Raw genomic sequence first — 357,037 nt, 5'->3', positions numbered from 1 at the left:
ACCCTCTCAGGTCGGCTACGCATCGTCGCCTTGGTGAGCCGTTACCTCACCAACTAGCTAATGCGCCGCGGGCCCATCTATAAGTGATAGCCGAAGCCATCTTTCAATGTTCCTTCATGAGAAGAAATATATTATCCGGTATTAGCTCCGGTTTCCCGAAGTTATCCCAGTCTTATAGGCAGGTTGCCCACGTGTTACTCACCCGTCCGCCGCTAAGTTTCAAAAGCAAGCTTTTAAAACTTCGCTCGACTTGCATGTATTAGGCACGCCGCCAGCGTTCGTCCTGAGCCAGGATCAAACTCTCCAATAAAGAGTAAGATTTAGCTCTTAAAATAAATAATAAGTTTAAACGTTGACGTTTCTGTTTTGTTTAGTTTTCAAAGAACTATTTTTTAAGACGAGACATTATCATAACATCTCAATTTCTTAAAGTCAATTACTAATTTCGATATTTTCTTAACCGCATCAGCGGCAGAACTAAATAATATCAAATTGAGTTGTTAATGTCAACAACTCTTTTATTTTCTCGCGATAAGTTATCAGCGAGAGTTACTATATTACTATCCTAGCATAACAAAGTCAATAACATTTCATAAAAAAATTAAGGGAGTTCTTTTTTTCTTTTTAATATGTACAAACCTATAAATATTTATTGATAAATTAATTTTAACCATGGTGTTAATATTCAATTTCCCTTTTAAAATAACAAAAAAGAGAGACACTTCTGCCTCTCTTGCGATTATACCGCTTTCGTATCCCATTTCTTCTCTTCTTGCACAAATAAAATTCCTAATTCGTGGTGATCGCCTTCATAGAGCGCTCTTTGAACAAAACGGATTTCTCCATTTGTATCAATTACTTCTAGTTTACAATGAGCTCGATTCCGTTGCAGTGCTTCATAAAATCCTTGCTCATCATGAACATGAGTTCCATTCACTTTAGTAACTAACTCACCGACCCCTAATGCCATTTTAAAAGCAGGTGAATCTGGAATGATACCTAAAATCATCACACCATGGTTTCTCTTTGAAAAGTAAAATGGTAGATTCTCCTCTGATAGTCTTTGACTCAATGTTAAAAGCTCTCGCCCAATAATAGCTAACGCTACCACCGCTATCGATAGTGTAGGTATCCAATAGCTTCCTACAGAAAATAGTACTAGAAAAATACCGAGTGCTATCACCCTTTTTCCCAGGATTGAAATAGCTTCTTTTGGAAGCATTCCTTGTACTTGTTGGTGAAACCCTACTGCAAAAGGTACCAATAATAGTGAGTAAGCTTGGTCGCCTACATTGAATACCGGCCACCATTCGAAAGGGATTTGAATAGCTGATCCAGGTATCAACAAAAATACAGGGAGCATCCATACTCTCTTTACTTCATGAACTCCAACTCTTTGTCCACGCTTACTTTTTATTAATTTTGGGGACGATCCTTTTGAGCCATTTTTTAAAATTAAAATTCCCTCACCAATCACAAGAAGAGCTAACAAAGCCGCAATGGAAGGATAGATTTCCCCGTCCAAAGCATTTAAAATGTCTGAAAAAAACGGAATAGACCACTCTCGACTTCCTGCAAGAAGAGTCACAAAGAAGGCAAAACCGATTGTATACCCAGGTGACAGCAACCTTACTTTAGTAGTTAAGCTCCATAGCACAGTAAAAAATGCTACAAATATAACAGCCGCCATGGGTACAACGAGACCTACACCAATGGTTAATACTGAAAGGCCTAACCCTATTAATATGCCAATAGGTAGTAACTGTCTTAGTTCAAAATATGCATTTTCTGCTCGAATATGAAAATTGCTACGCTCTCTTTTAACACGAGAAACTCCTAGAACCGCAGCCATAAATAACAAATAATAAAATATTGGGTGTAAAAAGAACTTTCCTGTTCCTTTTAGCAATTCAATTAGCCAATCTTGAGCCAAGCTCCTCACCAACCTCGCGATAAAATCTTTGCTAGATTTTTACCTAATACTTCTATTCTACCAAAAGAGGTTGGTGACAGGCACCTGAAATATTTTTGTAATATTTTGGATTGTGGAACATTATTGGTGACAGGCACCTGAAACATTATTGTAATAGTTGAAAAAGAAAAGTTATTCTAATCAAAATAAAAGATGACAGGACCATTACAGGTGCCTGTCACCTTTTTTATTTGTCACCATTTATATTTTTTATCGAGCAATAAACCTCAGTGCCGTTTGCAATTGTATGTCATTTTCTTCTTTTTTCATCTCAGCTACTACCGCCTGTTCAAGCGCTCCTGCCGTTTCACTATCAATTTTACCACTCACAGATAGACCCGCTTTTTGCTGGAATGCCTTAACCGCTGTTTCAGTTACTTCACTAAAGTATCCATCTTCCCTACCAGGAGCAAAGCCTAATCCTGACAGCATTTGCTGTGCATTTTGAACTTGTTCACTGTTCATATCCTTTTCTAACGGCTTTTCAACTTGTAATGGGTGGGTGTGATAGATGGCCGGTTGCTTCACTTCCATATTCGGCTTGATGCCCTCTTTATGAATCCAGTTTCCATCTGGAGTTAGCCATTTATATAGAGTTAATTTAATATTACTACCATCACCCATTGGTACGGCTTGCTGTACTGTTCCTTTACCGAACGTTCTCTCACCAATCAAGGTGTAATTTTCGGCTTCTTTTAAAGCACCTGCTAAAATTTCCGAAGCTGAGGCACTACCTTGGTCGATCAATACAGCTACTTTATAAGGCTTTTCTTTCTCCAGCGAAGAGAAATAGCGAAGTTTTTCTCCATTTCTTTTTTCAATCTGCACAAACGGTTTTTCCTTAGACACAAACTCTTTTAATATTTCTTGTACACTATCAAGAAGCCCACCTGGATTTCCACGAACATCAATCACTAGCCCTTGAATTCCTTGCTTCTCCATGTCGGTTAGTTGTTGTTTGAATTCTTTAGAAGTATCTTCTGAAAACGATCGAATTTGCAAGTAACCGATTTTTTTACTACCTTGCTGCTTAACATCTCCATAAACCGTTATTTGTGGAATCTCATCACGTTTCACTTCGACGACTAAAGGATCCTTTAATCCTTTTCTAGCAATCTCAATTTTTACTTTTGTTCCTTTTTCCCCACGAATTTTAAGTGTGGCTTCGTATAGATCTAGTCCCTCTACACTCTCACCATCTACTGATAAAATTTGATCATTTGGCTTTAATCCCGCTTTTTCCGCTGGAGAATCCTTGAACGGAGCAACAATGACAATTTTCCCGTCCACCATACTCACTTCGGCTCCAATTCCTTCAAAAGAAGATTCCAGCGTTTCATTGAACTGCTTAGCGGTTTCTTTGTCCATATAAACCGAGTAAGGGTCCTCAAGGGTCGTCAACATCCCCTGAATTGCCCCTTCAACCAGCTTTTCCTCATCTACTTTTTCCACATAACTACTTAAAATAAGTTCGTATGCCTTCCCTACTTTATCTAATTCTTTAAAATCAATTTTTTCCGTTTCCGAAGCTGAATTCGCTCCTTGTAATTGTTCTTTTCTTGTATCTTCCTTTATATTCGTCAACTGCAAAACAGCATATGTACCGCCTGCACCTGTTAACAGGGACCCTGTCATCAAAAGTGCCACTATTTTTCTGTTCATTTTCTTCCTCCTCGTAACCAATAGTTGCTTATATCAAAAGCTGTCCTAATCATCCTATGGTTCACTATATGATGTTAGAGGACAAGTTATGAAGAAATCAACGGTAAACTTGTGCATAATTAAGGCTATTTTCTCACATTAACCCGTTAAAGGTAGGAAAACCTATAACATTACTGTAAAATAATTCATATATAATAAAAATTAGGGGTTTCTATAATGGATAAAGTGTTACCTAGGCATAATCAAATCGGGGAAAAGATTAGAAACATTAGAAAAAAGAAAAAAATGACTCTAGAAGAGTTGGCAGAAGGAATTTGCTCTTTAGGGAAAATGAGCAACATTGAGAATGGACGCCAGCCCGTAAAGGAAGATGAGCTACAGAAGATTAGTAAAAAGTTAGAAGTTCCCATGAGCTATTTTGTTGATCCTGAAATAGGGGACAAGCTAACGGAGCTTGATTTCGCCAAACAGCACATTATTGAATTAATGGCGTTAAAAGAGTGGAGCTATACAGAAAAAAATATTGAAATGTTTAAAGAGAAGGTTCAACAATATCAGATTCCTAGCCGACTGATTGATTATTACTACCTTTCTGGGATGCTACATTTAAAGCTCGGGCAAATTGTAAAAGCAGAGCAAGATTTCTCTCACATTCTTTTAGAAGATAATCATAACCCATATACAATCCGACTAAAAATTAAAACTTATAACGCCATTGCTAGTGGTTATTTCAGCCAGAAAAAACTATCAAGGTGTTTACATTTTCTGAACCTTGGCCAGGATCTTTCTAAGGATAATCCTACTATTACGAAGGAAGAGAAAGAATTACTATACTATAATTTTTCGATTTATCATTTATACACAGGTGATTACTTAAATGCATTCCGCTTCATTAATCAAATTCAAAATCACGTGATAGAAAAAAGTGAAATCGATTACATTAAATTACTCGTTACCATTCTTCAAGACGAACATATTAATGATGTAAAAGAGTCTCTCCTTTCATTGCGTCAGAGCTGGCAAGCGAGTAAAAATCAAGAGTTTATTATTAGAGGATGGGCTATATCTACATTATTAGCTGTTCAATCGTATGGTCTTCAGTCAGACATAGCAAAAAATTTAAGACATGAATTTCTTTACTACCTTGAAAATGATAACAGCCCATTAAAAGAATTAAAGCTCTCTATTATTCAGCTTGGAATTTATCTACAATTAGAACAAGTAGATGATAAAGAATATACTGAGTATCTATTTAAATTAGCCGGCGACTTGTATGAGGGTATTGAACAACGAAGTATACAAGCGCGCAACTTATTTTTGGAAGGAAAATACCACCTAAAGTTTGGAAAAAAACAGGAGGCTTCAACCTTCTTTGAGTTGGCTCTTTCAACACTTGGTCAAGAAGATGAAAGCTTCTTAAAGGCAGAAATTTACTATCATATTAGTAAGATGAACCAAGCAAACAGTATAGAGATGTCAGCTCTAGATATTTATTATAAAAACTTGAAAAATCAATTCTTGTTCACTTATTTTGACGACTTGATTTTACCAATATTTAAATATTAAAAAACAGCCTGTGGATTCTCTCCACAGGCTGTTTTATCATCTGAATAATTGGGTATTCTATTAATAGAATACTAGTTTTAAAGTGGAACGATTCCTCTAGGATCGATTGAATTCGATTTTCTGCTGTTCCAAGGGCCTTTATGGAGTTCAAAGTGTAAATGTTGACCAAAGGATTGACCAGTATTACCCATGTACCCTAACTGCTGTCCTTTAGAAACCACTTCTCCTTGGCCTACCGATCGACTTCTCATATGCGCATATACAGTTGTATAAATTTGCCCATCAATGGAATGAGATAGGAATACAACATTTCCGTAGCTTGTTGAGTAGTATGACTGGATAACAACACCGTCAGCTGCCGCTACAATTGGAACGGTTCCCTTTGCTGCGATATCCACACCTGCGTGTAGACTGCCCCAACGATGGCCATAACCAGAAGAAACATAACCTGCAGCTGGTTTTGTAAATGTACCATCAGAAACTGGTGGAGCGCTAACGGAACCCCCACCGCCACCATTATTTTGTTTTCTTCTTTGTTCTTCTAAACGACGTTGCTCTGCGATACGGTTTTGCTCCAATTGAATCGCTTTTTGCATCGCTTGTTGTTGAGCAGCTAGTAATTTACTTTCTTCTTCTAGCTCCATTTTATCTGCATGCATTTGCTCTTCTTTTCGTTTTAGCTTCGCCATAAGCTTGTCTTTCTCAGACTTCTGAGATTTTAAGCTTTTCTTCATCGTTTCAAGTTCTACTAACATACCTTCTAATTTAGCAAGTTCTGCTTCTACTTCTGTTTGCTTTTCTTCTAGCATTTCTTTGTCCAACTTGTGCTCACGAAGAATATCCTGATCCGCTTCTACAATGGTTGCCACAGCACCAAGGCGATCGATAAAGTCACCAAAGCTCTTCGCACCCATTAACACATCTATATAACTAACCATACTTCCATTCTCTTGGAAGGAACGAGCACGATTCTTTAATAACTCATTTCGACGATCAATTCGTTCTTTTAGAACTTTTATTTCGTCTTGAAGCTTTTCAATTTCATCTTTAGTTTCTTTAATCTCTTCTTGCTTATCCATAATCTTGGTTTCTGTATCACCAATTGCTAAATCAAGTCTTCTAATCTCATTATTTACTTCCGCTTGCTCTTCTTTATTTTGTGAAAGATCTTTGTTTGTTTCACTAATCTTTGAGTTTACGTTCGATCGCTTCTGTTCTATTTCATTCTTCTTCTCTTTAAGAGAATTCAAATTATTAGCATATGCTTTTTCAAGAGGAAAATCGGTTACCGTTCCTCCAAAACCTATAGCTGCTACTACGGATAAAATAATTATTTTCTTTTTCAATCCGATTTCTCCTTTCCTATGTAACCATATGTACAGGTAAATCGTTTTTACTTAAGTATGTTTTTAAACTTCCTTACCGAAATTGAAACTTTTTCCAATTCTTAACCGTCTAATATGATTGAAGGTAGAAGGGCTGCCCAATCCCCCCCGGGGCCCTTCTTTGCCTTACGTTTATACTTTCAAGAACTTTCTAATGGACATCATACTTCCCCAAATACCAATGAACGCTCCCATTAATATTAAAATTCCTGATACTTGATAAATAAATGGGTTAAACTCTAGTACTTGAATGAAGTGGCCTTCTAATTTCGGTTGGATAAAATCAAAGGCATAGTTATAAACCGTTGCAATCAAGGCAATCGGAAGAATCGCTCCTAGTAACCCTAACCATAAGCCTTCAAGGAAGAAAGGCCAGCGGATAAACCAACTAGTGGCACCAACTAATTTCATAATTTCAATTTCTCTTCGACGAGAGAAAATCGTAATTTTAATAGTATTCGAGATTAAGAACATTGCTGTGAAAAGTAACCCAACAACAAGAGCAATTCCCACATTTCTACTCACTTTAAGGAATTCAAATAGCTTTTCTATTTGTCCTTGACCATATTTTACTTTAGATGCGTACTCAAATTTTTCAATTTGTTTAGCTACTTTCATCGTATCTAATGGGTCTTTCGTTTTTATGACAAACACATCATTTAGGGGATTGTCCTGTTCGAACATTTTAAAAGCTTCCCCTTCTTCACCTAAACTAGCAATCAAGTTTTCTAGCTCTTGCTCTTTAGAGGAGTATGTTACACTCTTCACTTGAACAATCCGCTCGATTTTTTCCTTGAGTAAATTCTGATCCTGCTCTGTCGCTGCTACATCAATGTGAACGCGGATTTCAACATCTTCTTCAATCGTTGTAGCAACTTTATTTAAATTCATCATGATGACGAAGAATACACCAACTAATAAAAGCGTAACCGTTACGGCACTGGCTGAGGCAAACGTCATCCATCCGTTACGACCTAAGCTCTTTACACTTTCTCTAATGTGACGATTAAAGGTTCTAATTTTCATAGCCGTAATCACCTCTCTGTTCGTCACGAACAATTTGTCCACCTTCAATTGCTATTACTCGATGTCTAATGGTGTTAACAATTTCTTTATTGTGAGTGGCCATTACAATGGTAGTGCCTCTAGTATTAATTTCCTCAAAAATATTCATGATTTCCCATGAGGTATCAGGATCTAAGTTTCCTGTAGGCTCATCGGCAATCATGACCTTTGGTGAGTTCACAATGGAACGGGCAATCGATACCCTTTGTTGTTCCCCACCTGATAGTTCGGTTGGGAGCATACGAGCTTTATGCTTTAATCCAACTAAATCTAATGTTTCCATTACACGTTTTTTAATATATTTCGGTTGCTCTTCAATAACTTCTAACGCAAATGCTACATTTTCATAAACCGTTAGTGTTGGGAGGAGTTTAAAGTCTTGGAAAACGACCCCTATATTTCGGCGTAGAAGTGGTACTTTACTTCCTTTAAGCCTTCCAATGTTCACTCCATTAATGAGAATGTTGCCTTTTGTAGGCTTTTCTTCTCGATACATCATTTTTATAAAAGTAGATTTGCCGGCCCCACTTGGACCAACCACATATACAAACTCACCTTGTTTAATTTTAACGTCTATCCCATTTGCGGCTGTAACACCGTTTGGGTACTTTTTATATACTTCTTGCATTTCTATCATTTTTTATCACCTAATAGTTTGTCTATTTTTGTTGGAAGAGCGTATGTACCTTTTAATTAAAACTGGAATTTAGATACAAAAAGGCCTTTATACAGAGGCCAAACAACTTGCTTACAAAGCAGTATTCACTGGAGTACGGTCAAAGATGGAAGCTGAAATTAAATAAAACATCCACTCGTATTTTCCACAAAAAACGACAAATTTTTTATAGTCTTAAAAATCCATTTACTAGAATGTCAAATTTCGCAAAAAAATATTTCACAATTACACATCATTCATTATATCATCAACATTTGACAAAAAAACTTATAAAATTATTACAGTTTCTTTTCAACCATGTCACAATAGAAGAACCATTTTCCTCTATTAGAGCAATACTACCAGAATATATACTACATAAAGGGTATAAATTCCTTCTTTTTCTATCATTTTCGCGAGGTTTTCTACAAAATATTCCAGTTTAAATGTCATAGAACTATCAAAATTCTTAAAAAGTGGATAGTATGCGGATGATGTTAGTAGAGTTGTGGGTATTGTTGATTCCTGTCTATTTAGAGTGTTACTGACTTGGTTTGTAGAAGATTTTCTCTAATTTTGTGAAATTCTTGGATATATCCTCGAAAGATCAGTTATATTCCCGAAACAAGAGTATGAACATCGAATAACAAAGTATTCTCTCGAAAGTGGGTAGGAGAGGTTAGAATCGTCAATCGCTGAGGCAATAAAAGAGGGAGAAAAGCTAGAATAGATAGAAAAAAACGTTCTGACTTACCAGAACGTTCCTCCCATCATTATTTCTTAGCAGCTAACCACTCAGCTACTTCAGATGCTTCTCCACCTTGTAGTAATCCGCCTGGCATTGCACCTTGGCCTTTAATGATAATGTTTTCGATGTCTTCTTTAGCTAGCTTAGAACCAACCTTAGTGATGTTTGGTCCAACTCCACCAGCTAGATCCGCACCATGACAGCTAGAGCATTTGTTGTTGTAAAGCTTTTCAGCGTTACCTGCGCTAGCAGTTGTTTCTTCACTTCCGCCACCGCCATCAGCAGCTTCGTCTCCACCGCCGCCACAAGCAGCTAGAACTAAAGAAGTACCCATTAATAGAGCTAATAGCTTCTTTTTCAAAAGAACTCCTCCTCAGGAAAAATATACATAATATACGACTTCATTATACCAGTACTATGCCCTTTTGAAACCCTCGCCGAGCACCTCTGCAGCATCCATAACAACGATAAATGCAGTAGAATCAATGGTTTTGACCAGTTGTTTCAATTTTGTGAACTCTGTTTGATCAACCACACACATTAAAACCGGGCGTTCAGAATCAGTATATCCTCCGTACGCTGATAGTTTTGTCACACCACGGTCAATTTTATTCAAGATTCCATCACGAATTTCATCTTGTTTACTAGTAATAATCATAACCGTCTTGGAACGACTCCAACCAACCTGCACTAAATCTATCGTTTTACTCGTAACATAAAGAGCGATTAAAGCGTATAAACCACGTTCGATATCAAATAATAAAGCTGCTGCTAACACAATCATTCCATCAATAATGACTACGCATGTCCCTAGCGTTAACCCCGTGTACTTATTAATAATTTGTGCCGCTAAGTCAGTTCCACCTGTAGATGCTTTCCCCCGAAAAACAATTCCAAGCCCAAGCCCTACACCAAGTCCACCAAACAATGAACCAAGCAATGGGTCCATCGTCCAAGGCTCAACATCTTTTGTTAGAAAAACAACAAAAGGAAGAAAAATGGTTCCTACTAATGTCTTAATACCGAATTGTTTTCCTAGTAAAACCACTCCTGCAATAAAAAGCGGGATATTAAAAGCCCATTGAACATAAGCTGGTTCCCAACCAATGGTGGAATATAGAATAGTACTAATCCCACTGACCCCACCAGATGCGATTTTATTTGGCAGTAAGAAAACATTAAAAGATCCTGCTACGATCCCGGAACCAATAAGGATATATATGTATTCTAGTATTTTATCTAAGGTGGGGTTATATGTACTTGTCCGTTTTTTCTTCATCTTTCCTTCTCCTTTATGCTATAACCGTGTTGAAAAATACATATCCAAATTTATTTTGGTAAGAGTAATTTTATGGCAACACTTATTCGTTATGAGATATAAAAACAAGTTCTTTTGAACCTATTTTAATTCTAACCGAAAGTGAGTATAGCACGGACTATTCAGTGTGTAAATGCCATTAAACCACCGTATTAAAGGGTTAAATATAGGGTGTGTAAAAATGAGGAAGTTATGAATTAGGTTTAAAAATAGAAAAAGGCATTTAGAGCTAAAACTCTAAACACCTTTACATTAAGAAGTTTGTTTTTGGACAATTCCTATAGCAATCGTCTCAAGTATCGGCCTCACACTAGAGGAACGTCCTTTTGCCGTTTCAATCATTGAAATCAATTGGGAAAGTTCTTTTGGTGACAGTAACTCAAAAGCCCAGTCAACAAACTCTTCGTTTGTTAAGGACATTTTCTTTGTAGGTACCTTTATATATTTATATCGATCCAATTCTTTTTGAAGGTAATTTTTATAATACTGATTTTTAACCAATATTAAATGCTCATTCGAGTTAGATTCTTTAATCATCTCCACTATCTCCCTTTCAGGATTGTTCTAAGAGGTTTCCACCAAAAAAACTATTATTATATCAATCTAGCTGTTCTAGATAATAGAAAAGCTTCCAACATACTCTTTATTGAACATTTATTTACAATTTAGCACAAGAGTAAAATGTGTTACGGCTATATCCCTAAAATAGTGTTGCTATTGGCATTCAGTTAGTGGTATTACCACTTTTTATTTCATAGAACTTTATTCTATTCATTTTGAATATTTTTTTCAATAGTTATTGAAACATACCTGAAATTTCATTAAAAGCACAAACATATCCATTTTACTTTTATTTCAAAAGTACATTTTCTTATGTAACGTGTTCTTCTGGGGGACAAAGAATTAATTAACACTGCTCTAGCATTGAAACCGCAAAAAAACCACGAATTCGATAAAAAATCGTGGTTTTACAATTATATTATCACTACTACTGATTTTTCAGTATACGTTTAAAGTCATTTATTTCACTTTCATGCTTAATAGAACGAGCCGATAAAATATCAATGACCTTTTGTTGTCCTTCTAGCACATCTTTCAACTCATCTGCTTTTGCATCAATATGCTTCTCGATTTGCTCGAAGTACGGTCCAAGTCCATTAATAAGGTTATCTTTTAACTGGTCTTGGCCAATTTTAAGATCCTCTACATCTGATTTGAGGTATTTGACATCTGACTTTAAGCCCTTTACATCTGTTTTGAGATCTTTGACACCTGACTTTAAGCCCTTTACATCTGTTTTGAGATCTTTGACATCTGACTTTAAGCCCTTTACATCATTACTTAATTGCTCTTGGCCAGTTTTAAGATCCGTTACTTCTGTTGTTAATCGGTCTTGGCCTAATCTTAGATCCGTTACTTCTGTCGTTAATCGGTCTTGGCCTGATTTTACATCCATTACATCTGTTGTTAATCGATCTTGGCCTGATTTTACATCCATTACATCTGTTGTTAATCGATGTTGTCCTGTTTTTAGATCCGATACATCTGTTGTTAATCGATCTTGGCCTGACTTTAGATTTGTTACATCTTTTGTTAATTGATTTTGTCCTGCTTTTAGATCCAATACATCTGTTGTTAATCGGTCTTGACCTTTTTCTATATTATCTAAACGATGATTAACTTTTTGAAATTCTAGGAGTAGTTGGTTCAAAGTTTCTTCCATCTTAATCACTCCTTTTTTTCATAGATTATAACACGCTTATAAAAAAATGGTGTGAACATTTTTCTTCAAATTACTTTAGATCTATAAAAAACACCTACTATAACTCTGCTAGTAGGTGTAAGTATTTATATGCTATATTTTATTTTGTCCCCTTAAAGAGAACCTGTTAATCACAAATGATAAGATCCTTAGTTTACTGCTCTAAACTAAGCTTAGAACGCAAGTATGCATTAATGAAATTATCCAAATCTCCGTCCATAACCGCTTGAACGTTTCCAACCTCCGTACTCGTACGGTGGTCTTTTACCATGGAATATGGGTGGAAAACGTAAGAGCGAATTTGGCTTCCCCAGCCGATTTCCTTTTGCTCTCCGCGAATCTCTGCTAGTTGCTCTTCTTTTTCTTCAATTTTCTTTTGATAAAGTTTTGCTTTTAGCATTTTCATGGCTTGCTCACGGTTTTTGATCTGTGAACGCTCCGTTTGACAGCTCACCACTACGTTTGTTGGTAAGTGGGTAATACGAACGGCTGAGTCCGTTGTATTGATATGCTGCCCACCGGCTCCACTCGCGCGGTAAGTATCAATTTTTAAATCTTCCGTACGGATATCGATTTCAATTTCATCGTTGAATTCCGGCATAACCTCACAAGAAACGAACGACGTATGACGACGGCCTGAAGAATCAAATGGAGAGATCCTTACAAGGCGGTGTACTCCTTTTTCAGCCTTCAAGTAACCGTATGCGTTATGGCCCTTAATCGCTAAAGTTACACTCTTAATTCCCGCTTCATCACCAGGAAGGTAATCGAGTGTTTCAACCTTAAAGCCACGCTTCTCTGCCCAGCGTGTATACATACGTAGCAGCATAGAGCCCCAGTCTTGTGACTCCGTTCCACCAGCACCTGGGTGAAGCTCAAGGATGGCATTATTTTTATCATAAGGTTCGCTTAATAGTAGTTGAAGTTCAAAATCAGCAAGACGGCTAGTCAGTTCCTTTAGTTCACTAACTAACTCTTCTCTTAGTTCTTGGTCATCTTCTTCTCTTACAAGCTCGTAGGTTAACTCTAGATTTTCATATGTCTCGTACATCTCATGAAATACGTGTACTTGATCTTTCAATGCATTCGATTCTGAAATGACCACTTGTGCAGCTTGTTGGTTATCCCAGAAGTTCGGATGAAGCATTTCGTCTTCAAGCTGTGCGATACGAGCCTCTTTGTTATCTAAGTCAAAGAGACCCCCTAAAGTCTGCTAATTTCTTAGCTGTTTTTTCAAGTTCATTACGAATTTCTGCTAATTCCAATGTTCTTCACCTCTATGTTTATTTTTATAAAAATAGTTTAGCCAGAAAAGGAGAGTCAGCAAAGCAGTATAAAAACAACTCTACTGGCCCTCCTTATTTTAAAAATGATGCAAATTATCCAATCTGCCCACAGCAGTTTTTATATTTCTTGCCGCTTCCACAAATACATGGGTTGTTACGGCCCACATCAAGCTGCTTCACGACAGGTTTTTTCTTAACCTTTTCGCCGTCTTCTTTCGGATTCACCGCTTGGCCTTTAGCTACCTCTTCACGCTCTAGGTTGTTGCGGATTTCCGCTTTCATCACGTATTTAGCTACATCTTCTTCAATAGAAGCAATCATGTGCTCAAACATTGCGAAGCCTTCATGGTTGTATTCACGTAACGGATCGGTTTGACCGTATGCGCGTAGGTGAATCCCTTGACGAAGCTGATCCATTGCATCGATATGGTCAATCCACTTAGAGTCAACGGCACGTAGAACAACAACCTTTTCAAATTCGCGCATTTGCTCTTCAGAAAGCTGCTCTTCTTTTTCATTGTATCGTTCTTTAATCTTAGCAAAGATTAAATCAGTAATCTCATCTGACTCTTTACCTCGGATATCGTTTACAGTGATGTCACCTTCATGTAGAAGATTACCATTCACATAATCAATTAAACCTTGTAGGTTCCAGTTTTCCGGATCTTCATGACCAGGTGTAAATGCCCCTACATTTCGGCTTAGAGAAGTCATAATCATTTTTTCAACGATTTCACGAAGGTTTTCTGATTCCAATACTTCGTTACGTTGAGTATATAGGATCTCACGTTGTTGACGAAGAACGTCGTCGTAAGATAATAGTTGCTTACGAGCATCAAAGTTATTACCCTCAACGCGTTTTTGCGCTGATTCAACTGCTCTTGATACCATTTTACTTTGGATTGGCTGAGAATCGTCCATACCTAGACGAGTCATCATCGCTTTCATATTGTCAGAACCGAAGCGGCGCATTAACTCATCTTCCATTGAAAGATAGAATTGAGTTACCCCTGGGTCTCCTTGACGACCAGAACGTCCACGTAGCTGGTTATCAATACGACGAGATTCATGACGCTCTGTACCGATTACTGCTAATCCGCCAATCTCCTTAACACCTTCGCCAAGCTTAATGTCCGTACCACGACCTGCCATGTTGGTAGCGATTGTTACCGCACCTCTATGACCCGCTTCCGCGATAATTTCCGCTTCACGCTCATGGTTTTTCGCATTTAAAACATTATGCTTGATGCCTTTTTTCGTTAAGTATCTAGAAATTAACTCGGAAGTTTCAATCGCAACTGTACCAACAAGAACTGGTTGGCCTTGTTGATGACGTTCAGCAATATCTTCACAAACAGCACGGAACTTCCCGTCCATGGAAGCATAAATTAAATCCGGACGGTCATCACGAACAATGTCTCTGTTTGTTGGAATCACAACAACATTCATATTGTAGATGTTGCGGAACTCCTCTTCTTCTGTTTTCGCTGTACCCGTCATACCTGAAAGCTTTTCATACATACGGAAGTAGTTTTGGAACGTAATCGTCGCAAGAGTCATACTTTCGTTTTGAACTTCAAGACCTTCTTTTGCTTCAATCGCTTGGTGAAGTCCGTCACTATAACGACGACCTTTCATTAGACGACCAGTAAATTGGTCAACAATCACAATCTCTTCTTCTTGGACCACATAATCAACATCTTTATGCATACTTACATGTGCTTTTAACGCTTGATTAATATGATGATTTAATGAAACATGACTAATATCAAAAAGGTTTTCGATTCCGAAGGCTTTTTCCGCTTTCGTAATCCCTTCTTCTGTTAACTGAACACCTTTTGTTTTTTCATCGTACGTAAAATCTTCATCTTTTTTCATCGTACGTACAAATGCATTTGCTTGGATATATAGGACGGTTGATTTCTGAGCCGTACCAGAAATAATTAACGGAGTACGTGCTTCGTCGATTAAAATGGAGTCAACCTCATCAATTACAGCATAAAAAAGAGGACGTTGTACCTTTTGCTCTTTATAAAGCACCATGTTATCACGAAGGTAGTCAAAGCCTAGCTCATTGTTCGTGCTATACGTAATATCGCATGCGTAAGCAGCTTGCTTTTCTTCTTTTGATAAACCATTCGTATTCAAACCAACTGTTAAACCTAGGAAAGTATAAAGCTGACCCATTTCAGTCGCGTCACGACTTGCTAAGTATTCATTGACCGTAACAACGTGAACACCTTTTCCAGAAAGCGCGTTTAAATAAACAGGCATCGTCGAAGTTAATGTTTTCCCTTCCCCTGTTTTCATCTCCGCGATGTTTCCGTCATGAAGAGTCGCTCCCCCCATTAACTGAACTGGATATGGATACAAACCAAGAACGCGCTTTGCTCCCTCACGAACAACCGCAAATGCCTCTACTAAAAGATCATCTAATGTTTCACCTTTTTGGTAACGTGCTTTAAATTCTTCGGTTTTCCCGCGAAGCTCGTCATCACTTAAAGCTTCCATTTTTGAAGCAAGAGCATCAATCTGCTCACTAAGTCTCGTTAATTTTTTCAACTCGCGTTTATTCGGGTCAAAGACTTTATTTAAAATTCCAAGCATCCAAAACGCTCCCTTGTATATGAAATCGCTCTTTTAGTTAGTAAAAAGAACACTGTTATTAATATCACTATGAAAAAAAGATTCGCCTTTTTTACGCAGAATCCTTTTTAAAATATTCGATGTATTCCCTACTAATATTACCACTTCCGCTATAGAGTGACAACTTGCAGAGAAAATGTGCTGGATTCGACAGAAAAAGCTGGCAAAAGGGGCCAGCTTAAAGGTAGAAACAAATATTGAACTACTACAGGATACCGCTAGTTTCTGCATATTCCTTAACCATTGCATATTCTAAATCCCTCAATGGTTCAGCTAGCTCATCTTTCATCTCACTCACGATTTTTTTCAGGCTAGACTCTGAGATTTCATATCTAGTTGCAATTTCTTTCATTGTGATTTCTATAAATGGATTAATAGACATCACAACATATTCCGTTGCAGCAACATATAAATCTGCCTTCACAATTCGCTTTGGTTTACGAACACAGAATTGGTGCCAGAGGATAATTCCTGCACTAATAAACTCTTCTGGTGCATTTAATTCATTCATAACTTCCTCAAACTTTAATGCAACCTTTGAGTGCATGGGATTTTCCCAATCCAGATCGTTCGCTGACACCTCTAAAGCCTCATATTGTAAGTTAAAGATAGACAGAAGCAGCTGCTCCTTTAAAAATTCTTTCGGATCTTCATATGGAGATTCATCAAACGTTTGTTTAAAATACATTTCAATATTGTCTGAGTTTGCACTCAAATCAAAATCAAAGAAATCAGGGAAGAAGACTTGCTCGTCGTTGAAAGGTACCAAGATTCCGAATAAGAAATTACTAATTGGTTCCTCACTGTTGTCTAATACTTTAACAATTTCAGTGTCCCCTGTTAGACTATCCTGAACAACCATTTCCTGCGCGGAGTAAGAAATAATTTTCCCTACAATTGGTTTCGCTTCCGTCCAAGAGTTTAAAATCTCCCTAAGCATCGGACGCTGAATCATTTTTCCTCTTTGTTTTATATACTTTTGTAAAATGGTTTCGCCGTCATTAAGAGGTTTAAAGATGCTAAACCAAATGGTATGCGTGAGAACTAAAAATTCCATTAAGGGTTCTTCGATGTTTTCTGGATCTCCGAATACATAATCGAAATCAGCGTCGATTTCAAAGTCATATTCATCTAATCCATATCTAATGATATCCCCTTGTAGATCCATGATTTCATTCTCTAATATGGAAGTAATAGAGACCGACTCATTGGCTCCACAACATTTTTTATACTTTTTTCCGCTACCGCATAGGCAGGGTTCATTTCTTTTTTGCTTTATTGCCATTTTAAAACCTACTTTCTTTTACTGCTTTATAAATACTAGAACTAGCCCTATTAAATTGTATTGCCCTATTATATAAGTATTTTTGCTAGAAATTTGTCAGTTTCTGTTCTCACTATTTGTCTTATTTAGTAGAGATTTGGATAAAAGTATTTTAGTTGACTCTAGCCTGTTCACAATTTCATATTATAAATTATACAGATGTTAAGTCAAACACAAAAAAGTAGCTACCTACTAGAGGCAGCTACTTTCTTGTTAACCTTGCTTCTTCATGTAATCCAAAATATCTAAGTCAATTTTACCCTTCTCTAGCTCACGAGCTTCAAAGTTTTCTGTGTGAATGTATGTTGTTAATGCTTCATATAGAGACTCTTCTGAGTTGTTTTCTTTAAGATAGTTTAATCTTTTTAAATGAGTTACTAATTCTTCCTTTAGTTCCCCTTCAATCGCTGCAATTCGCTCTTGTTTGGGAGGCGCAAAGTATAGTTGTTGAAGGTGATAGATACGAATCAGTTCCTTAATCGGTTGAGGATGATCATCGACACGAAGATCAATATAGCGGTCATTAAAGCCCGCGTAACCACCTTTCTCTTTTACTACTAAAAGAGCTGCTGATTGCTGACCACGGCTATCTCCACCAGCATCTTGACCTGCATCAAGTGCGGCTAACAATCGTTCAGCTAATGTACCTTCAGTATTTTTGAACGTCTGAGCCATTGCCTGAACCGTTCTCTCATCTACTAAAATATTTCCTTGAGCCGCAAAATGCTCACCAGCAATTCCACCAGCCCAATCATAGCACTTCTCACCCGTAAAAGTAGCTGCATTTCCATTCGCATCAATGATTCCTACTTGTCTTAGCTCTCTATCAGGGTCGTCCTTAGTAATTAATTCAATAACATCTTGTGCCGATTTTCCTTGTGCAAACAGTTCTAAAGCTTGCGGACCATACGCTGTGTTGGCATATGATTGTGTAGCAACAGCTCCTACTCCTGCCTTTGCAAATGGAACAACCGCACCAACACCTAGAAATTTAGATTGAACTGCTATGCCCCATTCTTTTTCCTTTGGACAGTAGCCTACGATTGAGAAAGTCATTTGTATTCCTCCCAAGAATAATAGTTTTCTATTATTTCGAGGTTCGAATAAAATAATCCTTCTTATTTTTTATGGAAAATGTTTGTTTTTAGACAAGAGGAAAAATGATTTTAGAAGTTGTATAATTTATGTAGGATAATGAAGGAGGTTGATATAAATGTCTTCTAAGAAACCTAACGTAAAGGAAAAACAAGGTTCTTATGAATTTAAAGAGGAACGGTTCGAACTGATTGAGGGAGTTAGGTATGACATGCAAGCAGCTCCTACAATTAGACATCAACAATTAGTAATGTACCTGTGTAAAAAATTTGAAGATACATGTGCACCAGATGGGCTAGTCCTTACCTCCCCAATTGATGTAATGTTTGATAAGGAAAATGAATGTCAACCAGATATCATTTATATCACCAACGAAAATCTTCACATTGTTACTGAGAAAAAAATCATGGGTGCTCCAGATATTATTATTGAAATTCTCTCACCAAGTACCAGTAATAACGATAAAATACGAAAAAAAGCAGTCTATGAAAGATTTGGTGTGAAAGAATATTGGATAGCTGACCCTACTCATCTATATGTAGACCAGTTTGTACTAACTGATAATAAATACCTACTTGCTCATACCTACGGGAACAAAGATACCATTCAATCTGAATTATTCTCATGTATTAAAATAGATTTAGAAACTATATTTAGCCGATTATTGGTATTTAATAAAGAATAAGAGCATAAGTAAACCCGTAATCAAAAGATTACGGGTTAGAATCTAATTATTATTGTGCCTCAATTAATCCATAGCGTCCATCTTTACGCTTATAAACCACGTTAGTACGGTTAGATTCAGCATTCATGAACACGTAGAAATTATGTCCTAATAGGTTCATTTGAAGAATCGCCTCTTCGCTATCCATTGGCTTTAAGTCAAAGCTCTTTTGGCGAACTACTTCTAAATCAGTATCTTCTTCAACCGCTACAGCACCTTGATCTTCAAAAGTAGCAAAGAATGCATTCACATTTCCTTTTTCACGGAACTTACGGTTAACTTTAGTTTTATGTTTACGAATTTGTCGTTCTAATTTATCAGTGATTAAATCGATTGCAGCATACATGTCATGATGAGTCTCCTCAGCACGTAACACTAAATGCGGCATCGGAATTGTCACTTCCACTTTCGCTTGTTTGTCATTATACACTTTTAAATTTACATGTACATTAGCATCAGGAGTTTCAGTAAAATATCTTTCCAACTTAGCAATCTTCTTCTCTACATACTCTCTGATTGCTGGAGTTACCTCAATGTTTTCACCACGAACGTTGTACTTCATAAACGAACTCCTCCTTCATTACAATTCGGCTCTTTTATAGAAATACCTATAAAAGTATGCCCAAAGTCTTAATAGTGAAAGGATGTTATTTTTTGTTAAAAACACCCTTTATTAAGACTATGTATTATACTTCTATTTTACCCTATAAAACTCCTTCAAAAACAGTGAAAAAGTTTGAAAAGATTGTCGAATTGGTGAATATCACTTATTTCCTACTTCTAAAAAAAAAAAAAAACGACCTTCAGCTAAGTAGGTCGGATTAATTTATTACTTCTTTTTATCCAGGAACATTCCATCTGCTGAAATGTTTCCATATGGGTTTTCATATTGATTATTTGTGTTTTTTCTTTGTTGTAGGATCCTAAGATCATCCTTAACAAATGTCATTTTCTCAGCTAACAAAGTGCTAATTCTGCTTTCTAGCTGAATTAAATCTTCCTTAACCCTCTCTTCAAGTACCTTTGACAAATCAGGAAGTTGATTCAAAATTACTTGTCGCTCTTCTAACAATTTAAAAACTTCCTCAATATACGTTTCTCTTCCCTCTATAGGAAAAGCTTTATTAAGATGCGCCTCAAGTTCTTTTGTTTTTTGAATAAAGGAAACTAGTTCATTCACTAGGCTTGACCACTTTCAACATGTTGGTTTTTCTTAGAAAGCTGAATAACCTCTTTCCAAGTGTTACGGAATTCAGTAACATAGCCCTCTACTTCATCAAGAATCTCTAAACTATTTTTTGTATTTGCATCTATTAATCTATGATGAATATAATCATACATTTGTAACATACTTTTTGAAATTTCAACGTCCATATTTAAAGTAAGCATAAGCTCTTGAACAACATCTTGAGCTTTTACTAAATTTACATTTCTCTGTTCGATGTTTCTTTCATCAATAGCTTTTTTAGCTAGCTTTATAAACTTTAAACAACCGTTATATAACAAAAGAGTTAGTTCACCTGGTGATGCGGTATTAACAGAATTCTGTTTATATGCTTGATATGGTTGATTTACACTCATTCATTACTCACCCTTCTTAATTTAAATTTTTAGTATTCTTGATGTTAGTTAATCATGGGTTGAGTTATTTAGATCCCATCATGGATCCAAGTTGTGCCATAAGCTGGGAAGATTGATCATTCATTTTTTGCATAGCTTTTTCCATGGAAGTGTATTGTTCCCAGTAGCGCTTTTCTTTATTTCTTAAGCGGTCTTCAAAACTATCAATACTACTTTTCATTCTTAGCAAATCTTTACCCATGGAGTAACCATGGTCAGTTTTAAAGGAATTTCCTGCCTTTTCTTCTATCTTCTTCATCGTATCAGATATTGAAGAACGTAGTCGACGTGCCAAACCTTGTTGCTGATAATTAGGTCCATCTGCCATAAATAGCTGGTAGACTGCTTCGGGATCAGCTTCAAGTGCCGCTTTTAATTTTTCCTCATCAATCTCAAGTTTTCCGCCATCTAAATAATCCTTCGTTGTTTTAATACCAAGTTCAGTAAGTTGATTATATTTACTATTTGTTCTGGTAGTAGCATTTGCAGTAACCTCTGCGTACATATCCATACGCAACTTTGAAAGTCCACTAGTAAGTAAGGAATCACGTCTTAAAAGGCCACTCTTAGCTTTTTCTTCCCATTGTTCTATTTCTTTTTCTTTCATTCCAGCTCTTTGTTCATCAGTTAATGGAGTAAAGGTAGTAAAGCGTTCTTCCTTAATCTTGCCGTTAATTTTTCCCACTAACTCATTATACTTATCAAAGAAGTCTTTTATATTTTTTACAATTTCATCTGTGTCACTTTTAATATTGATGGTTGAAATTTCTGAACCTGTAGAATTCTTCTTTAATGTAAAAGTAACATCATTCATAGTAAACGTATTGGACTTTCGGGTAGTTTCTAATCCATTTATAGTAAATCTAGCATCTGTTCCTGTACCAGGAACATCTGCTGACAATCTTAAGACACTAGTAAAGAATGAATTATTTGTTTCTGATGTAATAGCTCCATTAGCATCACGTGTTACATTAACAAAATTAATCTCACTACCATCGCCAGTTGTATTAAAGTTTCCTGTGTCAGTTCTATTAGCTACAACTTTATCAGAACTACTATCATAAAAGATATTTATACCAGCGTTGGATCGATTAATAGTAGAGAACATATTAATTAAAGAGGTCGATCCATCAATAGAGAAATTTTTATACTGTGACTGACCAGCCTCATTATATGTCTTCACTTCAAAATCAATATAATTGTGCTTGAATTTGACTTCAAATGTATGTCCTTCTTCAATTATATCCCCAAAAACAATTTTTCCTGAACTATCATCTATATATACTTTTCCTGCTGCACGAGTAGTAGGGATCTCGCCTATAATAACATCAGTACTTTGGTAAGCTTTAACTTCTGTCGCGCCATTTTTTATTGCAATAGGGAAGGTAATATCTGAAACTGCACCTTTTGTTAATTGAAATTCATTAGCCCCATTTGTCGGAGAGGAGAAGTTATTTGTAATAACCTCAGTCTGTTTCCAAGGAATTAAGACTGGTGGATCCTGTTGTAATGATGCAAAATTATTTTTCTGAGACCATAAACTTTTCGTTGAATCAATCTTAACTGGTGACGGCGGTGTTCCCTCTACTTTTGAAATTCCAGTACTACTTTGTCTTCTCGCAGCAGTTGCAAGTGTAACATTGCTAATACTATATGAAACATTACCTGCTTCAGCAGAAGCGGTAGCTGTAACAAACTCTGTATTAGATGAAGTTACAGTTCTTTTTAACATTTTGGATTGTTTATAAATGTTATCAAAGATAAAAGTGTCAAATTCTTTTAATAACTTATTCATGTCTCGATAGTTATCGCGCTGCCATTCTACTACTTGCTTTTTCTGCTTAATTCGGTCGAGTGGCAATCTTTCTGCCTTCATCATGGAATCAACTATGGATTGTGTATCAAGTCCACTTGCTAATCCTGAAAATCGAATACTATTCAAATTTCCTCCTCCTTACTATAATTTTTTATCAATAAATAACCCTAAGAACTCAGTCATTTTTGCATACACATCTAACAATTCTCTATCTGGTATTTCTCGAATAACCTTCTTCGTCTCCTGATCAACCACTTCAACGTAGAATTTATCTAGTTTGTCATGAAGTTTGAAGCTAAGATTGGTATATTTCGGTTGTAAAAATTCATTAATACCATTAACAATGTGTTCCGCCTCTTCTTTAGACAAGCCTTTTGTACGCTTTTCTTCTAGTTCCAACTTTTTCTGTTCTTGGTGTATTTCTTGTTGTTGTTCGATAATTGTACTTTCCTGCACTTGTTTTTTTGAATAATCAGTAGTATTTTCAATAGAACTTGTAGAGGAAGCCAAACTATTAATCTTCATATGAACAACTCCCTATTATTATCCTAAAGTTTATATCGGCATTTAAAGATCGTTTTTAAATGCTAGATAGAAAAATAGCAACCAAATTTGAATTGATGCTGAATATTATTTTAATAGATTTAAAACCGTTGAGGTTGAACATAGGCTTGGGCTAGTAATGAATGTGAAACTTGTATTATATAGAATCTCCGGCTTTCCACACCATCTTTTCCTATATAGCTTTCGTTGGCTGTTTTTCCTTATCACTGACTTTAACATGGTCGCTCCTTTCGTTCCGCCCTTCTCAAACCTTGGTTTAGTACTATGACTTCTGCTGACTTCTCTTTATTCAGCTATATATATCGCTAAATAGGTTCCCATCGGGTTATTCAAGAGACATCCTGGGGTAAGTTCACTCGCTTTCTCCTCATCTATCTACTACATTAATCTTACTCCATCCGGGGTTTTTAGGATTTCGTTTTGTTTTGCAACCTCCCCCTGAAATAAGAACCTCCAATGTGATTCGTATACCTCAGACCAATGATTTCCTAGGGCATCCCTCAGATTCCGCGTTACATGGACACCTTTGTCTTCGACTAATCGTTCCTTATTCCAACGCCCATAGCTTACTTTCAACGCCTATCTAGTGAACATGCCCGGCACACAAAAAAGCAACCAAGTTTGAATTGGTTGCTAATCATCATTTTAAAAGATTTAAAACAGATTGAGATTGAACTGAGATACTAGTAAATCTCATGACATTAATTATTGTTTCGCTCCTATACTTCAAAGAGACGAAATCTTTGCCCTATGATGATAGTGGTTTTATCAACAAGCCATCCCAGTAGCAATATCTACATTAATTGTGCTTATCCGATTTGCTTTATAGGATCATTCTCCAATTGACTGATTAAGAACTTAGCTCTGTCTTTGTCTTCTTGAGTGATCTCCTTATACCAAACACTAGAATGTGTCACTAACTTTGCATTGCCTTCAAATATTTCATCTACAGCCGCAATTACACCCATTTCAAACTCTCTTCCATCTATATATGTAATGTGTTCATTCTTATTTAGTTCGATAATTTCCTTATCAGGCTTTAACAAAGCATTATTATAATGACGATAATCATGTCCGAAAATTACTGCTCCAATTTTTGCTTTTAATATACTATATAGAATTTCATAGTAGGTAGCTTGATATCGATGATCTCCATCAATAAATATAAAATTATAAATATCATCACGTAAAACGTTTAGCGCTTCAAAGCTTGTCATTGCCATAGATCTAATTAAATTGCTGGTATTCAATCCCTTAGATACCGAACGAAATAAATGTAATACATCGACATAATCTGCGTAACTTCCCCTAGGAGCCGAACCGGAAACATCCCCCCAAGTATCCACACATGTTAATTTGTTATTTACAGAATAAGTGTTTATCGTTTTAGAGATAAAATAACTTGAAAAGCCCGTCCAGCTTCCAATTTCAAGTGCTCTAATATTTTCTAATTTATTCCTATTAATTCCTTCAAGTACTAGCGTAATTATTCCCGATACATCTCCGAGAGTTAAATAACCTTGAGTCAATTCTGCAATACGGTTATAATCTGAAAAAAGAGTCCAAAAAGGGGTCTCAATACCAGGTGCATTTAGATTACTTATAGTAACTTCATACTTACTGAGAATATCAATATTATGCTGATAGAAAAGAAAATAATTCATAAAATCTATCGAATGTTCTATTACAATTTTATTACATTCATGAGGTATTTCATTTACTCCATAACCTCTTTGGTTTATTATTTTTGAATCCATCTTAATAAAACCTATACATTCTGACTCTTCTGCAAGAACATTATTAAAATTATCTGAGCCAAGTGTTAAATACAAAAAAACTCCTCCTATATTGTAATTTTAATATGCCACTTCGTTTTGAGGCTATTAAAATCTCAATTGCTATAATGATCCTTTTCCTATAGTTACAAGGTATTAACAACCTTTTTCAAATAATCCCCATATTGACTGTTCTTATAGTCTAACGATAAAGAAATAAGCTCATTTTCAGTAATATATCCTTTTCTCCAAGCAATTTCTTCAATACAACCTACCATCAGACTTTGCCTATTTTCAACTGCTTCTATAAAAGTTGAAGCTTGTAACAATGATTCATGTGTACCAGCATCTAACCAAGCATACCCTCGCCCCAATAATTTCACTTGTAAGTTTTCATTTTGTAAATACACTTTATTCAAATCAGTAATTTCTAGTTCATTACGTTCAGAAGGTTTTAATTGTTTTGCAATTTCAACAACCGTATTATCATAAAAATACAGACCTGTTACAGCAAGATTGGATTTAGGATTCAGTGGTTTCTCTTCCAATGAGAGTGCTTTTCCATCTTGGTCCACTTCAACGATACCAAAACGGGAAGGATCTTTAACCGCATAAGCAAAAACAGTAGCTCCATCTCCTGACTTTGCTGCTGACTCTACCATACTAGTCAATCCATGTCCGTAAAAAATATTATCACCTAATATTAAAGCTACAGGACTGTCATCGATAAAAGATTCGCCAATTAGAAAGGCCTCAGCTAATCCCTTTGGTTCTACCTGTACCTTATATTCCAATCGTAAGCCAAGATGAGAACCATCCTTAAACAACTGTTGATATCTTTCAATATCAGTTGATGTTGAAATAATTAATATATCTCGGATTCCTGCTAGCATTAATACGGAAAGGGGATAATAAATCATAGGCTTGTTATAAACAGGTAGAAGTTGCTTGGACATTACTCGTGTTAATGGATATAACCTTGACCCACTTCCACCAGCTAAGATAATTCCCTTCATGTAGTCTCTCCCTTATAAAAACAGCGAATTAATTTACAAATGCGTTCGACATCATGTATAGATAAAGAATAATATAATGGTAATCGAACTAGTCTCTCACTTTCTTTTGTGGTAATTTCATCAATACCAGAGAATCTGCTATATGTTTTTCCAGCTTCCGAAGAATGCAATGGTGAGTAATGGAAAACAGAGTGGATCCCGTGACGTCTTAAATAATCAATCAGTCTTGTTCTTTCATCAATGTCAGCAGTTTTGATATAAAACATATGAGAGTTATGTACACAGCCATTAGGGATATGCGGCAAGCCAATTTTTAAGCCAACTAAAAGTTCATAGTACTTCCCCCATAACCGATTACGATGAGCATTCACCTCATTTGCCTGCTCTAGTTGGGCTAAAAGCACTGCAGAGTTTAATTCAGACGGTAAATAGGAGGAACCTACATTAACCCAGGTATATTTGTCAACTTCACCTCGGAAAAATTTTGATCTGTCAGTTCCCTTTTCTCGAATTATTTCTGCTCTTTCATTAAACCTACTATCATTAATTAATATGGCGCCACCTTCACCACACGAATAATTTTTAGTCTCGTGAAAACTGTAAGTTCCTAAGTGACCTATTGTACCAAGTGCTTTGCCTTTATATGTACTCATTACACCTTGAGCAGCATCCTCAACGACATATAGTTTATACCTTTCTGCTATTTCTAATATCGTGTCCATTTCACAGGCAACTCCCGCGTAATGAACAGGTACAATTACTTTTGTCCGTTCTGTAATAGCAGCTTCAATTTTATTCTCATCAATATTCATTGTGTCTGGGCGAATATCTACAAATACTATTTTTGCCCCACGTAAAACAAAGGCATTAGCCGTAGAAACAAAAGTATATGAAGGCATAATCACTTCATCATCTTCTTGTATATTTAAGAGTATTGCTGCCATTTCTAGGGCATGTGTACATGAGGTTGTCAATAACACTTTTTTAACATGAAATTTTGTTTCCAACCATCTATGGCACCGCTTTGTAAACTCTCCATCCCCAGAAACCTTTTTATTCCTTATCACCTGTTGTAAATAGGTAAACTCTTTCTCAACATGAAGAGGGATATTAAAAGGTATCATTATTATTATCCTTTCTGGCTAACACACCGGTGTAAATCCATATTTATTGATATACCATCGAATCGTCTTCATTAAATTTACCTCAAAATTATCTGAAGGCTTCCAACCTAATTCCCTTTTTAGTTTGGAAGCGTCAATCGCATAACGTTGATCATGACCTGGGCGATCTTTTACAAATGTAATTAATTCCTTATATGATGTTAACTTTGAGGAAGGAATCAGAATATCAAGCAAATTACATATTATTTCTACTATTTCAAGATTACTTTTCTCATTATTTCCGCCAATATTATAATGAGATCCTGGTTTTGCTTCTTCAAAGATAACCTTCAAAGCATTGCAATGATCCCCAACATATAACCAATCTCGTACATTGCTCCCATCCCCATATACCGGGATAAGTTGGAGATTTAGAGCAGCACGGATCACAGTTGGAATCAATTTTTCATCATGTTGATATGGACCAAAGTTGTTAGAACAATTTGTAATAATGGTATTCAATCCATATGTGTGATGATAACTTCTAACAAGCATGTCAGAAGAAGCTTTGCTGGCACTATACGGACTGTTAGGAGCATAGGAAGATTCTTCTGTAAAGTAACCACTTTCCCCTAGTGATCCATAAACCTCATCAGTTGAAATGTGTAAAAATCGTCTGTTCTCATATCCATCCTTGTAATTAAAGGGGCTATTCATCCAATGTGTACGTGCAGCCTCTAGTAGATTAAAAGTCCCGGTAATGTTTGTCTCAATGAATGCTGAAGGACCTGAAATTGAATTATCTACGTGCGTTTCTGCAGCAAAGTGAATAACTCCTTGTATATTATTCTCTTTAAAAATCTTTTCAAGTAAAGTCAAATCACATATATTTCCTTTTAATAGTATTAAGTTTTTTAATTCCTTTAGCTCATTGATGTAATTAATATTTGCAGCATAAGTTTGCAAATCAAGGTTAATAATATTGAAATTTTGTCTTAAAATTTCTTTTATAAAATTTAATCCTATAAAACCCAGTCCACCAGTAACTAATATACTCATAATACCTACTACCTTCCAGTTAATAACAATAGAATTAAATAATTATACTCTTTTTATAGGTAGATTTATTAAAAAATGAATGCTTATTCGACCACTGGAACTGCATATAACACAGTTTCTAATCCCATAAAATTATAGTTCCTTAGATAGAATCGATATCCCTCATAATAACTTTTAATTAACAGTGGTATCTCCCAAATGTGCGAGAGTGAATGGTAAACACAGATAGCCAATTGTGGGCGACTTCTGATAATTGTGTTCCTGGCTCCCTTAAGAGCTTCAATTTCCGCACCTTCAATATCCATCTTAATAAAAGTAGGATTAAAGCCATGAAGTGCGTGATCGATAGCAACACATTGAATAATGTCTTTGCCCTCAACATCAATTCCGGAAGAGGCAGGAACCGATTCAGATATTGTGAATCGAAATTTGTCAGTGCTCGAATGAACACCACAAGGATATATACTAACCGCATTAAATTGCTTTTCATTTTTTGTAACGTACTCTGTTATCTTATTGTATAGATCTATTTGAGGTTCGAATACTGCCAAATTATTTATTACCTTACCATTTAATAATAAATTTCGGATGGTATCTCCATCGTACCCTCCACAATCTATAAAACTGCTGTAGTCTAGGTTTATTGGTATATCATGGGCTAAATATTGTAAGCTTAAGTCATCAGGTTCTTCGTTCTCACTAAAATCTTTAATGAGATGTGCTCTAATGTGTTGGACATATAGGTTTTTATCTTTTTCATCTTCTAATAAAGCGTACGCCTCAAGTATTCTATCTCTATTAACTTCTATTGAATTATTAGCTTTGTAAGAAACATTAAAAAGCTTGTAAAACAATTCATTATTACTAAAGTTGATCTCAGTCAACGAAAAAATATTTTTAAATCCTATAGAAGATAATTCATTTTTAATTCTACTTTGATCCTTTAATGAGAATAATGCGGATAAAATAACATAGCTAGTATTAAAGTACTCTTTTAATAAATTATTTTCAGGATGTACTATGGATACTTCGTACTTATCTATAGTAACGCGCTTTTCACTATCATGGTCAGCACACTGTACCGTGTCCATGAAACATACCACTTCTATGTCACTTTCCTTTAAAACTTTATAAAGGTTTTTCCCAAGTCCCCCTGCTCCAAATAGAATTATTTGTTTATTATTGTCTATATTTTTTAATTTTGATTTACTGTAATCCATTGTACCTTGCTCATACTGATCTAACAATCTTTCAATTTTTTTCATATTAAAAGCTCCTTAAAAGATATATTAACTATTCAGCAGGGATATTTATCCACGTACGATCCACTGATGATTGTGATATAGCCTCCATCATTTTCAATCCTTCTAATGCAATATTTTCGTTAAATACAAAAGGGGAAATGTAACTTCCTCGTTCTTTATACTCAATCAAACAATCTGCAATATCATAATAATGATTTGCAAAAGCTTCTATAAATCCTGCTGGATGCCCTACCTTAAATCTATTGTATCTCGATTCGTCAATATAGGTAGAATTTGATCGATCTAGTATTTTCGTTTCACCTTGAATATTGTTGAATTTCAATTTTTCTGGTTCCATTTGAAACCATTCTGCACTTCCTTTTTGACCGTAAACCCTTATCTTCAGTCCATTTCTATTTCCTAATGAAGCCTTGCTGAACCAAATCTGACTCCTCAGTCCCCCAGTGTAGCGAGCTAAACACATAACATTGTCTATTACATCATCAAAATGACCAAAAGTATCTTGATCAGCTACAACTTCTTGCGGTTTCTCTCCTGTAAGGAAGTATATAATGTTATGTAGATGCACCCCTAAATCCAGGGAAATAGTAGGTATTTTTTCATCTATCAAACGCCAATTTTGTGGTTGTTGTACCTGTCCATATTTATTTAGGCGTAGAAAACCTTCCTGTGGCATTTCAATATTAACTTGATTTATTCTACCCAACATACCCTCACTTATCATACTCCGTAACTCTCTTAACATAGGGTATCCTGTATAATTATAAGTTACCGCAAGAAAAGATTTGTTTTTCAAAGCTACATCTCTAATTCTTTTAACCTGTTGATAAGTTGAAGCTAATGATTTTTCGCATATTACCGCATATCCTAAGTCTAAAGCTTCAATAACCATTTCTGAGTGAATATTCGTGGGAGTTAAAATACATACAGCATCAAGCCTATTTCTCTCATTTTCCAAAAACTCTCTCCAATTACTGTAAATACGATTATTAGCAATCCCATATTCTTTAGCCGTATCTTTATTAATGAAATCGTTTTGACTAAAACATCCTGATTCTAGACACCACCGATTATCCATCTGGGATGCAATTCTGTGTGTATTTCCAACAGCAGAATTTATCCCCCCTCCAATAAATCCTAATCTTAACTTTTCCATTTTTCATCCCCAAATTCTTATTTATTTTCCAAATCTACTTCAACTCTAATTAATTCATTTAAATTATTTGTTTTATCCATCATTTCCTCATGTTTCTCAAATTCAAGGAATACAATACCGAATTTATTTATCATTACGTTTTCAATTATGTCACCTTTTTTATACCACGTAAATTTATTGATAATGTTTTTTTGAATCGACTGATCAAAAGAAATATCTTTAATTCTCCCAGGTTTAGAGCTCATTATACAATGTCTCGTAAAAAAACCCTGTGTATCCGAATGCTCAATCTCTCCACAGTCATCCCCTGTGAAAGCCTTTACAATCCAAGTAGAATAGTCAACTTTTGTAGCGTACTCCACAAACTTTATATATAAATCACCTGGAGGTCTTCGACATATTTCAATTATTATTGGCTCATTGTCTTTTAATATATACTGAACATGAAATATACCGTCCGTCAGTGACAATAGAGAAGCGATTCTTTCTGTGATATTAATTAATTTCTCATCTACACGCCTTGATGGTATTATTGGAGTTGATGTAGCAGATACCATATAAGGATTTAAGTAATAATGCTCATTGTCCGAAAAATAAAAGCCTACTTTCCCCTTATATAAAAAAGCTGAAAAACCATGTCTACTTCCACTAATAAATTCCTCAATTACAATTCTTTTATTTTTTGAGACAGCGAATGCCTTTTCAACAGCTTCTATTAATTCATCTTTTCTATTAACAACTGAAATGCCCTTACCTCCTGTTAGATCTATCGGCTTAACAATAACTGGAAAAGTCGGTAGGTCAGAATATTCAAGAGCAAGTTTTATATTATCAAAACCTATAGCTTTTGGACTAGGGATATTATTAGCCATAGCGAATCTCCTAAACTCATCTTTATGATGTAGGATTTTGGAGGTTTGATATGTATCATGTCCTGGTATCCCTAATTTTTCTGCACTATATGTAGCGGAAAGGGCTGCAAAATCGTTACAGGATGGGCAAATGGCAGAAACATCTAAATTTTTAGCTAATGTATAGATAGCTTCACAATCAGAGAAGTCCACGTTTCTATATTCGTCTGAATATCTATGTCCCAAATCTTCAGGCCTATTACCTGTCGTTATTACGTAAAAGCCTAACTTTTTTGCTGACTGTATCAATGGTATATCTGCATAGCCCCCACCTACGATGAGTAATTTTTTCTTTTTTTGTCCCACTACCTCATACCTTTCTAAAGTAATTCTTTTTTATAGACTTATACTCGTCTTCACATTACCACCCTTAGAATGATACCTCTTTAATGCTATTTCCTCTGATTTATGTAATAAATCCATAACACGTTTCGTAGCGTTTTTAAAACCAAACCTTTTTTCTATTGTTCCTTTAAAACACGCTTGTTCATTTTTGTAATACTCATTATCATTGATTAACCTTTGTATATAATTAAAGTATTCGGAACGACGTAATGCTTTACCTTTCGGCACGAATCCATTTGCATCGTTTGGTCCTTCAAGATTAGCCACAGGTATTCCTGCATCAATAGCCATCGCTACACTAAATCCTCCTCCTTTTCTAAAAGGATTAGCATAAAGATCACAAATAGTGTAAACTGCCGCTAAATCATTAGCATATTTCAGAAAGCTTACCTGCTTATTTAATACACCGAATGCATTATGCACTAATGAATGTTCCTCAAGTCCAATTATTAGCCATTTTACTTGCTTATTTTTTAAGAGAATGGTTCTCATTTCCATGATAAAAGTTTGGTCCATATCAATTTCTAACCGATTACCCACTGTTACAATCACAAAATCTGTTGTACCAAATGAAAACTCTGACCTACTGACCTTATTTTTAGATTTTGCAAACTCTAAACCTGGGATATACTGGGAATAATGATACCTTAGAAATTCAAGCCCTTTCTCCTTCAATTCTAATAAAATACTATCCTTAGTATAACCTGCAAGAGCTACATCAACCCATTCAGAATACTCAGCACCACCCATTGAAAGACTTGTAATCGGGTAATAGTCAAACAACAGATCCACAGCTAGACTATCTGGAGCTCCAATTTTAAATATCCACTGTGGTTTAAAATCTTTAATGGCATTTATATCTTCCTGAAGACGATGAATACGAGAAAGTCGGCAATTTGAATAGTGTATCTCAATAGACGGATCGAGCAACTCTTTATGCAACCCATTTAAAGATTTTGAATCTACTGAACAAAAAGGATATACAAAAAATAATTCATTTGGTGAATAGTTAAACATATCCTCTACTACAATTTTAATTTTAAGATTTGGATAATATTTAATTAAGTTATTAGCATAATCAATTGTCACTTTTGTCGGAGCATGATTGTAACTGAGCAACTGACCACATACAATAACTAAATGATTATCTTCACTTTTTGGCATTTGTATTTTTAATTTTTCTTTATAATAAGACTTTAACTGACGCATTATATCTATTCGATCTAGAAAATAAGTTTCATACTCTTTTTGGCTTGCATTAGTAACATAAAACAATACATTAGTAAAGGGAGCATAATGATCGTCGAAGTGTTTATCATCATTTTTAATATATTCTAACATTTGTTTGATAATTGTCTTATCCGTGCCAAGCATGACTAGGAAAGAATAATAATTAATAACCTCTTTAAAAGGTAGAATATTTACTCTTTCTTCTAAATAATCTTTGATATACTCTGTTACAAGCTTTTTCTGTTCAGTGTTCATTCTTTGTTGAAACATATGGACTGCTCTAGCCTTTTGATCGTCTGCTATCTGTAAACTAAGAATATACTGAAATACCAGGTAGAAGCCAGAAGCCTCATTTATCTCATCTATTAGAATATTTTTTTGAAATGTTCTTTGTCTTGTTAAATCAATTATTTTACTTTTATCTTCTAATGTTGTGCTTCTGAGGTAACTATATTGTTTAATTTTATATTCTTTTTTTTCCCTTTTCTTGTGAACAACAGAGTGTACTGAGTGCTCATTAAAGGGCTTTAATAAGTCATATTGATAAGCCTCCATAAATGGTTTTAGAATTTGTGGAGACAGTAAGCTACTATTTCGATAATACAATCGAGTATGACAGCTTTCATCTTCAATTGCCGCAAAGGCAGATAGTTGATCAATAAATATTTGTTCAATTGGGTTTTTCAACTCAATAGATGTAACAGAATTATCAATAAGTATAAAGTCATCAATTATATCATTATATATACGATACCATGCTATTAATAAATTATTTATATTGGACTGTAATACTATTTTAGTCTCATAAGGTGAGATATTATGTTCAAAGCTAAGATAATTAATTAAAGTATCCAATAAATCTATACTGTATTCTTCACTAGAGAATTGAAAATTATAAATTGAATAACCTTCACTATCGAAAGGCTCAGATAAACTAACAAAATCTTGCTGATTAAGGTCTGTTGAAAATAAATTTATTAAAAATTTCATAAAATTCCCCTAACAACTTTGTTTTGAGATTTCCACCATTTATGTTTGTTAAACCAAGTAACAAAATTTCATTAAGTTAGTCTCGAAAAGATAACCGGTTGGTTTAAGAAGACCATTAACTTCTTGTAAAGAAATAATTTTAAAATATCACATGTTTCTCCCATAATTGAAATTTATCTAAGCGTTTATCTAAGCGCACTAAAATATAGAGACCTTAAATTATGTGGTATAGATTTATCTATCAAGTTAAAACAATAGTTTTAATTGACCTGAATTAGCATTTGTGTCTTTTTAACAAAAACTCACAATAGTGGAAATCTTCCAAGTTATCAATATCTACAGACCTATTTTTTGGCATGACAAAAGGTATTGTTTTCTCTTGTAAAAATTTCTTATATGTTAAAATTGATTTCATAGTTGCTACATAAACTGCTCCATTTAATTCATAAAATGCTTGTCCAGCTTGCCGCTGAAATGGAAAGTCTATGGAATTAAAAATAGATTCCATAAATCCCTCTTTATCGATGCTATACAGCCATTGAGGGGGGATAGACGTTTCAGTAACGGAAACACAAGAGTCCACACCGCTTAATTCAAGTAGCTCAATAGCTCCATCAATGTCCTGACATAACCTTAGGGGGGATGTAGGCTGTAATAAAACGATATAGTCATAACCAGGTAATTTTTCTATGGCATGCAAGACAGGGGACATACCAGGTGTTTTATCTTGTGCGAGTTCTAGAGGTCTCTTAAATGGGGCTTCCGCGCCCCATTCCTCTGAAATTCTAATAATCTCGTCATCATCTGAGGAAACTATTAACTTATCAATATATTGTGATCTTCTAGCCTCTTCAATTGTCCAAGCAATTAATGGTTTACTATTAAGTAATTTAATATTCTTCTTCGGTACGCCTTTTGAACCACCACGAGCAGGTATGACAGCTAGTACTTTTTTTTCATTTATCACTTAAAAACCTCCGAAAATTCATTATTTGCCCTTTCAAAATCATTTATCCTTCCGATATCCATCCAATATTCACGAATCGGAAATACCAATGTTTTTAAATTCTTTTCAACTAATTCTGCAAATAAAGTTGGCATATCATAAAACACACCTTCCGGGATTAAATCTAGTATCTCGGGATTTAAGACATAAATGCCAGCATTAACAAAGTATTTTTCTATTGGTTTTTCTTCAATTGAGCAAAGCGTAATACCATCTGTTCTTACTACTCCATAGGGAACCTGATAATTGTACTCTATAACACACATCGTAGCAGCAGCATTATTCGTCTCATGAAAATCTAATAGTTGGTGAAAGTTAACTTTTGTTAATATATCCCCATTCATCACTATTAGAGGTTGAGTAGGTTTACTTCTGAGAAGTGATAAAGCTCCAGCCGTACCTAGCCTTTGCACTTCATCAATATAGTTAATACTTACTCCCCATTTAACCCCATTTCCAAAGTGTTCTTTTATTAGCTCCTTTTTATAATTTACAGAGAAGTAAAATTGGTGAAATCCAAGTTCAACAAAGCTTTCTAATATAGTTTGTATAATAGGTTTAGTTCCAACTGCTAACATTGGCTTAGGGATTGTGTCTGTTAATGGTCGCAATCGTGTACCTAGCCCCCCTGCCATTAAAACTACCCAATTATCTAAGGTTGAATTATCTAATAAAGCATCTGAAAAAATGATATCAGTTACACGATTTTCATTATCAACAACCGGAATTTGGCGTAGCTGTTTCCTTTGAAATAATCTTCTTATTTCTTGTTTTGATATACCCTGCTTTATAACAATTGGTTTGCCATTCATAATATTTATTATCGGTTCTTCAAGATCAAAACCATTAAGAATACCTCTACGAATATCCCCATCAGTCACTGTTCCTAACAGCCTGAGATGATTATCGACTACTAGTGCTATTTGATTACCTGTTTGGTCTATATTTTTCATTGTTTCAATAATCTTTGTATCAGCTGAAACTAATATCTCTTCTAAGCCTTTCATTTCTTCACTTCCTTAGCAGGAATTCCGTAGACTACTTTATTATCCAATACATCTTTTATAACTAAAGAACCTGCACCAACTAAAGAATTATTCCCTATCTTAATGTTTTGGATAATTATAGAGCCTGTACCAATATGAGAGCCTTGTGCAATGTATGCATTTCCGGATAGAACCGAGCCAGGTGCAATATGACAATGCTTCCCTACTGTACAATCATGTTCAATAACCGAAGAAGTATTTATAATTGTATTATCGTCAATTTTTGCAAATGGTTGAATGACAACTCCTGCCAAAATTTGGACCCCTTCACCTAATTCTGCCAAACTTGAAATTATTGCTGAGGAATGGATTAAAGATAAAAAAAAATAGCCTTGAGACTTAAACTCATTGAAAAGTTTAGCTCTAAGGCTTGTGTCTGAGACAGATCCAATTCCATTGACTAACAATACTGAGTCTTGAGAATATGTACATATGGTAGAATCATCACCAAGATAGGGGAGATTATAGTAATTTATCCCCTCCTCAGGCGCAGTGTAACCTAACACTTTTATATCCTTAGTAAAAAGAATTTCATTTAATACCCTAGCATGTCCACCATTACCAATTATTATAACTGGTTTATTAGTCATCTTATATTACCTCATCTTCTTCATAATCTTTCTCTGCTGCTCTACCAATATAATCCCAAAAGTAATATGGTTCTTTACCAAACCCAGGGCGCTTAACTGTTAAATTATCAAAAGTAAAGAGTTCCCCTTTTTTTATTTTTTTAGCAGCCACTAAACTCTTTCTAACAATTTCTTTATTTTTGCTCTCTGTTTTTGTTGGTTGTTTAACTTTTTTTCCAATTGCCACTTCAATTATACGAATAGAATCAATCATTTCTTTTAATTCTTCGGGGTTTAAAGACGCCTTATGATCTGGACCTGGCAATGACTTATCTAGAGTGAAATGCTTCTCAATAATTGTAGAACCCTTTGATACAGCAGCAATAGGTACTAATATACCTTCAGAGTGATCCGAAAGACCTACTTCTAAGTTAAATGTATCCCTTATTACATCTATTGCACCGAGGTTTATTTCGTTAAAAGGTGCTGGGTATTCAGTTGTACAATGAAGGATGCTTATTCTGTTTTTTAATATTTCTTTCGCTTCATTAGTTTGATAGAACTCTTTCACTTTGCTATACGTAGGATTACTTTTAAGGCTGAATCCATATGCCAAGAAAGCTAATGCATTATGAATTTCCTCTATTGTTGACATTCCAGTAGATAGAATTATATTTTTGACACCAAGTGATGCTATTCTATATAAGTAAGGAGCATTGGTTATTTCTCCGGACGGAACTTTAATCATTTTTAAGCTTAAATCTTTAATTAAAAAATCTACACTGACCAAATCAAAAGGAGTTGACATAAATAATATATTTTGTTTATCACAGTATTTTTTTAGAATTAAAAATTGGCTGTAGTCCAATTCTAATTCCTTTAACATTTCAAACTGAGTAGAATGTTTGCCAATATTTTTCTTCTGATAGATTGCCTGTCTTGCACTCCTAGTCACTAAATTCTCGGTTTTGTAGGTTTGAAACTTTATTGCATCTGCCCCAGCTTGCACCGCTGCATCAACAAGTCTCATAGCTAACTTAAGGGATCCGTTATGATTAACACCTGCTTCAGCTATAATAAACGTCTTTTTCATCGTATATCTCCATCATAAAACTCTTTTATAGTTGTAAAATTTAAATTCTCTTTAATAATTGAAATTATTTTAGTAGAGGTGTTCCCATCACCGAAAAGTTTATAATTAGTGTTATTCTGAAATTTAAAATCCAGTGCTCTCTGAATGTTTTCTTTAATGTCGATCACATCAGGTTTAGAATTAAAAACTGATTCCGGACTCAATCTGCCTTTTTGACGGCTACCAATATTCACAGTTGGTGTTTGGAGATAAGGCACCTCCAATAAACCACTCGAAGAGTTACCTATTACAACATTCGCCTCTTTAATTAGGCTTAAATACCTTGTTTGCCCCAAGGAATCATAAAATTTTGTTCTGAATTTATTTCTATTAACAAAATCAGTAACCAAATTATTAATTGTCCTCCCATAATTATCGGCGTTAGACTTAGTAAAAATAATAGTTGCATCGTTAAAATACTCTAGCGCTTCCAGAAGTTCTAACGTTCCTTCAATTGGATTATCACTTAAGGTGGTTGGATGATGAGTCACTAGAAATAATGGACTTGTTAATGACATTTGTAATTCACTCTCAAGTTCTCTCTTAGAGTATAGCTTTAATTTGAAAATATTCTCAATTCCCGGAGCACCCACATTAAACACTCTTTCAGGGTTTTCACCTAATCTAATTACTCTTTTGCGATAATCTTCAGTAGCTACAAAATGAAGATAGCTCATTTTTGTAATAGCATGTCTAATTGAATCATCATATGCACCAAAAGATACTTCCCCGCCATGTATATGAGCTATTGGTATATTCAGAACAAGTGCTGTTTGTGCAATAGCCAAAGCTTCAAAACGGTCACCTAAAATAATGAGCAAGTCTGGCTTTAAACGGCCTAATGAGTCTGCAAAACCAATTGTTCCTAAACCGATAGATTTTGCCACTGAAGTTGGTGTATCAGCTGTTAGTAACATCTCAACTTTTTCACTTATAAAAAATCCGTCATTTTCAATTTGAGTATATGTATTTCCAAATTCTGCCGATAGATGCATCCCTGCTACAATAATTTGTAATTCTAAATCACTATCCTCTTGAATCACTTTCATTATCCAGTACAACAAGCCGTAATCTGCTCTTGACCCTGTAAAAACACAAATTTTTTTCTTCATCATTTTTCACCTAGGTAAGGACTACTTGGAACATTAATAATTTTCATTTTAAATTTTTCCGTTTCTGATAGATCTGATTTTGGTGAGCCAGAAAAAGGTACTAATTCATGTAAAGGGGTCCATATTGGCCTCGCCATGACTCCCTGATTATTCAATATACTAAGCACTTTCTCTATATCATATACTCTATCATCAACAATTAGCGTTTGAAGCCAGTAATTACTCTTCGCAAATGGAGGCTCTAGAAATAATTCTATGCCTTTATATTTATATAATATATCTTTGTATAAAGAAACTAAGTTATTTTTACTTACTAGATAATCATTAATTCTCTCAATTTGTGCACAACCCAATGCTGCATTAATATTCGGCATCCTATAATTATAACCTACTTCATTGTGCTCGTATTTCCATGCATGGTTTATTTTCGCAGTAGTAGTTAGGTGCTTTGCATACTCTGCAAGGTGTACATCATTTGTGAGTATAGCTCCCCCTCCCCCAGTAGTTATTATTTTATTTCCATTGAAACTCATTGCTGAAACCTTACCAAAAGTTCCAGTATGCTTACCTTTATAGTATGAACCTAGTGACTCAGCAGCATCCTCAACTACAATAATATTATATTTGCTACATACTTCTAAGAGATGATCCATATCAACTGGATGACCAAATGTATGCATAGGTACAACTGCTCTAATTATCTTTCCTGAAAATTTATTTATGCATTGTTTATTTTTTTGAGTAGAGATTTCACGTAAGTATTGATCAAGCTTCGTAGGATCTATTCCTAGAGTTTTTTGTGAAATATCAACAAAATGTGGTACTGCGCCACAATAACTAACCGCATTCCCTGTAGCTACAAACGTTAAGGAAGGTATAATAACTTCGTCATTTGGTTGAACTCCAGCTACTTTTAGAGCTATGTGTAGAGCAGCAGTACCGTTTACTACTGCAACCACCCTCTTAACTCCTATATATTCAGCTAGCATTGACTCAAATTTATCTACATACTTACCAACTGAAGAAACCCATCCTGTTTCTAAACATTCGGAAATATATTTTAACTCATTCCCAACAAATGTAGGTTCGTGAAGTGGTAAAAATCCCTTTGAAGGATATAGATTTTTAATTTTTCTAGCTATTTCAATCCATTCTGTATTCATTCACTCTGACATCTGCCTTTGAAATTTTATTGATTATACAAAATAATTTTTACACCCAGGATTTCCCTATTTTATATGAAATAAATACACCTAATTTTGTTATGGAATAATGTAATGATTTATTGTTCCCAAATTGGCTTTTTTAAAGTCCAATAGTTATACTCATTTTTATAAAATAAATCATCATTATAGAAGCGATCTACTATACTGTAAAACTCTTGAATGGAGTATCCAGTAAAATTACAAAAGTCCTCTACTGCTTTTGAATCAAGCTTATCATCATGTTTCTTAACTAATTCAATACCTTGTTCTCTGCTAATTAATCCATATCTAATAAACTTTGAAGAATAATCAGTAGCTGAAGCATGCCCAAACTTAGGATACTTCATCCATGGATGCACTAGGTAGGCATAACTATCGACTTGGTCAAAATTTTCTACATGGTGCTCTCTTTTCCACTCATGCTCTAAATCTTTAAATCCATTTTTCTTTGCAAACAAGTAATTATTATAACTGTTCCATCTATAAAAATAACTAATATAAATTGGTTCTATAGAACTCAAATCTTCTACTGAAGGAGCAAAACATAGACTTAAATCCTTAATATTTATATCTTCATCCAGAAGTTCATCCCAATCAATGTCTGCAGCAACACCATTTGAAAGCTGATCCTTAGCACTGTATGTTTCAACCCTTTGTGTACCACCGTACTCATAACTTATATTTTCACCATACACTACCAGAGGAATATTAAATTTCAAAGACATATGTAAAGGATAGGTATATATTAACCGATCAATGTACCAGGTAGGCTTACCATACTTTTCAAAGGTTTTTCTCATCAATTTCTTTTGTAATTTAATATTTGGTTTAAGGCTTATTATGTCACAACCAAACCTCTCAGAAATGTTACGAATATTATGTTTTCCGGCTTCTGTCATTGTGAAATTATCCTCGACTGATACAAGTAAGGGATTCATTCCTAATACTTCTTTCATAATGTAAACCTGAAAATGACTATCCTTTCCTCCACTAACGGCAATGATACAATCATAATTGTTCCCTTTGTTTCTGTATTTCTCACAAAGATCTTTCAGTTCCATTGCTCTTTCTTCCCAATTAGTAAAGCCCTTCTGTTCCTCTGCTCTACAAGCCTGACAAATACCTTCTTCATCAAAATATATCCCTGGCCTAGTGTTTGGCATAACACACTTTGTGCAATATTTCATATCCATATTCCCCTATTTAGATATTATAGTTTTCAGTCTTAAATTTTGCTAAATTTTCTTTTATAGTAAACCAATCTATAGTTTCACTAAGTCCTTTTTTGAGCCCCTCAATTCCTGAGTATTTTGGTTCCCACCCCAATAAAGCCTTAGCTTTCGTATTATCCGCCCATAATCTTTCAACCTCACTATTACTAGGACGAATACGAATCTCATCGGTTTCAATGTCAAGATCTATATCCATAATCTCCGCTATTAGCTTAGCAGTTTCCTCAATTGAAACTTCGAAGTTGCTACCTATATTAATTGCTTCCCCAATGGATCTAGTGCTATTCATTACCGAGATAAAACCACTAACAGTATCCTTAACATAATTAAAATCACGTGTCGGTCTTACAGCACCTAATCTTACTTTCTTCTTCCCAGCAGCTAGCTGAGTAATAATTGTTGGAATTACTGCTCTGGCTGATTGTCTAGGTCCATATGTGTTAAAAGGACGGATAATAGAAACCGGAGTTTCAAATGAACGATAAAAGGACATCGCCATTTGATCAGCACCAATTTTTGATGCGGAGTAAGGAGACTGACCTTGTAAGGGGTGATCTTCATTTATTGGAACATACTTAGCTGTTCCGTAAACCTCACTTGTTGATGTGTGAACAACCTTGGTAATACCTAACTCTCTTGCTGATTGAAGTATATTTAATGTCCCCTTAATATTTGTATCTACATAAGTATCTGGAGAATAATAAGAGTATGGTATAGCAATTAACGATGCTAAGTGTAATACTACTTCACAACCCTTCATCGATTCCTTTACGCCATGTGGATCCCTTATATCTCCCGCGAAAACTTCAATCTCCTTTTTTATGTCCTTCGGAGATGAATCTAGCCAACCCCAGGAGTTAAAAGAATTATAAAAAACAAACGCCTTCACATTGTATCCCTGTCGTACTAATTCCTCTGTAAGGTGAGAACCGATAAAACCATCTGAACCAGTTATAAGTATCCTTTTATTTCCCATCCTTAACACCCTTTACTTGTTGTAATAATAATTCATTTATTTCTGAGTTAACATCTTCAAAGATAGACTTCATATTTTTAATATCAAACTCACAGCTATTTATAAACCTTTTGAAGCTCTTGATTGTTTTTTTTGCTTTTGAGAGTATATCCTTATCATACCTTAAAGAATTAATTTCTCTTGATAGCAAATCAAATTCCACCCTGGACATTGGTTGTAGAAAGGTTACATAGAAATCATTAGTTACAAATTTCTTCATCACATCGTCAAACTTAGTAAACATTCTTTCTAACTTAGCAATTTTCTTTTCTACTATTAGTTGTTCCATCTTATTAAATGTTTTTTTGACAATTCTTAGCGTCTCTAATAGTTCAATAAAATTCAACTCCATTTCTACTTTTTTTTGTTCAACATACTGGAGATTATAGCTGTTTTCTGCAGTTTCGAACCACTCTCTTCCAATTTTTGTATGCTCTAATCGCTCGTTAATTAGAGTTGATAACTCGATGTAAACAGTCCCATTAATATGTGCCCCATTTTTGGTAGTGTTAATTATTTCCTTGTTTTTCATATGATTTGCTATATAATATTCTAATTGAGACCTCATTCTGTTAAATGAAGAATCTGTAAATATTTCGTTTCCTTCAACACTTTTTACAATAATTGCATTATTTATATCATCTTCTGTTATTTCATCTGAAGCATGCTCGTATCCCATATCTTTTGAATAAGTCTTATTATCTTTGTAGGCTAAATTTTGACCTACTAAAATAATAGGATTTGAGCCAAGTTTATCTAACAGTTCCATTGTAACGATTGCAATTGAAGGAGCATCATGTACTTTATTTGTTTTATTATTACTATTAAGTTCAATATAGTAATTCGAGATTGTATCTTGACTTGTAACCATATGAATCTTTTTACCGTGAAAATTTTTTATTGTCTCATACCCAACACTAGTACCATAAATCATAGGGATAGTATCTATTTTCCTTTGAATGACTTTTTCAAAGACCTTCTGATTTAACTGCGTGGGGTCATAAGTGCACATTGCATCCGGATAGATACCATTTTCTATTAATGTATTTATAGCCGATCCTACTGAAAATATATATGCTAATTGATTTATTTTAATAAATTTTAAGTTTTCAATCTCCTCATCCAACGAGGGACCAGCGGCAACAATAATGGCGGGCTTATCTATAAAAAAGTCTCTTTTAACATCATGTAAGATATTAGGTGTTCTTAATGTTTCTGGGAGATTAATCCAACTATTTAAAGTCCATCTCTTTTGAAATGAGTAATTCACAAGTATTCCTTGCCGATTCTCTTCAACTGTTTTTTTAAAGTCAGTAATGAACATTTGATATTCCTCAGGAATTAATCTTTCATAGCTAGGCAAAGTAACTAACAGTGTCTTTTCTCTAACAACATCAACAAACTCTTTTATAAACTTCCTTGTTTCAAACTCAGACTGACCTACTTTCAAAAAAAACAAGTCTTCAATAGGTAATTTAGTTAAGTCACGTAGTTCCATATATCGCTTGAAAACTCTAATTTCAGGTTCTATTAATGTAAATTTCTTATTTGGATATCTCTTTAATAGCTCTTCCACATGGTAGCCTAATCCTAAACCATAAAAAAAAATGTGCTCATACTTGTCAATATTGCCTAAATTATCAACTATTATTTCTGCTTCCTTAAGAGGATTATACTTACTATGAAGCACCAATAATCGACTATCTTTTAAAACTTGCAAGGTTGGTAGTCCACATTTGGTAAGGACTGATTCTATTTCCCCTTCAATATGTTTAGTGTTGATTAACTTCTGAAATAATTCCTCATCAAATTTTTTAATAAATTTAATGTTTTCCTTCAGCATGAGTATTATTCTCCTCTAAAAACTGTGTCGTGCATGTAATTAGATCCTGAAGTAAAGGTATAATCTCATAGTTGAGAATATCAGCGATAAATATATTATCTTGCCCTTCTAATGCCTCCAGTAAATTAGGAAATACATTCTCAAAAGAAGCAGTTATTCCCAGGTACTTATCCCCATGATTTGGTTTTATTTCCTTACTATTAATAGAAACAATTGCTTCATTAATCCATTGTAATGCTTCTAAAAAATCCGTTAACTTTTTCCAAGATTCCGAGCTAGAAGAATTATAAAAGGCAGTAGATAGTTGTTTTAACTCAGGGATTGCATTAGAAGAGTACTCGTTTATTGATAATATTATGCTAGTAAAAAATTGCAAAACAGTTTTTACCTCAACTATTATGTTCTCTATTCTTAAAAGGTTTTCTTCAATATAGATCTCATAATTATCATATACTTCAACACCATCTATGATCATATGACTAAAATATAACTCTCCATCTAATAGTATATCGTTTATAAAAACTTCTATTTCATCGTAAATATCATTTGATTTATTCAAATACTTAGTATTATTTAAAAGTCTAATCTTCATTTAGAAATCCCCCATTATTTTGTGCTTATATTTATTATCGACATATTATTAAAATATTAAAGTATACAATTATTATTAGAAAATAACTTTTATATACGCTAAGTCCATATATCTTAAGCTAGGCGAATAATAATAATTCTTAAAATAGTACAACCATAACTAACCTTTCTATGTACTTTTTTGCTGGAACAGAATCGATAAGGTTAACAAATCTACCTTTCACCGATATGGAGCTCTTCTAACTCCTTGACAACCTTCCACAAACAAAAAGTTTAATACTATATTTCGTTTCCACCAAACCTCTCTACTTTTTCTTTTATAGTTGGTTAGATCCCCCCAAAATACTTTAAAACGACTATGTATTTTGCAGGATATTTGATTTAAAGCATCATTTTTCACGGCACAAAAAACCACAGTGCAGTACACTGTGGTGGATAAATCTATATACTTTTTAGTCTTCCAGAAAAGAAATATGGTTTCTTCACTTAAATTAATTATTGTAACAACTGTAAAACTGATTGTGGTCTCTGATTCGCTTGAGCAAGCATAGCTTGTGATGCTTGTGAAAGAATATTGTTCTTTGTAAAGTTCATCATCTCTTTTGCCATGTCTACATCACGAATACGAGATTCAGCAGCTTGTAAGTTTTCAGAAGCATTACCTAAATTACTAATGGTATGCTCTAAACGGTTTTGGAATGCTCCAAGTTTCGAACGTTCTGCGGATACTTGATTAATAGCAGCATCAATAACTGAGATTGCAGCAGTTGCTGATTCATGATGTGAAATATTTAAAGCATGTACTTTATCACCAGAAACATTTCCTTTATCTGTTAGCTCATTGTTTGCACCTTTTGCAAAAGTAGCACCCGATGACTTAGCAACTAATTCTGAAGATACAATAGTACCATTTTCAGAGATGAATTGGGCACCAGAATCTTTAGATCCATCAGCTTTAAAGTAAGTTTCATTCACTCCGCCAGATGCATTCTTATTTGCTGAAACAGTAGAATTAGAATATGTTCCGGAACCGATATTTGCATTTGCTCCACTAGAACCCGCAATACCTAGTGCCTCAGAACGCATATCAAAAATATCTACTGTGAAATTCTGTGCAGAGTTAGCACCAACTTGCATTTTAAGACCATTTCCACTAGCAGTTGATCCAGCATCGGCTACAAAACCACTACTTAAACGTTGTGAACCATTTAACAATTTCTTTTGGTTAAACTCAGTATTATTACCAATACGATTTATTTCAGAAGTTAACTGATTAAGCTCTTTTTGCAGCTCACTACGATCTTGATCAGTATTTGTATCGTTTGATGCCTGAGTAGCTAGTTCACGCATACGTTGAAGGATTGAATGTGTTTCGTTTAACGCACCTTCTGCTGTTTGAATTAAAGAAATAGCGTCTTGAGAGTTACGTTGGGCTTGATTTAACCCACGTACTTGTCCACGCATTTTTTCAGAGATTGCTAGACCAGCAGCGTCATCACCAGCACGGTTAATACGAAGACCTGAAGATAACTTCTCCATTGACTTAGATGCATTTGTTTGGTTCGTACCCATTTTATTAAACGAGTTAATTGCAGGTAGATTATTGTTAATAATCATGTGATATTTCCTCCTTGAATATGTTTGTCCCACATCCTTGTGGTTGTCAGAGAGAGTAATTAAGCGGCCGTCTCAATTACTCGTCCGATTACAATGTTAATATCGACATGATTTTTAGTTTATTTAGTAGTTTTTTGCTAGAAAATTTATTTTTTTATTTGATTTGTGAATTGTCTTAGTAGGTCTATAGATGTGTTCGTTGCTTTATTATTTTCTTCTTGTATTGAAAGGTAGATTTCTTTTCGGTGGATTTCAACGTGTTTTGGTGCTTCAATACCTATTTTTATTTGTTCCCCTTCAACAGCTAATATTTTGATTTCAATATCTTGTCCAATTTGAATAGATTGATTTATCTTCCTTGTGAGAACTAGCATGATTAACCCTCCTTAACTGAAGAGGTTAGTTGATTTGTTAGATAATGTTTTGTTTTATAACTTGCATCACTTAAGATAAATTGTTTTCCTAATTTCTTTTTAGTGTTTATAACGATTGGCCCTTGCAAATTGGCTGTTGTATCTTCAAACGGTTCTTTAACTGTAAGGATAACGAAAAGTGCAATATCTTCTTTTTCTTTTATTTCCAACGTCTCTAATAGTTGATCAGTTAGTTTTACAGAATAACCTTCGAAAAAATCAAAAGGGCTAATCATAACAAAAGCAAGTGCCGGTGTCTGAATAGATTGCATAATCATGAAAGGTCCCTCTTCGTGGAAAGGAACAATTGTAAATTCAGTTTTATCTAAGAAACCTGGTAATCCTTGCCTAAAATGAATAATTTGACTTTCTTCTATCTCAACTTCCCCATGATATTTGGTTAATATCTTCATTTTTTTCACCACTTTCTATTATTTTATGATATCCATATTTATACCAATAGCTTGTATGTCTATAGAGGCTTTTTGTTTCGTATATATTGAGACATGACCTCGCTGAAAGTTAATTTGTGGTTTATTGATTTTTGCTTTTAATTTGAAATTTTCAAGATCTACATCCATTGTAATTTTGGAAGGTGTATATTTAAAGTGAACCTTTTCAGCTGTTTCTGGCATGAAACCTATGTTAAACTGCTTTGGAGCTGGTTGACTATCTTCTTTAGCGAGTTGGGGTATTATTGACTTATCCTGGTGTTCAATAGTCATCATTCTATTACCTTGACTGATTTCCTTTGCAATGTCTAGAAGGACTCTCTTCTTTGCTTCTGACGCCCATTCTTTTATCACCCTAAAAGGGTTTTTCAAATTTGCATCAGCAAAGGCCTCTGATTGGTCAATTTCTAACTTACTTTTTGTTTTAGTCATTTTTACTTCTGGTTGTGGTTGGTTATATTCAATTTCAGCCATTGGCTGTCTTAACTCGATGTGACCTCTACTCTGATTAATGCCAATTTTCATCATTGTTTTGGTTATTTGTAACTCTGGTAGTTTCATACGAACCTCCATTTCGAGTTCTTTTTATATATTGTATTGTATCGAAAATATCTTAAGAAAAAAAGCTATCCCAATAGGAATAGCTTACCTTAAGAAGTCCATTAGTGTTGGTTGAATAATTCGAGCACCTGCAGCTAGTGAAGCACGATGAAGACTTTCTTGGATAGTAAGATCAATGATTGCTTTTTCGAAATCGATATCTTCATTGTCAGATACCGTTTTGTTTGCAATGACTTCTTGTTGAAGAAGTCTATCTTGAACCATTTCAGCACGGTTCATCTGAGCTCCTAGTTCAGCTCTAGTAGAGACTATACTGTTCATAAAACCATCTAAGTTGTCTAATACCTTAGTTAATTCTGCCCCTTTTGTAGACGGGTCATTCAGCATTTTCTTTAGGGATTCTAAGCTACCAAAAAGTTCAGTTGAATAAACACCTTGTGGTCTAACGTTTATAGGAATAGTAACGCCTTTCATGATCTCAATCCTAACATCTTCTGTATTAGTAGAGACCGAAAATTTATTCGATATAACAATATCTGAAGCATTTATTTCCTCACGCAATTCCATTTTCTGTCCATCAAGATATTTTTGTTCTTCAGAATATTTACGAACAATTTCACCGTTTGCCCCACTGATAGATATTGAGTCCCCATTAGCCGATTTATATACTTTTTCAATACTATCATACTGATAAGAAAGGCCTTTATAACTAACTACATAATCTTCAGCTTTGAGCGTTGAATCACTTAAACCCTCTTGAAATTTTTCATATCCTAAATTAAATCTATTTTCATTAATAGGTTGAGAAGCTGTGTTTGTACCATTAAAAATATAGTTATCTCCTACTCTAGTATTAGCGAGAGCCACTATGTGTTCTTGTAATCTCGATATTTCAGCTGTTATATTTTTTCGTGCAGTTGGGTCGTAACTATCATTAGATGCTTGGACTGTTAGTTCACGAATTCTTTGGAGTACTGAGCCTGTCTCATCTAATGAAGCATCTGCATTTTCAAGCCAGTTAAACCCCTCACCTAAGTTCCTCTTAAACTGTTCGACCTCTACAACCTGGCTACGGTAACGCATTCCCTTCATCGCTACCACAGGGTCATCTGAAGGTTTTGTAATCTTCTTACCCGACATGATTTGATCTTGGATTTTCCCAAGCCTATTGTAATTTTGACTTAAATATTTTAAGTTGCTGTTCGTTAACATAGATTGTGTCACACGCATATTAATTCACCTACCTATCTTCCTACAACGCCCATACCGTTTATTATTTTATCTAACATTTCATCAACCATAGTAATATTCCTTGCCGCAGCGTTATAGGCATGCTGGAATTTAATCATATTGGTCATTTCTTCATCTAACGATACACTACTAATAGACATGCGTCTTTGTTCAACAGAATCTTTCAAAACTCCTGCTGTTTGAGTCATTTTATTTGCTTCTCCTGCATTATCTCCTAATCTACCAATCATACCTTGATAAAAGGAGTGAACATTTGTTAACGTTCCACCATAATTTATGATTGCATCCTTAACATTTGAGAGTTTAAGAGCATTTGAACCATTACCAATAAAGGCTTCATCACTTGATTTTACTCCTTGTGCAGGGAACGTAATTGTCCATTCATCCCCGCTATTAGGTTTTGAAACAAGTGATGTATTTATTTTTACTCCAGCTACACTAACCTCTTTTTCAGTGAAGCCTTTCCAATCTGCAACACCCAATTCTTTACCATCTTTATCATAGGCAGTTAACTGGTGGGCCCAAGAACCTGTATTTGTAGTACTATCAAATGTAAATTTCATGTTTATTTTCATTTCTGCTATATCTGAACTGAAACTCTTAAAGGAGTCAGGTAAATTTGTTGAATCATAGATTCCTGTAAATGAAGGGTTTCCTACAGTTGCTGTATTTACACTTGATGTCCTAATCATCCCCCCAGCTAAGACATTACCTTCTGCAGCAGCTGCTATATTCTGGGGATCATCTAAGATAGACTGTGAGATTTTTATAATCGCAGCTGCCCCTTTTGGGTTAGCTTCCGTTGGTACACCACCATTAAACGAAAAGAAATCCATCCCGGATTTGCTACCATTTCTAATTTCATTTAAGCTCCATCCAGATTGATGAACTTGGTTAAAATGGCTAGCGAAAGTAAAAGCCATTTGATCCAAATCAGCTAACATTTGATTATAGAGTCCTTTAGTAACAGGTGTGAGGCCTGACTTATCAACATATCCGTATCCTTCAATATTCCCTTTTAATTTACCATTTGAACTAAAGGCTGAGAATTCAATTAAATTATATATAGAGTTGGTAGCAGTGTCAGCTTCTATACTGTGTTTAATACCAACGAAGCCTTCTTCATTCTCCTTTAGCTCAAAGAATTTAATTTGAGACACAGGACTGTCTAACTCCGCGCGGTTTTCATATTGAATATGAAAGCCATTTGCCTTTCCAGAGAGTGAATCAACTAACTTAATGGGCTTATTAGCTGAGTCTCTTAACGTATCCCCTTTTGGGTCTGCTAAGTAGATATCATAGAGACCTTCAGCATTAGTAGATGCTAATCCTCCACTAGGTCTTACATCAATTTTGATATTAACAATAGAGGACAATTCATCAATAATGCGATCCCTCTCATCATATAAGTCATTCGGTAAGTAACCATGTGGTTCAATTGAGCCAATTTGTTTATTAATTTGATTAACTTGTCGCAATAATGAATTTACTCTTTGCTGAGTTACGTCAATCTCATTTCTATAATCCTTTTGAATTGCTTTTAGTGAGTTAGACATATAATTAAAAGTGTTAGCTAAGGATATACCTCTCTCACGTACAACCCTTCTAGCACCATCATTTTGTGGCTGAGTAGCCAAATCTTGAAGAGCATTCCAAAATTGGTCAAGTGATTTGGCTAACCCAACGTCAGAAGGTTCATTCATTATATCTTCCATTTGAGAAAGTTGTTCTGCTTTTGCCTGCCAGTATCCCAATTTACTACTTTCACTTCTAAATTGCATATCAACAAAACTATCACGAATTCTTTGAATATCTGAAGCTTTAACACCCGTACCTATTTGTCCTGGTATTTGAGGTCGATTTAATCCAGGTGAAGGAAATGGATTAGTTTGAGCAAAGTTAACCCTCTGCCTTGAATAGCCTGGTGTGTTGGCATTTGCAATGTTATGACCGGTTGTATGAAGTGCTGCTTGTTGAGTCATCATCCCTTTTCGAGCAACTTCTAAGCCGTGAAAAGTTGAAATCATTTAATTAACCTCCGTTATACCTTCGAGTCGAAAAGTGAACGACCTTTTGTAGCTAAATCTAAGTCTTTTTCCTCTTCCTGTCGTCCATAGTTGAAAGAATCTATATTAGGGTTTAATAAATCTAGTGATAAATTTACAAAGTATAAAGACTGTTCTAACAACTCTTGATTTAGTTGATTTTGTTCTTGTAAATCTTTAATTAGAGACTCTAGCTCTATTTTCAATATGCTGAGTGTCTCTTTATCTTGTTTATTGGCTAAGTTAATAGTAGCTGTTATTGTAGGCTCTCCGGTAAAATTGTTTGATAATAAAAAATCTTTTGCATTTAGTAGCATATCTGACTCAAGTTTTTTTATCGCTTGTATATGTTTATTTTCTTCCTTTAATATTGACTGTAGTTCTTCTGCACTTCCCTTTATAATTACTCCAGTCTTATTCTTAGATATTTGAATCAAACTTTTATGAAGAAGAATCAGTTTCTCCAATGCTTGGACAATATTTTTAACAGTCAATCCCTTCAACTCCTAGAACCTATTATTCCAGAAATCATAAAGTTTTTTTGCTGTTTCCATATTATTAACTTCATATTCTCCAGAGCTAATCTTCTCTTTGATTTCTTTAACTTTAGCCTCACGTTCAATTTCAATCTGTCCTATCTTCTGAAGTTCTAAAGCTTCATTAGATATTTCAATTTTATCTTTACGCCCCGATTTTTGAACTGTTTCACTTTTTTCAATTTGCTTATTGTAAGGATTTACATTTAACCGACCTATATTATTAATTTTCAACGTAGTCACCTCTCCTAACTAAATATTAATTAAATTATGTTATAAAAAATCATTTAAACCGCACTTAAGCTGGAAACGTGTTCCGATAGTTTTAATATCGACTAATATAAATAAATTTAAAGGAAAATACACATTTTCTTACTAAATTGATAACACTGACCTATAAATAAAAGAACCACTAGCCATCTCTAGTAGTCCTTAAGTATACATATTTATTAATAACCCTTTAACTTCACCAACCATATTCAAAATATCTAATCCATTTTTCTCCTTATCTAGTACAGTATTTGTTAGGTCAATTAATTTCCTATCTACCTCTTTAACAATTTTATAAACCTTTGTCCTTCCTCTTCGGTTAAAACCTCTTTGTTCCTCAAGCTGCAACCCGTTTTGAACGGCTTCTTCCATGAATTTTTTCACTAACTTTTTATATTTTCGAAGTTCATCTACAGTCCTATTTTCAGCCAAAGTTTTCCCTTGTTGCTCAATTTCATCAACCATTTTTGTAAATTTATCATAAATAGTCTGCTGACGATTTTTACCCATCACTTCTTGAAAAGAAATACTCTCTATTGACATATTACTTTTTGTTTTAATTTGTTCTAGACCAACTTTGCCAACCTTTTGAACATCCATAGTATTCCCGCCTTTGAATTAAATAATATCTATATTCTAACATGTAGTTAATAAAAAAGAGAGGGGCTCATTGAAAAACTGAGCTTTCCTCTCTATGTTAATATTATCCTTGAAGTAATTGTAGAACACCTTGAGGTAATTGATTTGCCTGTGCAAGCATGGCTTGAGCAGACTGATTTAAAATATTATTTTTCGTAAACTGAGTCATCTCTAGCGCCATATCAGCATCACGGATACGAGACTCAGATGCTGTTAAGTTCTCATGAGTCGTTTGGATATTACTAATAGTATGTTCCAAACGATTTTGAGTAGCTCCTAGTTTTGCACGAATAGAAGAAACCTTCTGAATTGCTTGATCAAGATCAAAAATTGCTTTATTTGCACCTGTTTGTGAAGTAACATCGATATGCTCAACACCCAACTCAACTGTGTTAAGCTGTGGAACATCAATATTAACATTTTGATTTGTATTAGGTCCAATTTGGAACGCTAATGAGTTATTCGTAACTGAGAACTCACTAAAACCTTGTTTAAGGCTACTATTAAAGCTGAATTCAGCCCCGCCATGTACAACTTTTCCATTTACAGTTGTTACTGTTTTGCGGAAATCAACTGGTTGGTAATCTGTTGTGCTTAAAGTGTATGCGTTTCTAGCAATAGGAGATCCAGGGTTATTTGTATTATTTGTAACTACTAGCATCTGGTCTTTGATTTCAGTACCAGCTGAAGCAACTTCCCAGGCCTTAACGTTTGTAAAACCTGCACCAAGTAAAGATTCTTGTATATCCTTTAGTGAGACATTTGCACCGGAATTACTGTTGAATGTAATTACACCAGTTGACTCATTAACTAATGGTTTTGTATTACTAGTTCCTAGATCTTGAGCTGCTAATCTAAATAATTTTGTACCTGCGTTTGTTTCAACAGAAAAATAGTATTTCCCTCCCTGATTCTCCAAACCGGAAGTACTTGCTGCTGCTGCTACTACATTATTCTCCTGGGTTAAATCTTCCGCAATGGTTCTCTGTGGGGTGCCCCCATCGTGAGCAGCTACTAATGCGGCAGCTAGAGCTCCTGCATATGTAGCTGCTTTATTTTCAGGTATTGATCTTGCAATTGCAGCTTCTTTTATTGCCTGTTCAGCTGCAACTTTTATTTGGTCTGTCAATTGTGACGTTGTTACACCAGTTAAAGCAGTTTCCTTGGCTACTTTAACCCCGGCAGCTATCCCAATAGCTATTAAATCATTTTTATGATCTGCCGCCGCAACTTCTGAAGCACCTGGAACCGGCGGAACTACTGCACCCATATCTGTATTTAAAGCAGTAGACCAAGGCGTTGTGTTAGCATAGTCAACAAAATTAACAGACTCTGCCGATGCTTTTAAACTGGTTAAAATAGGTGTTCCATCGGCATTGTTTGAATCTGATGTAATCGGGATTCCTGTCAAAACAGCAACTGGGCTAACTCCTGTAGGGAAACCACCCGTTAAGCCAGCATTAGGTAAGCCTATTGTTGCTGGTGAGCTTAATAAATTTCCAACTGTAGATTTTGTGTCGCTTGTATTATAACTAGGCACTTTAACAGTTTCACCGAACACCTTCGCTTCTTTGATAGAGTTGGCGCCTAAATTTTGATCGTATGATAATGTTAAAGTAACTTTTGCTTCAATGTTAATTTTAACTGACCCTGCATGCTCGATTTTACTTGCATCAATCTTTAATCCACCTACGGTTACAAATTGACTAGCTCCACCTTGCAGATGACTTCCTACTTCTACTGAAAGAGGAGTTTGATTTATTGGTAACCCATCTGGGCCAATTACTTGTATCTTTGCACTTACATTTGAACCATCATTGTTGTAATCTCTAATATTAATAGTATATTCACCGAACTTTTGATTCGGAACTGAAGTGTCTAATTTAATATCTCCTGCTTTAAGCCCTCCAGCAGGTTGTGTTACATTATAGCTAATATCAGTTGTTGGATTATACTCCACCGATAACTCGTAATTACCTGATTTTAAACTAGGGTCAATGATCTCCGGAGACTTTACTAGTCCTGTTTTATTTGAATTAATTACAGACAGAACAGCACTCTCACCATTTAATAATTTCCTAGTGTTAAATTCTGTTTTTTCAGCAATGCTATCAATCTCTAATAATAATTGATCAACTTCTTTTTGGATTTCTCTACGATCAGCATCAGTGTTAGTGTCATTTGCACCTTGTACTGATAGTTCACGCATACGTTGTAACATAGCATGGACTTCAGTCATTGCGCCTTCAGTAGTTTGCATTAAAGAGATTCCATCCATAGAGTTTCTTTCTGCTTGCTTTAGCCCACGAATTTGAGATCTCATTTTTTCGGAGATAGCTAGTCCAGCTGCATCGTCAGCTGCCCGATTGATACGTAAACCGGATGATAGCCTTTCTAGGTTTTTTGAAGTTTGAAATTGATTTTGGTAAAGGTTACGGTATGCATTTAAGGCTTGAATATTATGATTTATTCTCATGTGAAATCTCCTTCTATTTTAGTTTTTCTTCAGTAAGAATGTTTTGTTCATATGCCATAGTTTTCTGTCTAACTCCTGTTGTGAGCTGAGAAGGTTTTTTCTTAACAGCATCATTCCATGCCTGAGCTATAGGCTCTAACACTTTAATTACATGTTTGATTATTTCAATATCTTTTTTATAATTAGCTTCAATTATCCGATCTGCCATATGGTTGTACAAAGCATCTAATTGGTCAGCTATTATACCTGCCTCATAATTTAAGCCTGCACCAAGGCGATACAGAATATCATTAGCTTTTTGTAACTTCTTATTGGCTATTACATAATCTCTATTGTTTATATCTTTTATAGCTTCCTCTAAGTTAGTTAAGCAGACTTCATACAGCAGCTCTGTTATTTCTTGAGGTGATTTTTGATGGATAGCGGACTCTGTAAAAATACTGGTCACTTATGTGCACCTCCAAAGGTTATCTACATTTTTTATCGGTTCAGATTTCGACAAGTTTAGTAGTTGTTAATAGTTTTTTTCCATTTCCTCAATTAGTAGTAAAACCTCTGCCATAACTGAGTATAACTGAGGGGGAATATTATCCCCCAAGTCCATATCTAGTAGGTTTGCCACTAGTGAAGAGTCCTCTTGCATATGAATATTATTTTGTTTAGCTAGCTCTATGATTTGCTTAGCTACTTGTCCTTTACCTTGAGCTACCACTGTTGGTGCTTTGCCTGTTTCTTCATCATATTTAATGACTGCCGCAGAAGGACCGTTTAATTCTCTTCGTCTTTTTTGGTTATAAAACTTTGAAACCATCATATTTTGAAGTCCATTCCTTTCTCTGTAAATACAGGTCGTTGTGGTTTTGACTCGTTCGTTGGTTGAGTTTCGTTTGCTGGAACGGAGTTAATTGGTGTCATTCTTGTAAAATTAATGCTACCCACGTTATATCCAACTTCTTTTAATTTCTCTTTTGCTAAACCTGCAATAGGTTCCATTTTTTCTTTAAATCCAGGTTTATCGTTTTTAATAGTGATTGATAAGTTTCGATCTGTTGAAGATAGCATGATGCCTACATCACCAAGTCTCTTTGTTTCTAGTAGGAAGTATAAACTACAATTTTCCCAATCAACTTGTTGCCCTTCGTTTTTCGAGTTTACGTACACTTGAATATTCTCAGGTTTTCCACCTAACATCATTGGTAGATTTAACAGCATACTTTGCATTGTGCCTGATGAGTCTGATTTACTTAAAAGCTGCTGCCCTGTTAAATTATTTAAAGCCTGTTCCGCTTGTTGGGCTACACGTGTTCCCGCCTCTTCGCCTTGCAACTTCATTAGAATTGCTTTTAGGTTTTGTTGATGTTGCTGATTTTGTTCTTGCTGTGATTGATCACCATTTTTGAAAACTAATGAATTAGCTAACTCACTATCGTGGTTTAGTCCCATTGAACGGACAGCTTCAAACATTGATCGTGCAGATGGTTCTTGTTGAACAAAACCACGAGCTGCTTGTTCGAACTGACCTAATAGCTGTTGAGAAGTAGAACGCCCTTCCATTGCAAGACTCTCTTTTCCAACAAAATGCATAATTTTTTGTTCAGTTGGTTTGTAGATGATTTTATCTATTAACTCTTTTACTTGCCCTACTAGTTTTGAAGCCTCCGAGAATTCTCCTTTTGCTAATAGCTTTTTTGCATCTGCCAATTGCGAACTAGCTTGAAGAAGCTGTTTTTCCGTTCTCATATCCGTAAATAACATCATGTCACTTTTTAAAATGGCATTATCTAGCTTACTAATAGTCGTCTCTAGCATTTGCTTTGCCTGTGGGAAAGCATTTTTCTTGTAAGTGTCAATTAATCTTTGAACTGAATCTAGGTTTCTTGAAATATCTCTTTTTAGTTCACTAAATTCATTTGTTGCATTTGCTAGTCTCTGAGTAACTTTAGTAACTAAAATGTCTTTTGATTGCAGTTGTAACGGCTGGAGTAATTCATTTAGGTCATACTGAGCTCCATTATCTGCTTTCTGTAGGGAATTTATTTGTGGTTCTGTGCTTTTTAGTGTTTGCTCTAGTTCTGTTAGTTCTTTATTAATGTGCTGTCGCGCTGCAATCTCTCGGCCTTTATCTTTTAATTGTTGTGCGTGATTAATTGCCTCTTCTGCCCGAGATAAATGGTTTAAGTTTATATTTAGATTGCTAGATACTTCTTTTCGAACTAGGTTCAGTGCCTCTTCTAAATTAGGTTCTGATTGGAACATTTTTAATGCTTGTTTAATTGTTTCGCTGGGCTTTGCTTGGATTGGACTCATTTCCTCCATGTTCGAATTATTTGAAGGTTGTTGAGTTTGACTATTTAGACTATTAGTACCTTGGTTAGTTGTTTGAACATCTGGAACCTTAGTCTGTTTGATTTCTGTGATTTTCAATTCTAATTCAACTTGCTGTAACATTTTTACTAAACGTTCACGGCCAGCTTGATCTAGTTGATCGGCCTGGTTTGCTAGTCTATTTAGGTTTTTAATTGTTTCTGAATCCATTGTTTTATTGTTTAATAGTTGCTCTTGGACTTTTTGCATTACTTTCTTGATACTTGGTTCTTGTTGTATTTGTTCTCTAAGCTGTTTAATAGCTTCTTTAGGACTGGTATTAACTTCTGAAGTTTTATTGTTACCTTGAGTTACGTTTTCTGAAGATTGCTGCTTTCCTTTTCGGGAACTATCCAATTCTACTTCTGCTTGATTAAGTGCTTGAACTAGTCTTTCACGGCCGGCTAGTTCTTTTCCTTGTTGTTGCAGTTGGATGGCTTCTTGGACTGCTCTCTCTATCTTTTGTGCCACTTCTCGATCAACTTTAGGATTATTAACAATTTGGTCACGCACTTGTTCTACTGCTTTTTGAAGTTTTGGTTCTTGCTGGACAGCCTCTTTGACTTGTTTAACCACTTCATTTGGACGTGGTTCTGTTTGAGTACTTTGTACTTTTGTTTCGGCTTCGCTCAACTCTACTTCCGCTTGAGATAGTGCTTGTACTAACCTCTCGCGGATGGCATTCTCTTTTCCTTGCTGTTGTAGTTGTACAGCTTCTTGAACGGCTTTTTCTATCTTTTGTGCCACTTCTCTATCAACTTTAGGATTATTAACAATTTGTTCACGGACTTGTTCTACGGCTTTTTGTAGCTTCGGTTCTTGTTGTACAACCTCTCTGACTTGTTTTACCACTTCACTTGGGCGTAGTTCTGTTTGAGTACGTGGTGCTTTTGTTTCTGCTTCATTTAACTCTACTTCAGCTTGAGCTAATGCTTGTACTAACCTTTCGCGGCCTACCGCTTCTTTTCCTTGTTGTTGTAGCTGTACAGCTTCTTGGACTGCTCTCTCTATCTTTTGTGCCACTTCTCGATCAATTTTAGGATTATTAATAATTTGGTCGCGCACTTGTTCTGCTGCTTTTTGCAGCTTTGGCTCTTGTTGTACAACCTCTTTGACCTGCTTAACCACTTCACTTGGGCGTGGTTCATTTTGATTTCGGTGTACTTTTGTTTCTACTTCGTTCAACTCTACTTCTGCTTGAGCTAGTGCCTGCACTAACCGCTCGCGGCCTACTGCTTCTTTTCCTTGCCGTTGCAGTTGGGTAGCTTCTTGAACCGCTTTCTCTATTTTTTGTACAAATTCACGGTCAATTTTTGGATTGTTGATAATTTGGTCACGAACTTGCTCTACTGCTTTTTGCAGCTTTGGCTCTTGTTGTACAACCTCTTTGACTTGTTTTACCGCTTCACTTGGGCGTGATTCCGGTTGAGTCCGTTGTGCTTTTGTTTCTACTTCATTCAACTCTACTTCTGCTTGAGACAATGCATGTGCTAATCTCTCACGGCCAGCTGCTTCTTTTCCTTGTTGTTGGAGTTGAACGGCTTCTTGTACCGCTTTCTCTATTTTCTGAGCGATTTCACGGTCAATTTTTGGATTGTTGATAATTTGGTCACGAACTTGCTCTACTGCTTTTTGCAGCTTTGGCTCTTGTTGTACAACCTCTTTGACTTGTTTTACCGCTTCACTTGGGCGTGGTTCCGGTTGAGTCCGTTGTGCTTTTGTTTCTACTTCATTCAACTCTACTTCTGCTTGAACTAGTGCTTGCACTAATCTCTCACGGCCAGCTGCTTCTTTTCCTTGTTGTTGGAGTTGAATGACTTCTTGAACAGCTTTCTCTATCTTTTGCGCAACTTCACGGTCAACTTTCGGATTATTAACAACCTGTTCACGGACTTGGTCGACTGCATTTTGTAACTTTGATTCTTGTTGTACAGCCTCTTTGACTTGTTTTACTACTTCAATTGCAGGTTTATTACTAAAACCCGGTTTATTGGCCTCAACTTCTACTTCCGCAAGCACCTTACTAAGGACTTCTTTCCCCGCAGTCACTCTTCCTTGTCTTAACAAATCTCTTGCTTCTTGGAGAGCTTTTTCAACTTTTGCAATCGTTTCCTTGGGTAGTTCTGTCATCTTTGATAGTTCTGCATATACTTTATCTAATGACTTTTGAAGGTTAGGACTTCCCACTACTTCTTCTTTTAACGATTTTAATACTTCACTAGGAGTTCGATTTTCACTTGTTGGAGCTATTTTTGTCTCAGCTGAAGGTAGCGGTTGACTAACTTGCTGCTCTTTTTTCACTAGTTGCTCTTCTGCCGTTTTAAGCGCTTGAACTAATCTTTCTTTTCCAATGGTCTGTAGCTTTTCTGCTTCTAAACTTACCTTTTCTATTTTTCCAGCTAGTTCACGATCTATTTTAGGGTTATTAACAATCTCTTCTTTAACTTTCGCAATTGCCTTTTGTAAATCTGGTTCATTTTCTATAGCTTTTCTTACAGTTGCTACTAAATTACTTAGCTGGTTTTCTTTCGAGACTACTGATTTATTAATAGTTTCATCTTGTTTTGTCTCAATAGGTGTCGCGCTTGGTTGAGAGTTTGTTGTCTGTACACGACTAGTTTCTACTGGTTTTATTTCAAAATTCGGATCTATTTCCTTCGCAATGGAAGTTAATACTTCATTTAATGGCTTTCCATTTAATGCTTCATGGACCGCACGTAGGTGTGTTTGGGTGACTTCTAGTTTTTTGTTTGCTAGTGCTCTAACCGTATCAACTTTAGCTTCAGGTGTACCATCCGCTTTATCAAAAAATGTCTTTAGTTCGTTCACGACTTCTTTTGACAAAGGTGCTCCTTTTTCGAATAGGATTTTTACAGCTTGCTTTAATTCTAGGCTGTCATTTTCTGACAGACCTAGACTTTGAAATACTTTAGCTTCATTCGATTGAGGTGATCTTGTAGTCGTTACTTCACTTTCAATGGTTTTAAGTGTAACGGTTTGGTTCTGCTGGCCTGTTATCTGTACAGCTACACGATCTCCAGTTGGAACCGCCCCATCAAAGCGTGCTGTTATCTCTTTTCCTCTAATCTGTATGACAGCCTCTGTGTCCGAAACTCGTTCTTTAATTTGAGCACTATAAATTTCCCCTTGCTTCAATTCAAGAGGTGTGTCCGTAGCTGGTATTGACCTATTTAAAAGATGGTTATTTATCTGCATGTTATAATCCACTCCCGAACATATCACTATATTAGTTTTATCGGATAGTTGGTCATAATATTAATTGCAACATTTAGGCAAAAAGAAAAACCGAATGCTATGGCATCCGGCTTAACGATGTTTTCGAAAGTCTTCATCAACAGAGAAATAAGTAGCTTGTTTGTCTCTTTTTTCAATTTCTCTCTTTCGTTCTTCTTCATTTTTGTGTAATTCTAGTTCTTTTCTTAGTTGCTCAGCACAAGGCGGGCAAACCTTTTCCCTTTGAATAATTTTACCGCATTTTTGACATGGGTATCCTAAATTAGGAAAGGAAGTCACTTTTAATCGACCTTGTCGAATAAATTTTAAAATTATGTCTTCTTCTACTCCTGTCTCTTCCACAACCTGTTCCATAGTAGCAGCACGGTTTTCTCTTTTTCTTAGAAACTGATAAACCGTCTCATAATCTTTTTCTTCTTCTTTCCAACACTTTTGGCATATATCTCGGAATTGATTTTTGACAAATATTTCATCACATTTAGGGCAATTCATTAATTCAGCCATAACACGGAAATCCCCTCTCCGAATGTTGTTTTTTTCTATTATAGCTTGAAAAATGTCGGAAAGGTATGAAAATTAATAGACAGTTATTCTATTAATTATTGGTATAAAAAAAGAGAGCCTCAGCCCCCTATTTTACTTACCATAAACTTCTTTATATGCTATTACCTTTAAAGCGAGAATTTCTTCTTCTGTGAGTTTATTTTGTAACTCTTGAAGAACCTCTTCCTTTGAAATATTCCCTGTTTCTGCTTTTGATTTTATATCAAGAATCTCGGATATACCGATTTTATTAATTAATACTCTTGTTGCATCCTCTTTTGTTGTGAAAGGAAGCTTACTTTCATCTACATTCTCTGCTCCCTCTATAAAAGCTTTTAACTCAGGATCGTTTTCAATGGATTGCTTAATAGCTTCCATCTCTCCACTGTTTTCAAGTTCAGTACTTACTTCATTCATCAACTTCTCAGAAGCGAGGCTTGTTCCGTAGAAATAAATCCCATATCCAATGATGCCAAGTATGACGAGAGGAACTATTAGAAATTTTATGATTTTCATCTTTTTCACACTCCTTCGTATCTTAAACTATGATACTACAATTTGAAACGGAGCACTAATATTCATCGTGCAATAGTTAAAGAGGAAATTGAAATGGCTCCGGATTGTTTCAGCACCTTAGCTGCATGCCTTAATGTTGAACCGGTTGTGTATATATCATCAACTAGGAGGATTTTTTTATTAGTTAAATCTAAGTCTCGCTTTACCTGAAAAACTTGTGGAAGATGGATTCGGTCTTGGCGAGATTTTTTGGATTGTTTCTCTGAGTGGGTTCTTTGAAGTAATCCCGAGGGAGTTTTTCCTGCCTCTTTAATTATGGCCTCTGATTGATTAAACCCTCTCTCGTGGAGCCTTTCTTGACTGAGGGGAATATAAGATATCAGGTCATATTTAATTGTTCTTAGTTTCTCTATCACTGTTTCGGAAAAAACTTTGGCAAGTACGTAGTCACCTCTATACTTATATCGTGCAATGAATTCTTTAAGGAACTCATTATACTCATAAATGGAGTAATTTCTATCAAGGAAACCACTCCACTCCTCGTCCTCTTTCCATCGCACACAGTCAAAACATTGACTGTCTTTAATGTAGCTGCTTTCCAAACTTTGTAGTGGCCTGTTACAAGTTCTGCAAATGACGCCTGAGATTGGTTTTAATTGTTTCTCACATTCTGAACAAAGAAAAGCTGGTTTACTTTTTGAAAATAAGGATGTCCAACTAACTTCTATAAGAACTTCTTTATGACAATAAAGACAATTCACTCACCGATCAACCCCTTTTTCTTAGCTTCCTCATTCATATTCATGATTTGCTTTCTAGCTTTGACCATTTGTACCGTTTTTCCATAATGAAAAAAAGTTATATCTCCTTTTGGATGCTGAGCACTGCGTCCAACCCTTCCTGCTATTTGCACAAGAGCACTTTCGGTAAAAATTCGGTCTTCTGCTCCTAGAACAGCAACATCTATATTTGGAAAAGTAACCCCACGTTCTAGAATGGTGGTAGTTAAGAGAAGAGGAATTTCTTTGTTTCTCATAGTCTGGACTTTTTCTTTTCGCTTTGGATCTTCCGCGTGGACAGATTGTATATCAGGATGAAGTTGTTGAACGATTGGGAGAATTTTTTCCATAAGAAGAATGTTCGGCATAAAGAGTAATGCTTGCTTGTTTTGCTCTAGCCGTTCCTTTAACCAACTCAGTACAGTTTGAGGAAGTTTTTTCTTTTTCAAAAGCTTTTGCCAATTTCCACACCAAACGAACTTCGGTACAGGTAAGGAATATCGATGAAACCGAGCTGGTATCGTAACATATTCTCTTTTTCCTGTTTGACACTCTTTCTGCCACTTGGAGTTTGGAGTTGCGGTAAGATAGATCATACTGGATTCTTTTTTCCGAGCTTGCTGGACTGCATATTGAAGCATAGCGTCGACTGTGTAAGGGAATGCATCTACTTCATCTAAGATCAAGGTGTCAAATGCTTGATAAAAACGGAGAAGTTGATGTGTGGTGGAAATGGTTAGGGGAGAGTATTTATGACGGTCCTCTGAGCCACCGTAAAGGGCGGACACTTCTATGTTTGGAAAGACAGCTTGTAGACGGGGAGCGAGTTCCAGGACGACGTCGGTTCGTGGAGTTGCGATACAAACTCTCTTATTTGAAGCTAATGCTTTGTGAATACCTTCAAATAAGACCTCCGTCTTTCCTGCTCCACACACTGCCCAAACTAAAATTTCTTTGTTACTCACCACCGCTTCAACCACTTTGCTTGAAGCTACTTTTTGCCCTGGCGATAGAGAACCCGACCATTCTAGTGCTGAATCAATGTTCATAGCTAAAGGTGGACCACACCAACTGATTAACGATGTGCAAGAACTCACCCTCCCCATAATGATACATTTTCTACAATATGCACAATTCTCACTGCCACACCTAGCACAAGGAAAACTAGCAAAAAGGCTACCATCCTTATTCCCACAACGAACACAAAACGGCTTACCCTTTTCAAAAACTAAACCCTTACGAAAGAGCAGATAACCTTTATCCTTGTAAAACTGAATTTCTTTAGGAAGGTCTTCAAGAAGGAGTTGTTTCCCAATGAGTAATGATTGAAGTTCGGAGTAATCCGGGTTTTCTAAAATTTTTTCCAAATAAGTCATCCTTTCAAAAATATAATAAAACACCACCCCAACAAAGATAAAAAGTCAGAATGGTGCCAAATAAAAAATAAGTATAAGTTCAATCTGCGTTATTTTTTTACCCAACCAAGACCCATAGCGCCCTCACCTAAGTGAGTTCCAATAACAGGCCCGAAATAGCTAATCATAAATTCTACATTTGGAAGTTCTGCTTCAAGCTCTGCCTTCCATTCTTTTGCTTCCTCTTCACGGTTAGCGTGAATGATGACTGCTTTGTAATCTTCCCCGCTTTTTACAGCATCAGATAGCAAATCAACAATACGTTTCATTGCTTTTTTACGAGTACGGATTTTTTCAAATGGGACAATCATTTTGTCTTCAAAGTGAAGGAGTGGTTTTACTTGCAATAAGCTTCCAATTAGGGCTTGGGCACTTGATAAGCGACCACCACGTTGCAGGTTAGAAAGATCGTCTACCATAAAGTAGGCCTTTAATGTTTTTCTCATTTCTTCTAAACGTGCTAGAATTTCTTCCGGTCCTTTTCCTTCCGCTGCCATTTCAGCTGCTTCTGTTACATAAAACCCTTGGACCATACAGCTAATTTCTGAATCAAACGCAAAAACCTTAATTCCTTCTACCATTTGTCCAGCTGTGACTGCTCCCTGGTAAGTTCCACTAATTCCACTTGATAAGTGAATACTAATCACTGCATCGTATTCTTTTGCCAATCCTTCAAATAGCTCAACAAACTCTCCAACAGCTGGCTGTGATGTTGTAGGAAGATTTTTATGCTTAACCTCTTCATAAAACTCAGATGCGGTAATCTCCATTTCTTCTCTGTATGATTCATTTCCGAAAATCACATTCAGTGGAATCATATGAATATTAAGCTTATCCCGCATTTCCTTTGGGATATAAGCTGTACTATCTGTAACTACTGCTGTTTTCATATAGTTACCTTCCTTAATCTTTTTTCTCTACTATATGTCTAAACTATATTTTATATGAAAACATTTAGGAATGCATTAAGTAGAGATAAAAGAAGGCAGCATCAAATCTTAACAATTTCTTAAGATTGGTGACAGGCACCTGAAACATAGTTGAAATACTACTGTTATCCTTTTGTTATGACAAAGTCACTTTGGTTAGGTTCATCCATTAGGAAGTTTTTACTTACTCGTTGCGATACAACTAATTACACTCAATTATTACAATAACATTGCAGGTGCCTGTCACCTTTAATTGTCACCTTTAATGTCACCTTTAATTAGTTTGTCAACAACTTATAAATGGTTTCTTCATCATTCTTAAGAATATTCCCCTTCTCCCTCAACATCTGTTGTGCCTCTTTAATTGTTCCTGAAAATTGTAAGCTACCCTCTTTTAATATTCCGACTCTATCACATAAGGTAAGGATCTCCGTTATGTCATGGGTGATATAAACAATGGTTTTACCAGTAGCCGCTAGCTCTCTTAAATAGTGGTTGATTTCTAATTTGGATTGTAGGTCTATTCCTACTGTGGGTTCATCCATTAAAAGTATTTTAGGATTGTGAATTAACGCAACCGCAATATTTAGCTTACGCTTCATCCCTCCTGATAGATGGGACACTTTTACCATCCACTTATCTTCTAATTTTACCTTTTGACACAGTTCATGTAGCTGCTCATCCGTTAACCTAGTTTTTGAAAAATTGTTCCAAAATTTAAAGTTTTCTTTAACCGATAAGTTCTCCCATAGTGCTAGATCTTGAGGCACATAACCAATTAGCTCGCTAATCTGTTTTCTTTTTTTTATAGGAATTCCGTCCATTTCGACATTACCCGAGCCAGGAGATGAGGTTAGGGCTAAAATAGATAATAAAGTAGATTTACCTGCACCATTTGGCCCCAGTAACCCATATATATCACCAGCATTAATCTTTAGTGAAACATCCTTTAGAGACTGCTTTTTTCCATAGAATTTATTTAACCCTTCAATAATGATCATTATTTTATGTGCAACCTCCGAATGGCTAATAGAGTTATACAACTAATCACGCTAATATAAAATATTTCATCAATAGTTAAAGTACTATAACTATTATCTAATAGAAGGGCTTGAGGAAATAGGAATGATAAGGAACTCAATTTGTTTGAGAGCTCTTGTAAAGGAAAGAAACTTCCTCCTACTATCCCTATCAATAAGACCAATAACGAACTTACTAAATAATAATTTTTTTCTCTTGTTGAAACACTTGCTAGTAATACACTTAAGGCTAATCCAATAAAAATAAATAAAATCATACTTACAATTATATCCAAGTTAATTTCAATAGCCTTGATTCTACTTAACAAGAAAACACTTAAAATAACCTGGATACATTGAAAAATAAATAGGACCCCAACACTTTGAGCAATATACGAAAAAAGACCTTTGTATGTACTTTTTATCCTTGGAAAGATCAATGAGCGTTCCCCCACAATCCAGCCGATAGATAGAAAACAACTGAATAAGGAAAAAAATGTCCACAAGCCTAAAAAGGGTGAATAAGTACTTTTTCCAAGGTCTTTAACTGAATTTTCATCTCTAAATGTTTCATAGTCAATGGTCATGAGAGGTGCTGGCTCCCACTGTTTATCGGAATAATTGAATGCTTCTTGCCAAAGGTAGTTAAGCTCAAAAGAACTTTTATTTTGCTTTTTATAATGTTTAACGATAAACTCGGCAGCCTTAATATTGCTTGTCATTCTTAAGACTTCACTAGCAATAAGCTCCCTCACAATACCTTCTGCCAATGAAGATGAAGTGATCCATACTTCCACAGATTCTTCTCGCTTTTCTATTAGAAGGCTATCTTCAAAACCCTCTTTAATAACAAACACGCTGTCTACTTCTTTGCGTAAAATCATTCTTTCTGCTTCTTTCCTTGAAGGAAAATAAAGTTGAATTTTGGGCTGGTTTTGCAATCTAGTTTTTACCGTTTCAGAAAATCCTGATTGATCTTCGTCCACGAAAGCTACCGGAATCACTAAATCTTGCTGACCTTTTTCTAATAAAAAGCCAAGCCCTAACGTTGCACCAATTGGGACTACAACCAAATTCAGAAGAGAGAACGGACTTTTTATGATTCTCATAAACTTCACAAAAAATATTCCTAAGTTCACATTCAGCACCTTCTTTTATCCAGTTGTAACTTTATATAAATCGTAAAAAGAAAGAGTAGAGGTAATAACCCCAATACTTTTATTACAACTATATAAGACTGAGTTATAAATAACTTTAGTAACCAATAATTGATTGTCAATTGTCCGATTTTTTCTAGCCAAGTCGGAAAATAAACAGTCGGCAAAATATGACCACCTGCGATAGTACCTACAATTATAAAACATAATCCAATGATTAAATATGCTTTTTCACCTTTAAGAAGTGTTTCAATCATTAAGAAAAAGGTTACAAACATAAAAACAGTGAAGAGAGTAAAGACAATAAACTTAAAATCTATTATTTCGCTTTCAAAAGTAAATAGTAAAGGGATACATATTAAAATCTCAAAAATGATTAATGTTGAAACAACGGTTAGGAGCGTGGAAAATTTCTCTATCAACTCTGTATGTCCCCTAGATAAAAGGCGCATACGAAGGGAGTGATTTGTGTTCTTTTTCAATAAAACAAATATTCCAAAACTCCAAATCATTAATAGGAGAAGGTAAAATGAAAGGATATAGTACTGAAGATTATCCTGTTGAAAAAGGCTATTTTTTTCTATTATCTCATATATAGCCCCCCTTCCTATAACATGAAGAGAGAATGAAATAATACTCTTCTTAACTAGACTACTTAACTCTTTACTCGTTACTTGATCTTCATATAGAAAATGATAGATAGTATTAATCCCACTTTGGGCCGCTGATGTAAATTTAGCTGCACTTTCCATCAAGTGTTTTACTAACTCCGACTGTAAAGGTCGTTGAGCATTGCCAATGACCTTTACTGGAGTATTGATTCCTTTTTTTATGTCCTTGCTGAATCCCTGCGGTAATATGATGATTGCTGCTATTTCATTTGCCTTAATCAAGGTTCTAGCGGTTTTCTCATCCACTCTGAGAACCTCTGTCACCTTCGTTAAATGCTCACTATTGAGTAACTGCTCCGTAACATACCTCGTTTCCATCGTTTGATCGTTATCAACAATCGCAATTTTAAAGCGTTCTATGAAGTTATCTTTTTCTACTATTTGAAGAATGATCATTCCAATACCTGTAATCATTAACAGAGGAGTGATTATTAAAATAAGTGTTGCCTTCCAAGAATATAACAGTGACCTAAGCTGAAAAAATGTAAAGTTAATCAATTGTTCCATCTGATTCACCGAGAGTTAATAATAACCAAGTCCATAATCACTAAAAATTTCCTCTAAACGATATTGTATATCCTCAGATATCTCATACACATCATACTCGGACAGTTCCGCAATATTTCTTCCCTCGGCAGTATTCAACTCAGGAAGTTTAACTTTTTCCTTAAGGTTAGTTTTTGTATCTAAAGATAAAAAGATAGTTCCTGACTCATATTCATCCTCTACATTGAGTTCAATATCAAAATTTTGAATTGAATATTTTTCTTTCACACTAATATCTTTACTCTGTTTAATGGACCCATTTATAACTGGAACATCGTAAAACTCATCTCCACCTAATCGGAGTTCGAAATCTCGATTTATACTTTGTTTACCTGAGTTCTCCCCTTTAAACTCCGACTTTATGCCGAACTCAATATCAGCTTCAACTGTTCCGTAGTCTTCAAAGTAAAAGACATATTTGGCATCTTCTACTCTTACTTTCTTTTTCTCTGAAACGTCATTTGTGTAGGTTAAGACAAGCTTACCTTGCTCTTTGTCTTTTGGTGCTACTTCAAACTTGAATTCTTTATATCTATTATCCTTTTCAAGAGGCACATCCTTTGTTTCTAGCAAAAATTGAATATCTCCACCATCTTCAGCAAGCATAAACTTAATTTTACGATCTATAATTTGTTCTTCACTGTCGATAAGAATAACTGATTCTAAGCCTTTAGGATATTGTAACGATTCCATTTGGCTCTTCATATCTTCCAGACCATCTTTTAACTCTTCTTTAATTTCAGATGTTTCAACCAGATCCTCTTCGTACCCTTGATTTACTTTTTCTGCAACCTTCGTTACTCTTTCTGCGATGATGCTATGTAAATCTTCATCTTCAATTAAGAGATCCATGAATCCCATAACCAATCTTTCTGTTTCCTTCGGAGAAAGTTTGAAGGTTAATTCTCTCACTTTTAGTGTTTCTCCGTCATGTTCATACTTTACACCCTTCTCTAAGGTGAAGTTCTCTTCTTTTAGTTCCTTCAGAAAGAACGTCGCATATCTCTTTGTTAGTTTTGCAATTTCCTTATCACTCAATTTCAATTCTTCTAACTCTAAATCGGTTAATTCTAACGTTTCCGGACCTTCATAATACGGATCAATCATTCTCATAAACTGTCCGTATTGATCAAAGTTCAAATAAAAAAACTGGTCATACAGCATTGGGATTTTTAGCCCAACCTGACTATCTGATTGATAAACTTCTAGGTCAGCAGCAGTAGCACCATCCATCTCCACTTCAAGTGTCGTATGACTAGCTTTTTTCGTTGGATCTTGGTTGGATTTTATAATGAGTGCAGATTTGCTCAATAATTCTTGCATAATCTCCACTTCGCTTCCAATATTTTGCGAATCAATTTCTAAATTCCCAGATAGTTTAATTTCTGAACTTGATGGATTTTCTAACAACTTTTCTTGAAATTCAATATCTTCTCCATATTTTTCATTCAAGTCATCAGCTGTTTGTTTTAATGATTTTAATTCTGCTAGCATATATAACTCTTTTGGATTCTTTTGGATAAAGAATCCAAAGACAACTGAGCCACTTATAATGAAAATTGCTAATATCGAGGTTATTAAAACCCATTTTTTCGAAAATAGACTTTTTCTAGGTGGCTGGGGCGTTACTTCTAAAGATGCTGACGTTTCTTCTGTTTGGAGAACACTGGTACCACAGGAGAAACAAAACTTGTCAGCTGCAGAAATTTTTTGACCGCAGTTAGTACAAAACTTCATTACACGTCCTCATTTCATCTCACAAATTATAGTAAAATATTTTAAAAAATCACCTTAGCTAATTTGAATACCAAATGATTACATTCATACATATACTTATTCCTAATAAAACTAAGTAGAACAATATAAGATTAAATATTAATAAAAATAAATATAAGTATTTTCATATAGCCTAAAGGTAACCTCTACCATATTAAACTATATGAAAATATGACTATTCTCGCTATAGTTTCGACAAAAGTAGACATTATTGCATTTTATGGAAATTGGCACTCCATAACACTAACCGATAGACAAGATATAGTATGGATTTTATTCATACTATATTAAAGAGACGCAACAAAGCCGCGTCTCAAAAACTTTTTACTAAATAAATTAGAGTGTAAAGCCCTTATTAAATAATCTATGGGATTAGTTAACTAAGTGCTTTCAAAAATAAAGCATTAGGATATAGTTTTACTCTACACACTTCAAAGCAGTTTCTAATAACCTTCTTCTCTCCAGTTCATCACTAATTAACATTATAAAATCTATATCTAGTTGAAATTTTAAAGCCTTAGTATAGACTTCCAATAAGTCTTCATCTGAGAGGTTCATAATGGCGGATATAGTGGTCCCCTCCAAACCTAATATCTTTTTGCTAATATTATCATTCAAGTGTCATATTTTGTAAACAAAATTAGGTAATTTGTCATTATATGTTCAAACATTCGGAAAAGTCTAATATTTCCCAATGTTACATTGTCATTACAAAACCATTAAAGGTGCCTGTCACCTTTAATGGTTTTGTAATTAAATGAAAAAAACACGCCCGAGGACGTGTTTTTGTTATCGTACTTCCACCCAGCCGTTTTTAATAGCAACAACTACAGCTTGTGTACGGTCATTTACATTCATTTTTTGTAAAATATTACTTACATGGTTTTTAACCGTTTTTTCACTGATGAATAGTGCTTCTCCAATGCCACGGTTACTTTTACCATCAGCTAATAATTGAAGAACTTCACACTCACGACGAGTTAGTAAGTGAAGTGGGCGGCGAATTTCAACCGTTTGTGTGTAGCCACCATTTTCACCAGCTTCTTCAGCAGCTAAGCGACGGTATTCTTTCACAAGATTATGGGTTACTTTCGGGTGTAAGTAAGAACCACCGTCAGCAACGACCTTAACCGCTTCAATTAGAGCATCTGCATCCATTTCTTTTAATAAGTAACCGCTAGCACCTGTTTTAAGTGCATGTGTTACATAGTTCTCATCGTCATGGATAGAAAGGATAATAACTTTAGTCTCTGGATATTTATCAATCAATTGACGAGTTGCTTCTACACCATTCATGTCAGGCATGTTAATATCCATAATGACAACATCTGGATTATGTTCCTCTACTAATGGTAGAGCTTCATTTCCGTCATCACCTTCTGCCACTACATCAAAAGATTTTTCAAAATCTAGTATACGTTTTACGCCTTCTCTAAATAATTGATGGTCGTCTATAATGACAATCTTAGTAGTCAATCCATTCGCCTCCCTGTATCTCTATTACTATTTAGCATAGAATGTTAGTTTTTATATTTATATTAATTCTCTAAAGGAACTTGAATCAGTACGACTGTTCCGGTTCCAATTTTGGAATCGATGGTCAGTTGCCCACCTAAAAGCTCAATTCTTTCTCTCATACCTAGAATACCAAATGATTCCGCCTTTTTCTCATTAACGTTAAAACCTACTCCATCATCTTTGACAACAATAGAAATGTAAGTTTTTGTTAATTCTAGTTTCACTTTAATTTCTTTAGATTTTGCGTGCTTTAAAGCATTTTGGACAGACTCTTGAACTAATCTAAATAATGCTACTTCATACTTAGATGGAAGTCTTCTTTCCTCACCAATGGTCGCATAGCTAATTTTAGTAGGTGTATGATATTCTTCGATGGTTTGTAGGTATTTTCTGAGGGTAGGAACTAAACCTAAATCGTCTAGTGCCATTGGACGTAAGTCATAAATAATCCTACGAACCTCATAGAGAGCGTTACGAACCATTTTTTTCAGGCTCTTCACTTCTCCAATTGCCTCTTCTGCACCGTTTTGTTTATATACTCTCTCAATTAAATCAGAGCGCATCATGACATTCGCCATCATTTGGGCAGGACCATCGTGAATTTCTCTAGATAATCGCTTTCTTTCTTCCTCTTGGGCTTCGATAATTTTCAATCCAAAATCGGCCTTTAGCTTTGCATCCTCTAAAACTTCACCCATTTGTTTCAGGTCACTCATCAAATAGTTCATAACCACCGTAATTTGAGAGACAAGATGCTCAGCTCGATCAATCGTTTCGGTTAGCCCGTTTAATCGTCTTTCTATATCATCTCTTCGATCACGTAATTGTTTTTCAATTTGGCGATTCATCGTAAGGTCCATCTGCAGCTGATGGGCCTTTTCATAGGCTTCACGAACTTCTGATTCAGTGTAGTCTTTAAAATGCATACTCACTTCAGAAAGTCGCTTTCTTGCAAAACGAGATTGGGTTTCTAGCTTATCCCCTTCATCAATGATCTGGATAACCATTCGTTTGACATCTTTTAATTCATCCGTCAAAGTTTCATAGTCACGACGACATTGTTCTCCAATACGAAAAATCTCATCCTTACTATTCCCTACAGTATCCACCATTTTTGATAAAATAAGATCTAAGGTTTTTGTGTCAAACTTTTTCTTCATCTATCATTATTCCTCCATGGGTGACAAAAACCCTTTTGCATTTGTAAATATTTTAGCGTGAATTCATCAAACTTACTATATTTATAAGAGGAAAACAGATGGAAGTTACACAAAAATCGGTAAAAAGGTGGAGAATTGAATTTTCCCAATAAGTCCTATATCCTATTTTTGTACTTTAAAAACAAATTTATTCATACTTTCTTAACATGTCATTATATTGATATAGATACTATTTTGATATAACAATCGAACCTATCTTAGGTCTGGATTCATTATAGCATGTAAAAAAATGACTCTATATTAAAGTTTATTTACATTACGATGTCATTTGGTGTAATGAAAGAAGTCGATTTATAATAGAAGATGACATGATACGACAAAAATTTTACAAAATTATTCTAAAAGATAGATTTTAACCATTTTGGAAGGAGCAAAAACGATGCTACCTAGTTACTTAACGGTAAAAGAATACGGTGAACACGAGATTGTAATCGAAAAATCACGGTTTATTGCCCATATATCAAGAGCGAAAACAGAGGAAGAAGCTCAAGAGTTTATACAAACCATTAAAAAGAAGCACTGGAATGCCACTCATAACTGTTCAGCCTATTTAATTGGAGAGAACGACCATATTCAAAAAGCGAATGATGATGGAGAGCCTAGCGGAACAGCAGGAGTACCCATTTTAGAAGTTTTGAAAAAAAGAAAATTAAAAGATACGGTAGTAGTCATAACAAGGTACTTTGGAGGAATAAAATTAGGAGCAGGTGGCCTAATTCGTGCATATGGTAAATCAACATCAGAAGGGCTTAATGCCATTGGAATTGTTGAGAGAAAATTGATGCGAGTGATGCATACAAAAGTGGACTATACATGGCTTGGAAAACTTGAAAATGAATTAAGGTCTTCTATTTATACTATAAGAGAGATTCATTATTTAGATAAAGTAGAAGTTGAAACATTTGTCGAAGAATCGGAAACGGAAGCCTTCTCTAGCTGGATGATTGAGCTAACAAATGGTCAATGTGAAATTTCTCAAGGAATGCAACTATATTTAGAAAAAGAAATCTAGGAAATTTGTATGGTTTTTATCAAATATTACATTTTACTATTAGACAAAAAAATTGTAAAATAAAGTTTAGGTTCATTTTTTGTAGAAATTTGCGGTATATTTTATTGATAAAAGGAGAAGCGAAATGTCTACAACTAGACGTTCTTATAATATAAAAAAGCAAAAGTCTAAGCGTAAAAAAGTATTTATGTGGATTTTTGTCCCAATACTAGTTTTGGCTTTAAGTGCAACTGCCTATGGTGCATTTCTTTATAATAAAGCACAATCAGTGATGGATAAATCTTATAATCCCATTGAGCGTAAATCTTCTAAGCGAGAAACCGTAGTGGATCCACAAATAGATAATATATCCGTTTTAATTATTGGTGTTGATGAAAGTGAAAAAAGAGGTACTGATAGCCACGGTAGGTCCGATGCTCTTATGTTAGCTACTTTTAACGAAAAAGCTAAGTCTGTGAAACTAGTAAGCATTCCACGAGACTCATATGTTTATATACCCGAAGTAGGCTATGAAGATAAAATCAACCACGCTCATGCCTTTGGGGGTCCAGCAGCTACTATTGAAACAGTAGAAGAGCTACTAGATATCCCTGTGGATTTTTATGTAAAAGTAAACTTTAACGCATTTATGGATATTGTTGATGCGGTTGGTGGTGTTGAAATTAATGTAGCAAAAGCCATCACGGAGCAAGACTCACAAGATCGTCAAGGTGCTATTAACTTACAACCAGGTTTACAAACTTTGAACGGCGAACAAGCTCTTGCCTATTCTCGTACTAGATTCGATAATGATATCGAACGAGGAAAGAGACAGCAAGAAGTATTAAAAGCCCTAATTACTAAGTCAGTTTCATTAGGATCATTTACAAAGCATGCGGATATTATTGAAGCAGTTGGAAATAATATGTCTACAGACTTAACCTTTAATCAAATGAAGTCATTCATTGATTATGCAGCTGCAGGCACCTCAATGGATATTCAAACATTATCTCTTGAAGGTCAGGACTTCTGGACAACAAATTCTAGAGGAAATCGAGTGTACTATTATCAAGTGGATCAAATGAAGTTGGCAACATTACAAACAACATTAAAAACTCATTTAGGTGTTGCATCTGCTGAGGACACAAACACAAGTACAACAACAGCTCAAGAAGGCAATCAATCAGATAGCTATTAATATATGAATATATGTAAAAATCCACCTAATGAGTAGGTGGATTTTATTTATTCTTAGCAGGTGTTGGATTAAGTCTTCTAAACATTTTCAGTAGAGGTTGGTAATCCTTCCCTACTAACCCTATAACTTCAACAAATAGTTCTATTAAGAATAATAGAACAGCTATTAATAGAATCGATCCTAAAATTTTTGCTTGGGAGAAAATAATCGCATTTAAGCTAAAGAACGCCGCAATCATATAAATCATGATAACTGTTTGACGGTGTGAGTAACCCATATTTAATAAGCGATGATGCAAATGGGATTTATCTGGTGCATATATCGGTTGCTTGTTCACAATTCTTCTAACAATCGCAAAAAAAGTATCCGAAAGAGGAACACCTAGAATTAATACAGGAACAACAAATGAAATCATTGTTACTCCTTTAAATCCTAATAGAGATAGTACCCCTATCATATAGCCTAAAAATAGGGCTCCAGTGTCTCCTAAGAAGATTTTTGCAGGATGGAAATTGTAGTACATAAATCCTAATGTACTTACTAGAACTAATGTGGAAACCGCCACCACATAAGTATTGCCCATAATAATCGCCATAACTGAAATCGTGATTAAAGCAATGGAGGATACTCCAGCTGCTAGTCCGTCTAATCCATCAATTAAATTAATCGCATTTGTAGTGGCCACAATCCAAAGAATCGTAAATGGAATCGCAAAGTAACCAAAGTAAATTTGTCCACCAAAAGGCAAATTAATAAATTCAACTTGTACTTGAATCCCACCCAACAAGACTACAGTTAAAGCAGCGACAATTTGCAAGAATAACTTAATTTTTGCTGACAACTCAAAAATATCATCAAGTATTCCCGTAATAATGATAATGACACTACCTAACATAATGGCTAGATGCACTTCTTTAGATGGACTAAAAATGAAAATACCAAGAAGAAAACTGATATAAATGGCTAACCCGCCTAAGCGTGGCATGATTTTTTGGTGTACTTTCCTATTATTAGGTTTATCCGTAGCACCTATTTTAAAGGCTAACTTTTTAACAAAAGGTGTGATAATCAAGGAGCACATAAAACATAATATTAAGGTCAGGTAAAACATATAGACCCTCCTTAGAACATATCATGCCCTATTCAGTATGAGATTAGAATCGGCATATAATTACAAATAGCGTGCTTAGTACAACAAAATCATTCAAAAAAGTTTGTTTTTCTACATAATGAGCCTATTATAACACAGTTTCATTTTGTTGAGTGTTACGTTTTCATTGCTAAATAAAATCTTTACAAACTTTACCAAACCTTTTGGAATAATGGACTATTCATATATATGACGACTTTTTATTTTTAGAAGTTTCATTTATGCCCTAAGAATTTCACTTTTAAAACCTCTATCACGAACCTTGGCAACACCAGCATCCTTCTCCATCTGGAAGGTTGTTTTAACAGTCGATAAAACCATTCTAACTTTAATTTCTGCCAAAACGCTGGTGCCCGTTTAACCTCACCCGCTAATACATCAATACTTCCCCCAACGCCAATAAAAATTCCTTTTGTAAATTCGTTTAGATTTTCATATATCCATTTTTCCTGTCGAGGAAAACCTAATGCCACTAAAACAATATCAGGTTGGAGCTGTTGGATTTCTTTTTGAATTTGCTTATCTTCCCAGTTAAAATAACCGTGATGATGCCCGATTAAGTTTAGGTTGGGAAACTGAATTTTTATATTCGTAACTGCTTTTTCGTTCGTTTCTTCTTTTCCACCAAGAAGGTAAACCTTCCATTGATGCTCATTGGCTCGGTTAAGAAGCTCCATTGTCATATCAAAGCCCGTTACACGTTCTTTAATGTAGTTATTTAATATTTTTGCACCGATTAAAATCCCAACCCCATCAGGAGTCACGAAGTCTGCTTGTCTAACCATTTGCATGTAATCATCGTTTTCATATGCATGCATCACGATTTCAGGATTTGCTGTTACTACAAACGTTTTTTGATTGGATTGAATTCTATTGGTTAAAGTGTTTACCATTTCATTGAAGGTTACATTATAAAATGGCACATCTAATACATTTATTATTTTATTTTTCATATACAATTCCTTTGTTTTAAAATGCTATTTATTTTTAAACAGTACCATTTAAAATGACAATTATAAAGTAAAAATAAAAAAGACTCTGTCTAATAGAGAGACAGAGCAAAAGGAAAGCAATCAAAAATATTGTTCCCCGAATTTAGTTTTTTTAAACTAGTTACAACTATAGTAGTGTTATTTAGATTTCAAAGCAGGGCTAACCCCACCTTGCTTCTTAATCGCATTTTCCCTAAATTCTTTTCGTTCTTCTTTTGACATACTTTTATACATTTTTAGGAACTTTTTATATTCTGGGAGGACTCTCTCCATTTCTCCGTAGTCTCTAACCTCCCCGTATTCTAGCCATAGTGCTTTTTCACAGAATTCTTTAATCTGGCTTAAGGAGTGACTCACAAAGAAAATGGTCTTTCCTTTTTCTTTAAATTCTTCCATCTTCTCTCGTGACTTCTCAGCAAAAACTTTATCTCCTACTGAGAGTGCTTCATCGATTACTAAAATATCCGGGTCAACTGTAACTGATATAGCAAATCCTAATCTAGATTTCATACCACTTGAATATTTTTTTACCGGCTGATCAATAAATTTGCCAATATCAGCAAATTCAATGATTTTAGGTTCCAATTCTCTAATTTGCTTCTTATTAAATCCAAGCATTAGACATTTAAGTTCAATGTTCTCTCTGCCAGATAATTGATTATTTAAGCCAGATGAAATGGCAATTAAAGAAGTTTGGCCGGTCGTTTTCACTGATCCAGATGTCGGAGGAATCACTCCAGCAATAATATTAGAAAGTGTTGATTTCCCCGATCCATTTACGCCAATAATACCAATAACATCTCCCTTTTGGGCAGTGAAGCTGATGTCTTGGAGTGCATAAAAGTCCTCACCATATCCACCTGGCAGAATAATATCAAGCAGCTTTTCAGAAGGCTTTTTATGCATTTTATATTTTTTAAAAACGTTTTTTACAATAACAGTTTCTTTCATTTTTTCACTTCCACTTTATAAGTAGTCAATAAAATGATTTCTAAATTTCAAATGTAGAAACGACCCAATGGTAAATAAAACAAGAATAAGCGACCAAAAATAAATAGTGTATTGTACATTTTCAATCATAAACCAAGATGTCCCTAATAATGCTGAACGATAACCCTCAACTATATAGTACAGTGGATTAACCATCATGATTAACTGGACGAACTCTGGTAATTTTTCTGAATGTTTTGGTGTCCATAATAATGGTGATAAATATATTAATGTCCTTACTACCGCCTGAACAATCATTTGAACATCCCTTACTATCGTAGCAAGAGTTGAAGTTATTAATGAGACTGCTAAAAGTAATGCGATAGTAGCGAACATAAAATAAAATAACTGCAAATAATAAATCGAAATCGTATACCCTGCAAATTGAAGTATTATAGCAATGATGGCAGTAAGCACTATATGAGGATATAGTTTTGAGAAAATGACATAAGTCGGTATAACACTCATTGGAAAATTCATTTTAGCAATAAAATTTATTCTAGTATATATTGACTTAGATGCTTCTAGTATGGCTGGATTAAAAAAGAACCATACCGCTATCCCCGATAGCATCCAGTGGATATAAGGAATACCTCCTACTGGCTCTCCGCCTCTAATCCCATATCCAAATACAAACCAGTAAATCCCGATTTGAATCATTGGATTAATGAGCTCCCAGAGCATTCCTAAATAGTTATTATTATTAGAACTTTTAACCTCAAAAAGTGAAAGCCTGATTATTAAATAAAAAGAACTAATTTGCTCCTTTATGACAGTAAGCATTGACTTCATAGTATAAATCCTTCCTCAGTTAAAAATATACCCTTAAGTTAAAAAATTTAGCCCCGAAGACAGTTAGCTCCGAAGCATTTAAAGATATTGTTTAGTTTTCTTACTTTGAGTATCAAAAACGGCCTTAACTACATTCTCACTTGAAGTACCTAAAGAGTATCTATTCCACTTTAATGAGAAGTCTTTAATCGTTTCTATGTTAAAGCTTTTTTCTCTAATGAAGTTTATAATCTCAGAGGTTTCTCTAACCACAGGACCCGGAACCATCTTCTCATAATCCTCCCAGAGTCCTCTATCATTTATATATTCTTCTAAATCATACGCAAAGAATATCATCGGTCTATTTAGTATGGAATATTCATAAAGTATCGATGAATAATCTGTAATCAAGTAGTCAGAAATCAGTAATAGCTCATTTATATCATATTTAGAACCTGAATAATCGTAAACAAAATTAGGATATTCAACAGTAATATCACTATTGATTTTAACAGCTGGATGCAAACGTAATGCTACTACATAGTCTTTGCTCAATTCTTTATACATAAGATCCAGATCCAATTTAAGCTTAAACTCATCCAACTCTTTATCCCTATAAGTAGGAGCATATAAAATTACTTGTCTATTATTAAGTTGCTGGATTTCTACCTTTTCAGCACTATTTTTATAAAAGTAATCTGTTCTTGGAATACCCGTTTTAAGTATATTTTTACTTGTTAGTCCAAATGCCATCTGAAATATTTCCGACATAGTATCCGAACCTACTACAACTTTATTGAATTTACTATATACTTGCTGAAATCGATCTAATGCTTTCTTACTTCTATGCTTGACGGATTCATCCATTAAACCAAATTTTTTAATGGCTCCGGATGCATGCCAAAGCTGTATACAATCCACATCTTTTTTAAAATTAGTTGCAGAGAGAAACCCAAAATAATTATCCACAAATATAGTCTTTGAAGTAGCAAGATGAAAGATAGAAACCAAAAAATAATATGGATTCTTTGAATTCAATGGTACCAAACTCACATCTTTATATTCTAGAAAATATCTTTCACTTGACTTTTTACAGTGCACAATTACTTTATGCTGTATATTTTGTCTTTTCATTTCATCTAACACATATTTACTGTTATCCCCAAAGCTTACTATAAATAACACATGTTCTTTTAGTGGGAAGAGCTTGAATAGGCTAAAGAACACTTTGATTAAAAAGAGATAAATAGTAATAATCAGTTCTCTTAGCATTTTACCCTCCACTAAGATCAGTTTTTATTACAGTAGTAGAAATTCCTTCTGTCCTTGGAAGATAAATGACCTCGCAATAGTCCTTTAAGAAGTCAAAATGACCTTCCCAGTCACTACCCATAACAAAAACATCAATGTTATGTTCTTTTACATCATTGATTTTTTGTTCCCAACTATACTCTGGTATGACCTCATCTATATACTTAATAGATTCTAAGATTATTTTTCTGTCTTCATAGCTGTGATAAGATTCTTTATTTTTAATTTTATTAAATCCATCTGTTGACAGACCTACAACAAGTATATCACCTAAGGCTTTTGCCCTTCTAAACAGATTAATATGACCTACATGAAGTAAATCGAACGTTCCGTATGTTAAAACTTTCCTCAATATATATCATCCTTAGTTTCGGAAATATGATAAGAAGCTATTTAAACTATTATATATCTAGCGGATAGCATTTACAAATAGACATTAATTTGTATAGATATTGACCTTTTAATTTGTATAAAGGCTTTTATGTCACTTCTAGTAACCCTAACAAACTACATCATCTCATGGGGTTTCAAGTAATTTATTATAAACATACAAGCATAAGCAGCCAGCTAATATAGCCGGCTACTAAATACTTAAGACTACTCTTTTCCCTCATCTATATCATTTTTGCCTAAGATGAGTTCATCTATTACCCTAGAGCTTGATTCCCCATCTCTATGATCAAAGAAGTATTCCACAAATGGAGGAATCTTCTCCATTTTAAAATCTTGTTTCTTAATAGATTGGACAATTCCCTCCGTCGACCTAAGAAGAGGCCCAGGAATAAAGGAAATGAAATCAAAATAAAAGTCTCTTTTATGAACATACTCTTCTACATCGTACGCAAAGAAAAGCATTGGTTTGTTTAATAAAGCATATTCAAAACAAACGGAAGAATAGTCAGTTATTAACACATCCGTTATAAACAGTAAATTATTGATTTCCCTATAAGAAGAAAAATCATAAAAGAAGTCACTATATTGATAAGGTATATTAAAATCATTTTTGACGAAAGGATGGATTTTAAATAAAAATACATATTCATCCTTTAGTTCATTATAAAGCTTTTCAAGATCGAGTACTTCCATTGGATAATAGGCTGATTGCTGTCCATTTCCTCTAAATGTAGGAGCAAAAGTAATCACTTTTTTCCCACGTAAGAAAGGAAATTCCTCAAGAAGTTCAGTTCGTACTTGTTCTTTATATTTCTCATCAAAAAAGATGTCTGTTCTTGGAATCCCTGTAGCAATGACTTTTGCTTCGTCGATTCCAAATCCTTCTGCATAATATTTTGCTACACTTTTTGAGCTTACAATGGCCTTTGTATAGTTACGGTGGTTTCTAGATTTTGGTGACGGTCCACCTGGACGACCTAACCTACTAAAACCAAATGTCTTAAACGCACCAACCGCATGCCAAAGCTGAATTAATTCTGCGTTTTCACGGATCGTTAAAGGGTATACCATTGGATAAAAATCATCTAAAATAATGAATTTTGAAGTTGCCAAATGATAAGCAAGCTCTCTAATTTCTTTGTAAGTTTTTTTCTGGCCAACGCCCCTCTTTAGCATAAAGTGATAATCCAATGGTAAATCACGTTTTAGCATTTCCTCATACACAAATGCAAAATTCCCACTCATATCACTGCGGCTATCAGAAGCAAAAAGAACCTTATTTTCTTTTAATGGGCGTAAACAATACCATTTGTAAAGCAGCTTAAAAACGAAACTGCTGTAGAATCTATAGAACAATCCTCTACTGGTTTCTTCTGCATCTAAGCCCATTTCAGAAGGGTCTAAGTCCTTGAGTTTAGATGAAACAATCTTCAAGGTTTTTACAGATTGATCATATGTAACCAATAGATTAAATTTTAATTCTCTTTTAGCAGTAAAGTGCTCCATTTTAGTGGAATGGAATCCGTTGTTTAAAAATTGCTGAATGTTTCCAAGTGGAAATTGCTTAACATAGCGACTATCTCCGGGAACATGCACTTCTACTTCTAAATAGGTTTTATACTCTGAGTCAGGTAACGGACTATTGTTTTTACTTAAGGTAGCAAAATTTATTTCTCCCTTGAACCCTGACCACTTATATAAATGATCAATATTCTCATCTAAATTTAATTCATTAAACGGGATGTCCTGAAGTGGTATAACAATCCTAACTCCCATTTTACTAACAAGGACAAGACGTTTTTTTACCAAATCCTCATCAAGCATTGGTAGATTTTCTAAATAATAATAGCCCTTAAGTGTTAATATCGGGCCATTCCATTTCATAAAAGTTACTTTACGTTTCGGAATTAACTTTTCATCTTCTCCAACCATTTGATTAATTAAAGGAATGGAATCTGCTAAATTATCTCTACTGATAATAATGCGATCCTTATCAACCAATAAGGGTGGTTCATTAATGGCTTCAATATTTGCATTATTAGATCTCATTCTTCTTAATCTACGTTTAACCCGAGATAACATGTTCTTACCCCTATCCAAAAAACTTTTTTTCATACAATGTTCAAAATACAAAAAAGGGGATTTATTTAATCCCCAGACAAAAAATCAATCCTTCTTAAGCAAATCATCAACAATACGTGCACTAGCTCTGCCATCTTGATAATCAAAGAATAAGTCTCTAAACTCTTTGACCTTTTGAAAGTCAAATTCTTTATTGACCAGCCAATCTGCAAGTGATCTTGTATCTGTTAACAGTGGTCCAGGAATAAACGATTGGTAATCATAATAAAAATCACGTTCTCTAGTATACTCCTCAAGATCATTAGCGAAAAAACCAATAGGGCGGCCTAATAAACTATAATCAAAAATAACCGAAGAGTAATCTGTTATTAGTATGTCCGCTATTAGCATTAATTCTTCAACAGTAAACTCACCTTCAACATGGCAAGAAAAATCATCATTTCCTATATCAAAGCTCTTTCCCATACGCATATATGGATGTAAATGAACGATGATGGCATAATCTTTTCCTACTAGCTCCTTTAGTAAGGGAAAGTCAATTGGACTGATAAAATCATCTTGATAATGACTTTTCCCCCTAAAGGTAGGTGCGTAAAGTATTAATTTTTTATCACCTAGTCTAGGAAAAAGCTGTTTAAACTTGTGAAGTAAGAGCTCTTTATTTTCATTATTATAAAAAAAATCTGTTCTTGGAACACCTAGGTTTTTAATGTTACTAGTAGACATCCCAAAAGCTTCTGCATAGAACGGTTTAACATTTTTAGAACTAACATACACTCTTGAGTAGTTCGAGTGTACATTAACGACTTTTAGATATTCAGCACTCGTACCAAAAGTCTTATCCATTGTACTTAAACCAAATTTTTTAAAAGCTCCTGCAGCATGCCATAATTGAACAACCTCGGTTCCGTTTCTAAGCTTAACTAGATAAACAGGAAAATAAAAATCGTCAATAATAAAATAACGAGATGTTGCTAGCGCATAGCTTGACTTTATCATATGAAGAATATAATCTAATTTTCCAAGAAAGCTGCTGTTAAACTTTTTAATCAGAAATTGATACGTATAGTCCGGATGTCTCGTGAACATTTCATTATATACAAATAATAAATTCCCATCCAACTTGCTTGACCTATAAGAAGCAAATGTTATCTTATCTTTATTAACAGGAAAGATTAAACAACATATCCAAAAGGATATTCTGATAATCTGTTTAACAAACAGCGTTGGAATTAAATTTACTTTCACAGCCCTTCCTCTACTCTCCCCAATTTTACTTCTATATCTTCCACTCTATAACGGTCTTCCCCCACGAAGAGGTTAAATCCTTTTCAAAAGCATCATTAATATCCTGTATTGTTCTTACTACTTGTACTTCTCCGACAAGAGTACCTAAGTATTCAACAAACTCTGGATGTTCTTTCATAAATTCAACTGTATTTTCAAAGTCAGCACGACCACTTCTGCTACTCCCTATTACCGTAATACCTTTTTCTAGAATCATCCTTGTATTAATTTCAATCGGATATTCAGAAACACCCATTAATGAAATGGTTCCTTCCGGGTGAAGATAATCAATAATTTGGTTAATAGCATACTGGCTTCCCTTACTACCTACTGCCTCAAATGCATGATCAATTTGAAGGTCCTCAGGAATTTGATCGATTTGGTAGGCCTCATCAACGAAAGAAAAATGCTCCAACTTATATTGATTCTTACCGAAAATCATCACTTTGCTTTCAGGATAGCGTTTCTTTAATATTAATGATGTAATATAGCCTAGATTTCCGTCGCCCCATACCCCAAAATTGGATCTTCTAACGTGAGCTTTCGCTTCAAAACGAACTAAACAATGCATAGCGATTGTGATTAGTTCCATAAATGCCGATACATGGGGATCAAGGTCTTCAGGAAGAGTGACAAAACGGTCTCTTTTTAAGAAAACATAGTCCTGCATGAATCCGTCATACCCACTGGATCTAAACTTACTGCTTCTTAAGTAATTTTCTGCAATAACATCATCATCTTCCACTGGAGTATTCGGGACCATAACAACTGGAGTCCCTGTTTTGAACTCATTTAGTGGATCATATACAATTTTTCCAATTCCCTCATGAATTAAAGCCATAGGTAACTTTTTGGCCATTGCCTCTTTACCTCTTGTTCCTGTATAGTACCTCTGATCAGCGGCACAGATAGAAAGGTAAGTTGGTCTAACAACAACATAGTCAGACTGAAGGGAACGATCCTTATAAGTGATTTCAAATTGACGTGGAGATACTAAACGATATACCTGATTGATCATCGTGAAATCCTCTCCTGTAGAATAGCATCAGCAACCTTTAAATCATAAGGTGTAGTTACTTTAATGTTAAATACTTCTCCTCTTACTAACCTTACCTGGTCACCTTTTAATGCAAAGATTTTACAAGCATCTGTCAATATTTCTTTTTGAGCACTATCTAACGAATCATAATAAGTCACTAATTTTCTAATATTAAAACTTTGTGGAGTTTGCCCTTGATACATCATATCTCGGACAGGAATGTTTGAAATGACTTTACCATCCTCTGACTGGATGATCGTATCAATTGCTTCTATTACTGTATCTACCGCTCCATATTCAATAGCCGAATCAATATTTTCTTCAATAATTCTATGAGTTAGAAATGGCCTTACCGAGTCATGTGTAACAATAATATCATCGTCGTTTATACCAAAAGTCTTTTCAATGTATTTAATTCCACTCATAATTGATTCATTACGGTCTTTACCACCTTCTACAACAACAACGCGTTCGTTTTTACCTAGATGTTTTTTTATAATGTCTTTTGTATGAATAATCCAATCTTTAGGTGAAACAATGATAATTTTTTCAAATCTATCATTTAATAGGAATTTTTCAATTGTATGGATAATGATCGGTCGATTATTGAGTGGTAAATATTGTTTAGGCATGTTAATATTACCCATACGCGTCCCTTTACCACCAGCAAGTATTTCTGCATATATCAAGAAAAACATCTCCTTCAACCACTAAATTTATTACTTTAACTTGTATACTATTATTTTCTGTCGAAAAATCAATATTAATGTAAACATATGACATTGCAACCCATATACAATATACACGCTTTTCTAAGCAATTTCAAATATATTAAGGATTACAAAAAAGCAACAATTGTATTACACTCCTCCAGAAATAATCATACTTTCAGGATATTTTAAACAGGTAAAGGTATTTTAATACTGGAAGCTACCCTGAAGTATTTTCTACTTTTGATCCCAAGTCTCATAAGAAAGTGTTACAACTAAAGATGGGAATGTTTTACTAATTCAAAATTGCTTAATAGCTACTGAATGAAGCACATTTCTTTGAAGAATAAATAACGTTTATCCTCTATTAATTATTCTAAATACTCTTAAATTTTCATATGAATTACTAATCAACTATTTGGGAAAGATAGATGTAATTAAACCGATGGAGTGTGACAGATATGTTTGGGAGAATAAAGAACGTATTTGAAAATCAAGAAGAGATTGCTGAAGAATATATAGTTAGTGTTGATTTCAAAGCTGAAGAAGATGATATCGAGGAAAATCCTGACAAGCATTATTTATACTTTTACTAAGGCAGTTCTCATACTGATTATTGTATTTAGTAGTTAAAGTAGTTCTACAAATATAGATGAAAGGCTTTTTCTAAAACAAACTTAGTTTAGGATGTATCTTTATAATTAAGTTTAAAAATGCATTAGCAACAACGTTTTAGAAAAATGCCTTTTTCTTAAGTCAATCGAAAATATATAAGCTTCTCCCTTCCCTCTCTTTACTAGAAGAAGGAGGGAAATACCAAAAAATCCGAGCCCCTTAATTTTATTCCTTCACTTGTATAGTAGAATAGCTCTTATTATTCCTACTGTCAGAAGCGATTACTTTTAAGGAAGAACCCTTTATTTGCTTTTTTATCTTAACCGTGAAATCTCCTTTGCTGTTGGCTTTCCCAATCCCTATTTTTTCACCACCCAATAGTATAGATATTTTAGCAAATGGTTCAGTTTTCCCCTTAACAACTAAACTAGTTGACTTTACGCTATATACCTTTGGTTTTGTAGGTGGAATTTTATCTATCACTGTTATAATTAATGGAGAACTTTCATTATTCGATAGATCTTTCACTGTAATAGATAGCTTTGTTCCAGCTATTTGTTTTTTGATTTTAATCTCAAATTTCCCACTTTTATTGGAAAAAGACTTACCGACAATTACTTTTCCCCTCTTTATTACAACCATGGAACCTGGCTCAGCCTTTCCCATAATTAGTGTATCTTTATTACTAATCTTAGTGAGTTTAGGTTTACTAGGAGCCGTTCGGTCTGCCACTATCACTTCTATTAATTTACTGCTATTACCTGCTCCATCTTTTGCAGAGACGATTAACCTAGTTCCGGCCTTTTGTAATGGAATTTTAACTTTATAGGTTCCATCTTCTTTTACTGCCCCATAGTAAATACCATTTGCTGTCTCGATACTAATTGTAGCTCCTACCTCCGACTTACCAGTTACGTAAGCTAACTTATCGTTAACTTCATTTACTTTAGAGAGTGGTGGTGGTGTTTTATCCAAGACCGTTATGATTGTTGGTTCACTTACATTTCCTATATGATCTCTTACAATAATGGAAAGCTTTGAATTACTACTCTGTTTAGGAAGCCTCACCTGGAATACCCCTCCATTAGCTATCCCACTATATACCTTCCCTATTTCAGTTTGTACAAGGATATTCCCTTCTTCAATGTTATCCAATAATTTACCTTTAACTACAATATCTTGATCACTAACAGAGTCTACAATAGGTTGTCTTAATAATCTTAAGGTGAGTGCTTTTTCCAGATTAATTCTTCCATACCCATAATAAAGATCTTTACCTGGTGTACCTAAGTCATCCACTGCTGTAATTATTCTTTTTGCTACATCTAGATTTGTTAAATGAGGCTCTAGAGCCCAAATAAGTGCTGCAGCACCTGCAACCATAGGAGAGGCCATGGAAGTCCCACTCATATAGCCTAATTGATTGTTAGGCAGTGTGGATAGAATATTATAACCTGGTGCAGATACATCTATATGAGAACCAAAATTTGAAAAGCTTGCAAATTGATCTTGTTCATTTGTAGCACTTACTGAAATTACCTCTTTGTAAGCAGCAGGATAATAAAACTGACTATTAGATTCATTTCCTGCAGCTGCAATAATAACCAAACCTTTCTGATAAGCATTTTGAATCGCTTCCTCTAGCTCCTTTGAATAGGAAGGCATCCCTAAACTAAGATTAATTATTTTTGCTCCATTTTCCAAGGCATAATGTATACCTTTAATAATATCTGAGGTATACGCATATTCCCCATTAAAAACATTAATTGGCATAATTTTAGTTTTAGGAGCAACTCCACTCCCACCAAATTGATTATTAATAGATGCAGCAATAATTCCTGCCACATGAGTCCCATGCTTACCTTGATTAATCTCACTTCTTGATTGAGTGATAACGTCATATGGAAAGACAATCTGATCTTTCAAATCGCTATGGTTCAATTCAATACCGTCGTCAATAACAGCAACTATAACTTCCTTCATGCCCATTGTTTTTTCCCAAGCAACACTAGAGCCTAATATATTGTGGTGCCATTGTTTACTAATGTGGGGGTCATTAGGTAGATAACTGCGCTTAACTATGTAATCTGGTTCTGCATTTATAATATTGCCTTTTTTATTTAGTTCTTGTACATGTTCATTAATATCCTTACTTGAAACTTTAACAGCAACCACTTTTTCGTCTTTATTCAAACTAGAATCGACAACCTCATAATTGGACAAAGTATTCTTATCAGGATTTTCCTTAAACCTAATAAGAATTTGATCTGTTTCAATACTTTGATTCATTGGATGTTCCCCAACGGTTCCTCCTTGAACAACCGAAGTATAGTTCCAATTGAAGTATGTAATTAGAAGCAATAGTAGTATAGTTATGCTTTTTCTCAAAGATGTTCACCAACTCTTTCATCACGATCTTATACCTCTGTTAGTAAATATATCGGACAAACCTTCACCAAATTTATCCTTAACTACTATTAAATTTCTTATAGGGAGGTTAATATGCGAGTTGAAAATCAACAAAAAAAAAGAAAGCGTAAGTGGATAAAGAATTTGGGAATTGTTCTAGTCATCATTCTTTTATTGGGTGGAGTTTATGCAATTTATCTATATAAGCAACTAGAATTAACGGTTGAAACCATTCATAGTGACCTTAACAGAGAAAAATCAGACAAACGCATTAATTCTATGAATTTAGGTAAGGGTGACCCATTTTCATTATTAATTATGGGAGTAGATGCAAGACCCGGTGACAAAGGCCGTTCCGATACGATGATTGTATTGACCGTTAATCCTAAAAAGAAGTCAACAAAAATGGTTAGTATCCCCCGTGATACTAGAACACTAATTGTCGGTAGAGGGAATGAGGACAAAATTAATCATGCCTATGCTTTTGGAGGCACCGAGATGGCCGTCTCTACTGTAGAGAACTTTCTAAATATCCCAATTGATTATTATGTAACAATGAATATGGAGGGCTTTAAAGACATTGTCGATGCAGTTGGTGGTATTACAGTTGACAGTCCGATTTCATTTACTGAAGAAGGGATTAGCTTTCAAGAAGGAAAGAACCATCTGAATGGAGAAAAGGCTCTAGTATATGTTCGGATGCGTAAACAAGACCCACGTGGAGATTATGGAAGACAATTAAGACAAAGGCAAGTCATTCAAGGTGTTATTCAAAAGGGAGCAAATCCCTTAATTTTAACTAAAACAGAGAGCATCCTAGCTGCTATTGGTACGAATGCAAAAACGGATTTATCGTTCAATGAAATGAAAACCATACAGAAAAATTACATCTCAGCTAGACATAACATGGAACAAATTCAAATTGAAGGAAAGGGTACTAATATAAATGGAATATATTATTTAATTGTACCTTCCGAAAATAGAAACGCTGTATCCTCCGATTTAAAACAACACTTAGAACTCTAATAACCACTTTCAAAAAACATGGAGTATTGACTATTGAGGTCAATACTCCTTTTTCTTTCTTTTCCCAGTATTTACAATTACCCTACTATCTACCAATATTATTTAGCTTTGTTTATAATTTAATAGATTGTATTACATAGGAGGTCAACATCATTGCGAAAAAACAGATTTACTTTATTATTTGTTATTTTTACTGTTTTTATTTTAATTCTTCCTTTCACTACACAAGCAAAATCGAACATAGTCAATCCAAATGAGGTATATTCCTATTCTAAGATGATAGAGAATATTAAAAAGCTAGAAAGAGCTTATCCCGATTTAATTAAATCTAAGGTAATTGGAAAATCAGAATACGGACGGAATATTTATGCCTTTTCACTCGGTAAAGGGAAAGCGACTGTCTTCATTAATGGGTCCCACCATGCACGGGAATGGTTAACAACTAGCTTAAATATGTATATGGCTGAGAATTATGCCATTGCATATAAAAAAAATCAAAAAATAAACGGCTACGATGCTAGGAAAATACTAGATTCTACTACTATTTGGTTTGTACCAATGGTAAACCCTGATGGAGTCACACTCCAACAAAAAGGACTAAGTGCATTCCCTAAACATCTACATACCTCTCTTATTAAAATGAATGAAGGAAGTAAAAACTTTAAAAGATGGAAAGCAAACGGTAAGGGTGTCGACTTAAATCGACAATATGATGCTGGATGGAAGAGCATTATTGGCCCCTCAACTCCTAGGTACAAAAATTATAAAGGCAAAGCCCCCCATACAGCTTCTGAAGTAAAGGCTGTATTAAAATTGGTTGAGGAAATTAACCCTGAAATGACAGTTGCTTACCACAGCACTGGAAAAATACTATATTGGAATTACAAACAAAATAGTAAGGACTATAAAAGGGATCATGTCTACGCAAAGCAAATCGGTAGAATGACCGGATACAGATTAGTTTACCCTGGGAAAAATCCATCTGGGGGAGGATTTACAGATTGGTTTATACAACAAAAAAAGAAACCAGGATTCACCCCAGAAATCTCACGATATTACACTGAAACAAGCCCTCCTCTATCAGAATTCAAAGGTGCTTGGAGTGAAAATAAAGCTGTTGGTTTATATGTAGCAAAAGAAGGAGCAAAATTGTACGAAACTCGACTGACTAAAAAAGCCAATGAACTAAAAAATAAATTAGCCAGCCTAAATAGCTCATCTAGAAAACTAAAAGATTATTATTATACGAATATACAATCCGCTAATGACCATAAGATTAATACAAAATTTGTAACATTGTACAATAGTACCGAGAAACAATTAAAAGAACTAGAAAAATTATCAAATAAATATCCTACTAAGTTTCAAGAACAGCACGATGTTTATATTAGTTACATAAAAACACGTCTGAGCTATTCTAAGGCATATATGGATGGGGTTAAATTGGGTGAAAAGACGGAACAAAACCATTTAACACTAATTTCTGTCCTGGAAAAGGGAATTTTAGACGAAGCAACAATTAATAGAATCAACTCCATGGAAAAAACCATCCCTAGCTTAGAAGCTAAAATGGATAAAATGTATGGTAAACTGGTTCGAAAGCTGGCAAAAGACAAATATATAACTCCAGGTAAAAAGACTATAGAAAGCATTAAATACGATATCGAAAGGTATAACACCATCATTCAAATGGAAAAAGATTTAAATGAAGGTAACCTAGAGTTAGTTAGTAAAAACTTAGATTTACTCACTACTCTTGAACAAAAATCAAATAAAGTGTACCCTTTAATTGAGCAATACTTAAATGAGAAGAAACAATGGATTGTGGACGAATTAAATAAACGCACTCCAACTGAGGAAGATATTGAAGTTAAATCTCAAGAGAACTCCTTAGAAGATAGTCAGGAATCAATAAACAAGAATTAACAATATTTGATTACAAATTAGTTAAAAAGTTGGGGCTAATGCAAATTAGCCCTTTTATTTTGGTATTATTTTAATATTGTTATATATAGGCTACTGTAATAAATTTAAATGTAGAATGTAAATATTTGTAGAGTTCTGACAAATATGTTACGCTTTATGAATCATTGTTTCTTATCAAGGCTACATATATATCATTTTTTTATAAAAAGGTAGTCTATAGATACATATGTCGGGAGGGAGTTAAGAGTACAATGACTAATCAAAATCAAACTATGGATCTTTTGAAACAACTTAAAGAAAATCCTCCAAAGGTGATTGGTGGTTACAAAAGACAAGGCTGGGCCGTTAAAATCCTGGATAGCATGTCCAATGATTCAGTCGAACAAGAAGAAGACAGGATTGTAACTGCAAAAGCTGTAATCGAAGCAAACGACAAAACTTACTATCCTGCATTTCTAACGCTAGACTTAAATAAGAACGGCCAGATTATTGGCGCTTACTTTGTAACAGAAGATGATGAACATTATAACTTAATTCCTTTTGAAATTATTAAAGATTATATTAATAAGACAGAGGCTGAACTACTCCCGTTCAAATATCGTACACTAGAAAAAATTGATGGAGATGGGATCCAAGTAAACTGGCCTGAATTCACATAATAATTTCTTTGAAGGGGCTGTCCAAAAAGTCAGTTATATGACTCTTTGAACAGCCCCATATTTATTGTTTTAGCCTCTTAAAATAGGTCTGTTGATTTCCGTTCCAGGCGCTTCGCTTTCCGCGGGGCGGGCGGTGAGCTCCTCGTCGCAAGCTCCTGTGGAATCTCACCTGTCCCGCTGCTCCCGCAGGAGTCTTCGCGCCTTCCACTCCAATCAACAGAGTGCTGAATATAAAGATGGAACTTTCAAGGAATAATTTTAAATAGGAATAGGGACTTATCGGACAGCCTCTTTGTATTCTAAAGAGCTAGTCTTTGCAAAGATTGTTATGTTTTGTAAAAAATCTAAAAATCAATTTTCATTTTAAAGTTTTATATAAATATTAATAGAAAAGACTTATTCTAAAACTGATACAATTGACTCTTTATAAATAATACTCAATCAAGGAGTCCACAAGGTTATAGAAAATAGATTAATTAAAAAAGTGAGCCTACATAACGGCTCACTTTAGTAGTTAACTTTGCTTCGGAGGATACACCTTCCATGTACTTAAATCAGGATTTGACTTTGCAATTAACTCAGATGGGAAAATAAATGTCCAAGGTTTACTAGTGTTTGCTAACACTTCAAAGTCCTCTAGTTTAAAACCACCTTGTGCAATAATGTCTCCCGTTGCATCCTCTACTATTAAAGGAATCTGTTCTAGTTTGATATTCTTATTGCTTCCATTCCGGATCAATAAGGTAACGGCTAAATTATTTTCAGGAGTCCATTTAGTTTCAATTCCCATGAAGTTTACCTCTCCTAGGGATAACTGCGGTAAGCTACTAACTAGCTTTGCTAATTGTTCCTTCTGCTCCATGCTCAGTTGACTTTTCCAGCTTTCTGCTAAGTCTAACGCATGCTCTTCACGCTCGCGCTTTTTAAGCTCAAAAGCAATTTTCCAGTTATCTTGGGAAGGAACTTTATCCGTTAACCTTTCATCTTCAGTAAATAGAAATCTCCAGGGCATACATGACATAGAAGGGATTTCACCTAGATCATCCATCTCAAACTCTTGTTTGGCTATTGGATTACTATTTTCATCTAAGATTAGTAAACTCACGGTCTCAAATCTTACCGGCTTTTCCAATGTATTTCTAAGGAAAGCTATTACATATAAATCATTATCATATTCTTCAAGCTTAATTCCCGAAATAGAAATTTGATTTGGTTTAAGACCAGGCAATTGCTGATGGTGAAAATGATAGATATATTTTTCTTGAGGGGCTATTTCCCATTCTGGATGAAAGACAAGTGATGTCTTAACTAAATCACCATTTTCTAAGTCTAATTCCTCTTTAGAGATTTCTTTATGCTCTACTTCTTCTATTACAACTGACTTTTTCTTTCTAAACAGCGCCATTAATCTTCAACCTCCTCAACACCAGCCTCAAAGTCGTATTGACTTTTCACGTATTCCATAAATCTTAAACTAATTCCCGACTGAATCGTGTACATTAATTCATGGAATAATTCCAATGCGTCTTTCTCGAATAATCGGTATGGATCTTCTTGCTCGTAGCTTCTTAAGTGTATTCCATCACGCATATTGGTCATGTGATCCAAATGTTGAATCCAGTTCATATCAATTTGTTGTAACATGAAATGTTTTAATTGATTACCTAGATTTTCATCGGACTGCAAACTAATAATGTCATTCTTAAGTTTCTCATACTCATTTGTTACTTTTGTTTCAATTTCCCTAAAATCTAACTCCTGAATATCCTCAAGTATCCAATCAAAATTAAGGAGAATAAGTGAAAGTTCCTCTAACAGTGCCTTTGGATTCCACTCTTCTTCATTCTCCGGATAATTTTTATAGACAACTTGTTTTACGTAATTCTCAATATACTCAAGCAATTCCGCAAACATTTCTTCAGGTGTTAACTTTAAAATTCTATCTCTCATTGAATAGATAACCTTACTTTGTTGATCTGTAACATTATCAAGTTTTAACAAGTGGCTACGACTCGTATAGTGCATATTTTCAATTGTTTCTTGTACTTTTTTTACATATTTAATTGGGTCTGGAGCCAATACTCTTCCCGAGTCATCAATTTTCATTTTGTTATTGAATTTCTCTTTCTCTTCTTCATCATAGTAGACAAAAAGATCATCCTCTAAGGAAATAATAAACTGTGATAAACCAGGGTCTCCCTGACGACCTGAACGACCTCTCAGCTGCATATCAATACGATTACTTTCATGACGTTCCGTACCTATGATATGAAGGCCACCTAGCTCAGTTACTCCTTCTCCTAGTAAAATATCCGTTCCTCTTCCAGCCATGTTTGTTGCGAGCATTACTTGTCCTTTTTGCCCTGCCATTGAAATCATTCTAGCTTCATCTTCTTCTGTTTTTGCATTTAAAAGCTGGTGTTTTATATTACTTGCTTTCAGATAAGAAGATAATTTCTCAGATTGTTCAATTGATGTAGTACCTATTAAAATCGGCTTACCCTCAGAATGTAGATCCTTAACAACCTCAACAATTTTCTTCACTTTAGATTCATAATTTGCGAAGACTAAATCTTCTAATTCAATTCGCTGGACTGGGTTATTTGTTGGAATGGTAACCACTCTTAAGTTATAAGTTTCGTAAAACTCTTGCTTAGAAGGTGTTGCACTCCCAGTCATCCCAGCTAATGATTTATACATTCTGAAATAATTCTGTATTGTAATCGTCGCTTGAGTATCGTTTTCCTCAGAAATTTCAAGTCCTTCTTTTGCTTCTATTGCTTGGTGGAGCCCCTCACTAAAAGTACGCCCTTCCATAATACGACCGGTAAATTTATCTATAATAACGACTTTACCTTCTTTTACAATATAGTCGACATCTAGCTTCATTAGGGTATGAGCACGAAGGGATTGCATAACATTATGCAGAAGCTCCTGATGTTCTGCATCATATAGATTATCTATACCAAATGCTCTTTCTATTTTTGCTGAACCTTCGTCTGTTAAAAACGTTTGCTTTGTTTCCTGAAAAAGCTCGTAATCCACTTTTTCTTTAAACGTTTTAATAATTTGTGCTGTAATATAAAAAAGCTCTGCGCCTTCTTCTGATTTATTTGCAATAATAAGGGGCGTTCTAGCCTCGTCAATAAGGATACTGTCGATTTCATCCACAATCGCATAGTAATGTCCTCGTTGAACCTTATTCTCAATTTCGTAAACCATGTTATCCCTTAAATAATCAAAACCGAATTCCGTTCCTGTTCCATATGTAATATCCGCTTCATAAGCAGCCTTTTTCTCATTCGGATCCATTTGCGAAATATTTAAACCTACCGTTAATCCTAAAAATTCATGGATTTGGCCCATAAGCTCTTTATCACGTCTAGCAAGGTATTCATTCGCTGTAATAATATGAACACCATTCCCTTCTAGAGCATGCAAATAACTTGGTAATGTCGCTACCAATGTTTTCCCTTCTCCTGTATTCATTTGGGCAATACAAGAATTATGAAGAACAAAGCCACCAATCAACTGTACATCATAATGTCTTAATCCAAGAACTCGTTTTGCAGCTTCTCGTACTACTGCAAAAGCATCTATTTTAATATCTTCTAACGTTTTACCGTTTTCTAATTCTTCCTTAAATTGAGCAGTCATCGCCCTAAGTTCATCATCAGAGAAACTTGCATATTTATCTTCTAAGCTATTAACTTGAGCAGCTAACTTTGATAACTTTTTCAAGTCCTTCGCGCTATCATTAAAAAGCTCTTTTACTTTAGTAAGCATTATGTTCTCCCCTGTTACCATAAAAGTAAGTATCTAGTCGAATTATATCATAATCAGTATTTATTTGTTTATATAACAATTATTACCTATAATTACTATTATACTAATTGTTCATTAGTAAAATAGCTTATATAGCTCAACTTAATGCCAATAAAAGTATTGGCAACCATTCTCTTCTCTATTTAATCCCTTTATTATCCAACCAATCTAATCTATTTAGGTCTTTCCCTCTACAAAGCTTTACATGATTTTAAATAGGTTCATATATAGATATTAAGAAGCATATGATTAGTACAATAAAAAAGTGTAATGGGATGATTATATGAAATCTATTCTTAAATTTATAAGCTTTATGATACAAATTGTCGCTTTAGTAGCAATAATAGCTGTCTTTACTAATTTTACCTACTTAACCTATCTCGAACACAACACCCATTCTCAAATTGAATTTAAAGTAAAGAAGCAAGAACACTACAATCAACTTGCCAAGCTTGCTAACCAATATCTAGGTACAGAAATTCAAGTTAGCCTATACAATAAGGACTTAGGAAAAAGGATTAAAGCTCTTGTTAAAAAAGAAATGAAATTTATGAAATTTCCAGATATCGACATATTAAACGTAAAAGAAATAGAAGAAAATGAATATTTTGTTCACGTTATTTTTAAAAAGAGGGTTCCTGACTACGAGGATATATTTGAAGCTACAGTAAATCTAGATAAAGGTTCAGTGGATATCCTTTTTTATGCTGAGCAATCTAATCAGAGACCTTCATTACAAATGCTAAAAGAATCTTTAGATGAACAGGAAAAAGATAAAGAATAATAAAAAGGCGGGGCAATATCCCCGCCTTTTTCCTATCTTTTTACAAGAATTGAACCAACATAAAAATTTTCTATACCTGTAGGATCTTTCAAGACAATCTTAAAATAAAACTGACCATCTTCCACTAAACCATTGAGTCCTGTTCCATCCCAGGAGAAAGAGTATTCTCCTGGCTCAACATACTGATTATTGATTGGTTTGATAAGCTCATTGTCTTTATAAATGCCTATTGTTAATTGGCCTGATTTTGATAGTGAGTATGGAACATCAAGAAGTCCATTTAAATTATAGATCATTTCAGGTGAACTAGTAATTACAGAGTCCTCTACAGTAATAAAGTCACTCTTCAGTATCGTTTTATTACCTAATGAATCTATTAATTCAATATAAAATTGATACTTCCCTAAACCAACCACTGTATTTTGATCATTTGTACCATTCCAACTTAATTTATACTCATCTGGACTAATCGTTTTCTTTGAGACCAACTTTTTAATCTTATGGCCTTTTTCATCCATCATATACCCTGTCATTGTAATTTTCTCTTTAAACTGAAGATTAGCATAGATGTTTCCTGTTTGCCCCAGCTTAAATGTTAATTCACTTATATTCAAAACTCCAGTAGGACCTTTTTTATCTATTTTAACTGTTACGCTTTTCGATTTCCCTTTCACTTTCCGGGTATCAATAATAGACAAGGTGATTTTGTAATCCCCATCAGCTACTAGCTTTCCAGTCTTATCTTTTCCATTCCAAGAAAGAGTCTGACTTCCTCCCCTTAACGACTTGTTACTCAGTAAAGTATGCACCAGTTTCCCTTTTCGATCATAAACTTTTGCTGTGACTAAAACATTTTTATTTAGCTTATACGGAATCTCATACTTACTTGTAACAACAGGAGAAAATGAAGTTTTTAATTTACCAAGTGTAATGGTAGGCGTAATCTTGTTATCTACTTTTACCTGTTTCTTTGAGTAAGCCGTTTTATCTCCTTTAGATAATCTAACGACCATATCATATGTCCCGGTTGATGCGTATGAGCCATTTTCTAACTTCCCATCCCACGAAGCAGAAACTTTCTTACCAGTTGATTTGTGTTTTTTTATGAGATGTTTTACTGTTGTACCTTTAGAATCTCTCACATAAACATCAATTGTTGTTCCCTTATGAGGAGTAAACGAGATGCTCCTTTTACTTTTTCCATCCACCTTAAATGTTGAGGAACTAATGGTTAAACTTTTAATGGGAGCAGGAGTATTCTGTATTGCCTTGTATCCATCAATCCTACCATACCCATAAAGAGGGTCCCATCCTTTAAGTCCCAAATCAACCACAGATTTCTTTAAAATTGATTTAACATCCGCTACTGAAATAAAAGGATTTTTAGATAACGTGAGTGCTGTTATTCCTGAAACCATAGGTGCTGCCATAGAGGTACCACTCATATACTGGTAGCTACTCTTTCCATTAGTGGAATAGATGGTGTCACCAGGTGCAGAAAAGTCAATATAAGTTCCGTAGTTTGAAAATCCTGCAATGCGATCCCTGCTGGTAGTTGCACTTACGGCCAAAACAGATTTATAAGAAGCAGGGTATGTCGGTTCATACGAATCATCGTTTCCGGCAGCGGCAACTAGAATGACTCCCTCAGACAGTGCATAATTTGCCGCTTCCTCTAAAATATCACTGTATTGATAACTTACTAGACTTAGATTAATTACATCTGCTTTGAAATAAACTGCATAGTAGATGGCTTCCGCAATATCAAACATCTCCGCTGAAGAATCTTTAAAAACATTTATTGGCATGATATTTACATTTGGAGCAATTCCTGCAGTCCCTGCTTTATTAAAAGAGGCTGCAATGATACCAGCTACATGTGTACCATGGTGGTCTCCCTTTGTATAAGTATTACCTGTAGTAATATCATATGGTTTAACAATTTTACCTTTTAATTCTGGGTGATTTGCTTGTACTCCTCCATCAATAACAGCAACAGTCACTTTCGAGGAGCCTTTTGATGAGTCCCAAGCCTTAGGCATATTTAATCGGTTTAAATGCCATTGTTTTCCGTAATATGTTTCCTTAGGTGTATAGGATTGTTTTACTTTCACATTTGGTTCTACATATAAAATGTCTGAGTACTTTTGTAGACTATTTATTAAATACTCCAAATCTGTATCTTCTTGCATCTGCACGAGGGAAAGATTAGTAAATTTAGAATTCGAAATTTCTGTTATGTTATTAAACTGATAAATTTCACTTTTTACCTTTTCCGAAATACTAGGCTTGAACTTAATAATTAATTGATTAATAATTTCGGCCTCTTCATTTAGTGGAGTGTCTACAACAGGAGCATTAGTAAAATCAGTTGTATTAAGTTCCTGTGCAGAACTCGTTAACGAAAAGCTAAAAAGCAAAAAAATCAAGGCTACTATATATCTCATGGCCTTCTTCCCCTCTAGTTATGTCTCAATAAGTAAGTAAATAAATTATACATCTTTATTATATTTGAAGTAACAGTATAATAGTTTAAAAAATGGTAAATATTATTTTAGATAATAAGAAGGTTAGCTTGATAATTGATTATGTGCACCTTTAGTAGTTTATGTATAAACCCTGATGATTATCGTGCATATACTGGTTATTCAACTCCTGATAATGATAATACAATAGTAACTGTTTCACTATTTTTACGACTATTTTTGTAAGCAAATAAATCACTTCCTATGTACAGGTACAATTATATTTACAGAAAATTAATAAAAATAGCGGGTATTCCATAAAGGAATACCCACTATTTTTATTTTTTCTTAATCACTCCATCGGAAATAGAAACATTATAGGAAATAGACTGCAGATTTCTCCATACCTTTTTCTGTTCTTCTTTATTTTGTTTTCTTATTTGGTCTTTGTAAATGTAGTAAGGTGTAAAGTCCATACTGATCTTATTTCCACTTAATGTTAGGTTTAGTAATCCAGTTTGTGCTGTGTCGCCCTTAACATAATCAGGAAATAAGAAGTTACCTAATGAATAAGCAATGGGCTTCCCTTTGTAATATTCAAATCCCTGCAGAACATGTGGATGACTACCAATAATTCCTGATGCTCCTGCATCTATCATCTGTTTAGCCCATACTCTTTGGAATTCTTGAGGTTTCTTGCTACGTTCAGTCCCCCAGTGAATATAAACAAATAGGTAATCTGCATTTTTTGATTCTCTCTTAATGGTACTTGTCATGAGAGTAATATTGTATCCATCTGCAATGCCTGCCCGGTTAGACTGTACCTTCCAATCTATGTTTGGTAAGACACGAGAAAAAGCCAATATTTTCACCTTTTTCCCTTGAATATCATATGTTTTAGCCTTATAAGCCTCTTTAGATGTATAGCCAGCTCCTACATAATCTAGCTTATATTTTTTTAGTGCTTTCATCGTGTCAATAAGGCCTTCTCTTTTGAAATCCATTGTATGATTATTAGCAAGAGAGATTACATCAAAGCCTGCATTTTTTACTCCTTTCAATGAATCAGGATTCGATTTAAAATTATATTCCTTCGCATACTTTGCCGTCCTCGTTGTAACAGCAGATTCGAGATTAACGATTGACAAATCACTCGCCGTTACCTCTTTCTTTACTTGTTTGAAGGGATAATCAACTCCATGTTTTTTTATCGTATTTTTAATGGACCAATCCATCATCATATCTCCAGCAAAAGTAAGTGTGATTGGTATCGTCTTATTTTTACTAGCTGCCACCACTTGATTTTCTTCAATCAACTCTTCAATTCCATCACCAGAAATATATCCTAATCTTCCAGAAAGGTTAATCGTATAACCATCTTCCCCTTTTCCAATAAAGGCAAACACTTTTCCACTAGAGAGGGTACCTATCATATTTTCCCCAGAAGAGTCATACACTTCTACTATTCTTGTAAGCAGGAGTTTTCCTACGGTTTCTTTCTTGTTTGAAGAGTCACTTATCGTTGTTTTAAAAACAGCTTTCGTTTCTGCTTTTTTTATAAAAGCTTTCTCTGAACCAAGCTGAATTTCATGCCAGTTTCCGTGGTCCTTTACTCTCGGAAATACTTCACCCTTCATTAAATGGCCAATTACGTTTGATTTACTCGTTTTATCACTGTAAATTGGTAATTGTTCTTTGTTCGCCTCAAAAAATTTAATCGCCTTTGTAAATTGGAGCTCAATAGCCTCTTTATGAATGTATCCAACTCGGTTTCCAATGCTTATTTTATAAAAACCTTTCGTTTCTGAATCAAATGTCATTTCAATATTTTTATAGACAGTAGCAATCTTCTTACTATTCTTAGAAGACTTACTCCATACATCAGCTGTTTTAATGATTTTCAATAAACCATAGTTTTTTATTTTGTTTGAAAAACTAGCATTTGTTATTTTGTGGTAACTAGTTACACTCTTTTTCCTAATATAACCCGTTTTCTCTCCTACTTGTAATTGATACCAATCACCTTTACTAGCCTTCACTTTATAGTACTGACCTTTTAAAAGCTTTGTTAGTTTTATAGATTTACTTGAATTCTTACTATAAACAGGCACATCACTTTTAACCTTGATGTATTGGGCAGAATCTTTCACTTTATGATACTTATAAACAATTGCAGCGATATCAGCAATTACTTTTTGAGATTTTTCATAAGAGAGGTTATTAGTCATTACAGCTAAAACGAATGGATTCTTATCATAAACAATGCCAATATCATTATAAATTTTATTCATTGGTATCATTCCAACCTTATGAGCTGTTTCGACACCTTTAATGCCTTTAGGAATAGTAGTATTATAATCTGTATTTTTTAAATAGGTTACTAGTTCTTTTCCTAAAGATGATTTTTGTGAAAACTTATACAAATAATCTGCATAGATGACTAGATCTTTTGCCGATGTCATGTTTTGACCATTTGGATATGTATATTTCCCACCGATTTTTTTCATATAATTAATGAAATTTTGACGCCCCACCATTTCTCTTAACATAATAAAAGCTATATTGTCACTATGTACCATTGCCTTTTTAACTAAATCCTTAACCGTATAAGAACTACCGACTTTATGATATTGAATAACTCCACTACCACCATAATAGTGATAACTTTTGTACGTCAGCCTTTTATTTAAGTTGATTTTCTTCTGTGCAGCAAGCTCCATCACATAAAGAGCTAACGGAAGTTTAATGGTACTGGCTGCAGCACGTTTTGAATCTCCATTAATATGAAACTGATCGTCTGTAATTAAATCCTGGTATTGAAGGGTAATATTTCCCCCATTTTTTTTTATATAACTATTTAATGCTTTAGACACATCTACCTGAAATTTTTGATTGGTTGTTTGGCTTACTGCACTTACCTTAGGAGTAGGTGTAATGAATTGCAAAATGAATAATACAACTAGCATAACTCTTAAATTTTTACTTGAAAGAACCAAATTATCACTCCTCGTACTTTTTACCCAGGATAATTATAACTATACTGTTATAACTTGTTTGTCGAAATATAGAATATTAATATTAATAATAGATAATTTTTCACTAATTTTGGTGATAACCTTTTGGAGGAAAATAAGGTGAGTAAAAAGAAAAGATGGCTTTACATAATGGGAGCGAGCTTTTTACTAGTTATTTTTGGAATTGGAGCTTACGGGTTTTCTTTGTACCATTCTGTTAGTAAAACAGTAGAAACCATGCATCATCCTGTTAAACATAAGTCTACGAAACGAATGGAAGAAGTGGAGTTAGTAAAAAGAGACCCTTTTTCCGTTTTGTTACTTGGAGTCGATGAACGAGAAGGAGACAAAGGAAGATCCGACACCATGATTGTCTTAACCGTCAACCCCAATCAGAACTCAGTAAAAATGCTCAGTATTCCACGTGATACGAGAACAGCGATTATAGGCCATGGAACAACTGACAAAATCAATCATGCTTACGCTTTCGGTGGAGAGGCAATGTCAATGGCTACTGTTGAGAATCTCCTTGATATCCCCATTGATTATTTTATAAAAATTAATATGTTAGGATTTAAAGATATTATTGATTCGTTAGACGGAATTACTGTCCATAGTGCTTTTGCCTTTTCAGAAGGTGGCCACCATTTTAAAGAAGGAGAAAACCACTTAAACGGAAACCAAGCATTAGCCTATGTTAGGATGAGAAAACAGGATCCTCAAGGGGACTTTGGAAGACAACTCCGTCAACGCCAGATTATCCAAGGAATCGTAAAAAAAGGAGTAAGTATTAGTTCCATAACAAAGATTGATGATGTGTTGAAGGTATTAGGTGCCAATGTGAAAACAAATCTTCAACTTGACCAGATGCTTGATATACAGAAAAATTATAGAGATGCAGGAAAGAACATCAAACAGCTCCACTTTACTGCTCAGGGACAATTGATTAATAATATTTATTATGAAATAATTTCAGATGAGGAATTACAGAGTGTCCAATCGGAGTTAAAGAGTCATATAGAGGTTCAATAAAGCAACTAAACTAGTTAGGTTCGCATTGTAAGTAATTAACACAAAGATTACAGATTACAGATTACAGATATCAAAACAAAATCCCCTCAAAGAATGAGGGGATTTCGTTTTGATTATTCAATCGTTAAAGTATAAGGATTAATACTAGCGTTACCAAACTCATCTTTTATTTTAATATAATACTTCCCTTTTTTCAGTGATAATGTCATCACTTCAGCGTCTCCACTACGGTAATAGTTAGAAGTCTTTAGGTTCTTTCCATTTTGATATACAGAAATGACTCCATCAATTTCTCCTGAAGCCGTTAACGTGAATTTCACTTTTCTTGATTTATCTAGTTCAAGGACATACCAATCTTCATCACCATAAGGGACACCCGGGTTTAGATAACCAGTTCCTTGCCACTTTTTCGAGTTTACCTTCTTTAGCTTCAATGGCTTAGAAGGTGTATTTTTCTTCACTAAATTCCCTGCATCTTCATCCTTTTTCATAGCAGGCTTGATGGTCAGATTGTAAGGATTTAAGCTCAGACGTGATGGATGATCAACAAATCCACTTGCAACGATGAAGTAATTCTTTCCTTTTTTAGCATTGAACGCGCCTGTGGTTTTACCAGTCATAATGCCTTGTTCAATGAACATGACATTATTCGCTTCTTCATTGTCTAGTTTTTTATTTTTATTCGTATCTTCTACAACCATTGCATATGTGAAGATTTGACCTTGTAATTCTTTTGGATACTTGGAAGCCTTAGCACTAGAGAGCTTTTCCTGTCCGATGGAGATTCCCACTAACTCTTTTGCTTTTGACTTGTAGTAATAAATATCTTGGTCATTTGACATAGCAAAATTTGCATGGATAGAGCCCGACTTAATCTCTTTAGCTTTCTCAAAAGTATCATTATCTTCGTGTTGATCTTGTGTATTTTCTAACACTAATTTTGAGTTAAAGCTATAGTTGTTATATGGAAGCTTTCCATATACCGGTGATACAACTAGATAATAATGCTCGTTTTCTTTTAGCCCTACATAGAATTTTTCATTTACCTTATCACCATACCAACCATAATCAGCATTATTACCGACATGTTCAAAGTAAGAATATTTATTACCTTTTTCATCTTTATATTCACTAACCTTTAAGATTTGCATGGCAGGCATATCACTTTCTTCACCGGTTAAATTAAACTGATAAATACCTGTTTTAGAAGGTGATAGTTTATACCAATCCTCATCCCCACGGCTTTGTAAAAACGCTTCAGCTTTGCTACCAATTTCATAAGGTAGAGCTAGCTCCATTACTTGTTTCATCCACTTTTCTTCTTCCGTTAATTCCTTCTTAGCTTCATCTAATTTACCGATATTAGGAGTTTGAGCCTTTTTTATTTCTGCATATTCTTTAGTAGCAATCGTTCCATCTTCAAGCTTTTCTTCCGGTGATGGTCCGTTATTTGGCCATCCATCCTCATCAGCCGGTATTTCACGGGACACAATATCAATTGTATACGGCGCAAGAGAAGGAGCTACTTTTACATCAGCATTTCCATACATCATTGAATAATAATCGTAATAGTAAGGATTCTTCTTATTTGATACAACGATCATATATTCCATTTGCGGCATTGCATCAAAAATCAGTTCTTCTCCTTCACTTACTCCAAAGGAACTTCCTATGAACATTGGGTTTTCCATGATTTTTTCTAAATCTACTGTTGCTTGTTCTCCCTCAGGTGAAGGTGGAAGTAACAATTGATCTGCAGGATATACCTTAATAGTTTGATCAATTCCCGGTACAGCTGTAGTCTTAATCTTTATCATTTTTGGATCTTCGACATTTATTTTAAAGAAATCATCATCGCCGTCTTTTCCTGTAAACGTAAGTCCATCTAATTTGAATGGAGTAGTCGTAACCTCTGTAACGTTTTGTAAATCGTTTCCATCCTCTTTTACTCCATCCGCTTTTTCAATAGATAATTTATAGTTTGATAAACCTTTTCCAGAGTCATCATAATGATTATTGGAATCTTTAACTCCAACCACTAGTACTCCATCCCTAGGTATTTCTATTAATCTTCCTTCTGTTTTTCCTTCCTTTACCTCATTGACGGTTTCTAGCTCATCTTTTGAGGAATATAAATGTAGTTTAAATTGGTAATCGTACTTCTTTGATCCCATTAATGAGGTTTGGTAGAACTCACCTTTTTTTACATTCATCTTAAACCAGTGTGTTTCGTTAGCTTTTGTTATTTTACCTTCGTTAACAAATTTATTCTCACTGAACTCAACATTTTTTGCTTGGGCAAGGATTTCTTTTTCCGTTTTAGGTGCCTTAATGGAAGCTGGAATTTTTTTAATATCATATGAAAGAACAGCAACTGGATTAATTAAACCGTGACCGTATTTAGTATCATATCCTTTTTCACCAAGGTCTTTGGTTGAATGTTTCAAAATATATTCCACTTCAGCCGGTGTTAGTTTAGGGTGTTTGGATAACAGTAGAGATACCACTCCTGCTACAACTGGTGATGCCATAGATGTACCACTTAAATAGTCGAAACTTATATCTCTATCATAATCATAAATAGGTGCATAAACATTCTCACCAGGCGCCACTATGTCTATTGATGATCCATATGAAGAATAGGATGAAAGTTTATTATCTTTATTAGTAGAACCTACACTAATAACCCCTTCAATGGATGCAGGATACATATTCATATCGTCACCGTTGTTTCCTGCAGCCGCTATTACGGTAATATTTTTAGATAGTGCTAGTTTAATGGCATCTTCTACAATCGGAAGCTTTCCAGGACCACCTAGGCTCATATTAATTACCTTAGCACCTTTTTCAATCGCATGTAGTATTCCTTCTGCTATATGGTAATCTGAAGCACCCCATCCTCTATTAAATACATCAACAGGTAGAATCTTAGCATTCGGATTAATACCATATGAACCTATACCGTTATCCTTTTTGGAAGCAATAATGCCAGCTACATGTGTGCCATGATAATCTGGCAATCCTTGGTTTAACGGAACAACTGTATTATAGCTAGGGAGTAAATTACCTGATAACTCAGGGTGCTTAGAGTCCATTCCAGTGTCAACGACTGCTACTGTTACAGCATTCTTCCCAGCAAGCTTTTGTGCTTTTTCAATCTGTAATAGTGATAAATGATAGGACTGTTTGACTTTAGGATCTACTGTACCTAGAGTAGTTAAGAGAGCACTTGGGCCAACTGAGAGAACATTTGCACTTTTGCCATAAGCAGCAATTGCCTCATTCATTTCTGTATTTCTATTTAATTTAACAACTACATATTTCAGGGCAGCAACATGCCTAACTACCGTTGTACCAGCTTTTTTATGGTCACTTACTGTTAACGGCTTATTATATTTAATGACTAGTGTATCTTCGCTGTAAAAAGATCTTTCCTTTTCATCCTTTTTCTTTTCTTTTAACCAGTTTGCTTCTTGTTGCTCTAATTTTAAAGCTGCTTTTGTAACGACCGTCTTTGATTGACCGTATGTAAGACTTGGAGTGAATGCTGCACCGACCAAACTAACACTTAGACCTAGCATCGTTAATTTTTTGGCCCATTTGTTCATTAAATAACCCCCTTACTTCTATTTTTTACTAAGGTAATAAGTCAGAGTTAGTATAACAGACTAATAGTTAAATATCTTGTGAAAGTTTAGTCCATTTTTCGTGTTATTTTTACATATTTTTCCTCTAAACTTATTCCTGATATATTAGACGAATGGAAAGTAAATTAGTTTCATTTTTTTCAATTAGTGGAAATAAACACTACTTTAGTATGATTTTATATATATAAAAACCCTCACGAAATAATTCCTGAGGGTTAAACGACTTATTATTCACTTACTTTAAAATGGTCTAGTATACCTTTGTATACTCCTAAAGCTGCTTTTTGTTGGTATGATTTTGTAGCAATTAATTTTTCTTCCGTTGGATTTGAAATAAAACCTAGTTCTAATAAAACAGAAGGATATTTATTTTCTCTAGTTACATGAAAGTTACCGTATCGCACTCCTTGGTTCTTTAGAGACGTTTCTTCTGCTAATTTCTTTTGAATAGCATTTGCTAACTGAAGGTCCTTTGCCTTACTGTAGTAGAATGTCATTACACCAGAACTAGTCTTTGTAGCCGCATTATAATGGACGCTGATAAAGGCATCTGGTTTAATGTTATGGCTAATGGTAACTCTTTGATCAAGTGTTAAGTAAGTGTCATTCGTTCTTGTTAATACAACTGCAGCACCAGCTTTTTTAAGGAGCTTTTCTATTTCAAAAGTTGTATTTAGATTAAGAGTTTTCTCATTTGTAATTTTCCCCATTGCGCCAGGATCTTTTCCACCGTGACCTGCATCTAGAACAAAGACCTTACCTTTTAACGGGCCAGATGTACCTAAGGGAACGGTTAGCCAACCTGCAACCCAGCCTACTAACCCCTTACTTGTTTGTACTTGTACCCAGTCGTCCTTCTCACCAAGTGCTATCAATCTTGTTCCTGCTTTTTCAACAGCAATCTTTTTATACTGGGTTCCTTGCCCCTCACGAATGTTACTTTCTTCTTTTAGTACAACGGTATATGAAGTATGCTCATCAATTGGCGTTTGTTCTGATTCCTCCGGTTGTTCCGGTTGTTCCGTTTCTTCCGGGTTCTCAGTTTCTTCAGTTTCATCGTTTTCTCCATTTTCTTCTGATGGATCTGGTTCCTCCGGTTTTTGAGGTTTAGAAGGTTCACTCTGCTTTTTTGAACTTAAGTAAGAAAAGTAAGCCCAACCTTCTTTACCGGCCGAATTTCTAACTAGTCCCCAGTCACCTTTCTTTTCTAGCAATTCAACTTTTGTATTTTTAGTTACTCGATATAGAATATCTGAAGATGTACTAGGTTTAGATCTTATATTTAGAAGAGTAGCTGTTACATAGTAATCCCCTATACTTGATTTAGGCTTTGTTACATTTGCTTTTACAACCTTATTGGTAACGTAGGTAGAAGAAACCCAGCCTTTAGTATTCTTATAGGATATTTGCAGCCAACTACCTTGCTGTGCCACTATTTTAACTTTTGTTCCTTTTTTTAACTTAGAAACAACTGAAGATTTAGTCGTAGGGGATTTTCTCACATTTAAAGTGCTAGCAGAGACATACCCTGACCACGCTTTATATGTTATGTATTTTGATGCAACCCAAGCTGTTTTTTTACCATAAGTAACTTTCGACCAGCTACCTTTTCTTTCTTGTAGAGTAACCGTTTGATTTTTTTTCAATTTCCCTACTATTTTATACTTCGTTCCAGGTTTTTCTCTTACATTTAATACATCAGCATTGACTTTCCAGCCTACAGAAGCTGCCTCCGCCGTCTTTTGACCAAATGTAGGAGTAAATAGAGTGAAAACTAATATGAAACATATCAGTCTAGTTAATAAATTTTTGCTCATCATATTGTCCCCCCCTGTTAGTTTTAATAGGATACTACTAATATAAATCAATAGTAACATGAAAGAGAGGGGATTTTTACCCAAAACCGACATTTTTTTTGGAAATTAACGGTTAAAGGTATATCTATATAATGATTTTATTGGTTTTTGTTGGAGTTTACTAACTTTTTCGCTAAACAGCTTTTTATATAAGTATTGTTGTATAGTATGAATTTTCGATAAATTGCGCAAAAAAAATTATATCAAGCTTTTTTTACCATTTTTGATACTAATAGACTTTTATGAAGTATTTTAGAGATAAGTTTTATTATATAATTGATATTAGAAATATATTTTCATTGTTTAGGAGATGCTCAGCTATGAAAAGGTTATTGATTCTTTTTAGTATGGTCTTATTACTGTTACCATTTCAACCAGTTTCCGCAAAATCTAATCTATCAAAGGATCCTAATTATAAAACCATTTACACAGCTTTAATTAAGCTTCAACCAGAGGTTAAGGTCAAATATAACAAACAGGTGTTTAATGTATTAAATCAAGTATTAGAAGATCATCCAGAAATCTTTTACTTTAATCATTCTAAAACTCTATTATGGTCCGATGGAAGGTTAATATTAGGTTATTCTGGATCAAAAAAAACCATTAAAGGGCAAATATCTAAGCTTAATAAGAAAGTAAATTCTGTCTATAAAAAAGCCCAAGTCAAAAAGACAATAAAAGAGAAAATTAAATACTATCATGATTACATCGTCAATAACACTAAGTATGACATTAAGAATTATCAAAAAGGTTCCATTCCTGACAGCAGCTATAACTCCTATGGAACTTTAGTTAAGGGAGTGGCAGTTTGTCAAGGTTATGCCTATGCCATGAAGATATTTTTAAACAAAGAGGGTATCACAAACTATATTGTCACAGGGGATGCTAATAGCTATGGTGGCTGGGAAGGACATGCTTGGAACTTAGTAAAGGTTGGGAAAAAATATTTCCATGTGGATCCTACTTGGAATGACCCTATTACATACGACGGAAAACAGATCCTAAGACATGACTATTTTATGGTGTCAGATAAGGAATTGAAAAAAGACCATCGTTGGAATACAACAAAGTATCCAAAGGCACTGTAGATGAAATGGTTTCTCGTTTATATCTATCAAAAGGAGTCTTCATTTTTGAAGACTCCTTTTTCGTACTTACCCTATTTTAACTATTTAGCAACTGTTACTTGTTTGGCAGCGCTAGTTGAACCCTTATAAGTAACATAAAACTTCAACTTAGTGCCAGCTTTTTGTTTTGGAATTCTAACTGAGTATGTTCCTTTGCTGCTAACTTTTGCTTTTGCAATGGTCTTACTGCCATTCTTTACCGTTACGGTTGAATTAGCCTTTGCTTTTCCAAACACTTTTGTTGTTTTAGCTGTAATTTTGCTTACAGACGGTGCTGCAGGACGTTTAGTTAGTTTAGGATCTTCAATGATGACACCGTGACCATAACCACCTTTTGAGTGACTAGCTTTAAACGTTAAATACTTGGTATTTGAAGGTAAAGATAATACCACGTTTTTAGCAGCTGTTTTATTAGTGAAAGTTGTTGTATAAATCACCTTATTATCTGCTAGAACATAAACAACAGATTTACCACGGTCTCCAGTTCTCCACTTGTTGTCCAGGGAGATTTTTGTTTCGAGAGAACGATAAGAAGATGAATAATCGGCTACAAAGAATTTCGCATATGTTTCAAATGTACTGCTATAATATGGTTTTAAACCATATGCGTGAGGAACTAATTGCCCATTTGACATTTGGAAGACATATGAGCTCCATTGGCCTCTATATGCATCCTTACCCTCAGCCGTTCCTAAATTATAAAGGGAAACTGTATCATCCGCTGATTTTGCCTTTAAACTGTTAGATAGGAATGGATTATCAAAGATCACACTGTGATTTCCTTGTGTCCCTTTCTCTTCTAGAGCATATAAAGTAAGATACTTGGTTCCTTTTGGAAGGCTTAGTTTTAGATTTTGAGCTAATGTTTTATTGTTAAAGGTTTTTGAATAAATCTTTTTATTATCTGCATAGATCACTACTTCTGTCTTACCTCTGTCACCTGTTACCCATTTATTGTCTAAAGATACTCTAGTTTCAAAAGTTGAATAATTATAATCCTGTATATTAAAAGTTGCGTAAGTTTTAGTTGTACTAGAATAATAAGGAGATAAACCGTAACCTCTAGCAACTAGCTTCCCATCAGACATTTTAAATGGTGAAGAATTCCAACCGCTACCATATGCATCCTTTTCTGAGGACGTACCAATATTATCTAAAGCTAAAATATCTTTTTTGCTGGAAGCAGGTAAAGTGTTCGTTAACCTAGCGTTACCGAATATTGCCCCATGATTTCCTTGCGATCCTTTACTCATAACTGCATATAAAGTTATGTACTTTGTTCCAGTAGGGATCTGTAGCTTTAAATCCTCCGGAGGCGTAGTATTAGAAAAGGTTTTACTATAAATTCTTAAATCATCTGCATAGATAATAAATTCTGTTTCTCCACGGTCTCCAGTGTTCCAACCATTTTGAAGCCCTACTCTTGTCTCTAATGTTGTGTAAGAGTAATCTTCAATATGAAATTGTGCAAAAGTTCTATAAATACTAGAATAATAAGGTTCTAAACCAATCCCCTTAGGGCTATAATGCCCCGAAGTATCCTCGAAGCTTCCACTACTCCATTTATCAAAATAAGCATCTTTTTCACTAGTCACTAAATCACTAGTTAAGTACAATTCACTTGATTGTGCATGAACATTTGCTGGTTCAATTTGCAATAGGGTTCCTAATAGTAAAAATGTAGCTAAGAAGTAAAACACGAGATTCTTTTTCAATATTATTTCTCCCTTTCCATATATTAGTTGCTATAAGTATATAATAAATAATACCTAGATTAAAGGTATTTTAAAAAAGAGATTAGATAGTTTGTACTAACTTCATATGAATGATTCATACTTCAACCCTACTCAAAGAATATAAAAAGCCTAGCTGATGAGAGCTAGGCCTTTAAACTGCTTTTAATTTCTACTAAAAGATTAGCTTAATAAAGAAATTCCTCGTCTTCTTCGTTAGAGTAATCATCTTCATTTTCATAATCGTCTTCATAATCTTCTTCGTACTCTTCTTCATAGTCTTCTTCGTAATCTTCTTCTTCCTCGTACTCGTCACCAGGATAACTTATATACTCAAAAAGCTCCTCAGTTTCATAATATAATTCATACTCCAGGTTAATTCCCTCTTCTAGTATAGAACCTAATTGTTTATAAGCTTTGATTTGATCTTTTCTAACTTTAAGAGCTGAATCATATTTTTTTGATTTTACTGAACTATTATATTTTGTCTCGTACTCTTTGATTTTCGTTAATAGTTTAGTTATTTTCGTATTAACTGATTGGATATCGTACATGTAATCAGCAATGATATCAATCTCGTCTTGATGGAAATATTCCTCTAATATATCATCACGGTCAGCAAACTTTTGAACTATACCTAAATAATACTCTATTAGTTCATCATCAGATAGACCCAGTGTGTCTTCCTCAAAGAAAAGCCCGAAATTAGATGCATTTGACAATCTATTGTTGTACAATGTCTCAACTAATTCTAATTGCTCAGATTTGTAGCTTTTCACAGACTTAGATAACTTAGAAGCCTCTTTATTGAAAATCTTTTGAGTCATCTTTTTCTTTGCTGCATGTACTTCTTGTTCGTTGTTAATACCGATAAATTGTCCTGCTGTTAACATTAAAAAGTTTAGAGCAAAAGCTAGGACTACTATTTTTGATAGTTTTTTTAACATCTTTGAACATCCTCCTGATAGGAAAATTAGACTATAAAGAATCTATGTGTATATTTTACTATAAAATTGAAATTTTTCCATTAAAAGTTTCCTACTTAACAGTATTTTTAGAGACAAAAAAGACAGAGAAAAAAAGGACCTGGGGGACTAATGCTCACACAACTTTAGAAAAAAACGGTTATAAGAAAAGTGAAATGAAAACAACGATTCCTGTTGTTCAGAAGGAAAAGGATGGGAAAGCAACCGTACTAACGATTGAGGAAGATAATGAAGAAATTAATAATAGCACTGCTAAATCTGCCGCTGTAACAACAAAAAAAAATCAAGAAGAACAAGAAAAAAAGAATGATAAAAATAAAACAGCACTGCAGTCTAAGAATGTTCATAAAGGGAAAACAGAAAAGGCTACTATCAAAGATGAAGAGAAATCCTTAGAAGAAATAAAAGGAAAATTCAACTCCTTATTCAGTGAGTTAGAAGCACAAGAGACAAGTAAGATTGACCAGCTAGTTGTCGAAGCAAAAGCTGAGTATGTAAGTATGTAAGTAATAAGTCGTCTAAAAATGATATCTTGGTAAAAAATATCAAGAAGCTGCTTCTCTAATGGAAAAGAATTCTGACCGAGCATTCAATGTACTGTTTCAGTAACTTCAGTATGAGCTTGAAACAAATGGACATAGCTTAAATGAGGCTCAAGGGTTTAAAACAACATATAATGCAAAAAAAGAAGGAAGACTAGGTAGAGTACTTAGCCAGATTAAGCAGTTTTAAAGAGTAAAAGGATCATTACTTTTAAAGTTTTGGTCCTTTATTATTTTTAACACGGTAAATATTTACATAACAGAATAAATTCTTACTAATAGAGCCTCGAATTGTCACGAGGTTACTTACCTTCTCCATGAATCAAATCGAATAGCTAGAGTACCAAAGATTCCACATATGTATTTTTATAACATCTGTTACTTAGGTTTAAGAGGAACCCCCTTCTCACCACCATTTATGGCCTCATCTATCAAGTTATATGCAGATTTAATTAGAGCATATGGCGGCTATTTAATACATAAATTTTTAATTGACGTGGTTTGTCTAGCAGAGAATATTAAACTAATCCCCTGTTACTCTTTTTCACTAGTAACTAATAATTCCAAATGATAAAATTATAATTAACAAAAAATTTACTATTAGTGGTGAAATAAATGACTACTTTATCTCCTCCTGAAACAATTACGAGATTCCTAGAATTCTCTGAAACACTTCCCGATATGAAAATGCGAACATATGAAGTGCAGTTAACGAAGTATGCGTCTCAAAATGTTTCGAAGGCAGAGTTTGATCTTTTACTAACCTGGTTAAAGGAAAGGGTTCCTTCTTCTCAGCCTGCTACTTTTGAGTGCTATTTTGTCTTATGTATTTATTCACGTCGGATGAAAAATTTCTCAATATATAGGGAATTACTTAGGGACTACGGGGCTTATTTTGAACATTTACCTTTGTATTATCATATTGAGGCGTTATATTACAAACAGTTTGATACACCAAATGATATCGAAATGGCAATGTCTTGTGCTTCAAAGGCTGCTCAGCATCCAGAACTGTCTAGGCAGGTTGGGGTATTACATAGCTATGTAGAGTCTGTTGTGAAGGCAGAAGAGCATAAGCTAAACGTATCGCCCTCTATTTTAGAAGACGCAATGATAAAAATTAATGAGGTGGTTAGACTCGATAATCACTATGCAAAGTTTCACTGTACGAGAGGACGTCTATTAGCGTTAAGAAAAGACTTCACAGAGGCTAGACGTGCCATACATAAAGCTATAGATCTTGAAGATTCAACTATTACAGACTATTCCATCCGTATAAATGATTACCAATCTCACCTAACTCGTATCCAAATGGAAGAAAAATCGCACCTTATTCTAAAGGAGCTATATAAAACAAAGGAAGAATTTGAACAATCCAAAGAGAACATGGTTGTTTCAATGGAAAAACTTCAAAAGGATAACTTACAATTTTTAGGTTTCTTTGTAGCCATTATCAGCTTAACAATCGGTTCCTTAAATATGATTGGTGATAAAAGCTTTCACGAAACGGCATATTTGATCATGATCTTAACAGGGTGCATACTTTTAGGTTACGTTAGTTTAGGGATGTTGTTTCAGCCGAAACAGGTAAAAAGAATATACCAGGTATATATTTTTCTCATTGGATTATTATTAATTGTTGGCCCATTTTTAGTAAAGCTTATTAAATAGAGGTGTTTAAATGATTAGCTCGATAGAATATATATACAAAAAAGGATCAAATGTAAATAACGAAGATGCCTATGTCATCGATAAGAATAGAAATATCTTTGCCGCTATTGATGGAGCGACAGGCCTTGGAGGCCTAGCGGGTAATGTTGCTTCAACCATTGTAAAAGAGGGTATTGAAAATAGTCAGGAAAAGTCACTGAAAAAGATTATTGCTAGTGCAAATCAAAGTTTGGCTCAAGAAACGAAACGTATAACAGGTATGGACGTACAAGATATTCCTAAGTACGAGAGGAGTACTTGTGGTCTTGCAGCTATTCAACTTGATAAAAGCACTCTACATTACTTATCCGCAGGGGACTGTATGATCTTCATTCAATACAAAACTGGAGCCATAAGGACTCTAACATACGATCATTTAGATGTATTAGACGCAATGTCCATAACAACCTTACATTTATTATTAAATCAACGAGCTATAGAATTAGAAACCAGCCTCAATACTCTACCACAAGACAAGTTAGTAGAGCTGTTCAGTGAATGTAGAGCAGAAATTACTCCATTGCTAAGGGAAAATCGAAACAAACTTAATACTACAAGCGGATATGGAATTATTGATGGTAGTTCAGAAGCTTTATCTTACTTGGAAAGTGGTTCTATACCTCTAATTAATGTGGAAAAGATATTGTTACTATCCGATGGATTGAAACTACATCAAAAAGATTGTGGTTGGCATAAAAGTGCTGAGTTAGCCTTTGAAAAAGGCGTTTCAGAACTGTTTCAAACGATTCAAGAGGTAGAAGATAAGGATCCGGCATGTTTCCTCTATCCGCGCTTAAAGAAGCATGATGATAAAACTGGTATTCTTATTCAGTTACTTTGAGGAATGGAAATGGAAAAATTAATATCATACAATAAAGAGCATTGTATCTTACCACATTTAAAAAAATTGAATTCAAGACTCCACCAATATCAAATATATGGTCTATCTTATCCCATAAAGTTAGTTGGTATGGATCATCACACTTACTTATTTCATCATAAAGAAAATAGATTCATGTATGACAAAAGTTTGGATCGTAAATATAAAGAGGCCTTAAAACACCTCTCTTACAATAGTGAATATCATATACGTTGCAGTCAGCTTAATATTACAGAAAACATGCTTACACTAGAAACAGAATGGACCGATTTTGCTTCCTTTTTAACAACCAATAAAACTTTAAGTGAAAAGGAGGTAATTGAACTAGAATCATATACACCTACTATGTTATCTAATGAATTAGCAGTTGTTATTAATTTGATCGTTGAAGAGGGAGAACATACTTACCTATTTCTTACCAAACGCTCAAAACATCTGAAGAACTTTCCTAATTGCATGAGTACTGGTGCCTCAGGAGCGATGGGAGGTTCAGTTAAATGGACTGACTTTAATTCTCATGGACAACCTTCTCCGCTTCTTACCGCACAAAGAGAGATTTATGAGGAGCTTGGGATTAACATCCCTTTGGAAAACCTTTCAATTAGGGGATTAGCTCTACAAACTAGAGATAAACAACTTATTTTTCTTGTTGATGCAAACATTAAAAAGGACAAACAAGAAGTAATTCAAGGCATGAAGAATGCTGACGATTACAACGAGATTGAAGAAGGACACTATTTCTTTGTAGAACTAGATCCAGCAGCTATTATTCCTTATTTGCGCTATCTAGAATGGTCTCCTATATCAGCGGTTGCGGTGTGGGAACTACTAAAAAGTAGGTTTGGAGTTATTGAGATGCATAATGATAAAGATTAATTTGAACATATATTTATATTTCTAGGAGGTAACCACAGGGACGTTCCCTTTGGGCCTCCAGGAATAGGTCTTACTTAAAATTGAGATGAAAATGAAAAAATAATACCGGCTCATGTGGCAAAGGAAATTATTTATACACATAAAAGATATTTATTATTTTTCATAAAATATAGTGCCTAACTTCTTTGTTAGTTCGGTTAATAATTCTTGAACTGATGAATCCTTCTCATTGCCTTTAATTAATATTTCTTCTAAAGGTTTATTAAATTGATATGATTTATTTACTGAAAGTTTACTTACTTTACTCATGTAACCACCTTGGTAATCACAGGAAACCACAGGGACGGCCCCTTCTTTTACAAATATAACCAGTAATATATATACTACGACATTTAATGTATGAATACTTTTTTACATAATTCAACATATCTTCTCATACCCCTATACCACAGAGGCAGTAACCACCAGTCCTGTAATTGTAACATTTGGGGTTTTTAGGATTTCCGGCTCTTACCTCAATGTCAATACCTCCCCCACAAATGCGCATCTTCAATTGTTAAATTCCGTTTTAGACCGGAAATTGTCCTAGCTATGTATAATCTGTTTTGGTCAACAGGAGCAAGATTCATCATGCTATAAGGTGGAAGCAAGTAGACCAACTTTTCGTTCTTCTATGTCCTCAAAATCGTTAACCTCGTAAATTATTTGACCAATGGAACCGTACTCGGTCTTTAAAATTGAATTACTTTTAATATAGTACTATAATACTATTTAAATACAAAAAATACCATATATTCCGAGGTTATATTATAATGTTCTTTCCAACTATAACAATAAAAAATAAAACACATGCGGTAAAAGATGAAAAACATTGTGAATGTGAGCGTGTCTTCAGAAAAGAAGTACCCACAAAATCTAAGTTACTATATCAAGATATTACATTTACAAATATCAAAAATATTAATTGTAGGAAATGTAAGGCTGCCATTCGAATGAATTTATAAAATAATACTTGTTGTTATTCATTATAGTAAATCAAAAAAACTTTAGTTAGCTATGTCCTTTAAATAAATAGTTGTTAACTATAATAGAATTATATGATCAAACTTATCTAGACCACAGCAACCCTCTTCCTGGTCTTCACTCCAAGAAGTTCCTGTTATTTGTAATAAATTTAATCTTTAAACGTATAAATTAATGTATTATTTACCATTAATAATCATTAAGTTCTTATGAGGGTAGGAAATTATGAAATTAAAAATGTTAAGTATTTTATTGGTTTTACTATGCTTCAATCCCTTGAACATGTTAGCTTCAAGCAAATCTGTACAATTTGTAAACCTTCCAGTGGATGAAATTCCAACCTACATAAAAGGTAATGAACTTTATACTATGGTTGCAGTTGGGCATGAATCTGAATTTGTTGGAGACATCAAATACTCTTATCAAGGGTCATCCAAAGTGAGTTATGAAGTCTTCTTAAAAAGGTTCTCTGATGTATTAAAAAGTGAGGAAGACTATTTTGCCTTTAGTACTAACACGGTAGAGAAGAATTCAAAGCAAGCTATTATTGAGGTTGTAGCTATTAGTGGCAACAATTTATTTAGTAATTATGAGCATACTATACCTTACGAACAATACACGATTAAAAATAACGGAAAAAAAGGTGTATTAATAACCGGTACTCACATTACGGTATATACTAAATCTTCTTGGTATAAGAAGTCAAAATCAAAGGTAACTTTCGACTTTAGGCGTATTTTTAAAGATTGTCGTTCTGAACTTACCTCTCTTCCCCTTTCAGCTAAAGAAAAAAACAGATTAAATAGCACCTTTACCTTAAATGGACTGGAGAAGAAATTTACAGATTACACCCTTATGAAGGTGATGAGTGAGGATTTGTCTGGAAAAGGAGTAGAACAGGTAAGCCCCCTAATTACACTAGTAAAAAAACAGGGTTCTAAAAAGGTAGAGTTTAAGACAGGTGGTGGAATTTCATACAACACAGGAACTCCCATTAGTTCTAAAGATTTAACCAAAATTGAAAGAGGTCCTTACAAATCGTTCAGTACGGCACCAAAGAAAGTTCAAACTAAAAGCTATAAGTCCTATATTATGTCAAAAACACCAACCTATAGAGAAGAAATATATGTAAAATCGAAAAACGGAAAGTATTACTATACAACGGATATAGAAATAATAGAATACGAAAAAGGTAAGAGCAATGTTTATTCTCGGAGAATTTCAGATCCAATTAAAATTGCTAAAGAATATAAGAAAGAAATTACATTATTAAGGAATGAAGTGATTAAGATACTGACTAGCTTAGAAAATAATAAAAATTAATAGGCAAAGGGAGCGGTCTTTTCGGCTTTTTATCCCATTAACGCAGATTCCGTTCTCCCGTCTATTATTCCCATCAATTCTGTTTAATTTTTGTATTTAATACTTCTAGCCTTTTCGTCTCTCTCCTTAAAGTTAACGCCTCCCACAGGTGCGCATCTTCAATCGTTAAACTCCCTGTTAGATCGGCTATAGTCCTAGCTAGACGTATAACCTTAATCTGAACACGATTACTAAAGCCTTTTTTCATTCCCCAGTTTTGAAGCATGTTTTGTTGACTCGATGTAAGCGGGCTTCTTCCTAACAGATCCTCCAATAAAACAGATCCATTACAAACCTCTTTTTGATAACGTTCATATTGCCTTTCTCTTGCCTTAACCACCCGCTCCTGAATTTCTTTGGAAGTTTCATTAGTATTAAAATTAGACCCTTTTAAAATAACCGGTTTTAAAGATAGTAAGATATCTATCCGATCCCGAATCGGACTAGATACGCTGTTTTAATAAGAATGAACTTGTTTAGGGGAACATGTGCAATAATGAGTATTAGAACCTATATATCCACATGGACAGGGGTTCATAGCAGCTATGAGGAGGAAGTCAGCTGGGTAGGTGACAGTGGAGTGGGCTCGACTGATAGTAACTTTTTTATTTTCAAGGGGTTGGCGGAGCATGTCCAATGTCTTCTTTGGGAATTCGGCTAGTTCATCTAGAAAAAAAAACCACGGTGTGCTAAGGACACTTCTCCTGGTTTAGGACTAGGTCCACCTCCAATGATAGAAACACTTGATGCAGAATGATGACGATGTCTGTAAGGAGGGCTAGCTAGTGAGTCATAATTTGCACCAGCTAATTGATATAAGCTGACTTTTTCTAGCTGTGCTTCATTTGAAAGGTCTGGTAAAATCGTGGAAAATGTTCAGCAAGTAAACCTTTCCCCCATCCTGGTGGACCTTCCAACATAACATGATGTCCTCCGGCAGCTGCGATTTCTAAAGCCCTTTTTGCTTGCTCATGACCAAGAATTTGTTTAAAGTCCCGCTCATGTTTACTAATTTCTTTGAATAACTCTCTGGTTTGAGTAGTATAAGGAAAGATGGTTTGACCGGATAGGTAGGTTTTTTCATCTTGAATGGAGGAGATATAAATTAATTCGAGATCATCTATTATAATCTCTGGCATCTTCATATCATAAGGAAGATACAACTTTTTAATGTGTAATTTTTTTGCTGCTACTACAGCTGGTAACATTCCTTCAACAGGAAGAACTGTTCCATCAAGGGATAGAGCTCCAATAAACGCGGTATCTTGAGTTATATTCTCTTTTAATCTTCCGCCACTTTTTAAAACTCCTAATGCAATAGCCAAATCGAATAATGACCCATTCTATTTTTGCTCAGCTGGTGAAAGATTGATAATTACTTTCTGATTAATCAACGGATAACCCATATGATGTAAGGCAGCAGATACCCTCTCTTTCGACTCTTTTACTGACGCATCTGGTAGGCCAACGATGACAACAGCTCCTATTCCATCTGTTACTTGAACCTCAACCTGAACACGATAGCCTTCTAAGCCCTTTAGACCAATACTATTCACTTTGGTAGACACGTGAGTCTTCCTAAATATTCTTCTATAGAATTTTTAAAGACACTTTGTTGAAAATTTCTTCTTTTTTGTAAAAATGAAGGTATTTAAAGAGTAAAGGTAAATGTGGCAATAGAAATGATTTCGTAGTAATTACGAAGATGAATGATTAGGGGCTAACTAAGTTTGTCATATCTATATAAAAAAAGAATGTAACTTATTGGGATTAGTAAAACAACATCTATACAAATGGATAAGGAAGAATTTAGAGATTTTTTCACAGACATAAAATGATAAATATCTAATATGGTAGGTTTTAGTGTTGCTTTTTATTCTTGCAACCCTTGGCAATTACATCATCCTTTTCATTATGATCATTTAATGTCCTTAATAAATAAAGATAATTAGTATAGAAGGAAAACTGGAAGAGAATTTAAACTAGACTAAATTTCCGAGCTAAAGTCAGTAGTTTTTTCTGAGGATAGAGTTAGATAATAGGGCCTAATTTCAAGAGATTTATAGAGTCAACTAAAAGCTTCCTCTGATAGTCATTAATAATTTTTTATTAACTTTTGCATAAAGTCAGTTTGAGATTATAAACATCAAGATTCCAGAGAGAATATTCCCTTATTATATTTTAGAAAGGTTCACCAGCTATATGAGTTAAGGATTTATATTCTCTCTTTCCTCCTTGAAAATAAGCCTTTTTCATACTCTAAAATTTTGAATTTTGAAGTCACAAAATGAAGAAAGTTTTTGAGGAATAAATAACGGAGCACTAATTTTTCGGTCTTACAATTTTAGCGACACTCCTTTCATTTTTTATAGTTTTCTCCCATAGAAGATCCTGGTCTACCTCGATATCTTGCAGTCTACCCATTACTTCCTTATGTCTATTTTCATTTTTGGCTTTCATATCAGAAATTTCTACTTTCATATCAGATATTTCTGTTTTCATACTACGAACCATTTCATTCGTTTCACCAACTATATTTATAAGTTGAGAAACCATGTCTTCCAATCGATCAAGTTTATTATTATCCATATTATCACCTCCCCGTTTTAAATATTATACAATTAACTAGCAACCATTTACTATAAGGATTTTTGCTTTTGACGACAAAAACTGTCTCACTGGTTTTCCACGGAATTGAACAGAATGACATATAAAAGGCAATTCAATCTGGTTATTCATACATCTAGTCATATTAAGACCGTTGGGAACGCACCCTGGTCTTTCCTTTCTTTTTGTCCACGTATCATATAAAGATTCAGAAACGCAATAAGACCGTAAGGACCGTCTCTCTGGTAATTGGAATGTCCCCGGCTTTGAGTTTCCTCCCCCGTGCTTTTTCTGACTCTTATCAGAATGCTAAATATAGTCTAAAGAAAAATGAAAATATGCCATAAGCAGAGGTGAATTCTAATGAAAGGAGAAAAAAATATTCATGATAAGCATGAAGTTGAAGATGTTATTTTTGAGGAAGCATTAGATGTTATTAAACGTTTATACGATAAAACATTTAAATAGTTGGTGGACCGATAATGATTTATATTTCCGCTGAGACACCTGAAAAGATTAATAGGGCAATGATTGAAACATATAGTAAAGGTTCTCGATGTTATCACCTCCCTACTTTAACTATTATACAATTTAATAGCAGCATATTACCATTAACAGATAAAAGGATCTGAGCAAACAGATCAAATCAAATACCTTTGCTTTTTTGCTAATTTTATATATCCCATTTAGAGTTGTATATGGATTAGTAAGAAGGGGTAAATTACTTATCCTCCGGAGTCTTTTCCTCTGTAACAATCAGTCCCTTCCAAAGGTCATTACTAGCATTCAACGATTATGCCAACTCAAACAACGTGAATATATATATGTGACTAATCAATGTAACTACAGTTTGCTACTATCGAAAAAAAAAGATGATGCAAGTTACACCATCCTTTTTTACCATTAATTATTCTTCAAGTTTAGTAACTTTTGTCTTAATTCATTCTCCATAGCAGCCATATCCTGTTCGGCTAAGCGACGTTTGTTTCTGCCTTCTTCCTGAATCCGTAATGTTTCTTGTAATGTAGTAACCAGATTTTCTTGTGTTTTCTTTAGCGTATCAATATCAACGAGACCTCGCTCATTTTCCTTTGCAGTTTCAATGCTATTTTGCTTTAGCATCTCAGCGTTTTTCAATAGGAGCTCATTCGTTGTTTTTGTCACATGTTTTTGAGCTTCTACTGCCTGACGTTGTCTAACAAGCGTCAGAGCAATGGCCACTTGATTTTTCCATAATGGTATAGCTGTCATAATGGAAGACTGGATTTTCTCCACCAATGCTTGGTTTGTATTTTGAATCAAGCGTATTTGTGGAGCACTTTGAATGGTAATTTGACGGCTTAATTTCAGGTCATGTAATCTTTTATCTAGACGATCCGCAAACTGCACCATATCGTTAACATCCTGAAAGTCCATTTGATCTTGTGTGGACTCAGCTTTTTGCCTTAATTCAGGAATCGTTTTAGAGTATAGTTCGTCTAGCTTAAGTTCACCTGCTGCGATAAAAACATTTAAACCATGAAAGTACTCTTTATTATGCTCATATAATTGTTCCAGTAACTTTATATCACTTAATAGGCGATTTTTAGAGTGTTCTAACTTTACGCTAATTCGATCAATTTGAGCACCTGTTTTTTGATATTTCGACAGAACCTCTTGAATTGAGTTTTGAATTTTCCCAAACATCCTTGAAAATAATCCTTGTTTTTCCGTTCTAAGCTCATCAGGATTTACTTCTTTAAGCTTACTCATTAACTCATGAATAATCTGTCCGATATCCCCAATTTCATCTTTTCTAACCTGGTCAATCATCGTATGGGAAAAGTTCATTAGCTTCCCTTGAGCTTGTGTTCCGTATGAAATAATCGCCTGATGATTTTTAGGGTCGATCTGCCCTGCTAATTGATATGCCTTTTGTCTGTTTTCTTCCGGGATGACATCTATAAGCCTTGGTGGTTTATCTTCTTGTGTTTGTATTACCTGTTTTTGAAAACCATCCTCCTGTTCTCCAAACGGGTTGGCAAGCATATCGTCGAAAAGACTGCTTGTTTCTTTATACTTCTCACTCATTATAACCGCCTGCTTTCATCATCTTTTCTGGTTTTTATAACATCTAATTCAAAGTTTAGTTGATTTATATCATTCGATAGAACATGGTTTAAATCCTTTTCAATGGATAGAGTTAGCTCTTTTATAACCTGTCTTGTATCGAATAATGATATTTCAAGCTCCGCTGCTTTCTTTGGCTGATTTTTTAGAAAAGCGTATTTTTCAGTAATCTCTACAAGTGAGTCTAAATGGTAAAAATAAAATCGTTCAGCTTGATAAAATCGTTTCGGTTCTTTTTTCGTTATGCTATAAATTTTCCTTGTGACTCGAAGGATATCCACGTTTTGTTTAAAACTGGGGATGCTCCTAGATGCAATAAGGGCCTTTTGTAGACGACCAATCTTACTTTTTGCCTCTTTAAGATTCTTCTTAATATAAGCATATTCCTTGCTTGTAAGCTGATGCTTCTTTAAATAACTCCGCTTTATTAGTCCCTTGATTGAAATATAGGAAATGAACGCTGTACCTAGAGCAATACCTGATGACATCCAAAACGTTTGGTCAAATCCAAAGAAACTAATCAACCAAGCTCCTGTAGATGCGGGAAGGGCAGCGAATAAAAAGACTATTAATGAAATAAATGGATTCAAGTTTATCGACTCCTGACATACACCATTTTATAAAGAGTTCATTGTCGGAATAAAATATCCTGTTATGAAAAGGTAATTAGTAGTATTACGATATTGAAACGTATATGGTTTCATTATCATTTTATCTATTTTATTCTAGAACAAACAGTATATTTCTTTATTATATGTATTATATTACTTCAGGAGCTACGATCCCAAAATAGACCTAAAATGTAAATGTATCTAAGACCTAAGATGTATTTAAAAAGCTTTAACTGAATGTCTATCAGTATTAAAATTAATCAGGCATGCATTCTAAGATGAATACAATCCTAGAAGAATAATGTCCTACCACACGAAGGAATAAGTAGGATTCATACTTTTGTGAAAAGTGATGTTTACAGCATTATAAAAGAGTAAGACCCCCTAACATCTATATAGGAGGCCTTACTCTTTTTGGTTAATTAATACTCAATATCCTGTATTCCTGAAAGGTTAAATACAAACTTGCCATCTTCTTTAATAATTGAATGGATTGAAGTTGTGACATTGTCACGATATTGATATCCATCTGCAATGTAGGTAGCAGTTATTTTGTGTTTAACCTCAACAATGACTTCCTTTTCAGTCATACTTAAAAATTTGATATCCTGCAGCTCATACTTAAGGTCAAAGTTTTTGAATAGTTCTTCTAACATTGCAATCATTTGTGTATCATTGCGACGTTCTTTAGAAACATCCTTCATGTATTCTTCCATGTTTTCCGTTTCTGTATTAATTGTATTTCTTCTAATTAATTCCTTAATTTTAGCCTCATCTGCTTTTATAGCTTTTTCAGTCTTTTTTTGTGCTAACTGTAGTTCGATTGTTTTTCCTTTTTTCATTTGGACTAATCCTACTCCCGGAGCAAAGTAAGAAGTACGTCCTGATCTTAATTGCTGCATCTCAATGCAATTCTTAAAAGTTCCTGCAGGGGTTTTCACTGTTTTAGTTAAAGAAGTAATTTTTGTTGTTTCATTACTGTATGTTACCTTTTTCCCAACATACAAAGGATAACTCAATTGCTCTAAAACTCTACTTCCCTCTTTCTCTTCTAACGCATTTTTAGTTTCCCTTTCAGAAAGGACTACCTTTTTACCATCTCTAGTTTTCCAAACATTCCATCCATCTTTTTTCTGGGAATATTTTAAACTGACTGTTGCACCCTTGTAATCTTCATAAGTATAAATCTTTGTTTTATCCATTAAGAAAGAAATTTTCTTAGTTGCCTTTAAGTGCTTAGTATATACATAGGCTTTCTTGTTTTTATAATAGATTTGTGACCAACCACTTTTAGTCTTGGAATAAACGTTTACAATACTCCCCTTTTTTAAAGAACCAACCGTTTTAGACTTTGATGATGCAGTTGCCTTTATACTGGTACTCTTTACAGTTACAATGCCGGAATGGATAGTTGAAGCATTTGTTGTAGTTAGTGGAAAAAATAAGCTTACAAGAAGCGCGAAGGTAATAACTAGCTTGAATAAAAAGGACTTTTTCATTAGGTTTCCCCCTACTCTGATATGTATTTGTTATTGGAAAATCAAACCAATTATAAATTTAACATTGTCAGATAGGAGTACGCATGACCACAATATCCTAATTGAGAATTATTTTTATTGGGCCAATAGTGCCATTCTTAGGTTCTATTCGTTATAAAATTATCAGTCCATTCATTACCATTTACACAGTTTTTATATATTCTCTAATAGTCATATATTACTAATGAAGGAGCACTCTAAGGGTATGAAAGAATTAATTAAAAAAGCATGTAATAAGTAGAATTATTAAAAATTCTGCCCATTACATGCTTTTTTATTTATTTAGATTCGCTTTGCACCTATGTATCTAGTTTTCCAATATGTACTCGATAAAGAATCGATTTTAACACCTTTATTAGCGCTATGTATAAACTGCCCTTTCCCTACATAGATAGCTACATGCGATACTCCTTTTCCACTTGTATTGAAGAATAGAAGATCACCTTTTTTCAAACTTTTCTTAGCTACGTTTTTTCCTTTTTTGTAAATTTCTCTAGAGGATCTTGGAATTGGCTCTCCTGCTTTTTTAAATACATATCCTACAAAGCCTGAGCAATCAAACCCATTTGGTGACATTCCACCATATTTATAAGGAGTACCTATGTACTTCTTACCAATACTAGCTGCATTTGCACCTGATGAAGAAGCTTCCACTTCATTAGTACCTATTAAACCACTAAATAATAGACTGATTGATAAAATACTAGCTAAAAGGACTTTCTTCATAACAACCTCCGAAAACAATAGGAATAAGTTATCACCTTACAAAACTTATTCTCTCATAAATTATCAGAAAATTGCTATTACAGTTCTGTTCTAATTTCATTACAAGAATGTTACAAATTCTCTTAAACTTTGATAGGCTAGTCCAGAATTATACTAAAATGTTACTAAATATTTAGTGATTATGATCTTATTTAGCCTTTATATGACAAAGTTTTGAGTTAGTCAGAAGTTAAAAAAATGGAATATACAAAAGCAGCATACACCACATCTTACTTTTAAAGATAGTCTCTCTGGACTATATTACCTCCTCTTTAGATTTGTCTCATCGAAGTGAGTTAGGAAATATCTCCTGTAGGTAGAGTTAGTTTGAACTTTAATGAAACTTTAGTGTTTGTATTAAAGAATCCTCCCTAAACCAAAAATTTAATCTAATCACTCAAAAAAATAGGCAGCATCTCATAGAGAGATACTGCCTATTGATTTAAGTATAAAATTAAATTCGTTTCGCTCCAATATATCTTGGCTTCCAATAGCTATTTGATAGAGTATCGACTTTAACTCCTCTACTTGCACTATGTATAAACTTCCCTTTGCCTACGTATATAGCAACATGTGATACTCCTTTTCCATAAGTGTTAAAGAAAAGAACGTCACCTTTTTTCAAGTTTTTCTTAGAAACTGATTTTCCTTTTTTATAGATATCTCTAGAAGTCCTAGGAATAGATTTCCCTGCCTTTTTAAAAGAATATCCCACAAAACCAGAACAATCAAAGCCTTTAGGAGTTGTCCCACCGTACTTATACGGAGTGCCTATGTACTTATGACCAATATTAGCAGCTTTTGCGCCATGAGAAGTTGCTTCTACTTTAGAATTTCCTATTAAACCACTAAATAGTAGAGTCATTGTTAGAATACTTGCTAGTAATATCTTTTTCATAAGAGACCTCCAGATGACTTAAGAATTGCTTTATCTGTTCTTATTCTCTCATGAATTATCTGAAAATTACTTTACAGTTTCTTTCAAATTTCGTTACAAGTGTGTTACAGGATGTCTAATATATTGACAAGAAGAGTCAAAATTTGTGTTATTCTCTTTATAAAACATTAAGAGAGAGCAGATTCAATCCACTCCCTCTCTATTTTATTACTTCATTTCAAAAGTAACTTTATAAGTTCCTGGTACGGTTGGTAATGTTACTGTACCATATGTTAGATCATTAATAGGAATTCTGTAGGTTTTTTTACTTCCTTTAAAGACTAAAACTGCTGATTCTGATTTGTAGTCTTTTTGATTATATACTCTAGTTACATAATTTCCATACTGATCTTTTACATTTAATACACCACTGCCCCAATTACTACTTGATGCAGGCAGATAAATACGTTGTCCTGCGTAAAGTTTCGTGTTCTTCTTAAAGGAGATACTTGCTTTTAATTGATCACCGAAAGTAACTTTCATGTTTTTAGAAACCTTATTACTTGGTAACTGATATTCATAAACCCAATTATCATTTACAAGTACATTTGATGACAGTTCAGTATATGTCATGTTATTAAGATAGACATTCGTTACAGGACCATTACTATCATATAGCGAAAGACTTGATAAATGATTAAAGTTATTAAAATTAAAAGCTGCTCCTATACTTTGAATATCCAACTTATTACTTCCAGATGGCTTAGTTGTAAAGCTAATTAAAGATAAATTTTTTGAGCTAATGTTAATAGACTGCTTTTTATCATCAATTTTTTGACTTTTTAAATATAGGTTATAGTATTTTTCTGAACCTTTTGCTTGAACTTGCATATTATAAGTGCCTTTTGGGACAAAGAACTTTGATTCACCATAAAAGCTTCCTAAATGTAACATCTTCTTATTTGAGTCTATCTTTGTGATAGATAGATTGGTTGTTTGTACATCTTTAGTAGGGTAATTAATAATTATTTCAGAAAGCGAAGCTGCATCTAGGGTAATAGTCTTTTTATTCTGCTTCTTATTAACTTCAAGATAGAATACTTTATCCTCTACTCTTATTGTTCCATAAATAGTAGAATACTTATCCCAGTTTAGACCGGAGAATTTGTATCCATTTGATGTTTTTGTCTCTTTAATATTGAAGTTTCTATAAGAATAATCTGTCTTTTTTGAACTGTTTTTCTTTACATATGTAAAATATGTATCAATATAATTAGCATTCTCTATACCTTTAAATGCTACTGAAAACTCTCCATTTGCACTTCCTTTTACAGTTAAAGAAAGCTTTCCTTTAACACCCTTATAGGTTCCAGTAATTGTAACCTTACCTGACTTCACAGGTAAAAGGAATCGCCCATCAACAATTTTCAAAATTTTTGAACTTGAAGAGGTTAATTTTACATCCTCAATTGGTACATAACCATATGTTTTATCTTGGTAGGTCACCTTTGCATCTAAATAATTGTCATACTGGCTATCGCCAACATAAATTGTTTTATTATCTAGTATAAGCTCCAATTTAGTAATTTTAGATTTTTTTGGTGCGCTTTCGATTTTGATTGTTGCAGAATTTGATTTTACTGGCAGCAAGCCATTCGCACTGGCCATACTAGGTACTGAAAAGGAAAGTATAAGCAGCGCAGTCAGAAGCATTCCAACGAATTTTTTCACCTTAATTCCACCTTCTTCTCTTTTATGGTAATAACAGGAATATTATACAGGACATTCCTGGAGGTGAAAAGATAATTTTCCTGTGTAGTATAGTAGAAACTTTAATGCATTTCTTTACAATGGTTATTTTCCAAAACAATGCATTTACTGGTAAGAATTTAAGAGCTGATTTTTACACTATTATAGGTCAACCAGTCCACCAGTCCTAAGCTTTTTCTAAATTAATCTCTATATAGTAACTATTCTTATAGTTAGATTTATATAAACTACAAGTAACCAAATTTTATATGCCTTTACAAATATAGGAATGACAAAAAACGATAATTATTTTAAAATAGAATAGTTATAGATTACTATACGAAGAGGGATTAATATGAGTAAAAGGGGTTTAAAATTACTACTTATTCTTGGGACATTGTTTCTAATCATTTCTAGTATTTCTCTAGAGTCCGTTTCAGCAGCAACAGTTAACACGAAAAAGAGTCGTGTGACCTATACTCTGAAAGATGCTAATGGCAAAAGCTATCAATTATATGTAATAGGGTCAAGTGAAAAGAAAAAAAGAGCATCGTATGATGATTCCGATTTTGCAATGGTGTGGGCCGGAGCAAATGAAGGTGATTTAATGTACCACGGGAACTATAAGTTTTATATTCGAAAAAGTGGCTCAAAGTCTGTGACCTATACTGGGTATCAAAAAAAGGGATATACATATAACGCAACACGAAAAATGATGTACATGATCCCTTCCAAATATAAGGGACAACCAGACCTGTTTGCAATTGCTTCAACTGAAAGTTCTAACTTTGAATTCGTTGATATATATTACATCTCAAAAGGGAAATTAAAGAAAGCAAAGCATGGGTTAGGTTACACATTAAGGCCTCAGAATATATATAAAGATGGGTTTAGAATTGCAAGTTATAACAACGCTGTAGCTAAATGGGATGTTTTAGAACTAAAGTTTAATTCTACTAGAGGTACTTTTACGAAGGTTAAATTAAAAAAGTATAATTTTGATTCGCTCTCTTATAAGGATTGGAGAAAAGATTGGAAATAATTCAATGGTAAGGCAGAACCGTAATTTAGGTTCTGCCTTTCATTTTGCCGAGGTCTACTCAGAGCAAATTAAATTAAATTACCAAACATATGGATTTCCATTAGCTGTTGATTTCGCTTTGTTGTGTGGCATTAATCCTTTTTTATCCAGATTTAACCAATACTTTGATTTTGCAGGATAAAAATAGCTGTAGAAATTAAAAAGCTTGTGAGCTGAAATAGTGAAATCATCAGCATACATACGAATGTTAAATCCCACGCTTCGTCCATAATGATTTTGTTTATTAGCCACTGGATCATTTGATATACGATAGTTAATCACGTTTTTCAAATTATTGGTTTGGTCAATTCCAAAAGCATTAAAAGTAACAACCTTATTAAAGTTACTTGGATAGTTTTTAGCTGTTGCTTGAGCTAAATAACCACCTAAAGAATGTCCTACAATGGTGATATTATCACTTTTACCCGCATTTCTTTCAAAAAGAGCATATGCTTGTAACTTTTGATAGTTATAATTGCTTGTTAAGGCTCTAGAATTATGATACCAGTCAGCCGTGTCATCGGAACCTCTGTATGAAATTACAACTTCTTTTGTACGATTATTTTGGAACGCATAACCTTGGAAGCCAGTATCCTTATTAACCAAAGCATCTATCATTTTCCATTCAGTTGCATGTAGATAATCCGAACCGATAAATGTTTTAGGAGTAATCTTTGCACCACTTGAAGTTTTGGCATACATCCCTAAATACTTTTGAGTGTTTTTTAAATCTGCATAGAAACCACGCTTCCCATTAGAATTTAATTTACCTACAATGGTAGGCACACTACTTCCAACCAAGTGGTTAATATCGTTGTAAGCAAGACCTGCAAACATGATATATTGGCTTGTTTTTAATTCATATGAGTAAACATCAATGCGATTTTGTGCACTGGTCCAAAACACTTGTGCATCTAAATACTCAAATAATCGAATGGGTACATATGAGGTACCCTTTTGGTTCACGGAAGCTGCAGTTAATGTTTTAGTAGTTTTCCCATTGGTGTTAAGTGTAATAGTATTAGTTCCAATTTTATGTGAAATAATTCCTGTTCGATAAGGGTGTTTAAAGGTCACCGTTTGTGTAGATTGGTCCCATCGAACCTCTAGTCCTAATTTCTCCGCAATTGTCCGAAGAGGCACCAAGGTACTTCCATTAATGGTGATAGAAGCACTATTAACCTTCTTACCATCAACATATATTGTCGGAGCAGCAGCTTGAGCATCGTTAGATAGGCTAAACCACATTAGTAGGATTAACCCAACACCAACACTTAATAAAATTTTCTTCATATACCAGTCTCCTTTTCATACTTAAGGTCCTAACACATTAGAATTTTACCATCTCTATTGTCCTATATAAAGGAAAATAACTCCAAAACAGTAATTGCTATTTCTTAATTAAAATAGGCAGAGAAATATTTTAAATATTTTCTCTGCCTATTATTGTTATTATTCAGTTATTGAGTCTTGAGCACTACCTGAATCAGGAGATGTTTCTGTTGAGTCACCACTCGGGTGTTGTGTATCTTCAATAGGAGCATGTCCATCAGTTGACCCGTCAGATCCTTCACTTGGAGCCTGTCCTTCTGTTGTTTCTGTCTCTTCTTCTTTAGGAGCTAACACTTCTTTCTTTAGTGTTTTTGCACGCTCAATCTCAGCTTTTGCTTTTGATTTTAACTCATTTACTCTTTCAAGAAGTCCTTTAACTTCCACCGCACTAGCTTTAAATTTCTTGTGACCTAATTGCTTTACAACTGTTTTTAGCTTATTGATTTGAGCATTAAGCTTCCCTTTGAAGCTATTATATTTTGATGAAACTTCCTTACTTGTATACTCATTTTCAGACTCAACATTAGCCTGTTCTGCCGTGTCTTGTTCAGTTGTGTTTTGTTCTGTATTTTGTTCAACTGTCTCTTGTTCTGGATTTTGAGTAGTTTCTTGCTCTGTTTCTTGAGTAGTTTTTTCATCTACACTAAAATATGAGTCAATCGATTTTGATACTTTAGCAATCTCTTTTTCTATTGAATTTAAACGTTTTTCTATATTTTTTGCTTCTTTAGATACTATTTTAACTTTATTCTTAGATTTCTTTTCTTCTTTTACTTTCTTTTCTTTTGTTTGCTTTTTTTCATTGGTTTGTTTTTCTTCTTTAACAGACTTACTTTCTTCCTTTTTGTTACCTTTTTCTTCTTTTACTGGTTTCGATTCTTCCTGCTTTGGCTTTTGTTCTACCTCTTTTGTTTCTTCGACCTTATGTTTGTTTCCCTTGTCAGGACCCTTAGCATCAGCCATAGATGCTGAGCTAAACACAAAAGTCGCAGCAGTTAATCCTACAAATAGTTTTGAATACCAATTTCTTTTCATTACGTTTTCCTCCTTTTGGTAAACGGCAGCTGGCTGGCGTAGGAATTAGTCCCTTAGCCCCTAAGCTTTGTGACACCAGGTTTCCCGGGTTGTACCTTTATAGATATAATATACCACCTCTATAGGATCTTTGATATACGTGTGTTATGGGTACTTTGTACCATTTTAATGTTTGGTGACAGGCACCTGAAATATTACCGTAATTCAAATTTAAAATACTGAAATAGATAGTTGCATATAGTAAAAAAGATTGGGGATATACGCTCCCCAATCTTTTTGTTATGTTACAGAAATGTTGCAGGTGCCTGTCACCTTTAATGTCACCTTTAATAAACTATTTTACTACTGTCGTCGTTGTTGGGCTTTTGTTGCCTTTTGAGTCTTTTGTGTAGACGGTGATTTTTGTTTTTGATTTTTGTTTTGGAATGTTTATATAGTAGTAGCCTGTTGATGTGCTTTTCTTTTGCGCTAGTACTTTTCCATTTGCTGTTATATATACCGTCGTATTAGGCTCAGCTTCCCCGCCGATTAGACGAGAGTCTGATGTAACTTCATTAACAATTGCCTTGAAGTATTTACTTTTTAATACGTACAATTTGTATGGATTTTTAGCAGAGAACTCCTCTTTGATAGGTGAAACACTAATATAAAGAACTCCTGATTCTATAGCTTTATAAAGTAGCTCTACCGGCTTTTTCCCCCAGTTTGTTTTATCTTTTAGTTTCTTACCATCTTTATCGTAAATGGTTAACTTGTAATCATAGACTAAATCGGATAAAGTTACGGAAATTTTTTCTCCTTTTTTCACCGATATTTTATAGTAATCTTCATCTGTGACTGTACTGATGATACCTTTGAAAGACTTTCCTGATTTTAACGAAACAGCATATTCTCTAACATCATTAGGTTCCATTGTCTTTTTATTATGTGTTACTTTTGCTGTTGGGAAAGTAGCTAAAATTTTATAGCTTTTTGTTTTCGAATACTCTTTTAAGTAAGATTTAATGTGAATAAAATATGATCCAGCTTCATTTACGTTGTAGTCAATGTACTTTGCATTTTTCCCTTTGGAAAAGCTCCCAGAAAGCTGATTTCCTTTTTCATTGTATAGTTCCATTGAATAAGAGAACGGTAGGTTTTCAAGATTAACACGGACTTGTCCCTTTTTTGCCACCTTTAATTCATATACATCTACATCATGTTGATATTCTAACTTTGCATTAAATGGTTTTCCCGATGTAAGTGCGTACGCAGTTTCTTGTGTATCGTTAGGCTCAAATGATTTGTCATGACTTACTTTATCAGGGAATGTAGCCTTGAATAGATACTCTGTGTCTTCAGAATATTGATTTTTAGGTGAGTAAACCACTACATAATATCTTCCTTTATCTTTAACAGTATGAGAGACATGATCCCATGACGTTAAGAGACTCGTTCTCAGTTCACTAAATTGCTCATTATAAACTACCACTCTATAATCATATGGTAGATTATCAATCCAAACCTTTATTTCTCCTGCTTTTTTCACATCTAACATATATACATCTTGATCAAAAGATGAATCAATTGTTGCTTTATAAATTTTCCCTGATTTCACTGAATAAGCATTTTCTTTTGTATCATTAGGTTCCAAACTACTATCATGAACAGTTGTATCAGAAGGGTAAGTCACTTTTAATTTGTATTCTTTAGAAGAAGAATATGAACCATTACTTTTTACTTGTATAAAATAGGTACCAGCATCAGATATTTCATATTCCGCCATACTAGCTTGATCAGCGTTGTCGTAATTTTTTCTTAATACATATAGATTATTTGAATCCGCATCGAACAATGAAGCCTCGTAATCAAATGGAAGATTTTCAAGGCTGACCCTAACTGTCCCTTCCTTTTTAATCTCAAACTTGTACCAATCATCATCTTTTCCATGTTCAATTTTGGCGTAAACAGGTTTACCAGATGAAATAGTTACTGCTTCACTTGCTGTGTCATTTGCAATTGGATCATTTGCTGCATTAACAGTAAATGTAAGATGACAAACTAAGAAAATTGTAATAACCAAGCCTCTAAAAAACGGTTTCATTGTTTATTCCTCCTGTGAAGTTTAATTGGTGAGTGCCATTTACCTATCGCCAATCGATTACCTTAATAATTCCATTATATGAAATATATGACTAGAATTAAATAATTCCAATATAATTTCTATAAAGTTACTTTTATATTATATTTATACTATCAATAAAAAAGAGAGTTCCTAAACAAGAACTTAATTTCTCACAAACACTAGTTAAGAAAGAGTATAAATTCAATAAAATGAATGAGAAATAATAAATAAAGATGTTGAGACTTACAGTCAGCTGATGTCCTCAAGGAGAAAGTTTAAAAAGAGATCTTGAGATATGTTTACGATACGGTTAACAAAATCACAAATATCAATAAAGGGGGAAAGAGCTTTTATATCAGTATTAAACCAAGACTTACTAACAAGACTTACTAACAATATGTATTAGGGTAAAGAGGTAAGCCTAGCCGTCTAGCCATTATAAATATTCTTATTTAAATGACATAGATTAGATAGCATCTTTAAAAAAAATAAAAAGAGAGACAACTAGTCTCTCCTCTCCATCTATCTATATTATTTATGTGAGCTATAATTCTTTTCACCAAGTGTATAAGTGAAAGTCACCATTTCTCCACTATTATCCTTTTTAACATACAGTGTATCGCCAGCCGGTACAGTAAGTGTTCCAGTTTGTCCTTTATTAGATGTATATGTAACAACTACATCTATCATATTAGGGTTTGAAACAGCTATAGTACGGGAATCCGCCGTATCTAGGTTTTGTTGGACCCCTATAGTTAATTCCAAGTTGTTAGAAGCTTGTTCATCTGTTACAGCTGCAATGTTAGCTACTTTTACCTCAGCTTCTTCTTTTCCTTCTACCGCTGCTGCATTTGCAGCTAATGCTGTTTTTAGGCTTTCAATATCTGCATTTGCTTGCTGCACTTGTGACTCAAGATTATTGATTCTCTCATTTTTGTTTTTAATAATTTTGTTAGCAGATTGAATATTGCGATATGCCTCATTCTCCGCTAAAACAATATTATCATTTGCTAGGTTTAGCTTGTCCGAAAGAGTTTCAACTTGACCTTGCAATGTCGTACCAAATTCTTTAATCGTGTCTAGATGTTGTGTACCTGTGTATGTTGCTACTCCTGTTGCTAAACTTCCTGCTACCAATACGCTTGCTACCTTACCTGAAATTAAACCCATGTTAAATCTCCTCCAATTTTTTATATTGGAGGTCGGTTGCACTACTGACTCCACATATTCCAAGTGCCCAAATACAGAATAAGCTTCAACGTCTCCTTCCAATGATTAACATGTTTTACAACGTTTACAATATGATTATAAGCCTAAATACTAGATTTGTGGCTAAAGAAAAATCGTAAAATTACCATATAATCCCACAAATATTTTCAAAATTTGCGTAATTATTTTTCGAATTTTTGATGGATTTGTCGAGAAAACAATTATAGGCTTAATTCTATTTTTTAGAATTTGGGTAAAAAAGCACAAAAAAAATTCATAAACTATCTATTTTTAATAGAATCATTGCTTTTATCCAGATAAGTTAACTGGCAGGATCTATTATTTTTTTGTCTCAAAATAAACTAGTTTATCACTACAGGACTTTGCATACTCATTCATATTCTACTAATTCTACTTTTACTGACATTAATAGGCATCGTACTAGCTTTATGTTCTTGAGTACTAATTTGACTAATAAACTGGTTAATTAGAATGTTATTCCTAAAATATTTATAGTTAAATATAAGGGATTTTTTAAAAATTATGGGATAAAAAGTAAACTAGTGGTATATTTTTAATGGATTCATCTGCAAATAAATTAATAAGGAGGTATTTAAACGGAAAGTGTCTATATATAAATATATAGACTAGACTCCTAGGCAACATCAGCTAGAGAATATAGTTGTTTCCAATAGACAAGGAGGAAATTAAATTGAAAAAGTTTAATTTGAATGTATTTATTTACACCACCCTACTTACCTTATTAGTAACATTTATTGTACCTACTAATTTACAGGCTTCCGCTTCAACAGGTAACTTCAACTTAACCATTCTACATACTAATGACACACATGCTCGTGTAGAACAACAACCACGATTATTTACCGCTGTTAATACTCTACGCAGTCAAAAAGCAAACACATTACTAGTTGATGCTGGAGACGTTTTCTCAGGAACATTGTATTTCAATAAGTTCAATGGTTTAGCAGATTTATATTTTATGAATTTATTAGGTTATGATGCTATGACATTTGGAAACCATGAATTTGATAAAGACTCTGTCACACTTGCCAATTTTATTAGACAAATGAATTTCCCGATGGTATCAGCAAACGTTAACGTTACAAAAGATGCATACTTAAGCCCTTTATATAGAGATTTCACAGGTAATCCTGCGGAAGGTGGAAAAATTTATCCTTCCATCATTAAAACAATCGGTGGGGAAAAGGTCGGAATCTTTGGGTTAACAACAGAGGAGACTTCTATTCTATCTAGCCCTAGTAAGGATATTGTCTATGAGGATTCCGTTCAAAAGGCTAGATTAACAGTAGACTCATTAAAAAGAGTAGGAGTTAATAAAATTATTGCATTATCACACCTAGGTTATAAGCCTGATATTAATCTTGGGCAGTTGGTTGACGGAATTGACATTATTGTTGGTGGTCACTCTCATACAACGCTTGATAAGCCATATGTAATTAACAAAACAGAGCCAACCCTTATTGTTCAAGCAGGAGAACACTTAAATTTCCTTGGTTCTTTAGATGTAACCTTTAATAGCACTGGTGTTGTGACAGGTTACAATGGTCAACTAGCAGACCTATCTACTTACTCTGAAAATCAACATGTTAAAACGAAAGTAAATGAGTACAAAGCAGAGCTTGAAGAATATACAAAAAGAATTGTCGGAAAAACGGATGTATTTTTAAATGGGGAACGTGCTGACGTACGTACAAAGGAAACTAACTTAGGAAACCTTATTACAGACTCCATGGTTGCCAAAGCAAATCAATTTGTAAAAACTCATATTGCTCTTCAAAATGGTGGAAGCATACGTTCATCTATCCAGGCAGGAGATATCACTTTAGGTCATGTCAAAACCGTTTTACCATATGAAAATACTTTAGTAACACTTGATCTTACTGGCGACGAACTTTGGAAAGCACTAGAACATGGTGTAAGCGGAGTAGAAACAGTGGAAGGGCGATTCCTACAAGTTTCTGGGATTAAATATAAGTTTGATCTAACTAAGCCAGTTGGCAGCAGAGTTTGGTCTGTTGAAGCTAAAACAGATGATGGATTTAAACCTCTTGATAAAACGAAGATATACAGAGTAGCTACTAATGCCTTTACCGCTGATGGCGGAGACGGATTTACGATGTTTAAAAAGGCTAAAGATGAAGGACGAATGAAGGAACTATTCATTGTAGACTATGATGTTATGGTTGATTATTTAAGTAAGTATAGTTTGGTATCCCCTAAGGTAGAGGGAAGAATTATACAGGAAGCTCAAGTCAGTAACGGAGATACTACCGCTCCTAATGCTCCTGTGGTAAACGGAGTTAAAAATTCAGATAAAAAGGTTACTGGTAAAGCAGAAGCTTATACAAAAATCTCTATTTATGTTGGAAAGAATAGAATTGGCTATGGTACTACGAAGAAAGATGGAAAATTCTCTGTTAGTATTAAGAAAAAGCAAAAGGCCGGTACTAATTTAATCGTAACTGCAAAGGATAAAGCGGGTAATGTCAGTAAGGCAATCGAGATTGTTGTTAGTAGCGAAGATAAAGGAAACGGCAAAGGTAGAGGTAAGGATAAAGGAAAAGGAAAAGATAAAGGAAAAGGTAAGGGTAAAAAGTAAAATATAATATAAAACTATTGAGGCCTTCACCACAATATTAATTACTGGTGAAGGCCTATTGTATTGATATGTTGATAGAAAAGTAAATCTATTAAAAAAACAGTGAATATCCTCACTGTTTCTTGTCATTATTTTAATGTTGAACAGGGATTCCTAGAGTTGTATACTGCGGTCCATGTTGAACTGGAATACCTGCTAGTTCTACCACATTTTCCTTACCATGTTGTACTGGAATACCTGCCGTATCAAATCCGAATGTAAAAGTAGCTGCACCAATTATAGTAAGAGCTAAAGCACTTGAGAAAATTAATTTTTTCATATATGACAACACTACCTTTCTAATAATTTAATATAATTCCATTTTATTCTAACACCGTGACAATAATTTTTCCAATTCTTCTTGGAAGATTTGCGCAAAAATTTCATTACCCTGCAATTTTAATATTTTGATAGATTCCTCTATGTAGTTTTTACCCTTTTCAATTTCTTCTAATTTAATATAGTTTTCCCCGGTTTGATAATGAAATTCAGCGAACAAATATAGGAGTTCCTTGTTAATACAGTGGCTGATTCCTTTTTTACTATATTGTAAAGATTCTTCAAAACTCCCTAACTCAGATAATACTTGGGAAAGAGAAAAAAGCACCTTTAAAACTACTCGATCATCTACTATATTTGGAAGCTTCTCCAAACTTGCCAAAGCTGAATTTAAAGTTATTTTTGCATTTTGAAAGTCTTTATTTTCATATAAGATGAGACCAATGCTATTCAGAATTTCAATTTCCCTTTCGGAAAAGTCTTTACGCTTTGAGTTGGTTAACTCTATCGCTTGGTATAAGAATTTCATTGCCTTGTCTGTATTATTTTCAAGATAATAAATACAAATTCCTTTATGCCATAATAAAAATTGCTTTAGGCTAGTATGTTGAAAGCTTGGATTTTCTTCCTCTCTATAAACAATTTCATATATCGCTTTATAATTTCTTTCTCTCTTATACTTATTGATCAACTCTTGAACTGCAACGAAATAATTTTGTTTATTTTTCGACGCCATTTCAAAGAAATAAGTTAGGTCTAAATTTAGTCTTTCTGTCAATTGATCAAGCTGCTCAAGGGTAGGAAACTTTTTCTCTTTTTCAAAAAGAATCAAATCATCTTCAGAACATATCCCCTGTGAAAGAGCTTCTATCGAAATCCCCTTTGTTGTTCTTAATGAGTGTAAAATTTCTCCAAAGCTATACTCATAGATTCTCAAAGTAATCTATCCCCTTTTTATAAATATAAAGAACTAAAAATACTTATACAATTATAGTAATTTTATCATATTTTTAATGATAAGAATATTAGGTAAATAGTTTATGTCGAGAAGCATTTTATCTATTAAAGAACTGGATTATTTAATAAAACTATTATTTCTTCCCATTGTAAAAAAGGAGATATACTAGACTTACCCTTTAAATGTGAAGTTCCTATTTGCTTTGGAATTTGTAACGTCTTAATCAAAGCGATCATTATAAAATTAAGAAGACTTTACTACAGGATAGGGACTCATTATAATAAACAAATGATCATTTTGCAGGATTCAAAAAACCTTGTGTGCAACATCAATGCAAACAAGGCTTTTTTTGTTTATTCGAAAGACCTACATTTCCTTTACCAAATATACCCGCCAGCATAGCCACCCATATCTTGATCCATAGATCCATCTTCTAGCATCCCGCATGCCCCGTTTGTATACGTATAGATATTATCTTTTGTATTATACTGTTTATCAATTTTGGAGTATGTAAAAGTAATTTTACAACCGTTGGATGAATAATAGGCTTTTCCATTTTTCAAAGATGCTGAACCGAATTGATCCTTTGAACTGTATACCCAATTACCATTAGAGTCCTTACGACCATAATAAGAGAAACCAAAATAAATCTTATTTGAGGTCTGCTTGTAAATCAATAAATCCAATCCATTTCCTGTACCTGAGAAATTGTGTTTATAATTTCCAACCCATTTACCATTTGGTTGATTTACATATTTTAGGTATTTTGCACTTACATAGGCCTTCTTTCCTTTATACTCCACAGGCATCCATTCATTATATGAATATGCCATAATATAAACTTTTGACCCTTTTGAAATCAAACCCAATTTCTTTCCTTTAATAGATGGTGTTTGACGAACATTAATATGATCAGTAGCTGTCATATAGTATCTCTTGACCTTACTTTTATTTGCCCCAGCTTCTGGAACTAACATATTCGTTATTAATAATAAAGAAAACGCGATCGATATAATTTTCTTAATCAAGCATATCCCTCCTATATAGACCAAAATATTATTATTACCGAAAGAGATATTCTCCTCTAAATTCCAGTAAATGTATTATCAAAATACTTTAAGTCCGAGGTTTTAGTAATAAATAAATACTCTTTTACCTTTCCGTTCACGCTATAGCTAAGTACTATGTATCTTTCTTTGTCTAATCGTTTAAAATAAACTTCCTGAATGCTGTTTTGTGCTTTTTTCGTTTCTTTTAATTTTAATTTTCCTTTTTTGTCAATCGTGTAAAGTTTATATACGATAGGCTTTTTTATATCCTTCATTAAACTAACATTGTATTTACCTTTAAATTGTAGACCATACCCAATAGATGTTTGGACATCTTCAAATTCTATAGCATCTTCAATATTTTTAACTCTATTCTTTGAATTTTTAATTTTGAATTTCACTAATTTCGAAGTTTTAACATTATTACCAACCGAATATGAAATTCCATATTCTCCATCCTTTTTGAATCGAGCATAACCAATTTGATTGCTTTCTTTCATTAATCCATAATAAAACGCCTCATACTTCCCGTCTTTTTTGTAATAAAATTGATAGTGTATTTCTTCATTTTTAGGTCCAATTACATTAAAGAGAGTAATATTATCTACAACTCTAAGGTCTAATTGTGGAGTTTTTGCTGTTACCCCAGTATTTAATACTGTGAAAATCAGTAGACAAGCTAGTATACTTATTATTTTTTTCACTCTTATATTCTCCTTTTCATCTCTTTAATAGTAATATTCTACTATATAAATTTGGATCTAAAAAGATTATTAACTGAAGGGATTGTACATAATAGGCTTCTTGGATTATTTATCCCCTAATAGATTAATAAAATCAATATATTAGAGATAAACAATCATTTCCACGTATACTCAGTAAGACAGTGAATTTTCCTAATTCCTATAAAAGGATCCATCCAATAGAATTTTAAAAAAACAATGGATAGTACATCACACTATCCATTGTTTTCATAATAAAATTTATCTTTCTGTAGGTACCTTTATTTTCCCCGAAGCTACCTTCTTCTTAAATTCCTCTACTCTTTTAATAGTCTCTGAATCAAGATTCGTTTTTACTACATCTACTCCATTTTCTGCTATTCCATAAACAATTGTCTTGCCACCTGGGAAATTTCCCTTCTTTGCTCTTGATGCTATGTCGTATGCAGCAGAATCCATCCTTTTAATTGAAGATGTTAATGTAATGTCCAACCCGTGTTCAGAATGATCTCTATCTACTCCAATAACCCATACCTGTTTGTTAGGATCCTTTTTCATTCTTTGTCTTGCTTCAGCAAAAACTCCTAACCCACTACCACCAGCTACTTGATATATTATGTCAGTATTGGATGAATACATTTGAGAAGCTAGTAGCATTCCTATCTCAGGTTTGTTAAAATCTCCTACATATTTTATTTCAGTTTCCACCTTTGGATTCACAGCCTTTACTCCTGCGACAAAACCTACTTCATATTTATTAACTAGTGGTACATCTAATCCACCAATGAAACCTACTTTATTCGTTTTTGTCTTTAAACCAGCAACTACTCCAGCTAAGAACGCAGATTCATTTTCTTTAAATAAAATACTTGCCACATTTGGCTGATTTACTACGTCATCAACAATCGCATATTTTGTATTTTTATTTTTACTAGCAACTTGGTTGATTGGTTCAGCTAAATGAAAACCCGTTCCAAAGATAAGTCCATAGCCTTCCTTTGTTAACTTTAATAAATTCATTTCATATTCTCTATAACTCTCAGGTTGTATATACTTTACCTTGGCTTCATTTTTCTTACTGAATAGATGTAATCCTTCCCAAGTCAACTGATTAAATGATTTATCATCTATGCCGGAATTATCAGTAACAAAACCAATCTTAGATATTGAATGGTTATAATCTTTTGGTAACACACTATACTTTACAGCAGAATTTTTCTTTATGTATCCTTTTTCCACTTTGTATAGTAATGCTTTTTTATCGTAGCTGAATACTCCCAGTTCTGAGTTCTTTTTGATTGTCTTACCCTTTGTTAATTTCCCTTTAGAATCCTTGTAAAAAAGGCTGGTATCCTTAAGGATAACTACTTTTCCAATCAAACCTTTTTTTATTTCTACTTTTCCCCACAATTCCTTTGCTTCCGTTGTTGGCGTGACGGTTGGCAAAATAAATCCTAGTATTACTATAAATGCTAATAATGTTTTTAATAGCTTATTCATGGTTGCCTCCGTTAATAGTGATTTATACCCACACCATTTTACCTGATTTTTTAGGTATCTGTCACTCATAATTAACTATAATTCTAGTCAAATAATATTTAAGCAAACTATTTAACCTTTCTTTTATCATCCCAAAAATTTCAACTTGAAGTCCGTTGACCTGGTCAATAGTTCTTCTAATTGTGCAAAATAATCAGGAACTTGAAGAACTTCCTCAATTTTTGCTGTATGAATTATTCGATAGAATTGGTCTTCTCTTTCTAAACCTTTTCCACAAATGAAAAAGAAACTCAAACCAGCAGAACCGTCCAAGGGGTTGTTTCTCTCCAAGAGAAAAAAGCCTCTCCAATTCACAAGAGGCTAATTTTTCAGTCATTGTATTAATCGGGAGTATTTTTATCTAACTTTAAAGCCCAGTTTAGATTCGGATGAACTAGTGGTGATATTAATCGTATAACGAATTTGCTAGTAACAATTAAACAGAATAAATAACTTAATACAAACGAGATAATTAAAAGTAAAATGGGGTCATTACTAATTTGTTCTGGTACAAATTGACGAAACACTCGGACAGTACTAGAATGCATCAAATAAATAGAGAGTGTATATATACCGAATTTGTTGAATGTAAACAATATCCTTTTCTGAGTAATTAAAAGAATTAGTGCGATACACAACACAGTAATGGTTGCATATTGCATTACTTGAAAGGTAGCTCCTTTATATACGGACCACCCATAATGAGCATACTCATTTCTCATAAAAAGCAAGTCTGTGTCAATTCCTTTTGAAGTATAAAGCACCATTACTAATAAGAAAGTAAGGACGATGAATAAGGCACCCAAACGTACAGGAGATCTCCATGACGCTGCTTTTTGTGCTAATAAAGATAAAATATTCTTTTGCTTTAAAAAGTATCCAATTAAAAAGTATGGATAAAAGTTAATCAATTTTCTGATTGAAAACCAACTTGGGACATTATCAATATAACTTATCCAAACAGCTAACCCGACAGCGTATAATAAAGGATAACGTAGCTTAAGAATGATAGGGGTGATAATATTCCATACTATGATTCCAAACAAAAACCACATTGTCCAATATGGGACAAAAATATCTAATATTCGGCTATCAGGTGCTATCGTAACAAGTTCATGGTGTTTTATAAATTTTGAGAAGAATCCATTAATTACTTGCCATAAGAAATATATAAAGGTCAACTGAATGATTTTTTCAAACTTATTCGGACGAAAAAAATATCCACTTATTAGAATAAACAGGGGCATATGGAAAGTATAGATGACATTATATATGTATAGGACACTAGTGTGGGTCTCAGAATGACGATAAATCTCTATTAGATGTCCGAAAACGACCAAAAAGATTAATAAGCCCTTTACGTTATCAAGCCATGGATTACGATTTTTCTCCATATTTCCTCCTAAGTATCACATACTTCAACTTTTTTATAATAACAAAAAAGAAATTGGTTCTTAAAAATTCCCGCATGGTAAATATTTCATCGATTATTTAGAGTATGTCCCCCTCTTAAATAAATTATCTCCCCTACTCACTGATCTTTTCGGAGAAGTCACTTCAGATATTTCCACTTGTATTTAAACAAGTTATCATATAATACACTTTAAAAAGATATATTCATTAGCAGGGTAGTCTTACCTAAATATGGTATTATTATTAAGTATCAGATGGATACTAAGGAAGGAGTGAGTTTTTTATGAAACTGAAATTCTTAACAATCATTTGTACTTTCATTGCTTTTACCATTTTCTGCGGGGACACATCTAATGCTAAAACTGAATCAGTAGATTATAACCGAGTTTCTAATAATGCTAATGGAAACCATTTTGCTTATGATGGCAAAGGATACATTTATTATCCAGACTGGAAGGATGCTTATGGAATCATTAAGGAGTCAATAAAAAATCCAAAAGTAAAAAAAGAGTTAGTTAAAGACCAGTGGGTGGGAGAGGTATTCTTTCATAATGGTTGGATTTATTATAATGATTTAGAAAGAACAGGAAGTTTATTTAGGGTTAAATCAAATGGTACATCCAAAAAGCAATTAAGCAAAAAGAGAACATACTATCTGAATGAGTACAAAGGTTCCTTATATTATAATGTCATGTTAGACGAAGATGACGATAATAGCTGGTACATCCAGAAAATGAATTTGAAAACAAAGAAAGTGGTAAATCTGAAAAAGTTATCTGTTAATCAGGTTCAGGTTGTTAACGGATTGATTTATATGGTGGATGGAGACAATCAAATATTTAAAATGAAAGTATCAGGTAAGGATTTTGAAGAATTAAAGGTTAATAGTTGGAATCACCAGTCTTATTTTAGTATAGACAAATTAATGGTAGTTGCAGGTGAGGTTTATTATAGGGCTCATCGAGGTGACTTTTTTGCCCTGGAGAATGATCAGGTTTCCATTCCTGTAATTTTACAAGATTCAGGTGAAAGAGGGAGAGTTGGACCTAATCGAATTGATAATCCTGATCAAGTAATTTCTTACATCATTAGAAATAATGACTTGTACTATATACTGGATTCCTATAAAGAAGACGGAACTGTGTACAAAGAGCTTTGGCATATGAATCGTGTGTCAAAGGTTAAGAATAAGTTGAGTACCCTGCCATTTACATATCTTAGCCTATACTTAGCAGGGAATTCTCTCTACATTTGGGATAATAATGGAGCCTACAAGAAAATTCTAACTCTAAAGTAACACTTGAAAGGACTAATCATTTTTAGTCCTTTTCTTTTAATCTTAATGAGAAGAATAAAGCTCAATTTATTCTTCTTCGCTTTTTATTGCAGTATTTAATAATTATTCCTTCCTCAGACTTAATTGATTGGACTACATGGTCTTTAGTCATTTAATTCCTCAACTGTTATTTTAATGAAGAAGAAAAGTATCTATTCCAATGTATACTCCTAAGAGGCCCTGGGATTCAACTCTATTATCATATTTATCAAATCATCTCGGTCAAACAACCTTACATTGTTTGATTGAGCAAGTGTATATGCTTGTTTTGTAAAGCCACTATTCGTGACCACCCAGGCTTCATTTGCATCATAATGACTTACCGCCGACTTTACCTCTTGAACAGCTTTCACTCCAACATTGGATTTATAACGTTTGGCTTGTACTACTATCCTATGATTCTCTTTCTTTAGAACCAAATCAGCCCCGTAATCTCCAAAAGATCTGGTTACCTCCACTCTATAACCTTGCTTTTTGAATAGTTCAGCTAAATAATGCTCGAACTGAATGCCATCCATCTTATCTATCTCATCGATACCAGACCTTCTAAGTTTTTCTTTTCTTTTAGAGTTTCTTATCATAGCTATTCCAATAAAAACACCTAAAACTACAAAGGTAAGAATTCCTGTAGCAAGAAAGGACTTGGTAAACAGATAAGTTGATAATGCAAACATGACAAGAAATCCCTTAATCAATTCTTCTAATTGCTTTTGCTGTTTTTTTGTTCTTTTCCTAGACATTTATGTCCATCACCTCTCAACTATTATTTTTCGACAAAAGGTGATCGTTTCCTTCAAAAAGTAATTATAACAAAGGATCTATTACCCATTTGTTTATAACCGACCATGGGGACTGTCCCTTGGTCTTTCTTTCACACCATAAAGAAAACCGTCATTTTGATTTATCGTATTTTCAAAATGGCGGTTTTTTATTTGTTTTTTATTTAGACTTACTACTTTTTATTATCAACATTTACTTTTGCTACAATTATCTCTGCGACTTCCTAAATCCCGCAGCTCTTGCTTCGGCTTCTGAACAAAACATTTTTTCTGCTTCTGTTCGATCATAGAATGCTCCACTTGGAACGTGGTATATTTTTTCGCCTGACGAACTTATATTCCCTTTTATATTCGGTGTACAGGATTCTTTCTTTTTCTCTTCTTTTACTGGCTTTTTATTCTGTTCTTTTTTTGGAGGATTAGAAGTAACCGTTTCTTTGTTTACTTTTGTTTCTTTTTTATCCTCGCTATTAGTAGCATTTTCTTTACTCTCTTTATCATCGGTATCATTATGGTCTCTTTTTTTAGACTGTTCAACGGTATCCTGTTGTTTAGTTTTAGATGAGTCATCTTCTTCATCGGTAAATGAACCGACACAAGAACCAATAAGAATAAGAAAAAGTATAGGGGTTAGGCAGCCAAAGCAACCTTTCTTTTTTATATATAGTCTAATGCCTTCTTTAGATTCTCTTTGTTCTATTTCTTTTGATTCCTTGATAAAGCTATAAACCTTATTACTTTCTAAATACATAAATTCGCTGACTAATTTAACCTGTAGAATCCCTTGTTCTTTTTTAATTCGCTCTATTATTTTTCTTTTATCGGTGCTTTTCATCTGAGTTGCATTCCCCTTATTGATTATATTAATCTATTTTAGTCTACTATTTATACATACCTTTTTTGTTTTTCATAGCATAACTCATGGCATCTTTAACTTTTTTCTCATAGTCATATGTACCATAATCATAAAAACCTTCAACTAATCCTGCTTTTGTAATCATTTCTTGATGGAGTTTGCCGTCAATCCATACCCAAGCAAGTAATCGATCATATTTATCGTATACATCTTTTCCGTCCGTTTCTAAAACAAGCTTTTTTGCTTTTTTCAACTTAGAACATGTATATTCAGATGCTTCCTTACCGTACTTTTCTTTTTTAGTTGTGTATTCTGGGGTATCGATGTACAAGAACCGGGTTTTATATATCTTGCCGTCGACTTTAAAGTTAGCTGTATCACCATCCGTACATTTGGAAAGAGTAGCGGTGTACTTTTTGTTTAAAGCAAGCTTACCTTTGGTAACTGTAGTGCCTGTTCCTAAATTATATCCTTGAAGGCTCAACTTACTAGTTGTAAGATTGTTTTTACACTTGTTGCTGCTGTACTTTTTAATCATTGTAACTATTTCACTCTTCGTTTTTGCCTTTTTTGCTAAAGTCGTTGGTTTGTGTAATTCATAAACGCAATCGGATGTTCGGAAGTGGCCTCCTAACTTGTCTAATCGGCCACTATGAGCCTCTGAAAGATTAGGTAATATCAATATCGATACAATTAAAAATGTCACAAAGATGATGAGAGTAGTATGTAATTTCTTCATAGGAGTCTCCTTAGTTATTTGGTTGCGTGAAGATAATACCATATAACTGGAAGATATATAATAGTTTGGTAGGAAATAATTTATGGTAAATTTAGTATTATTATACGTTATTCCCCATTTTGTCAAAAATGAAAATTTGGCATGCTTGCGTGCTTGCGGCATTAACCCTAACCCTATCTAGTAAATAAAGTAATCTAAAATACCAAGGGGACGTTCCGAGACCAGTGAAAAAGTAGGGGTTTTTTCGAACCCAAACCTCATTTCTTCGAAATTTTTATCTAACTTCGAATTAAATGAGTTTTCTTTACATTTTTTTGAGTTTTTGAGTGGGAATGAGGCATCATTTCCTCCTCTATTAAATACTTGAAGCGGATGCAAGAGTTGCAATCCGCTTCAAGTTCACTGCTATGGCAGCCAATTTCGATTGTCTAGACACACTTAATAGACCATAACCCCTGGCTCGGGAGAGGCCGTGAAATCGTTTGAGCTCCGCATTCTTACCTTCAATAGAAGCCCTTTTCTTATATTTTTCTTTGAATTCCTCAGTCTTTTGATATTGAGAGATTTCATAAAACTCTCCAGTATTCAGTCCAACAACGAGGATTCTTCGCGCTTGTTTTTTTGCACATACATCGTGCAAAGGGCATGACTTACACTGTTTGATATCAAAATAATATTTATAACCAGTCCTATCCGCACCTTCTTTTCTCTTAGAAGAAAAATACTTCTTATCAACGGTTATATTCCCCTGGCTACACTGCCATTCATCCGAATCCTTATTGTAACTAAATTCATTTTCATCCAGTCTATAAACAACAGCACTAACAGGAATATATGCATCTGCTTCAAACGATGCAATATCATCAAGAATCGGTTTTCTAAAATAAGCTTTATCCCCATAAACTTCTTTCACTGTCATTCCTGATTCTAATGTGTCATCTAACATTTCTTTTGCGTAGTTTCCATCTGTATAAGCACCATCGGCAGTTCGAACAGACGTGATAATACGTTCATCTGTTGTCATAACATATTCAGTTTTATATCCATAAAAATCTTGGTTCTTACTTTTACGTCCAACTCGTGCATCCTCATCAATAATGGAACGAACACCTTTTTGCTGAAGAAATTTTGGATCGTTAATAATGTCTTTTGCTTTTTCAATAATTTGATGGGTTTTTTGTTCTGTAGGAGTTGACTGATTTTCAACTATATCAATAACAGTATCTATGTAGTCTTTCATAACAGCTTTTGCTTCTTTGTGGTCTTCGATTTCTTCATAGTTTGGAACTTCGGGTAACCCACAAATATCTTGACCCGTTTCAACCTCAAAAGCCTGTAGAATTCTTTTGGCTAAATGTTTCATAAGCCGTTCGGGTGTTTTTTTAATAGTATTAGCTTCAATATGAGTGGCATCAATACTAACACTGTTTCCTTTAATAAGACCTTTATCCACACATTGCTTAACAATGTTAGTCAAAATTTTGTCTAAAGGTTTATCATCCGGGAAACGTTTTGTTCGAAATTTAGAAAGCAAACTCTTATCTGGAAGTATATCCTCCGGATCTAATCCTAGAAAAAACAAATAAGCCAGGTTACAACTGGCTTCCTGAATCAATCTCTCGTCAGAGAGATTATATAATTCCTGAAGGAAAAGAAGCTTACACATCAATTCAGGTTCTTTAGCTGGCCTTCCAAAGGTTTCGCAATAATATTCCTTTAATATATCATTAATAAAACTAAAATCTATTACACTAACAATCCTCTTAAGTATATGATTTTCTGGTATTTTAGAGTATAATACAGAATGAAAACTATATTGCTTTGGCTCTAGTCGAAGCATGTAAAAAACCCCCTATGGTTTGGTGTCTAGTCAACATCCATTATACCATTTAGGGGGTTTTTTATATCTAGAAAACCGCGGGGTTTCCTTTTTTAAATAAAAATAGTTTAATAGTAGATTTTTGGAGACTTTTTCACTGGTCTCGGACGTTCCCTCTGGTCAGGTATTTTAGTTGATAGATATTATTAAATTATTTAAGGGAATCAATCATTATACTGATGTGCTCCATTGCCTTAGCTGGAATTCTTGAGTTACAACCGTTAAGACTAGCAAGTACACGCCTCTAATACTTAGATTTAACCCATGAATTAGATAAAAACTACCAGTTAAAATAGGAAAATCTTTCGTCACTTTACCCCAACAATTATTATAGAGCCGTTTTATTGGGAACCCAGGGCCTAGCCCAGGGTTTTCTTTTCTATAAAAAATCTCGTAGAGATTATACCTCTACGAGATTTTCCTTTCAGAAAACAAGCCTTTATTTCTACACTCGATTGAACGTAATTACTATAAGATTAACGCTTAGTAGCAGCAGTTAAAGTTGGTGAAACTAATTCGTTCCAAGTGAATGTAGTATAAGTAATGTTATCACCAGATGTATTCACAATGGAGATTACATTAGTATCGGCACCAGCTGTGTTAGCTAAAGCTGTAGTATATGCTGTACCTGTGCTATCAACTGTTAATGCTGCAGTTGCTGCACTTGCGACAGTAAATTTAGTAGCATTACCTAATTCATAAGTATTAGTATTTAATGTTACAGTTGAAGCAGCAGCAATAGTTCCGTCTTCTACCCAAGCAGATTTATTGTAGGCTTGATCAACATAACGGTAGTAGACTTTATCTCCAGCAGCGATAGTAGGTGTTCCTACTTTTGTTAACGTTGTAGCTGTACCAAGAGTAGCACCTGCACCAGTTAAATCATAAGTGAATTCTGCAGTTGTTGAAGCAGTTGGAGCAGTAGAAGAAATAAATACTTCTAATGTTCTAGCACTATTTTGCGCTAGACCCGCTGTACTTACAAACGCTTCATTGTCAAAGTCAGGAGTAGCATCATCAGTCCAGATAAATCTTAAATCACTAGCAGTTGGAGCAGTTGCAGCTGCTGCAGCACCACCGAATGAAACTGTTACATCAGATGTACCAGACTTCTTAATAGTATCTACACCATATTTATCTGTAATAGTTAAAGTACTTGGTAATTTTGCAGTGTAAGTTGTACCAGATAAGAACTTGCCATCAGTTAACTTGACTGTAAATACTCTCTTCTCACCATTACTTACATCTGTAAATGCACCTAACTTAGAAATTGCAATTTTGTCTGTTCCGTTATAAAACTCAATATCAGAAGTACTAGTTCCATCAGTAGTTGGAGTTGTTGCTAATGATTTACTGAAAGTTACACGTACAGTGTCATCAGATAGAGGAACAACAGAAACTAATTCTGGTGCAGCTACTTCTGCATTATTAAATCCAAACACAGCAGTACCACGTGTAGCATTACCATTTACCTCAAGTGCATCTCCATCTAAAGTTGTAAATTTAGCATCTCCATCAGAATGGTTAGCAATAACAACTTGATATAGCTTACCTTCTTCAAGCTTTGTACCTTTTTTGAAGTATACGCGAACTTTATTAGGTGCAGTCTGTTCAGCATAAGTTAAGTCATAGTCTGCCCCTGAAATTGACGTACCATCACCATTCTTAATTTCTAAGAAATTAGCATCAGTAATTGATGTCATTGGGTTTCCAGAATTAAATACAATATCTTGGTTGAATGATAATTCAACCGTTTGCTCGTCTACACCAACAGCCGAAGATAATTGTAGTGTTGATGCAGTATAAGATACAGTTCCAAATGCCTTAACAAATGTAGAACCACCAGTTGTTGATGGAGCAAGTTGGATATTACCTGTTACATCAGTAATTTTAGCAAGGTTAGCAAAAGTTAAGTTTGCAATTTTCTCACCAGCAAGCGAACCGTCTAAAGTAATTCTAACTTTCTTTTTATCCGCAGAATCCCTTACAACAGCAGTAGCAGTTCTAGTGTTTACTGTATCATTTACAGATACTGTATTCACGTTAACCATTGCATCAACAGCAACTTCTTTATCGAAGTATACATCAATAACATTTGCTGACACTTGGCTAACAACTGTAACTTGAGCTGCAACTGGCGCTGTAGTTACTCCACCAAAAGTTCTTTCAGCTTTAGTAGCATCAGTAGTTACAAGTGCTCTTCCACCTAAATCAGAGATAGAGCTATCAGAGTTATTAACTTGTAGTGTATATACATCACTTACTAGAGCATTAGCTACTGGTAATGTAAGAATATAAGTCTTAGCGTCAATACGCGTTAAAGTTTCGCCAGTAAGAGTATCAAAGTTAACAAATGATCCACTACCTTGTTTTAGGCTAAAGTCAGTTTTAGCCACTGTAGAGTTGTCTACATCATTGTTAAAAGTTACTTGAATTTGACGGTTGTTTAATGCAACAACACTTTCAAGTGAAAGCGGATCTAATGATGCACCTATTCCAGCAAATGTTCTTTGCGTATTTGCCTCAAGAACGTTTCCAGCAACATCTTTAATGTTATTAATTGTAACTTTATAAACTTTACCAGCAGTTTGTTTAGCTGTAGTTAAAGTTACAGTTTTAGTTGCTTTGCTATATGAAGCCGAAGTAGGGTACCCTAAACCACCATCGAATGAATAGTTAGTTAGTGTTTTAACTGTAGCTTCATCTAAATCACTTGCATCTGTGAAAGTAATTTTCACTTTATTTCCTGCTTCAACAGATACACTTTGAACTGTTGGTTTTGCAGTATCTGCTGCTTTACCAGCAAATTGCATTTCGTAGGTTTGATTAGTTGTAATAGCATTACCAGATGAGTCTTTTACATCTTTAACTGATAATTTGTATACAGTTCCCGGTGTTTGAGCAGATGTTGTTAAGTAAACACGTTTTTTGTAGTTAGGATCTGTAGAATCAGATTTATCTAACTCTGCACCTGTTACAGTAAGACCAGAAATTGTATAGTTTGCAATATTTGTTGCAGTTGCTTCATCTAATTCATCGTTGAATACTACAGCAACCTTTGTATTAGAAGCTGAAGTAACAGTCGTTAAACTTGGTGGTGTAGTATCTAAAGATGTACCAGCAAAATTAAACTCAAGATTAGATGTAGGAAGGTTACCAAATACATCTTTAATTCCAGAAGCCACTACCTTATATACAGTTCCTGGTGTTTGGTTTGATGTAGATAGTACTACGGTTTTGTTTCCTGGTGTCAATGGATTACTAACCACTTCAACACCAGTTACTGTTAAACCAGAGATTGAATAGTTAGATACATTACCAATAGTAGCAGCATCTAATTGGCTAGCATCATTGAAAGTTAATGTAACTTTGTTTCCTTTAGAGGATACAGCATTTACTAAAGTTGGAGCTGTAGTATCAGCAGATTTACCAGCAAATTGCTTAGTTTTTGTGCTGTCTACTTTATTTTCACTCTCATCTTCAACATTGCTTACAGTTAATGTATAAACTGTTCCACCAACTTGAGCTGAAGTGTAAAGATATACTTTATCCTTTTCAACTTCACCATTAGCATCTACTACATATTCTACTTTAGAAACTGTTAAGCCATTGTTAATAGAATAGTTAGCTGGATTTAAAATAGAAGCTTCTGTAGCATCAGTATCTACAAAGTCTACTTGAACAATATTGTTAGTTAACGCTGTTACAGTGCTAACTTCTGGCTTAGTTGTATCCTCAACTAGAGCGATCCAAGAAGCTGAAGTGTCACCAGATTTAACTGTATATTGCTTACCAGCATCTTGTTTTGAAGTTACAAGGCGTACTGTTTTACCGTCCGCAGATAATGTAGCTGAAAGAACTGTTAATCCTTCTACTGTGAATTTCTTAGCAGAAACAACTGACATTTCTTCTTTAAGAGTTACATCAATTTTAGTATTAGTAATCGCACTTACCGATTCAACTTTAGCAGGACCAGCTAAGAATTCAGCGTTATCAGCTTCAAACTTCTCAACTAATTCTGTTACAGGAGCAGTTTTTTGGTTCATAAGAACTTTTTCAGCTTTCGCACCAACTACTGTTGATTTGATTGCTTTGTTAGCAGCTTCTACACCAGCTTTGATTTTAGCTAATTGAGCTACAACATCTTCTAATTTGTCAGCTTCTACTAAAGCATTTAATGCTTCAACATCTGCTTTAAGATCTTTAGCAGCTTTGTGAGATGCTACAGCACCATCGTTATATCCTTTAGCATACTTAATGTATTTCAAGTATCCTTTAAGAGCCGCTTTGTGCTTTTTCTTAGTACCTGAAGTAAGTTTAGATTTGTCTACCACTTTTACGATATCTTCGTATGCTTTTTCAGCAGCAGCGATTTGTTTCTTAACTGTTGAAGTTGAAACATACTTATCGCTAGTTGAATAAGTTGTGAATGGTTTTTTCATTGTTGCTTTTGCTGCTTTAACCTTTTGTGAAACTGTAGTTGCCGCGTCTGCTTGTAGTGGAGCTACTGCAGCGAATGATGATGCTGCAATTGCAGTAGCAGCAGCGATTTTGATTGCTTTCTTTTTACTCATGTGCTTGTAAATCTCCCTTCAAATATCTAAATAGTGCATTGGAATATTTCTAACTTTATCTATGTATATATTAGATTTCCAATGACTGTAACACACCGAACTATTATACTACCTAAAAACTGAGTATATGCTAACTTTAGCATATATAACCAATTAGTAGTATATAATACTTATCGACAAGATTCAAACGATTTGATTTCCATTTGCTTCTTGTAAACTTATAATAATACAATTTTCTGGGGAATTCTAGCTTTTTTTTAGTATATTATGAGGAAAAACCTCAGTAAATATTACCAACAGAAGAACAATTATGCATATATGTCGTATTCTTTTCCTATACTGTCCTTTTTGCAAATTAGTAGCATCGCGTTATCTTTGTCTTCAACAGCTCGAATAAAGGTTCTATAGTAGTTAATTCAATGAGACTATAAAAATTCACATTGTTTCTACATTAGGAATATCTTAGAAATGGATTTGTAAGATACATATTAATTCTCCATTTTAAATTTACAGATTTGTAAGCAGCTGGAAGTAGCACTCAATGGGTGTCCCTGACAGGGAAAGTGTTAACTATTTTTAAAAATGGACAGGCCTCTCGTATGGATTGATTAAGAGGTGGCACGTTAGCGAAGATTTCGTAAATACATTAATTTAAGCGAACTTGTAATGATTTTCACAATGGAAGAAAATATCCTCTCTTCTATTAAAAACTTATCAAGCTACTTCTACTACTTAAAGGAATATACGAGTTTCAATGAATCAGATAGTTTATACAGCTATCAAATAATAATATGGGCTAATGAATTAACTCAATCTAGCTATTTTTTTGAGTAAGAGTTATAAAGAGTTTCTAGTAATTGGTTCTATATATTATAAGAAAAGAACTACCCAAAATGCTTTTGGATCTACAACAAGCTAACACTAGTATTAACCTACTCCCTTTTATGTGTGGTGTCTCTATAAAGATACGTTTTTACTATAAAATTATCAGAAACTAGTCTGAATAGGAGATTAAATGAAATCTATCCACCCTTTAGAAGAGTAGTCGTTAGTGAATTAAATAGGGAGTCTATATTTATTTTGAGATTTGCAACATCACTATGGCTATAATATAGTACGTTTCCTTATAATCAGGATCTATTACCTTTTATCAGATGACTCTTTTCATATTGAAAGTCAGTACAATCAACGTTTCCTTCAATATATAATAGATAAGGTACTTTAATAACCGATACTATTTTCTTATTTTTTAACAACAAATGCCTCTTATTCCATTAATATGATAGAATCATAGGAAAGATATATTTAAGAGAGGTGAAAAAAGTAGTGAAAAGGAAACTAATATCGATTGTTACCATTACATTGCTATCTTCTACTATTGCCACAAGTACATATGCTAGTTCAACCACTTATACGGTAAAACAGGGAGACACTCTTTCTTCCATAGCCATAAAGCATAAATTAACTATTAAAGATTTACTTACCTTAAATAAATTGAAGTCAGATAAGATTTTTATTAACCAAAAGTTAGTGGTTTCAAAAAAGACAGCAACGCCTGCTGAAAAAAAGAGCACTATATATAAGGTGAAAAAAGGGGATTCACTAAGCGGTATTGCAAAAAAGTATAAAGTAAGCCTGACTAACCTTAAAAAGTGGAATAAGTTGAAGAATGATCGTATCTATGCTGGGCAAAAATTAAAGGTGTCTTCAATTTCTACTACTAAAGCAGGTTCGAAAAAACCAGCTAAGGTTACTACACCAGCCCCTAAAAAGGAAAAATCATTTGAGTATACGGTGAAAGATGGAGACACTCTTAGTCTAATTAGTAAACAATACGGAGTTTCCATTAACCAAATTAAAAAATTTAACCAGTTAGATACAGACCAAATTAAGATTGGTCAAAAGCTTTTAATCCCAGGTGAGAAACCGGTTAAGAGTGTACCCATTTCGACTCCATCTGTACCAATAGAAGTGGAACAATTAATTATAGAGGCTAATAAGTATCTTGGTGTTCAGTATTTATGGGGTGGGTCAACAACAGAAGGATTTGATTGCAGTGGTTTTATCTACTATGTGTTCAACCAAGCCGGTACTCCGCTAAGTCGATTATCGTCAGAGGGTTATTTCAAAATGACAACCGTTACTGATCATCCAATGCCTGGTGATTTTGTATTCTTCTCAAATACATATGAAAGCAATTATATAGAAGGAATTTCCCATTTAGGTATTTATCTTGGTGAAGGGTACTTTATACATGCCGATACAACTAATGGAGTTATCATTTCAAATTTAAACACTAGCTATTACCAAAATCATTTCCATAGCTTTAGAAAATTTTAATATAAAGATAGATGACAAAGGAAATATTACTTTTTTTCTCCTTTGTCTTTTTTAGTTTATTTTATTCACCATCGATTGATTGCAAATTAAACCTTCATTAAATACAAAATTCCGGATAATTCTTAGTAAAAGAAACCTTTACTTGTTTTACCAAGTATAATTACTGGAAGTATGAATGAACAAGTGGTAAAATCTAATGGTGTCAAAATAAGGAGTTATTACTCGAAATTTGGGTTACTCTCTTTGAGTCGTTTAATATTCGTTTTTCAAGTAGGAGCGCAAACGCTTGTCCTATTCGAATACAACCTATACTTATTATTGTTTTTTAAAGCCTATTCCCATTTATATTGGGATTAATATTAGGTGGAGAGACTATTTATTCTCTAACATTAGAAAACTAAATATTAGAAAACTAAATATTGATTAAAAATTACAACTAATTGTACCTACTACCTTGCCACCTTCCCTCCCCAAAGAAAATGTCACAAGCTAATACCTAAAAAGGGTATCTTTAGTCCATGCATTCCGCCACCAAAAATTAAATAATAGGGAGTTCATCCATTTACAAAACTGAAGGTTGGTTGATATAGGATTTTTTTCTTTTTAATTCTTACTAAGAAAAATCTCTAAATAAAGAGGCAATATACAGTGTTATCTTAATAAGTTTTAACCTTATAGTTAAATTAATTACATATTTTTGATTTTTAAAATATAAACTAAAAAGGCTATCTACATCCTAAAAAACCTATGTGTATATAAATCAAAAATATGCTATGACTTGATGTAATAAGAAAGGGGCTTAATATATATGAAAAATTTTATTATTAGAGCTGGTATGTCACCGTTAGAAACGTTCGACGCACCTCACATAATGGCTAAAAACTCAATCGGAGGGAACGTTGGTAACTTAATTTATCAATTTAGTGTTTTTCGTACGTTAATGACGAATGATACTAATATTACGCCTGATTACTACGATTATGACCCTAAATTTGCTGATGAAATTAACGAAAAGTATGATGCCTATATCATCCCATTAGCCGATGCTTTCCGTAAGGAGTTTGTACCTTCTTTACGTAAATATACTCAATTAATAAAAAAATTAAAAATACCTGTGATTGTTATTGGTGTTGGGTTAAGAGCTCCTTTTGAACCAAAGTTAAACGAAGGCTTTGAATTTGATGAAGATGTAAAAGCGTTTGTTAGTGCTGTACTAGAGAAGTCAAGTATCATAGGACTAAGAGGGGAAATTACTTCCGAATACCTTACTAGATTAGGCTTTAAAGAAGGAAAAGATCATATGGTTATTGGTTGCCCTTCTATGTACTCTTTTGGTAGAGAATTGAATATTAGAGAAACCAATATCACTAAAGATTCTATGGTATGCGTGAACTCTTCACGTCTGTCTCCTAAGAATGTTCTTGATTTTATTACTAGGGGTATGGAAGAATATCCAAACCATTATTTTATCCCTCAATGGATGAAAGAACTTAAATTAGTATATGGTGGGGCTCCTCGCTTAGTGGAATCGAGTGAAAACTACCCAGTTCGTATGTCAGATCCAACATACATGAATGACAGAGTACGTTTCCCATTAAGTGCACAATCTTGGTTTGACTTCATTGGGCAAGCAGATTTAAGTTTCGGAGCAAGACTACACGGAAACATTACAGCAACGATTGCTGGAACTCCAAGTATCTTAATTCCAAAAGACTCTCGTATGAGAGAATTAGCAGAGTATCACCAATTAACGCATATTATGGCTGATAAAATTACGGAAAAGACTACGCTTTCTCACCTAGTTCAAGAGGTTGATTTCCAAGCACCAACAAAAGTACAAGCGAAAAACTTTGACATCTTTATTGATTTCTTAAATAAAAATAACTTGGGTCACATTTATAAGGATACATTATATCCTACAGATGTTCCGATGGATAAAAAGTTAAAAGAAGTAGAAGTTCTTCCTCCGCTTCATACGATTACTGGAATTGGTATGAATGAATTAGCTGAACGTTTAGAGAATTTTTATAAGCTTGAGGTAAGTGGAAAGGCTCGCAAAATTGAAGATCTACAAAAGAAATTATCAGATACACAAAAGAAACTTTCTGACCGAGATAAGAAAGTTAAAAAATTACAAGGTACTGTGAACAGAAAAGCAGTACGATTAGCATTAAAAACAGCTGACTTATTTGCTCGTAAATAAGATATGATGAAAAAAGCACTATTATAGACTGTTTATGTCTAGGATAGTGCTTTTATTTGTTGTTAATCTTCTTGCTAGTTGAATCTTTCTACGAGAAGTTGGTTTAACTCCAGGTTCTCGTTTGGGATTTTTTGTTCCTATTCTTTCATTATTCTTTCTGATCATGAAGCAAATTTCTTTTTTCTGAGACTTGCATTCCTGTGTTAATGCTCGAAATATTTATCTACTTTAGACATCTCTTTTTTTACATCCAAATGCTTATCAATCTTGCTGCTGTAACTTCCTAATATTTTTTCTATCTATTGTCCATTTTTGGTAAAAACCAAGTAACCTCTATATTCCCTAATAAATATACTAAAAAATGACCTGTAGATATAGACCTAAAGCTATCTTAAAATATTTCTTACTTTTTGAACTGCGATTTTAGAACCCCCACGATTTTCAACGTCCTCTATCATAAGAGTAATTAAAAGATGATCATTATAAGCAACAAACCATCCATTTTCTTTCCCGTTTTCCCCTTGCTTTTCTTTGTATTCCGCTGTTCCTGTTTTTCCTACAAAAGAAAAACCTTCTAGTTTACCAAAGTAGGCTGTACCACTCGGATCTTCTACCACTTTTTTTAATGCCGCATTCATCTTTTGTACATTTTCAGCACTGATTAGTTTTTCTTTCCACACTTGGCCTTTTTCTTCTGAAGCAAGCAGGATTGGTTTAATCATGTTTCCAGAATTCACAAATGGAGTGTAAGTCGCTGCTAGATGAACCACATTCATTTCAATTTGAGCCTGCCCATAACCGGAGTCAGCTAGGGCTACTTCGGACTCCATTTTTCCATAAGTGGATGTCTCAAGAGGATAGGAATATTCCATTTTTTCTTCAAAACTGAATTTTTCTAAACCAGCAATGAATTTCTCTTTCCCCATTCCTAATGCAGCTTGTGCAAAGTAAATGTTATCAGAGTAAAGGAGAGCTTTATCTAGGTTAACTGGCCCACCTGGATCTGTTACTCGAGTCACCGAATATTTACCCCAAGAACCATTCTTCTGCCAGCTTCTGCCGCTAATGTTTATCGTCTTTTCCCAATCAGTCGTACCTGCTTCTAGTGCAATTGCTGCGACCATCGGCTTTACAACCGAACCTGGTATATAAGTGTTTTTAAACCGAGTTAATAGAGGGCTTAAATTGTCTTCCTGTAAAGCTTTCCATTGATTTGAAGTTGCTCCTAAAGTAAGGGCATTTGGATTAAAGCTTGGGCTGCTTACTAGAGCAAGAGTTTCACCTGTTTCGGGATGAATGGCAACTGATGTACCTGCTTCCCCCACTAGTTCTTTATATGTTTTTACTTGTAGCCCTGCGTCTATTGTTAAAGCTACATCTTCTCCGTTTTGTACTTCCTTTTGAGCGATAAGAACTTCCGACCCGTCTGTCTTTTTAATATATATTTTCGCTCCGCTTACCCCTTTTAACTTTTCGTCAAATACTTGTTCCAAGCCTCTTTTTCCAATAATATCATTTGCTTGATACCCTTTATCTTTTCGCTTTTCTAATTCTTCTGCTGTAATTGGTCCAACATACCCAATTAAATGTGCTGCCGCTTCACCAAGAGGATACTCCCGTGCTGAAACATCACGTTTTAGAACCGCTGGGATCTGAAATAGTTTTTCCTTTAGCTCTTCGTCGTCCTTGGAAATTTTTTTAATTGGTACAAAATGTTCAGGCTTTACCCATGATGCATGGAGTGCGTTTTTAATTTTTTCTGCTGGAATGTCAAGCAATTCAGCTAATTGGCTGATAACCTGTTCTTCTTGGCCTTCCATCTCTTTTGGTACTACTCCTATTTCATATGCTGTACCATTTATGGCTAATCCTGTTCCATTTTTATCAAGTATGTTCCCACGCCTGGCAGGGGTTGTTGACAGTCCAATCTTGTCTCCGTCCTCTAGTTCCGGAAAAATTAATGTTGTATTCCAGTCAATGTACCAATTTTCCTCTTCATTTCTCTCTTCCTTTATAAGGTTTGCATGATGCTGAAATTGAATTTTTCCTCCGATACTATTCATTTTTGCTGAAAAAGATAATTGGACATTTTCATCCTTCTTTTCTGTTTCCTCTTTTACCTTTGCCTTCTTTATAGTCAAATCAGATATTTGTAAGTCAGAGTAAATTTTCTTATAGCGCTTTACAAAGTCTTCTTTTGAAATGTTTGTCTTTGCTTTGGTAGTGAGGTATTCATACATTTTCTCAAATTGTTGTTCATTCCAAAGTTCAATGTACTCAGAGAACCGATCATCTGGTTTTGGCTCTTTATTACAGCCTGTCATAATGGCAATGGATAAAATTAGGACCGCACAAAATAAGAATTTTTTCAATCCACTTTCCCTCCTTAGTATTTATCCCTGAGAAAGGGTCTTGTCTTCTTAACTATGCATACGAGATTTAGCTATTTTTATTACTAACTTTTTTGGTATAGCTAATTATGAGGTAAAAAAGGTATAGCGAGGATGACCTAATCCTTAAATAGGGATGGCAAACATCTTTGTGATTCCCTAATATTTGCGGTCGGCAATAAAAAAAGAGCCATCCTAGTTAGCGATGACTCCCAAACTACATTATTTGAATTTTGTTAACAAGAGGTGACGTGGGTATCCATAGGTTGCAGCATCTTGATTAGGAAACACAGTATTCGCTACCAATGCCCCTCCGTCTTTTGTTTCAATGACATTACTTTGAGTTGAGCTATAATAAGGATCAGATTTTACTATCTTATTCTCATATAGTTTCTTTCCTGTAGATGTTACTTTAATAAAATATGAATCATAGATGAAATCTCCCATTCCACCTGTAATGAGGAAGCCTCCATCCTTTGAATCTGCTACATCATAAATTAAATAATTGATTCCTGTGCTTAAGTAAGATTTCTTTAAAGAGAAGTCCTTTTTTAGATGGACAAAATGGTTAGCACGGTCTGCATATCGATCACCTCTAGTCTCAGTAATGATGATATACTCACCTTTGCTAGTTTGTTTAATATGTTTTCCTTCTTCAATAGCTGCTAATGTTTTATTCGTTGAAGGATAAATGAGTTTGCGTTTACCGTTCTTATCTATTTTTAATAATAGTAGCTTAAAATTTTGATAACCAGTAAAGAGGAAACTACCATCCTTCGTCTCAATGGCATGATTTAAAGTAGAATAATCCTTGTCCTTATAAACTTTTGACCACTTCTTTTTAAACTTAGATGTTAAACGTAAGTATTGGTGCTGATCCCCCATACTTAAAACGACTAAATAGCCTCCATCTTTCGTTTTAATTACTTGCTCCATATCAGGATATGTAAAATCTTGAGGAAGTTTTGCTAGTTTTTTTTCTTTACCATTTTTGTCGATAGAAACAACATTTATTTCGTCTCTATTATAGCTCCATAATTCTACTTCACTAGAAGAACGGTGAAAAGCAAATAGATAATCTGAGTCATTCGTTTTCTTTTCCCAAACTAATTTACCTGATTTACTATACTTGGCATACCAACCTTTGTCTCCATCATCATGAAACTGTCTTCCAGCAACAAAGTAAGATTGATCCTTATTCTGTAATAATAGATTAGAATGATATCGATCCCCTAAACCTAACTCCTTCTCCCACTCCTGCTTATAACTCTTCTTCACCGACGCTGCATCTCCATAAGGAACTACACTACTAACCACCACAGCAAACATAAACAACAAACTCAACACTAACTTCTTCACACTCAACCACCCTTTCATTAAAGGTGACAGGCACCTGTAATATTTTTGCAACATTTTGCTCAACTAAACACACCACAACGACTTAAGTTTCCTGTTGTTTCTACAATGTTATTGACTAGGCATGTTTATCTTTGCTTCGTTTAATAGGTCTAACTATCCCGTGGCATTTTAGCTTATCTAATCTATTGAATATGGTCATTTTAGTTTCAAAGTTAACTTCATTTGAAACTACCACGGAGTGATAGATTGTTTTACAGCATCCCCAATACTTTGGATGGTTTGGTACCCACCAAGCTTGTTTTAAAAACGCAAGAGCTTGTTCTGCTTCCAACTGTGTTGCATCTCTTCTCTTCAACTTTTTAGCCCAGCTACTTAGTCCTAAAGATGTACTAATTTGCTTATACAATAACCATGCGAAAGGAAAAATAGTTAGCAGTGTAAATAAAAATGTTCCCAATCCTTTCATACTAATCCTCCAATATACCTATTATTAGTATTATTATAACTACAATGGAAATGTTAGTAAAATAATTATTGCTGGTGACAGGCACCTGTAATGGAATTGAAATATTACTGTTATATAGTTGATTACTATTTTTAACAAGCTGCTAGACTGTTAAAAAGTGCAATAGATTAATATATCGAGACTTAAATAGCACTATGATTGAATACTTAAGGCTTGTCTAATATCGTAAAAAATTATCGAAAACATGGTTATTTTTATAGCCAAGCAAAATATAAATATACTGTATTTCCTTTGTACCAAAAGAAAATACATATATTTCTATTATTAAGGAGGAGAATGATGAAAAGATTTACTTCTGTATTCCTTAGCTTGGCACTATTATTTACCTTTTTACCTACTGTTTTAGGATCGAGTTCATCCAGTTCTGTTGGCTATTACTCTGTTTTATTCAAACAAAGTATTATTCCTGCAGATTTTGGTAAGCAAGTTAATCAGTTAGGTGGGGACGTTGTTTACACTGTCCCTGAAATAGGTTATGCACAAGTTAAAATCTCTACTTCTTCGTTTACAAAGTTAAAGGGGCTAGCAAATGTAAGTACTGCAAATCCATCCATCAAGTGGAATCTACCTAAATCGGAAAGGATAAGCGAGAGTAACGTAAATACTGCTGATGCAGCTCTATGGGAAATGCAATGGGATATTAAACGAATTACCAATAATGGTGAGAGCTATAAATTAGGTACTGGCTCGCACAACGTTGTAGTTGGGATTGTTGACACAGGTATTGACCGGGACCATCCCGATTTAGTTGGAAACCTTCTAGATGGATCTAAGAACTTTGTTCCGGCTGGAGGATTCCAAGGAACGGAGCCAAATGAGACTGGAGACATTAACGCATTTGACGATAGACATGGTCACGGAAGCCATGTTGCTGGTTCAATTGCAGGTAATGGAGCTATGTTAGGAGTTGCACCTAACACGGGTATTCGTGCATACCGTGTTTTTGGCACAGGTTCTGCTGAGTCTGGTTGGATTTATAATGCCATGATAGCTGCTGCAAATGATGGTGTTGATATTATATCCATGAGCTTAGGTGGCTTTGATATTCTTGGTCAGGTGTTTTATGTTGATCCAGAGACAGGAAAGAAAGAAGCATTGGGTAATGATGTAGCTGATTTCAAAGCCTATAAACGTGCGGTTGATTATGTAACGAAAAAAGGTTCACTGGTTGTTGTTGCTGCAGGTAATGATGGATTAAATGCAACCAATAAGAAAGAAGTAACAAATTATCTAAATGCTGAATACGGTGGTAACGGATTGTATTATGTAGGTGCAGGTTTTGAGGTACCCGGAACTATCCCTGGCGTGGTAACTGTTTCAGCAACAGGTCAAGAAGATGTTCTAGCAGACTATTCCAACTACGGCCCTGGTTTCATTGATATTGCTACTGTTGGCGGTGATACAAAACTTTATAATCAATATGCTGCTGAAGGTAGATTTAATGAGTACCTTGCCAAACGTTTATTTGAAAAGGAATTTAATTTAAGCGCGGGTGAAGATGGAGGTTACTATTGGTCAATTGGTACTTCTATGGCAACTCCAAAGGTATCCGCTGTTGCCGCATTATTAATTGATAAGTATGGTAAGATGTCTCCTTCTAAACTTCAGGATCTTCTATATAAAACAGCTGTTGATCCTGTGACTGGAAAAGAAAGATCCTACTTTGGAGCTGGGCATTTAAACGCATATAATGCATTAAGGTAACAGCGTACTATGTAATTTTGGTGCACACCTAATAAATTAAACGAAACCTTTAGTTGAAAATTACAATAAACGACTGAGAGATCCCTTTTATAAAGGGATCTTACTCTTCTAAAACCTGAATATATCCTACTTCGTTTCAATTCTGTAGGTATTCAACCTGGTTAGTTCAAGCCTTATTTTACCGTATAATTCGCCATTACACGACGGAGTAAATCGTGCTGTCTCGAGGTCATATTGCCTCTGGCACACTAGTCGATATTCTTTCATCAAAAGAGGAGACCTCAAACTCTTACTGTTTTTAATCTAATACTATCTTTTAGAAACTCATCTATTTTCGTGAATGAGTTTCTTTTTAGTTTCTGGTAACTATCTTTCAATTGATATGACTTTTTAGCTTTATCATGGAAATTTCAATTTTAATGAATTTGTTCCCCATAGATATATAAGCTCCTCTTACGTGCTTATCCTTTCGCGAAATCCATTATAAATAGGGATTTACCAACTGTATAAAATAAAAAGCTTAGATTCTTGTTTCTAAGTATGTATTGCGCCTAATAGGTTTTTTTGGGATTGCTTCATGAACAGTTATTTAATGTGGTAGGTGCCAACTTGATAGACTCTTGATTGGGTCAATAACGAAAACGTGGATCATTTAGAACTGATATAGTCATTAAGCCTCAGGGTTTAAGAAGGATTTCAAATAATTAGATCGTCAAGTGTGAAGGTTCAGGTAGATTGACCCACCTCATTTTGACATTACACCATATTTTCATACATTTATCTAACACTACATAACGAAACAGCTAAAAGATATGGACGGATAACAAAAGACTTGCAAAGAAATCAGTACTATTTTCCACTATTCATGCTTGTTTTAAAGGATATATAATGATGAGGGTAGTACCACATTTTCAAAATTCGACAAATTTTTCGAGAATTTATACGAATAGTCTTTTGACAAAAAATGAATATTCAGCAAAGGATAGGTGTACTTAATGGGGAATAAAAAAGTAGGTATCGTTAGTAAATTAACTGCAACCGCTTTATTACTAAGCTCACTTGCATCTGCACCAATTGGAGTTTCTACTGTTAAATCAGCTGAAACAGCAGAGTCTTCTGTAAAACTTCGTATTTTAGAAACGACTGATGTTCACGGTATGATCATGGACTATGATTACTATCAAGATAAAGCTACGATTGAACACGGTTTAGCAAGAACAGCTCAGCTTATTAAGCAAGCAAGAGAAGAACAACCTAATAACCTATTATTTGACAACGGTGACTTATTACAAGGAAATCCTTTAACAGACTATGTTGCAAAGGTAAAAGGTTTAGGACAAACAGAAGTTCACCCAATCTATAAAGTATTGAATTTACTAGCTTATGATGCAGCTACTTTAGGAAACCATGAGTTTAACTACGGACTTCCTTTCCTTGAAAACGCAATGGAAGAAGCTGAATTCCCGTTCGTTAGTGCTAATGTTTACAATGATGATAAAGATAATGATGATACAAACGATATAAATAGATTCAAGCCATATACAATTATTGATAAAGAGGTTGTAGATGAAGCTGGTAACAAACAAACGATTAAAGTTGGTGTTATTGGTTTAGTAACTCCACAAATTATGCAATGGGATAAAGGACATCTTGAAGGACAAGTAAAAACAAAAGATATCGTTGCCGAAGCTGAAAAGTTTGTTCCACAAATGAAAGCTGAAGGTGCAGATATCGTTGTGGCACTTGCTCACACTGGTTATGATGATAATGCTCAAGCCTACACAGATGCTGAAAATGCCGTTGCACCTTTAAGTAAAGTAGCTGGAATTGACGCTATCCTTTTTGGACATAAGCACGTAGTATTCCCTGGCTTTGCAGGTACAAACATCGATTCAACTAAAGGAACGATTAACGGAGTTGCGGCAGTTGAAGCTGGTAACTGGGGTAACAACTTAGGTGTTATTGATTTAACATTAGAAAAAGTGGATGGTAAATGGCAAGTTTCAGATTCACAATCTGCTGCACGCCCAATTTTTAAATCTGAAAAAATAGACGGTAAAACGGTTAAAACTGCTCTGGTAGATGGGCCAGATGCTGAAGTAGTAGAAGCAATCAAAGAAACTCACGAAGGCACACTAGAATATGTACGTGGAAAAATCGGTGTTACATCTGCACCAATGTATAGCTTCTTCTCACGTGTTCAAGATGATCCTACAATCCAAATTGTAAACAACGCACAAACTTGGTATGTAGAAAAGTATATTAATGAGAAATTACCTGAATACAAAGGAGTTCCTGTATTATCTGCGGGTGCACCATTTAAAGCAGGTCGTCAAGGTCCTTCTGATTACACTAATATTACTACTGGCGATCTTTCGATTAAGAGTGCCAATGATTTATATCTATACCCTAATACTTTAAAAGCGGTTGAATTAACAGGTGCTGAAGTAAAAGAATGGTTAGAAATGTCTGCAGGTCAATTCAACCAACTAGATTCTAAATCAACAGATGCACAAGAACTAATCAACTATGATTTCCAAACATTTAACTTCGACGTTATTGATGGAGTTAAATACGAAATTGATGTAACACAACCGGCTAAATATGACCTAAACGGTAATCTAGTTAATGAAAATGCAAACCGTATAAAAAACCTAACTATGCCAGACGGTACATCTGTTAAGGCTGACCAAAAGTTCGTAGTCGTAACAAATAACTACCGTGCTAGTGGCGGTGGTAACTTCCCAGGTCTTGTAGGCGGAAAAGCTAAATTAGTTGTTGACTCTGCTGATGAAAACCGCCAAATCTTAATGGATTACATCACGGAACAAGGTACAATTAATCCTTCTGCTGATAAAAATTGGAGAATTACTCCGTTTAACGAGAATGCTAAAGTAACATTTAACTCTGCACCTGAAGTTGCTAAAGAAGTATTAGATGATAATACAAATATTACTTTTGTAGAAACAACTGCTGATGGCTGGGGTAAGTATCAAATTGACTTAGGAAAACCTGCTGAAGTAGAAGTTGATGCTAAATTAGTAGTTAACGCTGTGAAAAACTATGATAAAAAAGTAACTGGAAAAGCTCCAATTGCTAAAGGTAACACGGTTACTGTTAAAGTAGGTAACAAGGTTCTAGGTAAAGATAAACACATAGATAAATTTGGTAAGTTCTCTGTTACTTTAAAGGATGCTCAAAAAGCAGGAACAGTATTGACTGTTGTTGTTACAGATAAAGTAGGGAAAGTTCTTTCTTCTAAGGAAGTAACGGTTCTAGACAAAACTGCCCCTAAAAGGTGACAGGCACCTGCAATGTTTCTGTAATGTCAGTGTAATACCTTTGACATAGAGGATAGTAATTTTACTATATTAAAAAAACCCTTAACATCGGACAGTCCGACGTTAAGGGTTTTTTGTTTTCTATTAGTAATGGTTTTTAAGGAATATTGCACCTAACTTTTCAAAACGACTTATTTCGGCAGATAGCTGTGGTATAATTTCCCTTATTACTATCAATGGGAGGATTGTATGAAAAAGGCTCTATTAAAATCTATTATTATACTTTTGGCATTATTTATATTTAATTCTAGTGCTATATCAACACAAGCTGCATCAGTCAATTGGAATGGTACATGGAAGTTAGCTACAAGCAAACATAGTGGTGGCACATTAAAGATTTCGAAGCAAAGTAAAAGTAAATTCCAGTTTAGTCTGAACGCTTGGAACGGTGCAAATGTCGGAGAAATAAAAGGGACAGCTTCATTTAAAGGCACAAGTGCGCGCTTCGACGATAAACAAGGATGTAAGTTAAATTTAAAAGTAAAAAGTAACAAGCTTACTCTGACTCAAACCACCGAATGCTATTATTACGCAGGTAATGGTGTTGAATTTAGTGGTACATATTCAAAAGGAAAAACGCCAAAGGTCACTTATGATCTAGTGAAAAACGGGGTATTCAAAACAAATAGGCAAAATGATGCTTTTCGTAAGATGGTTGGAAAGGATTACAGCAAGTTTGTAGATAGTATGCAAATAATTTATGAGGACTCTGATCGAGATAACTTAAAAGCAAAAGTATACAGTGGTGGAGTTCGGGGTTTATATACGATTATGGAAGCTGTTGTTATGCATAACAGCAAGGGGCAAATGTGGGCAGCTGTCATCGTAGACGGGGAAAAAATTCATTATTATTCAAATGTAAAATCCTATAAAAAGAAGTATCCCAAAACATTTAAAGAGTGGAGTTCTAGATTTAGTAATTATCCAATTGTATATAAAAGTAAATAACTATTAGGGGGAGACTAATGAATTTTTCAAAAAGAGCACTATGGCTAGTAACGTTTTTATTCTTTTTATTACCAACAAGCTGTTTCGCTTTAGGCTATGAACAAGAACCAAATGATACCATTGAGACTGCAACCTATATCGATTTAAACACTCCTTTCCAAGGTGAAAAAACTTATAGCTCAAAAATGGATTATTATAAATTTACCTTACCAGCTGATGGTAAGGTAAACGTTTCAATTAAAAATAAAGTAGGCTCGACATGGTTTGTGACTGTAATGGATGGAAAACAAAAAACGTATCAGTACTTTGCCTCTAACAGTGGAGTTGAAGTGGTTGATAATAACATTGATAAAACAAGTGTGGATTTAGGTTTACCTGCTGGAACCTATTATTTATTAGTAAATTGCGATGACCAAACATTAAAGGTCCCCTACGAAATTGAAGTTGATTTTAAAAAGACCGATTACTACGAAAAAGAATTCAACGATTCAATGGAAAATGCCACTCCTATTCTAATCAACAAAAAGTACAATGGTCTTATTGAATCCGAGGATTGTTGGTCTTGTGCACCTAGCCAAGATTACTTTAAGTTTAAAATTCCTGCTGATGGAAATGTCACCTTAACTGTGAAAAATAAAGTTGGAGCAAATTGGTACTTCTCTGTTCAAGATGTAAAAGGAAAACAAATTCAATATCTTCCAACTCTAAGTGGAGTAGAAGTAGAAGATAATAAACTAACCTATAAAAAAGTAAATATCGGTTTACCAAAAGGAACTTACTATATTTTAATTACAGGTAGTGATAGTTCTGTAGACATCCCATATCAATTTGAAGTAGATTTCAAGAAGAGCTCTTATTACGAAAAAGAATTTAACGATTCGATGGAAACGGCCAATAAGATAAAAACCAACCGTACATACAACGGTACAATAGAGTATCATAGCTCTTGTTGGTCTTGCTCGTCAGCCCTCGACTATTATAAATTCTCCGTTCCACAAACCGGGCATGTGGATTTAAGCTTAGCAAAAAAGAAGGGTCATCACTGGTCTGGAACATTGCTAAATGGTAAAGGAGAGTACATTTATCATTTTGATTCTAATACTGGTAAAAAGACCATACGCTTACCTAAAGGGACTTACTATATTCAGATAGTTTCAGGGGAAGGATCAGCTACCGTTCCATATAAATTAATAGCCAGCTATAAAGTACTTTGGGGCAAAGTCTTAGTTGAAAAAAGTCAAGTTGGTAAAATAACAGCAAAAAGCAATGTAGAGCAGTATCAACTTTCTAAGAGTGGGAAGCTTACTAAAAAAAGAACACTTTCTAAAGGAACGGAAGTAAATGTTTATGGTACAAAAAGAATTAAAGGTACTACTTACTATAAAGTAGGTGGGAGTTACTATGTAAAGAAATCATCTAGGGTTAATTATAAAAAAATTCCTTCTTCTATTAGTAAGATCATTAAAACTTATTATTAATCATTTTGTTGCTCTCTGAAGTTTTGGTAACTCTACTAAATCAAGTTAACTTTCTTCTAATGGTTAATTGGAGCAGAGTGTAACTTGTATTTCACTCCTACGAGAGAAGTGGTTCAGTGGGCCTTGCGATAACTACGTGAAGACTGGAGTAATATAGGAAAAGTTTCCTCTCGCCCTTCCCCTATGGGAAGCACTAGTCAAGTTTAATAGAACTTAAAAAGGTTATGATTTTCTAGTATAAGGTTCATCCGCTTATTGTGATGAACCTTTTTTTCTGTCTCTATTTTCCTCAAGAGTCAGGGCTTATTTATTATGAGTGCCCCTAATTTATCATAGGTGTAACCTTTCAAAAAAAATGTCGTCTAATCTAATATAGGGCCTATAAAACATATTAGATAGGGTGTTAAACATGAAATTAAATAAACAGATTGCAACAGTATTATCTTCTGTCTTTTTATTAGGAGCATTAAGTGCTTGCGGTTCAACAACTGATACAGGTAGTGCGCCAACAACCGGTTCAAAAGTCGAGTCACCCACTGACACGGGTACACATGTAGAAGAACTAAAACTGAGTACTGTCCTAACTAGACAAATTATTGATGGGAAGCTGACATATAAATTTTCTTTACGAAATGACCAAGATGAAGAGGTAAATGTTAAGTTCAGCAGTACCCAACGGTTTGATTATGTAATTAAAGATAATAATAACCAAGTTGTATACACTTATTCAGCTGATAAAATGTTTGGTGAGATGATGACGGAGAAGACACTTAAAAAAGGTGAATTTTTTGATTCTGAGATTGACCTTTCAGAAGCTGTACCTCAATTAGATGAAGGTGAATATACGGTAGAAGTAGTTTCTTCAGCTCTTGGTGGAGAGAAATTAAAAGAATCGTTCCCTGTTATTATTGGAAAAGCAGAAGAAACTAAAGTTGAAATGCTAGAAGAAACCGTCACGTTTAACGGGTTACAAGACGGAAATTCTATTGAAGTTTTAAACGATGCAGGAGATATTGAAGCTATGCGATTATCGGAGTCGGTCAAAGAGTTTTTTAATGAGCTTGCTGAAAAACAAAACTTAGATACACCAGATAAAGTGCACATTAAGTTGTATTTAGCGAACGGTCAAAAAAACATCGTTGGTGCAGAGAAAATAGCAAAGTGATAGTTAAAAAACACCGATTATCTGACGAATCGGTGTTTTTATATGATTTTTTCTTCTGTTTTATCATTTTCTTTTAACAACAGGATAACCTCTTTGTCTGACCTAGCAGGTAAAGTAAACTCTCGATCGTATTCCTCAAGTCCCTTGCCCGTAATAAAAACCCAATCACCTTCTTCTGCTGTTTCCCAAGCCTGTTGTATAGCAAGAGTACGATCTAATTGAACCTTTCCCTTCCCTCGACAATGATATAAATTTAGGTTGACTAATTCCTCACTAATTTCATTTTCCGAAACTCCATTTAAATCATCTAACGTTAGTAAGACAGCGTCACAATGCTTGGCAGAGGTTTTTACCATATCCACTCTTTTAGATGAATCTCTCGCCCCCCGAAATCCAAAAATGTGTGTAATCCGCTTAGCCCCTTGTTGTTTAGCACTGTTTAGGCAGTGTTCAAATGCATCCTTTGTATGAGCGTAATCCACCACAAAGATGGCTCCTGACGGGTGATGTATGATTTCAAAACGCCCTGGTGCTCCTCGAAAAGATGCAAGAGCTTTTATAACAACCATAGGTTCAATTCCCATTTCAACTGCCGTCAAAAATGCTATTGCAGCATTATAAATATTATGAAGTCCTGGGAAGGGGTAAAATATCTTATAATTCTCACCGTTCATACATAAAGTAAAATTGACTTTTCCTTGGAGTTGGATGTCCTTTAAGATACAGCCGTGGTAGCCATCTTTTTTATTGTCTTCATTGTGCACTTCAAAAGATTGACTTCCAAGGGTCCTTATTGGGATATGTAATTTTTTTGCTAGTCTTTTTCCCCACGGGCAAATTTCGTTGATTATAGCTTTTCCATCCTCTTTTAAATGATTAAACATGATAGACTTATCTTCAAAATACTGCTCCATCGTTTCGTGATAATCTAAATGATCATGGGAAAGATTTGTGAATATCCCATAATCAAGTCCAATCCCCTCTATTCTTGACTGCTTAAGAGCGTGAGACGATATTTCCATAATAAAGAATTCATCTTCACTTTTAGATAAAAGGGTTTGAATTTGTAGGGCATCTGGAGTCGTGTTGGTTGGTTTGTAAACCTCACCGTTAATAATATAGGAGACCGTTCCAATTAATGAACATGATTTACCAGCTGCTTCAAGAATATGTTTTAGTAGATAAGAGGTAGTGGTTTTTCCATTTGTTCCTGTAATTCCAATTACTTTATGTTTTTTTGATGGATAATTGTAAAACATACTAGATATCTTCCCTAGTGCTTCCCGACTGTTTTTTACAATAAATAAGGGAACGGTTGTGTTGATTGTCTGGTGCTCTCCAATAACGGCAACCGCCCCTCTTTTTACTGCATCTTCAATATATTTATGCCCGTCAGTCTCGTATCCTGATATGGCTATAAATAAGTTTCCCTTTTCCACTTTTCGAGAATCAACTGCTATTCCGGTAATATGTATGTCAATCATTGTGGAGTCCCGATTTACATTAATCTCCTCTATGGCCTCCAACAACTTTATTAAATGCATCGCTTATACCCCTTTATCCCTTCTTCACTTGCTACTTGGTTTAATTTGCACTCACTTACATAGCTTTCCTAAAATCTATTAGAATTATTCAAGGTTTAAGGAGATACGAAAAAAATCCCAAAGAATGGTCTCTGGGATTCTACTCGCTGTAAAATTTTTTAATTTATTTCAAAAAATTATTTAATATTTGTTACATATTTAGAATGTACATAGCCTGTTACCTTGCCATATTTAATTTTGTACCATGAACCTGTCTTTGAATAGATCGTTACCGTCTGGTTTTTTTTCACTGTTCCAACTACTTTAGACAAAGTAGTTGGTTTTTGACGAATGTTTAATGTAGTTGCTGTTATTTTTCCTGTTTTGTACTTTGACTTACTTAATTTATATTTTTTCGTTGCTGAACTTTTATTTCCACTCGTGTCAGCTGATTTTATAACGATTGTATAGGTGCCATTCTTTATTTTTGAGACATTCCACGGAAGTTTGATAGTACCTTTATTGTATGATTTATCCTTCACTAATGTTGAAACCATTTTACTGTTGTTATCTTTTATATAAACAGTCGTTTTTGTTTTTTCATTAAGGTTGAATGAAATATTCACATTATTCGTTTTTGAATCATAGGCTCCTTTAATGTCCTTAATGATAGGTGGCTTTGTATCAGGGGTTGGTGCTTTACTATATAATTTAGTTAATGTGGTCCCTGGATAATAGAACTTCAGTATCTTTTCAAAACTATGTCCAGCTTTTGCTCTATACATAGCACCCCATTGGCTTAATCCTACTCCGTGTCCATTCCCACGGCCTTCTACTTTAAAAGTTTTCGTTGTTTCATTTACACTGTCAACTAAATAACTAAGCATGATGCTATTACCAATCATGCTGCGTAATCTAGTAGAACTAACATTTTTATATTCTTTATTTACTTGTTCTAGGCTACCATCCCTGTTCTTAACTAAATATTTTAAAGTAATAGAGCCTTTAGAGACTCTTCCCCCACTAGTTGGTTCTGTAAGTTCTAATGTTGGAATGGAGAGCACTTTTATTTCTTTCTCGATATAATTATATTCACTTGCTATTAGCCATTTTTTTATGTTGTCGGTGATTTTTTTATCTTTTTCTAAAGTTGCATCCCACCAATCTTCTGGCTTTTCTAGATCCTTGTCTGTAAGATCAACTTGGATTTTATTAATTGTAATATTCCAAACCGTTTTCGGGTCAAAAGTATCATCTTTGATTAATAAATAAGATAAAGGAGAACCACCCCATGCATTTTTATTAGATTCTGTTACCCCTCCATTACTAGCTGAGTACAGGGTTTGAGCTAATTTATCACCATCTTTTAACACATATCCTGTAGTCTCTTCTACAGCACGGTCTGAATTAGGGTAGTGGCCTTGGAGCCCACCGTATACTTGGTAGTTAATTGTATCATCAATCGTTTTCCCTACTCGAGTTATGGCATAATTTCTAGCGGCCACTGCCTGTGCTTTCAAAGCTTCAATTGGCCAAGATCCGTACATTTCATGGGGAACCACACTTTTTAAGTAGGTTTCCATTTTTACCTTGTTGATTGGTCTTATATAGGTTTTCGTTCCAACCTTCTCTGTAGTAAATTCGAATTGACCAGCGTATGGTCGACTATTTACTGATAGACTGTTGTTTTCTTTTACAGGGGTAGCAATCATTGTATTATATGTACCTATTAACTTAGTACCATGATAAAGATTTAATTCAGACTTTTCATATTTCAGTGAATAGGTTTGTTCACTTTTGAGAGTCATCTTTGACCCGGTAATAAGATAATCCCCTGTTGGCTTTATCGTAATCTTAGTTTGATCTTTTAGAAAGTTCTTTAGCTTTACGCTGATTACTGGCTCTGAAGAAGATGAAGCTTTTGCATTTTGAAAAGGAACTTGCACACACGACAAAAACAATATAAATGATAAAAGTATTTTAATTGTCCTACTCACTTATTTAACTCCCCACATATATTTATAGAATGATATTTATAAATATAGAATACCAGTAAGCTGGAAAAATCGGGAGTAATAAATATTATCCATTTTTGTTCTTAAGCAAAAGGATCTATAAAAATATACAAAATTACAAAATCTTTACAAACTTATTTATTAAAATACATAAAGGAATTTTATAATGGTAAAAAAGAGTATCGGAGGATGTAGAGTTTTATGGAGCACGGTAAAGCAGTGATCTATAACAATGAACCTTATGTCGTCGTCTATATCTATAAAAATGGTTGGTGTGAATTGAAAAGCACTAAAAACCCCTACCAATATGCCCTTGTATCAGAAGTAGAATTACAAAAGTGTTGCAGGTGACTGTCACCTGCAACACTTTTGTAATATTAGATTTTAAAGTTGCTTACAAGTTTTTGTAAGTCTTCTGACATTTTTGCTAGTGTGTTAGCATTTTGTGCTATTTCTTCAATAGACCTACTGGTTTGTTGTGCAGATGCGGTTGTTTGTTCAATTCCTGCTGCAGACTCTTGAGCGACCGATGAAATTCTATCGATAAACGCATCAACTTTGGCTGTCTCTTCATTTATTTCTTGTAAACCTTCTGTATTTTGCGCAATTTTTTTCATCATGCTCGATATAGAGTGTGTTATTTCTTCAAACGTCTGTCCTGTAGTGTTTATCTGTTGTGTACCTGATTCTACTTGTGCAAAGCCTTCTTTTAGTGAGGAAGTGACTTTTTGTGACTCTGTTTTTATTCCGTCTACTATTTCTTTGATATCAATAATTGAAAGTGAAACCTGTTCAGCTAACTTTCTAACTTCATTAGCAACAACTGCGAAGCCTTTCCCATGTTCTCCTGCTCTTGCCGCTTCTATTGCTGCATTTAATGCTAATAGATTCGTTTGATCGGATATATCTTGAATGACTTTCACTAGATTAGTAATTTCACTAGATTTTTGATCTAAGCCCACAACTTGATTTACAGATCGGTCAACAATTTGATGAATTTTTTTCATTTGTTGAACGGAAGAATCCATTAATTCTTTGCCTCTAGTTGTTAAAATTAATGCAGTATTAGCTGATGTAGAGACTTCGTTACCGTTATTAGTGACCTCAACAATTTTTGTAGAAAAGTCATGAACAATCTGTGATAAATCAACGGTTGAGTCAGCTTGGGATTCTGCGCCAGCTGAGAGTTCTTGCATGGTTGAAACTACCTGGCTACTTCCTTCTGCTATCTCGTTTGAAGACTTCAGCATATGTAAGCTTTGATCTTTTACTACATTCGATACATTAGATATTTTTTGAATCAACTCTCTTAGATTCGTTTGAGTTTCAGATGCTGATTGAATGAGTTGCCCTATTTCATCTTTTCTATGATTAATAGTAAAGTTTACATTTAAATTTCCTTTTGAAATTTCTTTCATTTGTTCTGTAACAAGTTGAATCGGTCTTGAAAAACCATTGCTTAGTACCCAAGCTATAGTTGATACAATTACAACGGTTAATACTCCAATTAAAAGGGATATGTTACCAACTTGTTTCTGGATACGATTTAATAAAGTTTCATCTTGGCTAATTAGGATAGCTCCTATCACTTCTGTATTGGTTGGATCATACATTGGCAAAAATGTTTCTAGGATATTTCCACTCTCTTTAGTAAGTTCCTTACCAGACAGTACTTTTGTTAGGGCGGAGTCGCTTTTTAAAGTGTTACCTACATTATTTTCTTCCGAAGAAACAAGAATTTCGCCTTCTGCGTTTAAAATGTTTAATTCTACACCCTTCAACGTATCTGTAATAGATTTCACGAACTGACTATTGAGACCTGTTTGAAGTGTTCCAATTACTTCGTTGTTATGTCTAATCGGGGTAAAAGCACGTACAGCAAGACCACTACTTCCAAACTCAAAACCTGAGATTTCCTGACCCTTTAAAGCGGCTTGAATTGCTAGCTTGTCACTCTTGTCATCCCCAAACTTCTCGGGGTTATGGCCTCTAAATAAAACTACTCCGTCTTTACCTCCAAGTTCAAACACATCTAGCTTGTGCTCTTCTTTTAACTGGTTGAAGATTGGAGTAATAGCTTCGTCCATGACCTCGTGGTTCCCACTTTTGAAGGCTTCAACTACTTCAGGATTATCTGCATAAATTTTTGTTAGATCTAGTAACCCTCCTGACACCCTAATTAGCTGATTTTGCACAGAGTCTTTAGTTGCACTTTGATTATTAGAAGATATTTTTGAAAATCCTTGATTGTTTGTAAAATATAATATTGTACTACTTAATAATAATGGAATAATTGAAACTAGAAGTAAAATAGTAAAGAGTTTGACCTTTATTGAGTTCAAGACTTGTCCCCCTATATTATATAAGTATAATTACCTAAAACTTTATTCTTATATTAACTAACACTTCCAAATTCTTCAATACAAATTATCCGTTTTTTCGACATTTATTGCACAAAAAAATACTGGTTGTGCACCAGTATTTTTTATTTGATTAAAAACCCCTTTGCCATTGATTTAAGTAAAGCTCTTTTACCCAGTTTTTGAATAGCTTCTTTACTCCAATGTTTCGTTTTTAATGGGGTAAAATAAGGGGACTCATTTTTTACTCCTTTTGGGTTAGAAACTATTATATCTCCCGCTTCAATCTCTCCCATTACCTCAAGATTATTATTTACTTGTATCCCTGTTTTAACTAAACGTTTATTGATGCTTCCATCCTTATCAAGGGCAAATACATAAATCTCGTTTCCTTTTCTTAGTGATTTAAATGGAATCGACAAGGCATCTATTGCTTCTCGTTTAATTATTTTTAGCTCTACATGTGAACCATAAGGTAATTTTTCTTCAGGAATTTCTTCAAGTTGAATAATGTAACGATATTGGCTCTTTTTTTCGTTAGATTCCTCAACAGGAACTGTAAATATTTGAGAAATCGTTCCTTCGAAACTTTTGCTTAAATGTTCAGAAGTAGCAATAACCTTCATACCTACAGATAATTCCTGTACTTCCTCTTCAGACATTAACCCTTCAATTTGCTGCTCGTCTGAATAAATAGTTATGATAGGATTATTTAAGGTGGGATTAACCTCTTTTATTGTGCCTCCCAGATTGCTATTTACCGTTAGTGTCGTTAAGCCTTCGGTTGCTGCGGTAATAATTTGTTCGTATTCAGCTATCTTACCTTCAACTTTACTTTTCTGTCTTTCCTTTTCATATATTTCTGCCAGAATTGAATCCGATAAAAGTTCATTCTGTACTTTGTTTCCTTTTTCTTTATCGGATGTTGCTTTTTGGGACATGCTTTGTTGCAGAGTTTGTAATTGACTAATATTGACTGTTAGTGCCGATAGCTCTTGCTCTAATGTTGATTTTTCACTCTGTAATTTTGTAAGATCTCTTTCAATCTCTGATGGTGAGTATTCTAGAAGTGCTGCACCTACTTCTACTTCCTCCCCTTCCTTAACTAGGAATTGTTTAAACTCGCCACTTTTTGCTTGATGATAAATATGCTGTTCTTCAACAGGAGTTATTTTACCAGTCCCTTTTTTAGAATCAACTAGTGTCATTCCCTCAACTTTAGTCCAATTTTCTATGTAATTTAATCTACTAATCTCACTATCCTTTTTAAATATTAAATAGAGATTGGATAGAATGAATAAGGCTGTCACTATCGTAAGCAGCCAGTATTTCCATTTCATTTATGAGCACCCCCTTAGATGAGCTTTTCAAATTGAATGTATGAGAATAACGCATTGAACACCCAGAATAATAAATTAATAGATAGTAGAATAACTAGAATGAAAGCTGGGCTTTTTTGAGACATTGATTTTAAGTATTTATACTGGATAACTATCGCCCATATTTTAAAGAGCGTAATAGCTGAAAGAAAATAGATGATTAGTTTGTAGTTGGTTATGTATTGTGCCATTACTCCGAAAGAGAACGGTGAAGAATCTTGATCTATTCCAAGAAATAGATGCAAAGGGATTATAATTAATTTTTCAAAAAGTAAGATTGTTACGACTAATAGTTGTATAATTACTAGTTTTTTATATTCAATGTCTGCAAATAACCAAATTAATAGAGATGGGAAAAAGATATAAAGCGCTGTAATCACAATCCCATTTAGTACTTGTCCTAATGCAAAAAACACTTTCATTATCTCAAATTGTTCTGGAGTTAATTCATGTATTTTGTTTGAAAGTATCTCGTTTCCAATTCCAAAATAAGCACTGATGCTTGATATTATTATGGTTATTATCATTAAGAGAACAGTTCGTCCCCATATACCCTCGATTCGTTCCGCTTGCTTGAGTTGATACGAATAAACGAAAGGCTGAAACAGACTGCGAAGAAGCTGAACTTGGTAGTACATTTTTATCCTCCAACTGGTTTGTCTTTTATTGTTTGTCCTTGTCTATTTTAACCGAAAAGTGAATGAATTGGAAAAAATATGACAGCATTTTTAAAGGTGACAGTCACCTGCAATGTAATTATTACATTTCTGTAATACCTATGTAACAATCTACTATCCTACTAAATAATTTAGACTAGTGAATATATCAAAAGGGTTCCTAAGAATATATACCGAATATATTAAAGGTGACAGTCACCTGAAATATTTTAGAAATATTATAAGGAGGTTAGAAATGGGAAGAGCCAAACGGATCTGGAGTCCTGAACATTTTCATCATGTAACAAGTAGGGGGAATTGGAGAGATTACTTGTTTAGAGGCAATCGCGATTTTATGTATTTTTTAAGGTTATTAAGCTACATCCATAGGAATCATGCTATAGAAATTACTAGTTATTGTCTTATGTCTAATCACTATCATTTACTTCTAAGATCTAAAGAAGCTAGTTTGTCTTCTATCATGAGTAGAATTAATAAATCATATTCGGATTACTACAATTATCGATATAAAGTTACAGGACATCTGTTTGAAAAACGTTTTTTTAGTAAGCCAATTTATGATGATTTAGGCATTGCAGAAGTGAGTCGCTACATCCATTTGAATCCTTTAGAAGCTAGTATTGTAGAGGATCCTCAAGATTATCCCTGGTCTAGTTACTATTTTTTCCACAATAGTTCTTCCTCCTCGCCACCGTTTCTAAATTTCCAACCTTTACTTAATTTTTTTCCTGGACAAACTGAGGAACAAAGAAAAATGGAGTATCATAATTGGGTACAACACAAGTTAAAAAACCCATATAGATAAAAAGATATTTTATTACAAATACGTTAAAGGTGACTGTCACCTTTAATAATTTTGAAAAAGATGAGTAGAATACTTTCCACTCATCTTTTTCATTACCTATTTACTTTTTCAAAGGATGTTTACTCTCAACCTTCACCAATACATCCTCACTCTTATTCCCAGCCAGATCAACCACATAAACAGTCAGCACTGTACCAACCTTCTGCTTATCAAGCTTCACATGGAACTTACCTTTATTCTTCGCTTCTGCCGTTCCTATTACTTTATTTCCTACTTTCACGTAAACAGTACTGCCTTCTTCTGCTGTTCCTCTTACTTGAGGGTCTTTATCTGTTACTTTGTCTACTTCTGGTTTTGCTGGTGGAGTCGTATCTTTGTCTTCTCCGCCATCGTCATCACCTTTTGACGCAGCAAGGATAAACGTACCACCATCATTGCGTGATGCAAGGTCAACGATTACTTCTTTATTCTCGTTAACACTATACTTTTTACCGCTGTATACATCTTGCACTTTTGTTCCAGCTGCAAAGTCTACCGGAACTGTTACTTGCTTAGCCTCCGCCGTTGTATTCATACCAACGTAGATAGCCTCACCGTTGTATTCTCTTTCAATAACAACATATTTGTCAGCGTCTCCACCGGCTACTTTTGTTCTAGCACCCTTAGAGAATACTTTTGAGTAGTCAGCACGGATGTTTAATAGTTTTGCATAGTGGTCGTGTAGGTCGACTGTTGCTGCGTCTTTGCTTTCGTATTTATCCCAAGGCATGCTTGCACGGTTTTTACCAAACTCAGAGATGACACCGTTGTTGGATACCCAACTTGATTTGCCTGAGTTTCCTAGCTCTTCTCCGTAGTATATGACCGGTTGGCCTTTAGATGTGATTTGAAGGGCTGCTGCAACTTTTAGTTTTCCTACATCTCCACCTACATACTCGGATAGGAAGCCATCTTGGTCATGGCTGCTTAAGAATTGTCCTAGCATGTGAGAGCTGTTTAGTTTATTGTTACGTTCTGTTAAATAGGATTCTACTCCGTCAATGTTTCCATTTACAAAGTCTCTCGCTTTTTCTTTAAAATCAAAGTCTAATAGGGAGTCCATTTGACCTGTGCCTAGGTAGCCACCGTCATTAGAGATACTTGCTCCCCAATACTCGCCAATTAGCTTGAAGTTTGGATCAATTTTCGTCAGTTCGTTCTTGAACGCCATCCAAGTTGCTTCTTCCACGTGCTTCACTGTGTCTACACGGAAGTAGTCTATGGTTCCGCCGCTTGCTGTTCTTGCTTTTTCTAGCCATGCTGTTTGCCATTTGATGATTTGGTCACGAACAGCAGGGTCTTCTGTTTTAAAGTCAGGCAGTTCATCCAGTTCACCACGCACTGTTGGGTCTTCATTTACAGTACGTAGCATATCTTTAAAGACGGCTCTTTCTTCTTCTGTTGGTAAGCCCTCTAAGTCTTTCCAATTATCTTTAATTTTGTTCATACCGTAACCTGTGTGGTTCAGTACAATGTCCACCATGATTTTCATTCCGCGAGCATGCGCTTTATCGATTAGCTCTTTGAAGGTTTCAAGGTCACCTAGTGTTTCGTCAATCTTTGTAAAATCTTTTGCCCAATAGCCGTGGTAGGCATACTGCTTTGCTTCTAGACCATCTTTTGTTTTAAAATCTGCACCTTTGTTGAAGTCAATATTATCTACAATTGGTGAAATCCAGATCGTATTGATTCCTAGGTCTTCTAGATAATCTAGCTTGTTGATAATTCCTCGGAAGTCTCCGCCATGGTAGGCTTCATCATGGTTTGGATCATATCCTAGTGGATGGTTGTTGCTCTTGTCACCGTCTAAGAAGCGGTCTGTTAACATGAAGTAAATGCGTGCTTCATCCCAATCGAAGTCTAGCTTTCCTTGGTACGTTCTTGCTTTTACATCTACGCTAGCTATTTGTTTGTGTTTGTTACCAAACTCATCTACGACTGTCACACTTAATGTTTTCATTCCAGCTGGGATTGAATCGCTTGCTGCAATTGTTACTGCACCCACCGCTGGGTCAATATTTACTTTTGATTTTCCTCCAAGCGGAGTTAAATCTACATACATTTCTTTAAATGAAACTTCCTCTTCGGTCGTAACATTTACCGAAAGAACCGCATTTTCGTTGTGTGAAATTTGAGCAGGATTTACCGCTGCTTCAATACTTACTTTTGGCAATGTGTAAGTGATAACAGACTTGCCATCTTTCGTATTTTTCGGGTCAGTTACTTCGGTTGTTTCTCCCGCTTTGGTTAATAAGAAGCTGTATTCATACGAACCAGGATCTATGTTTTCTAGCTTATAAGAGAAGTACTCATTTTTCTCGTTATACGTCATTGCATATTCTTTTCCTGCTACTTTTACCTTTACGTTATCAATCGTATGCATTTCATCTTTTTGATATAAAGCTTCATCACGATAGAAGAAGGTTACGTTTCCATCTTCTAAAACGGGACCTTTAACGGCAGGTACGACGGTTTGGCCAGGTACACCAGTTACAACCGTTACCTTTGTGATTACTTCGTCACGGTCAATTTTTATATTATGGTCATCACTATCTGGAGAAATTTTTGCTGTGCTCCAGTCTGTGCCTTTACGGATTAGGAAGCCAATGGACTCGGTTGTTGGTGCGATTTCAATGTTTGCAATCGCTGTGTCACCATCAAATTCGGTAAAGTCAATTTGATCATTTTTCACGCCTGTGTTCCAAACCCAAATATTCCATTCTTTAAAATCTTGGTCTGGTCGAACGTATTTAATTCTGACATAACGTTGGACGTTTTCTTTTACCGTTAATTCTAGTGAAGCTGTAGCGTCTCCTGCGGTAGCCGTGATGGTTACGCTACCTGGTTTAATTCCTGAAACTTTCCCTGTTCCATCAACCGTTGCAACGGATGTGTCGGATGACTTCCAAGTTACTTTAGAGCCTAACATTTCTTGATTGAACTGGTCACGGACAAGAGCTGTTAGTTGGGTTGAGTAAGTTTCATAGACAGATTTATCACCAGAAATCGTAATCGTTTTAGGAGCAAGGGTTGCCACCGATACTTCAACAGATGCTTTTACGCTACCTACTGCTGCTGTAATCGTTGCAGTACCATTTTTCACTCCAGTCACTTTTCCGTTTACAACTGTTGCTACGTCTTCGTTTGAAGTGGACCATTCAACCGTTTGGTCAGTCATGATTCTTCCTTTTTGATCTTTTACATAAGCTAAGATTGTTTTGGAAGAACCAGGGTTCATAGCAAAATCCGTTGTGTTTAGGTCAACACTTGTTACTTCAGCTGTGTAATCTGCTTCTTTTTCATCATATAAAACCATCATAGAAAGTGGTTCTACTGAAACTTTGTCGCCTGTTACTGTGCGGATCGTATCTGTTCCTGCACTTGTGTGGTCAACGACAATATTCCACTCACGGTTTGAAGGTAAGCTTACTTCTTTTGCTGTTTGATTCGCATTATAGATGACAACGATATTTTTCCAAGTGTCGTTATTCGCAAAATTCTTCAGTTCATAAGCCACTACATTTTCGTTTGCTTTTGTTACTTGTAGGTTCTGCTCAATCGTTGTTTTCGAGTTCATTTTAAAAGCTGGATGAGCTTTTCTTAGTTCAATTAAGCCTTTATAATAATCAAATACAGGTTGATATTGGTCTTTTAATTCCCAGCGAATTTTATTGATTTCGTCTGAGCTCTTATAGCTGTTATGGTCACCGTATTTACTTCTAAGCATTTCTTCACCCGCATGGATAAAAGGAATACCTTGAGAAGTAAGGACAATTCCATTCGCTAGTAAGCTGCGTTTTACATGCTCATTATCTAAAACATTAGCTTCCGTAATGCTGGCATGAGGATCCTTGCTGATGTCTGTTCCAGCAATTTTCATCAATTTATCCCAAAGATTTAAATTATCATGTGCCGTTACATAGTTAATCGTTTCAGAAGGACGGTTTGTAAAATCAGTAATCGCACCCTTTAAGCCCGTGACGATATCATTTTCTCTGCCTTCTGAACCTGTTGCAAAGCCTGTACTGTTATCATCGCTTCCGCCTTTAATCGCTCCACGAAGATTATCATTGAATACGGCATATCCTTGATCTTTTTGTGTGCCTTTAAAGTTTTGGAAAGCAGCATCTAAGCTAGTCGATCCACCTGTCCAAGGCTCACCGTAAATCAAAATCGTAGGGTCCACTTCTTCTTTTAACTCTTTTGTTAACTCAGACATCGTTTGGCGGTCGATTAATCCCATTAAGTCAAAACGGAATCCATCTACACCATATTCTTTTGCCCAATACTTAACCGAATCCTTAATGTACTTACGAATCATTGGTCTTTCAGAAGCGACTTCATTTCCTGTACCTGATCCGTTCGTAATTTTCCCTTCATTATCTGTACGATAATAGTAGCCAGGAACGATTAAATCAAAAGGTGAACCACCTTTAAGTTGTGTACTTTCAGGCATGTACGTATGGTTATACACCACATCCATGACAACACGTATTCCTTGATCATGTAATGCCTGCACCATTTCTTTGAATTCTTTTACTCTAGAAGTTGGATCTGCTGGATTTGTAGAGTAAGAGCCTTCAGGTACGTTAAAATGGATCGGGTCATAGCCCCAGTTAAATTTAGGGTCTGAAGAATTCGGATCATCTACTGTTAGTTCGTTAACTGAACCAAAATCATAGGATGGTAGTAAGTGAACGTGAGTAATACCCAATTCTTTTAGTGAATCTACTCCCGTTTTTACACCGTTTGGACCTTTCGTGCCTGTTTCTGTGAAAGCTTTATACTTTCCTTTGTTCGTCATACCAGAGTTTTCATCAATAGAGAAATCTCTTACATGTAGCTCATAAAGGATTGTTTCTGTTGGTGAAACTAAAGTTGGTTTTTCTTGTGGCTTGAAATTACTAGGGTTCGTGCTTGATAGATCGATAATCGCAGTTCTTTGACCGTTTGGAGACGTTGAAACTGCATATGGGTCAACCGCATAGTTTACCGTTCCGTCAGCAAACTCTACTTTATAAAGGTAGTACTTGCCTGCTCGGTCTCCATTTAGAGTTGTTGACCATACTCCGTTTTCCGCTCTAGTCATTTCTGTTTCTTGGCCGCCTGTATTATCTCTTACGAACGGACCTTCATAATTCCCTTGATCATCGTATAAGGCAACGCTTACATTTTTAGCTGTAGGTGCCCAAAGCTTGAAGGTTGTGCCAGATGACGAATAGGTGAATCCTAAATCATTTCCACCATAGTAGAACATGTCATCGTTCAATACATTACGCATCGTAACATTTTTGCTTGCGTAGCCTGTTGCCTGAACTTCATAGACTTTTCTAACATCGACTTGTGTTGGATCTTGGATTGTTAGCTTAACTTTGTCATTGCTTAATTTTGTTACAGTAGTTGGAATTTCTTGATTTGCCTCAACATCCATTAGCTTAAATGTTGTGCTGTCTGCTAAATTTTTGTTTACTTTTACGTTGATTTCTTGTAAAGAATCCATTAAAGCTGCTTGAACAGAAGCGGATAGGTCTGGTTTTTGGTAATAGATTTCTTGTACATCTTGAACGATCCAAACTTCTATTGAATTGCCTTCTTTGATTTCTATTTTTCTAGTAAGATCTTGTGTGGTCCAGTTACCTGGTCTAGGAATAATATTTAGTTGGTTCGATGAGAACTCCACCGTTGCGGTTGCAAAGCCATCCTCTGTAGTACTAGTAAAAGGATAGGCTGCACCTTCTTTTCCATCCTCCCATAACCACATATCCCAATTGCTTTGATTTCCATCAAAACGGTAGTAATTGATCGTGTAGCTGTAAGTTTGATTTAAAATATTGATTACTTTTTCTGCTGATTTACCGTCTTGAGTAGCTTGAACCGTTACGGTATCGTCAGCTTTTACTTCATAAGATGAATCTACTTTTATCACGTTATCTGTTAAAGTGATGCCTGCTCTCTCATCCTTTATGCTCCATTGTGGAGTAGCAGCAGATTCTCGGCCGCTCTGATCTAGCATTTTTGCTGTTAGTTCAAGAGATTTTCCTTTTTCTACGTTATTAGAAGAAGTAACGATAAGTCCTGGTACATAAAGGGCGGAGTTTCCATCTAGTTCTTTAGAGTTCCCTGGATCTGTAATCCAATTGCCTTCATCTAAAATAAATTTGTATTGATATGTACCTGGTGCAAGTTCAAACGTTAACTGCCAAACACCATCCACCTTGGTCATATCCTTTGCACCGTCTTGCCAGCTTGTAAAACTGCCGGCTACGCGAACACGATTTGCATCACCTGTAAATTTGAATGTAGTGGTTCCGTCAGCATTGATAACTGGGCTTTCTGTTACAGGAGCTTTTTCTCCGATCGTAAACGCTGAGTTTCCGCCGCTCGTTTGAGAGTTAAGTGGATCTGTTGTGTTTTCATCCCAGCTTCTATTATTTAATAAAAATTTATATTCATAATTTCCTTTTTCTAGAGGTGGGATCTTTACAGTGTAAATCTCATCTTGCTTGGTCATTTCAATTGCTTTAGCAGTATCCCAGTCTGTAAAACTCCCTACCACAAATACAGCCGTCTCACCTTTACTAACATAATTAAAAGTGACACTTCCATCATCATGAATAATCGGGCTTTTAGTTTCTGTCTGAGCGCTAACGTTTGCATAAGGAGCTATGCCCGAAAAAAGTTGTAAAATTAAGGCAAAGACCATAACAATAGAGAACGCTCTTATCCTTGGTTTACTCAAGTTGTACTCTCCTCCTTTAGTTTTTGGTTCGTCCAAATTAGGTAGGTTTGTGCAAACGTTTGCATTTAAGGGTAAAAAAACTACAACAATTATTTTTTCCTACAAACGTTGTGCAAACGTTTTCATTTAGACTACTAAACTAAGATTATCACTTTAAAAAGGCCCATACAATGTGATAAAAGAGGCATTTCTCCGGCATATTGTGACAAGATTTTTTAAGATTGATAGGGTCATTTACCTATTATAGGTTTATAGATTTTATATACTGACCATAATAGTAAAATGCTACTTTATTACAAAAACATTACAGGTGACAGGCACCCAAAATATGATTACAAATTGATTTCAGGTGCCTGTCACCTACAATTAAAATGATGGTTTATTTATAACCCATATTTTAGTTATAATAAAGGAATGAGGTTTTTTAGAGACCTTTTACATAAGACACGAATCAAACATGGTTTTTATTATATAAAAACGTTTTTCAAAGTCTTTAGAGACGGAGGTTTAGGAGATGCCTGAAATTCCAGAAAAATATCAAAGGTTGCTTGAAGAAGCGGCAACTGAATTTAATTCCATTCTTAGGTCTGACATTGAAGAAGAGGTAAAGCTTGTTCAGAAAGGGCTTCTTTTATATCGCCAAGGACTTGTCACGAAATTAAAATTTGAAAATGAGTCAGTCTTAGCTACTGTTCAGGATGTTACTCCTGTTCAGGTTTCCCTTGATTTAAATTTTCTCCGAATGAGTGAATGTTCCTGTCCGCAAGAGGATTTTTGTCGTCATCAATTGGCGGTCTTTTTCGCTGCATACTCCCACATTGGAAGTGTAACCGAGTGGGTAGAAAAGTGGAGACAACCTATCGCAGCTAAGAAATCCGCTCAAGTCTGGGGATTGCAGCGTGCAAAGGACTTATTAAAGTCAACTGGAGTTTTAAAGCCGAACTATGAAAAGTGGAAAGAGACTTTTGATGAGAGCTTTCTTGCTATTATACAGGGGCTAAAGGATCCAAAACCTTATGTTATTTCTGACTTATTTTCAATCTATATAAAAAGATTAACTGCAGGGGCTCCGGTTGAGCAGGAATGGAAAAACCTTTATTTGCTTGTGGCTTATATCCACTCCTTTCACAAACTTTTACACTTAAGTATGGAACTTGGCCATTCTAGGAGTGATATGAAGCGCTACTATCAAGACATCTTCTTTTCTATTATTGATCATATTGAGGAATACATTGGACGCCTGAGTGTTCAAGCCCTTCCATTTGCCTTTGATGAATTTATTGAAAAGATGAAAGATGACTCAACGGTTCTTTTAACAGATGAACTGGAATTGGAGTACGAGCGCACCCAACTTTACATGACTCTTTGGACTCAGCTTTTTAAAAAGAAGAACTGGCGAGAAGATGAACTGCAGAAGCTAGAAGGTTACTTTAAGAGAATGGACAGTATCCCATTACGAGTAGGAATTATTCATCAACATCTTTTGTTAAAAAGAGATGAAGAAGCTCTAATCATGATTAAGGATATTAAGAATCACATCACCCCTTATATGCTAGTGTGGCTAGATTATATACGACTTCAAAAAGACAACAAACGTATGGGGCCATATATTGAAGAATTTATTTCCCAGTTGAGAGGCTATTTAGCTGAACTTGGAGATACGTATGCTTGCTTTGATTTTACTAGATGGGCTAACCGAATTATCTCCTCCTACTGTACGGAAACGAACAAAATGGATTTATATGAGAAAGCCCTTTTGCAAACTCTCCCTTATAGTTTCCGAGATTATGAGGACTTATTGTTCACTCAAAGATCTTTTGAGAAATGGGGAGAATTGCAGGCATTCATTGGCTTAGATATGACTAGTATATCTAAAGACAAAATTAAAGAGCTACAAAAGGAGAATCCTGAGGTCCTCCTCCCTCTCTATCATCAATCAATTCAAAAGCATATTAGTTTTAAAAATAGAGGGAACTATCGCCAAGCCGTTCGAGAACTTAAAAAAATCAAAACGATTTATAAAAAACTAAAACGATTAGACGATTGGGAGTACTTTTTCCAAAGTCTATTAGAGAGAACAAAGCGTCTACGAGCATTTCACGAAGAATGTCAAAGGGGCAAGCTAATCAATGCTTAAAACAAGGCTGTTAAAAATACTTATAAAAAAATTAGAAGGCAATCAGTATTTTATCTCGGCACAAAACGAGTTTAATGACGATTTAGACCCTTCTGGCTGGAAGTACCTCCTATTTAACCGTCATGCTGATAGTTTTTTCGGGACTATTATTGATGAAACAACGGTAGATGAAGTACCTGGAGTTGTCATTGATGGATGGCAGGTTGTCACACTTTTAGCAAACGAACAATTTAACCGTTTAATTGATTGGGATTGGGATGAAACAGGGCATATATGTTTGGCTGCCGCCCACTCGATTCATGAAGCGATTGAGGAAAAAGATTGGTTACCTGACTTCAAAGCATGGGAGCAGGATGAATTCAGATGGAGTTTACCCGATCGAGTGATCTCTGAGTTTGACCCTTCTTTCTGGGAGCAACAGGTACACGAGGATTTAACCGTCCAAACGTTTATCCATGATTTATTTAACCACTCTCTTGATTCTTATTTTGAAAGAAATAAAGACTGGAAAGAAACAGTTGGTAAAAAGATTAGAGGTTTACAAAATGAAGCTCTATCGCCTAGAGCTCTAGCTACTTACTTTGATGAAGAAACGTGGTATGAGTGGATTGGACTGAAAGAAAATCCTGTCCCTTTTACGATTGGTCTAAGACTAGAAGAGCCTGCTGATTTAGATGGAACATGGGATCTTGAAATCTTCCTTCGTGGTAAAAAGAAGACTGATCTAGTGGTAGATTTATATGACGAATCCAACCGCCCTAAGGCTTGGAATAACTATATTGACTCCGTTCACCGAGAAGAACAAAGGTGGATTCAACTTTTTCCATGGCTAGACGGGGAAAAAGGAATTACGAAGCACTTAACGGAAAATGAGGCTTGGACATTTTTAACGGATGCTAGTGAAATGCTTCTTGCTTTAGGTGTTGAGATTCTCCTCCCTTCTTGGTGGCTTGCGATGAAAAATGCCAACCTAAAAGTAAAGGCTAAATTGAAGGGTGCTACCTCCTCTCATCGTCCATCCTTTGTTGGTCTACAAGCCATGCTTGATTACAACTGGAGATTTTCTATGAACGGGGTTGAGCTCACAGAGGATGAATTTAACCAGCTCGTTGAGGAAAAGCGTAGGCTCGTCTTTATTCGCGGTCGTTGGATTAAGTTAGATCCGGGGTTTGTTAGGCAAATACAAGATTTAATTAAAAAGGCAGATAAAGAAGGCCTACATGTCCGTGACTTAATTGAGCAAGAGCTGCTTGGTTCTGAGGAAAAAGATGAAGATCAACTAGATGACCAAAGAGTTTTTGCTAAAATCCAGATAGATATGAACCGCCAATGGAAGCAAATGATGAAGCAGCTTCAGGATATCAAATCGATTCCGATCGAAGAAGTTCCTGCAAGCTTCCAAGGTGAGCTCCGTGAGTATCAAAAGCTTGGCATGAGCTGGCTATTATTTTTACGAAAGTACGGCTTTGGTGCCGTACTAGCTGATGATATGGGACTCGGAAAAACCATCCAGCTTATCTCTTACTTACTTTCTGTAAAGCAACAGAGGGGGACTGACCCCGCTCTCATTGTTTGCCCAACATCGGTGCTTGGGAACTGGCAGAAGGAGATTGAACGATTTGCCCCTGATATGGAGGTCTATCTTCATTATGGGTCTAACCGTCTAAAGGGCGAGGTGTTCACTGAAAAAGTCGCTCAAGCAGATATAGTGTTAACCTCCTATGGACTCACCCATCTTGACCAGCCTGAGTTTGAGTCTCTTACTTGGGGGACGATTGCCATTGATGAGGCGCAAAATATTAAAAATGCTCAAACGAAGCAATCCCGTGCCGTAAGAAAGTTAAAAGGCAAACACCATATTGCGTTAACGGGTACACCGATGGAGAACCGCCTAACAGAGCTTTGGTCTATTCTTGATTTTACGAACCATGGATATTTAGGAAGCTTAAATACTTTTCAAAAGCGTTTTGTTATTCCGATTGAAAAAGATGATGAAAAAGAAAAAATTCAGCACTTACAAAGTTTGATTCGTCCGTTCCTGTTACGACGTACGAAAAAGGATGAAGAAGTGGCTCTTAATCTTCCTGATAAACAGGAGCAGAAGGAGTACTGCCCACTTACAGCTGAGCAAGCTTCTTTATACGAACAACTCGTTCAAGACACCTTTGCTAAAATAGAGTCATTAACTGGTTTTGAACGTAAAGGGTTGATTTTACAATTATTAAGCCGGTTAAAGCAGCTATGTAACCATCCGGCATTGTATTTAAAAGAAGAAAACCCACTAAATGTACTCGACCGCTCCGTGAAGCTTGAAAAATTAACGGAGCTAGTAGAAGCCGTTTTAGAACGTGAGGAAAGCTGTCTTATTTTTACTCAATATATTGAAATGGGTGAAATCATCCGTAATATATTGAAAAAGAAATATAAGATTGAAGTTCCGTTCTTAAATGGTAGTGTACCGAAAGCAAAGCGTGATGAACTGATTACCCGCTTCCAAGATCGCGAGTTTCCTGTGTTCCTTCTATCTTTAAAAGCTGGCGGTACGGGTCTAAATTTAACCGCAGCTAATCATGTTATTCACTATGATCGCTGGTGGAATCCGGCCGTTGAAAACCAAGCAACGGACCGCGCTTACCGAATTGGGCAAAAACGTTTCGTTCATGTTCATAAATTTATTAGCATAGGAACGCTTGAGGAGAAAATTGATGCGATGCTAGAGAAAAAGCAGTCCCTCAATGATCAAATTATCCAAAGTGAAAACTGGATTACGGAACTTTCAACGGATGAGCTACGAGATTTAATTTTACTATCTTAATTAAAGTCAGCCTTTATTGGCTGGCTTTTATTTTTTGAGCAATACCCGGCATTTTTAAAGGTTCAACCTGATGACTTTTCACTTTATCTCTATCCGGGATTTCGATTAATAATAAGGATTTTTTATCTTCTAGCTTAAACATAAAATTTGAGAAAAGCTTATATGGATCAAGAATCTTAGGGGAATTTTCATTGAAAAGGATGGAAAAATCTTGAGAGTTAACTTCCGCATGTAGCTGTATGATTTGCTTGTCTTCCAAAGATACGATAGACAAAGAAGTGAATGGACGAAGGAGAATGTTTTTGTACTCTTCAATCGGGCTATCTTCTTTAATAATTTGAAGAGCATCATAAAAGCTTGGCCGTCGTGAAATATTCATTGTATTCCTTAAGCTAAAATCACCAATAAAAAATAGTCTCCAATTCTTATTACACCGATTCATCGACATCATCTCCTCTTTTTTTTACATTTAATTACAAGATAGATGACCCATAATCCTTCTATACCACCGTGCTAACTTTACACACGTAAACACGTTCCTATTATGCACATCTTATTTTATTTCCTTTAGTACCCGTTAAGTTTAAAGAAGGTTTGAAAATAGTGAATTTTAACGGTGGTGTTAGTATGTCTATCGGAAGAACATTAAAAGAGCTAAGAGTCAGACGAAATTGGAATCAAGAATATGTGGCTCGTCTCATGACTGTGGACCGTTCCACAATTAGCCGCTATGAAAATGACGAGATTTTACCTAGTTATGATACAATCGCTAAATTTGCGCAAGTTTACCAAGTTCATAAAGACATCCTTTTACGAGAATTAGATCAAAACAAGAATGGGTTACCTATCATACTAAAGGAAAATCCAGATGATCAAGACTTCGAACTCATCCGCCAACTTGTCCATGAAACGCCGTCTCTAAAAGAGGCACTCTTAGATATGTATAGTTTAAATCAGCCTAAGAGAAATACAGCAGCTGTTACTATTAGAGCTTTTGTGAAAGAGTTTAAAAGACAGAAATAATTCGAACAAAATAGCGACGGAGAGACCGTCGCGTAAAGTGGGGATATGGGGGCTTGACCTTGATTCTCTCTAGGGGGAATGAGGGGACTGTGAGGACTATTATTTTTAGTGGACTTATTTACGAAGTTTGTTTTCTATTATGAGAATGAGATGGATCTGCTATAAATGAGATTTTATTTCTTGTTTCAAAAAAAGATTCACGAAGGATCAATTCCAGTTGGTACACTCTTTTTTCAAGATGGTCGACCTTTTCGTTTGACCTACCTACCATTTTTATTAAGCTTTCCAATAATTTTTCTAACTGATAGTCTCTATTTATCGTTCTGCTCAAGTCATTAATACCTCCTTTTCTTCAGCAACGACTGAATGTGTGGTCTTTTTATCAATAAATCTCACCGATTCCGCTACTACCTCTGTTACAAACGTTTTTCGACCCTCCTGATTTTCATAGTTTCTCGTTTGAATCCTTCCTGTTATCCCGATTAAGGATCCTTTTTTACAATAGAGTGCCGTATTCTCTGCTGACTTTCTCCATAAAGTACACTGTACAAAATCAGCGGTAAATTCACCTTGTTGATTTTTAAAATGTCGGTTAACGGCTAAAGTGATATTCACCACCGAATTTCCCTCTGGCGTTATCTTCAGTTCAGGGTCCCTAGTAAGCCTCCCTACTAGTGTCACTTGATTAATCATCATTCCATCTCCTCTCGATTTGATGCCCTAATCATAAAGCGTATTCCCTTTCACGTAAAATACGGAAATAACCATTTTCACCCACTTTAACCTATGGAAAATATGAATTTAGCCTAAGGGAAAAATAAATTTTATGATAAAAAAATAACTGTGTTTAATAACCTTATTTAACTCGGCAAATATTTTTCGACAAACACCTAAGAGGTGAAAAATTCGCATTCATTTAAGCGTATGTTATAATGTAGGAAATAAAGGGCGGTAAGCCACTCATTGCGCTAGGAGGTATAGGATGAAAACGTTTAAATTAGTCTCTTTGCAAATTCAAGAAGAGGATCATTTAAAGGATATTCCACTTGACGATGGGTTAATTATTAATCGTGAAGATGACACTAGTAATTGGTTAATAGAAGCTTACGTTAGTAAAACTTTTTTTGACTTTTTCCAGAACGCAATGGGTAATGCAAATGAACTAACCACACAGGTTGTTATTTCAAAAAAAGAGAATGATCCCGCATTTTTTAAAACAAAAGTTAAATCGGTTCGCATATTTGAGAAACACATCAGTGTTTTGTTAGAAGGTAAATTAAAAAAGATGAAGAGTGATTACGCTGAGCTGTTGTTAAATGACCTTATTCAAAAAGGGTTTGCAGGAGACACATTAATTACTGAATTTAAAACGCAGATGATTAATAGACCTAGGATTCAAAGCAAATAATACTACTTACCTCCGAAGATCCTTTCGGAGGTTATTTATTTTCCATAAAAATAGGACAGGTTTCCCTGCCCTACTCGAAAAAATTACTCGTTTTCCGTTTCCTCATCATTCACTTCATCGTCACCAATAACATCTTCTTCACCAGCATCACCATCATTACCCGTACCAGTTCCGTCGATGTTAGTGTCGTCGCCCATATCTGTTCCGTTGTTGTCATCACCCATATCTTCCTCAACAGCTGGGTCCTCAACATTCATGTCATCTTCTGGTGGTGGATCTTGGTTATTTGCACAACCTGCAAGTAGCATAGCGGATAAAACCGAACCTCCGATTAACATCAAAAGCTTTTTATTCATAAGTATAAGCTCCTTTCCTTCTATGTTATAAATTTGACCTGAGTTGGGGTCTGCTGTTATGTTGCCCAACATCCGAGAAAACTTGCATATTTTTGCAATAAATTTTTATTATTACTGTTGATAGGCAAACAAAAAAGATTGCAGCTAGTCTAACAGCCACAACCTTTTTCATCCTTCTCACTATCTACATCGTTTTATTTCAATTATATTGCAGGTGCCTGTCACCTTAATTATTGCTTCTCACCTAAGGCAAACATAATTTCCGTTTCACACACCAATTCACCGTCAACAGTCGCGATTCCCTTTCCTTTTCCGAATGAACCACGTACTCGCACCATTTCAACTTCTAGACGTAATTGATCTCCAGGTTTTACTTGTCGTTTGAAACGGCAGTTATCAATTCCAGTAAAGAAGGCTAGTCGGCCTTTGTTTTCCTCTTTATTTAGCATAGCTACTGCCCCTACTTGTGCTAATGCTTCAACAATTAACACTCCGGGCATAACCGGAAAGTCTGGGAAATGACCGTTAAAGAACTCTTCATTTGCTGTTACGTTTTTTATTCCAACCGCTTTTTCTCCGTCTACGATTTCTAAAATTCGATCAACAAGTAAAAAAGGGTATCGATGGGGAATGATTTTTTTAATTTCATTGATATCTAACATAACAATTAGTACCTCCTACTAATACTAGGTTTTATTTTATTGTATAGGAAGTACTCTGTTTTACGCAAGGATTTTCCGCACAAACAAAAAAGCTGACCCAAATGGATCAACCTCTCATTATTTCTCTTTATTAATTAAATCAACAATATGCATCCACGTTGACTTATTGAATACTTCTTTTGCTGTACCATCTCCCATGACACTATATCCAACAACAGCACCAAGTGCAGTACTTGCTACAATTAATACTGCTACGATGATTACTCGAAGCCAAATAGGCAAAAGACGAATGCGAACTTTCTTTCTTCTATCGCTTAATGTCGCTTCCTTTTCCCTTTTTTCTTTACGCTCTTTTTTTCGTTGTTCACGTGTTTGAGCTGCTTCTTTATTGTTGTTTAAAGACATGGCTATTCCCCTTTTAACGAATTCCGTTTACAAGTCCCATCATTTGATCAGCTAATGTTACCGATCTAGATTGAAATTGATACGACCTTTGTACATTTATGAGTTCTGTCATTTCTTTAGACAAATCTACATTGGATTGCTCCAGAGCCCCTTGCTGCAATCCTACTTGATTACGCAATCCTCCATTAAGCTCTGTAAAGACAACTTCTTCATTAACACCCAATTCGGCAAAGTTAGTAGGTAATTCGAAAAGATTCCCACCTTTTTGCTCTAAAAATTGTGGCTTATTGATTTGGATAACTCCTAAATTAAAGGTTTCTGTTGAACCATCTACCTTCGATGCCGTTAGTCGTCCATTTGCATCAATACTATATTCTTTCGTGTCTCCAGTAATCGTAATAGGATTATTATCCTCATCTAGTACAGGGTGACCTTCTCCAGTAACGAGCATCACTTCATCCTCTGAAACAGGAGATAAATACAATGCACCATCTCTAGTATAATATACGTTATTTTCATTGTCATTTTGCACTAACACTTTAAATAATTGATTTTCTTTTGTAAAAGCAACATCAAGTGGGCGATCTGTCGTTTTAATTGCTCCTTGTGACATCACTAATTGGGCTTGTCCCAGCTTAGCCCCTACACCTTGGCGAATCCCATTTGGTGTTAAACGGTTCACTTCATTGTTTTCATTAGGTTGGTTATTGAATTGTTGGTACAATAGGTCTGTAAAAGTGGCTTCTCGTCTCTTATAACCAGTCGTACCCACATTCGCCATATTATTTGAGATGGTATCCATTTGTTTTTGCAATTGTGTTAAAGTATTCGTTGAAGTAATCATCATCCGATTCATACTAGTTTATCCCTCTCTTAAAAGGCTTCTCATGTTATAGTCGTCCAATTTCGTTCGCAGCCTTGTCCATGCTTTTATCATAAGCTTGCAGTATCTTTTGGTTTGCTTCAAACGCACGGAAAGCGGTTAGCATGTCCGTCATCGTCCGGCTAACATCTACATTCGATCGTTCTAAGAAACCTTGTTGAAGCTTAAACTGAACTCCTTGAGCATTAAAGGCATTTTCCAGTTCAGCTCCATCTTCCGTTCTAAATAGACCGTCTCCCTCTTTAATCAAACGTTGTGGATTATCAGCATAGCCTATTCCAATACGGGCTGTTTCTCCATTTTGTCCGGTAATCTGCCCATACTCATCTACTACGAATTGATCACTAGAAAGCTGAATCGGATTTCCTTGTTCATCTAACACGTACAACCCACTAGCAGTAGTTAAAAATCCACTTCCATCTAAAGTGAAATCACCGTTTCTAGTATAACGAACTTGTCCATCGGGATTTTGTACGGAGTAAAAAACAGAGCCTCTCAGACCGGTTTCCTGATTGACTGGGATATCAATATCTATTAAAGCGATATCTGTTTTTTGATTCGTCTCATGTATATCACCTTGAATGAACTTCGGAATCACTTCCTGCATGTATACACCCGTATTGATGGCCCCTACTGTTTTAGTTATAGGTAAATTTAATCCTTTTTCTGTCGGAATATCTAATTTATCCATTCTTTGTAGTAGCATCTCAGGAAAAGCCCTTAATGTAGATTGATCTGCTTTAAAACCTGGAGTATTAGCATTTGCCATATTGTTAGACAGCATTTCCGTTCTTCGCTGCTGAGCAATCATACCAGAAGCAACTGAATAAAACCCTCTGAACATTTCTTTCACCTCAAGTCTCAAACTTTATATGTATCTAATCCTACTTAGCTAGGATTTACGTTATAATTTTTAAATTGAACATTAGGCATACTTAATGCCTTATACACTATTATAAAAAAAATTTGACGAATAAACATTAAAAACTTGCAGAAAAACGTCAAAATATGAAAAAAAATAGTGGAAATTAGAAAAGCGCTAGCCCCGGTTAGCGAGGTACACCGCGAAAAGCAAATTTACTTCCATAAAAAAAAGATTGCAGCTAAACTCAAAAGCCGCAATCTCATCTATCTATTTATTCAAATTACCCTAAACGCTTCCTCGGTAAGCGATCGATATTATCTAACATAATTCCTGTTCCAATCGCTACACAGTCCATTGGATTCTCAGCCACTAATACTGGAACTTTTAATTCCTCCGCTAAAAGCATATCAATTCCGTGAAGAAGTGCTCCTCCACCTGTCAGGATTACTCCGCGGTCAATGATGTCCGCTGATAATTCTGGTGGTGTACGCTCTAGCACGCTTTTTGCAGCTTGTACGATAACAGCTACTGATTCACGAAGTGCTAATTCAATTTCTTCTGAGCCAACAGTAATCGTTCTTGGAAGACCAGAAACCATGTCACGACCACGAATTTCCATTGTTTCACTACGAGATCCAGGGAATACAGTAGCGATACTCATTTTAATATTTTCCGCTGTACGTTCCCCAATCAAAAGCTTGTACTGGCGTTTGATGTAATGAAGAATCTCGTTATCAAATTTATCTCCAGCCATTTTAATGGAGGAAGAAGTTACGATGTCACCCATCGATAATACTGCAACATCTGTCGTTCCTCCCCCAATATCTACAACCATATTACCGCTTGGCATGAAAATATCCATACCAGCCCCAATAGCTGCAACTTTTGGCTCTTCTTCTAAATAAACCTTTTTTCCACCACTTTTTTCAGCAGCTTCTTTAATTGCCTTTTGTTCAACACTTGTAATATTCGTTGGACAACAAATCAAAATACGAGGTTTTGATAAAAACCCTTTAACATTTAGTTTATTAATAAAGTGTTTAAGCATTGCTTCAGTTACATCAAAGTCAGCAATGACACCATCTTTTAATGGACGAATCGCCACAATATTACCTGGAGTACGTCCGACCATTCTTCTTGCTTCCTCACCGACAGCCAGAACTCGGTTGTTGGTTTTATCAATTGCCACAACGGATGGCTCGTTTAATACAATGCCACGACCTTTAACGTGAATTAATACGTTGGCCGTTCCTAAATCAATCCCAATATCCCTAGCAAACATTAATCATTTCCTCCTTGAACATTGTCCGAACTATATACAAGCGCCTATTTTGAAACCCTATTTGTGGCAGCAGAATCAGTTTTATATGTGTTAGATTTTAAATGTATTTTGAAAGATTTTTATCCACAGGGTTCTAACTCTCTAATGAAAAATATGCTTTGGTGATCCAGTAAAGAGTCATGTGAATATGTTAGCGTTTCAGCGCAATTTTATTTTCAACGGAACACTGTTAACATTACGAACCTAGTTCTATCCTAATTGAATATTTTATCACATTTTCGACTATAAAGTAACATTTTGTCAAAAAATGCTTGCTTTTTTCTAGGTCGTAACTTAGAGGAAGGCTATTTCAGTTCTTCATTCTTATAATTAGTTCAAGTATATTTATTTTTACATACTATCCTTTTAAGTGTTCTACATCTCTTATAACCATTTATGTTGGATTTTAAGCAACTTTCTTAGCAGGCTGCTTTCATCATGTTTATTCTTACAATGGTTGAATAATGGCTTATGGATGTTCTTTGAAAGAATATACAGCCGAAAACAGCCCTAAAAATGAAGAAGATCAATTTGTTATTGTACGGGTTCACCTTCTAATTCTTCTTTTTTATACTTCATTTTTGTTGCTTCTCCACCCCGTAAATGACGGATTGATTTATGATAATCTAAAATTTCCTTTACTTCGTTTGCAAGCTCTGGGTTTATTTCAGGAAGCCTCTCTGTAAGATCTTTATGGACTGTACTTTTGGATACGCCAAACTCCTTCGCAATTACGCGAACTGTTTTTCTCGTCTCCACGATATACTTTCCAATCTTGATAGTTCTCTCTTTGATGTAATCGTGCACACCACTCGCCCTCCCTAAATTGGATGTGAGAAGTGTGAAATGAGACTCGCTCTTCGCTTCGTCGAAATACTACTATTCCGCACGACATTATATTTTTTTATCCGAAGAAGATCCACTGTTTCATATGTGCGGCAGAAAACGTTGGCTTTCTGTTCTTACAAGGAATAATCATGTCCCCAACTAATTACTTTTTATGTTCAAACGACCCCTCACCTCAAACACTCTCTTTGTAAGGTTTGTAACAGTTTATTAGCTTGGTTGACGATATATGCACGAATTACTGAATAGGGACAAGGTGTCAGTAAAGTTTTTTGAAAATTGGACTAATTTAACCGAAATATTTAACTTCTTACTAAGAAGAAACCGGCACAAAGGAACTATTTTTCTATTTTCTTAATTTAAGTGTAATTTCATCAAACCATTTAATTTATTTGAAATAATCATATATTTCTCCTATATAACATCCGCACCTTCCAGTTAATTTCCAATCTATTAGTTCTTAATAACGCTTAAATATTGGAGATTAGGTGTAAAGACACGCTCTATAATCACCTATATTTCACGATTTTCTCCCTATTGTCTCATCTTGTCGTATCACGTAGAATGATGCTGGATTATAGAATGTTATGGATATACAACCAAATATATGAAAATATAAACAATAGGGTGGGGCTTATGGAAAAGAGAATTAATCGAACGAGGAAAGAGAGAATAGTAGAGTCTAAGAAACTAGCAAATAGAGCTAGAAATCAGAAACTAGCAGGAGTAACTCTAGCAACTGCTATTACAACAACAGCATTTTTTTCATCTGGAGTGATGAATGCAAAAGCTAATAGTGGTTTCTACACCGTTCAAAGTGGAGATACATTAACTAAAATTGCAAAGCAATATCATACAACAGTCGAACTATTAAAAAGTGAGAACAAGCTAGCATCAGAAACGATTTTTGTCGGGCAACGCCTAGAAGTGCCAACCCACTATAGTATTGCAAGCCTACCAACAAAACAGAAGACTTCAAAATCTAAGAAAAGTAATAAATATGTAGTAGTTAAACAAGGTGATACACTCTTCCAAATTTCCAAAGCCCATAAGGTGAAGATTCAAGACTTAAAACTAAATAATCGTTTGAAAACGGATATAATCTATGTTGGACAGAAGTTATCGGTAAAAAAGGCTAGTGCTCTTTCAACCGAAGTAAGAGAAGAAACAGCCATTTATACAGTCGTACCAGGTGATACACTTTGGGGAATTTCTAAAAGATTTGATATTCCAGTAGATAAAATTAAGCTTATGAACGGCATGAAATCTGATATGGTGTTAATCGACCAAAAGTTAATGCTAAAGGATAAAATGAGAATTTCGAAGGCAAAAGTCATTGGGGCTGCTGATAAATTTACAGTAGAGTTTAATACGGAGAAAGGACTGTTAACCCTAAAAGTAGCTTATGGTACAGCAGAAACTTATCAAAAGCTATCAGGGAAAGAAGTGTTTATTTTTTATAAGAATGGTGCACTTATTAATCTTCAATAGTTTTTTATTCAAAGGGGCTGGTATTTTGAGCCCCTTAAGTAATTTTCTAGTTAAAAAGGAACTACAAAGTTTTAGAAAAGAGTCCTTAAAATTGTAATGTCCTAACCTGGCTATCAGTAGCCTTCATGAGTTCTCCCAATGTTTTAAAACCCCGATCTCTGAACTGTAGTAACAATTCCTGAAATAAATAGGCTGTTGTTAATGCATCCCCTTTTGCACTATGGCGATCGTAAATCCTTGTACCAAAGGCCATTGCATATCTTTCCAAATCTCTCATATCAAAAGAGGGTGCCAAAAAGCCTATTAAATCGAGAGTGTCGATGGTAAAAAGATTTTTTAAGTTGAATTTCTCTCTTTTTAATTCACTTTTTAAAACTAATGTATCAAAGCTGACATAGTGACCTACTAAACACACTGTTTCCCATGATTGGATATAATCAAAAAAACTCGTGATTGCCTCAAATGATAATGGAGCTCCTACCACTTTTTCGTTCGTTATTGACGTTAGTTCGGTTATTTCCCGAGAAATTTGTCGTTTTGGGTTAACATATGTCTGAAATGTATTCTCTTCCTGAACGTTAAATCCCTTTAAAGGAACAGCCCCTATTTCTATTAGACGGTCCGTTGTGGCAACTTGAAATCCGGTTGTTTCTGTATCAAACACTATGAAGGACAAATCCTCTAATGGAGTTGATAATGGAATTTTATTATAACTAATAGGGCACTGAATATTTTTCTTCAAGTAAAACATTCTCACCCTCCTCTAAACTGAAAACTGGGCAAAAACCTGACCCTGTAATTCTTTCAACGTATTTAAGCTTAGTATTAATTCTTCCTTTTCACGTGTCGTTAATCTAGTAAATGAAACAGTCGAGTTTAACTCTTTCCCTGTCTTCGCTTGATTCCAACGTTGTCTAACGTATAGCGTCAACACTTGCTCTACCGCTTCCCTCAAATCATGGGTGAATGTCTCTGAGAAAATTCCCTTTGATTTTAAGTAATCTATTTTCTCAAGGGGGGTTCCAGATACCTTCCCGTTAAGAACAGATAAGATTTGTAAGGAATGATGATAGGGAAATAACACTTCTTTTTTCATATCGATGCTTTTTCTTTCTAATTTAAACAGGGATCTAATGGGTTGTTCCAAAGAAGGTATTTGATATTCCCGTTCAATTTGAGCTAAACGAAACAAAAATATTTTGGAGCGTTTTAAAAGGTTGGTTACAGTGATTTCAAATCTTTGATTTAAGTCTATGCTTCCTGTAATGAAACGGTACGAAAAGAAATTTTGGGATTTTAAAAGATTATCATTGGTTGACTGTAACATCCAATGACGGACCCGCTCCTCCCAAGTATGTAAGGAACCTCTCCAGACCTCCTCACTACACATCATCAGTCCTTTACAAAGGGCATAGCCTGCTTTTTGTAGATGGGAGGTGATTTCCTTGCCTAGTTCTGAAAAGTAATTCTCTCCTTCTTCAGTCGTCTCCTCATAAACTAGGAAATGGTCTTGATCTGTGAGCATGAATTGTTCTGCGCGACCACCACTTCCCATTTGGTAAAATGAATAGGTTACCGGTGGTTCTAATCCTCTTTGCCTTAGTGACTCTTCAGATAACTCGATTGCTCGGATCACAAGACGATCATAAAGTTTAGTGACCATATCCAATGTCTTTAAAATCGGCACTTGATCCCTTATTAATGTATCAAAAACTTCGTAAATAGCTTTCTTTACATTTGGTAAAGACTCTTCATCTGCTTGTTCAATTTTTTGGATGGTCTTCATGACGTTCTCATTCTTTTTGCGTAACAAATCAGAAAGTGTGACAATTCCAATGACTTTTGACTCTTCTACAACTGGTAGATGTTTAATTCCTTTTAAAAGAGTTAAAGAAATGGCATCGTAGTAGTAAGAAAAACGGTTGATTGTTACCGGTTGAGAAGTCATTATTTCGTTTACTTTTGTAGACATTGAGATTCCCTTTGCTACTACTCTTGCAACCATGTCCCGCTCCGTAATGATTCCTTTTAAATTTCCTTCTTCAATCACTAGTACAGAGCTCGTTCTAGACTGGGTCATTTTTATTGCTGTCTCTTGAATCGTTTCGTCTGGTGATACAGCAATAATTTTGTCTGTCATAACATCTTGAACTCTTAGCATGAACGCTTCATTCTCACCATAATCTCTGGCCAGTTTCACTTGCTCCGCTAAGGAACCGTAAACATCTTTTAGGCGGATGGATATTTGCGTTAACAAATAGTCATGAACATTAGGGTCCTCCCATCGCCTTGTAATCACCTCAAATGGGATAAATAGAGCCTTAACCTTGTCCACTGCTCTAACTTCTACCATAACCTCTTGTTTTAAAGATTTAGAGACTCCGAGGAAATCAGCTAAGCTAGAAAGCCCGATCATTTCACCTTTTTGGATAATTTCTAATACCTCTTCACGGTCATTAAATTCATTACGTACAAATACCTCAGAAATTCCCTCTAGCATTAAATGGAGACCCGCCCTAGGTTCATCCTTTTTCAACACTAATTCTGTTTTATTAAACGAGCGAACTTCACATAAATCTAATAAAGATTGAGCAGTATGAAGCTCCACCCCTTGAAAAAAGGGGTGAAGCTTTACTGCCTCAAACGTTTCTTGATTACATTTTTGATCCATCATTTAGCCAAACCTCACCGTCTTTGTACACCATTTGTTCTGGGTAACGTAAATCCATTACTTCTTCTTGGATTTTTTGTGAAGGAGCTGCTGTACTTAATGAAACAACAATGTTGGCTAAAAATGCTGCTGCAGCACCGAATACGCCTGCTCCAGTATCAATAATTCCTAGAATCGTGAATCCACCATACTTTGCTGCAAAAATATAGGCTAATGTTACCGTTAATCCTGTTAGTAATCCGGCAATAACTCCTTTAGAGTTAGAACGTTTCCACCAAACCCCAAGAACAAGTGCAGGGAAGAATGTTCCTGTTGCGAGAGCAAATGCCCAGGCTACAATTTGTGTAATCGCACCAGGAGGATTTAATGCGATAATACCTGCTAATAATGTCGCAATTACAATGGACCAACGTGCAACAGATAAACGATTTTTCTCCGTTGAGCTTGGTCTTAGTACACGATAATAAATATCGTGAGCAAAAGAGGAAGAAATGGAAATCATTAGTCCGCCTGCTGTTGATAATGCCGCAGCCATTGCACCTGCTGCAACTAAACCAATAACAAATACCCCTAAGTTAGCAATTTCGGGTGTTGCCATAACAACAATGTCATTAGAGATGATTAACTCTTTCCATTGAAGAATTCCATCGCCATTTGTATCAGCAACTTGAAGCTTACCTGTGTCCACCCATGTTTTTGTCCATGCAGGAAGTTCACTAATTTTACTTCCAGCTACTTTCGTCATTAAGATGAAACGAGAGAAAGCAGCATAAGCTGGTGCAGATAGATATAGTAAACCAATAAATAATAGCGCCCAAGCTCCAGACCAACGAGCTGCCTTCATCGTTGAAACTGTATAGAAACGCACGATTACGTGTGGAAGACCTGCTGTACCACACATTAACGTAAACATTAACGCAAGGAACTGCCATTTCGTTCCGTTTGTGAATGGAGCAAAATATTCAGAGATTCCTAGTTCACGGTCTAGCTCACCCATTTTTCCAACTAGCTCTCCGTATGAAAGCCATGGAAGTGGGTTCCCAGTAATCTGTAAACTCATAAATATAACCGGAATTAAGTATGCAATAATTAAGATGATATACTGAGCTACTTGAGTCCATGTAATCCCCTTCATTCCCCCGAAAGCGGCATAGAAAGCGATTAATACTACCCCGATCATCGTTCCAAGCTTCGCATCAATTTCAAATAAACGTCCGATAACTACCCCTGAACCTGATAACTGGCCTATGGAGTATGTAAAGCTGATAATAATCGTACAAATTGCTGCGATAACACGAGCTGTATGGCTATCAAAACGGTCTCCAATAAACTCCGGAACCGTATAACGACCGTATTTACGTAATTGCGGTGCTAGTAGGAATGTTAGTAGTAGATATCCACCTGTCCAACCCATAATATAGGCTAGGCCATCATATCCGAGTAGCATGATCGTTCCTGCCATCCCAATAAAGGAGGCCGCGCTCATCCAGTCTGCACCAATCGCCATACCGTTGAATATCGGTGGTACCCCTCGACCGGCTACGTAAAAGTCCGAAGTTGCTTTCGCCTTATTGTAAATCGCAATTCCTATATATAACGCAAATGTCGCTAGAATAATAGATAATGATGTCAGAAACTGTGTATCCAATGCCATCCCCCCAAATTCTCTTTAATATTTGCTAACAATTAGTGATCTAACACTTTCCCAGAGCTGATTTGTTCATTTTTACTTTCATCAATTCCATATTTTTTATCAATGTTGTCACTCAGTTTTGCATTAACAAATAGCAAGATAATAAAGGTTAAAACGGCTCCTTGTGCCCCCATGAAATAATGAAGCGGGAATCCGTTAATCGAAAACTCACTTAATGGCTTCGCTAACATGACACAGCCAAATGAAACAATAAACCAAATAATAAAATAAATAATCATATTACGAGTTCGTTCACGAAAATACTGATCTGCCACTGCCTTATCAATTTTCTTCAAATCTTCCACCCCCGTAGAATGTATTAATCAATGGATTTAGACAGAAAAAAGTTTCAATCACTCCTTTTTACTTTTTTGCACCGGCTGATAGAAACAAGAAATTGAAGTTTATAAATACTTTGTAACCTAGAAAAAAGGATACAAAGGTATTTTTAAAATTTAGAGAGTGCTCTGGGCGTTTAAGATAGGCTGAAGATGAATTTAATGGTTTCAAAGAAAGGTAATGGTACTAAGATGATTTGAACGATGAAGTAGAGAAAAATGGATAGGAATGGAACGACTAAGAAGAAGGTTTTTTTCTTTCGGATGGCAAGGATTAAACAGACAGCAGTGATGAGAAGAAATAGAGCTAATGTCACTTATAAGAATCCCCCTTTAATTTGTAAGCGTTAACAATTTAATAGATATGTTCTTTGAATTAGTATACTTTTAATTAAAGATAATATTAACTAAATTTTATGAAAATTTGTAATATTATTATCTACATAAACTGTCCATAGGTCAAGTAAGACAAGTAAAATTTTTCCGGGAGGATTTGTCGAACGTTGTTTTGCTGGATTGAGAGTAGAGACTTATAAGGGATTTACAACCTACTTGAGGAGAGAAAATTGACGATATTATTTTTTATTTTTCATCAATAGACTTCATTACTTTATCAGATAACACTATCCTAGTATTAATATACAACCTTTAATAAATCTCGATTACCTAGAACTCATTTAATTGATTCTTAAAGCCGAAAAATCATTTATAAAAACTATTTATCCGCGTTTATTTCTATATATCCGCGAAATTTTTAATATATCCGCGCTTTTTTCCATATATCCGCGAAAATTAACATTTATCCCGGGTTCAACTAAATTTATCCGCGAACCGCAAAATTTGTACAACTTATGCATTTTTATCAAGTCAAAAAAAGAGCTGAAAACTCAGCTCTTCGTTATTCTAGTCCCTCAATCATGATTTCAACCGCTCTTACTAAGTCAGCTTGAGACCAGCTTGGCATGTTTCTTTTCCCTTGAACAACCAGCTCATGAGATGCAGGAATGTGGACAAATCCTGCTGGTATCTGTTTATTTTCTTTTTGTAGCTCATGAAGGATTGTATACATCACGTTGTTACATAAATAGGTCCCCGCTGAGTTGGATATTTCTGCAGGATATCCGTTCTCTTTTAGTAGATTTACAAATTTACGTATTGGTAAAGTGGAAAAATAACCGTCTGCTCCTTCAACGCTTACTGGTGCATCCTCTAACACGACACCACTATTATCAGGCTCTCCATCACGACAGTTAATTGCAATTCGTTCAGGAGTAATCGCTGATCTACCTGCCGCTAATCCAAGAGAAATAACAGCATCTGGTTGATGTTCTCTTAAAGCTTCTAAGATCTTGGCAGGGCCCTTTTCAAAGTCTACTGGTAATAGTACAGCGGTAATTTCATAGCTTCCTATCGTTTTACCTTCTAGGCTCTGAACAATCTTTTCAGTAGGATTGATAGGATGATCCAAAAATGGTTCAAATCCTGTTAATAATAGTTTTTTCATAGTAAACTCCTTCAATAGGGACCCTAAACAATCTAGAGCCCCCGATTATTTATTACCAGCTTGCAATACTTCCGTCTGTACGTTTCTCTGTTCCACCTGTTAGCACGCCTGTTTTAGGATTTCTAACAATGATTTGTCCTCTACCAAAACCACCCGTATCGTGAGCGACCTTCATTTCATGACCTTTTGCAGCTAGTTGCTGAACTAGATGATTAGGGAAATCGTGTTCCACTTCAATTTTGTTTCCTTCTGTCCACTGCCAACGAGGAGCATCAAGAGCTGCTTGTGGGTTTAGGTTAAAGTCAATCATGTTCATAGCGACTTGAACATGGCCTTGTGGCTGCATGTATCCTCCCATTACACCAAATGGTCCTACTGCCTCATTGTCTTTCGTTAAGAAGCCAGGAATGATTGTATGATATGTTTTCTTTCCAGGTGCTAATGCATTTTCATGTTCCGGGTCTAATGAGAAGTCATGTCCACGGTTTTGAAGGCCAATTCCCGTGTTAGGAACAACAATTCCAGAGCCGAATCCCATGTAGTTACTTTGGATGAAGGATACCATGTTTCCTTCCCCGTCAGCTGTCGCAAGGTAAACGGTACCTCCTTTTGGAAGGCTACCAGGTTCAGGGGTTCTAGCTTGGTCTGTGATTTTACTGCGAGCACTTTCAGCAAATGACTCTGATAGTAAATCCGCCACTTTAGCATTCATTGTTTTAGGATCCGTTACATATGTTTTTCCGTCTGTGAATGCTTGTTTCATTGCCTCTAGTTGTAGGTGCAAACCTTCTAAATCCTCACGGTGCTTAAATTCATAACCTTTTAGAATATTTAACGCCATTAACGCTACGATTCCTTGACCGTTCGGAGGAATCTCCCAAACGTCATAACCTTTATAGTTAACGGAAATTGGATCAACCCATTCCGCATGATAGCTACTTAAATCCTCTTTTGTTAAGTAACCACCAGCTTGCTCGGACGCTTCATGAATTTGGTCTGCTAGGCGGCCTCTGTAAAAGCTCTCAGCGTTTGTTTCAGCAATTTCCTGTAGAGTATTCGCATGATCCTCTGAAGACCACATCTCGCCAATTTCAGGAGCTTTTCCATTCGGTGCAAAGACGCGGAACCACTCTTTATACTCTTCTTGATCACCAAAACGTTTAGTATAAATTTTGTGTGCTCCAGCCCAATATTTCCCTAGGATTGGTGATACTGGATAACCGTTTCTTGCATAATCAATAGCTGGCTGAAGAACTTCCGTTAATGGAAGTCGGCCAAATCTTTTTGAAAGCTCTGCCCATGCAGATGGCGCTCCAGGAACGGTTACAGGAATCCAGCCGTGTGTTGGCATTTTTTCATGACCCTGTTCCTTTAATTTTTCAATTGAAATACTTTTTGGAGCTGGCCCACTACCGTTTAAACCGTAAAGCTTGTCTTTTACCCATACTAGGGCAAACGCATCTCCACCAATACCGTTAGAAGTCGGCTCAACAACGGTTAAACAAGCTGCTGTTGCAATCGCCGCATCAATGGCATTTCCACCCTTTTTCATGATGTCTAAACCAGCCTGTGCAGCAAGTGGCTGTGAAGTTGCCACCATTCCATTTTTTGCAACTGTAGCCATACGTTGTGACGCATAAGGATATGTAAGATAGTTGTTCAAAAGTTTTTCCCCCTAAAATGACAGGTGACAGGCACCTGCAATGTATTTGTAATATAGTTGTTTAACTCATGTTTATAATACTCTAAATATTGAAACTTCGTCTTTCGAAATATTATATCAAAAAATAGGGGTGACAGGCACCTGTAATCTTTTCATAATATTTAATTTTTTTAAAAAAGTTTATCTTGATGTTGGTGCAATTTTCGCCAAAACACAAAAAAACCCGCACATGGCGGGTTTTCCGTTACATTCTATGCATCTGAAGAGTCAGTTGATTCTGCGCCTTCTTCGCTGTCAGATTCACCATTTTTATCTTCAGACTCTTTGTCTCCAGCTTCTTTATCTTCTAAGTCGGAGTTAGCTCCGTCTTCTTTGTTGTTGTCTGTTTCAGGGTCAGCTTCACCATTCGTTGCATCGGTTTCTGTTCCTTCTGTGTTATCATCTTTTCCGCTATCTGCTGCATCATTTAAGTTTACTTCTTGAAGTGCACTTAAAGGTTTAGCAAAATAGTCTAAAGGATTAACAGCAAGTCCATCTTTACGGATTTCGAAATGAACGTGAACACCAGCTTCTTCGTTATATAGGCTTTGACCAGCGTTAGCAAGAGTTTGTCCTTGTTTTACTTGGTCTCCTACTTTAACTCCGATGTCTTTTACTGATTGGTATTGTGTTACAATTCCTTTGTCATGTTCAACTTCAATGACATTCCCTAATAAGGAATCTTCTAAAACTTTTGTTACTGTACCACTTAGTGCCGAAACTACTTCGAATGACTCACCATTTTTCATAGCAATGTCAATACCTGTGTTCGGGTGGTATGTGTTATTATAGAACACTAAAGCTGCTTCTTGTTGTTCCTTTGTGCTGTTGTTATCATAGAATTGTTTTTGAATCACAACTGCATCAGGATTAACAACTGGCATTGCAAAGTTTTCTAATGAACGGTTTACTTCAACTGCAGGCTCGTTATGTTTTTTACCTGTTAAATCAGTTGCTTCGTAATCAAATTGTTCAGAATCCGTTGCATTGTTGCCGTTTTGGTACCATAGAACCGCGGTTAGAATGATGGCAGCACTCGCAATATAAATTGCTGGAAATGCCCATTTCTTTTTCATCATTTTCTTCAAGTTAGAATCTTGAGAAGATCGTTTCTCTTCCTCTCTCATTTATCATCACCTCAGCAATCAGTCTGAACAGGTAATGAAAAATATATACATTCTTGAAAAAATTTTTTTGGTTTATTTTTCGACAAACATGATTTAATTATGCATGGAAAGGAAAATTTTTATGAAAATTATTTTTAAATGGACATTGAGACTACTACCTATCGCTTATATGATCGTTATCTGGGTCCTATCAGGCTTGCCTCATAATGCCGTTGTAGAGCTACCTGATTCAACGATTGATCGGTTTTTTAAAGAGTCCATGCACCTAGTTGAATTTGCCATTCTATATCTTTTGTTAATTTTGGCGGCCCTTACTACTAATACCTTTAATGCAGAAATCAGCCTCGTATGTGCTGTTATTGCAGCCTTGTATGGAGTGGTAGATGAGATTCACCAATCCTTTGTACCCTATCGATCCGCTACTTTCATTGATGTCTTTAAGGATGCTCTCGGTGTTTTGATTTCCTATTGGTTCATACAAAAGGGATATTTTGAGGGAAAATCTCAAAAGCTCGTATCCCTACTTAATAAAATTCCTAAATAAGAAAAGCGCAAGCGCCTTGGTCAGCCCTGACAAGCAAATGTTCTTCCATCCTAAAAGTCTGATTTTTGACTTTTAGGATGGAAGAACATTTGACTCGAAGGGCTAGGCGCTGGAGCTGGACAGTTGTCTAACTTCAAAAAGCTTATACTTTCTTAAACTTTAAAAAAGCTGTCGAAACGTATCGACAGCTTTTCTTATTTTTTTGCCATGACTTTATTTAAATATTTGGATGCCTCAGCAACCTTTGTTCCTTTGTAATAATACTCTACAATATCTTTATAGGTTTTCCCTTCTGCAGCCATACCGTTTGCACCGTATTGACTCATACCCACTCCATGGCCAAAACCTTTCGTGGAAATGACGATTTTGTCTCCTCTTTTTTCCCAGGTGAAATCTGTTGATTTTAACCCTAATGCTTCTCTTATCTCTTTTCCTGTTAGTACTTTTCCATTTATATCGACTTTTGCTACTCGATTTCCTTCTGTTCTTTCAATAACCTTGCCTATGGTTTGGTCGTTCGGTAGAGTGACCCCTAGTTTGGATTGAAATTCAGAAATGGAGAATATATTTTGACCTTTAAACTTCGGAGAGTTAAGATCCCATGGACTTTCTACACTCTTTAGGTATGGCAGCTTATTTGGCCAAATCGCACCTGAATCTTCTGTATAACCGTTACTCGTTGAAAAGAAGGTTGCTGAGATAGGTTGCCCATCATAGGTTAAAATTTGACCAGCAGTCGCATTTACTGCTTCCCTAACCTTTTTTATTTTCCATTTATAGTCCTTGCCCCATTGCTTTTTCAGTTCTGCTTCACTTTTATATACTTGATGCTGTACGGTGTCCGTGACGATTGCCCCTTTTGGAACGCCCACTTTTTCTTCACTCATCATTTGTTTGACGATATAGGTTCTTGCCGTTAACGCCTGTGCCTTTAGAGCCTCATGCTCAAAGTCAGCCGGCATTTCAGAGGCAACTACTCCAACAATATATTCTTCAAGTGAGGGCTTTTCAAGTTGTTTAGCAGCCGTTCGATATACTGCAACTTCTACTGCGGGTTCCAATGTTTCTTTCACTTCTACTTCCTCCGCTTTTTTGGTTAGTTGTTCACCAAGTTTTCCACTGGCCTTTTCTTCAGAAAACGGGAGGACAAGAAGAGTAGGAATCATGAGAGTGACGACAAATAATACTGCGGCGATTACGACGATTGGTTTCATTTTCATCATGTTACAAAGCCTCCATATGAGATTTATATGTAAACAACAGACCTTCCTAAGGAATCCTGTCTAATTCATACATATGGATATGGACAAGCTTTTATGACAGTAAAAAAGGGTGACAGGCACTTGAAATGGTTTTGTAACAATACGGCCGTGAGTGGTCAACGGAATATGTACATGCTACTTGCTATTAAGAGCACTTTTATAAAAAATTCCACATAAAAAAGAGAAATATTTCAATACTATTACAGGTGCCAGTCACCAGTTATTTAATCAACACAAAAATTATAAAATAATAAAAAAACACAGAGTGGAGTCCACTCTGTGCTAGTTTTAAGCGTTCATATCGCTAATATAAGTTTTTTCGATGATTGTTTCTTCCACTTCTTTTACTCTTTCGATGTCAGCACCTAATGAAGCAAGTTTGTGGTGGAAGTCTACATAGCCGCGATCAAGGTGTTTTAGTTCTGTTACACGAGTGATTCCATCCGCTACTAGACCCGTTAGGATTAAAGCAGCAGCAGCACGTAAATCTGTAGCAGCTACTTCTGCCCCTTGAAGGCTAGATGGTCCATTCATAATAACAGAGCGTCCCTCGATTTTGATATCAGCATTCATACGACGGAATTCTTCTACGTGCATGAAACGGTTTTCGAACACGGTTTCGGTAATCATTCCCGTACCATTCGCACGTAATAGTAAAGCCATCATTTGTGATTGCATATCTGTTGGGAAACCTGGATGTGGCATTGTTTTAATATCAACAGCCTTTAATGTTTCAGGACCAATGACGCGTAGTCCATCTGCTTCTTCTTCAATCATAACGCCCATCTCTTCCATTTTGGCAATAAGAGAGGTTAAATGCTCAGGAACAGCACCTTTTACTAACACATTTCCGCCTGTAATCGCTGAGGCAACCATAAAAGTCCCAGCTTCGATACGGTCAGGAATAATGTTATGCTCTGCTCCAAATAAAACGTCAACGCCTTCAATACGGATTGTACCCGTACCTGCTCCTCTAACCTTTGCTCCCATTTTGTTAAGGAAGTTAGCTAAATCTACAATTTCCGGTTCTTTTGCTACGTTCTCGATAATTGTAGTACCTTGAGCCAGAGTGGCAGCCATCATGATATTTTCCGTTGCGCCTACACTAGGGAAATCTAAATAGATTTTCGCACCATGTAGACGGCCTTCTGTTGCTTCAGCCTCGATAAAACCATTTCCTACTCGTACAGTAGCACCCATAGCTTCAAAGCCTTTTAAGTGCTGGTCAATAGGGCGAGAACCTATTGCACATCCACCAGGAAGTGCCACACGTGCACGACCATTGCGCGCAAGTAAGGATCCCATCACTAATACTGAAGCACGCATTTTACGAACATATTCAAATGGTGCCTCTACTTTCAACTCTCTAGATGCATCAACAGTGACTTCATTATCTTTAAATACCACTTCGGCATTTAAATAGCGTAATACTTCATTGATCGTGTATACATCGGAGAGAGTTGGCACATCACGAATTACGCTTTTTCCATCACTTGCTAATAATGTAGCGGCGATCACAGGTAAGACAGCATTTTTGGCTCCTTCAACTTTTACAGAACCGCTTAGCTTTCTTCCGCCGCGGACGATGATTTTTTCCAAGTGTATTCCCCTCCGCGTCCAATTTCTCTATATTAATATTCAATCGTAATGATTGGTGTTCCAACTACAAAGGTAGTCTTTGCGCCCAATCCTTGAGTTCTTAGTCCAATTTGCAAATTCATGTCTTCATTGTTATTCATCAACCCAGCATTAAATAATGGTGAATAGGCCGATGTTGATATAAATGAATCTTCTTCTAAGGCTTCTATCTCTTTTGCCTGAAAAGCATTTAGTAAATGATTGACAGTATAAGGCAAAGACTTACTAATATTATCACTGAATTCGCCTTTTATACAAGAGAAAATTGTGGGATTCCCCTTAAAGATCTCTGCAAGTTTTACCAAAAGTTCTTTTTTTAGAAAAGATTCGGTATCGTTATTAAAATTGTTCTCACTTTTGGCCTCATATATGATATACGTTTGTAGATTTTTATTTGTGAGGGTCGTTAAAATTTGGATACTCTCAACTAACCCATCTTTTGTTGCTTGAGTAGCTCTTGCTTCCCAACGACTTACGTTTGATGACTCTTCCCATTTCCATGTTGGAAACTTAGTTTTCAACTCATCGCGATAAGTGATGACTTCATTGTGACTTTTAAAACTTTCCACTTTTTCTCTTGCATATAAAGACCATTCATTGAACAAAATATTCTCGCCTTCTAAAACAGAAGCCATTTTAAAAAGATCAAGTTCATTTTTTGCAACAATGGTTTTATTCCCAAAGTTAATTATTCCAAAACCTAAAATTCCAATTATTAAAAGTGATAGCATTTTTTTCATCATATCTGTAACTCCTCCCCTTAATACCATTGTTACCAAGGAGAAAAAGTACATACTTAGTAAATGTCGTCACTTTTTGACAATTGAATAAAAAATTTTGTTTTATAAAACATTTTACTTATACCATAGCATACAGTGATTTTTTAAAAATGTGCATCTAACCATACTTGACAACTATGTACCCTACAAAACTCAAGCTTTATACAAACTTTGTTCAATAGCACACAAATTTCATTGTACTTTAGAAGCACTATACTTAAAAATGTATGAAGTCCTAATTTTTATAAATTAGTTGTAAAATGAGTGGAAGTTGCTGTGACCAAAGAAGGTAATCTAAGAAAAAGTTACTCACGGTCGACCCAATCACAATGGAAAGGAGAACATACAGGACTCTTGCTTGAAAAACGTGGTTACCTCTAAGCAACCGTTCATAATTAATGGCACCTAGAGCCCACCAAGCAAGTGCAATAAAAATGAGATGTGATGTGATACTGATTAGTGCTTGATGTCCAAATCCTGATAACATCCATCTGACCTCCCAAAAAGACAAACTACCTTCCATTTTATCATTGTTTTTCCTATACGGAAAGTTTAACTCCTAGCATTTGACGAATAAACGCATAAAAAGGTTTCACAGAATGTTCTTCTATTATTTTTTTAGTTCTATGTACCTGAAAATAAAAAAAAGAAGGAGATTTCTCCCCTTCTAATTTTAGCTATTTTAATAGTGTTATCCTTTACCCGTTGTTTATCCCCTATTAAAACAAGGGGTAAAAGTGTAACAAATATTAAAAGCGAATTGAATTTATATTTACCCCTTTTATTAACCCATTCTATGATTATGAATCCCCCAACTCATAATCATACTTTATACAAAATTATTGGAAGAAGTCCATGAATCCCCCAAAGTTATTGTGTAAGAAATCAAATGCGATATTTGGAAGTACTCCAAATAGGATTGTTGCAAGTAAGCAGAGTCCGATTACGATACTAACTCCAATTGGTACGCTTAATTTTTCATCGGTCGCTGCTGGACGGAAGAACATTTGCGTTAAAATACCGAAGTAGTAGAAATACGAAACTACTGTTGTTGCAATTAGGATGGAAGCCAACACATAGTGTGCAGGCTCCGTCACAAGTGCTCCAATAAAGATATTTAGCTTTCCAATGAAACCTGCTGTTCCTGGAATCCCAGCTAATGAAAGGATGAATATCCCCATCCCAACAGCTAAAATCGGAGAACGCTTGTATAAACCAGCAAATTGACTGATATCTTCTTTATCACTTTTTTGCGTAATAATTTGAATAATCGCAAAAGCACCTAAGTTCATAAATAAATATGCGCCAAGATAGAACCATAACGTATCAAACATAACCATGGATAAAGTACTAATTGCTACTAAAAGATAACCCGCATGGGCAATACTCGAGTAGGCAAAAAGTCTCTTTATGTTGCGTTGTTTTAACGCAATAACGTTACCAATAATCATGGTCGCAGCTGCTAAAAAGCTTAGATAATCCTGCATACTTACTAGCATTGGTTCTGTACGTAAGGAGTCTGCAGGTGTATTGGCAAAAATATAGATTAACACTCGTAATAGAATGATAAATCCTGCTGTTTTTGATACAACACTTAAAAACGCCGTTACTGGAGTTGGTGCTCCTTCATACACATCAGGTGCCCACATATGGAACGGAACAGATGCTAGTTTGAAAGATAATCCAACTAGAACCATTAAGAAAGACAAACCTAGTAAATAAATTTGTTGAGTGTCAAAGGCTGCCGATAAAACATTTGCCATACCCTTTAAGTTTGTTGTGCCTGTTAAACCGTAAAGGTAACTCATACCGAATAAGGTAATAGCTGTTGAGATACCACCATTAATCACATATTTCATGGCTGATTCGTTTGAAGGTAAATGCTTTTTTCTTAAACCAGCTAAAATATATGAACTAACAGAAAGTAATTCTAATCCAACAAACAATGTAATTAAATCGCCACTAGAAGACATGATCATTGCGCCTAATAAGGCAGCCATGAATAAATAGTAGAACTCACCTTTGTACTCTTTTAAACCTTCTTTTGGTTCATAGCTGATCGCAAGCAACATTACTAGAGCTGCTCCAATCAATAGTAAAAGCTTAAATGCTTTAGCAAAACCATCTAGTCTAAAAGTATCATACAAAATGGAGTTAACTGGTAAATCTACTAGTGAGATTAAAGAAATAATTGCTAGGATAATTCCACCAAAGGCAAACCATCCTAAAACTTTTCTGTCCATTTTTTTTGGCATAAACAAATCTAGTAGCGAAAGAATAGTTGCTACACCAAGGATGATGAACTCCGGTCCCATGATTCCCCATTTAAATGATAGTAATGTCTCAAGATCCATCCTTCATCACCCCCCTAACCCAAGCATGATAGTCTCAAGTGTTGTTTTAAGTGGTTCACTTAGTACACTTGGGTAAACACCAATTAAAACGATAAACCCTACTAAAACCAATACTGGAATGAATTCAACTGATTTTAAATCGGTTACACCCACAAAATCACGTTGAGCTTTTCCATATGTGATTCCAAGAACCGCTCTTAATAAATAAACAGCTGTCATAATAATCCCGATACAGCCTATCGCTGCAATGATTGGCATTTCTTTAAATAACCCTAAAAACGCCATAAATTCACTTACGAAACCAGACATCCCCGGTAAACCAAGTGAGGCCATCGCACCAGCTAGTAAGAATCCTGCTGTTATAGGCATTCCCTTTGCCATTCCACCAAGCTTGTTGATATGTGACGTATGGAAACGCTCATAAAATACTCCTACTAAGAAGAATAATAGAGCAGAGATTAAACCGTGAGATACTACTTGGAAAATAGCACCTTGAATTCCCGCTTCATTTAATGCACCTAACCCGATAAGAACAATACCCATATGGGAAATAGATGAATAAGCAAGAACCATTTTGAAATCTTCCTGTATGAAAGCTAAGAAAGCTCCGTAAAGCAGGTTGACCACACCAAGAATAGCTAATAAAACGGCTAGTGTCTTAAATTGCTCTGGGAAGAGTCCCATACCAAAGCGGATAAGACCGTAAGCACCAATTTTTAAAAGAATACCAGAGTGCAGCATTACGATAGATGGTGGTGCCTGAACGTGAACACGTAACATCCAGCTATGTAATGGGAAAATTGGTAGTTTTACACCGAACGCTACTAATAAAGCGATTAATAATCCCATTTTAACCGTGTCTGAAATCGGCCCATTCTCAATCATCATAATTTGTTGAAGAGCTTCGATATTGGCTGTTCTTGCTTTTGCAAAAAGAACCATAATCACGATCAATAATACAGCTGAACCTAAACCATTGTAGATTAAGAAGCTGTACGCCGCTTTTTCTTTTTCATGATAACCCCATTTTCCAATTAGGAAGAACATAGGAATAAGAGTAATTTCAAAAAAGATAAAGAATAGAATTAAGTTTTCTGCAGCAAATACTCCAAGCATCCCTAACTCTAATAGAAGGAATAACATGAAATACCCTTTCCATTCTTTTTTAATATGAACGGAAGCGATTGCTGCAAGCGTGGATAGTACCGCTGTTAATACAATCATGATTAACGAAAAACCATCTACACCTAACTCATACTTAACTGAAAACAAACCAAAATCTTTAATTTGTGGATCTGCTCCACCAAATTGAATCCAGTTGTAGGCCACACTATACTGATCTAAATTGGCACCTGCTCGATATTGAAAATAAGCCACTAACGATAAAATAAGAGCTGGTAATGTAGCTAGAAAGCCAACTAGTTTAATCGTTGATTCCTGTGTTTTAGGAATAAACGAGAGTAATAATACACCAAGTAAAGGGGAGAAAACTAAGGCTGTAAGAAAATAAGCTGAATTCATTCAAAGTACCCCCCTGTTAATGCGAAAATAACCACTAAAACAGCTAAGCCAACAAAAGCAACCGTTCCGTACATTTGTACTTGCCCGTTATGAACTCTAGATCCCACTTTTCCAAGACCTTGAACAATCCCAACGATTCCTTTAACAAGACCTTCAACAAGGAATACTTCAAGATAACGTAAGAATAAACTAAATACTTTCGTTACTTTTACAACCGTGATTTGATAAAACTCATCGATGAAGTATTTGTTATAAAGAATGTTATATGAGATTGGAGCTCGGCTAGAAAGCCAGTCTCTACTGATTGAACGTTTGCCATAAATTAAGTAGGCAAGAAGAATTCCAAGTAATGAAACAACTGTTGCCACAATCATAATCCATAATGGACCTTCGATATGGCCATGACCTAAAGAATGATTATCTTCTACTAACCAGTCTCCAAGGAATGTTCCAAACCAAGGTGTATTCACGTATCCAGCCACTACTGCTAAAATCCCTAACACAACCATAGGAAGAGTCATAACAGATGGTGACTCATGAACATTTTTCATTTCGCTACGAGCTTCACCAGAGAATACCATGAAAAATAGACGGAACATATAGAAAGCTGTAAAGAATGCTGCGATAACCGCCAGCCAGAATAGAGCCGTATTTCCATGTGCCCAAGTAGCAATTAGAATTTCTTCCTTACTAAAGAATCCAGAGAATAACGGTACCCCACTGATTGCCATTGTTCCGATTAAGAACAGTGGTCCCGTTACTTTTAACTTTTTCCAAAGTCCACCCATTTTTTCGATATCCTGCGTATGAACCGCATGGATAACACTACCTGCTGCTAAGAACAGTAATGCTTTGAAAAATGCGTGAGTCATTAAGTGGAACACACCAGCTACATAGCCAGCTGAACCTAATGCAAGCATCATATAACCAAGTTGAGATACCGTTGAGTAAGCTAATACTCTCTTAATATCCTTTTGAACTAAGCCAATACTAGCCGCAAAAATAGCCGTAAATGCACCGATAATAGCTACTGTCATCATCGCTGTTTCACTTGCTGCAAATAGCGGGAATAATGCTGCTACTAAATATACCCCTGCTGCAACCATTGTTGCTGCAGGGATTAAAGCTGAAACTGGTGTCGGACCTTCCATCGCGTCCGGTAACCATGTATGAAGCGGGAATTGACCCGATTTACCAACAGCACCGACAAAAATAAGGATTGCCGTCAAAGTAATCATTCCAGCAGAGATTGAACCTGCTTCCACCGCTTTAAAAATTTCATCGTATTCGAAGCTGCCCACTTGCCAGAATAAAAGAATCATTCCAATAAGGAGACCCACATCCCCAATACGAGTCATGATAAAAGCTTTCTTTGCTGCCGCTTTTGCTTCTTCTTTATAAAAGTAAAATCCGATTAATAGGAATGAACCTAATCCTACTAATTCCCAGAAAATATACGTTTGAAGTAAGTTTGGTGACAACACTAAGCCTAGCATTGCAAAAGTAAATAATCCTAAATAAGCATAGAATACTGGAAAACGCTCATCACCATGCATGTAGCCTTTTGAGTACGTATGTACAAGTAAGCTAACTAATGACACGATTACTAGCATTAACGCATTTAATTGATTTACTTCAAAACCCGCTGTTAATTGAACATCCCCTATTGTAAGCCATACCGTTTCTGCCTTGTAAGTAGGTGAATTGAAACGGCCAAATAAGGCCAACAAAGAAAAAACTAAAGAAGAAAGTGTGAACAAAATTCCTATGTATGCACTTGATTCTTTTAGTCTTTTTCCTATTAAAAGAAGGATGAAAAAGGATAGTAGCGGGAAAAGCGGTATGATCCATGCATTCTCCATCAATATCACAATCCCCTTTTTAGAACGCGTACTTTAAATTAAGTAGTCAAATGTTTTACGCGTTTGATTGAGGCCCACTGCACGAGCGGGTCATAAGGTTTTCCGAAAATACCTTTTTCTATTCTAGTGTTTCAACGTATTCATTTCATCAATATTTACAGATTTACGGTTTCTATAAATCGCAATCAAAATCGCTAAACCAACAGCCGCTTCAGCAGCAGCTACTGCGATAGCAAACAGAGCAAAAACTTGACCTGTAATTCCAGGGTTAATCCCATGTTTACTAAAAGCAACTAGATTGATATTTACCGCATTTAACATTAACTCAATTGAGATAAGGACAATAACCGTATTTCTTTTCGTTAATGCACCATATAATCCGATACAAAATAGGATGAGCGCCAATGTGAGATAGGCTGAAATTGGAACTGAACTCATTCCTTATTCGCCTCCTCTTCATCATCTTTTTTCGCTAGAATAATTGAACCAATCAGTGCAACTAAAAGTAATACTGACGTTAGCTCAAATGGAATTACAAATTCAGAGAATAGTGCGATACCAATTTGTTCTGTGTTGTTTTCATGTAATGTACTTGGTACTACATTTTGTGCAGACTTAATTTCTAAATTATAAATTCCAATATAAACTGCAAAAGCAAAACCTAGTACTCCTAAAAAGAGAAATAGTTTTCTCCACTTTCCTTCTTCAGGTTCACTAGTGTCATCATGACGGGTTAACATGATTCCAAAGAGCATGATTATGGTAATAGCACCGGAGTAAATTAACACTTGTACGGCTGCGATAAACTCAGCAGAAAGCATTACATATAAACCAGCTATACTCAAGAATGTAAATACTAGAGCAACTACCATATGCACGACTTTGGAAAGATTTAATAATAGCACGCCCCCGATTACCGCAACTAATGCTAGGGACATGAACGCTAATAACTCTCCAGAAAACGTCATGCTTTATTCACCTTCCGTACATTCTCATCATTCTCATCTAACCACTCAAGGTTCTTAAATAATTCATCACGACTGTACTCTGCCAGCTCAAAATTATTTGTCATTACGATTGCTTCTGTTGGACAAACTTCCGTACAAAGATCACATAGGATACAGATTTCAAAGTTAATATCATACGTGTCAATGATTTTTCCCTTTTTCGTTGGGTCAGGATGTTTTTTTCCCGTTAATTGAATGCAATCCGTTGGACAGATCGTCGCACATTGATTACAAACAATACATTTTTCAGGATAAAATTTTTGTATTCCTCTAAAACGATCCGGTAGTGGAAGCGGCTCATTCGGATAATCATAAGTAACTTTTTTTCTAGTTAAGTTTTTTAGGGTATACGCCAAACCTTTTGTAAATCCAAGCATGTTTTTTCACCCCTTAATATAAAAAGTGAGCTTTATTCGTATTCATAACCTCACTTATTGGTGAGGATTTTCATTCATTAGAACAGCTTCAATAATTCCTTAATGATTGCTGTTAAGAAGATATTAGCTAATGCGACTGGTAAAAGAACTTTCCAGCCGAATTCCATTAACTGGTCTGCACGCATACGTGGTAATGTTACACGTATCCAAATTAAGAAGAAGATTACAACACTAAATTTCAGAGCAAACCAAACGGCTCCTGGAATAAAGTCTAAGAATCCAATAGGAGGTAACCAACCACCTAAGAATAAAACGGTTGTTAATGCTGCCATTGCAAAGAAATACACATACTCAGCAAGCATGAAGAAAGCCCAACGGAATCCAGAATACTCAACATGGAAACCTGCTACTAGCTCTGACTCCGCTTCTGGTAAGTCAAACGGTACACGGTTTAACTCTGCAATTGATGCAATCATAAACACGATAAAACCAATTGGTTGTAGGATAATGTACCAGCCATTTTGTTGAGCTGATACGATATCGTTTAAGTTTAAGCTGCCTGTTAATAGAACAACACCTAGTACAGACATGACTAAAGGCACTTCATATGAAATCATCTGTGCTGCTGCACGCATACCACCAAGAAGGGCATATTTGTTGTTTGATGCCCAACCACCTGTTACAACACCAATCGTGGTGATACCAGAAATGGCGATGTAATAAAGTAGCCCTACACCGATATCAGCAAACTGAAATTTATCGGTAAAAGGAATCGTCGCAAGAACCATGAATGCTGGTGCGAACGCAATAACTGGAGCTAGGATAAATAGCGGTCGATCAGCTAATTTTGGTATCGTATCTTCTTTTAATAAAAGCTTTAAAACGTCCGCCACTGTTTGCAGAAGTCCCCATGGTCCCCCTACTTGGTTAGGACCTTGACGAAGCTGCATGAAACCCATTACTTTACGTTCTGCTAGAATTCCGTATGTAACGAAACCTAGTACGACCAAAAGTAAAACAGTTGCAAGTAAAAAGAAGATTCCGAAGTTTAATAGCCCTGGACTGGAGTGTAATAAATCCTCTACCATTAACCGTCTACCTCCCCAAGAACAATATCAATTGCCCCTAAAATTGCAATCAAGTTTGCAATGTTTTCGCCTTCTAACAGCTTAGGAAGTATTTGCAAGTTGTAGAAAGAAGGTCTTCTGAATTTTAGGCGGTACGGTTCTTTCTTCCCGTCACTCGCAATATAGCAACCTATTTCTCCACGAGGAGATTCAATTCTTACGTATGCTTCTCCTTTTGGAGCTTTAATGATTTTTGGTACTTTCGCTAAAATTTCACCTTCAGCAGGGATTTGTTCCACCGCTTGCTCGATGATTTTCAGTGACTCTTCAATTTCAGTCATACGAACATGGTAACGTGCCCAAGCATCCCCACCCTCTTGAACCGCGACATTAAAATCAAAACGGTCATAAATAGAGTAAGGCTCGTCTTTACGAAGATCACATTTCACACCTGTACAGCGCAGGTTTGCACCACTTAAAGAATAAGCTAGTGCCTCTTCTTTTGTGTACTTCCCTACCCCTTTTACACGGTTCATAAAGATTTCATTTCCCGTAACAAGGTCATGGTAGCCTTTTAGCTGTTCACGCATATAAGGAACAAATTCTCTTACTTTTTCAATCCAGCCTTCTGGAGCATCCCATTTTACTCCACCTACACGCATGTAGTTGAAAGTTAAACGTGCACCTGAAAGCTCATTTAACATGTTAATAATCATTTCACGTTCACGGAACGCGTAAAGGAATGGACTGACAGCCCCGATATCAAGTAAATATGTACCCCACCACACTAAGTGACTAGCTACACGACCAAGTTCCATCGCTAAAACACGAAGGTACTCCGCTCGCTCAGGGATTTCAAGGTCCATCATCGTTTCAACAGCATGACAAAGGATGTAGTTGTTTGTCATCGCTGCTAAGTAGTCCATACGGTCCGTGTAAGGGATGATTTGTGTATACTGTAGGTTTTCTGCAAGCTTCTCCGTACCACGGTGAAGATAACCAATTACAGGCTTCGCTTCTTTAATTATTTCCCCGTCAATTTTTAATACTAGACGGAAAACTCCGTGTGTACTCGGATGCTGAGGACCTACGTTTAACAACATTTCTTCCGTTCTTAACATAGGTTACACCTCCACATCATATGGTTCATAATCTTTGCGTAGAGGATGACCAACCCATTCTTCACCAAGCATGATACGGTATAGGTTAGGATGACCTTTGAACTTAATTCCTAACAAATCGTAAGCTTCACACTCAGGCCAATCTGCTCCTGGCCAAAGCGGTTGCAATGAATCAATTGTTGGTTCATCACGATCAATCTTCACTTTTAAAGCAACCGATTGTCGATTTTTATATGAGTATAAATGAGCATATACTTCCATGTGTGTCTCAAAATCTCCACCATGAAGTTCTGATAAATAATCAAAACCTAATTGCTCATTATATTTTAAGAATTCAGCTACTCGGTAGTACGTATCCGGTTTTGCTACTAATGTCGGAACATCTTTTGAAAGATTATTAATATAGAAGTCTGCTAAAACCTCTTTACCGAGATGCTCTTCAATGACTTTTACATACTTATCAAGGTACGGTTGGTTAACAGAAGGCTTTTTCTCTTCTACAGGTGCAGACTCTCCAGCACTTCCAGCTGCCTTGGCTTTTGCTGCTGCTGCCGCTGCTGCTTTTGCCTTTGCTGCTGCGATAGCTTTCGCCTTTTCGTCATCACCTGCTCCGCCAGTTTCTTTCCCTTGAGCAGCTAATTTAGCTTTTGCTGCTGCTGCAGCTTTTGCCTTCGCTGCTGCGATGGCTTTTGCTTTTTCATCGTCGCCGGCATCTGATGTTGCACTTTCTCCGCCAGCTTGTTTCGCTAGAGCTGCTGCTTTTGCTTTTGCGGCTGCTGCAGCCTTTGCTTTTGCTGCTGCGATGGCTTTTGCTTTTTCGTCAGCACCGTCATCTGATGTTGCACTTTCTCCACCAGCTTGTTTTGCTAGAGCTGCCGCTTTTGCTTTCGCCGCTGCTGCTGCTTTTGCCTTTGCTGCCGCCGCTGCTTTTTGTTTTGCTAAGTCTAGGCTTTCTTCCTCGGCTGCTGGAGCTTCTGGAGTTTCGGCCGGTGACTCAGCTTGCTCTTTTGCTTTTAATTTGGCTAACGCTGCTGCTTTCGCCTTTGCTGCTGCCGCTGCCTTTTGTTTTGCTAAATCTAAGCTTTCTTCCTCGGCTGCTGGGGCTTCTGGAGTTTCTGTTGATGACTCAGCTTGCTCTTTTGCTTTTAACTTGGCTAATGCTGCTGCTTTTGCTTTCGCTGCGGCTGCTGCCTTTTGTTTTGCTAAATCTAAGCTTTCTCCCTCGGCTGCTGGAGCTTCTGGAGTTTCGGCTGATGACTCAGCTTGTTCTTTTGCTTTTAATTTGGCTAATGCTGCTGCTTTCGCTTTCGCTGCCGCTGCTGCCTTTTGTTTAGCTAAGTCTAAGCTTTCTTCCTCGGCTGCTGGAACTTCTGGAGTTTCGGCTGATGATTCAGCTTGCTCTTTTGCTTTTAATTTGGCTAACGCTGCTGCTTTTGCCTTTGCAGCTGCTTCTTTCTTTAATTGTTCTAGATCTTTTTCCCCGCTCATGGATTAGATCACCTTCTTCCCAGTCTTAGCCTCATAGCGGATTTTTTCCTTTAATTTATTGATTCCATAAATTAAAGCAGCCGGATTAGGAGGGCATCCAGGAATGTAAACATCTACAGGTACGATTTGGTCGACTCCTTTTACAACTGCATAAGACTTAACATAAGGCCCACCAGCTGTAGCACATGAACCCATGGCAATAACCCACTTCGGTTCAGGCATTTGATCATATAATCTGCGAACAATTGGAGCCATTTTCTTCGTTACTGTTCCTGAAACAATCATTACATCCGATTGACGAGGTGACGTACGGAAGAAAGAACCGAAACGGTCTAAATCGTAGTGAGAAGAACCTACACCCATCATCTCAATCGCACAACAAGCAAGCCCGAACGTCATTGGCCATAATGAATTACTACGAGCCCATGCCTTCACTTGCTCTAAAGTTGTTAAAAATACATTTCGTTTTAGTTCTTCTAATTCTTCTGGAGAGATGTTGTCTAACTTTAAATCCATTTTAACACCTTCTTCTTCCATGCATAGATGAGTCCAATCAGTAGCATGACTACAAAAATTAACATTTCAATCAATGCAAAAATTCCAAGCTTTTCGTAAGCAACTGCCCATGGATATAAAAACACAGTCTCTACGTCAAAAATAACAAACATAAGGGCAAAAATATAATAGCGGACATTGAACTGCACCCTTGAATCATGGAATGGCTCAATTCCGCTTTCGTATGTGGTGTACTTAGAATCATAAGGCTTATAAGGACGTAAGAGCTTTCCTAAAAAAAGCGCCACCACAGGTAACAATACCCCTAGACATAGGAACACAACAACAATCAGATAGTTATTCTGATATAAGTTCAAAAGTTCCATGTCCATCCCCTCCAATGTCGTAAAATTTTCAAAACTTTTCTAAAGTTGTAACCGAATACATTATATCACTGTTACAAATATGTGTCGATAAACCTCAGACTATTATTGGAATTTCTCTCGCTGCAAAACTGGCCTTTTCAGAACGTCCGGAGAGCGAGTTCTCCGGTAAGTGGCGAAAAGGCCAGTTTTGCTAGCTTCAGTGGAGCAAAGCGGAACTGAAGCGTAGGTGCGAAGCACCGGCGAGAGAAATTCCATTGCACCATCTAACTTATCGACACATAACCCACCCCTGAGCGTTTGCGTGATCTCCAAGAGATGCTTCCTTGAGACACATCGGAGATGACGCAAGAGCGAACTGCTGCAGATACTAGATTCAGAAAGCATGTTTGTCTGCACGTGATCTGGAGCGTTAGCGGAAGATGACGTGCCTAGCAAAGAGGTTCGAAGAACCGAAAGAGACTAATAAAAAGCTCCAAGTCTACTCCTCTCCATAAATCAAAACTATCAACAAAACCACACTCCAACTACCATTAAACAAAAACCACCCACACCCTGTCAGTGAGAATTGTCAACAAATCGACATTTTTATTAAATTTTTTATTAAAGAATCCGACAAAAAACGTCATTCGCAAAAAAGTGTACCACTTTCGCAAAATTCCCCAGACTTTCGCAAGAATAAATAAATTTTCGCAAAAATAATCCAAAAAACGCAAAATAATTAAAATTTTCGCAAGAAAATCCTTCTCACGATATTTCCAGCCCACTAAACACCCTACCAAAACACAACAAAACAAAAAACACCCCCCGGCTTACTTAAATAAACCGAAGGGTGCTTGAAATTTAAAAGTATTATTTGTTTCCAGCTACAGTAATACGGTTAACTGCACGTTGAAGGGCCATTTCCGCACGTCTGAAATCAACATTTTCTTTCTGCTGTTCACGTAAACGTTGCTCTGCACGCTCTTTTGCACGCATTGCACGTTCTACGTCGATGCTATCAGACACCTCAGCAGATTGAGCTAAAATTGAAACTTTATCAGGACGTACTTCTACAAATCCGCCGCTAACAGCTACATACTTTGTATTACCGCCGTTTTTTAAACGGACGGCACCAATTTGTAAAGGTGCAACCATTGGAATGTGACCAGGTAGAACTCCTAGCTCACCACTTTGAGCCTTCAAACTCACCATTTCCACATCTGATTCATACACCGGGCCGTCGGGAGTAACAACACTGACTTGAATCGTCTTCATTTTTTACCCTCCTGGTCCGAGATTAGACCTCTACACCCATACTTTTTGCACTCTCAATAACGTCTTCGATCTTACCTACAAGACGGAATGCATCTTCTGGAAGATGGTCATATTTACCTTCAAGAATCTCTTTAAATCCTTTAACCGTTTCTTTAACAGGTACATATGAACCTGCCTGACCAGTAAACTGTTCAGCAACGTGGAAGTTTTGAGATAAGAAGAATTGGATACGACGCGCACGATGTACAACAAGCTTATCTTCATCAGTAAGCTCATCCATACCTAGAATCGCGATGATATCTTGTAATTCTCTATAACGTTGTAGAGTTGATTGTACTTGACGAGCTACTGCATAGTGTTCTTCTCCAACGATTTCAGGTGATAATGCACGAGAAGTTGAAGCAAGAGGATCCACCGCAGGATAGATACCCATCTCAGATAGCTTACGCTCAAGGTTAGTTGTTGCATCTAAGTGAGCGAATGTTGTAGCAGGAGCCGGATCCGTATAGTCATCGGCAGGTACGTAAATCGCTTGGATAGATGTAACAGAACCTACGTTAGTAGATGTGATACGCTCTTGTAATCTACCCATTTCTGTAGCAAGTGTTGGTTGGTAACCTACCGCTGAAGGCATACGACCTAAAAGGGCAGAAACCTCAGAACCAGCTTGCGTGAAACGGAAGATGTTATCCATGAAGAATAGAACGTCTTGTCCTTGATCATCACGGAAGAATTCAGCCATTGTAAGACCAGTTAGAGCAACACGCATACGTGCTCCAGGTGGCTCATTCATTTGTCCGAAAACCATCGCAGTTTTCTTGATAACGCCTGAATCAGTCATCTCGTGGTAAAGGTCATTACCTTCACGAGTACGCTCACCTACACCAGCGAATACCGAGATACCACCGTGCTCTTGAGCGATATTATTAATTAATTCTTGGATTAATACTGTTTTACCTACACCGGCACCACCGAATAGACCGATTTTACCACCTTTGATATATGGAGCAAGAAGGTCTACTACTTTAATTCCAGTTTCTAGAATTTCTACTTTTGTAGAAAGGTTTTCAAATGTAGGTGCTTCTCTATGAATTGAATCACGACGAGCATCCGCAGCAATCTCACCATCTAAGTCAATTGTTTCACCAAGTACGTTGAATACACGTCCAAGTGTAACATCCCCAACAGGAACAGAAATTGGAGCACCAGAGTCAATAACTTCAATACCACGAGTTAAACCGTCAGTAGAAGCCATCGCAATAGTACGAACTGTATCATCACCTAAGTGAAGGGCAACTTCAAGGGTTAAGTTGATGTCAACTTCAGATTCGCTACGCGCATTGTTAACGATTGTTAATGCGTTATAGATTTCAGGAAGTTGGCCGCTTTCGAACTTTACGTCAACAACCGGACCCATAACTTGAAGAACGCGTCCTTTGTTCATCTTATTCCCTCCTAACTTACTTGTAAAAAGCATGAAGGTAACTATGGAAGTAATAACTTCCATAGCCTTCATTTTTCATTTATTATTCTAACGCCGCCGCACCGCCGACGATTTCGGTAATTTCTTGTGTGATTGCTGCTTGACGAGCACGGTTGTACACAAGACTTAGCGAGTTGATTAACTCTTTCGCGTTGTCTGTTGCACTTTGCATTGCTGTCATCCTTGCAGCATGTTCACTTGCTTTACTATCTAGAAGTGCTCCGTATACTAAGCTTTCAGCATACTGTGGCAATAAAACTTCTAGAATTTCTTCAGCAGACGGTTCAAACTCATAAGATGTAAGTTTGCTATCTCCACTAGCAATGTCTGTTAATGGAAGTAGTTTTTTCTCTGTTACATCTTGTTGAATCGCGCTGACATAGTGACTGTAATACAGATATAGTTCATCGAATGTTTCATCAGCAAACATACCAACTGTCTTACTAGCAATGTCTTTAATTTCAGCAAAACTTGGTTGATCAGCAACTCCAGTAATATCAAGAATTACATTCATTCCACGTTTTCTGAAAAAGTCACGACCGTTACGACCAATTGCAATGATTGCAAACTCATCATTTGATTTATGACGTTGTTTTATAGTTTGGAATACCTGCCTTAAAACGTTACTGTTATAAGCTCCAGCTAGACCACGGTCAGAAGTGATAACTAGATATCCTGTCTTTTTAACTGGACGGCTAGTTAACATTGGATGGTTCACATCTTTACTTCCAAGGGCAATGGACGCAGTAACTTCTTGAATCTTCTCCATGTAAGGAACGAATGATTTCGCATTTTGTTCCGCACGGTTCATTTTCGCAGCAGATACCATTTGCATTGCTTTTGTTATTTGACTCGTTTTCTTCGTAGAAGTAATACGAGATTTTATATCGCGTAATGATGCCACAGGTTCTCACCACCTTAGTTCAAAGTTTGTCAGACCCTCTAAGTAGTTGCTTATGAAAAGTCTACTATTATTCGGATACTGCGAAAGATTTTTTGAAGTCGTTAATCGCAGATGTCATATCGTTATCAGCAGGAAGTTCTTTTGTTGTAGCGATATGGTCTAACAAATCTTTGCGGTTATGATCTAACCATGAAAGGAATTCAGATTCGAATCGACGAATATCCTGTACAGGAATATCATCTAAGAAGCCGCGAGTAAGTGCATAAAGGATAGCAACTTGTTTCTCAACTTTTAACGGCTTGTTAAGATCCTGTTTTAAAACCTCTACTGTACGAGCACCACGATTTAATTTTGCTTGTGTTGCTTTATCAAGGTCAGAACCGAATTGAGCAAATGCTTCTAATTCACGGTATGAAGCAAGGTCTAGACGTAGTGTACCAGAAACCTTTTTCATCGCTTTAATTTGCGCTGATCCACCTACACGTGATACAGAAAGACCTGCGTTGATCGCTGGACGTACGCCAGAGAAGAATAGGTCAGATTGTAAGAAGATTTGTCCATCAGTAATGGAAATAACGTTTGTTGGGATATAAGCAGAAACGTCACCTGCTTGAGTTTCGATGAAAGGTAGTGCTGTGATTGAACCAGCGCCTTTAGCATCACTTAATTTAGCTGCACGCTCTAATAAGCGGCTGTGTAAATAGAATACATCCCCTGGATATGCTTCACGACCTGGAGGACGACGTAATAATAATGAAAGCTCACGATAAGCAGCAGCTTGTTTAGTTAAATCATCATACACTACTAATACGTGCTTGCCGTTATACATGAATTCTTCACCCATAGTTACCCCAGCATAAGGAGCTAAGAATAATAATGGAGCTGGTTGTGATGCAGAAGCAGTTACAACGATTGTGTACTCTAATGCACCCATTTTACGTAAAGTTTCTACCGCATTACGTACAGTAGATTCTTTTTGTCCGATTGCAACGTAGATACAAACCATATCTTGATCTTTTTGGTTCAAGATTGTATCGATTGCAACAGATGTTTTACCTGTTTGACGGTCACCGATGATTAACTCACGTTGACCACGTCCGATTGGTACAAGAGCGTCAATCGCTTTGATACCTGTTTGAAGTGGCTCGTGTACAGATTTACGATCCATAACACCAGGTGCTCCACTTTCAATTGGACGAGATTTAGTTGTATTAATTGGACCTAAACCATCAACTGGTTGTCCTAGTGGGTTAACTACACGTCCGATAAGTTCTTCCCCAACTGGAACCTCCATGATGCGTCCTGTACGGCGAACTTCGTCACCTTCACGGATTTCAGTGTATGGTCCTAGAATGATAATACCAACGTTATTTTCTTCAAGGTTTTGCGCCATACCCATAACGCCGTTCGAAAACTCAACAAGTTCTCCAGACATGACATTGTCAAGGCCATGAGCACGTGCGATACCGTCACCAATTTGAATAACCGTACCTACATCACTCACTTGAATTTCTGACTGATAGTTTTCGATTTGCTTTTTTATCAGCGCACTAATTTCTTCAGCTTTGATGCTCATGAGTTTCACCCCTATCTACGAATCTTAGCTTGTGTTCTTTTGCACATGAAAAAAGTATATCTATACCCTCATGCACTTAAAGAGCTTAGCTTAATAATTGACGCTCCAAACGCTCTAACTTGCCACGTAAGCTGCCGTCGAAAATTCGGTTTCCGATACGAAGCTTAATGCCACCAAGCAGATTGGAATCAACAATATTATCTATACGAAGAGATTTCTTTCCAAATTTAGTTGCAAATGATTCAGAAAGCGCTTGTCTTTCCGCCTCTGTTAGAGGTCGAATAGTATAGACGATTGCTTCTGCAATGCCTCTTTCATCATTCGCAAGCTGAATAAAATGATCTGCCACATCAGAGATATGATCTTCACGGTGACGATCAATTAAAATCATAAGTGTATTTAATACATACACACTAAAAGATTCAAATGACTCTTTTAAAATCTCTTTTTTCTTTTCATTCGAAAGCTTTGGAGATTTTAAAACTGCGTTTAAATTATCACTATTGTTAACTACTTCTTTTACTACACGTAGCTCACTTTCCATTTGATCAAGAAGCTGATTCTCTTTAGCAAGTTGAAAGAGTGCCAACGCATAGCGTTTAGCTACTGTGGAGTTGCTCATCGCTTCTCTCCTGCCTCTTGAATGTAGTCGTTAATGAGCTTTTCTTGATCTTGTGCAGTAAGTTCTTTTTCGATTACTTTAGAAGCAATCATCACAGATAGAGTAGCCACTTGCTCGCGGATTGCTGCAACTGCTTTCTCTTTTTGCTGCTCAATTTCAAGCTTAGCAGATTCTTTTAAACGATCAGCTTCAGAACGAGCTAATGTGATAATTTCTTCACGTTGCACGTCGCCTTGCTTTTTCGCGTTTTCAATCAATGTTTGAGCTTCTGTGCGAGCTTCTTTTAGTAAGCTGCGTTGCTCATCTAATAGTTTTTGAGCTTCACCACGGCTTTGTTCTGCCGAGTTAATCTCATTTGCAATATGATCTTCACGTTGTTTCATGATGCCCATTAATGGACCCCATGCAAATTTCTTTAACAATGCTAACAAGATGATGAACATAACTAGTTGGAAAAGGATATCTCCACCGTTAAAACCACCACCAGCTGCACCTAATACTAGACTGCTTGTTAACACCCTCGATTCACTCCCTTCAAGAGTCGTTCACTTAGGAAAACAACAAGTTAACGAAGTTCAATTTATATGAATCCGATTAATTGTTTTGTTAAAACTAACACCTTAAATATAAGGTTTCTTTACTAAAATAGTTTAAGAACATAAAGCAATGGCGAAGGTACACAAGGAATGATCTTCGCCATTTTAACATTTTACTAGCTATTAACCACCAATAACCATGAACGCGATAACTACGCCGATGATAGGAACAGCTTCTACTAACGCTACCCCGATGAACATAGTTGTTTGAAGCATACCACGAGCTTCTGGTTGACGAGCGATACCTTCAACTGTTTTAGATACGATAAGACCGTTACCAATACCAGCACCTAGTGCCGCTAAACCGATTGCGATTGCTGCTGCTAAAAGACCCATTATAGAGTTCCTCCTTTAAATGTGTAAAAAGATTTATATTTTTGTTCATATAATGAACAGGTATATATTAATGGTCATGACTCACTTTGTGTGCCAAATAAACCATTGTTAACATTGTGAAGATAAATGCTTGGATTGCACCAACAAAGATTGAGAATCCTTGCCATGCTAGTGTTGGAATGATAGCCGCAATAGTGCCACCTACTCCAGAAGCTAGACTTCCTGCCAGTAACGTTAGTAGGATTTCTCCCGCGAAAATGTTACCGTAAAGACGAAGTCCAAGAGTTAATGTATTTGCAAACTCTTCAATTAGCTTTAGAGGGAACAAGAACCACATTGGTCTGAAGAAATCTCGACCGTATTCTTTAACACCTTTAAGCTTAATTGCATAATAATGTGAAAGTGCAACAACCATAGTCGCTAATGTTAATGTAACGACTGGATCTGCTGTAGGTGATTTCCACCACAACACGTGATCATATGTTATCGCAAACGGAAGGCCTAGCATGTTTGAAATAAAAACATACATTAGCAAGGTAATTCCAAGGATATGGAATCTTCCGCCATCTTTCCAGTCCATCGTACTTCCAATAATGTTTTTAACAAAATCCATTATCCATTCGAAGAAGTTTTGCATCCCCGTTGGCTTCATGGCTAAAGTACGTGTAGAAAGAACTGCAATAATGAAAACAATCAAACTGGCAACTGTAATCATTAGTACGTTTGACAAGTTAAAAGTTAAGCCCATAAAATCATATAATGGAGCTTCATGATGCACAGTATTCACCTCTCTTCCCCGCTAGTTACGTGAATTAATAGCTTGCAGAAAAAAATCTATCATAATGACGATATAGGAAGTCATTAATCCCAAAATTACGCTGTACAAGTGTAGTTTGTCCGGATACTCAAGTGCTAACATAACCGATAACACTGCTGTAGCCATCCTTGACATCATACCCAAGGAACGAACTTTTTCACCTTTAGCGACAGCTTCACCAAACTTGTCCGTTCGTCTAGCCAACAACCACAAATTAAATAGGCTTAAGCTTGTACCTAGAATAAGCCCTAGAAAGATAGTTTTATAAGTTGTAAATCCCCAGCCGAGAACATAGATTGACAACAGGAAAAATATGTATTTTCGTTGCCTAAGGTAGATTGCTGTGATTTCCGGCATTGTTGTTTATTCTCCTGAAAAGAAATGTTGGATTAGTCGAACCATAGCTAATACACCAGCTGCTAATCCTAGTAATAACCCGATAATTAAAAATAGTGGCTCGGTTCCCGCAACACGATCCAGCCATCTTCCGGAGAAAATGCCAATCAATACTGCACCGACTAATTGAGAAAGAATCGCGGACATTAACGCCATCGATTGAAATGGATGACGATTTTTTTTGTTCATATTAACGCATCCTCTCTTTAGAGAATGGTATGTGGGTTAGAGGTATCAAGCATCAAAATTTGAGCGTGTTCACTTAGTAAATTAACACCACACAGCCTTTGAAAACCCTATCATTTTATACCCTTTGTAAGCATACAATAGGCACTTGTCAATGTCAATGCGTTTGCAGTGAAAAAGTTCACAATTAGATTGGTTATAATTTGGCAGTTCACACATTTTTCGATATTTTCTACTATATACATATTGCAATTGGAGCAAGAGTTGTTCTCGCTCCAACTTTTCTAGCCGTAATCCTATTCCTTCGATATATATATACTCGCTTCAACCATGTCCTCTTTCCCCGCTTTTTTCGCAAACACTTTCGCAAGATATAAGCCAGTCTCGGGAAGCTGCTTATTATGGACTGTTCCTTTTAGCATACCTTTCCCTACTTTTCTTTTCCAATCTAAAAATCCTACAAATTGATAACTATCCGGATCAAATAGAGCAATTCCAAATTCTTCCGCTCCTCCTGGCAGATATACTTCATAACGGTACGTGTTCTTCTTGTCACCAGCACCTATATCAAATCCCATTACCCTCGGATAATTTGGTTCTTCTAGAACATATAGGTAAGGTATGCTCAACCTTTGACCACCAGCATCAATATAGAGATGACCATCATGTAATTTCTTTTTAAAAAGGGTTGGATCTACCGTCATTTTTACTTCGACTCTTTTTTCTTCCCCAGGACCTACATGAAACGAAAGAGGGATTTCCCACTTAATACCCGCTTCTTGTTTCGGTACGGAGAAGGAGTATTTTTGGGTTATTGAGCTGACGTTCCTTAGAGTGATATATTGTTTATGAGTATGTTGTACATCTTTTAATTTAAATTTGCCGAACTGAAGGGAAGCTGGCATGGCTAAGGTTTGTGTCTTGATAGCCTCCTTGATTTGAATTCTACCCGCTCCTTGTTCGTATGTCTTATAAGGGGTTCCTTTTTCATTTTGTATAGGCTTTGCTGTATTCATTAAAGCTGCCTTAATTTCTTCAGGCCCCCAATCTGGGTGTTCTTGTTTGATTAATGCACAAGCACCAGCAACATGAGGGGAAGCCATGCTCGTTCCTTGTAAAGCGAGATAACCGCCCGGAATGGTACTATTAATGGCGACGCCTGGTGCTACTACATCGGGCTTAATTTCCCAAGTTGAGGTTACAGGGCCTCTTGAACTAAAATCGGCTAATCGATCTTTTTCTTCCTTAATGATTGTACGAATCATCATTTCTTTTGCTTTTAAAGCTTTTTGGATTTGTTTTCCTACCTTTTTAGTAACTGTTGCAACAGGTATTTCTACCCCTTCCTCTAAATTCCCTATAAACCCTCCATTAATATTGTTATAGATAATAACCGCAACGGCTCCAGCTTCGATTGCGTTCTTCGCCTTCTCTGTAAAAGTGATTTCCCCTCGTTCTACTAAAACGACTTTTCCATCTACATTTTTCAAGTCTTCTTTTTTCCCTAGACCCGCAAATGTAATGGGATAGGAGCGATCCAGTTTCCAGGAAGCTACTGATCCCTGGATCGGTTCTAATCTAAATCTTTCACCCATTTCTTCTATTAATAAGTAGGGGATTAGAAGTGAAGGAGTAGACGCACCGACTGAAATGGCTTTCCCTGCCGTTCCTGGTGAACCCACTGTCCAGAGATTAGGACCAGAATTCCCAGAGGATGTGACGGATGTAATTCCTTTCTCTACGGCTTTATTAAGGGCTAAACTAATTGGTAAATCAGGTCCATTAATGCTATTGCCTAGGGAAAGATTCAGCACATCCACTTTATCTTTGATTGCTTGTTCAATCGCTGCTAGTACTTGCTCTGTGGTTCCTGTCCCCCCGGGGCCTAATGCACGGTAGGCCTTAATTTTTGCTTCCGGAGCAACTCCTTTAATCCGTCCATTTGCTGCAATAATGCCTGCTACATGTGTTCCGTGTAAAGTCCCCTGGCCATGAGCTCCTTCTGTTTCCATCGGGTCATCGTCTCCATCTACTAGGTCATGCCCACCTCCATAGCTTTTTCTCAAATCGGGATGGGTATAATCAAACCCCGTATCAATCACACCTACTGTGACTCCACGGCCCGTTAGTCTATTATTTTTCTTATCAAAAAATCCTCTAACTTCATCTACTCCAATGATTTTATTGCTCTCTTCACTCTCAATGGAATATGTTTTCACCGGTTCAACTAAATTTATATTGGTTAATTTAGATAGTTTCTCTAAGGATGCAACGGTCCCTTTTACAGAAAATCCATTTAGGGCATGTTCAAAAACATAGCGTAGTGTTAATTCAGGTATATTCCCTATTAGCTTTTCAATTTCTTTTTTACTCATCGGTTCAGGTAAGGTTACGATGGCTACTTTTTCAGTATGAGGTGATTCTTCCGGTATGGGAGGATGTTCTAATGATTTCGCATTGGCGGAGGTGAATATCACATTAAAGACTATAAAAAATGTAAGTGTCAGAACCTTTATCATGATCGCTCACCTTCTTCACTTTTTTTCTTATCGTTTTCATTATGAGGACTGAGTATACAAAAAACTGACCCCATAATGGGGCCAGCGTTTAATTTGGGTTATATTCTGATGGTGGGGTTTCCGTTTGTTTAAAGTAGTAGCGAATAGCTTCACAAATTCGTTTAGAAGCATGGCCATCTCCATATGGATTCGCAGCTTTTGCCATTTTATTATATTCTGCCTGATCCGTTAAAAGCTCTGTTGCTAGACGGTAAATGGTTTCTTCCTCTACACCCGCTAACTTTAGGGTTCCTGCGTCAATCCCTTCTGGTCGTTCCGTTGTATCTCGTAACACTAATACAGGAACTCCTAGTGATGGAGCTTCTTCTTGTACTCCGCCCGAGTCCGTTAAAATCAAATAGGCCCTTGATGCAAAGTTGTGAAAATCAATGACATCCAAAGGCTCAATTAAATGAATGCGAGGGTCGTTCCCTAAGATTTCGGATGCCAACTCTCGAACGACAGGATTCAAGTGAACAGGATAGACCACTTGAACATCTTTTTGTTCTTCTATAATTCGTTTAATCGCCCTGAACATATTACGCATCGGTTCCCCTTGATTTTCCCGACGATGTGCCGTTAATAAAATTAAGCGGTCTTCTCCAAGATTTCTTAGTACCTCATGTTCATATTCATCACGAATGGTTGTGCTTAAAGCATCAATCGCTGTGTTACCAGTTATAAATATACTATCAGGTTGTTTATTTTCTTGGAGCAAGTTGCCTGCCGCTTTTTTTGTCGGAGAAAAGTGCAAATCAGCAATAACTCCCGTTAATTGACGGTTTAATTCTTCCGGAAATGGAGAGTATTTATTATGCGTTCTTAACCCTGCTTCTACGTGCCCTACAACAATTTGATTGTAATACGCCGCTAAGCTAGCAATAAATGTTGTCGTTGTATCACCATGCACTAAAACGATATCTGGTTTAACCTCTTTCATTATTTCGTCCAAACCTTGTAATACTCGTGTGGTTATGTCAATTAACGTTTGTCTATCCTTCATAATATTTAAGTCATAGTTTGGATTAATATTAAAAATATGTAGTACTTGGTCCAGCATTTCACGATGTTGCGCAGTTACCGTAACAATCGATTCAAAATGCTCGGTTTGTTTATTCAGTTCAAGAATGAGAGGCGCCATTTTTATGGCCTCTGGTCTTGTCCCAAAAATCGTCATTACTTTTATTCGTCGATTCATTGTGGGACTCTCCTTTTAAATATTTTCCTTACTTATTAGACCATTATAAAAAAAGCCCTTTATTTTTGCACAAAAAATAATTTTGTACGGTGATAAAGGGCATGGTTTTTTATTCTACGTTCATTATTTTGTTCCGAATAGACGGTCCCCAGCATCTCCTAGACCTGGTACGATATAGCCTTTTTCGTTTAATTTCTCATCTAGTGCCGCAATGTAAATATCTACATCAGGGTGAGCTTCTTTAACTGCGTCCACGCCTTCTGGTGCAGCAATTAAGCACATAAATTTAATGTTTTTAGCTCCACGCTTTTTAAGAGAGTTGATTGCTTCAACTGCTGAACCACCTGTTGCAAGCATAGGGTCAACTACGATAAAGTCTCTTTCTTCCACATCGCTTGGTAATTTTACATAGTATTCAACAGGCATTAACGTTTTTGGATCACGGTATAAACCAATGTGACCCACTTTTGCAGCAGGAATCAATTTTAAAATTCCGTCTACCATTCCAATACCTGCACGTAAAATCGGGATAATCCCTAGTTTTTTACCAGATAAAACTTTTGAATGTGTTTTACTAACTGGCGTTTCAATTTCGATTTCCTCTAGAGGCATGTCTCTAGTAATTTCAAACGCCATTAATGTTGCTACTTCGTCTACTAGCTCACGGAATTCTTTCGTACCTGTATCTTTCTCACGGATATATGTAAGTTTATGTTGAATTAATGGGTGATCAAAAACATATACTTTTGCCATCATTATCTCTCCTTTTGGTCGTCATGTATAAAATTTACTTGTTGTTGTCGTTTTATGTAAATTTCAATCGAATACACTGCGTTTTATTTTACAGAAAAAACTTTTTAAGAGCAACTACGATTCGAATTAGTCAAGAAAATTTCATTTCTCCAAAAAAAATGCCCCTTCAAGAGGAGGGGCTGATTTTCTATTATCTTTCAGGATAAAGAGTGAAGCCGCTAGTTAATGCCTCAACACGTTGTTTAGCTTCTTCTAATTTAGCTTCATCTTCATGGTTTTTAAGAGCAAAAGCAATTAAAGAAGCGATTTCTTCCATCTCTGTTTGACCGAAGCCACGAGAAGTAACAGCCGCTGTACCGATACGGATTCCACTTGTTACAAATGGACTTTCAGGATCAAAAGGAATCGTATTTTTATTAACCGTAATACCAATTTCATCAAGTACTTTTTCAGCAATCTTTCCTGTTAAACTTAGTGAACGTAAATCAACTAGTAAAAGGTGATTGTCTGTTCCACCAGATACTAAGCTTAAACCTTCTTTTTGTAGGCCTTCTGCTAAATACTTAGCATTCTCAATAATTTTAGCTGCATAATCTTTGAAACCATCTTGTAAAGCTTCACCAAATGCCACTGCTTTTGCAGCAATTACGTGCATTAGTGGACCACCTTGGATTCCAGGGAAAATAGATTTATCAATTTTCTTAGCCCATTCTTCTTTACAAAGAATCATTCCACCACGAGGGCCGCGAAGAGTTTTATGTGTTGTTGTTGTAACAAAATCAGCATAAGGAACTGGATTTTCATGTAGACCAGCAGCAACAAGACCAGCAATGTGAGCCATATCAACCATTAAATATGCTCCCACTTCATCAGCAATTTCTCTAAAACGCTTAAAGTCGATCGCACGTGGATAAGCACTAGCACCAGCAACAATTAGCTTTGGCTTATGTTGGCGTGCTTTTTCAGCAACATCTTCATAGTTAATGGTGTGTGTCACTTCATCTACACCGTACTCAACGAAATTGTATTGAATTCCACTGAAGTTAACCGGACTTCCGTGAGTTAAGTGACCACCATGAGAAAGATTCATCCCTAGCACTGTGTCGCCTTGCTCAAGGATGGTAAAATAAACAGCCATGTTTGCTTGGGCACCTGAATGAGGCTGAACGTTCGCATGCTCAGCGCCAAAGATTTGTTTCGCACGATCACGAGCAATATTTTCTGCTACATCAACATGTTCACAACCACCATAATAGCGACGACCAGGATAGCCTTCAGCATATTTGTTCGTTAAAACAGACCCTTGTGCTTCCATTACAGCTTCACTAACAAAGTTTTCCGATGCAATTAATTCAATTTTTGTTCTTTGACGTTGCAACTCATCTTGGATAGACTGAAAAATTTGTGCGTCTTGTTGTGCTAAATGCTTCATGTTAATCCCCCTCATATCATAAATATATGTATATATTGAACAATTTTAAAAATTCTACTATATTCTAACACTTTTTCTGGTGACAGGCACCTGTAATATTGCTGTAATATTCCTAAAATTTTTTCAAAAAACAGTCTCTCTTTATTTGCAGAGAGACTGTTTCACTTATTTATTAATGTTTCATTATAAACAAAATTTGAACACAATAAAAAGCCTTCACTAAAAGTAAAGGCATAAAAGGTTATCTACAAGATTCATTTTCAACTTTTCTTTCGTAAACCGCTCTAGCCCCACCGATTAGTTTTGGCCTTGTAGTAGCTAGAGTCACGTGAGCACTGCCTAACTCTCTTAACGCGACCCTGACAGGAACCGCGACATGTTTCAATTGCATACCGATAAAAGTATCTCCAATATCAATTCCTGCATCTGCTTTGATATGCTCAACTACGACTGGTTGATTAAAATGTTCGAATGCGTAAGTAGCCATAGCCCCACCCGCAGTTCGTACAGGTATAACCGTCACTTCTTCCAAGCCTTTTTGTTCTGCCGTCGCTTGTTCAACAACTAGAGCCCGGTTCAAATGTTCACAACACTGAAAAGCCAGTTGGATTCCGGTCTTCTCTTTAAAATTCATCAGCTCGTCAAAAATCATTTTAGCTACTTCTTCCGTTCCAGCTGTCCCGATTTTTTCACCCATAACCTCACTAGTACTGCAGCCAATGACAAATAAGCTGTTTTTCCTTAGCCCAACTTGATCATGAAATTCTGATAAAATTGTCTTTAATTGTTGCTCCCATTGCTGAATTTCGGTAGACATCATTCGTCCTCCTTCCTCGGAAGCATTACAGATTTTTATTTTCGTATTCCTTGATTTTGCCCACACGATTTTCGTGACGACCACCATCGTATTCGGTAGTTAACCACGTTTTCGCAATTTCACGTGCAAGACCAGCACCAACGACACGTTCTCCCATTGCAAGCATATTGCTGTCATTATGTTCGCGAGTTGCTTTCGCGCTAAATGTATCATGAACTAAGGCACAACGAATTCCTTTTACCTTATTCGCTGCGATACTCATTCCAATTCCTGTTCCACAAATTAGAATTCCGCGGTCAAACTCACCATTTGCCACTTTTTCAGCTACTGGAAGAGCATAGTCAGGGTAATCGACAGAAGTTCCACACTCACAGCCAAAATCCTCATAGGCAATTTCAAGCTCATCCATTAGCTTTTTGATTTCTTCTCTGATATTTACTCCACCGTGATCTGAAGCAATTGCTACTTTCATTCTATATCCTCCCTAATTTGACAAAAACTAATATAACTTCATCATCATTTTGACATAATCAAATATGTTTATAAAGGGACTTTATTCAATTAGTATTGGATAATTTATGAGATTTATTTGTTATTGTATGGGTTGTTCTGAATGCTCGTATAAAAAAAGCACCCGGGAAATATTACAGAAATATTTCGGGTGCCTTTCAAACTTGGTTCTATTAAGTCTGAGTGTTGATTTCCACTCCTGGCGCTTGCTTTCCGCGGGGCGGTCGGGGAGCCTCCTCGTCGCTGCGCTCCTGTGGGGTCTCCCCTGTACCGCTGCTCCCGCTGGAGTCAAGCACCATCCGCTCCAATCAACACGGTTAAAGTACCAACATTGTTCTTTTTAATAAAGCCTATAATTTAAATCGAGTAATGGTGCTCTTTAATTGTTCGGCTTGGTCTTTAAGCTCAAATGCTAGTTTTTCTACGTTCTCAATCACTGCTGCTTGTTGGTTTGTGGCATGAGTTACTTCTTGAGCTCCAGCAGATGTTTCTTCAGCGATCGCTGCCACTTCTTGAGATTGTGTTGCCGTATGTTGGATGCCTTCCATTTGGCGGTCTACTAACACGGTTATTTTAGAAACGGAACCTGCCATCTCGTGTACGGTTTTCGTCATTTCTTCAATCACTTCATTTGTCTTCGAGCCTTTATTCGCTTCGTTATTGGCTGATTCTACTTGTTCAGAAATCTGACGAACTACATTCTGAACTTCCGTTTGGATATTTTTAATCAGTTCCGAAATACCTTGAACGGCTTTCGCACTTTCATCAGCTAATGTACGCACCTCTTCCGCAACCACAGCAAACCCTTTACCATGTTCTCCTGCGCGAGCTGCTTCAATTGATGCATTTAATGCCAGTAAATTTGTTTGGGCCGCAATATCGCCAACTAGTTTAATGATTTGCTCTACTTTTACTGCATTCTCTTCTAATCTTTTTACTGTTTGCAATGACTGTTGATTGTCTTTTGCTAAACGCTGAATGCCTGTAACTAACGAATGAATAACCTCTTTTGATTCTTTCAAGTCTGATACCATTTCATTTGAAACTTGTTCAGAAACTTTTGCGGTTTCTTGAACCTCTTCAGCAATATGGATCACATCTTCTACTGACTCAGCTGTAGATTGAATAGAAACAGCTGAATTATCAGCACCTAATGAAATCTCACCAATCGTTCTAGCAATGGACTCAGCTTGCTCCCTTGCTAAAGAAGATTCCTTAGAAATAGAGACCACTTTTTCATTCGTTTCACGGAAATTTTCATCAATCTTTTGCACCATATCTCTTAAATTGAAAAGCATGTGGTTAAAAGCAATTCCTAATGAACGAATCTCATCATCAGATTTAGAAACTTCAACTTCCTCACTAATATCACCATGGGCTGCCTTCAAAGCTACTTTTTCTAGCTTTTGTAATGGCTTAATTATAAAACCTGCTGCAAAGAACGCTAAAATACCAGACCACATGATTCCTAGACTTAATGTGATGACAGAAAATGAAAATTCACCTATGTTTACTGCATCTTTAATCATTGGGTATAAAACATAGATGAATACGGCACTAGTAGAATAAGTTATTAGTGCTAAAATCGTGATAAATAGAACAAGCTTTTTTCTTAAGCCAAATTTTAAACTTTTTCTCTCCTCCATTTAATCCCCTCTTTTTCTTTAACTTTTTAATTTATTTAATATTTTATCTATGTTGTCAGCAATCTCTTTGTATGTATGTCGATATACTTCTACTGGACCACCAAAAGGATCCATTATATCTACGTCGTAAGAATCTTCAGAGAATTCTTTTAGCGTAAAGGTTTTATCCGCTGTTTTAGGAAAAAGGCTCATAATAGAATGTTTGTGACCAGATGTCATCGTTAGAATAATCGTTGCCCAGTTGACCAATTCCTCTGTTAAAGCTGCGGATTGGTGAACATGCGGAATTTGCTGTTCCTCTAATACCCTTTTAGCATTTTCAGAAGCATCACTTCCATTTGCAGCATATACTCCTGCAGAACGAACCTCTACCCCAGGTATTGATTTACTTTTTAAAATAGCCTCAGCCATTGGACTTCTACATGTATTTCCTGTACAAACAAATAGTACTCTCGTCATAGTTGTCCTTCCTCCTTCTCTACATTATATGACAAATTACCTTAATTCCATAGTCACGGTTAATAAAAGTTTTAAGTTTTTTATTATTATTTTAATTAATATTATTAAAAAGGCAAAATCAAAAAAGAGATATCCTCGTCATGAGAATATCCCCTCTTCCCTCTATGTAATTAGAAAGGCAGTAATAATTTAATTCCAAATGCAAGTAAGATACTTCCGCCTAGTGCTTCGCTGTAAGTACCTAGCCAACCTTGGACTCTACGTCCAATTAAGAGACCTGCCCAAGTTAATATAGTTGCCCCGATCCCAAAGCATGTTAATACTAAAATAGTTTTTGCTCCGTATATCCCTAAGGATAGCCCAACTGAAAAACTGTCTAGACTTACGCTAAGAGCAAAAATAATCAGACCGAAGCCCACTGGTGTAATGAGAGAGCCCTCTTCCTCTTTAAAGCTTGACCAAATCATTTGAATTCCTAGAACAATTAATAGTCCCCCGCCAATATATCCTGCTATTGCACCAAATTGTTCTGATAAAAACTTACCTGCTAACATTCCTAATAACGGCATTAAAACATGGAACAACCCTATTGTAATTCCTATTTTAAAAATTTGCCTGCGATGGAGCCTGAACATTCCCATTCCCAATCCAACGGAAAACGCGTCCATTCCGAGTGCAAATGCCATTAATATTAGAGTCAATAATTCGCCCATAAATGCTGTCATCTCTACGCCCCCTTGGACTTGCCTATCTAATTTAACATATGCACGTCCAAAAAGGTTTAGAATCAAAAAATGATGGGGTCAGACCCCCTTTAGTTAACTAAAGGGGGTCTGACCCCATTCTTACTCTTCAATTACATGTTGCCCCGCCGCTTTTAGTAGGCGATTCATAATGGCTTGTCCGACTCCTTCATTCGGGAACATTTCACTGAATATCACATTTACACCTGCATCATTAAAGCTTCTTAATGCCGTGTAAAGATGACTTGCAACCGTTTCAAGTTCGCTTCTTTTTCCACAAGTAAAAATATAGTCTGCATCGTAGTAAGTGCTGTTTTCTCCCGTTGTTAAAACGCCCACTTTTAAGTTTTCCTGTCTCTTTTTATTAACAAGTTGTTGTATAAATTCTCTACTCCCTTTTACAAGGGTTAAAGGTGCATCAGGTGCATAATGAGTATATTTCATTCCAGGTGATTTAGGTGCTTGTTCAGAATCCGTCAATGCCGGGTCTACCTTTACTTCTCCAATAACAGCTTCAATTTGCTCCCTTGTTACTCCACCAGGTCTTAATATAACAGGAATTTCACTAGTACAATCGAGAACCGTCGATTCAACCCCAACCCCGGTTGGTCCACCGTCCACAATACCAGCAATTCTTCCATTTAAATCTTCCATTACATGTCCTGCTGTAGTTGGACTTGGTCGACCTGAACGGTTGGCACTCGGAGCAGCAATTGGAGCTTTTGACTCATTTATAAGTGCTAACGCAACAGGATGATCAGGCATACGAACAGCTACTGTGGATAACCCAGCTGTAGCAAAGTCCGAAAGCTTTCCGTCTAATTTTTCAAAAATGATGGTTAAAGGGCCAGGCCAAAACTTTTCCATTAGGATTGTTGCTTTCTCAGGAACCTTTTTAACAAAGCCGGTTAACTGATCTTTTTCTCCAATGTGGATAATAAGTGGATTGTCACTCGGTCTTCCTTTTGCTTCGAATATTTTTAGCACAGCCTCATCTGATTGTGCGTTTCCCCCAAGGCCGTAAACCGTCTCAGTTGGAAAGGCTATTACTTCATTTTTAGCTAGCAAATCCGCTGATTCTTTTATCTGTGGATATGTAATTAAATTATCCACATTTTTATCCACTGACCATAATTTTGTGTTCATCTATTTTCACCTTCAGTTAAACTTCTATTTCCATACGAATATTGCAGTAATATAGACATTTTTCGACCTAGTTCTACTCTAGTACGTATGAAAGTATAAAAGAAGATGATAGATAACTCAAGTGTTATCCACAAAATGTGGACAATAATTGCCGTTTTGTGAATAACTTTGTGGATATATCCACAAATTAGATTGTTAATTTCATAAATAGTGAGTTATCCACAGTTAAGATATGTTTCACGTGATCTGATTGAAACAGCTCTTCCGGCAATAAGTTTTTTTCTTCTTTTACAAATCCCATCATACTAAAGAATGGTAGGGTACCTGATTTATTTGTTGCTAAATATAGTGATTTTAAGTGCTTGTCTCTTGCTAATAATAACATTTGTTCGAACATCATTAATAATTCTTTTTCTGATGTTTTCGATGTCATGACTAACGAGCGTAATAAGCCTATTTCTCCTAGCGGTTCAATTCCTAGTGTAGCGTTAATATTCCCTTTATCATCTTCTAATACTAAAAAATAATCAATGGCTTGCTCTATACCTTCTGCGCTTAAGCTTGCATTTTCTAAAAAAGTTGTTAGTTTATTTGTGTCTTCTGTTTTTGCACAACGTACGATTGTTTCCATGAGCCCACCTCTATTTTTCATATTTAGTAATTGATTTAGTTTGCTTTCTCAATTCTATTAATATGAAAAAATAGTGAAAGTAGAACTAATAATAGAATCAATTCTAGTTTTTTTCTAAGATTGGCTTAACAAAGTTGATTTCCGCTCCAGGGGGACGCTTTCCGCGTGCGGTCCGTGATCCTCCTCGTCGCTTCGCTCCTGTGGGGTCTCACCTGGACACGCTTTTCCCGCAGGAGTCGCCCCCTTCCGCTCCAATCAACTAGATGGACTATAGTAGATTGAAAAAAAGAAAAAGCTAGCTCTGAAAGTTTTATACAACCTTTAGAGTCAGCCCTTCTTTTCAACATATTTTACCCAAATATATTTGTCCACAGTTCTTTCAAGAAGAATTTTACCTCGACATCTTCTTCTTTGTCTTCCACAAAGACAGGTTCTTGTGGTTTGTTTTGTTCAGTTGATTTTTTCTCTTCAACTTTTTCTTCTTTTACTGTTTTTACTGGTGTTGTTTTTTCTTCTGTTTCGTTTTTAGCTGTTTTTACTTCTGCTTGTTCTTCGTCAAATCCGTCACTTACGGCTACACCGTTTGAGAAGTCTAGGAAGCATAATGGTGGGAATAGTACACACCACCAGTTTGCACCTTTTCCTTCACCTAGTGTAATGAGGATTGCTTCGTATTCACCTGCTGGATATAAGAATTCGCCGTATAACTTTGTAGGGAAGTCTACTCTTCCAAAGTCTGTTTTTACTGTTTGGTTTGAGTTATTTTTTTCTAATACATTTCTAGCAATTTGTTCGATTTCAGGTAAGCGTGATTGTAGTAGGCTTCTTGCATCTTCTAGTGAAGTTAAGTCTGACACCCATTCTGTAATTTTAGCGTTGACTGCATCTCTTACTTCTCTTTTTAACTCTTGATCTGCTTCTAAATCGCTATTTGCTAAGATTCGTAATCGAATCGCTTCATTTGGAATAACGATGGCGTCACTTGCCACTACTTCATTCTTTGGTATATATAAACTAAGGATTGTTCCTACAGATAAGATTAATATATATATTTTCGCTAATGTTTGTGTTTTCATTTACTAGCACCGTCCCTTCTGTAAACAGTGTGGACAGTTTGTTGAAATCTTAAACTAGCAATTTTAAAAAAATATTAAAAATTTTAATAGATTTGTTTATCACTTCATTATTCTTACACCAATGTAAAAAATCCTCCTTATGATAGGAGGATGAAAAAATTATTCAATTTCAGCAAAGACCATTCGATCTTTTCCGTTTATGTCATACACCACTTCAACTTTAGCCTGAGGAAAGGCTTGTTGAAGTAATTCTGATACAGCCTGACTTTGGCCAAATCCTACTTCAAAAGCGACAATCGCTTTTTCTTTTATAACCTGAGGAAGTTCAATCATGAATTGCTTGTATATGTTCAATCCATCTTCCCCAGCAAATAATGCGCGGTGTGGTTCATAATCCTTTACAACAACTGACATGCTTTCCATATCCCCCACTGGAATATACGGTGGATTAGAGATAACGATATCAAATTTACGACCACTCTCGATAAAAGGCTTTAATAGGTCTCCATGAACAAACTCAACATCTGCTTGGAGCTTATCAGCATTATTTCTAGCTACTTCAAGTGACTCATTCGCAATATCGGAAGCGATCACATTTAAAGTAGGCTTTTCTAACTTTAATGTTATGGCGATAGCTCCACTACCCGTACCCACGTCAATTAAGTCCAGTTCCTTTGTTCCCTCAAAAAATGTATGAATCCTGTTTAGCATTCCATACACCAACTCTTCCGTCTCTGGTCTAGGAATTAAAACCTCTTCATTGACAGAAAAAGTTCTCCCATAAAACTCTTCATACCCCATAATATATTGGATTGGTTTGCCTTCCGCATGCAAATGAACTGCATTTGAGAATTCTTCAAATACCTCTGGACTAAGTACATCTTGAAGACTTGCTAATAGCATTGCACGACTTTGATTTGTATAGTGACGTAATAATAGTTCTCCCGCGTTTTGATCTCTACCGTGCTCCTCTAAAAAAGAAGAAGCCCAATTTAGGGCTTCGTACACTTTTTTACTCATTTGATGCAGCTTCCAGCTTGCTAGACTGATCTTCCATGATTAAAGCATTAACCACTTCGTCTAGCTTACCTTGCAAGATTTGGTCTAGTTTTTGAATCGTTAGACCAATACGGTGATCCGTTACACGGTTTTGCGGGAAGTTGTACGTGCGGATACGCTCAGAGCGGTCACCTGTACCAACCGCTGACTTACGGTTTTGATCGTATTCAGCCTGCACTTCTTGTTGGAATTTATCGTACACGCGAGCGCGTAATACTTTCATTGCTTTGTCTTTATTTTTATGCTGGGATTTTTCATCCTGACATGTAACAACAATGCCTGTAGGGATATGCGTTAGACGAACGGCCGACATCGTTGTATTAACACTTTGACCACCTGCACCAGAGGAAGCGTACGTATCAAAGCGGATATCTTTATCGTGAATCTCTACCTCTACTTCTTCTGCTTCTGGAAGTACTGCAACAGTCGCGGTTGAAGTATGAATACGGCCACCAGATTCTGTCTCTGGAACACGTTGAACACGATGAGCACCATTTTCGAATTTTAATTTTGAATAAGCACCATTTCCGTTAATCATAAAAATAATCTCTTTGAATCCTCCAACACCCGTTGAACTAGCTTCAATGACTTCTGTTTTCCAGCCTTGAGCCTCTGCATAACGGCTATACATACGGTAAAGGTCACCAGCGAATAAAGCGGCCTCATCTCCACCAGCAGCCCCACGAATCTCCATAATAACGTTTTTATCGTCATTAGGGTCTTTAGGGATTAAAAGGATTTTGAGACGTCCTTCTAATTCTTCAATTCTGTCTTCTAGTTCATTGATTTCTTCTTTTACCATTTCGCGCATTTCAGCATCTAGCTTTTCTTCCAACATTGCTTTAGCATCTTGGAATTGCTCTTTAGCTTCTTTATATTCACGATAGGTTTGAACTGTTTCGGAAATATCAGATTGCTCTTTGGAATAATCACGTAGCTTTTTTGTATCATTAACAATATCAGGATCGCTCAAAAGCTCATTCAGTCTTTCGTAACGATCTTCAACAGCTTGAAGACGATCAAACAAAATCATTCACCTCATCTATATAGTAAAAAGTAATTAATTATATGTTACTTACGATTCAATCCGTTCTTACCCATAACATTATAATTATAGTATAGGTGATTGTTGCAGTCAAAACCAAATCATGATGAAATTTTTTAATGGGTTGTTTAAGTTTGTCCGTTGATTTCCGCTCCAGGCACTTGCTTTCCGCTGGGAGAGATGGGAGCCTCCTCGGCGTGCCGCCTGTGGGGTCTCCCATTCTCTCTATTTCCCGCAGGAGTCAAGTGCCTTCCGCTCCAATCAACTAAGATTAAAATAATCATGAGTAATTTAATAACTATATAGTTAAGGAACCTCCTATGTAAAAAAACATGCTCCCGTTACGAGCATGTTTATCTTCTATCTTCTCGAACTGTAACTTCTACATCATAGGTTGGGATTGCTTTTATTAATAGCTTGTGTAGTCGCGCTTCTGCATCAATTTTTTCCTGTTGTGACAGTTGACCTTTTTTGTAGGCTGTTACCCACATGCGGCGGCCATTCATCCAAATTTGTCCTGGCTCAAATTCGTCTGTGTTATTTATGACCGTTCTCGCCTTTTCTACAATTGATTCATGGTTTACGCGGTTTCGGTCAAAGTCAGGAAAATTAGGATTTTGCTCTGACATATCTCTATCCATTGAATACTCATCATCAAATCCAAATGTCCTGGTTTTAACAAAGGTACGTCCATTTTTGTCATGATTATTATCATAATAACCTTCTGCATTTTGATTTTGAGAACAACCGGTCAATGCAACAACTAAGAGTAAAAGGAATACGAAAATCTTTTTCATCATGTACACCTCCTACTCATAGGATGTCCGCTCTTAATAAGATTATCCTGTAAATAGTGACAGGCACCTGTAATTGAATTGTAATATAAAAGGCACATGTGCTCTTATTTTACATTATCATTACAGGTGCCTGTTTTTTATAAAGGCTATATATGATGGCTATTACTAGTTATCACTATTAACAATTATTTCTGTTGGTTTAATAACATTGGGTGTTTTCGGTACTTCATGATGATGACGACAACGAGGCTCGTATGACTCTGAAGCTCCAACTAAAATAACCGGATCATCGTAAGAAGCTGGACTTCCGTTGATTAAGCGCTGGGTACGACTTGCAGGCGAACCACAAACCGCACATACCGCTTGTAATTTAGTCACAAGTTCAGCAATGGCCATTAGTGCCGGCATTTCCCCGAAAGGTTCACCTCTGAAGTCTTGATCAAGTCCCGCAGCAATGACGCGGTGGCCACTGTCAGCAAGATGTTGAATGACCTTAACTACTTCTGAATCAAAAAATTGAACTTCATCAATAGCAATGAGGTCAACGTCAGCATCAATATATTGAAAAATATCAGTAGAATGTGCAATCGGAGTTGCAATAAATGAAGTTCCATTATGAGATACAACCGCTTCTTCACTATAGCGATTATCAATTTGTGGTTTAAAAACAGCTATTTTTTGCTTTGCAAACTGAGCTCTTCTCACACGTCTAATCAATTCTTCTGATTTTCCTGAGAACATGCTCCCGCAAATGACTTCTACCCAACCGTGATGTTTCATTACGTACATGAACGGCCTCTCCTTCCTCGTTCTTAAATCAAGTAGTAACTGGAGATTTGTATTTTTTATATTATAAAGCTTCGCTATGTAAGGTAGTCTGTTAGCGTAAGCTGGACTTCACAAGATCAATTTAAAACAGCTGCCTTAATTAAAAAACAGGCAAGAAGTGAAAACTTGCCTGTTCTTAAATAAAACTTATTATTGTTGTTGTGATTTAAGGCCGTATTTTTTATTGAAACGGTCAACACGTCCGCCAGCTTCAGCGAATTTTTGACGTCCAGTATAGAATGGATGGCACTCAGAACAAGTCTCGATACGGATTTCGTTTTTAACAGAACCCGTTTCAAACGTGTTACCACAAGCACATGTCACCATTACTTTATTGTACTTTGGATGAATTCCTGCTTTCATTCTTTTCATCTCCTTCCGCCCTGAATCTTTCGAAACAGAGTTATATTATAGCACCATAATAAGTACTATATTTATCAAAAACACACTGTTGTTATTATAACAAGCTCGTTTTAATTTTGCAATATGGGATTTACTCCCTAGAAGATCTTTTCGCCTTCATCTCTTCATCAAGCTGGGCAAAGAATTCTTCATTTGATTTTGTTTGTTTTAACTTACGCATAAACTTATCAATGAAGTCTGGTGTATCGGACATAGACTTGCGAATTGCCCAAAGTTTATCAAGATGTTCTTTAGGAATCAGAAGTTCTTCTTTACGAGTTCCGGAACGGCGAATATCAATCGCAGGGAAAATACGACGTTCTGCGAGTGAACGATCAAGATGAAGTTCCATATTTCCTGTACCTTTAAATTCTTCGTAGATTACGTCATCCATTCTAGAACCAGTATCTACTAGTGCCGTTGCTAGAATCGTTAAGCTTCCACCTTCTTCAATGTTACGTGCCGCTCCAAAGAAGCGTTTTGGACGGTGGAATGCAGCAGGGTCAATCCCCCCTGATAGTGTACGTCCACTTGGAGGAATAACAAGGTTATAAGCACGAGCAAGACGAGTAATACTATCCATTAAAATAATAACGTCACGTTTATGTTCAACTAGACGCATCGCACGCTCTAGTACAAGCTCAGCTACTTTAATGTGATTCTCTGGTACTTCATCAAACGTTGAACTAACTACATCACCAGCAACTGAACGCTCAATATCTGTTACCTCTTCCGGGCGCTCATCAATTAGTAGAACGATCAACTCCGCATCTGGATGATTCGTTGTAATGCTATTAGCAATTTGCTTTAATAACATCGTTTTACCTGCTTTAGGTGGAGCTACGATTAATCCACGTTGCCCAAACCCAACCGGTGCAATTAAGTCAATAATTCGAGTAGATGTATGCTTCGGCGTCGTCTCTAGCTTCATTTGTCGGTCTGGATATAAAGGCGTTAATGCCGGGAAGTGAACACGCTCTTTTGCTGACTCTGGGTCATCCCCATTGACCGCTCCAACATGTAAAAGTCCAAAATAACGCTCATTCTCTTTAGGAGGACGTACCTTACCAGATACCTTATCCCCATTACGTAAATCAAATCTTCTAATTTGAGAGGCAGAAATGTAAATATCTTCAGAGCTTGGAGAGTAATTAATTGGTCTTAAGAAACCAAACCCTTCCGACTGAATGATTTCAAGAACACCTTCCATAAAGAAGTATCCTTCTTGTTCTGCTCGAGCTTTTAAGATTGCAAAAATAAGCTCTTTCTTCGTTAATTTACTGTAGTAAGAGACTTTAAAAGTTTTCGCTAACTCATAAAGTTCTTTTAATTTCATATTTTCTAAACTAGAAATTGTTAATTCCATTATGACACCACTCTTAAAAATTTTAGTATTCCACTTTTGGAAAAGGATAAGTTAGTTTGAGGCTTCATGAAGTTTTAGAAGAGAGTAAAGATAGGCATATTATATCTTTCAACCTGCTAGCTTTCGATGGAAAACCTGCAAATAATAAGTATGAAAAAGTTCCATGGTTTCTAGCATTCATTGATAGAACTTGTCTCATTTAGCTTAATTAAACAAAAACAATCTCTATTTTACCCCTTAGACTAAAAAATAATCAACTAGTTTTTTATAGGCTTTAGTTTTAAAGGAATAAAAGAGGAAGGATTGATTGAGGAGGTATCCTTGTTAAAAAACAAGAATACCTCTATTGTAAGGGTTTGCAAAATTTATTTTAAAAATTTTATTATGGTTTAATGACTAGATTAGGCTTTTTCTTCAAGCTATGACGACCTTCTACAAAACGAACTGTACCAGATTTAGCTCTCATAACAAGCGAGTGTGTTGATCCGTAAGAACCTTTAAACTGCACTCCACGAAGTAGTTCTCCATCTGTTACACCTGTTGCAGCAAAAATAGCATCATCGCCTTTTACTAAGTCTTCCATAAGAAGAACTTTATTCACATCTAAGCCCATCTTAACACAGCGTTCTAATTCTGCATCGCTTTGTGGAAGAAGCTTACCTTGAATTTCTCCACCTAGACATTTTAATGCAACTGCTGCTAGTACCCCTTCAGGTGCACCGCCAGAACCAAATAAAATATCTACACCAGTCGTATCAAAAGCAGTATTGATTGCTCCTGCAACATCACCATCATTAATTAACTTAATACGAGCTCCCGCTTCCCTGAGCTCTGCGATAATTTGTTGATGACGAGGACGATTCAAAACCGTAGCCACAACATCTTCAATATCTTTATTTTTTGCTTTTGCAACGGCTTTAAGGTTATCCAATACAGAAGCATTAATATCGACTAATCCAACTGCCTCTGGACCTACAGCAATTTTATCCATATACATATCTGGAGCATGAAGTAAGTTGCCATGGTCTGCAACAGCTAAAACCGCTAAGGCATTCCATCCACCTGATGCTACAATGCTTGTTCCTTCTAACGGATCCACCGCTACGTCCACTCTAGGGCCGTAGCCTGTTCCTAGTTTTTCTCCGATATAAAGCATTGGAGCTTCATCCATTTCCCCTTCACCAATGACAACTGTCCCTTTCATAGGAACTGTATCAAATACGTCTCTCATTGCTGATGTTGCTGCACCATCTGCTTCGTCTTTTAACCCTCTTCCCATCCAACGTGCAGAAGCTAAGGCAGCTCCTTCTGTTACACGGACAAGTTCCATTGATAAACTTCTTTCCATCCGTTTCTTCCTCCCCAAAATCTTGTTGTTTATCTCTATATTTAAATAAATTACTAACAAAAAATTAGTACAGCTTAACGTAGTTCATTAAGCATTTTTTATCTGCTCAATTTCCTCTTTCGTTAATGCTTCACGCCAGATAGTTGCACCAAGCCCTTGCAGTTTTTCTACAAGTTCACTGTAACCTCGATCAATATGTTCAAGTCCAGTTACTTCTGTAATTCCTTCAGCCATTAATCCAGCAATGACTAATGCAGCTCCCGCTCGTAAATCACTTGCCTTTACCTTTGCACCTTGCAATTGTGCTTGTCCATTAATGATAGCAGAGCGACCTTCTACCTTAATATTGGCATTCATTCTTCTTAGCTCATCAATATGTTTAAAACGAGCTCCGTAGATTGTATCGGTTACCATACTTGTACCTTCTGCTCTTGTTAATAAAGAGGTAAATGGTTGTTGAAGATCGGTAGGAAACCCAGGATAGACAAGTGTTTTAATATCTACTGCTTTTAATGACTCTGACTTCCCTACAAAAACCTGGTCATCTCCAGCTTCAATATGAGCACCCATTTCTCGTAACTTTGCAATAAGAGATTCTAGATGCTGTGGAATGATATTATCGATTAAAAGACCTTCCCCTACTGAAGCCCCTAGTATTAAATAAGTACCCGCTTCAATTCGGTCAGGAATGATGGTGTGTTGACATCCATGAAGTTCGTCTACTCCGTCAATCCGAATAACATCCGTTCCAGCACCTTTAATTTTAGCACCCATATTTGTTAAAAGCGTAGCTACATCTATAATTTCTGGTTCTTTTGCTGCATTTTCAATGATCGTCCGACCTTTTGCACGCACAGCAGCTAACATAATATTAATTGTTGCACCGACACTAACTACATCTAAGTAAATCCTAGCTCCACGAAGTTCATCTGCCCTTAAATAGATGGCACCTTGTTCGTTCGTTACACGTGCACCTAATGCTTCAAACCCTTTAATATGTTGGTCAATCGGTCTAGGTCCTAAATGGCATCCTCCTGGTAACCCGATAACCGCCTTTTTAAAGCGTCCAAGCATTGCTCCCATTAAGTAATAGGATGCACGGAGTTTTTTCACTTTTCCGTTAGGTAACGGCATGGAAATCATGGATGAAGGGTCTACTGTCATATTACCATCTTTAAATTCGACGGACCCACCTACTTCTTCAAGCAATCCTTTTAAAATTTGAACGTCAGATATATCAGGTATCCCTTCAATTGTAACCGTTGATTCTGCTAGTATTGTAGCTGGAATCAATGCAACTGCACTATTTTTTGCCCCACTGATTCTGACTGTTCCTTTTAATGGATAGCCACCTGCAATCATAAGCTTTTCCATTTGTGACTCCCTTCTAAGCCGAGTTGTCAAGTGCAACTGTAAAGTAATAAGAAGACATCAACTTTGAATCAAACTTAAACTATATAGACCTGTTCCGGTCTATATAGTTCAGTATGTAAAATATCTTATTTCTCCACAAACATTGCATTTATATGGCTTACTAATATTTTTGCCGGAGCATTACCTATATAACTTAAGATAGCAAAATTTATTCGAGGTACTTTTTTCCAGTACAATTAGGCAAAATCCGACATATTATCCTTATCCATATAGTTTACACGAAAATGCAAAGTTCATGTATGCATATTGAAAAAAGTTGTATTTTTTTGCAAAAATTTATTTTCCATTACTGACAAGAGGGAATTATTTCATAAGTTGAAAGCTTTAAGATCGGTTATTCCAATCTTTTAAGAATGCCTCAATTCCCTTATCCGTTAAAGGATGGTGGAAAAGTTGCATTATCACTTTGTATGGAATGGTCGCAATATGCGCACCTCTAATGGCAGCTTCCGTTACATGCTGTGGGTGGCGTATGGAGGCAGCGATAATTTCTGTCTCTATTTGATGAACTTCAAATATCTCTGAAATGGTTGAGATTAAATCCAGTCCATTTTGACCGATATCATCTAATCTACCAATAAATGGGGATACGTATGTAGCACCTGCTCTAGCAGCAAGTAAAGCCTGATTGGCATTAAAAATTAAAGTGACATTCGTTTTGATGCCATCCTTTGAAAAAGCATGTACAGCCTTTAAACCATCCGGAGTCATCGGTACCTTAATCGTAATATTAGGAGCGATTTTTGCAAGCTCTTTTCCTTCCTTAATCATTCCCTCTGCATCCAGGGCAATCACCTCTGCACTTACTGAACCTGGCACCAATTCCGTAATTTCTCGAAGGCGATCCTCAAAAGTAACATTCTTTTCTTTTGCCACTAGTGAAGGATTAGTCGTTACACCAGCAATAATTCCAAGTGAAAAAGCCTCTTTAATCTCTTCCATATTAGCAGTATCGATAAAAATCTTCATAGACAAAATCCACTCCCCATTTTCATTATTCGACTATATTTTCATTTTCATTAAAATGCACTGAAACCGCCTTTCATAAAAAAGGCGGTTTCTGTATATTTTTGAAAAATATTATGCTTTGTTTGAAGAACCAAATTCGCGCATTTTGCCGATTACTGTCTCTTTAATTGCTTCACGAGCAGGTCCTAAATATTTACGTGGGTCATAAACTTCACTATCTTTCGCTAATACTTCACGTACCACTTTTGCTGATGCAATTTGGTTTTCTGTATTAACGTTAACTTTAGCTGTTCCGAAAGAAATAGCCTTTTGGATATCTTTCGTTGGGATTCCAGTTCCTCCGTGAAGAACTAGAGGTACACCTGTAGCGTTCCCAATCTCTTCCATTTCTTTGAATCCAAGGTTTGGTTCACCCTTGTAAGGACCGTGAACTGAACCTAATGCTGGTGCTAGGCAGTCAATTCCTGTACGTTTAACTAACTCTTCACACTCTTTAGGGTCAGCATAGATAACGCCCTCAGCGATAACATCGTCTTCTTGTCCCCCAACAGTTCCTAATTCAGCTTCAACAGATACACCTTTTGAGTGCGCATATTCCACAACTTTAGAAGTAGTTTCAATGTTTTGCTCAAATGGATCATGTGATGCATCAATCATAACTGAAGTGAAACCAGCGTCAATTGCTTCTTTACACTTATCGAAACTAGAACCATGGTCTAAATGAATAGCCACTGGAACTGTAATTTTGTAGTCTTCTAATAAACCTTCAACCATTTTCACAACCGTTTTGAAACCGCCCATATAACGAGCAGCTCCTTCAGATACACCTAAAATAACAGGTGATTTTTCTGCTTCAGCAGCTTGAAGAATCGCTTGTGTAAACTCAAGGTTATTTAAGTTAAATTGACCAACTGCATAGCCTTCTGCTTTTGCTTTATTTAACATTTCTTTCATTGAAACTAAAGGCATCTTTCTTCCTCCTTATTCATGACGATCTTCACTTTTTCATTGTTTCCCAGTATAAAGGTTTCCCTTGAAAAACAGACAATATGTAAAAAAGAAACAATATTAAAAATGAAAATAATCCTGGAATTCATCTGTATCATATCAAAACAGAAAAAGAATTGCTATCCTTCACATCTTGTTTTTGTCAATGTCTTAAAATTGTTAAAAAAGCAAACGCTATCATTTAAAAAAGTTTACCTAAATATACATATTTAGCTTAATTTAACTGGTAAATACTTTTTAACAGCTGCTCTAATATCATCAATATCGAAAGGTTTTGCAAAGTGAGTAAGTGCACCCAAATCTTTTGCTTCTTGTATCATATCTAATTCGCCATATGCGGTCATAATAATGACACGAATATCTTGATCAATTACTTTCATTCTTTTTAAAATTTCTATACCATCCATACCAGGAATTTTCATGTCTAGTAAAACTAGATCTGGCGAGTGTTTTGTAACGATGTCAAGAGCCTGTACGCCATTAGCTGCTTGAAAAGTGTCGTAGCCTTCTTTTTGAAGGACCTCATTTAGCAATATACGAATACCAAATTGGTCATCAACAATTAATATTTTCCCTTTCATAAAAGGCACCTCTTCCCCTCATTTTTTGTTTTACTAAGATGTTTAATATTTCTCTTCCATGGCTAACTATATAATTTTACACTCTATTTTCCTTTTGCCTCCCAATTAATTCTATTTTTGTTTATGAAATTCCTTCTAAGTTTTTACTTTTTCATCTATTCTTAAGAATTTTTCTCAATTAGCCTCTACATGTAATAATTGTAAACGGGAAAATTTAAAAATACTATTGCTAAATGAGGCAAATTCAAATTTTTTACAACTCTCTTAAGTTTGAGTGTTGATTTCCGCTCCTGGAGCTTGCTTTCCGCGGGGTGGTCGGGGAGCCTCCTCGTTGCTGTCGCAACTGTGGGGTCTCCCCTGTACCACTGCTCCCGCAGGAGTCAAGCACCATCCGCTTCAATCAACACGACTAAAAAATTTTAAATTGCTTTATAAATCTTTTCTAAAATTTGTACTTTATTTTACCTTTAACCTTCATTTCTCTATAATCAAAGAATCTACTTTATCGATTTTTGGAGGGTCTTTTATGCTTAAAATGTTTACGACACAATTAACTGGATTGTTAAACAGGATACATGAAAAGGAAGAGTTTGCTTTTGAGGATGGGGCAAGGTTACTTGCTCAAGCAACTGTTGGTGACGGTAATATTTATGTTTATGGAGTAGGAGAAATGAAGGCTGTTGAGGCAGAGGCCATACATGGAGCTGAACCTTTAACACATGCTAAAGTGCTTCATATTGAAGATGTTGATTCACTTCAATTAGCAGATCGAGTTATACTGGTTACTCGTTATACTCATGATGAAAAGGCACTTCAAATCGGCAAATCTCTATTAGCACAAGGAATCCCCTTTATCTCTATTGCTACTCATGTGAATTCGGATGGAGAAAGCCTAGCTGACATAAGTGATGTACATATTGACTTAAACCTAAAAAAGGGGTTACTACCTGATGAGGTAGGAAACCGCTTCGGATACCCAGCTTCTATGGCCGCTTTGTTTGTCTATTATGGTTTAAAGTTCACACTAGATGAAATTATTGCTGAGAATGAGGAAGAGCTGGATTAACCATAAAAATGGGCTGACCCCTTACAAGAGGTCAGCCCTACTTTATTATAAACGAGATTTTAAAGAAGCTTCGATAAAGTCTCTAAATAATGGTTGTGGTCTTTCTGGTCTTGATGTAAATTCAGGATGGAATTGAGATGCTACGAACCAAGGGTGATCTTTTAGCTCAATGATTTCGACTAAACGGCCATCCGGGCTTGTGCCAGAGAAGATGAATCCTGCTTTTTCCATCTCTTGACGGTATTGATTGTTAAACTCGTAACGATGACGGTGACGCTCGTAAACAACCTCATCATTATAAGCAGCAAATGCTTTTGTTCCCTCTTCTAATTTACATGGATATAGTCCAAGACGAAGAGTTCCACCTAGATCCTCGATATCCTTTTGTTCCGGTAAAAGGTCGATGATAGCATATGGTGTTTTTGGATCGATTTCTGCAGAGTGAGCACCTTCTAGTCCAAGTACGTTTCTCGCATACTCGATAGATGCTAGTTGCATACCTAAGCAAATACCTAAGAAAGGCTTGTTGTTTTCACGTGCATATTGAGTAGCAAGAATTTTCCCTTCGATACCACGGTCACCGAATCCACCAGGTACTAAAATTCCGTCTACATCTTCTAATAACTCATTAACATTTTCAGCCGTTACTTCTTCAGAATTGATCCATTTAATATCAATTTCTGAATCAAATGCATAACCAGCATGCTTCATCGCTTCAACTACTGAAATATAAGCATCTTGAAGCTCAACGTACTTCCCAACTAAAGCGATTCTAGTTGTTTTTGATAAGTTGCGAACTTTATCTAATAACTTAGTCCACTCCGTCATATCCGCATCATGGCATTGAAGTTTTAAGTGATCACATACGATTTGATCCATGTTTTGTTCTTGTAATGCAAGAGGAACAGCATATAATGTATCAGCGTCACGTGCTTCGATAACTGCTTTTGTATCGATATCGCAGAATAGTGCAATCTTATCTTTCATGTCTTGAGATACAGGCATTTCTGTACGAACAACAATAATATTTGGTTGAATACCTAAGCTTCTTAACTCTTTCACACTGTGTTGAGTAGGTTTTGTTTTCATTTCTCCAGCTGCTTTAATATAAGGAATTAAAGTACAGTGGATGTACATAACGTTGTCGCGTCCGATGTCACTTTTAATTTGACGGATTGCTTCTAAGAATGGAAGTGATTCAATATCTCCAACTGTTCCACCAATTTCCGTAATAACTACGTCTGCACCCGTTTCACGTCCAGCACGGAAAACTCTCTCTTTAATTTCATTTGTAATGTGTGGAATAACCTGAACCGTTCCACCTAAGTAGTCTCCACGACGTTCCTTTTTAAGTACAGTTGAATAAATCTTACCTGTTGTAATGTTGTTAAACTTTGTTAAGTTAATATCAATGAAACGCTCATAGTGACCTAAGTCTAAGTCTGTTTCAGCGCCATCACCTGTTACGAAAACCTCACCATGTTGGTATGGACTCATTGTACCTGGGTCTACGTTGATGTATGGGTCAAACTTTTGAATCGTTACACTTAATCCTCGGTTTTTTAATAATCTTCCTAGTGATGCTGCTGTAATACCTTTCCCTAGTGACGATACAACGCCACCTGTTACGAAAATATACTTTGTCATGTAAAATCCCCCTCTTAATCAGTTTGTACTATTAGACTTTGCTTAAATATAGATTTATATAATTTTAACGGTAGGGGATGAGATGATTTTTGTTTCATGGTTCTCGCAAGGTATCTTTACTAAAGATTACTCCGATCAACCTACATTACACTGCGTTCGAAAAAGTGTGATCATCTAATAAATAAAATAACAGTCCCGTTTCATTCATTTGTTTTTATCCCTAGTGACTTAAGAAATAAAAAACAAAAAACGCTCCACTTACTAATAAAAGTAAGGGAGCGCTAATTATATGCTTTATCGTCCTTTTTTAAGGAGCCCAAAAATGATTCTACAAGTCTACAATGAAAAAGTCAACCCTGTTTTTAACGGTCTTCCTCGTCCTCTGCATCGAAGTCATCTTCATCTTCGTCATCTTCTTCATCATCTAAATCATAATCTTCGTCTTCAATCACTTCTTCGTCTTCTTCAAAATCATCATCGTCGTCAGCATCAAGGTCTTCTTCTAATAAATCGTCATCGTCGTCGTCTTCATCTAGTTCATCAACATCGTCAAAATCATCGACATCATCATAATCGATATCGTCTTCTTCCAACTCATCATATTCTTCGATATCTAGATCCTCATCGTCAGCAACCTTTTTCTTCTTCTTAGGTTTAACTTGAGTAACCGTTTCTTCTTCCGTTTGATCAACTGGATACCATACTCTTAAGCCCCAACGATTTTCACCTTGTGACATGAAGCGACCATCAATATTTAAATCTGTATAAAATTGAGCGATTCTTGCTCTTACTTCCTCTTCTGAAAGCTCAAGTAGTTCTGTAATTTCATCCATAATTTCTTTAAAAGGAATTGCTTGCTTCTTCTCTTTTAATAATTCATAAGCGATTTCAATTAATGATGTTTCTTGCAATTCCTCTTTTGAGAATTGTTTTAGACTCAATATCCGCACTTCCTTTCACTAAATAACAACCGAGTCATATAATAGGCGTTTCTGTTCTTACATTATGACAATAAATAAGAAAAGCCTATCTGTAAAAATTATGTATTCTCTGTTTGCATATTTTACATTATAAACAAAATCTTTGCCTTTATGCTAGTTCTATATGCTATTTCAATGACATTTTTATAATTATGGAGCTAATTTTAATATGTTTGGACTCTATTCTTGATCGTCGTTCTTTTTGGCATGTCGCTTAAGCTGCATCATAGCCAAAGAAAAGAAAAATATGGCTAAAAGGAAAAAGGGAATGGCTCCTAATTGCCATTGGTATAGGTAATATAGAGAAGCAACTGCTCCTACAATAGCTGCAAAAAGAAATATTTGTTTCAAGACCATTCACATCCCGAGTAAAAATCTGCATGTAATTATTTTCATACAAACAGGCTGCTTTCGCTTCTTTGATTATTATATCGGAAATGTTCGGAATTTTGGTAAATATCTAACTAAATTTCCTATATGCTTTTCCTTTTAGAAGGGAAAAATGGCTTATAGTCTACACTATAAGCCATTTAATTTGATTCAAGGATTACATATTTCTTCTATATTGTCCGCCCACTTCGTATAGGGCACGTGTAATTTGTCCAAGACTTGCTACTTTAACTGTTTCCATTAGTTGTTCAAAGATGTTTCCACCATTGACAGCTGCTTCTTTTAACTTTTGAATCGACTCAGCTGTTTTATCACCATTTCTTTGTTGGAATTCAGTTAAGTTAGCAATTTGTAATTCCTTCTCTTCTTTTGTTGCACGAGCAATTTCCATATTATCTACATCTTCTTCTGATGGAGGATTTGGATTTAAGTATGTGTTCACTCCGATAATTGGAAGCTCACCCGTATGCTTTTTCATTTCATAGTGCATAGACTCATCCTGAATTTTTCCACGTTGATATTGAGTTTCCATTGCACCAAGAACTCCACCACGGTCATTTAATCGTTCGAATTCTTGTAAAACCATTTCTTCAACTAAATCCGTTAGTTCTTCAACGATAAATGAACCTTGTAGTGGGTTTTCATTTTTCGTTAAGCCGTGTTCTTTTGTAATAATCATTTGAATAGCCATCGCACGACGAACTGATTCTTCTGTTGGTGTAGTAATTGCCTCATCGTAAGCATTCGTATGAAGAGAGTTACAGTTATCATGTAAAGCCATTAATGCTTGTAATGTTGTACGGATATCATTGAAATCAATCTCTTGAGCATGCAGAGATCGACCTGAAGTTTGAATATGATACTTCAGCTTTTGGCTACGCTCATTTGCACCATACTTATCTCTCATAACTGTTGCCCAAATACGGCGTGCTACACGTCCAATAACCGTATATTCTGGATCAAGACCGTTAGAGAAGAAGAATGAAAGATTCGGTGCAAAATCATCAATATTCATGCCGCGGCTTAAATAGTACTCAACATATGTGAAACCATTAGCTAGCGTAAACGCTAATTGAGAAATCGGGTTCGCCCCTGCTTCAGCAATATGATAACCAGAAATCGAAACAGAGTAATAGTTTCTTACTTTATGGTCAATAAAGTATTGCTGGATATCTCCCATCATTCTTAGAGCAAATTCAGTTGAGAAGATACATGTATTTTGACCTTGATCTTCTTTTAAAATATCAGCCTGAACGGTTCCTCTGACTGTTTGTAAAGTCATCGCTCTTACTTCAGCAAATTCTGCTGGAGTTAACAATCGGCCTAGTTCTTTTTCTTTTACTTCAATTTGCTGTTCAATAGCTGTATTCATGAACATAGCTAAAATGATTGGCGCTGGCCCGTTAATGGTCATTGATACAGAAGTGGACGGATGACATAAGTCAAATCCTGCATATAACTTTTTCATATCATCTAAAGTACAGATGCTTACTCCACTTTCCCCAACCTTACCATATATATCTGGACGGTAGTCTGGATCTTCCCCATATAATGTTACTGAATCAAACGCTGTACTTAAGCGTTTAGCTGAATCATCTTTAGATAGATAATGGAAACGACGGTTTGTTCTTTCAGGTGTTCCTTCTCCAGCGAATTGACGCTTCGGATCTTCACCTTCACGTTTGAACGGGAATACCCCAGCTGTGTAAGGGAATTGTCCTGGAACATTTTCACGATAAACCCAGCGAATAATTTCGCCGTAATCTTTATATTTAGGAAGAGAAACTTTAGGAATGTTTAATCCTGAAAGGCTCTTTGTTTTTAAAATCGTAACGATTTCTTTATCTCTGATTCTAGTAACAAATTGGTCAGAAGCATACATTTCTTTCGTTTGCTCCCAAGTTGTAAGAATTTTTTTCGACTCTGGGCTTAGCTTCGACTCTACTTCCGCTTTTAACGCTTCAAGAGAGGTTAAAACTTCACCGTTTATTTCTCTTTCTTTTACGGCTTCAATCGTACCCTCAAGCTGGAATAGTTTACGAGCTAATTCTACTTGCTCTTCTGCTTTTTTGTGATATTTTCTAACCGTATCTGAGATTTCTCTTAGATAGTAACGACGGTCATTCGGAATAACCACGTTTTGTTTTTCCACTAAAGCATTTTTGCTAAAAGAAGTGGACCAGTTTGTGCTTGTTTTACTGTTTAATACCTCAATTAATGCAGCAAATAATGCGTTCGTACCTGCATCATTAAACTGACTAGCAATTGTACCGTATACTGGCATCTCATCAAGTTCTTTTTCAAATAACATTCTGCTACGTTGGTATTGCTTTTGAACTTGACGTTTTGCATCTTCAGAACCTTTACGCTCAAATTTATTGATTACAATTAGGTCTGCAAAATCAATCATGTCGATTTTTTCTAACTGTGAAGGCGCTCCGAACTCACTTGTCATAATGTACATAGAAACATCACAGATTTCAGTGATTTCTGCATCACCTTGACCAATACCACTAGTCTCAACGATGACAAGGTCGTAACCAGCTGCTTTTACAACTGAGATGGCATCTTTAATCGCAAGAGAAAGCTCACTCTTCGATTTTCTCGTTGCTAAACTTCTCATGTAAACACGAGGATTGAAAATCGCATTCATACGGATACGGTCACCTAATAGTGCACCACCCGTTTTTTGCTTGGTAGGGTCAACCGATAAAATAGCTACTTTTTTATCCGGAATTTCATTGATAAAACGACGAATTAATTCGTCTGTAAGTGAACTCTTACCAGCTCCACCTGTACCTGTAATCCCTAATACAGGGGCTGATTTCTCAATGGATTTAATTTGCTCCATAACTGACTCTACAGCTGCAGCAGCCTCTTTTTCAATACCAACTTGATGCTCAGCTAATGTAATCAGCTTAGCAGTAGCATTAATATCACCTGTTTTTAAATTCTCTAAGTGTTCAGTAGCTTCCGGAGTTACCGTTGGGAAGTCACACTCTTGAATCATCATATCAATCATTCCTTGAAGACCGTGCTGACGACCATCTTCAGGAGAGAAAATACGAGCAATTCCGTAGTTGTGAAGCTCTTTAATTTCGCGAGGGATAATAACCCCACCGCCTCCTCCATAAATACGGATGTGAGGAGCTCCTTTTTCTTTTAAAAGATCATACATATATTTAAAATACTCTACATGTCCGCCTTGGTATGAAGAAATCGCAATCCCCTGTGCATCTTCTTGGATAGCTGCGTTTACTACTTCTTCAACTGATCGGTTATGCCCTAAATGGATAACCTCTGCTCCACTCGCTTGAAGAATACGACGCATGATATTAATGGATGCATCATGACCGTCGAATAAACTTGAAGCCGTTACAAAACGAATATGATTTTTAGGTGTATAGTTACCTTGTGTATTCATCCGTTCTCCCCCTTATCTAAAAATACCCCTTTATAAAACCCTATTAAACTGACTTTTCTTTCACACTTACGATGCCATGAATCAATAAATCGGTTTGAAGTTCGATATATTCATCAAGAGAAACCATCTTTTGAATAGACCATCTTCTAAAGCCCCACATTTGTCCATGAACGACAATGTTATGGGAAAGCATTGAAATTTGTTGTTCAGATAGAGTAAGTTCTCCATTTTCCACACATTTTTGAATCATTCGTTCAAAAATAGCGACCATTTCCATTTCCTTTTTTAATACGTAGGGAAGTGCATCCTTAGAAAGAGACTTGGCTTCTTGGTACATGACAAGGACCTCGTCTTGCATCTCATCCATTACCCGAAAGTAATTGGCTACCCCAACCTTTAAGTTAGCAACTGTCCCCTGATTCGTATCTATATCTCGATTCATTCGTTCTTGTACTTGGTCGTAAATACTATCACACACTAAGTAAAGAACATCTTCTTTTGTTCTAATATATTCATATAACGTTCCAATACTAAATCCTGAAGCCTTCGCAATTTCTCTCGTTGTTGTACGATGGAACCCCTTTTCTTTAAAAAGAGTAACCGCCCCTTTAATCATTTGATTGCGTCGTTTGATTACGAGGCGTTCATCTTTTACCGAAGCATGAACCTCACGCTTTTTCATCGCATCCCCCACCGTGGGGGTCTGACCCCCTTTAGTTTACTAAAGGGGGTCAGACCCTATTTTTAAGAGATAAGACAGTAATCATTTCTGAAGTTAGATTACTGTCTAGCTCCAGGCGCCATCGGCTCGAGTCATAAGCCAATCCGTCTAAAAGGTTAAAAAACAACCTTTAAGCCGGCTCGTCTTATGCTTGTCGCCGATAAACGGGCGCCTTCCGCTTTTATTTCGTCACCATTCGAGAGATTACTAGGCGTTGAATTTCTTGTGTACCTTCATAGATTTGAGTAATTTTTGCATCACGCATGTATCTCTCAACTGGATAGTCTTTTGTATATCCGTATCCACCAAAGATTTGAACTGCTTCTGTTGTTACTTTCATTGCCGTGTCCCCAGCAAATAACTTAGACATTGCTGACTCTTTTCCGTACGGTAATCCTTTTGACTCTAACCATGCTGCTTGGTAAGTTAATAGTCTTGAAGCTTCAATGCTTGTTGCCATATCCGCTAATTTAAAACCAATTCCTTGTTGAGCCGCAATTGGCTTACCAAACTGAACGCGCTCTTTTGCATAGTCAATAGAAGCATCTAGTGCACCTTGTGCGATACCAACTGCTTGTGCAGCAATCCCGTTACGTCCACCATCAAGAGTCATCATCGCTACTTTGAAACCTTCGCCCACTTGGCCAAGTACGTTTTCTACAGGCACTTTGCAATCTTCGAAAATAATTTCAGTTGTAGGTGATGAACGAATTCCTAGCTTTTTCTCTTTCTTTCCAACAGAGAAGCCTGGGAAGTCACTTTCAACGATAAATGCCGTTTGACCTTTATGCTTTTGAGATGCATCTGTGATAGCGAACACTACATAGATATCAGCAATTCCACCATTTGTGATGAAGATTTTAGAACCGTTTAATACGTAGTGATCTCCTTCAAGGCGAGCTGTCGTTCTCATGCCACCAGCATCTGATCCACTTCCTGGTTCAGTTAAACCATATGCACCAATTTTCTCTCCTTGAGCCATTGGACGTAAGTATTTTTGTTTTTGCTCTTCTGTACCAAACGTATAAATAGGCCATCCAGCTAATGAAGTATGAGCAGATAATGTTACACCCGTTGAAGCACAAACACGTGATAACTCCTCTACTGCGATACAATATGCTAAATAGTCACTTCCGATTCCGCCGTACTCTTCTGGCCAAGGAATCCCCGTTAAACCTAACTCAGCCATTTTGTCAAAGATTTCACGGTCAAAGCGCTCTTCTTCGTCTCTTTCTGCCGCTGTTGGAGCTACTTCGTTTCTAGCAAAATCGCGTACCATCTTACGAATCATTTCATGTTCTTCTGATAATTGGAAGTTCATCTTTTATTCCCCCGTCTTGGTTTGGTTTATTAAAATATTTTTTATAGTTGCTTACTAATAACTAGCCTTTGAATTTCACTAGTACCCTCATAAATTTCTGTGATTTTGGCATCACGGAAATAGCGTTCTACTGGATATTCTTCTGTGTACCCATATCCACCAAATACTTGAATCGCTTCTGTTGTTACTTCTACTGCTGTTTTTGAAGCAAATAATTTTGCCATGGATGCTTCCTTACCACAGTTCAAGCCTTTAGAGCGTAAATCTGCTGCACGGTAGATTAATAGTCTTGCTGCTTCAATGTTTGTAGCCATATCCGCTAATTTGAAACCAATTCCTTGTTGAAGAGCAATTGGCTTACCAAATTGTTGACGTTCTTTTGCATAATTAGCCGCTGCTTCAAAAGCTGCCTCAGCAATTCCAAGTGCTTGAGCTGCAATTCCAATACGTCCTACATCTAAGTTACCTAGAGCAATTTTTAAACCTTGGCCTTCACTTCCAAGAAGATTCTCTTTAGGAACACGCATATCTTCAAAAGTAATTTGTACGGTTCTTGAACCATGAAGTCCCATTTTATGTTCATCTTTCCCGATAATTAGACCAGGAGTATCCTTTTCAACAATAAATGCGGATATTCCTTTGTTCCCAGCTTCAGGGTCTGTCGAAGCAAACACGATATAAACATCCGCTTCTCCACCATTTGTGATGAACACTTTTGAGCCATTAATTACGTAATGGTCATCTTTTAAAACAGCTTTTGACTTTAAGCTTCCTGCGTCTGATCCTGCACTTGGTTCAGTTAAGCAAAACGCTCCTAAATATTCACCAGATGCTAGCTTCGGAACATATTTTTGCTTCTGCTCCTCATTTCCGAAATAAAGAATAGGATTTGTACCAACGGATGTATGAACAGATAGAATCACTCCTACTGTTGCACTTACCTTCGACAGTTCATTGATGGCGATAATATACGAGGTAAAATCCATCTCAGCACCGCCATACTGCTCTGGTACAGGAATTCCCATTAAACCAAGCTCAGCCATTTTATTTAAAATCGGTCTTGGAAATTCGCCTTGCTCCATTTTTTCAACAAAAGGAGCGATTTCAGCTTGCGCAAAGTCTCGAACCATTTTGCGCATCATTTCCTGCTCTTCTGTAAATCTCAGATTCATCTATTTTCCCTCCAACACTTTAGCCTTTAGGCGGCTATTGTTGTATATAAAGTTCAGTTCCTTTTAACGTTTTAGAGCTCGTATACGTAGAATCCACGACCAGTTTTACGACCTAACCAGCCAGCTTTTACATATTTTCGAAGCAATGGACATGGGCGGTATTTTGTATCACCGAAGCCTTCATGTAATGTTTCCATGATATAAAGACAAGTATCTAATCCGATAAAATCAGCTAGCGTAAGAGGTCCCATTGGATGATTCATACCAAGCTTCATGACTTCATCAATCGCTTCTTTTGTCGCTACTCCCTCATACAGAGTGTAGATTGCTTCGTTAATCATTGGCATAAGAATTCTATTTGAAACAAACCCTGGGAAGTCATTTACTTCAACAGGTACTTTATTTAATTTTTTTGTAATATCTTCAATGGTTTGATACACTTCATCCGTTGTTGCAAGCCCACGAATGATTTCTACTAATTTCATAACTGGAACTGGATTCATAAAGTGCATTCCAATCACTTTTTCAGGACGATTCGTTACAGCAGCAATTTCAGTAATTGGAAGTGATGATGTATTACTAGCTAAAATCGCATGAGCTGGAGCAATGGAATCTAACTGACTGAAGATTTTTGACTTAATCTCCATGTTTTCTACAGCTGCCTCAATGACTAAGTCAACGTCTTTTGCGTCATTTAAATCTGTTGAAGGAGTTAGATGACTTAACACTTCTTCCATTTGTTCAGCTGTCATTTTTTCCTTCGATACTTGACGAGAAAGGTTTTTATTAATAATTCCTAATCCACGGTCAACAAACTCTTGTTTTAAGTCATTTAATAAGACTGTATAACCAGCAGCCGCACATACTTGAGCGATTCCTGAACCCATTTGTCCTGCACCAATTACCATAATTTTATTAACACTCATTTATTTTCCCCCGTTCATTTTTATAGATTTATATTTTTGAAAACTTATTGTTTTGGTACTTCAATCATTACTGCATCCCCTTGGCCGCCACCGCTACAAATAGCTGCAATACCAATTCCGCCACCTCGGCGCTTTAGCTCATGCATTAACGTAATAATAATTCTTGCTCCACTTGCTCCGATTGGATGCCCTAGTGCTACTGCTCCACCGTTGACATTCACTTTCTCAGGGTCTAAGTTTGCTAGCTTTCCACTTGCTAAAGCGACCGCTGCAAATGCTTCGTTAATTTCAAGTAAATCTATTTCTTCTAATGTTTTACCTGTTTTCTTTAAGATTTCATTGATAACTAAACCAGGTGTTTTCGGAAAATCTTTTGCTTCAGTAGAGATTGCAGCATGGCCAATGATATATGCCTCTGGCTTTCTACCTTCACGTTCTGCACGCTCTTCACTCATTAACACTAAAGCCGCAGCACCATCATTTACTCCAGGAGCATTACCAGCTGTAATCGTTCCTTCTGAATTAAAAACAGGTTTCAATTTTGCTAATTTTTCAATAGAAGTATCTTTTCTTGGAGACTCATCTTGAGAAACTACAATGGGATCTCCTTTTCTTTGCGGAATCTCAACTGCCACAATTTCTTCAGCTAATTTTCCTGATTCAATTGCCTCGATTGCTAGTTGATGACTTCTATAAGCCCATTCGTCTTGTGCTTCGCGACTAAGTTCCATTTCGCTCGCTACAGAATTTCCGTAAGTTCCCATATGAACTCCTGTAAAGCTACAGCTTAGTCCATCGTGAACCATTAAATCCTTAACCGGTGAATCTCCCATTCGTAACCCAAAGCGTGCTTTTGGAAGAATGTATGGAGCATTACTCATCGATTCCATTCCACCAACAATAATGACTTCTTCATCTCCTGCACGAATAATTTGGTCACCTAGAGTTACACTTCTCATTCCAGATGCACAAACTTTATTAATCGTTTCTGTCTTCACTTCCCAAGGCAATCCTGCCTTTTGAGCGGCTTGACGAGAAGGGATTTGTCCTTGTCCCCCTTGGAGAACGGTACCTAAAATGACTTCATTCACTTCTTCACCTTTTACACCAGCACGATTTAAGGCTTCTTTTACTGCGATTGCCCCTAAATCTGAAGCTGTTAAGCTACTTAACGCTCCTCCGAATTTTCCAAAAGGTGTGCGAACTCCGCTAAGAATGACGGTTTTACCCATATAAACCTCTCCTATTCTGAGAATCTATTATTTATTTACAATGTAGTGGAAATCTTTGTTTGAAGATAAAATGGATGACTGATCATGGAGTATTGTTTGTTAATAACTTGACTGAACGCTCGCTCGAGATAAGTTTTTCATAATAGGAGATCGGTTTAAATGATCTCCTTTGAAAGCGCTTTATTTACAATTCTATTTTACAGCAAAAATAGTAGGAATTGAAACACTTTACATAAAATTCTTACAAATTTTTAAGTATGGTGTAATCATTCCTACTATCCTCTAAAACTTATTTAATCTCTACATTTTTTATGACACTAATGTTTGAGGCTCGCCACAAACAGATTTTTCTAGTAATTCAGCTACGTCGTATGTTGAAACGGTTTCTTCAACCTCTTTTGCCTTTGTTCCGTCAGATAACATCGTTAAGCAATATGGACATCCCGCACTAATGACAGATGGATTAACCGCTAAGGCTTGTTCTGTACGAGCCACGTTGATACGGTGTCCTGTTTCTTCTTCCATCCACATTAGACCTCCACCAGCTCCACAGCACATTCCTGTATCGCGGTTTCTTTCCATTTCCACTAACTTCACGCCTGGAATCGCTTTTAAAATATCACGAGGAGCATCGTATACCTCGTTGTAGCGTCCTAAGTAACAAGAATCATGGAATGTAATCGTTTCATTAACCGCAAATTGAGGTTTTAATCTTCCCTCTTTAACTAGTTGAGCTAAAAGTTCTGTATGATGATAAACTTCTGCTTCTAAGCCGAAATCTGGATACTCGTTTTTGAAAATGTTATAAGCGTGCGGATCGATTGTTACGATCTTCTTCACTTCATTCTTTTCAAACTCTTCAATGTTTTTCGTAGCTAGCTCTTGGAACACAAACTCATTTCCTAAACGTCTAGCTGTATCTCCAGAGTTCTTCTCTTTATTTCCTAAAATCGCGAATTTCACGCCTGCTTCATTTAATAATTTAGCAAATGCTAAAGCGATTTTTTGGCTTCGGTTGTCGTAAGATCCCATTGAACCAACCCAGAATAAGTATTCGAACTCTTCGCCCGCTTTACTCATCTCTTTTACTGTTGGTACATGAACATCTTCACGTGCATCACGCCAGTTTTCGCGTTCTTTACGGTTAAGTCCCCAAGGGTTACCTTGACGCTCAATGTTTTGCATTGCTCTTTGTGCATCTGCATCCATTTTCCCTTCTGTTAACACTAGGTAACGACGAAGGTCAATGATTTTATCAACGTGCTCATTCATAACTGGACATTGATCTTCACAGTTACGGCATGTTGTACAAGCCCAGATCTCTTCTTCTGTAATAACTTCGCCAATTAAGCTTGGGCTGTATGCTAATGCTGCTGCAGATTCTTCCATTCCTTTACCTGCTGCTGCAAGAGCAATTTGGTTCCCTTGAGTGTTACCAAAAGCAAACGTTGGTACCCAAGGTTGTTTTTGAGTGACAGCTGCACCGTGATTCGTTAAGTGGTCACGTAATTTAAGGATTAAATCCATTGGTGATAACATTTTTCCTGTGCCAGTTGCTGGACACATATTTGTACAACGTCCACACTCTACACAAGCATATAAGTCGATTAATTGATTTTGAGTGAAATCTTCAATTTTACCAACACCAAAGCTTTCTTGGCTCTCGTCTTCAAAATCAATTTTTGTTAATTTTCCTGGCTTACTTAATCGATTAAAGAATACGTTAGCAGGTCCAGCGATTAAGTGCGCATGTTTTGATTGTGGTACATACACAAGGAATGTTAATAGGAATAATAAATGAATCCACCATGCAATATAGAAAACAACGATAGATGCTGTTTCACCTATCCATGAAAATACTACCGAAAATAGTGACGCAATAGGCTCAGACCATGTTGCTTCATGTCCGTGCCAGATTAAGCTCATTCCGTTACCAAGTAAAACGGAAAGCATTAATCCTCCGATAAAAATTAGTACTAGACCTGATTTAAAATTTCTTTTTAAACGTACTAGTTTTTCAACGTAACGACGGTAAAACGCCCAAATTACCGCTACTAGTATTGTTAACGTTACAATCTCTTGGAAAAATGTAAATGCAGGATATAAAGGACCTAACGGTAGATGAGTTTCCGGTTTAATTCCTTTAATGATAAAATCTATTGCTCCAAATTGAACAAGGATAAATCCATAAAAGAACATAACGTGGATTATTCCACTTTTCTTGTCCTTTAATAATTTCTTTTGGCCAAACACATTTACCCAAACTTTTTGCCAGCGCTCTTTAAGATTATTATCAAACTCAATCTTCTTACCGAGTTTAATAAATTCTAATCTCGTTTTTAAAACATACACGAACAAGCTGGCTGCGTAAGCGGTTACAAGTAAAAATGCAACTAAGTTAATCCATAGTAGTCCATTCATATGCTAGTGTTCCCCTTCCTTATTGTATTTAAGAGTTCCCCTCTAACTCTAACATTTGAGGAAAATTTCAAAACGAATGAAATTTTCTGAATTTATTTCTAATTCCATTATATAATGAATGAGCATTCAGTCAACCAATTTTTATTGATTTTATAATTGTTTTAGATGAAAACTTGTTTAACAAATCTATTCAGATTAGGTAATCAATATGTATGCGGTTACAAAGTATTCTACTAAGAGCTTCCTTATATAGCACATTCATTCATAGAAGATGATAAAACGGACAAAATATAGTCAAACCAACTGAGGGGAGAATCTAAGATTTATGGCCTTAGCAATCATTGTTGCAGTTCTCTTGCTGATTGGACTTCTCTTGTTTCTTGACTATAAATTTGGGAGAAAAAAACACCTGTCAGCTATTAATCGTAAAAATTACCCGATTCGAGAAAGCAACTTTGAGATTTTTACAGGTGGCCCAGAATTATTTGAGGATTTATTTTCTGAACTCAGGAAAGCTGAAAAGCATATTCATATTCTATTTTACATCGTAAAGGACGATCCCGTCAGCAAAGAATTTTTATCAATTTTAAAAGAGAGAGCCAAAAATGGTGTTGAAGTCCGTCTACTACTGGATTGGTTAGGGAGTTTTAGTGTTAAAAATTCCATCGTAAAAGAGTTAAAAGATGATGGTGTGAAGTTTGCCTTTTGCCATGTTCTTAAATTTCCCTTCCTCTTTTACTCATCTCAAGTGAGAAACCACCGCAAGATTACCGTTATCGACGGAAAAATGGGTTATATAGGTGGATTTAATATTGGGAAGGAATACATCAACATGGATCCGAAACTTTGCCCTTGGAGAGATTATCATTTGAAAATCATGGGTGAAGGGGTTCATGATTTACAACGAGAGTTTTTAAAAGATTGGCGTGAAGAAAGGAAGGAAAACCTTCTGCAAGATAGTATTTATTTTCCGATGCTACCAAAGGGCCAATCGAGACATCAAATTATTCCTTCTGAAGGGTTTTACCTAGAAGAAACCTTCAGTGGACTCATTCGTAAGGCGGAAAAATCTATCATGATTGGTACTCCATACTTCATACCAAGTACAAAAATTTTGAAGGATTTATTAGATGCTTTAGATCGTGGTGTCCACATCACTTTACTTGTCCCATATAAATCAGATCATGCATTAGTCCAGGAAGCTTCCCACCCTTATTTAAGAGAAATATTGAAAAAAGGCGCTGATGTTCATCAGTATTTAAAAGGGTTCTACCATGCAAAAGTATTATTTATTGATGATAATATCTGTGACATTGGCACGGCAAACTTTGATAAAAGAAGCTTATTTTTAAACCATGAAATAAATTGCTATATATTCGATAAAAACTTAATAGATAAACTAAAAGCTGTCATTGAGAAGGATATTTTAGATTCGAAGGTGTTAACATTGGAGGAATTAAACCGGTTTAAGCTTAGTACATCCATAAAAGAAGCTATCGCACGACCTATCTCCCACTTTTTATAAACACTCATAAACTGGCTAGATAAAGGAGATTTGTTCAATGAAAATTCGCTTTGGATATGTCTCCACTGCTATAAGCTTATGGGAGGCATCTCCCGCTAGAGCCCTTACTTTTACTCGATATAAACAGCTGCCTGAGGAAGAGAGAAATGAGCGACTTCACTGGGTGACAGCTCAGAACATTCAAAACACGCTAAGAATGGTCCACTATAATATCGCTCATGAAATACAGCTATACAGACTCTCAAGTTCCATTGCTCCTCTATCCACCCATCCAGAAGTAAATTGGGATTTTGTCGAACCTTTTCGTCAAGAATGGTTGGAATTAGGAAACCTAATAAAAAAGACACATATGCGCGTCAGTTTTCATCCCAATCAATATACCTTGTTTACCTCTACAAGAAAGGAAGTTACAGACAACGCGGTCATAGATATGGATTACCATTATCGAATGCTTGGAGCTATGGGATTGGAAGACGAGGGTATTATTAATATTCATATCGGCGGGGCTTATGGAGATAAAGAGGAAACAATTAAAAGATTTCATAACAATTTAAAAAAATTACCTCAGCATATCAAAAACAGAATGACACTAGAAAATGATGATAAAACCTATACTACCGATGAGACTTTAGCGGTTTGTTTAAAAGAAGATATCCCTCTAGTATTTGATTACCATCACCATATGGCGAATTGTTGTGTTACACCATTAGAAGAGACATTGCCGATGATTTTTAAAACGTGGGAACGTGTAGGACTGAGACCGAAAATTCATATTTCCTCTCCTAAATCTGAAAAGGAATTCAGACCTCATGCTGACTATGTAGATTTAGAGTTCATCATGCCGTTGTTAGAGATACTAAAGTCACTGAAAGTTGATGTTGACTTTATGATTGAGGCGAAAAAGAAAGATCAAGCAGCACTGAAACTTGTTGAGGATGTTAGTAAAATAAGAGGGGTTAAACGGATTGGCGGGGCGATGATTGAATGGAAATAGAAAAAGCGGCCAAAGCCGCTTTTTCCTATTTCCAAAGAGTTTGAAGCCATGGAGCAACTTGCTCATATGCTTTGAAACCTAAATAAATACCGACTATCCCCATTATACCAGGAAGAGCAGGTGGCGCTGGGATAGGTAATTTTAATAAAGCAAATATAAATCCTACAATAAATCCAGTAATAACGGCTAAAATGGCAAGTTTCATATGATCCTCCTCATTGACTACAATCCATACTATAGCTATTCCCCACTTAAAGGGTTTGAATGAGAAAAAGGCATCTAAAATTTTCAGATGCCTTTTTATATTATGATTGTTTTCGTTATTTATTAGAAATTTACATTCTTTCCGGTGCTGAAACTCCAATTAGAGAGAGTGCATTTTTCAATGTCGTTTGAACGGTTTTAATTAATGCTAAACGTGCTTTTGTTCGGTCAACATTCTCTGCATCTAACACTTTTTCAGCATTGTAAAAACTATGGAAAGTAGATGCTAGTTCATAAATGTAATTTGTAATGCGGTGAGGCATTCTTTTTAGAGCTGCTTCTGCAACAGCCTGAGGGAATTCCCCTAGCTTTTTAAGCAATTCGATTTCTTTTTCCGCTCCAATTAAAGAGAAGTCTGCATCGAGGTCCGCTTGATACCCTTGCTCTTCTCCTTGGCGAAGAATACTTGAGATACGTGCATGTGCGTACTGAGCATAATAAACAGGGTTTTCGTTAGACTGCGAAACCGCTAAGTCTAAGTCAAAATCCATGTGAGTATCCGCACTTCTCATCGCAAAGAAATAACGTACTGCATCTAGACCTACTTCTTCCACTAGGTCACGCATCGTAACGGCTTTACCTGTACGTTTACTCATCTTCATTTTCTCACCGTTTTTATATAGGTGAACGAGTTGAATGATTTCTACTTCAAGTGCGTCGCGCCCATAACCTAAAGCCTCAATAGCCGCTTTCATACGTGGGATATAACCGTGATGGTCTGCACCCCAAATGTTGATTAGCTTTTCAAAGCCACGCTCTAATTTATCTTTATGGTAAGCGATATCAGGCGTTAAATATGTATAAGAGCCATCCTGCTTAATTAATACACGGTTTTTATCATCACCTAATTCCATTGAGCGGAACCAAGTTGCACCGTCTTCTTCATAAATATGACCATTTTCTTTTAGTGCATTTAATGCCGTTTCAATTTTTCCGTTATGGTATAAAGAAGTTTCTGAGTACCATACATCAAAAGGTACACGGAAGTCCTCTAGATCCTTTTTCAGCTTAGCCATTTCGTACTTTAATCCGTATTCACGGAAAAAATCGAAACGTTCTTGTTCATCCATTTCAACATATTTATCGCCAAACTCTTCTGCTAGTTTTTTACCGATTCCAATAATATCTTCTCCGTGGTAACCATCTGCCGGCATTTCTTTTTCCATTCCTAAAGCTTGGAAATATCGAGCTTCAACCGAGTATGCAAGATTATTGATCTGGTTCCCAGCGTCATTAATATAATATTCACGAGAAACATCATAGCCTGCTTTAGCTAGAACGTTACATAATGAGTCACCTACTGCCGCTCCACGTGCATGTCCAAGGTGAAGATCTCCTGTTGGGTTTGCTGAAACGAACTCGACTTGGATCTTTTGATTGTTTCCGACCGTCGTTTCACCGTAGTTGTCGCCAGCTTTTAATATCGTTGGAATCAAATCAGTTAAAAAGCTATTATTCATATAAAAATTAATAAAGCCAGGACCAGCGATTTCCATTTTTTCAATAGACGCCTTTGACTGGTCAAAGTTTTCTACAATCGCTTCTGCTATCATACGAGGAGCTTTTTTAGCCACTCTAGCTAATTGCATAGCCATATTAGTAGAGTAATCTCCATGAGCCTTTTCCTTAGGAACTTCTAAAATAACGTCTGCAATTTGGTCTTCTGTTGCAAGATTTGCTTTTAAGACAGCTGCTTTAATTTCTTCTTTGAGCTTCAATTGGACTTGCTCGACAATATTCATTTCCTACTTTTCCTCCTCAAAGGTAATTTCCATGTGATATGTACCCGCATTAGAGCCTTGCATATTCAATTCATATAGTAAATCCACTAGACCCTTGTTTGTCTCTTCATTGTAAGAGTGGTTTAGTCGCTTTGTTCTTGTTGTAAGTTCCATTTGACCAAAAGGAGTTTCGTATCTTCCTCTTAGCTTCTTTTCTTTTTGAAATACCATTCGCATAGAAACGGCTCCTGAACGGAGAATTAACACTTCTTCTTCTGACACTTTTACAATGGATTTAATCGTACCCTCTTCCATTACTTCTTCGTATTGAAGAAAAGAGGAGCCATTCTTTTCATAGTATCGGCCAAATGTCGTCAATTCAAAAGTTTCTTTCTCATTTCCATTCCGAATCGATGTATGTACTTTTATCTTCACAGGTTTTTGTTCCGCTGGACTAATGGACAACGGTCACACTTCCTTTATCAATAAGCTAGTTTAACTTAATTAGTATAAAGATTTTGATGGGTAAGTGCAAATGTTACTGGTGACAGGCACCTGTAATCATTTTGTCATACATTTAGTTTTAAAAAAACACAAAAAAGCACCTGTAATATTACGATCACATTACAGGTGCCTGTCACCTAAAATATCAATTATCTATTTAACCCATCCTAAAATCATTTCGCGGATTAGTTTGCTTGCTGTGTTAGCTGTTTGTTCAGATACGTCATAGATTGGTGCTACTTCTACTAAGTCTGCTCCAACTACATTTACTTCTGAACGAGCAATTTCATGGATAGAAGCTAAAAGCTCTCTAGATGTGATTCCTCCAGCATCTACTGTACCTGTACCCGGTGCATGAGCTGGGTCAAGAACGTCGATATCAATGGTTACATAGACAGGGCGTCCAGCAAGAGTTGGTAGAATTTCTTTTAATGGTTGGTGAACATCAAATTTAGAAATATGCATACCCACTTGTTTTGCCCATTCGAATTCTTCCTTCATTCCAGAGCGAATTCCAAAAGAATAAACGTTTGTTGGTCCGATTAATTCTGCCACTTTACGAATTGGAGTAGAGTGAGATAATGGCTCTCCCTCATAATGCTCACGTAAATCGGTATGAGCATCCATGTGGATAATCGCTAAATCTGGGTACTTTTTGTACATAGCTTTCATTACAGGCCATGATACTAAGTGCTCCCCACCCATTCCTAGTGGAAACTTACCTGCTGCCAATAATTGATCCACGAATTCCTCGATTGTATCTAAGCTCTTTTGTGGGTTACCGAATGGTAATGGAATATCTCCCGCATCAAAGTATTTAACATCTTCTAATTCACGATCTAAATAAGCACTGTACTCTTCTAATCCAATCGATACTTCACGGATACGAGTAGGGCCAAAACGAGAACCTGGACGATAGCTAACCGTCCAATCCATTGGCATTCCGTAAAGAACCGCTTTACTTTCCTCAAAGCTAGGATGACTCTTAATAAACACGTTACCAGAATAAGCTTCATCAAAACGCATCTTACATACCTCCATTAAAGGGGGACTGACCCCCACTGCTTTACTGTGTTAAAGAGGGTCTGACCCCTTATTTTACTAAGTCTTGTACGAATTTCGGTAATACGAAAGCTGCTTTGTGCAGTTCTTTAGTGTAGTACTTCGTGTCGATTTCATGGAAACGCTCTTCACTTACTTCTAGTGGATCATGCTTTTTAGATCCTAATGTGAATGCCCACATACCACTTGGATATGTTGGAATGTTAGCAATGTAAAGTCTAGTAATTGGGAAGATTTCTTTAACGTCTCTTTGAACCGTGCTAATTAAATCAGCTTTAAACCATGGGTTGTCTGATTGTGCAACGAAAATCCCATCTTCTTTTAACGCTTTAGAGATACCAGCGTAGAAACCTTTTGTAAATAGGTTTACCGCAGGACCTACTGGCTCAGTAGAATCTACCATGATAACGTCATACACGTTTTCACTTTGAGCGATATGCATGAAGCCGTCATCTACTTTTACTTCTACACGTGCGTCATCTAACATACCAGCGATTTCTGGAAGGTACTTTTTCGAATACTCGATTACTTTTCCGTCGATTTCAACAAGTGTCGCTTTTTTTACACTTGGGTGCTTTAATACTTCACGGATTACTCCTCCGTCACCACCACCAACAACAAGAACGTTCTCAGGGTTTGGGTGAGTAAATAAAGGAATATGTGCAACCATTTCGTGGTATACGAACTCATCTTTAATAGATGTCATAACCATGTCATCTAAAAGAAGCATGTTGCCCCACTCTTCTGTTTCTACCATATCTAATTTTTGAAATTCTGTTTGTTCCGTATGTAATGTGCGTTTCACTTTCATTGTAATTCCAAAGTTCTCAGTTTGCTTTTCAGTAAACCATAATCCCATTTCATTCATCCTTTCAGACTAAATTATAATTTTATACTTCCCTAACATTTCAAATACAAACATATTTGTAAGGAGCCAATTTGTAAATCTATAGGCCCTAAATCATCTGCATGATTAACTTTGTTGTATTAAATCATCAAAAACTTCTAAACAAAAAAAGTATAGATGAATCTAGCAAAAAATCAAGAAAAAATTTCTTTTTTTGCTCAATGTTTAAAAAACACCTAAATATTTCATACTGATAGAAAGTCTTAATGTCTATTTTTCACTTTACAAGGAAAGAGGTGATTTGCATTGGAACTGATGACCGACCATCGTTTTAGGCGTACGATCAAATACTTAAGAGCTCTATTAATTATAGGCTTGTTTTGTCTTTCTATTGGTTTACTCTTGTTCATTGGGATTTTAGTCTATGCTAAGATTCTTGGTCCACCTCCACTTGCTGTCCCTCAATCTACCCTTTATTTCTCTGATGATGGGACTGTGATTGGTGAGAGCAACAATGGTGAGAAACGATACTGGGTTGAACTAGAAGAAATATCACCAAAACTAATAGAAGCCACCATTGCCATAGAAGATAAAACCTATTACAAACATAATGGATTTGATTATAAAAGAATTGCTGGTGCTGCCTTAGCTGACATTAAAGCGCGAGCTAAAGTTCAGGGAGCAAGTACGATCAGTCAACAATATGCTAGGAATCTTTTCCTTGAGCATGAAAAAACGTGGAAAAGAAAATTTCTAGAGGCCTTTTATACCATTAGATTAGAAATGAACTACACGAAAGATCAGATACTAGAAGGATATCTAAATACCATCTATTACGGTAAAGGAGCTTATGGTATTCAGGCAGCTAGCCAGTATTATTTTGGCAAGGATGCGAACTCGTTATCCTTAGGTGAGGCTACTGTGCTTGCCGGGATTCCCAAGGGGCCAAGTATTTATTCCCCACTAGCTTCTTTAGAACGATCCAAGCAAAGACAAGAAATTATCTTGAACGTAATGGTTAAAAACGGATTTATTACTAGAGAAGAAGCAAATGCTGCTTTACGTGAGAAACTAGTTATCATTGGAAAGCATTCACTTGATTCAGTAGATTTTGCCCCTTACTTTCAAGATGCCGTTCGACAAGCATTAAAAAATGTATTGAACATTGATGAGCGAACGATAGAGCTCGGAGGACTTAAGATATATACGACACTTGATTTAGAGCAGCAAAAAATTGCGGAAGAAACCATTGAAAAGTACATTTCTTCTGATTCTGAAATTCAAGTGGGTATGGTGTCTATGGACCCGAAAACTGGACAGGTAAAAGCGATGGTTGGCGGAAGAGACTATGTTAAAAGTCCTTTTAATCGTGCAGTACAAGCGGTTCGCCAGCCCGGTTCTACTATGAAGCCATTGTTGTATTACACTGCTTTAGAGCAAGGCTTTACACCTTCTTCCACGATGCGTAGCGAGGTGACCACCTTTAAGTTTCAGGATAACCGGCCTGAATATACACCTCATAATTTTAATAATTTATACGCAAATGATGACATCACGATGGCACAAGCACTTGCTCTCTCTGACAATGTGTATGCTGTTAAAACCCATCTATTTCTTGGAGAAGAAACACTAGTAGAAACAGCTAAAAAGTTTGGTATATCCTCTAAGATGGCTAAGGTACCATCCCTTGCACTAGGCACATCTGGTGTAAGAGTGATTGAGATGGCTAATGCGTATAGTATCATCGCTAATGGCGGTAAAAAAGTAACTCCTACTCTAATTAAAAAAGTAGAAAACCATAAAGGTGAAGTAATTTACGAGAAAGAGCAGATTAACGAGCCGATTTTACGTCCTGAAGAAGCTTTTGTCATGACTCATATGATGACAGGGATTTTTGATCGGAAGCTAAATGGTTATTCGAATGTTACAGGAAGTACGGTTGTTAATAACATGACACGCATGTATGCAGGGAAATCAGGTAGTACAGAAACAGACAGTTGGATGATTGGATACACTCCACAGCTTGTAACAGCTGTATGGACGGGTTTTGATAAAGGTAAGCCTATTCAGTTGTCCTCTGAAAAAACGTACGCAAAAAATATTTGGATTAATTTTATGGAATCCGCTCTAGAAGGAGAACCTGTTAAAACTTTTAAAGCTCCAAAGGGAACTGTAGGAGTCTATGTTAATCCACAAAATGGATTACTTGCAACAGAGGATTGCCCCGTTAAGCGATTAACCTATTTTGTTGCTGGAACTGAACCGACTGAGTACTGCATTGACCATATCGAGGGTGTAAAAGAAGAGCCTGAGCATAAAAAAGAGAAGAACAAAAAAGAAAAAATCCCTTGGTACAAAAAGCTATTCAAGTGGGGCTCCTAACGATACTTTTTTAGAAAAATAACTTAATGTCAGCAAAATACAAACAAAAAACCTCGGGTGAAAATTCACCCGAGGTTTTTCGTGTCCTAGCTTTATAGCGTGTTTACGCTGTTTAATAGTTTACTTTTTTTATTAGAAATCGGCAAGTACCTTGCATTTTAAATTCGAAAAACTGTCACATTTTCGTCAAATTTTTGGATAATTTTCCTTTTACACTTGAAAAAATATTATTCTAGGTTTTACGTTCAAACGTGAAGGTCATCTTTTAATTTTTGTTCGGATCTTTCCCACATTCCTAAATCATGGTTTCGTAAAAATGATGATAATATCTCTTTTGCTTTCGCATCCATGTGATCAACAATGATATGACGTTTTATTGATTTATCCAATCGATTCACATGTTCAGGAAGAGACTTATACCCTCTACGAATTTCTCTATCTACAGTCATCTCACATGCAGTAATACCAGCATAATAAGGACCTTCCACTTTTCGGTCGATTGTAACCCAGACTAACCAATATGGCTTTCCGTTCGGTACTTCATCTTTATTAGGTAGGAACTTAATCCCTTTTTCTACCACACTTCTCGCGTGCATGGCACCAACATCCACTACCGCTTCCCCAGCTTCGACATCGATAATAACAGGTGATACGTTTTCTAAGCTTAAGGCTCCTCCACCGAAGCCACCATGGCCATCTGTTGGATCATTTTTAATGATATTAAATCCGATATTCTTTTTCTTTTTTTCTTCCATAATGAAAACATCCTCCAATTACAAGTTAAGGTTTTGGCTCTTTGAAGTTTGAGTATTGATTTCCGCTCCTGGTGCTAGCTTTCCGCGGGGCGGTCGGGGAGCCTCCTCGGTGCTATCGCACCTGTGGGGTCTCCCCTGTACCGCTGCTCCCGCAGGAGTCAAGCACCATCCGCTCCAATCAATACTGTCTATAAATCAAAATTGTTCTCTAGTAGAGTTAAAATTATATAAACAATCCATAAAAGAAATCATTCAGTCCGTTTATGACAAAAGGTAATACCGTTCTAAAGATGGGCTGAATGGTGTATTGATCAAGTGGTGTGATAACAAGAATTAAAAAGATGACAATCCCGTATTGTTCGTATTGTGTCATCTTAGCCCTGATATTTACTGGGGCTAAGTCTTCTATGATCCTATATCCATCAAGAGGTGGAAGAGGTAGTAAATTAAATATAAATAAAACGATATTTAATTTAATAAAAATATTTAAAAACTCGGGAATATACGATGGAATGGACTCCCCTAGTCCCGTCCCTAGTGCACTATACCACAACACAAATCCAATTATAGCTAGCACTAAATTACTTAATGGACCTGCAATCGAAACTAAAACACCAGCTAACCTGGGGTTTTTAAAGAAAAAGCGGTTAACAGGTACCGGACGTGCCCATCCAAACCCTGCGATAAATATTAGGATAGTACCGAATGGATCTAAATGTTTTATTGGGTTAAGGGTAATTCTCCCTTGATTCTTTGCTGTAGGATCACCAAATTTATAGGCAACATAAGCATGTGCAAATTCATGAACCGTGAAGGCGATAATTAATGTTAAGGCTACGTATGGTATTTCCCTTAACGAAAACGCCAAAAATTGTTCCAATCAAAAACCCCCTTACTTACTTGTATGATATAAATTATTGTTATTATAACCCACCCGTTATTGATGACTTTTCAACTAAAAGTATACAGGAAACTTACCTCTATAGCCATTTTCTAACCTATTTACTCCTCTAAGTTTTGCCATTAGAATTCTCTCCGAAACATAAAGTTTATTTTAATAAAAGTACAAATCTTGCACATTATAGAAAAATATGAAAAACTACATTTTAAGACCAACATCATTTTTTCAAGGAGAGATAATCATGCCATATGTTACAGTGAAGATGTTAGAAGGACGCACAGAGGATCAAAAAAAAGCTTTAGTTGAAAAAGTTACTGCTGTAGTAAGTGAAACTACTGGAGCTCCTGAAGATAAAGTCGTAGTATTTATTGAAGAAATGTCAAAAAATCATTATGCAGTCGCTGGTAAAAGGTTAAGTGATCAATAAAAAGAAAAGCTAAACCCCCATTAGTGGTGAGGTTTAGCTTTTTCCTTTAGGTCTTCAATATATTCATAAGCTTGGTCAATTTCTTCATCTGTATATTTTTGTTTACTTTTTAACGTAAAGATTTTTTCGGCTACTTCATCTTTACTTAAGTTATCAAAATATAAAACAGTTGAAACCAGTTCCAAGAATCTAGCATTTTGAACATTCATATCCGTTAGACAGGTGTCTAAACTAGGCATCTCTACTTGATTAAGAGATAAAAATTCTTTTCCTGATTCCGTTAAGTTATAGCGGTATTGGAAATAACCGCCCTTTTTTTCTTTCACTTCTTCCACAAATCCCATATTGCATAGTTCCTCTATTCTTAATGTTAATTCTTCAGAATAGGGTCCATAAAAATGAAATTGAAATCTCTCTTGAAAAGGAAAAGTAATTTTCTTAGCTATATAAATCATCTTCTGCAGTTTTTTTCGTCCAATGATTTCCCCAGAAACAGCAAAAGCTTGCATCAACTTTGCATGGTCTTTTAACAAAATAAACATCTCCTACTCCAAACTATTTATCCATCCGTAGGCTAGTGTTACCCCTTAGTATGTAAGGTTCTATATTTCTAAAAGCGTACGAATTTGTTTCTTTATATTTTTTTTAGAAGATTCATCTGTAATTAAGTCATATGGAAAATAGAGTTTATGATCGGTCCGTCTTTTACCAGAAATTGCATCGACAATCTCTGATTCTCTAGAAAGCTCTCTAATGTCACCGTTTTTCATTAACAAGTGAATAGGTAATCTCTCTTCTTCTTCCCCAGGGCGATAAAAGTCATATGGGAGGTCAGATGATGAGTCCACCACTAAATAATACTCTGGCTCTAGTCCTGCTTTTGAAAACAGAGTGGATAACTCTGCTAACTTCTTATATTCTTTTGCAGGATCAAACTCCACGTATTTATAAAGATTCCTATCCATGAAACGTTGGCACAAATCCCTTAGAATATTGTCTTCTTCTTCTTGCCATATTTGGAAATAGTACAGCATGATGGCTTCGTCTAATTTTAAATAGTCTTCTAATGTTGTTTTACCAGCAAAGAGGCTATAAAAGTGAATGGGCTCATATTTAAATGAATAGTTTTGTCCGTGTAAGTCTTTGGCTCTATGCAGAATCTTTGTTAAAATGACCTCTGCACTTCGCGTAACAGGGTGGAAATAAACCTGCCAATACATTTGGTAGCGACTCATAATATAATCTTCAACCGCATGCATTCCACTATGTTTAATCACTACCTGATCTTCTTTCGGCCGCATAACACGCAAAATTCGCTCCATATCAAAATGCCCATAACTTACTCCTGTAAAATAAGCATCTCGCTGAAGATAATCCATTCGATCAGCGTCGATTTGGCTTGATATTAAACTAACAACTAGTTTATTGTGGTACGTTTTAGCGATAACTTCCGCTACTTGTTTAGGAAAGTTAGGATGCACTTTTGTTAGTACCTTATTAACTTCAGTGTTTCCCAGTACAATTTCTTGAGTGAAGTGTTCATGATCGAGGTCAAAAACTTTTTCAAATGAGTGGGAAAATGGGCCATGTCCTAAGTCATGTAACAGTGCTGCACAAAGGGAAAGCAATCGCTCCTCTTTGCTCCATTCTGGTCTATCAAAAAAGACATCATCCACAATTCTGCGAATAATTTCATATACTCCTAGAGAATGATTAAATCGACTGTGCTCCGCTCCATGAAAGGTTAAATAGGTAGTACCCAGCTGCTTAATTCTTCTTAGTCGTTGAAATTCCTTCGTCCCTATAAGATCCCAAATCACCCTATCACGCACATGGATATAGCGATGGACAGGATCTTTAAACACCTTTTCTTCGCTTAATTTTTCTGTGGAGTATCCCATTTTCTGCCCTCTCCCTATCTATCTTGTTTAAAGCTCTAACCTAAAGGTTAGCAAAGGGGATTAACATAATAAAAACCATTTTCTATACTCTCTATTATAGCCTGATTTTTCTTACAAATCATCACAAATTCCGAATAATTCCATTTGATTTCGACAAAAATAACCAAACTACTTTTTCTAGCTATTATATATAATGAATGAATTAATAGTTTCTAACAGAAAAATAAAACACCATAAAAAATAAAAAACCACCTAAAACAAAATAGTTAAAGGCGATTTTTACTTTTTAAGCTTTTTATTAATTTTATCCATTAGTTCCTCTTCTGTTAAAGCTGCTAGTGGACGGTTATTAACAAACGCAAATGTCTTTTTACGTCCCGGACCACAATAAGATTGGCAACCAATATCAATGGTCGCTTCTGAGTCTATTTCTTTCAATCGAGGAATTAACGTCTTAAGGTTAACTGCTTGACAGTCATCGCAAACGCGGAATTCATTTGCCATATTTACAACCCCTTCTACGCTGTAACTAAAAGCATCAATCTATTTATACCAATGATCGTTGCTTCTAAGAGCTTTTAGCCTACACGGTATTTTACATTTTATTGCTTACTATTGCAAGCTGTAATCTTTAGCAGATTTTCTATATGACTCCTCCCTCTTTTTTCTCATTACCATTAATCTTCCCATTTCTAAAAAAATCACCCTCTACTTATTAGAAAAAAATCTACTATCCTTTTAAACACTTTGTATAAAGTTCTGTCAATTTGGAAATCATTAGACTAGAACATTAATTAAAAAAGCTTTTTTCAATTAATTCGAAATTAGCCAATTAAAAAGATTGAATCAGGGAGTTGAGATGATGAAAGTGCGTCAAGATGCATGGACAGATGAAAATGATTTATTACTAGCGGAAACAGTATTAAGACATGTGAGAGAAGGAAGTACTCAGTTAAATGCCTTTGAAGAGGTAGGAGATAAATTGAATCGTACTTCTGCAGCTTGCGGTTTTCGTTGGAATGCTGTTGTTAGACATCGTTATGAAAAAGCTCTTCAACTAGCGAAAAAACAACGTAAACAACGTCAGAGAATACTAGGAAAAGATCAAGGTGGAAAGAAAAAGCTACTCTACACACCACCAGTTCCTTCTATTAATGAAGTGATGAGTGAAGAGGAAACTTTTGATACTTTTGTAGAACAAGTAGAGTTTGATATTCCTTCAATCTTTGCTTCACAAGAGATGGCTGAAGAAATGCTAGAGGATGTAGAAACAGACGTACCAGTACCAGCTATGGCTTCAAACATACCTAGTCCAAAACGAGATTTAAGTCTTGATAACATTATAACTTACTTGCAAAGTTTAAAAGGATCCAACTTCCAAGTTGAAATCCTAAAAAGTGAGAATGAAAGATTAAAACGTGAAAATGCTCAAATTAGGAATCGTAATGAAGAACTTGAAGAAAAAATTAATCACTTAGAACAGAATTCTGTTATGATGCAAGAAGATTACGAGACACTAATGAAAATCATGAATCGTGCAAGAAAATTAGTACTATTCGATGAGGAAGAAAGACCAGCAACTAAATTTAAAATGGACCGTAACGGTAACCTTGAAAAAGTGGCTGAATAATATAGAAACTATCATATATAAATAGGTTTTTCTCTTACTTACTTTTATAATTAGGACATTGGCTAACATTGTGGGGAAAACCTAATGAATAGATGGAGAAGGAGAAAGGCAACAACTAATCCTATAAAAAAAAGCCGTAGACCTCATTTTGTGGGTCACGGCTTTCTTTATTTAAGTTCATTTAGCATTTTTTCGTTTCTTTCTATTACACGTTGGTAATAGCTTTCGAATAAAGGAAGCTCTTCGTCCGTTAAAGTACCTGAAAATAAAAAGTTGCTTTTATTTTTCAATACATTTAAAAACCGTAGCATAACATCTTGAACAGTAAGCCCGACTTCTAATAATTCAGATAAGGATTGCATAACAGAAGGATTAATGGTCGGATACTCAAATTTTGTTTCCGAATTCCCTTTTGATATATTATAAAAATTTTGGATTAACTCCGCTCTCTCACTTCCACTACCGTTGACACAAAGATAGATTTGGACAGCGACTCCATTACGAAGTCGTCGCTGAGAAATACCAGCAAATTTTTTGTCATTTATACTTAAGTCATAACTGCCTGGGCAATATGAACCTACTATTTCTTTCGCTACTATTTTTTGAGGAAAATCTGCAAACATTTCTTGAACGAGTAGCCACATGGCATCGTAGCCTCTATTTATATCAATCCCCTTTTCTACTTCTGGAAAAATAAGAGAAAGATTTAAGACTCCTTCGTCTAGTACTACGGCTAATCCTCCTGAGTTTCTAACGATATATTGATAATTTTGTTCCTCTAAATAGGTTAAACCTTCTTTTAAGAAGGGGAGTTTTGAGTCTTGAATTCCTAGTACGATGGTACGAGGGTGAACCCAGGCTCTAGCAGTTGCGGGTGACTGTTTCGAACCAACTGACGCACATAGTGTATCATCCATACCAAAGGATTGAAGGGCATGTCCATGTAAACCAACCATGGTCTGGTCAATCACTCTCCATTGTTCTTGTAACAATAGATTTTGAGCCTCTTTCATTGTTATTTCTCCTTTAAATAGTCTTAGTTAGACTTTAAATTGTATCTGCTTATTATAGCATATTTGATCTTAAAATTTTGCCCGTTGATTTCCGCTCCAGGCACTTGCTTTCCGCAGGGATGGGTGGGAGCCTCCTCGGCGTTACCGCCTGTGGGGTCTCCCATCCCATCTATTCCTGCAGGAGTCAAGTGCCTTCCGCTCCAATCAACTCAGACTTATAAAGTTAGATTTTAAAGAAAAGTTCCCAAGGTTATTAAATATATATAAAAGCCAGTCACTATAACAATGACTGACTTCTACCTCTTTTATTATTATTGACTCAACGCTTGGCCAGCGGTGATGAGTGCTAGTTTGTATACGTCTTCTTCGTTGCATCCGCGTGAGAGGTCGTTTACTGGGCGGTTTAGGCCTTGTAGGATTGGGCCTACTGCTTCAAAGTTTCCTAGACGTTGAGCAATTTTGTAACCGATGTTTCCCGCTTCTAGGCTTGGGAAGATAAATACGTTTGCGTCTCCTTGAAGTGGAGAGTCGGGAGCTTTCTTTTTAGCAACGGATGGTACAAATGCTGCGTCAAATTGAAATTCTCCGTCTAACACTAGCATTGGGTCTCTTAATTTAGCTTCTTGTACAGCGGCCGAGACTTTTTCCGTTTCTGGTGATTTTGCAGATCCCTTTGTTGAAAAACTTAGCATTGCTACTCGAGGTTCAATATCAAACATTCTCGCTGTTTTCGCACTTTCAACTGCAATTTCCGCTAAATCCTGGCTATCTGGAGATATGTTGATTGCACAGTCTGCAAACACGTATTTTTCTTCTTCTCGTACCATGATAAATACACCCGAAGTTTTGCGTACGCCCTCTTTTGTCTTAATGATTTGTAAAGCTGGTCTAACCGTGTCAGCTGTTGAGTGTGCTGCACCGCTTACTAAACCATCTGCTTGATTCGAGTAGACTAACATTGTACCAAAGTAGTTTTCATCTAGAAGAATCTTTCTAGCATCCTCTTCAGACACTTTCCCCTTTCTTCTTTCAACAAATGCCGCAACTAAACCATCCATCATGGCAAAGTTATTCGGATCGTATATTTCAATAGATTCTGTAGATACATTAAGTTCTTTTGCTTTCGCTTCAATTTCTTCAATATTTCCAACTAAAATAGGAGTTAATATTTTTTCTGAAGCTAGTCTTCCTGCTGCAGTTAAAATTCGTTCATCTAACCCTTCAGGAAATACAATTTTTAAATTTTGGCCAGTCACTTTTGCTTTTAAGCTCTCAAATAGGTCACTCATTACGAGTCCTCCTTATTAGTTAACATGAATTGCTTTTTAAACTTAACAAGTTTTATGTATAAAGGTTACAAAGAACCTTACTTCTTTAGAATACTCCTCATATATGAAAATTCAAGGAATCCATTTATTGATATCGTTTACATTTAAAAAGTTCTTTTTTTCGAAAAATTACGCCATTAATCTAATAAAACATTACTGTTTATAATATCTCTACATTTATACAAATTATCCTTTTAAATTAAATCTGTTCTAGGCTAGGTAAAAGTTGTCACAATTTCAAGGTTTATTCACACGTATGATGGCGAAACTATGTTATATTAACTATGTGATTTTCAATTAGGTTGTCGGTAAAAATGTTGTTTCATTATTCGTGATTTAAATAGTTTAGCTAATACATAACGTTCTATGATTTACATTTTTACATAAAACAGCCCTATAATATGAAAAGATTAGGAGTGATTTACATGAGTGAAGCAGCACAAACACTTGATGGTTGGTACTGTCTCCATGATTTCCGTACTGTTGATTGGACAGCCTGGAAGATGATTTCAAGCGACGAGCGCCAAGCAGCTATTCATGAGTTTTTAGGTCTAGTTGAGAAATGGAATAAAACTCAATCGAATAAAGAAGGCAGCCATGCATTATATACAATTGTTGGTCAAAAAGCAGATTTTATGATGATGATTTTAAGACCTACAATGGAAGAATTAAACGAAATTGAATTAGAATTTAACAAAACGAAATTAGCTGAGTATACAATTCCTACTCATTCTTATGTTTCTGTTGTTGAATTAAGTAACTACTTACCAGCTGATCAAGATCCATATCAAAGTCCAGAAATTCTAGCTCGTCTATACCCTACTCTTCCAAAAGCGAAGCATGTTTGTTTCTATCCAATGGACAAGCGCCGTAACGGTGAAGATAACTGGTACATGCTACCGATGGAAGACCGTCGTAAAATGATGCGCAGCCACGGTATGATTGGACGAGGCTATGCTGGAAAAGTTAAACAAGTTATTACTGGTTCAGTTGGTTTTGATGATTATGAGTGGGGAGTTACACTTTTCGCTGATGAAGTATTACAATTTAAAAAGCTAGTATACGAAATGCGCTTCGATGAAGTTAGTGCTCGTTTCGGTGAATTCGGCGCATTCTTTGTAGGAAACCTTCTTCAAGAAGATAGAGTGCATAGCTTTTTACATGTAAATTAATAGAACAAGCCCTCAGAACTTTTCTGAGGGCCTCTTTATTTTTCAAAGGAAATATTTTCGATCTATACATACACAAATCTACCACTCTACATACAATGCTCTCCACTTAGGTTTAAAAAAACTTTAGATTCTCTTCAATAAGAATCTGTCATAAACCGAATATCCCCTCATATCTATTAAATAGTGAGTACTTCTAAAAATTAACTGATTCTTATCTCACCGCATACTATAAGTTAGCAACGAAGAGAGGTGAAATAATGGGAATCATTCAGTACAACGAAGAAGATGTAAAACTCCTTGCTAGGCTTATGCGTGCAGAGGCTGAAGGTGATGGGAATTTAGGAATGTTAATGGTAGGGAACACAGGTGTTAATCGTGTTTTAGAGGATTGCTTGGACTTTAAGGATGTTCGTAGCATACGACAAATGGTCTTTCAAAGACCTGGAGGATTTGAAGCCACCATAAAAGGATATTTCTACCAAGCACCTAGAGAAAGTGAAATGAAATTGGCTAGAAGGGCTATCAAGGGTGAACGGTTTCATCCAGCTTCTAGATCCTTATGGTTTTTTAGACCCGAGGCAAACTGTCCTGCCCAATGGTTCAATCAATGGAATACAGGGCGGTATAAAGCTCACTGCTTCTTCAGCCCAAGTCAATCAGATTGCCCAACTGTTTATAAATACGGAGGGTAACTAATTTTTATTAGGAGGGATTAGCTTGACAAATTCTTATTCTGATCAAAACTTTAACATTAGACAATCTGGTGGTTATCAGCAATTCGGTGCAACTGGTCAAAAACCACAATACGGAACTGCCGGCCAAATGCCTACATATGGTACTCAAATGCCATATTCCTATCCAACTGGCACAACCGTACCTACAGCTACCGCATTTCCAGCTGGAGGACCTATTCCAACTATGCCGGCAACTGGATTTGTAGGTGGAGCCCAAGCCCCATCGTTAGGACCGCAAGTACCTGGGATGCTTCCATTAGAGCAATCGTATATTGAGAATATTTTACGCTTAAACAAAGGGAAACTGGCTACTGTTTATTTAAATTTTGATAACAACACTGAGGGTCTTACAACAACATTCAGAGGTGTTATTGAGGCCGCTGGACGTGACCATCTAATTTTAAGTGATCCTCAAAGCGGAATGCGCTACCTAATTCCAATGGTATACTTTGCATATGCTACTTTTGATGAAGAATTAGAGTATGATTATCCATTTGCAGCAGGTGTACCTGGCTTAAGTGCCTATGCACCGCGATAATCGATAAGACTTCCCCTCTTTACGTATGTAAGAGACGCGAAAAATTCTGAATCATAAAGTGAGCACCAACGTATATGTTGGCGCTCACTTTTTTAACTTGTAGTGAATTATTATTAAAACAACTTAACCGCTGCAATCACGATTAACATCCATGCTACTAAAAATGAAACGCCTCCAAATGGAGTAATGGCTCCTAGTACTCCTACTTTTGTTAACGTCAATACGTACAGGCTTCCTGAGAATAAGATAATTCCTATTAACATTAACCATCCTGACCAAGTAAGTAAACTACTTGTAGGGAATTTACTTAGTAACATTCCGATTATTAATAATCCAGTTGCATGGAACATTTGATAGGTAACTCCTGTTTTCCAAATTTCCATGTATTTTGGTTCTACTGTTTTCTCCAGTCCATGAGCACCGAAAGCCCCTAGAGCAACAGATAAAAACGCATTAATTGCTCCTAAAATAATAAATGTTTTCATTACAATGAACACCTCGTTTTAATTTGCTAAGCCTTTAGAAATCAAAAAGTGAATCACCATTTGCTTCATTATCCATTTCCACCTTCTTAGTTGGTTGATTCACTATGATGGGTGACTGAGATGGAACTTGAGCTTGTGATGGAAAGGAGTTGAATCCACGGGAAGTTTTCGGTTTTTCCGCCCCTTCTTGATCAAGTGCTAATTCACATAAAGTCTTAATCGCATGTATTCTTTCGCGAATCCTACTATCCGAACGACTTGCCTTCGCTTCTCTAATTTCCTCTTCCATCTTTTTTAATAGTCTCTCTATCGATATGCTCACTCGTTACACCTCCAATAAACCCTTTTGAACATCTTTCAATACTAGTTAGTATAAATTTTCTTTCTGTTAGGAGCAAATCTCTAATTCCAAAAAAATTATTTAGGTTCAAAACGAAGGCATGAATGTCCTGAAGCTCTTCTAACTTCTACAGAAGGGAGATTCCTTGTTTTGAACTCAAAAGCTTTACATCCCTTTGGAAATTTCGGATCCCAAGTTACATAAAAAAATCGACATTTGAAACAATCTATTCTTTTTTCACTCATTGATTTCTATCCTTTATTAATAGAGTATTAGTTTTTTACACTTTCTGACATGTTTCACGTGGAACATGTCGATTAAACTCTAATCTTTAGTCAATTTGCCAGTCTATCGTTTCCATATTGAGCTGTTGTAAATAGTCATTTACTTTAGAGAACGGACGACTTCCAAAGAACCCCCGACTTGCTGATAAAGGACTTGGGTGAGCAGAAGTAATGACTTTGTGTTTTTGTTCGTTAATAAGTTTACGTTTACTCTCAGCAGGGCGTCCCCAAAGGATAAAAATGACCGGCTGCTCTCTATCATTTAATCTCCTCATCACCTCATCGGTAAAAGCCTCCCATCCTTGGTTCTTATGGGAGTGAGCTTGGCCACTTCGTACGGTTAGAACTGTATTTAATAGTAAGACACCTTGATCAGCCCATTTCTTTAAATAGCCATGAGTAGGAATCAAACAGCCCAAATCGGAATGTAGTTCTTTATATATATTCCTTAAAGAAGGCGGAATTGGGACACCTTTGTTGACTGAAAAGCTGAGACCGTGTGCCTGATTCTCACCATGGTAAGGATCCTGACCAAGAATCACTACTTTTACCTTTTCATAAGGAGTATAGTGAAATGCATTAAATAGTTCATTTATTGGAGGAAAAATCATTTCCTTTTCGTACTCCATTTTTAAAAATTTTTCTAGATTTTGAAAGTAAGGCTTGTTTAACTCTTTCCCTACTTGCTCATACCAACCTCGATTTAATAATTCTTCAATCATTATTTAACCTCTTTATATTTTATCTCTATTTCATACCCCATTTGAGTGAAGAACTCTTGCAAGATTTTTTCCGCATTCTTTTCTGCCAGTTGTAAAAGTCCCTGGGTAACGGCTTCTTTCCTTACTTGTTCCTTTGCCTCATTCGCCAATCCGTAAGCCTCTTCCCAGTTTACTTCATCACGAAAAATTCCCTCTACAGAAAAGGTTTGAACATGATCAAACTGTAAGGATGGCTCTTGTAAAATCTCCGCTCTTGGGAGTGTTAGTTCAATCTTTTTTTCATCTTCAATAACATGAATATCCTTATTTTCAATTTGCTCTAGGTCAATCCCCGCTGTAACCATTCCAGGAATAATTAATAGGAGCTTTCTCTTTGTACCCGGCAAGTTTGCATTGATTTCTTTACCAAATAGTTGATTATCCTCTTTTTCAATAACAGCCTTTACGTAGGCTTGCGAGGTAGCCAAGGAAGATAGCTCTCTCATTTGCTCTACATAACTACCTTTTTCACTATGGTTATTAGCACTTGAATAGAAAAAGTAAGCTGCTGTTCCTACCATACTTACTACTAAAAGTAGAATAACTAGTATTTTCAAGCCCCATCCCTTTAGTAATACGCTTAATAAGCTACCGAACGAAATGGAAGATTTATGTTTAACAGCAATAGTACTTGCTGTTTGCTCTTTCGAATCCTGTAATTCTTTTAAAATGGCTTCAAGCTGTAAAAGTACTTTATCATCTTTTTCAGACAAATAAGTCACACCTTTCTTTCGTTTATACCTTATTATAGTGGGAAAAGAAATGTATTTGTAATAATTTGTAGAATATAAACGAAAGATTACGTGGTTCTTTTTTCCATAATAAAAAGGTTTAATAGATTCTATTTTTTTAATATATTTTTATAAATTGGGAACCGTCCTAAAAAAATGTCGTCTGTATTTGTAGAAGGAGGTTACGAGATGCAATTAAGTGTACCAAATGATGATCGATGTACCGAGGACCAAGTAGAGTATTCAATTGATTATCTTATGAAAGAATATGGGCAACAAATCCTCTGGCTTTCCTACAGTTACGTAAAGGATAAAAATTTGGCGGAAGATATCACTCAAGATGTATTTATCAAATGCTATCAAAATATGGAGAGCTTTAGAGGAGACTCTAGCTTAAAAACTTGGCTATATCGTATTACGAGTAACCGTTGTAAAGATGTATTAAAATCTTGGAGCTATAGAAGTAAGAAAATGACAGAGTACTTATTTGACCAACATATCTCCCCTAACCGAAACCCAGAGCAAGAGATGTTGGCTAAGTTTGAAGATCGAGATTTATCGTTAAAAGTATTATCCCTTCCTATTAAATACCGGGAAGTCATATTTCTTCACTATTTCGAGGAATACAAAATAGAAGATCTGAGTGCTCTACTTGGAATCAAGCCCAATACAGTGAAAAGTAGGTTGCATCGTGGCCGGAATCTATTGAAAGAAATGTATGATAAGGATGGTGTACAAAATGGAAAGTAAGCTAAAAAACCTAAAAAAGAGTATGACCACAACTGTTCTTGAAGATATGGTATTTGACCGATCACTTGAATTAAAAATAAAGGAAAAGATGGAAAGGGATAATAGAAGTCATTTTAGAAGAAGGGTTACACGTCTTTCCTGGTCTATTGCGATACCAGCTATTCTGTTTACTGCATTTGTTCTGTCAGCTAACGTTTCTCCTGCCGTTGCTAGTGTTATTGAGAAAATTCCTTATTTAAATACTTTGTTCACACAGCCTAGCATGGAGGAAAAATTAGCTGCTCCCCTACAAGAAAAAGGTTTTAATATTAAAGGGATCAATGTTAGAGCATTACAAAATGATGTGTTAATTGTTGTTCTTGGATCCAATGAATATCTTGAGGGTATCAAGGAAGAAGTGATTGCTATAACTGAAAGTACACTGAGAGCGGAAGACTACGACAAATATGATGTTACTGTAAAGGCATATATGGAGCCATTTCAGGAGTTAACCGACCATTTGAACAGCGAACTTTCTAAACAAAATTTCGATATTCATTCCCTATTAGTAACAGATGATGAAAAAGGAAACAAAGTGATTCGAGTGGAGATACCACATACTGAGAACAGGACCGCCTTCTTAGAAGAGTCCATTCTTCACATGGCAAATGAGAGTCAAAAAGAGAAATTCTTAGTTAAGATTCATAAAGTGAATGTGGCAAAGGTAGAGCAAGAAAACCGCTGGGCAATCTATATAGCTTCACCTCTTAACGATCAATTAACAATGGATAAAGAATTCAAGGTTAAAAGCGTAAGCTATACGGTAAATCCAAGTCCAAAACTTATGATTCACACTCTTGTTTCTGCATCTGAACCAGAAAGCAAATCCTACGCAGAGCAATTGCAGAAGAGAATTACGGAAATGTTGGAATCCGATGAAATGAAGGAATACTTAAAAGACGATTCTTATGAAATCGAAATCTATAGTAAAGAAGATAAGTTAATAAACCGTTAATTAAAAAAGGATAGCTGAGAATACAATTCTCTTTAGCTATCCTTTTTAAATATGCTTATCCCAGCAACCTTTGATAGATTGATTTAGCATGAGTTAAATCTTTTGTACCGTGGATTAGAGCCCTTCCATCTTGAAAAATCACCAGACGATGTTCTTCCGTTTCTACTGATAACAAGTAAGGATTTCCCTTAACTTTATAGCCGAGAGCCATTAGTTGGTTTCCTAGCTCATTTAAGACAATCACTTGTTTATGAGGAGGCCTTATTTGAACCGTATCTCTGCCACAGAGTACGGTTGTTTTTGTCATATTTTCCTTACTTAAATAAGGATAGGTTCTCTCTTTCCCACATGAAAGACAACCTTCATCTTTCGCTTTGGACATTTTCATACTTGTATATTGGTTTCTCCAGAGGTCAAAGCTGACAAAAGTATCTCTAATGGAATCCCAGTCTTCCACAAGAATTTTTAGAGCCTCGACAGTTTGATGTGCAATAGCCATTTGTACAGCAGGAGCAATAATTCCACCTGTATCACATGTCATCCCTTGTATCGGAATTCTTTTTAGTAAACAGTTTAAACAAGGAGTCTTTCCAGGAATGATCGTAAAACTCATTCCATAACTTCCTACACATGCTCCATAAACCCAAGGAATTTTAAATTTTTGAGAAATGTCATTGATAGCCATTCTTGTCTCAAAATTATCCGTTGAGTCCATTATTAAATCTATGTCTTTTGCTAAATCTTCAAGCATGTCAGGTGTAGCATCACCTACAATGGCTCTTATTTCTACTTCTGAGTTTATTGCTCTAAGCCTTTGTTCAGCAGCAACAGCCTTAGGCAGTTTTTCACGTACATCGTCTTCTGTATAGAGCTGTTGTCTTTGGAGGTTACTAAACTCAACATAGTCCCGGTCAACAATCGTAACTTTTCCAACACCAGACCTAACCATGGTTTCTGCATTACTCGACCCAAGTGCACCAGCTCCAATAATAAGCACATGTTTAGAACTTAGTTTCTCTTGTCCTGTTTGTCCAATCGGTGTAAATAATATTTGTCGAGAGTATCGTTCAAACATTCCTTACACCTCCTCTATCTTAGTTTCCTTTTTTCTCTGTCCAGCTCCGTTCGCTAGTCATCCACCACTAACAGGTGGAATAAATGCGATAATGTCGCCTTGTTGGATGATTTCTTCGTTTGTTGCGAATTCTTCGTTTATGGCAGTCATGACTGTATCTAGTTGGTTAAGTTGATATTGATTGGCTAGCAACTCTTTTAGTTCAGCCACTGATCTTCCTGCTACGTCTATAGAAATGGATTCTTCACCGACTGCTTCACGTAAATGAGCGAAAAACATGATTTTATTCATTTAAATCCTTCTCCTCTGGTTTTCCTGTTGGATAGGCAACAGTTTCGAGCTGGTTTCCAATCCATTCTTCTCCGTCTTCCCAATGTTCTTTTTTCCAAATGGGGACAATCTCTTTAATTCTTTCAATGGCATATCGGTTAGCTTCATAAGCGTCCGCACGATGTGGAGTGGATACGGCAATAACAACCGCTACATCGGTAATCTCCAATTTACCTATACGATGTGTGATAGCGACCTTTGCCCCGCTCCAGCGCTCCTCAATCTCTTTTCCAATTTGTTCAAGCTTTTTAACGGCCATTGGTTCATACGCTTCATAAATAAGGAAAAGAGTCTTTTTACCAGCTGTTAACTCTCTAACCGTGCCGATAAAAGTAGTGATAGCTCCTGCTTCCCTTTGAACAACCTTATCAATAACATCTTGTATCTGAATAGGTTCCTTTGAAATTTCAAAATTCATTCCAACACCTCTAACATTCTTCAAATCGTATTCAATAATATTAGGATATACCCTTAGTAAGTTCTTAATAAAATTTTTTACCAAAGGTCATGTATTAATTACACTAGGAAAATTCCCATGTTAATTCCCAGAGTTCGTTTCCCTATCTATATCTATTGCTTCTCGGTATTCCTCAGGACGGTTCATATTAAAAAAATCAGATTTATTTATATCATATCCTAACTTTAAAAAATCTTCTTCTTTCACGATTTTAACATGACTATTGTTCAGAAGATCTCTAATCCGAAGATGTTCCTTAAGAATACGCCTTTCCACCTCATCCTTCATATCCTTTCGATAAGAAGCAAACAGAGGGTGCAACTGTCCATCTATTTCCGGTACAACCGCTTGAGTATTTTTTAACTCATTTAGTAATAGATGTGCTAGGTTTTTTGAAACAAAAGGCATGTCACAAGCAATAATGATATTTTTTTCTGTAGATGTGTTTGTGAGACCCGCATGGATTCCAGCCAATGGCCCCTTATCTCTATAAATATCCTCCACCATCGGTAATTGGAGAAATCGATAATCCTCCATAGTGTTGGTTACAACTAACCATTCATCTACTACACTATCTAAAGTTTCAACAATTCGCTCAATGACTGTCTTCCCAGCGATTTTAAGCAAGGCTTTATTGGTACCCATCCTACTTGACTTTCCGCCTGCTAAAATAATTCCTGTAACTCGCATCCTTAAACACCTCTTGGGTTTGAATGGTATCCTTATCTAATATCCAATTTAGCAAAGTTTGAGGAAAGAACATAGTAATTGGCCCTTCTTTGAGGGATTTAATGCTCCCTTTTATTAAAACACCTTAGTAATAAGATTCTAGTTGAATAAAAGAAAAAAACACTCCCCATAAATGAAGAATGCTTAAATTTCTTTTCTTTGGAAATAAGTGAACCCTGACAAAAAGAATAGGGCAAAGCTTCCGAAAATGACAATAAATAAAGTCTCTGGGGGAACATTAAGTGCTCCAAAACTTTCATCAAATCTAGGCATCATCGCTAGAAAAGGTTGAGCCCATGGTGAATATGGTCCATACTTGGCAGAATTCACAACTAGAATATTTGGAAGCGTAAAAATGACATTGATGGCAAGTGGTGCAGCAAAACTAGACCATGCTACAGAAACAAACATTTGCAGAGCAGCAAGGGGCATACATGCAATCCATCCCCCCATTACACTTTTTAAAATCTCACCAACAGGTATAGCTTCGTTGTAACCTTTGATAAATCCAACAGACAGGACTCCCACGGTGAATAAAAGCTGAGTAAGGGCTAGTAGCATTATTACTAGTAGAAACTTTACTGAATAGATATTTCCTCTTGAGACTGGTAAGGCAAGAAGCTGTTTCCACCCTCCTCCTACGTGCTCATATCTACAAACAAAGGCTGAAAATACACCCGTTAACAGAGGGAGAAATAATAATGCATGTATATATGACATGATACTTAACGTGATTAACCATTCTTCTTCGTTACTGTCACCCACAAATGCTTCTCCTATTCCTACTAAAGTTGAAAGCAATGGGCTAACAAAAATTAATAACCAGATGCTAGATTTTTTAAGCTTAAGAAACTCAGATTGAAACACTTTTATCATTATTTGACGTCCCTTCTAATAAAATCGAGCAGCCCCATCAAGTAGATAAGGAGTCCTACTAATAAACCGAAGCCAACAGAATAAAGTGGTTCGCCCCACTGATTTTCTAAGGTTGGCCATTTATATGGGACCCAATCAGGAAAAATAACCGCGTACATACTTACGACCGTTCCTATAATACCTATTGTTAACGCTGTGGCTTGGTTTTTATATGTGATAGCTAACCATATTTGTAGGGCAATAAAGGGCATTACTGCAAAGTAGGGATAGTAAATGATTTTCAGTAGTTCTAAGTAAGGGATAGAAGAACCAAATTTTAAAACTAGCCCTAGAATAATCGTTCCTAAACCTAGGAGAGTACTAGAGACGAACAACAATATCAGCCCTAGTGTGAATTTTGCCGTAAACACGCTAAATTTGGATATAGGTAAAGCAAGGACTTGTTTCCATGAGTTTGTCTGATGTTCAATATTTGCAATCATGGATGTTATAATGGCTAATCCAATGAATATCGTAGGAACGGCTAACATAGTAACGTTATTCATAAGACCTCCCCAAAGGTCTGCTTTATATAAGTCTGTTAAATACTCATACCTAAGTGTAAAATTAACCGCTTGTAAGGAAAGAACCCCAATTGGTCCAAGGAAAATTAAAAACCAGATCATTTTTCTTCTAATTTTTAAAAAGTCAGATGCTAAAATCCCGAACATTACAGGCTTCCCTCCTCCCCAATCATTTGAAGGAAAATATCCTCTAATGATTGCTTCTGTTCTTGAACACGGTATACGGCTATATGTTCCTTGACTAATGCCTCAATGATTTCAGCAACTTTTTGATCGCTTACATTTTCTAACATTAGCCCGTTTTCTGCTTTGTCTACTTGTAAGCCTCTAGATAAAAGAGCTCTCCACGCTGTCTCTGGCTCATTAACAACGATATGGATGTTACTTTTTGATTGTTTTCTTAATGTTTCGATTGAATCTTGAAATATCATTTTTCCTTTTGAGATAATTCCCACTTGTGTAGCCATTTGATCAATTTCCGATAGTAAATGACTAGATACTAGAATGGTTATTCCATGTTCACTTGGCATACTCTTGATTAGTTCCCTAACCTCTAAGATACCTGAAGGATCTAGTCCATTTGTTGGCTCATCTAATATTAAAAGGTCTGGCTTTCCTAGAAGTGCTGTAGCAATCCCTAGCCTTTGCTTCATTCCTAAAGAGAATCCTTTTACAGGACGGTTGGCTTCTTTACTTAACCTCACAATGGATAGTACCTCATCTATCCTTGATTTCGGTACATCAATTAACCTTCTAACGGCCTCTAAGTTTTCGTAAGCTGTTAAGTGACCGTAATAGGATGGATATTCTACTAGAGAACCTACTCTTCTCAACACAGCTAATCGTTCTTTTTTCATGTCCTTTCCAAAAATATGAATGGATCCCTTGGTCGGCCTCGCTAGTCCCAGTAACATTCTTATCGTTGTCGTTTTTCCTGCCCCATTGGGTCCTAAAAAACCATAAATCTCCCCTTTTTTTATGGCTAAATTTACATTTTCAACTACATCTCTATTACCAAACTTCTTAGTTAATTGTTTTGTTTGAATGATCATTTCACTCATCATTTATCACCTCAGAAATCATCTTAACTGGGAAAGGTTAAAATGAAGGTTCGGTGAAGTTTAAATTTAGTTTAAATTCTAATTCGCCTATATATTTTGCCCGTTCCTTTCCGCTCCAGGCACTTGCTTTCCGCAGGGAAGAATTAAAGTAAAAATCCAAAAGCCGATTTTTTCAAAGTGCAAATTCTCCCTCGGGAGGAAGTCGAAATAACAATTTCACGAAAAAATTCATATAATAAAAAAACCCTCAACCCAGCTAGTTTAGAAGCTGGGTTAAGGGTTTCTTATCAACTATATTATATTAAACAGTTTCAGGAACTAATTTAACTTTATCATTTTTATTTTTATTAGAAGGCTTATTGATCATTTTACGGATGTAGGGAATTACCCAATAGTCTAAGCCGTAGCGACCTGCGTTATAACCTGCAGCTAGGATAATGAAGCCTAGGAAAATGTCAGTTGGGTTGTGTGAAACAGTTCCTGCTAAGAAGAAAGAGAAATTCATCACTAGTCCAAAGAACATTGCAGCAGTTGTTAAACAACCTAAAAGTAATCCTATTCCTACTAAAAATTCTCCCCATGGTACTAAGAAGTTGAATAAACCTACGTTAGGTAACGCTACTCCCTCTAGGAAGGATACATACCATCCATATACAACACTTCCATCTGGTCCTTTTACTGGGTTAGCAACGGCATTTCCTAAGAACCCTGACGCATCAAATCCCCCAGTAATTTTACCCCATCCTGCAGTCATCCAAGCATACCCTAAATACAAACGAATCACAGTAAGAATACCCGAAGCAATTTTATTCTCTCTTAAAAAGTGGTTAAACATGGAGCATTCCGCCTTTCAATTATGTGTTGTAAACGGATTATTTAAAAGGTTCGGTGAACACGAATGATCGTAAGGTAAGGATAATAGCAAAGGATTATGAAGTATGGTCGACATCCGTTTTCATTTGTTATTACTTTTAATTAATTCATTTACAATCTCAATATAAGCTATAAATGCCCCTTATGAAATACATTTGTGAAGTATTTCACAAATCGTTAAAAGCTTTTTGAACGATTTATGAATTTATATTGGGGTCAGACCCCCTTTAGTTAACTAAAGGGAACTGAACCTATCATGATACGTGTGCCGCGTTCTGTGCTATCTATTTTCCATGCTAGCTTCATTTCTTTTATCATGAGATCCACGATAGACAGTCCGATTCCTGCCCCTTTTCCGGTAGACTCTCCGTTCATTCCTTCCCCTCGGTCTTCAATGATTATAACTGGGTTTTCCGAAATAATTTCTACTCGAATAGCCACGAATTTTCCTGAATTAGCATGTCTATTAATATTTTGTAGTAAGTTATCCACTATTCTTTCAAACCACTGTTTATCTACTTCCCAATAGAACGGTTCTTCTGGAATATCTAATTCAATCTGAAAACCCTTATTTTCAAAAGTGGGATACCAATTAGCAATGGATGTTCTTAATAAACGAGAAATGTCTGTTTTTTCAGGGTAAAATGGGTATTTACCTGACGAGAGTAGTGTATAAGATAATAGATTTTCTATCAATTGAGATAAGTATCCAACCTTATAGTCAATCAATTCAATGGATTGCTTTCCTTTATCCGTTAAGCTTTCTTTCCTTAAACTATAAGCGTGACCTCTTATGGTGGTTAAAGGTGTTCTTAAGTCATGCGATAAATTAGCGATTAGTTGTCTTCTTAGTTCTTCTTCTTCTTTTTCCCTAATTCTACTGGATTCAAGCTCTTTGATCATTTCGTTGAAAGCTTCCTCTAACTGACCAATTTCATCCATCTTTTTAATATCAAGAGGCTCTGGTATACCGTTTGAAGTTGGTCTAGTCATGGCCTTCTGAATTCTAAGCAGTCGTTTTCTAATTTTATAAAAAAAGATCCAAGAGACGATAATAAACAAACCTACAATGAATATAATTCCTACTAAAAACAGATGTTCATATTTATCACGAATCATTTCTCCGTTACTGATCATGATTGAACGAGGCACTTGCACGACCATAAATCCCTTGTCTTTATTTTCCCCAATAAAGGCAACTACCGTAAATGGATCTGCTGTTACCCCATGACTCTTTTTCATAAATTCAATCGTGTATGAAGGAGACCAATTTTTAGGAATAGATAATGTCTCTGGGATGGTCTTTTGGGTATTCCCTGATTCATCTACCCAAAACATGTTCGCTTCTTTATATGTTTTGTGTAACTCCGATAATTGTTGATTAATCTCTTTTTTTGAAGAGTGAGCAAGCTTTTTTGCCTCTTTGTGCCACAATTTTTCAATATCTACTCCATTTTGATAAATATTCTCTTTCATTCCTCCCATATTTAATGGCATGAAAACAAAGATAGAGATAACAGGAAAAGATAAGGGCAAAATCATGATAGCAACTAAAATAATTAATAAATATTTAGTTAATAAGGAGTTCCTTAGTTTCATTGTTTGATCCTATACCCAATTCCGCGGATGGTTTCAATAATTTTAGGTGAACTAGGATCTAATTCTACTTTTTCACGTAGATGGCGAATATGGACCATCAATGTTTTATCACCTTCCATATATGGCTCACCCCAAACAGATTCGTATATTTGTTCCTTTGTTAAAATCTGATTGGCATGTTTTATTAAATGTAAAAAAATATAATGCTGTTTACCTGTTAATATTAGCTCTTCTTCTGTGCGAGTATCTATTATTTGATTTTTTTCTACATCTACTTTTAGATGCCCTACTTTTATTTCGTTTGGTCCCGCTTGTCCAAATCTTCTTAGTAAAACTTCAATTCTCGCAGATAACTCTTCCGGATGAAAAGGCTTCGTTAAATAATCATCAGCGAACTGCAATCCTTGTAACTTGTCATCAACCGCTGTCCTTGCAGACAACATTAAAATAGGCGTATTAGGCTCCTCTCTTTTCAGCCTTTGACCTACCGTAAACCCATCCAGTCCGGGTAACATCACATCTAGGATGATTAAATCTACTCCTTTTACCATCTCGAGAGCCTGATCTCCTGACTTTAACCACGTAACGGTGTAGCCTCTTTCCTCAAGGTCCTCTTTCAACCAACTACCAATCTCTAAATCATCTTCAATATATAAAATTTGTTTCATAATATTCACCTATACCTTTATAATTTAGGGTGGAGTAAATGATTTCTATGATAACTTAGACATTTTCTACATACATAATAGGCAATAAATGTTAAAAAGACTAGTAGAAACTCCAATCTCGACTAAATATTTTCATAATTACCTAGATAAAAAACTGGAAAGGATGTTACATATGAAAAAAGTAATGACTATTGCTGGCTCTGATACAAGTGGAGGAGCAGGTATCCAAGCTGACTTAAAAACGTTTCAAGAACTTGGTGTATACGGGATGACAGCTTTAACGACCATCGTAACGATGGATCCAAAAAACCATTGGCACCATAATGTGTTTCCTCAAGCCATTGAGACGCTAGAAGCACAACTAGATACGATTCTTTCTGTTGGAATAGACGCTATGAAAACGGGAATGCTTGGATCTGTAGAGATTATCGAACTAGCAGCAAAAGTAATTGAGGAAAATAATCTTACTAATGTTGTTGTAGACCCTGTAATGGTATGTAAAGGAGAAGATGAAGTCCTTCATCCGGAAACAACGGAAGCATTACGCGAAATACTAGTTCCTAAAGCAACTGTTGTTACTCCTAACTTGTTTGAAGCATGGCAGTTAGCGAAGACTGGCCCTATTAAAACTATTGATGATATGAAAGAAGCTGCAGTAAAAATTCATGAGCTAGGGGCAAAATATGTCCTTATTAAAGGCGGTAGTAAAGTTAATCATGAAATGGCTGTAGATTTATTATTTGATGGTACAGAATTTACGCTATTTGAAAGTGAGAAAGTTGCCACTACTTATACTCACGGTGCTGGATGTACATATTCCTCAGCTATCACAGCAGAATTAGCTAAAGGAAAATCTGTGTTAGAAGCGGTTCAAGTGGCAAAAGAATTTATTACAGCTGCGATTTCAAACGGATTCCCATTGAACGAGTATGTAGGACCAACAAACCATGGAGCATATCGTAACTTAAAAATGGAAAAAGTAACTCAATAAGGATGATGAAAACAGAGCTCAGACTGGGCTCTGTTTTTTGTTAGTTAATTCTTCAAATCTAAGCTAACTATTTCGCTTTTTCAATCTTTTTTTAGTAAGATGAGAGTAGTCAAATAATGTCTCGAATTCAAACAAACACATTGTTTCTCATAAAAATTATAGGCATAAGGAGGCTTTTACATGGAAGTAGTGAATGTAGATGCAGTTCAAAAGGAGCTAAATCGATTATCTAAGCATGATGTGTACATCCATCTTGAAACAACAAACGGAGCATATGCCTCTCATTTTAATGAATCTTTCTTTTCATCAGGTGCCTTTATTCGAAATGCTAAAGTGCAGTTTGAGCATGGAAAAATTACTGGTGATCATCCATATAGAATCGGGTTAAAGCTTGAGATTGGATGGATTTATGCTGAAGGAATTACCCACTATGAGGTTGATTCACAAGGCAGATTGTTAATGGCTGGCCATGATCATCAAGGGAAATTGGCCGTAGCCTTACAAATTAGCGAATCCCCTTTTGAATAACCATATCTGGTAAAACTAATAAAGAGTATAAAAAGTCATTCAGTTAAAGGCAAGTATGCCGTTAGGAACTAGAACGAAAGGAGTTTTAATGATGGAAAAAGAGCGTCAACTATTAGTTATATTTCCACATCCAGATGATGAAGCTTTTGGTGTTTCTGGAACGATTGCTACCCATGTTAAAAACGGAACCCCTGTTACATATGCTTGTCTAACATTAGGGGAAATGGGAAGAAACATGGGAAATCCTCCTTTTGCTACTCGTGAATCTCTTCCGAAAATTCGTAAGCAAGAGCTACAAAATGCAGCTTCTATTTTAGGAATAAATGATTTAAGAATGCTGGGATACCGCGATAAAACGGTAGAGTTTGAGGATGAAGTCAAACTAGCTAATCATATGGCTGAGATCATTGCTGATGTTAATCCTTCTTTAGTGATTACTTTTTATCCTGGTTATTCTGTTCACCCTGACCACGACGCTACAGGTCGAGCAGTGGTAAGAGCCATAGAGCAAATTCCTGAAAATAAGAGACCAAAGTTACACTGTGTTGCTTTTTCGAAGAACTGTGTAGATGAGCTAGGAGAACCAGATGTTCAGCACAATGTAAGTGCGGTGACAGAAATCAAACTAGAAACAATCAAAGCACATAAATCACAAACTCAGCTGATGGCGGCTGAAATGGCTGAGAAACTAAAGAATAATGACCCACAAGCTCTAGCATGGATTCAAAATGAACGTTTTTGGACTTATAAATTTAAATGACAGCCAAATGTGGACATATAAAACAGAAAAGAGTTCGCAGGTGTGCGAACTCTTTTTACTCTTCTTCCAGAACATCTTTAAGATAACCCAACTGATGGCCATCTTCTTTTTTGATAATATTTACTAATGCTTTCTTAGTTAAAAAACTAAAAAGTCCTTTAGGATTAACCGCTACCTGTAACTCAGCCTGAGTTCCCTCTTCAATTTCTTCAAAAATATAGTGATAGGTTGTCACTAATCCATTAGCAGCGTTTACAACCGTATAGGAATGATTTGGATTATACTCAGTCAGCTCTAATTCTGCCTTCGTTTCTTTCCCACGAATCAATCTCGTTTCAATGAACTTACTCCCTTTTTGGATAGGCTCATTTGTTGATTTCACCGTCTTCTTTACAAAAGGCATAAACTTTGGAGCATTTTCTAAATTAACGGCGTAATTAAATACATCTTCTACTGGTTTACGGATAATCGCATAAACTCTGAAATCTGCCATTATTTCACCTCTATTTATTCGTATATTTCACCTGTTTGACAATGGACAAGTACAGGGCAATCGATTAAAAACATTTTCTTTAATGGTTGCTCCTTTTTAATAAATACATAATAAGGGCTTAAAGTGATATGCTTCTCCAGTTTTTTTAGTGCGTCTTCTTCTGACAGATGAATTAGGACATTTATTTTACTTTCTGTTCCTAACGGCTTTTCCATTATTTGAACAATCTCAAGTTCTTTTGGGTTGATAAAAATAAATTTCTTCTTCGTCTCTTTAAGATCTGAATTGATTGGAAGAATCATAGCAAGGATCATTCCTTGTTCTCTGACTAAAGTTTGTAAAATATACTCTCCCGATTCAGTCCCTTTATCTTTTAAGTAGCTTTTAATTAGCAGAATAATATTTTGTTCAAGCTCAGTATCTATTGGTTCTAAATCTGGATGAATAGGCTGACTTGGGTGGTTAGAATGAAAGCTCACTCTTTCATTAAATTGACTAAAGAGCTTGTCCAAAGGTTGAATATTGATTTTTGCTTTAAGTAACTCATCTTTTTCATGCCACTCTAGAGTCATTTCTACGTTTACTTGATACCCGTCTTTTTGTAACACATCATAAGAATGACTCCATTCCCCTTTTGCATCTATAAAAGTTTCCTCGATACCGTAGTAAAGCTCATAAGTTAATCGACCTTTTGAATCCATTTTAGGCATTGCTATTCTTCCAAGTCGTTCTCTGCTTATCTTACCTATGTCTCCAAGAAAAGTCTCTATTCCTCCGTCAAAATTCAAGAAATATAGAGATGGAAGTAATCCGTATATAGAATAAAAAGTAATGTTTCCTCGTTCATTAACTTTAATAACTATATTGCCTGATGGATAAACGAGTATATGATTCAATACCGAGCGGTAACTAAATTCAGTCTCGTTTTCCGATTCCTTTTTAAATTCTAGTTTTAAATCCTCTATTTTCACGCCTAGCCAGCAATCCAACCAGTCGTTCACTATTATTTGAGGGTCCTTTTCATTCTTAGGAATCTCTCTCTTATCTAATCCACCGACAATTATGAACGTTTTTAACAAGTTTAAGTTGATTTCCCATTCAATAATAACGGTACCATCAGGATTGAAGTCTCCCCCTTTTTCGTATGTTTGATTTGGCGGATAGAATTCTATATTTAAAACATATGATGTCTCTTTTAAAGGTGAGATTATTTGACGAATACTCCAGTCAGTAATATGGAACGTATCTAAATAGAAATTCCTTTTTATTTCTCTTATCTTTTCTTCAGGATTAAAAGTATGGATATTCACCCTTTACCGTCTCCTTTATCAACAACTATTCCTATTATACTTGATTATTTAGTAGAGTAGTTGTTTTTCCATTCATAAAAATAAATCCCTATTCCACTACCATTTCTTGCTATACTATATACGATTCTCTTAAAAATGGAGGTTTCTATGAACGAGTATTTTGCCTTTGCAATCCTAGCTTTAACATCATTCTTTACATTAATCAATCCATTAGGTGTTATGCCTATTTACTTAACGATGACAGCAGAACTAGATCAGGAGATGAAGAAAAAGACAGCTCTAAAAGCAACCATTGTCTCTTTTATCATCCTTATTTTATTTGCTATTACGGGACAATTAATATTTAAATTTTTTGGAATAACGATTAATAGTTTAAAAGTTGTTGGAGGAGTGATCTTCTTTTTAATGGGACAAGATATGCTACAAGCTCGTCTAGTAAAAACAAAAATCTCAGAAAAAGAAGTCAAAAGTTATACAAATGATATTTCCATTACTCCACTAGCTATCCCAATGATTTGTGGGCCTGGTGCAATTACAAATGCCATTTTAATGATGGACACAGCGGTGGGGAATTATGCCTTAAAGGGTATACTCATTGCGGTTATATTCATTGTTTGTTTAGCTACATATCTCATTCTTTTAAACTCTACTAAAATTTACGACTTACTCGGTGAGACCGGAAATAATATTTTAATGCGTTTAATGGGGCTCATTGTTATGGTTATCGCTGTTGAATTTATCGTTAGCGGATTAACGCCGATTGTACGTACAATGTTAAAAATATAGGGAAAATAGCAAGGAGTTGTCCTTGCTATTTTTTTCTTTCCTAGAACAGTAACTTATTAGTTTAAATTCCAAACTTGCAAAAGTGAGTGATTACTCACTTTACATTTTTCAGAAATCAGCATATGATAATAATGAGTGATTACTCACTCTTTAAAAGGAGGCGAATAAAATGGCACTTGTATCAATTAAAGATGTTTCTAAAGCATTTGGTACACAACAAGTCTTAGTGAATATTAATCTAGATATTTTCAAGGGTGAAATATTCGGTCTTTTAGGACCATCCGGGGCTGGAAAAACAACACTGGTTAAACAGTTAGTCGGACTTGATTTACCAACCTCTGGTGAAAATTATTTGTTTCAACAGAAAGTTCCCTCACTCAAGCTGATCGAAAGAGTGGGCTATATGGCACAATCAGATGCTTTATATGGAGAATTATCTGCGAAAGAAAATCTAGAATTTTTCGCATCACTTTATGGTCTAACTGGGAGAAAGCGAAAGGAAAGAATGGATACAGTCATGAGGGTAGTTGAATTGACTGAACACATGAACAAATTAATATCCAACTATTCAGGTGGAATGAAGAGAAGACTGTCCTTGGCTATTGCTCTATTGCATGAGCCAGAACTGCTAATACTAGATGAACCGACTGTCGGTATTGACCCTGTTTTAAGAAAGAGTATTTGGGATGCTTTCTATGAATTAAAGAAAGAGGGAACTACGATCATCGTAACTACCCATGTTATGGATGAAGCTGAAAAATGTGACCGATTAGGAATGATTCGTGACGGAAAACTCATTGCTGTAGGCACACCCGAAGAGTTAAAAGCCCAATCAAATTCCTCTAACATTGAAGAAGCTTTTCTAGTATATGGAGGTGTTAAACGTGAGAATTAAAGCTTTAGTCATAAGAATCTTAAGACAAATATTTCGTGATAAGCGCACGATGGCTCTACTAATAGTGGCTCCTATTCTTGTATTAACTATGCTCCATTTAGTTTTTAACGGAGATGATTACGTTCCAAAGGTTGGGCTTGTCCAAGTTCCTGAATTGATTGAAAGTCAGTTAGACTTAAGTCACGCGGAAGTAACCACTTATGAGCAATTAAAAGACGCTGAAGAAGATCTTTCCGCAAAAGAATTAGACGGATATCTTTTATTTAAAGATCAAAAAGTGTCCATTTTTTTAGAGGGTAGTGACCCAAGTGTGAACGGAGCAACGATGAAGTGGTTTGAAGGAGCTTTAAAACCATTACAACCCAACGAGCAAGCTACTATACCAGACGTTAACTTCTTACATGGTTCCAGTGATATGAGACAGTTTGATTATTTCGGACCTGTGCTTCTTGGATTTTTCGTATTCTTTTTTGTATTCCTTATTGCAGGAGTGTCGTTTTTACGAGAAAGAACGACAGGGACGCTTGAAAGATTATTATCGAGTCCCCTTAGAAAGTCTGAGATTGTGTTAGGTTATGTGATTGGATTTGGGATATTTACTACCATTCAAGCAACCATCATTGCAGCTTATGCCATTTATGTTTTAGGAATGATTATGGAAGGTAGTTTTATTTATGTTCTATTAATTACCTTGCTTTTATCTTTAACTGCCTTAACATTAGGTATCTTACTTTCTGCTTTTGCTAATAATGAACTTCAAATGATTCAGTTCATCCCTATCGTAATCGTACCGCAAATCTTTTTTTCAGGATTGTTTAATTTAGAGACCATATCAGAATGGCTAAACTGGATTGGTGTGTTAACACCGCTCTATTACGCGGCAGAAGCCCTTCGTGATGTTATGGTTAGAGGATACGGTTTAGAAGATATTTATATAAATTTACTTGTTCTTTTCGGTTTTTCCTGCTTTTTTATGATTTTAAATATCTTAGCTTTAAGAAAGTATCGTAAAATATAATTAATTACTGTAACAAACAAAGGGGTTAAACATGTCAGACCAAGAAAAATTAATTGAACAACTCTTCGATTCCGAAGATGACTTAACAGAAAAACAAAAAAAAATCATTATTGCTGCGATTGAGTCTTTTGCTGAAAAAGGATATGCATCTACATCTACAAGTGAGATTGCTAAAAAGGCAGGAGTCGCTGAGGGAACCATTTTTAGACACTATAAAACCAAAAAAGACCTTTTGTTATTTATCGTTGCACCCATGATGGCGAAGCTACTTGCACCTTTTGTTATCAAAGATTTAAACAAAGTTTTAAATCAGAAATATGACCGATTTGAAGATTTCTTGAGAGCAATGATTGAAAATCGTTTAAAGTTTTTAAATAATAATATGGATCTTTTTAAAATCTTAATTCAAGAGATTCCTTTCCAGCCGGAACTGAAAGAGCAGTTTAAAGAACATATTGTTTTAAAAGTCTATGATCGCTTTAAACAGATTGTTGAGCACTATCAAGAAAAGGGCCAAATTATCGATCTCCCGCCTACTCGAGTCATACGCATGGCTGCCTCTAGTATTTTTGGATATCTCATTGCCAGAAACTTAATCTTTCCTGAAGTGGACTGGGATGATGAAACAGAAATCGAGGAAACGATTCGCTTTATTATGCATGGACTTTCTCCAAAAAGGTAAGGCTTGGTGAGAAACCAAGCCTTATTTTTTGGAGATTTTAGAGAAGAACTACAAGTCCTCTAGCTGAATTTTATAAAGTTTATCATCATTAGGCTGTGGAGTTCCTCGCCCATCTGTATTGTTGCTAACAAAGTATATGGTATTTCCTTCAATATAAATATCTCGAATCCGTCCTAGTCCTGAGATGACTTCTCTTGATTTTCCCGTCTTTAAGTCAAATTCTCTAACGGCATTTCCTCTTAAGGTAGCGACATATAACTTGTTATTGTAAGCCTTCAGCCCTGATGGAGCCCAAGTAAAGTCATTGCCTGATTGAAACAAGGGGGTTTCCATTCCTTGCTTCGCTTCGTCTCCTTGGATGACTGGCCATCCATAGTTTTTACCTGCTTGTATCTGATTGATTTCATCGTGTGCAGATGGACCATGTTCACTCGCATAAAGAATCCCTTCACTTGTCCAAGCTAAACCTTGAGGATTACGGTGACCAACACTATAGACATAAGAATCTCCAAAGGGATTATCACTTGGAATAAAGCCATCTAGGTTCATTCTTAGTATTTTACCACCTAAAGACTGTTTATCTTGAGCAAGATCAGGTTCTGTAGCATCCCCCGTTGTTGCATATAACTTTTGATCAGGACCAATCGCTAATCGGCCACCATGGTGATATTGACCGCTAGGAATCCGATCGATTAGGAGTTTTCCTTCCTTCCAAGCTGTTCCATCAAAGGTTAAAATAACGATTCTATTATACTGCTTCCCATTGTTCTCATATGTATAATAGGCATACGCTTGCTGTGTGCTTGAGAAATCAGGAGAAAGAACAAAACCTAATAATCCTGCCTCTGCAGCAGTAGAAAGAGGCTTTTCAAGTACTACCTTTTGGCGTTTTAATTGATTATCTTTTACTTCAACAATACTTCCCGTTCGCTCGCTTACATAAAAATTGTCATCTATTTTATTGATTGCCCAAGGAATCTTTAGATTCTCCGCCACTACCTCTACATTCTGCCTAGGGGAACTCACTTCTTTATCCTCTTGATTGACGCTACCCGGTTTTTGATTATGTGAACAACCCATTAAAAATAGAACAAATAGCAATAAGGTAAAAAGTTTCCTCATTTTTCTCCTCCTACTCTTGAATGGCTAATAGAATGGCTTCTCCCACTCCACTTTCTTCATTTGTTAAAGTGACATAATCACCTTCATCACTTTATTTGAATCTTTCCTATTATATCTATTGTAGGAGTTCCCAAAACAATAATCTAATTTTTACTCTTTATGGCCTCAATGGTTGATATTCTCCTATAAGCTATTGTCGAAAATTCTTTACCAAATATACCTTTTCCATATTATGGTGTGTATGTTACTATCTTTATATGAATGAAAAAATAAAATATTCATATATTCATAATGAGGGTGATTAGATGCGTGGTTTCACAGAAATAGAAAGAGAACAAATCCAATCTCAATTATTTGATAAGGGGAAGGAATTATTCTCTGCCCATGGTTTAAAAAAGACTAGTATTAAAGAGTTAACGGATTCAGTTGGAATTGCACAAGGATCCTTTTATTTGTTTTTTCAATCTAAGGAAGAATTGTATTTTCGAATCTTAGAACGTGAAGAAGAGGCAATTAAAAAAAGCTTACTAAGTGAACTGGTACTGCCGATGAATGCTAAACATTTTAAAGATTTTCTATTGAAGGGAATAAACTTAATTTCAGTAAACCCTTTAATCCGTCGCTTGTATTTTGAAGGAGAGTTAGAACTTTTAATACGAAAGCTTCCAGAGAAAATCGTTGAGGCACATATAAAAAATGATGAAGATTTATTAAAGCCTTTGCTTCGTTCATTTGGAATTGGAGAGGGCAAAGAGGAACAAATAAGCGGGGCAATTAGAGGCTTCTTTATTATGGTCCTTCATAAAAAAGAAATAGGCGAAGCCACCTATGATTCTGCCATAGAATTTTTAGCAGAAGCCATCTCCAACCAAATTTTCAAGGATGATAAATCATGATAGAGGTAAGAAATTTACAGTATTCATATCCCGGGAAAAAGACTCAAACCATTAAGAATATTAATTTTTCTATTCAGAAGGGGGAAATCTTTGGCTTTCTAGGACCATCTGGAGCTGGTAAGAGTACAACCCAGAAAATATTAATTGGTCTTCTTAAAGGTTACGAAGGTTCCGTTAAAGTAATGGGATCTGAATTGAAAACCCTTAAACAAGATTATTATGAAAAAATAGGTGTGGCCTTTGAATTCCCAAACTTTTATAGCAAATTCTCAGCCCTGGAGAATTTACAGCACTTTGGTCGACTGTATTCAGTTGAAACGATTGAACCTTTAGAACTTCTTCGTTCGGTTGGTTTAGAAAAAGATCATGCCACAAAAGTATCTGCTTTTTCAAAGGGGATGAAGATGCGCTTGAATTTCTGTCGTGCGCTCATAAATAAACCTGATTTAATTTTCTTAGATGAACCAACCTCAGGACTGGATCCTGTTAACTCCAAAGTGATGAGAGAGAAAATTCTGGCGCTTAAAAATGAAGGAAAAACGGTTGTGATAACCACACATAATATGATGCTAGCTGAGGAAATTTGTGATCGTGTTGCTTTTATTGTTGATGGAAAAATTAGTTTGATAGATTCACCGAAGGAATTGAAGCTACAAAAGGGGAAGAAAACCGTTCAAGTTGAGTTTGAAGCAGAAGGCCAGACAGAAGTAAAAGAATTTTTATTAAGGGAGTTAAAAAGTAGCGAGCTGTTTCAGTCATTACTTCAGACCGATCAAATCAAAACCATTCATACACAGGAAGCTTCATTAGAGGATATTTTTATTGAAGTGACCGGAAGGAGTTTGTTATGAGACTAGTGTCTTCCATTAAAGCTGATATTACGTTTCAGTTTCGACACTATCTATATTACGCCTACCTAATTGTAAGCATGTTATATATTTTACTGCTATATTGGATTCCTTTAGGCGTAAAGGAACAAACGGCCATGTTTTTACTATTTTCCGATTGTTCTTTTCTCGGCTCGTTTTTCATTGGAGGCATTATTTTACTAGAAAAAGATCAAGGCATTTATGACCATTTATTTGTTACTCCCATACGTGTTTCAGAGTTTATTTGGTCTAAAGTCGTCTCTTTAGGGGTATTATCCATAATTTCGAGTTTGATTATATTTGGGTTATCATTTGGACTTTCCTGGAGACTGCCACTACTGATACTAGGAGTAGGATTGAATTCAATATTTGCAAGCTTACTAGGCTTCATATTTGCTGTACAAGTAAAGTCTATTAATCAATATTTGATGATTTCGCCTTTGTTTGTTACTGTTTTTTTCCTACCTGTACTAGAAGTTTTGAAAGTTTGGGAATCACCTATTCTTTATTTCATTCCTGGTAAAGCTGGATTATTGCTTATGGAAGGGGTCTTTACATCTTTATCATTTCCTGAGTGGATATACTCAATAACGATGCTGCTATTAGCCATCTTCATCACCTATAAGCTATCATACAATAGCTTCTACAAACATATCATTTTGCGGATAGGGGGATAGAAAAATGAAGAAAATTCTTGCTCTGACCCTTTTCGATCTAAAATATGTGTTTCGCGACTTCATGCTAATCGTATCTATTGTAGCACCGATTTTCTTAGCTATTTTATTTGGCTACGGAATACCTTTAGTCTCTGTTCTCATTGAAGAACGGTTTGGGTTTGATTTGATGGCATATACAGACTTATTAACGATCGTTTTATACTTACCGTACCTGTTATGCAAGGATTATTCGCAGCTTTCATTATTTTAGACGAGCAGGACGAGGACATCCTTACCTATGTGTCTATCACTCCGTTATCTAAAGACGGCTATCTGATGTATCGGTTGGGTGCACCTGTTGTCATTAACTCTTTGCTAACCATTGTCGCCTTAAGCATTGCAGGATATCATGATGTTATTACATGGTCCTTTCTGCCAATCATACTGTTGTTAGCATTAAAAGCACCACTAGTTGCATTATTTGTTGCTGGTATGGCTAAAAATAAGGTTGAAGGGCTCGCTGTATCAAAAGTTGCTAGTATTCTATTATTAGTTCCTTTCGCCTTTTATTTTGTTGATGGTGGATGGAAGTACTTTGCGGGAATCCTTCCACCATTTTGGACAGTTGCTGCATTCTTTTACTCATTACAATCTGCCTATCTACAGTACTGGTTGCATATGGCTGTGGCCGTTTTAACTCATATCATTTTAATCTATCTTCTTTATAGCCGATTTAAGAGAATCGTTTAAATTAGAATGAGGTTATAAGAATATGTTTGATAATGCACAATAAGGGAGCCCAGGTGCACGATAATGAGAGTTATCGCACCTAGGCTCCCTTGTTTCAATAAAAAATGCACGTTTACATTTCACTTACTTAGAGGTGGCTAAACTAACTTGAAAAAACTGACCTACACACTCTTCTCCATCTTTTACTTCTAGCTTTTCTTCATATGAGAATCCGTAGCGTTTAAAAATCTTTTTCCAATATTGAACCGCTCTTTCATTACTTTTTAGCTGCTCAACAAAATAATTTCCTTGATGAGTTTCAAATAGCAAGTCTAACGCTTGTTCACCTATTCCTTGCCCACGATATTGATTAAGTAAGAAGAAATCATTAATACAGTAATCTACCTTTGTCATTAAAGGGGCGCTCAGCAGTAGGAAGAACCCTGCTAAGTGACCATCGACTTTTATCAAATAGGGATGAATCCCTTCTTTTTCCCAAATTAGATGAAAGGCATCGAACTCGAACAGGCCATTCTCATTTGGCTGTAAACCTTCCGAATATAAAGAAAGATCATGTAAATATAAAGAATATAAGTTTTTTAGTGTTTCCTTTTCTGATTCCTTTGCAACTATCAATTCCGTTGTCATGAGATTATTACCACCCTAATTATAATAAGTCCATTTTATGGTAAATTACTTATTAATGGCAACAAAATCTATGAACCTACTATTTGACCACCGTTTACATGAAGGACTTGACCACTAACATATCTTGATTCATCAGAAGCAAGATACACATAAGTAGGTGCGAGTTCAAAAGGTTGGCCAGCTCTCTTCATTGGTGTATCAACCCCAAATTTCATTACGTCCTTTTCCTTAAAACTTGAAGGAATGAGTGGGGTCCAAATGGGTCCAGGTGCCACGGCGTTTACACGTATTCCCTTATTCACAAGTGAAAGGGAAAGTGATCTTGTAAAAGTAACAACAGCTCCTTTAGTAGCCGAGTAATCTATAAGTTTCTTATGTCCTTGATAGGCTGTAATGGAAGTAGTATTGATAATGGAACTTCCAGACTTTAAGTATGGAAGAACGGCTTTTGTTAAGTAAAAATAAGCAAATACATTGGTTTGAAATGTTCGCTCTAACTGATCTTTTGTTATTTCTAAAATATTTTCAGAGACATATTGTACAGCATGATTATTGAGTACAATATCAATTTTTCCAAATCTCCTTAATGTTTGTTGGACCACATATTCAGAAGACTGTTCTTCCTTCATATCAATAGGGATTAAAAGTGATTCCCCACCTAACTCCCTTATTCGTTGCTCAGTCTCCTTGGCGTCTCGATGTTCGTTTAAGTATACAATAACTACCTTAGCTCCTTCTTTAACGAAGGCATATGCAACAGCGCGGCCAATTCCACTATCACCGCCTGTTATAATAGCCACTTTACCCCTTAATTTTCCTGACCCAAGGTAGTTTGGATCTTCTGAAATCGGTCTTGGAACCATAACATATTCATAGCCTGGATGGATGTTCTGATGTTGGGGTGGAAAAGCAATTGGAACGTTCTTACTCTCTTTCTTGTATCCGTAATAAGGATAAACAGGATACATATTTGCTCCTCCTCTCTAGGCCATTCAGCCATGTCTAGGACCATTCATTTTATTCATTTATTTTGTTTGTTATGCAAGTCCTTTAGAGTTAACAACATGTACAAGTTGTAATTTTTTTCAGAATAAAAGGAATATACTGTTTACTGTAGAATAATATATAGGTCCATTAATTGGAAACCAAGCAAAGGGATTACTGAAGAGGGAGGAGAATTATTATGAAATTATTAGTTTCATTTTTTAACAGAATCATGCAACGATATTTGCCAGACCCGTTCTTATTTGTTGTTATTTTAACCTTCGTTGTATTTGTTCTTGGATTGATTTTTACTGGAAGCAATCCTTATCAAATGGTTCAATTCTGGGGTAATGGGTTTTGGAGCTTACTAACATTCTCGATGCAAATGGTACTTGTATTAGTAACCGGCCACGTGTTAGCTAGCAGTGCTCCTTTTAAAAAGGGGTTAGGGGCACTTGCTAGTATAGCTAAATCACCTGGCCAAGCGATTATCATTGTAACAGTAGTATCGATGGTTGCTAGCTGGATTAACTGGGGATTCGGATTAGTAATTGGAGCATTATTTGCAAAAGAGTTAGCGAAAAAAGTGCAAAATGTTGATTATCGCCTGTTAATTGCAAGCGCTTACTCAGGGTTCCTTATCTGGCATGGTGGATTCTCTGGATCGATTCCTTTAACCATCGCAACAGAAGGCCATTTCTCACAAGAATTAATTGGAATTATTTCTACTGATCAAACGATATTTGCTACATTTAATGTCGTTATTGTTTTAGCATTATTAGTTATTATTCCAATAGTAAATAGGCTCATGATGCCATCAAAAAACGAAACCGTTATTGTTGACCCAATGTTACTAAAAGATGATGTTCAAACTGCAACGATTGAAGCTGGAGCATTAACTCCTGCTGACCGTCTAGAAAATAGTCGTATCGTGTCTTTAATTACAGGGTTATTTGGTTTAGTATTTTTATTTTATTACTTCTCAACAAATGGATTTAAGCTTAATTTAGATATTGTTAATTTCTTATTTTTATTCTTAGGAATCATGTTCCATGGTACTCCAAAGCGTTTCCTTGAAGCTGTATTAAATGCAGTAAAAGGAGCAAGCGGAATTATTGTACAGTTCCCTTTCTACGCCGGTATTATGGGCATGATGACTGCTTCAGGCTTAGCTAAGGTCATGTCAGAAGCATTCGTCTCTATCTCAAATGAAGCTACATTCCCGTTCTTTGCTTTTATAAGTGCAGGAATAGTGAACTTCTTTGTTCCATCAGGTGGGGGCCAGTGGGCTGTTCAAGCTCCTGTTATGCTTGAAGCCGCAAAGGAATTAGGTGTTTCCTATGCTAGAACAGCTATGGCAGTAGCTTGGGGAGATGCTTGGACCAATCTTATTCAACCATTCTGGGCACTTCCAGCACTAGCTATTGCTGGACTGAAAGCAAAAGATATTATGGGCTTTTGCGTATTAGCATTAGTTATTAGTGGAGTGGTAATCTCTGTTGGACTAACTTTCTTTTAAAAAATATCAATTTACCTGAGACCGTGTGTGATGCGGTCTCTTTTTTTTGGCTTGTTAAGATAAATTACTTGATTCTAACGTAACGTGAGGTTGTATGATGAGGGGGAACATGATTATAGGAGAGTATTTATGTCAATAAAATATTCAATAAAGTTTATTTAAAAGGGGGTACTTTTGCGATGAAAAAACAAAAACAAATGACGAATTCTTCCTCCCATTTCAAGGATTTTTGGAATCTTTTAAAGGATGCAAATCCACCGAAATGGATTCTAATCTTTGCGATTTCTCTAAGCGTAATTGAAACAGCCGCGGGGTTAATCCTTCCTTTATTTACAAAGTCACTTGTTGATCAGCTAGCCGTTGCTGCTTTAGAAACTTCTGTTATCTTACTACTAGCTTTAGCCTTTATCATTCAAACCATTTCTGGAGGATTCTCTTTTTACTTTATGACCTATATAGGAGAGTCCATTGTTGCTAGCTTAAGGAAGAAATTGTGGAAGCATATTCTCTACCTACCTATCCCTTATTTTGATGCCAGCGAATCAGGTGAAACGATGAGCCGAGTTACACAAGATACGAATACGGTGAAAGCATTAATCACTCAACATTTAATTTCATTTGTAACAGGAATTATATCGATTATTGGTGCTGTTGCCATTCTTTTGTTCATCGACTGGAAAATGACGATCATTATGATTACGGCAGTCCCTCTATCTCTAATCATCTTGATGCCTCTTGGTCGTAAAATGTATAAAATCTCAAAAGCAACTCAAGATGAGATGGCTAAGTTTTCAGGTAATTTAGGTAGAGTTCTTTCTGATATTCGTCTTGTTAAAGCCTATCATGCTGAAAATGCTGAACAATCTAAAGGAGAAAAGGGAATTTCACACCTTTTCCAATTTGGTTTAAAAGAAGCACGAATACAAGCGATTATTTCACCTTTTATGACTTTCATTATGATGCTTGTCTTAATCATTTTAATTGGTTACGGAGGGGTGAGGGTGGCCTCTGGTACATTAACTGCTGGTTCATTAGTGGCCATCATTATTTATATGTTTCAAATTGTCGTTCCTTTTAGCCAAATGGCATCATTCTTTACCTCCTTTCAAAAAGCAATGGGAGCTACTGAGAGAATTCAAATGATTTTATCTAATGAGAAAGAACATGCACACACTGGTATTCAAGTTGCGAATCCATCAAAAGATATCCGTTTTAAGAATCTATCTTTCTCATATAAAAACAATGAGCCTATTATTAAGAATGTAAACCTTCATATACCAACGGGGAAAACAACCGCTTTTGTTGGTCCAAGTGGAAGTGGAAAAACAACTTTATTTGCTCTCCTTGAACGCTTTTACCATCCTACAAATGGGGAAATCACGCTTGGAGATACGAATGTCGCTGAGTTAAATTTACATTCATGGCGAAGTCAAATTGGCTATGTCTCTCAAGAAAGTCCTATTATGTCCGGTACGATTCGCGACAATATTAAGTATGGTATAGACCTGGGGGTTTCTGAACAAGAAGTGATTACGGCTGCTGAATTAGCTAATGCTGCTGAATTTATTGAAAGATTACCTCAAGGGTTCGATACGGAAGTAGGTGAAAGGGGTATTAAGCTTTCAGGTGGTCAAAGACAAAGGATTGCCATTGCTCGTGCTCTAATACGTAACCCGAAAATACTTTTATTAGATGAAGCAACCTCAAATCTGGATAGTGCTTCAGAACTTCTTGTTCAAAAGGCACTTCAAAATCTTATGAAAGGGCGAACGACCTTAGTGATTGCCCACCGTTTGTCAACAGTAGTGGAAGCGGATCAAATCGTTGTTTTAGAACAGGGAGAAGTTACTGGAACTGGTTCTCATCAAGACCTCTTACAAACACATGGTTTATATAGGGAGTTAGCAGAACAGCAACTCCAAAGTGAAAAAACGAACCAAGTTTTATTAGGGAATAGTAAACAAGGGTAACTTATATCTTAAGTAGGAACTAGGAGCTTTTTTAGAAAAGCTCTTTTTTATTTTTCACCATAACTAAGATGGAAAGAGGAATATAGTTGGCAATAGAACAAGTATCGCTTAAAATAACATTTAGCTATTAAAGTATTTTGACCATACATAGAACAGTCAAAATACTCGTAGCCTAAATAACAACTAGATAAGAATTTAAGGGGTGATACTTGTCAATGGAACGTACGAAAGAAAAAATAAATAGCGCAAGTCTATTAAAGTTTCTTTTACCTTCTTTATTAGGGATTAGCTTTTTTATGGTACCGATCTCTTATGAAGGAGAAATAACCATTCCAATTGCTATTTTGTCAGGTTGGTTACAAAATCTATTAACCGAATTCCTTCCTGAGATTATGACGGTTATTATTGTCTTAACATTACTTGGAACCATTATTACTAAGTTCCTTAAGCCAGCATTTATCGTAAAAGGTTCATTTTTCTACCATTTATTTAATGTGACAACTGTTTGGTTTGTTGCTAGACTTTTAGGTGCCATCTTTGCTATTTTGACCTTGCTTCAAATCGGTCCAGAGTGGATTTGGTCAGAAAATACAGGCGGACTTTTACTAAACGATTTACTGCCGATTCTATTTTCAGTATTTTTGTTTGCAGGACTTTTCTTACCATTATTGCTTAACTTTGGTTTACTTGAACTGTTCGGTGCATTACTAACAAAAATTATGCGTCCTGTTTTTAAACTTCCTGGTCGCTCCTCTATTGACTGTGTGGCTTCATGGCTTGGAGATGGAACGATTGGAGTTCTATTAACGAGTAAACAGTATGAGGAAGGATATTATACAAAACGTGAAGCGGCTATCATTGGTACAACTTTCTCTGTTGTTTCCATAACATTCAGTTTAGTTGTTATTTCACAAGTAAACTTAGGACATTTATTTGTGCCATTTTATATTACGATTACAGCAGCTGGAGTATTTGCGGCGATTATCAGCCCAAGAATTCCTCCTTTGTCTAGAATGCCTGATACTTACTATATGGATAAGCCGGCAGCAGCTACAGAAGACATTCCAAAGGGATATACACCTTTTAGCTGGGGTTTAAAACTAGCTGTGACTAAAGCTAGCCAAAACCAAAGCCTAAAGGCATTCTTCCAGCAAGGCGGAAAAAATATTTTGGACATGTGGATGGGTGTTGCTCCTATCGTTATGGCACTAGGAACTCTAGCATTAATTGTTGCTGAATACACACCAGTATTTAAATATTTAGGAATGCCTTTTATTCCTATTCTTGAATTAATGCAGGTACCTGAGGCAAGAGCAGCTTCTGAAACACTGGTTGTTGGTTTTGCAGATATGTTCTTACCATCTGTTATTGGTGCTAGCATTGAAAGTGAAATGACTCGCTTTATTATTGCTTGTACTTCTGTTACTCAGTTGATTTATATGTCTGAGGTTGGTGGGCTTTTATTAGGCTCAAAAATTCCTGTTACGTTTAAACATCTTGTTATTATTTTCATACAGCGTACCATTTTAACTCTACCAATCATTGTATTAGCGGCACATATTATCTTTTAAAATTACAACTTTTTTTATTAATACCAGAGAAAGCGATTACATCCTAATCCTCTCTGGTATTTTTAATTAAAAAAATTAAAAAGAGCATCGAAGCCGATACTCTTTGTTTTACGTTCTAAACACATTGGAAAGAACGAATTCTTCTTAAATCTGTTCCATAATAGACCCATCTGAAGTTTCTCCAACGGTAGCCAGCAACCGAGTCTCTTCCTACAAAGGTTGGATAGAACCAGAAACTCCTTCCGTTGTTTAACCACACAAATGTAAAACGGAATAAACATCTTCTAATAGCCCCTGGGTCTACAGCAAATGTTGACACATCTGATTGTTGTAGTTGAGGGGTAAAAGAAGGTGGTGGTGAGGTTGGTGGCCCAGCCTGTGGGTTCCCTGAACCTGTTTGACCCCCTCCTGGGAAGCCTGGAGTGCCCCCTGGTTGACCTCCCCCTGGGAAGCCTGGAAAGCCTCCTGGTTGACCTCCCCCTGGGAAGCCTGGAAAGCCTCCTGGTTGACCTCCTCCCGGGAAGCCTGGAAAACCTCCTGGTTGACCTCCTCCTGGGAAGCCTGGGAAGCCTCCTGGTTGACCTCCTCCCGGGAAGCCTGGAAAACCTCCTGGCTGACCCAATCCCGGAAATCCTGTTTGCCTAACATCTATAAAACTAGGTGTATCTAATAATGGATCATTATTAAGTAAGCCATTATAATAGCCAAAATCATTATAACTCAAGATCCTATACCCCTTTCTCAAAGTGTATTCCTTGTAATCTATGCAATTCGCCTAATTTGGTGAAATTTATTTTAGTCAATTTTCAGCGATTTTTTTTATTTCTAACTGAATCTGTTCTCTAAATTTATTTACAACTGTAAAATCCATAGCTTCAATATAGAGGCCCTCTAATGTTTCATGAAGATTTTTAGCTTGTGCTAAGCAGCCAATTGCTTCCTGCATTTTGTCTTTATATTTCTTTGCATACGATTGAATCTCTTCTGCATACTTTTCGTCCGTTCCTTCATGAATAATGGTTCCATACATATCGATAATTTCATCACCTTCGCGGGTCGGGAAGTATTCGTGCGGTGCTGTACTGTCAAATATAGCCCATCCTAATTCCCTTACAATCACCATATCTAAGCTGTGGGGATCAAATCCACAATGATAAATTTCAACATCGAAGCCTCTATCTTCAGCTTCTGCTGCAATTTTCTTTAACATCGTGGATTTTCCTGATCCGGGTCTCCCTTTAATAAAGTAGCGCTTTTCAATTTCTTCCGTTAAATTAGGAACAAAGTCTACAGCACCCTTTGGAGTAGCCGCACCTAAGAAGCGATGTTTAACCTCAGAAGATTTGTTAAGTGATAACTCCCCATAAAATTGGTCTATTAGCTTTTCCGTTAGTTCGTTAGCCTTTTCAAAATCCATATTTTCAATAAAAATCTTTTCCCAGTCATCATGGATTTTTAATGCCTCTCCGAACTTACTATAAGCATTTTGAAAGGCTTCACTTCTTTGATGATTCAATTTTGTGATTTTCTCTTTCTCATTTCTGAGCTTAGCCGAATTCCATGCTTCCCCGAGATTGATGTATTCTTCAATAACCCCTGGAGCTTTAGGTTCAATTACATGAGGAAATGTACCATCCACTATCCCTACTTTTAACTCAGTGATTTTTACTCCATCAATGGAGTTATTATCTGAGGAACAATGTAAATATTCTATGTTATAACCTTTTTCAAGCCAGTAAGAGCCAATCGCCTTCATCATAGAAGATTTCCCCGTACCTGGCCCTCCTTTTAATATGAAAAGTCGGTCAAGATCTTTTAAGTTGGATTCATATAAGCTGTAAAAGCCTCGAGCTGTATTTCCACCTGCATAGTAATTAGTCAATTTTCCAGACATACTCACACGTCCTTTTCTTTAAGCTGTTACCCGAAAATGATTGTTATTATCTACCTACGGGATAGCGGTTTTCATGAATACGATATGCAGAAAAGGAGCTATAGGTGAATGCCTAAAAGCAGTAACCGTTTATACGAAACAAAAAAGACCCCTAAAAGGAGTCCTTAGTTTATTTCAGTAATTCAGCTATTTTAGCTTGAGTAACCTGTTTAAGGTCTTCCACTGTTAATTCCATTTGTACACCAATTTTTCCACCGCTAACAATGATTTTATCTATTGTATGTGCACTTTCATCTATAAAGGTTGAATATAACTTCTTCATTCCAACCGGTGAACATCCACCTCGAATATAGCCTGTCCACTTTTGAATATCTTTTACTGGAATCATATCAATCTTTTTCTCTCCTGCTGCTTTCGCTCCCTTTTTCAAATCGAGCTCTGCTTCAACAGGGACAATAAAGACAAATAGGTTTTTGCTATTCCCTTGAGCAACTAGTGTTTTATAAACTACACTTACAGGTTTTCCGATTTTCTCAGCAACTGATACACCATCTATCTTTCCATCTTGGCTGTCATATGTAATCAATTCGTATGGTATCTTTTTTGAATCTAGTATCCTCATTGCATTTGTTTTTGCCTGCTTCACAACCATCTAACTCCTTTGACAACTGTACTAATAGTTTTAATGCACAGAGTTTCTTAATATGGCTTGATCATTTACTTCTATTACCAATTTTAACAGTTGGAAGTCAGGATTGGAATGCTCCTCTAGTTGCTCTAAAGCTTTTATTTGCACTTGGTATGTGCCGCTACAGCTATCATTTGCAATCTTGAGGACTGTAAACTTTACTACCTCCGAAGTGAAAGATAAGTGCTCACTTCGGAGATTTTTTGGTGTAAAAACTACTCTAACCAGGATTTTAAATTTAACTGTTAAATTTAAAGCTGTGCCCCTTCCTCTGTTTCTATGAGATTTTTTATATATTGCATTAAATCTTCTCTTAAATCTTCTCTTTTTAAACTAAGTTCAATCGTTGCTTTAATAAAACCAAGCTTATCTCCTACATCATAACGATTCCCTTCAAAAATATAAGAATAGACGGATTGTTTACCTATTAATCTTTGAATGGCATCTGTTAATTGAATTTCATTTCCTGTTCCTGCAGGGGTATTTTCTAGAATGCTAAAAATAGCTGGATCTAAAATATACCGACCCATTACAGCGAAATTAGATGGTGCATCTTTTAAGGATGGTTTTTCAACAATACTCTTTAATGTAAAAAATTGATCAGTAATAGTCAATTCTGGCTCAATAATTCCATACTTACTAACCTGGTCATCACTAACTGATTGCACTCCAACAATGGAGCCTCCACACTCGTTATAAACAGTAATAAGTTGTTTCATGCATGGTGTTTCAGCTTGAACAATATCGTCGCCGAGCATAACAGCAAACGGTTCGTCTCCTATAAAACTTCTAGCACAGTATATAGCATCGCCAAGTCCTTTAGGTTCTTTCTGCCTGATATAGTGAATGTTTGCAAGTTTTGAAATGGGTTCAATTTTTCTAAGTAAATCCATCTTCCCTTTTTTCGCAAGAGTCTCCTCTAGCTCATATGATTTATCAAAATGATCCTCAATGGCCCTTTTTCCACGACCGCTTATAATGATAATATCTTCAATTCCTGATTGCACTGCTTCTTCAACAATATACTGTATTGTTGGTTTATCTACGATAGGTAACATTTCCTTTGGTTGTGCCTTTGTTGCAGGTAGAAACCTCGTTCCTAAACCTGCTGCAGGAATGATTGCCTTACGTATTGTCATACTAACACCCCCATAATTTTGAATCTCTCTTTGTTTCTGTTACTAAATTATGTGATGTTTTTCATTTACATGAATTGGATTTTTTTCGCGATATAAAAATTAGACCATACAATGGGATGTATGGTCTAATTTCTATGTTCTATCGTTCTATTTTATATACACGAGCCTCATATGGCTTTAATACCATTGATTTTGTGTTTTCGTGTGCTTCAACGGAATAGTTATTTAGTAAGAGCCCCTTATAAGCTAATTCTAACTCATTTGTTTCAAATGTAGCACTTTCTTTGTTTAAGTTTGTAATCACTACAACTTTGTCTTCCCCAAGTGTACGTGTATATGCATAAATTTGTGGATGGTCTTCTAATAGAAGATCATATTGCCCGTAAGTAAAGATTTCATTTTGTTTCTTTAACTGAATCATTTTTTTATAGAAAGAAAGGATTGAATCTTCTTCCTTCAGTTGCTTTTCGACATTTATATTTGTATAGTTTGGATTTACCTTCATCCAAGGTGCACCTGAACTAAAGCCTGCATTTAATTCATTGGACCATTGCATTGGTGTACGGCTGTTGTCACGAGAAGTAGACCAAATAATCTCCATAATTTCTTCGTGAGAAATTCCTTCTTCTCTTTTCAGACGATACATATTTTTAACCGCTACATCATCATAATCATCAATGCTTTCGAACTGTACATTTGTCATTCCAATTTCTTGTCCTTGATAAATGAATGGTGTCCCCTGCATTAAGAAATACATAGCTGCCATTGAAGTAGCACTTTCTTTCCAGTATTGATCATCATTCCCCCAAGTTGAAACCACACGAGGCTTGTCATGATTTTCAATAAATAGTGCATTCCATCCGTCTTTTTCTAACCCTTTTTGCCAGCGAGTTAACACTTTTTTAAGGCCAATGATATCTAACTCTTTATTATCGGTGCCCCATAAATCCAAATGCTCGAATTGGAATACCATGTCCATTTTTCCTTCTTCTTCTCCAACCCATAGGTGAGCTTCATCTACACTTACACCGTTTGCTTCTCCAACTGTCATAGCATCATATTTTGAGTAGGTTTCGTCTTTAAATTCTTTTAAGAATTTATGAATCCCCTCTTGATTCATATGCATGTCGAACGAAGACACGTATGTTTTCCCTTCAGGATTTGGCATATCAGGAAAACCAGGTCTCTTTTTAATGTGGCTAATCGCGTCAATACGGAATCCATCAATTCCTTTATCTAGCCACCAGTTCACCATATCGTATAATGCACGGCGAACCTCTGGGTTTTCCCAATTTAGGTCTGGTTGTCTAGTAGAGAACACGTGTAAGAAGTATTGATCTGTCTTTTCGTCATACTCCCAAGCAGAACCTCCGAAAATACTTTCCCAGTTGTTCGGCTCTTTCCCTTCTTTACCGTCTCTCCAAATATACCAATCACGTTTTGGGTTATCTTTAGAAGAGCGTGACTCAATGAACCATTGGTGTTCATCACTTGTATGATTTGGAACTAAATCAATAATTAACTTCATTCCACGTTTGTGAACTTCTGATAAAAGCTCATCAAAATCAGCCATGTTTCCGAAGTCTTCCATAATGTCTTGATAATCAGAGATATCATATCCATTATCATCATTTGGAGATTTGTACATAGGACAAATCCAAATAACATCAATACCCAAGTCCTTTAGATAATCTAAACGTTGTATAATTCCTTGTAAATCCCCAATTCCATCTCCATTTGAATCTTGGAAGCTACGTGGATAGATTTGATACGCTATGGCTTCTTTCCACCATGTTTTTTTCATCTATATACACCCTCAGTTTTTCTAATTTTTGTTGTTTGCGCAAACGATTGCATGAAATACGCATAAGAAAGCCCTAATTCAATTAATAAAAATAGTTTAACGCTTACATTTATTTTTAGCAATACATAATTTTAGGCAGATTACAAGGTCGCCATCATTATATTTGTGTCTAATATTCATTGTTTACCATAAGATGTATTACGTTTTAACGTCTAGAAGTATAAAGCTATAGTAAGGAGAGAAATGATGAAACCTACCTATCAAGAGGCTTTAGCTCATTATGGAATAAGTAGTGCACATCCTGGAGGCTTTGCTTTAACAAAGGCTCTGTTAAATAGTGAAAAAATTAAAAGTAACATGAAAATATTGGATGTTGGTTGCGGCACGGGGCAAACATCTGCCTATCTTGCTAAGCATTATCAATGCTCTGTAACTGCCCTAGATTATAATCCGATGATGGTAAGCAAAGCCAAACATCGATTTATGACTGAAAGACTAAACATTCCTGTTATTCATGGGAGTATTGAAGAACTACCCTTTCCAAATCAAACATTTGATATGATCATAGTTGAATCCGTTATTATTTTTACTAATAAGAAGAAGTCTTATGACGAGTTGTACCGGGTATTAAAGCCAGGAGGAGTCTTAATTAATTCTGAGATGACAGCAGAGCAGATGCTAGATATAAAGGATAAAAAAGTGATTCAAAATTTATATAATATTGAAGATGTGCTAACGGAGAGGGAATGGATAAAATACATTAAAAACAGTGGATTTGCAAAGATAAAAAAAGTTAAGTCTAGCACAATTTTAGAGGAAATGCTAAATAGTCATCACCAGAATCAACCAGAGTTAATGAGCCCATATTCACCCCACCCTATTTATCAACAAATCATTATGGACCACCAGAGAGTCATGAGTACGTATGCAGATCGATTAGGTTATCGAGTGTTTCGAGCGATAAAATAAAAACAGGTTAATGATGAAGAAGTGAAAAAGGACAGTGATTTCTCTGTCCTTTCGTTTTAACTTTTCAGTGATTTATGGATAAAGATCGCTGCTTGCATCCCATCTCCTAATGCTATCGTTACTTGTTCGGAATGGGCAACTACATCTCCAGCAGCCCATACATTTTTGATATTGGTCATTTTTGATCGTGGATCTACCAAGATGTGCTTATTTTCTAGGAGCTCCACTCCAAGTTGCTTCGCTAAAGAAGACTTTACCTCGTTGTTACCGAATGCAATAAATCCGTGATTAACATGTATTTTAGTGCCATCTTTCAGAGTGATTTCCTGCAGCTTCCCGTCCACTTCTTTTACTTCTTGAATGGGCTGTTCATAATAAAAAATTTGCTTTTGTTTTAACTCGTCTAGTTTTTCTTGGCTAACTGGTGCTTGTTCATGATTAATATAATGAATGTCTTTTGTCCAAGAGGTAAGGGTTGTTGCCATATTCGCACCAACTTCCCCAGAACCTAGCACAATTGTTTTTTGATTTTTCACTTCAAAACCATCGCAATCTGGACATACATAAATACTAATTCCCAAACAAGGATATAACTCCGGTATTTCAGGAATTCGATCCATTACACCAGTAGCAATCAATAGCCGTTTTCCGGAGTAACTTTCACCACTATGTACTTTGACCTCAAATTTTTCATCCTTTTGAGTAACCTCCTCAGCTTTCTCCAGCAGAAATTGGATTCCTAATCCCTCAGCCTGTTTTTTACCAATATCACGAAGATACTCTCCGCTTACTCCATCCGGATATCCTAAAATATTATGATAGTTTCTACAAAGAGTCGAACGCCCATCTCCCGAATCAATGACAAGTACTTTATATTCATATCTCCCTAATTGAATGGCTGCCTGAAGTCCTGCAATCCCTCCGCCCACGATAATACAATCATAAGTCAAGATGATAAGCTCCCTCCATACTAGTAATGTAATTAATAATTTTCCCTTTAATAGATGAATCCATGTAAAAAAGGACAGTCTCTTTAGACTGCCCTTTTTAAAATTTTTAGGCAAGGGTAGATTTACCTTGCTGGGAGTGTACTAAACCAGCATAGAATCCATTTGCCTTTAATAGTGAGTCGTGCGTTCCCTTCTCAATTAACTTCCCATTTTTCAAGACGATAATTAAATCTGCATTTTGAATGGTATTTAAACGGTGCGCAATAACGAAGGAGGTTCTCCCTTTCATTAGTCGCTGAAGGGCTTCATTAATCTTCATTTCTGTAATCGTATCAATACTACTCGTAGCTTCATCTAAGATCAGCAAGGATGGGTTCGCTAGCATCGCTCGTGCAATAGAAAGTAGCTGTCTTTGTCCATGGCTAATTCCCTGTCCCTCTGAATCTAAAATGGTATCGTAACCATTTGGTAACTTCATGATAAAGTCATGTGCATTTGCTCCTTTGGCTGCAAAAATGACCTCATCATCCGTTGCCGACAGTCTTCCGTAACGGATATTTTCTCTTACGGTTGTTTTAAAGAGAACTGAATCTTGTAAAACAAAAGCCATCTGTTTACGTAAACTATCCCTCGTAATATTTTTTATATCCATTCCGTCTATATAGATATGACCTTGTCCCTGTTCAACCTCGTAAAAACGGGAAAGTAAAGAGATAATGGTTGTTTTACCGGCTCCTGTTGGTCCAACGAGCGCAACGGTTTGACCTGGAGTAGCATGGAAGCTAACCTCTTCTAATGTTGCTACACTCTGATCATAAGAAAAGGATACCGAATCAAACCTTACATCACCCTCTAGTGAAGTTATATCCTTGGCTTGACTTTCATCATTTTTCTCTTCTTTTTCATCCATAATTTGAAAAACTCGTTCGGCTCCAGCTACTGCAGAAAGAATCATATTGAATTGGTTTGCTAGATCATTCAAAGGACGTGTAAATTGTCTAGAGTAAGTTGTAAAAATAACGATAACACCGATTGAAATATGACCTTTTAAAGCTAGTATCCCACCAACTCCTACTATAACGGCAAAGCTTACGTTATTTAACATATTCATCAACTTTGGTATAAAGCCTGAATACGTTTGCGCCCAGTAGCTGGATTTTTTTAAAGCACTATTTTTTCTTTCGAATTCTTCTATTACCCGTTGTTCTTGGGAGTACATCTTAACTATTTTTTGCCCTGATAAGGTCTCCTCTATATATCCATTTATATCGCCAAGTGTCTTCTGCTGCTCTTTAAAATATTGACCTGTTCGGTTCGTAATCCACTTTAAACCTGCAAACATAGCAGGAACAATAGTAAGAGTTAGAATGGTTAGTAAAGGGCTTAACCAAAACATGACAATGATCGTTCCTAAAACGGTCAAGGAACTGGTCACTACTTGAATGACAGATGAATTTAATGTTCGACTGACGTTTTCCATGTCATTTGTCAGTCGGCTCATTAACTCCCCATGTTGCCTTTTTTGGAAGAAGGAGACAGGAAGCTTTTGTAGATGTGAAAACAGTTGATTCCTCATGGATAAAACAACATTTTGTGCGATTCCAATCATCCAATAGTTTTGTAAAAATACTGCTACTGATTGAAGTACATAGATTAAAACCAACCATAATAACATCGTAAGGAGTCGATTAGTATCCCAGCCTTCAATTAAACGATCGACCGTTACTCCCATTAAATAAGGACCTAACAAGGAAAGTGCAGAGCTAATCACAATCATTAGAAGAACAAATGACAGTAGCCCTTTTTCCTTAGCTAAGTAAAGCCATATTTTATAAAGAGTTCCTTTAATGTCTTTCGCTTTTATTTTCTTATTACCCGTTTGCTTAGAGGAGGCATTTTTCTTATCATCGTTTGTTGTTTTAACCAATTTGTCCCGCCTCCTCTTTTACTTGAGAATAATAGATATCTTGATAATAAGGGCTAGTCTTCATAAGCGTTTCATGGTTTCCGTTACCAACTAGTTTGCCTTCGTGAATCAGTAAAATATGATCCGCTTCTTTTACGGAACTTATTTTTTGGGCAATAATGAGAGTCGTACACTTTTGACTTTTTAATGTCTTTAAAATACTTGCTTCCGTATGGGCATCCAGTGCACTTGTACTGTCATCTAATAGTAAAATACTAGGTTTCCTAACCAGTGCCCTTGCAATGGACAGACGCTGTTTTTGTCCTCCAGACAAGTTAACTCCCCTTTGTCCTACACGTGTTTCGTATTGATCTGGTAAGGAGAGAATAAAGTCATGAATTTGAGCCTCTTTGGCTGCTTGAACGATGTCATCTAAGCTAGCATGATCTTTCCCCCAGCCAATATTCTCTTGTATCGTACCCGAGAATAAATGAGCTTCTTGTGGAACTAAGCCAATCTGTTTTCTTAACTCTTTCACATCTATCTTTTCAATATTCATACCATCTATTAATATTTCTCCTGAAGTCACATGGTACAGTTGAGGAATTAATTGAAAAATAGATGATTTCCCTGATCCCGTTTCTCCCAGGATTCCTACTGTTTCTCCAGCCTTTATCGTAAAGGATAGATTATGGAGAACAGGTAAATCTGAAGATGGGTATTGAAAGGAAACATGATCAAATTCAATACTTCCCTGAATGTTTACATTTTGAAAGGTTTCTATTTTTGTCTCTTGCTGTTCATCTATATTTTCTTCCAGAACTTCAACTATTCGAGTAGAAGAGGCTTGAGCCCTCGAGTAGTTCATCATAAGAAATGAGAAAACAGTAAAAGCAAACATAATCTTCGTTGCATAGTTCAATATAGCAACAATTTCCCCCGCTTGCGCTCCTCCTAAGTTTAACTCAACAGAACCGTACCAAAGGATAAACACCATGCTCAAATTCATTCCGAACAGTAGGATAGGCATCGTAAGCTCCATCATTCTTAGAGCCTTTTTATTATCAGCCATGAGGGTTTTATTAAAATTAAAAAATCTTTTTTCTTCGTGACTTCCTCTTGTATATGCCTTAATTAGACGCATCCCAATTAAGTTTTCTCTTATTACTCCATTTACCGTATCTAACTTTTTTTGTACTCGTTGAAATAAAAGAATTCCTTTTTTTAGAATCCATAGAATAATGATTAATAAGATTGGTACCACTACTAGTAAAATGAGTGCTAATTTTACATTTACAAAGAAAGCCATAATCATACTTCCAAAAATAAATAAAGGTGCTCTAAGGGCAATTCGAAGGCTCATAAATAAAAAGTTTTGAATTTGTGTCACATCATTGGTCAATCTAGTAATTAATGATGATGTAGGGAAAGATTGAAAGTTCTTAAAGGTAAACTGTTGTATCTTTCTGAATAAATCCCTTCTCATGTCATGAGCTACACCCTGGCTCACATCTGAGGCATAGAAGGTGTTTACAATTCCAGCGATAAAGGCAATTAGGGATAAGCCGAGCAGCAAACCGCCCCATAAGTAGACGGTACCGAGGTCTCCTTTTATAATTCCTTCATCGATGATTATGGCCATGATCATCGGCTGGAAGAGCTCTACTATTAGTTCGAGGCCAGTTAAAGTTAAAGCGAGCCACATGGCCTTCTTGTATGTATTTACATAGCTAAATAATTTCCTCATTTTATTCCCCCGTTTTAAACTGTGCTGAATACCGTACGCTTAAAGATTCCTTGATGCATGACGGGTATTACTGTTTGTTATTTATAGAAAATCATATTGGTCAATATCAGAACATTTAGGGACCCGTAATATATATTATATTAGTATTTTAATTTAAAATGAACCCTTTTTACGAAATATTCAATCAACTTTTTGGAGAAATTAGTTTATCATTGAGGCTACTATTATGATTCCCCAAAAAAAGAGCCTCATGGGACTCTCTATATTTTATCGATCCTTTTGTATTCCAAATCGTGAATTGATTTGTCCCTTTAGCATGTTTTTTCGCACCTTTTGATCTAACTCCTTATTCTTTTTAATCATTTCTTGCCTAATATCGTAAGTTCTTACCCCTTCCTCTCTCTTATTGGCAATTTCTATTAATCTTTCAATATCATTAAATGAATATTTGCGATTTCCTTTATCCGCCCTCTCAGGGAAAATGAGCTTTCTTTCTTCATAATATCTAATTTGTCTCTCTGTTAATCCTGTTAGCTCACTAACTACCCCAATCGTTATGACCTTTTTATCCTTATATGAAGCTTCTTCACTCATGCATTCTCCTCCACTTCACAATTCAGTTTCATTTATTATACATGGTACCTGTTTCACTTTTTATTAATTTGTAAGAAAATCTAACCAGTAATTATATTTTATGTTAGAACATCTTACAGAAGAAGGGATATAACGCAAAAAAAGAAGCCTCAGTAACTATGGGCTTCTCTGTTTATGTCATTTATTTACTTTTACCGTTGTCACAAAAGCAACTTCTTTTCCTTGATGGGTAAGCACACGATGATCATTTGCATGGAGGGATACTTTAATATGATGAGTTCCTTTTTCAAGGAGATCCAGATTGTAATAGGAGCCATATAATCTATTTACTTTTTTATTATTAATATATAAATGAGCATGACCTTTATTGTAAGACTCATCTTTTGTTCCTATAAGCTCAGGTGTAAAGGAGAAATTCTCCGGTTCAATTTTAAGAAGCCAACTACCAGATAAATCTTGTTTTACCCACCCATGAATCGTGGGTACATTCTTATTGGAAGGAATCTCAAAAACACCATGAGCATGATGATTAGCTGTATGATGATTAGACATAGTATGATGGCTATTTAGATTATGAAAATATAACATCGTAGAAACAAATGAAAATATAACGATGAAACTGATGATCCTGTACATATATTTCACCTTACTTTTAAGCATCCATTGCTTTCATTTTAGATGTAGCTACTCTTCTAATCATAAACCCTATAAGAATTAGAAGGATTCCAGAAGCTAAAAAAAGTAAATCATACATTAAGGCATTCGGGTCACCCGGCTTCACCCGATGAATTTGGAGGATATGATGATTAATGATTCCTTCTACAAAGTTAAAGGTCCCTCCTCCAATTAGAAAGCCTCCGATTAACATTCTGAGTCCTTTCGTGTGCTCAGTTGGATTGCCTCCGAGCCAAAGTAAAAATCCACCTATTACTAAAGCAATGGTTACAGCTAAATGAAATACCCCATCACTAACAATTTGTCCTGCTCGAGTAGTATCCATAATGACACTATGCCATTGAAGTATTTGATGAAATATAATCCCATCTAAAGCTCCAAAAAAACCAAAACCTAATATAAAACTACCAATACTAATAAATTTCCTTTTCGTTACAGTACTCAATGTTTTTGTTCTCCTCTCATTATTATCAGAACATTAAAACATTTTCTCCTATAACTGTGATTTTTAAACCTTGAGGAAGTTTATCGAGTTTAGTGGTTAATATCCCTGACAACTCGAAAGATGAATCACAAAAAATACCGCACTCACTTAAGTACGGTATCCATATTCATTATTACAATATTTGATTTAAAAACCTTTGCGTTCGTTCATGTTTTGGATTATCAAAAAGTTCAGAAGGGTGTCCTTCTTCTATAATATAACCATCCGCTAATATCACGACTCGGTCTGCTACTTCTTTTGCGAAGCCCATTTCATGTGTAACAATAACCATCGTCATTCCTTCACTGGCGAGGTCTTTCATAACTTGTAATACTTCACCAACAAGTTCCGGGTCGAGGGCTGATGTTGGCTCATCGAATAGCATCACTTTAGGTTCCATTGCTAAAGCTCTTGCAATGGCTACCCTCTGTTTTTGTCCACCTGATAATTGATCAGGAAAGAAATTCGCTTTGTCTTCTAAACCTACTTTTTTCAGAAGGGCCTTTGCCTTTACAATGGCATCTTCCTTTTTCTGTCCTCTTACGTAAATAGGAGCCTCAATCACATTTTCAAGAACGGTTTTATGAGGAAAAAGATTAAAATGCTGAAAAACCATTCCTACTTTTTCTCGAACCTTATTAAGATTTGTTTTTGTAGGATTAATGACTTCCGACTCAATCTTGATTTCTCCACCTTGAGCTACTTCTAGAAAATTTATACAACGCAGAAGTGTACTTTTTCCAGAACCACTTGCTCCAATTAACACCACGACTTCTTGCTGTTTAATTTCTAAATCAATATTTTTTAATACTTGTAACTGCCCAAAGGATTTAGATAGATTCTTGATTTCAATCATGCAATAGTCGCCTCCTTCGGTTTACTTACGTCTAGTTTCTTCTCAATCTTGTTTGTAAAGTAAGTAAAGATAAGAACGATAATTAAATAATAAATACCAACAACAAAGTATGTTTCAAACGGTAAATAGTTTTCCCCCTGAACCGTTAACGCCGTATTGTATAAGTCTGTAACCGCAATATAGGCTACTAGTGAGGAATCTTTTAAACTAATAATAAACTGGTTTCCAAGTGGCGGAATTGCACGTTTAAATGCTTGCGGAAAAATAATTCTTCTCATAGCTAGTGTTTTTGTCATCCCTAGAGAACGAGCAGCTTCCATTTGCCCTCTATCAATGGACTGGACTGCTCCCCTGAAGATCTCCGCTATATAGGCTCCCGTATGTATGCCTAGTGCTAGTGCCCCTGCCGTAAAACTATCTAAAGTTACAATATTAGCTATTCCGTAATATAAAAACATGATTTGTACGATTAAAGGAGTTCCACGAATAATCCCGATGTACAAGTCTGCAATTAGATTTAATAGCTTAGAAGATGATATTTTAAAGGCCGCAAACATAAGTCCTATTACCATGGCCAATAATAGCGAAACTGCCGTTATGGAAATTGTCATCCATGAGGCTTTTAAGAAAGCCAATCCATGTTCATTAAGGATTCCAATGGTATTATGCCAAAAAGTCATCTAACAATCGCCTCCTAGTAAAAAAAGTGCGTATACACGCACTCTTATTTTGGTTGTTTTCGCAAAGATGGTTGTATTTGTGCAAAATCTAAAAAGTCGATTTCTTCTTAGAGAAATTGTCTTATTTTTTCATAATATTTTCGTTAAACCATTTCATACTGATTTTCTCGTACGTTCCATCATCAATCATAGATTGAATAGCTTCGTTAATTTTGTTCGCAAGCTCTGTATTTCCTTCGTTAACCGCAACACTTACACGGTCTTCATTTAGAAGATCACCAATAGCTTTAATTTTTAGGCCGCCTTCATTTTTTGCACTAACTCCAACGATTTTATCTGTAATTACAGCATCAATCCGTCCTAAAGCTAAGTCTTGAAGAGCATTTACATCTAGTGGATATCCCTTTACTTTGTCTGATAAACCTTCAGCCATATCCTTCCAAGTAGAAGCTTGGATTACCCCAATCGTTTTTCCTTTTAAGTCTTCTTTAGATAAAATATCTGTATTTCCTTCAGCAACGAAGATTTGAGCACCTGATAAGTAGTATGGATTTGTGAAGTCTACTTGTTTGTCACGTTCTTCAGTTGCTGTCATACTTCCGATGATTGCATCATACTTTTTTGCTTTTAATCCTTGAATGATCGTTTCCCAAGGATTAGTTACAGGGTTTGATTCTAAACCGATTCTTTTTGCAATTTCAGCACCAATTTCCACGTCAAAGCCAGTTAGTTGTCCATCTTTTTTAAAGTTTAAAGGTGGATAAACACCACTCATAGCAAAAGTCAGTTTGCCTTCATTAACAAGTTGTAAATCTGCCTTTTCCCCTGCTTCTTTGCTACCTTCAGAGTTACTAGCTTCTTTACTTCCGCATGCTGCTAAAACTAAAACAAGAGCAGCCATGACTAAAATCAACATTCTTTTCATTTTTGTTTCCTCCCTTTTGTGTATGTATTTACTAGCCTAATAGACTAAATCAAACAAAAAACACCGCCTATGGAAATGGACGGTGTTTTACGACACCCTCACTTAAAGCGTTGAAAAAAGATAGCTCTCCACATAACCGTTTGGATATATGGCAGTTCTGCCCCTATTCGAGTGCAGCCCCAGCCTTCTGAAAGCAGTGATTTCAGAAGCTTCGGCGACTTATCCTTTTTCCCGCTTTCATCGACTTCACTGAGTCTCAGGCGGAATACTAATATAAATCGCGACCTCTACCCCATCTCAATGCTTTTAAAGATGAGGATTTTATATTTAGTTTAACGAAACAATAAAAAGATTATATAGTAAATTTTCCATATGTGCAACAACTGTTTTAATATACATATATTTTCCAATATAGTGATTTACTCTATTAAAAATAACTTGACGAATCTTTTAATATTGATATACATTTTTAGCGATACGATTCGACTGGCTTAAATATTAGATTAAAAATATTTTACAAGAAAAAGAGGTTATAAAATGAAGCTACAATGTCGCGAGGAAGTACTAGCCTTTACGAAACAACTCGTAAATATTGAGAGTATTGTTAACACAGATGGTGAAAAAGTCATCGCCCATTCTTTATACACTCTACTTTCTTCTTTTCCATACTTTACTAATAATCCTACACATATCACTCTAGAGCAAACGATCAATGATGATCATGAAAGACATAATGTTTTAGCTTTCGTTAAAGGGACAAAAGGAACGAGTAATCGAACGGTTATCCTTATGGGTCATATGGATACGGTTGGAATTGATGATTTCAATCAATTGAAAGATTTGGCTTGCTCTCCAGACGAGCTAATGGAGGCACTGAAAAATGAAGATTTACCAGCATCCGCTAGAGAACATCTAGAGTCTGGTAACTGGCTTTTTGGTAGAGGGATTTTAGATATGAAGAGTGGAGTGGCGAGCCACCTTTACCTACTAAAATATTATTCTGAACACCCAGAAGAGCTAGATGGAAATCTTGTTTTTCTAGCTGAATGTGATGAAGAAGACGGATCTCATGGGGTACTATCTGCTTTAAAAACATTTAAAAGCTGGAAAGAGGAACATAACTTTGATTATGTAGCAGCTATCAATGCGGATTTTGTTTCTCCACGTTTTGAAGGAGATGAAAACCGCTACATCTATAAGGGGACAGTTGGAAAACTTTTACCATCGTTCTTTATAACAGGTGCTGAAACTCATGTTGGGTCATGCTTTGAAGGACTTGATCCAAATTTCATAGCAGCAGAATTAACTAAACAAATTAACTATAACCCTGAACTTTGTAACGAGGCATTAGGAGAAACGACTGTTCCGCCAGTTTCGTTAAAACAAACTGATTTAAAACCTTCTTATACGGTGCAAACAGCCCTTTCTGCTTATGTATATTACAACTTTTTTATCCATTCTTGGTCACCGAAAGAAGTTATAGTGAAGCTAAAAGAACAAGCAACTATTGCTTTTGAAGCGGCTCTATCTTCTTTTGACGAAAGATATAAACAGTTCTGTGCTATTAGCGGTGAGCCATATATGAGCCATTCTTGGCAACCAAGAGTGTATATCTATGAAGAAATGGAACAGCTTCTGATTCAAGAAAATGGCGATGCTTATGTACAACATATGAATGAGTTTAAAGAAAACCTTTTACTAGACATTACATTAGATACTCGAATGTTTGCGGCTAGAGTAGTAGAAGAAGCTTGGAAATGGATGAGTGATAAGAGTCCAGCTATTATCCTTTTCTACTCTTCCTTATATTCACCTAGAATTGAACTATCAGGAAAAACAGACAATGAGCAAGTATTAATTAATGCTCTAGATTTAGCAGTAGAACAAGTACAACCAGAATATCCACACCCAATTGTCACTAGAAACTTCTTCCCTTATATCTCTGATATGAGCTTCGTAGCGCTAAGTGATGATGAAGAAGGGATTCAGGCTGTTTCTAATAATAACCCTGGATGGGGAACGAAACATTTTGTTGACTATCAAGACATTAGAGATATCAATGTTCCTGTTATCAATATTGGACCTTATGGGGTAGATGCTCATAAAAAATTAGAGCGTATGGAAACATCTTTCTCATTAGAAATTGTCCCTAATTTAACCAACTTGGTTATTAGAGAGTTACTGAAATAAATTATATTAGAATAACAAAAAGGCTAGTTCTGTAAATCAGAGTTAGCCTTTTAAAATGAGTATTAATCTTCAAAATCAAAATCATCATTATCGTCGTCATCATCATGATCATAATCTACTTTGATGACCTTACCTGTCTTAGCATCAAGCTCTAAATCTACTTCCCCACGAGAAGATTTTAATTGTATTTTAAATATCCATAGACAAATTATCTTTACCTAATATAAAACCCCTTAATTTACCATTTACATGTTTCTCTGTTAGATTTCCTCGACTGCAAAAGGGGGCATTCAGTCATTTCATTTAGCTATTCTTTACTTTATTGATCTGTATATGTTTATTCTCAAACTCTATCTTTAGAGTATCACATTGTGGAATCATCATAATTTCATGGGAAATGATTTTATCATTAACAGGCAGAAACTCTTGGTAACCCCAGATCCCTAGGTAATGTTGGTCACTATTTTTTGAAATATTGATTTCATAATTAGTTACTCTTTTATATTTAATTTCCCAGATACTATCATCGTTCCAATCTTTTACGGTGATGATAATCTCCAATGGATACATAAGGTTAGGGTATTGACGTTTTATTTCAAAGCCTAGTATTTCTGCATCATGAAAAGAGTAACTTGAGAAAAATTTATAAGCTTTTTTAGTAAAACGGGGTTCTAGTCGATGGAATTCTTCTAGATATTTGTTATAATTTTCTTCCCACTGCTCAAAGGAATGGGAGATGTATAGTTCTTTTGTTAAATATCTCATTATCTACCTCAACGATGTAATTACTCTATAACTAAAGGAAGTTTAATTTCAACTATAGTCCCTTTGTTGACCATACTACTCAAATGAATACTACCATGGTGTTGTTTAATAATTTTATGACAAATCATAATCCCTAGCCCGGTTCCTTTATCTTTCAAACTATAGAAAGGCTCTCCTAAACGAGGGAGTAGATCCTCCGGTATTCCACATCCTTCATCCTCGATTGAAATGCTACACATGCCTTCTTGATCTTTAGTTAAGTGAATTTTTATTTCTCCACCATTTTCCATTGATTCCATAGAGTTTTTGAGAATATTGAGAAACACTTGTTTTATTTGATTTTTTTCCCCGATAACAGGGAAGGCATCACCATTACTTTTCATTTTAAATTGAATTCCATCATAGTTCGCTTGTGGAGCCAGTAATTCTAACGTATCATCAAGTAAATCCTTTAAATTGACTCGATCAAGTTTGACTGCTTGTGGTTTCCCTAGAGATAGAAGCTCACTAGTTATTACTTCAATCCGCTCTAATTCACTTAAAATTAAATCGTTATATTTTGTAGCACCTAGTTCACTTCGATATAGTTGAATAAAACCTTTAATCGTTGTAAGTGGATTGCGAATTTCATGTGCGACTCCAGCTGCTAACTCCCCTACAATCGATAATTTCTCTGATTGAAGTAAAATCTCCTCGGCTTTTTTTCGTTCTGAAATATCCCTACTAACAATAACGATATGTTCTATTGAATCATCATTACCTTTAACAGGCATACATCTAGATTCGAATTCGATAGCATTTCCTTCCTTATGAATTAATCTAAACTCCAATGTTATGGAACCTTTATTCTCAAACATCGCTTTTATACAATCACCAAACATCTTTGAATCATCAGGATGAATGAGTTTTCCCAGATCCATTTCTACTAGATCTCCCTTATCAAAACCTAATACTAGTTGGTGAGAAGGAGAATAATACTGTACAGATTGATTATGATCTAAAACCATAATTAAGTCAGAAGTATTTTCAGCAATCAAGCGATATTTTGCTTCACTTTCAGCCAGTGTCTTCTCCATTTTCTTTCTTTCTGCTATGGTTTTATATAGGTTTACGTAAGACTCGATTAATAATGAACCAATAATGACTCCTAACATTACAAATAGGACGTATTGAAGATGGAATAGAGGTTGATTACGAAATATATTAAAGAGAATCGGAACCGTAATTACATAAACGATTAAATACGTTACAAATAAATATGTATTTCTCTTAGCTGTTGAGTAGTGTTTTATAAACATATAAATAAGAGAAAAACTGACCATTATAAAGGTCCAACCCAGAATGGCAGGATACCAGTTTCCACTAGAAAGAAGGCGTGCTGCTAAAGCAAATCCACCTGTAATGATTCCTGGTATGGGGCCAAAATACGAAAACATCAAAATAACAGGGGCGTATCGAATATCATAAGAGTAACCATCTTGTTGAAAGGACATCATCACCAAAATATACGAAACCACCCCAGCATATAAGCTAATCCATAACTTCATATTTCTAAATGGTTGATTGAACTTATGTTTGATAAAAGATCCAATTACTAAAGGTGTACTTACCAAAAGTGAAAATATAGAAAGATTGATAATATAGTCTAAAAGGATCAAATGACTCCCACCTGTCATTATCTTATTTACTGTTATTATCATCATAAACTAGGGAACTGGGGATTGCTATATGGTATTAGAAAAATAGAATGAATACTAGATGATGAAGCTTTATGTAACCTTTAGGTAGTCAAACAAAGTTTCCCTCAGATTTTGATAAGTTTTCTAAAATACGTTATTCTTAAATATACAATTCCTCTAAAAGGGTGGTTTACGTTGCGCATTAATAAATTCATCAGCGAATCAGGCACAACCTCAAGGCGTGGTGCAGATAAGCTGGTTGCTGAAGGTAGAGTTACGATAAATGGTAAGGTTGCTCAGATGGGTAGTCAAGTAGAGCCTGGGGACGATGTTCGGGTCAATGGCAGTCAGCTTAGAGTAGCTAGTAATTATGTCTACATAGCTTTAAATAAGCCTGTAGGAATCACGAGTACTACTGAAAGGCATATCAAAGGCAATATCATTGATTTAGTGAATCATCCATTAAGAATCTTTAATATCGGACGGCTTGATAAGGATTCTGATGGTCTGATTCTGCTCACGAATGACGGGGATATTGTTAATGAAATCTTACGTGCTGAAAATAGGCATGAAAAAGAGTATATTGTTACAGTGGACAAGCCCGTTACGGCAGACTTTTTAAAGAAGATGTCTGAGGGGGTGGAGATTCTTGATACGAAGACTCTTCCTTGTAAGACAAAACAGCTGTCCAAATACGAATTTCAAATTATTTTAACTCAAGGGTTAAACCGTCAAATTCGTCGTATGTGTGCAGCTCTTGGTTATGGTGTTCAAAGATTACAACGTGTTCGAATTATGAATATTCATTTAGGTAATCTTCCTCTAGGACAATGGAGGGATTTAACGAAGAAAGAAAAAACGCAATTATTTAGCGATTTAAATTACGAGCCTAAACAATGGTAAAGAAAAGCCTGGTTCAACGAAAAACCAGGCTCCTCTTTTATTACTGCAAATCATTATGAATTTTCGACAATAACACTCTATTCGGATCTTGACTAAGCTCCCACATCATAGCTCCACCTAAGCCCATTGTCTTGATGAAAGTCGTTTTATACCCCACCGATTCCACATCATCATAACTGATAAATCTTGTCCCATTAAATAACCAAGGAACTTTAGAGTCTGACTCCCAATAACGTGTAAATCCATTTTTGTTAATATAGTTTGCCTCTAGTTCTGCATAACTAAAAGCAGAGCCTCCGCCAGTGAATGACTGATATAGACCGTTGTTTGTGTTGTTCACTTGGTTGTAGACTCTTCCATAGAAAGGAAGACCCATAATTAGCTTATTTGCTGGTACTCCATGATTGATATAATTTTGTACAGCATCCTGAACACTCCATTGATAGGAGAATTTTGAATCTGGATCCCGATAAAGTGGAGCATTTAATCCAGTTATAGTATCCCAGCTACCATGAAAATCATATGTCATCACTTGAATGTAATCGACATATGGATGAATCAAATCTAGCTCCGTATTGTTGGAATATCCTTTAGAGGCACCACCAGCGATACTTAAAAAGTATTTCTTTCCGTCCTTTGCACTTTGAGCATCAAAGGTTTCTTTTAGTTTCTTTAATAATAAGGTGAAATTTTGTTTATCTTCCGGACGATTGACATTGTCTGCCTCTCCTCCGGCAACTGGATATTCCCAGTCTATATCTACCCCATCAAAGCCATATTTTAAAATAAACTGTAAACAGCTTTCTGCAAAAACAGTTCTAGATTGCTCTGTTAAAGCCACATCTGAAAACTTTTCAGACCATGTCCAACCACCAACGGAAATTAATGTTTTTAAATGAGGATATTGTTCCTTAAGTTTTGATAATTGATTAAAATTCCCTTTAATTGGTTGATCTACCGCATCTCCTGGAAACGGTTTTTCTATATCGGCCCATGAATCTCCCAAGGCTATTTTTCCATCTGAAGAGATGTTAGCGAAAGCATAATTCAAATGGGTAAGCTTACTTGCATCAATGTTTAAAACCTGAAAATTTGAATATGTAGACCATCCTGTGTAATAACCAATCTTTTTATAATCATTTACTACAGGAGTTACTGTATTTTTAACCATTACCGCTTTTGAAACTTGTGCAATTTGGTTACTAGTATCATAAACAACGGCCTTTAAAATTTGCTCCCCATCAGGGACCCATGGGTCTGTTGCCCAGTTTACACTATAAGGCGCAGCAGTCAGCGATTTAATTAAATACCCACCGTTATTACTGTAAAATTCAACTTTGTTAATTCCTTTATCATCACTTGCTTGAACGGATAAGGTTACTGTTCCTTTTATGGTTTTACTATCACTTTCAATGGGAGCAACCACCAAATCACTCACTTTTGGAGGTTCATCCACTGTTGAAGATGAGGTAGTGACCTTTAAAATATTACTAGATGCTGAAACATTCCCTCTTGCGTCCTTTGCCTTGACAAAAAAACTGTAGGTAGTACTAGAACTCAACCCTTTAATTGTATATTGATTCGTACTAGCATTCCCTATTAGACTATTATTCTGGTATATATCATAACTTTTAACACCAACATTATCAGTCGAGGGATTCCAAACTAAAGATACAGAGGAATCGCTAATACCTGTTGAACGTAAATTAGTAGGAGCAGTTGGTGCTGTACGATCAGGTTTTGCCGCTAAAGCAACATTTAGATTAGTAATACTACTGAGTAAGAGTAAAATAACTACTAAGAATTTCAAGCCGTAATGCACTAAACTAAGACGATTTCGTGGCTTCATTCCCTTTTCTCCCTTTCCTATAAAAATGTAATTCTTGCTAATTTCATTTTAGTATAAGGGTAGTGAGGGATATAGTGGAAAATAGTAGTATTAAAGGTCTATTACAATTCTAGTATAATAATTTGTAATTTCTACTGGCTAAGAGTGATGAGTAATAAAATCTTACTAAAAAAACCCTTCAAAAGTATTGAAGGGTTGAATTTTAGCTTCTCACTTATTCATCGTCTCTAGAAAATCTCCTAATAAATCTTCTAAATTACTTTCCAATTCTTTCTCTTCACCTATATCAACAGATTGACTCTGTTTGGCTGTGTCCCAGTCAAATTCACTTAAGTCATCCTCTTCTTCTATAAAATCAAATTCATCCGTTGAGGCAGTCTGTTCAATATTATTAGCAAGGCTATTCTCTCTATAAGTCTCTAACCCTAACTTTTCCTCTTCCGGCTCTTCCTGTAGGTAGAGGGCTTCATTAATGTCTAAAGAGTTACTATTGAGTGAAGCGAGTAGGGATGTAGCTCGAACGGGGTCTGATAAGAGTTGATAAATAATGCTTCCGATTAATGCTTCAGAATGTTCATTTTTTAGCCAGTTTCGTTGTGTTTTACTCAAGGATTGAGGTAGAGGAACCGTAACTGTCTCTCTATTCCTAATGTTTGAACTTCCTACTCCTTGCATCACAAAGTCAGCAATTTTACTAGAGAAGTTTCTTCTTTCCGTTTCTTTTAGTTTTTGCAAATGTTTTAATAGATGATCAGGGGTATCCGAGGGAATACGAAATGAAATGGTCTGCCCTCTCTTAATTTCTCCCATGTTAGATTTCTTCATGGACGTACCTTAGTTCTTAACCGGTTCTTTAACCGCTTTTTGTTTTTCTAACTTTCTAGTAAAATCCATAATTAACTTGTAATAAGCATTTGCCATCATCCAAATACTTTCTTTTTCATCCTCAAAAAAGTCTATATTATAGCCATCCAGATTATTATTAAGAGTCTTAATATATTCTTTTAGTACATTTGATCCTCCGCCTACAAAATAACAAATCTCTGTTTGTGAATTCTTTTGCCACGTATTACGTAATAAACGGTATTGCTTTTTCGCTAAATCTAGAAGAATTCGATCTGTAATATCATGGACACTTGTCCGACTTCCTTTGACCATAATATGATTACGATCATTCTTCTTCGTGATAATTTCAACCACGTCTCTTCGACTATCTAATTCAATTCCGTGCTTCGTTCTAATTTCTTCTCTAATGGCTTCAAGGGACTCAGAAACACCGAGGTTAAAGCCTTGAGCTTTATCATCATCTACATTTCGATTTTTAATAACCGCAATATCAGTCGATAGACCACCAATATCTTGAATTAAGATTCTCTTATCAATTAGGTCCTTATTTATAATCTTTAAATTATTATCCATCACTAGATTAATATAGGCAGCAAAACCTTCTGGATAAACTTTTACTTCTTCAAACTTAATATTTACTTTAAGTCCTTGATATTTCGGAGTTACAAGAAACTCTACTTGATGAACCGAACCGATTAGTTTAGAACGGTATCCAGCATCTTTTCCCTCTTTCACTTCACGGAGTGGTAATCCAGTTCCTAGTGTGTAATTGGCATCTACCACATTTTTATTTCTTGGAAAAATACTTTTATTTTCTTCTCTTACTGCATCTAAAGCAAGAGTCGCTAAAAGCATGACGAGGGTTTGATCTTCTTCAGACTTACTGCTACCTGGGTCTAGTTCTGTTGCATTGTTACTTTTTGTAGCTAAATCACCGACACGGTAGACTACATTATTATCTTGTAAAGCTGGGGAATGAACTTTGATATGAATACCGTCTAGTGGATTTTTATTATCTAGTTCTTCTATGCCGATAACTGGGCGGTCTTCTGTGTCTCTAGCAACGATGTTAGGAATATTTAGTTCATATTCTAATTCTCCTAAAATAGCCTTAATAGAATCATTACCCACATCAATAGCTGCAATTCTAGACTTATTCATAAATAATCATCCCTTTTCAATTTTGTTATAAAACTAATGTAAATCACTGTCCTTCATTTAAGGGTATAGATGTTTTATACATAGTTCAATGAAACCTGAGGAAAAGAAATGAAACTGTAAACCTGTAAACTTTTCGTAAACTTAACCATTATTTGTAAACAATTAAGTAAACAACCTTTACAAATTTGTATACATCTTGTGGTTACAGCATGTATACAGCTTTGTAAACATGCATACACATTTGTATACTTTTGTTTACAGATTGTATACACGTATACTTAGTTGTTTGGAGTGTTCTAGTAATTCTGTCCAACAATAAAATTATCCAAAAATTCCAAATTTATGTATAATAATAGTATCAAGAAATAGATAGGAGAATACTTATGGTAGCTACTAACATACAAAAGATTGGCCAGATTGGAATACCTGTTAAAGAATTAGATAGAGCACTGCATTTTTACAAAGATAAACTAACCCTTTCTTTATTATTTAACACGGATACAATGGCCTTTTTTGATTGTAACGGATTACGTCTTTTATTAAGTTTACCTGAGAAAGATGAATTTGATCATCCTAGTTCGGTCGTATATTTTCAAGTTGAAGATATTAAGAAATCTTATGAGGATTTAGCTGGTAACGGGGTTACTTTTATCGATGAACCTCATATCGTGGCAAAAATAGGATCCACTGAGACATGGATGACATTTTTTCAAGATACAGAAGGAAATACCCACGCATTAATGAGCGAAGTACAAGCATAAAAAGAAGGAGACCATTGTAACGAAATGGCCTCCTTCTTTATTATTTAATTGAACCTTGCATAACACCATTGATAACCGAGCGTTGGCTAATCATGTACAAGATTAAGATTGGTAATACGGTTAAAAGAATAGCTGGAATTAGTAGCTCCCAATTATTCATATACGTACCGTTAAATACCTTCATCATAACAGGCATTGTATAAACGGCTTCGTTATTTAACACTAGTGATGGTAGTAGGTAGTCATTCCAAATCCATAAGACATTAAGAATAGCTACTGTAACCGCAATCGGTCTTAACATTGGGAATACGATGATGAAAAACGTTTGAATCGTATTACATCCATCAATTCTAGCTGCTTCTTCAATCTCAACTGGAATAGATTTAATAAATCCATGAAATATAAATATAGACAGTGCACTACCAAAGCCAATATAAAAGAAGATTAATAAAGGAATTGGAATCGCATCAATTAATTGAAGCTTAGCACCATAAATATAAATAAGCGGAATCATTAACGTTTGAAACGGAATTACCATAGATGCTACTAAAATAGTGAAAAATAATTTATTATATTTCGTTGGCTTTCTAACCATATGATAAGCAGCCATTGCGGAGAAGATGACGATTAAAAGAGTGCTTATTGAAGTAATAAGAAATGTATTTTTAAAAGTAACCATAAAATTCATTGCCACAATAACTTCAACAAACTGATCGAAACTCCAGCTAGAAGGTAGAGCAAATGGACTGGTTAAAATCTCACCGTTATCTTTAAATGAGTTGATAATCAGTAACACAAACGGGAATATGAAGCCCACTAACGCGATGATAGAAATTAAATAGATTAGGGTAGAAGACACAATTCTTTGTACTTTCATTATGCTTCAACCTCCATTTTCTTACTAGAATATACTTGAATTCCTGTTACGATCGCAACGATGATAAAGAGAATAATTCCCTCTGCCTGCCCCGTTCCGTAGTTCGCTTCAACAAAGGCTTTATTAACCACGTGCATCGAAACCATTTCAGTACTTCCAAAAGGCCCACCTTTTGTTAAAGAGAAGTTCAAGTCGTATACCATGAAAGCATTTTTTAAAGATAAGAAGATGGTAACAACAAAAGAAGGAATCATTAAAGGAATCGTTACATTAATTAACCTTCTAAAAGGACCCGCTCCATCAATTCTAGCTGCTTCCATAAGATCTTTAGGGATGCTGACTAAACCAGCAATAAAGATGATCATCATATAGCCGGAAGTTTGCCAAATCGTAACGATTACAAGTGACCAAAATGCCATCGTTGGGTCTCCTAACCAACCTAGCTCCAACCATTCAATTCCTAATTTCTCTCCTAAGGAAGGCAATGTTTGTACAAAAATAAACTGCCAAATGTAACCAAGAACTAATCCTCCAATTAAATTTGGAGTGAAATAAGCGGTTCTCAAGGAGTTTTGAATTCTAATGCCTGAGGTTACTAGATACGCAAGCCCAAATCCTACTAGGTTTACAAAAAATACGGTTGCCACTACAAATCTAAGTGTTAGCCACAGGGACTCCCAAAATTTTGTATCTTTTACAGCATTCACATAGTTCTCTAGACCAGCAAACACCATTGGATCAACTGGTGTAGCCATTCTATTAAAGGTTATATACAACCCATAGATGAAAGGAATTAATACTGTTAAAGTAAAGAAAACAGTAGTTGGCCCTAGAAATAGTAAAGAATTCCCCATATTAGCAAGATTCTTTTTGCGATGCGTCATTTTCTTCACATCCTATTCTAAAATTAAAACAAGTGGGCGAGTGATCTTAAACTACTCGCCCACTTTTTGTGGTTTTACTAATTATACTAATTATTGTTGATTTTTGAAGTAATTTTCCATGTATTTTGCTAAATCTTCTTTGCTTGATTGTTTAGCAATTAACTTTTGTACTTCAGGACCAACTGTTGTAGGCCAGTCTGCTGCATTGATGAAGTTAGTTGTAAAATGCATTGTTCTATCTTTACCGATTGCATCAGCAATTGCAATACCTAGTGGGTTTGTAACTGTGTTCGGGTTATTTTTGAAAGCAGAGATAACTTGTGATTTATTTACAACGAAATCTTGACCTGCTTCGTCAAATACGATCCAATCAAGGAACTTTTTAGCTGCTGCTTGCTCAGCTTCAGAAGCTTTTTTGTTCACTACTAATACTTGAGTAGGACCAACTGCAATTTTGTTATTTACTGGGTTATCTGGATTGTTATCTACCGCTACAGGCATGAATCCAAATGTATCACCAGCAACTGCTTTTAATGAATCATACGCCCAGTTACCATTAAATAGAATAGCAGATTCGCCTTTACCTACTGCTAAGTGAGCAGCATCATAGTATTGGCCAATTGGACGTTTACCAAACTCATTATATTCTTCAGAAGTAAGTAATTCTAAAGTATTATAATATCCGTTCCAAATGTCATTTCCAGCAAGATCTACTGAACCAGCTTTTAAGTCATTTACTAGAGTGGCAGGATCTTCTACTTGGTTTAAGAATAAAGAGCTATAGTGATTTCCTACTGACCAAGCTTCTGTTTGGTAAGCAACAGGAGCCTTAACGCCTTCAGTAGCTTTTACTTTATCTAATAATTCTTTCAATTCATCTTGTGTATTAATAGTGAATGGATCAAAAGTTCCACCAACAGCTTTGTCCATTACTTTTTGATTGTAAACAAGACCCATACCTTCTACTGCAAATGGGAATCCAACTACTTGACCTTCTGCATTTGTAAGTGCAGATGTAGTTTCAGCTACCCACTTTTCATTTGATAAATCAATACCAACATCTTTGTATTTATTTAAAGCTGCATATGGTTCAAACATAGCTAAAGTTACTACTTTACCTGAAGCTGTTAATTTATCAAATACATTTAATGTATCTCCAACTGCAGTAGAGTTAACTTCTACCTTGATATCCGGATTAGCGTCCATGAATGCTTTTGCTGCTTCCTTGAACTGAGCATCAATTTCACCTTTACCATTTGTTACAATGATACTTACTGGAGAATCTGATTTCGAACCCGCATTGTTGTCAGATGCTTTTTCTTCTGTTTTTCCTGAACATGCTACTAATGAGAAAGCTAGTGCGCCAGTCATACCGATCATAGCTGTTCTCTTAAGCGCTTTCATTAATTTCATATAGTCATCCTCCTTTTATAAAAGAAAAATTTTTTCCTTTGTAGGAAATTTTATTGCCTATGTGCTGATTATATGACAGAATATTTCCTAGGTCAATGAAATATTTTGATGATTTTTACCTAAATCTAGTAAATTGGTCATCTTAATTATAATTGTTGAAAACTATTATTTATTAACTAGCTTCATAATAAGTTCCCTCTTATAAGTAGTTTTGGAGACTACTTTTTCTATAAATATCTTAAGTAAGGTTGTGATGAAATGAAAATCACGTTAAAGGAGATTGCTAAACGTGCTGGTGTCTCCCCATCAACTGTCTCTAGGGTCATTAACAATAGTAAACCTGTCAATGAGGAAGTTAAAAAACGTGTTATCAATGTCTTAAAAGAAACAAACTACCTTCCTTTTGTTGCTCAAAATCTATCTCTCCAACAAGATCAACTCTTAATAGGGGTTATTTGTCCACAATATAGTAATACAGTCCTGGATGATTTAATTGTAGGGATTAACCGCGTATGTAAATTGTATGGTTATGATACGGTGATTGGATTGACAGATGGGTCTACTAATAATGAACTTCATTATATTGATTTATTTAGTAATAAGCTTTCTGTACAGGGTCTTATATTTATGGGAGAACAGTGGCAAGAAGAACATTTAGAGTTGATTCAAAAGAATCTTACTCCTGTCGTGTTAATTGGACAAATCTCATCGATTCCTTCCATACCATCTGTTCACGTTGACAACATCACCGCTTCCTATGAAGCAGTAACGTATTTGCTGCAAAATGGTCATCGGAAAATTGCTATGATCCGCGGAAATACAGGTCAGACTGTTCGGGAAGATCGATTCCATGGCTATCGAAAGGCACTTATTGATTCTGGAATTCCTTTAGAGGAAAGATGGATCGTCGATAGTGAATTATCTATAGAGGGTGGAAGCCAAGCGATAGCATCCCTTTTGGAACATGAACCTATCCCATCCGCTGTTTTTTGTTCAACGGATTCAATAGCTATCGGGGCTGTTACTTATCTTATGGATCATGGATATCGCGTTCCGGAGGACATATCTGTTTTTGGTTTTGATGGGATTGAGCTATCTAGCTTGATGCGTCCAAGATTGTCCACCATCGAATATTCAGCAGTAGAAATTGGAATGACAGCTACACGTAATTTAATCAAGCTTTGTAAAAACGAACAAGAACAAATCTCTCCACATATCAATATCACACACAATTTAGTTATTCGTGAAAGTACTAATTCTTTAAAATCTTCATAGGTCTAATATTTAAACCACAGTTTGGGCAGAATAGATGGGTGCCGTGCTGTGGTTTTTTGTTTTTTCTATTTTAACTTGCTCTTTTAATTTGAAGTACTTGGATTTATATGAACGAGATACGGGCAAACACTAAGCCTTTTATACTTCTGAAATTATTTTGGCAAAATTGTTACAAAGAAAGTGTATTACTTGCAAAAAAATGATTTCTATATGATAATTCATATTGAATTAGAATTATTCTATTTAACAAATAGTTGCTAGGAAATTATTTTTCCTCAAGACTATTTAATTTATACAAACATTAGGAGGAATTTAACTATGTCATTAATCGGAAAAGAAGTAAAACCATTTGCAGCAAAAGCGTTCCATAACGGTGAATTTATCGATGTATCTGAAAACAACTTTAAAGGTCAATGGAGTGTAGTATGCTTCTACCCTGCTGATTTCACTTTCGTATGTCCAACTGAGTTAGAAGATCTTCAAAACGAATATGCTACTTTAAAAGAGCTTGGAGTAGAAGTATATTCTGTTTCAACTGATACTCATTTCACACACAAAGCATGGCATGACCATTCAGAAGCAATTGGTAAGATTGAATATATTATGATTGGTGACCCTTCACAAAAAATCTCTCGTAACTTCGATGTTTTAAACGAAGAAGAAGGCCTTGCTGATCGTGGTACATTTATCATCGATCCAGATGGTATCATTCAAACAGTTGAAATCAACGCAGGTGGCATTGGCCGTGACGCTAGCACGATTGTTAACAAAATTAAAGCTGCACAATATGTACGTAACAATCCAGGTGAAGTTTGCCCAGCTAAATGGCAAGAAGGTTCTGCAACTCTTAAGCCAAGCCTTGACCTTGTAGGAAAAATCTAAGGAGTATTACCATGTTACTAGATGCAGATATTAAAGCACAATTAGCCCAGTACCTCCAATTAATGGAGGGCGATATCTTACTTAAGGTTAGTGAAGGTACCGATGAAGTCACTCGAGACATGCTAATTTTAGTCGATGAACTTGCTACCATGTCACCTAACATTAAGGTTGAGAAAGTTCAATTAGAAAGAACACCAAGCTTTAGTGTGAATCGCATCGGCGAAGATACTGGGGTAACATTTGCAGGTGTTCCACTAGGGCATGAATTTACTTCATTAGTGTTGGCTCTATTACAAGTAAGTGGAAGAGCACCAAAGGTTGATCAGAAGGTTATTGATCAAATTAAAAATATAAAAGGCGAATATAAGTTTGAATCTTACATTAGCCTAACTTGTCACAACTGTCCTGATGTTGTACAGGCACTTAATTTAATGAGTATCCTAAACCCAGGTATTTCTCATACGATGATTGATGGTGCTGCCTTCAAAGAAGAAGTTGAAAGCAAAAACATTATGGCCGTGCCAACAGTTTTCCTAAACGAAGAAAACTTTGGCGGTGGACGTATGACGATTGAAGAGATCCTTGCCAAAATGGGTACCGGTCCTGATGCTTCTGAATTTACTGATAAGGATCCGTATGATGTGCTTGTTGTCGGTGGAGGTCCAGCTGGAGCTAGTGCAGCCATTTACGCAGCACGTAAAGGAATCCGTACGGGTATTGTAGCTGAACGCTTTGGTGGACAAGTTATGGACACAATGGGGATTGAAAACTTTATTAGTGTGAAACATACAGAAGGTCCTAAGTTAGTAGCTAGTCTTGAGGAACATGTAAAAGACTATGGCATCGATGTCATGAACTTACAGCGTGCTAAGCGTCTTGAAAAGAAAGATCTAATTGAAATTGAACTGGAAAATGGAGCTGTTTTAAAAAGTAAAACAGTCATCCTTTCTACTGGTGCTCGTTGGCGCAATATCGGTGTACCTGGTGAAGCCGAGTTCAAGAATAAAGGTGTAGCTTACTGCCCTCACTGTGATGGTCCATTATTCGAAGGAAAACGCGTAGCCGTTGTTGGTGGCGGGAACTCTGGTGTGGAAGCAGCTATCGACCTTGCAGGAAT

Annotated in this window: 305 protein-coding genes, 1 rRNA gene, 4 pseudogenes and 3 riboswitches (1 of these 313 running past the window's edge); of the genes and pseudogenes, 65 read left to right on the top strand and 245 right to left on the bottom strand. The window is 35.8% G+C overall.

What is annotated here, in order from left to right:
• The 3 genes from SM124_RS09555 to SM124_RS09545 form a co-directional block, all read right to left on the bottom strand.
• Window positions 1–310, bottom strand: a 16S ribosomal RNA gene (locus SM124_RS09555); the annotation flags it as partial.
• A gap of 429 nt (window positions 311–739) precedes the next feature.
• Window positions 740–1,933 (bottom strand): PDZ domain-containing protein, encoded by a 1,194-nt coding sequence (locus SM124_RS09550; RefSeq protein WP_322446283.1) that lies wholly within the window; start codon window positions 1,931–1,933, stop codon window positions 740–742.
• Between the two features lie 249 nt (window positions 1,934–2,182).
• Window positions 2,183–3,634 (bottom strand): S41 family peptidase, encoded by a 1,452-nt coding sequence (locus SM124_RS09545; protein WP_322446282.1) that lies wholly within the window; start codon window positions 3,632–3,634, stop codon window positions 2,183–2,185.
• 216 nt (window positions 3,635–3,850) lie between these two features.
• Between SM124_RS09545 and SM124_RS09540 the strand changes: the two genes are divergently transcribed.
• Complete coding sequence (locus SM124_RS09540; protein WP_322446281.1) at window positions 3,851–5,200, top strand: helix-turn-helix domain-containing protein; 1,350 nt, start codon at window positions 3,851–3,853, stop codon at window positions 5,198–5,200.
• 77 nt (window positions 5,201–5,277) lie between these two features.
• Here SM124_RS09540 and SM124_RS09535 read toward each other — a convergent pair whose 3' ends face one another.
• The 11 genes from SM124_RS09535 to SM124_RS09485 form a co-directional block, all read right to left on the bottom strand.
• Window positions 5,278–6,546 (bottom strand): murein hydrolase activator EnvC family protein, encoded by a 1,269-nt coding sequence (locus SM124_RS09535; RefSeq protein ID WP_322446280.1) that lies wholly within the window; start codon window positions 6,544–6,546, stop codon window positions 5,278–5,280.
• Between the two features lie 171 nt (window positions 6,547–6,717).
• Entirely contained in the window at window positions 6,718–7,611 is an 894-nt protein-coding gene (gene ftsX, locus SM124_RS09530) for a permease-like cell division protein FtsX (protein WP_322446279.1), read from the bottom strand.
• A complete protein-coding gene (ftsE, locus tag SM124_RS09525; protein ID WP_322446278.1) occupies window positions 7,601–8,287 on the bottom strand; it encodes a cell division ATP-binding protein FtsE in 687 nt (228 codons plus the stop codon). The genes ftsX and ftsE overlap by 11 nt, the downstream gene beginning before the upstream one ends.
• 791 nt (window positions 8,288–9,078) lie before the next feature.
• Complete coding sequence (gene cccB, locus SM124_RS09520) at window positions 9,079–9,414, bottom strand: cytochrome c551 (protein WP_322446277.1); 336 nt, start codon at window positions 9,412–9,414, stop codon at window positions 9,079–9,081.
• A gap of 54 nt (window positions 9,415–9,468) precedes the next feature.
• Window positions 9,469–10,332, bottom strand: coding sequence for a YitT family protein (locus SM124_RS09515; protein WP_322446276.1), 864 nt, complete (start codon window positions 10,330–10,332; stop codon window positions 9,469–9,471).
• A gap of 291 nt (window positions 10,333–10,623) precedes the next feature.
• A complete protein-coding gene (locus tag SM124_RS09510; RefSeq protein ID WP_322446275.1) occupies window positions 10,624–10,908 on the bottom strand; it encodes a hypothetical protein in 285 nt (94 codons plus the stop codon).
• A gap of 451 nt (window positions 10,909–11,359) precedes the next feature.
• The gene (locus SM124_RS09505) at window positions 11,360–12,094 is read right to left on the bottom strand and encodes a hypothetical protein (protein WP_322446274.1); all 735 of its coding nucleotides are present in this window, start codon (window positions 12,092–12,094) and stop codon (window positions 11,360–11,362) included.
• 193 nt (window positions 12,095–12,287) lie between these two features.
• Window positions 12,288–13,398, bottom strand: a protein-coding gene (prfB, locus tag SM124_RS09500; RefSeq protein WP_322446273.1) for a peptide chain release factor 2 whose coding sequence is annotated in 2 segments (ribosomal slippage) — window positions 12,288–13,325 and window positions 13,327–13,398 — 1,110 coding nt in all. Because the reading frame shifts where the segments join, the coding sequence is not laid out codon by codon here.
• Between the two features lie 114 nt (window positions 13,399–13,512).
• A complete protein-coding gene (secA, locus tag SM124_RS09495; RefSeq protein ID WP_322446272.1) occupies window positions 13,513–16,026 on the bottom strand; it encodes a preprotein translocase subunit SecA in 2,514 nt (837 codons plus the stop codon).
• A gap of 244 nt (window positions 16,027–16,270) precedes the next feature.
• Entirely contained in the window at window positions 16,271–17,350 is a 1,080-nt protein-coding gene (locus SM124_RS09490; RefSeq protein ID WP_322446271.1) for a YecA family protein, read from the bottom strand.
• 252 nt (window positions 17,351–17,602) lie between these two features.
• On the bottom strand, window positions 17,603–18,445 hold the full coding sequence (locus SM124_RS09485; protein ID WP_322446270.1) for a DUF1028 domain-containing protein: 843 nt from the start codon (window positions 18,443–18,445) through the stop codon (window positions 17,603–17,605).
• Window positions 18,446–18,602: 157 nt separating this feature from the next.
• On the opposite strand from SM124_RS09485, the gene SM124_RS09480 reads away from it, so the two are divergent.
• A complete protein-coding gene (locus tag SM124_RS09480; RefSeq protein ID WP_322446269.1) occupies window positions 18,603–19,169 on the top strand; it encodes a Uma2 family endonuclease in 567 nt (188 codons plus the stop codon).
• Between the two features lie 49 nt (window positions 19,170–19,218).
• Here the strand turns inward: SM124_RS09480 and hpf are convergent, their stop codons facing one another.
• From hpf to SM124_RS09240, 48 genes are all read right to left on the bottom strand, one after another.
• Window positions 19,219–19,770, bottom strand: coding sequence for a ribosome hibernation-promoting factor, HPF/YfiA family (hpf, locus tag SM124_RS09475; protein ID WP_322446268.1), 552 nt, complete (start codon window positions 19,768–19,770; stop codon window positions 19,219–19,221).
• A gap of 267 nt (window positions 19,771–20,037) precedes the next feature.
• On the bottom strand, window positions 20,038–20,388 hold the full coding sequence (fliT, locus tag SM124_RS09470) for a flagellar protein FliT (protein ID WP_322446267.1): 351 nt from the start codon (window positions 20,386–20,388) through the stop codon (window positions 20,038–20,040).
• Window positions 20,388–20,789, bottom strand: a complete 402-nt coding sequence (fliS, locus tag SM124_RS09465; RefSeq protein ID WP_322446266.1) for a flagellar export chaperone FliS — start codon at window positions 20,787–20,789, stop codon at window positions 20,388–20,390. The genes fliT and fliS (SM124_RS09465) overlap by 1 nt, the downstream gene beginning before the upstream one ends.
• 64 nt (window positions 20,790–20,853) lie before the next feature.
• Complete coding sequence (locus SM124_RS09460) at window positions 20,854–22,770, bottom strand: flagellar hook-associated protein 2 (RefSeq protein ID WP_322446265.1); 1,917 nt, start codon at window positions 22,768–22,770, stop codon at window positions 20,854–20,856.
• 15 nt (window positions 22,771–22,785) lie between these two features.
• Window positions 22,786–23,169, bottom strand: a complete 384-nt coding sequence (flaG, locus tag SM124_RS09455) for a flagellar protein FlaG (RefSeq protein WP_322446264.1) — start codon at window positions 23,167–23,169, stop codon at window positions 22,786–22,788.
• An 848-nt stretch (window positions 23,170–24,017) separates the two neighbouring features.
• Window positions 24,018–25,040, bottom strand: coding sequence for a class I SAM-dependent methyltransferase (locus SM124_RS09450; RefSeq protein WP_322446263.1), 1,023 nt, complete (start codon window positions 25,038–25,040; stop codon window positions 24,018–24,020).
• An 89-nt stretch (window positions 25,041–25,129) separates the two neighbouring features.
• Window positions 25,130–25,999, bottom strand: coding sequence for a glucose-1-phosphate thymidylyltransferase RfbA (gene rfbA / locus SM124_RS09445; RefSeq protein ID WP_322446262.1), 870 nt, complete (start codon window positions 25,997–25,999; stop codon window positions 25,130–25,132).
• Window positions 25,996–27,123: a dTDP-4-amino-4,6-dideoxygalactose transaminase gene (gene rffA / locus SM124_RS09440; protein ID WP_322446261.1), complete on the bottom strand. Its 1,128-nt coding sequence runs from the start codon at window positions 27,121–27,123 to the stop codon at window positions 25,996–25,998. Before rffA ends, rfbA begins: the two co-directional genes overlap by 4 nt.
• An 18-nt stretch (window positions 27,124–27,141) precedes the next feature.
• Window positions 27,142–28,161, bottom strand: coding sequence for a dTDP-glucose 4,6-dehydratase (rfbB, locus tag SM124_RS09435; protein ID WP_322446260.1), 1,020 nt, complete (start codon window positions 28,159–28,161; stop codon window positions 27,142–27,144).
• Between the two features lie 83 nt (window positions 28,162–28,244).
• Window positions 28,245–29,426, bottom strand: coding sequence for an FkbM family methyltransferase (locus tag SM124_RS09430; protein WP_322446259.1), 1,182 nt, complete (start codon window positions 29,424–29,426; stop codon window positions 28,245–28,247).
• 28 nt (window positions 29,427–29,454) lie between these two features.
• Complete coding sequence (locus SM124_RS09425) at window positions 29,455–30,582, bottom strand: Gfo/Idh/MocA family protein (RefSeq protein WP_322446258.1); 1,128 nt, start codon at window positions 30,580–30,582, stop codon at window positions 29,455–29,457.
• A gap of 17 nt (window positions 30,583–30,599) precedes the next feature.
• Window positions 30,600–31,799, bottom strand: a complete 1,200-nt coding sequence (locus tag SM124_RS09420; protein ID WP_322446257.1) for an ATP-grasp domain-containing protein — start codon at window positions 31,797–31,799, stop codon at window positions 30,600–30,602.
• Window positions 31,800–31,829: 30 nt separating this feature from the next.
• Window positions 31,830–34,058, bottom strand: coding sequence for a glycosyltransferase family 4 protein (locus tag SM124_RS09415; RefSeq protein WP_322446256.1), 2,229 nt, complete (start codon window positions 34,056–34,058; stop codon window positions 31,830–31,832).
• Window positions 34,059–34,332: 274 nt separating this feature from the next.
• Window positions 34,333–35,025, bottom strand: a complete 693-nt coding sequence (locus tag SM124_RS09410; RefSeq protein WP_322446255.1) for an acylneuraminate cytidylyltransferase family protein — start codon at window positions 35,023–35,025, stop codon at window positions 34,333–34,335.
• Window positions 35,022–36,071, bottom strand: coding sequence for a nucleotidyltransferase family protein (locus SM124_RS09405; protein WP_322446254.1), 1,050 nt, complete (start codon window positions 36,069–36,071; stop codon window positions 35,022–35,024). The genes SM124_RS09410 and SM124_RS09405 overlap by 4 nt, the downstream gene beginning before the upstream one ends.
• On the bottom strand, window positions 36,068–36,700 hold the full coding sequence (locus SM124_RS09400; protein WP_322446253.1) for an acetyltransferase: 633 nt from the start codon (window positions 36,698–36,700) through the stop codon (window positions 36,068–36,070). The genes SM124_RS09405 and SM124_RS09400 overlap by 4 nt, the downstream gene beginning before the upstream one ends.
• 1 nt (window position 36,701) lies before the next feature.
• Entirely contained in the window at window positions 36,702–37,772 is a 1,071-nt protein-coding gene (neuB, locus tag SM124_RS09395) for an N-acetylneuraminate synthase (RefSeq protein ID WP_322446252.1), read from the bottom strand.
• The gene (gene neuC / locus SM124_RS09390) at window positions 37,769–38,923 is read right to left on the bottom strand and encodes a UDP-N-acetylglucosamine 2-epimerase (protein ID WP_322446251.1); all 1,155 of its coding nucleotides are present in this window, start codon (window positions 38,921–38,923) and stop codon (window positions 37,769–37,771) included. The genes neuB and neuC overlap by 4 nt, the downstream gene beginning before the upstream one ends.
• Window positions 38,923–40,086: a LegC family aminotransferase gene (locus tag SM124_RS09385; RefSeq protein ID WP_322446250.1), complete on the bottom strand. Its 1,164-nt coding sequence runs from the start codon at window positions 40,084–40,086 to the stop codon at window positions 38,923–38,925. Before SM124_RS09385 ends, neuC begins: the two co-directional genes overlap by 1 nt.
• Before the next feature lie 119 nt (window positions 40,087–40,205).
• Window positions 40,206–41,315 (bottom strand): N-acetyl sugar amidotransferase, encoded by a 1,110-nt coding sequence (locus SM124_RS09380; protein WP_322446249.1) that lies wholly within the window; start codon window positions 41,313–41,315, stop codon window positions 40,206–40,208.
• A gap of 16 nt (window positions 41,316–41,331) precedes the next feature.
• The gene (locus tag SM124_RS09375) at window positions 41,332–42,336 is read right to left on the bottom strand and encodes an NAD-dependent 4,6-dehydratase LegB (protein WP_322446248.1); all 1,005 of its coding nucleotides are present in this window, start codon (window positions 42,334–42,336) and stop codon (window positions 41,332–41,334) included.
• Window positions 42,326–44,218 (bottom strand): motility associated factor glycosyltransferase family protein, encoded by a 1,893-nt coding sequence (locus SM124_RS09370; protein ID WP_322446247.1) that lies wholly within the window; start codon window positions 44,216–44,218, stop codon window positions 42,326–42,328. The genes SM124_RS09375 and SM124_RS09370 overlap by 11 nt, the downstream gene beginning before the upstream one ends.
• Entirely contained in the window at window positions 44,199–44,810 is a 612-nt protein-coding gene (locus SM124_RS09365) for a DUF8042 domain-containing protein (protein ID WP_322446246.1), read from the bottom strand. The genes SM124_RS09370 and SM124_RS09365 overlap by 20 nt, the downstream gene beginning before the upstream one ends.
• Before the next feature lie 494 nt (window positions 44,811–45,304).
• A complete protein-coding gene (locus SM124_RS09360) occupies window positions 45,305–46,426 on the bottom strand; it encodes a flagellin N-terminal helical domain-containing protein (protein ID WP_322446245.1) in 1,122 nt (373 codons plus the stop codon).
• A gap of 146 nt (window positions 46,427–46,572) precedes the next feature.
• On the bottom strand, window positions 46,573–46,800 hold the full coding sequence (csrA, locus tag SM124_RS09355) for a carbon storage regulator CsrA (RefSeq protein WP_322446244.1): 228 nt from the start codon (window positions 46,798–46,800) through the stop codon (window positions 46,573–46,575).
• Between the two features lie 2 nt (window positions 46,801–46,802).
• Window positions 46,803–47,252 (bottom strand): flagellar assembly protein FliW, encoded by a 450-nt coding sequence (fliW, locus tag SM124_RS09350; RefSeq protein WP_322446243.1) that lies wholly within the window; start codon window positions 47,250–47,252, stop codon window positions 46,803–46,805.
• Between the two features lie 18 nt (window positions 47,253–47,270).
• Window positions 47,271–47,852: a DUF6470 family protein gene (locus SM124_RS09345; protein ID WP_322446242.1), complete on the bottom strand. Its 582-nt coding sequence runs from the start codon at window positions 47,850–47,852 to the stop codon at window positions 47,271–47,273.
• An 84-nt stretch (window positions 47,853–47,936) separates the two neighbouring features.
• Window positions 47,937–49,082 (bottom strand): flagellar hook-associated protein FlgL, encoded by a 1,146-nt coding sequence (flgL, locus tag SM124_RS09340; protein ID WP_322446241.1) that lies wholly within the window; start codon window positions 49,080–49,082, stop codon window positions 47,937–47,939.
• Window positions 49,083–49,096: 14 nt separating this feature from the next.
• On the bottom strand, window positions 49,097–51,130 hold the full coding sequence (flgK, locus tag SM124_RS09335; RefSeq protein WP_322446240.1) for a flagellar hook-associated protein FlgK: 2,034 nt from the start codon (window positions 51,128–51,130) through the stop codon (window positions 49,097–49,099).
• Window positions 51,131–51,144: 14 nt separating this feature from the next.
• Window positions 51,145–51,642, bottom strand: a complete 498-nt coding sequence (locus SM124_RS09330) for a flagellar protein FlgN (RefSeq protein WP_322446239.1) — start codon at window positions 51,640–51,642, stop codon at window positions 51,145–51,147.
• A 12-nt stretch (window positions 51,643–51,654) separates the two neighbouring features.
• Window positions 51,655–51,918, bottom strand: coding sequence for a flagellar biosynthesis anti-sigma factor FlgM (flgM, locus tag SM124_RS09325; RefSeq protein ID WP_322446238.1), 264 nt, complete (start codon window positions 51,916–51,918; stop codon window positions 51,655–51,657).
• Between the two features lie 198 nt (window positions 51,919–52,116).
• Window positions 52,117–52,554, bottom strand: coding sequence for a YaaR family protein (locus tag SM124_RS09320; protein WP_322446237.1), 438 nt, complete (start codon window positions 52,552–52,554; stop codon window positions 52,117–52,119).
• Window positions 52,555–52,657: 103 nt separating this feature from the next.
• Window positions 52,658–55,069 (bottom strand): flagellin N-terminal helical domain-containing protein, encoded by a 2,412-nt coding sequence (locus SM124_RS09315; RefSeq protein WP_322446236.1) that lies wholly within the window; start codon window positions 55,067–55,069, stop codon window positions 52,658–52,660.
• 13 nt (window positions 55,070–55,082) lie between these two features.
• Window positions 55,083–55,517 carry a flagellar export chaperone FliS gene (gene fliS, locus SM124_RS09310; RefSeq protein WP_322446235.1) on the bottom strand — a complete coding sequence of 145 codons (435 nt, stop codon included), beginning with the start codon at window positions 55,515–55,517 and terminating at the stop codon, window positions 55,083–55,085.
• Between the two features lie 66 nt (window positions 55,518–55,583).
• A complete protein-coding gene (locus SM124_RS09305; RefSeq protein ID WP_322446234.1) occupies window positions 55,584–55,883 on the bottom strand; it encodes an EscU/YscU/HrcU family type III secretion system export apparatus switch protein in 300 nt (99 codons plus the stop codon).
• Window positions 55,880–60,649: a hypothetical protein gene (locus tag SM124_RS09300; RefSeq protein ID WP_322446233.1), complete on the bottom strand. Its 4,770-nt coding sequence runs from the start codon at window positions 60,647–60,649 to the stop codon at window positions 55,880–55,882. The genes SM124_RS09305 and SM124_RS09300 overlap by 4 nt, the downstream gene beginning before the upstream one ends.
• A gap of 111 nt (window positions 60,650–60,760) precedes the next feature.
• On the bottom strand, window positions 60,761–61,192 hold the full coding sequence (locus tag SM124_RS09295) for a TIGR03826 family flagellar region protein (RefSeq protein WP_322446232.1): 432 nt from the start codon (window positions 61,190–61,192) through the stop codon (window positions 60,761–60,763).
• 132 nt (window positions 61,193–61,324) lie between these two features.
• Complete coding sequence (locus tag SM124_RS09290) at window positions 61,325–61,747, bottom strand: hypothetical protein (protein WP_322446231.1); 423 nt, start codon at window positions 61,745–61,747, stop codon at window positions 61,325–61,327.
• Between the two features lie 62 nt (window positions 61,748–61,809).
• Entirely contained in the window at window positions 61,810–62,508 is a 699-nt protein-coding gene (locus tag SM124_RS09285; RefSeq protein ID WP_322446230.1) for a ComFC family protein, read from the bottom strand.
• On the bottom strand, window positions 62,505–63,893 hold the full coding sequence (locus tag SM124_RS09280; protein ID WP_407691390.1) for an ATP-dependent helicase ComFA: 1,389 nt from the start codon (window positions 63,891–63,893) through the stop codon (window positions 62,505–62,507). Before SM124_RS09280 ends, SM124_RS09285 begins: the two co-directional genes overlap by 4 nt.
• Window positions 63,894–63,991: 98 nt before the next feature.
• The gene (gene fakB / locus SM124_RS09275; RefSeq protein ID WP_322446228.1) at window positions 63,992–64,831 is read right to left on the bottom strand and encodes a DegV family protein; all 840 of its coding nucleotides are present in this window, start codon (window positions 64,829–64,831) and stop codon (window positions 63,992–63,994) included.
• Between the two features lie 317 nt (window positions 64,832–65,148).
• Window positions 65,149–65,871: an ABC transporter ATP-binding protein gene (locus SM124_RS09270; protein WP_322446227.1), complete on the bottom strand. Its 723-nt coding sequence runs from the start codon at window positions 65,869–65,871 to the stop codon at window positions 65,149–65,151.
• A complete protein-coding gene (locus SM124_RS09265) occupies window positions 65,871–67,028 on the bottom strand; it encodes an ABC transporter permease (RefSeq protein WP_322446226.1) in 1,158 nt (385 codons plus the stop codon). The genes SM124_RS09270 and SM124_RS09265 overlap by 1 nt, the downstream gene beginning before the upstream one ends.
• Before the next feature lie 2 nt (window positions 67,029–67,030).
• Window positions 67,031–68,224: an ABC transporter permease gene (locus tag SM124_RS09260; protein ID WP_322446225.1), complete on the bottom strand. Its 1,194-nt coding sequence runs from the start codon at window positions 68,222–68,224 to the stop codon at window positions 67,031–67,033.
• A 15-nt stretch (window positions 68,225–68,239) separates the two neighbouring features.
• Window positions 68,240–70,000 (bottom strand): zinc-ribbon domain-containing protein, encoded by a 1,761-nt coding sequence (locus SM124_RS09255; protein ID WP_322446224.1) that lies wholly within the window; start codon window positions 69,998–70,000, stop codon window positions 68,240–68,242.
• A 456-nt stretch (window positions 70,001–70,456) separates the two neighbouring features.
• Entirely contained in the window at window positions 70,457–70,597 is a 141-nt protein-coding gene (gene sda / locus SM124_RS09250; protein ID WP_322446300.1) for a sporulation histidine kinase inhibitor Sda, read from the bottom strand.
• 231 nt (window positions 70,598–70,828) lie between these two features.
• Window positions 70,829–71,515, bottom strand: a complete 687-nt coding sequence (locus tag SM124_RS09245) for a response regulator (RefSeq protein ID WP_322446223.1) — start codon at window positions 71,513–71,515, stop codon at window positions 70,829–70,831.
• A gap of 62 nt (window positions 71,516–71,577) precedes the next feature.
• On the bottom strand, window positions 71,578–72,717 hold the full coding sequence (locus SM124_RS09240) for a sensor histidine kinase (RefSeq protein WP_322446222.1): 1,140 nt from the start codon (window positions 72,715–72,717) through the stop codon (window positions 71,578–71,580).
• A gap of 439 nt (window positions 72,718–73,156) precedes the next feature.
• On the opposite strand from SM124_RS09240, the gene SM124_RS09235 reads away from it, so the two are divergent.
• Entirely contained in the window at window positions 73,157–73,789 is a 633-nt protein-coding gene (locus SM124_RS09235; RefSeq protein ID WP_322446221.1) for a YigZ family protein, read from the top strand.
• 124 nt (window positions 73,790–73,913) lie between these two features.
• Complete coding sequence (locus tag SM124_RS09230; RefSeq protein ID WP_322446220.1) at window positions 73,914–74,966, top strand: LCP family protein; 1,053 nt, start codon at window positions 73,914–73,916, stop codon at window positions 74,964–74,966.
• Between the two features lie 43 nt (window positions 74,967–75,009).
• On the opposite strand, the gene SM124_RS09225 is transcribed toward SM124_RS09230, so the two are convergent.
• From SM124_RS09225 to SM124_RS09180, 10 genes and pseudogenes are all read right to left on the bottom strand, one after another.
• The gene (locus SM124_RS09225; RefSeq protein ID WP_322446219.1) at window positions 75,010–76,077 is read right to left on the bottom strand and encodes a glycosyltransferase family 4 protein; all 1,068 of its coding nucleotides are present in this window, start codon (window positions 76,075–76,077) and stop codon (window positions 75,010–75,012) included.
• Between the two features lie 254 nt (window positions 76,078–76,331).
• Window positions 76,332–77,069: a WecB/TagA/CpsF family glycosyltransferase gene (locus SM124_RS09220; protein ID WP_322446218.1), complete on the bottom strand. Its 738-nt coding sequence runs from the start codon at window positions 77,067–77,069 to the stop codon at window positions 76,332–76,334.
• Between the two features lie 204 nt (window positions 77,070–77,273).
• Window positions 77,274–78,059 (bottom strand): annotated as a pseudogene (gene tagH / locus SM124_RS09215) (teichoic acids export ABC transporter ATP-binding subunit TagH); the annotation flags it as partial.
• Window positions 78,060–78,074: 15 nt separating this feature from the next.
• Window positions 78,075–78,890 (bottom strand): ABC transporter permease, encoded by an 816-nt coding sequence (locus tag SM124_RS09210; RefSeq protein ID WP_322446217.1) that lies wholly within the window; start codon window positions 78,888–78,890, stop codon window positions 78,075–78,077.
• A gap of 78 nt (window positions 78,891–78,968) precedes the next feature.
• Complete coding sequence (locus tag SM124_RS09205; protein ID WP_322446216.1) at window positions 78,969–80,141, bottom strand: CDP-glycerol glycerophosphotransferase family protein; 1,173 nt, start codon at window positions 80,139–80,141, stop codon at window positions 78,969–78,971.
• Between the two features lies 1 nt (window position 80,142).
• Entirely contained in the window at window positions 80,143–80,532 is a 390-nt protein-coding gene (gene tagD / locus SM124_RS09200) for a glycerol-3-phosphate cytidylyltransferase (RefSeq protein ID WP_322446215.1), read from the bottom strand.
• 245 nt (window positions 80,533–80,777) lie between these two features.
• Window positions 80,778–82,655 carry a CDP-glycerol glycerophosphotransferase family protein gene (locus tag SM124_RS09195; protein WP_322446214.1) on the bottom strand — a complete coding sequence of 626 codons (1,878 nt, stop codon included), beginning with the start codon at window positions 82,653–82,655 and terminating at the stop codon, window positions 80,778–80,780.
• Window positions 82,656–82,739: 84 nt separating this feature from the next.
• The gene (locus SM124_RS09190) at window positions 82,740–83,903 is read right to left on the bottom strand and encodes a CDP-glycerol glycerophosphotransferase family protein (RefSeq protein ID WP_322446213.1); all 1,164 of its coding nucleotides are present in this window, start codon (window positions 83,901–83,903) and stop codon (window positions 82,740–82,742) included.
• A gap of 31 nt (window positions 83,904–83,934) precedes the next feature.
• Window positions 83,935–84,960, bottom strand: coding sequence for a ribitol-5-phosphate dehydrogenase (locus SM124_RS09185; RefSeq protein WP_322446212.1), 1,026 nt, complete (start codon window positions 84,958–84,960; stop codon window positions 83,935–83,937).
• Window positions 84,957–85,670, bottom strand: a complete 714-nt coding sequence (locus SM124_RS09180) for an IspD/TarI family cytidylyltransferase (protein WP_322446211.1) — start codon at window positions 85,668–85,670, stop codon at window positions 84,957–84,959. The genes SM124_RS09185 and SM124_RS09180 overlap by 4 nt, the downstream gene beginning before the upstream one ends.
• A 482-nt stretch (window positions 85,671–86,152) precedes the next feature.
• On the opposite strand from SM124_RS09180, the gene SM124_RS09175 reads away from it, so the two are divergent.
• The gene (locus SM124_RS09175) at window positions 86,153–86,287 is read left to right on the top strand and encodes a hypothetical protein (RefSeq protein ID WP_322446210.1); all 135 of its coding nucleotides are present in this window, start codon (window positions 86,153–86,155) and stop codon (window positions 86,285–86,287) included.
• 244 nt (window positions 86,288–86,531) lie between these two features.
• On the opposite strand, the gene SM124_RS09170 is transcribed toward SM124_RS09175, so the two are convergent.
• Entirely contained in the window at window positions 86,532–88,595 is a 2,064-nt protein-coding gene (locus SM124_RS09170; RefSeq protein ID WP_322446209.1) for a S8 family serine peptidase, read from the bottom strand.
• Window positions 88,596–88,808: 213 nt separating this feature from the next.
• On the opposite strand from SM124_RS09170, the gene SM124_RS09165 reads away from it, so the two are divergent.
• The 3 genes from SM124_RS09165 (at window position 88,809) to SM124_RS09155 (ending at window position 92,326) form a co-directional block, all read left to right on the top strand.
• Complete coding sequence (locus SM124_RS09165; RefSeq protein WP_322446208.1) at window positions 88,809–89,741, top strand: LCP family glycopolymer transferase; 933 nt, start codon at window positions 88,809–88,811, stop codon at window positions 89,739–89,741.
• Between the two features lie 153 nt (window positions 89,742–89,894).
• A complete protein-coding gene (locus tag SM124_RS09160) occupies window positions 89,895–91,667 on the top strand; it encodes a M14 family zinc carboxypeptidase (RefSeq protein WP_322446207.1) in 1,773 nt (590 codons plus the stop codon).
• A gap of 251 nt (window positions 91,668–91,918) precedes the next feature.
• Window positions 91,919–92,326: a hypothetical protein gene (locus SM124_RS09155; RefSeq protein ID WP_322446206.1), complete on the top strand. Its 408-nt coding sequence runs from the start codon at window positions 91,919–91,921 to the stop codon at window positions 92,324–92,326.
• A gap of 514 nt (window positions 92,327–92,840) precedes the next feature.
• Here the strand turns inward: SM124_RS09155 and SM124_RS09150 are convergent.
• Both SM124_RS09150 and secA2 read right to left on the bottom strand, forming a co-directional pair.
• Window positions 92,841–93,731: an accessory Sec system S-layer assembly protein gene (locus tag SM124_RS09150; RefSeq protein ID WP_322446205.1), complete on the bottom strand. Its 891-nt coding sequence runs from the start codon at window positions 93,729–93,731 to the stop codon at window positions 92,841–92,843.
• Window positions 93,731–96,112, bottom strand: a complete 2,382-nt coding sequence (gene secA2, locus SM124_RS09145; RefSeq protein WP_322446204.1) for an accessory Sec system translocase SecA2 — start codon at window positions 96,110–96,112, stop codon at window positions 93,731–93,733. Before secA2 ends, SM124_RS09150 begins: the two co-directional genes overlap by 1 nt.
• A 322-nt stretch (window positions 96,113–96,434) precedes the next feature.
• On the opposite strand from secA2, the gene SM124_RS09140 reads away from it, so the two are divergent.
• A complete protein-coding gene (locus SM124_RS09140; protein ID WP_322446203.1) occupies window positions 96,435–96,935 on the top strand; it encodes a hypothetical protein in 501 nt (166 codons plus the stop codon).
• A 32-nt stretch (window positions 96,936–96,967) separates the two neighbouring features.
• Here SM124_RS09140 and SM124_RS09135 read toward each other — a convergent pair whose 3' ends face one another.
• Together SM124_RS09135 and SM124_RS09130 are read right to left on the bottom strand one after the other, a co-directional pair.
• Window positions 96,968–99,382 carry a S8 family serine peptidase gene (locus tag SM124_RS09135; protein ID WP_322446202.1) on the bottom strand — a complete coding sequence of 805 codons (2,415 nt, stop codon included), beginning with the start codon at window positions 99,380–99,382 and terminating at the stop codon, window positions 96,968–96,970.
• A 356-nt stretch (window positions 99,383–99,738) separates the two neighbouring features.
• Window positions 99,739–102,396, bottom strand: a complete 2,658-nt coding sequence (locus SM124_RS09130) for a CapA family protein (RefSeq protein WP_322446201.1) — start codon at window positions 102,394–102,396, stop codon at window positions 99,739–99,741.
• 138 nt (window positions 102,397–102,534) lie between these two features.
• On the opposite strand from SM124_RS09130, the gene SM124_RS09125 reads away from it, so the two are divergent.
• Entirely contained in the window at window positions 102,535–103,446 is a 912-nt protein-coding gene (locus SM124_RS09125; protein ID WP_322446200.1) for an LCP family glycopolymer transferase, read from the top strand.
• 113 nt (window positions 103,447–103,559) lie between these two features.
• On the opposite strand, the gene SM124_RS09120 is transcribed toward SM124_RS09125, so the two are convergent.
• Window positions 103,560–107,054: a S8 family peptidase gene (locus SM124_RS09120; protein WP_322446199.1), complete on the bottom strand. Its 3,495-nt coding sequence runs from the start codon at window positions 107,052–107,054 to the stop codon at window positions 103,560–103,562.
• A 266-nt stretch (window positions 107,055–107,320) separates the two neighbouring features.
• Entirely contained in the window at window positions 107,321–108,913 is a 1,593-nt protein-coding gene (locus SM124_RS09115) for an N-acetylmuramoyl-L-alanine amidase family protein (protein ID WP_322446198.1), read from the bottom strand.
• Between the two features lie 356 nt (window positions 108,914–109,269).
• Here SM124_RS09115 and SM124_RS09110 point away from each other — a divergent pair, with 356 nt between their 5' ends.
• Entirely contained in the window at window positions 109,270–110,037 is a 768-nt protein-coding gene (locus SM124_RS09110) for a transglutaminase domain-containing protein (RefSeq protein ID WP_322446197.1), read from the top strand.
• Between the two features lie 80 nt (window positions 110,038–110,117).
• Here the strand turns inward: SM124_RS09110 and SM124_RS09105 are convergent, their stop codons facing one another.
• Together SM124_RS09105 and SM124_RS09100 are read right to left on the bottom strand one after the other, a co-directional pair.
• A complete protein-coding gene (locus SM124_RS09105; RefSeq protein ID WP_322446196.1) occupies window positions 110,118–111,791 on the bottom strand; it encodes an NPCBM/NEW2 domain-containing protein in 1,674 nt (557 codons plus the stop codon).
• A 206-nt stretch (window positions 111,792–111,997) separates the two neighbouring features.
• Window positions 111,998–112,756 carry a hypothetical protein gene (locus SM124_RS09100; protein WP_322446195.1) on the bottom strand — a complete coding sequence of 253 codons (759 nt, stop codon included), beginning with the start codon at window positions 112,754–112,756 and terminating at the stop codon, window positions 111,998–112,000.
• A gap of 194 nt (window positions 112,757–112,950) precedes the next feature.
• Between SM124_RS09100 and SM124_RS09095 the strand changes: the two genes are divergently transcribed.
• The 4 genes from SM124_RS09095 (at window position 112,951) to SM124_RS09080 (ending at window position 116,803) form a co-directional block, all read left to right on the top strand.
• Window positions 112,951–113,301: a hypothetical protein gene (locus tag SM124_RS09095; RefSeq protein ID WP_322446194.1), complete on the top strand. Its 351-nt coding sequence runs from the start codon at window positions 112,951–112,953 to the stop codon at window positions 113,299–113,301.
• Window positions 113,302–113,952: 651 nt separating this feature from the next.
• Window positions 113,953–115,008 carry a tetratricopeptide repeat protein gene (locus tag SM124_RS09090; RefSeq protein WP_322446193.1) on the top strand — a complete coding sequence of 352 codons (1,056 nt, stop codon included), beginning with the start codon at window positions 113,953–113,955 and terminating at the stop codon, window positions 115,006–115,008.
• Between the two features lie 10 nt (window positions 115,009–115,018).
• Entirely contained in the window at window positions 115,019–115,888 is an 870-nt protein-coding gene (locus SM124_RS09085; RefSeq protein ID WP_322446192.1) for a hypothetical protein, read from the top strand.
• 9 nt (window positions 115,889–115,897) lie between these two features.
• Window positions 115,898–116,803, top strand: a complete 906-nt coding sequence (locus SM124_RS09080; RefSeq protein WP_322446191.1) for an NUDIX hydrolase — start codon at window positions 115,898–115,900, stop codon at window positions 116,801–116,803.
• A 153-nt stretch (window positions 116,804–116,956) separates the two neighbouring features.
• On the opposite strand, the gene SM124_RS09075 is transcribed toward SM124_RS09080, so the two are convergent.
• On the bottom strand, window positions 116,957–117,142 hold the full coding sequence (locus tag SM124_RS09075; protein WP_322446190.1) for a hypothetical protein: 186 nt from the start codon (window positions 117,140–117,142) through the stop codon (window positions 116,957–116,959).
• A 909-nt stretch (window positions 117,143–118,051) separates the two neighbouring features.
• On the opposite strand from SM124_RS09075, the gene SM124_RS09070 reads away from it, so the two are divergent.
• Window positions 118,052–119,149, top strand: a complete 1,098-nt coding sequence (locus tag SM124_RS09070; RefSeq protein ID WP_322446189.1) for a hypothetical protein — start codon at window positions 118,052–118,054, stop codon at window positions 119,147–119,149.
• Between the two features lie 73 nt (window positions 119,150–119,222).
• Here SM124_RS09070 and SM124_RS24170 read toward each other — a convergent pair whose 3' ends face one another.
• The 9 genes and pseudogenes from SM124_RS24170 to SM124_RS09025 all read right to left on the bottom strand — a co-directional run bounded on the left by SM124_RS24170 (window position 119,223) and on the right by SM124_RS09025 (window position 129,426).
• Window positions 119,223–119,528, bottom strand: a complete 306-nt coding sequence (locus SM124_RS24170) for a magnesium chelatase subunit ChlI family protein (RefSeq protein WP_507185122.1) — start codon at window positions 119,526–119,528, stop codon at window positions 119,223–119,225.
• A gap of 117 nt (window positions 119,529–119,645) precedes the next feature.
• Window positions 119,646–120,744, bottom strand: a pseudogene (locus tag SM124_RS09065) (YifB family Mg chelatase-like AAA ATPase).
• Between the two features lie 766 nt (window positions 120,745–121,510).
• Window positions 121,511–121,777 (bottom strand): hypothetical protein, encoded by a 267-nt coding sequence (locus tag SM124_RS09060; protein ID WP_322446188.1) that lies wholly within the window; start codon window positions 121,775–121,777, stop codon window positions 121,511–121,513.
• A gap of 921 nt (window positions 121,778–122,698) precedes the next feature.
• Window positions 122,699–123,865, bottom strand: a complete 1,167-nt coding sequence (locus tag SM124_RS09050; RefSeq protein ID WP_322446187.1) for a toxic anion resistance protein — start codon at window positions 123,863–123,865, stop codon at window positions 122,699–122,701.
• The gene (locus SM124_RS09045) at window positions 123,865–124,494 is read right to left on the bottom strand and encodes a 5-bromo-4-chloroindolyl phosphate hydrolysis family protein (RefSeq protein ID WP_322446186.1); all 630 of its coding nucleotides are present in this window, start codon (window positions 124,492–124,494) and stop codon (window positions 123,865–123,867) included. The genes SM124_RS09050 and SM124_RS09045 overlap by 1 nt, the downstream gene beginning before the upstream one ends.
• A gap of 443 nt (window positions 124,495–124,937) precedes the next feature.
• Window positions 124,938–126,014, bottom strand: a complete 1,077-nt coding sequence (locus SM124_RS09040) for an SH3 domain-containing protein (RefSeq protein WP_322446185.1) — start codon at window positions 126,012–126,014, stop codon at window positions 124,938–124,940.
• Window positions 126,015–126,335: 321 nt separating this feature from the next.
• Window positions 126,336–126,779, bottom strand: a complete 444-nt coding sequence (locus tag SM124_RS09035) for a C40 family peptidase (RefSeq protein ID WP_322446184.1) — start codon at window positions 126,777–126,779, stop codon at window positions 126,336–126,338.
• 493 nt (window positions 126,780–127,272) lie between these two features.
• Window positions 127,273–127,716: a C40 family peptidase gene (locus SM124_RS09030; protein WP_322446183.1), complete on the bottom strand. Its 444-nt coding sequence runs from the start codon at window positions 127,714–127,716 to the stop codon at window positions 127,273–127,275.
• Window positions 127,717–127,923: 207 nt separating this feature from the next.
• On the bottom strand, window positions 127,924–129,426 hold the full coding sequence (locus tag SM124_RS09025; RefSeq protein ID WP_322446182.1) for a hypothetical protein: 1,503 nt from the start codon (window positions 129,424–129,426) through the stop codon (window positions 127,924–127,926).
• A gap of 373 nt (window positions 129,427–129,799) precedes the next feature.
• On the opposite strand from SM124_RS09025, the gene SM124_RS09020 reads away from it, so the two are divergent.
• The gene (locus SM124_RS09020) at window positions 129,800–130,486 is read left to right on the top strand and encodes a hypothetical protein (protein WP_322446181.1); all 687 of its coding nucleotides are present in this window, start codon (window positions 129,800–129,802) and stop codon (window positions 130,484–130,486) included.
• A gap of 78 nt (window positions 130,487–130,564) precedes the next feature.
• On the opposite strand, the gene SM124_RS09015 is transcribed toward SM124_RS09020, so the two are convergent.
• From SM124_RS09015 to SM124_RS09000, 4 genes are all read right to left on the bottom strand, one after another.
• A complete protein-coding gene (locus SM124_RS09015) occupies window positions 130,565–131,818 on the bottom strand; it encodes an alpha/beta fold hydrolase (RefSeq protein ID WP_322446180.1) in 1,254 nt (417 codons plus the stop codon).
• 159 nt (window positions 131,819–131,977) lie between these two features.
• Complete coding sequence (locus SM124_RS09010) at window positions 131,978–132,892, bottom strand: hypothetical protein (RefSeq protein ID WP_322446179.1); 915 nt, start codon at window positions 132,890–132,892, stop codon at window positions 131,978–131,980.
• A gap of 21 nt (window positions 132,893–132,913) precedes the next feature.
• Window positions 132,914–132,998: riboswitch (cyclic di-GMP riboswitch) on the bottom strand.
• A 228-nt stretch (window positions 132,999–133,226) separates the two neighbouring features.
• Window positions 133,227–134,975, bottom strand: coding sequence for a pre-peptidase C-terminal domain-containing protein (locus SM124_RS09005; protein WP_322446178.1), 1,749 nt, complete (start codon window positions 134,973–134,975; stop codon window positions 133,227–133,229).
• Window positions 134,976–135,527: 552 nt separating this feature from the next.
• Complete coding sequence (locus SM124_RS09000) at window positions 135,528–136,166, bottom strand: hypothetical protein (RefSeq protein ID WP_322446177.1); 639 nt, start codon at window positions 136,164–136,166, stop codon at window positions 135,528–135,530.
• Window positions 136,167–136,188: 22 nt separating this feature from the next.
• Window positions 136,189–136,271, bottom strand: a riboswitch (cyclic di-GMP riboswitch).
• Window positions 136,272–136,917: 646 nt separating this feature from the next.
• Here SM124_RS09000 and SM124_RS08995 point away from each other — a divergent pair.
• A complete protein-coding gene (locus SM124_RS08995) occupies window positions 136,918–138,846 on the top strand; it encodes a 5'-nucleotidase C-terminal domain-containing protein (RefSeq protein ID WP_322446176.1) in 1,929 nt (642 codons plus the stop codon).
• A 133-nt stretch (window positions 138,847–138,979) separates the two neighbouring features.
• Here SM124_RS08995 and SM124_RS08990 read toward each other — a convergent pair whose 3' ends face one another.
• From SM124_RS08990 to SM124_RS08960, 7 genes are all read right to left on the bottom strand, one after another.
• Window positions 138,980–139,165 (bottom strand): hypothetical protein, encoded by a 186-nt coding sequence (locus SM124_RS08990; RefSeq protein ID WP_322446175.1) that lies wholly within the window; start codon window positions 139,163–139,165, stop codon window positions 138,980–138,982.
• A gap of 48 nt (window positions 139,166–139,213) precedes the next feature.
• A complete protein-coding gene (locus SM124_RS08985; RefSeq protein ID WP_322446174.1) occupies window positions 139,214–140,101 on the bottom strand; it encodes a helix-turn-helix domain-containing protein in 888 nt (295 codons plus the stop codon).
• Window positions 140,102–140,499: 398 nt separating this feature from the next.
• Window positions 140,500–141,150 (bottom strand): SH3 domain-containing protein, encoded by a 651-nt coding sequence (locus SM124_RS08980; protein WP_322446173.1) that lies wholly within the window; start codon window positions 141,148–141,150, stop codon window positions 140,500–140,502.
• 56 nt (window positions 141,151–141,206) lie between these two features.
• Complete coding sequence (locus SM124_RS08975) at window positions 141,207–141,875, bottom strand: hypothetical protein (protein WP_322446172.1); 669 nt, start codon at window positions 141,873–141,875, stop codon at window positions 141,207–141,209.
• A gap of 279 nt (window positions 141,876–142,154) precedes the next feature.
• A complete protein-coding gene (locus SM124_RS08970; RefSeq protein WP_322446171.1) occupies window positions 142,155–143,393 on the bottom strand; it encodes a BMP family lipoprotein in 1,239 nt (412 codons plus the stop codon).
• 126 nt (window positions 143,394–143,519) lie between these two features.
• Entirely contained in the window at window positions 143,520–143,723 is a 204-nt protein-coding gene (locus SM124_RS08965) for a hypothetical protein (protein ID WP_322446170.1), read from the bottom strand.
• A 50-nt stretch (window positions 143,724–143,773) separates the two neighbouring features.
• Window positions 143,774–144,826, bottom strand: coding sequence for an acyltransferase family protein (locus tag SM124_RS08960; protein WP_322446169.1), 1,053 nt, complete (start codon window positions 144,824–144,826; stop codon window positions 143,774–143,776).
• A gap of 302 nt (window positions 144,827–145,128) precedes the next feature.
• Between SM124_RS08960 and SM124_RS08955 the strand changes: the two genes are divergently transcribed.
• On the top strand, window positions 145,129–146,142 hold the full coding sequence (locus SM124_RS08955) for a DUF5050 domain-containing protein (protein ID WP_322446168.1): 1,014 nt from the start codon (window positions 145,129–145,131) through the stop codon (window positions 146,140–146,142).
• 209 nt (window positions 146,143–146,351) lie between these two features.
• On the opposite strand, the gene SM124_RS08950 is transcribed toward SM124_RS08955, so the two are convergent.
• From SM124_RS08950 to SM124_RS08930, 5 genes and pseudogenes are all read right to left on the bottom strand, one after another.
• Window positions 146,352–146,921 (bottom strand): restriction endonuclease, encoded by a 570-nt coding sequence (locus SM124_RS08950; RefSeq protein ID WP_322446167.1) that lies wholly within the window; start codon window positions 146,919–146,921, stop codon window positions 146,352–146,354.
• 247 nt (window positions 146,922–147,168) lie between these two features.
• Window positions 147,169–147,795, bottom strand: coding sequence for a sunset domain-containing protein (locus SM124_RS08945; RefSeq protein WP_322446166.1), 627 nt, complete (start codon window positions 147,793–147,795; stop codon window positions 147,169–147,171).
• Window positions 147,796–147,841: 46 nt separating this feature from the next.
• Window positions 147,842–148,555 carry a thermonuclease family protein gene (locus SM124_RS08940; RefSeq protein ID WP_322446165.1) on the bottom strand — a complete coding sequence of 238 codons (714 nt, stop codon included), beginning with the start codon at window positions 148,553–148,555 and terminating at the stop codon, window positions 147,842–147,844.
• 367 nt (window positions 148,556–148,922) lie between these two features.
• A pseudogene (locus tag SM124_RS08935) lies at window positions 148,923–150,395 on the bottom strand (IS1182 family transposase); the annotation flags it as partial.
• 515 nt (window positions 150,396–150,910) lie between these two features.
• Window positions 150,911–155,008, bottom strand: a complete 4,098-nt coding sequence (locus tag SM124_RS08930; RefSeq protein ID WP_322446164.1) for an Ig-like domain-containing protein — start codon at window positions 155,006–155,008, stop codon at window positions 150,911–150,913.
• A gap of 1,326 nt (window positions 155,009–156,334) precedes the next feature.
• Between SM124_RS08930 and SM124_RS08925 the strand changes: the two genes are divergently transcribed.
• Both SM124_RS08925 and SM124_RS08920 read left to right on the top strand, forming a co-directional pair.
• Window positions 156,335–157,348: a C40 family peptidase gene (locus SM124_RS08925; RefSeq protein WP_322446163.1), complete on the top strand. Its 1,014-nt coding sequence runs from the start codon at window positions 156,335–156,337 to the stop codon at window positions 157,346–157,348.
• A gap of 808 nt (window positions 157,349–158,156) precedes the next feature.
• Window positions 158,157–159,551 (top strand): polysaccharide pyruvyl transferase family protein, encoded by a 1,395-nt coding sequence (locus tag SM124_RS08920; RefSeq protein WP_322446162.1) that lies wholly within the window; start codon window positions 158,157–158,159, stop codon window positions 159,549–159,551.
• Window positions 159,552–159,937: 386 nt separating this feature from the next.
• Here the strand turns inward: SM124_RS08920 and SM124_RS08915 are convergent, their stop codons facing one another.
• The 3 genes from SM124_RS08915 to SM124_RS08905 all read right to left on the bottom strand — a co-directional run bounded on the left by SM124_RS08915 (window position 159,938) and on the right by SM124_RS08905 (window position 163,766).
• Window positions 159,938–161,923, bottom strand: a complete 1,986-nt coding sequence (locus SM124_RS08915; RefSeq protein WP_322446161.1) for a penicillin-binding transpeptidase domain-containing protein — start codon at window positions 161,921–161,923, stop codon at window positions 159,938–159,940.
• A gap of 240 nt (window positions 161,924–162,163) precedes the next feature.
• Window positions 162,164–163,300, bottom strand: a complete 1,137-nt coding sequence (locus SM124_RS08910; RefSeq protein ID WP_322446160.1) for a hypothetical protein — start codon at window positions 163,298–163,300, stop codon at window positions 162,164–162,166.
• 115 nt (window positions 163,301–163,415) lie between these two features.
• Complete coding sequence (locus SM124_RS08905; protein ID WP_322446159.1) at window positions 163,416–163,766, bottom strand: hypothetical protein; 351 nt, start codon at window positions 163,764–163,766, stop codon at window positions 163,416–163,418.
• Between the two features lie 336 nt (window positions 163,767–164,102).
• Here SM124_RS08905 and SM124_RS08900 point away from each other — a divergent pair, with 336 nt between their 5' ends.
• The 5 genes from SM124_RS08900 (at window position 164,103) to SM124_RS08880 (ending at window position 172,462) form a co-directional block, all read left to right on the top strand.
• Entirely contained in the window at window positions 164,103–165,530 is a 1,428-nt protein-coding gene (locus SM124_RS08900; protein ID WP_322446158.1) for a S8 family peptidase, read from the top strand.
• A gap of 995 nt (window positions 165,531–166,525) precedes the next feature.
• Window positions 166,526–168,832: a bifunctional 2',3'-cyclic-nucleotide 2'-phosphodiesterase/3'-nucleotidase gene (locus SM124_RS08895; RefSeq protein WP_322446157.1), complete on the top strand. Its 2,307-nt coding sequence runs from the start codon at window positions 166,526–166,528 to the stop codon at window positions 168,830–168,832.
• Between the two features lie 228 nt (window positions 168,833–169,060).
• A complete protein-coding gene (locus SM124_RS08890; RefSeq protein WP_322446156.1) occupies window positions 169,061–169,819 on the top strand; it encodes a hypothetical protein in 759 nt (252 codons plus the stop codon).
• A 17-nt stretch (window positions 169,820–169,836) separates the two neighbouring features.
• The gene (locus tag SM124_RS08885) at window positions 169,837–171,297 is read left to right on the top strand and encodes an SLAP domain-containing protein (RefSeq protein ID WP_322446155.1); all 1,461 of its coding nucleotides are present in this window, start codon (window positions 169,837–169,839) and stop codon (window positions 171,295–171,297) included.
• A 409-nt stretch (window positions 171,298–171,706) separates the two neighbouring features.
• Entirely contained in the window at window positions 171,707–172,462 is a 756-nt protein-coding gene (locus SM124_RS08880) for a BsuPI-related putative proteinase inhibitor (protein ID WP_322446154.1), read from the top strand.
• 38 nt (window positions 172,463–172,500) lie between these two features.
• On the opposite strand, the gene SM124_RS08875 is transcribed toward SM124_RS08880, so the two are convergent.
• The 5 genes from SM124_RS08875 to SM124_RS08855 all read right to left on the bottom strand — a co-directional run bounded on the left by SM124_RS08875 (window position 172,501) and on the right by SM124_RS08855 (window position 180,377).
• Window positions 172,501–174,006 carry a UDP-N-acetylmuramoyl-L-alanyl-D-glutamate--2,6-diaminopimelate ligase gene (locus SM124_RS08875; protein ID WP_322446153.1) on the bottom strand — a complete coding sequence of 502 codons (1,506 nt, stop codon included), beginning with the start codon at window positions 174,004–174,006 and terminating at the stop codon, window positions 172,501–172,503.
• A 176-nt stretch (window positions 174,007–174,182) separates the two neighbouring features.
• The gene (locus tag SM124_RS08870; RefSeq protein WP_322446152.1) at window positions 174,183–175,982 is read right to left on the bottom strand and encodes a SpoIID/LytB domain-containing protein; all 1,800 of its coding nucleotides are present in this window, start codon (window positions 175,980–175,982) and stop codon (window positions 174,183–174,185) included.
• Window positions 175,983–176,377: 395 nt separating this feature from the next.
• Window positions 176,378–178,342: a methyl-accepting chemotaxis protein gene (locus SM124_RS08865; protein WP_322446151.1), complete on the bottom strand. Its 1,965-nt coding sequence runs from the start codon at window positions 178,340–178,342 to the stop codon at window positions 176,378–176,380.
• A gap of 143 nt (window positions 178,343–178,485) precedes the next feature.
• Window positions 178,486–179,700: an efflux RND transporter periplasmic adaptor subunit gene (locus SM124_RS08860; RefSeq protein WP_322446150.1), complete on the bottom strand. Its 1,215-nt coding sequence runs from the start codon at window positions 179,698–179,700 to the stop codon at window positions 178,486–178,488.
• Between the two features lie 14 nt (window positions 179,701–179,714).
• A complete protein-coding gene (locus SM124_RS08855; RefSeq protein ID WP_322446149.1) occupies window positions 179,715–180,377 on the bottom strand; it encodes a hypothetical protein in 663 nt (220 codons plus the stop codon).
• 274 nt (window positions 180,378–180,651) lie between these two features.
• Here SM124_RS08855 and SM124_RS08850 point away from each other — a divergent pair, with 274 nt between their 5' ends.
• Window positions 180,652–181,221, top strand: coding sequence for a transposase (locus SM124_RS08850; protein ID WP_322446148.1), 570 nt, complete (start codon window positions 180,652–180,654; stop codon window positions 181,219–181,221).
• Window positions 181,222–181,321: 100 nt separating this feature from the next.
• On the opposite strand, the gene pulA is transcribed toward SM124_RS08850, so the two are convergent.
• Window positions 181,322–187,999 (bottom strand): type I pullulanase, encoded by a 6,678-nt coding sequence (gene pulA / locus SM124_RS08845; protein WP_322446147.1) that lies wholly within the window; start codon window positions 187,997–187,999, stop codon window positions 181,322–181,324.
• Window positions 188,000–188,513: 514 nt separating this feature from the next.
• Here pulA and SM124_RS08840 point away from each other — a divergent pair.
• Both SM124_RS08840 and SM124_RS08835 read left to right on the top strand, forming a co-directional pair.
• A complete protein-coding gene (locus SM124_RS08840) occupies window positions 188,514–190,136 on the top strand; it encodes an SWIM zinc finger family protein (RefSeq protein WP_322446146.1) in 1,623 nt (540 codons plus the stop codon).
• Complete coding sequence (locus SM124_RS08835; protein WP_322446145.1) at window positions 190,129–192,951, top strand: DEAD/DEAH box helicase; 2,823 nt, start codon at window positions 190,129–190,131, stop codon at window positions 192,949–192,951. The genes SM124_RS08840 and SM124_RS08835 overlap by 8 nt, the downstream gene beginning before the upstream one ends.
• 13 nt (window positions 192,952–192,964) lie before the next feature.
• On the opposite strand, the gene SM124_RS08830 is transcribed toward SM124_RS08835, so the two are convergent.
• Window positions 192,965–193,393, bottom strand: coding sequence for a hypothetical protein (locus tag SM124_RS08830; RefSeq protein WP_322446144.1), 429 nt, complete (start codon window positions 193,391–193,393; stop codon window positions 192,965–192,967).
• 185 nt (window positions 193,394–193,578) lie between these two features.
• On the opposite strand from SM124_RS08830, the gene SM124_RS08825 reads away from it, so the two are divergent.
• The gene (locus SM124_RS08825; protein ID WP_322446143.1) at window positions 193,579–193,974 is read left to right on the top strand and encodes a helix-turn-helix domain-containing protein; all 396 of its coding nucleotides are present in this window, start codon (window positions 193,579–193,581) and stop codon (window positions 193,972–193,974) included.
• Between the two features lie 118 nt (window positions 193,975–194,092).
• On the opposite strand, the gene SM124_RS08820 is transcribed toward SM124_RS08825, so the two are convergent.
• Window positions 194,093–194,305 (bottom strand): hypothetical protein, encoded by a 213-nt coding sequence (locus SM124_RS08820; RefSeq protein ID WP_322446142.1) that lies wholly within the window; start codon window positions 194,303–194,305, stop codon window positions 194,093–194,095.
• Window positions 194,302–194,667, bottom strand: a complete 366-nt coding sequence (gene ssb, locus SM124_RS08815; protein ID WP_322446299.1) for a single-stranded DNA-binding protein — start codon at window positions 194,665–194,667, stop codon at window positions 194,302–194,304. The genes SM124_RS08820 and ssb overlap by 4 nt, the downstream gene beginning before the upstream one ends.
• A gap of 289 nt (window positions 194,668–194,956) precedes the next feature.
• On the opposite strand from ssb, the gene SM124_RS08810 reads away from it, so the two are divergent.
• On the top strand, window positions 194,957–195,382 hold the full coding sequence (locus SM124_RS08810) for a YwpF-like family protein (RefSeq protein WP_322446141.1): 426 nt from the start codon (window positions 194,957–194,959) through the stop codon (window positions 195,380–195,382).
• A gap of 83 nt (window positions 195,383–195,465) precedes the next feature.
• Here the strand turns inward: SM124_RS08810 and SM124_RS08805 are convergent, their stop codons facing one another.
• The 7 genes from SM124_RS08805 to spoIIID form a co-directional block, all read right to left on the bottom strand.
• A complete protein-coding gene (locus SM124_RS08805) occupies window positions 195,466–195,738 on the bottom strand; it encodes a hypothetical protein (RefSeq protein WP_322446140.1) in 273 nt (90 codons plus the stop codon).
• A gap of 230 nt (window positions 195,739–195,968) precedes the next feature.
• Window positions 195,969–196,400 carry a 3-hydroxyacyl-ACP dehydratase FabZ gene (gene fabZ / locus SM124_RS08800; RefSeq protein WP_322446139.1) on the bottom strand — a complete coding sequence of 144 codons (432 nt, stop codon included), beginning with the start codon at window positions 196,398–196,400 and terminating at the stop codon, window positions 195,969–195,971.
• 117 nt (window positions 196,401–196,517) lie between these two features.
• Window positions 196,518–196,805 carry a DNA-directed RNA polymerase subunit beta gene (locus SM124_RS08795; protein WP_322446138.1) on the bottom strand — a complete coding sequence of 96 codons (288 nt, stop codon included), beginning with the start codon at window positions 196,803–196,805 and terminating at the stop codon, window positions 196,518–196,520.
• A gap of 13 nt (window positions 196,806–196,818) precedes the next feature.
• A complete protein-coding gene (locus SM124_RS08790; RefSeq protein ID WP_322446137.1) occupies window positions 196,819–197,661 on the bottom strand; it encodes a flagellar hook-basal body protein in 843 nt (280 codons plus the stop codon).
• Between the two features lie 34 nt (window positions 197,662–197,695).
• Entirely contained in the window at window positions 197,696–198,532 is an 837-nt protein-coding gene (locus SM124_RS08785) for a flagellar hook-basal body protein (RefSeq protein ID WP_322446136.1), read from the bottom strand.
• 301 nt (window positions 198,533–198,833) lie between these two features.
• Window positions 198,834–199,835 (bottom strand): rod shape-determining protein, encoded by a 1,002-nt coding sequence (locus SM124_RS08780; RefSeq protein ID WP_322446135.1) that lies wholly within the window; start codon window positions 199,833–199,835, stop codon window positions 198,834–198,836.
• A gap of 573 nt (window positions 199,836–200,408) precedes the next feature.
• The gene (gene spoIIID, locus SM124_RS08775) at window positions 200,409–200,681 is read right to left on the bottom strand and encodes a sporulation transcriptional regulator SpoIIID (RefSeq protein WP_322446134.1); all 273 of its coding nucleotides are present in this window, start codon (window positions 200,679–200,681) and stop codon (window positions 200,409–200,411) included.
• 675 nt (window positions 200,682–201,356) lie between these two features.
• Here spoIIID and SM124_RS08770 point away from each other — a divergent pair.
• Window positions 201,357–202,211, top strand: a complete 855-nt coding sequence (locus SM124_RS08770) for a LysM peptidoglycan-binding domain-containing protein (RefSeq protein ID WP_322446133.1) — start codon at window positions 201,357–201,359, stop codon at window positions 202,209–202,211.
• A gap of 85 nt (window positions 202,212–202,296) precedes the next feature.
• Here SM124_RS08770 and SM124_RS08765 read toward each other — a convergent pair whose 3' ends face one another.
• From SM124_RS08765 to spoIIQ, 8 genes are all read right to left on the bottom strand, one after another.
• Window positions 202,297–202,962, bottom strand: coding sequence for a 3'-5' exonuclease (locus tag SM124_RS08765; RefSeq protein ID WP_322446132.1), 666 nt, complete (start codon window positions 202,960–202,962; stop codon window positions 202,297–202,299).
• A 12-nt stretch (window positions 202,963–202,974) separates the two neighbouring features.
• Window positions 202,975–204,885 carry a DUF294 nucleotidyltransferase-like domain-containing protein gene (locus SM124_RS08760; RefSeq protein ID WP_322446131.1) on the bottom strand — a complete coding sequence of 637 codons (1,911 nt, stop codon included), beginning with the start codon at window positions 204,883–204,885 and terminating at the stop codon, window positions 202,975–202,977.
• Window positions 204,866–206,530, bottom strand: coding sequence for a sodium:solute symporter family protein (locus SM124_RS08755; RefSeq protein WP_322446130.1), 1,665 nt, complete (start codon window positions 206,528–206,530; stop codon window positions 204,866–204,868). The genes SM124_RS08760 and SM124_RS08755 overlap by 20 nt, the downstream gene beginning before the upstream one ends.
• A gap of 38 nt (window positions 206,531–206,568) precedes the next feature.
• Window positions 206,569–206,871: a DUF4212 domain-containing protein gene (locus SM124_RS08750; protein WP_322446129.1), complete on the bottom strand. Its 303-nt coding sequence runs from the start codon at window positions 206,869–206,871 to the stop codon at window positions 206,569–206,571.
• Window positions 206,872–207,050: 179 nt separating this feature from the next.
• The gene (locus SM124_RS08745; protein ID WP_322446128.1) at window positions 207,051–207,230 is read right to left on the bottom strand and encodes a hypothetical protein; all 180 of its coding nucleotides are present in this window, start codon (window positions 207,228–207,230) and stop codon (window positions 207,051–207,053) included.
• Window positions 207,231–207,811: 581 nt separating this feature from the next.
• The gene (locus SM124_RS08740; protein WP_322446127.1) at window positions 207,812–208,417 is read right to left on the bottom strand and encodes a pyroglutamyl-peptidase I; all 606 of its coding nucleotides are present in this window, start codon (window positions 208,415–208,417) and stop codon (window positions 207,812–207,814) included.
• A 52-nt stretch (window positions 208,418–208,469) separates the two neighbouring features.
• Window positions 208,470–210,041 carry a gamma-glutamyltransferase gene (ggt, locus tag SM124_RS08735; RefSeq protein WP_322446298.1) on the bottom strand — a complete coding sequence of 524 codons (1,572 nt, stop codon included), beginning with the start codon at window positions 210,039–210,041 and terminating at the stop codon, window positions 208,470–208,472.
• 290 nt (window positions 210,042–210,331) lie between these two features.
• Entirely contained in the window at window positions 210,332–211,246 is a 915-nt protein-coding gene (spoIIQ, locus tag SM124_RS08730) for a stage II sporulation protein SpoIIQ (RefSeq protein WP_322446126.1), read from the bottom strand.
• Window positions 211,247–211,367: 121 nt separating this feature from the next.
• Here spoIIQ and SM124_RS08725 point away from each other — a divergent pair, with 121 nt between their 5' ends.
• A complete protein-coding gene (locus SM124_RS08725) occupies window positions 211,368–211,790 on the top strand; it encodes a VanZ family protein (protein WP_322446125.1) in 423 nt (140 codons plus the stop codon).
• 194 nt (window positions 211,791–211,984) lie between these two features.
• Here the strand turns inward: SM124_RS08725 and spoIID are convergent, their stop codons facing one another.
• The 48 genes from spoIID to SM124_RS08485 form a co-directional block, all read right to left on the bottom strand.
• Entirely contained in the window at window positions 211,985–213,013 is a 1,029-nt protein-coding gene (gene spoIID, locus SM124_RS08720; RefSeq protein ID WP_322446124.1) for a stage II sporulation protein D, read from the bottom strand.
• 327 nt (window positions 213,014–213,340) lie between these two features.
• Complete coding sequence (gene murA / locus SM124_RS08715; RefSeq protein ID WP_322446123.1) at window positions 213,341–214,651, bottom strand: UDP-N-acetylglucosamine 1-carboxyvinyltransferase; 1,311 nt, start codon at window positions 214,649–214,651, stop codon at window positions 213,341–213,343.
• Window positions 214,652–214,683: 32 nt separating this feature from the next.
• Window positions 214,684–215,433 carry a YwmB family TATA-box binding protein gene (locus SM124_RS08710; RefSeq protein WP_322446122.1) on the bottom strand — a complete coding sequence of 250 codons (750 nt, stop codon included), beginning with the start codon at window positions 215,431–215,433 and terminating at the stop codon, window positions 214,684–214,686.
• 271 nt (window positions 215,434–215,704) lie between these two features.
• Complete coding sequence (locus SM124_RS08705) at window positions 215,705–215,956, bottom strand: DUF1146 family protein (RefSeq protein ID WP_322446121.1); 252 nt, start codon at window positions 215,954–215,956, stop codon at window positions 215,705–215,707.
• A 352-nt stretch (window positions 215,957–216,308) separates the two neighbouring features.
• Window positions 216,309–217,823, bottom strand: coding sequence for an NADH-quinone oxidoreductase subunit NuoN (gene nuoN, locus SM124_RS08700; RefSeq protein WP_322446120.1), 1,515 nt, complete (start codon window positions 217,821–217,823; stop codon window positions 216,309–216,311).
• A 6-nt stretch (window positions 217,824–217,829) separates the two neighbouring features.
• The gene (locus SM124_RS08695; protein ID WP_322446119.1) at window positions 217,830–219,344 is read right to left on the bottom strand and encodes an NADH-quinone oxidoreductase subunit M; all 1,515 of its coding nucleotides are present in this window, start codon (window positions 219,342–219,344) and stop codon (window positions 217,830–217,832) included.
• Window positions 219,341–221,209, bottom strand: coding sequence for an NADH-quinone oxidoreductase subunit L (nuoL, locus tag SM124_RS08690; protein WP_322446118.1), 1,869 nt, complete (start codon window positions 221,207–221,209; stop codon window positions 219,341–219,343). Before nuoL ends, SM124_RS08695 begins: the two co-directional genes overlap by 4 nt.
• Window positions 221,210–221,329: 120 nt before the next feature.
• Window positions 221,330–221,644 (bottom strand): NADH-quinone oxidoreductase subunit NuoK, encoded by a 315-nt coding sequence (gene nuoK, locus SM124_RS08685; protein ID WP_322446117.1) that lies wholly within the window; start codon window positions 221,642–221,644, stop codon window positions 221,330–221,332.
• Window positions 221,641–222,174 carry an NADH-quinone oxidoreductase subunit J gene (locus tag SM124_RS08680; protein WP_322446116.1) on the bottom strand — a complete coding sequence of 178 codons (534 nt, stop codon included), beginning with the start codon at window positions 222,172–222,174 and terminating at the stop codon, window positions 221,641–221,643. Before SM124_RS08680 ends, nuoK begins: the two co-directional genes overlap by 4 nt.
• The gene (gene nuoI, locus SM124_RS08675) at window positions 222,171–222,590 is read right to left on the bottom strand and encodes an NADH-quinone oxidoreductase subunit NuoI (protein WP_322446115.1); all 420 of its coding nucleotides are present in this window, start codon (window positions 222,588–222,590) and stop codon (window positions 222,171–222,173) included. The genes SM124_RS08680 and nuoI overlap by 4 nt, the downstream gene beginning before the upstream one ends.
• 77 nt (window positions 222,591–222,667) lie before the next feature.
• Window positions 222,668–223,678 (bottom strand): NADH-quinone oxidoreductase subunit NuoH, encoded by a 1,011-nt coding sequence (gene nuoH / locus SM124_RS08670; RefSeq protein WP_322446114.1) that lies wholly within the window; start codon window positions 223,676–223,678, stop codon window positions 222,668–222,670.
• Entirely contained in the window at window positions 223,678–224,778 is a 1,101-nt protein-coding gene (locus SM124_RS08665) for an NADH-quinone oxidoreductase subunit D (RefSeq protein ID WP_322446113.1), read from the bottom strand. Before SM124_RS08665 ends, nuoH begins: the two co-directional genes overlap by 1 nt.
• A gap of 3 nt (window positions 224,779–224,781) precedes the next feature.
• A complete protein-coding gene (locus SM124_RS08660) occupies window positions 224,782–226,266 on the bottom strand; it encodes an NADH-quinone oxidoreductase subunit C (protein ID WP_322446112.1) in 1,485 nt (494 codons plus the stop codon).
• 3 nt (window positions 226,267–226,269) lie between these two features.
• Window positions 226,270–226,782 (bottom strand): NuoB/complex I 20 kDa subunit family protein, encoded by a 513-nt coding sequence (locus tag SM124_RS08655; RefSeq protein ID WP_322446111.1) that lies wholly within the window; start codon window positions 226,780–226,782, stop codon window positions 226,270–226,272.
• Complete coding sequence (locus SM124_RS08650) at window positions 226,773–227,147, bottom strand: NADH-quinone oxidoreductase subunit A (protein ID WP_322446110.1); 375 nt, start codon at window positions 227,145–227,147, stop codon at window positions 226,773–226,775. The genes SM124_RS08655 and SM124_RS08650 overlap by 10 nt, the downstream gene beginning before the upstream one ends.
• Window positions 227,148–227,996: 849 nt before the next feature.
• Complete coding sequence (locus SM124_RS08645) at window positions 227,997–228,401, bottom strand: F0F1 ATP synthase subunit epsilon (RefSeq protein WP_322446109.1); 405 nt, start codon at window positions 228,399–228,401, stop codon at window positions 227,997–227,999.
• A 22-nt stretch (window positions 228,402–228,423) separates the two neighbouring features.
• Window positions 228,424–229,845 carry a F0F1 ATP synthase subunit beta gene (atpD, locus tag SM124_RS08640; RefSeq protein WP_322446108.1) on the bottom strand — a complete coding sequence of 474 codons (1,422 nt, stop codon included), beginning with the start codon at window positions 229,843–229,845 and terminating at the stop codon, window positions 228,424–228,426.
• An 82-nt stretch (window positions 229,846–229,927) separates the two neighbouring features.
• On the bottom strand, window positions 229,928–230,788 hold the full coding sequence (locus SM124_RS08635) for a F0F1 ATP synthase subunit gamma (protein ID WP_322446107.1): 861 nt from the start codon (window positions 230,786–230,788) through the stop codon (window positions 229,928–229,930).
• Between the two features lie 67 nt (window positions 230,789–230,855).
• Entirely contained in the window at window positions 230,856–232,364 is a 1,509-nt protein-coding gene (gene atpA / locus SM124_RS08630; protein WP_322446106.1) for a F0F1 ATP synthase subunit alpha, read from the bottom strand.
• 85 nt (window positions 232,365–232,449) lie between these two features.
• Window positions 232,450–232,986, bottom strand: a complete 537-nt coding sequence (locus SM124_RS08625; protein ID WP_322446105.1) for a F0F1 ATP synthase subunit delta — start codon at window positions 232,984–232,986, stop codon at window positions 232,450–232,452.
• Window positions 232,983–233,504 carry a F0F1 ATP synthase subunit B gene (locus SM124_RS08620; protein WP_322446104.1) on the bottom strand — a complete coding sequence of 174 codons (522 nt, stop codon included), beginning with the start codon at window positions 233,502–233,504 and terminating at the stop codon, window positions 232,983–232,985. Before SM124_RS08620 ends, SM124_RS08625 begins: the two co-directional genes overlap by 4 nt.
• Before the next feature lie 201 nt (window positions 233,505–233,705).
• Window positions 233,706–233,918: a F0F1 ATP synthase subunit C gene (gene atpE / locus SM124_RS08615; RefSeq protein ID WP_066059974.1), complete on the bottom strand. Its 213-nt coding sequence runs from the start codon at window positions 233,916–233,918 to the stop codon at window positions 233,706–233,708.
• Window positions 233,919–233,985: 67 nt separating this feature from the next.
• Window positions 233,986–234,696, bottom strand: coding sequence for a F0F1 ATP synthase subunit A (atpB, locus tag SM124_RS08610; protein ID WP_322446297.1), 711 nt, complete (start codon window positions 234,694–234,696; stop codon window positions 233,986–233,988).
• 21 nt (window positions 234,697–234,717) lie between these two features.
• Window positions 234,718–235,092, bottom strand: a complete 375-nt coding sequence (locus tag SM124_RS08605) for an ATP synthase subunit I (protein ID WP_322446103.1) — start codon at window positions 235,090–235,092, stop codon at window positions 234,718–234,720.
• A gap of 6 nt (window positions 235,093–235,098) precedes the next feature.
• Window positions 235,099–235,320, bottom strand: coding sequence for an AtpZ/AtpI family protein (locus SM124_RS08600; RefSeq protein WP_322446102.1), 222 nt, complete (start codon window positions 235,318–235,320; stop codon window positions 235,099–235,101).
• 293 nt (window positions 235,321–235,613) lie between these two features.
• Entirely contained in the window at window positions 235,614–237,836 is a 2,223-nt protein-coding gene (locus SM124_RS08595; RefSeq protein ID WP_322446101.1) for a S8 family serine peptidase, read from the bottom strand.
• A gap of 88 nt (window positions 237,837–237,924) precedes the next feature.
• Window positions 237,925–239,073 carry a non-hydrolyzing UDP-N-acetylglucosamine 2-epimerase gene (wecB, locus tag SM124_RS08590; RefSeq protein ID WP_322446100.1) on the bottom strand — a complete coding sequence of 383 codons (1,149 nt, stop codon included), beginning with the start codon at window positions 239,071–239,073 and terminating at the stop codon, window positions 237,925–237,927.
• A 123-nt stretch (window positions 239,074–239,196) separates the two neighbouring features.
• Window positions 239,197–239,826 carry a uracil phosphoribosyltransferase gene (gene upp, locus SM124_RS08585; RefSeq protein WP_322446296.1) on the bottom strand — a complete coding sequence of 210 codons (630 nt, stop codon included), beginning with the start codon at window positions 239,824–239,826 and terminating at the stop codon, window positions 239,197–239,199.
• A 190-nt stretch (window positions 239,827–240,016) separates the two neighbouring features.
• Window positions 240,017–241,258, bottom strand: coding sequence for a serine hydroxymethyltransferase (gene glyA, locus SM124_RS08580; RefSeq protein ID WP_322446099.1), 1,242 nt, complete (start codon window positions 241,256–241,258; stop codon window positions 240,017–240,019).
• A gap of 241 nt (window positions 241,259–241,499) precedes the next feature.
• Window positions 241,500–242,075 (bottom strand): TIGR01440 family protein, encoded by a 576-nt coding sequence (locus SM124_RS08575; protein ID WP_322446295.1) that lies wholly within the window; start codon window positions 242,073–242,075, stop codon window positions 241,500–241,502.
• Between the two features lie 25 nt (window positions 242,076–242,100).
• Window positions 242,101–242,547: a ribose 5-phosphate isomerase B gene (gene rpiB, locus SM124_RS08570; protein WP_322446098.1), complete on the bottom strand. Its 447-nt coding sequence runs from the start codon at window positions 242,545–242,547 to the stop codon at window positions 242,101–242,103.
• A gap of 388 nt (window positions 242,548–242,935) precedes the next feature.
• Entirely contained in the window at window positions 242,936–244,231 is a 1,296-nt protein-coding gene (locus SM124_RS08565) for a methyl-accepting chemotaxis protein (RefSeq protein ID WP_322446097.1), read from the bottom strand.
• An 18-nt stretch (window positions 244,232–244,249) separates the two neighbouring features.
• Window positions 244,250–244,690: a low molecular weight protein arginine phosphatase gene (locus tag SM124_RS08560; protein WP_322446096.1), complete on the bottom strand. Its 441-nt coding sequence runs from the start codon at window positions 244,688–244,690 to the stop codon at window positions 244,250–244,252.
• Between the two features lie 170 nt (window positions 244,691–244,860).
• A complete protein-coding gene (locus SM124_RS08555; protein ID WP_322446095.1) occupies window positions 244,861–245,415 on the bottom strand; it encodes a manganese efflux pump MntP in 555 nt (184 codons plus the stop codon).
• 120 nt (window positions 245,416–245,535) lie between these two features.
• Window positions 245,536–246,579 (bottom strand): L-threonylcarbamoyladenylate synthase, encoded by a 1,044-nt coding sequence (locus SM124_RS08550; protein WP_322446094.1) that lies wholly within the window; start codon window positions 246,577–246,579, stop codon window positions 245,536–245,538.
• 187 nt (window positions 246,580–246,766) lie between these two features.
• Window positions 246,767–247,210 carry a GNAT family N-acetyltransferase gene (locus SM124_RS08545; RefSeq protein WP_322446093.1) on the bottom strand — a complete coding sequence of 148 codons (444 nt, stop codon included), beginning with the start codon at window positions 247,208–247,210 and terminating at the stop codon, window positions 246,767–246,769.
• Between the two features lie 350 nt (window positions 247,211–247,560).
• Window positions 247,561–248,286: a stage II sporulation protein R gene (spoIIR, locus tag SM124_RS08540; RefSeq protein ID WP_322446092.1), complete on the bottom strand. Its 726-nt coding sequence runs from the start codon at window positions 248,284–248,286 to the stop codon at window positions 247,561–247,563.
• Between the two features lie 159 nt (window positions 248,287–248,445).
• The gene (gene prmC, locus SM124_RS08535) at window positions 248,446–249,306 is read right to left on the bottom strand and encodes a peptide chain release factor N(5)-glutamine methyltransferase (protein WP_322446091.1); all 861 of its coding nucleotides are present in this window, start codon (window positions 249,304–249,306) and stop codon (window positions 248,446–248,448) included.
• The gene (gene prfA, locus SM124_RS08530; protein WP_322446090.1) at window positions 249,299–250,372 is read right to left on the bottom strand and encodes a peptide chain release factor 1; all 1,074 of its coding nucleotides are present in this window, start codon (window positions 250,370–250,372) and stop codon (window positions 249,299–249,301) included. The genes prmC and prfA overlap by 8 nt, the downstream gene beginning before the upstream one ends.
• A gap of 371 nt (window positions 250,373–250,743) precedes the next feature.
• Window positions 250,744–251,190: a lipoprotein gene (locus SM124_RS08525; protein ID WP_322446089.1), complete on the bottom strand. Its 447-nt coding sequence runs from the start codon at window positions 251,188–251,190 to the stop codon at window positions 250,744–250,746.
• A gap of 162 nt (window positions 251,191–251,352) precedes the next feature.
• Window positions 251,353–251,976: a thymidine kinase gene (locus SM124_RS08520; RefSeq protein ID WP_322446088.1), complete on the bottom strand. Its 624-nt coding sequence runs from the start codon at window positions 251,974–251,976 to the stop codon at window positions 251,353–251,355.
• A gap of 189 nt (window positions 251,977–252,165) precedes the next feature.
• Window positions 252,166–252,378: a 50S ribosomal protein L31 gene (gene rpmE, locus SM124_RS08515; protein WP_322446087.1), complete on the bottom strand. Its 213-nt coding sequence runs from the start codon at window positions 252,376–252,378 to the stop codon at window positions 252,166–252,168.
• A 130-nt stretch (window positions 252,379–252,508) separates the two neighbouring features.
• The gene (rho, locus tag SM124_RS08510) at window positions 252,509–253,783 is read right to left on the bottom strand and encodes a transcription termination factor Rho (RefSeq protein ID WP_407691389.1); all 1,275 of its coding nucleotides are present in this window, start codon (window positions 253,781–253,783) and stop codon (window positions 252,509–252,511) included.
• 382 nt (window positions 253,784–254,165) lie between these two features.
• Window positions 254,166–255,131, bottom strand: a complete 966-nt coding sequence (glpX, locus tag SM124_RS08505) for a class II fructose-bisphosphatase (protein WP_322446086.1) — start codon at window positions 255,129–255,131, stop codon at window positions 254,166–254,168.
• An 87-nt stretch (window positions 255,132–255,218) separates the two neighbouring features.
• Window positions 255,219–256,505: a UDP-N-acetylglucosamine 1-carboxyvinyltransferase gene (gene murA, locus SM124_RS08500; RefSeq protein WP_322446085.1), complete on the bottom strand. Its 1,287-nt coding sequence runs from the start codon at window positions 256,503–256,505 to the stop codon at window positions 255,219–255,221.
• A gap of 384 nt (window positions 256,506–256,889) precedes the next feature.
• Entirely contained in the window at window positions 256,890–257,534 is a 645-nt protein-coding gene (fsa, locus tag SM124_RS08495; RefSeq protein ID WP_322446084.1) for a fructose-6-phosphate aldolase, read from the bottom strand.
• Between the two features lie 111 nt (window positions 257,535–257,645).
• Window positions 257,646–258,503, bottom strand: coding sequence for a class II fructose-bisphosphate aldolase (locus SM124_RS08490; protein ID WP_322446083.1), 858 nt, complete (start codon window positions 258,501–258,503; stop codon window positions 257,646–257,648).
• A gap of 248 nt (window positions 258,504–258,751) precedes the next feature.
• The gene (locus tag SM124_RS08485) at window positions 258,752–259,123 is read right to left on the bottom strand and encodes a response regulator (protein ID WP_322446082.1); all 372 of its coding nucleotides are present in this window, start codon (window positions 259,121–259,123) and stop codon (window positions 258,752–258,754) included.
• Between the two features lie 526 nt (window positions 259,124–259,649).
• Here SM124_RS08485 and SM124_RS08480 point away from each other — a divergent pair.
• Window positions 259,650–260,189, top strand: coding sequence for a DUF2529 domain-containing protein (locus SM124_RS08480; RefSeq protein ID WP_322446081.1), 540 nt, complete (start codon window positions 259,650–259,652; stop codon window positions 260,187–260,189).
• 45 nt (window positions 260,190–260,234) lie between these two features.
• Here the strand turns inward: SM124_RS08480 and pyrG are convergent, their stop codons facing one another.
• The 10 genes from pyrG to SM124_RS08430 all read right to left on the bottom strand — a co-directional run bounded on the left by pyrG (window position 260,235) and on the right by SM124_RS08430 (window position 274,423).
• Window positions 260,235–261,836 (bottom strand): CTP synthase, encoded by a 1,602-nt coding sequence (pyrG, locus tag SM124_RS08475; RefSeq protein ID WP_322446080.1) that lies wholly within the window; start codon window positions 261,834–261,836, stop codon window positions 260,235–260,237.
• A gap of 362 nt (window positions 261,837–262,198) precedes the next feature.
• The gene (rpoE, locus tag SM124_RS08470) at window positions 262,199–262,777 is read right to left on the bottom strand and encodes a DNA-directed RNA polymerase subunit delta (RefSeq protein WP_322446079.1); all 579 of its coding nucleotides are present in this window, start codon (window positions 262,775–262,777) and stop codon (window positions 262,199–262,201) included.
• A gap of 219 nt (window positions 262,778–262,996) precedes the next feature.
• The gene (locus tag SM124_RS08465) at window positions 262,997–263,167 is read right to left on the bottom strand and encodes a hypothetical protein (protein ID WP_322446078.1); all 171 of its coding nucleotides are present in this window, start codon (window positions 263,165–263,167) and stop codon (window positions 262,997–262,999) included.
• A gap of 196 nt (window positions 263,168–263,363) precedes the next feature.
• Entirely contained in the window at window positions 263,364–266,630 is a 3,267-nt protein-coding gene (icmF, locus tag SM124_RS08460) for a fused isobutyryl-CoA mutase/GTPase IcmF (RefSeq protein WP_322446077.1), read from the bottom strand.
• Window positions 266,631–266,673: 43 nt separating this feature from the next.
• Window positions 266,674–267,312, bottom strand: coding sequence for a TetR/AcrR family transcriptional regulator (locus tag SM124_RS08455; protein WP_322446076.1), 639 nt, complete (start codon window positions 267,310–267,312; stop codon window positions 266,674–266,676).
• A 220-nt stretch (window positions 267,313–267,532) separates the two neighbouring features.
• The gene (locus SM124_RS08450; RefSeq protein WP_322446075.1) at window positions 267,533–268,672 is read right to left on the bottom strand and encodes an acyl-CoA dehydrogenase; all 1,140 of its coding nucleotides are present in this window, start codon (window positions 268,670–268,672) and stop codon (window positions 267,533–267,535) included.
• 41 nt (window positions 268,673–268,713) lie between these two features.
• On the bottom strand, window positions 268,714–269,844 hold the full coding sequence (locus SM124_RS08445; protein ID WP_322446074.1) for an acyl-CoA dehydrogenase: 1,131 nt from the start codon (window positions 269,842–269,844) through the stop codon (window positions 268,714–268,716).
• Between the two features lie 71 nt (window positions 269,845–269,915).
• A complete protein-coding gene (locus SM124_RS08440; protein ID WP_322446073.1) occupies window positions 269,916–270,770 on the bottom strand; it encodes a 3-hydroxybutyryl-CoA dehydrogenase in 855 nt (284 codons plus the stop codon).
• 44 nt (window positions 270,771–270,814) lie between these two features.
• On the bottom strand, window positions 270,815–272,002 hold the full coding sequence (locus tag SM124_RS08435; protein WP_322446072.1) for an acetyl-CoA C-acetyltransferase: 1,188 nt from the start codon (window positions 272,000–272,002) through the stop codon (window positions 270,815–270,817).
• Window positions 272,003–272,311: 309 nt separating this feature from the next.
• The gene (locus SM124_RS08430) at window positions 272,312–274,423 is read right to left on the bottom strand and encodes a (Fe-S)-binding protein (protein ID WP_322446071.1); all 2,112 of its coding nucleotides are present in this window, start codon (window positions 274,421–274,423) and stop codon (window positions 272,312–272,314) included.
• 325 nt (window positions 274,424–274,748) lie between these two features.
• Between SM124_RS08430 and cls the strand changes: the two genes are divergently transcribed.
• Both cls and uvsE read left to right on the top strand, forming a co-directional pair.
• Window positions 274,749–275,948 carry a cardiolipin synthase gene (gene cls, locus SM124_RS08425; protein ID WP_322446070.1) on the top strand — a complete coding sequence of 400 codons (1,200 nt, stop codon included), beginning with the start codon at window positions 274,749–274,751 and terminating at the stop codon, window positions 275,946–275,948.
• 37 nt (window positions 275,949–275,985) lie between these two features.
• Window positions 275,986–276,942 (top strand): UV DNA damage repair endonuclease UvsE, encoded by a 957-nt coding sequence (gene uvsE, locus SM124_RS08420; RefSeq protein WP_322446069.1) that lies wholly within the window; start codon window positions 275,986–275,988, stop codon window positions 276,940–276,942.
• Window positions 276,943–276,967: 25 nt separating this feature from the next.
• Here uvsE and SM124_RS08415 read toward each other — a convergent pair whose 3' ends face one another.
• The 5 genes from SM124_RS08415 to speE form a co-directional block, all read right to left on the bottom strand.
• Window positions 276,968–277,147, bottom strand: a complete 180-nt coding sequence (locus tag SM124_RS08415; RefSeq protein ID WP_322446068.1) for a DUF1427 family protein — start codon at window positions 277,145–277,147, stop codon at window positions 276,968–276,970.
• Window positions 277,148–277,277: 130 nt separating this feature from the next.
• Window positions 277,278–278,948: an arginine--tRNA ligase gene (gene argS / locus SM124_RS08410; protein WP_322446067.1), complete on the bottom strand. Its 1,671-nt coding sequence runs from the start codon at window positions 278,946–278,948 to the stop codon at window positions 277,278–277,280.
• Window positions 278,949–278,951: 3 nt separating this feature from the next.
• Window positions 278,952–279,392, bottom strand: coding sequence for a YwiB family protein (locus tag SM124_RS08405; RefSeq protein WP_322446066.1), 441 nt, complete (start codon window positions 279,390–279,392; stop codon window positions 278,952–278,954).
• Window positions 279,393–279,584: 192 nt separating this feature from the next.
• Window positions 279,585–280,457, bottom strand: a complete 873-nt coding sequence (gene speB, locus SM124_RS08400; protein WP_322446065.1) for an agmatinase — start codon at window positions 280,455–280,457, stop codon at window positions 279,585–279,587.
• A gap of 67 nt (window positions 280,458–280,524) precedes the next feature.
• The gene (gene speE, locus SM124_RS08395) at window positions 280,525–281,352 is read right to left on the bottom strand and encodes a polyamine aminopropyltransferase (protein WP_407691388.1); all 828 of its coding nucleotides are present in this window, start codon (window positions 281,350–281,352) and stop codon (window positions 280,525–280,527) included.
• A gap of 294 nt (window positions 281,353–281,646) precedes the next feature.
• On the opposite strand from speE, the gene SM124_RS08390 reads away from it, so the two are divergent.
• The gene (locus SM124_RS08390) at window positions 281,647–283,722 is read left to right on the top strand and encodes a transglycosylase domain-containing protein (RefSeq protein ID WP_322446063.1); all 2,076 of its coding nucleotides are present in this window, start codon (window positions 281,647–281,649) and stop codon (window positions 283,720–283,722) included.
• Window positions 283,723–283,967: 245 nt separating this feature from the next.
• On the opposite strand, the gene SM124_RS08385 is transcribed toward SM124_RS08390, so the two are convergent.
• Window positions 283,968–284,477, bottom strand: a complete 510-nt coding sequence (locus SM124_RS08385) for a YwhD family protein (RefSeq protein WP_322446062.1) — start codon at window positions 284,475–284,477, stop codon at window positions 283,968–283,970.
• 223 nt (window positions 284,478–284,700) lie between these two features.
• Window positions 284,701–285,357: a site-2 protease family protein gene (locus SM124_RS08380; protein ID WP_322446061.1), complete on the bottom strand. Its 657-nt coding sequence runs from the start codon at window positions 285,355–285,357 to the stop codon at window positions 284,701–284,703.
• A gap of 262 nt (window positions 285,358–285,619) precedes the next feature.
• Between SM124_RS08380 and thmT the strand changes: the two genes are divergently transcribed.
• Window positions 285,620–285,805, top strand: coding sequence for a 2-hydroxymuconate tautomerase (thmT, locus tag SM124_RS08375; protein ID WP_322446060.1), 186 nt, complete (start codon window positions 285,620–285,622; stop codon window positions 285,803–285,805).
• 20 nt (window positions 285,806–285,825) lie between these two features.
• Here the strand turns inward: thmT and SM124_RS08370 are convergent, their stop codons facing one another.
• From SM124_RS08370 to SM124_RS08360, 3 genes are all read right to left on the bottom strand, one after another.
• On the bottom strand, window positions 285,826–286,338 hold the full coding sequence (locus SM124_RS08370; protein WP_322446293.1) for a YwgA family protein: 513 nt from the start codon (window positions 286,336–286,338) through the stop codon (window positions 285,826–285,828).
• A gap of 69 nt (window positions 286,339–286,407) precedes the next feature.
• On the bottom strand, window positions 286,408–287,706 hold the full coding sequence (locus SM124_RS08365; RefSeq protein ID WP_322446059.1) for an HD domain-containing protein: 1,299 nt from the start codon (window positions 287,704–287,706) through the stop codon (window positions 286,408–286,410).
• 279 nt (window positions 287,707–287,985) lie between these two features.
• Entirely contained in the window at window positions 287,986–288,210 is a 225-nt protein-coding gene (locus tag SM124_RS08360) for a YuzB family protein (RefSeq protein ID WP_322446058.1), read from the bottom strand.
• Between the two features lie 355 nt (window positions 288,211–288,565).
• Between SM124_RS08360 and SM124_RS08355 the strand changes: the two genes are divergently transcribed.
• Window positions 288,566–289,336, top strand: a complete 771-nt coding sequence (locus SM124_RS08355; protein ID WP_407691387.1) for an RsfA family transcriptional regulator — start codon at window positions 288,566–288,568, stop codon at window positions 289,334–289,336.
• 167 nt (window positions 289,337–289,503) lie between these two features.
• On the opposite strand, the gene lipL is transcribed toward SM124_RS08355, so the two are convergent.
• Entirely contained in the window at window positions 289,504–290,349 is an 846-nt protein-coding gene (lipL, locus tag SM124_RS08350; RefSeq protein WP_322446057.1) for an octanoyl-[GcvH]:protein N-octanoyltransferase, read from the bottom strand.
• A gap of 311 nt (window positions 290,350–290,660) precedes the next feature.
• Window positions 290,661–291,638, bottom strand: a complete 978-nt coding sequence (pta, locus tag SM124_RS08345) for a phosphate acetyltransferase (protein WP_322446056.1) — start codon at window positions 291,636–291,638, stop codon at window positions 290,661–290,663.
• Window positions 291,639–292,102: 464 nt separating this feature from the next.
• On the opposite strand from pta, the gene hemQ reads away from it, so the two are divergent.
• The 3 genes from hemQ to gerQ all read left to right on the top strand — a co-directional run bounded on the left by hemQ (window position 292,103) and on the right by gerQ (window position 294,121).
• Complete coding sequence (gene hemQ / locus SM124_RS08340; protein ID WP_322446055.1) at window positions 292,103–292,849, top strand: hydrogen peroxide-dependent heme synthase; 747 nt, start codon at window positions 292,103–292,105, stop codon at window positions 292,847–292,849.
• 257 nt (window positions 292,850–293,106) lie between these two features.
• Complete coding sequence (locus SM124_RS08335; RefSeq protein ID WP_322446054.1) at window positions 293,107–293,541, top strand: cell wall hydrolase; 435 nt, start codon at window positions 293,107–293,109, stop codon at window positions 293,539–293,541.
• Window positions 293,542–293,671: 130 nt separating this feature from the next.
• Entirely contained in the window at window positions 293,672–294,121 is a 450-nt protein-coding gene (gene gerQ / locus SM124_RS08330) for a spore coat protein GerQ (protein WP_322446291.1), read from the top strand.
• A 113-nt stretch (window positions 294,122–294,234) separates the two neighbouring features.
• On the opposite strand, the gene SM124_RS08325 is transcribed toward gerQ, so the two are convergent.
• The 4 genes from SM124_RS08325 to SM124_RS08310 form a co-directional block, all read right to left on the bottom strand.
• Window positions 294,235–294,606 carry a DUF423 domain-containing protein gene (locus SM124_RS08325; RefSeq protein ID WP_322446053.1) on the bottom strand — a complete coding sequence of 124 codons (372 nt, stop codon included), beginning with the start codon at window positions 294,604–294,606 and terminating at the stop codon, window positions 294,235–294,237.
• Window positions 294,607–294,640: 34 nt separating this feature from the next.
• A complete protein-coding gene (locus tag SM124_RS08320) occupies window positions 294,641–294,928 on the bottom strand; it encodes a YwdI family protein (protein WP_322446052.1) in 288 nt (95 codons plus the stop codon).
• A 349-nt stretch (window positions 294,929–295,277) separates the two neighbouring features.
• A complete protein-coding gene (locus SM124_RS08315) occupies window positions 295,278–295,949 on the bottom strand; it encodes a uracil-DNA glycosylase (protein WP_407691392.1) in 672 nt (223 codons plus the stop codon).
• Between the two features lie 2 nt (window positions 295,950–295,951).
• Window positions 295,952–296,713 (bottom strand): DUF4230 domain-containing protein, encoded by a 762-nt coding sequence (locus tag SM124_RS08310; protein WP_407691386.1) that lies wholly within the window; start codon window positions 296,711–296,713, stop codon window positions 295,952–295,954.
• Between the two features lie 198 nt (window positions 296,714–296,911).
• On the opposite strand from SM124_RS08310, the gene SM124_RS08305 reads away from it, so the two are divergent.
• Both SM124_RS08305 and SM124_RS08300 read left to right on the top strand, forming a co-directional pair.
• On the top strand, window positions 296,912–297,472 hold the full coding sequence (locus SM124_RS08305) for a sigma-70 family RNA polymerase sigma factor (RefSeq protein ID WP_322446049.1): 561 nt from the start codon (window positions 296,912–296,914) through the stop codon (window positions 297,470–297,472).
• The gene (locus SM124_RS08300) at window positions 297,462–298,466 is read left to right on the top strand and encodes a DUF4030 domain-containing protein (RefSeq protein WP_322446048.1); all 1,005 of its coding nucleotides are present in this window, start codon (window positions 297,462–297,464) and stop codon (window positions 298,464–298,466) included. The genes SM124_RS08305 and SM124_RS08300 overlap by 11 nt, the downstream gene beginning before the upstream one ends.
• Window positions 298,467–298,521: 55 nt before the next feature.
• Here SM124_RS08300 and SM124_RS08295 read toward each other — a convergent pair whose 3' ends face one another.
• From SM124_RS08295 to SM124_RS08250, 10 genes are all read right to left on the bottom strand, one after another.
• The gene (locus SM124_RS08295) at window positions 298,522–299,541 is read right to left on the bottom strand and encodes a thiazole biosynthesis adenylyltransferase ThiF (protein WP_322446047.1); all 1,020 of its coding nucleotides are present in this window, start codon (window positions 299,539–299,541) and stop codon (window positions 298,522–298,524) included.
• Window positions 299,542–299,598: 57 nt separating this feature from the next.
• Complete coding sequence (moaD, locus tag SM124_RS08290; protein WP_322446046.1) at window positions 299,599–299,832, bottom strand: molybdopterin converting factor subunit 1; 234 nt, start codon at window positions 299,830–299,832, stop codon at window positions 299,599–299,601.
• On the bottom strand, window positions 299,825–300,289 hold the full coding sequence (locus SM124_RS08285; protein ID WP_322446045.1) for a molybdenum cofactor biosynthesis protein MoaE: 465 nt from the start codon (window positions 300,287–300,289) through the stop codon (window positions 299,825–299,827). The genes moaD and SM124_RS08285 overlap by 8 nt, the downstream gene beginning before the upstream one ends.
• Window positions 300,290–300,409: 120 nt before the next feature.
• Window positions 300,410–301,018 carry a molybdenum cofactor guanylyltransferase gene (gene mobA / locus SM124_RS08280; protein ID WP_322446044.1) on the bottom strand — a complete coding sequence of 203 codons (609 nt, stop codon included), beginning with the start codon at window positions 301,016–301,018 and terminating at the stop codon, window positions 300,410–300,412.
• A gap of 183 nt (window positions 301,019–301,201) precedes the next feature.
• Window positions 301,202–301,933 (bottom strand): ABC transporter permease, encoded by a 732-nt coding sequence (locus SM124_RS08275; RefSeq protein ID WP_322446043.1) that lies wholly within the window; start codon window positions 301,931–301,933, stop codon window positions 301,202–301,204.
• The gene (locus SM124_RS08270; RefSeq protein ID WP_322446042.1) at window positions 301,933–302,643 is read right to left on the bottom strand and encodes an ABC transporter permease; all 711 of its coding nucleotides are present in this window, start codon (window positions 302,641–302,643) and stop codon (window positions 301,933–301,935) included. Before SM124_RS08270 ends, SM124_RS08275 begins: the two co-directional genes overlap by 1 nt.
• Window positions 302,643–303,557, bottom strand: a complete 915-nt coding sequence (locus SM124_RS08265) for an ABC transporter ATP-binding protein (RefSeq protein ID WP_322446290.1) — start codon at window positions 303,555–303,557, stop codon at window positions 302,643–302,645. The genes SM124_RS08270 and SM124_RS08265 overlap by 1 nt, the downstream gene beginning before the upstream one ends.
• Before the next feature lie 301 nt (window positions 303,558–303,858).
• On the bottom strand, window positions 303,859–304,392 hold the full coding sequence (locus SM124_RS08260; protein ID WP_322446041.1) for a DoxX family protein: 534 nt from the start codon (window positions 304,390–304,392) through the stop codon (window positions 303,859–303,861).
• Between the two features lie 269 nt (window positions 304,393–304,661).
• Window positions 304,662–306,029: a sensor histidine kinase gene (locus SM124_RS08255; RefSeq protein ID WP_322446040.1), complete on the bottom strand. Its 1,368-nt coding sequence runs from the start codon at window positions 306,027–306,029 to the stop codon at window positions 304,662–304,664.
• The gene (locus SM124_RS08250) at window positions 306,026–306,697 is read right to left on the bottom strand and encodes a response regulator transcription factor (RefSeq protein WP_407691385.1); all 672 of its coding nucleotides are present in this window, start codon (window positions 306,695–306,697) and stop codon (window positions 306,026–306,028) included. The genes SM124_RS08255 and SM124_RS08250 overlap by 4 nt, the downstream gene beginning before the upstream one ends.
• A gap of 172 nt (window positions 306,698–306,869) precedes the next feature.
• Here SM124_RS08250 and pdxK point away from each other — a divergent pair, with 172 nt between their 5' ends.
• The 3 genes from pdxK to bshB2 all read left to right on the top strand — a co-directional run bounded on the left by pdxK (window position 306,870) and on the right by bshB2 (window position 308,976).
• On the top strand, window positions 306,870–307,688 hold the full coding sequence (gene pdxK / locus SM124_RS08245) for a pyridoxine/pyridoxal/pyridoxamine kinase (RefSeq protein ID WP_322446039.1): 819 nt from the start codon (window positions 306,870–306,872) through the stop codon (window positions 307,686–307,688).
• Between the two features lie 180 nt (window positions 307,689–307,868).
• Window positions 307,869–308,216, top strand: coding sequence for a YojF family protein (locus SM124_RS08240; protein ID WP_322446038.1), 348 nt, complete (start codon window positions 307,869–307,871; stop codon window positions 308,214–308,216).
• Window positions 308,217–308,307: 91 nt separating this feature from the next.
• Window positions 308,308–308,976, top strand: coding sequence for a bacillithiol biosynthesis deacetylase BshB2 (gene bshB2, locus SM124_RS08235; RefSeq protein ID WP_322446288.1), 669 nt, complete (start codon window positions 308,308–308,310; stop codon window positions 308,974–308,976).
• A 55-nt stretch (window positions 308,977–309,031) separates the two neighbouring features.
• Here bshB2 and SM124_RS08230 read toward each other — a convergent pair whose 3' ends face one another.
• Window positions 309,032–309,469 carry an SRPBCC family protein gene (locus SM124_RS08230; RefSeq protein WP_322446037.1) on the bottom strand — a complete coding sequence of 146 codons (438 nt, stop codon included), beginning with the start codon at window positions 309,467–309,469 and terminating at the stop codon, window positions 309,032–309,034.
• Window positions 309,470–309,483: 14 nt separating this feature from the next.
• Complete coding sequence (locus SM124_RS08225) at window positions 309,484–310,779, bottom strand: hypothetical protein (protein WP_322446036.1); 1,296 nt, start codon at window positions 310,777–310,779, stop codon at window positions 309,484–309,486.
• A 147-nt stretch (window positions 310,780–310,926) separates the two neighbouring features.
• Here SM124_RS08225 and SM124_RS08220 point away from each other — a divergent pair, with 147 nt between their 5' ends.
• The 4 genes from SM124_RS08220 to SM124_RS08205 all read left to right on the top strand — a co-directional run bounded on the left by SM124_RS08220 (window position 310,927) and on the right by SM124_RS08205 (window position 314,160).
• The gene (locus SM124_RS08220) at window positions 310,927–311,565 is read left to right on the top strand and encodes a MarC family protein (RefSeq protein ID WP_322446035.1); all 639 of its coding nucleotides are present in this window, start codon (window positions 310,927–310,929) and stop codon (window positions 311,563–311,565) included.
• Window positions 311,566–311,734: 169 nt separating this feature from the next.
• The gene (locus tag SM124_RS08215) at window positions 311,735–312,460 is read left to right on the top strand and encodes an ABC transporter ATP-binding protein (protein ID WP_322446034.1); all 726 of its coding nucleotides are present in this window, start codon (window positions 311,735–311,737) and stop codon (window positions 312,458–312,460) included.
• Window positions 312,450–313,478: an ABC transporter permease gene (locus SM124_RS08210; RefSeq protein WP_322446033.1), complete on the top strand. Its 1,029-nt coding sequence runs from the start codon at window positions 312,450–312,452 to the stop codon at window positions 313,476–313,478. Before SM124_RS08215 ends, SM124_RS08210 begins: the two co-directional genes overlap by 11 nt.
• Before the next feature lie 31 nt (window positions 313,479–313,509).
• Window positions 313,510–314,160, top strand: a complete 651-nt coding sequence (locus tag SM124_RS08205) for a TetR/AcrR family transcriptional regulator (protein WP_322446032.1) — start codon at window positions 313,510–313,512, stop codon at window positions 314,158–314,160.
• Window positions 314,161–314,208: 48 nt separating this feature from the next.
• On the opposite strand, the gene SM124_RS08200 is transcribed toward SM124_RS08205, so the two are convergent.
• Window positions 314,209–315,282 (bottom strand): PQQ-dependent sugar dehydrogenase, encoded by a 1,074-nt coding sequence (locus SM124_RS08200; RefSeq protein WP_322446031.1) that lies wholly within the window; start codon window positions 315,280–315,282, stop codon window positions 314,209–314,211.
• A 305-nt stretch (window positions 315,283–315,587) separates the two neighbouring features.
• Here SM124_RS08200 and SM124_RS08195 point away from each other — a divergent pair, with 305 nt between their 5' ends.
• The 4 genes and pseudogenes from SM124_RS08195 (at window position 315,588) to SM124_RS24165 (ending at window position 318,453) form a co-directional block, all read left to right on the top strand.
• Window positions 315,588–316,178, top strand: a complete 591-nt coding sequence (locus SM124_RS08195) for a TetR/AcrR family transcriptional regulator (protein ID WP_322446030.1) — start codon at window positions 315,588–315,590, stop codon at window positions 316,176–316,178.
• Window positions 316,175–317,029, top strand: coding sequence for an ABC transporter ATP-binding protein (locus SM124_RS08190; protein WP_322446029.1), 855 nt, complete (start codon window positions 316,175–316,177; stop codon window positions 317,027–317,029). The genes SM124_RS08195 and SM124_RS08190 overlap by 4 nt, the downstream gene beginning before the upstream one ends.
• Complete coding sequence (locus tag SM124_RS08185; RefSeq protein WP_322446028.1) at window positions 317,026–317,724, top strand: fluoroquinolone export ABC transporter permease subunit; 699 nt, start codon at window positions 317,026–317,028, stop codon at window positions 317,722–317,724. Before SM124_RS08190 ends, SM124_RS08185 begins: the two co-directional genes overlap by 4 nt.
• 4 nt (window positions 317,725–317,728) lie before the next feature.
• A pseudogene (locus SM124_RS24165) lies at window positions 317,729–318,453 on the top strand (Rv2686c family ABC transporter permease subunit).
• A gap of 123 nt (window positions 318,454–318,576) precedes the next feature.
• On the opposite strand, the gene SM124_RS08170 reads toward SM124_RS24165, so the two are convergent.
• Together SM124_RS08170 and SM124_RS08165 are read right to left on the bottom strand one after the other, a co-directional pair.
• Complete coding sequence (locus SM124_RS08170) at window positions 318,577–319,080, bottom strand: GNAT family N-acetyltransferase (RefSeq protein ID WP_322446025.1); 504 nt, start codon at window positions 319,078–319,080, stop codon at window positions 318,577–318,579.
• Window positions 319,081–319,148: 68 nt separating this feature from the next.
• Window positions 319,149–320,048, bottom strand: a complete 900-nt coding sequence (locus SM124_RS08165; RefSeq protein ID WP_322446024.1) for an SDR family oxidoreductase — start codon at window positions 320,046–320,048, stop codon at window positions 319,149–319,151.
• Between the two features lie 215 nt (window positions 320,049–320,263).
• On the opposite strand from SM124_RS08165, the gene SM124_RS08160 reads away from it, so the two are divergent.
• From SM124_RS08160 to SM124_RS08150, 3 genes are all read left to right on the top strand, one after another.
• On the top strand, window positions 320,264–321,583 hold the full coding sequence (locus tag SM124_RS08160) for a short-chain fatty acid transporter (protein WP_322446023.1): 1,320 nt from the start codon (window positions 320,264–320,266) through the stop codon (window positions 321,581–321,583).
• 179 nt (window positions 321,584–321,762) lie between these two features.
• Window positions 321,763–323,553 carry an ABC transporter ATP-binding protein gene (locus SM124_RS08155; protein ID WP_322446022.1) on the top strand — a complete coding sequence of 597 codons (1,791 nt, stop codon included), beginning with the start codon at window positions 321,763–321,765 and terminating at the stop codon, window positions 323,551–323,553.
• Between the two features lie 215 nt (window positions 323,554–323,768).
• Entirely contained in the window at window positions 323,769–325,124 is a 1,356-nt protein-coding gene (locus SM124_RS08150; protein WP_322446021.1) for a YjiH family protein, read from the top strand.
• A gap of 115 nt (window positions 325,125–325,239) precedes the next feature.
• Here SM124_RS08150 and SM124_RS08145 read toward each other — a convergent pair whose 3' ends face one another.
• The 5 genes from SM124_RS08145 to SM124_RS08125 all read right to left on the bottom strand — a co-directional run bounded on the left by SM124_RS08145 (window position 325,240) and on the right by SM124_RS08125 (window position 330,649).
• A complete protein-coding gene (locus SM124_RS08145) occupies window positions 325,240–325,746 on the bottom strand; it encodes a hypothetical protein (RefSeq protein WP_407691391.1) in 507 nt (168 codons plus the stop codon).
• 177 nt (window positions 325,747–325,923) lie between these two features.
• The gene (locus SM124_RS08140) at window positions 325,924–327,018 is read right to left on the bottom strand and encodes a PRK06851 family protein (RefSeq protein ID WP_322446020.1); all 1,095 of its coding nucleotides are present in this window, start codon (window positions 327,016–327,018) and stop codon (window positions 325,924–325,926) included.
• 169 nt (window positions 327,019–327,187) lie between these two features.
• Complete coding sequence (gene ybaK, locus SM124_RS08135; protein ID WP_322446019.1) at window positions 327,188–327,664, bottom strand: Cys-tRNA(Pro) deacylase; 477 nt, start codon at window positions 327,662–327,664, stop codon at window positions 327,188–327,190.
• A 293-nt stretch (window positions 327,665–327,957) separates the two neighbouring features.
• A complete protein-coding gene (gene galU, locus SM124_RS08130) occupies window positions 327,958–328,845 on the bottom strand; it encodes a UTP--glucose-1-phosphate uridylyltransferase GalU (protein ID WP_322446018.1) in 888 nt (295 codons plus the stop codon).
• Between the two features lie 139 nt (window positions 328,846–328,984).
• Window positions 328,985–330,649 (bottom strand): glycoside hydrolase family 13 protein, encoded by a 1,665-nt coding sequence (locus SM124_RS08125; RefSeq protein ID WP_322446017.1) that lies wholly within the window; start codon window positions 330,647–330,649, stop codon window positions 328,985–328,987.
• A gap of 243 nt (window positions 330,650–330,892) precedes the next feature.
• Between SM124_RS08125 and SM124_RS08120 the strand changes: the two genes are divergently transcribed.
• Window positions 330,893–331,618 carry a class I SAM-dependent methyltransferase gene (locus tag SM124_RS08120; protein ID WP_322446016.1) on the top strand — a complete coding sequence of 242 codons (726 nt, stop codon included), beginning with the start codon at window positions 330,893–330,895 and terminating at the stop codon, window positions 331,616–331,618.
• Window positions 331,619–331,674: 56 nt separating this feature from the next.
• On the opposite strand, the gene SM124_RS08115 is transcribed toward SM124_RS08120, so the two are convergent.
• The 9 genes from SM124_RS08115 to SM124_RS08075 form a co-directional block, all read right to left on the bottom strand.
• Window positions 331,675–332,568, bottom strand: coding sequence for an NAD(P)/FAD-dependent oxidoreductase (locus SM124_RS08115; protein ID WP_322446015.1), 894 nt, complete (start codon window positions 332,566–332,568; stop codon window positions 331,675–331,677).
• A gap of 106 nt (window positions 332,569–332,674) precedes the next feature.
• Window positions 332,675–334,495 carry an ABC transporter ATP-binding protein gene (locus SM124_RS08110; RefSeq protein ID WP_322446014.1) on the bottom strand — a complete coding sequence of 607 codons (1,821 nt, stop codon included), beginning with the start codon at window positions 334,493–334,495 and terminating at the stop codon, window positions 332,675–332,677.
• Window positions 334,488–336,221, bottom strand: coding sequence for an ABC transporter ATP-binding protein (locus tag SM124_RS08105; protein ID WP_322446013.1), 1,734 nt, complete (start codon window positions 336,219–336,221; stop codon window positions 334,488–334,490). The genes SM124_RS08110 and SM124_RS08105 overlap by 8 nt, the downstream gene beginning before the upstream one ends.
• 267 nt (window positions 336,222–336,488) lie before the next feature.
• Window positions 336,489–336,815: a MerR family transcriptional regulator gene (locus tag SM124_RS08100; protein ID WP_322446012.1), complete on the bottom strand. Its 327-nt coding sequence runs from the start codon at window positions 336,813–336,815 to the stop codon at window positions 336,489–336,491.
• A 177-nt stretch (window positions 336,816–336,992) separates the two neighbouring features.
• The gene (locus SM124_RS08095; RefSeq protein ID WP_322446011.1) at window positions 336,993–337,451 is read right to left on the bottom strand and encodes a hypothetical protein; all 459 of its coding nucleotides are present in this window, start codon (window positions 337,449–337,451) and stop codon (window positions 336,993–336,995) included.
• A gap of 16 nt (window positions 337,452–337,467) precedes the next feature.
• On the bottom strand, window positions 337,468–337,935 hold the full coding sequence (locus SM124_RS08090; RefSeq protein WP_322446010.1) for a DUF2243 domain-containing protein: 468 nt from the start codon (window positions 337,933–337,935) through the stop codon (window positions 337,468–337,470).
• Between the two features lie 172 nt (window positions 337,936–338,107).
• Window positions 338,108–338,830 (bottom strand): amino acid ABC transporter ATP-binding protein, encoded by a 723-nt coding sequence (locus tag SM124_RS08085; protein ID WP_322446009.1) that lies wholly within the window; start codon window positions 338,828–338,830, stop codon window positions 338,108–338,110.
• Window positions 338,827–339,510 carry an amino acid ABC transporter permease gene (locus tag SM124_RS08080; RefSeq protein WP_322446008.1) on the bottom strand — a complete coding sequence of 228 codons (684 nt, stop codon included), beginning with the start codon at window positions 339,508–339,510 and terminating at the stop codon, window positions 338,827–338,829. Before SM124_RS08080 ends, SM124_RS08085 begins: the two co-directional genes overlap by 4 nt.
• A 121-nt stretch (window positions 339,511–339,631) precedes the next feature.
• Window positions 339,632–340,435, bottom strand: a complete 804-nt coding sequence (locus SM124_RS08075) for an ABC transporter substrate-binding protein (RefSeq protein WP_322446007.1) — start codon at window positions 340,433–340,435, stop codon at window positions 339,632–339,634.
• 113 nt (window positions 340,436–340,548) lie between these two features.
• Window positions 340,549–340,733, bottom strand: a riboswitch (Lysine riboswitch).
• A 239-nt stretch (window positions 340,734–340,972) separates the two neighbouring features.
• Here SM124_RS08075 and SM124_RS08070 point away from each other — a divergent pair.
• Window positions 340,973–342,625, top strand: a complete 1,653-nt coding sequence (locus tag SM124_RS08070) for a M20/M25/M40 family metallo-hydrolase (protein WP_322446006.1) — start codon at window positions 340,973–340,975, stop codon at window positions 342,623–342,625.
• 303 nt (window positions 342,626–342,928) lie between these two features.
• On the opposite strand, the gene SM124_RS08065 is transcribed toward SM124_RS08070, so the two are convergent.
• Together SM124_RS08065 and SM124_RS08060 are read right to left on the bottom strand one after the other, a co-directional pair.
• Window positions 342,929–343,390: a hypothetical protein gene (locus SM124_RS08065; RefSeq protein ID WP_322446005.1), complete on the bottom strand. Its 462-nt coding sequence runs from the start codon at window positions 343,388–343,390 to the stop codon at window positions 342,929–342,931.
• Between the two features lie 20 nt (window positions 343,391–343,410).
• The gene (locus SM124_RS08060; RefSeq protein WP_322446004.1) at window positions 343,411–345,048 is read right to left on the bottom strand and encodes an ATP-binding protein; all 1,638 of its coding nucleotides are present in this window, start codon (window positions 345,046–345,048) and stop codon (window positions 343,411–343,413) included.
• A gap of 216 nt (window positions 345,049–345,264) precedes the next feature.
• Here SM124_RS08060 and rluF point away from each other — a divergent pair, with 216 nt between their 5' ends.
• The gene (gene rluF / locus SM124_RS08055; protein ID WP_322446003.1) at window positions 345,265–345,972 is read left to right on the top strand and encodes a 23S rRNA pseudouridine(2604) synthase RluF; all 708 of its coding nucleotides are present in this window, start codon (window positions 345,265–345,267) and stop codon (window positions 345,970–345,972) included.
• 40 nt (window positions 345,973–346,012) lie between these two features.
• On the opposite strand, the gene SM124_RS08050 is transcribed toward rluF, so the two are convergent.
• The 3 genes from SM124_RS08050 to SM124_RS08040 form a co-directional block, all read right to left on the bottom strand.
• Window positions 346,013–347,821 (bottom strand): glycosyl hydrolase family 18 protein, encoded by a 1,809-nt coding sequence (locus SM124_RS08050; RefSeq protein WP_322446002.1) that lies wholly within the window; start codon window positions 347,819–347,821, stop codon window positions 346,013–346,015.
• A gap of 210 nt (window positions 347,822–348,031) precedes the next feature.
• Window positions 348,032–348,646 (bottom strand): hypothetical protein, encoded by a 615-nt coding sequence (locus SM124_RS08045; RefSeq protein WP_322446001.1) that lies wholly within the window; start codon window positions 348,644–348,646, stop codon window positions 348,032–348,034.
• A gap of 9 nt (window positions 348,647–348,655) precedes the next feature.
• A complete protein-coding gene (locus SM124_RS08040; RefSeq protein WP_322446000.1) occupies window positions 348,656–349,828 on the bottom strand; it encodes an Alp7A family actin-like protein in 1,173 nt (390 codons plus the stop codon).
• 383 nt (window positions 349,829–350,211) lie between these two features.
• Here SM124_RS08040 and SM124_RS08035 point away from each other — a divergent pair, with 383 nt between their 5' ends.
• Window positions 350,212–350,589 carry a VOC family protein gene (locus SM124_RS08035; RefSeq protein ID WP_322445999.1) on the top strand — a complete coding sequence of 126 codons (378 nt, stop codon included), beginning with the start codon at window positions 350,212–350,214 and terminating at the stop codon, window positions 350,587–350,589.
• Between the two features lie 40 nt (window positions 350,590–350,629).
• Here the strand turns inward: SM124_RS08035 and SM124_RS08030 are convergent, their stop codons facing one another.
• The 3 genes from SM124_RS08030 to SM124_RS08020 form a co-directional block, all read right to left on the bottom strand.
• Complete coding sequence (locus tag SM124_RS08030; protein WP_322445998.1) at window positions 350,630–351,466, bottom strand: carbohydrate ABC transporter permease; 837 nt, start codon at window positions 351,464–351,466, stop codon at window positions 350,630–350,632.
• Entirely contained in the window at window positions 351,466–352,350 is an 885-nt protein-coding gene (locus tag SM124_RS08025; RefSeq protein WP_322445997.1) for a carbohydrate ABC transporter permease, read from the bottom strand. The genes SM124_RS08030 and SM124_RS08025 overlap by 1 nt, the downstream gene beginning before the upstream one ends.
• A 90-nt stretch (window positions 352,351–352,440) precedes the next feature.
• Complete coding sequence (locus SM124_RS08020; protein ID WP_322445996.1) at window positions 352,441–353,763, bottom strand: ABC transporter substrate-binding protein; 1,323 nt, start codon at window positions 353,761–353,763, stop codon at window positions 352,441–352,443.
• 258 nt (window positions 353,764–354,021) lie between these two features.
• Here SM124_RS08020 and SM124_RS08015 point away from each other — a divergent pair, with 258 nt between their 5' ends.
• The 3 genes from SM124_RS08015 to ahpF form a co-directional block, all read left to right on the top strand.
• Window positions 354,022–355,038 (top strand): LacI family DNA-binding transcriptional regulator, encoded by a 1,017-nt coding sequence (locus tag SM124_RS08015; RefSeq protein ID WP_322445995.1) that lies wholly within the window; start codon window positions 354,022–354,024, stop codon window positions 355,036–355,038.
• Window positions 355,039–355,356: 318 nt separating this feature from the next.
• On the top strand, window positions 355,357–355,920 hold the full coding sequence (gene ahpC, locus SM124_RS08010) for an alkyl hydroperoxide reductase subunit C (protein ID WP_322445994.1): 564 nt from the start codon (window positions 355,357–355,359) through the stop codon (window positions 355,918–355,920).
• Window positions 355,921–355,931: 11 nt separating this feature from the next.
• A protein-coding gene (gene ahpF, locus SM124_RS08005; protein ID WP_322445993.1) for an alkyl hydroperoxide reductase subunit F crosses the window boundary here: on the top strand, window positions 355,932–357,037 show its 5' portion. Its footprint extends 424 nt past the window's final position; 1,106 of the gene's 1,530 nt are visible here — the first part of the coding sequence; its start codon is at window positions 355,932–355,934; its stop codon lies beyond the right edge, outside the window.

This window comes from Robertmurraya mangrovi, from assembly GCF_034427655.1.
Taxonomy (GTDB): domain Bacteria; phylum Bacillota; class Bacilli; order Bacillales; family Cytobacillaceae; genus Robertmurraya_A; species Robertmurraya_A mangrovi.
This window is presented reverse-complemented; position numbering and strand designations above follow the sequence as displayed.

Coding starts and splice junctions, on each gene's coding strand:
- SM124_RS09545 (WP_322446282.1), bottom strand. CDS start 3,634: ATGAACAGAAAAATAGTGGCACTTTTGATGACAGGGTCCCTGTTAACA.
- SM124_RS09540 (WP_322446281.1), top strand. CDS start 3,851: ATGGATAAAGTGTTACCTAGGCATAATCAAATCGGGGAAAAGATTAGA.
- ftsX (WP_322446279.1), bottom strand. CDS start 7,611: ATGAAAATTAGAACCTTTAATCGTCACATTAGAGAAAGTGTAAAGAGC.
- ftsE (WP_322446278.1), bottom strand. CDS start 8,287: ATGATAGAAATGCAAGAAGTATATAAAAAGTACCCAAACGGTGTTACA.
- SM124_RS09515 (WP_322446276.1), bottom strand. CDS start 10,332: ATGAAGAAAAAACGGACAAGTACATATAACCCCACCTTAGATAAAATA.
- SM124_RS09510 (WP_322446275.1), bottom strand. CDS start 10,908: ATGATTAAAGAATCTAACTCGAATGAGCATTTAATATTGGTTAAAAAT.
- SM124_RS09505 (WP_322446274.1), bottom strand. CDS start 12,094: ATGGAAGAAACTTTGAACCAACTACTCCTAGAATTTCAAAAAGTTAAT.
- secA (WP_322446272.1), bottom strand. CDS start 16,026: ATGCTTGGAATTTTAAATAAAGTCTTTGACCCGAATAAACGCGAGTTG.
- SM124_RS09490 (WP_322446271.1), bottom strand. CDS start 17,350: ATGGCAATAAAGCAAAAAAGAAATGAACCCTGCCTATGCGGTAGCGGA.
- SM124_RS09485 (WP_322446270.1), bottom strand. CDS start 18,445: ATGACTTTCTCAATCGTAGGCTACTGTCCAAAGGAAAAAGAATGGGGC.
- SM124_RS09480 (WP_322446269.1), top strand. CDS start 18,603: ATGTCTTCTAAGAAACCTAACGTAAAGGAAAAACAAGGTTCTTATGAA.
- hpf (WP_322446268.1), bottom strand. CDS start 19,770: ATGAAGTACAACGTTCGTGGTGAAAACATTGAGGTAACTCCAGCAATC.
- fliS (WP_322446266.1), bottom strand. CDS start 20,789: ATGAGTGTAAATCAACCATATCAAGCATATAAACAGAATTCTGTTAAT.
- flaG (WP_322446264.1), bottom strand. CDS start 23,169: ATGAAGATTAATAGTTTGGCTTCCTCTACAAGTTCTATTGAAAATACT.
- rfbA (WP_322446262.1), bottom strand. CDS start 25,999: ATGAAGGGAATTATCTTAGCTGGTGGAAGTGGGTCAAGGTTATATCCA.
- rffA (WP_322446261.1), bottom strand. CDS start 27,123: ATGATACCTTTTAATATCCCTCTTCATGTTGAGAAAGAGTTTACCTAT.
- rfbB (WP_322446260.1), bottom strand. CDS start 28,161: ATGAGTATATTAGTTACTGGTGGACTGGGTTTTATAGGATTAAATTTT.
- SM124_RS09430 (WP_322446259.1), bottom strand. CDS start 29,426: ATGAAAAAAATTGAAAGATTGTTAGATCAGTATGAGCAAGGTACAATG.
- SM124_RS09425 (WP_322446258.1), bottom strand. CDS start 30,582: ATGGAAAAGTTAAGATTAGGATTTATTGGAGGGGGGATAAATTCTGCT.
- SM124_RS09415 (WP_322446256.1), bottom strand. CDS start 34,058: ATGAAATTTTTAATAAATTTATTTTCAACAGACCTTAATCAGCAAGAT.
- SM124_RS09405 (WP_322446254.1), bottom strand. CDS start 36,071: ATGAAAGGCTTAGAAGAGATATTAGTTTCAGCTGATACAAAGATTATT.
- SM124_RS09400 (WP_322446253.1), bottom strand. CDS start 36,700: ATGACTAATAAACCAGTTATAATAATTGGTAATGGTGGACATGCTAGG.
- neuB (WP_322446252.1), bottom strand. CDS start 37,772: ATGAAAAAGACGTTTATTATAGCTGAAGCAGGTGTTAATCATAACGGA.
- neuC (WP_322446251.1), bottom strand. CDS start 38,923: ATGAAGAAAAAAATTTGTGTTTTTACAGGGTCAAGAGCAGATTACGGC.
- SM124_RS09385 (WP_322446250.1), bottom strand. CDS start 40,086: ATGAATACAGAATGGATTGAAATAGCTAGAAAAATTAAAAATCTATAT.
- SM124_RS09380 (WP_322446249.1), bottom strand. CDS start 41,315: ATGAAATATTGCACAAAGTGTGTTATGCCAAACACTAGGCCAGGGATA.
- SM124_RS09375 (WP_322446248.1), bottom strand. CDS start 42,336: ATGGGAAATAAAAGGATACTTATAACTGGTTCAGATGGTTTTATCGGT.
- SM124_RS09370 (WP_322446247.1), bottom strand. CDS start 44,218: ATGCTGAAGGAAAACATTAAATTTATTAAAAAATTTGATGAGGAATTA.
- SM124_RS09365 (WP_322446246.1), bottom strand. CDS start 44,810: ATGAAGATTAGACTTTTAAATAATACTAAGTATTTGAATAAATCAAAT.
- SM124_RS09360 (WP_322446245.1), bottom strand. CDS start 46,426: ATGATTATTAACAATAATCTACCTGCAATTAACTCGTTTAATAAAATG.
- csrA (WP_322446244.1), bottom strand. CDS start 46,800: ATGCTAGTTCTCACAAGGAAGATAAATCAATCTATTCAAATTGGACAA.
- fliW (WP_322446243.1), bottom strand. CDS start 47,252: ATGAAGATATTAACCAAATATCATGGGGAAGTTGAGATAGAAGAAAGT.
- SM124_RS09345 (WP_322446242.1), bottom strand. CDS start 47,852: ATGAAACTACCAGAGTTACAAATAACCAAAACAATGATGAAAATTGGC.
- flgL (WP_322446241.1), bottom strand. CDS start 49,082: ATGCGTGTGACACAATCTATGTTAACGAACAGCAACTTAAAATATTTA.
- flgK (WP_322446240.1), bottom strand. CDS start 51,130: ATGATTTCAACTTTTCACGGCTTAGAAGTTGCTCGAAAAGGGATGATG.
- SM124_RS09320 (WP_322446237.1), bottom strand. CDS start 52,554: ATGGATGTTCAAAAGGTTGGCAAAGTTGGTCTAGAACAAATTAAAACA.
- SM124_RS09315 (WP_322446236.1), bottom strand. CDS start 55,069: ATGAGAATAAATCATAATATTCAAGCCTTAAATGCATACCGTAACCTT.
- SM124_RS09305 (WP_322446234.1), bottom strand. CDS start 55,883: ATGATGGTTTCAAAGTTTTATAACCAAAAAAGACGAAGAGAATTAAAC.
- SM124_RS09300 (WP_322446233.1), bottom strand. CDS start 60,649: ATGCAGATAAATAACCATCTTTTAAATAGGTCAATACCAGCTACGGAC.
- SM124_RS09295 (WP_322446232.1), bottom strand. CDS start 61,192: ATGGCTGAATTAATGAATTGCCCTAAATGTGATGAAATATTTGTCAAA.
- SM124_RS09290 (WP_322446231.1), bottom strand. CDS start 61,747: ATGAAAATCATAAAATTTCTAATAGTTCCTCTCGTCATACTTGGCATC.
- fakB (WP_322446228.1), bottom strand. CDS start 64,831: ATGAAAACAGCAGTAGTTACAGATAGTACAGCTTATATCCCAAAGGAA.
- SM124_RS09270 (WP_322446227.1), bottom strand. CDS start 65,871: ATGATCATTATTGAAGGGTTAAATAAATTCTATGGAAAAAAGCAGTCT.
- SM124_RS09260 (WP_322446225.1), bottom strand. CDS start 68,224: ATGGAACAATTGATTAACTTTACATTTTTTCAGCTTAGGTCACTGTTA.
- SM124_RS09255 (WP_322446224.1), bottom strand. CDS start 70,000: ATGAAGTTTTGTACTAACTGCGGTCAAAAAATTTCTGCAGCTGACAAG.
- sda (WP_322446300.1), bottom strand. CDS start 70,597: ATGAACCTCTCAGATGAAGACTTATTGGAAGTCTATACTAAGGCTTTA.
- SM124_RS09240 (WP_322446222.1), bottom strand. CDS start 72,717: ATGAAGAAAAAGTTTGACACAAAAACCTTAGATCTTATTTTATCAAAA.
- SM124_RS09235 (WP_322446221.1), top strand. CDS start 73,157: ATGCTACCTAGTTACTTAACGGTAAAAGAATACGGTGAACACGAGATT.
- SM124_RS09230 (WP_322446220.1), top strand. CDS start 73,914: ATGTCTACAACTAGACGTTCTTATAATATAAAAAAGCAAAAGTCTAAG.
- SM124_RS09225 (WP_322446219.1), bottom strand. CDS start 76,077: ATGTTTTACCTGACCTTAATATTATGTTTTATGTGCTCCTTGATTATC.
- SM124_RS09220 (WP_322446218.1), bottom strand. CDS start 77,069: ATGAAAAATAAAATAATAAATGTATTAGATGTGCCATTTTATAATGTA.
- SM124_RS09210 (WP_322446217.1), bottom strand. CDS start 78,890: ATGAAGTCAATGCTTACTGTCATAAAGGAGCAAATTAGTTCTTTTTAT.
- SM124_RS09205 (WP_322446216.1), bottom strand. CDS start 80,141: ATGCTAAGAGAACTGATTATTACTATTTATCTCTTTTTAATCAAAGTG.
- SM124_RS09195 (WP_322446214.1), bottom strand. CDS start 82,655: ATGTTATCTCGGGTTAAACGTAGATTAAGAAGAATGAGATCTAATAAT.
- SM124_RS09185 (WP_322446212.1), bottom strand. CDS start 84,960: ATGATCAATCAGGTATATCGTTTAGTATCTCCACGTCAATTTGAAATC.
- SM124_RS09175 (WP_322446210.1), top strand. CDS start 86,153: ATGTTTGGGAGAATAAAGAACGTATTTGAAAATCAAGAAGAGATTGCT.
- SM124_RS09170 (WP_322446209.1), bottom strand. CDS start 88,595: ATGAATCAAAGTATTGAAACAGATCAAATTCTTATTAGGTTTAAGGAA.
- SM124_RS09165 (WP_322446208.1), top strand. CDS start 88,809: ATGCGAGTTGAAAATCAACAAAAAAAAAGAAAGCGTAAGTGGATAAAG.
- SM124_RS09155 (WP_322446206.1), top strand. CDS start 91,919: ATGACTAATCAAAATCAAACTATGGATCTTTTGAAACAACTTAAAGAA.
- SM124_RS09150 (WP_322446205.1), bottom strand. CDS start 93,731: ATGGCGCTGTTTAGAAAGAAAAAGTCAGTTGTAATAGAAGAAGTAGAG.
- secA2 (WP_322446204.1), bottom strand. CDS start 96,112: ATGCTTACTAAAGTAAAAGAGCTTTTTAATGATAGCGCGAAGGACTTG.
- SM124_RS09140 (WP_322446203.1), top strand. CDS start 96,435: ATGAAATCTATTCTTAAATTTATAAGCTTTATGATACAAATTGTCGCT.
- SM124_RS09135 (WP_322446202.1), bottom strand. CDS start 99,382: ATGAGATATATAGTAGCCTTGATTTTTTTGCTTTTTAGCTTTTCGTTA.
- SM124_RS09120 (WP_322446199.1), bottom strand. CDS start 107,054: ATGAACAAATGGGCCAAAAAATTAACGATGCTAGGTCTAAGTGTTAGT.
- SM124_RS09115 (WP_322446198.1), bottom strand. CDS start 108,913: ATGATGAGCAAAAATTTATTAACTAGACTGATATGTTTCATATTAGTT.
- SM124_RS09110 (WP_322446197.1), top strand. CDS start 109,270: ATGAAAAGGTTATTGATTCTTTTTAGTATGGTCTTATTACTGTTACCA.
- SM124_RS09100 (WP_322446195.1), bottom strand. CDS start 112,756: ATGTTAAAAAAACTATCAAAAATAGTAGTCCTAGCTTTTGCTCTAAAC.
- SM124_RS09095 (WP_322446194.1), top strand. CDS start 112,951: ATGAAAACAACGATTCCTGTTGTTCAGAAGGAAAAGGATGGGAAAGCA.
- SM124_RS09090 (WP_322446193.1), top strand. CDS start 113,953: ATGACTACTTTATCTCCTCCTGAAACAATTACGAGATTCCTAGAATTC.
- SM124_RS09085 (WP_322446192.1), top strand. CDS start 115,019: ATGATTAGCTCGATAGAATATATATACAAAAAAGGATCAAATGTAAAT.
- SM124_RS09080 (WP_322446191.1), top strand. CDS start 115,898: ATGGAAAAATTAATATCATACAATAAAGAGCATTGTATCTTACCACAT.
- SM124_RS09070 (WP_322446189.1), top strand. CDS start 118,052: ATGAAATTAAAAATGTTAAGTATTTTATTGGTTTTACTATGCTTCAAT.
- SM124_RS09060 (WP_322446188.1), bottom strand. CDS start 121,777: ATGGATAATAATAAACTTGATCGATTGGAAGACATGGTTTCTCAACTT.
- SM124_RS09050 (WP_322446187.1), bottom strand. CDS start 123,865: ATGAGTGAGAAGTATAAAGAAACAAGCAGTCTTTTCGACGATATGCTT.
- SM124_RS09040 (WP_322446185.1), bottom strand. CDS start 126,014: ATGAAAAAGTCCTTTTTATTCAAGCTAGTTATTACCTTCGCGCTTCTT.
- SM124_RS09035 (WP_322446184.1), bottom strand. CDS start 126,779: ATGAAGAAAGTCCTTTTAGCTAGTATTTTATCAATCAGTCTATTATTT.
- SM124_RS09030 (WP_322446183.1), bottom strand. CDS start 127,716: ATGAAAAAGATATTACTAGCAAGTATTCTAACAATGACTCTACTATTT.
- SM124_RS09020 (WP_322446181.1), top strand. CDS start 129,800: ATGAGTAAAAGGGGTTTAAAATTACTACTTATTCTTGGGACATTGTTT.
- SM124_RS09015 (WP_322446180.1), bottom strand. CDS start 131,818: ATGAAGAAAATTTTATTAAGTGTTGGTGTTGGGTTAATCCTACTAATG.
- SM124_RS09010 (WP_322446179.1), bottom strand. CDS start 132,892: ATGAAAAGAAATTGGTATTCAAAACTATTTGTAGGATTAACTGCTGCG.
- SM124_RS09005 (WP_322446178.1), bottom strand. CDS start 134,975: ATGAAACCGTTTTTTAGAGGCTTGGTTATTACAATTTTCTTAGTTTGT.
- SM124_RS09000 (WP_322446177.1), bottom strand. CDS start 136,166: ATGGGTTTAATTTCAGGTAAGGTAGCAAGCGTATTGGTAGCAGGAAGT.
- SM124_RS08990 (WP_322446175.1), bottom strand. CDS start 139,165: ATGAAAAAATTAATTTTCTCAAGTGCTTTAGCTCTTACTATAATTGGT.
- SM124_RS08970 (WP_322446171.1), bottom strand. CDS start 143,393: ATGAATAAGCTATTAAAAACATTATTAGCATTTATAGTAATACTAGGA.
- SM124_RS08960 (WP_322446169.1), bottom strand. CDS start 144,826: ATGGAGAAAAATCGTAATCCATGGCTTGATAACGTAAAGGGCTTATTA.
- SM124_RS08955 (WP_322446168.1), top strand. CDS start 145,129: ATGAAACTGAAATTCTTAACAATCATTTGTACTTTCATTGCTTTTACC.
- SM124_RS08950 (WP_322446167.1), bottom strand. CDS start 146,921: ATGTCTAGGAAAAGAACAAAAAAACAGCAAAAGCAATTAGAAGAATTG.
- SM124_RS08945 (WP_322446166.1), bottom strand. CDS start 147,795: ATGAAAAGCACCGATAAAAGAAAAATAATAGAGCGAATTAAAAAAGAA.
- SM124_RS08940 (WP_322446165.1), bottom strand. CDS start 148,555: ATGAAGAAATTACATACTACTCTCATCATCTTTGTGACATTTTTAATT.
- SM124_RS08930 (WP_322446164.1), bottom strand. CDS start 155,008: ATGAGTAAAAAGAAAGCAATCAAAATCGCTGCTGCTACTGCAATTGCA.
- SM124_RS08920 (WP_322446162.1), top strand. CDS start 158,157: ATGAAAAATTTTATTATTAGAGCTGGTATGTCACCGTTAGAAACGTTC.
- SM124_RS08905 (WP_322446159.1), bottom strand. CDS start 163,766: ATGAAAGGATTGGGAACATTTTTATTTACACTGCTAACTATTTTTCCT.
- SM124_RS08900 (WP_322446158.1), top strand. CDS start 164,103: ATGATGAAAAGATTTACTTCTGTATTCCTTAGCTTGGCACTATTATTT.
- SM124_RS08895 (WP_322446157.1), top strand. CDS start 166,526: ATGGGGAATAAAAAAGTAGGTATCGTTAGTAAATTAACTGCAACCGCT.
- SM124_RS08890 (WP_322446156.1), top strand. CDS start 169,061: ATGAAAAAGGCTCTATTAAAATCTATTATTATACTTTTGGCATTATTT.
- SM124_RS08885 (WP_322446155.1), top strand. CDS start 169,837: ATGAATTTTTCAAAAAGAGCACTATGGCTAGTAACGTTTTTATTCTTT.
- SM124_RS08880 (WP_322446154.1), top strand. CDS start 171,707: ATGAAATTAAATAAACAGATTGCAACAGTATTATCTTCTGTCTTTTTA.
- SM124_RS08875 (WP_322446153.1), bottom strand. CDS start 174,006: ATGCATTTAATAAAGTTGTTGGAGGCCATAGAGGAGATTAATGTAAAT.
- SM124_RS08860 (WP_322446150.1), bottom strand. CDS start 179,700: ATGAAATGGAAATACTGGCTGCTTACGATAGTGACAGCCTTATTCATT.
- SM124_RS08855 (WP_322446149.1), bottom strand. CDS start 180,377: ATGTACTACCAAGTTCAGCTTCTTCGCAGTCTGTTTCAGCCTTTCGTT.
- SM124_RS08850 (WP_322446148.1), top strand. CDS start 180,652: ATGGGAAGAGCCAAACGGATCTGGAGTCCTGAACATTTTCATCATGTA.
- SM124_RS08840 (WP_322446146.1), top strand. CDS start 188,514: ATGCCTGAAATTCCAGAAAAATATCAAAGGTTGCTTGAAGAAGCGGCA.
- SM124_RS08835 (WP_322446145.1), top strand. CDS start 190,129: ATGCTTAAAACAAGGCTGTTAAAAATACTTATAAAAAAATTAGAAGGC.
- SM124_RS08830 (WP_322446144.1), bottom strand. CDS start 193,393: ATGAATCGGTGTAATAAGAATTGGAGACTATTTTTTATTGGTGATTTT.
- SM124_RS08825 (WP_322446143.1), top strand. CDS start 193,579: ATGTCTATCGGAAGAACATTAAAAGAGCTAAGAGTCAGACGAAATTGG.
- ssb (WP_322446299.1), bottom strand. CDS start 194,667: ATGATTAATCAAGTGACACTAGTAGGGAGGCTTACTAGGGACCCTGAA.
- SM124_RS08810 (WP_322446141.1), top strand. CDS start 194,957: ATGAAAACGTTTAAATTAGTCTCTTTGCAAATTCAAGAAGAGGATCAT.
- SM124_RS08805 (WP_322446140.1), bottom strand. CDS start 195,738: ATGAATAAAAAGCTTTTGATGTTAATCGGAGGTTCGGTTTTATCCGCT.
- fabZ (WP_322446139.1), bottom strand. CDS start 196,400: ATGTTAGATATCAATGAAATTAAAAAAATCATTCCCCATCGATACCCT.
- SM124_RS08795 (WP_322446138.1), bottom strand. CDS start 196,805: ATGTCTTTAAACAACAATAAAGAAGCAGCTCAAACACGTGAACAACGA.
- SM124_RS08790 (WP_322446137.1), bottom strand. CDS start 197,661: ATGAATCGGATGATGATTACTTCAACGAATACTTTAACACAATTGCAA.
- SM124_RS08785 (WP_322446136.1), bottom strand. CDS start 198,532: ATGTTCAGAGGGTTTTATTCAGTTGCTTCTGGTATGATTGCTCAGCAG.
- SM124_RS08780 (WP_322446135.1), bottom strand. CDS start 199,835: ATGTTTGCTAGGGATATTGGGATTGATTTAGGAACGGCCAACGTATTA.
- SM124_RS08770 (WP_322446133.1), top strand. CDS start 201,357: ATGGAAAAGAGAATTAATCGAACGAGGAAAGAGAGAATAGTAGAGTCT.
- SM124_RS08765 (WP_322446132.1), bottom strand. CDS start 202,962: ATGTTTTACTTGAAGAAAAATATTCAGTGCCCTATTAGTTATAATAAA.
- SM124_RS08760 (WP_322446131.1), bottom strand. CDS start 204,885: ATGATGGATCAAAAATGTAATCAAGAAACGTTTGAGGCAGTAAAGCTT.
- SM124_RS08740 (WP_322446127.1), bottom strand. CDS start 208,417: ATGAAAAAACTATTATTAACAGGATTTGAACCATTTTTGGATCATCCT.
- ggt (WP_322446298.1), bottom strand. CDS start 210,041: ATGGCTACAGTTGCAAAAAATGGAATGGTGGCAACTTCACAGCCACTT.
- spoIIQ (WP_322446126.1), bottom strand. CDS start 211,246: ATGAGAGAGGAAGAGAAACGATCTTCTCAAGATTCTAACTTGAAGAAA.
- SM124_RS08725 (WP_322446125.1), top strand. CDS start 211,368: ATGAAAATTATTTTTAAATGGACATTGAGACTACTACCTATCGCTTAT.
- spoIID (WP_322446124.1), bottom strand. CDS start 213,013: ATGATGAAAATGAAACCAATCGTCGTAATCGCCGCAGTATTATTTGTC.
- SM124_RS08710 (WP_322446122.1), bottom strand. CDS start 215,433: ATGATGAAAAAAATGCTATCACTTTTAATAATTGGAATTTTAGGTTTT.
- SM124_RS08705 (WP_322446121.1), bottom strand. CDS start 215,956: ATGTTATCAGGATTTGGACATCAAGCACTAATCAGTATCACATCACAT.
- nuoN (WP_322446120.1), bottom strand. CDS start 217,823: ATGGATCTTGAGACATTACTATCATTTAAATGGGGAATCATGGGACCG.
- SM124_RS08695 (WP_322446119.1), bottom strand. CDS start 219,344: ATGAATTCAGCTTATTTTCTTACAGCCTTAGTTTTCTCCCCTTTACTT.
- nuoK (WP_322446117.1), bottom strand. CDS start 221,644: ATGAGTTCAGTTCCAATTTCAGCCTATCTCACATTGGCGCTCATCCTA.
- SM124_RS08680 (WP_322446116.1), bottom strand. CDS start 222,174: ATGACGTTTTCTGGAGAGTTATTAGCGTTCATGTCCCTAGCATTAGTT.
- nuoI (WP_322446115.1), bottom strand. CDS start 222,590: ATGCTTGGATTTACAAAAGGTTTGGCGTATACCCTAAAAAACTTAACT.
- nuoH (WP_322446114.1), bottom strand. CDS start 223,678: ATGGTAGAGGATTTATTACACTCCAGTCCAGGGCTATTAAACTTCGGA.
- SM124_RS08665 (WP_322446113.1), bottom strand. CDS start 224,778: ATGTTAAGAACGGAAGAAATGTTGTTAAACGTAGGTCCTCAGCATCCG.
- SM124_RS08660 (WP_322446112.1), bottom strand. CDS start 226,266: ATGAGCGGGGAAAAAGATCTAGAACAATTAAAGAAAGAAGCAGCTGCA.
- SM124_RS08655 (WP_322446111.1), bottom strand. CDS start 226,782: ATGGATTTAAAGTTAGACAACATCTCTCCAGAAGAATTAGAAGAACTA.
- SM124_RS08650 (WP_322446110.1), bottom strand. CDS start 227,147: ATGGAACTTTTGAACTTATATCAGAATAACTATCTGATTGTTGTTGTG.
- SM124_RS08645 (WP_322446109.1), bottom strand. CDS start 228,401: ATGAAGACGATTCAAGTCAGTGTTGTTACTCCCGACGGCCCGGTGTAT.
- atpD (WP_322446108.1), bottom strand. CDS start 229,845: ATGAACAAAGGACGCGTTCTTCAAGTTATGGGTCCGGTTGTTGACGTA.
- atpA (WP_322446106.1), bottom strand. CDS start 232,364: ATGAGCATCAAAGCTGAAGAAATTAGTGCGCTGATAAAAAAGCAAATC.
- SM124_RS08625 (WP_322446105.1), bottom strand. CDS start 232,986: ATGAGCAACTCCACAGTAGCTAAACGCTATGCGTTGGCACTCTTTCAA.
- atpE (WP_066059974.1), bottom strand. CDS start 233,918: ATGGGTCTTTTAGCAGCAGCAATCGCAATCGGTTTAGCGGCACTAGGT.
- SM124_RS08605 (WP_322446103.1), bottom strand. CDS start 235,092: ATGCCGGAAATCACAGCAATCTACCTTAGGCAACGAAAATACATATTT.
- SM124_RS08600 (WP_322446102.1), bottom strand. CDS start 235,320: ATGAACAAAAAAAATCGTCATCCATTTCAATCGATGGCGTTAATGTCC.
- SM124_RS08595 (WP_322446101.1), bottom strand. CDS start 237,836: ATGATAAAGGTTCTGACACTTACATTTTTTATAGTCTTTAATGTGATA.
- wecB (WP_322446100.1), bottom strand. CDS start 239,073: ATGAATCGACGAATAAAAGTAATGACGATTTTTGGGACAAGACCAGAG.
- upp (WP_322446296.1), bottom strand. CDS start 239,826: ATGGCAAAAGTATATGTTTTTGATCACCCATTAATTCAACATAAACTT.
- glyA (WP_322446099.1), bottom strand. CDS start 241,258: ATGAAGCATTTAGCACAACAAGACGCACAAATTTTTCAGTCTATCCAA.
- SM124_RS08575 (WP_322446295.1), bottom strand. CDS start 242,075: ATGTCTACCGAAATTCAGCAATGGGAGCAACAATTAAAGACAATTTTA.
- rpiB (WP_322446098.1), bottom strand. CDS start 242,547: ATGAAAGTAGCAATTGCTTCAGATCACGGTGGAGTAAATATCAGAGAA.
- SM124_RS08565 (WP_322446097.1), bottom strand. CDS start 244,231: ATGGAGGAGAGAAAAAGTTTAAAATTTGGCTTAAGAAAAAAGCTTGTT.
- SM124_RS08560 (WP_322446096.1), bottom strand. CDS start 244,690: ATGACGAGAGTACTATTTGTTTGTACAGGAAATACATGTAGAAGTCCA.
- SM124_RS08555 (WP_322446095.1), bottom strand. CDS start 245,415: ATGACAGCATTTATGGGCGAATTATTGACTCTAATATTAATGGCATTT.
- SM124_RS08550 (WP_322446094.1), bottom strand. CDS start 246,579: ATGAACACAAAATTATGGTCAGTGGATAAAAATGTGGATAATTTAATT.
- SM124_RS08545 (WP_322446093.1), bottom strand. CDS start 247,210: ATGGAAACAATCGTACGTTGTGCAAAAACAGAAGACACAAATAAACTA.
- spoIIR (WP_322446092.1), bottom strand. CDS start 248,286: ATGAAAACACAAACATTAGCGAAAATATATATATTAATCTTATCTGTA.
- prmC (WP_322446091.1), bottom strand. CDS start 249,306: ATGAGTAAAAAAGTGTACGAAGCCCTAAATTGGGCTTCTTCTTTTTTA.
- SM124_RS08525 (WP_322446089.1), bottom strand. CDS start 251,190: ATGATGAAAAAGATTTTCGTATTCCTTTTACTCTTAGTTGTTGCATTG.
- SM124_RS08520 (WP_322446088.1), bottom strand. CDS start 251,976: ATGTACGTAATGAAACATCACGGTTGGGTAGAAGTCATTTGCGGGAGC.
- rpmE (WP_322446087.1), bottom strand. CDS start 252,378: ATGAAAGCAGGAATTCATCCAAAGTACAATAAAGTAATGGTGACATGT.
- rho (WP_407691389.1), bottom strand. CDS start 253,783: ATGGAATTAACAATTTCTAGTTTAGAAAATATGAAATTAAAAGAACTT.
- glpX (WP_322446086.1), bottom strand. CDS start 255,131: ATGGAAAGAAGTTTATCAATGGAACTTGTCCGTGTAACAGAAGGAGCT.
- murA (WP_322446085.1), bottom strand. CDS start 256,505: ATGGAAAAGCTTATGATTGCAGGTGGCTATCCATTAAAAGGAACAGTC.
- fsa (WP_322446084.1), bottom strand. CDS start 257,534: ATGAAGATTTTTATCGATACTGCTAATATGGAAGAGATTAAAGAGGCT.
- SM124_RS08490 (WP_322446083.1), bottom strand. CDS start 258,503: ATGCCTTTAGTTTCAATGAAAGAAATGTTAAATAAAGCAAAAGCAGAA.
- SM124_RS08485 (WP_322446082.1), bottom strand. CDS start 259,123: ATGAAAGGGAAAATATTAATTGTTGATGACCAATTTGGTATTCGTATA.
- SM124_RS08480 (WP_322446081.1), top strand. CDS start 259,650: ATGCTTAAAATGTTTACGACACAATTAACTGGATTGTTAAACAGGATA.
- pyrG (WP_322446080.1), bottom strand. CDS start 261,836: ATGACAAAGTATATTTTCGTAACAGGTGGCGTTGTATCGTCACTAGGG.
- icmF (WP_322446077.1), bottom strand. CDS start 266,630: ATGAATACACAAGGTAACTATACACCTAAAAATCATATTCGTTTTGTA.
- SM124_RS08455 (WP_322446076.1), bottom strand. CDS start 267,312: ATGAAAAAGCGTGAGGTTCATGCTTCGGTAAAAGATGAACGCCTCGTA.
- SM124_RS08450 (WP_322446075.1), bottom strand. CDS start 268,672: ATGAACTTCCAATTATCAGAAGAACATGAAATGATTCGTAAGATGGTA.
- SM124_RS08445 (WP_322446074.1), bottom strand. CDS start 269,844: ATGAATCTGAGATTTACAGAAGAGCAGGAAATGATGCGCAAAATGGTT.
- SM124_RS08440 (WP_322446073.1), bottom strand. CDS start 270,770: ATGAGTGTTAATAAAATTATGGTAATTGGTGCAGGACAAATGGGTTCA.
- SM124_RS08435 (WP_322446072.1), bottom strand. CDS start 272,002: ATGGGTAAAACCGTCATTCTTAGCGGAGTTCGCACACCTTTTGGAAAA.
- SM124_RS08430 (WP_322446071.1), bottom strand. CDS start 274,423: ATGAATGGACTACTATGGATTAACTTAGTTGCATTTTTACTTGTAACC.
- cls (WP_322446070.1), top strand. CDS start 274,749: ATGGCCTTAGCAATCATTGTTGCAGTTCTCTTGCTGATTGGACTTCTC.
- uvsE (WP_322446069.1), top strand. CDS start 275,986: ATGAAAATTCGCTTTGGATATGTCTCCACTGCTATAAGCTTATGGGAG.
- SM124_RS08415 (WP_322446068.1), bottom strand. CDS start 277,147: ATGAAACTTGCCATTTTAGCCGTTATTACTGGATTTATTGTAGGATTT.
- argS (WP_322446067.1), bottom strand. CDS start 278,948: ATGAATATTGTCGAGCAAGTCCAATTGAAGCTCAAAGAAGAAATTAAA.
- speB (WP_322446065.1), bottom strand. CDS start 280,457: ATGCGTTTTGATGAAGCTTATTCTGGTAACGTGTTTATTAAGAGTCAT.
- speE (WP_407691388.1), bottom strand. CDS start 281,352: ATGGGATTATGGTTTACTGAAAAGCAAACTGAGAACTTTGGAATTACA.
- SM124_RS08385 (WP_322446062.1), bottom strand. CDS start 284,477: ATGGAAGAAAAAAAGAAAAAGAATATCGGATTTAATATCATTAAAAAT.
- thmT (WP_322446060.1), top strand. CDS start 285,620: ATGCCATATGTTACAGTGAAGATGTTAGAAGGACGCACAGAGGATCAA.
- SM124_RS08365 (WP_322446059.1), bottom strand. CDS start 287,706: ATGGGATACTCCACAGAAAAATTAAGCGAAGAAAAGGTGTTTAAAGAT.
- SM124_RS08360 (WP_322446058.1), bottom strand. CDS start 288,210: ATGGCAAATGAATTCCGCGTTTGCGATGACTGTCAAGCAGTTAACCTT.
- SM124_RS08355 (WP_407691387.1), top strand. CDS start 288,566: ATGATGAAAGTGCGTCAAGATGCATGGACAGATGAAAATGATTTATTA.
- lipL (WP_322446057.1), bottom strand. CDS start 290,349: ATGAAAGAGGCTCAAAATCTATTGTTACAAGAACAATGGAGAGTGATT.
- pta (WP_322446056.1), bottom strand. CDS start 291,638: ATGAGTGACCTATTTGAGAGCTTAAAAGCAAAAGTGACTGGCCAAAAT.
- hemQ (WP_322446055.1), top strand. CDS start 292,103: ATGAGTGAAGCAGCACAAACACTTGATGGTTGGTACTGTCTCCATGAT.
- SM124_RS08335 (WP_322446054.1), top strand. CDS start 293,107: ATGGGAATCATTCAGTACAACGAAGAAGATGTAAAACTCCTTGCTAGG.
- gerQ (WP_322446291.1), top strand. CDS start 293,672: ATGCCTACATATGGTACTCAAATGCCATATTCCTATCCAACTGGCACA.
- SM124_RS08325 (WP_322446053.1), bottom strand. CDS start 294,606: ATGAAAACATTTATTATTTTAGGAGCAATTAATGCGTTTTTATCTGTT.
- SM124_RS08305 (WP_322446049.1), top strand. CDS start 296,912: ATGCAATTAAGTGTACCAAATGATGATCGATGTACCGAGGACCAAGTA.
- SM124_RS08300 (WP_322446048.1), top strand. CDS start 297,462: ATGGAAAGTAAGCTAAAAAACCTAAAAAAGAGTATGACCACAACTGTT.
- SM124_RS08295 (WP_322446047.1), bottom strand. CDS start 299,541: ATGTTTGAACGATACTCTCGACAAATATTATTTACACCGATTGGACAA.
- moaD (WP_322446046.1), bottom strand. CDS start 299,832: ATGAATAAAATCATGTTTTTCGCTCATTTACGTGAAGCAGTCGGTGAA.
- SM124_RS08285 (WP_322446045.1), bottom strand. CDS start 300,289: ATGAATTTTGAAATTTCAAAGGAACCTATTCAGATACAAGATGTTATT.
- mobA (WP_322446044.1), bottom strand. CDS start 301,018: ATGCGAGTTACAGGAATTATTTTAGCAGGCGGAAAGTCAAGTAGGATG.
- SM124_RS08275 (WP_322446043.1), bottom strand. CDS start 301,933: ATGATAAAAGTGTTTCAATCTGAGTTTCTTAAGCTTAAAAAATCTAGC.
- SM124_RS08270 (WP_322446042.1), bottom strand. CDS start 302,643: ATGTTCGGGATTTTAGCATCTGACTTTTTAAAAATTAGAAGAAAAATG.
- SM124_RS08265 (WP_322446290.1), bottom strand. CDS start 303,557: ATGAGTGAAATGATCATTCAAACAAAACAATTAACTAAGAAGTTTGGT.
- SM124_RS08260 (WP_322446041.1), bottom strand. CDS start 304,392: ATGTTTAACCACTTTTTAAGAGAGAATAAAATTGCTTCGGGTATTCTT.
- SM124_RS08255 (WP_322446040.1), bottom strand. CDS start 306,029: ATGAAACTAAGGAACTCCTTATTAACTAAATATTTATTAATTATTTTA.
- SM124_RS08250 (WP_407691385.1), bottom strand. CDS start 306,697: ATGAAACAAATTTTATATATTGAAGATGATTTAGAGATTGGTAGTTGG.
- pdxK (WP_322446039.1), top strand. CDS start 306,870: ATGAAAAAAGTAATGACTATTGCTGGCTCTGATACAAGTGGAGGAGCA.
- SM124_RS08240 (WP_322446038.1), top strand. CDS start 307,869: ATGGAAGTAGTGAATGTAGATGCAGTTCAAAAGGAGCTAAATCGATTA.
- bshB2 (WP_322446288.1), top strand. CDS start 308,308: ATGGAAAAAGAGCGTCAACTATTAGTTATATTTCCACATCCAGATGAT.
- SM124_RS08230 (WP_322446037.1), bottom strand. CDS start 309,469: ATGGCAGATTTCAGAGTTTATGCGATTATCCGTAAACCAGTAGAAGAT.
- SM124_RS08220 (WP_322446035.1), top strand. CDS start 310,927: ATGAACGAGTATTTTGCCTTTGCAATCCTAGCTTTAACATCATTCTTT.
- SM124_RS08215 (WP_322446034.1), top strand. CDS start 311,735: ATGGCACTTGTATCAATTAAAGATGTTTCTAAAGCATTTGGTACACAA.
- SM124_RS08205 (WP_322446032.1), top strand. CDS start 313,510: ATGTCAGACCAAGAAAAATTAATTGAACAACTCTTCGATTCCGAAGAT.
- SM124_RS08200 (WP_322446031.1), bottom strand. CDS start 315,282: ATGAGGAAACTTTTTACCTTATTGCTATTTGTTCTATTTTTAATGGGT.
- SM124_RS08195 (WP_322446030.1), top strand. CDS start 315,588: ATGCGTGGTTTCACAGAAATAGAAAGAGAACAAATCCAATCTCAATTA.
- SM124_RS08190 (WP_322446029.1), top strand. CDS start 316,175: ATGATAGAGGTAAGAAATTTACAGTATTCATATCCCGGGAAAAAGACT.
- SM124_RS08185 (WP_322446028.1), top strand. CDS start 317,026: ATGAGACTAGTGTCTTCCATTAAAGCTGATATTACGTTTCAGTTTCGA.
- SM124_RS08170 (WP_322446025.1), bottom strand. CDS start 319,080: ATGACAACGGAATTGATAGTTGCAAAGGAATCAGAAAAGGAAACACTA.
- SM124_RS08165 (WP_322446024.1), bottom strand. CDS start 320,048: ATGTATCCTGTTTATCCTTATTACGGATACAAGAAAGAGAGTAAGAAC.
- SM124_RS08160 (WP_322446023.1), top strand. CDS start 320,264: ATGAAATTATTAGTTTCATTTTTTAACAGAATCATGCAACGATATTTG.
- SM124_RS08155 (WP_322446022.1), top strand. CDS start 321,763: ATGAAAAAACAAAAACAAATGACGAATTCTTCCTCCCATTTCAAGGAT.
- SM124_RS08150 (WP_322446021.1), top strand. CDS start 323,769: ATGGAACGTACGAAAGAAAAAATAAATAGCGCAAGTCTATTAAAGTTT.
- SM124_RS08140 (WP_322446020.1), bottom strand. CDS start 327,018: ATGTCTGGAAAATTGACTAATTACTATGCAGGTGGAAATACAGCTCGA.
- galU (WP_322446018.1), bottom strand. CDS start 328,845: ATGACAATACGTAAGGCAATCATTCCTGCAGCAGGTTTAGGAACGAGG.
- SM124_RS08125 (WP_322446017.1), bottom strand. CDS start 330,649: ATGAAAAAAACATGGTGGAAAGAAGCCATAGCGTATCAAATCTATCCA.
- SM124_RS08120 (WP_322446016.1), top strand. CDS start 330,893: ATGATGAAACCTACCTATCAAGAGGCTTTAGCTCATTATGGAATAAGT.
- SM124_RS08105 (WP_322446013.1), bottom strand. CDS start 336,221: ATGAGGAAATTATTTAGCTATGTAAATACATACAAGAAGGCCATGTGG.
- SM124_RS08100 (WP_322446012.1), bottom strand. CDS start 336,815: ATGAGTGAAGAAGCTTCATATAAGGATAAAAAGGTCATAACGATTGGG.
- SM124_RS08095 (WP_322446011.1), bottom strand. CDS start 337,451: ATGTACAGGATCATCAGTTTCATCGTTATATTTTCATTTGTTTCTACG.
- SM124_RS08085 (WP_322446009.1), bottom strand. CDS start 338,830: ATGATTGAAATCAAGAATCTATCTAAATCCTTTGGGCAGTTACAAGTA.
- SM124_RS08080 (WP_322446008.1), bottom strand. CDS start 339,510: ATGACTTTTTGGCATAATACCATTGGAATCCTTAATGAACATGGATTG.
- SM124_RS08075 (WP_322446007.1), bottom strand. CDS start 340,435: ATGAAAAGAATGTTGATTTTAGTCATGGCTGCTCTTGTTTTAGTTTTA.
- SM124_RS08070 (WP_322446006.1), top strand. CDS start 340,973: ATGAAGCTACAATGTCGCGAGGAAGTACTAGCCTTTACGAAACAACTC.
- SM124_RS08065 (WP_322446005.1), bottom strand. CDS start 343,390: ATGAGATATTTAACAAAAGAACTATACATCTCCCATTCCTTTGAGCAG.
- SM124_RS08050 (WP_322446002.1), bottom strand. CDS start 347,821: ATGAAGCCACGAAATCGTCTTAGTTTAGTGCATTACGGCTTGAAATTC.
- SM124_RS08045 (WP_322446001.1), bottom strand. CDS start 348,646: ATGAAGAAATCTAACATGGGAGAAATTAAGAGAGGGCAGACCATTTCA.
- SM124_RS08040 (WP_322446000.1), bottom strand. CDS start 349,828: ATGAATAAGTCTAGAATTGCAGCTATTGATGTGGGTAATGATTCTATT.
- SM124_RS08035 (WP_322445999.1), top strand. CDS start 350,212: ATGGTAGCTACTAACATACAAAAGATTGGCCAGATTGGAATACCTGTT.
- SM124_RS08030 (WP_322445998.1), bottom strand. CDS start 351,466: ATGAAAGTACAAAGAATTGTGTCTTCTACCCTAATCTATTTAATTTCT.
- SM124_RS08025 (WP_322445997.1), bottom strand. CDS start 352,350: ATGACGCATCGCAAAAAGAATCTTGCTAATATGGGGAATTCTTTACTA.
- SM124_RS08020 (WP_322445996.1), bottom strand. CDS start 353,763: ATGAAATTAATGAAAGCGCTTAAGAGAACAGCTATGATCGGTATGACT.
- SM124_RS08015 (WP_322445995.1), top strand. CDS start 354,022: ATGAAAATCACGTTAAAGGAGATTGCTAAACGTGCTGGTGTCTCCCCA.
- ahpC (WP_322445994.1), top strand. CDS start 355,357: ATGTCATTAATCGGAAAAGAAGTAAAACCATTTGCAGCAAAAGCGTTC.